Below are 456,697 nucleotides of genomic sequence, written 5' to 3'. Positions count from 1 at the left end.
CGGCCATTGCCGCATACATGGCGCGCGTGATGGCATTCTTCTTCTCCGGGCGATTGAGACGGATAACCTGCACCGCTCCGCGCCGCTCTATGAGAACATGCTCGCTCATGATCGTCTCCTCAGGCCGAAAGCAGGGCGTCGGCCGCCGCATCGAGGCTCGCCGCCCCCTCCGTCACCCGCTGCCTCAGTGCGCCCGTCTCACCAAGCAGGTTCTCCGCCATGAAGCGTACCAGCGCGGCATGCCCGGGGTTTTCGTTGCCGGCAACAGCCCGCGCATTGAAGGCCACCCCAATGACAAGCGAGAAAAGGCGGAGATAGGGCGTCGCGCCCGCAAGCGCCTCGTTCACACGCCCCTCGGCCAAAGTGCTGGTCATGAATGCGGTCGCCGCCTCCAGATCATCGAGCGCGTCGGCCAGCTTCTCGCCGGTCGCCCCCAGACCGGATGCCTGGGCAACCGCCTTCTGGTCCGCGCGCAATTCGCCGATCAGACGCGCCACCGCCTCACCGCCCTGAAGCGGCAGCTTGCGCATGACGAGATCGATTGCCTGAATACCGTTGGTGCCCTCATAGATCGGCGCGATCCGCGCATCCCGGTAAAGCGCGGCAGCCCCCGTCTCTTCCACATAGCCCATGCCGCCGTGAACCTGCAGGCCAAGCGAAGCGACCTCCACGCCCACATCGGTGGAAAAGGCCTTCGCCATGGGGGTCAGAATATCTGCGCGCGCCTGCCAGGCTGTCGCCTCCTCGCCCTCGTCAAGCCGTGCCCGGTCGATCGCATAGGCGCAGGCATAGGTGATCGCGCGCGCCATCTGCGTCTCGGCCTTCATGGTCAAAAGCGTGCGTTTGATGTCGGGATGCTCGACGATCGGGCTCATTTCGCCATCCTTGGGCGCACCGGCGGCACGGCCCTGCCGGCGCTCCTGCGCATAAGCAATCGCCTTCTGCGTTGCCGCTTCGGCAATCCCCACACCCTGCATACCGACGGCCAGACGGGCGTTGTTCATCATGGTGAACATGCAGGCGAGTCCCCGGTTTTCCTCACCGATCAGCCAGCCGACAGCGCCCGGCGTCTCGCCGAATTTGCCGTCGCCATAGATCATGGTGCAGGTAGGCGAGGCATGAATGCCCAGCTTGTGCTCCATGGAAGCGCAGAAGACATCGTTGCGCGCACCCAACGATCCGTCGTTATTGACGAAAAACTTTGGCACGAGAAACAGCGAAATGCCCTTCGTTCCCGCCGGTGCATCCGGCAGCCTTGCCAGCACCAGATGCACGATGTTGTCGGTGAAATCGTGCTCGCCATAGGTGATGAAGATTTTTTGCCCGAAGATGCGATAGGTGCCGTCGCCCACCGGTTCCGCGCGCGCCTTGAGCGCATTGAGATCGGACCCGGCCTGCGGCTCCGTCAGGTTCATCGTGCCCATCCATTCGCCCGAGACGAGCTTTTCAAGATAGGTCTTCTGCAGTTCCGGCGTCGCGTGCTTTTCCAGCGCCTCGATGGCGCCAACCGTCAATGTCGGACCGATTGCAAAGGCCATGGAGCCGGAGTTCCACATCTCGATGGCCGCAACCGAAAGCAGCGTTGGCAGGCCCTGCCCGCCAAATTCCTCCGGCGCTGCAAGGCCGTTCCATCCGCCCTCGCACCAGCGGCGATAGAGATCGGCCCAGCCCGGCGGCGTGGTGACGGTTCCGTCCTTTAAGACCGCCCCCTTTTCGTCGCCCACTTTCGCAAGCGGCGCGATTTCCTCCGCCGCAAAGCGCCCGGCCTCGCCAATGATCGCATCGACAAGATCTTCCGAGAGATCGCCAAACCGGCCAGCATCCAGATCGGCACCAAACCCGGTGACATGTTTCAGGGTGAAGGCGATTTCGTCGACCGGGGCTCGATACATGCTGCAATCCTCCTGATGTCCCGACAGCGCCTGGAAGTGCGGCGCGCGCCAAAATGTCCAGCGTGCGCCCGGGACCAAAATCTAGCCGCTCGACCACACCCCCGCCATCATACCTTGGCGCAAGATTGCTAGTTTCTTTTTACGTAAACGTCAATGTTGAAAACCTTGCAGCCCTCCCGCCCGAAGGATAGAAACCCTCCAAAGGAAGGGGCCTCAATGCTTGCAAGACCGGAAAAGAACCGCTGCATCGAATGCGGAAAAATGTTCGGAACACCGGGCTTTGCCTATCATGAAGGCCTGATCGAAAACGGCCCGGCCTACTGGGCAGATCGCGGCATTCTCTGTTCCATCGAGTGCTCGCTCACCCACCACAAAAAGCGGATGGCTGACGGCACCGTCCCTGAAAAACCCGCTCCCGATCCGTTCGAGACGGCGCATCTGTTCAAGGAATAGAGCAGCAGAAAGCTACGCGCCAGCCCTGAGGCCCCTCAGCCTTCGCGTTCCACCGCGCGCCAGCCAATGTCGCGTCGGCAGAAGCCTTCCGGCCAGTCGATCAGATCGACCGCGCGATAGGCCTTCTCCTGCGCCTCTTTCACCGAGCCTCCCAGTGCGGTGACATTCAGCACCCGTCCGCCATTGGCCACCAGCGCGCCGTCGTTCATCGCGGTGCCGGCGTGAAATATCTCGACACCTTCATCAGCACCCGCCGCCTCCACGCCGCGGATCACGGTGCCTTTTTCAGGGCTTGCCGGATAGCCTTTTGCCGCCAGCACCACGGTCAGCGCCGCCTCGTCGCGCCAGCGGGCAGAGACATGCGCCAGTTGCCCGTCCACCGCCGCATTGATGAGAAGCAGAAGATCTTCCTTGAGCCGCATCATCAGCACCTGGCATTCCGGATCGCCGAAACGAACATTGTATTCGATGAGCTTGGGGCCGTCCTTCGTCAGCATCAGCCCGGCATAGAGAACACCGGTAAACGGCGCACCCATCTCCGCCATGCCCTTCAGCGTCGGCTCGATGATCTCGGCCATGGTGCGGGCAAGCGTTTCCTCGTCCAGCACCGGGGCCGGCGAATAGGCGCCCATGCCCCCCGTGTTCGGCCCCGTATCGCCATCGCCCACGCGCTTGTGGTCCTGCGCGGTGCCGAAGGGCAGCGCCGTCTTGCCATCGCAAAGACAGAAAAAACTCGCCTCCTCGCCCTCCAGAAACTCTTCCACGACAACAGAAGCACCCGCCGCGCCGAAGCTGCCGTCAAAGCAGTCGTCGATGGCCGCGATGGCCTCATCCTCCGTCATGGCCACGGTCACGCCCTTGCCGGCGGCAAGCCCGTCCGCCTTGATGACGATGGGCGCGCCCTGCTCGCGCACATAGTCGCGTGCGGCCAGCGCGTTGTCGAACCGGCCATAGGCTGCCGTGGGTATCGCGTAGCGGTCGCAGAGTTCCTTGGTGAAGCTCTTCGACCCTTCAAGCCTGGCTGCCGCCGCACTCGGGCCAAAAACACGGATGCCCGCATCGGTCAGCGCATCGGCAAGGCCGGCAACGAGCGGCGCTTCCGGCCCCACCACAACAAGGTCTATCGCCTTTTCCCGGCAGTAGGCGACAATCGCCGCATGGTCGGAAACGTCAAGCGCCACGCATTCAGCGTCCCCTGCCATGCCGGGATTACCGGGCGCTGCATAAAGCTTCGTCAGCACAGGAGATGCAACCAGCTTCCAGGCCAGTGCATGCTCGCGGCCACCGGACCCGATCAGGAGAACATTCATCGTGCGCATCCCCGCTTGTTCAATCACTGCCTCGGGCTATGGCCCTTCGCGCCGAAAATCAAGGCGCTTGTCCGCCGTTCCCCGACAGAAACGCTTGACGCGGAGAGGCGGGCTTGCCACTCCCTGCAGGGAAGACACATAAAACGGACGGTTTGCACGATGGAAAAGATCCAGTCCCGCCAAGGTCAGGGCCGCGTTGCCGATGCCCCATCCGGCCACTGGGTCTATCGCGTCATGCCGCGCGGCATGTGGCCCTATGCGCAGCTTGCCCGCTGGGATCGCCCCATCGGCTGGCAGTTGCTTCTGTGGCCCTGCCTCTGGTCCACGGCCCTTGCGGCCTCCGCCTATGCGCAGCCCGGCGCCCCCCTTGCCGAGGTGCTTCCCTCGCTCTGGCACATCCTGCTCTTCCTCGTCGGCGCGATTGCCATGCGCGGGGCCGGCTGCACCTACAATGATCTGGTGGATGAGCGCATCGACAATGCGGTCGAGCGCACACGCTCACGCCCCCTGCCCTCCGGTCAGGTTTCGCGCGGTCAGGCGTGGGCCTTCCTTCTGGCGCAGGCGCTGCTCGGGCTCCTGGTGCTCGTTCAGTTCAATGCATTTGCCATCGCGCTTGGCTTCGCCTCGCTCATCGTGGTGGCGATCTATCCCTTCGCGAAGAGATTCACGGACTGGCCGCAACTCTTTCTGGGACTTGCCTTTTCCTGGGGTGCGCTGATGGGCTGGGCGGCCGATTTCGAGAGCCTGTCGCTCGCGCCCGTGCTTCTCTATTTTGGCTCGATCCTGTGGGTCATCGGCTATGACACGATCTACGCCCATCAGGACAAGGAAGACGATGCCATTGTCGGCGTTCGCTCCACCGCCCGCCTGTTCGGAGAAAAAACCCGTCAATGGCTGATTGCGCTTTATGGCGGCGCGCTTCTGTTCTTTGCGGTCGCCTTCGCGCTTGCCGAAGTGCCGATGCCAGCACTTGCCGGCCTTGTCGCCGCAGGCGCTCATATGGCACGGCAAATCCGGGTCATCGACATCGACAACCCGGATCAGTGTCTGGCGCTCTTCCGCTCCAACAATGTGGTCGGCTGGCTGATCTTCCTCGGTCTGATCGGCGGTGGCCTGTGGGCCGTGATCAGCCCACAGTTCTGACCGGCGCGATCAGTCGCGGGCGATAATCTCCGCTCCGCCAACAACCATCCGCACACCCAGGCTGCCGCATCGGCGACGCGCGAGGAAACGCGGGCGGCGCGCCCGAACGGCATGGCCCTGACGCCGATGCTTCGGGGGATTTGCCTTCACCTCTCCAATGCTCTCTTCGAGCGGGCGGGCCAGTCCGTCGGCCTCGATCATCAGCATGGGAAGCCCCAGCGCCTCCGACCATGCACGCCAGTCGGCAGCCACATCATCCAGATCACCCGCCACCAGAAGCGGCACGCACAGCATCGCATCCGTGTGAAGCAGTTCGAGCGTCACCGTCACATCGCCCAGATCATCCTCGATGGCGCGTGCCGCAACGCCGCGAAACGCGCGCGTCGGCAGGGCGAACGTCACCGGCAGACCACTCTTGTTGAGAACGCGCTTCATGCGCACGCCGCGATTGTCCACAGTAAAGGACACTTCGCCGAAATCGTCGTGCGATGCATAGCTCACCGCCTGTGGCAGGCGAAAGGGGTCGAGCCGCATTGCGCGGCCCGCCCAGACTGGCTTGAGCCCACTGTTCATATTCTTGCCTTCCTGTCACTCCTGAGAGCCGGTTTTCCGGTTCTCTCACCGGGCCGTTTTCGGCCTCGTTATGGAAGGCACCCTAGCGCCGAGCCCGTTACCGTCAGGCTTAGAAAGTCGGTTAAATTTTGCTGACCTTACAGTTGGTTAGCGATTTCCAACCAAGTGTAACGATCTGGCAAGAGGCGTGACCGGGAGGTAAATGGCGCAACCCCGGTACGAAGATGTCTGAGCGCAAGACGCATTGCGCGCCCCGCCCAACGCTTTTGAATTCAGATCACTTTGCGCGGGTTCATGATGCCCGCCGGGTCAAACGCTGCCTTCACCCGGCGCATCAGCTCCGTGGCGATGGCAGGCTGCGTGGCGATCAGCTCGTCGCGCTTCATGCGCCCGATGCCGTGTTCGGCCGAAAAAGACCCGCCCAGATCGCGCACGATGGCGTGGATGGCATCGTTCATCTTCCGGTAGAGGGCCAGATAGGCGTCGCGGTCGCCATCCTTTGGCTGCGAGATGTTGTAGTGCAGATTGCCGTCGCCCATATGGCCGAAGCAGACCACGCGGCAGCCCGGCGCAACCTTCTGCGCCTCGTCGCCGGCACGCTCGATGAATTCGGGGATCGCCGCCACCGGCACGGAAATGTCGTGCTTGATCGAGCCGCCTTCCGGCTTCTGCGCCTCCGACATGGATTCGCGCAGATGGCGAAAGGCATTGGCCTGCCCCTCGTTCTGGGCAATCGCGGCGTCCACCACCAGCCCTTCCTCGAAGGCGACCGTCAGCACTTCCTCCATCAGCTCCTTGGCATCGTCACCGGAACGCCCGGAGGAGATCTCAATCATCACATACCAGGGATGCGCCTCGGTCAGCGGATCGACAGAACCCGGCACATGCGCCAGCGTGAAGGCAAGCGGCGTGCGCTCGATGAGTTCGAAGGCCGTCAGCCCATTGCCGGCGCGGTCATTGGCCAGCTCGAAAAAGCGCAGCGCATCGGCAGGCGTCGGCAGAGCCGCCCAGGCCAGTTCCCGCCCCTTGGGCATGGGAAAGAGCTTCACCACCGCCGCAGTGATCACGCCCAGCGTGCCCTCCCCGCCCACAAACAGATCTTTCAAATCGTAGCCGGTGTTGTCCTTCTTGAGCTTGCGCAGATCGTCAAAAACCTCGCCCGTGGGCAGCACCACCTCGACGCCGAGGCAAAGGTCGCGCGCCGTGCCATAGGCCAGCGCGCCCACGCCACCGGCATTGGACGAAAGATTGCCGCCGATCTGGCAGGAGCCCTGCGAACCGAGCGATAGGGGAAAAAGGCGGTCCTTCTCGGCCGCCGCGTCCTGCAGCACCTGCAGCACCACGCCGGCCTCCACCGTCGCCGTGTTGGACTGCAGATCGATTTCGCGGATCCTCTTGAGGCGCGAAAGCGAAAGCACGATCTCGTTGCCCTCGCCGTCCGGCATCTGTCCGCCCACAAGGCCCGTATTGCCGCCCTGCGGCACAATCGCCGTGCCGGTTTCGCTGGCAAGCTTCAGGATTGCGCTCACCTCGTCCACCGAGCCTGGACGCAGCACCAGCGGCGTCTTTCCGCGAAACAGCCCGCGTGGCTCTTCCTCGTAAGGCGCGATCTCCTCCGCAGCGGTCAGGGCGTGGCGCTCGCCGACGATTTTGGCAAAACGGGCGAGAAGAGCGGGGTCGATGGTCATGAAGTTGCGGTTTCCTGAAGGGTTAGCGGTCACGGGGTGCGGCTGCGCGCGCGAGGCGATCATTGATGGCTTCGCCAAGCCCTTCAAGGGGCACAGGCTCGACGGCGATTGTGGCAGCGCCCGACCGGTCTAGCGCGAGCAGATGCGAGAACAAATTGGCTGCCGCCTCGCGCATCTCTCCGCTCTCCGAAAGATTGCGCATGGCAACCGCCCTCTCCGCCCCCGCCACACGTTGCGGCCCAAAGGCAAGCAGCGCCTCTCCCGGTTTCACCTCGGCCACCCCAAGCCGCATATGGGCATTGGGCGCATAGTGAGAGGCAAGCATGCCGGGGGCCTGCACCCCCTTGGCACCACGCATCAGCGCCATACCGGTGACGCGCTCGATCTCATCAGCCGCAACGCCGCCCGGACGCAGAAGCGTGATGCTCTCTTCCCCGACCTTCACAATGGTGGATTCCAGTCCCACCGGCGTCGGGCCGCCATCCACGATCAAAGGAATGCGAGCGCCGAGATCAGCCTCCACCGCTTCGGCAGTTGTGCCGCTGATGCGGCCCGATGAATTGGCGCTTGGAGCCGCCACCGGTCGCCCCAGCGCTTCGATCACCCGCGCGCCAAACCCTTTCGGGCAGCGCAGCGCAATCGTGTCGAGCCCGGCAGTGACCAGAGGATGAACGCCGGATCCCGCACGATGAGGCAGAACCAGCGTCAGCGGCCCCGGCCAGAAGGCATCCGCAAGGAGGCGCGCGAGCGGGTTGAAAACCGCGATGCGCTCGGCCATCTCCCGGTCCGCCACATGCGCGATCAGGGGGTTGAACTGCGGGCGTCCCTTGGTCTCATAAATGCGCGCCACCGCCTCGCCATTGGTAGCGTCGGCGGCAAGCCCATAAACCGTTTCCGTGGGAATGGCGATGGCCGCGCCTGATCGCAGCAGCTCCACCGCCCGTGGCAACGCCTCACTGTCCGGCAGAATGTCAGCCAAGAAACCCATCCTTTCAAAAACCCAATTGCTGACTATCGCGCCTGCCGGATATGGGCAAGCATGGCAGGCGGGCTTGAGGGGTTTTCATTCGTGTATGAGCAAAGCAACAAGGCCGGAGCTCTTTCAGCGTCCTTCCCCTCATGACGATGCACTGAGGGGATCATCCCGGGCCGCTCCGCCGGCAAAGAGGTTTGTTGAATCTTAATGCATTTCGCGTTTGATGGCTTGTGCGCCATGAGAAGCGCGCCAGAACCGCCAATGATTGGGGGGCAGGAAGAATGCAGTCATGGCCGATCAAGCCACTGCTCGTCAGCATGCTGCTCGTTTTGGCGGGCGGCACGAAGGCGACTTCCTTGCTCGAGCTGACAGGCAGATCCGCGGAACACCCCACATCGACAGTCACTCTAGAGGAATTTCAGCGGAAAACGCCTGACCGGCCTGTTTTGCTTGAAGCACCCCTGTCCTACCCTGCCCCTTCGCTCGGCCCTTCGTTCTCGGCGGAGAAACTTCGGCTTTCGCCCTCCATTGTCGGCATAGGAACGGCGCTGCCCGACATGCATCCCGAAGCTGGAGAAACCACCAGCGCCATTCCACATGCGCCGCGCCGCATGCCGCAAATCATCCGGGGTGGAGAAACCGGTTCTGCTCCCCCACGAGAGGTGACCGCTCCGTATCAGGCCACCTCGCCGGAGCCTGTGTCTCGGCCAGACCGCAAACCTGCATCTCGCCCGCATCCTGAAAATGAAAGCAGCGCGGCCGCGAAGCCTCCTGCTTCTGCGCCACCGCCCTCGCGCGCGCCAGTGGGCCAGCCCGAATAGGCTCCTGCCATAAGGCTGACAGGAAAGCACTTCCCGGTACGCTTGACGTTCCACGCAGGGCGGCGCACCCTCCGCGCATCATTCTCCGGAGACCAACGCCATGCTGACCTTCCTGAAAATCCTGCACCTGTTCGGCCTCATGCTGGGCGCTGCCGGCGGTCTGGGCGGCATGATGGTGGCCATACAGGCCAAACGCTCCGAGGGCGCACCGCCGCCCGGCCTTCTGGCGCTGCGCCCGCGCTTCACACTCATCACGCTTTCAGGCGTTTTGCTCCTGTGGCTGACAGGCCTTTGGTTATGGCTGGTGCGCTATGAGGGCGCGCTTTTGAGCACGGCCTTCCTGCTCAAGCTCGTGGCGGCAGCCTTCATCCTTGCCGTCGCCGTGCTCGGTTTCATGGCCGTCCGGCGCGGTCAGCCCGGCACGCCGCCTCCGGCCTATCTGCAGCGGCTCGGCCCGCTCGCGGGCCTCGCCTCCTATATCGCCGTGGCGCTGGCGGTCTACGTTTTCGGCTAGCTACCCGGTGATTTTCGAGAAATCGGCAACCTGTGCCGTGGCGCTGCGAATGCGTGAAAGCAGCGCCAGACGATTTGCCCGAACCGCCTCGTCATCCGCATTGACCATCACACCATCGAGGAAGGCATCGACCGGCTGGCGCAGCCGCGCCAGGAAGGACAGCGCCTTCACATAATCATTGGCAGCGATGGCCTGAGCGGCAAAACTCTCCGCCTCTTCCAGACTGTCGAAGAGCGCCCGCTCCTCATCGGTCTCGAAGAGCTTCGCATCGACCGTCCCGGCGATGGCCGTCCCCTTCTTTTCCGCATCGGCCACGATGTTCGCTGCCCGCTTGGCGCCCGCCAGAAGGTTCTCGCCATCCGTGGTCGCCAGAAACTCCGACAGCGCCTCGACGCGCCGCACGATCAGGAGGAGATCGTCATTGCCGTTTCCGGCAATCTCGCCCGCCTGGTGCTGCCCCTCACCCTTACCCTCTCCCCGCGCGCGGGTAGAGGGGGACACAGACGCTGCCGCCTCTTCCTTCTCCCCGCCTGCGGGGAGAAGGTGGCCCGAAGGGTCGGATGAGGGGCCGGCACCACGGCTCGCCAAAACCGCATCGATCAGATCATACCGCGCACCCTGATCGCGCAGATAGACTTTCAGGCGGTCATGGAAGAAGGAGAGGAGGTCTAGAGCATATGTTTCAAAAACATCTTGACCTTCAGTCTTCCGCACAGCCTTCTCGATATTGGGGCGGGCTCCAGGTGTATCGACGATCCACCGGAAAAATTTCAGCAGGTTGAGACCAATCCCATTCTCCGAAAGTATCCGGATCACACCCAGCGCCGCGCGTCTCAGCGCATAGGGGTCCTTCGATCCCGTCGGCTTCTCATCAATCGCCCAGAAGCCCGTGAGCATGTCCAGCTTGTCCGCCAGCGCCACGGCCACGGCCACCGGCTCGGTCGGCACGGCGTCATTCGGGCCCTGCGGCTTGTAGTGATCCTCGATGGCCGCCGCCACCGCATCGCTCTCGCCCTGGAGTTCGGCATATTTGCGGCCCATGAAGCCCTGCAGCTCCGGGAATTCACCCACAACTTCCGTCTGAAGATCGGCCTTGGCCAGATGCGCCGCGCGCACGGCCTCTGCTGGGTCTGCCCCCACCACAGGCGCAAGCTCCTTCGCCAGTGCCGCAATCCGCGCCACGCGCTCACCCTGCGTGCCAAGCTTGGCATGAAAGGTCACGCCCAGATGGTCGAGCCGCGCCATGCGCTGGTCGAGCGGCTTTGAAAGATCGAGCCCGAATTTTTCCGCCGAGCCCTCAAGCTTGCCGAGATCCGGCAGCGCCGCCTGGTCCGTCTTCCAGAAATAGAGCGCATCGGAAAGCCGCGCGCGCACCACCTTGCCATTGCCGTGCGCAATTTCCCTGCCGCCGTCCTTCGCCTCGATATTGGCGGTAATGACGAAGCGATTGGACAGCTTTTCCGTCTCGCCCTGCGGGCGGCAGACAAAGCACTTCTGGTTGGCGCGGATCGTCAGCCGGATCACCTCCGGCGGAATGGTCAGATAGTCTTCCTCGAATTCGCCGAGCAGCACCACAGGCCATTCCAGAAGGCCGGAGACCTCTTCCAGAAGCCCCTCGTCTTCCACAAGCTCCAGCCCGTTGGCGAAAGCGAGATTGCGCGCGTCATCGAGGATGATGCGCTTGCGGCGGTCGGGGTCGAGCACGACCTTCGCCGCTTCCAGCTTCTCCACATAATCGTCAAAACGCCGCACGGTGAGGGCGTCGGGCGCATGGAAGCGATGGCCGAAGGTGACATTGCCAGAGCGGATGCCGTCGATTTCGAAATCCACCACCACCGGCTCTTCGGTTTCGGGCCCGAAGGTGCACAGGATCGATTGCAGCGGGCGCACCCAGCGCAGGCTGCCGGACTTTGCCGAGGCAGCGCCCCAGCGCATGGATTTCGGCCACGGGAAATTGCGGATGATGCCCGGCATGATGTCGGCGACGATCTCTTCGGCCGCCCGGCCGGGCTTTTCGATCACCGCCACATAGAAATCGCCCTTCTTGGGGTCGCTCTGAACCTCGGCCTCATCGATGGAGGAAAGCCCCGCCCCGCGCAAAAAGCCCTGAATGGCCTTTTCCGGCGCGTCGGTGCGCGGGCCCTTGCGCTCTTCGCGCACATCCTTGGAGCGGGCGGTCACGCCGCGAATGTCGAGCGCCAGCCGGCGTGGCGTCCAGTATTCGGTCGCCGCCTCATAGGTGAGCCCCGCATCCACGAGACCGTCCGTCACCAGCTTCTTCAAGTCGCCGGCGGCCTTGCGCTGCATGCGGGCTGGAATTTCCTCGGAGCGGAGTTCGAGAAGAAGATCGGGCATTGGGAGGTCTCTGAAAAGCGGACTGTATCGCGCCCGGCAATAGCAACTCCGCCCGCCAATGTCACCCGCCACGCGGTGCGAATGAACCTTTTCATCGCTCGGTGCGACTGACCGGTATCAGATCACCACCCGGACGAGAACCATGACAGCCGCCCCCGCCCTCCTGCATTCCATCGCGCTCAGCGCCTGCCTGATCCTTCAGGCCATGCCCGGCAGCACCGAGCGCCCCTCCGGCATCCGCCGCGCCTTGCAGACGCTTTCGGCAGAGCGAACACCAGTCACCGTCATCCCGGAAGCCCGAAGGGCTATCCGGGACCCATTGGAAGAACATCAGGAGGAGCGGCCCGGTTCTGTTTGGGCGACCCTCGGCGATGCCGGTCTCTTCTGAGGAAATCGGCCCCGCTGCTCAATGGGTCCCGGCTCTCCCTTTGGTCGGCCGGGATGACGCGGATAAGGTCCGACCGAGAAACCAGAACCTACTCCTGCGGCGCAGGCGTCATCCAGCCGATCATCGCGCCACCCGGCTCGCGCAGGATGGCGATGCGGCCAATGCCCGGCACATCGAAGGGTGCGCGCAAAACCTCCGCACCCTTTCCCTTCGCCTTTTCGAGAAGCGCGTCCACGCCATCGACCGCCAGATAGGGCATCCAGTGCTCCTCGACGCCGTCGAAATCCGGTCCTTCCATAGGGAAAAGCCCTGCAACCGGCGTGTCTCCGACCTTGGCGATCCAGTAGGTCCGACCGTCACCCATATCCATGCTGTCAAAGGTCCAGCCCACCGTGTCCGCGTAGAAGGTCTTCATCTTCTCCGTGTCGCGGGTCATCAGTTCGTTCCAGTGGAAACAACCATGCTGTGCCATGATGTCCTCCCTTGGCCCTTTACGAAAAACGGGGCGCATCCATGATACGCCCCGCCGCTTCAATCACCAAAGAAGATCGTTCAGGCCGCTGCCTTCTCCGCGCCACCCGCATCCGTCTGCAAAAACGCCTCGCCACAGGCCTTCGCCAGCTCGCGCACGCGCAGGATATAGCTCTGGCGTTCCGTCACCGAGATCACGCCGCGCGCATCAAGCAGGTTGAAGACATGGCTTGCCTTGATGCACTGGTCGTAGGCAGGGAAAACGCATTTGTGCAGATGCCCCTCACCCGCCGGTGCACCGGCGGCAAGGATCGCCCGGCACTCGGCCTCGGCATCCTTGAAATGCTGGAACAGGATGTCCGTGTCGGCATATTCGAAATTGAAGCGCGAATATTCCTGCTCGGCCTGCAGAAACACATCGCCATAGGTCACCTTGGCGTCGCCTTCGAGGCCGTTGAAGTTGAGGTCGTAGACATTGTCCACGCCCTGCACATACATGGCAAGACGCTCCAGACCATAGGTCAGTTCGCCGGCCACCGGCGCGCATTCTATGCCGCAAACCTGCTGAAAATAGGTAAACTGCGAGACTTCCATCCCGTCGCACCAGCACTCCCAGCCAAGGCCCCAGGCACCCAGCGTCGGGCTTTCCCAGTCGTCTTCCACGAAGCGCACATCGTGCGTCGCCATGTCGAGGCCGATGGCCTCCAGCGAGCCGAGATAAAGCTCCTGCAGGTTGGACGGGTTGGGCTTCAGGATCACCTGATACTGGTAATAGTGCTGCAGGCGGTTCGGGTTCTCGCCATAGCGACCGTCGCTCGGCCGGCGCGAGGGCTGAACGTAAGCCGCATTCCACGGTTTCGGCCCGAGCGAGCGCAGCGTCGTTGCGGGGTGAAACGTGCCCGCCCCCACTTCCATGTCATAGGGCTGCAGGATCACGCAGCCATGCGCGGCCCAGTAATTGTGCAGGGTCAGGATAAGTCCCTGAAACGAGCGCGTGGGGTGCGTGATGGGCAGATCGGTGCTTGGCGCGGTCACAATGCTTCTCCGGATGGTGCCGGCACGTCCTATTCCGCGCCCCGGCAAGCGTCAAGGCACAGCGCGTTTTTCATACCGGCTGCTTCCTGATGACAGCGTGCGGCAGCGTCCGCTCCAGCCGCAATGAGGCATTCTCGGCCAGCACTTTGTCCACGGCGTTTCGGCAGCCCTCATAGTCGTTGTAATCGTCGACGATCACCACCCCGCCCGGGCTCAGGCAGCGGGATACCGATGTGAGGCAGAAGAGGACGGGGTCGTACCAGTCGCAATCAATATGCACCAGGCAGAAACGGTCGCTCTCAGAGGGTGAAAACGTCTCTTGAAACAAGCCTTTGCGCAGGACGATCGATTGGTTGTCGACGCTCAGCCCAAATTTTTCGAAGGATGAGACGACCCGGCCATACAGATCATCCACGTAACCGTAATACTCGCCATCGCGAATGCCGGTCGACTTTCCCTCGGCAATCACCTTGAATCGGTTGTGCGCATCCGAGGCATCGCGATCAGTTGGCGGGGGTATCCGACCGAACACGTCGAAGCCGAGAAATCGGCGCTTGCCCCGACTTTTGGCCAGCACGATCGCAGACCCACCCAGCGCCATGCCGAACTCGGCAATATCTCCTGGAACATCTTGTGCCACCACGCGCTCAAGCTCGGCGTTGAGCGATGCCATGCGCTCAAGCGGCAGATAGGTCAGCCCGTCTCTCATCACCTCCCGTGCAACGGGCGGCAGGGACAGTTTCTGTCTGCGTTTCGTGAGCGAGCGCCGCAGTTTCTGAAACATCCCCACGTTTAACCCGCCCGTTCTTGTCGTGAAGGAAACACGAAAACGTTAGCCGTTCACAATCTCATTGTTCCTGTGGAGGAAGCCGGATTTCCTGTCCGGCCCGAAGCAGATCGGGGTTGCGCTGAAGATCCGGATTGACGGCCAGAATATCGCGGAACCGCTCGCCGTCGCCCAGTTGATCGACAGCGATGGACCAGAGGGTCTCACCATCCTTGATCGTATAAAACGCGTCACCCGTAGCTGCCTTTTCCGGGGTCTCGACCGCCTTGGTTTCGGTCTTAGGCTCTTCGGAGGCTTCCGGCTCTGCGGTCTTCCCGGCAGTTGGTTCTTCGGGCGTCGCCGTCCCGTCTACGATCACTTTCTCCGGCGTCGAAGCCTCAGCCAGTTTCTTCGGTTCTTCGTCAGGCAAACCTTCCTTCAGCTTCTTTTCCACCTCGGCGAGCAATTCAGGCTCCGGATCGAGGTCGCGCGCATGCGACCATTGATAGGTGGCTTCCAGCTTGCGGCCCGTGCGCCAATAGGCGTCGCCAAGATGGTCGTTCAGAACCGGGTCCTCGGGACGCAGCGAAACCGCGCGCTCAAGCTCCTTCGCGGCTTCCTCGTAGCGGCCAAGCCTGTAATGCGCCCAGCCAAGCGAATCGACGATATAACCATCATTGGGACGAAGCTCGACGGCCCGACCGATCAGTTCGAGCCCCTCTTCCAGCTTCATGTTCATATCGACCCAGGAATAGCCCAGATAGTTGAGCACCTGCGGCTGATCCGGATAAAGCTCCAGCGCCTTGAAGAAATTCGGCTCTGCCTTCTCCCACTCCTTCAACCGCTCATAAGCAATGCCGCGCTGATAGAAGAGGCTCCAGTGCTCACGTTCCGGCTCGGCAATTCGCTCGACCGCTCGGTCATAAACACCGGCGGCAGATCGATAATCCTTCTGCACCGCATAAACACGGCCCAGGGAGAGATATGCACGAATATCGTCGGGGTCTTTCTCTATAGCGGCATTGAGATAGGTTTCAGCCTCCTCGTGCCGGTCGAGATCGGCAAGATTAAGCCCGGTCTGAAGCTCGGCCAGACGGCGCCAGGGCGAGCCGGGCTTGATCCGGTCATAAAAGCTGATGGCCTTTTCCGGTTCACTCTGCTGTTCGGCCAAGGAGGCAAGCTGGACGAGGATGTCGTCATTGTCCGGGCTCAGCGCCAGCGCATAATTCAGGTAGAGCTTCACAAAAGGCTCGCCGCCACCGCGATTGAGAGCAGTGGCAATGTTGAGCAGAATTTCCGCAGCACCGGCGCGCGGATCGGGGACAGGGAAGGTGACCGCATCGCCAGCCTCGATCTTTTCGCGCAGAATCGTCGTGGCAGCGCGGCCGGTGATGTATTTCTCGCCATTTTCAAGCGCTGCGAGCGCCTTGTCCTTCTCGCCGCGTTCGGCCAGCCAGGACGCATAGGCTTCAGCCGCGCGCATATAGGTGTCCGGGCCCGCCGATGCGGCTGTCACGTCACCCAGCAAGGCATCGAACGCTTTCTCGGCCTCGGCATTCTGCCCACTTTGTGCGAGCATCAACGCGCGATGGTAGGAGCGGAACAAGCGGTACCAGTCCGGCCCGTCGAGTTCTTCAAGCGACGTTAGAGCCTGGTCGGTCTGCCCCTGCCCCAACTCCGTCCAAGCGGACATGATTGACGTGATCAGGCGGTCGAGATCCGATTCCAGAACCAGTTTCAGCCAGTTCTCAGCCTGCGCATAGTTTTCACCGCGCAGCGCATCGACCGCGAGCCCCAGCCGTGAAAAACGTTCCATTTCGGGAACGGATTTGAGCGCACGAGCATGGGGCAGCGCATCATCGAAGCGCCCTTCGGCGACCAGCGCCAGAAGCAGGCTTTGCTGAATGGCCTGATTGTCGGGCTGGAAGGCAAGCGCCCGCTCGTAATAGTCGATGGCGCTCTCGAAATCATTGTCCGCCTCCGCAGCGCGGGCGGCCAGGAATGCTCCGGAGAATGATGAAATCGCGATCAGATCACGATCGTCGGCACCGCCCTCTTTTGCCATCGCGAGCTGAGGCGCGAATGCGAGGAACCCCGCAAAGCCCACCGTTGCCAACAGTCCGGAGTTGAAACGCTTTCTCATTGGCCATCCCGCTGCATACTTATCCTCATCTCTTCTTCCTCCGCCGAAGCGAAGAGGTAGGGAATCCCTGCTTTCCTCGCAGACAAGCATGGCCTTTTTGCGGAAACGCTTCAACGAGAACTGTTTCCCCTGCTATCAGGTCACGCGACTGATGCAGAAATCAATCACATCGAGAAGCGCGTCTTTCTGCGGCGTCGGCCTGAGCGGAGCCAGCGCATCGCGGGCGATCTCGCCAAAGTGGCGCGCCCGTCCGATCGTGTCGCCGATGGCTCCATGCTTGTGCAAAAGCCCGATCGCCTTCTCGAGCGCCGCGTCGTCGCACTGATTGTCCTCGATGGCGCTTTTCCAGAAGGCCCGTTCATCCGGGCTGCCGCGGCGATAACTCAGGATCACCGGCAGGGTCACCTTGCCCTCGCGAAAATCGTCGCCGACATTCTTGCCGAGGTCCGAGCTCTTGCCGCCATAGTCGAGCGCATCGTCGACAAGCTGGAACGCCAGACCAAGATTGGTGCCGTAGGAGCGTAGCGCAGCACGGTCGTTGCGGGTAGCGCCCGCCACCACCGGCCCCACTTCGGCGGCCGCCGAGAAGAGTGCAGCCGTCTTCGCCTTGATGACGGCCAGATATTCGTCCTCGGTCGTTTCCAGATTCTTGGCGACGCTGAGCTGAAGCACCTCGCCCTCGGCAATGACGGAGGCTGCCGTGGAGAGAATATCGAGCGCGTCGAGCGAGCCGACCTCGACCATCATGCGAAACGCCTGGCCGAGGAGGAAATCGCCCACCAGAACGCTGGCCTGGTTGCCCCAGATCATGCGCGCTGTCTTGCGGCCCCGGCGCAAATCGCTTTCGTCCACCACGTCGTCATGCAGCAGCGTGGCCGTGTGCATGAATTCCACGCTGGTGGCGAGCTTCACATGCCCTTCGCCCTCGTAACCAAACATCTGTGCGGCAGCGAGCGTCACCATGGGGCGCAGGCGCTTTCCGCCGGAATCGATGAGATGCTTCGCCAATTCAGGGATGAGTTCGACATCCGAGCCGGCCTTCGAGAGAATCAGCTCGTTGACGCGCGCCATTTCGTCGGCCGTCAGGTCCATAAGGCTTGCGACGGAGGCTGCGCCACGCTTGCCATCGAGATTCAACACTACACCCACAGATGGTTCTCCAATCACGACCAGGCACGGTCAGGAAAAGACCCTGCCGAAACGTCCAAACTTTCCCGGCAATCTAGTGCCCCGCCCCCACGCGGGGCAAGCGGCGAATGCGCACGGTGCGCTTACCCGCCAATCACGAAGTCGTTTACAGGGGTTGCGCAAACTGTCAACGTCGCGCCCATGATCGAACTTGTCCGTACCAATGATCCCGTGGTCATTTCCTTTGTTGAGAGCCTCCTGCGCGACGCCGGCATTGCTTGTTTCGTCGCGGACCAGAACATGAGCATTATGGAAGGCTCGCTCGGCATCCTGCCGCGCCGTGTCATGATCGACGCGAGTGACGAGGCGGCGGCCCGGCAATTGCTGAAAGATGCAGGCATCGGGGATGAAGCCCGTTTCGATGATAGAAACAATGCCTGACACGCGTACCGAAGGTTTGCACAGCGTTGATTCCTTCCATCGCGATGCATTCCGGCTTGTTCAGCCCACGGGACGCGGCCACCGCTCCGGCGTCGATGCCATGCTCGTGGCCTCAGCTCTCCCGGGCTGCCTTGAAGGCGCAATTGCCGATCTCGGGGCGGGCGCGGGCGCTGCCGGTTTCGCGGTCGCCGCCCGCTGTTCCAAAACCCGCGTCACCCTTGTCGAGAATGCCCCGGAAATGGCCGAATGCGCGCGCCGCACCATCGCGCTGCCGGAAAACGCCGCCCTTTCCGACCGTGTGCGCCTGATCGAGGCCGATGTCACGCTGTCAGGCGATGCGCGCGAGAGGGCCGGGCTTTTGCGCAATGCCTATGCGGCGACAATCATGAACCCGCCCTTTAACAGCGCCAGCGACCGCGCCACGCCGGATGCACTGAAGCGCGCCGCCCATGTCATGGGCGACAACCTTTTCGAGGCATGGCTGCGCACGGCAGCCGCCATCACCAAGCCAGGCGGATTTCTGGCGCTGATCGCCCGCCCCGCCTCGCTGTCGCCCATTCTCAAGGCGCTTGAGGGTCGTTTCGGTGGCGCCCGCATCGTCCCGGTGCATGGGCGCGCCGGCAGTCCGGCCATCCGTATTCTCCTGCGAGCGCAAAAGGGTAATCGTGCCGGCCTGACGCTCGAACCGCCCCTCATCCTGCGCGACGCCGACAACCAGGTGACCGAACGCGCCGAGGCGCTGACCAACGGACAGGCGGCGCTTTTCGGCGATTGAACGAGCCCGGCCATTGCACGAACCGCGCAAATGCCTACATGCTCACGAGCAACACGTTCCATTCTTCTGGAGTAAGCACGCCCTTGCGACGCCTTGTGAGCCGCCTCGTCCCCAAAAAACTCCGCGGTGATGCCGTCACCATTCCTGTGATCCGGCTTTCCGGCGCGATCATGCCGTCCAACAGCCTGACACGCCAGAACCTCTCGCTTGCCACCACCGCGACCGTGATCGAGAAGGCGTTCGCCGTGCCCGATGCGCCGGCCGTCGCCATCGCGCTCAATTCGCCGGGCGGCTCGCCCGTGCAGTCCCGCCTGATCTTCCGCCGCATCCGCGATCTGGCGGTGGAGAAAGACCGGAAGGTCTTCATCTTCGTCGAGGATGTGGCCGCTTCCGGCGGTTACATGATTGCTGCGGCGGGCGACGAGATCATCGCCGATCCTTCCTCCATCGTCGGCTCCATCGGCGTCGTGTCCGCCGGCTTCGGCTTTCAGGAACTCATCAAGAAGATCGGTGTCGAGCGCCGCGTCCACACGGCCGGCCAGAACAAGGCGATCCTCGATCCCTTCCAGCCGGAAAAGAAGGAAGACGTCGAGCGCCTGAAGGCCCTGCAGCTCGAGATGCACGAGATGTTCATCAATCTCGTCAAGGAGCGGCGCGGCGCCAAACTCTCCGACGATCCGGAGCTTTTCACCGGCGCCTTCTGGACGGGCACCCGCGCGCTCGATCTCGGTCTGGTCGATGGTCTCGGCGACATGCGCTCCGTTTTGAAGGAGCGCTATGGCAAGAAAACGAAACTCGCGCTCATCACCCAGCCGCGCGGCCTGTTCGGGCGCAAGCTCGGCATTTCCAGCAGCGCCGGCAGCATTCCGGATCTGGGTGCTGCAATCGCCGGCAATGCCGCCACGGGTCTGATCGAGGCTGCCGAGGAACAGGCGCTCTGGCGCCGTTTTGGACTTTGACGAGGCGCGCCCGGGCGTTAAACTCGCGCGCGAAACCGGAGGATCGACAATGCCGCAACTGATCTTCTTTGCCGCGGTGGGCGTGGTGGCCTATGTCGGCTACCGCAAATTCGTCCGCGAGGCAGAGCGCGTCACCGCGAAGGCGCGGCGCGCGCGCAGGGAAGCGGCGAATGGCAGCATGGGTACGCTCGTCTACGACCCGAAGACCGGCGAATACCGCGTCGCCAAAGACTGATACCTGAGTAGAAGCATGCACAGCATGATCGCCCCCGCCAAGGTGAATCTGGCGCTGCACGTCACCGGACGGCGCGCGGATGGCTATCATCTGCTGGACAGTCTTGTCGCCTTTTCCAGCCATGGCGACCTGCTCGAGGTGGAAGACGGGGCGGAAGACGATTTCTTCGTTTCCGGCCACTTCGCCGCCCATGTCCCGATCGGCGAGACCAATCTTGTCACCCGCGCCCGCGATCTTCTGCGCGAAACATTCGGGGAGAGAGCCTGCGCGCCCGTTCATCTGCACCTTGAAAAGAACCTGCCTGTTGCCTCCGGCATCGGTGGCGGCTCGGCCGATGCGGCAGCCGCGCTCAGACTTCTCGTCCGCCACTGGCAGATCGACATCGACGAGGCTACGCTGGCAAAACTCGGCCTCAGCCTTGGCGCGGATGTCCCCATGTGCCTGTCATCGAAGCCGCTCCTTGCGCGCGGCATTGGCGAAGCGCTTGAGGAGTTGCCGCATTTCCCCGCTCTGCCGCTTGTTCTCGTGAACCCCAACATCCCGCTCTCCACGCCCGAGGTGTTTTCCAGGCTTGAGCGGCGCGACAATCCCCCCCTCTCGCCCCTCGGCGCATTCACCGACACGGTGTCTGCCGCCCATTGGCTGAAGGAGGCGCGCAATGATCTTGAAGACCCTGCCTGTCAGCTCGTGCCACAGATCGAGGATGCGCGCGATGCGCTGAGGCGAGCCGGCGCGCTTTTCGCCCGCATGTCCGGCTCCGGTGCCACGTGCTTCGGCGTCTTTTCCAGCCGGCCCGAGGCGGATCAGGCAGCGGCACTTCTTGAAGAGCGCCATCCCGACTGGTTTGTCCTCGCCACCGAAACGCGCTCCCCCGTTCCCACGCAAGCCGAGAACGCTCATGTCCAGCACGCCCGTGCGTGAATTCATTCCCGTCCGCTTCGCGGTGCTGACCGTTTCCGACACGCGTGGCCTTGAAGACGACCGCTCCGGCCAGACCCTTGCCGAACGCATCGATGAGGCCGGCCACACGCTCGCCGATCGAAAGATCGTGGCAGACGATATCGAGGCCATCCAGATGGCCGTCAAACTGTGGTGCGCCGATCCCGGGGTCGATGCCGTCATCACCACGGGTGGCACCGGCTTCACCGGGCGCGACGTGACGCCAGAGGCTCTGGAACCGCTGTTCGACAAACGCATGGATGGCTTCTCGCAGGTCTTCCACCGCATCTCCTACGAGAAGATCGGCACCTCCACCGTCCAGTCGCGCTCCACCGCAGGGCTCATCGACCAGACCTTCGTCTTTGTCCTGCCCGGCTCCACCGGCGCTTGCCGCGATGCCTGGGACGGTATCCTGAAAGACCAGTTCGACTACCGGCACATGCCGTGCAATTTCGTGGAAATCATGCCGCGCCTTGCCGAGCATCTGAAACGCGGCGGCGGCAAGTCCGCCTGATCCTTTCCTGAGCCTGAAAAGCTGAAGCATTTTGCAGTCAGGTGGAATCACCTGACGTCCGCACAAATGCGGAAAAACAGACAGATAGAGCGGAGCAGCGTTTCCGTGAAACGATGAACCGCTCTGAAAACTGCGGCACCATTCCCGCGAACCCTTTTGCACGCCTGTGGAAAACTCGCGCGCCTCGATTTTGCCAAAAGTTCTTGCTTTGTTCTCATTCATCGAATAGGAATAGATTCATCGGCAGCGACGCTGATTCTGCTTTCCGCTTTAGTCCCCGCGTCCTGGAAAGTCAGCGAAATCGCTCAGTCATGGAGCAAGCCATGGAACAGATTGTGAGAGCAGATGCAGCCGCCTTCAATGGCGGCGGGGCCGCGACAGCCAACACGGTGATCGACCGGTCGGGCATTCGCATCGATTCCGAGCGCCGGCGGGGCCGGGCCGCGGGCATCAACCCGTCAGGTCGCTATGAACCGGTCTCCCGCCATGTCTTTGACGATGGCTGGGGCTCGCTTGAGGAATTGCCGCCCTTCAAGACCGAGGTTCAGGTGGAGAGGCCGCGCACCATCATCACGCGCAACACCTCACCCGATATTTCCTTTGACCGCTCCATCAATCCCTATCGCGGTTGTGAGCATGGCTGCGTCTATTGTTTCGCCCGCCCCACTCACGCCTATATGGGTCTGTCGGCGGGGCTCGATTTCGAGGCGAAGCTCTTTGCCAAGCCGGATGCCGCCCGGCTTCTGGAACGCGAGATTTCCAAACCCGGCTACCAGCCGCGCACCATCGCCATCGGCACCAACACCGATCCCTACCAGCCCATCGAGAAGAAATACCGCATCATGCGCGAGATTCTCGAAGTGCTTGAGGCGCACGGACACCCGGTCGGCATCGTCACCAAGTCGGCGCTCGTCATGCGCGATATCGACATTCTTTCCCGTATGGCGGAGAACGGGCTGGCCAAGGTTGCGCTATCCGTCACCACGCTGGACCGCAAGCTGGCGCGTACCATGGAACCGCGCGCGGCAACGCCCTCGCGGCGGCTGGAAGCCATCCGTGCGCTGACCGACGCCGGCATCCCAACCTCCGTGATGATGGGCCCCGTCATTCCCGGCCTTACCGATTGCGAGATCGAGCGCATCCTTGAATCCGCCGCCACTGCCGGCGCACGCGAGGCGGGCTATATCATCCTGCGCCTGCCGCTCGAGGTCAGCCCCATTTTCAAGGAATGGCTTCTGCGCCATGCGCCCGACCGCTATCGCCACGTTCTTTCCCTGATCCGCTCCATGCGCGGCGGCAAGGATTACGACGCCGAATGGGGCAAGCGGATGAAGGGCACCGGCCCCTATGCCTGGCAGATCGGCCGGCGCTTCGAGATCGCGGCAAAGCGGCTCGGGCTCAATCAGGAAAAGCGCAAGCTGAGAACGGACCTGTTCAAACAGCCGCAGCCGGGAGGCGAACAGCTCATGCTGCTTTGACAGCGCCCTGCCCGATCCGCCTCCTGCTTCGGCATCGCAGATCGACGCATCGGAGCGGCGCCCTGTTTGCGTAAACGGCGCCGTTTCCGGCAGCACACCCTTCCCGTCCGGCTTTGCATCCCCGTAGCCGACGGTTGCTTCCCGGCCCATCCGCCCCCTCGTTGCCGGGAGGCCCTTGCGGAGAATCGGAAGCGATGCGAGCATCGCCGCACTATGGCTCGCACGCGTTCCGATTCTCCCACTCTTTTTGATCTGCCCGTTCGCCCCGACTTCCAGATGGAGGCCGCGCTCCTGCGCGAGGGTCTGGCCCCTGTGGCAGGGCTCGACGAGGCAGGCCGCGGTCCGCTGGCAGGCCCTGTGGTCGCCGCCGCCGTCATTCTCGACGCGAACCGTCTTCCCGACGGGCTGGACGATTCCAAACGGCTTTCCGCCGAGGCGCGCGACCGGCTGTTCGAAGCCATTATCGAGATGGCCGTCAGTGTCTCCGTTGCATCTGTCTGCGCGGCAAGCATCGACCGGTCCGACATCTTGCGCGCCAGCCTTGAGGCCATGCGCCGCGCAGCGGCCGGGCTTTGCGTCACCCCGCTGTTTGCACTGGCCGATGGCCGCGATGTGCCGCCGGGGCTGTGCTGCCCGGCGCGTGCCGTGGTGAAGGGCGATCAGCGCAGCCAGTCCATCGCCGCTGCCTCCATCGTCGCAAAAGTCACGCGCGACCGCATGATGATGCGCGCTGGCGGTGTCACGCCTGCTTATGGTTTCGAAGCCCATATGGGTTACGGCACCAAGCGCCACCGCACAGCCATAACGCAGCATGGCGCAGTATCGCGCCTGCACCGGATGAGCTTCGCCCCGCTGCGCGATCTTGGCATCACGCCGGCCGCTTCCAGTGGGAAAGCTGTCGCGCAGCCACTGGTGAGGATGAGCGACAGCGAAGCCGTGGATCCCCAAACCGCCTGAACCCTCCTGGCATGTAGTTTAAGCCCACCTGGCCGCACAATTGCGCTCAGAACGACACGGTGGCCGCTGCGAGGCGAGGAGCCGGATGGCTTCAGGCGACGGAAATCCACACAGAAAAAAACGCCGCCGGAAACCGGCGGCGTTTCAAATTGTTCCGCTTTGCAAAAGCCAATCAGTTCAGCTTCGACTTCACGTCCTGGATTGAAGCCTTGAACAACTCTCCGCCCGTCTTGGCATCGACCTTCTTGGCCAGAATGCTGCGTGCGGCTTCCACGGCGAGGTCCACGGCGCTCGCGCGCACTTCGTTCACCGCGTCCTGCTCCGCCTGTTCGATCTTCTGTTCGGCAAGGGCCGTGCGACGGGCGACATATTCATCCGTCTTCTGCTTGGCTTCCTTGACGATCAGCTCGGCCTCGTGCTTGGCGGCGCTGACAATGTCCTGCGCCTCCTGCTCGGCTTCCTGCCGCTTGCGCTGATATTCGGCGAGCAGTTGCTGCGCGTCCTCACGCAGCTTGCGGGCCTCGTCAAGCTCGTTGCGGATGCGTTCGGCACGCCCGTCAAGCGCGCCATTGATCATGCCGGGCACCTTGAAATAGGCAAGGACCCCCAGGAAGATGATGAGGGCAACAAACGCCCAGAATGTCGCGTCCATGGCCCTCTCCTACTGCTTCACGGACTTGACGGCGGCTTTCGCCGCAGTCTTGTCGAGCTGGCCGCCGACCAGTTCCCGGACGATGGATGCCGCTGTGTCCTCGGCAATCGTACCCACGTCCTTCATGGCCGTTTCCTTGATCGAGGCGATGCGCTTCTCGGCCTCATCGAGCTTGGCGTCGAGCTGCTTCTCGATCTCACGACGCTCCGCATCCGCTTCCGCCTTTGCGGCGTCGCGGGCTTCCTGGCCGATGACATTGGCCTTCTTGCGGGCGTCAGCCAGTTCCTGCTCATAGGCAGCAACAGCCGCGTCCGCCTCTTCCTTCATCCGCGCCGCCTGGTCGAGGTCCTGGGCAATGCGGTCACGCCGCACTTCCAGAATACCGCCGATGCGGGGCAGCACGACGCGCTTCAGGAACAGGTAGAACAGCCCGAAAGTAATCGCCAGCCACAGGATCTGCGACGGAAATGTGGACGAATCGAAAGGCGGGAAGCCGGCCTCGTGTGCGCCGTCTGACGCAACGCCGGTTTCCGAATGGGTCGCTTCCGCGGCGTCTTGCGCCGAGGCTGCGAATGCCGATGCCACAAACATTGTCTACCTCTTTTAAAACCGGCCGGACGCCCGAAAGCGGCCGGCCACGCACACGAAACGCGCGCTTAGGTGAAGAGGAGGAGCAGAGCGATGAGCAGCGAGAAGATGCCGAGAGCTTCCGTAACGGCGAAGCCGAAAATCAGGCGGCCGAACTGGCCGTCTGCTGCCGACGGGTTGCGCAGGGCGCCCGAAAGATAGCTGCCGAAGATGTTGCCCAGGCCCAGAGCTGCACCGGCCATGCCGAAACAAGCGATACCGGCGCCGATAGCCTTTGCTGCTTCTACTTCCATTTTAAAACTCCTTGTGATCGCGGATTTGCGTGTTTTCTTCAGACTTGGCGGAAACCGCCGGTGAAACCTGTTTTCCTCTGACCGGCCCTTGAGGCCGGAACGAAGCCGATCTTTTCAAACCTCTTGATCAGTGGCCGGGATGGACGGCGTCGTTCAGATACATGCAGGTCAGAACGGCAAAGACGTAGGCCTGCATGAAGGCGACGAGGAATTCGAGACCGGTGATCGCCACGGTCATGATGAGCGGCAGAACGGCGCCGGCCACACCGGCCGCGCCAAGGGCACTCATGGAGGTGACAAAGCCGGCAAAAACCTTGAGCGTGATGTGTCCGGCCAGCATGTTGGCGAAAAGACGAACCGAGAGGCTGACGGGGCGCGACAGGAACGAGACAATCTCGATCAGCACCACCAGCGGAACCACGACACCGGGCACACCTTGCGGCACGAAGAGCTTAAGGAAGCCGAAACCGTGCTTCCAGAAACCGTAGACGACCACCGTTCCGATCACCAGAAGCGCGAGCGCGAAGGTGACGATGATATGACTGGTCACGGTGAAGAAGTAAGGGAAGAGGCCAAGAAGGTTGGCCATCAGGACGAACATGAAGATCGAGAACACGAACGGGAAGAACCGCATTCCGTGCGAGCCCGCCGAATCGCGCAGCATGGAGGCCACAAACTCGTAGCTCATCTCCGAGATGGACTGAAGCCTACCGGGAACCAGTCCACGGCTCGACGTCGTCAGAAACAGAAATGCGCCGGCGGCGACCACCGTCGCGACCATGAAGGCGGACGAGTTCGTAAAGGAGAAATCCAGTCCGCCGACCTCAATCGGAATCCACTTGGAGATCTGGAACTGATGGATCGGATCGTTGGCCACCTGGCCCCCCTCACTTCTGGTCTGGCGCCCGGGCGCCGTTCACTTCTTCTCAGGATCCCGCCCATCATCCGATGAGCGAATCCCAAATTCAGCAACAAGTCCCGCCGAGCGCAGGACATTGAGAACACCCGCCCCGAAACCCAGGAGCAGGAAAATGATCAGTCCCCAGGGAGACGTACCGGCAAAATGGTCGATGAACCACCCAAGAGCAGCGCCGACACCCACGCCGGCAATAAACTCGCTGGACAGTCTGAGCGCCTGCGCGGCGCCCGCCATATCGCCCTTCGTCTTCCCTTCACCGCCGTCTTGCTTCGCCGGTCGTTTCTCTGCGAGAGCCTTCTCCAGATCGGCGCGCCGGCGCTCCAGGTCGTCCGGCTGATCCTTGTCGGCCACCGCAATCTCCGTACCGGGTTTGCTGGTCAGCGGCTATCCGCTTGAAAGTCGCGCGCAACATAGTGAGCACCCACGCCCCAGTCAAGCCGCTGTCGACGCCATTCACAAAGACGAAAACGCATTGAAAAACAACATGATGCCTGGATGCGACAATGCGCGCAGCGGCAAATGACACCATGAAAACGGGAATCGCGGCATCTCCTGCCGCGTTTCAGCCCGTCATTTGCGCGATTTCCCCGCCCTTATCAGTTCCAGCCGCCGCCATAGGTGCGGTAGAAAATATGCTGGCCGATCTTTTTCATCCGCTGCATGGCTCCCGCCCAGCGCGGATGCACATAGGTCGCATGATAGTGTGTGGAGGAGCCGACTTCGGGCAGCCAGATCTTGCCTGCGGTCGTGGCCATGGCCACTTCCTGCGCCGTCTTGAAATGAGCCGGGCTGGCCACACGGTCGCGAATCCCGTCGCAGGCAAAGGAAAACTGGCAGCGGTTGCGCCATTTCTCGTTCTGGTAGACCACCCCGCAGATGGTGTTGGGGTAGGTGGGATTGCGCACGCGATTGAGAATGACTTGCGCCACCGCTGCCTGCCCTTTCACGGATTCGCCGCGCGCTTCGAAGTAGATGCCGGCTGCGAGACATTGCTGCTCACGTTTGGAAAACACCGTCTCGGGAAGCGGTTGCCGCGCCCAGGGATGATCCTTCGCGTCCACCGGCGGAATAAACCGCCCGGCTGCCGGCTCCTCCTCGCGCAGGATGCTGGCAAATGGCGAGGCTTTCGCATAGTCGGGCTTCTGCGGCGCGTAAGCCGTGGCAAGAATGTCAGGCTGATCGTTGTTGACCAGCTCGGCGATCGCGCGTGGCAGCGTCGGGTCCGCCTTCTTGTCCTTTTTCATATAGAAGGCCGAAGCGATGCGCACTTCCTTGCCCTTGATGTCAGGATCGACGAACGCCATCAACGGCTGATCGGTTGAGGGCTTTTCGAGAAGAAAACTGGTCTTCTCAAAGATCGTGCCGGCTTCGAAAAGTTTCGGCGGCTGGACCGGCACGACCTGAACAAGCCGACCTGTCTTTTCGGCACGGTTGATCCGCTCCTCGTCCGGCGTGGTGCCGGTGAACCCTTTCTTGCCGCGGAAGGCGATCTTGCCGATGCCTGGGGCAGCGATGCCGGAACCGGAAATGCTGCCCGTCTTCAGGTCGCCATCAACAAAGGGCATCTCAGCCTGATGGATCGAACCGGCAACGGATTTTTCCACGAAGGCCGCCCAGCGCGGCCCCGTGCCCTCTTCTCCGGAAACCAGCCCGGCCATGTCCTGATGCGCGACAATACCTGGAAACCCGATCCAGAACCCCAACGCCACCAAAGCTGGTGCCAGAAAGGAACGCGATTCATCAACCGCCTTGCGCGGTACTCTTCCACTCCGACGAAGCACCCACACTCTCCGCTACGCAACTCAACCCGATTTCCAAAACCATATTTGGTTAACCTTGATTACTGGTTAACAGGCTGGCCGGTCTTGCAGGCGCAGCAGCGAACGCAAACGAAAACGGGCCTTGCGATGCAAAGCCCGTCATCTTTTAAACGCGTGGTGATACCGCCTTCAGCGGCGTTTCTTCGCCCGCCCCGCATAGGGGTTGTCGGAGGTGCGCAGCGCAACACGGATTGGAACACCGTAGAGATTGAACGTCTCTCGCAAGCCGTTCATGAGATAGCGCACATAGGATTGTGGCATCGCTTCAGGCCGCGAACAGGAGACAACGAAGCCCGGTGGCCGTGTCTTGATCTGCGTTATGTACTTCACCTTGAGCCGGCGTCCGGCCACGGCCGGTGGCGGATGCTGTCCCGTCGCGCCTTCCAGCCACCGGTTGAGACGGCCCGTGGAGATGCGGCTGTTCCAGGTGCGATGGGTCTTTTCCACCGCTTCCATAAGCTTGTCGAAGCCGCGCCCGGTCTCCGCAGAAATTGGAATCGCCTGCAGCCCGCGCACCTGCGGCAGAAGCCGCGCCGTCTTCTCATGCAGTTCGGCAAGCGTCTCCTGCCGGTCCTCGATCAGGTCCCATTTGTTGAAGGCAATGACCGGCGCCCTGCCCTCGCGGATGATCAGGTCGGCGATCTGCAGGTCCTGTTTCTCAAACGGGATGGTCGCATCAAAAACCACGATCACCACTTCGGCAAAGCGCACGGCGCGCAGCCCGTCGGAGACGGAGAGCTTTTCCAGCTTTTCCTGTACGCGTGCCTTGCGTCGCATGCCGGCCGTATCGAAGAGCTTGATCTTGCGGCCACGCCACTGCCAGTCGACGGAAATCGAATCGCGCGTGATGCCGGCTTCCGGCCCCGTCAGCATGCGCTCCTCGCCCAGAAGCGCGTTGATCAGCGTCGACTTGCCGACATTCGGTCGCCCCACAATTGCGATCCGCAACGGTTTGGACGAGTCGTAGACTGCCTCTTCTTCCGAATCGGGCTCGATGTCCTCTCCGACGGCAATCTCGTCCGTTGAAACAACGAGCTCCTCCGGATCTTGCGCCAGCGCTCGCTCCTCTCCAAGCGCCTCGACGATGGCGTCACGCAGATCGGACATGCCAAGACCGTGTTCCGCCGAAACCTCGACCGGATCGCCCAGTCCCAGTTCCCATGCGTCGAGAACGCCGCTGCGGGCTGCATTCACGTCCATCTTGTTGGCGACCAGCACGACCGGCTTGCCGCTGCGGCGCAGGAGATTGGCGAAGGTTGCATCGTCGGGCATTACACCGGCGCGGGCGTCGATCATGAAAAGCGCGATGTCGGCCTCGTCGATCGCCTGCTCGGTCTGGGCACGCATGCGCCCCTCCAGTGTCGGCGCTGCAGCACTTTCCAGACCGGCCGTGTCGATCACCTCAAACTTGAGGTCCTGAAGGCGGGCGGGATGGGAGCGGCGGTCGCGCGTGACACCGGGTGTGTCGTCGACAATGGCCAGACGACGGCCGGCAAGCCGGTTGAACAGTGTCGACTTGCCGACATTCGGCCGGCCGATGATTGCAAGCTTGAAGGCCATCTTGGCTCACCGCTCTCCGGCTATTCCGCCGGGCTCGATCCGAGAATCAGCTCAATCATCATCTCGGCGCGCTGGCGGGTGTTGCGGGGGGCCTCGGCATCACCGGAAATCTGCTGGAAAAGCTGAAGCGCGTCGTCACGCTTGCCTTCCTTCCATGCTGCAAGACCAAGCGCCTCGCGCGCCGTGTGCCGCAGTGCGTTTCCGTCCGCCGTCAATGTTTCAACGCGCGCTGAAACATCGGCATAGGATCCGTGATCCACCAGAAGGAGCCCTGCCCGAAGGCGAGCAATGTCGGCGATCACATCGGTCACCGAGCGGTCCGCCGCAATGGCATCGAATGCCGCCACAGCGCCGTCCGTGTCGCCATCGGCAGCCAGAACGGTGGCAGAACGCATGCGCGCCAGCAGCGGATAGGAGCCGTAGCCATTCTCTTCCAGTTCCTTGAAAGCGGCAAGCGCTTCATCGTTCTCGCCCTGGCGGGCAAGTTCCAGTGCCTGGGAAAAAGCATCGCCCGAAGCATTCGCCCGAGAGGATGTCCAGCGCTCATAACCAACATAGCCGGCAGTGGCGAGGACGAGAAGAACGGCGGCACCAATGGCAATGGGGCCGAAACGACGCCACAGAGATTTGAACTGATCCTGGCGAAGCTCTTCATTGACTTCGCGAATGAAACTGTCGTCGGACATATGCGACCCATGCTTGGCGGGCATTTCCCGCGCTTTTCCGGTTTCCGGCTTTTTAGACGAAATTTGCCGCCATGGAAGGGGGGGCTGGCATTTCGTCTCTATTCTGTTGTTTTGGGGGCAACTCCCGTTGCCGTAAAACGATATTGCTTTCCAAACTCGGCCATATTTGGCCAGTAACGCTGCCCTTCGAATTGCATAGCGGATTACGTGATCATGCTCAAATTTCTCTGCGCCGGTGCAGCAGCACTTGCGTTGACTGGTTCCTGTTTTGCCGGGAACACCGCAGCGGCGAAGTCGCCACAATACGTGATCATCTCCTTTGACGGTGCCCTGCATCTGGAACAGTGGGAGCGCAGCCGCGCGCTTGGCAAGGAAACAGGCGCGCACTTTACCTACTTCCTTTCCTGCGTTTATCTCCTCTCTCCCGAAACGCGCAAAACCTATCAGGCGCCAGGCATGGCCCGCGGACGCTCGAATGTCGGCAGCGGGTACTCTCGCGAGGATGTCGAGGGTCGACTCGGTCAGATCTGGTCCGCCCGCGCCGAAGGGCACGAGGTGGCAAGCCATGGCTGCGGTCATTTCGACGGAAAAAACTGGAGCGCGGACGACTGGGCGCAAGAGTTCGAACAATTCGCGACCATTGTCGCCGATGCCTGGAAGCTCAACGGGATCAAGGGTGAACCTGAAGGTTGGCGGGATTTCGCGCGCAAGGAAATACGCGGTTTCAGAGCCCCATACCTTTCAACGAGCAAGGGACTGTTCAAAACACTTGAAAAGAAGGGCTTCGCCTACGACGCCAGCGCTGTTTCGCGCGGCCCTGTTCTGCCCAGAACCCGCGACGGCGTCGCGCATTTTTCTCTCCCGTTGATACCGGAAGGTCCACGCGGCAGACAGGTAATTGCCATGGACTACAACCTCTATGTGCGCCACTCCGGCGGCAAGGAGAAGCCGGAGGCAGCGTCCGCGTTTGAGCAACGGGCGTATGATGCCTTTATGGGCACGTTCGACAAAGAATATGAAGGCCGCCGCACGCCGGTTCAACTCGGTTTCCATTTTACCCTCATGAATGACGGTGCCTATTGGAACGCGCTGGAGCGCTTTGCGCGCGAAGTCTGCGTGAGAGACGACGTGGAATGCCTGAGCTACCGGGATTATCTGACTGCCGTCTCGGAAGCCGAAGCCCCGGTCCAGGGCGGAACCTGATTGAAAAGAGCCCCGGCATGCCTTGCCGAGGCTCGTCTTCAGCACTTTTTCGCGGCCGTTTAGTTGCCGATTTCCCGCTCGTGCCGCAACGCCTTGAAGGTGGCGTACAGCATGACGGTCAGCAGGATCGCGAACGGAAAGCCTGTCGCGATTGCACCGGCCTGAAGCGCGGCCAGTCCGCCGCCAAGCAAAAGAACGATTGCGACCAGCCCTTCGAAAATGGCCCAGAAGACACGCTGCGCTATCGGCGCATCGATCTTGCCGCCGGCCGTGATCGTATCGATGACCAGCGAGCCGGAATCCGACGACGTTACGAAAAATACGATGACCAGAATGATGCCAATGAGCGAGCTCACGCTGGCAAGTGGCAGGTCGGCCAGCATCGCAAACAACGAAAGTTCCGGTACGTAATCCACGACCGTCTCCTGAACACCCGTATAGCCCTCGGTCAGGAACTGCTCCATTGCGGTGCCGCCGAAGGTGGTCATCCACAGGATCGACACGAGGGTGGGAATGATCAGAACGCAGGTGATGAACTCACGCACCGTCCGTCCCTTGGACACCCGGGCGATGAACATGCCTACGAAAGGTGACCACGAAATCCACCATGCCCAGTAGAATGTGGTCCAACCGTGCATGAAGCCCGTGTCTTCACGGCCGATCCAGTTCGACAATTCCGGCAATTCCTTCACATAGGACCATGTATTGGAGAAAAAGCCGGTGAGGATCGCCAGCGTGGGGCCGAAGATAATCACAAACAGGAGAAGAAGTATGGCGAGCACCATGTTAATCTCGGAAAGGCGCTTCACGCCCGCATCCAGTCCCGCCACGACAGAGATCAAAGCAATGCACGTGATCCCCATGATGAGGAGGACTTTGATCGTGTCCGTGTTGGGTACACCATAGAGCTCGTTCAAGCCTGCAAGCGCCTGCGATGCACCAAAGCCCAGGGACGTTGCCAGACCGAAAAGCGTTGCAAACACCGCCATGATGTCGATCAAATGGCCGGGCCAGCCACGCACCCGCTCGCCCAGAAGCGGGTAGAACGCCGAACGGATGGATAGCGGCAACCCTTTATTATAGGCGGCAAGCGATAGCGACAGCGCCAGAACCGCGTAGATCGCCCAGGGATGAAGGCCCCAATGAAAGATGGTCGCTGCCATGCCCATTTCCCGGGCCGCAGGCACGGCGCTCGCCACGAGTTCGCCATCGGCCAATGGTGCCTCGAGACCAAGCGGGGGATTGTTGAAATGATACATCGGCTCGAGCACGCCGAAAAACATCAGGCCGATACCCATGCCGGCCGCAAAAAGCATCGCGAACCAGCCGGAATAGGAATATTCGGGCACAGCATCCTTGCCACCCAGCCTGACCTTGCCCAGTGGCGTTAACGCCACGACAATACAAAACAGCACGAACAAATTGGCCGACAGCATGAAGACCCAGTCAAAGGTCGATGTCAGCCAGACGCGCAGTCCGCCAAGTGCGCTCCCCGCCGCTTCCTGAAACATCAAGGCGATGATCACGAAAGCGATGATGAGGACAGCGGAAACAAAGAAAACGGGATTGTGAACGTCGAGACCAAGCAGCCGAATATTGTCCTGCCCGGGTTCCAGCCCGTGATCCTCCTCAACGATTTCATTAGACATGTCTCACTCCATATCTGTCCGAGGCTGGGAGCAAATGACAGAGTGGCCGCCCGTCCCCGGAACATTCCTCCACACTCGGGACCGTGAACCAAAACACATGATCGCACATGGTCTGTATGCGACCTTGTCCGTGCGGATTGAGACCAGACTCACGCAAATCGAAGACGGATGGAACCCTGTTTGGCCAAAATTTCGCCCATATATTGCCAAACTTCGCCGTTGCGGCGTGCAAATTGGCTTCGATCAGGCGCCATTTTCACACAACAAGACGAGAAATCGACACAAACTGAGCTTGTGTCCCGGACTTTTGCCGGATTTTATGTCCATGTTATACGGCTATAGGGACACCATTAACTGAATAGCTTCAGACGGAACCAAATCGATGTCTGTGGCTTATGATGAAAAACCATTTGGAGAGGATACATGAAAAAGTCACTGCTTCTCGTACCGGCGCTGCTTCTCGGTGTTGCTGCCTGCACCCCAACTGAACAGGGCGCGGCATTTGGCGGTGCCAGTGGTGCGGCCATCGGTGCACTCGCTTCCGGTAACAAGGTCGAAGGCGCCATCATCGGCGGTGCCATCGGAACCGTGGCGGGTGCCCTTGTCGGTCGCGCCTCGGAAAACAGCAACCGCTGCATCTATCGCGACGAATACGGCCGCCGTTACGAGGCCCGCTGCCCGCGCGGTTACTAACCGACAGGTTTCCGCGGGCACAGCCTGCGGACTGACTTATACAAAGGCCGGGATGCAGAACGCATCTCGGCCTTTTGCTGTTCCTGTCTCCAGCCGCGCAAGTGTCCCCCTTCCACCGGAGCCGGCTGTCCGGGCCAGAGCCAGTCCAGGGAGGTGCAGACGCCACCCGATTCACGTGACTTCCTGCCTCGCCTTGGGTGAATTGACTTTTGTCAATCGCCGTGAATAATGTCGAAAGGAGGCGCGGAATGGCTTATCGTCCTGCAGACCAGATCATACACAAGGCCGCGTGGCTATACTACACGCATGGCCTGCGTCAGGACGAGGTGGCGCAGCGGCTGAACATTTCGCGCGCATCCGTGGCGCTCTATCTGCGCAAGGCCCGCGAGGCCGGCATCGTCAACATCTCCACCTCCACACACCTCTTCAGTGGCGAGCGTCTTGCCCGTCAGATGGAAGATGCCTTTGATCTGGAGACCGTTTGGCTCGTGGGCGAGAATTCCCTTTCGCCCTCGCCTGCCTCCGAAATCCCGACCCTGGCTGCCAATGTCTTTCTCGAAATGGTCGAGAACGGCTATCAGGTCTGCGTCGCCTGGGGCCGCACCGTCTACGACATCGCCGACGCCATGAGCTATGCCGACCGCGAAGGCGTGACGGTTGTCGAAATGTGCGGCAATCTCGGCTCTCCCTATGCTTATCGCCCCGACCAGTGCACCATGGAAATTGCCCGCCGGCTCAACGCCAAGGGCCTCAATTTCTATGCCCCCCTTGTCCTGAGCACGGAGGAACTCGCCCGTGCCCTGCGCGAAGAGCCCGTCATACGCGAACAGCTCGACGGTATCAGCGCCTGCGATCTCGCCCTCTTCACCGTCGGAGCGCTCGACACGGACAGCCATGTCATAAAATGCGGTGCCCTCAGCATCGAAGAGCTGGAAAAGCTGAAAGGCATGGGCGCCACCGGCGTCATCGCCGGGCAGATCATCACCGCCGATGGCAAACTGCTCGACTGTGACTACAACCGCCGCATGATCTCGGCTGATTTCGACGCCATCCGCGCCATACCGAAGCGTCTGATGGTGGTGCAGGAGGACGAGAAGCTCGAACCTCTGAAGGCCGCCATCGCCGGGCGTTTCTTCACCCATCTGGTCACCACCTCCTCCATGGCGGCAGCGCTTTTGAAGCACCATGCCGCCAGTGAACCGACGCCGGCCTGAACCTCGCCGGCAATCGCAACCCTTCAAGACAATACAGGACTGACATGCAGAACCTCTGGAAAGACAGCGAAGCCGAAAAGCTCGTCGAGCACTACGCCGCAAAGGGCGTCGACCGCGATCTGGCGCTGCGCGTCTACACGACCCGCCTTCTGGGCGGCGAGCCCCGCCTTGTCCTGCATGGCGGCGGCAACACCTCGCTGAAAAGCAAGGCGACCGATATTCTGGGCCGCGAATATGACGTGCTCTGCGTCAAGGGCAGCGGCTGGGACATGGGTGTGATCGAGCCGGAAGGCCTGCCTGCCGTGAAGATGGACGCGCTGCTGGCCGCCCGCAAGCTCGATGCGCTGGCAGACGAGGACATGGTCGCCATGCAGCGCGCCAACCTCATCGATCCGGGGTCCCCGAACCCGTCCATCGAAACGCTGCTGCACGCCTTCCTGCCGCACAAATTCGTCGATCACACCCACTCGACCGCCATCCTCGCGCTGGTCGATCAGGAGGATTCCGAAGCGCTCTGCAAAAAGGTCTTTGGCGACCGGCTGGGCTTCGTGCCCTACATCAAGCCGGGCTTCGACCTCGCCAAGGAAGCCGCCGACATCTACGACAAGAACCCTTCCGTCGAGGGCCTGATACTCGACAAGCACGGCATCTTCACCTTCGCCGAAGACGCCAAGACGGCCTACGATCTCATGATCGAGTTCGTCACCATGGCGGAAGACTATGTCGCTGAGAACGGCAAGGCGCCCTTCAAGACGGTAGCGCTTCCCAAGGAGCTTGCCACCCCGTCCGAGATCATGCCCTATCTGCGTGGCGCGATCGCTATTGACGAGGGCGAAGGCAAATATGGCCGCATGGTCTGCGATTTCCGCACCTCACCGAAAATCCTCGATTATGTGAACGCCGACACGGCCGAAGAGCTCGCCACACGCGGCGTCTCGACGCCGGACCTTTCGATCCGCATCAAGACCGGCCCCATGGTTCTTCCCGCACCGGAGGCTGGCAAGCTCGATGACTATGGCAAGGTGATCCGCGAAAAGGTCGCCGAGTTCTCGGCCCGCTACAAGGACTATTTCGAGACCAACAACGCCGCCGACGATGTCGAGCGCACCATGCTCGACACCATGCCGCGCCTCACACTGGTGCGCGGGCTCGGCCTTATCGGCCATGGCCGCAGCATGAAGGAAGCGAAGATCGCCGCCGATGTCGGCGAGATGCTGGTGGAAGCCGTCACCGGTGCCGAGGCCATCGGCTCCTTCCATCCGCTCGCGCTGTCGGATCTCTTCGAGTTGGAATACTGGTCGCTTGAACAGGCCAAGCTCGCCTCCAACAAGCCCAAGCCGCTGTCCGGCCAGGTCACTCTGGTCACCGGCGGCGCTGGCGCCATCGGTGCGGCCACGGCAAAACTTTTCGCATCGCAGGGTTCCCATGTGGTCGTCGTCGACATGCATGCCGACAAGGCCGAAGAGGTCGCGAAATCGATCGGCAATGCCGCCATCGGCATCGGCGCCGACGTGACCGACGCGACAGCCGTGCGCGCCGCCTTCGACAAGGCGCGCGATGTGTTCGGCGGTGTCGACATCGTCGTCTCCAATGCGGGTGCCGCCTGGGAAGGCAAGATCGGCGAGCTGGAAGACGCCACGCTGCGCAAGAGCTTCGAGCTCAATTTCTTCGCTCATCAGAGCGTTGCGCAGAATGCGGTGCGCCTCTTCAAGCAGCAGGGCACTGGCGGCGTTCTCCTCTTCAACGCCTCCAAGCAGGCGGTCAATCCGGGTGCGAATTTCGGCGCCTACGGCCTGCCCAAGGCGGCAACGCTCTTCCTCTCGCGCCAATATGCGCTGGACTACGGCTCCATCGGCGTGCGCTCCAACGCGGTCAATGCCGACCGCATCCGCTCGGGCCTCCTGACCAACGAGATGATCGCCAACCGCTCCACCGCGCGCGGCGTCTCGGAGAAGGATTATATGGGCGGCAATCTTCTCGGCCTCGAGGTCCGCGCCGAGGATGTGGCGCAAGCCTTCCTCAACCACGCCCTTGCCGAACGCACCACCGCAGACGTCACCACCGTCGACGGCGGCAACATCGCGGCAGCGCTGCGCTGATATAGAGAGCCGGCAGGCCCCTCATCCGCCTGCCGGCACCTTCTCCCCGCAAACGGGGAGAAGGAGGAAATTTCGATTTTCACGCCTCCATTCGCAACGTTGAAACAGCTCCACCACCCTCTCCGCGCTTTCCTTCTCCCCGCCAGCGGGGAGAAGGTGCCGGCAGGCGGATGAGGGGCGAGCGCCAACACTGCAAAGATCGCGCCCGCCATCCCGTCCTCGCCCTTCGACAAGCTCAGGATGAGGGCTTTCGTCGCCACCTCAGCGCGAGATTCACCCGCCCCTATCAAGCCGCCCCCCCCTTTCCCTGTCCTTTCCCTCATCCTGAGCTTGTCGAAGGGCGAGGGAATGGACACGCACAATCATCGCCACGCTTTCCTTCTCCCCGCCAGCGGGGAGAAGGTGCCGGCAGGCGGATGAGGGGCGAGCACCAACCGCCCTGCGATTGGGCGCGGCGTACCAGCAGTGACCCTCCCGGCATAGCCCCTCGGGTCGAGGCCCGAGGGTGACGAATGGCAGAAGCGGTGGCGTCAATCTCCAACGCCGAAGATTTGCATCGCCCCACCCCCAACTCGTCATACCCGCCCCCCCGAGCCGGGTATCCATGTCTGACCGGCAAAACAAAAAGGGCGACCCGAAAGCCGCCCTTTCCATTTCATCCCAATCACGCCTCAGTCGCGCGCAGGCAGCGGCATCCAGTCCGGCACGGCCACATCGGCATGGGCAAACTGCGGCATCTTCGCCGAAAGATCGTCCATGTTCTTGATGTCGCCCTCGTTCAGCGCCTGCTGGGTGATCAGCGTCGGCGGCACGATCACGCTCTTGCCCGGCTCCTCACCGGCCAGAAGCATGGCAAGCGCGCGCACCGAAACCTCGCCCACAACGGCGGGGTTCGTGGCAGCCGTCGCCACCCAGGCGCTGCCGGGCTCGCGCATGGCGGAAATGTCAGCCGTCGAAACGTCAGCCGAATAGATCTTGATGCTGTCGGAAAGACCGGCCTCATCCACAGCAATCTTCACGCCCTTGGCGAATTCGTCATAGGGCGCGAACATGACCTGAATGTCCGGGTTTGCCGTCACCACCGAGCGCGCCTGATTGGCCACCGAATTGGCGATCGGATTGTCCAGCGTGCCGAACTGCGCCACTTCCTCGATACCCGAATATTTTTCCTTGAACTCACGCCAGGTTTCGTCGCGGCGGTCGAGCGGCGCAATGCCGGCCACATAGACATAGCCCGCCTTCCACTCTTCGCCATTGTCCTTGATCGCCTGTTCCAGCGCCAGCCGCGCCAGGTCCCGGTCGGACTGCTCGATCTGCGGGATCGCGTCATTCTCGACATTCACGTCAAAGGCCACGACCTTGATGCCCGCATCGACGGCGCGCTGGGCCGCTTCCTTCATGGATTCGGTCAGACCATGCTGGATGATGATGCCATCGACGCCAAGCGCAATCGCCTGATCCACCATGTCAGCCTGAAGGGCGGCGTCCTGCCGGCTGTCGAGCACGCGCAGGTTCACGCCCAGCGCCTCGGCCTGCTTTTCCACGCCCGAAAGATAGGCCTGGAAAAAGTCGCCGGTGGAAAGGTAGCGCACCAGCGCGATTTCCACGTCGCCCGGATTGTCGAATGGCGCGGGTTTGTCCTGCGCACCGGCGGCTGCCGGCAGAAGCATGGTGGCGCCGGCGAGTGCCGCGGCCATCTTGCCCAGAAGTCTGCGTGAAATGTTCATGTTCTTCTCCTCCACTGCCTGTTGCTCTTGTTCGGCGCTATCGGGCATTCCTTCCCAGAAGCGCAAAGGTAAAGATCAGCGCGATGACGAGCACCGCCCCCTTGACGAAATCCTGCGTGTAATAAGGCACGTTCATCATGGTGAGCCCCTGCAGGAGCACACCGACGAACAGAGCCCCGATCGCCGTGCCGAATGCGTTCGGCTTGGCAGCCCCCAGCACCGCAAAGCCGATGAGTGCCGCCGCCACCGCATCCAGAAGCAGATTGTTGCCCGAGGCAATGTCGCCGCGTCCCAGGCGCGCTGCCAGAAGAATGCCGCCAATGGAAGCGAACACGCCCGAGATCACATAGGCCCAGATGCGATAGGCCTTGACCGGCGCACCGGCGAATTCCGCAGCCCGTGCATTGGACCCCACCGCATACATCATGCGGCCAAACCGCGTGTATTCGAGGAAGAACCAGATCAGGATGGCAAGCACGATCAGCACCACAACCGAGGCCGGCACAAGATTTTCTATGAAGAGATCGAACCGATGACGCCCGAGCGCCAGAAAGGCCTGGCTGAACGTGCCCTCAGCCGTCGAGCCATCAGGCAGTGTCATGCCGGTGGCGATGGAGCGCCCTTCGGTCGGAATGCGCTGCAAGCCGATCAGAAGGAACATCATGCCGAGCGTTGCCAGAAGATCGGGCACCCGCATGTAGCAGATGATCAAACCGTTGATCAGCCCGACCAGCGCGCCGATGGCAAGGCACACCAGAACCGCGACGAGCGCGTTCTGCTCCAGCACTACCATCACATAGGCCGCCGCCATCATGGAACTTGTGGCGATGGAGCCTATGGAAAGGTCGAAACCGCCCACCACCAGCGTCGCTGTCACGCCGAGCGCCAGAATGCCGGTGATCGAAACCGACTGCAGGATGAAGACCGCCGCCTGCGGCGAGGTGAAGCCGCGCGTGGCCAGCGAGAAGAAGACGATCAGCCCCACAAGCAGGGTCAGAAAACCATAGCGGATGGCCAGCTCGCGCATTGAAAGCCCCTCTTTTGGCCGCGCATCGACGTTTGCTTCCACTGTGCTTTCCCGTGCCGTCTGGCTGTCCATGCTCACTCAGCTCCCTGTCACTTCCAAACGCTGCCCGGCAACCTCCGCCAGAAGCCGGTCCATGTCCACATCGGCATTGCGATGCTCGCCCACAATCGTGTTTTCCGACATGACGAGAATGCGGTCTGCCGTCTCCAGCGCCTCGTCCAGTTCGGTCAGAAAAATCAGTGTTGCGCGATCGCCAGCACTTTCGCGCAGCTTGGCCGCAATGTCGTGGCGGGCGGCAATGTCGACACCCTGAAACGGCTCGTCGAGGATCAGCAAGCGCGAAGGCTGCGTCAGCCAGCGCGCCACCGTCACCTTTTGTTGATTGCCGCCTGAAAGCGTCGCCAGATCGTCGCGCTCGGAGCGGCAGACGATCTTCAGATCCGCAATCTGGTCACGCGCCGTCTGGCGCTCGCTGCGCCGCCGCATCACGCCCGCATTGGCGAAACGCGGCAGAAAGGGCAGGCTCATATTCTCATAGATGTTGAATTCCGGCACGATGCCCGTGGAGGCGCGGTCCTTGGCAACGAGGAAAACGCCATCCCGGATCGCGCTCTGCGGCGTCTTTGGCGCATAGGGTCTGCCGTCCAGCTCCATCGTGCCCGACAGAGGCGCGTGAATGCCGAAAAGGGTCTCTGCTAGCTGCGTCTTGCCCACGCCCACAAGGCCCGTCACGGCCACGATCTCGCCCGCACCCAGTTCAAGCGAGATCGGCTTTGCGCCCTGTGCGATCCTCAAATCACGCGCCGAAAAGACCGGCGTCCCCGCCGCGCGCACATCAATGCTGTGGCGGCCGAGATTCTGCCCCAGCATGGCATTGACCGCGCCTTCGTAATCGAGCGGCTTGTCTTCGAACTGGCCGACAATCGCCCCGTCGCGCAGGCTCACGATCCTGTCGGCAACACGGCGGATATCCGACATGCGGTGCGAAATATAGAGAATGGCGACGCCACGCGCCTTCAGCCGGTCGATGAGCGCGAACAGCCGTTCGGCCTCATTGCTCGAAAGCGAAGAGGTTGGTTCATCGAGGATCATCACCTGCGGCTCGTGCGACATGGCGCGCGCAATGGCCACCATCTGCCGGTCGGCCAGCGAAAGGTCGGTCACTTCCGCGCCAAGATCGATCCCCAGCCCCATGCGCTCGGCCACGTCGCGCGCCTCACGCCGCACCTTGCGCGGATTGAAGAAGAAGCCGCGGCCCGCGCCATTCAGCCGGTCGAGCACAAGATTGCTCGCCACGTCGAGCGCGCCCACCACACCGTCATTGATGTTCTGGTGAACCGTCACCACGCCGGCCCGCATCGCTTCGGCGGGCGTGGCAGGGGAGAAGGGCTTGTCGCCCAGCATCATCACGCCGCGATCGGCGCGGTGGACACCGCTCATGATCTTGACAAGCGTCGACTTGCCGGCGCCATTGGCGCCCATCAGAACCGTGACCTCCCCAGCGCGCAGATCGAGCCCGACACCGCGCAGAACGGCGTTTGGTCCGAATGCCTTGGTCAGACCGGCTATCCGAAAAATGGCAGTGTCGCCCATAGTCTCCTCCCAATATGACGCTATCAGGTAACAAGCATTTGTCAACACGATTGACAAATGACAGAGCCTTGGTAGCGTGTTGCCAGAATTGACGGCAGGAAAGTGTGGTGTCCCCGATTTCGGCCTGTGCCATTCACGCGCGCCCTTTCTGCAGGATCGGGGTGTGGGATGAACAGGCTGGCCTCGCGCTTCTTCTCCCCTCGAAAGGGAAAATTTGTGCGGGAACACGGGCAATAATAGGACGCGAACCATACGCCTCTTGCTCAGGCGAGAATGGGAGGAGACAGAAGAGATGAAAGAGAACGCCTTTGAGGCCCTGACGGTGGAGAGCCTGCCGGATCGCCTTGGCAGCATCCCCGAGATTGCCGATCGTCTCGGTGGCGCGCCCACCGCATGGAAGGTCCGCGAAGTGGGCGACGGCAATCTCAATCTCGTCTTCATCGTGGAAGGTGAGGCGCAAACGCTCATCATCAAGCAGGCATTGCCCTATGTCCGGCTCGTCGGCGACAGCTGGCCCCTACCCCTGAAGCGCTCCTTCTTCGAATATCACGCGCTCACCCGCCAGGAAAAACGCTCGCCGGGCACCGTGCCTGCCGTCTATTACTTCGATGAGGCGCAGGCCCTCATCGCCATGGAGTTCCTGTCGCCGCACATCATCCTGCGCCGCGCCCTCATCGAAGGGCAAGAGCTGCCGAAGATCGGCAGAGACCTCGGCCTCTTCATGGCCCGCACCCTCTTCCGCGGGTCCGACCTTTCCATGAAGGCAGCTGACCGTAAGGCCGATCTCGCGCTCTTCGCAGACAATGTCGACCTTTGCGACATCACCGAGAGCCTCGTCTTCACCGACCCCTATTTCGAAGCGCCGATGAACCGGCACACGCCCGGTCTCGACGCTTTGGTGAAGGAACTGCGCTCAGACCGCGATCTGAAGGTCGCCGCCCAGCGCATGAAGCACCTCTTTGCTACAAGAGCCGAGACCATGGTGCATGGCGACCTGCATTCGGGCTCCGTCATGGTCACGAAGGACGACACCCGCGTCATCGATCCGGAGTTCGCCTTCTACGGCCCCATGGCCTTCGATGTCGGCATGTTGCTTGCCAATTACTGGATGGCCTATTTCTCCCAGCGCGGGCACGAGGAAAACGGCAGCCGCGCCTCCATGCGCGGCTATCTGCTTGGCGTCATCTCCGAGACCTGGACCACGTTCCGCGACGAATTCGCCCATCTGTGGCGCACCGAGCGCAGCGGCATGCTCTATCAGGCATCGCTCTATGAGGATCAGAACGATGCGCTGTGTTCGGAGCAGGCGCTCAACCATGTGATCCACGATTTGTGGACCGACATGCTTGGCTTTGCCGGCATCGAGATGCACCGCCGCATTCTGGGCCTCGCCCACAACGCCGACTTCGAAGACATCGCCGACGAGAAGCTTCGCGCTGCCTGCGAGGCACCGGCTCTGAAATTCGGACGCCACATCGTGGTCAACCGCAAACACATTCAATCGCTGGCCGAGCTCGATCGGCTGGCCGAAGCACTCGACCAGGGGAAACTGTCATGAAGGTTGGAGACAAGCACTACCGCACCATCTGGGTGAACGAGGATGGCTGGTCTGTCGATCTCATCGACCAGCGCTGGCTGCCGCATGAGCTGCGCATCGAAAACGTGAAGACCGTCGAGGGCATCGCCACCGCCATCCGCGACATGTGGGTGCGCGGCGCGCCGCTGATCGGTGTCACCGCCGCCTATGGCGTTGCCATGCGCATGCGCGAGGACGCTTCCGATGCCGCACTCGATGCGGTGTGGGAACAGCTCCACGAGACACGCCCCACCGCGATCAATCTGCGCTGGGCGCTGGATGAAATGCGCGGCCTCCTGCGCGACATTCCCGAGGCCGACCGCGCCGCGGCGGCCTACAAGCGCGCCGCCGAGATCGCCGACGAGGATGTGGAATTGAACCGCAGCATCGGCCGGAACGGGCTGGAAATCATTCGCGAGATCGCCGCCCGCAAGAAGCCCGGCGAGCCGGTCAACATTCTCACCCACTGCAATGCCGGCTGGCTGGCCACCGTCGATTTCGGCACCGCCACCTCGCCCATCTACCACGCGGTGGAAGAAGGCATTGCCGTTCATGTCTATGTGGACGAAACCCGTCCGCGCAACCAGGGCGCCCAGCTCACCGCCTGGGAGATGGCCGGCCACGGCGTTCCCCACACGCTGGTGGTCGACAATGCCGGCGGGCACCTGATGCAGCATGGCATGGTCGACATGGTCATCGTCGGCACCGACCGCACCACCGCCGATGGCGATGTCTGCAACAAGATCGGCACCTATTTGAAGGCGCTCGCGGCAAAGGACAACAATGTCCCCTTCTACGTCGCGCTGCCCTCGCCCACCATCGACTGGACGGTGCATGACGGCGTGAAAGAGATTCCCATCGAGGAACGTTCAGGCGACGAGGTCTCGCTCGTCTGGGGCAAGGATGAAGACGGCAAGGTTCGGCAGGTGCGAATTTCGCCCGAGGCGTCACCTGCCGGAAACCCTGCCTTCGACGTGACGCCGGCCCGGCTTGTCACCGGTCTCATTACCGAGCGCGGCATCGCCGATGCGTCACCCGAAGGGCTCGTTAAGCTCTTCCCCGACCGGGCGAAATCGAACGCTGCGTGAATTTCAGAAAACGATTCAGAAATCCGGGAAAATCACCTGTTTCTGAATCGTTTTTGCGAATTTTCAGGCGTTTTCCGGAAAACTGAAAACCGCCCCGCCCTCGTGGTTCGACAGGCTCACCATGAGGGCTATATCGATGCCCTCTCCTGGCGCCTTGATGCCGCCCGCCGCCACACCAAAGGCCCTCATGGTGAGCCTGTCGAACCACGAGGGCAGCGCGCCGATCAATAAGGCGTGTCGCCACCATCGATGGTGATGGACTGTCCGCGGATGATCGTTGCCGCATCGGACAACAGGAAAACGATCACACGCCCCACCTCGACCGGCTGGATGTGACGGCCGAGCTGTGCGGGAACCATCTGCTTCATCATCTCTTCCGACTTCGCCGCATCGCCACCGACGATGAAGTCCGCCACCGTTTTCAGCATGTCGGTTGCCACACCGCCCGGGCAGACAGCGTTGACGTTGATCCCGCGTGCTGCCCATTCGAGCGAGAGCGAGCGGGTCAGGTTGATCACCGCCGCCTTGGAGGCGTTGTAGCCGGCCATGTTGGGATAGCCGACCTTGCCGGCATTGGAGGCGATGTTGACGATCGCGCCGCCCTTTTCCATCTGGGGCGCGGCCGCCTGCGCGGCGAGCAAAACGCCCTTCACATTGACCGCCATTTCGAGATCGATGTCGTCTCCGGTCAGTTTGTCTGCCGCCCCAAGCCGCACCACGCCGGCATTGTTGACCAACCCGTCGAGCCTGCCCATGCGGACCACCACCTCGGCGAATGCAGCCTCCATGCTGGCGCTGTCGGTTACGTCGCTTGCAGCCGCCATGACATTGGGTTCGCCGCCCAGATCCTTGACGGCCGCTTCGAGCTTCGGCCCCGGCAGATCGAGCAGCGCCACGCGCCCACCCGCCTCGATGATTGCCTGAGCGATGCCCCGTCCAATGCCGCCGGCTGCCCCGGTCACCGCGATGACCTTGCCTTCAAGTGTTTTCATTCCAAGCCCCTGTCATTCTTCGGACCAAACCTCACAGGCTGAGTCCGATTCTTGTTGTAATTGTCTGTTTCAGTTTGGTTTTCTTACCAGGTCGAGCGGGCGCTGACGCCGCCATCGACCGTGATGTTCGTTCCGCTTACCCAGCGCGAAGCTTCCGAGAGAAGGAAGAGCGCGGCGTCACCGATATCCTCCGGCTGGCCGAGCCGGCCAAGCGGTGCTGCCTCTTTCCAGCGGTTCACACCTTCGGGCCATCCTTCCTCGATGCCGTCGCGGTGGATCAGGCCGGGCGAGACGGAATTGACGCGAATGCCAAGCCCGCCAAGCTCCAGCGCTGCCGCCTTGGTGAACATCAAGAGCGCGGCCTTGGAGGCGGCGTAATGGGCATGGCCGGGGGCCGGCTGATGCCCTTCGATGGAGGCAATGTTGACGACCGCACCACCGCCGCCGCGCGTCTCGACATGGTCGGCGAAAGCGCGCGTCAGGAGAAACGGAGCGCCCGTGTTGATCGCCATCATCTGCGCCCAGCCGGCCTCATCGATCTGCCTGAGCGCCTCCACTGGCTGGAAGCCGGCATTGTTGACCACGCCGTGAACAGAACCGAATTCTTCGAGCGCCGCTTGCATGAGAGAGGCCGCTTCGGCTTCCTTCGAAAGGTCACCGCCGGCAGCGAACGCCCGCGCGCCCAATTCGCCCGCAAGCGCCTCGGCGGCGCTTTTGTTGCCATTGTAGTGACACACCACATTCGCACCCGCCTCATGCAGACGCCGCGCGATGCCGCTACCAATGCCGCCGCTGGCGCCGGTGACGATGACCGTGCGACCGGTGAGATCAAGCAGGGATGCGACGGGTGGGATGGTTGCAGCCATGATCAGGCTCCTTTCAGATTGGGCAGAAGCTTGGCCAGGATCGCCTCGATTTTGCGCCCGGCAATCTCGGCATTGGCAAACACCTCTTCGATCGTGTCGGGCTGCTGGTCCGGCCCGCCGGTCGCCTTGTTGGTGATGGCCGATAGCCCGATGACGGGCAGCGATGCGTGCCCGGCGGCAATCACCTCGGTGACAGTCGACATGCCGACGGCATCCGAGCCGGAAGCGCGGTAATAGCGACGCTCCGCCGAGGTTTCGAGGGACGGCCCCAGAACGCCCGCATAGATGCCCTGCCGCACGGAAATGCCAGCCGCATCCGCCGCTTTGCGCGTGAGCTCGAGCAGGTCAGGATCATAGGCGCGCGACATGTCGGGAAAGCGCAGGCCGATCTCATCGTCATTGGGCCCAACCAGCGGGTTCAGCCCAGTGAAATTCATGTGATCCTCGATGAGCATCACGTCGCCGGGATCGTAATCGGGATTGAGCGAGCCGGCGGCATTGGTGACGATCAGCGTTTCGGCACCGAGGCGCTTGAGCAGATAGACGGCAAGCGCAATCTCGCGCGGTGCCCAGCCTTCATACAGATGCAGCCGGCCTTGCATCATGATCACGCGCTGGCCTTCCAGATTGCCGATCACGAAAGCGCCCTTGTGGCCGGGTGCGGTGGAGACCGGAAATCCTTCGACCTCGCCATAGGGGATCGTGACGGCATCCTCCACCCGGTCGGCGAGCTGGCCGAGCCCCGAACCCAGCATGATGGCAATGGGTGCCGGCGCCCCTGCCCGCTTGGCGATGGATGCATGGGCGCGCTCAAGACGCGCGAGTTGGCTTTCGCTCATTTCATTCTCCCAGGGTTTTACTGTCAGGCCACGGTGGCGGCGATGCGCGGCGCGAGCTCTGCCACCGCGTCCAGCGTGTCGTCGATCGAGTGACGGGTGAGCACGCCATCGCGCACCACCTGCTCGCCACCGACGAATACATGGCGCACGTCGGATTTGGCGGTGGAGTAGACGAGATGGGTGACGGGATCGAACATCGGCACCGCATGCGGGCGCTTCACATCGACCAGGATCATGTCGGCGAGCTTGCCTTTTTCGAGACTGCCCAGCCTGTCGGCCGCGCCCAGCGCCCGCGCGCCGGAGCGTGTCGCCATCCCGAGCGCCTCATGGGTGGAGACGGCATCGGCCCGCTGGCTCGCCCCCTTGTGGAGCGTGGCCGCCAGCCGCAACGCCATCCACATGTCGAGATCATTGCCACTGATCGCGCCATCGGTGCCAAGTGCGACATGGACACCGGCTGCCAGCATGTCGGGTATGCGGGCAATGCCGGAGGCGAGCTTCAGGTTGGACATGGGATTGTGCGAAACGGTCGTGCCCGTGCGCGCCAGAATGGCGATTTCCTCATCGTCCAGATGGACGCAATGGGCGAGCGTCGTGCGCTCATCAAGGAGATCAAGATGATCGAGATGACGGATGACGGAACTGCCATAGCGTCCTTCGACATCGGCCTGTTCAGCCTTGGTTTCCGCCGCATGGGTGCTGAAAAGCCCACCGTGTTTGTTTGTGATGTCCTTTGCCGTCTTCAGGTTTTCCGGCCCCACCGTATAGGCTCCGTGGGGCATGGTTGCCGGGAAGACATCGTCTGCACCCGCAAACGCTTCAAAGAAGGCCTCGGCGCTGGCAATGCGGTCATCGAGTGTTGCGCCGTCCACTCCCGGACCGTCGAAGAAGATGCCCCCTGTCGACACCCGCATGCCCACTTCGCGCGCGGCGCGAACCGTTTCCACCGGATACCAGAACATGTCCATCGTGCTGGTGACACCGGAAAGAAGCAGTTCGGAAAAGCCCAGAAGGCTGCCAAGATGCGAGGTCTGCGGATTGAGGATTGCGCCTTCGGCGGTCCACACCTTCTGCAGCCACGGCTCCAGCGGCAGATCCTCCACCAGACCGCGAAACAGGCTGTCGGCGGCATGGCAATGGCTGTTGATCAGCCCCGGCATCAGGATGTGCCCGCTGCCATCAATGACGTTGCGGGCGTTCCCCGCGGCCTGTTCAAGCGCTGCGCTCTCGCCGATCTGCGTGATGCGGCCATTTGAGACGGCAACGCCGCCATCCCGGATCACCGTCTGCTTTTCATCGCAGGTCACGACAATGGCGTTATTGACAACCAGATCGACGGTCATGAAGCATCTCCTCTTGCGCGTCTTGCCCGCCACCATGACAGGGCAACCAGCACGATAAGGGTCGCCAGATACGGCATCATGTCGGTGAACTGCTGGGCAAGCCCCAGACCCTGCACGCGGAAGGACAGGCTGTCGACGGCACCGAACAGAAGCGCGATGAAGAAGAGCGGCCACGGGCGGCCACGGGTCAAGAGCACCGCGACAACGGCGATCCAGCCGCGCCCGGCGCTCATGTTTTCAACGAAGAGATTGACATTGGCGATGGAAAGCTGCGCCCCGCCCAGACCGCAGAGCGCGCCGCATGCAATGAGCGCCAGAAGCTGGACACGTTTTGGACTGACACCGCCAGCCCGAAGCGCCTGAGGGTTTTCACCCGCCGCCCGTATGCGCAGGCCAAGCCGGTGGCGGGCGAGAAACACATGCAGGAACGGAACGCTGAGAAGCGCCAGATAGAAGGGCAGCGCCTGGCCGCTCAGGATCGGGCCGAGAAGCGGCACATCTTCTATGAAGGGCAGACGGATGGGTGCGAACCCGGCAATCGCCGGATCGCTGAAGGCACCCGTGACATCGAAAATGGCGCGCAGGAAGAAGGTCGTGAGACCGGCGGCGAGAAGGTTGATGGCGATGGAAACGACGATGGAATCGCCGCCGCGCCGCACATTGAACTCGGCAAAGACAAGCCCGAGCGCCATGCCGGCCACCATGGCCGTCAACGCGCCGATATAGGGTGTGCCGGAGAAATAAGCCCCCAGCACCGCCGCAAACGCGCCCACGAGCAAAAAACCTTCCAGCGCGATGTTGAAGACACCGGCCCGCTCGCACAGCGCGCCGCCAAGGGCGGCCAGAAGAATGGGCGTGACAAAGCGCGGAATGGAGGCGGCGAAGGAAGGATCGGCGATCAGCTCAAACATGGCCGTCTCCATCGCCCCGCGAAGCGGTCAGCGCGCCGGAGACGCGGCTTGCCACGAAGAGGATGATGACCGCCTGCACGACAAGCGCAATCTCCTTGGGAACGCCGGCCGCCCGCTCCATGCCGGCTGCCCCCGTCTGGACGGCGGCAAAGAAGAAGCCGGAAATCGGCACCGCCCACGGCACCATGCCCACCAGAAGCACCGCGATAATGCCGGTCCACGCATAGAGCGGCTGCACCAGCATGCCGTCGATATAGCGGTGGTGAATGCCGAACACGGCGATTGCACCGACCATGCCAGCAATCGCACCGCTGAGCGCCAGTGTCTGCAGCGTGAGCCTGCGCACCGGCAGGCCGACCGTACGGGCAAACTCGGGTGAAAGCCCGTTGAGCCGCGTGTGATAGCCATGGACGGTCCAGTAGCTGTAGATCAGCGCAAAGGCTGCCGCCACTGCCGTGAAGAGGATGCCGATATCGAGCCGGGTTCCCGGGAAATAGGCAAACCAGGTTTCCTGCGGCACGAGATGCGACTGCACCATGCCTGACTGCACGTCGCGATAAGGATGGGCCACCAGATAGGAGGCGATGTAGCGGATCGGATAATTAAGGAGGAGCGAACCGACAAGCAGCGGCACGCCCATGAAGAGCTGGAGCACCCCGGCAAGCAGCGCCCATAACGCACCGGCCAGCATGGCAGCGAGGATCGCGACAACGAGCACCACCAGCGGCGGCCCCGGCATGAGCACGGCAACCAGCGCTGCCACCAGCCCGCCGGCGACAAGCTGCCCCTCGCCGCCAATGTTGAACAGCCCTGCCCGAAAGCTCAGCATGACCGAAAGCGCCATGCCGACAATCAGCGCCGAGCGGCTGAGCGTCGCCATAAGATAGGCGTTTCTGCGCCCGCCGAAAGCGCCGTTCCAGAAACCCGAAAGCGCCTCGCCCACCGGCGCACCGACAAAGAGCAGCAGCGCCAGAATGATCGCGGCGATCCACAGGAAGGTGAAGAGCCATGGCAGCGCGCTGCGGGTGGCCTTGCCGGCATCGAAAGCGATCATGCAGCAGCTCCAGGCGAAGCCGCGCCCAGCGCGTCGGCGGCACGTGAGGTCATCAGGGCGCCGACACGTTCGCGGCTCGCCTCGCCGCCATCAACCTCTCCGGCGATGGCGCCGTCATACATGACCAGAATGCGGTCGGACAATGCGATCACCTCGTCGAGCTCGGTGGAAACCAGAAGAATGGCGTGACCCGCATCGCGCATGCGCATCAACTCGCCATGGATGAAATCGATGGCGCCGATATCGACGCCCCATGTGGGATTTTCGGCGATCACGAGCGGCGTGTTGCGCGAGAGTTCGCGCCCGACGATGAGCTTCTGCTTGTTGCCGCCCGACATGGTGGAGGCGGAAGCGCGCGGACCGGCCACGCGAATGCGATAACGCTCGATCAGGGAGCGCGCATACTGCGCCATGGCACCGTGTTTCAGGAACGGGCCGGCGGTGAAAGCGCCCGCATCGTCGCGGCCCGCATTGGCGTTTTCGCTGACGGAGGCGCGAAGGGCGAGCCCCATACGCTGCCGGTCTTCGGGGATGTAGCTCATGCCGCCCTGCCGGCGCGCCTCCACATCCAGGTTCTGTATCTCATTTCCGCACAGGGTGATGGAGCCGGAACGCACGGGCACAAGCCCTGTCAGCGCGCGGATGAGCTCCGCCTGGCCATTGCCGCTGACGCCCGCAATGCCGACGATCTCGCCTGCCCGCAGATCGAAGGAAACCGGGCCGACATCGCGCCCGCGCCGCGCGACGGTGAGGTGATCGACGGCAAGCACCGTTTCGCCGGGTGAAAGCTGCTTGCGGGTTCTGGCCGCCGGCAGATCGCCACCGACAATGCCGCGCGCGATCTCATCCTTCGAGGTTTCGGCAAGCGATGAGGAGGCGACAAGACGCCCTGCCCGCATCACGCTCACCCGGTCGGCGATCTCCATCACCTCATCGAGCTTGTGGGTGATGAGAACGATCGCCTTGCCCGCCTCGCGGAAGCTCTTGAGCGTGGCGAAAAGCCGGTCCTTCTCCTGCGGGGTGAGCACGGCGGTCGGCTCGTCGAGGATCAGGACTTCGGCCTCGCGGTAGAGAACTTTGAGGATCTCCACCGCCTGCCGCTCTCCGACAGAAAGCCGGCCGACGCGCCGGTCGAGATCGATGGCGACACCGTGGGTTTTGGCGATTTCATCGAGGCGCGACCGCGCGCGGGCGAAATCGACAAAGCCGAAGCGGCCCACCGGCTCTGCGCAGAGCACGATGTTTTCCAGCACCGTCATTTCTTCCTGCAGCATGAAGTGCTGATGCACCATGCCCAGCCCATGGGCGATGGCATCCTGCGGCGAGGCCCAGCGGCGCGCCTTACCATCCAGATGGATCGTGCCGCTTGCCGGCGTGACCAGCCCGAACAGCGCGTTCATCAGGGTGGACTTGCCAGCGCCGTTTTCGCCCAGAAGCGCGTGGATTTCGCCCGGCTCGATGCCGAGCGAAACATTGTCCACGGCCGTGACCGGGCCAAAGCGGACGGTGACGTCCTGCAGGTCGATGCGCATGATGCGTGCTGCTCTGGCGCGCTTACTTGGCGAACATCGGGTCTTCGAGCTTTAGCGAGCCATCCTCGATCTGGGCTGCGACCTCGCGCATCTTGGCCACCACCTCCGGATGATCGGCGATGAGGCAGCCGCTGTCGGCCAGTTCGGCTTCCTCGAGCGCGATGGTCGATACGCCACCTTCCTTGAGGCCGAGCGCCATGGTGAGCTTCTTCTCGCCCTCAAGGATCGCGCCGATGGCCTGGACCATGGCGTTGTCGACGCGCTTCAACGTGACATCGACCACGTGGCCGGGCGCATTGGGGCACTGGTTCACATCGACGGAATAGACCTGGAAATCCTTTTCCTTCGCCGCCTCGAAGACGCCGAAATCACCGCCCGATGTGGCCGTGAAGATCTGGTCGGCTCCGGCAGCATTCATGGCCACGGCCTGTTCCTTGGCGCGCACCGGATCGGCAAACGGATTTTCGCCACCCACCCAGCGAATGTCGACCGAGGCGTCGGCATTCACCGACTTGACGCCATCGGCATAGGCATCCGTGTAGCGGTGCAGGAAGGGGATATCGAGCGCGCCGACAACGCCAACCTTGTTGCTCTCGGTCAGCATGCCGGCGGCGACACCCACGAGATAGCTCGCCTCATATTCGCGGAAGACCGCGCAATGCACATTGTCGGGCCGGTCATCGATGCACTGGTCGACGATGAGGAACTGCGTGTCGGGCGCGGTGGGCGCGACCTGTTTGACGATGTCGTTGAACTCGAAACCAAGGAGCACGACGATATCCGCGCCCTCGTTGACGGCGGCGTTGACGTTTTCGAGACGGTCGGCAGCCGTGCGGCTCTCATAGGTTTCGACATCCGCGCCGTATTTCTCGCCAGCCTGCTCGATGCCGGCCTGGCCAAGCTTCAGGAAGGCGTTGACGCCGATCTGGTCGGGAGAGACGTAGACGAAAAATTTATCCGCCGCAGAAGCAGGAACGGTGAATGCTGTCGTTGCCAGAAGCCCCACCGCCAACCAGTTTTTCAAACCCCTCATGCCATTACTCCCTGTTTGGCCTCCGGATCGCCGTGCGTTCATTCGGACGCAAAAGAACGATCTGATCTTCTGATGGAGCATCGGAATAAGCAGAAAACCGGTTTCCGCTTTTCGGTCCGATGCTTTAGTCGAAGGCATACTGACGCACCGACAGGACTTTGACAATTGTCAAGCTGACTGATCATTGTGGAAGTCTGAGCGAACGAGGTTGGTCATGCCCCCTTCATGGTTTGTACAAAATGCCGGTGTGCCGGAGTTCTGGACCGAGGAGCGGTGCTTCATCACAGAGTTGATGAACACGCCCGCTTCGCCCGAAACCTCGCTGGCAATAGCGCGTGTGGAACCTGGGGTGACAACCCAGTTGCACAGTCTGACGGGCGTTTGCGAGCGCTATGTCGTGCGTAGAGGCGAGGGTGTGGTGGAGATCGATGGGGAACGTCAATTCCTCTCCATCGGAGATCAGGCCATCATTCCGGCCGGTGCGGCGCAGCGCATCATCAACACCGGGACAGAGGATCTGGAGTTCTATTGCGTCTGCACGCCGCGCTTCACGCCGGAGACTTATGTGAATCTTGAAGATTGACGCACAAAAAGGGGCCGACCTTTCGATCGACCCAAAACGTTTGCCGGCCTGAGTGTTTCGCCAGTCCTTTTGGTCCGGCTTCGTGACCGTCAGGACTGCATTTCACGAATTTTGTAAGCGACCTCGGTTCTGTTGGTCGCGTTCAACTTTTTCATGATGTTGCGAATGTGCACTTTGACCGTGCTTTCACACAGCTGAAGTTCATAGGCGATGATCTTGTTTGCCTTGCCGCGGCGCAGCGCCTCGGCAACTTCGGCCTCGCGGGCGGTGAAGAGATTGCCAAGGCCGACCACGCGGCTGCTGTTCGAATTGATGACATCGCGCATGGCCAAGACACCACTGGCAGGAACAAAAACCCCGCCTGCCCGCGCCAGAAGAATGGCTTCCGCGGCCACGTCGACACCGACATTGCTGGGTATGTACCCCTTGGCCCCGGCTTCCAGCGCCTTGAGTATCTGCCCCAGATCATCCGTATCAGCGATGACGATAACGGGTTGCTCTTCGAATTCTTCAGCAAGATCGTGGATTTCGTTGCAGATGCCCTGTTCGGTGATCTTGCGGCTGCCCACAATGAGAAGGACAGCTTTGGGATGACGTCCCCCGGCGATCTTATGCCATTCGTCCGAAGACCCGACGGCGAAAATGTCGAGAGAGGGGTTCTGCGTTTCCAGACTGCGGGCCAAACATTCTCGGTCCAGCACTCTGGGATCAATCAGAAGGACGAGTTCCCGATCCGTTTCGTCTCGTGCTTCGTCCCAGTCTTCCGGCGAGGGCGCTGCCAGTGCACCGCCCGATGCTTTCATGAGTCCGTGTAGATTATTGCTGCTGCTTTGCCCAATCTTTGCGTGTTCCATGACTAAAGCTCCCCAACACTCACCCAAGACAAACCCCAGTGATATTGGAGAAGCGCGTTCTTATTCTTATTGCACGACCCACCCTCCACCGAAAAGTTTAACGGCGGCGCGAACCCCTCTCAGAGGCCCTCAACAGGATTATCACTTGGAGATTTATTATCCTCACGATTGGGGACATTTTGCATTAACATGGATCAATTTTATGCAAGAATCATTCAATATGATTATAACTGTAAAATACTTCACCAGGGTTGCGATCCAACCCCGCCACAAGAATAAATTGAATTATCTAACTTTTTCGGAGTAAATGCCCTCAATTTGCCTGCTGAGAGGCGATTTTCGGGACATTCACGCGGTTTTTCGTTTATTTCCGACAGTCTACATGAACAGACTGCTGCCGTGACAAGCACCCAGAAGCTGTAACCACAGGCATTTCATCCCAGTTGATATATCGGGATATACTACTGCTCGAAGAATAAATCTCAGGAGACGAGCGGATCGGCTATCGCCAGATAGGATCCCTCGAAGCCTGTGGCCTCGATCAATCCAGCGCGATTTTGAAACGTGACCACACCGCTGCGAAAGGACACGTAGCCGCTTTCGCGCAGTTTTCTCAAAACCCGATTGACGTGCACAACCGACAGACCAAGCGCATCGCCCAGGTCCACCTGGGTCAAAGGACAGGCAAAGGAGCTTGCTCCCTGCCCCTCATACACGCCGACGCGAAACGAAAGCTCCAGCAGAAGATGCGCTACCCTTTCGAAGGCGCCACGCCGGCTGATGTTGACAAAATGCTCTGCCGCACGAGCATAGCGCCGTGCCATTCCCTTGAGAATGAACTCGCGCACATGACGTGGATAGGTCGACAGATTTTCGTAGATCGCACCGGGAAACTCAAAGAGAGTGACCGCGGTAAGTGCTCTCACTTCCTCTCGGGCCCATTCGGTTGTGCCAACGGTGATCACATCGCCGGTCAGGGAAAAATCGACCACCGTGCGAGAGCCGTCTTCGAGCTCCTTGCCGTTGGACACCCACCCAGACACGACCAGAAGGACAGCGCGCTTCTGTCCATCCATATCCGCAATGGTATCACCGCTTGAATAGATGCGCTTTCGCAGTCCGGAGTGGTTCGACTTGTTCGCCCCCATCCCGAACATGCCACGAGCCGTTTCAGCCTCCAGATAATGCAGGATTTCCCTGTAACTTTCGGTGCCCCGAACCGGCATACTACCCCGCATTCTGCTTGTCCGACCACTTGCGGGTCGGCCACTGTCGCGACCCGAAGTACTCATGGGACAAATATCCGAGGTTTAGACACTCCACCATCAACCTCGGCTTTTCCTATAGTCCCCAGCAGTCGACAATACTCCAGAAAATTCTGCAACGGGACAGGGAGAACAGTAGACAACACGGCTCTACGCCCAAATCACAAATACGTTAGCTGGCTTGCAATATAGCAGACACAAAACCGCCTCACCCGACGGGCGGCCATCACTCTTTTGCGCGTTGGTTCTGGCATCTTAGGTATAATCCTCGCTCGGTTGTCATGCTCTTGCGGGTTGCAGGCCACAGGTCGATCTCTTCAGATCTTCGGCCAGATCTCCTATTGCTTCTCTCGCTTTCTCCTTGGATGGATGCTGAAAAAAAGCACCATCCTTCTGCGTCAGTACCTTCTGGATGCGCTCAGCAATGCTACCCACCCCTCCTTTGTGCGTCGGGACGAAGAAAGGTTCGCAATCAATCATCCGGAAAAACGCGCCGACCTTCTGATCCCATCCAAGACCGACGGGCGGAACACAGAGGGCGTAGGCCGTGATACAAGCATGCAACCGGTGTGCAGCCACCACGTCGAGTGTACCGATCAGAGCAATCAGTTCCTGCGGAGTGCAGGGGCGTCTGGCAAAGCGGTATCGCGTGGAGACCACAGTTCGCGTTCCGGCGATCTTGTCTTCAATCTGCTTCAGAGAAGCCTGATCCTCCACCGCGCCGTTGGTGAAAAAGAGCACATTGCACCCCGTCTCCTGCAATGTATCGGCCAAGGCAAGATAGTCGCCCACAGTTGCCAAAGGTATATCTCGCCCTGGGCCCGCGTGCCGCTTGAGAACCAGTGGATTTGTTACGCACAAACCAACCAGCGGGGGTACATGCGCCCGAACGGTGTTGGCTGCCGGCTGTAGGGTCAGAGCCGGATCGGGTGCAAGATCAGGGCTTGGCCAGTCAGGGAAATGCTGCCGCCAGTTCCGCCGCGCGCCGGGATCACGCACGGTGACGCGAATGACACGGCACCTGCGCAGCGTTTCGAACAACCTGACAGCGCGCGGCGACCAATTGCGCCCGACACCAACGGCGTGGATCGCAACCGGGCGACCTGTCTCACGGCATAGCTCCAGCACCTGAGCGATCTTTAAAGGGAAATTCAGATCATCATCCTGGAAGAGATTGCCGCCCCCGATGATGACCGCATCGGCCTCGGCAATCTTCTGCCGCCACGTATCTCGTAGTGCGGACAATCTCGCGCCAATGACGCGCTCAACCAGCTTCCGGCGGAAAAAGGGGGGCATGGCTTGCAAGAGGCGCAGCGCCTGCGAACGCCCTGCATCTTGGGTCCCGTAAGACACACGACCGGCCAGATCCAAGGTTTCGATCTCAGCGCCCGGCAAGGCAAGCCCCAGTTCCCGCTCCAGGCATTCGGCCAGAATGCCATCTCCAAGATTCGGACTGTACCGAACGTTGAAGATAACAATCCTCATTGCACCGCCTCCGCCGCTGCCGGCCGGAATGTCCTCGCGCGGGCAGGATTCCAACGCAGTGCAGCCGCACTCCCTGCAAGAACGTAAAAGAGAAGCCCGAGATCGTAGACGGTTCCCGAGATCATCGCTTCGCAAAGCCCTGCGAATACGCCTGCCTTGGCAGCTCGCATTGTCGTGTGCTCACGGATCCCGCCCCCACTCTTCATCGAAAGAATGTTGCCAACGAACAATGCAAACAGAACCGTACCGATCAGTCCGACATTGGAAAGGAGTACAAGCGCATAGCTGGAGGCACGTGCACTGCCGAGACCGGCACCCCATCCCCATGTATCGAGAAAGACCTGAAACGCCACCGCATTCCATTGCATGCGCTCACGCGCTGATTGGCTGTTGAGCTTGGAGTAGAGCGTCTCGTCCAGAAATTCCTGCACTGCTTTCGCAAATTCGGGCATCAGCACGATAATCAACATAAAGCAGAGCGGAACAGCGAGGATGGCGAGAGCTATGGCTCCCGGCCGGCCGATGACATGTCCTGCATAAGAAGCCGGCAACGCCCGCCAGAACAGAAAAACCGCCACCATGGCGAGGCTGACCAGCGCCGTGGTGGAGGTCGAAAGAAGCAGAGCAAGCAACAGCAGGCCGGCGACTAGTCCGGTCGTCACCGTTCGCATGCGGTCAATCCATAAACTCGCGGTGAACGCGAACAGAACAATCGTGTAACCCGCAAAGGCCGAGGCCTCGGGAAATGTGCCCGAGATGCGCTTGAAACCCGCCTTTTCCGACCCGGTCAAAAGCGCGTAATTCGCCGTGCGTATGAAATCAAAGAGATGCGCCGTGCCTGTGCGATAGGTGATCACGTCCAGAAGCGCGAAGACCAAATTGGCGACGGCAAGAACCAACATGGCGTTGATCACGTCGCGAGCTGTGCCGCCACATTTGAGATAGGCGTATGTGAAGGCGAAGCATAAGAGCCCGCCGACCGCATAGATCGTTTGGGTGATGTTGTTGCTGGAGAATGACAATGGCGTGAGATCGATGATGCGATGACCAGCAGAGGAGCGAAGCACAATCATCGTTTCGGTCACGCCCTCCATCAGGCGCGGCAGGAAAAGAGCTGAGAAAACCCCATAAACGGTGAGCAGCAACAACCATATGCCAGGCGATGCCGAAGACACCGCCGCAAAAACCGGTTTCTCGCCGAAAGCCATGAACAAACGCAGGCAATAAAAGGCGAGCAAAAGGCTGGGAACGAGAACCGAAGCGCCGCCCAGACCAGGCACACCGAATGCGGCAGCGGCACCAAAGAGTGTCGAAAAAACAATGACAAAAAAGGAAAGCCGGGGCGGAGAAACAAGCACGACCGTCCCAACAAGCAGAGATAAAAAACCCAACAACTCGATGGGCATGGTGCGCCTCGCCCTTTTGCCGCAGAAGCGGCGTAAACCCGGCTAAGAATACCACGCAAGCGATTGAGCGTCGCGTTTCGGGGGGTACCACTTATGGTCAGTGGGCCGGCATTTGGCTGAATTCCGGGACGAGCCAGGGCGATGTTACCCTGCCTGCCGGGAGGTAGCTGCAGTGCCGTTCACCCCAGTAAAAGCGCCTCATCTGACACGCAGGTGTGCACTCGTTGGCGGTGCAGCCGCTTTAAGCGCGTCACTCGTTCCCCTATTGAGGCCTGTCTCATCACGCGCCGAGGATCAGTTCCTTACCGAAGGTGATAGATTGAATATGGAGACCTTGCGGGTTTCCTTCGACGAGGATTTCTCCACGCTGGACGTTTCAGCCTGGGGGCCAGGAACACGCTGGATCGCACACACACCCTGGTCGGGAGATTTCGGCGGCGCGCGGTTTGCCAATCCCGGTGAGCGATCACCGTTCCGAATTATAGACGGCAAATTGCGCATTGAAGCCAAGCGCGACCCGGAAGGCGACTGGCAATCGGGATTGCTCGCCTCGGTGGATCCGGATGGGAACGGGTTTTCTCAACAATACGGCTATTTTGAAATGCGTGCGCAATTGCCGGAGGGGCCCGGTGTGTGGCCGGCCTTCTGGCTGATCGGCAAGGATCGCTCGAAGGCCACAGCCGAGATCGATATTTTCGAATTCTACGGGGACAAACCCGACGGTTACTCCTCGGTCGTCCATGTCTGGCATCGGGACGGGCGCCATTATTCGCGCTTTCATCGAAACGCGGTCTTCGTGGAGGCAAGGCCGGGTGCGTTTCACACCTATGGGGTGAAAGTGGATCCGGACTGGATCCGCTTCTATTTCGACCGCGAATTCGTGTGGAAGACAGAGACCCAGCCGGAACACCGGCAGCCGCTTTATATTCTGCTCAATCTCGCCCTGGTTGACGGACCAACAAGGAACGCCACCCCAGACCCCTCGCACATGATCGTCGACTATGTGAGGGCCTATCGCCTCGACTGAATTTCTAATGCTTTGGGATAGGCTTCGCCCTTCTCCCAACATCCTCCCCGCCGAATGGTTTATACAGACAAAAGCCCAAGACATCCGGTCGACCCGAAGATCATCCGGATGGCCATCTGTCTCTTTGTCGGCCTGCGTGAAATCCTTCTTCTCGAAGGCATGAGAACCATTTTTCTCCCGCGCCTCTCCTATAATCAGTGAGCGTTTTCGGATGCTTGAAACATAGGCGCGGGCTTTTTCGGGCGGGGCGTCTACATGCATCACAAACACCTGCAAGGCTTAAAAGGCTCCGGTGACGCTACATGGCCAGCAGCGCGGTGCGCCTACGAGCGCGATGCGGCAGTGCACGATAGCGTTGCCAGGATCGCGCGCGCCAGACCGGATGCGATCGCCATCACATTCGATGGCGTGGAGCTGACGTATGGCGCGTTCGAGCATGCGGCAACAAAACTTGCCGCCCGTCTCATCTCCATGGGTGTGCGCAAGGGGGACATTGTCGGCCTTCTTCTGCCCCGTGCCGCAAAAACGCTGATCGCCAAGCTGGCGATCCTCAAGGCGGGGGCAGCCTATGCGCCATTCGACCCGGCCTATCCGGTTCATCACCTTTCCTACATGATCAGGGACAGCGCACCCCGCGCGCTCATGATCGATCAGGAAAGCGCTTCGCTTGCCGCCAGTCTGCCGGTAGCGAGAGACTGCCTTGTCGATGCAGACAAGGCGCTTGCGGCACCCACAGGCAACGGGCTGCAAGAAGCTTTCCCCGAAGTGGGCGGCGGGGATGCGGCCTATGTGATGTACACGTCGGGTTCGACCGGACGCCCGAAAGGTGTCTTGATACCACATCGCGGCATTCAGCGGCTTGTTCGCGATCAGAGTTTTGTCGAATTTCGCTCTGACGACGTCGTGCTGCATACGGCGACGATCTCCTTCGACGCAGCCACGTTCGAGATCTGGGGAGCGCTTTTGAACGGCGCGCGGCTTGTGGGCATCGGCGACCGCACGCTTTCCATGCAACGGATTGCCAATACGATTGACGAAGAGCGCGTCTCGGTGATGCTGCTCACCACCGGGCTTTTCAACCTCCTGGTCGATCATCCGAGCGGAGAGCTTGCTTCGCTGCGTCATGTCTTGTTCGGAGGGGAAGTAGCCTCGGCAGACCATGCGCGGCGGTTCCTCGCAGCCCATCCCGAATGCCGCCTGACCAATGCCTATGGACCGACGGAAGTAACCGTAATCGCATCGACCTTCGATGTGCCGTCCGACTTTCGCGATGACACATTGCCGATTGGCCATTCCATCGCACACGGCCAGATTCACATTCTGGATGACGATCGCGCCGAGCTCCCACCGGGCCAGGAAGGCCAGCTTGCGGTTTCCGGCGACGGGCTCGCCATCGGTTATCTGAACCGGCCGGAGCTGACGCAGGAGCGCTTCGTCACGATCACCGCGAGGAATGGCGAGAGCCTGCGCTGCTATCTGACCGGCGACATGGCGGTGATGGATCCTGACGGGCTTCTGCATTTTCGCGGGCGGCGGGACCGGCAGGTGAAAATCGACGGCAAGCGCATAGAGTTGGATGAAATCGAAAACGCGCTGCGTCGCGACGAGGCGCTCGCCGACGCGGTCGTGCAGTGCCACCAAGCCGGCACCGCACGGCGGATGGTCGCCTATCTACGCCCACACTCCATGGGCGGCCTCGACGATATCACCTTCGCGGCAGGGGTGCTGTGGCGCCTGAAAGGGGTTCTTCCCGCTCACATGGTCCCTGGACGTGCGATCGTGTTGCAGAAGTTTCCGCTCAACCGTGCCGGCAAGGTTGACCGCTCTCGCCTCCCGGCCCCGACCGAAGCCCCGGCGGCGACGCCGGCAGAAGGAATGGAAGCCATCATCGCGCGGCACTGGCGCAGGGTGCTTGGCACCGAAAGTTTCGGCACGGATCAGAATTTCTTCGACCTCGGCGGAACGTCGATGCAGCTCATGCGCGTCCACGCAGCGCTGGAACAGGAGCTTGGCCGCAGCATCGACGTGGTGAGCGTGTTCGAGCATCCAAAAATCCGCAGTCTGGCGCGCTTTCTTGAGAAAGCACCGGACAGTCTCCAGAAGACCGCCACAGCACAAAGCCGCGCTGCGCGGCAGAAGCGGGTCATGTCGCAGTTTCGTCGGAGCAGGCAATGAGCGACCATATTCCGATGCAGTCTCAGCCGATGGAGCCTGAAACGGGACTGGATGAGGGCATCGGCAGCGTTGCGATCATCGGCATGGCCGGGCGGTTTCCCGGTGCGCCCTCGGTCGAGGCGCTGTGGCAGATGGTGCGCGAGGGGCGGCATGCCTTCCGCTCTTTTGCAGCCGACGAAATCGAGGACGCCTATGACGAGGCGACGCGCGCCTCGCCAGACTATGTGCCCTCCCGCCCTTATCTGGACGATGTGGGCATGTTCGATGCGGAGTTCTTCGGCATGTATCCGCGCGAGGCGGCGGTGCTCGACCCGCAGTTCCGTCTGTTTCTGGAAATCTGCTGGGAAGCGCTGGAAAGCGCGGGTTGCGACCCCTTTGGCGCGAAACAGTCGATCGGCGTCTTCGCCGGCTCGGCGATGAGCACCTATCTCATCAACAACATCCTGTCGGACCGGAAAAAGGCTGAAGCCTTCACCTCCGGCTATCAGGTCGACATGTTCAATGAACTGGTGGGCGCGATCAACGACACGCTGGCGACGCGTGTGGCCTACAAGCTCGACCTGAAAGGGCCGGCCTTTACCATCCAGTCGGCCTGCTCTACATCGCTCCTGGCGGTGACGCAGGCCTGCCAGAACCTCTTGACATATGGCTGCGACATGGCGCTGGCGGGCGGTGTGTCGATCTCGGTGCCGCAAAAGCGCGGCTACATCCACGTGGAAGGCGGCATGGTTTCGCCGGACGGTTGCTGCCGGCCCTTCGATGCGCAGGCAGGCGGGACGGTGTTCGGCAGCGGCGGCGGCGTGGTGCTTCTGAAACGGCTCGAAGACGCCATCCACGATGGCGACACGATCCATGCCGTCATTCGCGGCTATGGCGTCAACAATGACGGCGCGGACAAGGTGGGCTACACCGCGCCCAGCGTTTCTGGACAGGCCGACGCGATTGCGGCAGCCCTTGCCAGTGCCGGCATCGACCCTGAGAGCATCGGTTATGTGGAGTGCCACGGCACTGCCACGCCGCTCGGCGATCCCATCGAATTCAACGGTCTGATGAACGCTTTTGGCGGCGATGGCGCTGAAGGTCACTGCGCGCTCGGGTCCGTGAAGGGGAATATCGGCCATCTGGACGCCGCTGCAGGCGTCACCGGTCTCATCAAGGCGGCACTCGTGGTGCGCGACGGCGAGATCCCGCCGGTGGCGAATTTCGTGTCGCCCAACCCGCATATGGCACTGGAAAACAGTCCGTTTCGCATTCCAACGGAGCGCGTAGCGTGGGAAGCGGCGGGCGCAAAGCGCCGCGCCGGCGTCAGCTCGTTCGGGGTGGGCGGCACCAATGCACATGTGGTGCTCGAACAGGCGCCCGACAGAGACGTTCTTTCGGAGACATCGCCCGACCGCACGTTCATTCTCCCGCTTTCGGCGCGGAACGAGGCGGCGCTCGCCGCGATGCGCAAGAATTTGGCCGGGGCACTGCGCGAGAGCACAGAGCCGCTCGCCACCGTGGCGCACACGTTGCAGTGGGGGCGGCACGCTTTTTCGCACCGAACGGCGATTATTGCGCGCACGCGCGACGAGGCGATTGCGGCACTTGAAGCAGAACGCCCGATCAGCGGCGCGGCAGAACAGGATGCCCCGCCCGTGGTCTTCATGTTCCCAGGTCAAGGGGCGCAGCATGTGGGCATGGGTGGCGCGCTTTATGGGACCGAACCGGTCTTTGCCGAATGGATCGACAAAGGTGCTGATCTTCTTGAGCCTCTGATTGGCCGTGACATTCGCGATTTCATCCGGCTGCCCGATGGCGAGGTGCCGCAAGAGCTTTCCGAAGCACTGCGCGACACGCAGATCGCGCAGCCCGCCCTCTTTCTCGTCGAATATGCGACGGCAAAACTCTGGATGAGCCGTGGCCTCATGCCCGAAGCCATGATCGGCCACAGCGTGGGCGAATTCGTTGCCGCAACACTTTCGGGCACGATGCGCTTCGAGGATGCGCTCGGGCTGGTCGCAGCACGCGGGCGGCTGATGCAGAGCCAGTCCACAGGAGCCATGGTTTCCGTGCGGTCGGATGCGGAAACGGTCGAAGCGCATCTTTGCGACGGGGTGGAGATCGCAGCCCTCAATGCACCGAAGCTCAGCGTCATTTCCGGCACGTTCGACGCGATGGACGAGACATGTGCAGCGCTTGACGCCGCAGGCATCGCCTACAGCCGGTTGCACACCTCGCATGCCTTCCATTCGGCCATGATGGACGAGGCTGCAAGCGAGCTCGAAGAAGAGACGGCAAAGGTCGAATACGGTCCGTCCACCATTCCCTACATTTCGTGTGTGAGCGGCGACTGGCAGACGGACGGGCAGGGCGCTTCGCCCGCATACTGGGCGCGCCACTGCCGCGATACGGTGCGCTTTGCCGACGGCATCAAGACAGTTGCGCGCGAGCGCAGGCCCGTTTTCATCGAGGTCGGCCCCGGCCGCACGCTTTCGGTTTTCACCGCGCAGACGCTGAAGCGCGATGACATCGCCGCCATCATCCAGTCCCTGCCCGAACACGACCGCGCATCCTTTGGTGAGGAAGTCTTTGCCGAAGCCCATGCGCGGTCGTGGATCGCCGGCTGCGGGCTCGACTGGCCGGCCCTGCCAGAGACGGCGCGGCGGAAAATCCCGCTGCCGACCTATCCCTTCCAGCGCCAGATGCACTGGATCGACGCACCGACGCCGGAGAACCGGGCGCATGCGGCACTTGCCCATACGCTGCCCGAAACACCGGTACAAGCAATCCCGACAGACGGAATGAGCCCAATGACCACCGCACCTGCAACAACCGACCGGCGCGCCACGCTGGAACGCGCCCTGACCGCCCTGCTCTCAGACCTTTCAGGCGAAGACCTGCCAGACGATGCATCCGGAGCGACCTTTCTGGAGCTTGGCTTCGATTCCCTCTTCATCGGCCAGTTCGCGCAGAAGGTGGAGAAGGAATACAGGATCAAGCTCTCCTTCCGCGAGCTGCTCGGCAACATTCCGACCATTCATGATTTGGCGCGACACCTCGACACCGAACTGCCGGCAGATGCCGTGCAGGCGGTGTCTCCCTCTCCGGTGGCTCAGGTCCCCCCCACGCCGGACGTCGCGTCTGCTGCGCCATCTTCAGTGGCGAATGGAACTCCACAGGCACCTCATGGGCTCGAGGCGCTTTTCCAGTCCCAGTTGCAGATGGCGCAGCAACTTTTTGCGCAGCAGTTCGCAGCTATCCAGTCGCTTGGCGGCTCCGTGCCGGCGGTCGCGCCTTCAGCCGCGCCGCAGGTTGCACCGGCTCCAGCCGCCGCGCCTGCGCCGGACACGAGCGGTGACGAGAGTGAGATCGGCGGCGGCCGCATCCGCGTGTACAAGCCCGGCGCGCAGGCCGGCGAAAAGGCGCTCACGGAGGAGAAACGCGCCTTCATCAACGATCTGGTTACCCGCTATTGCGAGAAAAATGCGCGGTCCAAAACGTTCACGCAGGCACACCGGGCCCATCTGGCCGATCCACGCGCGGCCTCCGGCTTTCGCGCCGACTGGAAGGAACTGGTCTTTCCGATAGTCTCCGACCGCTCGAAGGGATCGCGCATCTGGGACATAGACGGCAATGAATATATCGATCTCGTGAACGGCATGGGGCAAACCGCCTTCGGCCACGCCCCCGACTTCGTGGTCGAGGCGATCCGCGCCCAGACCGACAGAGGCTTTGCCATTGGCCCGCAGACACCGCTCGCCGGCGAGGTGGCGGAGCTGATCAGCGAACTGACCGGGCACAGCCGCGTCACCTTCTGCAACACGGGATCGGAAGCCGTGATGGCCGCCATGCGGGTTGCCCGCACCGTGACGGGCCGCGACCGCATCGTCGTTTTCGGCAACGACTATCACGGCCAGTTCGACGAGGTTCTGGTCAAGGGCCGCAGCCGTGCGGGGCAGCATCGCACCCTGCCCATAGCCGCCGGCATTCCCACAGATTCCCTGTCGAACATCACGGTTCTGCCCTATGGCGCGCCTGAGAGTCTCGACTGGATCGGTGCCAATGCGGACGAGCTTGCGGCCGTCATCATCGAGCCGGTGCAAAGCCGCCATCCGGAGCTGCAACCGGTCGAATTCGTGCGTGCGCTGCGCGCGCTCGCAACGGAACGCGATTTCGCACTGGTGTTCGACGAGGTGGTGACGGGCTTCCGCGTCGACCCCGGTGGCATGCAGGCAGTCTGGGGCATACGCGGCGACCTCGCCACCTATGGCAAGGTGCTGGGCGGCGGAATGCCGATCGGTGTTCTGGCCGGAGACAGCCGGTATATGGATGCGCTCGACGGCGGTCACTGGGATTATGGCGATGACAGCGTGCCAATGGTCGCGCCGACTTTCTTTGCAGGCACATTCGTGCGCCATCCTGTCGTGCTGGCGGCGACACGCGCAGTGCTCGAGCACATCAAGGGTGAAGGCCGTGCGCTCTATGACCGGGTGGCCACCCGTACCGAAGCGCTCGTCACGGAGCTGAACGGTCAGCTTTCGGATCGCGGGATTGCGACACAGATCCATGGTTACAAGAGCTGGTTCGTGACAGATTTCGGCAATGCCGACCCGCTCGGCGCGCTGTTTTATCCCTATGCGCGGATGCAGGGCCTGCATGTCCAGGACGGCTATCCCTGTTTCCTGACGACCGCGCATTCGGAAGAAGACTTTTCGCGCATTGCAACGGTCTTCGGCGAGACGCTCGACGCGCTTCAAGGTGCCGGCATTCTGACCGCCGATGACGGACGGGCCGAGCGACCCATCGCGAAGCCCGTGCAGGAGACGCCGCAACAGGCACCGTTGACCGAGGCGCAGAAGGAAATCTGGCTTGCAGCCCAGGCCGGTGACGAAGCCTCCTGCTCCTTCAACGAATCCTTCAATCTCACGCTCGATGGCGCGCTGGATGAAGCCGCATTCTGCAAGGCGTTTGATCTTATCGTTGCGCGACACAATGCGCTTCACATCCGTTTTGCGCGCAGCGGTGAGCATTTCGAGGTGACACCCGACTTCCGCATCGACATGCCGTTGACGGAGGTTTCGGATAGCGAAGCGCTAGCAAAGATCGTCGAGCGCGAAGCGCGTACCCCGTTCGATCTCGTCAATGGCCCGCTGGCGCGCGCGGAACTCGTTCGGCTTTCAAACGAGCGGCACGTACTTGTCTTCACGGCCCATCATATCGTTTGCGACGGCTGGTCGGCGAATGTCCTGATCGATGAACTGGGAACGGCCTATAGCGCGCTTGCTCGGGGCGACACACCTGACCTGCCGTCGGCACTGGCTTTCTCGAGCTATGCGCAGGCGCGCGCGAGCCGGACGGACGACGATGAAGAGACGGAGCGGTTCTGGCTTTCGCAATTCGAGACCGTACCGGACCTGCCGGACATGCCGACCGACCGCCCGCGCCCAGAACAGCGCAGCTTTGCCGGCGGCACCGTGACCGCGCATATCGACAGCGACGTCTACAGGCGGCTTAAAAAGGCCGGCGCGAAGAACGGTGCGACGCTGTTTTCCACCCTACTCGCAGCCATGCAGGTGATGATCGCGCGGCTTTCGGGCAGCAACGACATCGTGATCGCCGTGCCTTCGGCAGGGCAGAGCCTGCTTGATGACGAAACGCTGGTCGGCCATTGCGTCAATCTTCTGCCCCTACGGCAGACGCTGGATGAAGAACGGTCCTTTGCCGAGCATTTGAAGGACACGCAGCAACTGGTTCTTCAGGCTTTCGAGCATCAGGACTTCACCTATGGAACGCTGGTGCGGAAGCTTGGCCTGAAGCGCGATCCAAGCCGCCTTCCCCTGACCGAAATCCAGTTCAACCTGGAGCGGGTGACAAAGGGGATGGATTTTGGCGGGCTTGCCGCCGAGGTCACGCCCAACCCCAAGGCGTTTTCGAATTTCGACATGTTCGCCAACATGATCGAGAGCGAGGACGGCATCCGCATCGATGTCGACTACAATGGCGACGTGTTCGATCCGGAAACCATCGAACGCTGGCTCGGCCATTTCGCCACGCTCGCCGATGCTCTTGCGAAGGATATGAGCACGCCCATCGAACGCCTGCCACTCATGTCTCAGGACGAGATGGACTGGCTTACCTATGAGCTCAACCAGACGCAGGCGGCCTATGATGACGAGCGCTTTGCCTTCGAGCTGTTTGGCGACCGCGCGGCAGAAACACCCGACGCCATTGCCGCCACTCATGGCAAGGAAAGCATCACCTATGGGGAACTCGATGCGCGAAGCTGGCAGATGGCACGGCTGCTCCAGGAAAAGCTGCTCGTGCCCGGCTGCCGTGTCGCGGTGGCGCTCGACCGCTCCATAGACATGCTGGTGACGCTGCTGGCGATCATGAAGGCCGACCACATCTATGTGCCGCTCGACCCGGATCATCCCGAAGCGCGCCTGCGGCAGACCATGGAGGCAGCCAAAATCTCCGCGGTGATCTGCAAGAGTGACAGGATTGCGGCCCTTGCCGGTGAAGACGTGCTGCCGATCATGCTCGATGAGGAGCGCGATGCGATTGCCGCCAGGGATGCGGCACCGCTCGAGGAGCGGGTTCATGGCACGCAGGCTGCGGCCTACATCATCTTCACTTCAGGTTCGACCGGTGTGCCGAAGGGCGTGGAGGTTCCGCACAACGCACTCGTCAACTTCCTAACCTCCATGGCGAAGGAGCCCGGCTTTGCGGCGAACGACACACTGCTTGCCGTCACCACCATTTCCTTCGACATCGCAGCGCTGGAACTCTACCTGCCGCTGATCTGCGGTGGCCGCGTGGTGATCGCCGACAGGATCGAGGTGCAGGACGGATTCCGACTGGTCAAGCGTCTCGAGGACTGCGGCGCAACCGTTTTGCAGGCCACACCAACCCTCTGGCAGATGCTTGTCGAAGCGGGGCTGGGCGAGAGGAAATCGCTCAAGATGCTGTGCGGGGGCGAACCGCTGCCCGCAACGCTGGCGCAGAGCCTGTGCGCGCTGGGCGGCGAATTGTGGAACATGTATGGGCCGACGGAAACCACGATCTGGTCGTCGGTCGCGAGGATGGATGATCCGGATGCGCCGATCACCATCGGCCAGCCCATCGCCAACACGCAGCTCTACATTCTGGACGCGCGCAACCGGCTTGCGCCCGTGGGCGTGACGGGTGAACTGAACATTGGCGGCGACGGCCTTGCCGTCGGCTATTTCAAGAACGCCGAGCAAACCCATGCCGCTTTCCGCAATGTGTCGATTGGCGGCGTTCCGCAACGGCTCTACAAGACGGGAGATGTGGGACGGCGCCTGGCCGATGGCTCGCTCCAGCTTCTGGGGCGCCGCGACAACCAGATCAAGCTGCGCGGCTTCCGTATCGAGCTGGGCGACATCGAGGCGGTCATCGCAAAGGCAGATGGCGTGCGCCAGTGCGCCGTTGTCGCCCCCGTGAACCGCAATGGCGACCGGCAGCTCGTGTGTCACACCGTGCCTGACGATCCGGCGAGCCCGCCGGAAGCAAAGGCGCTCAGCGCCCATGCCAAGGCGCATCTTCCCGGCCATATGGTGCCCGCCTTTTGGGTCAATGCCGAAGCGCTGCCCCAGACGGCCAATGGCAAGCTCGACCGCAAGACGCTCGAAAAGCAGGGCATCCCGCGCCAGGAGGCGGCCATCATCCGCACCGCGCCGCGCACGCCCATGGAAGAGAAACTCTCGGCCATCTGGCGCGACGTGCTCAACATTCCCGAAATCGGCGTGGAGGAGAACATCTACGCGCTGGGGGCGGATTCGCTCAGCATTTTCCGCATCGCAGCCCGGATGATTGATGCCGGCCTGCCGCTGGAGGCGCGGCACCTCCTGCAGCACCCCACGATTGGGGAGCTGGCGCTGATCGCCGATGAGGCCGATGACGAGACTATGAACGGGATCAAGCCGCATGTGCCTTCGCTGAAAGATTTCCGGCACGGCGCGCGCCGCCGCATGGAGGCACACGGATGAGCGACATTGAACACCGCGTGATGGCCTCCGGTTCGGACGACATCATTGGAGAATTTCCCTGCACGCAGACGCAGATGCGTTGCTGGTTCCTGGATCGTCTGAATCCGGGAAACCCCGCGCTCAACGTCGCCGTGCGGTGGGAGATTCGCGGGAACTTCAGGACCGAGAGCATTGAGGAGGCTTTCCGGCAGATCATCCAGCGACACGAGGTCCTGCGAACCCGTTTTGTGGAGACGGATGGGCAACCCATGCAGCAGGTGGTGCGCGGGGTCGAGTTCCGCATGCCGGTCATCGACCTGCGTCACGTGCCGGAAGACCAGCGCGAGGCGCGCATCCAGTCGATCAGCAGGGAGACGGCGGCAGCGCCGTTCGACCTCGGCCAGCCGGGGCTCTTCCGCGTCACGCTCCTGATGGTGGAGAACCGGCGCGGTTTCATACTCATCACCGCGCATCAGAGCTGTTTCGACGGCTGGTCGATCCGCGTTCTGGGCCGCGAAGTGGGAGAACTCGCAGCGGCCATCGACGCGAAACGCGCGCCGCACCTGCCGGAGCTGGCGCTGCAATATGGCGACTTCGCGCTGTGGCAGGACGAATACCGCAACAGCTATGGTTTCGAAGCGGAGAAGACCTATTGGCGCGAACAGTTGCACGATGCGCCCTATTTCGAGATCAGGCCGGACCGCCCGCGCGGGCGCGTAAAAACCAGCCGCGGGGAGATCCTTTCCGCCGTGCTCCCGCTGGAATTCGGCGAGCGGATCGAGGCGGCGGCGCGGGCGCATCACGTATCGCTGTTCAGCTATGGCGCGGCGGTCATCAGTGCTGCACTTCACCACTATTCGGGCGAACGTGAAGTGCTGTTCGGGACGCAGATCGCGGGGCGCGAGGATGTGGATCTGGAGAATCTGATCGGCGTGTTCATCAACAATCTCGTTCTGCGTTTCGATATCGGTGAGGAGTTGAGCTTCGCCGATCACCTCTCAAGGGTCAGCGCAACAGTGGGGGCGGCCCTCAACCACCAGAAAATGCCGTTCAACAATCTCGTCGAGCTGATCAATCCGGTGCGGGATCCTTCCCGCAATCCACTTGTTTCGGTGAACTTCAACCAGCAAAAGGCCTTTCTGGAAGACACGCGCTATGGCGATTTCGAGCTGATCAGCGCCCCGTCGCAATCGCCGGGCGTGATCTATGATCTCAACTTCATCATGATCGGCCGGCCGACCGGCTGGCGCATGTCGGTGGAATACAACACCGATCTGTTCGACGAAGCGACCGCGCGGGAACTGCTCGATCTGTGGCAGAAGGCCTATGCCTTCGCGCTTGACGATCCGCAGGCGAGGATTGGCGCGATGGCGGGGCCGGTTCGTGCCGGCACATTGCCGAAGGAAGCGCAGCCGAAACCGGCATCGCGGCTGGAAGCGCTGCTTCTCGCGCAACCGGATGTCGCCGATGTCGCGGTCCGGCGAGACGGACCGGTCGGCCGGTCTCACGCCTTCGTGGTGCCGACTGCAGGGCTCATGGTGCCGCTCGAAACCCTTCCTGCACAACTGAACGCCTATCTGGCAGAACGGCTGCCAGAGGAAGAGTTACCCGCCGCAATCAGCGTTCTTCTTTCCCTGCCGAGACGGGCGGACGGCGCAGTGGAATTGCCGGCAATGCCGCCACCCACGGCCAATGTCCCTGCCCCGGTTCCAGCGAAAGACCCGGCCCCGCCGGCAGACAGGCAGGCGGAGCTTGGCCGGATATGGGCGCGTGTGCTTGACGTGCCGCGGGTGGGTGCAGACGACGACTTCTTTGCGCTGGGCGGTCATTCGCTTCTGGCTCTCAGAATGTTCTCCGGCGTGCGCGACGCCTTTGGCATCCAGCCTGACCTCGCTCTCCTTTTCAGGGAGCCGACGCTCTCGGGCTTCGCGTCCGCGATCTTCGGCACACAGCCCGCCCCTGTCGCAGAACCGACGGAAAAACCGGAGGCCCCGTCGCCGGTCACCGTGGACTGGGAGACAACGACCTACCGGCAGGGCAGCGGAGACTGCGCGGTCTATACGCTCAACCACCCCTTCCTCTATTACCGGATGGCCAAGTCGCTTCCCGGTCATGCCTCCGTCGTCAATCTTCACATGTTCAATGCGCGGATCGATGAACAAACCGAAGGCTTCTCGCTGGAAAAGATCGCCGGCGATGCGGTGGACGCTATGCAGCTTGGCGACACACCAAAAACCGTCGCGCTGGTGGGGCTTTGCGTCAACGGCATCCTGGCCGCCGAGATGACCCGCCAGCTGCGGGCCCGGGGGCATGATGTGAGTTTCGTCGCGCTGATCGACAGCTGGGCGCCCGGTTATGTGCGTTCGCAGCCGGCCCTGACCCGCTGGCGCTGGAACACCGAGAAACGGGCAAAACGTCTCGTCTATTTCACCGGCAAGCTTCTGCGCGGGCGTATGTCGCTGATCACCTATCTGAAGGAGTTCAGCCTTTCGCTGAAGCTTGTCGAGCGCTTCGCGCCCGCCCGTGCGATGAACGAGGAAGAGCAAACCACCGAAGCGGTCACCCAGTATCTCGTTCGTGCGGCCCGGCGTTACAGTCCGCGTGCGCTTTCCGGCGAAACCGTGCTTTTCTTCCGCAGCCAGGCCACACACCGGCGCGCAAGGCGGCTTCTGTTCGGGTGGCGTGGTTTCGTGCCGGATGAATCACCGGTCTTCGATCTTAGCGGCTGGCACGAGGATTCGCTCAGCGAAATGGGGATCGACAAGCTTTCATCCGTGCTGGGCGAGCGCCTTGAACTGGGAGGTTCCGCTGACCGCCACTCCTGATAAGCAAGGCAGGCGAAGCCAGTCGACCACGCCCCTGCGCATCGGCATCATGCGGCAGGCGGGCCAGTCATTCGAGAACTGGGAATTGCAGCTCATCGAGCGGCTGCTTGCGGACCGGCGTTTCCGGCTCGTCGCGTTTCTGAACGTTTCGAAGCAGAGCGGCGAAAGCCACGCCGACATGCTGACCAGATTGGTCGCACAGCTTGACGGCGCACTTTTCGCACGACAGTCCCGCTATGGCGCAAAACGGTTCGAGCGCGCTCGAAAAACCATTCTGAACATTCCGCTGGACAATGCCGTGGAGGATTGGGCCGTGGAGGATGGCGACCGGCACAGGCTGCAACTCGATATGATCCTGCGTCACTGCGATGCAAAACTGCCCGAGCCCGTCCTTCGGGACCTTCCGCTCGGCGTCTGGTCGCTCAGTCATGTTTTCACACAGTCGGGCTCGGCAAGCTGGGACGGCATCGCCGATATGGCGGCCGGTGCTCCGACAAGCCAGCTCTCGCTCTTTCTGGAAACGGCACGGCACCCGGAAAGGCGCGTCATCGCGCAGGCCGAATTCAATGTGAAATTCAGTGCGGCGCGCAATGCCGCCTTCATCAAGGAAAAGTCGGCTCTGCTTCTGATGCGTGAACTCAGGCGCATCGCGGATACCGGCAAACTGCCAAAGCCGCTCAAAGCCCCCGATGCCGTCCAGGCGCTCAGGCCGCCCGGCATTTTCAGGACAGGCCGCTATGCAGCGGCACTCACAAAAAACATAGCGCAGCGGGCGCTCAAAAGCGTGCGCCGCGCCTCCCATCAGGAAACCGCCGTCTGGACGCTTTTCAGCGGGCGCGGCGCCATTGACGATTTCGATCCCAGCGAAGCCATCGAGATCCCGCCGACGGACACAGCCATCAAGGCCGATCCCTTCCTTTTTCACCATGAGGGGCGGACTTATCTGTTCTACGAGAACTATGGACTGGGCGATACCAAAGCGCACATCGCTGTGGGCGAAATCACCCGCAGCGGCTTCGAGCCTATCGGCATAGCGCTGGGCGGCAGCGAGCACCTCTCGTTTCCCTTCGTTTTCCGCGTGGGGGACGAGATTTTCCTCATGCCGGAGACGCATCAGAGGAAGCGCATCGAAATCTGGCGCGCGGTGAGCTTTCCGTTGATCTGGGAGCCCTATTCCCGGGCCTTTGAAGGATGGTCAACCGCCGACAGCACGCTTTTCAAACATCGCGGTCAGTGGTGGCTTTTCACCAATCTTTCAGAGCATCATGCGTTCGAGGATCACTGCTCCGCGCTCTACGCGTTCCAGGTCGACGGACCGGAATTGAAACGGATCGTTCCCCATCGGCGGAATCCCATTGTTGTGGGCAGCGCCACGGCACGCAATGCCGGCCGCATCTTCTCACGCCATCGCCGGCTCTACCGGCCCGCGCAGTACAATGCGCACGGCATCTATGGCTACGGTCTCAACATCATGGAGATCGAGCAACTGGACCTGGATGATTATCGGGAAACATGTGTGCGCCGCATCCTGCCCGATTTTAAACCGGGCCTGACCGGCTGCCATCATTTCGATGCGAGCGGCTCACGCTATATTCTGGATGCGCGGCTCAACGCCTGATGGTGCTCGATGCGCGCGGTGGGCCGCCAGGCTCCGCGCCTTTCTCGCCGGGCAGGCTGAAGCGTGCCGCCGCGATAGTTCAGCGAAACGGCGTTGCCTGCCGTCAGCGCCGCGACCGCGCCGACATAGCCGCGCGGCAGGGTCAGATTCAAAAACTGCCACTGGGCCGGCGCATCGTCCACGCCATCGAGCCGCAGCAGTCGCGGCTCACCGACGGGATCGATGGTGACATCAAAGGATTCAAGCGGCAGCGAAAGCCCCGCACCATGCGCCTTCACGAACGCTTCCTTGCGTGTCCAGCAGCGGAAAAACGCTCCAAGATAATCCTGCGCCGGGACCGCCCTGAGCGCTTCATTCTCCGCTTGGGAGAAAAAATGCTCTGCGAGATTTTCCCGGAACGGGAGTACACGTTCGATGTCTACGCCGAGCTGATAGCGGTCGGAAACCGCCAGAACGGCCGTGGGGCCGCTGTGACTGAGATTGAAATGAAGCGGCGGTTCACCGCGCCCGGCAAGCCGTGGTTTGCCAAAGGCATTGTATGAGAAAGCTAGCCGGTTTGGCGCAACGCCGAGATAGGATCCGAGGATCGCCCTCAGCCGGCCCCGCCCGGCGATGAAACGCAGCCGGTGCTGCTCATGCACGAAGCGAGAGGCACGTGCGAACTCAGCCTCGCTGAGTGCCGAGACGAGCGGCGGAAGCGCCTCCAGGGATACATCGAGGGTCCACTGCCAGACATCGATCGTGCCGGCGCCTATGCTCACCGGTTTAAGCTGCATAGGACAACCGCCTTTCCGGCGCTTTCCCCCCGACCATGCGGCGGGCAAGATAGGCCATAAGTGCCGTCGGATAGTTTTCGCCAAGGCTGATGCGGCAAGTGCGTTTCAGAATATCCAGCGAGCGGGCACACATGTCGGGCCCATACTCCACATCGGCCGAAGCCCAGCCATAGGGGTTCATGGCCGGATGGAATGCCCGCTTCTCAAGGATCGGAGTCCAGTGGGTGCAGACGTGACGACTTGAATCGAAAACACGGTAGACGCCGCGCCTGTTCCGGGCGGCAAAGGCCTTGGCCTCGCCTTCCGTCTCGAACAGAACATGGAGACCGACGGCGTTTTGCGGATCGTTGTGCGGTCCCAGCCGGAAGGCATCGCTGCCCGACAGGATGTGCGACATGACCTGATGCCGCCTGCGCATGCGGCGCAGCATGGGATCGAGCTTTGCTAGCTGCACATTGAGCATTGCCCCCTGGATCTGGCTTGCCTTGAAGTTCACGCCGAAAAAACTCGGCTCGTTGTAATTGTCGAGATGTCCGCGAAAGAGTTCACCCACATCATGATACATGCGCGCGCGGGCGAAATACCGGTCGCTCTGGGAGGCCACCGCACCACCCTCGCCGATATTCATGTTCTTGAACTGGTTGAAGCTGAAAGCGCCAATGTCGCCAATCGTGCCGACACGCTGGCCCCGGTAACGCACGCCCACCGCCTGGCAGGCATCCTCGATCACCATGAGACCGTTCTGACGGGCGAGTGTGGTGATCGCCTCCATGTCGCAGACCATGTTGGCCATGTGCACCGGCAGGATCGCACGGGTGCGCGGCGTGATCTTGCGCGCAATGTCTTCGGGATCCATGGTCAGCGTCTCGTCGATATCGACGATGACCGGAACAGCCCCCACGGCGAGCACGGAAGCGGCCGTCGCAATCCATGTATAGGCAGGCACAAGCACCTCGTCGCCGGGCCCGACGCCGGAGGCAGCCAATGCACTGATCAACGCGCCTGTGCCGCTGCTGACTGTCAACACATGTTTGACGCCAAACTTTTCGGAAAATGCCTTTTCGAACCGGTCGAGCGGCCCCTCGCCGGGACCGCCATACCGGGCAAGACGCCCCGAGGCGATGACCCCGCCGATGGCCAGCCACTCACGCAAACCAACTTTTGCCATGATGTTTTCCCGCTTGGCCGAGGGACGAGCCATGCCCGCGGCGCCCCAATTGTTCTTCAAGCGTATGCCCGGGCCATGGGGTTTTCAAATAATCCAATAATGTAGCGCCGCGGCGCTGCGCACTACTTCACAGTGGCCAAAACCCTTAGCAAGTCGCCCCTTCTATGCAATTTGGATGAGTTCGGATGCGCGTTTGAGTTTGCTAGCCTGCTGAGGGCTGAACCTGAGGCAGCGAAACCTACTCCTGCAATGGACATGCTGTTCTTCAGGCCTTCTCAGGGGGCAACATGTCCACCATGGATTTGCGCAGCGTGCCATCCGGCACACGGTTCGAGGCCGATATCGCCCTTGTTGGGGCGGGACCGGCCGGACTGACGCTAGCGCGGGAGTTTGCCGATACGCGTCTCAAGATACTTCTGGTCGAAAGCGGCGGCGTGGAGTTTGATTCCGAGATCCAGCTTCTCAATCGAGTGGAGAATATCGGCGAACCTCGTGCGCGTGACGCCATGTCGCTTCAGCGAGGCTATACGGGCGATCTCGCCTGGCTCAACGACATTCCCCCATTCGAACTGCGAAACCGGATGGTGGGCGGCAGCACACACACCTGGGTCGGCAAATGCGCTGCATTCGACGAGATCGACTTCGATGCGCGCCAATGGGTGCCTGACTCCGGCTGGCCACTGCAACGGCGCGATCTGGCGGATGTGCTAGGTCGGGCAGCAAACCTGCTCAATCTTGGTCCCAATATCTACGACAAAGCACTTTACACCCGGCTGAAAACACCGCCGGCAGACATCGATCTCAATGACAATCTGCTGCGCACATTCTTCTGGCAATTCAGCCATAAGCCCAAGAGCAACGAGCCATTGCGGTTTTCGGAGCTCGCAGCAAAACTTTCAACCGACAACATCGATATTCTCACACATGCGACCGTTATCCGGATCGGATTGTGTGAAAGCGGGAGGAAGGTGGAGACACTCCATGTCAAAAGCCTCTCCGGGGTGGACGCCGTGATACGGGCGCCGGTGATCGTGCTGTGTGGTGGCGGCATTGAAAATGCGCGCATGCTCCTGGCTTCCACGAATGTGGCCACACAGGGCATCGGCAACGATCATGACTGCGTGGGGCGATATCTGGCCGACCATCCGCGAACCGTGATCGCACGGTTCGGGAAGGACACCCTGCAGGACGTTGCCGAGCATTTCGGCTTTTACGGGCTCAGTCACAACCGCCGCACGCATTTTTATCTCCGTGGGCTGGCGCTCAGCCCGCGCCTGCAGACGCGTGAGGGACTGCTCAACTGCGCCACCTACCCGGTGCAGGTGCTGGCGCCGAATGACCCTTGGCTGGCACTCAAACGATTTTACTCCGGCAGTAGACGCTTTCGGCTCGATGACCTCAGAACCGCACTCGCGGCCCCCGGCGGTCTGGCAGCGGGGCTGCACCGCCGGCTCATCATGAAACGGGGCCTGCCGCGCCAGCTCAGCGAACTGCGCTTCGACGCCATGGTCGAACAGAGGCCCGACCGCGAAAGCCGCGTGACACTCTCTTCGGTGCGGGACCGTCTGGGTGTACCGCTGGCGCGCGTGAACTGGAAGATCGGCTGGGCGGAAGCTGCAAGCCTCGCACGGCTCGCCGAACTCATTTCGGCCGAGTTCTGGCGGGTCGGCCTGCCACAGCCCAAACTCGAACCCTGGGTCCTGGACGAGGATTTCAGGAACGCTCCTTTCAGTGACATGGCCCACCCGGCCTGCACCACGCGCATGGGCGCAAACCCGAAGACAAGCGTTGTCGACCCGAACGCCAAGGTTCACGGTGTCGATGGACTTTTTGTGGCCGGCAGTTCGGTTTTCCCCACGCCCGGCCACGCCAACCCGACACTGATGATCATCGCCATGACGCTGCGCCTTGCCGATCATCTCAAGAAGCGCCTTCTCAAGTGAGCAGACAGCCCTTTATCGGCCGGATTTGAGCCAGCCCGTCCATCTCCAGCTTGCATAGAGAACGCCCAGATAAATCAATGCCCCCACCAGAACCTGCATCGCCATTTGCGAATAGGCCGGCAGGTGAGCCTCGGTGGGCCAGTGAGCAAGCGACGATACGCCGACGAACATCACCGCGGCAGCCAGCATGATAAGACCGCTATTGGCAGAGATCCCCATCCAGTCGAGTTTTCCGTAGCGGACTTGAAACCAGACCGACAGCGCGCCGGCGAAAGCAGCCGCCACACATTGCCCGAGGGCTGCATAAACAAGTCCGAAGGGCGCGAGAGCCACGATCATCAGGATCGAAGCAAAGCTGATGAAGAGTGACAATGGCCAAAGCCGTTTGACCTCCCCGCGAACCGCCAACAACGGTTCCGTCACATATCCCTGAAACATCAGAAGCTGGCGGATCGCGAGAATTTTGACCACCAACGCAACCGGCGCCCAGGCTGCTCCAAGAGCAATGTCCACCAGATTGCCGGCAACGAGAACCAGACCAAGATAAACGGGCGCGGCGATGGCGAAAAGAACAGGCAGGAAAAAGCTGCCGGCACGGGTGACCGGATCAACTGTCGTGGCAGCAGCGCTGCGGCTGTTTGCGCGGCGGAACACCACCCAGGCAAGCAATCTTGCCGGTTCGCCAACCAATTCTGAGAAGGCGGCCACGATCCTTTCCGCGGCCCGGTAGTAACCGGCATCCGCGAGGCCGAGCAAACCGCCGACAACAAGCGTGCCCGAATAGGATCGGGCGAACACGATGATCCGCACACTAAGAATATAGCGCGCAAAGTGAATCACCTCGGCGAACACCGCACGGCTCGGGATTTTCGGCGTGATCCAGCCAATCACCCAGACTCCGCCGAAAACACCCAGGATATGCGTGGCCAGCCGTCCAACCACGAGTGCGGCGATATTCCACCCGGCCCACAGGCCAAACAATGTTATTGCAAGGCCCACCGCTTCCGCGAGAATGCGGATTATAGCCTGCATGTTGAGCAGGCTTCGGTGCACCAACATCCCGTCATAAACGGCATTAACCGCAGCGGGTATGAACCAGAGCGCAAACAGCGCGAACAGCCATGCCTGCCAGGCTGGGAACCAGAAGACGCCCACAAAGAGCCCCAGGAGCAGCCCAGCGGCAGTGAAGCCAAAGCCGCTTACAAGCGCGATCGCAGTGAGTTGCGGCAGTTGCTCCTCACCATGATCGGCGCGCATGATGAACTCTGCCCATCCCCCTTCACTCACCACCACAAAGAGAAAGGCGATGGCTGAAACGAATGCGAAAAAGCCGAATTCTGCTGGCGAAAGAACACGGGCAGCGGCCACAAAGGCGATCAGTTGCGCGACCTGTGAAAAAAGCCGCGCCGCCATGACCCACACGCCCCCCCCAAGGAGAGACGAGACAGACAATCCGAAAAATCCGCCCGGTTGTGTATCATTTTGCGGTGGTTTGTGATCCGCTTTCACGTCGCCTTCCCCCCTGCCGCTATTCACCTGTGCCGGCGCTTCCGCTACGATTTCCCTTGCAACACTGATGATTCGTCGTCCTTGACGATGGGATTTGTGAGTGTGCGGCCGTATGGATGACGGGGCTCGATACGGCCTGAAGCCCGATGTGGGGACGCGAATGTATGTGCTTTCCCTGTTCTGGTTTCCAGTTTCGATGCCTTGTGGCGGACGATGAGCAGCCAGTGCGAGATGCAAGCAAACAAGACCAGTTGAACCATGGTTTCCTTGCGCGGCCGTTCAAGGCAATCAGCGCCAAGATTTCCATACGCTGGGTCGTTGTCGTTTTCTGCCTCATCGTCTGGCTGGCCGTTCTGCTGTTCTTCCTTTTCTAAAGGAGCTCCTTCTCCACGCCCTACCGTTGTCAGCAGCCATTGCGATCGAAAAGAAAGACACCGACGGTACGCCAGACAATCTTCAGATCGAGCCAGGTCGTGCGGTTGTGAAAATACTGCACATCCAGCTGAACCCGTTCGGCGTACGACGTGTCGCTGCGACCTGATACCTGCCAAAGACCGGTGATACCGGGCTTCATCAACAGATAATCGTTTATGCGCTCGCCATAGCGTACCATCTCGTCCTCGACGATCGGACGCGGGCCGACCACGCTCATTTCGCCGCGCAGCACGTTCACGAATTGCGGCAACTCATCGAGACTGGATATCCTCAAGAAATGGCCGATGGGGTGAATGCGCGGATCGTTGCGCAACTTCTGACAGGCGCGCCATTCCTGGAGGAGAACCGGATTTTGATCCAGTAGTTCTCTGAGCAGGCGATCAGCATCCCGCCGCATGGTGCGAAACTTCAAGCAGTCGAACATTTTTCCATCCCGTCCGATCCGCTTCTGTCGATAGAAAACAGGCCGCCCGTCGCTGACGAGGATGCAGAGGGAGATGAGCACAATGGCAGGGAAAAGAAACACGAGCACGAGGGCGCTGAACGCCACATCGAACACCCTCTTTACAAAGACGTAAGAGCGGAAATGCCTGACTTTCCGCAGCTCCAATCCCTGCTTTACGGAATCATCGTATGCGTACAGCATGAACCCGCCCCTGGGTGTTTTGTTTGCCTCGCCGTCGATCATTATAAGGCCCCGCAAAGCCCGTGATATAACTCCATCGGGGTATTGGGCAGGGCCATTTAGGTGCAGTCCACCGCACAATCGAACCATGCCTACCCCTGCAGCGCAGCCGGACTAACCGGCTTCATTTGACTGGCTGGCTGCGTGGCCAAAAGCATTAGAATCACGCCCCGGCTTCCCGCCAACTCCTGGCGGTACCGTAGACCTGGTTGCCCCGCCTCTTTTGCCGCCTGGCGTTGGTGACGGGGCCTTGATCGCGTCATGCAGAATGCCGGCATAGAGATCCAACAGCGCCGAAAGCCAGCTCTGCGTCGTGTAGGCGAGATGTGGCGCGCATGAGCGTGCATTTTCACTCATCGCGGAGACCAAATCGTCGTCATCAGCCAAACGGCGCAGCTTGGCGGCCAGCGCCTCGATGCCCAGCGTGGGAAATGTGAATGCCGCACCTGCCTCCGCCAGTTCGGCAGCCAGCAATGCATGGGATGGCAACACGACAGGGATGCCGCTGCCCACCGCCTCGAGCGCGGCAAGGCCAAATGGCTCGGGCACCCGGGAAGAGACAATGACGCATCGCGCATGGCGCAGGCGGTCCGCCATCTGGGCGCGATTGCACCAGCCATGAAGCATCACCTCCGGATAGTGTTCCTCAAGAAGCGAGCGGCCAGCGCCCTCGCCGATCACGTGCAGGGGAACGCCCGCGAGGCGCGCGGCCCGTGCGGCGTCTTCAAACCCCTTCTCCGGCTCCAGCCGGCCAATGAAGAAGAAATCGCGCTGTGTATGGGGCCGGGTCGGGGATGACAAAAAAGGCGCAACCGGGTTGCGAATGGTAACCATGCGGCTGTCGTCAACTCCTGCACGTTTGAAGAAGCCGCGCATCTGCTCATGCACGAGCACGATGTTGGCAGGACTACTACGCAATGCGAAGAAGCGCTGCAGCAGGAGGTGCCGCGTGGAACGCCACACCTTCTGATGATAGCCACGCTTGTCGCATTGGGTCGACAGGCAGCGCATCGACATGGGATCGAGTGTGCATATGGATGCCGCCGGATAGTTGATAAAGCCGCCATTGGGACAGGCGAGAAAATAATCGTGCGCGTGCAGCACGACCCGCTCGCGCACCGGCATAAGCGCCCGGAAGATGGACGGCGACAAGATTTTGGACCATCCATGCACGTGATAGATTGTCGAGGGGTTGTCGTGCTCGGCGATCCAGCGGCTCAGGATTCTATAGGCATCCCGGTTGTAGAGGCCACCGGCGAGGGCGGACAAACGCCCCTGCTCGACGAGCGGCCTTCCATTGACGTGAACCGTCTGCGGCTGCGCCATTCCAGCGGGCTCATCGCCCGCAAAAAAAGTGACCGGAACGCCCGCCTCACGCAACATGCGCGCAGCAAGGCTTGACAGGTTCGACGCTCCGCCAATCTCCGCCGAACGGTCATTGATGATGACAACCCGCCCTGGACGCATGTTCGCCCCCCCCTATTCCAGAGCGTTCACGTTCTGGGGTGAAAGGCGACCGCGCACCAAATCAACGACAGCCCGCATGTTGCCGAGAAACCGCCCACGCCGGTCCACCCAGGGTTCGGGCCAGACGATCTTCACGGCATTGGCGACAAGATTGCGCATGATTTGCGGGGCGGCGTGACGAGGGCTCATCGTTTTCTTGCCCATGAGATAAACGGGATTGGCAATCTGCGAGTAACCCAGCCGGAGACCGGATGTCCGCCCTGACTTGGTGCCCAGGTGAACACCGTGAAGCCGTTCAGAAGTCACAATGCGGCCGTATCGCGCGAGCTGCCGGCTGAAGTCCACGTCCTCCAACCAACCATAAAGTGGCAGGTTTTCATCAAACCGAAGGCCATATCCGCGAACGGTTGAGAGGCGCACAGCCATGTTGCAACCATAGCCGCTATAGACCGGTTTTTCGCAACCGGCAGACCTTGATGTCGAATGCGTTCGGATAAGCCGCAGACCGTCTTCAAGCGGGATTCCCGGCCCCAGAATGCCGTCTGCATCGACCGTGCCTGTGCTCAGCACAACATCCGGGTATCCCCTGAAGATACGCACGGTCTCTTCAAGATAATTCGGGGCGAGGAGGAAGTCGTCATCGAGGAAGAGAAGAATGTCGGCGTCTTCCACGCTTCCGAGAATTCGATTTCGCTGTCGGCAGAGCCCACGTTCGGCGAAAACGATGCGCGCATTGGAAAGCTGAGCGGACATGGCATCGGCATCCACATCCTCAGGGTCCGCCGCGCATATGACGATACTGTCGGCTGGACGCGTCTGGTTCAGCAGGTGCGGCACAACGGAGTGGAGTATCGGTCTGCGCCCAGTGGTGGCAATGCCGACGGCAATGCGAAGATCGCTCCGGCCCGGATAGCGTTCAAACCGCATGCCGTCCTCCCGACTCAAGCCTGTTTCTCCGCATCGGTCGCCACCACTGGCGGGTTTTGCGCTTGTTGAAAACCACCCCGAGAATCCCCACGCGGGACTTGCCGAATGTCGCGAGCGCACTCGCCAGCCACTCAACAGTCATCTTGCGCCGGTTGCCGAGAACCAGAAGGATGCCGTCGAGATGGGCACTGGCCGCCCGCGTGTCTGCCGATGTGGCAAAGGTCGACAGATCGACAATGATGACATCGTAATTCTGTCGCAGTTCATCGATCTTTTTCTTCAGCGCTGGCAGATGACCAAAGCGATGGCCCGGATGTGCGGCTTTTCGAATCTGCTCCACTGTGAGCACCGGGAGGATCAGCCCATCCTCCATCTGCATCAGCTTGTCTTTCTTTCGTTTTTCGGGTTGTTCGGCATCAGGGGTTTCGTCACCTTGATAGACAGTAAGACCCGCCTTTGCGCCGATATTGGCTGCCTGCAAACTCAGGAACGGATTCCTGAAATTGGCATCGACCAGCACCACACGCAGCCCCTCGTTGGCGTAAAGCTGGCCCAGATTGGCCGCAATCGTGCTTTTTCCTTCGTCGCCGCTCACTGAAGTAAGTCCCACGACGATTGGCCCGCCGGAAGGAAATGCCGCGTCAATGGAGCTCTTCACGCCGCGCAAAGCTTCGGAGAAACCGGAATAGGGTGCATCGAGCACGAACCGCAGCGCGCCCTTGCTGCCCGGCACCTGAAAGCGTGTAAAGGGAACGTGGCCGAGTGTCGGCAGGCCCAGTTCACGGCTCAGGCGCTCGCCCGAGCTGATGCGACGGTCGAGCACATCGCGCAGACCTGCGAGCCCCAGGCCGCCGGCAAAACCGAGCATCAAAGCCATGGGGATGATGAGCGTGGTTTTCGGCCAGTTCTTGGCGAGCGGCGGTGTAGCCGCGGTCACCATGCGGGCATCGCCGATGGGGAATGACTGCTTCTGCAGTGTCGTGATCAGTTGCTGAAGGACGCTTTCATACATGCGCCTATAGGTGGTCGCCCGACTTTCGAGCTCCGTGAGCTGGACACGGGCCAGATTCTTTTCAGTGACGCTACCCTTGATCGCCTCGAGTTGCTTGCTCAAGAGTTCTTCACGCGCCTGAGCCGTGTCAAGGTTGGACCTGTAGACGCCCTGAATGCGCACCAATTCGGTGTTGATGAGGGATTCTAGCCGCGCGATCTCCGATTTCGCTGTCAGGGTGGGCTCGCTGCCGGTGCCGTAGCGTGTCTGCAATGTTTCCAATCGCTTGCGTGCTGCGCCCAGATCCGCTCTCAGGCGATTGATTTCGGTGTTGCTGAGCGCCTCGCCGACATAACTGTCGGGCAGTTCTCCAGCCAGGATGCGGTTAATGGTGGCAAGCCGTGCTGCCTCACCGGCGGTTGCTGTCTGCGCTGCCAGAAGCTGGCTGCTGATCTCGGCCAACTGCTGCTGGTCGAGCCCCGAGGGACCGACCTGTGCAATGTCGTTGTTGTTCCTGTATTGCTCGGCACTGAGAGCAGCCTCCTGCGCCTGCCGTCCGATCTCTACGAGCCGATCCTCGATCCATTGCGCTCCACGCGCAATGATCTGCGATTTGGCGTCGAGGCTTGACTGCATATAGGTGTTGGCAATGGCATTTGCCGCCCGCGCCGCCTTGACCGGATCAGTGGAAGTGTAGCCGATTTCAAGAACATAGGACTGACCGACACGACGTACGGATACGCGCCCCAAAAAACCCGCCATGGTGCGCCGCATGATCTCTTCTTCGTTGGGCTCGCCCGCCGTCTCCGCCCCTTCCTCAGTCGCAGGGTCAAATATGGAAAGCATCGCTGCAAGCGCACCACGCACGGCCGATCTCCAGGAACTGCTTGTCTGGATTTCCGGGTCTTCGGTCAGGTTGAGCTGCTTGATCACCGAACGGGCAATTGCCTCGGATTTGACGATCTCGACCTCGCTGGCAATCTCGGCGGTTTCGATGATGATGGTGCCGGTGGAAGCGTCCTGTGATGCAATACGCGCCTGCTCGCGGTCGATAACGATACGGGCGATGGAGGTATAGGTGGGTTCGGTGTTTGCGATATAGAGCGCGCCAAGCGCCACGCCGGCGGCCGACGCCAGCGCGAGGACCAGAAAATGCCTTTGCAGGAAAGCCCAGATATCGCGAAAGGAGATGTAATCCTCATGCCGTCCGCTTTCCTTCGACGCCATCTCCGTCCCGGTCAGCTTCCTGATTTCCTGCACCACCATGGTCTGCCCCGCCCGTCTGGCCGTGAAATTCTCTAACGCGACTGCACCTGTCTCATTCCGCTTTCAAGGGAAGCACGCGGCATCGAGGCGCGCAGGAGATCGAGCTGCACATCCAGGACGTCACCGGGTTCCAGCCCGGTCGTTTCAAGCGCTTCTATCCTCTGTTTTTCATCACCGCCGCGCAGAATGCTGAACCGCAACGGCTGCTGCTCAAACGCCCTGTCCTCCCGCCGAAGGATCGACGCCCCGGTTGCCTGAAGTAGCTGCTCCGTCATTCCACGGCGCAGTTCCAGGTCGTCGATTTCCAGATTGACCCTTTGCAGCTCGACGCCGATTTCCGTACGACGTGAGCCCTCAAGACTGAGCGCATCACGCTCGGTTTCGCTCAATCTTTGCCGGGCGCGCATGGAAGCCACCGCAAGATCGAGCCGGCTGGATTGCAGGTCCGCCACGATGCGCTCAAGCCCGGTCTCGCGTGATTTCGTGACAGTGCCTCTTTTGACCAGTTGAGCGACATTGCCGAGCTCTTCTTCGGCGATTTTGATCTGCCGGTCCTGCGCCACCATCTTCTCGCCGAGAATCCGGATTTCCTCGCGAAAGAGCGTTCCGAGTTCTTCGAGCGCGTTGCGCTGCCGCTCATAGGCGTTGCGACGGGCCTCGAATATCGCCTGCTCATCCCTTACGAACTGCGCTGCGTGGCCAGCCAGGGGGCGTCCCTGCAAGGCGGCATCGAAATCGACACGCTCGTCCTCGACGAGTTCCGTTTCGAGGCGTGTTCTGCGGATCGTGAGTTGAAGGAGTTGCAGATCTATGCGGCCAATCTCGCCCGCATAGCGAATCTGCTCCAGCTCGGAATAGCCGCCTGCCTGATCAGACCTGCGCACACGGCCACCGGCCATCGCCAGCGCCTGCAAAACGTTGAGTCCCGGCTTGAACTCGAACTCACCCGGCCGTTCCACACTGCCAGTGACGAACACAGATGGATAGCGCACCACTTCCACGGTTGTGGCTGGCGGCGCAATAAGACCTGTTCTCTTTTGAAGTGCTGCCGAGATTTCATCGGCGAGTTCCTGGGAAGTTCTGCCATCCGCCTCAAGCTGCCCCACCAAGGGAAGAGAAATCATGCCAGCGGGCGAGACGGTGTATTCACCGTTCAGGGCGGTCCATTCCCGATATTCTCCCTGCGCCTCGTCCCATTCCACCACAGCGATCTTCACCCGCGTCTGCTCAAGAAGCTGAAACTCATCCTGCGCGCGAACAGCGGCATCGCTGATAAAAAAGGACAATGTGAACACAAGCACCGCAAGCACGAGGGCTCGTACCTTTGAAAATGAAATGGTGGGACCAGCCTTTGCCTGCTTCATTCTGCCCGTTCCGGAGTGCTCATAACCTTCGGGAAGACGCAAAGCCGCCTCCCCCACCATCGATCATCAGCGGAAACGGGGGCAGGTAAATTCGGTTGAAATGGTGTGGGGCTAGTCCCTTTCGCCTAGCCCCTCTAAGCCCATTGGGCTTTTGACGCAGAAGGGATGGCGCACAGGTGTGGATGACGCCCGATCGGATGATGACCTAGACCGTTTGAGCGCATTTCTGCGCCCTTCAGACACGGGTTCAACCGTATTGTCGGTGTGCCCTGCTGCGCCTTTTCAAAGCAGTATTCCGGAGGGCAATTCCGGGAGAAGCATCTTGCGCGTCGCCATCGTTCACTATTGGCTGGTCTCCATGCGCGGGGGCGAAAAGGTCGTTGAAGCCCTGTGCGACATGTATCCCGAGGCCGATATCTTCACGCTCGTCTACGATGAAAGGCGGGTGTCGGAGAAGATCCGCAGCCACCGCGTCATCCCCTCCTTCTTGCAGAAAATCCCGGGGGCGCGGCGGCATTACCAATCACTCCTGCCACTGATGCCCTTTGCGTTGGAAAGCCTGGATGTCTCGGGCTATGACCTGATCATCTCCAGCGAATCGGGCCCCGCCAAGGGCATCACGCCCGGGCCGCAGGCAACGCATGTCTGCTACTGTCATTCACCCATGCGCTATGTGTGGGATCACTATCACTTCTATCGGGCGAACGCCGGCCTACCGACACGAATGCTCATGCCGTGGATTGCGCCGGCCCTGCGGGCATGGGACGTCACCACCGCTGCGCGTGTCGACGCTTTTGTTGCCAATTCACGCCATGTGGCGGATCGGATCAGCAAGTATTACCGGCGTCGAGCCACCGTGCTCAATCCACCCGTGAACGTCGATGAGTTCGCGCCGGCAGCCGAATTGGGCGACCACTATCTCGTGGCCGGCCAGCTGGTTGGTTACAAGCGGGTCGATCTGGCCGTACGCGCTTTTACTCGGATGAACCGCAAGCTTGTCGTCATCGGGGAAGGACCGGAAATGGCAGCCCTGAAACGCCTAGCCGGGCCCAGTGTGACGTTTCTGGGCCGGGCGCCCTTCGCACAACTCAAGGACATGCTTTCCCGCTGCAGGGCGCTGGTCTTTCCCGGAACAGAAGATTTCGGGATTGTGCCGGTGGAGGCGATGGCGAGCGGCCGGCCTGTGATCGCCCATGCAAGCGGGGGTGTGCTCGATTCGATCGTCCCCGACCAGACCGGGCTCCTGTTCGAGGAACAGTCCGAGGCCGGACTCATTGAGGCGGTGCACCGCTTCGAGGCCATGGAAGGGTGCTTCCGTTCTGGGAATATGCGTCGTCACGCGCAACAGTTCAGCGATGCTCATTTCAAACAACGCATGCGACAGATCATTGAGGAGGAGATGGCCAGGCGAAAGCCGACCCCGGTTTTGTTATCGGGGGCCGTCCGCAAGCAGCCCTCGCTACGACCTCGCGTCGCCAGGGTGAAACTCTCCGACCCCCATCTGAGAAACGGAGCATGAGAGAGCCATGTTTTCAGCCTTACGCGTGCGCAGCGCGGTGCGCGATCAGGAAACCGACGCAATGCGGCTCAAATCACTCACCCATACACTCGATCTTTTGGAGCGGGAGCTGATCGCCGAACGAAGCGGTCTGAAGGAGCGCTGCGAGCGGCTTTCTGCTACCGCAGCCTTCGCGCAGGAGCGCTTCGAAAGCCATGGTCGCGAGAATGCGTTGTCGAGGCGGATCGATGACATGACCCGGTCCATGAAGGACTACACACGGAGGATGGCCGCACTCCAGCGTCAGATCGAAATCGTCGGACAGTTGCGCGCAACCGCTTCAGACCTGGTCGAACCCGGAGAGCCACGAAAAGCATCAGGCTTGCGATCCATGCCGGAACCGCAGCCGCTACGCACATGCCTCTCAAAATGATTAGAGGAGCCCCGCCGATACGCTGACAAGATGAACGCTGTAACACCTAAGCGCAGGGGATTTGCCCCAACGTTCTATCTGCAGGATGCGCTTGGGCTTTTATGATTTCCAGCAGTTGGGAAGATTGAGAATCGTCAAGCATGAAACGCTAAACTACGGCCTTTATTGAGGTTTCCCGGCTTGGCGAGGTTCAAAAAACGAGGCTCCGGATCGCCAGTGCACAGGCCATGGCGAGGAATGACTTCCGGTCACAAGGAGAGGAACGGACCGGGAGCGTGGGAGGACACGCGTAAGGATGGACACGTCCGGGGCGGGCTGGCTTCGCAGCGGGCGGTAGACCAGGAAAGGTCGGCGAACCGGGCAGAACTCTGATGGCAAGCAGTGGCAGTTCAGAACGAGCACTTCAACACACAGACACCACCGGCATGCTCGCACTCATCGAAGAGAACATTCGTGTCTTCGATCTGAGCCTTTCTGGACTGCGTGTCGTGGTTCCCGTGGACAACCGGTTTCTTGCCGCCACCGCAGCGACGGCTCTGATGGCGGGAGCCGCTGCAGTAACCGCGGTGACACCGACGGCCACGCGTTTCCAGTCAGCCGAAGAGGCGGCGGAGGCCACACGCACGCTGGTGGAGGCTGCGGGTCTTGTGAAGGGGCTTTCCGTGGACGAGCGTATCGATCACGAGACCTGCCGCGCGACCAATGTTCTTCTCAACGGACCATCCATCCGCCCCATCACACGCTCACTCATCGAGCGCCTGCCCGACCATTCGGTCGTGGCGCTGATGCACGAGGCATGGATGACCCTGGCGGGCGAGGTGGACATCGAGGCGTGCCTTGAGCATGATATTCCTATCTCCGCCGTGAATGAATCGCATCCTCTGGTGGGTGCCAGAGATCGCCACGCGACCCTCTGTCTCGAATTGTTGAGGGAGGCAGGCATTCCGGTAGAGGGGGCGGACATCGCACTGATCTGCGACAACCCCCTCTCTGATCCGCTGGAACAGGGGCTAAGGCGGGCTGGCGCGCAGGTGGCCGTGGTCGCGCACGCCAACCAGATCTTCGGGCATGACTGGCGGGCCATTCTTCTCGCCAAACGGCCGCGGGACGAACCAAGGCTGGGAATTCAGGACCTTGGCTGGATCGCCAAAAGCGCACCAGACGCAACGATCATCCAATACTGGGGCGATGTGGATCGAAAAGCGGCGCGCTATTTCGAGTTGAAAGTGTGGCCACAGCGCACCCCCGGTAAGGGGCAGTGGGGCATAGCTCTGGATACGCTGGGGCCCGAGCCGATATTGCAGCGCATCACGGCTGGCCTTAAAGCGGCACAAACGGTGCTGGCAGGACTGCCGACGGCACCTGACAGCCTGGCGCAAACCCTTACATCAACTGACATTTTCAACGGCGATTGACATTCGGCAATCTTCCTTATCTGCCTTCGCATCCGCAAAAAACTATGTCATATCCCTGTCGCAATCGTTTGGTGGCGGAACATTCCGCATCGTTTCGATCTGCGAAGGGAGGAGAGTTTGAGCGCCAATGTAAGGGTTTCGGCCCTGACACCCCCTGATGTATTGGCAAGAAAGGGCGGTGCACCGCTTGTCTGCCTGACCGCCTACACCACCCCGCTTGCGCGTATCGTCGATCGGCACTGCGACATTGTGCTGGTGGGCGACAGTGTCGGCATGGTCCTGCATGGTCTGCCAAGCACAGTCGGTGTGTCTCTCGATATGATGATCATGCACGGGCAAGCCGTTCGGCGCGGCGTGGAGAAGGCGCTTCTTGTGGTGGACATGCCCTTCGGCAGCTATGAAGAATCACCGGAACAGGCTTTTCACAATGCCGCCCGCATCATGGCCGAAACCGGCTGCGGTGCCGTCAAGCTCGAAGGCGGCGAAACGATGGAAAAAACCATCAGATTTCTGACGCGGCGCGGCATTCCGGTCATGGCGCATATCGGCCTCACACCCCAGGCCGTGAATACTTTCGGCGGCTACAAGGTGCAAGGACGCGGCGACGATGCTTTCCACATCCTGCGTGACGCCGAAGCGGTTGCAGAAGCGGGCGCATTCTCTGTGGTGCTCGAAAAGCTTACAGCCACGCTGGCCGACCGCATCACGAAAACGATACCCATTCCCACGATCGGTATCGGCGCATCGCGTACCTGTGACGGACAGATACTCGTGGTCGATGACATGCTTGGCATGTTCGATACGTTCCGGCCGAAATTCGTCAAGCGCTTCGCGGAGCTTGGCGAAGCTTCAGATGTGGCCGTCGCTGCCTATGCGCGGGAGGTTCGCTCCCGGGAGTTTCCCAGCGACGCTCATATTTTCACCGACGGAAAGAAGGGAAAGACGGAATGAACCCCTGCATCCTGCGCACGGTCGCAGAACTGCGTGAGCGCGTTGGCACATGGCGCCGCGCTGGAGAGCGTGTTGCCGTCGTGCCCACCATGGGCGCCCTCCACCAAGGCCACCTGAGCCTGGTGGAGACGGCCGAGGCGCGTGCCGAGCGGGTGATCGTCACACTGTTCGTCAACCCGAAGCAGTTCAATAATCCTAACGACCTTGCCGCCTATCCGCGCACCGAGGCCGATGATGCGGCAAAACTTGCGCCTTACGAAATTGATGTTCTGTTTGCTCCCTCGGTGGAGGAGATGTACGGCACCGGCTTCTCAACCACCGTTTCGGTGACCGGCGTCAGTGAGGGGTTGTGCGGAGCTCATCGGCCCGGTCATTTTGACGGCGTTGCCACGGTGGTCACCAAACTGCTTCTTCAAAGCAGTGCCGACATAGCTTGTTTCGGCGAGAAGGATTTTCAACAGCTTCTCGTGGTGCGCCGGCTCGTTGCGGACCTCAACATCCCTGTCGAGATTGTCGGCTGTCCGACTGTGCGCGAAGCTGACAATCTGGCTCTCTCATCCCGCAATGTACGCCTGACAGACGCGCAGCGTCGCATCGCACCCGCAATTGCAGATGTTTTGCTGCAGAGTGCGGCGCGCCTTGCCGGCGGGGCTGACGCTGCTCCCGTTCTGGAAGCCGCGCAGACGGCCCTGCAAGGAGCGGGGTTTGACCGGGTGGAGTATTTCGAGCTGCGCGATGCAGAAACCCTGGAGCCTCTTCAGCGCGCCGATCGCCCTGCAAGGCTTCTCGCAGCCGCCTGGCTCGGTGAAACCCGGTTGATCGACAACGTCCCCGTCACCTCATCCAACGACTGAAACCCATGGTCGTTCGGTCCCGGATTTTCAACGGCGCCGCCATAACGCCTGCGTGAACTCTGGTACCAATGGTTTTATCAAACGGGGCGGTTTTCCTCGCCACTGCTTGATTTCACAGTGATCATCCGTGCTGCGATGTTCCCGGCATCGGTACTGGCCATATCCAGTCCGAAATCGTGAAGCAAACCAGTTTTTATACGGAAATTATTATGAAAATAGCAGTTTTTGCCGCCCTCGCCACGCTTTACCTCGTCGCGCCCGCGGCGGCGCTCGAGCCGATCAAGGGAAGTTTGAACTACAACGCCGATCAATCCCCTCTGAACAGGACACCCGTGGGCTCGGTGACGTTCAACGAGTTCCACAGCGGCGGGAACCGCTACCGTGAAATCTATGTCGTTGAGCCCGATGGCCGCTTGAAAATCGTCAATCGCACGGTGGTCAGCGATTCATAATCGCCAGTCCGTTTTCAACCTCGAACGGCCCTGCACTGCGGGGCCGTTTTGATTTGGAGAGCGCGCTCGCACGACCTGTTTTCACCGCGCCTCTTCCTCACCATTATGCAGCACTGCCTGAACATCATCCGCCAGCAGCAGGGCAATCGGCCGGGTGCTCTCGAAATTGGCCATGATGATGGCAATGATGGAGGTCAGCGGAATGGCGAGAATGGCGCCGGGAATGCCCCACAAGGAGGACCACAGGGCCAGCGACACCAGCACGACGAATGGAGACATGTTTATCCGCCGGCCGATCATGCGTGGTTCCAGAGCATTGCCCACCCACATTTGCGCAGAAGTCAGCAAAACCGCCACCAGAAGCGTCGTCTGGAGTGAGCCATACTGTGCCAGTGTGAGAAGGACCGGGAACATCACCCCCATCAGTGATCCGACATAGGGGATGTAGTTCAAAAGCCCGATCAGGACCGCCCAGAACAGGGCAAAATCGACACCAAAGAGCTTAAGCACGACAAAGGACAGAGCACCCAGAATAACGTTCACGAACGTTTTGACCGCCAGATACTCTCCAATGCTGCGATTGATGTCGCGCACGATCGTGTGGGTCTGGCTGGCCCGGTCTCTGGGAAGGGCTGCCGCAATCTTTCTCGCAAAGCCACCCCGCTCTGCCATCAAAAAGGTCGAGTAGACAACGGCCATGACAATGATGCCGGCCAGAGATCCGACCGAACCAAGGCTGACAGCCGCCAGGCGTTGCAAGTTGATGCGCCCCCACAGGGTCTCGACAAGGGTCGAAAGATTGGGGATCTCTTCGATGTCGAACCGTGAAAGGATGCCGGTTAGCATGTCTGTCAGGTTTTTCTGATACACCGGCAGACGCGCAATCACCTGTTCGGCGGTCCCCACCATCACGCTGGCCAGCATGACAAGGGCCAGAACGAAAATCGCCAGAACAAGGCCGCGCCGCATCCACTCAGGAAGACGGCCTAGCACTGGCAGCCGCCCAAGCGCTTCGGACGCGGTCAAGAGAACGTAGACGGAGATCACCGCAATGAAGATCGGCATCAGGACCGAGCGGCCGACAACCAGTATCCACCCGACCAAAACCGCGAGAATGACGGCCAGAACCAGGGTTATAAATGCGCGAAGCGGGTCAGTTTTCTCCAGCATGTCTCTTCAATCGCAATGACAGCAGCACAAGCCCGACACCGCTGGCCAACAGTTCCAGAGCCACGATCAGACCGAAATTGATCGTCACTCCGAGAAGGACGATCCCGCCAAGAATCAGGGAAACGCCGCCTGCTCCGAGAAGCACAGGAAACACGCGGTCTCCGTGCAGACTGCGCCCCACCCAGAGTTTTGCCGCACCCGACGCCATCAAAAGTGCTCCAAGGAGAAACCGCAACACGCGACCGTCGCCAAACGGCCCGAACAGAAGAGACAGACCGAGGAAGACACCGGCGAGTGCCAGCAGACCGGCACCGATCATCGCGGGGACACTGGGGGCCTTATAGGCCGCCCACCCCTGAAGTCCGCCAACGATGATCAAAGCCCAGCCGCCCAATATCAGTGTCAAACTGGAAGCGGAGCCGAGGTTGAAAAGGGCGGCAAGACCACCGATCAGGGCAACAATCCCAGCAAGCAGCCACAACATCCAGTGCTTCATCTTCTTCTCCATCGGACCTTATACGCCAATTCGAACCGACGTTAGAGCAGCCACTCCACCGGAAGCCAGCCGACCACCACCGTTGCGATCTGCCGGAACCAGGTCGCGCCAGGCTCTTCCTGATAGATGACCGGATCCTGCCGCCGTCGTTCCTCGACCCAGACCATTTTGCTTTCGGGCGTAAGTCGAGGCTGATAGCTGACCAGTCCCAACCTATCGTCAAATCCATCGCTGATCTTCCGAGCCATGCTTTCGCTGTCAATCAGGAAGCCCATTTCGCAGTTCAGGATTGCCGACCGCGGATCGAAGTTGAACGAGCCAATGAAGATGCGTTTGCCGTCAACTGCGAAGGTCTTCGCGTGCAGACTGGCGCCCGACAGGCCGAAAGGCTTCAGCTGCTTCTCCGAGCCCTGTGTCTCGCCACCCCGCAATTTCAATTCGTAGAGTTTCACACCTGCCTCAAGGAGGCCGCGTCGATATTTGGCGTAGCCGCTGTGCACGAGGAGCACATCCGTTGTGTTGAGTGCATTGGTCAGGATACGCACCTGCTTACCGGCCATTGCGAGATCGCTGAAATAGGTGCTGCCGATCTTGCTTGGCACAAAGTAGGCCGAAATCAGATCGAGCCGTTGTCGCGCTTCGCCGAGAATTGCGCCTAGCCGCATGATCATCAACTGGTCACGCGTGGCTTTCCCCTCGCCTTTCACCGGGTCATCGGCAACGAGTTGGACATCCGTCCATTCCAGCGCGACACCGCCTCTGGCATAGCGTTCAGCGCTGCTTTCGAGCTCTGCCAGAACCGTCTGTGCTTCTTCGCTCGCCTTTACCTGTGCGACACGCGCATCGAATCCCTGAAGATCTCCGGACCCAGAAATGATCTTTTCGACTTCAAACACCGAAGCGCTGTTCCAATAGTCGTCGAATACCTCAGCCGTTTGCGGAACGATCGCCCCGGTCGCCAGCACATCCATATCCACGTAGAAAGCTTCGCCGATCTGAAAATATTCGTCGCCGATGTTGCGACCGCCAACGATTGCTGCAGCCCCGTCGACGACAAAGGACTTGTTGTGCATGCGCCGGTTCATGCGGAAGAAATCAAACATATAGCCAAAAAGCTTTGGCTGGCGCACGGTGGATGGGTTGAAAAGACGAATGTGGAAATTCGGTAGCGCGTTGAGGGCAGCCATATAGGGATCGAGCCCCGGCACGCCATTGTCGTCCAGCAGCAAGCGCACTCGAACACCCCGCGCTGCTGCGTTGCGCAGAGCATCCAGCAGCAAAATCCCCGAAGTGTCATCGTGCCAGATGTAATATTGCGCGTCGATGGAGTTTTGCGCGCGCTCGATTAGTTCCAGCCGGCTCGCCAGGGCATCCTTGCCATCGGCTAACGGAAAGACACCCGTTTTGCCAGGATGCGCTGCTACGCCCGTCTCGAGAAGCTTGCCAAGCTGCGTTTCAGGATCTGCGACAAAAGCCTGCTGGTGCTCTCGTTGGGAAATATCCGGCAACGGGAAGAGCAATCGGAGGACGACGACTGCCAGAACGATGGCAGCAGCTATGAAAATAACAGCGAACATAACCTGCTTTATACGCACGAAGTCCCCCTTTCGCACGGTGGAATACCGGTTTTATCCCAACTGCGCGGATGCAAGGCAAGAAAGGCTTTTCGCGGAAGGCGCGGGCGTGCCTCAGCCGAGCCCGGCCTCGAGAGCACTCAGGAGGCGAATGCGGCCTCGTAAATCTCGGGCTTGAAGCCGACCACTCGCCGGTCTCCGAGATCGAGAACGGGGCGCTTTATCATGCTGGGCTGGTCCTCCATCAGGTGGACGGCCTTTTCAGCATTCATGTCCGCCTTCTCAGCATCGGGAAGCTTGCGAAAGGTCGTGCCAGCCCGGTTCAACAGCTTTTCCCAGCCGACTTCTTTCACCCATGCTTTCAGGCGATCTCGTTCGATGCCAGCGGCCTTGTAGTCGTGGAACCTATAGGCAATGTCATGCGCCTCGAGCCAGGTTCTCGCCTTCTTCATCGTGTCGCAGTTCTTGATGCCGTAGATCACGACAGGGCTTCCAACCGTCATCCTCAGATACTCCCAGTCAAAGATTTTCCTCAAAGCCGATGCGTTGAGGTGATAGGCGTGTTTGAAGCCGGTTGGAAGTGCCTCACATACCGATAAGCACCGCACTTTCGGGCGACCACCGCAATATCACATCCTGGCCTTCAGCCAGGCTTGTGCCGCCATTGTTCTGGACATGGACCTTGATGATGTCACCACGGTGTTCAACGAAGTACGTGCTGCTGTTGCCCCCGAAAATCCGTTTTGAGACACGCCCCTTCAATCGGTTTTCCTCTCCAAGGGTGGCGTTGTCAGCCTCGCCAATGCTTATGCGCTCAGGCCGCACGGCACAGCTTGCATTGGTCCCGACCGCGGGCTTTGTTCCTTGATTTGCGACAACCACGGTGCCATCCGGCAAACGTATGCCATTGCCGGTCGCAACGCCGCGCAGGATGTTGGCATCGCCGAGGAAGGTCGCAGCGAATTCACTCTCCGGCCTGTCGTATATCTCTTCGGGTGGCCCCTCCTGAACCAGACGGCCGTCACGCAAAATCCCAATTCGGTCGCTCATCGTCAGCGCTTCTTCCTGATCGTGCGTGACGAAGATCGTGGTGATCCCGATCTCGCGCTGGATACGCTTCAACTCGATCTGCATGTCCACGCGCAGCGCCTTGTCGAGCGCCGACAGCGGTTCGTCCAGCAAGAGCACACGGGGCTTGGTCACGATTGCGCGCGCAAGCGCCACGCGCTGGCGTTGTCCACCCGACAATTGGTGCGGGCGCCGCTCGCCAAGGTGCCCCAGTTGAACGAGGTCAAGCGCGCGCTTCACCTCGACCTCGATCGCGGCTCTGATTTCTCCTCGAACGGAAAGGCCGAAGGCCACATTTTCAGCTACGCTCATGTTGGGAAAAAGCGCGTAATTCTGGAACACCATTCCGATGCGACGCTTTTCCACCGGCACACGCTCGACCCCTTCACCGCCTATGGCGATACGCCCGGCATCGGGAAAGTCGAACCCGGCTATCATGCGCAACAACGTGGTCTTGCCTGAGCCAGATGGGCCGAGCAATCCGTAAAACCCCTTGTCAGGAAAGGCGATCGACACCTCATCGAGTGCCTTGTGCGAACCGAAGGATCGCGAAACCTTGTCGACGACGACCTCGGCCATTGTTTATTTCTCTCCCCCAAACTTGAAGAAGCGGGCGGTGACGAGCATCAGCCCCATGGATATGCCTATGATGATGGTGGAGACGGCATTGATCTCGGGCGTGAAGCCCTTGCGGATTGCCGCATAGATCTCCACCGGAAGTGTCGCTTCGCCCGGTGTCGACAGGAAATAGGAAACGACGAACTGGTCGAATGAGACCGCGAAAGCGAACAGGCCACCGGCAATCACCCCCGGCATGATCCATGGGAGGGTGACCCGCGTGGTGACCTGCCACTGGCTGGCGCCCAGCGAACGGGCGGCTTCTTCAAGCTCAGGAGCGAAGGTCTGCAAGCGCGCGGAAACGACGACGATGACATAGGGCAGTGCGAGAGCAACATGGCCGAGCAGGATGGCGTGAAGGCCACGCCCGATGCCGACGCCGAAGAAGAAGATCAACATTGCGGTGCCGGTGATCAGCCATGGAATGGCTATGGGCGGGAACAGCAGGGCCTGAAGCAGTCTCTTGCCGCGAAATTCATAGCGAAACAGCGCTATCGATGCCGCTGTCCCCAGCACGGTAGCGATTGCCGTGGTGAAGACCGCGATCTGGAGGGAATTCCAGGTTGCGGCGAGAAGTCGTCCGTTCCGTGAAAGATCGGCATACCAGCCCGTCGTCCATTCGAACGGCAATTGGTAGAATGGGGAAGCGTTGAACGACATCAACGCCATGATGCAGATCGGCAGGTAGAGAAAAGAGAGCAGCAGGACGATCCACACACGGCCGAGCGCCTCGAGCAGACGGGTCGTGAACATTATTGCACCCTTCTCAGGATCGGTGCCGACAGGCTGAGAATGACGAGCACCACAGCCAGCAGAATGAAGGAGAGCGCCGCGCCCAGCGGCCAGTTGAAGACGGCAACAAACTGATCCTCGATCACCGTGCCGTAGAATGTTCCGGTGCGCCCGCCCAGAATGCGCGGTTCCATGAAAGAGCCAACCACCGGCACGAATATCAGAATGGAACCGGCAAGCAGGCCGGGCATGGCGAGTGGCAGAACGACGCGCCTCAGGGTCTGCAGTCTCGAAGCCCCCAGTGAGCGGGCCGCCTCGATGAGCGCGTTGTCGATTGCCTGCAGGGTCAGATAGCAGGTAAGGACCATGTAGGGCACGTAGGAATGAATGAGGCCGATGATCACCGCCGGATAGGAATACATGAGGTCAATATCGATCCGGAACGGCAATATCGCGTTCAGTGTCGTGTCCAGAAGCCCCCCTTCCCGAAGCACCATGGCCCAGGAGAAGATGCGGACGAGGCCATTTGACCAGAATGGAAGAATGACCAGGAGGAAAATCGCTTCTCGCGCCCTGCCCTTCAGAACCCTCGCCAACACATAGGCTGCAGGAAAGCCGATTATCGCGCACCAGAGGGTTACTTCGAGGCCGAGACGGATCGACGCCCAGAGCAACGTGACATACAACCCGCTGGAAAAGAACGCCGCGTAGTGCTCCAGGGTCAACGACCAATCCCTGCCAGACATGGGCAGCTCGGTCATGAAGGAGAAAAGCGCCATCGCCGAGAGTGGAAGGAAGATGGCCACGACAAGCCAAAGATAGGCGGGCGTGAGCAGCGGTAATGCTGGTCCGATGCCCCCTCTCCCGCGGATCGATGTTGCCATGCCTCTCCTCCCGATGGTCTCGATGCCCATCCCGCCCCTTTTCCTCATGTGAGCGGGATGGGGCCGCTTTTTCTGACTATTGTGCGCCGACCTTGAGTTCCTGCCAGATGGCCAGATATTCTTTTCTCTGTTCGTCGGTGATGGGAGCCTGAAACTGGATGCGATCCGCCACTTTGGGGTCGCCCATCACAGCCCTGTTGAATGCATCTTCGGGAAGAGCAGCGACAGCCTTTTCATTGGCGGAAACCGGCGCGCCGACTTTCGTGACCCATTCGACGTAGAACTCCGGGTCGATCATGTAATTAATAAAGGCTTCGGCACCCTCGACATTGTCGGAGCCGACAGGAATGGAGAAGGCGTCGAGCCAGGCCACGGCTCCCTCCTCCGGGATTACCAGACTGACCGGCAGGTTGAACTGGGTTTTGGCACGATCAGCCGAGCCGGACCAGTATGTTCCTATATCGATCTGGTTCGAAGCGACCATCTGGTTCCAGTCGTTCTCCGAACTCCAGAAGGTGCGGATCTGTGGCATGAGTGAAGTGAGCTTCTCCTTCACCGCATCCATATCCTTGATGTCATTGATGTTCTGCCCCGAGGCGATCGCCCCGAACTGGATCGCCTCTACGGCGTCATCGCGAATGACGACCCTGCCCTTGTGCGCCTCATCCCACATGACCGAGATGCTGGTGGGGGGCGTCTCGAAGGATTTGTCGTTGACGGCGATCGCGGTCAGTCCCCAAACCCACGGCACACCATAAACCTTGCCGTCTTGGTTCAGCATGGGAGAGTTGGCCTTGTCGCCGGAAATGTCCGCGTAATTCGGGATTTTTGCGGTGTCGATCGGCTGGATGAGAGATTCCGCCAGTGCCTGACCGGTGAACGCCGCATTGATCATGACAACATCGTAAAGGCCGGGGTTCGTCCTCAACTTGGTCAGCATTTCCTGTTCGGAATTGAAGAAGTCGTTGACCACCTTGTGGCCCGTCGCCTTCTCAAAGGCTTCCACAGCCCACGGCTCGTCAGCGCCATACCCCTTCCAGTTGAGCACGTGTAGCTCGGCGGCATGGACGGAGACTGTACACACGGAGAGCAGCACCGCTTGTGCTGCCAGTTTCCCAAGCAATTTGGTCATCGGTTGTTCCTCTCTTTTTGTGCCATCGTTGTTATTGTTTCCTGCGCATCTCATCGTCACGCATATCATCGGTCGGTTCGCCGCAGTTTCTTTCAGCCAGGAAAGCCCGTATCTCAGTGTCGTTCGGCGCAGCGCAACCACCATGCCGGCTGACCGAGATTGCCGCCGCGGCGTTGGCATAGCGCACAGCAGCGAAAGCCTCTTCACCCCGCGCGAGTGCTGCGATGAAGGCGCCGATATGCGTGTCGCCCGCGCCATTCGTGTCCAGGGCAGGCACTGAAAACCCTTCGACGGCGCCGTCGCGTCCATCACGCAAAAGCAGATATGCGCCAAGTGCACCGGAGCGGATGACCACACCATTTGCACGAGGGCAATGATCGGACATGAGAAGGGCAGCATTGATGGCAGGATCGGCCGCACCGGCAAGTGAACGCGCTTCCGCAATATTGCAGCTCAACCATGTCGTACGGGCCAGAACGCGGGCACGAATGGAAAAAGGTATCTCGGCCACAACCGGCGTCGGGTCGAAAATGACCGGTGTGCCTGACGGCAAGGCCTCAAGCCAATCGGCCAGCGCATCACGGCTGCCGGGATAAGAGAGCGTATAGCCCGATATGAAAACCCAATCGGCTTCCTGCACGGTTATCGGAGCCAGGTCCGCGATCGTCAACGCGGCTTCTGCACCGGGCCAGGAGACAAAGGTTCGTTCGGCATCCGCGGTGACCAACACCACACAATTCCCGCTGTCGAGCTCAGGCGCGCGCGGGGTCAATGTTTCCACCCCTTCGGCCGCGAACGCTGCGCGCAGAAAATCTCCTTCCGGCCCTGTGCCATGGCGACCGGCAAACGCAACCGGCATGCCGGCCCGTCTGGCTGCGACCATCACGTTGAAACCACCACCGGCGATGCGGTTGTAGCTCGATGCGGTCTTTTCGCCGCCCGGCTTCGGCAAGGCGTCTATCCGGTAGACGTAATCAACAACGGCGCTGCCGGCATGGATGAGACGTGTCATGCCGCTTCCTCGTCCCCGACACGACGGAAGCGCTCTGCAACGAGCCTCGTAGCCAATGTTTCGACAATCCTCATGTCGAGTCCGTTCAACTCCGCTATGCGGTTCTGCGGCAGGCTGTTCATGCCCGCACAGGCGCCCGCCATGCCTGCAGCAATCGCTCCGATCGTGTCGGTGTCGCCACCGAGATTGGCGCTGATGACCGCAGCACGCCACGGATCCCCTTGGGCCACTTCGAGGACAGCGAAAGCCGCAGGCACAGACTGCTGGCTTGCAACGCCCGTGCCCACGAGCTCTGAAATCAATCCGATTGCGCGTTCAGCAGGCTTGCCGCGTACGAGGTCTGTCGCCCAACGAATGCGCGCTGAAATATCGGGGCCGGCCACCCAGTGCCCGTGGCCTGCACCCAGCTTCGCGGCGTCTACGGCGTGCTTGGCCGCATGCCGCCAGTCGCTGCCAGAAACACCATGACTCACGGCAGCCGCCACTGCCGCCGCCGAAGCAATCGCCATGGACGTGTTGTGCGTTGCGCGGCAGGTTTCGGCCACCTTGGCCGCGAGCGCAGCCGGTGCGCTGGACGGCATCATGATCCCGACCGGGGCGATGCGCATGGCGGCACCGTTGGTGTCGCCGTCGCGCCCCGCCTCTTCAGGTGGCGTACCACTGTTGATGGCATCAATGGCGCGTTTGGTAGATGGGCCCAGCAAATCGTAGCTGCCGCGCGCCTTGACGTCACGCTCCCACTCGACAAGCGCATTCACCCAGCGGTGATGATCAAACGCATCGTCGGTTTCAAGGAGGACCTGCCCCAGCAACAGCGCCTGTTCCGTATCGTCGGTGATGGTGCCGGCGGGAAGCCCTTTCGACACCGGATGGTCGGGAACAGGTAGAACGAAATTTTCCACAAACCCGTAAGTCTCACGGATTTGGGCCGGCGAAAACAATTGGGTGGGCATGCCAAGCGCGTCGCCCAACGCCCCACCGATCAACGCGGCCTTTGCCCGATCTTCAGCAACTGACCTGTCCGACATTCCTCAAAACTCCAGGTGCAGTGCAAAGTGCTTGGGGTTGAGCAAGCTGGTGACATACTCGATGGGATAGCCGTTCGGCCTGCGTGTCAGCCGGCGTGTGCGCAGAAAAGGCGTTCCCGTTTCGCATCCCAGAATGGCCGCATCCTCGGGCGACAACATTTCGATATCGGCCCACTCTTCTCCGTGATCCGGAACAAGGCCGGCTCCCCGCAATGTCTGGTGCAAAGACCCCTCCCGCAGTCCTTTGAGCGGCACCTCTTCGAGCTCGGGCGACAGGGGCAGACGCGAACGCTCGATGGAGATGGCGTAGCCGGTGCCCGCATTGCTGCGTGCGCGATCGACAGCGATGAAGGCCGGCTTTTCGATGCCGAGCATCTCGGCCAGTTCCGGATCCTCAATCACTTCCAGACGCAGCGTGCGGGTCTGGACATTCGCGCCCGCGTCAGCAAGCGCCTTCGACCAGCCGATCGCGTCATCAACCATTTTTCCGTCGAAGGTGACAAAGGAGCCGATCCCGACCTTCGTCGTGATCAGCCCCCTGGCCGAGAGTTCTTCCAGGCCGCGCCGAACCGTATTGCGACTGACGGCGAAGCGCTGCACCAACTCGTTCTCACTTTGCAGCCGCTCGCCAAACCCCAGGGCACCTGAACGAATTTCCCGTTCCAGAACGGTGGCAATCCGCTCGGGCTTCGCCATTCCCGGTGACAACGTATTCGCGCGTCGAGACATATAAACCTGTCCAGTGAACCTGTATAATCCTGTACTTTACAAGTCGGCGGGTGTCAACGCGTCCGACTCTTGCCCTGCGCGCAAAGAGAATACCTGCAGCAGCGCACGATCAGGCGGACATCATGAGTGTCGACAGTGAAACCACCACCATGCCTGCTGAACTGCTGATCCCTTCGTGAAGGTCGCCGACAGCGACCAGGCATGGGAATTATAGCGCTTCACCGGTGAGGGAGACCGCTCTCCAATGCCCTGTCGAGCAGGGACTGCGCATATTCCCGGTCCGGCGCGGTGGCCGTGAACAGAATACGATACATGATCGGCGCGATAACCCGGTCGAGGAGTTTATCGACATCAATCGGGCGGTCTTCCCCCTCTGCTGCACGGTCCAGAATCATTTCCAGTTGCTGGCGCGTGTAGGCGGAGCATTGACCGGCATTCTCGGAACGCTCGCCACCAAGAACCTCACGCAGCATTTCCCGTCCCGGTTCGGAGGACATTTCCTCGACAAATTGCTGCAGCCAGATCGCGAGATCATTCCGCCAGTCGCCTGTTTCTTCCGGTGGGGCATCGGGCCGCAGGTTCCGGGCCGCCACCTCGGAAAGAAGCTCCTGGAGAGAACCCCACCGCCGGTAGATGGTCGACGGTGTTACGCCAGCCCGCAAGGCGATCGCAGGAACGGTCAATCCAGACGCGTCGCCCTCCTGTTTAAGCTCTTCAACAGCTTTGAAAACGGCGGCCTGCACCCGGGCAGAACGCCCTCCCGGCCTTGGAACCACGTCAAGTGCACGATCTGAATTCTTCATTTTTTCAACCACTCCCCCTCAGGGCGACCATACAACCGGCGGCAAAAGAATTCACTAACGCAAAATATTTGCATTAAGGAACCTTTCGCATTATAACGCAAAAAATTCGCTTTTAGCAAAGGACCAGACCATGACCTCGCGAACGATGGGGGCGACGGCCTGCCCCACAACCCAAACTGGCCTCAGTCTGCACGCCTTGTCTCTTATTGCGTTCCTTGCTGCGTCCAGCGTTCCGGCACCGCTTTATCCGCTTTATCAGGCAAAATGGGGCTTTTCCGCTTTCACCATTTCGCTGGTTTTTGCTGTCTATGCGCTGGCTTTGCTTTTCGGCCTGCTGTTTTTTGGAACAATGTCGAACCGTTTCGGCAGGCGCCCCGTCATTCTCGTATCGCTGGCAATACAACTCGTCGCGATGGGGTTGTTTCTCATGGCCCAGGACAGTGCCTGGCTGATTGTCGCGCGCACGATCCAGGGGTTTGCCACCGGCCTCGCGACGACAGCTCTTGCCGCAGCATTGCTGGACATCGATCAAAAAGCGGGTGCAACCATCAACAGCATCGCCCCCATGATCGGGATGGGGCTCGGCGCACTTGGCTCAGGCCTGCTTGCACAGCTCGCTCCCGCACCCCTCCATTTCGTCTATTTTCTTCTGGTAGCGATTTTTAACGGTCAGGTTCTGCGCACCTTTGCAAGCACGGAAACCGCGACCGACCTTGCAACCGAACCCTGGCGCCCTCGCTTGCGCATCGAAATTCCCCGGCATGCACGCCTGGCTTTTCTGCGGGTTGCGCCGATCAACATCGCGGTCTGGGCGCTTGGCGGGTTCTTTCTCTCTCTGATGCCTTCCCTGATTGGCGAGATCGCCCCGGGGCAGACGCAGGTGCTGGGAGGTGGAGCCGTGGGCGCATTGACACTTGCCGGAGCCGTCGCTGTTTTAACCTTCCGCAACCTACCCATCCGCTCTGCCCTGCTTTTCGGCAGCCTCGCCATGATTGTTGGTCCCGCCGTCATTCTTGGAGGCTTCAGTCATTCCAGCACGATGGCTCTCATGTCAGGAGCCGTCATTTCGGGGCTTGGATTCGGGGCGGGCTTTCTGGGCGCCATGCGCAGCCTCGCCGCTCTTGCCACAGCACAGCAGCGCGCCGGCCTGCTCTCGGCGTTCTACACCGAGAGCTATCTCTCAAATGCCCTTCCAGCCCTGGTGGCCGGGGTTGCGGCACAGCGCATCGGACTGGTTCCGACTGCCACGATCTTTGGCGCGGTCATCATTGCGCTCGCCACGCTCTCCCTGATCCTGACCTATTTCGCAACAGTTCCGACCTCGATGGACAAGAAGCCATGACCATCCCCGCCTACACTGCTGAAATGATTGCCGATCTGGCCGATCGTCATGAACTGCCCTTGCCCCAGGAGCGGCGCGCCGCGGTGGCTGCAACACTGACACATGTGCGCAGCTTCATTGGCACACTTCAGTCCGCCCGACAGGACGCCAAAGGCGCCATCACGGAGAAAGACTTTCATGGAACCGTTTGAACTGTCGATTACCGAAGCGTCCACGCTAATCGCAAAGAAAGAACTGTCCCCGGTGGAACTTGTCGACTCGGTGCTCCAGCGGGTTTGGAAGCTGGATGACAATATCGCCGCCTACTCCCTGCTGCTTGCCGAACCTGCGTTGGAGAGAGCCCGGCTCGCCGAAGAGCAGATCATGACCGGTGCTGCCCTTCCACCGCTGCACGGCATTCCGATCGCATTGAAGGACCTCATCGATGTTGCCGGATTGCCGACCAGTGCCAGCTCCAGAGTTCAGGTGGGACATGTGGCAGAAAGCGATGCTGTGACCGTGAAACAGCTCCAGGAGGCCGGTGCCATTTTCACCGGCAAGACGCACACGCACGAGTTCGCATTCGGCCTCACAACACCGCAAACCGCCAATCCCTGGCACACCGAACACACGCCCGGCGGCTCGAGCGGTGGTTCTGCCGCGGCAGTGTCATATGGCGGAGCGCTTGCTGCATTGGGAACGGACACCGGCGGATCAATCCGCGTTCCTGCTGCGCTATGCGGCGTGGTGGGGTTGAAGCCGACGCGCGGAACGGTCTCGCTGGAGGGCGTCATTCCCCTTGCGCCGTCGCTCGATCATGTCGGGCCGATCACCCGCACGGTGAAAGATGCAGCGCTTCTTCTGGAGGCAATCTCGAAAGCCAAGGTGGACAACTCATCAGCAAATGCGCTGGCAGATCGTGAGATTACCGGAACAAAACTCGGCGTGCCGGTCAATTATTTCTATGAGCGGCTCGAGCCGGAAATCGAGGATGCTCTCGCACAGTTGCAGAGGGCCCTGGCGGACGCCGGTGCCGAGCTTGTGGAAGTCTCGGTGCCGCTGACCGAGACCATTATGCCGGGCCAATGGGGAATCATGCTGGCGGAAGCGGCTTTCGTGCATCGTGACAACATTCGGTCGCGAGCAGACCATTACGGCGAAGACGTGCGGCTTCTCCTTGAAACAGGAAGTCTTTTGCCGGCCCAGGACTATCTAATGGCGAAGCAGGCACAAGCGCGGCTGGAGCGCGCATGGACAGAGATGTTCCAGAAGGTCGATGCATTGATCGTCCCCACTGTACCGACCGTGGCAGCACGACGCGGCCAGAGCGCTTTCATCTGGCAGGACGGCAGCGAGGAGCCGGTCGTGGAGGCTTATGTGAGATTTAACGCCGCTGCCAATCTGACGGGTGTACCAGCGTTGTCGGTCCCGGCCGGGCAGCATTCATCCGGCCTGCCTTTCGGCGTACAATTCATCGGCCCCGCCCATTCGGAGGCGGTGCTCCTGAAACTTGGGCAGTTGGTTGAAGGCATCGCCGGACGGATGCCAATGCCTGCACCGTTTGCCCTATGCAACTGACTGGATTGAGCGCCCGCTTTGAGGCAGCGTTTCGGCACTGCCCCAAAGCGGCGCAGCTTATCGATGATCGCGACGGGTGGTGTTTCCGTCTGCAGACGGTTCGCCAATCCATGTTATCGCTTGAGACAGGTCCCTGGCCGCTGAAAGCGCGCGCGCAGTCGCCATCAACATTTGCGGAAGCACCATCCACTCAAGGCTCCACGCTGCCCCCGAACGCTCCTGCTCATGGATCATTGCATGATGCATGGCCGAAACCTGCGTGGCATTGAAGCGAGCAAGCGTTACGAGAAGTTCACCCAGAACCGGGTTCTGCTTGTGAGGCATTGCCGATGACCCCCCGCCGCCCGAAAGCGCGATCTCGTCGATCCCCTGCTGCGCCATCAGCACCACATCCTGCCCGAACTTGCCGAGAGTTCCTGTCACAAGGGAAAGGAACGATGCGTAGTCGGCGATGCCGTGGCGCATGGCGTGCCAGGCCTTGGCTGTGGGGGCGAGCCCAAGGACTTGCGCAACATTCACGACGACGGTGTCAGCCTGAACGCCCAATGCTTTGCGGTCACCAGATGCGCCACCAATCTGGACCCGCTCGACATCCGAGCGTAGCGCGGTTAGCCGCTTCAAATGATCATCCAACGGCAGACGCCAGGTTTTGATCCGGTCGCCAGCCGTAATCATGGTGGCAGCCTGCATGCGCGTACGTCCCATCAGAGGCGCATCCCCGAAACGACTGATGAGTTCATCGAGCGATGCCGCCAGCGCCTTGATGCGCGCTTCCAGAAGATCGGAGGCTTCTTTCAGGGTGAGGGCCAGCGCCGTGTCCACGACATCCTGAGATGTGGCATGACGATGAACCGCATCGGCACCCGCTACGGCCTTCAACTGCCGAACCAGGCGCGGCACCGGCACACCGTCCTGCGCCATGCCGGCTGCAATATCCGTCAAGTCGATCCGTGCATTCTCGATTGCAAGCGCCGCCGCCTCAGCCTCTCCCTCATCGAGAAGACCTGCCCGCCCACAGGCCCGCGTCCAGGCCGCCTCGAAGGCGAGCATGTGGCGCATCTGCTGATCCGGGCCCAGGAGCGTGGCCATCTCCGGGTCGCCGAACAAGCCCGCCAGCCATGGATGATCAAAAACGGAGACGTCCATCCCGAAGGGCCTTTCGACATTGTTCGCGTCGCCTTGATCGGCGCTGCACGGTGAGCTGCATCTTTCAGAGATCAAGAAACACCGTTTCGTGATCGCCTTGAAGGCGGATGTCGAAACGGTATTTCCCATCGGCAACTTTCTTCGCGATCAGCGTTTCCACGCGCGTGCGCTGTTCGATGCGGCTCAGCAGCGGATCGCCAGAATTATCCTCATCCTCGAAGTAGATCCTGGTGTTGAGCCCGGTGTTGATGCCGCGCGCGACGATCCACAATGAGATGTGAGGGGCGCTTCTTACCCCTCCACGCCCCACATAGCTGCCGGGCTTGACCGTCGTGAGCCTGAACTCGCCGGTCGCCTCATCGACGGCAAAGCGGCAATGGCCCGAAACATTCGGGTCGGCACCCTCCTCCCCCGGGAACCTGCCGCCTCCGTCGCACTGCCAGCTTTCAATCAGCGCGTCGCGCAGCACCCATCCGGTGCCATCAAAGACAGAGCCCACAATGTCTATCATCTGCCCGTTCACCTTACCTGTGACAGGCGACGCGCCGATCTCCTGCGGGAAGGAGCCGGCATTGCCTGCATAAGTGGGCATCAGGCCGATGTGAACGTATGGACCTGCGGTCTGTGAGGGCGTTTCAGCAAGAGTCGTCAGCTTCTGCACCATGATCACATCCCCTCCAGCTTGTTTTCGAACATCGTCTGCCGGCGACCGCGCAAAACGATATCGAACTTGTATGCGAGAAAATCGAGTGGGCGTGATTTCGAGAGGTCAAGAGGTGCCACAAGGCGATCAAGATGGCTGCGATCCCTCACGGTCGCTGCGATCGGGCAATGGGCAATCAGCGGATCCCCCTCGAAATACATCTGCGTGACCAGGCGCTGGCCGAAACTTTGGCCATAGATCGAAAAGTGGATATGCATCGGGCGCCAATCATTGGCACGGTTCGGCCAGGGATATGCGCCCGGCCGTATCGTGAGGAATTCATAATAGCCGCTTTCGTCCGTGAGCGTGCGGCCACATCCACCGAAATTCGGGTCGAGCGGAGCGAAATAGGTATCCTTGACATGCCGGTAGCGCCCGCCGGCATTTGCCTGCCAAATCTCGATAAGCGCATTCGGCACTGGGCGGCAATTCTCATCCAGTACGCGGCCATGCACAAGAATGCGCTCACCCACGGCAGGTGCCAGCCCCTTGGACCAGTTGAGAATGAGGTTGTTGTCGAGTTCGCCGATCAATTCGGCTCCGAAAACAGGACCGGTTTCCTCCGATGGCGTGCTCTCCATCGAAAGAAGCGGCAGATTGGGCGAACGCGTCACGCTGGTCTTGTAGTCTTCGGCATAAGGTGCCGGATGAACCGCCCGGTTGCGTGGGATGAGTGGTCCGAGATCGCTCATTCCTCATTTTTCTCCATCTCTGCATAAGTCTGTTTAGCGAGTTTGAGAGCGTGATTGGCCTTCGGAACGCCGGCGTATATGGCAACGTGTTGCAACGCTTCCGCGATGTCCTCCCGGGAGGCACCTGTGCGTGTGGTGGCCCGGATATGCATGGGGATCTCCTCGAAATTGCCAGTCGCTGCAAGAAGCGCGATCGTCAGCATGGACCGCTCGCGGCGGGTAAGGCGGTCAGACGCCCATACCGTGCCCCAGGCCCCTTCGGTGATCAGCGCCTGAAACGGCTGGTCAAATTCGGTCTTGGCGGCCTCTGCCCGATCCACATGAGCATCTCCAAGCACCTCGCGGCGGACCTTCATGCCCCGTTCAAACCTGTCGCTCAATGCCGCATCCTTTCCAAAAACCTTTCAAATCCGCCGCAAACTCACTCAGTCGCTTCATCCGGGCAAAAGACCGGCGCCATCCAACAGCCGCAAGTCTGTCTCAGTCGAGTTTACAAATACGGAAGGGTTGACCGCGCCAACCGAGCGCTGAATCTGCATTCGGTCCCAATCGCGCTTCAACACCCGCATTCTCCCCCCGAGCCGAAGCTTGCCGCCCCCGCTCTGCGGGGGCGGACGGCATCAATCGATGCGGAACAGCTTCTGAGCGTTCTTGTAGCAGATTTTCTCCATATCTTCGCGCGCCAGGTCCAGGGACTTCAAAACGGCGATCGTGTCGCGGATATATCCCGGACCTTTTTCGGGGTCGAAGGGGCTGTCAGACGCAAACAACACTTTGTCCACCCCGTAGAACTCCAACCCGCAAACGGTGGCCGCGCGAGAACCGAAAACCGCAGTATCCGCATAGAAGTCCTTGAAATAATCGAACGGGCGCTTCTTGAGCCCTTTCAAAACATGCGAAAGATCCTCGGTGGACGTACGCTTGCCGAGCTGATCCTGCCCCGGCCCGACGCGCCCTTCGAAGAAGGGAACCATGGCGCCCAGATGATGAGCGAGAACCTTGAGCCCGGGCAGCTTGTCCATCATTCCAGACAGGGCGATCCGTGCCATTGCCGCGCTGGTTTCGTAAGGCCATCCGAAGGTCCACCAAATCTCATAACGGGATTTCGACTCGGTGAGATAATCCGGCATTTCCTCTCCGCGTGAGGGATGAAGAAACACCGGCCTATCGAACTTGGCCGCCGTTTCGAAAATCGGAAAAAACTGCTCATCATCAAGCGGTGCACCGTTGACGTTCGTGTGAATCTGAACGCCGACGGCGCCGTCGTTGGCAGAGAATACGCGTTCCAGTTCAGCGACGGCGGCGGCGGGATTGTTCATCGGCAGCGCGGCGAGATAACCTGGAAAATGTTGGGGATGCTTGCTGACAAGCTCGGCAAAACCCTCATTGCCGAGACGTGCAAGTTCAGGTGTTTTGTCCGGCGTTCCCATCTGCTCGATGGGCGGCATGCCCAGACTCAGGATCTGCCGATAATTCTCAAAGGGTTCGATAACTCTGAACCGCTCCTCCAAATCGAAGATGCAGGGGATATTCTGCATACGCTTGCCGATGTTTTTGCCGGCACCTTCGAAGGTCTGAATCTTGTCCCAAAGCGGTTTCGGGAAGAAGTGATTGAAGGCATCAATGTACTGCATCTCTCGCTCTCTCTTTATAAAGTGGGTTTCAGGCCCGGCGCTTCGTTCAGCACCGGCACGATTGGGGAATTTGGAGATGCAGGCTCTGCCTGCACCTGGTTAAACCGACGGAATAACGGTCAATGCGGGGAACCACTGGCCTAAGAGTGTCTGTGGCCAGGGTATGCGCAAAAGCTGGTCGAAGATCAGGTAGACAGTCAGTGTGAGTGCGGCTGCATATCCTGCGATCAACTGCCATTTTTCACGCCCTTCGATGCGCATGAAAACCGCAACGAACAGTGGAACTGTGGGGATAAGACCGATCACCGCCATCATCGCGATGAAAAGGACGAGAAAGGCAAAGAACCGTGCCGCGCGCAGAGCAACTGTTTTCAGCGTAATATCGCCATGATCGACGGATGTATCCATGTGTACTTCTTGCCGAATCTCTCCAGCGTCGGCCCGCGCGCGCTGTACTGACCGCGTAAAGACCTGATTGAGGAAACTCAGCACACAGAAACTCAGCGTCAGTATGCCAACACTCAACGGTCCGACCTTCGCGCCCCAGGGCCACTGGAGCGCTTCGGCAACCATGACACCCGCCAAGGCCAATACGCCGACATAGAGCAGATCCGACCATTGAAGCCGCGGTGTCCCAACATAGCTTGCGATACCCTTGAAACCGCCGAGCGCTCGAACATGGCGGATGAGCGGGCCGGCCAGCACGATGACCGCCATGGTGAAAAGCACGACGACGAGCGGGCGCAACATCCACTCAAAACCATATCGGGTGGTCGAGATGAACATGTAGCGTTCAATCAGGGCGCCAAGCACAAAGCCCAGAACAAGTGGTGGCCGTGGCCAGCGCAATTGCTTCATGATCCAGCCGACAGCGGCAAAGATCAAAAGCGCGTAGAGATCTCCCCAATTGCGTGAGGACTGGAATGCTCCGACATAGACAAATATAAGCACAGCCGGTAGGATCAGCGTGTAGCGAAGAACTGCAATCTTTGCCAATTGCCCGGAAAACAGGAAGCAAAGACCTGCGCCCAGAATATTGGCGATCGCGATCGACCAAACCATCGAGTAGGTGACGTCCAGGTTGGTTGTCAGCATCTCGGGCCCCGGCACGAGGCCGTGGATCAGGAAAACGCTAAGCAGAATGGCCATGGAGGCCGATCCGGGCACACCGAAGGCTATCGTTGGAACAAGTGAACCCGCAGTGATTGCATTGTTGGCAGCCTCAGGGGCGATGACGCCGCGCACATCGCCTTTGCCGAAAGTCTTGTCCGCACCCTTTGTGGTCTGGAAAGCCCAACCATAAGCAATCCAGTCGACAACGGAAGAGCCAAGCCCGGGTATGGCACCGACCCCTGCGCCCAACCCGCCGCCACGCAGGACAAGCCACCAGTTCCTGAGGGCATCGCGGAGGCCTTCGCTCATTCCCTTGCGGGTGTCATATTTGGATTCCGAAGCAATGGCGGACCTTTTGATCGCAAGGTCTGCCAGCTCAGGCAAGGCGAAAAGGCCAAGAACGAGCGGCACGATCGGAAGCCCGTCCCATAGATAAAAACTCCCCATCGTATAGCGCAGCGTGCCGGTTTGCGGGTCAGCGCCGATCATGGAAATCATGACACCGATTCCAGCGGCAACCAGACCTCGCAGTGGCGAGGTTCCTGACAGAACCGCCACCATTGCTATGCCGAATACAGAGAAGCCTAGAAGTTCCGGTGAGCCGATAAAGAGCATGAATGGACGCAATACCGGCACGGTCAGGGCCAGCAGCAACGCGCCGACCAGCCCCCCGAAAAGAGACGATGTGAACGCTGCACTCAGTGCTCTGCCAGCCTCCCCGTTTTTTGCCATGGGATTGCCGTCCATCACGGTCGCTTGGGCGCCGGCTGTACCGGGAACCCCGAAAAGCACAGCCGGGATCGTGTCGCTTGTACCCGTGACAGCCGACATCCCGAGCAGCATGGCGAAGGCCGCATAAGAATCCATCGTGAACGTAAATGGCAGCAGCAGCGCCATGCCTGCCAGCCCGCCAATCCCGGGGATGATGCCGAGAAAGAGCCCAAACAAGACGCCGCAACCCAGCATGAGAAGCCGGAACGGGTCTGCGAGTGCCACGATGGCATCGCTTGCTGCGCCGAGAACACTGATATCCATAGTCCGAAGGTCCTACTCTCGATTTCTCGATGCAGCGTCCCGGAGACTGGCACTCCAGGACTGAGGTATGAGATTTCCCGATTGCGCCTGGCGAATGTAGAAGTTCCACAGCTTAGCGATATGAAAGCCTCTTGGGCTCGATATTTGCGCAATCTCTTCTGCGGTGAGCGGCATCGGTTCCTGTCCTGCCTGAAGGACCATCATGTGCTGCCTGGCATTCTCGAGAAAATGCACGGCATCCACGAACAGGGCGGGCACCGTTTCAGCCGTCATCACCAATCCATGCGCGCGGATCAAAGCGGCATCGTGCTGTCCAAGCGTCTTCGCCAGAGCTGCGCCCTGTTCGGTTGTGGTTATCAGACTTGGATCAGGATGCGTGGGTATGCCTGAGGCCCAGCGCACCGCGCGCGCCCGCATTGGCTTCAGCTGGATGCCCTTCATCAAGGTGAAGGTGATCGCCAACTCCATGTGGCAATGCAATACGGCTCCCACATCAGGCCGGGCGCGGAGTATTTCCGTGTGCAACGCCAATTCGAGTGGTGGCTTCAGATCACCGTGAATGACCTTGCCATCCATATCAACAACAAGCAGCCGTGACGGATCAAGTTCGCCGCGCGAGTCCGAAGCCGACTGAATCATAAAATGCTCGCCGTCCGGCATGCGCGCGCTGATATGGCCGCTGTAGTCAAGTATGCCTTGAGCGACGAGCATTCGGGTCGCCGCAGCAATTTGTTCGGCCAGAATGGCGTGAGGGTCGTGATCCATGATGAAACATGCTCGCTATGCCGGAGGACAGGGCGCGCAGCGCGGCACACCCTGGTTCAGGGTTAGTCCGATACGCCGATGAATTCGCTCAAGCGTGCAGCCACTTCCGGCTTGGTTGCCAGAATTTCACTGACGGTTTTCTGCAATTGCTCGCCAGACAACGGGATGACGGAAAGTCCCTCATCTGCAGCGGCTTGGGCAAAAGCCGGGTCTGCCACCATCTCGTCAAACGCCTTGCGCAGGGCCTGCAGGCGCTCTTCCGGAACATTCGGCGTGGTAAAAATCGGCCGGCCCATGGCAGTCGGGGCAGACAGCAGCCGCAAAAGCTGCTCATCTTCGTCTGTCGATGCCAGCTCATAAAGCAATGGTACATCGGGAAGATCCGCCTCCCGCTGAAGGCCGATCTGCACCAGCACGTTGATGAGGCCCTCCTCGTACCAGCCGAGTGGTTTCAACGAGGCCCAGTTTACACTCCCGCGCCCGTCGACTTCCCCCGTTTCCATTGCGTAGTTTATATCATTGCCGCCAGGATATCCGCTTACGATCTCAAACTTCGTCCCCAGCAACGCATTCATGATCGATGGATATTGCGAAGAGGTGGACCCACCTGTTGCTCCGATAGGGATAGCGATCTGCTTGGCTTCATCGACTGACGAAACGTCAGAAGTATGCCAAGTGATAAGGACATTGTTTTCCATCGTGGGACTGCCGATGTAGCCGAACGCGCTTGCATCGAGTTCGAGCGACTCTCCCATCGCCTGCGCCACCGACAGCGACTGGTCCGCGGTGCCGAGAACCGTGCCATCCTGTGGTGCAACATTGTAGATGTAGCCAGCGGCAAGTCGACTGGACGCTCCAGGCATGTTGCGGGGCACGATCTCTGGATTGCCTGGAATATATTTTCCAAGATGTCTGGCGACCAGACGCGCATATCGGTCATATCCGCCACCGGAAGAGTATCCGATGATCATATCGATCGTCTTGCCCTGATAGAACGCCTCGACCGTCTCCTCAGCGTGACCAGGAGCCGCACAAACGGACCCAATCAGCATTGCTCCCAATAGACCCGACAGACCCGGAAGCCTTGATGCAAACGCCATGTTCTCCTCCCCAATTGTGTCGGGCGGCCCCTCCTGCGCCCTACGACGTAATTAGCACCCTTCCTGGTGCATCCGTCAAGTAAATATCGAAAAATTCCCTTATTATGAGATTTTCAAATTAAAGATCAGAGCGCTAAATATCACTCACATTTGCGAGTATCATTTTGATAAATATATATTATTTTCGTTTTCGTCTTTTGATTTTCGCTTTTTCATTCTCTTTTTATCCCGAATAATGGCATAAGAGACTTGGCGCAGATGACAACAAGAAATATGCGCAGAACGTGGTGCGTCGACACCAGCGCCACATCCAGATGCAATGCCAAGGCCAGGACACCCATCTCTGCCAATCCTCCCGGAGAATAGGCCAGGAGCAGTTCCGTCAAGGTGTACTCCGTGAGATGAGAGACACCAAAGGCGAAGGCGCAGCTCAGCAGGATCATCAAGAAACAGGACCCCAGTGAGGCCAGGAATATCTGCAGGATGTCCACGGTTCTGCTGCCTGCGAACCGGCAGCCGATCACCGAACCGAGGACCAACTGGGCCAAGGCAACCAATTCCCAGGGTGGCTTGAATGTCGAAATGCCGCTGATGTGAACAATCACACTGACGATCAGCGGCCCAAGAAGGTACCGCGCAGGCAGATTGACCAGCCGTCCGAGCACCAGGCCTCCAGAAAACGTGACAAGCAACCAGAGAAGGGAATCAGCCCGCATATCCAACAGCGAGATAGAAGAGGTTGCGGAGCGGACGATCTGCCCTCCTTCCACCCATTGGACGATAAACGGAATCGAGAACACGGTGAAAACGATGCGTGCGGCGTGCACAAGTGCAACGCGGCGAAGGTCAGCCCCACTGTTCTCACCGAGCAGCACCATCTCCACGACCCCGCCGGGCATGCCGGCAAAATAGGCTGTGGGAAAATCATACCGCGCCACGCAACGAAAATATGCCACGCAGACCGCGCCAGCCACCATCATGAAGGCCAGCAGCCCGGCGATCGTGGCCCACCAGTTGACTACATATCCCAACAATTGCGGCCCGTAGCCCGACCCGAGCATCACTCCGATCATGGCAGCCATGGGGGAACGAAAAACGGTCGGCGCGGCCAGCGGAGCGCCCAGCAAGCTCGCTATCAGGCAACCGGCTAGCGGACCGAGCATCCAAGGCATGGGCGCTCCGATCCAAAGGAAGAGGAGCGCCCCCGCTACCCCCACGCACAGAGCCAGCGAAGTGCGCGGATAATCTACCCGCTTAACTTGGGCAAACCAGGAACGCAGCCCACCTTTCATCTCTCACCGTTTGCCGGAGAAGTTGATATGGATGGTCTTCTCCTGAGTGAACTCCAAAAGTTCACTCAAGGATTCTTCACGGCCCAAACCCGACTGCTTGTACCCGCCAAACGGGGCACCGGGAAAATGCTTGGAGACGTCGTTGACCCATACATAACCCGCCTCCACAGCAGCAGCTACGCGATGGGCCCTTGCAAGATCATTTGTCCAGATGGAACAGGTCAGCCCGTAGTCGAGACCATTCACTTGCGACAGCAAGCTCGCTTCATCCTGCCAGTCGAAGACCGAAAGCACCGGGCCGAATATCTCTTCACGCGCGATCCGCATGTCAGATGTCACGCTGGTAAATACGGTCGGCTCGATAAAGCAGCCGTCCGCAAGCTCAGGCTCCGAAGGATGCCTGCCCCCCAGAAACAGCTTGGCGCCCTCTGCTTTCGCTCCATCGATATAGGCCATGACACGCTCATACTGCGCACGGTTGATCAAAGCGCCCATTGTGGTTTGGGGGTCCGTCGGCAGGCCGGGTTTGTATACCGCGATCTTTTCCGCCAAATTCTCCAGTACGGCATCGTGGATATCGGCATGAAGGAAAGCGCGGCTGGTGGAGCCACAGCTTTGTCCACACCAGGTGAAATTCATACCATCCGCCAACGCCTCGGCGACCCGCTCGGGTTCGGCATCGGGAAAGGCGATCAGCGCATTCTTTCCACCAAGCTCCAGAAGCACCGGTTTCAGCGTGTCCGCTGCCGAACGCATGACCGCCTTGCCCGTCGGAACGCTGCCGACCAATCCGACCATTGCAATATCCTGATGCGCTGAAAGCGCTTCTCCGACCTCCCGCCCTCCAGTGAGGACGGAAAACGCGCCGGCAGGCAGCAACCCACCGACCAGTTCCGCAAAGAGGACGCCGGAAAGTGGAGCCTGCTCCGGCGGCTTTACGATACAGGCGTTGCCGGCCGCCAAGGGGGCCGCCATCCGGCTGGATGTGAACATGAAGGGATGATTGAAGGCCACGATGCGCGCCACGACCCCCCGGGGCTCGCGCTGCGTCAGCGTGAGTGTTCCCTCTCTCCCTGGAATGGTATCGCCCTTCATCTCTGTGATGAGGCCGGCAAAGAAGTCGAACCGCTGCGCACCCTGCATCACATCGGCGCGCACCTTGGTGATCGGATTTCCAGAGTCCGCAGCTTCGATTTCACTCAACCTATCCACATTGGAGCGTATGACCCGAGCAATTTCGCGAAGAACGGCGGCACGTTCCGTCGGCGGCACGGCTCGCCAGGCGGCAAACCCTTCGCGTGCCGCAGAGACAGCAGCAGCGACATCATCAGCATCACCCTCAGCCACCCGTCCGATCACTGCCCCGGTGGCCGGATTTATGGTTTCAAAGGTTTTCCCATTGATCGGAGCATGCCAGGCGCCTCCATAATAAAGTTCCGGCTTCGAAACGAATGATCCCGACGAGGCATGATGGGCAACCACGGCAACACTCCAGTCATGAATTGAGCAAAAGAGACGGCGGCTCCGGCGCGCCTCGACTTGAAAAAACGGCGGGGCGCCTGGAGCCCCGCCGCAGCAGTTTATTGCGCCACCACATACGGCTTGACGCGATCGATCACCTCTTGCGGGTAATTCATCTGCTCTTCGATCTTGGCCTGCAGCTCTTCGCCGGTAAGCGTATCAATCAAATGATTGCGTTCCTTTGCTGCCGCAAGAAACTCCGGATCGGACACCATTGCGTTGAAGGCAGCACGAAGCGCTTCAACGCGATCTTCAGGCACATTGGGCGTGGTAATGACGGACCGACCGATTTCGGCGGCGCTGGCAACGAGGCGCAGGGCCTGCCGGTCCAGATCATTCTCACCGAGTTGCCCCACCGCAGGAACATCGGGCAGCAATTCATGCGGCGTCAGGCCAAGCTGCCAGACGACGTTCACAACACCTTCGGGTATCCAGGTCGGACGTGAAGCGCTCATGCCGGCTATACCCTGCATGGCACCATCGACCTCCCCCGTCTCCAGCGCCATCATCGCTGCGTTGGCGCCCTGATAGCCCTGAATAACTTCAAATTTGGTACCCACCATGTCGTTGAGCATGCGCGGAACGAAACTTGAAGCCGATCCGGCCCCCGTGGAGGCGAAGCTGACCGATTTCTCTTTGATCTCGTCCAGTGTGGTGATGCCAACATTCGACCAGATCATTCCCAGCTCGTATTCAGGCGTGATGCGGCCGATCGCGTTGAATTTGCGCGCGTCCAGATCGCCGGGCAGAACATTGAGCAGGCTATCGAGCGCCATCGACTGGACGGGAACGCTAAGCGCTGTGCCATCCTGAGCGGCCACATTATAGAGAAACTGGATAGCAGTCCGCCCGCCCGCGCCCGGCATATTTTCCACGATCACTTCGGGATTGCCTGGGATATGCCGCCCCAGGAATTCGGACACCAGCCGCGCATATAGATCGTAGCCTCCGCCCGGCCCAAAACCGACATAGATGGTGACCGTCTTACCGCTGTAGAAATCCTCCACAGTCTCCTGGGCTGCTACGGGTACGGCCTGCGTCGCAGAAAGCGCAGAAAGCCCCAGCGCCAGCGCGCCTGCCAACAGCCCGCGCCTGCTGATGCGCTGCAAAATCCCCAAACGTTCGTTTCTCATTTTTCTCTCTCCCTGTTCTGGCAAAAGCGCCTCCTCCCAAATTTCAGCCTTTGGTTGTGCCTGTAAGCGCATTGACCAAAGTGGCTGGATAGCTGGCGTCGGTAATCACCTCGACCACCGCCACCCTTCCCTCCTCGACCGCTGCTATGGCCTGCGTGATGGCGCTTTCGAGCTCCGCCTGGGTCGTGACCGGCCCAAAGGCCGCGCAACCCTGCGCCCTTGCCATATCAGCGAGGGCTATCTCCGGATCGTCCATCCGCATGCCGATCCATTTGTTCGAGACATCGCGCCCCCGCATGCGTGCGACTTTTTCCTGGTGAACCTCATCGTTGAAGAATGAGCGGTTGTTGGCGACGATCATCAACAGCGGGATTTTGTAGTGCACCGCGGTCCATAGGGCGGTAACCCCCATCAGGAAATCACCATCACCGCATATGGCGACCGGGAGGCGGTCTGCGCCCATGTCCCGCAGTGCAAGAGCCGCCCCCACAGCGTGGGCAGGACCAGCCCCCAAACCTCCTCCTCCATCCGAGCCGAGATAATCGAGTGGATGGTCGAACGGCCAATAACTGCCGTCCCAGGAAAGAGTCACATGTGTCAGGCAGCTCTGCCTTCCTCCCAGAAAATGCAGGAGGGTTCGAGCGATCGCTTCTACAGTCAGTTGCTTTCCGTCCTGCGCCGATAGCTCGGGGGCGCATGCACGGGCGGGCTTTGCGTTTGTTCCGCAAAGTTTTGCGCTGCCGATCATTAGCGCGGTGAATCTATCCGGATCCGTACTGACCACCAGATCAGCAGGTGGGTGCGCCTGGTGATCCATACTCCAGCCATTGTGGCTGTGATGATCGAGCCCGACATGAATAACTGTGCATTCCGGCCCCGCTGGACCGAAGGCCGCTGTCAAGGTGCCATTCAAATCGACCCAGTCCAAGGCTATCACCAGGTCGGCGGCCTTGAGAACCTCGAGCGTCGCTGCGCCATTTCGTCCACGCAGATCGCCGGCATACGCGTCGTGACTGGTGGGAAAGGCTGCGGCGACCTTCAGGTCGGTAATCACCTTGGCCCCCATGGCTTCCACCAGAGCCACTCGCCTTTGCCAGCTAACCTCATCACGGGAGACACGACCTGCCAGAACGACCGGACGCCGCGCCTTCCTGATCAATGCCCATACCTCTGAGACCGTCTCCTGATCGACGCCCGACCGGGCAGTACTGAGATAACGGCTGGCGTCAACTGACGGCAGCTCGGCATCGATCTCGCTTTCCTGCATTTCCGCATCGAGATTGATATAGACCGGCCCCATGGGCGCATTCTGCGACAGCCACGCACCCCGCAACACGGCTTCCCGGGCGGCTGCAGCCGAAGCAGGCTGGTTGTCCCATTTGACATAATTGCGGACCAGCGCGCCCTGATCAGCGGCGGTGTGGATCCAGTCGATCCACGGACGGCGCTTGCTGGCATCTACGGGCCCCGTGGCTCCAAGAACCAAGACAGGCATGCGGTCGCACCATGCATTGAAGATCGCCATGGTGGCATGCATCAGCCCAACGTTCGAATGCACCGCGGCCGCCATTGGCCGCCCGGTCACCTTGGCATATCCATGGGCGAGCCCCACGGCACTTTCCTCATGAAGGCAAAGGAGGATTTGCGGAGATCTGTTACCAAGAAAATTGACCAGGCTGTCATGCAGCCCACGGAAGCTCGCCCCCGGATTGAGCGCGACATAGTCAATGCCCGCATCGCGGAGAGTCTGAGCCACGACATCCGATCCAAACTGCGCCTTCTCGGCGGCGGCGCCGGAAGGACGCTCTATATCATCAAGTTGGGTCACGGTGGTCGAGGCAACCATCAGACATCACCGTCCAGTTGCCGCGGCTCGACCCCTGCCTGGTGACACCAATACTCCCAGGCTCTGTTATAGCCCTCACCCGGTTTGGCATCCGCCAAGCGGGACTGGACCTTTTCAACCTCTCCGGCCGTCAGGAAGGTAATCGGACCGAGTGCGGACGCGGCGATCTGAAGGCTCGCGTTCACCTCGAGATAGACGGCCGTATACACTGCTTCGCGGATCGAAGCGCCCACCACAGTGGAACCGTGCCCGCGCATCAAAGCGCTGTTTCCCTTGCCCAGCACGGAAGCAAAATCCTGCCCCATAGCCTGGTTGGAGATCAGCAGGTTGGTATCTCCAAAGCTGGTCTGAGCGTCCCAGACCGGCACCGCATGGCCGATGGTCGCACAGCTGTGAACCAACGGGCGCAGTTTTGCCTGCGTTACAGTGAAGGGGATGACACTGCGGGAGTGACTGTGAATGACGCAATGAACATCCGCGCGTTCCGTATAAAGCGCCCCATGAATGAACCGTTCCAAAAACGGCTTGCGGCTATCACCATGCATCGGCGTTCCATCGAGCTCAAACTCCATGATGTCTTCGCGCTCGACCAATTGGGGCGCACGCGCTCTCGAAAGCAGGTAGGCATTCGGATTGTCGGGATGGCGCACACTGATATGGCCGAAGGCGTCGCACACCCCCTGCGACGCCAGTATCCGGTTGGCCGCGACCATGTCGCTCAAAAGATTCTCGTATGTCGACACGCCTGCCATCCTCCCGCAAATCCGCTCCACCGCCGGAACTTGATTGCTGCAAAGGCTAGAATTTCTAGGCCTGAGGAGTCAACAGAATTATCGAAATAATCCTACAATATGCGAATTTCCTTAAATCTTACTCGATAGTGAACCCCGCAAAATGCAGCGTGTACACACGCACGAGCTGCGTGCGAATCGCACATCCAGCCCGGAAATGAGATCACTGCCAGCCTGCGCTATTCGAGCGATTTGGAGATGATACGCGAGCAGAAAACCACACGCTCGGCGATCGCTTCCTCGCGTTCGGCAGGCATGCTCGTTTCCGGCAGGGTCAGGCTCAGGCTACCAATGATTTCTTTTTTGCCATCAAAGATCGGCGCGGCGATACCAGTGACCCCTTTGGTGACTTGACCTGTCGTCTTGACCCATCCGCGCTGCCTGATGCCCTTAAGCGTTTCGCGAACTTCGGGCAGCGTATCCCCCAATCCGGCGAGCGCAAATTCACCAGACTGCTCATCATAAAGCTTTGTGAGCTGATAGGTGGAGAAATGCGCCAGCACCGCCAGCGAAGCCGCGCCCTGCAACAACGGACGCGCGCGGCCACGCTCATAGGTCGACCGGAACTGATCCGTGCTGGTTTCCTGATGAATACACAACACTTTCTGCTTGTATCGGCGACATAGAAGGCTGACGCCAGAATAGCCGAGCACAAGCTCATTCATGACGGGACGCGCCACATGTATCAAAGGATCTGTAGCAACAATCTGGTAGTCGAGCTCGATAACGCGCGGGCCAAGTGAATACCCACGCCCCGGAAACGTGGTTAGAAACCCGGCATCAGTCAGGGTCTTGAGATAGCGGTAAAGCGTCGATCGGGAAAAACCCAACTGCGCATGCATCTCATCAAAGCTCCACTCCGGCCGCTCCAGATCAAACAGATCAAGGACACTGAGCATTCGTTCGTGACTGAGCATAATCGACACCATCCCAAAGTTCGGGGAGGGCTCTGCGCAAAGCTGCCCTGATGCGGGCGCCCCTCCCCTTCGTCCTTATAGCCCGACTTCGAAACAGGCATCAATCTTGAGCCGAACGCAGCCCAAAAGGAAACAGACGCAAGCCTTTTGGATCATCTTTAATCCCATAAAATGAGATTTTTATTGACTGTCATTTACTCGACCGCTAATTACCGGGAAACGGATGATCGGGATGAGTAGAAACATGAAGACCGAAGTACTTATCGTTGGCGCAGGGCCAGTGGGGCTGACCTTGGCCATTGACCTTGGGCAGCAAGGCATCGACTGCATACTCATCGAGAAGAAGGCAGCACCGGAGTTTCTTCCAAAGATGGAGCGCTGCAACGCTCGCACCATGGAAATCTATCGACGCCTGGGCATCTCCGATCAGATCCGCAAGGCCGGCCTTGATGGCGACGTTCCGATGGACGTTTTTGTCATTACCAATATGACGGAACCGCCACTGCTGAGGTTAGAGTACGATTCTGTCAACAAGGCTTTGACTGAGATCAAGGCCAGCGAGGACACGTCTCAACCGGCCGAGCCCTATCAACTCGTCTCCCAGTACACTCTGGAGCCGCTGCTCAAATCCGTTGCCGAAGCCCTCCCCTCCGTCAAGGTGATGTACGGTACGGCGTTTGAATCCTTCGTCCAGGATCAATCCGGCGTGACTACCACAGTCCTTGGTTCGGACGGCTCCCGTTCTACCATCCACTCCAGCTACATGGCAGGCTGCGACGGCGGATCGAGCCAGGTTCGCAAAGCACTCGATATTTCGCTGCGGGGTGAAGGAAATCTTCTCAAGTTGCGCCAGGCGCTCTATCGATGCGATGAGTTGTTTGACCGTATCCCTATGGGAGACGGACCCGGGCATGGGCGGCACTACCACGTCGCCGACAATCAGGCCTCGTTTTTGATCATGCAGGATTCCACCAAACACTGGACATTGCACGCCGTGGTCGAGGACGATGACGCAATGGCAAGGCAGTTCGAGAAAATCATTGGCGCGCCGATCGACTACGAAATGCTTTATGTGGGCGAGTGGAAACAGAACCTGCTTCTGGCCGACCGGTATGGCGAAGGCCGTGTGTTCCTGGCAGGTGACGCAGCCCATCTGGTCATCCCAACGGGAGGATTGGGCATGAACACCGGCGTGGGCGATGCCATCGACCTGTCATGGAAACTTGCTGCCACACTGCGGGGCTGGGGAGGTCCTAAACTCCTGGAGTCTTATGAAATCGAACGCCGCCAGATCGGGGATCGCAACATTGGCGCTTCGCGCTATGCATCGCTGGGTCGGCGCAAATGGCGCGCCCAGTGGGCGCCAGGTTTCAATGACGACACGCCCGACGGCGCCGTATTGCGACAAAATCTGGCCGAGGTGGCAGACATCGAGCAGCGCAAGACCAATGAAATGATCGGCGCCGAACTCGGCTATCGCTATGTGGATAGTCCGCTTATATGGGACGAACCCGGCGGTCCTGAACACTTGTTCCGAACGTATGAAGCCTCGGCCTGGACGGGTACCCGGTTACCCCACATCTGGGTCAAACCCGATGTCTCGGTGAACGACCTGATTGGCAGGACCTATGCAATCGTAAGGATGGGACCCGGCAACGACGCGGTGGATGCAATGGTCGAGGCCTTTCGCCAGATCGGGGCGCCCATCACCGTGGTTGACCTTCCCGATGAGCGTTATCGAAAGCTCTATGGCAGTTCCTATTTTCTCGTCCGACCGGACCTTCACATCGCGTGGCGCGGTGAGGCGCTACCTTCTGACCCAGCCAAACTGGCCGCCCTTGCGACAGGCCACTCAGTCGACAAGATGGCGCGGTACCACGCCTGACATTATTGGCATAAGAAGAGCCCGGCATTCGCACGCCGGGCCTTCGCCAATCTCCCTCACCAATCTCATTGTGGGTGAAGTTCAATATCGCGAGGCGTCACCGCGCCCACGCCCCTCATCGAGGGGTAAAAACAGATCCTCAGCCTTCATCAGCCTACTGCTCAGTCCCTGTTCGAACGAGTAACGCGCCAAAGTCTCGATATTGGTGCGGTTTTGTGGACCCAGGCCGTAGGCCCAGGGGTCTTCGCCAAGGATGGCTTCCTGCTCTTCCCATGCCTCGCGATACCATGCCAGCGGCACGATGCGCGGATTGAGCATGCGCTGCATCGCCATTCGCCGCGACGCATCAAACGCTTTATAGAGATTGATTGCCACCCAGGGATGGCGCTGCACAATCTCGCGCTTCAGCGCCGTGACGTGCATGATCGGAAAAATTCCGGTCCGTTGAAAATAAGCAATTTCCTCGGCCTTGTGATCCTTAAACAAACGGCCGACACGGGGGTCGTGGGTCTGAATGGATTTGATGATATCGGGATGAAGCAAGGCATCGATCTCGCCCTCGGCGAGCATGTCTTCGATGTTTTTTCCCTCGCTGATCTTGGACAGTTTCAAGCCAGACGGCAGGGAAAGATCCACGTCTTCATCGAGCTGCGAATACCAATCGATCGACTGGTGAGGAACACCATAATGTTCCTCCAGAATCCCGCGCAACCACAGCGTCGCGGTGACAATATAGGATTTCACGCCAACCTTGCGGCCAATTAGATCCTTTGGCTTCCTGATGCCCGAGGCGCTGTTCGTGAAGATAAAACCGTGCCGAAACCGCCTATGGAGAAAAACGGGAATGGCTTCAAGGTCCTGCCCAGCAGCCTTTGCTGCGATGTAGCCCGAGGCAGAGACTTCTGCGACGTCGAATTCTCTGTTTCGCAGAAACCGCCAGTGGCGTGTGGTCGAATCCATATTCGTGATGAAGGTGAGATCGATGCCATCCGCCTTCACCAGCCCCTCGCGCAATGGTCTGATGATTTCATAATCGCCGCAGGCCAGGGTGAGATGTAAATTCTTGGACATTCGCTAACTTTCAAACGACATCCCGGCCCCACCCGATTGCTGCGGGGCCGGAAACTGGAATCACGGAGTGAGAATTCCCTTCACCCGCGCAGCAAGCGCCTCGGTTGTGTTGGCATAAACATCCTCCACGATGGACTGTATCTTCTCACCGTTCAGATAGTTGAGTTCAAGCCCGGCTTGTTCTGCTTCCTTGACGAAATCCGGGTCAGACAAGGTCGCCTCGAACGCGTCGCGTAGCAGACGAATACGCTCCTGTGGAACATCCGGCGGGGCAAGATAGGGGCGCCCAAGTGCCTGTCGGGCCAGAATAAGATTGACCAGAGCTTTGTCCTCAGGAGTTTCTATGAGGCTGGACAGGGTCGGTACATCAGGTAGGTCCGGGTGCGCTGTGCTGCCCATTTGCACGAGGACCTTGATGCGCCCGCTGTCCAGCCATTCCTTTTGCGATGCCACGACACTTGACCACGACCAGCCGCAACGACCTTCAACCTCACCATTCTCCATCGCCAGGTTGATAGCGCCGCCGCCGCCATATCCACTGACGATCTCAATCTTCGTTCCAATCACCTCATTCATGACACGGGCAAATTGCTCCCCGTCCGCGGTTGGCCCGTCTCCGCCCATAACCATCCCTCTGGTCATGAGATCATCGAGACTTCCAATGCCGGACTCAGCCCAGGCCACACACACGCTGACTTCATCATTGGCGCTGCCAATCCAATTGAATTTGGTCGCGTCAAACTGAACCGAGCCGTCGTCCTGACCGGTCAACGCGAAGAAAGGGACGGCGCGGCTGATCGTGGCGATGGCAGTGCCATCTTTCGGTGCCACGTTGTAAAGCCAGTTTGTAAGCAGCATCGAGCCGGCGCCCTCCATATTCATGGGGATCACGCTCGGCTCACCAGGCAGATGCTTGCCCAGATGGTTTGCGATCAAGCGGGCGTAAAGATCATAGCCGCCGCCCGGACCGAACCCGATATAGAGTTTTACCTCCTCCCCCGCGAAGGTTTCTTCTTGTGAGAATGCCGGCGCTGCCACCGCCCCGATCGTCAGGGAGAGCGCAACGGAACATAGAAGTGATTTCAATAGATTTTCCTCCTCCTTGCATGGCTCTTCGGCCATCACGATCTCACTATATACTAATCCTATAATACGAGATAGATATCTAAACCCTTTGGAGGAATTCTTAGGATTCTGCGTGAGTTTCTGGAATTTTTCCGTTAAACATATGTTTTATTTTTGTTTTTTTGAGCGCGCTCTTCGGAAACGAAAGAATAGCGTAATTCCATATTACAAGATTTTTATAATCTCGCGCCATCGCCATCGAGAGATCGGCCCTCTATGCCGCGAGAGATGCTGCGGGTTCGCGCTTGATCTATCCGCCACGCCGTGCGCCTACGCCCGCACCTTCCTGATTGAAGGCATAGGAATGCCGTTGCGGATTTTGTACCCCTTGATAACTTCCGAGACCGTGCCGGCGAGGGGCAAGCTTATGCGCGCATGGTCGGCTTCATCGAGCGCTATGCGCATGTCCTTTTCCGACCAGGGCATCGGCTTTTCTTCGGCTCGCGTCGTGAGAGACCAATTTTGAGCGCTCGAGAGACAGAGGGCTTCACGCACCTTCTGCGGATCCACCCCCATTTTCTCCACCAGACGCAGCGCCTCGTCATTGGCCGACATGCAGGCCCAAAGGATCATATTGTTGGCCATCTTCGCGACCTGCCCGGCACCAAATCCGCCGAGATGAAAAATATCGCTGGCGAAGGTTTCGAACGCAGGACGCCATTTTTCGAACAACGCCGTATCCCCACCCCCGAAAAGCAGAACATCCCCGGTTTCCAACGCCGCTTCGCCGCGCGCCGAAGGCAGGTCAATCAACCCAACACCGCTCCCCACCAGACGCTGCTCCAGTTCCCACGCATAGCTGGGGGATATGGTCGATCCAATCGCTATATCGACCTCGCCCTTCGCACCCGCCAGAATACCGTCATCAGAGAACAGAACCGCCTCGACTTCGTTGTCGAACCCGACGAGAATGAGGACGAGGTCGGCAACCCGCCCCACCGCCGCCGGTCCGTCGAGTACGGTAATTCCGACTTTGGCGGCCTCAGAGCGCGCCGCCTCGACCGGGTCGCATCCGACCACGGCGTAACCCGCCGCAAGGAGATGCCTGCCAACAGGCCGCCCCATCTTCCCTAACCCGACGATGCCAATGGTTGTCTGCTTCCCGGTGGCGGCTTGTTTCATTGTCGACCAGCCCTAGCGATGCTGCGTGATGATGTCGACAAGCGCTGGCCTGCCGGCTTTTACCTCGGCAAGCGCGCGCCGGATTGCCGGACCGACTTCTTGAGGATCATCAATCGGGCCTTCGCCATACATCCCCATGGAGCGCGCCAACGCACCGAAATCCGGGTCGGGCCCGAACAGATCCATACCAATATGCGCCCTGGCTTCGTCGGTATTGCGGTCGCGCGCCACGGCAATCTGATGGTCCCAGTCATTGTAGTATGCACGGTTGTTGAACATCACGATCAGGATGGGGATTTCGTATTTTGCGGCAACCCACAGAGCCCCCGCGTCGAACATCAGGTCGCCGTCAGGTTGAATGTCGACGACAATACGGCCCGTTCCCTTGTGCGCCAGGGCCACGCCCAGTGAAATCCCGATCTGGGTGGCGGTACCCAGATCAGTGCCGGGATGCTGATGCGGCTTGTCGAAGGTCCAGGTCTTTCGCGCCCATTCTTTCAGGGTATGACCCGAAAGCACCCAGTCTTCATCCTTGATCGCATCCCAGATTTCCAGCGATAGGCGACCAAGGCTTACCGGAGAGCTATCCCAGTTTTCCCTGGCCTTGTCCTGCCATTCATTCCAAAGCTGCTGCTGACGCCTTCCCTGCTTCTCTTTGCGCGCGGCAATTCGTGCCTGCGCGGCCGGGTCACGCGCAATGCGCTGTGCACATAGGCGCGTCAATTCAGGGATTCCCAATATGGTGTCGCCCAAAGCCCGAATGGAGCAATGCTGCATCCGCCCATAGTCGAACGACCATTTCGAGATGCCCACCTCGGCAATGCCAATTTCAACCCACTCGCAACTGTCCGGCGCAAGAGGGCGTACAGCGCGTTCCGTCATCACATATTCGCAGGTCTCCTTCTCCCAGTCGCGCATATCGAGCCCGACAATGAGATCTGCATTTCGGAACACGGATTTGTCGTAGCTGGCGTTTAATGGATGTCGGTTGGGAAAGTTTAGAGCGCTTTTCGCGTCCCATACGGGCGCACCCACTGTTTCAGCGAGCGCGATCATGTTTTCGAACCCACCCTTTTGACGCCCCACATACTGAGCAATCAATACAGGATGCTCAGCCGCCACCAGCTTGTCGGCGATCGCTTCAAGCGCGCGCGGATCCGGCATCATGGGAGTTGGGGTTCGGGCAGCGTCCGGCGGCGGAAGAGCAACGGGACTTTTGAGTTCCTCTTCCTGCATGGCCGCATCGTAACACATATAGATGGGCCCCTGGGGCTGCGTTGTCATAATGGAATAGGCCCGCGCGAAGGATTCCGGCACGCCCTCAATCGCCGTGGGCTGGTAATCCCACTTGGTATAGAGGCGAACGGCATCGCCCTGAACGAGTGCTGTGTGAGTCCAGTCGATCATCGGGCGACGCTCACCTTCATGCATCGGTCCCGTCGCGCCCATGATGAAGATCGGCACCCTGTCGATGAAGGCGTAGTAGATCGCCATATTCGAGTGCAGCAATCCGACGAGATTGTGAAGGATAACCGCCATCGGCTCGTTCGTTGCCTTGGCATAGCCGTGCGCAATCTGAACAGCTGTTTCCTCGTGCTGGCACAGCATCATGGGAGGTTCATTGTTTCCGTAATTGATCAGAGAATCGTGCAGACCCCTGAAGCTCGCTCCCGGATTCATGGTGATGAAGGGAAATTCATAACGTTTGATCAAATCGACGATAACGTCGGAATTGTACCCCTTGTATGCCCCTTCATCCGACATGCCACCCTCCACTTCCTTCAGTTACGGACAACCGCAATACAAAAGAGAGGGCCGTAAGTCAAAAACAATCCCGTTTTATGAGATAATTATCTCTCTTATCCTCTGGTTCCGCCGTACCAGTCGATGAATTTTGAGAAAAAATCAGCGACTATCCGCTCCGCACGGACCGATTGCTTATCGCAGAAAATGAGATTTTATACTGAACTTCTACAGCTTTGAGGCCAGGCGAATACACCTCGACTGGTTAGCCTTGAAACCGGTGTCCATCAGCACTCTCGGTGCACCAACAAGGCGACGGGCCGTTGCGGGATTGGGCGAGTCCCAAGCTTGTTTGCCACATTCAACGCCGATGGAAATCTCGTCGGTCGCCTGCCCACGCACCGCCATATGCTTCATGCAGCTGCAATCAATCATTGATCGCAAAAACCAATTCCACACTCGCCATGGGCCAGCAACCGCGATTGAATTCTATCACTTTTCCAGAGGCATCGCGGTTGATCGAAGTGACGTATTGGACCGGGGTCTGCGGTGAAATCTCAAGAATTTCCGCCTCTTCCTTGCTGGCAAACCCACCAAGAACGCGTGTTTCGGAGCGGCGATAGTTCTTTATTCCGGCGTTGCGGAAGACTGCACGAACCGATCCGTTTTCATGGTAGCGCTCTTCGAAATCGGGAAAACGGGAGATCGGAAACTCCTTGCGCGACACATAGATCGGCGCACCGTCCAGCTGTCGGAGGCGATGGAGAAATATCACCGGCTCACCAGGTGCGATTGCGAAGAGATCCGCAGCCTCCGCACTGGCCCTGCCCCGCCCTAGCCACAGGTTTTTTGAGGAGATGCTTCCCCCATCGACGAGCAGCGATTCGGCAAACTGCATGTCGTTGCGGATGAGAAAACGGCGTGGACGCTGCCGCACAAAAATACCCACACCCTTGCGCGCCTGTAGAAGACCTTCGTTCTGATGCAGTGCCAGCGCGCGCCGCATGGTGATCCTGCTCACGCCGAAAAGATCGGCGAGATACACCTCGCCGGGCAAGCGCGAGCCGGGGGACACCAGCTCCTGCCGAATGGCATCCGCAAGGCGGTCATAGATCTGCAGCCATATGGGGCGGGCCGATCTCGGTGCGTAGGGCCTGGCCGCGAGCGCTGCAAGTTCCGGGTTTTCTGCCTTCACCAGATCGCCCGCCAACAATTCAGCCACGCTCGAAAACCTTTCTGCCTGCAACAAACACGGCACGAATGTCGCGCGTCCTTTGGTCGATGACAAGCAGATCGGCCCGCAGGCCCGGGGATATTCGACCGCGATCAGTCAGACCAACAGCTTCCGCGGGGTTGCTCGATACGATTTTCCAAGCCTCTTCCAGTGGCAGCACACCCTCATCCACGAGCCGGAACGCAGCATGGCGTTGAGCAGGGTAGTAATAGTCGGAAGCAAGTATGGAACAGTGCCCCGAGCGCACCGCTCCGGTGGCGCACATTGCGCCATTATGACTACCGCCTCGCACCACATTGGGCGCCCCCATCACCACATGCTCCCCGGCTGAGCGTGCGGCCGCGGCCGCCGCCTCGGTCAGCGGGAATTCGGACACGCTGACGCCCTTGCCGCGCGCCTCGATCCTGTCTTCCACGGTCTCCTCGTCATGGGCGAAAACGGGCACATCGTGCTGAAGCGCACCCTCGCAAATGCGCCTGATCGCGGGCGGCACTTCACTGCGCCGCGCCCACACATCGTCGATGAGGCCCTTAACCTGCCGCGAGGACATGCCCATGCGCGCAGCCATCCGCTCCAGTTTCGGCGCACCGATTTCCAACGCGCGGTTGGCAGTCGTATGGTCATTGACCGACAAGATATCACCCGCTCCATTCTGCAGCCATGCCAGAACCTCGTCCACGTGGTCGACGGCGAACGTTTCCCAGCGGATGTTCAAACGTGTGTCGGTGGCAAGGCCGGGCGCATATTCACGATGCGCAGAAACGAGCTCGCGTGCGCACTCGATGCTGCGCAGGCCCGGTTCCCACGACACGGTGAGACCGTGATAGGCGGTGGTTATTCCATTCGCCAGAAGCTGTGCGCCTGCTTCGGCAAAAGCCACCCCCGCAGGAAATCTCACACCCGGTCGCGGTTCGATGATCCTCTCGAAAGCATCGCCATGAACATCGATGATCCCGGGCAGCACCCAGGCTCCCGATGCGTCTATAGCTCGTGTTGCCTCGCCGCTTTCCCGCTGAATGATCCCCTCGGCCAGGTTCAGGCTCCGCACTGCAAAACCTTCTTCAGTCAGGACCTCGCCACCTGAGATCGTCCATTCGTCCATCATGTCGGATACCGCTCTGTTCGTCACGAAAGTGTTATGGGCATCCTCTATGAACGCGGTGTGTGACATCCCTGTGTATACAGCAATCCTTGGAGAGAAGATGATCCGCTCACTTGCCACCGCCGTCGCTCTGGTGTTCGCCGGGGCCGTTCAGGCCGCCCCCCTCAAATTCGCGGTAACCGATATTGAGGGTCTGGAAGCACTTCAGCAGGAGTTTGCACCCTTCGAGGAGGCTCTCGAGGCGGCCTCAGGACAGGACATTGAATTGCTGCCGGTCAGTTCCCGCACCGCCGCCGTCGAGGCGTTGAAGCAGGGCCAGGTCGATCTGGTTCTAACGGGGCCGGCTGAATATGTCGTCATCGACGGCCTGACGGACGCGGAGATCGTCACGGCCTGGCAGCGCCCCAATTATTATGCGCAGATCGTCGTCATGTCTTCAGGGCCCATCAAGACCGTTCAGGATCTCAAGGGCAAGACGGTCACATTCGGTTCCGTTGGGTCCACATCCCAGCATCTCGGGCCGGCGCAGGTTCTGGCTGATTTCGGGCTGGCATACGGCTCGGACTACAAGCCCCAGATCATTTCCCGCAATGTGGCAGCGGAAGCTCTGATACGCGGGGATGTGCAGGCCATCGGGATGAACGAGGGGCATCTTTCCTCCATCCGCGAAGCTTTCCCCGACCAGTCCTTCACCGTCATCGCGCGTGGACGCGACCTGCCCAATGATGTGCTTGTGGCGCGGAAGGATGCCGACCCCGAAGCGATTGCGGCTATCAAAAAGGCGTTTGTGGAACAGTCCGACAAGCTCATGGCTGCAGTCCTCAAAGGCGACGACAACCAGAAGTACAAGGGCGGCTTCTTCCTCAACGAGGTGAGTGACAGCGACTACGACTACGTCCGGTCCATGTATGCCACGATCGGTGTCGACAGCAATGCCTTCGTCGGCGAGTGAAGCTCTTCTTGAGCGCCCCGTGCAGGAACCCCAGCCGGGGATTCCGGCACGGGTGTGCCCGCCGATGCCGGACGCATCCGGTCAAGGCGGGAAAAGCGCGATGGTTGTCGATGCCAGGAGCCTGCGCAAGTCCTACGAAAACCGTCCTGAGGTGCTCAAAGGGGTGGACCTCAAGATCGCCGCTGGCGAGCGCGTGGCGCTGATCGGCGCGAATGGCTGCGGCAAATCCACCCTTTTGCGCTGTCTGATCGGTCTCCACGACATATCGGGGGGCTCCCTGGCCACAATGGGGCACGATCTGACGGCTGGACGACACACGGCAGCGCGGCGCCATGTCCGTCTTCAAACAGGGTTTGTGTTCCAAAAACATTGCCTTGTTCGCCGAAGGACGGTCCTCTCGAACGTTGTTCATGGCTTCTTCGGCGACGCCGGTAGCTGGCGTGCCCATGCGCATGGACTGGCGCCTGCCGCCTGGCGCAAGCGCGCCATGGAGGCGCTGGAAGAGGTTCGCCTTTCCGACCGCGCACTGAGCCGCGCCGACACACTTTCCGGCGGGCAACAGCAGCGTGTCGCAATTGCGCGCGCTCTGGTGCGCCGCCCTCGCCTTCTCATTGCCGACGAGCCGGCTGCGAGCCTTGATCCATTGTCCGGGAAAAACGTGATGGAGCTGTTTACCGGGCTGTGCTCCTCACATGACATCACACTGCTTTTCACCTCGCACGACATGGAGCATGCGCTGACCTATTCGAGCCGGGTTGTGGCTCTGCGAAACGGACGCATTCTCTTCGACAAGGCGAGCGACAAGGTTTCGCAAAGCGATCTGAAAGACACGTTCGATGGCTGAACACAGGCACATGGTTCCCAGCCGCCTTTCGGGGATCACACCCCTCCATTTTGTGGTTCTCGTCACGCTCGCGGCTGTGATCCTTGGCTCCATGGGACAGGTCGCCCCTTCGCCCGGGCAGCTCGCCGCGGGCGCGCCGGGCATGGTCAATCTGATGGGCCGGATGATGCCGCCAAACCTCGAGCCGGACTTCCTCTGGCGGATTGCCGTGCGCATTCTCGAGACCTTTCAGATCGCTTTGGTCGGCGCGGCCATCGGTATTGCCATCAGCCTGCCTGTCGGCTGGCTTGCAGCGCGCGGCGTTTCTCCGCTCGGACGGGGCCACTATGTGTTCAAGATGCTGACCTCGCTGCTGCGCACCGTGCCCGATCTTGTCTGGGCGCTGCTTTTCGTGGCAACGGTCGGACTGGGCGCCGTCGCCGGGACGATGACAATCGTCGTCGACACAATCGGGTTTTGCGGCCGGTTCTTTGCGGAAGCCATGGAGGATGCGGAGAAAGAGCCCCAGGAGGCGCTGGCAGCCATCGGCGCAGGACGCGGTTCCATCCTTCTCGGCGCCGTGTTGCCCGATGTCGCGCCCTCGCTCACGAACTCGGCGCTCTTCGCGCTCGAAAAAGCCGTTCGCTCATCCGTGGTGCTCGGATTGGTCGGTGCCGGCGGGATTGGCCAGGAACTGAAGGTCGCGTTTGATCTCTTCCAGTATCGCAATGCGTCGACCATCATTCTGGTGATCTTTGCGATCGTGCTTGCGATGGAATTCATCACCGACCGGCTGCGCGCACGCATCCAGTAAGATCAAATGGCGATGAGCTTCTGCTGCTACCCATTACTCCCACTCGATTATTCTTACTCATCCTAAGTATCTGATATAATTTTGGAAAACAAAACTTTCATACCAGTGCACCGTGATTGGTACCGTCAAGAACCTAGCATCTTGATTATACTGAGTTTTCAGGAACACACCTGATCAAAGAAAATCCGCAGACTATCTGCATCTATCGACCGTCGCACGAAGAAGCCGTTAACAGCATTCTGTTCGAAAACAAGGATTTTGGCCTGCTGCGCTCGATGGACATGGCGTGGTGTGGTTGCCTCACATCTATGCTGCGCCCGACATCGCCAACGGGCGCCTGGTGCAACTCTTCGCCGAAGCCGAAGAGGCCACCTGAAGCGAGCGCTGTTACTATCTATGTTGGAGCGAGACCAAAAACCGCCCTGCTTTCAGGGCATTTCATCAGTGGATTGTTCGGCAGATTAAGAAACAGAGGGATTAAGGCTTGAGATCTCCCGTGTACCCCTTCGGGGCAACCGCCGCTTGGTTGTCTGAAAATATTTGTCGGGTTGTTGCAGGTCTTCAAGGTGACATCTCACCCCACCAATATCGCCCGGAAATCATTGACATTGGTTAGTGTGGGGCCGGTCTTGATCAGGTCATTTAGCCCGGAGAAAAACCCATAGCTGTCATTGGCCGCCAGAAGGCTGCGGGCGTTGAGGCCCAGCCGGGCGGCGCGCGCAAGGGTGTCTGGCCCGATGATGGCACCGGCGGCATTTTCTGTGCCGTCAATGCCATCGGTGTCGGCTGACAGGACATAAATGCCGGCTTCTCCCTTGAGAGCCAGGGCGAGCGAAAGCAGAAACTCCGTGTTTCTGCCACCGCGACCTGATGCGCCCGGTGCGATCGTCACCGTGGTCTCTCCACCGGATAAAAGCACTGCCGGTCGTTGTGCCAATGTGCCGTGCCGTGCGCAGGAAAGTGCTATCCCGCCCAGAACGGTCCCCGCATGGCGCGCTTCCCCCTCAATGGCATCGCCAAGAAGGACGGGAGTCACGCCCGCTTCCCGCGCCACTTCGGCAGCCGCTTCAAGCGAAAGCCGGGGCGTCGCGATGAGGCGGAAATCCGGTTGCGCGGAAGCGGAAGGTTTTGATCGTGCCAGAAGAACCTGCCGTGCTGCTTCGGGCAGTTCCGGTCCCAATCGGTCGACGAGGGAAGAGAGATCGTCAGCTGCTGTCGGATCAGGAACCGTTGGCCCCGAGGCGATGGCTGCCGGATCATCGCCAGGAATATCGGAAATCGCCAAGGTAACCAGGTGCGCGGGGGCTGCTGCCCGCGCCAGGCCGCCGCCCTTCACAAGCGACATGCGCCTGCGTATGCGGTTCATGTCGTCAATGGGCAGGCCCGACCGAAGCAGCAGCCGGTTTACCTGAAACTTGTCTTCCAGCGTCAAGGGCGGCTTTGGCAGGGGCATTAGCGCAGACCCGCCCCCTGAGATCAGGGCGAGGACGAGATCATCCGGCCCCGCCTGCCGTGCCATTTCGAGGATTTCGCCTGCAGCCCGCGCGCCGGCCATGTCCGGCACGGGATGTGCAGCCTCCCGCACTGCGATCCGCTGGGTGGGCACGGCGTGGCCATATCGCGTGACGACCACGCCGGACATATCCACCTCCGGCCAGGCGTGTTCCACAGCGCGCGCCATGGCGGCGGCCGATTTTCCCGCACCAACCACAATGCAGCGACCCCTGGGCCTTTCCGGCAGGTATCGGGCCAGAACTCTCGCAGGGTCGGCAGCGCCGATGGCAGCGTCCAGCATCTGGCGCAAAAGCGTATGAGCGTGCGGGGGTTGCATGAGGGTCAGATATTCTCGATGCGAATGGCTTCGCAAACGGCTTCCGTCACTTCTCCGGTGGTTGCCTTTCCGCCCACATCCGGTGTCAGTATGCCCTCCGCGCACACCTTTTCCACGGCCCGCATCAGGCGGGAAGCCGCGTTCTGCTCGCCCAGATGATCCAACATCTGCGCCGCCGTCCAGAAGGTCGCAACCGGATTGGCGATGCCCTTGCCGGTGATATCGAAGGCCGATCCGTGGATCGGCTCGAACATGGAGGGGAAGCGGCGTTCCGGATCGATATTGCCGGTCGGGGCAACACCCAGACTGCCGGCAAGGGCACCGGCCAGATCGGACAGGATGTCGGCATGAAGATTCGTGGCGACGATCGTGTCGAGGCTTTTGGGATTTTTCACCATGCGCACGGTCATGGCATCGACCAGCATCTTGTCCCATGTCACGTCCGGGAATTCGCGTGAGACCTCCGCGGCGATCTCGTCCCACATGACCATGCCATGGCGCTGCGCGTTGGATTTCGTCACCACGGTCAGGAGCTTGCGCGGGCGCGACTGGGCAAGCGCAAAGGCATAGCGCATGATCCGCGTCACACCGACCCGTGTGAAGATAGCGACCTCTGTTCCCACCTCTTCCGGCAGGCCCTTGTGCGCCCGGCCGCCATGGCCCGAATACTCGCCCTCGGAATTCTCACGCACAATCACCCAGTCCAGATCACCGGGTCCAACGCCTTCCAGTGGCGAGGAAATGCCTGGAAGGATCTTGGTGGGCCGCACATTGGCATATTGATCAAAGCCCTGGCAGATCGGCAGGCGCAGGCCCCAAAGCGTCACGTGATCAGGCACGTCCGGTGCGCCCACGGCACCAAAGAAGATCGCATCGAAATCCTTCAGCTGCGCCGTGCCATCTTCCGGCATCAGGGCACCGGTCTTCTTGTAGCGGTCCGAACCCCAGTCGAAATGGGTCACATCCAGAGAAAACCCACCATCGCGGCGTGCCAGAACATCCAAAGCCTGCAAGCCGGCATCGATGACTTCCGGGCCAATGCCGTCTGCCGGAATGGCTGCGATCTTGTACTGTTTGGTGCTCTGCATCTGATCCATAGGAATTCCCGGAACCGGTTGGCGCACCGATCGGGCGTTTCCCGAAAGGCGCAAGTGGGTGTTGTCGACCAGACGTTAAATGGGTTGCTCAACGCATCTCAATGTGCGCATGATTATATACAAATCTGCGATAATAGGGGTGCGGTCCGTTCATGAATATTTTTCAGCTGAAATGCTTCCTGAGTGTCGTCGATACGATGCATTTCGGTCGGGCAGCGCAGGCCATGAACATGCTGCCTGCTTCACTGGGGCGGCAAATTAAGATCCTTGAGAGCCAGTTCGAGACCCGGCTTTTCCATCGCACGACCCGCAATGTAGCCTTGACCGCGGCCGGGAGTGCGATCCTCAACGATGCAAGGCGGCTGGTAGCGCAGGCCGATGCGCTGGAAGACAAGATCAGGGCAATCCGCAATGCAGACAAGCCTGTCCTGCGGGTAGGGGCGATCGATAGCGCTTCGGTCGGGCTGATGCCGCAATTGCTGCAATTCCTGCGGGCCGAACAGCCAGGGATCGAGGTGCAGCTTTTCGAGCAGAAGACCATTCATCTTCTGCCAAAGCTTTTGAGCGGCAGCCTCGACATCGCCTTTTGCCGTCCACCCGATATACGCGACCCGCGGTTGAATTTCCGAACGCTGTTCTATGAGACTGCCGTGGTCGCTTTGCCGGCCGACCACCCTCTCGCCGAACGGGAGGAGATCCTGATCGAGGACCTGGCTGATATTCCGCTCATCGTGCCGGACCGGCGTTCACGGCCCCATTCCCACGATCTGACGATGAAGCTTTTCATGGATGCGGGGCTGACAGCCCGTGTCGCACAGATCGCGGAAGAAAAGCACACCATCGTCAATCTCGTGGCCACAGGAACGGGGCTTGCCATCGTCCCCCGCTGGACGGCGCACATCAGCACGCCGGGCGTCCGGTTCCTGCCCCTTTCCATTCCACCGGGTGCGACGCGCTCGAAACTCATTCTTGCAGCCGCCTGGACGCGTGGCACGCGCGACCCTCAGCGTGACATTCTGCTGGATATTCTTGTCCGGAACTTGCAGGCGATTGAGGATAGCGCCTGATAATAACGAAAAATAATATAATCTTCAGAACGTTCTCCCTCCAGACATTCTTAGCCATGCTGCTGCCAGTGGCATCGCGCTTGCAATGCCGGAGGAGACCAAGGGAGGAAACATGTCTATCAGGATCACATCAGCCATCGCCTTGATTGCCGGTGCACTTTGCGTTGCACCTGCTGCCGCACAGGACAAGGAAGGCTGGCCAAACAGCATCACCATCGGTACTGGCAGCCAGGGCGGCACCTATTTCGGCTATGGCAGCGGTTTCGGGGCGATGATCAGCGAAGCGCTGGGCATTAATGCGGGCGTGGAAATCACGGGCGGTCCGGTTCAAAACGTTACCCTCGTTGAGACCGGCGAGCACCAGCTCGGCTTTGTTACGCTCGGGCCGGCAGATGAGGCGATCAAGGGCGAAAGTCCGCTCATGCCGGGCGTCCCGCATGAAAATATTCGTGCTCTGTTCCCCATGTACCAGACACCCCTGCAGGCAGCGGTTCTTGCAAGTTCCGACATTCAGGGATTTGCTGATCTGAAGGACGGCAAGCGCGTGGGGGTCGGTCCTGCCGGCGGCACTTCGGCCACCTACTGGACACGTTACTTTGAAAACACAGATTCCGGTGTTGTCATCAGCAATGCCGGTGGCTCCGATACGGCTGGCCAGTTGAAAGACGGCATGATCGACGCATTTGTTTACGCTGCAGGCTTGCCTACCGGCGCCTATGCGCAGCTTGCCGTCGAAAATGACGTGCGCTTCCTCTCCATGGATGAGGAGACGCTGAACAAGATGCTGGAGGTTGTGCCTGCAATGCAGCCCTTCACCATCCCGGCCAACACCTATGACGATCAGCCGGAAGACGTCCAGACCGTCTCGCTCTGGAATTTTGCCATCGCGCACAAGGACATGCCGGAAAGCCTCGCCTACGAAATCACCAAGCTGGCGATGGAAAACCATGAGCGCATGGTGCAGAACCATGCGGCAGCCAAGGAGACCCTGGCTGAAAACGTGACCAAGAACAAAGTGGTTCCATTCCATCCCGGCGCGGTTCGCTGGTTCAAGGAAAACGGCTACGACGTTCCCGGGGCCGCGCAGTAACAGCACGGACTGACATCAACGGCACGGGCGGTTGAGCAACACTCCTCCCGCCCGTGTCGCGTCTCAAATCCCCTGCCAGGGCTATCGACCATGACTGCATCCCAGAATACCCGCCCGGACTCCGATATCCGTGCAGACGCGGCACCATCGATTGAAGAACAGACCGCACGAGCGCTCGTGGACGAAGAGGCTCTGTCGGGCAACCAGCGTGAATTTGCCGGGATCCGCAACATAGTCGTTGCCTGGCTTTGCGTTGCTTATACGATTTTTCACCTTTTAGTGATGAATGTCTATCCGCTTGAGACTTGGGCCTATCGCCTGACCCATGTGGGTGGTGGGCTGTTTCTCGGTTTTCTCCTGTTCGGCGCCGCCACCATGGACACGAAGGGGCGTTCGACGCGCTCTCCCCTTGCCATGGGCCTGCTGGCCATTGCGGCCGCCGCCGTCCTTTACGGGGCCGTCGGTGTAGCCGCCATCTGGATTAACGGAACTGTTCTGGGGCAGGCACTGCCGCCCAAATGGGCGTTGGCGAGTTTCGGATTGCCTCTAGCTGCAGGCACCGCGCTTGCCATTGCGCATGGCTGGGCATTCCCCCACACCGACCGGGTCCGTTTTGCGCCTGCCGATCTTGTGCTTGCGGTCTCGGCGATTGCCTTCACCGCCTATCTGATATTCTTCGCAAGGCAGCTTCAGCTGCGCGCCGGCATGCCCATGGCACTACCGGGCGACATGTGGGCCGCGATTTCAGGTGTGCTGCTGATCATCGAATTGACGCGGCGACTCGCCGGGCTGGCACTGGTTGTCATCGCCGGCATCTTTGTCGCCTATGCCTTCCTTGGCCCCTGGCTGCCCGGCATCTTCGAGCATCGGGGCTATGACGCAAAGCGCTTCTTCTCCTACATCTTCACGGACAACGGGATTCTCGGCGCGCCCGTGGCGATTTCCTCCACCTATATTGTTCTCTTTGTCGTGTTCGCCGCCTTCCTTCAGGCGACTCGGGTGGGCGAGTATTTCGTTAATCTGGCCTTTGCAGCGGCAGGCCATCGCCGCGGCGGACCGGCAAAGGTTGCCATTTTCGCCTCCGGCCTGATGGGTATGATCAACGGCACCTCGGCAGGCAATGTGGTCGCGACGGGATCGCTCACCATCCCCATGATGAAGCGCGTCGGCTACAAGCCGCAAACGGCGGCCTCGGTTGAAGCGGCGGCTTCCACGGGCGGGCAGATCATGCCGCCGATCATGGGTGCCGGCGCCTTCATCATGGCCGAGATCACGGGCATTTCCTATATGGAGATCGTCTGGGCTGCCATCATTCCTGCGGTCCTCTACTTCATCTCCATCTACTTCATGGTCGACCTTGCCGCCCAGAAAGCTAACATGAAGGGCCTGCCGCGCGATCAGCTGCCCAAGCTCGGCGCGCTCATCCGCCAGATCTATCTCTTCACGCCGATCATCGTGCTTATCTACGCGCTGTTTGCCGGATATTCCGTCATACGCTGCGGAACGCTGGCCATGATGACGGCCGCCGTCGTTTCATGGCTGACGCCCCACCGCATGGGGCCACGCCGCCTCTTTCGCGCACTGGACATTGGTGCCCGCATGGTACTTCAGCTCGTAGCCGTCTGTGCCACCGCCGGCATCATCGTCGGCGTGATCGCACTCACCGGCATTGGCTCCCGCTTCTCGACGGTGCTGCTGGCCCTTGCCGACCAGAGCCAGTTTCTGGCGCTCTTCTTCGCCATGGTGGTTTCTGTTGTTTTGGGCATGGGAATGCCCACCACCGCGGCCTATGCAGTTGCTGCCAGCGTGATCGCGCCAGGTGTGGTCAATCTGGGCGTGGAGCCTCTGGTCGCTCATCTCTTCATCTTTTACTTTGCGGTGATGTCGGCCATCACACCGCCGGTGGCACTGGCCGCCTATGCGGGGTCTGCGCTTGCCGGTTCCGACCCGGTGAGAACCAGTGTGGAGAGCTTCCGCATCGGTCTCGCCGCCTTTGTGGTCCCCTACATGTTCTTCTTCTCCCCGGCCATGCTTCTGGATGGCAGCTGGTTCGAGATCGCGCATGTGGCGGTAACGGCGGTGGCCGGTGTCTATCTCCTCTCCTGCGCTGTCCAGGGCTGGTTCCTCGGCCATGCCAGCGCGGTGGTGCGCATCGGGCTTGCAGCGGCGGGCCTCACCATGATTGCCGGTGGATGGATGACCGATGCAATCGGCCTTTGTTTGACGGTCGCCATGATAGCGCTTCAGAAAAAGCCGGCCCTGTTTCAGACCGGATAGGGGTGGCATTGGCTTGGTTTTTGTTGAAGGTGAGCGGCGATGTGTCGCTCACTTTGAATGCTTGGCGTCCGCATAATTGCGGAAAGCGAAGAGGATGGGGTGGAGCAGCGTTTCCTTGAAACGATGGCGGCTCTAATTCAAAGCAACGATGCAAGAACTATCGACCACTTTCGCTGGGATAAGATCGCATATAACTCACTACTATACGCCACAGCACTCCTCTTCTACTCCCACTCGATCGTGCCGGGTGGCTTGGACGTCACGTCGTAGACAACGCGGTTGATGCCCTTCACCTCGTTGATGATGCGGGTGGCCGCACGGCCGAGGAATTCCATGTCGTAGTGATAGAAATCCGCAGTCATGCCGTCGACGGACGTCACAGCGCGCAGCGCGCAGACAAACTCGTAGGTGCGCCCGTCGCCCATCACGCCCACCGTCTGCACCGGCAGGAGCACGGCAAAGGCCTGCCAGATCGCATCGTAGAGGCCGGCCTTGCGGATCTCGTCCAGATAGATCGCATCGGCGGAACGCAGGATTTCGAGCTTCTCGCGCGTCACGCCGCCGGGGCAGCGAATGGCAAGTCCCGGCCCCGGGAAGGGATGGCGGCCGATGAAGCTGTCGGGCAGGCCGAGCTCCTTGCCGAGCACCCGCACCTCGTCCTTGAAGAGTTCGCGCAGCGGTTCGACCAGGCTCATATTCATGCGCTCGGGCAGACCGCCCACATTGTGGTGCGACTTGATGGTCACGGACGGACCGCCCGTGAAGGATACGCTTTCGATCACGTCGGGATAGAGCGTGCCCTGCACCAGGAAATCGGCGCCACCGAGCTTTTTCGCCTCTTCCTCGAACACTTCGATGAACAGGCGACCGATGGTCTTGCGCTTCTTTTCCGGGTCGCTCTCGCCTTCCAATGCGCCGATGAAGCGGTCGGAGGCATCCACCAGGATCAGCGGCAGATTGTAGTGCTCGCGGAACATGGCGACCACTTCGGACGCCTCGTTCTTCCGCATCAGACCGTGATCGACCAGAATGCAGGTGAGCTGATCGCCGACAGCCTCATGCGTCAGAAGGGCTGCCACGGAGGAATCGACACCGCCCGAAAGCGCGCAGATCACCTTGCCGTCGCCGACCTGCTTGCGGATCGCCTCAATCGCCTGTTCGCGGTAGGCGGCCATCGTCCAATCGCCTGAAAGGCCGGCGATCTTGTGCACGAAATTGGAAAGCAGCTTTGCACCATCTGGCGTGTGGACCACTTCGGGGTGGAACTGAACCCCGTAATATTTGCGATCATCATCGGCAATCGCAGCAAAAGGTGCTCCGGTCGAGGTGCCGACGACGCGGAAGCCAGGCGGAATGGCCGTCACCCGGTCGCCGTGGCTCATCCAAACCTGATGGCGGGTGCCCTTGGCCCAGACGCCTTCGAACAGAGGGCAATCATTCTCGATCTCCAAAAAGGCACGACCGAACTCGCGGTGATCTGACCCCTCGACCTTCCCGCCAAGCTGGGCGCACATGGTCTGCTCGCCATAGCAGATGCCAAGCACCGGAAGGCCCGAATCGAAGATCACCTGCGGCGCGCGCGGGCTGCCGATATCAACCGTGGAGGCCGGGCTGCCCGAAAGGATGACCGCCTTGGGCGCAAGGCGCCTGAACGCCTCTTCCGCCGACTGGAACGGAGCGATTTCGCAATAGACTCCGGCCTCGCGCACCCGCCGCGCAATGAGCTGCGTGACCTGGCTGCCGAAATCAACGATGAGAACTGTGTCGGGATTGGATATCGTCATGGCGAGCCTTTAGAGAAAGAAGCGTTTGGGTGCAAGCGTCAGGGCTGTTTTTTGGTCATAGAAGGCCATCGGCGATGGCCCGTTCGAGGCGGTCCACCGCATCGGCGAGCTTTTCGTCGATGACATGCAGATATTCGGTCCAGTCGCTTACATGCTGAAGTTCGGCTGCACCATCAGAAATGCCGCGCAGCGCCACCAGATCGAGGCCGAAACGCTGGCAGGCGCGCAAGGCGGCAAAGGTTTCCATATCCACCATGTCGGCATTGATGGCGTCGTAGGCGGCCCCTGAAATCACGTTGCCGCCGGTCGAAAGCGTGGCTTCCCGGATGCTCGGAATGCGATGCGGCAGAGGCATGACCGCAGGATGATCGAGAAAGGGCGTGACACCCTTCTCGAAACCAAGCGGCGAGGCGTCCATGTCGCGATAGGAAACGGCGGTAGCCTGATAGACCTCCGTCTGTTCGAGACTGCGGCTCCCGGCAGATCCAAGGGAAACGAGGAGATCCGGCAGATGGCCCTCGGCATCGAGAAGGGCGAGCTCTGCACCGAGCACCACCCCCGCCTCCACGGGACCGACACCTGTCATCAGGGGTTTGAAGCGCTTTTTAAGATGTGGGCCATATTCGGCTTCAGCCGCCATGACGAAGAGAACGCGTTTTCCGGCAAGAATTGCCGGTTCCACCGGTGCCCGCATCATCCCTCGATCCCTTCACGTCCGATGATGGTCATCATGGTTCCCGTCATCGTGGCAATGAGTTTGGCATCGCCTTCAGCGGAATAGGCATAGGCCTGACCGTCTGCCACGACGATGGTGCGGCCGGGCTTGGTGACGGTGCCACGGAACAGAAAGCGCTCGCCGCGCCCCGGCGCGAGCAGGTTGACCTTGAACTCGATGGTCAGGACGGCAGCATCGTCCGGCATCAACGAGAACGCAGCATAGCCACAGGCTGAATCCAGCGCCGTCGAAATCACACCCGCATGGAGAAACCCATGCTGCTGCGTCAGCGCATCCGCATAAGGCATCTCGATCTCGACAATGCCCGGCGTCACGAGCGTCAGCTCGGCGCCGATGGTTGCCATCATCTTCTGACGGGCGAAGCTTGCCCGAACACGGGCTTCGACATCTGCGGGGTTTGGCTGGTTCATCGTCTGGCCGTTGGTTTTCAACTCCGCTCCAGCGCGGCAAAATGAAAGCCGTCTGTCGCCGTGCGGTTGGGAGAGAGGGCAATACCCGTGGTCTTGCCTATTCTTGCCTTGGCGGATTGTCCCGGGAAGTGCCTCTCCCATAGCGCCTCATGGTCCACCGGACAGAAATCCGAATTGGCTTTGAGAAAGGCGCGCACCTGATCGTCGTTCTCCTCGGCGAACACCGAGCAGGTGATATAGGCCAGACGCCCGCCCGGGCGCACGAAGCGTGCTGCCCGCGCGAGAATTTCGGCCTGCTCCGCCTGCCGCTGTTCCAGCTGTTTTTCGCCAAGCCGCCATTTGGCGTCCGGTCTGCGCCGCCAGGTGCCTGCTCCCGTGCATGGCGCATCGACGACCACGAGATCGAACTGGCCCTCATGCGCGGCCAGCGCCTCCGGGTCGGCTACAGCCTGGACGTTCCGGCAACCGGCCCGCTTCAGTCGGTCGAATATGGGGGCAAGCCTCTGCTTTTCAGCATCGAAGGCCCGAATCTGGCCGGTGTTCTCCATTGCTGCCGACATGGCGAGCGACTTGCCGCCTGCCCCCGCGCAATAGTCGAGCACCTGCATGCCAGGCGCGGCTTCGGTAAGGGCGGCAACGATCTGCGAGCCCTCGTCCTGGACCTCGAACCAGCCCTTTTGAAAGGCCGGTTCTGCCTGCACATTGGGATGCCGCCCCTGCCCTTCGATCGGACCGATCCGCAACCCCTGTGGCGCAAGCTCGCTCTCGTGAACGCCGGTGCGTGCCAGCGCTTTCGCCACCTTGTCGCGCGTCGACTTCAACGTGTTGACCCGCATGTCGAGCGGCGGGCGCTCGGCAAGGGCCGCCGCCTCGGCCACCCAGTCATCGCCCCAGGCCCGCTGAAACAGCGGCTCGCACCATTCGGGGCATTCCGCCCGCACGCCGTCAGGCGCTTGATCCAGTCGGTGCGCCGCAATGCGGTCCGCTTCCTCGCTGGAAATCGGTTGCGGTGCGAAATTGTCTTCCGCCAGGGCTGCATTCAGCGTTTCGGGATCATATCCCGCCTCGATCATGAGGGCGCCGAAGGCAAGAGCGCGCGGACTTTCTTCCTGAAACAGCCATGCCGCAGAGCGTTTTCTGCGCAACGCGTCATAGACGAAATTGCCAATGGCCGCCCGGTCCTTGGAGCCGGCAAAGCGGTGTGACAGGCCCCAGTCTCTCAGCGCTTCGGCCGCCGGTCGATAGCGCCGGTCGATGTCTTCCAGAATCTCAATGGCCGCAGCCAGCCGTCCGCCAAATCGCATGTGACACCTCTGCCGGTTACCCGAATGGCGCACAGCTAGCCGGTAGCGAGCCTTTAGACAAGCAAAACGGGCGTGGATTGCTCCACGCCCGTACTTTATCAAGGCCTTTTCACGTCTGCCTATTCGGCAGCGCGCTGCGGCGTATTGCCGGTCACGGGCACGGCATTGGGCTCGTAGCCGTGCGCTTCCTTCAGCGCCTTGCGCACCCCATTGCCATAATCGGGATGAACCTTGTCGAAATGCGCGAGCTGGCGCTCGATGATCTCGCCGGGCACGCCGTCCATCGCAGCAGCAATGTTGGAGAACAACCGGTTCTTCTGTCCCTCGTCGAAGAGGTTGAAGAGCGCGCGCGGCTGGCTGTAGTCGTCGTTGCCGATGCGATGGTTGTAGCGGTCCGCATCGCCAGAAATTTTCAGCGGAGGCTCCTTGGCTGCCGGGTTTTCCACCGGGCCACCGAAGGAGTTCGGCTCGTAATAGGCGTCGGGGTTGCCTGTCTTGATGCCGCCGAACGTGTTCATCTCGCCATCGCGGTGGTAGTGATGCACCGGGCATTTCGGCTGGTTGACCGGGATCGTCTCGTAATGCGTGCCAAGCCGGTAACGGTGCGCATCCGCATAGGAGAAGATGCGCGCCTGCAGCATCTTGTCGGGCGAATAGCTGATACCCGGCACGATGTTGGAGGGCGAAAACGCGGCGTTCTCGATTTCGGTGAAGTAATTGTCCGGATTGCGGTTGAGCTCCATCACGCCAATGTCGATCGGCGGATACTCCGCATGCGGCCACACCTTGGTGAGGTCGAAGGGATTATAGGAGGTCTTCTCCGCATCCGCCTCGGGCATGATCTGCACCTGCACTTTCCACTTCGGGAACTCGCCGTTCTCGATCGCGCCGTAGAGCGCTTCCTGATAGCTTTCACGGGTCTTGCCCACCACCTGCTCGGCCTCCGCATTGGTGTGGTGCTTATGGCCCTGCATGGTCTTGAAATGGAATTTGACCCAGAAGCGCTCGCCCTTGTCGTTCCAGAACGAATAGGTGTGGGAGCCGTAGCCATTCATGAACATGGGTGCGGTCGGCAGACCGCGATCCGACATCAGGATCGTCACCTGATGGAGGCTCTCCGGTGAGAGCGACCAGAAATCCCACATGGCCGTCGGCGAGCGCATATTGGTGCGCGGATGACGCTTCTGTGTGTGAATGAAATCGGGAAACTTGAGCGGATCACGGACGAAGAACACGGGCGTGTTGTTGCCCACGAGATCCCAATTGCCGTCCTCGGTGTAAAATTTCAGCGCAAAGCCGCGCACATCGCGCTCGGCATCGGCTGCACCCTGCTCGCCGGCAACGGTGGAGAAGCGCGCGAGCATCGGTGTTTCCGCGCCCGGCTGAAGCGCCTTGGCAATCGTGTACTTCGAAATGTCACCGGTGATCTTCAAAACGCCATGCGCGCCCCAGCCCTTGGCGTGGACCACACGCTCGGGAATGCGTTCGCGGTTCTGATGTGCAAGCTTTTCGATGAGCTGGTAGTCCTGAAGCAGAACCGGGCCCCGCTCACCCGCGGTCACGGTGTTCTGGTTGTCGCTGACGGGCGCGCCAGCAGACGTGGTCATCGTGGGTTTGTCTGCCATGAAAAAACTCCCTTGCTTGCTTTCCGGTTTTGCCCGGCTGCCGGTCTCACCTGCGGCGTGGCTTGGAACGGTTCCAAGGTATCGACGCCTTTTGATAAATTCCAATTGTCTTTGATATTCGATGCGATAATTTAAACTTATGATACGCCTGACCATCAGACAGATGCAGTATTTCGAACGTCTGGCCGAAACGCTGCACTTCGGACGTGCCGCCACGAGCTGTGGCGTCACGCAGCCCGCGCTCTCTGCACAGATTTCCGAAATGGAAGCTCAGCTCGGCTTCAAACTTTTCGAGCGTGGCGGCGGTGCCGTGCGTCTCACGGCCGAAGCGCAGTCTCTTTTGCCTCGCGTGGCGCGGATCCTTGCCGAGGTACGCGATCTGGAAGGTGAGGCGCGCAGGGAGCGCAAGGCGCTCGAAGGCCGCTTTCGGCTGGGGGTGATCCCCACCATCGCGCCTTATCTTCTCCCTGAGCTTCTGCCGCTGCTCAAACAGAGATTTCCGCTGCTGCGCCTTGAGGTGCGTGAGGCGGTCACCAACGCATTGGCCGAAGATACGGCGACCGGTCGGCTCGACGCCTTGATCGCAGCCGATCCGATCGACGATAACCGGCTCGCACCGGACATTCTTTTTGAGGACCCGTTCTACCTTGCGGTACCAACAGGCGATGCCGCACGGATAGCCCCGCCCGTGGCGCAGGAGAGCATGGCGCTCGAGAGGCTGATGCTTCTGGAAGACGGGCACTGCATGCGCGGCCAGGCGCTCGAAATCTGCGGGCGCGTCAAACCTGTGACGATGGAGACTTTTGGAGCGACCAGCCTGACAACTCTTTTGCACATGGTGTCGCATGGGATGGGTGTCACCCTCATACCGCAAATGGCGCGCGCCTCGGCAAACCTTTTGCCATCCGTCAGCGTGCTTCCGTTTCTCGACCCCAGCCCTTCCCGCAGCATATGCCTTGTCGGACGGAAGTCCAACCCACGCAGAAACGACTTCGCGGCTCTGCGCGAGACTGTGCTGGAGGCCCATCAGGCGCTGCTCGCCCGCGCCTGAACGTTATCCGGCATTCCACAGTTTCAACGCGAGAAGCACCCACATGGCGGCCAACGCCAGAAATCCCAGCACGAACAATGGCTGCCGATAGCGGATCCTGTTGGACGTGACGTGTACATAAGCATGTGCATAGCGGGAGAGCACAAAGGCCCACGCCAGCCCGATTGCCACCGTCCCTGCGCCTCCCACCGCAAAAAGTGCCAGACATACCGAATGGAAGAGCACGGGCAGTTCAAACTGATTGGCCAGATTGTTCCGCACAAACAGGCTTTCAGGCGGTTCCTCACGGTTTTCCCTGAACTGGGAAACGCGCGCGCTCCCCGTTTGCACGGCCTTCTTCCGCCGCAGGCCGATCAGCACATACACGGCGTAGACGAGTGCCACATGGGCGATCATCGGCCAGAAGATTGCGTGTTGAGACATGTCTTTCCCTTCCCGTCTTCACGGTTTCCCGCCTCAATTCCTGATTTCACCATCAGCATCGAAACGAAGACGCTTGGCAAGGGTGGCCTTATCGCAAGGATGAAACCATGAAAGCTTACGTCGCCGAGTGTTTTGGAACGTTTTGCCTGGTCTTTCTGGGATGCGCCAGTGTGACGGTTGGTGGGTTTGGAAATCTCTTGCCGCTGGGGGGCCTGGGTATTGCCATCTCGTTTGGCGTTGCAGTGATTGCCATGGCCTATGCCATAGGCCCCGTTTCCGGCGCTCACCTCAATCCCGCTGTCACGGCCGGGGTTTTTCTGGCCGGTCGCATGCCTCTCAAAGACGTATTGCCCTATATGGTCGCACAATTGGCTGGAGCTTCATTGGCCGCTGCATCACTTTGGGGCATGGCAAAGGGCTCTGACGCCGTCGCGCCCGTGTCCCGTGCAGCCAATGGCTGGGATGCAGCAGGACTCTATCCAATGCCAACAGCCTTCGCACTCGAAACCTTGGGCACTTTTATTTTTGTCACCGTCATCCTCGGAGTGACAGCGTCAAAACACCGGACACCTCTGTCCGGTGTCGTGATCGGCCTCACACTTACAGCAATACACCTCTGCCTGATCCCGGCGACCGGGACATCAGTCAATCCCGCGCGTTCGATCGGCCCTGCCCTTTTTTCAGGTGCACGTGAGATGAACCAGCTCTGGCTCTTCATCGCTGCGCCCTTTGTCGGTGCAGCTGTTGCGGGGGTCGTTGCCAAAACGACATTGATGGAACGCATGTGAGGACAAAAAAGGGCGCTGAGGCCCTTTTTCAAATGGCAATGGGGCCCAACCCGCCTTACGCGCCGCCGGGATAGTTCGGGCTTTCGCGTGTGATGGTAACATCATGCGCGTGGCTTTCGCGAAGGCCTGCTCCCGAGATGCGCACGAAGGTCGCTCGCTCACGAAACTCCGCCAGATTGGCCGCCCCGACATATCCCATGGCAGCCTTCAATCCACCGGTGAGCTGATGAAGAACACCACCGGCAGGCCCCTTGTAAGGCACCTGTCCCTCGATACCCTCAGGAACAAGCTTCAGCGTGTCACGCACCTCGGCCTGGAAATAGCGGTCGGCCGAACCGCGTGCCATCGCTCCGACCGAACCCATGCCGCGATAGGCTTTGAAGGAACGCCCCTGATGCAGGTAGACCTCCCCCGGGCTTTCATCGGTGCCCGCAAGAAGCGAGCCGACCATCACGGCTGAGGCACCGGCGGCGAGCGCCTTCGCCAGATCGCCGGAGAACTTGATGCCGCCATCCGCGATCAGCGAGATGCCTTCCTTATCCGCGACCTCGACTGCAGACATAATGGCCGAAAGCTGCGGCACACCGACACCGGCGACGATGCGGGTGGTGCAGATGGAGCCAGGGCCGATGCCGATCTTGACGCCATCTGCTCCCGCATCAATCAATGCCTTGGTGCCATCGGCCGTTGCTACATTGCCGGCGATGATGCGCACGTTGTTTGACAGCTTCTTGGCGCGCGCCACAGCATCAAGCACACGCTGCGAATGGCCATGAGCGGTGTCTATCACCAGAAGGTCCACGCCGGCATCGATCAGGCGCTCGGCGCGTTCGAAACCATCATCACCAACACTGGTTGCCGCTGCAGCGCGAAGCCGTCCCTGGGCATCTTTCGACGCATGAGGATTGAGCTGCGATTTCTCGATGTCCTTGACCGTGATCAGACCAACGCAGTTTCCCGCATCATCGACCACCAGAAGCTTCTCAATGCGGTGCTGATGCAGAAGCCGCTTCGCCTCGTCCTGCGCCACGCCGTCCTTGACCGTCACCAGGTTCTGATGGGTCATCAGTTCGCGTACCGGCTGTTCAGGATCAGAGGCAAAACGCACGTCACGGTTGGTCAGGATGCCAGCCAGGCGACCGGTCGTATGGCCGCCGGCACCGCCGTTTTCCACCACCGGTATGCCCGAAATGCCATGCGCGCGCATCAGCGCCTGTGCCTCGGCCAGCGTTGCATCGGGACCTATGGTGATCGGATTCACCACCATGCCGGACTCGAACTTCTTTACCTGCCGCACCTCTTCGGCCTGCTCAGCCGGGGAGAGATTGCGATGAATAACGCCGATGCCGCCGGCCTGGGCCATGGCGATCGCAAGGCGTGCTTCCGTCACCGTGTCCATAGCCGCCGAGAGAATCGGAATGTTGAGGTCGATGTCGCCGGCGATGCGCGTGCGCACGTCCGTCTGACCGGGCATCACTTCGGAATGGCCGGGCTGCAGGAGCACGTCGTCGAATGTAAGCGCCTGGGCGCCGGTTGCTGTTTCGATGATTTTCGCCATGGCCGACCCTTTGGAATAAGAGGACGCGCGACCCCGCCATAAAATGGCACGGCCCCGCTTGTGTGATTCCCTTTCAGGATTGGCGCTGGCTGGTACCACGGAAGCGCCGGCTTGAAAAGGAGGTCCTCCTCTATGAGGGCGGAATGTTTCATCCACACAACATGACAGCACCAACACAGCACCGCCTCTGCCACAGGACAAGCCGTACATCTCATGCTATAGCCCGCATGCTGATCCGGCCTGCCCGCAGTTTCCCTCCCAGCCCCACCTGGCAGACCGGCACAGGGACAGAATGCCTTGAACCGCACATTACCACTGATACTCGCCGTCGCGCTCTTCATGGAGCAGATGGATTCAACCGTCATCGCCACATCGCTTCCGGCCATCGCCGCCGACATCGGCACAAGCCCCGTGACGTTGAAACTTGCACTGACCAGCTATCTCGTTTCACTCGCCATCTTTATTCCGATCAGCGGCTTCATGGCTGACCGTTTTGGGGCAAAGAAGGTCTTCCGCATTGCGATCGCGGTGTTCGTCCTCGGTTCAATCGCCTGCGCGTTCTCCAATTCTCTGGCTGCTTTCGTCCTCTCACGGTTTTTGCAGGGGATGGGCGGCGCAATGATGACCCCGGTTGGCCGCCTTGTTCTCGTGCGGGCCGTGCCGCGCGAACAACTTGTAAAAGCGATGGCCTGGCTGACTGTCCCCGCTCTGATCGGCCCGATCGCCGGCCCGCCGCTCGGGGGATTCGTCACCACCTATTTTTCCTGGCACTGGATCTTCCTGATCAATGTGCCGATCGGGCTTCTGGGTATTCTCCTTTCTGGCTATGTCCTGCCTGACTTTGCCCGCGAGGAGACTGGGCCTTTGGACCTCTCCGGATTTCTGCTCTGCAGCATCGGTGCATCCGGACTGGTGTTCGGTCTCTCCGTCATCAGCCTGCCGGCATTGCCCCCCATCGTCGGTGTGGCGACAGTGGTGCTCGGTGTCCTGGCCACGGCTTTCTACATCCGCCATGCACTCCGCACCCCCGCGCCCATTCTCAATCTCCGCCTTTTTGCCAACCGCGCGTTCCGCTCGGCAATCCTCGGCGGCGCCCTCTTTCGCATCGGGGTCGGTGCGGTGCCCTTTCTGCTACCGCTCATGTTTCAAGTGGTGTTCGGCCTGACACCGTTTCAATCCGGTCTCCTCACCTTCGCATCGGCATTCGGTGCCATCGCGATGAAATTCATCGCCACCACGGCTTTGCGGCTCGGCGGTTTTCGGGTCGTTCTGGTTGCCGCTTCGGTGCTTGGCGGAGCGAGCATTGCCGTAAACGCATTGTTCACGCCGACCACACCGCACTGGATTATCATCGTCGTGCTTATCGGTTCGGGCCTTCTGCGCTCGCTCTTCTTCACCTCGGCCAACGCACTCGTATTTGCCGAGCTTGGTGACCGTGAGGCAAGTCAGGCGTCGACCATCTCAGCGGCAGCCCAGCAGGTCAGCATCGCCCTTGGGGTCGCGGTCGGCGGCGGCATACTTGAGATGTCCGCCTTCATCACCGGCACGGAACTCGGTATGGATGCCTTTGTCAGCGCTTTCCTGATCGTGGCTGCGCTTTCCGCTCTGGCCGCCATCCCGTTCCTTTCCCTGCCACCAGAGGCAGGGAGCCGCGTTTCCGGTCACATCAAGCGGCGCAACACAGTTGACGCGCCGGCTCCCGCCGGCGAATGAGGCAAGGGCTTTACAAATCCTTTTCGGAACGTTCTTCGGAACGTCCCTTGAACCCCTTGGCGAGAAGGTAGAGCTCCACCGATTCGGCCCGCGAGGCCTGCGGCTTCACGTGGTAGACGGACTTGAAATTGCGCTTCAATTGATCGAGCAGGCCGGTCTCGGCGCCGCCCTGGAAGGTCTTCGCCAGGAAGTGCCCGCCAGGTTTCAGCACGGAAAGCGCGAAATCCGCCGCCGTCTCGCACAGATGCATGGTGCGCAGATGGTCGGTCTGGCGATGCCCGGTGGTCGGCGCAGCCATGTCGGAGATGACCAGATCCGGCGCTTCACCCAGCGTCTCCAGAAGGCGCTGCGGAGCGTTTTCGTCCAGAAAATCCATCTCCAGAACGATGGCGCCGGGCACCGCATCCATGCCCAGATAGTCTATGCCGACAACGAGCGGGTTTTCAGGTGTGGACCCCACCCGCTCGGCCGCAACCTGGCACCACCCCCCAGGAGCGGCACCCAGATCGATCACCCGCGCGCCGGGAAAGAGCAGCTTGTGGCGATCGTCGATTTCCGTCAGCTTGTAGGCTGCGCGCGAGCGCATTCCCTCAGCCTGTGCGCGATGCACATAAGGGTCGTTCAGATGCCGTTCGAGCCAGCGGCGGGACGAATTCTTCAGCCCACGCTTTTTCTTGACCCGTGTTTTGAGCGCACGAGCGCCGCCGCCCGTCTTGGCCGGTTTCTTGCTCATCCGCACAACCTCATTTGCCTCGTCCCGTCTGCCGCCGGCGGCGCCACGCGCCATCAGCGGCCATCATTTCGTTCAACATGCCTTCGCGCAGGCCACGGTCCGCGACCCGCAACCGCTCCGAAGGCCAGCGCCGGCGGATCGCCTCCAGAATTGCACAACCGGCAAGCACGAGGTCGGCCCGATCCGCGCCGATGCAGGGATTGGCCTTGCGTTGCTCAAAATCCCATGAAAGCAGCGTGTCGATCATGCGGTCCACATTGTCCCGCTCCATCCAAAGCCCGTCGACCTGCCGGCGATCATAGCGCGCCAGGCCCAGGTGGACACCGGCGAGCGTCGTCACTGTTCCGGAGGTACCGATGAGATGAAACCGCCCTCCGGCAGCGATCTTCGAAAGCCGTCCGCCATCGTCAAACCGGTCAAGCATGTCGCTCACCGCATCGACCATGGCCGAAAAGCTTTCGCGTGTCACATGATGGCCGCCGAAGCGCTCTGCAAGCGACACCACGCCTACAGGCAGCGACGTCCAGGCGACGATATGATCAGCAAGCCGCGGGGTGCGGTGGCGTGAAATGTCCACCAGAGCGATCTCGGACGAACCGCCGCCAATGTCGAAGAGAACCACGCCCTCCGTACCTCGGTCCACCAGCGTGCTGCAGCCAGCAACGGCCAACCGTGCTTCCGTCTGCCGGTCGATGATTTCAAGGGTGAGCCCGGTCTCGTGTTTCACGCGCTCGATAAAGGCTTCGCCATTTTGGGCCGAGCGGCAGGCTTCCGTCGCGATCAGCCTCATACGCCGGGGCTTTCGATGCCCCAGTTTTTCGGCACAAATGGCAAGAGCACTGACGGCTCTGTCCATCGCCGCTTCACTTAGCCGCCCTTCGCGGCTCAGCCCTTCTCCGAGTCGTACGATCCGCGAGAAAGCGTCCACCACGCGAAAATGTCCGGGTCTGGTTGGCACGGCCACCAGCAGGCGGCAATTGTTCGTGCCGAGATCGAGCGCCGCATAGGATGTGCGCTGGCCATCCTGCTCTGATTCGCCCCGTCTTCCCGCCTGAAGCCTGGCCGGTTTCCCCGTGTCGACTTGAGGTGGGGTTTCCTTGGTGGTCGGTTCAACCACCGCATCACGCACGAACGCACGGCGCCTGCGCCGCTTGCGGCGTTTTCTTTTCGGAGGAGTTTCCTCCGGTCGCGAAGCACCATTCCGATCCGCTTTCCCGTGCTGCAATCGCTCAGGCGAAGCGTGATCTTCGGATGCGTCTTTTGAAGCCTCGCCCGAGGTCCCGGGCGACGCGGCGCGAGAGCGTGAGGCTCTTTTTCTGCGCGTTCTTTTTCGCTGGGGCAAAACATTCGTTTCACCCACAAGAGCAGGTTGTCCGGCCGACCGATCGTCGAAGCCGGGGGAAGAGCCCCCATCCGACGCGGCATCCCGGACGACCCTGTCTAACGGGGAGACCCCGCCATGGTCGTGGTTTTCCACCGCTATTCCTTCGCCGCCGCGCAAGCCCTTCAGGGCGCAGCAGGCAGCTCATTCCGTTTAGTTGGCACCAGAGTATCAGCCATAGCTGGTTTCACCAAGAGTGGTGTTCGCCGGAAATGCAATCATCTTTGCATGGTCGGGAAAATTGTCGTTCCTCGAATTGAATCCGGATCCGCCCTTGACTATAAAACTCATATCGCTAAATAGCGTGGCGAAAGCGGCCAGCGCCGCCTGCTGGGGAATAGGTTAACGGTAGACCCACGGACTCTGACTCCGTTAGTCCTGGTTCGAATCCAGGTTCCCCAGCCAAATCTTCTTTTCTAAATAAAAACAAGCACTTAAGCGAAGCAGAAAAATCGCAACCGGAACATTTTTCCGGGGCGTAAAACCGGAACTAGTTCGCCATTTCGTCATCGAGCTTCCCTAGCAGCGCCCGATTCCAAAAATCTTTAGCACGCTCGCGGAAGATTTCTTCCTTATCAGCGAGTTCAAGCGAGCTTCCCGCAATTGCGATGTTGGCCGCGTCCAGAATGTCGCGCGCGCAATCGGTGAGGCGGAAAAGCTGATGATAGATCAGGTTGAGTTTCTTTTCGCTCATGAGCGAATGAGCAAAATGGTTGTCGCGAGCAGACTTCAGCCGTTTGAGACCAGACTGACCAAACTTCCCGCGAAATGTGGCAGTGTAAGCTTCTGAAGCCCTTTCGATGGCGGTGAAGCAATCTTGTTCGAACCGCGCGGCGAAGTGACTGCCGAGCGCCGGACTCCAGTTCCGGGCGCGGTGAGCTAGCGCCCGCCGACAACGCTTCTGCCGAAGCAGGCGGATCATGAGGGGGATTGACGCTGCATCCTTTTTGTTGGCGTGGTAGCGCCCGCTGCCCTTATCAAACAGGCGGGCAAGGTGCATCGCAAGGTCGAAGCTCAAGCTATGCCGAATCTGGTTGTAAGCTTCCGCACCGGGAATGTTCTTGTCGGACATTTCGAGCACAATGTCGTTGCCGGCCTCAAGCGTGGCTTCGATCATGAGTGCGCCGACGATGTTCCTTTCAAGGATCGGCATCATCTGGTCGAGCTTTGCAATCGCTGCCCTTGTGCCGATCACATTCGTCTTTTTTTTCGCCTTCTTTGCCATTGAGCCACCTAGACCAGAACCCAGCCGAGCGAGCCGGCGAGCATTAAAGCACCAGCACAAGCAAGGCTAGCCGGCCAGTCCAACCAATCTCCGGGTGTATTCAGACCGCTTGTCGCCGCGCATTACCGCTTTTTCTCTACGAGACCTGAAATATGTATACTAGCAGGTCAAGAAAGGCCGCACCTAGCAGCAATGCAAAGCCCCAAACGAAGAACTTTATTGCCCTAGTCCTATCGGTGCTTTCTTCCGGATCAGGATCTTTCTCCCACTCATCAAGATGACGCTCGATCTCGCTGAAGCTTCTATCAATCGAGAAAGCATCAAGTCCATGAGTGTCGGTTATCAAATAAGGCTCTAGGCCGAGCGACTGCCGAAACACCTCATGCTCGTTATTCAGCCGCATATGGTCGCGTAGTTCCTTTGGGGCGCGCGCCATCTGGAAAAAGCTAAAGGTTTTCGTCACCCCACGCCTCCTCATTGCGCGCGAAAGAGATGATGATGACAGGGGAATTCCTCGTTTGTGAATAACCTTGTCCAACTGCCCTTTCAAGTGACGCGCACGCCATCGAAAAAACGGTAGTTGCACGATGTCACGAAAATCGCGCAATAGCATAATTGAGCCGATGAAGTTAAGTAGAACACCGAGAAATGCGGCAACTTTCATCACGAGAATCATTTTTGCACCTCGCCGATCCGAGCAAGTTACGCTTGCATCTATCCGCAAAACAATTGAAAAGCCCGTTGATGTCGGCGGGCTTCTGGTAGAGCAGTGGCTAAGCGGCTGCATCCCCGGTCAAACTGCGCAACGGATGCGCGGCCGCGAATTCGGCGAGCATCTTTGTGCGTGTCTAAACGAAACCATTCAGGGCGAACTTAGCCACCTTTTTCCCGGCGCTCCATCTCGGAAAGGCCATCATCGTTTGCTGGCACTTTCCGATGCGCCGGTTGCTGCAGGAAATTTAGCCGGATTACCCTGGTAACCATTGGTTAACCATCTCGGCGCATCGTGTCCCCCATACGTCTGCCGGGATCGGTTGTTGACCGGTTCGACCAGTTCAGCGTTGGCAGCTGTTTTGCGTTTGCTCACACTGTCCGGAGTTGTGAATGCGTCAGCTCGACGAATTGTCTCTCGCGTTCGGCTGCGCTCTGATGGCGCTGCTTTGCGGATGTGCGAGCACGCCCACAACGAAGCCTGCCGACGCACTCAACGGGCAGCCAAGCAGCGAAATAACCGGATCGATCACACCGTCAACCGACGCGCCGAGCGCAGCGGAGGAAGCATCGCCTGCCCGAAGCGGGCAAAGCAAGATGCCCCAATTGTCTACCAGGCCTGGTGGCGGGCAAAGCCCTACCGGCCTGGCCGCGCTGGTACGCCGTGCATTGACCTGGCACCCTTCGGTGAAGGAAACGGTTGAGCGTCTGAACCAGCAGAATGAGATCGTTGAGCAAGCACGGGCCGGTTATCTGCCGCAGGTGAATTGGGGCGTGAACTCCTCCTATGGCAGAGACGCGAATGAAAGCGGATACAGCCCCACCGTCAACCTCTCCGCATCACAGATGGTCTACGATTTCGGCAAGGTCGACCATAAGATAAAGGTTGAGCGAGCTGGTGTTGAGGGCCGCAGATCCCAAGTGCTGCTCCGGGTGGATGAATTGATCCGCGATGCCGTCCTGGCTGTCACCGAGGTGCAGCGCAATCAGGCACTCGGCAGGATTGCTCAAGATCAGGTCCGCGACACCCACGCCATTCTCGACCTCGTGCGCGCCCGCACCGACAAAGGTGCAAGCACGCGTTCCGATCAGCTTCAAGCCGAGGCGCGGGTGCAGGCAGCGCGCGCAAAGGAACTCGAAATAAAAGCCCAGGCGCGGCGCTGGCAGAGCAGGCTCGACACTCTTACAGGGGGGCTGCCCGTGCCGGAACGCCCGCTGTTGTAAAAGCACCGAAATGGCTGAGCGAGGCCTGCGCGGTCAGTAAGCCGGACTGGTCGCAGATTCCCGCGATCATGCAGGCAGACGCCGAACGGGCAGCCGCAACTGCGCAAGTTGATCTGAGCAAGGCAGAGGGCCTGCCCACCTTCTCGCTTGAAGCCAGTGTGGGGGCCGACCTCCTGGAACTGGATGATAGTGACCCCGAATACAATATCGGTGTGAATGTTAAGGGGAGCCTCTACAACGGCGGCGAGAACGCGGCCCGCAATCGCGCAGCCAACCGGGCTTTGCTCGCATCATCACAGGCACGCGATCGTGTGCGGGTGGAGGTCGAAGGCAAGCTGCTTGAGGCCAACGGACAGATTGCCAGCTATCGGCAGCTTCTCGAATCCATTACCTCGCGGGAAGGGATGATGAAGCAGACACGTGACCTTTATCGCAAACAGTATCTGGATCTGGGCACGCGGACACTTCTGGACCTCCTCAACGCGGACCAGGAATTTCATGCCGCCCGTTTTGAAGCAGCAAACATCCGCTACGACCTGCAGAAACTGAACGTGGACTGCGCATTTCAAACAGGGCTGCTGCGCCGCTACCTCTCTCTGGAGGGAGAGCAACTCCACGGTGTTCGCCTTTAGGGCGCTTCGCAGCTCCATCCTGCCTGTCCGTCTGTCTGACCTCTGGACTCGGCACCAGAGGCGCGAATTCCGCCGTTCTTGCAACGACAAATCAACCCTGAGTTTTACTGTAATATATATTTCAATTACTATATTTATATTTTTAATAATCAAATCAATGAATCAAAAACAATGAATTTGCGAAAAAACATCAATAATCCACCACTATCTAATTGAAGCTTCGATGTTTTTAGATCCAGCCGATTCTACCCGCACTAAACATCCACGCATTTCTTTTTGAAACGTATTTTGTCTACACTATTTGTATTTCAAGTTATTTATTGAAAACGAATTCTTTTAGGACAACATTGTTGACAGAGGTGATCTCGTGGCAGCTGTAATTTCAGTTAAAGGGACCGGGAGCGAGAGAACCGCAGCTCTTGACGCTATCGTTCTGGATGCGCCGAGTGTCGTCACGCTGAAAATCTCTCCTGCAGCAGTGGATAGTTTTACCCGGGAAGGCAATCACCTTCTCTTGAAGCTGCATGACGGGCGCCTGATCAGAATCGCGAATTTCTATCTTGAAAGTGAAGGTGCCAAAAGCGACCTGGTTCTAGAGGATCCAAGCGGGAATCTCTGGTTTGGAGATCACACGGCGGGTCTCGCTGACTTTCAGTTCTCCGAAATTGCCTCTGTCGACCAATTTGTCGGGGGTGGGGCAGGTGGTTCCTCGCTGCTAGGTTTGGCAGGTCTCGGCCTTCTCGCCGGCGGTGCCGCCGCGCTTGCCGGTGGCGGCTCGAAAGCTGACGACAGTGATGCGGATGCAGATGCCGACGGAGATGCAGATGCAGATGCAGATGCAGATGCAGATGCTGACGCCGATGCCGATGCTGACGCCGATGCCGACGCTGATGCAGATGCAGATGCAGATGCAGATGCCGACGCAGATGCGGATGCCGATGCGGATGCCGATGCAGATGCCGATGCCGACGCTGACGCTGATGCGGATGCGGACGCCGATGCGGATGCCGATGCAGATGCCGATGCGGATGCGGACGCCGACGCGGATGCAGACGTCGATGCAGACGCGGATGCAGATGCAGATGCGGACGCTGATGCAGATGCAGATGCCGACGCGGATGCTGATGCGGATGCGGACGCAGACGCCGATGCGGATGCCGATGCGGATGCGGATGCTGATGCTGATGCGGATGCCGACGCGGATGCGGATGCCGATGCCGATGCCGACGCAGATGCTGATGCTGACGCGGATGCAGATGCAGATGCGGACGCTGATGCAGATGCCGACGCGGATGCTGATGCGGATGCGGATGCCGATGCCGACGCAGATGCCGACGCGGATGCGGATGCGGATGCTGATGCCGATGCGGACGCCGACGCAGATGCGGATGCGGATGCGGATGCCGACGCAGATGCCGACGCGGATGCGGATGCGGATGCGGATGCCGATGCTGACGCCGACGCGGACGCGGATGCAGATGCCGATGCCGACGCGGATGCAGATGCAGACGCCGACGCGGACGCGGATGCTGATGCCGATGCCGACGCGGATGCAGATGCCGACGCTGACGCTGATGCGGATGCTGACGCCGATGCAGACGCGGACGCGGATGCTGACGCCGACGCGGACGCGGACGCGGATGCAGATGCCGATGCAGACGCGGATGCAGACGCGGATGCAGATGCAGACGCCGACGCGGACGCCGACGCGGATGCAGATGCCGATGCAGACGCGGACGCGGATGCTGACGCGGACGCAGACGCGGATGCTGATGCCGATGCAGACGCGGATGCCGATGCAGACGCCGACGCTGATATTCAGGCCTATGATGATTTTGCCAGAGCTGAGGTGAATATTCTTCCGACGGCCTCATCAGTCGATCACGGCAGCGCAAATTATCTGGCACTCGTTTCAATCGGTGTGTTGGACCTGCAGGCCGAAGTTCTGGGAACCTCGACCGTCAACTTCAGCGTTGAAGAAAATCACACTCTGGAAGCGGACTTCGATTACAGCGCTCTCGCCTCTCTGGGCGTCCTCAGCGACTATTCGCTGGTCATCCAGAAATGGGATGGCACGCAATGGACCGGCATTGACGGCACCGGTGAAGCGACGCTGCTCGAGCTTGGCTTGTTGAGCGGAAACGAATACCGCGTCGAGCAACTCCTCGAATCCGGCCAGTACCGGGCCTTCATGACATTCGAAGGTGTCGGGGCCGGTGTGCTCGGCGACCTGCAGGTGTCTGGCACGGACTACGATTACACCGAGATCGGGGGTTACGATCCGGTTCCGGTTTCCGGCAATGTCATCACGGATGTGAATGACGACGGGCAGGTCGATGACGTCACGCCCACAACAGTGATCGCGCAGGTGAACGGAGAAGCGGTGGCCGGACCGGGAACCACCATCGTCGGCACCTATGGCACGCTTACCATTGGTCCCGACGGCAGCTACACCTATACGCCCAATGCAGCAGGCGATGGTATCGGGCAGGTGGATGCGTTCACCTATACGCTGAACGATCCTGAGACAGGAAATACCTCGACAGCGACGCTCTATGTGCAGATCGACAGTGCCGGGCAAGGCCTGGTGTGGAACGACCTCGATCCGACACAACCCGCCACGCTCGACATGAGCGCAGTGGACGACGCTGGAACAGCCGGGATCGACACGACCTATGTCGTCACCACCCAGCAGGTCGACAATGCCATCCAGTACACAAACGTGTTGGGCGGTGGCGAAGGAAGTTATGATTTCAACGTTGCGGATCAGGTCGAGACCGACCTGTCCATTTCAGTCAGTTCTTCCAGTCTGCTCAATCTTCTTGAGGCCATCGAGTTCTCGCTGGAACAATTCATTGACGGCGCCTGGGTTGAGATCGCGAACAGCAGCGAGGGCGGGCTGATCGACGTGATCGGTATCGTTGGCGAATCAATTGAAGCGACGATTGATGACCTGCCGACAGGTCAGTATCGCCTAAATGTCTCCAATAGCGGGGTCGCCATTGGCGTCACCGTTAGCGCCGACCTGACCTTCGAAAACAGCGATCTGACGCAGATCGTGGCGGAGGGTGGCGTATCAACACAGGGCAACGTGCTCGAGGACGATACGCTGGGCTCGACCTATACGGTGCTTAAAGTGGCGCCTGACGGCGTGACTTATGAAGAGCCTGCGCAGGCAGGAACGCAGCTTGTGGGCACGTATGGCACACTCACGATTTTCGCCGATGGCCGGTACAGCTACGCACCGGATCCCGACACGGCATCGATCGGTCAGTCAGACGTCTTCACCTATCAGCTGGAGCACCCGAACGGCACGACGGTCGAAGCCACGCTCACCATAGAGATCCAGCATGGCGCCGGGCCGGGTACCTTTGCCGCATTTGCATCGACCCAGCCGCTGTTTGCCACAGACGATGTGATCGGGCTCGACAGCCTCGACCAACCGAACGAGGAGGATAGCAGCCCCGGCAAGACCACATCCTCAGACGGCCCAAGACTGTTTGGCCTGCTTGAGGATGGAGGCAGTCCGGACGTGCCCTTGGACAACATCGAAACGCTTTCGCAGCAGACAGAAAGCGCTGCGGCCAAAGGCGCGGTCAGCGATGGATCATCCAAGCTTGGCGAAGGCGCGCCGGTCGATCCCTTCGGCCACCTGGTGCAAGAAGACGACCTGGATGACACCGGATCGGCTGGCGTGTAGCCCCAGACACTTCGTCGCGCGGTTGCAAGATCGCGCGACCGAAACACATTGATTGATCAACCGAAGGGGATCGCATGATGGGCCCCGACATGGAGCAGGCGGAACTACCGGATCGAGATAGGCCCGATCTCTCGGCCTGGATCGAGGCGCTGGAACATGTGGCGCGGCACTACAACGTGCCGTTTTCCGCACAGGGTGCCCGCCAGCTAGCGCAGGCCCTGGAAACGCCCGACAAAGCCGGGAGCATCATCAGGGTGTCCCGAAAACTGGGGCTGCGGGCAAAGCCAGTGCGGCTTCGCAAGCTCCATAGCTGGCGCCTGCCGGTTCTGGTCGAGTTCGAAAACGGGCTTGTCGGGGTTGTAGTTGCACTGAGCGCAGAGCGACACGCATCTGTGGTCTTCAGCGGTGATGCCGGCCAGCCCACCCCCATCCCGCTCGATGACCTGTTGAACGAAACGCGGCTGATGGTGCTCGCCCGCCCTCAGCGCGCAATCGCCGATGAACGCGTGGACGCCTATATCGCTCCCTATCGCAGGAACTGGTTCCGGCGCATCGCTCTGCGTGATCTGCGGCCCTATGCCCATGTGATGCTGGCCTCGCTCATGGCCAACCTCCTCGCGCTGGCCGGCATCATCTTCTCCATGCAGGTTTATGACCGGGTGGTGCCAGCAAACTCGATGAACACCCTCTTCGTCCTATTTTCAGGTGTGTTGCTGGCAGTGCTCTTCGATTTCATCATACGCCGGCTGCGAACGGGCATTCTCGACACGGTGGGCAAGCGCGTCGACCTGCGGATGTCCGACGTACTTTTTGGCCATGCATTGCGGGTCAAGAACACAGCCCGACCGACATCCACGGGGACGTTCATTGCGCAACTGCGCGATATGGAACAGGTCCGCGAATTGCTGACGTCGACAACAGCGTCGGCCGTCTCGGACCTTCCATTCTTCTTTCTCTTCCTCGGTATATTCTGGCTCATTGGCGGACCGCTGGTCATCATTCCCGCCGCGGCCCTCCTTCTGCTGGTCGCTCCGGGGCTGATGGCTCAAGGCAAGCTGCGCGCCAGTGCGCGCGAAGCCATGCGCGAGGCCTCGTTGCGCAATGCGATGCTGGTCGAGGCGGTGCAGGGCATCGAGGACGTGAAAGCGTTGCAGGCGGAGGAGCGCTTTCAGCAGCGCTGGAACCATTTCAACGCCGTCGCAGCCGAGGCCCAGCTGCGCCTTCGCTCGATCACCAGCGCGCTCACAGGATGGGGCCACACGGTGCAGACAGGCACGTTCGCTGTCATCGTTTTCTTCGGTGCGCCGTTGGTCATGAATGGTGACATGACTACGGGCGCTCTGGTTGCCTGTTCCATTCTGGGCTCACGGATGATGGCGCCCATGGCGCAGATCACTCAGGTGTTTGGCCGTCTGCAGCAGGCAAAAGTCGGACTGAAAAGCCTCAACGCAATCATGGAGATGCCGGTAGATCACCCCGATACCGAGGTGCGGGTGTCGGCAACGGCTCTGCGCGGCGCATACCACATGCGCATGGCCGTGTTCACCTATGGCGATTTCAGCATGCAACCGGCGCTGACGGTAAAGGATCTGGACATAGAAGCCGGGGAGAAAGTCGCCGTTCTGGGTAAGAATGGCGCCGGCAAGTCCACATTTTTGCACGCGCTTTCAGGCATGATGGAACCGTTTTCGGGTGATGTGACCCTGGACGATCTCGCACTTGGCCACATCGATCCTGCGGATGTCAGACGTGATGTCGGTCTGCTTACACAGAACGCACGGCTCTTCCATGGCACGATCCGGGACAATGTCACGCTTGGAGCACCGCATGCTTCGCAGGACGCGCTTTTCGAAGCTCTGGCCATGGTGGGCGCAGATGAATTCATACGCCGCCTGCCGCAAGGTCTCGATCATCCCATCCAAGAGGGTGGCCTCGGGCTTTCAGGCGGTCAGCGGCAGTCACTGTTGCTGGCTCGTCTGCTGATCAGACAACCGACAATCATCCTTCTCGACGAGCCCACCGCGGCAATGGATGAGGCGACCGAGCGCCAGTTTATAACGCGCTTCAACGATTGGGCCGCGGACCGGACAGTGGTGATCGCCACACACCGCATGCGCATTCTCGATCTGGTCGAGCGGATCGTTGTGTTCGACAACGGTCAGGTGGCGCTGGATGACAGAAAGGATGCGGCCTTGAAGGTGCTGCAAGGCGTGAAAAAGGTCGTCCCGGCCAATCGACCGGGCAATCGTCAAGCCGCGAATGAGGAGAGCCGATCATGACGCTGCTTCACAAGGACGACACGCACGGCTGGGAGTATGGCGATCACGACGATGTCCGGCTGTCACGATCCACACGCATTGTGCGGGTTCTATGCTTCCTGCTGGCGGCAGCGCTTGTATGGTCGTATTTCGCAACCCTCGATGAGGTGTCTTCAGGCAGCGGACGCGTTATCCCAACCAAGCGTGAACAGGCGATCGAATCCTTCGAAGGCGGTATTCTTGCCGCGCTTCACGTTCGTGAAGATCAGGTGGTGAATCCGGGCCAGTTGCTGGCGCAGCTCGATCCCACGAGAAAAGCGTCCGACGTAGAAGAAAGCGCAGCCAAGTACCGGGCCGCCCAGGCCGCGTCCGCGAGACTGCAGGCAGAGGTCAATCAGACACCGCTTCGGTTTCCTGAAGACCTGCAGGAATATCCCGATCTGATCAGAGCGGAACGCGAGCTCTATGAGGAGCGACGGCGCTCCTTGCGTGCATCGCTGCGCTGGATTGAGGAATCGCTCCTCCTCGTCACCAAGGAGCTGGAGATCAACAAATCTCTGTCTGCGATCGGTGCGGCGAGCAATGTCGAAATCATCCGCCTTCAGCGTCAGGCCGCCGAGCTGGAACTCAAGAAAGCCGAAGTCAAATCCGAGTACCTTGTTCGCGCCCGGGAGGAACTCTCCGAAGCCAACGCCGAGATGAGCGCTCTTTCCCCGGTTGTCCGAGGCCGCTCCGACAGTCTCGCGCGGCTGACCCACCGCTCGCCAGTGCGCGGCATCGTCAAGAACATCGAGGTTTCCACCATCGGGGGCGTCGTCCCCCCCGAACGGGAAGCTAATGGATATCATTCCACTTGATGATCAACTGCTCATCGAGACCCGCATCTCGCCGCGCGATATCGCCTTCATCCATCCGGGCCAGAGAGCGAACGTCAAGATCAGCGCCTATGACTACGCCATCTACGGAGACATTGACGGAGAGGTGACAACCATCTCACCGGACACAATCCAGGACGAGGTGGAAAAGGAGAAATATTACTATCGCGTCTTTATCGAAACCGAGGATGACGCCCTCGTCAACGAGGCTGGAAAGCGTTTTCCCATCGTGCCGGGAATGGTCGCCACCGTCGACATTCACACCGGAAGCAAGACCGTTCTGGACTACCTCATCAAACCTTTCAATCGCGCGCGCAAAGCACTGCGTGAACGTTAAGGCAGAACCTATGCGACACGAGAAATTCGACGGCTTGTCAGAAATCAGAACGGCTCTGCGCAAAGGCATCGTGCCGCTTCAGGCACCGTTTCCGGCGGTGGTGTTGTTTTTTTCCGTTTCCGACGGCGAGATGCGCGCGCGCGTGGTCTCTGCCACCGGCGCCACCCTCGAAGCCGCATGGCAAAAAGGGCTGGCGCAACTTCGGCAAGTCATGCGCAAGGACAGGCTCGAAGGACGATGGCTGCGGGTGGACTGGGTTGATCGCGCCGAAGCCTGCACTTGGAAGGATTTGCGTGAGAGTCTGACCCGAACCAAGCGAAATTATTTTCGATGCGGTATTGCGCTCGATGCAGGCTTTCACAGGGCCTTTCTGGAGCAGGAGCTGAATGCGAATGCGATGCTTTATGGCGGCAATCGCATGGCCCACGCCACACTCAACGAGAAGAATTTCGCACGATATGCTGGTGCGAAATATCCCGGCACCGCCGCCGTGGATTTCAATGACGAGCGGGCGGTTTTCATATTCTCCACAAAAGGCGTGTTCCGCGATGTCGATGGCGGTCTGCATCCACTCAACGAAGCGGGACCGGATGCGGGACGGCGGCACGTCGAAGACCTCGACGCGCCTCTCGTCGATCATCTGGTTCGATCGGCCTCTGGATATCTCGCCCGGCAGGTGGGAGATGATGGCGCATTCGTTTACGGGTTCCACCCCTGTTTCGACCGGCGCATTGAAGCATACAACACGCTGCGCCATGCAAGCACCACCTACGCTATGCTTGAAGCCTGGGAAGTGACGCGCGAGGCGACACTGAAAAGCGCCATAGATCGCTCCATTGGGCGTATGAATCGGGAGTTCATTCGCGAAGCTGATCTACCGGATGGCGGGCGGGCTGCATTCCTGGTGGATGTCGGCGACGAGATCAAGCTGGGTGGCAATGCCGTCGCTCTGCTGGCGCTCAGCAAATATACGACCACCACCGGCGACCAGACCCATCTTCCGTTGATGGAAAAGCTCGCGCTCGGCATTCTTTACATGCAGGATCGGCGAACCGGCTCGTTCAACCATGTGCTGCACTTTCCCTCCCTGGAAATGAAGACGGCTTTCCGCACCATCTACTACGAGGGCGAAGCTGCCTTCGGCCTGATGCGTCTCTATGACATCACCAGGGATCCTCGTTGGCTGGATGCCGTGGAAAAGGCGTTCGACCATTTTATCGCCCAAAACCACTGGCGCCATCACGACCATTGGCTGAGCTATTGCGTCAACGAACTGACCCGCCATCGACCGGAAGAGCGCTATTTCATCTTCGGGCTGCAAAATGTCGCCGGTCATCTGGATTTCGTGCGGCAGCGCATCACCACTTTTCCCACGCTTCTTGAACTGATGATGGCTGCACGCTCTTTGATCAGTCGGATCGGCGATTTTCCCCAGATGACGCATCTTCTGCGCAGGATCGATCTTGTCGCGTTCAGTGAAGCGCTCGAGTTTCGTGCCCGATACCTGTTGAACGGGTTCTTCTGGCCGGAGACAGCGATGTTCTTTCGAACGCCGAACCGGGTGGCGGGGAGCTTTTTCATTCGCCACCATGCGTTCCGGGTGCGCATCGACGATGTGGAGCACTATTTGTCCGGCTTCATAGCATACCGGAATTATCTCCAGCTGCGCCCCGGTTTCCAGTCACTGGTGGCGCAGCATTCACGTGATACTGCTGACGGTGGACCTCTCCTGCGCACGCCGACCGCCGCCATCTGGAACTCGTCCACCGCAGCCGAGGCAACAGGCGGCCACTGGATCGTTCCGCCGGAGACTGGCTGGACCGCTACGGGACTGTGCATTCACGCTCCCACGCGCAAGCCCGGGCAAATGGTCACCATGCGTGTCGGAAAGACCGGTAGAGGAATACCACCGAACGTGATTGCCGGCATGAAGCCGCCACCGGCGGCTATCATCACGGATAATCCCCAGGCCCCGGTCCCAGACAATATTCCCGTTCTTGCGGTGAGAGATACCGGAGCCGCCATTCTCGCCCTGGGGCGCTATTCGCGCCTGCGTATGAGCGGCAAGCTTCTCGCCATCACGGGTAGCGCCGGAAAGACGACATCCGTCGCAATGCTGGCCCACGCACTGTCGCCATATGGAAGCGTCGCCCAGACCGCGCACAATGCCAATCTTCCACACGGTGTGGCCTGGAATCTTGCCTCGATACCTGCTGCGACAGATCACGTGGTGCTCGAGCTGGCGGTCGGCCGCATGGGTCAGAGCGCGCGCATGGCGAAAGCGGATGTCGCCATTTTTACCAACATAGCGCCAGCGCACCTCTCCGAGACAACCACGCCGCGCGACATCGCCGTGACAAAAAGCGCGATCTTTGAGGGCATGACTTCGGGTGGCGTGGCAATCCTCAACCGCGACATGCAGGAGTGGGATGTGGTCCACGCCGCCGCTCGGGCCCGCAACCTGAAAATCCTCCATTATGGCCTCGGCGAGGAATGCGACTACCGGCTTATCAATTACGACGCGCAAAACGGATCTGTTGAGGCCCGCGTCAATGGGCAGGCAGTGCGGTATGCGCTTGGTGCCGCCGGCGAGCACATGGCGCTTAATAGCCTCGCCATCCTTGCTGCTGTGGCGGCCCTCGGGCACCCGCTTGATGCGGCCCTAGACCAATTGGCCAGTTTCTCGCCCCTGCCCGGACGCGGTGCAGAGCACCGGCTGACCATCAAGGGGTGCACCATTCATCTGATAGACGATGCCTACAATGCCAACCCGGCCTCCATGAGAGCCGCCTTTGCCAATCTCGGCAAAAGAACCGGGGCTGGTCGGAGGATCGCTTTTTTGGGCGAGATGGCAGAGCTGGGTGCTCAAAGCCGGGAGTTCCACACCGGTCTGGCACCCCTGATCGAGGCAAATGGCATCGACCGGGTTTGCGTGCTCGGAACACTTTACGAAGATTTCTGGGCCGCCCTGCCGGATGCCTGCAAAGGGGTTCACGCGAAAACACTGGAAGAGATGCACCAAGCATTTCTTGCAGATATCCGGAATGGCGACATTGTGTTGATCAAGGGATCCAACAGCACCAGACTGCATACCCTTGCAGGCGCCATCGCGAATATCCGTTGAGAACACCGGATGCGTGGACGCCGGTTGCATCGTTAAAGACCGTAGGGAGAGCGCCTGAAGCGTGCACGTTCGGCGCGGGCAGGCAAGACAAACAATCCGATTATTGGTAGCCACAACGGCAAAGTCCCTGCCACCCCGGCAAATAAGCGTGACATTTGCGGCATTCATTAAGCCAGCCTGCTACTGGTCTCTGTTCAAATATGATAATTGTGAGCAAATAAGACCGATTCAGCGGGGCCGTAAGTGGCAGAAGAGCATAAAGCAGAGACAAAAGAACCCCTTTACGTGGTTCCCCCGGTGACCAGAGCAATTGCGCTGCTTCGCTATATCGCGGCGGGCAATCGGTGCCGCAACATAAGCAATGCGGCGAAGGCGCTCGACATCAACCGCACGACGCTCATCCGTCTGCTTGCGACGCTCGAGGCAGAAAGCATGATCGAACCCATTGCCGATGATGGCGGATATCGTCTCGGCACCGGTCTCATCGCTCTTGCCTCGGAGGCCCTGAACGAGCGAAGCATACTTCAGGTCGCGCGGCCCTTCCTCAAGCAGCTTGTCGAATCACTCAATCTGTCGGCGCATCTTGGCGTTCTGGAGGGTCGGGAGATCGTGTATCTGGCGCGTGAAACACCGAATTCACACCTTGCCAGCACGGTGCGCGAGGGAACCCGGCTGCCGGCGCATGCGACCACCATCGGCCGCATCCTTCTGGCGGAACTGCCGATTGCCTCACTCCGGTCTTTATATGCCGGTCAGACGATGGAATCGTTTACGACCAAAACACGGACCACACTTGCGGATCTGGAAAAGCAGCTTCAGTCCGACCGGGCCCGTGGGATCGCGTGGAGCGTTGCTAATTTTGAGCGCGAGATCGGCTCCGCTGCAGTCGCAGTTCACGACCATCAGGCACGTGCCGTTGGTGCCATCAACGTGACCGGTCACGCGAGCATCTTTGATGAAAACAGTCCCAATGCAGGGAAAATCGAGCAAGAGCTCAAGACCGTCGCCCGCGCCATGTCCGAAGCTTTGGGCTATCGCGGCTGGTCAGCCGATCAACTGTAGGTGTACCCATAGGAAAGCGGGAAGGCGCTGCTTTGCAGCCGCCTGTTTCCCACGACAGCGTGACGCAGCCACAGGCGGCCATGAACCTGGGTGTCCGCAAAGTCGGCGTTCTCAGGCAATTGTGCCGCCTCGCACCATAGCCCCCCCAACCATTCGGCTCCCTGAAACTCCGCCTGCTTGCGCATCCACACGCCGTGCAGGGAGAAGTTTCCGTAACATGCAACGCTGCGAAAGTTCGCTCCCGAGACGAAGTCACCGCGGTCGAACCGTGCGATACCGCGGAACTCGGCGCGTTCAAATGATGCCTTGCCGGAAAAGGTGGCCTGATCGAAGCGGGCATCATTGGTAAACACGGCTTCTACGAAGCTGGCGGCCTTGCCGAAATGACCATGGCTGAACCAGCTCACGCCGCGAAAACGAGCGCCTGATGCATCGAAGCCATCGGGGAAAAATGCGCCTGTGAAATTCACGCCCGTCACATCACATCCGGCGAGATCCAGCGCCCCCTCGCAAATGACGCCCGAGAGGTCGACGCAATCCCCATGGTGCCATGGTGTACAAACCAGTTCTCGAATTTCGGCGGCCTTCATCACGCGGTCTCGCCCAATTTTTCCTCAGCCAGCGCCACGATCTGCGCTGCCCAGGGGAATGCCAGGTCCTCGGCCATGTCGCTGCCCGAGGCGTCATGCGTGATGCGTTCGCCGATCTGTACCGCCCCTCTTGCGCTCAAAAGCTCCGCAAGGCTTTTGCTTCCGAAGCCGAATGTCTCTTCATATTCCGTGTCTCCCAGGCCAAAAATACCGAAATGAACACCAGTCAGGTCCGGCGTGTTTGCTTGAAGCGCTTCGGCAAAGGGCTGGGCTGAAGCCGGGAGCTCTCCGTCGCCATATGACGAGCAGACGATCAGGTAAAGCCGCCCGGTATCAAAGGCATCCGGCGCAAAATCCGACAGATTGCTGCAGGCGACATCATGTTCGCCCTCGAGCTCGGACATGATGTCCTCGGCCAGCATCTCGGCATTGCCGGTCTCGGTGCCGTATAGAACCGTAATGTTCATTGTGAAGGCTCCTGTTTCTCAATGGCGAGCGCCAGCATGGCGTCGCGCGAAGCAATCTTGGCGCGGCAACGATTTTCCGGAGCTGCCGCAAGTTCAGCAGCGTCAATACGTTTCCAGCCCTGATAGTCAACCGCACCCCTCCACTCCGGAAAAGCGCTCCGGCCGGGTTTTGGAGGCGAACCCTCCCCTGCCTGAAAATCTGCAAGGATACGCTCTGCCAGACGCTGTGCATCGGCGCGATTGTCCGGGATCGTTCCGCGCGGGCCGCGACGGAACCAGCCCGTTGCATAGAGCCCCGTATCGAGAACCCCGAGTTCCCTATCCCTCGCCGCGCCAATCAGCGCATCGCGTGGCAAGCCCTCCTGGGCGCCGAAACCGATCGCGGTGATAAAGGCGCTGCATGGCAGGGACACCGTGTTGCCCTGCCCGTCCTCGAACTGCGCTTCCTTCAGATTACCATCGATGCCGGAAAGCTCTTTTGGCGTGAGACCAAATCGGAACGTTATGCGGCGCGGGCCGGAACCATGACCGTCTACCGCTGCAAGGGCTGCAAGTTTCTTCGCCGCCTCCGGATCATCGCCCTCGCCCGCATCGATAACGCCAATGCGCACACCCTCGAGCTTGGCCAATTCCTTGATCATGACGGGATCGAACTTGGCCGCTGCTGCCGGCGAGCGGCCAACAATCTCGATCTCCTCGATTGCAGAACCGGCAAGCCAGGCGGTCGGCCCGGCACCAAGATCGGAGCCGGCCAGTTCTTCCGGGGACTTGGCGAGCAGGCGCAGAATGTCGATGGCGACATTGCCATTGCCCATGATGACCACCCGCGACCCCAGTTCGGGCAGAGGCTCGGCATCGGGATGCTCATAAAGCGCGCGCGTCAGACGCCCCGCACGATAAACACCCTTGAGCGTTTCGCCGGGAATGCCAAGGGCGCGATCGGCGGACAGGCCGGCGGCGAGCACCACGGCATCATAGGCCGCGCGCAGCTCATCGAGGCTGACATCCTCGCCGATTGAAACATTTCCGATGAAGCCCGCACCCTGTCGCTCGAACAGTCGTTCGAACTGCCGGATCACCCCCTTGGTGCCCTGATGATCGGCCGCCACGCCATAGCGCACGAGGCCATAGGGCACGGGCAGGCGGTCGATCAGATCGACGCTGAGGTCCGGCTCTGCCTTCAGGAGCGCTTGCGCCAGATAGCAGCCGGACGGCCCCGACCCGACAATGGCGACCGCGCGGCTCATTGGGTCTTCACCGTGGCTGCCGCCCAGGGGTGCGGCGCGCCCGAAAGATCGGTGTAGAAGGATTTTTGCGCCATATAGGCGCGGATGCCATCGCGGCCTTTCTCGCGCCCCATGCCGCTTTCCTTCTCGCCACCGAAGGGCGTTGAGATCGAAAACTGCTTGTAAGTGTTGATCCAGACGGTGCCTGCCCCGATGGCATTGCCGACACGCCAGCTTTTCGGGAAATCGCGGGTCCACAGGCCGCACGCCAGACCATATTCATTATCATTGGCCTGCGCGATGACGTCTTCCTCGCTGTCGAATGGCAAGACGACGAGAACCGGCCCAAACACCTCCTCGCGGCAGATGCGCGCCGTGTTGTCGACCCCGGCAAGAATGGTGGGCAGATAATAAGCACCCTTGTCGAAAACATCGCCTTCGGGCGCTTTGCCGCCGGTCAGGAGTTCGGCTCCCTCTTCAATCGCCCTTCTGACATGCTCTGCGACACTGTCGCGGTGATCGAAGTGGACCATCGGCGCGACCTGCGTCCCCGCTTCGAAGGGATGTCCCACTTTCAGGCGCTCTGTCGCCGCCACGAGGCGCTCGACAAACTGATCATAAATCGGCCGCTCGACGAAGAGGCGCGCACCGGCGATGCAGCTCTGACCCGTTGACGAGAAAATGCCGAACAGCACGCCGGCCAGCGCCTGCTCGATATCGGCATCGGCAAAGACAATGGTCGGAGACTTGCCACCAAGCTCCAGCGACACCGGCATCAGTTTCTGCGCGGCCTTCACGGCAAGCGCACGGCCCGTCGCCGTGCCGCCCGTGAAGCTGATTTTGGCAATGTCAGGGTGTTCTACCAGAAGGTTCCCGATCTCCCGGCCCGATCCCGGCAGCACGGAGAACAACCCCTTGGGCAGGCCCGATGCCTCAACGATCCGCGCCAGTTCAAGAGAGACCAGCGGCGACCAGGAGGCCGGCTTCAAGAGCACCGCGTTTCCGGCAGCCAGTGCCGGAGCAACCTTCTGCGCATCCGAGGCGATCGGAGAATTCCACGGCGTGATCGCGCCCACAAGGCCGAGTGCTTCATGAACCGACATGGTCAGGGCGTCGCCACGCTGGACCGTCAGCGTCTCGTCAGAACTCTCCAGCACTGCACCGAAATAGCGAAAAGTGCCGGCAGCGGAAGCGGCCAGCGCACCTGTCTCCCGCAGGGTCTTGCCCGTGTCACGGCTCTGGATATGGGAAATACGTTCGGCATTCGCCTCGATGCCGTCGGCTATGGCGTAGAGAAAGCGCGCCCGCTCATGCGGTTTGAGATTGCGCCATGCCGGATCTGCCTGCGCCTTCTTCGCGCGCTCGATGGCACGTTCTCCATCGGCGATGCTTGCACCACGAAGCACGCGGTTGACGCTGCCGTCAGCAGGGAAGATCGAGGTGATTTCGGCACCACTTCCCTCTTCCCATTCTCCTCCGATGAAGAGCTTATTCTGGGGCAGTTCGATCATCTTCGCCTCCCTTTTCAGATCGCCACCGGTCCGATCCGGTTCCGGATCTCGCGCAGAACGCTGTAGACCGTTGAAACGGATGTCTTGGCATTGCCGGCGGATGGCAGGTTCTCGATCCGCATCGAATATTTCGCCAGCGGTGAGACGACCGAGTATTCGTGCACATTGCCGGGTGCGGCGGGATCGGCGACCAGCTCCACATGGGTCGCCTCGAACCCGGCTCCCGCCAATGCCAGCGTTGCGGCAACATTGGCGTTCTTGGGAAAGTCGCGTGCGGCTTCGCGGGCGTTGCCCGTGAAGAATGTGGTTGCATCGGTCAGGTTCGCCAGATCGACCGCCTCTTCGGCGGGTGTCCCGCTCCAGGCGCGCGGCGGTTTGGAACCGCGATAGCGAACCTCCAGCCCGCCTGCCGCTCCCAGAGCAGAGAGCAGGTCAATACCGCCAACCGCACCGGCGGGCAAAACGAGGCGCGCGCCGCCGGCGCTGGCGGCCGCCCGAAGATCGGTCTCGAGCGCCGCATCGGAGAGCGCGCCGATCGACACGATGATCACATCCGTGCCAGCGCGCAGAACCGGCGGCACGTGTTCCACCACGGCCCCGTGGCCCGCGCATTCCACCACCAGGTCCGGCTTTTCGGCGAGCAGCGCTTCGGCATCACCGACAACGGAAATGTCCTGCGCCACGGCACCAAATTCCGCCCGAAGGCGTGCTTCCGTTTCGGCGGCAAACTCCGGCAGCGTCACAACACACAGATGAGCCAGCGGCGCATCGAGTGTCTTTGACAGCAGGTCGAGCAGCGTCCCGGCGATGTTGCCAAAACCGATCAGTCCGAGCCTCATTTTCTACGCCTCCTTGCCCGCGGCGCCCGCAGGCGGGCCGGCAAAGGCTTCGTTGAACGGGCCAATGGCGCACATGTCGATCTCGATGAGCTGCGGTCCGTCAGCGGCGACAGCTTCATCAAAGGCTGTGGTGAAGTCTGCGACATCGCTGATCACCCGGTGGGGCATGCCGATCGACTTGCAGAACCCGGCAAAGTCCGGCGTCGCCAACGCCGAATAGTGACGGCGGCTGTCATACTGTGCATCCTGGATGTTCTGGATCACGCCATAGGCCTTGTCGTTCATCAGGAGATAGACGAGCGGGGCGTTCTCTTCGACCGCAGTGATCATCTCGGCCAGTCCGAGCATGGTTCCGCCGTCGCCCAGAAGCGTGATCGCCTTCGCCCCCTTGGACGCAACCGCCGCCCCGACGCCCATCGCGACGCCCTGGCCAATGCCGCCACCCAGCGCGTGAACGCCGAGATTGGGTGCGGCAATGCGCACATAGCGGTTGCCGAAGGTGGAGTTGGAGATGGTGACGTCCCGTACCCAGGCATGACCATTGGTGAACACCCGGTCAGCCAGCGTGTCGGCTACAACCCGGTAGGGTCCAAGCACATCGCGCATCCGGCCTTCGGCCTGAGCCCGTGTGCGGGCGATGTCGAAGGAAAGATTGGTGTCGGTGTCGAGCGTGTCCGGCAGGCGCTCAAGCAGGCGCGCCAGCGTGTCGGCGGCATCACCATGGGCAAAGACCTCCACAGGATAGTTGCGCCCGCCCTGGGACGCGTCAGCGTCGATCTGCACCAGTGGCCGGGGCAGCGGCATCTTGTTGTTGCGCGTTTCATTGCCGCGAAGGCGCGAACCGACAACGATCATCAGGTCACAGCTCTTGTAGAGCTCGACGGCCTCCGGCGTCATGTTGAAGGCGCCAAGGCTGGCAGGCTCCGCTTCCGAAACAATGGCGCGGCCATTGGTCGAGGTCACAATGCCGAAACCGCGACGCATCAGTTCGGTCGCTTCCCCGCCGGCTTCGCTGGCACCACCGCCCAGCCACAGAAGCGGGCGTTTTGCCGCCTTCACCAGTTCGGCGATCTCGTCGATCACGCTGTCGGGTGCCACCGGGCGAACCGGCTGCGGCTTGTGAATGCGCGCAGTCGGGCAGGCAGGCGACCTTTGAACGTCGACCGGTATTTCCAGGCTAACCGGCCCGCTCGGAGCCGAAAGTGCCGCAGATACCGCAGCGGTCAACGCCCCCACCGCGCCATTGGCGTCCCACATGCGGAACACAGCCTTGGAGACGCCGCGCAGCATTTGTGGCTGGCGTGGCACATCGTGGATGGCGGCGCGGTCGCGGTCGGCGAACTCCAAATCGACCTGCGTCGTGATGTGCAGAACACGTGACCCCGCTGTCAGAGCTTCGGCTTGAGCGCCGGCCGCATTGCCGGCAGCCGTGCCGGTGGAGGTCAGGCAGACACCCAGCTCTCCCGAAACGCGCGCATAGGCATCAGCCATGTTCATGGCGCCCGCCTCGCCGCGTGCCGGCACGAAACGGATGCGCTGCTGCCGTGCAATCGCATCAAGGATCGGCATGTTGTGAATGGAGATGACCCCGAACACCGTGGTAACGCCGATTTCTGCGAGATAGCGGGCGATGAGGTCCCCGACCGTCTCGGTGGCTGTGATTGTCTCGAGTTTCATCCCGTGTCCTTCAAATGTAACGAGACAGGCCGCCCGAAACTTCGAGCTGGGCGCCTGTGATGTAGCTCGCCGCAGGCGAACCGAGAAAAGCGATGGCGGCGGCCGCTTCCGCCGGATTGCCGAGGCGGCCGAGCGGAATGCCCTTTTTGGCCGCCAGAGCGCCATACCATTCGGCGCGGCTCTGGCTCTGATCCTCGCGTTCGGCAAAGCGGCGCGACCACTGACCGGAACCGACCAGACCAAGCAGGATCGAATTGACCCGAACATCGGGCGCCAGTTCGACGCTCAGCGATTTGACGAGGTTCTGCACCCCGGCCCGCGCTGACGAGGTGCAGACCATGTGCGGCTCGGGCTGGTAGGCCAGAAGCGAGTTTACCGCGACGATGGCGCCCTTCGCCCTGCGCAGCATCGGCAGGAAGGCGCGGGTTGGATGGATCTGGCTGAACAGTTTGAGTTCGTATTCGGCGCGCCAGTCATCGTCCGATGTGTCTTCAAAGGTGGAAATGCGCCCCTGTCCGGCGTTGTTCACCAGAAGGTCACAGCCACCGAAGCGGTCTTCCACCGCCTTGGCGAAATCCTTCACAGCCTCCGGTTCGAGAACCGAAAAGGCCTTTGCCATCACGCGCTCTTCGCCGTAATCGCGGATGAGGACCGCGGCCACGTCGTTCAACCGGCTTTCGGTACGGGCGCAGAAGGCGACTTTCGCGCCCGACTGGAGCAGCGTTTCCACCGTTGCCAGACCGATCCCGGACGAACCGCCAGTGACCACAGCAACCTTGCCGTCATATCCGTAATGCATCAGACATTCCCCCCGGTTGGTGCGAGTTCGGGGAAGCCGGGATCGGGCCTGCCCTGCATCACGGCGCGTTGGGCAGGTGTCGGGGGGCCCGCCGTCATCCAGCGATCCATCGCTTCGGGCTTGTCGCGCGGCCAGACCTGCGCCTCATGCGTTTCCTCATCGATCTGCTGCAGCTCGGAGGTGAACTCGATGACAAAGCCCGATGGCGAGACGAAATAGGCGAAGGGGTTGTTGCCCGGCCCATGCCGCCCTGGCCCCCAGGTCGGCACATGACCCTTCTGTTTCATGCGGCCGATGCCGCGCATGAACTCGTCGATCGAGGGCATTTCAAACGCAACGTGATTGACGCTTGCATAATTGCCCCGCACAAGCGCGATGGAATGGTGATCCGAATTACACCGCAGGAAGACCATCTGGTCGGCGGAGTAATCGGAAATGCGGAAACCCAGAACATGGGTGTAGAATTCCTGAACGCCTTCCATGTCCGGCGTGTTCAGCACCACATGGCTCACCTTGCGCGGCTTGGCCCATTCGGGTTCCTCGTCAAGGCTCAGCGCATCGGTGCGGAACCGAAGGCGCCTGTTGTCCGGATCGAGCATCTCGAAACCATAGCCGCCGGCGTAATCGTCAAATGGTCCCGGCTCACCAAGCACCACGCCTCCACGCTCGATGATCTGGGCATGGAGCGCGTCCATCGAAGCGCGGTCGGGCATCGCAAAATGCACATATTCGATGCCGTAGACGGGTCCGTCCTTCAGGCCGTAAAGGAAAGGCTCACTTCCGGTGCCGCGCAGAAGCGCCAAGCCGTCTTCCTTGTGAGCGAGGCTCAGCCCCCACATATCCTCATAAAACGGCAGCGTGCCGGTGATGCCAGGCCCACGCATCATGATGCCCCGAAGGCTGCCGACGCGAACTTTATCTGCCATGCTCGTTCCTCCTGCCGGCTTCAGCCGGCTGTTTCCGCAAACGCGTCCAGCGCCGCTGCAAAAGCGGCGGGCGACTGTTGGTAAAGGGCGTGCCCGGCACCCGGCACCAGCGTGAGCGCACCACGCCATGGCTGGCGCAACGCCGCATGGGCACGGCGGGCAGAATCGGGCGGCGTCACGACATCCTCCGCACCGACGATCACGTCTGTCGGCACCTGCAGGCGCTCCGCATCATCCAGAAGTCGCCCGGACGCCAGCATGCGCGCTGCCTGCGGGTAGCCCGGCACGCTCACCTGCGCCATGCCATGGCGCACACGGTCCACGATGTCGGTGTTGGCTTCAGGCTCGAAAACCAGCCGCGGCGCACGCAGCGCGGCGAATTTCTCCGCGCCCAGTGCCTCAAGGTCGTCAATGCGCGCCTGAGCGGCGGCACTCAAAGCGGCCCCGCGCGGCACGCCATGGCCAAGTGCCGGCGAACTCAAAAGAAGATGCGCGACGCGGTCGCGATGTGTGCTCGCAAAGGACGCCGCCATCAGGCAGCCGAGCGAGTGGCCTGCGAGAAAGACCCTATCCAGTTCCAGCCGGTCGAGAAACGCCTTCAGCGCCTCGGCATAATCGCTTGCCAGCGGCCAGTCCGCATCGAGCGGAGCCGATCCGCAATAGCCCGGCGCGTTCCAGGCAACGACGCACCAGTCGCGCGGCAAATGGGGCAGAAGCGGCACGAAGGAGGCCGCATTGGAGCCGACCCCATGCAGCATCACCAACGTCGGACCGCCCGAACCTGGGCGCTCGAGATAGGCGATATTGCCGGATATGTGCTCTTTGAACGTCATGACCGCCTCAATTGAAGACAAAACCATTGTTGACCGGCAGGATCTGCCCAGTGAGCGCGAGCGCGCCCTCGCTGAGCAGAAAGGCAATGGTTTCCGTGATCTCGTCCGGGGCCTGTGCTCCAGGCACCGCCCTGCCCTCGGCATAAAGCCTATGGCGAGCTTCCGGCACGTAATCCGTGGACTCCGTCGTCAGAATACCCGGGGCAACCGCCGTCACGCCGATCCGGTCAGGACCGAGTTCGCGCGCCAGCGACCGCGTCATCGACATCATGGCTCCCTTGCTGGCGACATAGGACATCAGGCGCGGCGCGCCCCACAGCGCCGTGTCAGACGCGACATTCACGATCCGGCCCGTGCCCGCAGCCTTCAATAGAGGCGCGACCGCGCGTGTCATCAGCCAGGTGCCGCGCACATTGACCCGCATCACCCGGTCCCAGCTTTCGATGTCGATTTCATCGAAGGGGATGCCGCCAATGCCGGTCGCGATGGCGCCGTTGTTGACGAGCCCGTGCAGGGTGCCGCCATTCGCCTCTCCCAACGCCTTTGCCGCCGCCGCGATCGACTCCGGCTCGCCAAGATCGAGCGGGATAAAGCGCGCGCCCGTCTCTTTCGCGACCGCGCGGCCCTCCTCCTCGGCGATGTCGGCAAGCACGAGATCCGCGCCGGTTTTTGCCAGGCATCGCGCGATTTCGGCGCCAAGCCCGCGTGCGGCTCCCGTCACCAGTATGGTGCGTCCCTCAAGCATCATTCAGCCGCCATCTCGGCTTCGATCTGGCTTTTTGCCGCGCGGGTCAAAATCTGCCTGACGCGGGAGACGCCGAGATCGTGCTGATAGAGCATTTCCCGCTTGCGTGCGTCGTCGGGCATGCCCTCCAGCATCACCCGATCCTGCTCGAGCACGTCCCAATGGGTCTTTTCCAGGCGCGCCCGATAAAGGAAGCGCCAGCTTTCGCGAGCAAGCCCCGAGACCTTGCGCATGCGCCAGAAAAAGACCTTGCAGGTGTTGGCATCGACGGGGGTGACAAAGCCGATGATGCGGAACACGCCGCCCGGACCGGCTGCCGGCGGATAGGGGATCTCAAGGAAACAGAACATCGAGCCCGGATGAACCTCGAACTCGGTCCAGTCGAAATTCTCGCCTACCTGCCCCACGCGGCTGACCCGGAAACCCGTGTCGGTCTTGTCGAGCTTCATCAGATCCTGTTTGGAACCGAAGGCGAGTGTGAAGCTTTCCGCATGCAGGTAGCAGCCATGCATCGGGTCTGCGAGATTGTCGAGCGCGTAGCGGTAGTTGGTCTTCCACTCGCCGGTGCACAGAAAGCCCGTCCAGGCCTCATCGGTCAGCTCTTTCGGCAGCGCCAGCGGCGGCGCTTCGGGCTGTTCTGCGGACGGCACATAGACAAACACGGCGTCGCCAGCCTCCGCCACCTCGAAGGATTTAAGCGCCTTGCGCCCTTCCAGCGCGCATTCGGGCATGGCCGGGACCCGCACAACGACGCCGTCACCATTGACGACCACGCCGTGATAGCGGCAGCCGATATTGCCCTCATGAATTTCGCCATAGGAGAGCGGCGCGCCGCGATGCGGGCAGAAATCCTCCACGCAGCGCAGCCGGTTCTCTGCATCGCGCCACAGGACAATCTTGTTGCCGAGCACGCGTGTTCCATAGGGCTTGCTCGCCTTGACCTCCACCGATTTGGCCACCGGGTACCACTGGCCATGCAGACCGGTGTTCACCCGCTCCTCGATCAGCGCTTTTTTGTCGATGCCTGTCATGTCCGTCTCCGTACTGGATCCCGGAAGCCTCCCGCTTCCGGTGGTCTTGTTTGTTCAAAGCCAGCTTCGGCCCACTCTCTTGCGCCGGTCTAATGCTGGGCTTTCGGCAGATAGTGCAGCACCCGTTCCTCGATCCGCACGAGCACCGTGTAGAGAAGGAAGCCGATCACGGTCAGAAGCACGATGGCGTTGAAGACCATCGCCGCATTCGCCTGTCCGCCGCCGTAGGAAATCAGGAAGCCGAGCCCGGTGTTTCCGCCCACCAGTTCGCCAACCGTCACGCCGATCACCGCAAGCGTGGATGCGATCCTCAGGCCCGCCATCAGATTGGGCAGGGTGGACGGCATCTCGACCTTCATGAAGATGCCCCAGCGGGAAAGGTTGTAGGCACGTGCCAGATTGACCAGATCACGGTCGACCGTGCGCATGGCCTGCAGCACATTGACCAGAACGGGAAAGAACACGATCAGCACGGTGACCAGAAGCTTCGGCATGGCGTTGTAGCCGAACCACATGATGAACAGCGGTGCGAAGGCAACTTTCGGGGCGATCTGAAGCGCCAGGATATAGGGCGAAAGCACCTTCTCCCAGAACTCCGACATGCCGAGCAGATAGCCGATCACCGCACCAAGCAGGCTTCCGATGGCAAAGCCGAGCACCGTGTAGAGCGCCGTCGAAAGCGTGTGGCCCACCAACCCTTCCTGAAGCAGCATGCGCTTCATCTCGATGAGGCAGTCCGTCACCGTCGGGATGATGAATTTCGGCACCCCGAGCGCCGGTGGCAGGAACTGCCAGGCGAGCAAAACGAGCACCAGGAGCGCCAGACTGGCCAGATATGTCTTACTCTGCGAACTCATAACGGGCTTTGCCACCTCGGCCGGGGCTTTCGCCCCGGTCTCCATCGAACCGACCTGTGTCATTGGACGAATTCGTTCGTGTAAAGATCATCGATCGGAACGGCGGTCTGGACGATGCCGTTGTCGACATAGAAGGCCTGCACCTTGCCGATGCGTGACGGGTCGAATGCGCCGAGCGGCTGGTTCTCGCCTTCGGGGTAAACCAGCGTTGCATAAGAGCGCAGAATGCCCTCGATCTCAGCTTCCTTGCCCGCATGCTGCGGGACCGCGGCGACATAGTCCTTGGCCGCCTGAGCCGGATCGGCAGAGATATCGGCAACCGCCTTCAGTACGGCACCGACGAAGCCGCGCACCACTTCCGGCCGCTCTTCGATGGTCTTGTCGGACGCGATAATGGCCTGCGCCATGGCGGGGAAGACTTCATCGACAGGCATCTGTTCCATCTCGACGCCTGCTGCCTCGATGGCGGCAATCCATTCCGGCACACCGGACATGGCGTGCAGCTTGCCGGCGATGGTCAACTGAATGATGCCGCCAGGGCCAACCGCCTGGATATCGGCATCGGCCTTGCCCAGCTCGACCGAAGCCAGCACGCCAAGCAGGTTGTAGTAAGTGGTATCCTGGAAGGCGAGAACACCGATCGACTTGCCCTTTAGGTCCGCAGGCCCGGTGATGCCGCTATCCTTGCGCCAGGCAAGCTGCGTCAGTCCGCGCCCGCCGAGCAGGGCCACGCCGCGAATGTCGAGCCCGTTGGCGCGCACGATGATCGGCGTGTCGCCAATGCCTCCGCCAAGATCCGCATTGCCGACCGCGACCTGGGTGGCCACATCGGCGCCGCCCTTGCCCACCTGGAATGTCACATCAAGGCCAGCATCGCCAAAGTAGCCTTTGCTCTTTGCTAGCTGGAAGGGCGCGAATGCCGGCAGGAAGTCAGGAGCCGGGAAGAGATAAGTCACTTTTTCGGCAGCGATCGCACTCACGGCCGAGGCCGTCAGAATGGCAGCGGCAAGTGCCGATTTGAGCATGCGTTTCATCGAAATTCCCCTTTGTTTGTGGCCAATCAGATGGCTTTTTCTTCCAGCTTCAGATGCTTGAATATCTGCGCCGCGTAGTCGCTGACTTCGGGCATGACCCGGCGCTGCAGCGGCTCGTCGCGATGCGGCAGGTCGACCTTGATCTCCGCCACGACCGTGCCGGGGCGTTCGGACAGGACGAGAATACGGTCAGACATCAAGACCGCCTCGGCCAGATCGTGGGTGATCAGAAGCGTCGTCTTACCGGTCTCGGAGATCGTTCGGGCAAAGCTGTTTTGTAGCAGCAGTTTGGTTTGCGCATCGAGCGCAGAGAAAGGTTCGTCAAGCAGGACGATTTCCGGCTTGATCGCCAGCGTTCGTGCCAGTGCCGCACGCTGACGCATACCGCCGGAGAGCTGGTAGGGAAAATGGTTCTCGAACCCCGCCAGATGACAGTGCTTCAACTCTGCCATGGCGCGGTCGCGCCGCTCGGCCCGCGCGACGCCGCGTGCTTCCAGTCCAAACTCAATATTCGAGACGATATCCCGCCAAGGCAGAAGCAGATCCTTCTGCAACATGAAGCCCACATGCGCATTGGGGCCGCTGACAGGCTCGTCACTGACCAGAACCTCACCGCGCGTTGGCTGGTAGAGGCCGGCGGTCATGCTCAGGATCGTGCTCTTGCCGCAACCGGACGGTCCGACCACGGAAACGAATTCGCCCTCGTTCACCCGGAAACTGATGTCGTTCACGGCAACGAGGTTCTGCCCGGCCCCGGTGGTGAACTCCTTGCTGACGGAGCGAAACTCAAGCGCCATAGCCGTGAGCCTCGTATGCCGCGTCCAGTTCCCTGTTCGTTGCCACGAGCTCTTCGTTGAGCAGCTCTTCCGTCCAGTCTGTTCTTCCGGAGCGAGGCGCAACCACGCCCTTTTCGGCCAGTTGCTGCGCTACTGCGGAAAAGTCGTGCTCACCGGTGGCATAGATCGCCATCAACGCGTCGGCGAGCACGTTCTCCCGCTCGTCCAGCTCACGCCCCCGGCATTGATGCTCCAGCCCGGGACGCCCCGTGTCGAAGGCGCGCTGCGACAGGCGATCTTTGAAGGCGTCCATCTCTTGCTCCCACTCAACGTTCAAATAAGAACACATTGTTCAAAATTAGAATGACGAATCCCGACGTCCTTGTCAACTGCCCTTCCAAGCGGCTGGGGAGGCCGAGGTCTTCTCTGCAAACAACCGGATCGCCCGGCCTTGATGCCGGGGCCGCGTTGACACCGAACTCCACACGGAATACCGTTATTTATTGAACTATAAGTTCTTATTTGAACATATTGGGAGTGAACTGGATGAAGATCGGCATAGCCGGTGGCGGCGTTGGTGGAATGGCAACGGCGATCGCGCTGCAACAACAGGGGCACGAGGTCACGATTTTCGAGCGCGCCCGCGCCTTCGGCCGCATCGGTGCCGACGTCAACCTCACCCCAAACGCAGTGCATGCGCTCGACGGGCTCGGGATCGGAGACCTTTTGCGCAAGACAGCGGCACGGCCTGAATATCGCATCAGCCGCACGTGGGATACCGGCGAGGAGACCTCGCGCCTCCCCATGAGCACGGCGGCCGAGGAACGCTATGGCGCGCCTCAGCTTACCATTCACCGGGCTGACCTTCTGGCAGCGCTGGAGAATGCTTTGGCTCCAGACACCATTCGCTTTGCAACACAGGTGCAAAGCGCAGAGGTGAAAGAGACCGGTGCGACCGCTCTTCTGACCGATGGAGCGCGCTTTGACTGCGATGTGCTGATCGGAGCTGACGGCATTCACTCGGCCGTGCGGCATTCACTCTACGGCGAAGATCATCCACGCTTCACCGGTCTGGTGTCCTACAGGGCCGTGTTCCCGCGCGAGCGCGGCGAAGGCATTCCCAATCTCGATTCCTTCACCAAATGGTGGGGCCCGACCCCCGAGCGCCAGATCGTCACCTTCCCGCTCAATCTGGGCAAGGAGATTTTCGTCTTTGCCACCACACCGCAGGATGACTGGACCGAAGAGGGCTGGACATTGCCCGGAGATATTCAGGCACTGCGTGACGCCTATGCGGATTTCCACCCCGAAGCCCGCGCGCTGCTCGACGCCTGCGAAAGCGTAACCCGTTCAGCATTGCATGTGCGCGAACCCATGGAGCGCTGGTCGCGCGGCGCGATCACGCTTCTGGGCGATGCCGCTCACCCCATGGTACCCTTCATGGCGCAGGGTGCCTGCATGGCCATCGAGGATGCAGTCGTTCTGGCCAGGGCGCTCGAAGGCGCCACGCCCGCTTCCATCCCCGAAGCCCTGCGCAGCTATGAAGGCGCGCGCATACCGCGCACGGCGCGGGTGCAGGAGGGCTCGCTGGCCAATGACTGGCTCAAACAGGGTACCAATGCCGACTGGGTGTATGGCTACAATGCCTGGGCCACGGAGCTTGCTGAAATGGCCTGAGCGCCGCCGGCTATACAAATCGGAACAAAAGAGCCCCCGACTTGGCGAAGCCGGGGGCGTTTTCATTTCTCGAGAGCGCGGAGCCTACGCCGCCTCGTAGACAATCCCATCGGGCTTGGACGAGCCGATGACTGACCACACCGCGGCAGGCGCTGCGGCGTTGTTGCGGAACCAGTGCTTGCGGCCGGCCGGTGTCTTGACCAGATCGCGTGGCCCAAGCTCCACCTCCACAGTTTCGCCATTCTCTTCCCAGCCGACGATCAACGATCCTTCAAGGACAAGATAAGCATCCTCCACATCACGCACGATCGGCTTGATGCCAACCTTGGAGGGAATGCCCAGCATTTCCTTGCGGCAAGTGTCGTGCTGAATACCGCCCTCGCCCACATAGACCTTGCGGGTGAAGCCGGCCTTCTCCCAGATCGTTGGCAGTTCACTGTGGCGCACCACATACTGCGCCATCAGCTTCTGCAGCGGGTGGCTGCCATTGCGATCGAAGGGGAGCGTCTTGCCGGGTTCGGCGCCGAAGCTACGCGCCAGCTCCGCCGGATGCTCCTTGGGATGATAATGATAGACCGGCGGCAGCGGCTTGCCCACATCGACCGAAATCGACATCAGCACAGGCACCACGCCGTCGTTTCGGAAGCCGTGGCCGATCTCGCGGGCGTTGAGGATCATGTCCTTGGCGCCAAGCTTGACCTCGACCACCTCGCCATCCTTCTCCCAGCCCACAACGAGCACGCCATCGATGATCAGGAAGCTCTCTTCGATCTCATGGCTGTGGCAGGCGGCATATTTGCCCGGCTCCTTGTGGATCAGGCTCAACGTGAAATGATCGGGCTTCAGGGTCGTTGTATCGCCCACTTTCGGCGAACCGCCGGCACCGATATAGCGCATCTGCGCGCGGGCCAGATCATCGAAACCGGCATTCGAGGGAAAAGCGTTCCAGTCGAACGTCTTGTCGGTAAAGCGCCCCGTATGGGCAGCGAGTTCCTGAGCAAGCGCCGAAGCGGCAGTCGTGTGTATGGTCATCGGTTTTCCTCTCCTGTGAGTTAACCGAAGGCTAGGACAAGCTCGTTTTACCTGCTAGACAGCGTTTTATGGACAAAACACCAGCGCCCTCCCGAGACACCGTTCTCTCCGACGACAAATACATTGTCCCCGGCCTCATCCGCGGCCTGCAGGTCTTGCAGGCTTTCACGCCCGACAACCGCGAGATGACGCTTTCGGACATCGCCCGCCAGCTTGGCACCACCCGCTCGGCGGCCTTTCGGACGGTCTACACGCTGACACACCAGGGATACCTCCTGCACAATCCGCAAACCGCGCGCTACACGCTTGGGCCCGCCGTTCTCCGGCTGGGCTACGGCTATCTGGCAACACGCGAGCTGGTGGAAGTCGCCCTGCCCGAGCTTGAGAAACTCCGCGACGCAACCGACTGGTCGGCCCATCTGGGCGTGCGTGACGGCCGGTTTGTGCTCTACATGCTGCGCGTTCCCAGCCATATGGGTCTCGCCAGCATTGTTCATGTCGGCAGCCGCCTGCCTGCCGCTGGCACCACAATGGGCCGCGTCCTGCTCGCCGATCTCAGCGAGGAAGAGCTGATCCGGCTCTTTCGCGACGAGACCTACCAGAATGCGCCAGGCCAGACGCCGCGCAGCCTGAGCGAAGTGAGCGCGCAATGGAAGCGCGACCGGCATTCGCGGTCGATTGTCCAGGTCGGCAGTTTCGAGACCGGGATCGTCAGCATCGCCGCGCCCGTGCGCGACATTGAAGGGAATGTCGTTGCCGCCATCAACGCCACACAGGCAGCATCGGCCGACCGGGTGGACAGCATCGATGAAACGGTCCGACAGGAGGTCGAACGCACCGCAGATGCAATAACACGCCTTTTGGGAGGGCTGCCGAAACCCTCTTCCCGAATCTCGAACGGGTGATCCCGGCAAATGTTTGTTACCCGGCTAGCCAAGCCACTCTTGCCAGAGCCGCCGATTTGCGCTTAGATTTCATTGAACAATGAGTTCAAATTTGAACAGAGGGGCGCTTAGCATGAATATTTCAAGAAGAAACCTGATGTTGGGGGCAATGGGCAGCGCAGCCATGCTCTCTTTCCCCATCAAGGGTCACGCCGAAGAAACATTCAATTTCATTACCCCCTTCTCGCTCTCGCTTGCCTTTGCGCCGGTCATCTACGCGGATGCTGCAGGCTATTATGCCGAAGAAGGGCTTTCCATGAACCTTCAGGCTGGCAAGGGTGCGGCTCTTGCCGCGCAGATGACCATTGCCGGACAGATGGATTCGGGTCGAACCGGTGGCACCAACTACATCGTGTCGCGCGTCAACAATGATGCGCCGCTGATCTCCATCGCCACCATCGCGCAGCGCTCGCCCTTCTTCGTTCTGTCCTCAAAGGACAATCCGGTGAACGAAATCGCCGATCTGGAAGGCCGGACGGTCGGCATGGCGTCGCTGGGCGGCTCCATGGAGGGCACGCTCGATCTGATGATGTCCGGTGCGGGCATCTCCCCCGACACGGTGGAGAAGGTCAAGGTGGCGGATTCGGCTGCCTCCTTTGCCCTGATCGAGGCCGGTCGCGCCGGTGCCTTCCTCGGCAACACTTCGTCGATGATCATCGCCAGTTCGGCGCGGGATGATGTGAATGTCATGCCGATCGACGATGGCATGCCCGGCCAGGTCTATGTGGCGCGTCCCGACCAGATCGCGGAAAACCCGGAAAAGTTCGTGGCCTTCCTGCGTGCCACCCACAGGGCGGCCAGCGAGATTGCCACGACCGAGGACCTCCAGCCCATTCTCAAGACCATCGGCGAAAAGCACGAGGTCACCGGCCTGAACAATCTCGAGACAGCGCAAAAGGATCTGCGTACCAATGCGGAGAACTGGGCTTCCAAGGGCAATGACAACATTCTGCGCAATGTCCCGGAGGTCTGGGAAAAGGCCGTCGGACTGCTGGCCGATGCCAAGCTGATCGACAAGAAGGTCCCGGCCACGGAGCTTTATACCAACGACCTCCTGGACCAGGCCCTCAAAGCATGACCATCGAAAATGCCGCCGACATCCGTATTCTGGGTGTCGGCAAGACCTTTGGACAGGGCGAAAACGCTGTCCGCGCCATCGGCGATGCAACGCTCGACATGCAGCGGGGGGACTTTATCTCCCTGCTCGGACCGTCGGGCTGCGGCAAGACCACGCTTCTGCGCATCATCGCCGGCCTGGAGCGGCCGAGCGAAGGCGAGATCATCGTCCGAAACCGCTCCGTCTGGGAAAATGGCAAGCGCTCTGCGGCAGCCACTCGCCCCATCTCAATGATGTTTCAGGAGGCGCGGCTTTTTCCGTGGTTCACGGTCGCGGAAAATGTTGCCCTGCCGCTGCGGTTGCGCGGCGTCAGCAAGGCAGAGCGGGAGGAGCGCGCCCACGTTCTTTGCGAGACCGTGGGCCTCAAGGGCTTTGAGAATGTGCGCCCTTCCGCGCTCTCCGGCGGCATGCGTCAGCGCGCCTCGCTTGCCCGCGCCCTTATCACCGAGCCTCAGGTTCTGTTGCTCGATGAGCCCTTCGGCGCGCTGGATGCCATGACGCGCGACACGCTCAATATGGAGCTGATGTCGGTCTGCGCGAAGGCAAATGTCACGACAATTCTCGTTACGCACTCCATCACCGAAGCGGCTTTTCTTTCCGACCGCGTCGTGGTGCTTGCCGCCCGTCCGGCGCGCATTACCGAAGTTGTCGAGATGCCGTTCGAGCGTCCGCGGACGCTCGATCTGCAACGCAACGCCGAATTCCAGGACATGCTCCTGCGCCTTCGCGCCAGTCTGACAGGAGACCACTGATGGGCACCGACCGTTTGATCCGCGTCGCACTTCCTGTTGCGACGGTAGCACTCTTTCTGATCGCATGGACGGTTTATGTCCGCACCGCCGAGGTTTCGGCCTTCATTCTGCCAACGCCCTTTCAGATCGTCGTCGCCTTTATCGAACTCGTGAGCGATGCCGCGGTCTGGCGTCATGCGATGGTGACCGTCATCGAAGCGGTTTCAGGCTTTTTGATCGCCGTCTTTTTGGGCATCACGCTCGGTATGGCGATGGCGCGTGTGCAGATGCTCGAATGGGCCTTCAAACCCTTCATCGTGTGCCTGCAGCTAATTCCCAAGATCGCACTCGCACCGCTTTTCATCCTGTGGTTCGGCTTCGGACTGGAATCGAAAATCGTCATCGCCGCGGCACTTTCCTTTTTCCCGGTGTTCTCCAATGCACTTGTCGCCTTCCGCTCCGTTGAACCGGGTGACCGCGACGTGTTCGTCATGCTGCAGGCAAATCCGGTCCAGCGCTTCACCATGCTCGACCTTCCAACCGCCCTGCCCGTGGTTCTGGCCGGCATGGAGGTGGCAGTGGTGATGTCCATGATCGGCGCCATTGTCGGCGAGTTCATCGGCGGCAATGAGGGTCTCGGCTATCTCGCCGTCGCCATGCTTCAGGAGCTTCAGGTCCCCGGCCTCTTCGCCGTCATCGTGCTCCTGACGCTGATCGGGCTGACGCTCTACACGCTGATCGCCCAGTTGCGTGGCTGGCTGACCCCTTGGCATGCTTCCGTGGCAGGCAAAAGCCGGGAGGCCTAGCTGCAACGGTTTCCCTCATGCTCGCAATCGTGGACGTTCGATCCTTTCACGATTGCGGCTGCCCCCTTTGTTCAGCGACCAGCCGTTCCTCACCAAGACCTCCGGCAGCGGACTTTTCCTATGCCCATAACGGCTTTGTGAAATTCCCCTTGCAGCGCTATACCGCTTCCCATGCGTTCGCCGCTGCCCGACCTTCTTGCCGATCTTGTTGACCTGCTTCCCCGGGACGAGCGGGCGCTTCTGCTTCGTCTGCATAGCAGCAGTGAAGGCGCTGAACTGTGCACTCTTTTGGTCGGGAGCCATGAGCGTGGCGCGGCCCGCAGACTGGCCGGACGGCTTCCCCGCACAGTCCACTACCACCAGGAAGAAAACACACTTGTGGCAAGGCGAAGCGCGGTTGACCACTTGTCGAGCGCTCTGACGCAGGAGGAGTGCGGGACATCGTCCGTGGATGATCCCGTAACGCAGATCGTTGCTGCTCAGGAGAATGGTGACCACCAGCGTGCGCTGACCCTGTTTCAGGAAAATGGTGGCATCTACTTCATCCACTTCCATGGAAATGACGCCTGCCTCGACGTCCTGAACCGATTTCCCAAGGCCATGGTGGACACCGAAGAAACATTGACCATGGCGCTTGCCATGCACGCGCTCAAGGCTGGCAACGTCACCCATGCACGCTATCTCATGGCCCAGCATTTCGGCAACGAGATGCACAGTCTCGAAACTGTCATCTCCGCGCGCGGGCGCTACCCGCTGGCTGTACGCCAATTCCGGTTCCTGATGGCGATCTATGAAGATCAACCCATCTCCAATCAGCTGCGCGAAAAGCTCTTCGACATGCTGGCCGAGCTGCCGATTGACGATCATCTGCATCGCGGCAGTTTCTACAACGCAATGCTTGCGGTCTGCCTGCAGCGGCAGGAACTGAACGAGGCCGAGGAGATCGCCAAGCGCGCGCTTTATCACTATCAGCAGGCACAGGCTCATCTGCTCGTCTTTTACATCGAACTGCATTGTGTCGTCTTTTCGTTGCAACGCGGCATGCTTTCAGAGGCCGAGCTCCGTGTGCAGGCGGCGCAGGAGGCCCTTGAGCGCGTGCCCTTCGACGTCCCCGCCGATCGTAGGCTTATGTCCTTGCTGGAAGGTGTGCTCGCCTATGAAAAAGGGGAGGCCGAACATCTGGTCCGCTTCGTGGCCGAAGAATTCGACAAATTCGCCTATGGCGAAATCTGGCCCGCCGTGGTCGAGCTTGCGCTTGTTTATTGTTCACAGGTTGTCAGCCGCCAGGTGGGGCTTGGCGCGGCGATCAGTTTTCTGGACAAGTGGCGCGTGCAGGAATGGCGATCCCGTCGCTTCAACACGGCGATCACCATGCGCGAAGTCGAGCTCTTGCAGAATGCCAATCGCTGGCAGGCCGCCGCCGACCGGCTCATGGCGGTGCAGTCGCGCATCAACCTGACATGGGTGGAAACGGCAGAAGAAGCACTCTCGCGCCTGGTCGACCCCATCGAGATCGAACTAGCGATGGCGTGGCTTCGTCATCTCATACAACACCTTCCCCGAAGGCCTCTGCTGCGCGCCCAGATCGAAGCGCTGCTGCGCAATGAACATATTGGCGAGAGAGACAAGGGCCGGTTGCGGCTTTGGGCCGCCTACCTCGCGCGGGTCCACCGGGACATGACCCGGGCGCGCCACCTGTTTGCAGAGCTTCTGGACGAACTGGCCCGCATCGGCGTCATCACTCACCTGCTCGGCGACATAGGCCTGGTGGATGCTCTCGTGGATGACAAGCGGGTGGGCTCACAGGTGATCTCGACCGCCGAGCGACGTGCGACATTGCGCAAACTCCACGGGTTTTCTCCCGGGCGCGAAACGAAATCCACCGTGCTCACCGCACAGGAACTGCGCGTTCTGCGACTTGTGGCGGAAGGCGGCACCAACAAATTCGTTGCGCGGCAGCTGCGGCTTGCGGAGGTGACCGTCAAATTTCACCTCACCAATATCTATCGAAAGATGGGTTGTCAGCGACGCGCAGAGGCGGTCGCAGCAGCGCGCTCCCTTGGATGGCTTTGAGGCAAAAACCTATACTAGATTGATTAAAACCTAGACTCTTGAGGCGTTGCGACGGAACGCCTCCCAGCCGCAGGATACCAACAACAAAGATCGCACCGATCCAGGTGCGGCGGTTCGGGGATCAAGGCTGCATGCAGGAGAACTATCTCTACACCTTTGCCAAGCGCATTGCCGGTTTCGTCGGCGTGCTGTTCGTTCTGTCGCTGATGATCTTCATTCTCGCCCGCGTGGTACCGGGTGATCCTGCGCGCATCGCACTCGGCCCAAGCGCCTCGCAGGAGCAGGTTGACGCAATGCGCATGGAAATGGGGCTCGATCGTCCGCTGATCGAGCAATATGTCACCTATGTTACCAACGCGCTGCAGGGGGACCTCGGTCGCTCGCTTATCTCCGGCCGCGCCGTCAGCACCGAAATCGCCAGCCTGCTTCCGGCGACCCTGGAACTGGTTCTGGTCACCGTTATCCTGATGGCGTTGCTGGCCATTCCGCTTGGCGTCATCACCGCACGCTATCGCAACACCTGGATCGACAATACGGGACGGCTGTTTTCCATCGTCGGCGTCACCATGCCGAGCTTCCTCTTCGCCATACTTCTCCAGCTCTTTGCAGCATATTTTCTGACGAACTGGCCGATCATCGGCCGGATCGACCATTCGCTGGCCGCACCCACGGGGCCCACAGGGCTGCTCTTGGTGGATTCCCTTGTTCACGGACGCTTCGATGTGTTCCTGGACGCGCTTCAGCGCATTCTGTTTCCCGCGCTTGCGCTCGCCATGTCGGGTATCGGCCAGATCACCCGCATAACCCGGTCCGCAATGATCGAGAACCAGCGGCGTGATCATGTGCTGACATTGCAGTCCTTCGGCGTGCCTGATCGCGTCATTGTCTTCCGCTATTTGCTGAAGCTGTCTTCCATCGCACCGCTGACGATCATGGGACTGGAGTTCGCCTCGCTGATCGGAAACGCTTTCGTGGTCGAACTCGTCTTCTCCTGGGGTGGGTTTGCTTCCTATGGCCTCAACGCCATTCTCCAGAAGGACCTCAATGCGGTGATGGGCGTGGTCCTGTTGTCAGGCCTTTTCTTCATCGTCGCCAATATCGTTATCGACATTATCCTGCTCATGCTTGATCCGCGTCTTCGTCTCAAGGAGGCGCGCTGATGTCCTCCAGCAGGCCTCTTGAACTCGAAGCCCTTACTCCGCGCTACATGGCGTGGTACCGCTTCACGCGCAATCCCACCGCCATCATCGGCGCGGCCATGGTGCTGTCGGTCATTCTGCTGGCGATCCTCGCACCATTGATTGTGCCCTATCCCGAACATGTGGGTGCGGCGGTCAATTTCCGGGCGCGGCACGCCGCACCGGACCTTGCCTATTGGCTCGGCACCGACAAGGTGGGGCGTGACATTCTCACCCGCGTCATTTTCGGGTTCAGGGTTTCCCTTCTTCTGGTTGTCGGTGTGCTCGCCGTGGCAGTTCCGCTTGGCGCAGCACTGGGGCTGGCGGCGGGCTACTTCGGCGGCTGGACAGAGCGCCTCATCACCGGTCTCACCAATGTCATGCTGGCCATCCCGCCGCTGGTCATGGCGCTGGCGGTCGGCAATGTGCTCGAACCCAATCTCGTCAACGCGATGATCGCCATCACCCTTCTCTGGTGGACCTGGCATGCGCGTCTTGTCTATCGCGTTTCCAAGTCGATCGCGGCTGAAGATTTTGTCGAGGCTGCGCGGCTTGCCGGCGCAAGCCATTGGCATATTCTGACCCGTGAGATCCTGCCGAACTGCATCTCCGTCATCTCGGTCAAAACCACCCTGGATGCTGCCTTCGTCATCCTGTTCGGGGCGACGCTCTCCTTCCTGGGCCTCGGGGTCAAGCCACCGACGCCGGACCTCGGCTCCATGGTGGCAGACGGTCGGCAGTTCCTGCCGGAAATGTGGTGGGGCGTTCTGGCACCCGGCTTTGCCATCTTCTACGCCACCCTCGGTTTCAACCTGCTGGGCGACGGGCTCCGCGACATGTTCGACGTGGAGGTTTGACGATGACCGCACTTCTCGACGTCTCAGGCCTTAACGTCGCCTTCCAGACCTATGGACGCCGGCACCATGTGTTGCGGGATGTTGCTTTGACAATCCCGCAAGGTGGCCGTGTCGCCCTGATCGGGGAAACTGGGTCCGGAAAATCGGTCACCAGCAAGGCTATTCTCGGAACGCTGCCGCGCAACGCACGGGTGGAAAGCGGATCGATCAAGTATCGCGATGAGGATGTTCTGAGCATGCCGACAGCCCGGCGCGACGCGCTAAAGGGCACCGCCTTTTCCGTGATAATGCAGGACCCGCTTTCCTCGTTCAATCCGGTGTTCAAGATCGGCAGGCATCTCGATGACGTTCTGTATCATGCCGACCGGCGTCTCGGACGCAGAACGGGCGCGGCGGAGCGTCAGAATCGGATCTTCGAAGTCCTGCGCCGCGTTCAGCTGAATGATCCGGAGCGGATTGTCTCCGCCTATCCTTCCCAGCTTTCCGGCGGCATGCGTCAGCGCGTTCTGATCGCGCTTTCCCTTCTGCACCAGCCGGATCTCCTGATCGCCGATGAACCAGGAACCGCGCTCGACGTGACAACGCAGGATGAGATCATGAAACTCATCAACCGTCTCGTCGATGAAAACGGCCTCTCCCTGCTGATGATTACTCACAATCTCGGCGTCGTGCGGCAGATGGCGGACGATGTCTATGTGATGCGTTACGGAGAGATCGTTGAGCACGGACGTCTCGGCGAGATCTTCTCCACACCACGCCAGGACTATACCCGTGAACTGATCGATGCGATCCCGCCCCTTTATGGGAAGAAGGTGGAAGACCAGAAGCCCGCCACAGCTGCGCCCATCGTGGAGATGCAGAACGTTACAAAGGTTTTCGAGCAGAAACCCCTGATCGGTCGGCGGACCAGACATGTGGCCGTTTCGGACGTGTCGCTATCGGTGCGGCGCGGAGAAGTCTTCGGCCTTGCCGGCGAATCGGGTTCGGGAAAAACCACCGTCGCGCGCATGGTCATGGGCCTGATCGATGCCTCCAGCGGTTCGGTGACCGTCGACGGAAAACCAGTCGCCAGCGAGCGCGGCAGTGATGCCTTCCGGCGAAAGATCCAGATCGTTTATCAAAACCCCGGCACCTCTCTCAATCCGAAGCGCACCGTGGGACAGACGCTTGCGGTTCCCCTCACATTTGCCGGATTGAACGGCAAGGCGCGGGACGCACGCATCACCGAGCTTCTCGCACAGGTCGACCTGCCGGCCAGCTATGTCGGAAAATACCCGCATGAGCTATCCGGCGGGCAGAAGCAGCGTGTTGCCATTGCCCGCGCCCTCGCCGCCGATCCGGAAATCATCGTCCTTGATGAACCGACATCCGCGCTCGACGTCTCCGTGCAGAAGAATGTCATCGCGCTTTTGACACGGCTGCGTGAAGAGCTTGGATTGACCTATCTCTTCATCTCTCACGACCTGTCATTGATGCGCAATTTCTGCAGCCAGATCGCGATCATGCTGCGCGGCGAGATAGTCGAGGCCGGTGAACCGCGCACGCTGTTCCAGGCACCACAGCACCCATACACCCGCGCGCTCATCGCCGCCGTTCCGGTGATCAGCGACGAGGAAGAAGCCCACAAACCCCGCGTGAGCGATGAGGAGCGGCGACGCTACCTCGTCGACACGGCGGCCTGAGAACCCTTCAGAAAGGCAGGACCAGAAAAATGTATCGTCTAGGGATCGATGTTGGCGGCACGAACACCGATGCGGTGATCATGCAGGGCCGCAATGTGCTTTCCGGCGTCAAGGCCTCGACAACCGAGGATGTGACCTCCGGCGTGCGCGAAGCGATGGAAGCGGCAATTTCCAAGGCCGATATCGACCGTTCGAAGATCACGACCGTCATGATCGGCACAACACACTTCACCAACGCGGTGATCGAGCGCCGGCATGTCAATCCGGTGGCAGCGATCCGGCTTGGCCTGCCGGCAACCGCTTGCCTGCCACCGATGGTCGACTGGCCGGACGACCTGCGCGAGGCAGTCGGGGGCCATGGCTATCTCGTGCGCGGCGGCTACGAGTTCGACGGCCGCGAGCTTGCCGCACTCGACCTTGAGGAAATCGACCGGATTGCCGACGACATCAACGCCAAGCGCATTGGAGCCGTCGCAATCACATCCGTGTTCGGTCCCATCAATGCGCAGATGGAAGAGGAAGCCCGCAAGCGCCTCCTGACAAAGTGCCCTGACATCCCGGTGGTCCTCTCCAGCGAGATCGGCCGCATCGGCCTCCTGGAGCGCGAAAGCGCTGCCGTCATGAATGCGAGCCTGCTTCAGCTCAGCGCTCGCACGGTAGAAGCCTTCGCTGATGCCCTGAAATCGGCCGGCCTTCACTGCCCGTTCTTCATCACCCAGAACGATGGCACACTGATGGGGGCGGAGACGGTAAAGCGCTTTCCGGTGTTGACCTTCGCGTCAGGCCCGACCAATTCCATGCGCGGGGCCGCCTTCCTCACGGGTGTGCGCGACGGCATCGTTGTGGACATCGGCGGCACCACCACTGATATCGGGTCGCTCCAGCACGGCTTTCCGCGCCAGGCGGCCACGGTGGTAGACATCGGCGGTGTGCGAACCAACTTCCGCATGCCTGATGTTTTCTCCATCGGGCTGGGCGGCGGCTCGCTTGTGCGCCAATCGGGCGACCAGGTCACCGTTGGCCCGCAATCCGTGGGCTACCGCATCACCCGGGAAGCACGCGTCTTTGGCGGTGACACGCTCACCACGACCGATATCGCCGTGGCCCGAGGCGAAGCGGAGGTGGGTGACCGCGCCCGCGTCGCCGACCTCGACCCGGCTCTGTTGGAAGCAGCCCGCGCCGAGATGACCAGCATGCTGGAGCGCGCCATCGAGCGCACGCGCCTTTCTCCTGACCCTGTCCCTGTCATTGCGGTCGGCGGCGGCTCGATCTTGATGCCGGAGCAGATCGGCGATCTGAAGGTCATGCGGCCGGAAAATTTCGCCGTGGCGAATGCCGTTGGCGCTGCGATCGCGCAGATCAGCGGAGAGGTCGACCGCATCTTCTCGCTGGAGAAAGGACTGACGCGCGAAATCTGCCTCAAGCAGGCCGAGGACGAGGCGCGCGAAAAGGCCATCCGCTCCGGTGCCGTGGCCGAGACGATCGAGACCATCGAACGCGAAGATGTACCACTGGCCTATCTGCCGGGAAATGCGACCCGTATTCACGTCAAGGTCGTGGGCGAGATGGGAGGTCACGATGCTTGATCGCCAGGACGGCCGGTGGCGCCTCGATGAGGCGATGGTCGACGCGCTGGAAATCGGCTCGGGCATTCTCGGCACGGGCGGCGGCGGTAATCCCTATATCGGCAAATTGCGGGTGCGCCAGGCTTTGCGTGATGGCCATGTCATGGAGATCATCCCTCTGGAAAGCGTTCCGGACGAGGCACGCATCGTGGCGATGGGGGGCATTGGCGCTCCTCTCGTTTCGCATGAACGCATCAAGGAGGGACGCGAAGGGCTGCGCTGTGTCAGGGCGCTGGAAGAGCGTCTTGGCATAAAGGTGGACGCGATTGCCTGTGAGGAGATCGGCGGTCAGAATTCAATGGAGCCCTTGATCGCAGCCGCGATGGCAGGTCTGCCTGTCGTCGACTGCGATGGCATGGGCCGCGCGTTCCCGGAAATGCAGATGACCACCTATGCCATTTACGGGCATCGCTCGACGCCAAGCGTCATGTGCGATCCCCACGGCAACGTGGTGATTTTCGACCATGCGATTTCAGAACTCTGGCACGAGCGGATGGCGCGAGCCTGCGTCGTCTCACAGGGCGGCGCCTCGACGCTGGCAAGCGCTCCCATGTCGGGAGAATTCATCAAGCGCTACGCCATTCCCCATTCCTACAGCAAAGCCATTTCGCTCGGGAACGCCGTTCTCGATGCCCGACGCGAGCACCGCGACCCTGTGGAAGCGATCTGTGAGAGCGAAAACGGCGAAGTGGTGTTTCGGGGCAAGATTGTCGATCTGAAACGCCATCTGGCCGGAGGCTTCGTCCGCGGCGAAGCAATCATCCAGGGTTTTGACACCTATGATGACGATCAGGCTTCCATTCACATCCAGAACGAGTTCCTGATCTTCTCGCGCAACGGCGAGATCGAGGTCATCGTCCCTGATCTGATTGTCGTCCTGGATGCTGACAGCGGCGAGGCGATTTCCACCGAAATGCTGCGATACGGCCAGCGCGTTGCGGTGCTCGCCCTTCCCTGCCATCCGCTCCTGCGCAGCCCCGAAGCGCTTGATGTGGTGGGCCCGAAAGGGTTCGGCTTCGGAGACATCGCCTTCAAGCCGATGGACACGAACGACAAGAAAGGTGCGGCATGACCTCCTTTTCTGTGAACGCGGATGACATGGACGCCATCGCGCTCGGCGGTGCATTTCTGGGCACGGGCGGCGGTGGCGATCCGTATATCGGAAAGCTGATGGCAAAGCAGGTCATTGCCTCGCACGGGCCGGTCACCGTCATTTCCGCCGACGAACTTCCCGACGACGCCTTGTGCATCCCCGTCTGCATGATGGGAGCTCCGACCGTGATGGTCGAGAAACTGCCCAATGGCGAGGAAGCCCGCGAGGCCCTCAGCCAGCTCGAGACCTTTCTGGGCCGCAAGGCCGATGCCCTCATCTGCATCGAGGCGGGTGGCCTGAATTCCACCATCCCCTATGCCGTTGCAGCCGCCACCGGGTTGCCGCTGGTCGATGGCGACGGGATGGGCCGGGCATTCCCGGAGTTGCAAATGGTGACGCTGACGATCCACGGCATCTCGGCAACACCGATGGTTTTGGCCGATGACAAGGGCAACAGCTCGGTGATCAATGCGATCTCCAACCGGTGGACCGAAAGACTGGCACGCTGTCAGACGGTGGAAATGGGTGGCGCGGCGCTTGTCGCACTCTACCCCATGAGCGGAGCAGAGGTGAAACGCGGCATTCTCCACGGCACCATGTCACTGATCAAGGAGATCGGCGAGACGATGGCGGCGGAGCGCAAGGCAAGCCGCAATCCTGCAGCCGCCCTTTTGAAGCGGCTGGACGGCAAACGCCTGTTTACAGGCCGCGTCGTCGATATCGACCGGCGAACCGTCGGAGGCTTCGCCCGCGGCAAGGCTCTGTTCAAAGGGATCGACGAGGATGAGGGACGGTCCTTTGAAGTCGAATTCCAGAACGAGTTCCTGGTCTGCCGCGACGATGATGGCCTTTTGGCTGTCACACCCGATCTGATTTGCGCGCTCGACGCCGATGGCGGCCTTCCCGTCACAACAGAGCAACTTCGCTACGGGCTGGCGGTCAATATGATCGGGCTTGCCTGTGATCCCCAATGGTCGACCCCCGAGGGGCTTGAGCTCGTTGGGCCCCGATACTTCGGCTACGAGCATGACTACGTGCCGCTGAACCAGATGTCCCGGTGAGAAGGACGCAACATTGATGGAACCAGAGAAGAGGAACAGGACAATGAGACTTTTGAAACATGCGCTGGCCGGTGCGGTTCTCGCTGCCACCACAGCGTTGACTGCGCCGGCTGTGGCTCAGGACAAGCTTTCGCTTGTCGTCAACGTCGTGCAGATTTTCGGCACGGTCGATCCGGCCAAGATCACCGACTACACCGAGTATATGGCTGCCGTGAACCTCTATGACGGTCTCACAACCGTCAGCAGTGGCGGTGAGGTGGTGCCCCAGCTCGCGGAAAGCTGGGAGGTCTCCGACGACAACCAGACCTACACCTTCAAGCTGAAGCAGGATGCGACTTTTCAGGATGGCAGCCCGGTGGAAGCCAGGGACGTTGTCTATACCCTGCAGCGCCTTCTTTCGCTGAACGAGGGTCCGGCCTATCTCTTCTCCGATCTCGTCGATCCGGAGAACGTCAAGGCGCTCGATGACCATACGGTTGAAATCCGGATCAACCGCGTCTACGCGCCGTTCATTTCCATCACGCCGCTGGTTCTCGTGGTCAATTCTGATGTGGCCAAAGAACAGGACGGCGAGTGGGGCGAGGACTACCTGGCCGAAAACAGCCTCGGCGCCGGCCCCTACAATCTCAGCGGCTGGACCCGCGGCGCCGAGATGATCATGCAGCGCTACGAGGGCTACCACGCCGGCTGGGCCAAGGATCGTCCGATCGACGAACTTCGTTTCGTCGTCACGCGCGACGAAGCCACGGTGCGCGCGCTCGCCCAGCGTGGTGAGCTGGGTCTCTCCTCCCAGTATCAGAGCAGCGAGACCTACAAGGCCATCGAGGCGCTCGACACCTACAAGCTGATCGAGGCCAGCACCGCGACGGGCTTCTACCTCAAGGTCAACAACCAGCTCCCACCCACCGATGACGTGCATATCCGTCGCGCCATCGCCTATGCGCTGGATTATGCGACCATCCGCGAGGTCATCTATCCGGGTGGCGAGATGAAGAGCGTGCTTTCCTCGCTGTTCTCCGAAGCGCATCTGGACGAGCTCCCCTCCCCCGAATACAGCCTCGAGAAGGCCGCCGAGGAAGTCGCCAAATCAAAATATGCCGGCGACAAGCCGATCAAGCTTGGCCATGCCTATGTCGCCAACACGGCGTTCGAGGAGGAGATCGGGCTGCTCTTCAAATCGACGCTGGAGACCATCGGTTTCGAGGTCGATCTGCAGCCGGAGCCGTGGAACCGCATCACCGAGCTCGCCACCAAGGTGGAGACAACGCCGAACACGGCGCAGGTGTTCTACGGTCCGACCTATCCTTCGCCCGATTCCGTGTTCTTCGTGCAATACCATTCGCGCGCGGCGGGCACATGGTCCTCGATGTCGTGGGTGAACGACCCCGAGGTCGACGCGATGATCGACAAGTCCCGTGCGACGGTGGATGAGGCGGCGCGCAATGCCATCTACAAGGACATCCAGGCGCGCCTGCACGAGAACATGGCCGAAATTCCGCTTCTCACCCAGTTGAAGCGCATGGCAGCCCATTCCTGCCTCCAGGGCTATGCGGAAGTGCCGATGCAGAGCTGGGACTATGACTTCTCGCGCATGTGGTGGTCCTGCGAGGGCTGAGCCATAAGCGGCTCATCCCGCCGCAACCGAAGCCAGCAGGCCCCGAAACCGCTCGGGGCCTGTTTTCGTTGGCCATCAGCTTTTCTGCCGGTCAGGGTCGGGCCGAGGCCTTTTGCGCGTGCGAAGGGGCTCCGCCTGCCGCCGTTTCCGGCAGCCCCGACCACGCATCGTCGCGCGCAATGCGCCGCGCCTCGCGCATGCCCCGCGTGATGCTTCCCATCCCCTTCAACCGGCGCTCCACGGCCACCAGCCGCAGGATTTCCTTGAGGGCGACGAGCGCCGTACCGAAGGCGAAGGGTATCGGCCTGTAGCGGCCCTTTGCGCGCAGATAGTGCACGAGCAGCCCGCGATTGCGCATCATGTAGAAGCGCGAGAGATCCGATGCCTCGGCCAGATGCCGCACGCCCAGGCTGATCTGCCGCTGATGGCGCAGGCGCTGCAGCACCACCCCCTTCACGCACACGACATCGGTCACATGCGAGGCCAGCCAGCCATAGGCGAGATCGTCCCAGGTGATGAAGAAGCGCGGATCGGGAAAGCCGATCGCATCGACCACCGAGCGGTGCACGAAAAGGCCCTCGAACGTGGCGAGGTTCGTGTGCCACACATCGGCGCGTCGAAAGAGGTTGCCGGGGCGCGGCAGCGCCACGCCGAGGGCGGGAAAAAAGACGTTCTGGAAGAAGAACGGCCTGCCGTCGCTGTTCTCCCGCTCTCCCATCAGGCAGCGATATCGGCCGGCATGGGCAAGCAGCGTCTCGAGCCCGGAAGGGGCGAGCGCCACGTCGTCGTCCATCAGCCACATCCATTCCGCGCCGGCCGCGTGGGCCAGGCGAACCCCTTCGTGAAAGCCGCCTGCCCCGCCCAGATTGCGCTCAAGCAGGCGATAGTCGAGCTCGACCGGCCCAAGGGCAGCGCGCGCCGCCTCCACCACGGCGGGCGTCTCGTCGCCGCTGGCATTGTCGATGATGACGAGGCGCTCCGGCAAAAGGGTCGAGCCCGCCACGCTTTCCAGCAATTGCGCCAGCATGGCGGGCCGCCGATAGGTGACGACCACCACCGCCACGCCCCTGGCGATCCGCCTGCCTTTGCCCGTCTCGACGCCGGTCACGGGTTCAGATGCGGCGCGCGGTCGAAGCGATAGGCCAGTCCGTCGCGGAAGGCCCGCCACCAGAAAGCGAGCCCCGCCCAGTCGAACCGCCGCTTGACGATATAGACAAAAGGATAGAGCACCAGATCTCCCACAAAGCTCTTCAGCCGCCTGTGCCGGCGCGCCAGATAGCCGCGATTGCGGAAGAAGTAATAGCGCTTGAACTCGGTTTCGGGAATGAGAACATTGACGCGGCCGGAAATGATCGGGACGATCTCGCCCCAGCCCGGCGGGTGGGCCACCACGGCATTGGTGACCGTGCCGAAGCGGATGCCCGCGCGCCTGAGCCGCACCATGAAATCCACCTCATCGCCGCGGATGAAGAGCCGCATGTCGGGCAGGCCGACCTTGAAGAAGACATCGCGGTGCACAAGCGCACCATTGAAGAACTGGGCCATGGAGGGGATGAAGTCCAGCGTCTCCACCGCCGCGCGGTCATGCGTCAGCTTTCCGCGCACGCGGAAGGGAAAGGACAGGCGCTGCTGGTCCTCGGGCGCGACGATGATGGGCGAAACAACCTCCAGCCCCCGCGCCTTCGCCTCTTCCAGAAGCGTTTTGAGGCAATCCTCACCGACCGGAAAGGCATCGTCATCCATGATCCAGACCCACTCGGCCCCGCCGGCCAGCGCCGAGAGGATGGCATAGGAAAACCCGCCGGCACCGCCCATGTTGAGGCGGGTGGGGATGGAGTGATTCCCTATAAGCGGCTCCCCATCCTTCTCTAGTCGCACAACAACACAGCCGTGCCGCGAGGCTTCGGCAACTCGATAATGAATATCGCAATCAAACGACCGATTGGCGTTGAGCACGGATAGAGTGACAACTGCGGATGACACTGATATTACCCCAATCGGTTGCACCGTTCGCCAACATTTTTCCAGGACGCAAGTATGAAAAAACTCACGCTGAAAGGCATTCAAATTCCCATAGATCGTTCGGTGTTTTCGGACAAGATGATAGAGGTCATTAAGAATGGCAGCTATGAATATGAGGAATCCTATTCTCTCCCAGATATTATTCAAAACGGGGAAAGAATTGTCGAGCTCGGCGGCGGCATTGGATATATTTCATCAATAGCTTGGAAGACGGAACGAGTCGATTCACTCACCGTCATTGAAGCCAATCCTGACTTGATACCGGTTATTAGAAAAACCCACGAACTAAACGGTGTCCCATCCACAATAATAAATTCTGTGGTTACCCCTCAGAAAGAGAAGGATACGCTTCCTTTCTATATTCGTGAGGATTTCTGGGCGTCTTCTCTCTCCGCAGAACCATGGTCCTATGAAAGAAAAGTCGACGTTCCAACAATCTCGTGGGCAGAGATATTAAAAGAACACGCTCCCACTATGATTATCTGTGACATTGAAGGTGGAGAATCAATTCTCTTTGACTCAATTCCGCTGACCGGTGTCAAAAAGGTATATATTGAAGTTCATCAAAATGTTCTTGGCCGTGTAGGGGTCAAGCGTCTATTTGATTTCTTTTCAGAAAAAGATTTCCATTATGACGTCTATCACTCGTCCCGAAATGTAATACTTTTCAGTCATGTTCTCCGTTGATGTACTCAACATCATATTATTGCTGAATCACACGGGTTACACCTTATTCAGTGCCTTCTAAAAAGAGGCTACGGATTATTTGTACTAATTGAAAAAATGGAGAGGCAAACATGGATGCGTCTATTATTTTATAGATCTAATTTTAAAACTTCGGAACAGAAGATAGGGTTGCATTAAATGGGAAAAATAAAGCAAATGATACTAAGGGGCTTACGCTCCAGAGAAAATGCAGTAGATATTCTCGGGGTAGGCGCACAAAAATCGGCAACAAGTTGGGCAGCATATGCTCTGAATCTTCATCCGAGCGTCTGGATTCCCACTCATGTCGCATTCTCTGGCAAAGAGGTGTCTTTCTGGGATAATAGGATGCACAGGGGGATCGACTGGTATACGAAAAACCTTCGTCCACCCCAAACTGGACTTAAGGTTATGGACGTTAGTCCTGGATATTTGCGCATAGACCGGGCGCGAGTTAAATTGTGCCATCAAGCATCACCGCGAGCCCGGGTATTTTTGATCCTACGCAACCCGGTCCACAGGGACTGGTCGTCGCTCCTTATGGAGGCTGGCAGATTGGGTTTTGAGCCCAAAGACGCTCCCTTTAAAAAGCTTAAAGATTTCTATGAACGCACCCCAGTGGAAATGCACACTGACTACCTTGGCGGCTTGGAGCGTTGGCGTTCATTTTATCAGCACCAACTGTTCGTGGGCCTATACGATGATGTACAACAAGATTCGGAAGCATTTTATAAAAAACTATGCGAGCACTGTAAAATAGATCCAACTCAGATTTCTGACTGGAAAGAGAAAGTAAAAGTAAAAATATTCAAAGGCCCCGGCCTTCCTATTCCTTCAGACTTTGAAGACTATCTCCGTGAAAAATACCGACCTATGATAGGTGAACTCTCAACAGAACTTGGTCGTAATTTATCCCACTGGCTTGAATCAGAGTGACACCTGCCCCCCCTCCCCAAAAAAAAGGGGAGGGCAATTATCACACTATCAATGAGAACTGCGGGCGGCGTTAAAACAATTTACGATGAAAACGGTAGATACCTGTGTAAATTCTAAAAGCAAAATAGAATATAATAGGTGATCGGGAAGCAACTAGAGCCATATAATAATCCTTGTTCCGACCGCACTTCCTCAAACAGCTAAAAACATCCGCACGGATACCTGATATTGAATCCTTAAGAATAATCCTATACTTAGAAATTTCGGATCTATAAGGATTTTTTAAAACCACTTTTTGTCTTGATAGATCTTTCACCCCCCAAACATACGTCTGAAGTTGCAAAGCGCGCCAATAAATCTTGTCGGAATCAGATATTTTTTCGCAATTCCTGGCAAAATAAGGCTCATTGAAGCTCATGGCGCGGACCATATCAAGGTCTTTCCGCGGCATCCTCGAACTCATTATGCTACCTTCCCTTTGCCGATATAGTATATACCCCTCAGGAATATAATAAAAACTTGATGCTTCCACGATAATTGATGGTATTGTTGATATATCCTCGAAATAGGCGCCAACAGGATACCTTATGCTCTCGTAAAATTTAGACTTAATAATATACGACCAAGCATATATTCTCAGATCTGAAAATATTGACTGAATAATCCCTGAGTCATGCCCTAATAGCTGATGCGGCTTTAATGATCTGTTTTTGGGCCTCCTGAGAGTGTAATCGACATTCTCGACCACCCTCCCGTTCCGATAAAAGAAATCTCTTTTGTTGCTGTGAAGAAAATAAAAATCAAACATGATGACATCAGGCTTATCTTCTGTCATCACTCTAAAAATAGTATCAATGTGATTGTTATTTATTAAATCATCACTATCGACACACCATATATACTCACCTGACGCGCAGGAAATCCCAGTATTTCTAGCTTGCGACAGCCCCATATTTTCGTTGTGTGATATTATCTTTATCTTATTTTTAAAATTTTCATTCTTCGAAAGCCAATCCTGTATTACATTGACACTTCCGTCCTTAGAGCAATCATCTACGAATATGACTTCTGCATCCTCGTTGAGGATTGTGGTCAGGGTGTCGGCGAGTTCTCCAACGTACGCCTCGACGTTAAACACCGGAACTACCACGCTCAAAAGCATTTACGGCTTCCTTTCAAGAGATCGCCAAAGGTTTTCAATGCAGCCCCGATCGCCTGGTGCATGTCGAGATAGCGATAGGTGCCGAGGCGGCCGCCGAAGATCACATTCTCTTCCGCATCCGCCAATTCACGGTAGGCCCGGTAGGTCTCCTTGTCCTGCACCGTGTTGATCGGATAGTAGGGCTCGTCGCGGCGCTCGGCAAAGCGGGAATATTCCCGCGTGATCACCGTCTTTTCCGTCTGGTAGTTGCGCTCGGGGTTGAAGTGGCGGAACTCCAGAATGCGCGTATAGGGAATGTCCTCATCGGCATAATTCATCACCGATGTGCCCTGGAAGTCGCCCACGTCGAGCACCTCTTCCTCAAAATCGATGGTGCGCCATTTCAGCTCGCCCGCGCGGTAGCCGAAATAGCGGTCGATGGGGCCGGTATAGACAACCGGCGTGCCCGCCGGGATCTGCTCGCGGATCTCGAAATAATCGATGCCCGTGCGCACCTCGATCCGTTCATGGTCGAGCATGCGTTCGAAGATCGCCGTATAGCCGTCCACCGGCAGGCCTTCATACGTGTCGTTGAAATAGCGGTTGTCGAACGTATAGCGCACCGGCAGCCGGGTGATGATCGACGCCGGCAGCTCGCGCGGGTCTGTCTGCCATTGCTTGGCCGTGTAGCCGCGGATGAACGCCTCGTAGAGCGGACGGCCGATCAGCGAGATCGCCTTTTCCTCCAGATTCTGCGGATCGTGGCCGGCCAGTTCGCCTGCCTGCTCGGCGATCAGCGCGCGCGCCTCGTCCGGGCTCATCCGGCGGCCGAAAAACTGGCAGATCGTGCCGAGATTGATCGGCATCATATAGGCCTGCCCCTTGTAAGAGGTGAAAACGCGGTGGCGATAATCCGTGAATGCGGTGAAGCGGTTCAGATAATCCCACACAACCTTGTTGGGCGTGTGAAACAGATGCGCGCCATATTTGTGGATCTCGATGCCCGTGCGCGGGCAGGTGTGCGTGTAGGCATTGCCGCCGATGTGATCGCGTCGGTCGATGACGAGAACGCGACGGCCGAGCTCGTTTGCGGCCCGCTCCGCGATGGTGGCTCCGAAAAAGCCCGCACCGACGATGACCAGGTCGTACTGACTGAAATCCACGTTTGCTACCCTTGGTAGATTGAGCGGGCTTTCCGGCACCGAGAATCAGTGCCGGACACGACAGTAAAGCCGGTGCTTTCCTATCGCGCCATGTCGCGCATCTCAAGGGTTACAGACGGAAATTGTTCGTGACCATCCGGTGGGCGACGCGCCGTGGCAGGCAGACGCGTTACACGCTAGACGGGTTTCTCCTCCAGCGGCGCGAATTTCGTCACCCGCCCCTTTTCCAGCACCAGAACCTTGTTGCAGACCCGCTGGATCAGCTTGTCGTTGTGGCTGGCCAGCACCACGATGCCCGCCTGCCCGGTCAGTGCGTTCATCCGCTCGCCGGCTTTTTTCTGAAAGGCCGCATCGCCGGCGCCGATCCACTCGTCCATGAGCAGGATTTCCGGCGTCAGCGTCGTCGCCACGGAGAAGGCCAGCCGCGCGGCCATGCCCTGGCTGTAGGACTTGAAGGGCATGTCGATGAAGTCGCCAAGCTCGGAGAATTCGATGATCTCCGGCATGGCCTCCTCGATCTGTTGCCGGGTCCAGCCATTGATCAGCCCGCGCAGCTCGATGTTGCGCCGGCCGGTGGCTTCCGGCCTGAAACCAAGATTGATGTTGAACAGCGCATCGACACGGCCCGAGATCGACAGGTTTCCCGAGGTCGGCTCCATGATGCCGTAGAGCATTTTCAGCAGGGTCGTCTTGCCGGCCCCGTTGGCGCCCACAAGCCCCAGCCGGTCGCCGGCAGAAAGCTCGAAGCTCACATCCTCCAGCGCCTGAACATGCTGGCGGCGACCGGAGCCGGAGATCGTCCCGCCCGTCTTCAGAAGCCTCTTGTCCTTCGGCCGCAGGGTGAGCGGGCGCAGGATGCGATAACGCAGCCCGACCGATTGGGCCTTGATCGAAACCGTCATACGACAAACACCACTTTCTTGCGCAATGCCCCCAGCAGGAAGAATGCCAGGACCCAGGCAAATGCCGAGATCCCCAGACACAGGACAAGCTCCATCACCGGCAGCTCCCCGCTGATGATGGGTTGGCGGACGATGGCGAGAAAATGCGTGAAGGGATTGTACTCATAAAGCATCTGCCGCAGCCCGCCGTCATTGCCGTGGATCCAGAAGATCGGCGTCAGGAACATGCCGACCCGCACCAGATTGCCCGTTATGAACTCGAAATCCGGGAAAAAGGCGCCCAGCAGGGCAAAAATGGTGATGACGGCCGGCAGTGCCAAAACGATCACGGCCAATCCCGCAAACGCCATCAGCCATTGCTCCAGCGAGGGCTGGACAAGGAACAGCATTAGAACGATCCAGCCCGCGCCGGAATAAGCTCCCCGAATCACCGTCTGCATGGCAAGGCGCATCACATAGACGAACAGCGGCAGCGTCGTCCCCTTGATGTAGTTGGCTTCCCGCCGAAACAGCGGCACGGCCATGTTGATGGTCTCCGACATCAGCAGCCAGACATAAAGCCCGGTCGCTACATAGGCCGGAAAATTCTCTATCTCGTTGCGGTGGCCGAACACGACCACAAAGGCACCGGCGAAGAGAAAATAGTTCAGCACAAGCCAGAGCGGGCCCAGGGTCGTCCGGCGATGCTGGTCGCCAATGCTCTCGCGGGCCAGAGCCACCCAGACCGGGTAGCGCCGAAAACCCGATGCGATCTCCGCGAGCGCCCCTTTGAACACCTCTTGCAAGGTCATCCGCATCAACCCCGTTCACGCAGCATGGAGTAACGGCATTGCCCGTTAGCCATAAATAGCCGGGCTGGCGCAATGCCCTTCCACAATCCAGGTTTCCAAGCGGGACGCGCGCAATCGGGCGACCGCGGCGGAAATACCGCCTGCCTCGCGTCAAACGGAGTAAACCCGTGAAAGTGAACCACCCGGCTCTGGTCTGTCCGCAAACCTGCGTTCATGCTGACACGTCCAACTGGCAATCCAGCCGCGTTCCCTGCTTTGGTTGAGCCGAGCGCATACAACGTCTGATCCGGGGTGACCAGCCCCTATGGACGTCTGCGGCAGAACAATCCCCGCAGAAGCGCGCCGGTCCCCCGACGCAGCCGCTGTCTTTCTTCTGTTGGGAGAGCGGCACTGTGGCCGGCAGGAAGCACCTCAGTCACACATCGCGCGAAGCGCTGCCACATCCCTGATCTCGACCGTGCGCGTGTTCACCAGGCGCACGAGCCCCCTGGAGCGGAATTTTGAGAAGGTCCGCGATACGGTCTCGATCGTGAGGCCGAGATAATCACCGATGTCCGTGCGGGACATGGGCAGTTGCACTGCGCCGGCGCTGTTCTGGCGTTCCATCATGTCGAGCAGAAAGGCGGCAACGCGCTCGGCAGCATTCTGCCGACCGATCACCAGCAGGTGCTCTTGCGCCCGTACCAGTGCTGCCAGAGCCGCCGCGAGTGTCTGGCGCCAGTTCGTTTCCCCGGCCGGCTGCCGAAAAACGCGGATGCCGGCATGCCCGACCGCCTCGGCAAAGAAGTGATGCTGACCATCAGCTTCGAAACCAAAGACCTCGCCGGCCACATGAAAGGCACTGATCTGACGCCGCCCGTCGGCGAGAAGCCGGTAAAGGCGAACCGCGCCGAACTCGACCTGATAGAGCGCAGTGGCTTGTTCGCCCTGGGCATAGATCTCCTCATTCGCATCGTAGAAGACGACCTGATGAGGTTGATCCGGCGAGAAGGATACGAAGCTCCCCCTGCGTGTCTCGGCATGATGCTGACCAGCGCCAAAAGGAGAATTGAGCGTTGGTGCTGTCGCGGCCTGTGCAAGCATGAGTGCCTCCTTGGTGGGAGGCCCATATGTGCCGCGTTCGCCGGCCGCACGAAATTCGGTTTTTCCCCTACGGGAATCTACGTAGCGCCTGGTTTTCCTTGTGGGCTGTCGTGTCCAGAAGCGCCCGAACCGCGTTCACGACGGCGCTGCCAAGAAGCGGTTTTTCGATCGTACGGATGTGTTCGGCCTGAGGCATTTCCTCAAGCGTGTCCGCAAGCAGAAGCACGGGGCCTTTCTCCTCCGACAAATGCGCCACAGGGATGGCTGCTGCCGCCAGAGTGTCATGATCCACGATCATGCAGTTCGCTTTTCGCCGCAAGAGGCGGGCATCTTCGAAACTGCTTGGCACGACCACGTCGAACCCCTCCGCTTCAAGCATGAAACGCAGCGACAGGCGAAAGGCGGTATCAGGCGCCACCACGAGAATCATTCCAGGCACGTCCGGCATCTCCTCACTGCCGGGAGAATGCGTGTCATCCGCCACGGCAGCACCCACTGTGGACCATCGCCCACTCCAGCGCATTGCGCTGGATCAAAATGCCGCACGAAGGAGACGCATCTCAGCGTGCTGCATTGTCTGCCAGAAGCGCCATCCGGACCAGCTCGGGAAGGTTCCGGGCCTGCATCTTGGTCATCACGTTGGCCCGATGCACTTCAACTGTACGCGGTGAAATGTCGAGTTCGAAAGCAATCGTCTTATTCGGCAGCCCGGCGACAATGCGATGCATGACCTGCTGCTCACGCTCGGTCAGCAGCGAGACCCGCTCTCGGACGATACTTGCATCCGCATCAGCCTGTGGTCTCGTTTCCAACTGCTGGATGGCGCGTGAAACGGCGTCCAGAAGAACCTCATCGGAGAAGGGCTTTTCAATGAAGTCCAATGCGCCGGCCTTCATGGCTTCGACCGCCATCGGCACATCTCCGTGACCTGTAATGACGATGGTAGGCAGGAGATTTCCCTCCTGGACGAGCTGACGCAGCAATTCGACGCCGCTCATATCCGGCATTCGCAGATCGGTGATCAGGCACGCATTGCGAAGTCCGGATGCGGCCTGCAAAAATGCACTCGCCGAGTCATGCACCCTTGCCACATGCCCCGACATGGTGAGCAGAAAGGCAAGTGATTTGCGAACCGGTTCCTCGTCGTCGACAATGTGGATGACCACGTCTTCAGGCATTGTGCATTTCCTGTTCTTCCAAAGCCGGCAGTGTGAAACGGAACCTGCTTCCCGCGGTGGAACTCTTCATCAGTCTCAACGTGCCGCCATGGGCTTCAGCAATTCTCTTCGATATCGCAAGGCCGACCCCCATACCGCCCCGTTTTGAAGAAACGAACGGTTTGAAGAGATTTTCGGCAATATCACCCGGCACGCCGGAGCCCGTGTCCGACACGTCGATGTCGATCGAGCCGGAACCATCGGACGTCACAGAGACCGTGAGCTCGCGCTGCTCGCTCTCACGCATGGCTTCCATCGCGTTCCGCATCAGATTGATCAGGATCTGCTGGACCTGAACCCGGTCCACAAAAACACTCCCGATATCGGGTTCGAAGTTGAATACCGTTCGAATGCCCAGTTCACGCGACCCCATCAGCGCCAGCGCTGCGGCCTCCTCCACGAGATCCTGCAGGTTTTCGGCTTGCTTTTCGCTTTCCCCGCGCGACACGAATTCACGCAGATGGCGGATAATCTGCCCTGCGCGTAACGATTGCTTTGTGGTTTCTTCAAGGGCGTCGCGCATACGCTCAGCGACGGGATGATCGAGATCGTTGAGAAGACGCCTGCACCCCTGAACGTAGTTCGAGACCGCTGAGAGCGGTTGATTCAGCTCATGCGCGAGCGTCGACGCCATTTCGCCCAGTTCGTTCAGCCTCGCAAGACGGGCGAGCTCGGCCTGAACCTGTTCCATTTTTGCCTCGGTCTCGGCCCGTTCCGTCAGATCGCGGATGAAGCCGGTGAAATAGGTATGCCCCCCGCTTTGCATCTCCCCCACAGCAAGCTTCATGGGAAAGGTGGAACCATCTTTCCGGCGCCCCACCACCACCCGATCAATACCAATGATGCGTCGCTCGCCCGTGCGTTTGTATCGCTCGATGTATCCGTCGTGCTGCCCTTGATACGGTTCGGGCATCAACATGCTTACGTTCCGTCCGCGTGCTTCCTCCTCAGAATAGCCAAACTGGCGAACCGCAGCGCGGTTGAACGCGACCATGATGCCCTTGTCGTCGATCACCACCGTTGCATCCGGCACTGTGTCGAGAATGGAACTGAGATGCGCATCCCGCGCGGCCAGTTGCCGGCGCACCTGTCTGCTTGCATCCTGGGCGCTGAAATAGGCGCCGCCAACATGGGCGAGCAACACGAGAAACGCGACAAGCGCGGCAAAGACCGGCATCGATACAGGCAGTGAGGTCAAAGCGCCGATTAAAGCGATGACCCCGGCAATGAGCGCCACAGCCACCAGGCCGGCGGCCCGACCGCCGAAGATCGCGGCATAGAGTGCGGTCAGGGACGCAAGGAAAAGAATCCACGTGCTGCCAAAAACCGTGTCCAGCCAGAGCCGTGCAACGAATAGAGCAACGCTGCCCCCCACGGCGATAGCGTAACCCGTATGGCCGGCGCGCCGCGCCGGGTCGGTCAGATTAAATTCAGGACTCACGTTCGCCCCTCGCCCGCCGCGTCTCGATCCACGCATTATTTCCATAGGCGGGTCATCCCGCAAGTGACGTGCTGACGCGGACGTCAGATGGCACCGCCGGAGCCGGAGTTTGATCCAGCGCAAAGACAATTGCGCTGAGGCACGCCAGATTGGATTGATCAAAGAGGATCTTGGACATGACGCGCATTTCTGGGAACATCGAACCCCGTGCGAAACTTATGGGCAAGATGATGGATCGTTGTGATGTTGATATCCAACATCTCGCCAAGGATCGGTTGGGGCTTACGCTGGCTTCTGCGATCCGGTCGTGCCGGCTTTGCAGCAACGCGACTTCATGTGAAACATGGCTGGCCGCAACGGCCGGAGAAATAACCCATAGGCCCCCGGCGTTCTGCCCCAATGCCAGAATATTTGCAGCGATGTCACAGGCTGACGGGGATAAAAGCGCCCGTTAACCCTCCACCAGACATGCCAACTGTTGGCTGCGCAGGCTGTGCTCCCCTCCCTTGGTTGAGCAATGTCATTGCTGCAGGATTTGCTGCAGCGTATCCACCGAGAAAAGAAAGCTTCACAGGCGTGTGGTGGGCCGGGCGGATGCTGCCCCCTGGTCCGCCCGGCCGCCGCCATGTGGCTGCTGCCGATCAGGCTGCAGCACCATCTGCCGTGAAACATGACGGCAGACATGACGGCAATTTTGGAAGTTGCATATGCAGCAAAGCGAGTTCGCGCTTCCACGCACTGCATAGCGCGCTGTCGAGACAAAAATTTTGCGCTGGCGCAAAAATCCAAAAATAAAACAGTGAGGTCAACGCGCTACACATCACACCGCCACCGAGTGACGCGCTCCACCCCGTTTCAGATACTGATCGAAGAGCGCTGCCGTCGAGCGGACCAGCGGTCGCGCCTCCTCCTCAACGATAAAAACACCATCGTTTTCCCTCAGACCCGATGCGATCCCCCGTTCACGCACCAGCGTCCGGGCCTCGGCGACGATCCTTTGCCCGCAGGCGCCGAAACGGTGCACGGCTTCATTGCCCGAAAACGCGAAATCGCACATCAGCCGCTCGATCACCCAGGCGCGGGCGTGATCCTCGTCGCTGAGCGCAATGCCGCGAACGGTCGCCAGATTGCCTTCGCGCGCCATCCGCTCATACTGCGTGGTCGCCGGCATGTTTTGGGCATAGCCCTGCGGCAGCCGTGAAACCGAGGAAGGACCAAGACCGATCAGCGTGCGGCACGCATCCTCGGTATACCCCTGAAAGTTCCGGAAGAGCCGCCCTTGCCGCGCGGCCACCGCCAGCGGATCGTCCGGCTTTGCGAAGTGGTCAATCCCAATCGCCTGATAGCCCGCTTCCCGAATGATGCGCGCTGTCTCCTGCTGCTGCTCGAAGCGCTCCTCAGGCCCAGGCAGCCATGCCTCATCGATCATGGTCTGGTGCTTCTTGAACCACGGCACATGCGCATAGCCGAAAAGCGCGATCCGGTCCGGTGAAAGCGTCAGCGCCTGGCGGATCGTAACGGCGACGCTCTCGCATGTCTGGTGCGGCAGCCCGTAGAGCAGGTCGAGATTGACCGACCGCACGCCCCGCGCCCGCACGCCATCCACCACCGCTTTTGTCTGTTCAAATGTTTGTTCGCGGTTGATCGCCTTCTGGACCCGTGGGTCGAAGTCCTGAACGCCGAGACTTGCCCGTGTCATGCCGATTTCGGCGAGCGCATCGAAGCGCGCCTCGTCCATGTCGTTGGGGTCGAGTTCCACGCTGATTTCGGCATCATTGGCGAAATGGAATGCACGCTTCAGTGCCGCTCCCAGCCGAACGATGTCATCCGCACGCAGCATGGTCGGCGAGCCGCCACCGAAATGGAGCGCACGGACACGCCCGCGCCCCTTCAGGATGTCACCCACCGTGCGGATCTCGCAGAAAAGCGCATCGAGAAAGGCAGCGACAGGCTCATAGCGGCGCGTCATCTTGGTGTGGCAGGCGCAGAACCAGCACAGCCGGTCGCAGAACGGGATGTGCACATAGAGCGAAAGAGCCTCTTCCTCACCCGTCTCGCCCAGCCAGCCACGAAAGGTTTCGCCGGTCACGCCCGCATGAAAATGCGGCGCCGTGGGATAGCTCGTATAGCGTGGCACCGCCTCCGCATAGCGGGCGGCAGCCCCCGTTTCGCTGATCTGTTCTCCTGCGCGCTGCATCGCAATCATCCCCTGATGTCCGAAAAGCGTCTTTCCACGCAGCCGCGCCGTTGGCTTTGACGCAGATCAAGGCGCCGCCGCCCCCATTGCCCGAAGTGTGACGCGTGAGAATCGGGGAACGGATTCCCGCAAGCTTTTTGAACTGGGGAAACAGCAATGAGATTTGGCACCGAGATCGTACTGGTCAGCCTGGCTGCGTTTGCAGCGCTGGCCGCTGCGGGTCTGGCGCAGGATTCAGCCTTTCAGGCCCATATGTGGGTTCTGTTCTTTGTCCTGCTCGGATCGGCGATCGTATTGATGCGCAACACGAGCTTTGCGCCCGCCGGCGCAGCATCAATCCCGCTCAGACGGGATACGGATGGCTATATGGATGGCCCGGTGCGCTATGGCGTCATCGCCACGACCATCTGGGGCATTGTCGGATTTCTGGTCGGCGTGCTGGTGGCACTGCAGCTCGCCTACCCCGACCTCAACATCGAGCCCTGGTTCAATTTCGGCCGTACGCGCCCGCTGCACACATCGGCGGTGATCTTTGCTTTCGGCGGCAATGCGCTTATCGCCACATCCTTCTATGTGGTGCAGCGCACCTGCCGGGCCCGCCTCTTCGGCGGCAATCTCGCCTGGTTCGTGTTCTGGGGTTATCAGCTCTTCATCGTCATGGCGGCAACCGGCTATCTGCTCGGCATCACCCAGAGCCGTGAATATGCAGAGCCCGAATGGTATGTGGACCTGTTCCTCACCATCGTCTGGGTCGCCTATCTCATCGTCTTCCTGGGCACGATCTTCAGGCGCAAGGAGCCACATATCTATGTGGCCAACTGGTTCTACCTGTCGTTCATCGTGACCATCGCCATGCTGCATGTGGTGAATAACCTGGCAGTGCCGGTCTCGCCCTTCGGTTCCAAGAGCTATTCGCTTTTCGCCGGCGTGCAGGATGCGCTGACGCAATGGTGGTACGGCCACAATGCGGTGGGCTTTTTCCTCACCGCCGGCTTTCTGGGCATGATGTACTACTTCATCCCCAAGCAGGCCAACCGCCCGGTCTATTCCTACCGCCTGTCGATCATCCACTTCTGGGCGCTGATCTTCCTCTATATCTGGGCCGGCCCGCACCATCTCCACTACACCGCCCTGCCCGACTGGGCACAGACGCTGGGCATGGTGTTCTCCATCATGCTGTGGATGCCCTCCTGGGGCGGCATGATCAACGGCCTGATGACGCTTTCGGGCGCCTGGGACAAGCTGCGCACCGATCCGATCATCCGCATGATGGTTCTGGCCGTCGCCTTCTACGGCATGTCCACTTTCGAGGGCCCCCTGATGTCGGTCAAGGCGGTCAACTCGCTGTCGCACTACACGGACTGGACCATCGGCCATGTGCATTCGGGCGCACTCGGCTGGGTCGGCATGATCACCTTCGGCGCGCTCTACTACCTCGTTCCGAAGCTGTGGAACCGCGAGCGGCTTTATTCGCTACGGCTCGTCACTTGGCACTTCTGGCTCGCAACCCTCGGCATCGTCGTCTACGCGGCGGTCATGTGGGTGTCGGGCATCCAGCAGGGTCTGATGTGGCGCGAATACGACGATCAGGGTTTCCTGGTCTACTCGTTCGCCGAAACCGTGGCCGCCATGCACCCCTACTATGTGGTGCGGGCGCTGGGCGGCGTGCTCTTCCTGCTTGGTGGCCTCGTCATGGCCTACAATCTGGCCATGACCATCCTTGGCCATGAGCGCAAGGAAGCGCCAATCGGCGGCGCCGTCGCCCAACCCGCCCCTTCCCTTCAAAGTGCCGGTTAAGGAGCCCTGACGATGGCATTGCTGGACAAACACAAGATCATCGAGAAGAACGCCACGCTTCTTCTGGTCGGATCGTTCCTGGTGGTGACAATCGGCGGCATCGTCGAGATCGTGCCCCTCTTCTATCTGGAGAACACGATCGAGAAGGTGGAGGGCATGCGCCCTTATTCACCGCTGGAGCTGGCCGGTCGCAACATCTACATCCGCGAGGGCTGCTACACCTGCCACAGCCAGATGATCCGCCCCTTCCGCGATGAGGTGGAGCGCTACGGCAATTACAGCCTCGCCGCCGAATCCATGTACGATCATCCCTTCCAGTGGGGGTCGAAGCGCACGGGGCCGGATCTCGCCCGTGTCGGCGCCCGCTACTCCAACGAATGGCATGTGGATCACCTGATCGAGCCGCGCTCCGTGGTGCCGGAATCGATCATGCCCAGCTACGCGTTCCTCAAGGACACGCCGCTGGAGATCAACGATTTCTCCACGGAGCTGATCGCCAATCTGCGTGTCGGCGTGCCCTACACGGAAGACATGATCGCCAACGCCAATGCGGATATTCGCGCCCAGGCCGACCCCAACGCGGACACGTCCGGTCTCGAAGAACGCTATCCCAAGGCGGTGCTCGGCGATTTCGACGGCAACCCCGATGCGCTCACCGAAATGGATGCGCTGGTCGCCTATCTGCAGATGCTCGGCACGCTGGTCGATTTCTCGACCTATGACGAAGCCGCCGGCTATCGCTGAGGAGGAAAGATCATGGAAGCCTATACCGCGCTCCGCCAGTTCGCCGATAGCTGGGGCCTTCTCTTCATGGCCCTCTTCTTTGTCGGCACGGTTCTTTTTGCCTTCCGCCCCGGAAGCAGGAAGAGCGCCGAGGAAGCTGCCCGCATCCCGCTGAAGGACGATTGAGATGAGTGAGAAAGAACATATCGACGAGGTCTCCGGCGTCTCGACCACCGGCCATGAGTGGGACGGAATCAGGGAACTCGACAATCCCATGCCCCGCTGGTGGGTGTGGACCTTCTACGCCACCATCGTCTGGTCCATAGGCTACACGATCGCCTATCCGGCATGGCCGCTCATCAGCGACGCCACCAAGGGCGTTCTGGGTTATTCGAGCCGGCAGGAACTTACCACCACCATGGAGGCCGTTTCTGCTGAGCAGGCGGATTTGCGCGCAGCCATCGCCGAAAAGCCGCTGAATGAAATCCTCGCCGACGAAACGCTGCGCCGTTTTGCCACCGCAGCCGGCGACGCCGCCTTCAAGGTCAACTGCTCGCAGTGCCATGGGTCCGGTGCGCAGGGCTCTGCCGGTTATCCCAACCTCAACGACGACGACTGGCTGTGGGGCGGCGACATCGAGGCGATCCATCACACCATCGCGCACGGGGTGCGCTTCGATGGGGACGACGACACGCGCTTTGGCGAAATGCCGGCCTTCGGCGACATTCTGAGCCGTGAGGAGATCCGTCAGGTGTCGGCCCATGTGATCTCCTTCACCGGAACACCGTCCGACCCGGCTCTGGCCAAAGCCGGTGCGCAGGTTTACGCCGACAATTGCGCCTCCTGCCATGGCGATGCCGGTCAAGGCGACGTCACCTTCGGCGCGCCGAACCTTGCCGATGCGATCTGGCTCTACGGTTCCAGCGAAGCCGAGATCGCCGCACAGGTGCGCCAGCCCAGACATGGCGTCATGCCGGCATGGCAGGAGCGGCTTGGTGATCCAACGGTCAAACAGCTTTCGGTCTACGTCTATTCGCTCGGCGGCGGCGAGTAGACACACACCCACAGCGAATCCCGGCCAAACAGGCCGGGGTTCGGCCTCCCAACCTCCCGCTTTGATCGGGATCAATGCCCGAGATGTTTCCGGCGACTAGACAGTACGCTCACAGAGTAGTTTGCGAGCCGCCGAAATGACACTTGCCACCGAAACCGCAGCCAGCAACACCGCCTCGGGAGATGCAGTCGAGCGCATCGACGCCGAAGCGGTAAACACCGCCGGCAAACGCCAGCCGCTCTACGCTCCGCGCAAGAAAATCTTCCCGAAACGCGCTTCCGGACAGTTCCGCCGCTTCAAATGGCTGATCATGTTCGTCACGCTCGGCATCTACTATCTGACACCATGGCTGCGCTGGGATCGCGGCCCCTATGCGCCAGACCAGGCGGTTTTGATCGATCTCGCCAACCGGCGGTTCTATTTCTTTTTTATCGAAATCTGGCCGCAGGAATTTTTCTACATTGCCGGTCTGCTCGTCATGGCCGGCATCGGCCTCTTTCTCATCACATCCACGGTGGGCCGGGCATGGTGCGGCTATACCTGCCCGCAGACCGTCTGGGTCGATCTCTTCCTCGTGGTCGAGCGCGCCATCGAAGGCGACCGCAATGCCCGCATCAAGCTCGATGCCGCGCCGCTCACCGCCAGCAAGCTCGCCAAACGAACCGCAAAACACCTGATCTGGGTGCTTATCGCCGTGGCAACCGGCGGCGCCTGGGTCTTCTATTTCGCCGACGCGCCATCGCTTCTCGTCGATATCGCAACCGCTCAGGCTGCGCCCGTCGCCTACATGACCATCGCGGTGCTGACCGCAACCACCTATCTCTTCGGCGGCCTCATGCGCGAGCAGGTCTGCACCTATATGTGCCCGTGGCCGCGCATTCAGGCTGCCATGCTGGACGAGAATTCCCTCACCGTCACCTACAATGACTGGCGCGGCGAGCCCCGCTCACGCCATGCCAAGAAGGCGGCCGCCGAGGGCAGAACCGTGGGCGACTGCGTGGACTGCAATGCCTGCGTCGCCGTCTGCCCCATGGGCATCGACATCCGCGACGGCCAGCAGCTCGAATGCATCACCTGCGCGCTGTGCATCGATGCCTGCGACGGCGTGATGGACAAGCTCGGGCGCGAGCGCGGTCTCATCTCCTACGCCACGCTTTCCGACTACAACGCCAATATGGCGCTGGCGACAGCCGGCGGCACGGAGACCATCAATCCCGACCGCGTGCGCCGGGAGGGCGGCGGGCTCTCCGATAAGGTCGCGCATTTCCACTGGCGCAAGATCTTTCGCCTGCGCACCTTCGTCTATTTCGGTGCGTGGTCGCTCGTTGGCCTCGTCATGCTCTATGCCCTGCTGACGCGCGACCGGCTGGAGGTCAACGTGCTCCACGACCGCAATCCGCAATATGTGCTTCTGTCGGATGGCTCGGTGCGCAATGGCTATACGGTCAAGCTGTTGAACATGATCCCGGAACCACGCGTCATCCTCGTGTCGCTCGAAGGCCTCACCGGCGCAACCATGAATGTGGTCGGGCTCGACCAGCCGAACGACCGTTCTGCAGCCGTGCCTGTCGATCCGGATCGTCTGCGCGAGGTGCGCATCTTCGTCACCCTGCCGGCAGACCGGCTGAGCGAGGCAGACACCTCATTCCGCTTCGTCGTCGAAGACAAGGCGAGTTTCGAAAGCGATGTCTACAGGGCAAGCTTCAACATCCCGGAGGGTTCACGATGAGCGGCAAAGTGCAGAAACAGAAGGAGTTCACCGGCTGGCACATGCTTGCCATCATGGTCGCCTTCTTCGGGGTCATCATCACGGTCAACCTGACCATGGCCTTCTACGCACAGTCGAGCTGGACCGGCCTGATCGTGAAAAACACCTATGTGGCGAGCCAGAGCTTCAATGAGCGCGCGGAAGAAGGCCGCAAGCAGGCAGCGCTCGGCTGGAAGGGTGAGCTTTCCGTCGACGGAGAAGCGATCACCTATCGCCTGCTGGATGCGAGCGGCGACCCGATCCCGCTCGACAGCGTCACGATGGTCATGCACCGTCCTGTCACTGCCGACGAAGACGTTACCCTTCAAATGCAACGTCGTCCCGATGGCGGCTTCGGCGTCGATCACGGCCCCGGCGACGGCACCTGGGTCATCAACATCGCTGCAGAAGCGGGCCTCGCCCATCCCTATCGCGATGTGCGACGCATCACCATTGCCGGCGGAGAACTCAGATGAGCTGCTGTGCCCCCGGCACCGAAATGGCGCTGGAAGCCGAACAGGCCCGTGAAGCCGGTCCGCGCGCCGAAGAACTCGTACTCGCAAGCCGCTCTGTCGGAGACGGGCTGAAACAGACCGATCTTTCGGTTCCCGGCGTTCATTGTGGCGCGTGCATTCAGACAATCGAATCCGCCCTCGGCAGGCTCGACGGCGTGGCAGGTGCGCGCGTCAACCTTTCCACCAAGCGCGTCAGCGTGAAGTGGCGCGAGGGGGCGCTGCCGCCCATCATCGACACGCTGAACCGACTTGGCTACGCCGCCCACCTTTTCGACGGTGTCGAGACCGGCAGAGATCCGGTTCTCTCCCAGCTCATCCGCGCCGTGGCGATCTCCGGCTTCGCCGCCGGCAACATCATGCTTCTTTCCGTGTCTGTTTGGTCGGGGGCGGAACAGGCGACGCGCGATCTCTTTCACTGGCTTTCCGCGCTGATCGCCCTGCCCGCGCTGGTGTTTGCCGGTGGCATCTTCTACCGCTCGGCCCTCAATGCGCTCCGCCACGGACGCATGAACATGGATGTGCCCATCGCCCTTGGCATCTCGCTGGCCTACGGGCTCAGCCTCTACGAGACCGTCAACAGCGGCCAGCACGCCTATTTCGATGCCTCCGTTTCGCTCCTCTTCTTTCTGCTGATCGGCCGTACGCTCGATCACGTGATGCGCGAGCGCGCGCGCACCGCCGTCAAGGGGCTCGCCCGCCTGGCGCCGCGCGGCGCGCTGGTCATTGCCGAGGACGGCGGGCGCGATTATCTCCCCTTGCCGGAAGTCGCGCCCGGCATGAAGCTGGTGGTCGCCGCTGGTGAGCGCGTGCCCGTTGACGGCATCGTCATGAGCGGTGTGTCCGAACTCGACTGCTCCATGGCCACCGGCGAAAGCGCACCGCAGCCGGTGAAACCCGGCAGCGATCTACGCGCCGGCATGCTCAATCTCACCCAGCCGCTCATCGTTGAGGCAACCGCCACCGCCGACACCTCCTTCCTCGCCGAGATGATGCGCCTGATGGAGGCGGCAGAAGGCGGGCGGGCGCGCTATCGCCGCCTGGCGGACCGCGCCTCCGCACTTTATTCGCCCGTGGTTCACGCCACCGCCTTCCTCACCTTTTTGGGCTGGATGGCGGCAAGTGGCGACTGGCACCGCGCCATCACCATCGCCATTGCCGTGCTCATCATCACCTGCCCCTGCGCGCTCGGCCTTGCCGTTCCCATCGTTCAGGTGGTTGCCGCGCGGCAGCTTTTTGAAAACGGCATCATGGTCAAGGATGGCGCGGCGATGGAACGCCTCGCCGAGATCGACACTGCCGTCTTCGACAAGACCGGGACGCTGACGCTCGGCATCCCCGAGCTGCGCAATGCGGACGAGATAACGCCGGATGCATTGTCAACCGCCGCCGCCCTTGCCGCGCATTCCCGTCACCCCTTCTCGCGCGCCATCCTGCGCGCTGCCGGTTCGCTGCGGGCGACGGATACGTTCGACAGTGTTGAGGAAATGCCGGGCCTCGGCATCGAAGCCCGCGCGGGCGCGACCATCTGGCGGCTTGGCCGCGCGGGGTGGTCGCTCGGCAGCCCGAATGCGCATGAGAATCACGCGGGCGGAACGGTCCTTTCCCGCAATGGCGAGGAACGCGCCACGTTCCGGTTCGAAGACCGGCTTCGCCCCGGGGCGAAGGAGGCAATTTCTCACCTGAAAGAAAACGGCGTCGCCGTGGAAATCATCTCCGGTGACAGCGCCGAACAGGTGAGTGACATCGCTGCCAGTCTGGGTGTCGAGCGTTTTCAGGCAAGTGTCCTTCCCGGCGACAAGCTTGAGCGCATGCGTGCGCTCGCCTCCGATGGCCGCAAGGTTCTGATGGTCGGCGACGGGCTGAACGACGCCCCCGCCCTCGCTGCCGCGCATGTGTCCATGGCGCCTGCCACGGCGGCAGACATTGGCCGCAATGCCGCCGATTTCGTTTTCCTGCGCGAAACCATGCTGGCCGTGCCGCTCGCCCGCAACGTGTCGCGCCGCGCCGGTCGTCTGATCCGCCAGAACTTCGGCCTCGCCATTGCCTACAATGTTCTGGCCGTGCCGATCGCCGTTCTCGGCCATGTCACGCCGCTGGTGGCGGCCATCGCCATGTCGCTCTCTTCGCTGATCGTCATCGGCAACGCGCTGCGCCTGCGCGCTGGCAGTCGTCACCGTATGACCGGGCAATCCCTGGTCGAGGCAACACAATGACCAATCTCGTGGTGCTGATCCCGATAGCGCTTCTTCTGGGAGCCGCCGGCCTCGCCGCCTTCCTCTGGTCGCTCAAGAGCGGCCAGTATGACGATCTCGATGGTGCCGCCGAGCGCATCCTCTTCGAAGACGAGCCACCGCGTCAGCGAGAAGACAATCGCTGAGCCTCTATCGCTGGACGCGACCACACCACATCACTACATGTGAGCGATCTGAATTGCCTTTCTGGAGTTTCACATGGCGATCCGCATCAAAGCAAAGACCTATGGCCCCTTCACCACCGCCATCGGCCCCGGCAAGGTGATCCATGTCGACACCGCGCCCAAACAGAATATCGCCATCACCTCGCCCTCCACGGAAGAGGCTGGCACGCCCGTCGACTTCATGATCTCCGCGCTCGGTGCCTGCCTTGCCCTCTCCTTCCATCACGCCGCGCAGGAGATGAAGATCGATGTCGGGCAGGTCTCCGTCCAGGTTTCCGGCAAGAAGGCCGAGGACCTGCCCGACCGCATCGGCAGCTACGACGCCACCGTCTCGCTCGACACCATGCCCGGCGAGGAAGAGTGCGCGGAGCTGATCAAGCGCGCAAAGGCCCGCTGCACCGTATCGAACTCACTGAATGGTGAAGTCAACATGAAGATGGCTGGCTAACGGCGTTTCCGTCTTCAAATCATTGACGACGCCTTTCCCTTCTCTCATACAGAACCCGCCTTGCGGCAAACCATGGGAGGCAGGTGCATGAACTTCACGCGCGTCAACGGCGTCGTCATTCATCACGAAGTGCGCGGGACGGTCGGCAAGCCGGTTCTCGTGTTTTCCAATTCGCTCGGAACCGATTTTCGCATCTGGGATGCCGTCGTTGAACGGCTGGAAGCCGACTACCGCATCGTCCTTTATGACAAGCGCGGCCATGGTCTCTCCGAAGCCACGCCTCAGCCCTATGCGCTGACGGATCACGTCGACGATCTCGCAGCCCTGCTCGACCATCTCGACATCACAGGCGCGACCATCGTCGGCCTGTCCGTTGGCGGCATGATCGCGCAGGGGCTTGCCGCGCGCTGGCCGCATCTCGTCTCCCGCCTCGTGCTCTGCGACACAGGCCATAGAATAGGCCACGACGATCTGTGGAACAGCCGGATCGATGCCGTAAACGAAAAAGGCATCGCATCCATTGCCGACGGTATTCTCCAGCGCTGGTTCACGCCCTCTTTCCGCGCACCGGACAACGATGCTTTCGTCGGCTACACGGCCATGCTCACCCGCACCACGGTCGATGGCTATGCAGGCACGTGCTTTGCCCTGCGTGACGCCGATCTCACCGAATCCACCCGCGCCCTGAAACTACCCACGCTCTGCATCGTCGGCGACCAGGACGGTTCCACCCCGCCGGACCTCGTGCGGGAACTGTCAAATCTGATCGAAGATGCCCGCTTCGAAATCATTGCAGACGCCGGCCACCTGCCCTGCATCGAGCAACCAGAGGCGACGGCCGTCCTCATCGCAGATTTCCTGCGCGAAACAACACCCGACGCCTGAGCCGCCGCGCCCCGCATATAGGATGACAAGAGGACCCTGAATGAGCGACACCGTAAAGATCACCCGCGACAATGGCATTGCCGTCCTCACCCTCGACAATCCGCCGGTCAATGCACTCGGCCACGCGCTGCGCGCGCCGCTCTTCGAGGCGCTTGGCGAGATGAATGCAGACGATGCGGTTCAGGCCATCGTCATCACCTGCGCGGGTCGCACCTTCATTGCCGGTGCCGACATTTCCGAGTTCGGCAAGCCGCCGAAGGAGCCAAGCCTTCCCGACCTGATCGAAAAGCTGGAAAGCATCGACAAGCCCACCATCGCCGCGATCCATGGCACCGCACTTGGCGGTGGGCTGGAGCTGGCACTCGGCTGCCACTACCGTATTGCAGACAGGTCCGCGATGATCGGCCTGCCCGAGGTGAATCTCGGCCTCATTCCCGGCGCCGGTGGCACGGTGCGCCTGCCCCGCCTCGTCGGGCCGGAAGCCGCGCTGAAGATGATCGTCTCCGGCAAGCCCATCAGCATGGACGAAGCCGCGCGGCTCGGGGCGGTCGACCGCGTGGCCGAGAGCGATCTTCTGGCCGAGGCCGTGGCCTTCGCCCGCGACATGGCGGCATCGAAAAAGCCGCACATCCATATCCGCGCGCGCAGCGAAAAACTCGCCATCGACCTCGCCGCCTTCGATGAGGCCGTGAAGGCAGCGACGAAAAAAGCGCGCGGTCTCACCGCGCCGCACACGGCGGCAGAAGCCGTCCGCAATGCCATCACCATGGAATTCGATGCAGCCCTCGACCGCGAGCGCGAACTCTTTCTGGAGCGCCGCGACAGCGAAGAATCCGCCGCCCAGCGCCATCTCTTCTTCGCCACCCGCGAGGCAACCCGCGTGCCCGGCATTCCGCGCGAAACCGAGGCGCGAAAGATCGCGCGTGCCGGCGTCATCGGTGCCGGCACCATGGGGGCGGGCATCGCCATGGCGCTTGCCAATGGCGGCATTCCCGTCACCATTCTGGAGATGAACGAGGACGCCATCGCGCGCGGTCTCGCCCACATCGACAAGACCTATGCGGGATCGGTAAAGCGCGGCTCTATCACGGCTGAGGAAAAAGAGGCCCGCACAGGGCGCATCTCCGGCACCACCCATTATGCCGACCTTGCCGATTGCGACATCGTCATCGAGGCCGTGTTCGAGGATATGGGCGTCAAACGCCAGGTCTTCACCGCGCTCGACGGCGTGCTGAAGCCCGGCGCCATCCTTGCCTCCAACACTTCCTATCTCGATGTGAACGAGATCGCCGCCACCACCAGCCGCCCGCAGGATGTGGTCGGCCTCCATTTCTTCTCGCCCGCCCATGTGATGAAGCTTCTGGAGATCGTGCGCGGCGAAGAGACAGCCCCCGATGTCATCAAGAGCGCGCTCGCGCTCGCCCGAAAAATCGGCAAGGTTCCCGTCGTCGTCGGCGTGTGCAACGGCTTTGTCGGCAACCGCATGCTCGCCGCCCGGCGCGAGCAGAACGAGGACCTGCTCCTTTCCGGCGCGACGCCCGAACAGGTCGACCGGGTGTTCACCGATTTCGGCTGGCCCATGGGCCCGTTCCAGATGGTCGACCTCGCCGGTCTCGACATCAGCTGGAAACATCGCCAGTCGCAGGGCCTCACCGCCCCCATTGCCGACACGCTGTGCGAAGCAGGCCATTTCGGCCAGAAGTCCGGGCGTGGGTTCTATCTCTATGAAGAAGGCTCCCGCACGCCAAAACCCGATCCCTTCGTTCAGGATCTTATCGAGAAGAAGGCAGCCGAGCTTGGTGTGGAACGCCGCGAGATCAGCGCGGAAGAGATCACCGAGCGCACACTCTACCCGATGATCAACGAGGGCGCGAAGATCCTCGAAGAGCGCATCGCCGTCCGCGCCTCCGACATTGATGTCGTGTGGGTCAATGGCTACGGCTTCCCGGTCGCCAAGGGCGGGCCGATGTTCTGGGCCGAGCGCTTCGGCATCAAGACAATCGTCGAGCGGCTGGAGCACTGGCACCGGAAGACCGGCAATCGCGTTTTCGAACCCGCTCCCATCCTGCGTCAGCTCGCGCTGACGGGCGGTGGGTTCGGGGATCTTGTGTAAAATCACCCCGGGCAACTGCGCCACCATCAACCCTTGGCATTTTGACGGGCAGCCCCATATTCAGAGCGCTATCCATTCAAACAACGGAGCGGTCAGGATGACCGAGTTTACCCCCATAGCCTCACTCGCCGGTGGCGCGCTGATTGGTCTTGCCGCAGTGGTGCTTATGGCCTTCAACGGCCGGGTGGCCGGCATGACGGGCATTCTGTCAGGCCTCCTTCCCCCACAGGAAAACGCGTGGCATTGGCGCGCCGCTTTCATCATCGGCGCCATCGCCGCGCCACTGTTTCTGATGCTGAGCGGTACGGCAATCCCCTTCCAGGTGCCCGTCTCCACCGCCGCGCTCGTCATCGGCGGTGTTCTTGTCGGCATCGGTGTCACCTTCGGTAATGGCTGTCCGAGCGGACACGGTGTCTGCGGCATATCGCGCGGCTCCGTCCGTTCCATCGTTGCCGTCATCACCTTCATGGCCACCGCCCTCATCACCGTGTTCATCATTCGTCACGTGATCGGAGGCTGATCGATGAAACAGCTCGTCGCAGCCCTCATCGCCGGCCTTCTGTTTGGTGCCGGCATCGCGCTATCGGGCATGATCAATCCCGCAAAGGTACTGAATTTCTTCGATCTCGCGGGCACCTGGGATCCAAGCCTCGCCTTCGTGATGGGCGGTGGGCTTGCGGTCGCGGCCCTCGGCTACCGCCTCCTCTTCGGCGCGCGCGAAAAGCCCTTTTTTGCCGAGCGTTTCCAGCTCCCGACGCGAAGCGATCTCGACCCGCAACTGATCGGTGGTGCCGCCGTTTTCGGCATTGGCTGGGGCATTGCCGGCTTCTGCCCGGGTGCCGCGATCCCGGCCCTCGGGCTCGGCTATTCGGACACGATCGTGTTCCTCGCCTCGCTCATCGCCGGCATTCTCGTTGCCAAATCCCTCAAACGGCGCTTCTTTGCCGCCGGATAACGCGTCACTCTGTGAGGAAAACCATGGATATCAAGAAAATTTCGGACGACTACGCGGTATCCCCGCAGATCGCTCCCGAAGACGTCGCCGCCATCAAGCAGGCTGGTTACAAGAGCATCGTCTGCAACAGGCCCGATGGTGAGGACGCCGGACAGCCCACGGTCGAGACCATTTCGAAAGCGGCGAAAGAGGCCGGCTTGTCCTTCCGCCATGTACCGGTCGTCTCCGGGGCCATGACGCTCGAAGACGTGACCGATATGGCCGCCGCCCTCAAGGAACTGCCGGGCCCGGTCTTTGCCTATTGCCGCAGCGGCACCCGCTCGGCCAATCTCTACGGCATCATTCAGGAGCGCGGTCTCTAACCGCTCCGAAGCGATTTGGGTGGCAACAGCGCTGTGCGTGGTTCGACAAGCTCACCATGAGGGAGGGGGTAGGGCTGCAAGACCTGCCGGGAACATCAGCGACCAACTTCCAGGCAATACACCCCCTCCCTCATGGTGAGCTTCCTGAGTATGTCGAAGGGCGAACCACGCACCCCATCGATGCAACCCACCCTCCGATGCGCTGTCAGTAAAGCCAGCGCATCAGGAACAGCGAGATCGCCGGGAACAGCGTCAGGAGCGCCACGCGCAGAATGTCGCTGATCACGAAGGGCATCACGCCACGATAGGTGGCTGAGATCGGCGTGTCCTTTGCCATGGAGTTGAGCACGAATAGGTTCATCCCCACCGGCGGCGTGATCAGCCCCACCTCCACCACGATCAGAACGAGAATGCCGAACCAGATGGCAAACTCCTCCGGCCCCAGCCCAAAATCGAGGATCGTCACGATCGGGAAGAAGATCGGAATGGTGAGCAGGATCATCGACAGCGAATCCATCACGCAGCCGAATACGAGATAAAGCAGCAGGATCAGCGTCAGCACCATCCACGGGCTGTAGCCCTGCTCGCTCACGAACGCCGCCATCTGCTGCGGCACCTGCGCCAGCGCCAGAAACGAGTTGTAGAAGCCGGCCCCCAGCACGATGAAGAAGATCATCGCCGTGGCGGTTGCCGTGGCGAGGATCGATTCCACAAAGGTCTCGCGGGTCAGCCCGCCATTCACGAGCGCGATCAGCCCGGTGCCGGCGGCCCCCACGGCAGCGCCTTCCGTTGGTGTGAAAACGCCAAGATAAATGCCGCCGACCACCGCCAGAAACACCACCAGAACGGGCCACACATCAAGCAGCGCCCGCATCCGTTCCGCATAAGGCGCACGCTCTCGCGTCCCGGCAGAGTCCGGCCAAAGCCGCACATAGATCGAGATCGCCAGCATATAGCCGAAGGCGGCCAGCACGCCGGGCACGAAAGCGGCGACGAAAAGCTTGGCAATGTTCTGCTCGGTCAGGATCGCATAGATGACGAGGATGACCGATGGCGGAATGAGAATGCCAAGCGTGCCGCCTGCCGCCAGTGTTCCCGTGGCCAGCGCACCCGAATAGCCGTATCGGCGCAGTTCCGGCAGCGCCACCTGGCTCATGGTCGCCGCTGTCGCCAGCGAGGAGCCGCAGATGGCGCCAAAGCCGGCGCAGGCTCCAACCGCCGCCATGGCGACCCCGCCGCGCCTGTGCCCCATCCAGGTTTCGGCCGCCTTGAACAGCGCCCGCGACATGCCGCCCAGCGTTGCAAACTGCCCCATCAGCAGAAACAGCGGAACGATGGAGAGCGAGTAACCGGAGAAGGTCGAATAGGTTTCGTTTTTCAGCTTGGCCAGCACAGGCGTCACATTGCCGAACACGATCCAGCTTCCGCCAAGCCCGCACAGAAGCATGGCAAGACCGATGGGCAAGCGCAGAAAAATCAGAAGAAGCAGAAGCGGAAAGGACCAGAGGCCGATTTCAAGATTGGTCAATGGACGCTCCCCTGTCCGGGCTCCGGTATCGGTGTGCCCACCTTCAGTTCGCGATAGCGCACCAGGATCATGTAGAAAGAAACAACCACCGCAATGACCGCCGCCGCGAGACAGGCCGCATAGGGCCACCAGAGCGGGAACTGAAGGATGAAAGTGGTCTCGTTGTAGCTCAGCTTGTCGAGCATGCCGTGATAGAGCTGGAGGGCAATCAGAACCAGAACCAGCGTCATGATGAACTCGGTCACCAGGTCGATCATGTGGTTCACGCTGTTCGGCAGGAAGGTGGTGAAAATGTCCACCGTGGCATGGCCTCGATTGAGCTGGCACCATGGCAGGAACGCGAAAACCGCAAAGCCAACACCCGCCTGAACCAGTTCAAAATCGCCGGGCACGGGTCCAAGGCCAAAACGCACCAGTGCGCGGCCGGTGATGCTCGCCACGGTCATGATGATGACGGCCGCCAGAACGATGCCGCCCAGAATGGCCATCACTCTGGCCAGCCAGACAACGATGATCGATAATCTCATGCCCCGTCCCGTTCCATGGCTTTCCTGCGAAATTTTCTCATTCCCGCGTCGGGTTCGAAAACGTTAGCCAGCGGTTGCCGCATTCGCAAGCGTGGGTCCCGACACAAAACCGTTTCCAAAAAACGGGGCAGGCCTTGCAGCCCGCCCCGTCTCTTATAGCCGGTTCAGCCTCACTGATTGGTATATTTGTCGATCAGGGCACGGGCCTCGTCGATCAGCATCTGACCGTCGATCCCCTTGTCCTTCATCTCCGCCACCCACTGTTCATAAACGGGGGCAGCCGCCTCTTTCCAGGTTTCCGTGTCTTCAGCGCTGATCTCGATAATGTTGTTGCCGCGATCAACCGCGATCTTTCGGCTGGGAACATCCGCGCCAGCCTGTGTTCTGCCGGCAAACGCGGCAAATTCCTGACCGGAATTATCGTCCAGCACCTTTTTCAGATCGTCCGGCAAGCTGTCATACTTCGCCTTGTTCATCGCCAGAACAAAGGTGGTCGTGTACAGGGCGTGATCGCCGCCGAACTCCGTGTGGTTCGATACGAGCTCAGGCACTTTCAGCGCCGGCGTGACTTCCCAGGGGATTACGCATCCATCGATCACGCCTTTGGAAAGCGCCTCGGTGATCTGCGGCACCGGCATGCCGACCGGCGTCGCGCCAAGCTGGCCAAGCAGCGAGTTGATGATGCGCGTGGGTGCGCGGATCTTCATGCCCTTCAGATCCTCGAGATTCTCGATCGGCTCCTTGGAGTGAAGCATGCCAGGGCCATGAACCCAGACACCCAGAACATGTGTGTCCTTGAACTCGGTGTCCTTCATGTGCTTCTCGAACAGATCCCAATAGGCACGCGAAGTGGCCTCGGCATTCGTCATCATGAAGGGGAGTTCGAACACTTCAGTCGAGGGGAAACGACCCGGATTGGAGCCCGGCAGCGTCCATACGATGTCGACGATGCCGTCACGCGCCTGATCGTAGAGCTGCGGCGGCGTGCCGCCGAGCTGCATGGCCGGATAGCGCTCGATCTTGATGCGCCCGCCCGATTCCTGCTCCACCTTGTCGGCCCAGGGATCGAGCACCAGCTTCGGCACATTGGCCTGCGGCGGCAGGAACTGGTGCAGCCTGAGCGTCACCTCCTGCGCGAATGACGAAGCCGAAGCCCCGATAAGCCCGGTTGCTGCGACAGCAGCCGCCAGGGCCAGTTTTCTGACGGAAAATGGTTTCATGCTTCTCCTCCCGATTGCATGTCCCGAAACGTCGGTGATGACGCTCTATATTCTGCGGCAGGACCGCGCCCGGTCTCTCCAAGCCCTGCGCGACCGCCTGGGAGCCGAGTATCCACTGGAATCCCGCCTCCCGTCCACCGAGACTTTAGCGGAAATTATGTAACAATAAAGAGGCATTTCCGGCCATATTCGTAACAAAAAACATCAAAGCGGCAGGGCACCGGTTTCCTTGAGTGTTTCGAGCACGATGGCACTCTTCACGTGCTGCACTGAATCGTGCGGGAGAAGCACGCCGTTGACGAACTCCGACAGTGATTTCAGGTCGGGCGTCACCACTTTGAGAATATAATCCATTTCACCGGTGAGCGCGTGCGCTTCCTGCACTTCTGGCAGCCCTGCGAGCAGTTCACCGAACCGGCGCGCATTGTCGGGGTTGTGTGTCGCCAGCGTCACGGTGATGATATTGACGAGCGGGAAGCCCAGCCTGTCCCGATCGAGCATGGCCGCATAGCCGCGGATGTATCCCTCTTCCTCCAAACGCTGACGGCGGCGCGAACATTGCGAGGGCGAGAGGTTCACCCGTTCCGAGAGATCGTTATTGGTCAATCGCGCATCCACCTGCAAGAGAGATAATATCTTGCGGTCATAACCATCAACACGCGCATCAGCCATGCAATACTCCTCTTATATGCATGATAAGTGCGCATTTCTCCCAAAATACGACCCACAATGCAAGCCGTGTGCGGCCCAGGAGGCGTAAAATGTGTCCATGACGTGTGAACACGTCCAGTCCATGACGTGTGAACACGTCCAAATGTTCTCAGACGAGGAGGATTGAAGCCATGGGTCCGTTCCCGCACGATGCACCACCACCCAGGATCAGCGAAGAAAACCCCGCCGGCACTGACGGGTTCGAATTCGTCGAGTTCGCTCATTCGGAGCCGGAAAAACTCGCCGAACTGTTCACCAAAATGGGCTACATCGAAGTCGCCCGACACAAGACAAAGAAGATTTCCGTCTGGCGGCAGGGCGACATCAATTATATCGTCAATGCTGAGCCCGGCAGCCACGCCATGCGCTTTGTCGAGGATCACGGCCCATGCGCGCCCTCCATGGCCTGGCGTGTGGTCGACGCGAAACACGCTTTCGATCACGCGGTCTCAAAGGGTGCCGAGCCTTATGAAGGCGATGACAAAACACTCGACGTGCCTGCCATTGTCGGCATTGGCGGCTCGCTCATCTACTTCATCGACACCTATGGCGAGAAAGGCTCGGCCTACGACGCGGAATTCGAATGGCTGGGCGAGAAAAACCCGCGGCCTGAAGGCGTCGGCTTCTACTACCTCGATCACCTCACCCACAATGTCTATCGCGGCAATATGGACAAGTGGTGGGATTTCTACCGCGAGCTCTTCGGCTTTTCGCAGATCCACTATTTCGACATCGATGGCCGCATTACGGGCCTCGTCTCCCGCGCAATCACCTCGCCTTGCGGCAAGATCCGGATACCGCTCAACGAGTCCAAGGACGACACGAGCCAGATCGTCGAGTATCTGAAGAAGTACAAAGGCGAAGGCATCCAGCACATTGCGGTGGGCACCGATGGCATCTACGACGCCACCGACAGGCTCGCCGACAACGGGCTCAAATTCATGCCTGGCCCACCGGAAGTTTACTACGAGAAGAGCTTCGACCGTGTGCAGGGCCATGACGAGCCAATCGAGCGCATGAAAAAGCACGGAATCCTGATCGACGGCGAAGGCGTGGTGAATGGCGGCATGACCAAGATCCTCCTGCAGATCTTCTCAAAGACCGTCATCGGACCGATCTTCTTCGAGTTCATACAGCGCAAGGGCGACGAAGGCTTCGGAGAAGGCAATTTCCGCGCCCTCTTCGAAAGCATCGAGGAAGACCAGATACGCCGCAGCGTCATCAAGGTCGACGCCGCCGGTTAGCCCACCCGGACAATGCCGGGAAACAAATAAAAAAGGCCGTCTCAAACGGCCTTTTTTATTTGCCGACTATATTAAATACAGGAAAAATACACCCGGCGACCACGATTACTCCTATAAAAAACATGAAATCGTTCAAAACCTTTACTCAATATTACCTTTTTTGACGTGACGGACGGCGCGATGATGTCTTCTGGCCAAAAAGGTAAGGAGCGCAACATCATGCTAAGGGCATTAGGACAGGTGTCACGCCGCGAACTCCTGACGATGATCGGTGCAGCCGCCGGCAGCGCCGCCCTCTATCAGGCTATGACGACGCTTGGACATGCCCAGCCATCCCCGTATCAGGGTCCAGTCAAGCTCCAGGGCGACCCGGGGACGGTAAAGGTTCTCATTCTCGGTGCGGGCCTGGCCGGAATGGTGGCTGCGCTGGAATTACGGGCGGCCGGCTATGAAGTCGAGGTGCTCGAATACCGGGAGAAAGCGGGCGGCCGGTGCTGGACCTTACGTGGTGGCGATACCTATACCGAGCTTGGCGATTTTCGTCAGGAGATCGGGTTTGCCGAAGGCAATTATTTTAATCCTGGGCCTTGGCGCATTCCCCATCATCATCACGCAATTCTGGATTACTGCCGGCGTCTTGACGTCAAACTCGAACCTTTCATTCAGAAAAATCACAACGCCTATCTCCACTCCACCACCGCATTCGGCGGCAAGCCCCAGCGGTTTCGAGAGATCGCTACGGATTTTCGTGGTCACACCTCCGAGCTACTCGCGAAGGCCGTCAACCAAGGCAATCTCGACGAGATGGTTAGCCAGGAGGACAAGGAGAAGCTTCTCGAAGCCCTGCGCACAAACGGAATGCTCGACAAGGACTTTGGCTACGTCAAAAGCCAGCACACCAGCGAATTTCGCGGTTTTCAGACATGGCCAGGCGGGGGCGCGAAACCAAATCCTATCCCCTCCGATCCGATCGCGCCGGGCGACATTCTTCAATCAGGCCTGTGGAGATGGCTGGGTGTAGCGGAAACGGTCGATCATCAGGAAACCATGTTTCAGCCGGTCGGCGGCATGGACATGATCGCCCAGGCGTTCGAACGCGAGATCAAGGATCTGATCCGCTACAATGCGAAGGTCACCTCCATCAAACAGGATGAGACCGGCGTCACCGCCATCTATCAGGACATCAGCACCGAAGGAGAGCCCCTGGAAGCCCGCGCCGATTGGTGCATCTGCACCATCCCGTTTTCCATACTCGGGCAGATCGAGAACAATTTCTCAGACGGGATCAAGAGCGTGATCGACAAGGTTCAGTACGCCGGTGCCGTCAAGATCGGGCTCGAGTTCAACCGTCGTTTCTGGGAAGAGGACGAGCATATCTATGGCGGTATCTCTTACACGGACCTCCCCATCGCACTGATCGGCTATCCGTCGAGTGATTATCTTTCCACCGGTAAGGGTCTTCTCGTCGGTGCTTATAATTGGGACACAGCAGCCTACCAGTTTGCCTCTATGTCCCCGGAAGAGCGCATCAGCAAGGCTCTCGAGGATGGCGCGATGATCCACCCGCAATACCGCAAGGAGTTCTCCAGCGGCGCAAGTGTCGCATGGTATAGGGTGCCTTGGGCGCTCGGTTGTTACGGTGTCTGGGACGACAGGGAGGCAGACTATACCCAAGCGACCACCCTGGATGGGCGCACCCTGATGGCCGGCGAGCACCTCTCTTATCTGCCGGGATGGCAGGAAGGTGCCATTCTTTCAGGGCTCGATGCGATTTCCCGCCTCCATGCCCGGGTCATGAGCGGTTGATCCCCTGTAGAAAAGGAGCCTGCCATGCAATCGAAAAGCAAAGCGCTTTGCATCGCCGCTTCAATGTTTTTCGTGCCGCCAGCGCATAGTGAGGAAGCCGCATTCTTCGGCGACCGTGAGAAAATAACCGTTACCGGCGGTGAAAACATTTACAAGGCCATTTGTCAGGGGTGTCATATGCCGGACGGCAAAGGCGCCAGCGGCGCCGGCCGCTACCCCTCACTGGCAGAGAACAAAAACCTGGAACATCCAGAGTATGCGATTTTCGTCATCAAGAGCGGTCAGAAAGCCATGCCGGCAATGGAAAACCTGCTCAGCGATCAGCAAATCGCTGATGTGGTCGCCTATATCCGAACCAACTTCGGCAATGATTATTCCGGAGAGGTCAGTGTGGATCAGATCGCTCCACCCTGGCCCTGATGGTTGACGTACGAGCGCCCATCCATCCCTCTCGCCTATTTCTCTTGCGCCGCCTTCAAGACGGCGTGGATCACCCCCAAATCACCCACCTGGTTGGCCAAAAGCAGCACCAGTTTTGCGTTGAGGCGTGCGCTTTCCTCAAAGCTCAGCCCCTCATGCGCCTTCATCAGCGCCGCATAGAAATCATCGCCTGCCGGTCCCAGCCGGTCTCGGCCGATCTCGCTTTTCTCCATCTCATTCCCTCCCCATCGCCCGGGTCATGGCCGCGGCGATCTCATGTGCGTCGGGCGTCTTGAAAATTGCCGCAACATGCTGGTCCGGCCGCACCAGATAGAGCAGCCCCGCACCGTAGCGGGCGACAACAGCGCCTTCGCAATCCTCCACATATGCCAGGCCATCCATGCCTCTCCCGCCGGGCCTTGTTACCTGCACCACGTGCAGCCCCGCCGGCAGACCAAGCGGTGGTTCGCAATCGACGGCCAAAAGCACGAAGCCGCCACCCGTCTCACCGAGCAGCCAGGAAGGCTTCCCACCTGCCAGCACCGGCGCATCGGCAAGCGCCATGCCCGGCGCAAGCGGCCCCTCGCCCTCCCATTCTGTCTGAAGCCGGCATCCCGCCAGCGAACACGGCTTGGAAAGCCTGCCCGAATTCACCAGCCGCCGCGCGAAATCGTGCTTTGCCGAAAGGGCCAGAACACTGTCGCGGAAGATGCGCTCCATCGTGCTCTTCGGCGTCATGAAAGAGGTCGAGCGCGCCGAGTGGAGAATGTTCTCGTCAGCGCCCAGAATGCGCTCTTCGTCATAGGTCGCAATCAGCGAGGCCAGTGCCTCGCCCTTCACCACCAGCGCCAGCTTCCAGCCCAGATTGTCGATGTCCTGAATGCCGCCATTGCCGCCGCGCGCGCCAAAGGGCGAAACGATATGCGCGCTGTCGCCGGCAAAGATCACCCGGTCATGCACGAAGCGCTCCAGCCTGCGACACTGGAATGTATAGACAGACACCCAGTCGAGTTCGAAATTCGAATGGCCGATCACTTTCTCGATGCGCGGTATGACATTCTCCGGCTTCTTTTCCTCATCCGGATCGGCATCCGGGCCCAGCTGCAGGTCGATACGGTAAATGTCGTCCGGCTGCTTGTGGAGAAGTGCGGACTGCCCGTTGTGAAAGGGCGGCTCGAACCAGAACCAGCGCTCGGAGGGAAAATCCGCCTTCATCTCCACATCGGCGATCAGAAAGCGCTCCTCAAACACCTGCCCTGCAAAGTCGAGCCCCATCATGGAGCGCACGGGCGAGCGCGCGCCATCGCAGGCGATCACCCAGGCGGCGTCCATTTCATAGGCGCCGTCCGGCGTTTCCACCCGAAGGCGCACATCGCCGCCCGTCTGCTCAAGCCCGACAACCCGGTTTTTCCAGCGCAGATCAATCCGGTCGGAAAGCTCACCCGCCCGTTCCACCAGATATTGCTCGACATAATATTGCTGCAGGTTGATGAAGGCGGGCATCTTGTGCCCCTCCTCCGGCAAAAGGTCGAAGTTCCACACCTCACGGTCGCGGTGAAAAAGCCGCCCGACCTGCCAGGTCACGCCCTTCTCAACCATGCGCTCGCCCACACCCAGCCGGTCGAAGATCTCAAGCGTGCGTTTGGACCAGCAGATGGCCCGGCTGCCCAGGGACACAACGTCGTTGTCGTCCAGCACGACCGCGGAGACTCCGCGCTGTGCCAGGTCGATCGCTGCCGCCAGCCCCACCGGCCCCGCGCCGACGATGACCACCGGATATTGCCCCACATGCCCGCCGGCAAGTTCCGGAGGCTTCATGTATGGAAAGGGGTTGTACGCGTAACGCGGCATTGAAATTCACCCTCCCTTCGCAGCCATCCCCCTTAGGAGGAGCAGCTCGAACCCATTTTTCTCGTATTCACCAAAGTGCCACCACGGTGTTTGCAAACCACATGCCAATGGCCACGATCAGAAGTCCGTAGCCAACGCGCACCATCAAGCGCGACAGGCGGTAGCGCCCTCCGGCTCCGATCCCTTCCGCAAAGGAGCGCAGTTCTCCCTCGATATAGGCACGCATGTGTTTTTCACCGCGCTTGTCCGGCGCACGCCGCATGGAAAGAAACCGCGTGAGCGCTTCCTCATCACTCCAGCCGAAGCGCTGCTTCTCCAGCACGAAGGAAAGCCGCAGAAGTCCCCACCAGCCCAAGGCCACAAACCCAAGACCGATCAGGAACGCTGCGCCAACCCACACGCCATTCATGGTTTCCTCCCGGGCTCGCGATCAGCCCTGCAATGCCTCCCACATCTGCCGGTCGCGCTCTGCCGTCCAGATACGCGGCGTGTCGATGCCGAGCGCCTCGTCATAAGCCCGCGCCACATTAAAGGGCAGACAATGTTCGTAAATCGCATAGTCGGAGAATTTCGGATCGCACACCGCCCGGCAGGCGTCCCATGCTTCCTTCAGCGTGCCGCCGCCCTGCGCCACGCGCGCCACCGGCTGATAGGTGGACATCACGAAATCACTGGTCAGATCCAGCGCCTCGTTGACCATGGCCTGCCCCACCAGCGCGCCACCGCGTCCCGGTGCAATGGCGTCAAGGTCGAAGGCGCGGATCTCCTCCAGCGTCGTCGGCCAGTCGTGAAAATGCCCGTCGCCGCAATAGCAGGCCGAATGATGCTCCACGATATCGCCGGTGAACATCACATTGGCATCGGGCACGAACGCCACGATGTCGCCAGCCGTATGCGCCCGGCCAAGGAACATCAAGTCCACCCGGCGCTTGCCCAGATACACCGTCATGGAACTGGAAAACGTGGTCGTCGGCCAGGTCAGGCCGGGGATCGATTCATGGCCCTGAAAGAGACGCGGGAAGCGCACGAATTCTGAATCCCAGTCTTCCTGGCCCCGCTCCACCACCATGGAACGGGCCTTGTCGCTCATGATGATGGTCGGCGCCTTGTAGGCAGAAGCACCCAGCACACGCACGGCATGGTAATGCGTCAGCACCAGATGGCTGATCGGCTTGTCGGTGACAGAGCGCACCTTCTCGATCACCTTCTCGGCCAGCCTCGGTGTCGCCTGTGCCTCGATGACCATCACCGACTCGTCGCCGATGATGATGCCAGAATTGGGATCACCCTCGGCCGTGAAAGCCCATAAATCCCTTCCAATCTCGTCAAACGAAATGGTTTTTTCTGTCAGGTCACCTGCGGATGCGAACTCTTTGGCCATAACGCGCCTTTCTCATTGACTACACTATGCCCCGACGACGACTGCCAGGGACTTCAGGATGTTCCAGGGATCAAGCGCACTGAACAAGACTGCGGACACCGCCGAAATCAGCGTCCAGGCGATCATCAGGCGGGTCAGTATCGAACCACTGTCGATCCGGTATGCCCGCCTCGAGAGCCATACATTCACGCCGATGACGGTCATCACGAAGATGAAGGACAACGTGATGCCCAGCCATTGAGGCGCGGTGGTGTAAAGCGCATCAAAAACTGACTTCAACAACCACGCCAGGATGGAAATCCCGACAAGATTGAATACCGCGAAAATAAGCGCCGTGCGCTTGAGAGGGGTCAGTGCCATTCTTTAGGGCTCCTGATATTCCTCGACGCGTTGTTCGATCGCACCGAAGATGGAATGGCCCCCACTGTCTTTCATCTCGATACGCACCGTATCCCCAAAGCGCAAGAAAGGCGTCTTCGGCTTACCGTGTGTTATCGTCTCGATCATGCGGATTTCGGCAATACAGGAATAACCGACACCACCTTCCTCGACCGGTTTGCCCGGCCCCCCATCGAGCTTGTTTGAAACCGTGCCCGAACCGATGATCGCGCCGGCGCAGAGCGGGCGGGTCTTGGCGGCATGGGCAATCAGCGTCGGAAAATCGAAGGTCATGTCGATGCCCGCGTCGGCCCTGCCAAAGGGTTTACCGTTATAATCCACGCAGAGCGGCAGCGAGACCTTGCCGCCATCCCATGCCTCGCCGAGTTCATCAGGCGTTACCGCAACCGGCGAGAAGGCCGAAGACGGCTTCGACTGGAAGAAGCCGAAGCCCTTGCCGAGCTCCGCCGGAATCAGCCCGCGCAGCGATACGTCGTTCACCAGCATCACCAGTCGGATCGCATCCCGCGCCTGTTCCTTTGTCGCGCCCATCGGCACGTCGTCGACGATGACCGCCACTTCGCCTTCCATGTCGATGCCCCAGGCCTCGTCAGCCACGCGAATGGGGTCGCGTGGTGCCAGAAAAGCATCCGACCCGCCCTGATACATCAGCGGATCTTCCCAGAAACTCGAAGGCATCTCCGCCCCACGCGCCTTGCGTACCAGCTCCACGTGATTGACGTAGGCCGAGCCGTCCGCCCACTGATAGGCGCGCGGCAATGGCGAATGCGCATCATGCTCGTGAAAGCGTTCGGCAGGCACCGAGCCGTGCTCCAGGCTTTCGGAAAGGGCTGCCAAATGCGGCGCAATGCGCGCCCAGTCGTCCAGTGCCGCCTGCAGCGTCGGCGCAAGGAAGGATGCGTCCGTGCAGCGTGTCAGATCGCGGGAGACGACAACCAGCCTCCCGTCGCGCGTTCCGTTCTTGAGCGTGGCGAGTTTCATGCAGTGTCCTTTATGCGTTGGGGGAGACGCGCAATCGGCGCAGGTCCAGCGAACCGGCGCCGATCATATCTTTTGTGGCCGCTCCGGTCGATCAGGACCAGTCGCCTTCCGGCGTGCCGTTGAAACGCTTCTTCAGATCCTTCCAGCAGTCGATGTAGTTCTCCTGCAGCGTGTCCGTCTCGGCGGCGTAGCGCGTCAGATGCTGGGGAAAACGTGTCTCGAACATGAAGGCCATGGTCTCTTCCAGCTTGACCGGCTTCAGATCCGCCTGGCTCGCCTTCTCGAAGCCGAAGGCGTCCGGCCCGTGCGGAAGCATCATGTTGTGCAGTGAGGCGCCGCCCGGCACAAAGCCCTCTTCCTTGGCGTCATACTGGCCTTTTATCAGCCCCATGAACTCGCTCATGATGTTGCGGTGATACCAGGGCGGGCGGAATGTATGCTCGGCCACCATCCAGCGCGGCGGGAAGATCACGAAGTCGATATTGGCCGTTCCCTCTTCGCCCGAGGGGGCCGTCAGCACGGTGAAAATCGATGGATCGGGATGGTCGAACAGGATCGCACCGACCGGTGAGAAGGTAGAAAGATCATACTTATAGGGCGCGTAATTGCCGTGCCAGGCCACCACGTCCAGCGGCGAATGATCGATCTCGGTCACATGGAACTGGCCGCACCATTTCACGAACAGCCGGCAGGGCTTTTCCTTTTCCTCATACCAGGCGACCGGCGTCTTGAAATCACGCGGGTTGGCGAGGCAGTTCGCGCCGATTGGCCCACGATCCGGCAGAGTGAATTTCGCGCCGTAATTCTCGCACATATAGCCGCGCGCCGGCCCGTCCATCAGCTCGACCTGAAAGATCATGCCGCGCGGCATAACGGCGATTTCGCCGGGCTCGATCTCGATGATGCCCATCTCGGTCTTCAGCCGCACACCGCCCTCCTGCGGCACCAGCATCAGCTCGCCATCGGCATTGAAGAAATACTCGTCCACCATCGAAATGTTGAAGGCATAGATATGGGCTGCCATGCCCACCTGCCCCTGCACATCACCCGCCGTCGTCATGGTGCGCACCCCGGAAAGGAAGTCGGTTTCCTGATTGGGGATGGGTGTCGGGTCCCAGCGCAATTGACCAAGCGCCAGTTGGTGGTCGTTCACATTGGGCGCAGATTTCCATTCATCGAAACGCACGGCCTTGAAGCGCCCCGTATGTTTCACACTCGGACGAATACGATAGAGCCAGGAGCGTTCATTCGTTCCGCGTGGAGCCGTGAAAGGAGACCCAGAAAGCTGCTCTGCATAAAGCCCATAGGCTGGCCTCTGCGGCGAATTCTGCCCCTGCGGCAGCGCGCCCGGCAGGCTCTCCGTCTCGAAATCATTGCCGAAACCCGGCATATACTGCACGGTCATAAGATCCTCCATGCAAGAGGGAATTCAGGAATTGGTTGCAATCGTAACCATGGCGAATGTAACTATCAATGGAATCGGAGAGGAAACCGCGAAGGATCACAGTCTCCCATGTCTCAATCTTCCCAGTCTCAACCTTCGAAGTCTCAACCTTCGAAGTCTCAATCGACGACGCTTGCCCTTGAGAACTTCCTGCCCTATCGCCTGACCCGTCTCACCGATGCGATCAGCCGCGATTTCTCGCAGGCCTATCGTGCGCGCCTGGGTCTGACGCGGCCCGAATGGCGCACGCTCGCCACCATCGGTCAGTTCGGTACGATGACGGCAACCGAGATCGGCGCGCATTCCTCCATGCACAAGACCAAGGTGAGCCGCGCCGTCGCCTCGCTGGAGACACGCCGCTGGCTTGTGCGCACACCCGATCCGCAGGATCGCCGCGTCGAACGACTGACACTCAGCAAGACCGGCCAGAAAGCCTATGAAGACATGGTGCCCGTGGCCCGGTCCTTCGAAACGAAGCTGCTTGACCGCATGAAGCCCAAAGAGCGCGCAGCCCTGCTTGAAGGCCTTGAAGCACTGGAACGCACGACCTTGACGGAGTAGCGCTCGCATCCCATATTTATGGTCAAATTGACCAGTCAAAATGACCATCGAGATGAAAACACTGACTGCAACAGAAGCAAAGTCCCGGTTCGCGGCCCTTCTTGGTGATGTGGAGCGGGGCGAGACAATACTCATCACACGTCACGGCAAGACCGTGGCGCGCATTGTCCCCGATCAGATCGAGACGGCTGCGCAGACACGCGCTGACAATGCGATCCGGAAGCTGCGCTCCCTGCGCGATACCCTTCCCAAAACCGGAACCTCACTGGACGACATGCTTGCATGGAAACATGAGGGTCACCGCTATTGACGCGGTTCGTGCTCGATGCGTCAATTACTGCCGCCTGGCTTCTGCCCGATGAGGATCATGACCTGGCCCTGGCCGTGCAGGAAAGTCTTCTCACCTCGCAGGCCATCGTGCCGCCGATCTGGTGGTTCGAGATATGCAACCTGCTTGTCATGTGCGAGCGTCGAAAACGGCACACGCCGGCCATCACACAGACCATCCTCGATGCGCTTTACGACCACCCCATCCTCGTCGATGACGACATCGACCCTGAGGCAATGCTACGCCTCAGCCGCGCGCACGGACTGACGGTCTATGACGCCTCCTATCTGGAGATTGCACAACGCCACGCCGTGCCGCTGGCGACGCTCGACCGCAGGCTGGCACAAGCAGCGATCGCCGAAACGATCCCCCTGTTCGCCTCGTAAGCGACTACCAGCTCATCACCACCTTGCCGGCCTTGCCGGAGCGCATGGCGTCGAAACCGTCGCGGAAATCATCCGCCTTGATGCGGTGCGTGATGAGATCGCGCACATCGAGCCGCGTCTGCACCAGCGCGATCATCTTGTACCAGGTCTCGAACATCTCGCGCCCATAGATGCCCTTCAGGTGCAGCATCTTGAAAATGACCTTGTTCCAGTCGATCTCGAAACCCGCCGGCGCGATGCCCAGAATGGCGATCTTGCCGCCATTGTTCATCGCGTCGATCATGTCGCGGAAGGCGGGTGCCGCGCCCGACATTTCAAGCCCCACATCGAACCCCTCGGTCATGCCGAGCTGGCGCATCACTTCCGGCAGAGTTTCGTCTGCCGCGTTCACCGTGTGCTGCACGCCAAGCTTCTTGGCAAGCTCCAGCCGGCCGGGATTGATGTCGGTGATCACCACCTTGCGCGCGCCCACGGCCTGCGCAACCAGCGCGCCCATGATGCCGATCGGCCCCGCCCCCGTCACCAGCACATCCTCGCCCACGAGATCGAAGGACAACGCGGTGTGAACGGCATTGCCCAGCGGATCGAAGATCGCCGCGATCTCGTCTGGAATGTTGTCGGGGATCGGCACCACATTGTGCTGCGGCAGAGCGATGAATTCGGCAAAGGCGCCGGCGCGGTGAACACCCACGCCCAGCGTGTTGTGGCACAGATGCCCGCGGCCTGCCCGGCAGTTGCGGCAATGGCCACACACAATGTGGCCCTCGCCGGAAACCCGCTGACCGGGCTTATACTCGGTCACCGCCGAGCCCACTTCCGTCACCTCGCCGACGAATTCATGCCCCGTCACCAGCGGCACCGGCACGGTGTTCTGCGCCCACTCGTCCCAGTTCCAGATATGCACATCCGTGCCGCAGATCGCCGTCTTGCGCACCTTGATGAGCACATCGTTCGGTCCCACCTCAGGCACCGGAACCCGCTCCATCCAGAGCCCTTCCTCCGGCTTCGATTTCACGAGCGCCTTCATCATGTTGGACATGGTCGATTATCCTTCCAAAGCGAAATCTGCGATCCGCGCCTACCCGATCACCCCAAGCTCACGCCCCACTTTCGCAAACGCCTCCACCGCGCGATCGATATCGTCGGCCGAATGCGCCGCCGACATCTGCGTGCGGATGCGGGCAGCCCCCTTCGGCACCACGGGGAAGGAGAAGCCGATCACATAGATGCCCTCTTCCAGAAGCCGCGCCGCCATCTTTTCCGCAAGGGCCGCATCGCCCAGCATCACCGGAATGATCGGGTGATCGGCACCGGCAAGCTTAAACCCGTTTTTCTCCATGCCCGCGCGAAAGCGCGCCGCATTGTCGTAAAGCCTTTTGCGCAAGGCTCCGCCGCCCGCCACCATGTCGAACACTTTTAGCGAAGCCGCCGCAATCACCGGCGCCAGCGTGTTGGAAAACAGATAGGGCCGCGAGCGCTGGCGCAGCCAGTCCACCACCTCCGCCTTCGCACAGGTATAGCCGCCAGACGCCCCGCCCAGCGCCTTGCCGAGCGTGCCCGTCATAATGTCGACCCGGCCTTCCACGCCGCAATGCTCCGGCGTGCCGCGCCCGTTTTCGCCCACGAACCCGACCGCATGGCTGTCGTCCACCATCACCATCGCATCGTATTTTTCCGCGAGATCACAAATGCCCTCAAGATTGGCGACGATGCCATCCATGGAGAAAACGCCATCCGTGGCAATGAGCCTGAAGCGCGCGCCCTCGGCCTTCTTCAGACACTCTTCGAGCGCTGCCATGTCGTTGTTGGCATAGCGGTGGCGCTCGGCCTTGCAAAGCCGCACGCCATCGATGATCGACGCATGGTTGAGCGCATCGGAGATGATCGCATCCTCCGGCCCCAGCAGCGTCTCGAAAAGCCCCGCATTGGCATCGAAGCATGAGGAATAGAGGATCGTGTCCTCATAGCCCAGAAAGCCCGAAATCTTCGCTTCCAGCGCCTTGTGCTCTTCCTGCGTGCCGCAGATGAAGCGCACCGAGGCCATGCCATAGCCATAGCGGTCAAGCGCGGCCTTCGCCGCCTCGCGCAATTCCTCATTGTCGGCAAGGCCCAGATAATTGTTGGCGCAAAAGTTCAGCACCGTCCGCCCGCCGCTCTCGATCTCGGCCGACTGCATGGAGGTGATGACCCGCTCGGATTTATAAAGCCCGGCCTCCTTCAGGCCATCGAGTTCCAAGCGCAGATGGGAAAGAAAGGACGCGGTCATGAACACCTCGGATCGAACGGGGACAGGCTTTCCCTCCTCTACTACAGAGTGCCGCCGCTTTCGACCACCTGCTTTTCTGCAACGCTCCTCTCCACCCACGTCATCCCGGGCTTGACCCGGGACCTATTGAGAAGCGCGGCCGCGCCCCGCAGAAAGCACGCAGCGTTGTGCAGAGTGAAAACTGGGCCGTGCCCTCCCACATTCCGCCAATGGGTCCCGGATAGCCTCCGGCTTCCGGGATGACGCGAGAGGTGGTCCACAGAAAGGGACAGGTGCCGCGCCGCCCGCCCCTCACCCTTACCCTCTCCCCGCACGCGGGGAGAGGGGACCTCAACGTTCCAGCCAATCTCAAACAACGAGCCCAGCCTCTCCACCTCCTCCTTCTCCCCGTTCACGGGGAGAAGGTGCCGGCAGGCGGGTGAGGGGCGAGCGCCACCCACAACAAAAATGGGCAGGCACCGCAGCACCCGCCCCTTCTCAATCCCAGCGCCAGATGCGCGCGCTCACCCGATCAGAAAAACGCCTGCAGCCCCGTCTGCGCGCGGCCGAGGATCAGCGCGTGAACGTCATGCGTGCCCTCATAGGTGTTCACCGTTTCCAGGTTCTGCGCATGGCGCATCACGTGATATTCGATCTGGATGCCGTTGCCGCCATGCATGTCGCGCGCCATCCGCGCAATCTCCAGCGCCTTGCCGCAATTGTTGCGCTTGACGACCGAGATCATCTCCGGCGCCATCTTGCCCTCGTCAAACAGCCGGCCAACCCGCAAGCTCCCCTGAAGCCCGAGCGCGATTTCCGTCTGCATGTCGGCGAGCTTCTTCTGGAAAAGCTGCGTCTGCGCCAGCGGCTTGTCGAACTGCTTGCGGTCGAGCCCATATTGCCGCGCCCGGTGCCAGCAATCTTCCGCCGCCCCCATCGCGCCCCAGGAAATGCCATAGCGCGCGCGGTTCAGACAGCCGAACGGCCCGCCAAGCCCTTCCGCATTGGGCAAAAGCGCATCCTCGCCCACGTCCACGCCGTCCATCACGATCTCGCCGGTGATCGAGGCGCGCAGCGAAAGCTTGCCGCCGATCTTCGGCGCGGAAAGCCCCTTCATGCCCTTTTCCAGCACGAAACCGCGGATCTTGCCGCCATGGGCCGCCGATTTCGCCCACACCACGAACACATCGGCAATCGGCGAATTGGAGATCCACATTTTCGAGCCGGTGAGCCTGTAGCCGCCGTCGATCTTGTCGGCGCGCGTCTTCATGCCGCCGGGGTCGGAGCCCGCATCCGGCTCGGTCAGGCCGAAACAGCCGATCCATTCGCCCGACGCCAGTTTCGGCAGATATTTCCTGCGCTGTTCTTCCGAGCCATAGGCATGGATCGGGTACATCACCAGCGAGGACTGCACGCTCATCATGGAGCGATAGCCCGAATCGATGCGCTCCACCTCGCGCGCCACCAGCCCGTAGGACACATAGCCGGCCCCCACGCCGCCATATTCCTCCGGCACCGTCACGCCCAAAAGCCCCGCCGCACCCATCTCGCGGAAGATTTCCGGGTCGGTTTCCTCGTTCATATATGCATGCTCGATGCGGGGTGCGAGCTTGTCGGCGGCGAAGGCGGCTGCCGCATCGCGGATCATGCGCTCTTCATCGGTGAGCTGCTCTTCCATGAGGAAGGGGTCGTCCCACACGAATGTCGATCTGGACGATTTCGCCGCGGATTTCTGTGCTTCCATGTTCATTCATGCCTTCCTGATGCGGTTGCGCTCTTTCAAGCCTTCTGCAGCCAGATGGTCTCACCTGACCTCCGCGCAAATGCGGAAAAACCCTTTGCCAGAGCGTGCCTTGCGCGCCGCAAGGGCGCTTGCACTCCTGACGCCTGAGCGGAGCATACAGCATCTTGCGCCAGATTGCTTCAAGCTTAAAATGATTTTTTGGAAGGGGATTGTGACGGGAGGGGATGGATGGGGGGATTCACTCGTAGCGAAATCAGACACTATGCTTGCCCATCAAAGAGCAGGCGCGCTACCGAATGAAAAGCCATTTCAATTAAGTGATGTTCGGCATATGGTTATGCCCCGCAAGCAAAAAAGTGCTATTCTATGTACGATCCAACATTTAGCAGCGCGACTCTCGCCAGGCACTTAAGTAAAAGTGACTTTTTGAAGTATCCTATATTAAGAAACAAATCCCAAAAGGATGCGCTAATTGCTCAAGCCGTCATTACTGCACGGGATGGTTTCCCTTCCTTGCCAATGACGCCAAATAACTTGTCTGGCCGAACCATCTATCAAGTAAATGACTTGGCGGCAGATCTGGTGCTGCGAAAGGCTGCCCAGAACATTCGGAGGATCACTGCGTCCAAGCAGGGAAGTCGGATTGAGATTATACGGCGCCTAAAGTTGCTCTGCGAAGAAGGGCTGCCTTTTACCCTTGCCAAGATGGACATTAAAAATTTTTACCCGTCTGTTAATCAGGATTTGTTGTTGAGCCAACTCAGCAAGAGGCTCAGGACTGCACCAAGCACGAGGTCGGTTGTTGGCTCATTGATTGAGCAATGCAGAGCCCAATCGCTGAACGGTTTACCGCCAGGTTTGGCAATAAGCGCTGAACTTAGTGAGTTCTACATGCAAGATTTTGACGAAAGAATACGGGAGCAACTTAATGTGCACTACTTTGCGCGATATGTTGATGACATCGTGATCATACTACCTGAACTTGATAAGCCAGCCTTACTTAAGATGCATATCCAGAAATATTTACCAAAAGGATTGAAATTAAATCTTTCTAAATCAAATATCTACCAGTTTAATAAGGAAAATGTAAACACCCCTACCGTTGAACACAACTTCGACTACTTAGGATTCAGGTTCAGCGTCTATCAAGTAAATAAATCGAAATCCGCATTTCGTCGAGTTGAGATAGATATCGCCCCCTCCAAGGTACGAAAGAACAAGACGCGAATTATAAAATCTCTCCTTCAATATTTGAGTGACGGAAATTTTGACGATCTTAAGGATCGCGTCAGTATTTTGACCTGTGGCTATCAATTCTTCGACGTGAGAAAAAAAAAGAAGCGAAGCGCGGGCCTGCAACACACTTACAGCTTGATCGACAGTCATTCACCGGCACTTAAGGAGCTCGACAGGTTTTACTTGGGTATGGTTCTGTGTCGCACAGGAGCAGTCGGCAAGAGGCTGGCACACGCCCTGACCAACCGCCAGAGAAAAGAACTTCTCAAGTACTCTTTTGTCAATGGGTTCGCTAATCGTATTCACGTCCGGTTCAACGCTGATCGTTTGGCCTACCTTACGGAGTGCTGGAAGTATGCCTAGCAAGCGAAAGTCACGGGTAAACCTGAACCGGGCGGACATGTGGCGCGTAGTACTCACGGACACGTCACCGTTCGAGGTTCCAATAATCGTCAGCAACGATGGGTTCTATAAGAACCTCCATAGCGTCTCAGAGAAATCGGCGCGCTTTCAAAAACTGATAGGAGCCCTCTTACTAAAAGACGACGGCAAGGACAGCACCATCCCGCTCAGGTACAATATCGTTAAAGATTCTCGAAGCATCAGAACCTTAAGCTTACTTCACCCGAGAGGGCAGGTCATATTGACTAAATTTTATCAAAAATATGATGAACTGATCTGTGAATACTCAGGGCGTGGGCCGTTTTCCATTCGCGCACCTAAAAAGGTTGGCGGCTCCTTTTATATCCCTTCCTCAGTTCAAGATAAGAATCGCTACAAGTACGCCAGTGTAGATACAGTAGAAATAGACAAATTAGTAAGAAACCCAGCAAGCTATTTTTCATACTCTGGCTTTGATCGCCTCTACAAATTCTTCGCCTCGAATGATCATATTCGCTTGGAAAAAAAATTCCGGTACCAGCTATCATTGGACATCAGCAGATGCTTCGACAGTATCTACACGCACTCTATGGCCTGGGCAACAAAAAGCAAATATGAGGCAAAAGAAAATATATACTCGATGAGCTTTGGAAATCAGTTCGACAAGGTAATGCAGAGACTAAACCACAATGAGACAAGTGGCATCTGCATCGGCCCAGAGGCAAGCCGCATCTTTGCAGAAATTATACTTTCAAGAACAGATCAGAATGTACGCCGAAACCTTGAAAATAAGACCCCTGCCATACGTGACGGCATCGATTACGAATGCAGACGATATGTAGACAACTATTATATTTTCGCCAATGACTCTGCTACCGCGGACCACGTGGAGCATGAGCTATCAATCGCACTACGCGAGTACAATCTTCATCTGAACACGGAGAAAAGAGAATTCATAAAGAGGCCATTCTATTCAAAAAAATCCCTAGTCATCGACGAAATCAATAAATCCCTGGTCAACCACTGGGACAAACTCTTTGAGGCCTTTGCAATTCCAGAGAGCGGAAAAAAGGCGCTGCTCCCAAATTACATCTATAAGTATCAAGCGCTTTTTGGAAAATTCACTAGAGAGATTAAGGCAGCATGCTTTTCCTCCGAATTTGGCTACGATGCTGCCGCAAACTACGTAATCGGGGCGATACGTCGGAAGGCCATCGACATGGCCGACGGATATGTTGATCTTGTCTCTCTGGAAAACAGTCCTGTTTCTAATCGGGACTATCGCCAAATGTTCTTTTTCCTTCTGGATATTGGGTTTTACTTTTTTACGCTTCACCCTACTGTAGCATCTTCGCTTCGCCTGTCTCACGCGATCGTGCGCGCGGCACAGCATCTGCAAGAACATGATCCCAATGGTTTTGATATTCTCAAAGAAGCCTCGCTTCGTTGGGCGGCACAATTGACGAGAGCACCTAGCTTCGAAGGCTTATTTTCGAGAAATTCGGTGATCCCTATCGAGATCCTAAACATCTTGATTAGCCTTCAACATTTCGGAGGCGATGGGCAACTGGAGCATGAATTGATATCGCTCGCTAAATTGAACAAAAAAAGCCAAGGTTACTTCGAGTTGGTCGTTAGGTTATTTATCTATGGTGACCGCCCGCAGTTCGCAGAGCAGAGAAATGCGGTTTGGAAGTTAGTTTGCGATCGAGTTTCCTCAGAGAAATACCTTGATAGGGATTCTGAAACGGTACATCTATTGCTAGATTCCCTTGCATGTCCACATATTGATCGAACCAAAAGAGCTCACTTGCTTCGGGATTCATGGGAGAAAATTGGTAGAGACCTCGGAAAGATCACTACTGCTGAGGCTGAAGCGCTGGTTGATGAATTTGAGCAACAGCATTGGTTCGTTCGCTGGGATGGTGTCGACCTATTGAACATGATCGAAAAGAAAGAATTGAGCAGCGTCTACAGCTAGGATACATAGAAGGTGGATGCTAGCCACGTTTTACCGCAACTCGTTCTGCGGTACAGACGGGCGATCAAACTGCGGTGTTTGGCCTCACGCTGACCACATGGACCGTACGGTGCACGTAAGAGGTTGTCTTGAGCAGCAATGCACACACTTACTGTGGCTAGCATTCAAATTCTAATTCGTTGACCGCTAGCTACACCAGTTGCAATCAGCGCATGCTGGTTACTTCCCCACACTAAAATCTCAATCTTATCCCCGCCCCCAAAACCTCGCCTATAATCCCCCCATCGCCCTTGTCGGGAACCGGGTCCGGAGCCGGGGATCAGGAAGGGCGGCGGCAGCCTCCCCCTTGGGCATCGGTGGTCCAGGGCATGTGAGGGCCCGCGAAAGGCCGGCGGCCGGTTGCAAGACCGGTTGCGGAGAAGCCGCTAGGGCGTACCCCGCCCGAGTGATCGGCCAACAGTCGGGACAGCGGCCGGACGGGCGGCCCGAGGGTCGCACAACTACTTTAGACGCGCGACGCTTTGGCCGCCCGTCTTCCCGAAGCTGTTTCAAACCCCGGCGGCGAAGCCGTGCGGGAGCGGAGGTGTGCCCCCATGGAAAGCCAACCCTGCCCGCCTCCCCACCCCCGTCATCCCGGAAGCCGCAGGCTATCCGGGACCCATTGGAAGAGCATGCAGGGCACGGCCCGGGTCTCGCTTCCGCGCCGGCGGTTGCGCCCTCTGCGGCACCCGGCCCCGTTTCTCAATGGGTCCCGGGTCAAGCCCGGGCTGACGTGGTGTGGGGTGGGTGATGGTGTTGAGAGGTTGGCGCAGCACCCCCCTCTGTCCTGCCGGACATCTCCCCCTCAAGGGGGGAGATCAGTTGTGGCGATGCCCGCGCTCTTCCCCCACCTTTGGGGATTGGCGAAAACGCCCGCACAGCCAATCTCCCCCCTTGAGGGGGGTGAAGAGCGTTTGGCCAACGGCCAAGGAAAAGCCAACGATTTGGCTTTTCCAGCGATGAACGCGCGAAGCCATAGCGGAGCGCCACCTGGCAAGGCAGAGGGGGGGGGGTGCTGCGCCACGGTTGGAGGAAGAGCACCAGCGCCTGCGCCCCCTTCTCCCCGCGTGCGGGGAGAAGGTGAGGATGAGGGGCGGGCGGTGAGGGTGCAGAATGAAATGAAGCCATCTCAGCCACCACTTCGTCATCCTCGGGCCCGACCCGAGGATCCATGCCGGTCGGCCAGACCCCGTCCACAACGTCACGGAATGGATCCCCGGATCAAGTCCGGGGATGACGAAGGTGGAAAGGTGGGCGTGAACACCGTCATCCCCAGATGCACACGCCAAACCACCCGCCCCACCCTTCTCCCCACCCCCGAATCCCCCTAAAATCGCACCCATGACCACAGCCCCCCGCACCATCCGCCAGCTTACCGATACCGTGATCAACCAGATCGCCGCTGGCGAGGTGATCGAGCGGCCGGCGAGCGTGGTGAAGGAGCTGGTGGAAAACGCGCTCGATGCGGGCTCAACACGCATCGAGGTGGCGACCGCCGGCGGCGGGCTTTCGCTGATCCGCGTTACCGACAATGGCGGCGGCATGCCGCCAGAGGAGCTGCCGCTCGCCGTTTCGCGCCATTGCACGTCGAAACTCACCGACGATATTCACGACATTCGCTCGCTCGGCTTTCGCGGCGAGGCGCTGCCCTCCATCGGCTCGGTGGCGCGGCTTTCGCTGCGCTCGCGGCCCGAAGGGGCCGACAGTGCGGCGGAGATTTCCGTCGAGGGCGGGCGCGTCTTACCGGTGAAGCCCGTCGCCGCCAATCGCGGCACGACGGTGGAGGTGCGCGACCTCTTTTTCGCCACGCCCGCAAGGCTGAAATTCATGAAAAGCGAGCGCGCCGAAACCGCCGCCATCACCGAGGTGGTGAAGCGCATGGCGCTCGCCTTCCCCCAAGTGCGCTTCACGCTGACAGGCACCGACCGCACCACGCTGGAGCTTGCCGCCGTGCCCGCCGATGGCGAGGGGCTGCTTCGTCGCATCGCGCAGGTGATGGGCCGCGACTTTGCCGAAAACACGCTGCCCATCGAGGCCGAACGTGAAGGCGTTGCCCTTTCCGGCCATGCGTCGATCCCGTCATTCTCGCGCGGCAATGCGATGCTGCAATATTTCTATGTGAATGGCCGCCCCGTGCGCGACAAGCTGCTCACCGGCGCCATTCGCGGTGCCTATATGGACGCGCTGCCGCGCGACCGGCATGCGGTCGCGGCGCTGTTCATCACGCTCGACCCGGCGCTGGTCGATGTCAATGTGCACCCGGCCAAGGCGGACGTGCGCTTTCGCGATCCGGGGCTGGTGCGCGGGCTGATTGTCGGCGCGATCCGCCATGCGCTGGAAATGAGCGGCATGCGCGCCTCTACCTCCGGGGCCGACGCCATGCTCGCCGCCTTCCAGAGGCCGGAGCAGCGGGCAGCGGGCCACGCCGCGCCACAGCGCTACACGCCGCCGCCGCGCCCTGCGCATGGCTGGAGTGCGACCACCTCCCCCACCCGCCCGCTGGAGATGAGCACGGCACCGGGCTTTGCCGAGCCCGGCCAGGCGGCGTTCGATGTGGGGGCGGCCCTTTCCGCCGATGCGCGCGCGGGCGAAGCGGAGGCAGCGCCAGAGCTGATGCGCACCCCGCTGGGGGCCGCGCGGGCGCAGGTGCATGAAAACTACATCGTCGCGCAGACGGAGGATTCCCTCGTCATCGTCGACCAGCACGCCGCCCATGAGCGCCTCGTTTATGAGGCGCTGAAAGAGGCGCTGCATGCCCGCCCCCTCCCCGCGCAGATGCTGCTTTTGCCGGAGATCGTCGACATGCCGGAAGAGGATGCCGACCGGCTTTCCGCCCATGCGGAATTCCTCGCCCGGTTCGGGCTGGGGCTGGAGCGGTTCGGCCCCGGCGCCATCGCCGTGCGCGAAACGCCGTCCATGCTGGGCAAGGTGGATGTGCCGCAGCTCGTGCGCGATCTTGCCGACGAGATTGCCGAAAACGATACTGCCGACACGCTGAAGGAGCGGATCGACCACATCGCCGCCACCATGGCCTGCCATGGCTCGGTGCGCTCTGGCCGGCGGCTCAGGGCGGAAGAGATGAACGCGCTTTTGCGCCAGATGGAGGCAACGCCCGGCTCCGGCACGTGCAATCACGGTCGCCCGACCTATATCGAACTGAAGCTGACCGATATCGAGCGGCTGTTCGGGCGGCGGTGAGTGGCGAGATGCTTGACGGCTGCAATGAAATATGGCGCAAGAAACCCGATGAAAGGGTGTAGTGATGAACCGTTTTGAAGGACCCGGCGCCCGCGAGGCGCGCATTCGCTATCTGGATGGCGATTTTCAGGTCATGACGCCCGGTGCCTTTGTGCGCTGTGCGGTGACCGGCCAGCCAATCCAGCTCGACGATCTGAAGTATTGGAGCGTCGCGCGGCAGGAAGCCTATGTGAATGCCGAGACCTCGCTCGCGCGCGAGCTGGAAATGAACCCTGAGCTGAGAAAGCGTCGCTGATCTATTTCAGCGCGCGCGCGCGCCAGGCCTCGATCGTGCTTTCGATGATGGAGACCGGCATGTCGGGTGCGTCGAACTCGGCCTCCACCTGAAGCACACGGCTTTTCTCGGCCAGCGCCCCCAGCGCCTCGCTCCCGCCGCGCAGCCGCACCATGTCCTTCTCGGTGGTGATGAGCTGAAGCTCACCCTTCTCCGCCGCCGCGATCAGGTCGCGCGCATCGTCATCATCGTAGGGGTGATGATCGGGAAAACTCTTCCCCTCCACCACCGCGCCGCCGGCTTGCGCCACACTGTCGAAAAATTTCTTCGGGTTGCCGATTCCTGCGAATGCGAGAAACCGCCCGCCCTTGATCGCGCGCACGCCGCGCGGCTTGAGTCGGGCCTGAAACACCGGTCGCCCCGCCCGCGAGGCCTTGCGCACCACATGGTCGGCCGCACTCCCTTCGCCCATTGTGAGAAGGGCGTCGGCATAGCGCAGCTGGTCGATCAGCCGCGCTCTCAAAGGCCCGCCGGGAATGACATGGCCATTGCCCAGCCCGCGCCGCGCATCCACCACCATCACCGCATAATCCATGTGCAGCCGCGCGCTCTGGAAGCCATCGTCCATGATGATGAAGTCGCAGCCCATGCCGATCAGCTCGCGCGCGCCCGTCAGGCGGTCGGGGGCGACCAGTGTGGGCGCATGCCGCGCCAGGAGCAGGGGCTCGTCGCCCACATGGCGCGAAAGATCCTTCTTCGCATCCACCAGATGCGCGACCGTCATCGAGCCACCATGCCCGCGGGTGAGAAATCCCGGTTTCCGACCAAGCTTCTTCGCCTGTTTTGCGAGCGCGATGGAAACCGGCGTCTTGCCCTCGCCGCCGACGGTGAAATTGCCGACACACAGGACCGGCACATCCACCTTCGCGCGTTTAGCCGAGGCCATCCGGTATCCGGCCACGAGGCCATAGAGCGCTGACAGCGGCGAAAGGCTCCAGGCCCGCCAGTCCGCCGCCTCCCACCAGAATGGAGGTGCCTCGCTAGCCATGCCCCTCGCCGCCCTCAAGCCTGCTCTTGACGATCAGCGGATGGATATAGGGATCGAGCGCCTGCAGCGTGCGGTTCAGCGCGCCGGACATATCGTCGACTGCGGCGCGCCCCGCCTTGATCATGGTGCGGCGCGCCGAATAATTGTTGAGTAGGAAGTTCACGCCACCGGCCAGCATCTCGCCATCGCGCACCAGCCGCGCTCCGCCCGCGTCGATCAGCCGGCGATAGGCATCGCGGAAGTTCTGCACATTGCAGCCCGAAAGCACCGCTGTACCGAGGCGAGCCGGCTCGATCGGGTTTTGCCCCCCCGATTGCGCCAGAGAGCGTCCGACAAAGGCCACTTCGGTCAGTCTGAGATAAAGTCCCATCTCGCCAATCGTATCGCCAAGCAGAATGTCCGTCTCCGGCAGGACCGTATCGTTACGGCTGCGCCGCGCCACCTTCAGGCCGCGCGCCGTGAATTCCTCTTCCAGCCCCTCGGCCCGCTCGGGGTGCCGGGGGACGATGATGGTCAGCAGATCGGGATGACGGGACTTGAGTTTCGTATGCACATCGGCGGCAATCGTCTCCTCGCCTTCATGGGTGGAGACGGCAGCCCAGGTTTCGCGTTCGCCGATCTGCTCTTCGAGTGTGGCGAGCGCTTCCTGCTCCACTGGCGGCGCATGGGTGTCGACCTTGAGGTTCCCTGACACGGTCACCGGTCTCGCCCCCAGTGTGCGGAAACGTTCGCCATCCACTTCAGACTGGGCCACCACATGGGCGAGATTTTCGAACAGCGCCTCGGCAAGAAAGGCCCGTTTTTTCCAGCGCTCGAACGACCGGTCCGAAAGCCGGCCATTGACCAGCACCTGCGGCACCCGCCGCGCGCCGAGCTCTAAAATGGTCATCGGCCAGATTTCCGACTCGGCCATGATGGCCAGGTCCGGCTGCCAGTGGTTGAGAAAACGGCTCACAGCCGGTTTCAGATCGAGCGGCACATATTGATGGATCACGTCACCACCAAGGCGCTCTTCGGCCACCTGAGCCGAGGTCACCGTGCCGGTGGTCAAAACGATGTTGATCCCGTAGCCCAGAAGATGCTCGATCAGGCCGATCACGGCCATGGTTTCGCCCACACTGGCCGCATGCATCCAGATAAGAGGACCATCGGGACGCGGATGGCCTGCCCGGCCATAGCGCTCATGACGGCGCACACGGTCTTCCTTGCCCTTGCCGGCACGCCAGACAATGTAGCCGCCAACCATGGGAAAGGCTGCGGCACCGGCCCAGCGATAGGTTGTGAGGATGGCGCGCGCCCAGCGTTCACTCATGGCTCACTGACCGTCGACCAGAGAATAGGCCTGCCGCGTCGCTTCGTTGAGTGCCTTGGTCACCTCGCGGCGCTTTTCTTCCATCACCGTCTCATCGGCGTCCGGCGTCACATAGATAGGCTCGCCCAGGATCACCGCGCTGCGGCCGAATGGCAGGTTGATCGTGGTCTTGTCCCAGGTCCGCTCCAGCACCTTGCGGCGGCTCGTGGCAATTGCGACAGGCACGATCGGGCGGCCCGAAATGCGCGCCAGGGTGACGATGCCAAGCCCCGCCTCACGCGGCGTGCCATGCGGTATGTCCGCGATCATCGCCACATTGCATCCGCGGTCGATCGTCCTTTTCAGCATGATCAGCGCTTTGGCGCCGCCTTTGCGGATATCGCGTTCGCCTTTCCGGCCACCGGATCCGCGCACGGTCTCGAAACCGAGTTTCTCCGCCACCAGCGCGTTCAGCTCTGCATCGGCGCTGCGCGAGAAAAGCGCCACGATCTTGTGTTTTCTGGGGTTGATGGCCGGGCCCAGAATGTGCTGTCCATGCCAGAGTGCGGCAATGGCGGGCGAATGTGCATCGATGGCCGCCTGCAGGTCATGCGATCCCTTGACGCGCGGATTGGTGCGGTCGATCAGGCGAATTGCGCCCGCCATGAGCGTTGCCAGCGCCTGTTTTACAAAGCGCGACTTCGCCAGCGGCTTGCGGACGCGGCGCCAGAGCTCCTTTAAGGGGCGGCGGCCGGACTTCTTCCGATTGGCGGTCATGGCAGGAGAAGGCGCGGTCGCCTTGTTTTCCATATGCGGTTCCTTGCTACCCCTGGGGCTATCCCCGGGTCTCATCGGAGGCGGGGTCGAGCAGGCGGTGAAGATGAACAATGAAATAACGCATATGTGCGTTGTCAACGGTCTCCTGCGCCTTGGCGCGCCAGGCTTTTTCCGCGGATTTGTAATCCGGATAGATGCCGACGATATCGACATCGTCGAGATCGCGGAAAGTCACCCCGGTGAGGGACGTCAACTCGCCGCCAAAAACCAGGTGCAGAAGCTGGGAGTTCTCTTTTTTCTCGGACATGGTCAAGCCCATTTGCAGACGAATGTGGCAATAAGCAAATCGCTAATCGCCCGTGTAGAGTAATTCCTGCGATTTTGGAACCTTTTAGACCGGCTTTCCTCGCTTGCAGGCGTATCACACTCTCTCAAAGGCTTCGCGCCAGGGCTTGTGTCATGATCTCAAGAAGCGGGCCGCTACCGGCGGCGAGAGCGCCCTTTTTCGGATCTCCGCACGCATAGGACGGCGCATTTCCTTCGGCATCCCGGATCGCACCGCCTGCCTCGCGCAAAATGACGTCGGCAGCGGCCAGATCCCAGTCATGGGAATTCGGTTTCACGAAAGTGGCGTCAAGCGCGCCGCTCGCAACCATGGCGATACGGTAAGCAAGAGAAGGGACATACCCATGAGCCTTGTTCTTCTGCCAAATATCGGTCGGCAGTTCAGAGACCATGGCTTTGGGGCCACCGATGACGAAACCCTCGCCAACAGGCTTCACCGCCAGCCGCTCTCCATTGCGAAATGCGCCACCGCCCGTCAGCGCGTGGTAGGTTTCGGAAAGCTCAGGACACTCAAGCACGCCCACAACGCTCACACCACGATGCACGACACCGATGCTGACACACCAGATCGGCCGCCCATCGATGAACGCCCTGGTTCCGTCGATCGGATCAACCACGAAGACCCGATCGCGGTTGAGCTCCTGCTCTGCAAGCGCGGTCTCCTCCGATAGCCAGCCATAATCAGTACGCGCTGCCAGAAGCTCGCTCCGCAAGAAACGGTCGACCGCGTAGTCGGCTTCACTGACCGGCGAAACACCTTCTTTCCACCAGACTTCCGGGTCACGGCGGAAATAACTGAGTGCAATGTTACCCGCCTCCCGCGCCACGGCTGCAATGAGATCGACATCGGCCTGAAGTGTCTGGTCGTGCGGGCTATTTTCCGGCAAGCGTCATGCCTTCCACAAGCAGCGTGGGCGCGGCTGTCCCGAAGTTGCGATCAATGTCGTTGGCCGCCGTCATGTTGAAGAACATGTCCTTAAGGTTCGAGGCGATGGTGACCTCCGAGACCGGATAGGTGATCTCGCCATTCTCGATCCAGAACCCGGCCGCACCGCGGCTATATTCGCCCGTTACAAGATTGACCCCCTGCCCGAACACTTCGGTCACGTAAAATCCAGCCCGGATTCCCTTGATCAGAGCCTCCGGGGTCTGTGTGCCAGGTTCAAGCGCGAGGTTGGTGGAAGATGGATTGACCGAAGAAGATCCACGCGTGCCGCGTCCATTGGTGGCCGGCAAACCCAACTGGCGCGCGACCGAAGTCGACAGGAACCAGTGTTTCAGGACACCTTCTTCGATCATGACAAGTTTCTCGCCGGCAACGCCCTCGCCATCGAATGGGCGAGAAGAAGAGCCCCGCCGGCGTTGCGGATCATCCGTCACCGTGATGCCGGCCGCCGCGACCTTTTTGCCCATCATGTCGCGCAGGAAACTCGATTTGCGCGCAACTGCCGCGCCATTGATGGCGGAGGCCAGATGGCCGGCAATGCCGCGCGCAACACGTGGATCGTAAACCACCGGATAGCGGCCTGTGTCCACTTTGCGCGGGTTGAGCCGCCGAACAGCCCGTTCACCAGCGCTGCGGCCAATCTTCTCCGGGACATCGAGATCCAGAAAATGCAGGCGAGAGGAATAGTCGTAATCGCGTTCCATACCGGTGCCTTCGCCAGCCAGAACACTCACCGATCGGGAGAAACGCGTCGCTTCATAGGCACCGATAAATCCTTCAGACGTGGCCAGCACCAGGCCGCCCGAACCGGCGCTCGCCCCGGAGCCTGATGAATTGGTAACGCCAAACACATCGAGCGCTGCTGCCTCTGCAGCCAGCGCGTCTTCCTTCAGCCGCTCGGCAGAGACTTCCGTACCATCAAAAAGATCGAGGTCGGGGATGGTGCGGGCGAGGAGGCTCTCCTCGGCCAGTCCCTGATACGGGTCTTCGGGGGATGCCTTCGCCATGGCGACGGCGCGTTCAGCCAGCGGAGCCGGGTCTGCATTGGCCGGAGCCGACACACTGGCAACCCGCCTCCCGACAAACACCCGCAGAGACATGTCATCGCTCTCAGACGCCTCGGTTCCCTCAACCTTGCCGAGCCGCACCGATACGCTCCTGGAGCGCGCGCGCACCACCACCGCATCGGAAGCATCAGCGCCCGCCCGTTTTGCGGCCTCCACAAGCGCAACGACCCGCTCGGTGAGCTGCTTCTTTTCATTTTGATCTGTCATCACAATCCTGGCTGGAATTTGATCGCGCGTGGGGAATACCGGTCTGATCCATTTATGATTCGCAGCGCATATGTGCAATGGTAAGCTGAGATTCCTCAGTTGCGCCCTCAGATATGCCGGAGACCCGATGGCCGTCGAAACTGCTGCACCGCTTTACTATGAACCGCTGCTGCTCCTGGGCGGTGCAGTTATCGCCGCGCCACTCTTCGCACGCATAGGGCTTGGCACGATCCTCGGTTATCTTGCCGCCGGCATCGCCATCGGACCTGTGCTCCTGCTCATATCGGATGGAGAGGAGTTGCTGCACGTGGCCGAACTGGGCGTGGTGCTGCTGCTTTTCATCATCGGTCTCGAGCTCAAACCTGCGCGTCTGTGGGCCATGCGGCGCAGCATATTCGGCATGGGGTTGATCCAGGTGATGGTCACGGGCATTGCCCTTGCCGCAATCACCCTCCTGCTGACAGATATGTCCTATGGTGCGGCTTTTGTCGTCGGTTTCGGCCTTGCTCTGTCCTCCACTGCATTTTCGGTGCAAACACTCGAATCTCAAGGCGCGCTGAACAGCCGGTACGGGCAGACATCATTTTCTATCCTGCTGTTTCAGGATCTCGCCATCGCTCCCCTTCTGGCCCTGGTTCCACTACTCTCTCCCGGCGGAGAGGGTGCTGATGCCATCAGCCTTGATCGGTTCGCGCTTGCCATAGCCAGCGTGGTGGTGCTGGTTGTTGCCGGCCGCTACCTGCTCAATCCGCTCTTTCGCATCATCGCCAATACAGGCGCGAAGGAGGTGATGATCGCCGCAGCCTTGCTCGTCGTTTTGGGCTCAGCCACCATCATGCAGATGGCCGGGCTTTCCATGGCGCTTGGCGCCTTTATCGCGGGTGTTTTGCTCGCCGAATCCTCTTTCCGACACGAGTTGGAAGCCGATATCGAGCCGTTTCGCGGCATTCTTCTCGGCCTGTTTTTCATGGCAATCGGCCTTTCGCTGGATCTGAGAATCGTGCTCGAGAACTGGCTGTCCATTCTTATTGCCGTGCCAATCCTCATGCTGGTGAAAGCTGCGGTTCTCTATGGGATAAGCCGTGGCTTCGGCAGCGATCACAATTGCGCCGTGCGTGTTGCTGCGCTTTTGCCGCAAGGAGGCGAGTTCGGGTTTGTCCTGTTCACCGCAGCGGCGTCCGCCTTCATCTTTCCGCAGTCCACCGCCTCGCTGCTCATCGCCATCGTCACCGTGTCCATGGCTTTGACGCCGCTGTCCGTACGCCTCGGAGAAATGCTGATCCGGACAGAGCCGGCTGAAGAGATGGATGAGGATTTCGAAGGTGCTGGCGCCGACGTGATGATGATCGGCTTCTCCCGCTTCGGGCAGATGGTGTCGCAGGTCTTGCTCTCCGGCGGTACGGACGTGACCATCATCGATCATTCCGCTGATCGTGTACGCGCTGCCGAGCGTTTCGGCTTCCGCATCTATTTCGGAGATGGCCGCCGCAAGGAGGTGCTGGAGGCGGCGGGTATCCGCAACGCCAAGATCGTGGCGGTGTGCACCAACGGCGCGACGGCCACGGACCAGATCGTCAACCTGATCCGCGACGAGTATCCCCATGTGCGTCTTTACGTGCGCTCCTACGATCGGGCCCATACACTCTCGCTGCGTGATCGCGACGTGGACTACGAGTTACGTGAAACGGTTGAATCGGCTCTCGTATTCGGCGGAAAAACCCTGCAGGCGCTGGGAACCAGCGAGGAAATCGCCAGCGAAATCGTCGAGGATGTGCGCCGGCGTGACGAGGAACGGTTGGCCATTCAGTCGGTCGAAGGCATTTACGCAGGAAACGACAAGATGCGTGTGCGCCCGGTCACCCCGGAACCACTGATCAAGCCAAAGCGCGAGAGCCAGCGCATTGATCAGGATGACGAACCGGTCGGCTGATGCCGACTACACCCGCGCCTTCTCATAATCGTGGACGGCAGCGTCGATCGCCTGTTTCAATTCGTCGCGAATGGCTTGTGTCTCCGCGAGGATCGCGTCGATTTTCATGAAATCAAGCACGCGAAATCGCGAAACGGCAGGGCGAATGAGAATATCCGGCCGCCCGTGCTCCAGCTTCATGGCAATGATGGACTGCATCATGAGCTGACTTGCGCCGAACATGAGCTCGATGGAGGTTGGAGGCTTGCCGCCCGTGTCGTTTGGAGCGCCGACCACGTCGATGGCGATCAGTATATCGGCCTTGCCCTCCACCAGATCGAACGGCACAGGGTTGTAGATGCCGCCATCGATCAGGGTGCGCCCGCCCCGCTCCACGGGACGGAAGACCGCGGGAATGGCGGCGGAGGCCGCAAGCGCTTCCGCCAAGGCGCCGCTTTCAAGGATGGCGAGCTCATGGCGGAAGTAATCCGTGGCCGTGACGCGCAGCGGAATTTTCAGTTCTTCGAAGGTTTGCGGGACACCTTCCGGCAGGAAGGCGCTGATGATGCGTTCGGCATTGAACTGGCCAAAGCGAAACCCGCCTTCCATCATTTCCGCGAAGTTTCCGGGTCTGGCTTTCCACAGGCGGCTCGCCACCTCCGCGCGGCTTCCCAGGATGGAACGGGCATGTGCGTGAATGTCCTTGCCGCTGATCCCGGCGGCAAAGCCTGCGCCCATCAGGGCCCCGATGGACGAACCGGCGATGACGGTCGGCGTGATGCCCAGGTCATTGAGGGTCTCGATGATATGGATGTGCGCGAGGCCGCGCGCGCCACCACCGCCGAGCGCAAGCGCGAAACTTGGGCCGCCGGTGGGCGCCTGCTGCTTCGTTTCATCGTTCGCCAACGCCGTTTCCATCCGCTAGCCTCCGTTCTGAGCCTGCTCGGCAGGTCCGATCACCAGCAGCGCTGGTTCCTGCGAAAGAAGACGCTTTGCCGTTTGCTTCACATCGTCCAGCGTGACAGCGTTGATAAGGTCAGCGCGCCGCTCGATGTAATCAATTCCCAGGTCGTCCTGCTGCAGGCCGACCAGCGTCCGCGCGATGGCCATGGAAGAGTCCAGATTGTTGATCGCATAGGAACCGATCACATAGGTCTTGGCGGCCTCGAGTTCCTCTTGCGTGGGGCCCTCGTCACGCAGGCTCGCGACCACACCCTCGATCACTGAAAGCGTTTCACCTGCCCGTTCGGCGGCGGTGGCCGTCTGAATGGCAAGCGACTGCGCATGATCGCTGGTGTTGAGGTAGGAGGACGCGCCATAGGCGAGACCGCGCTTCTCACGCACCTCGTTGAACAGGCGCGAGGAAAACACGCCCCCGCCCAGGATCTGGTTGAACAGATAGGCCGAGAAGAACTCCGGATCGTCCCGTTTCACACCGGGATAGACAAGCTGAAGCGTGGCCTGCGGCAGGGGATAGTCGACGCGGATTTCCTGCCCGAGCTTCGGCTCGATGTCGGCAACGGGCTGGAGCTCGGCTTTCTCAGGCAGATCCCCGAACACTGTGTCGAGAACGCCGGCCAGGCGTTCGGCGTCAATTGCACCCACAACGCCGATGGTGAGGTTCGAGCGGGCGAAGACGCGGGCGTGGAAGGCTTTCAGGTCTTCCGGAGAAATGTTCGACAGACTTTCGAGCGTTCCCACGTCAGGATGGGCGTATGGGTGATCACCGTAGAGCGCCTCGGAAAGCTTGAGTGCCCCCTGTTTGCGCGGATCGCGTTCATCGGCGCGGATGCCGACGGCGATCTGGCTGCGGATGCGTTCGACAGGGTCGGGATCGAAACGCGGGCTCGTGATGGCAAGCCTCACCAGTTCGAGGACCTCATCGCTGTTTTCGGCCAACATCCGTACCTGGCCGGAAATTTCGTCGGAATTGGTGCGAAACGCCATTTCAGCGCCCAGTTCCTCCAGCTTCACCTGGAACGCATCGGAATCGAGATCGCCCGCGCCTTCGTCAAAGAGGCTGGTCATGAGATTGGCCAAACCTTCCTTGCCCTCAGGATCCTGAGCGGACCCGCTCTTGAACGAGAACTGGAAGCTGATGATCGGCAGGGAATGATCCTCCACCAGCCAGGCTTCTATGCCTTTCTGTGAGGTCACATCCTGAATCTGAACGGCGGCCTGAGCCGGAACAACAACAACAAGGATAAGCGCGAACAGCGCGCCGGCATTGAGCAAACTGCGCATAAAGGTACCTGGACGAAAATTCGAGGTCTGTTTCACGAGCGGCCTCCCTCTTCGGGAAGGAGATAGCCCTTAACGGCGTGGCCCATGTCGAGATAGCGTTTGGCGACGGCCTGCACGGCCTCGACGGTCACTGCGTCCAGCCGCTCCGGGAGGCCGGTGATATCCTCGACCGTGCCGCCCGTCGCCAGGACAGCGCCGAAGAGATTGGCGCTGCGCACCTGGCTGTCGCGCATGAAGATCTGATCCCGCAGGATCTTCGTTCGGGCCGTGTCCAGCTCCTTCTGCGTGATGCCTTCACTTTTGATCTTCTCGATCTGGGCCACTAGCGCGGCCTCGACCGTTTCGAGATCAGCCTCACCACGGGGTTCACCGTAAATGACCAGAGCGGAGTAATCATACGAAGCGCCTTGCAAATAGCTGCCGGCGCTGGATGCGATCCCCTGTTTGACCACGAGATCCTGATAGAGGCGGCTGCGCAGCCCCTCTCCCAGCACCTCCGAAAGAATGGCAAGCGCTTCAAACTCGCCCTTCTCGGCCCTGCGAGCAGACGGCACATACCAATTGATCGACATGTTCGGGACGGTAACGCGCGGGTCCCGGAGTGTGACGTCCCGCGTGGTCTTCTGATCAGGCTCCATTGGCCGGGCGCGCGGTGGCAAATCAGGGCCGCGTGCGACCTTGCCGTAGGTCTCTTCGGCCATAGCCCGCACCTGATCGGCGTTCACATCGCCGGCCACCACCAACACCGCATTGTTGGGTGTATAATAGCGGTCGTAGAAGCTCTTGAGGTCGTCGTGGGTGAGGCCTTCTATCTCCTGCTGCCAGCCAATGACCGGAATCCCATACGGATGGTTCTGGTAGAGCGTGGCGTTGAGTTCCTCCGACAGGATCGAAGAAGGCACATTGTCGGTGCGCTGGCGCCGCTCCTCGAGCACGACCTGGCGCTCGGTCTCGATGTTTTCTTCCGAAAGCACCAGATTGCGCATCCGGTCCGCCTCGAAGCGCATCATGTCTTGCAATTCTGTCGGAGCGATCTGCTGGTAGTAGGCCGTGTAGTCGTAGGAGGTGAAGGCGTTCTCACTGCCGCCCACGGCAGCAATCGCTGCTGAGAATTCACCCGAGGGATAAGTGCTTGTTCCCTTGAACATCAGGTGCTCGAAGAAATGAGCAATGCCGGACTTGCCGGGCTCCTCATCGGCGCTGCCAACCTTGTACCAGAGCATGTGCGTGGCGACAGGTGCGCGGTGGTCCGGGATGACAACGACTTCAAGGCCGTTCTCCAGGGTGAAGTTGGAAACGGCAGTGTCGTCCCCGGATTCCTCCGCGGGGGCGATCGACGGCACCGCGACGGTGAGGACTAAGGCGAATGCCGCGCTCAAAGCGACGCTCGCTATGGAATTTCTCATAGACAGGCCCTGTACGGTTTGTGGTGCGCCCGCGCACAATGCCACGAGCTCATGACAAGGCAAAGCTATCGGCGCAAAAGTGACGAAACTCAGGCGCACTCGGCAAAGGTTGCGCAGGAACCACCGTATTCACGCCGTTCGATAAGACGAAAGCCTTCCGGTGGCTGAAAGGGCGAGTTTGCAGCTTCCTCGACCATGACCAGGGCCCCAGGCACGAGCCATCCGCCAGCCAGCGCTGCGGCGAGCGCCTTTTCGCCCAGACCCTTGCCGTAGGGTGGATCGGCCAGAACAACATCGAAGGGCTGGATCGTTCCCACCTCCCCGATACGGCTCGCATCGCGGCGGAAAATCTTGCTGCGCCCCTGGAGACCAAAATTCTCCACATTGGTGCGGATCAGAGCCCGGGCAGCAGCAGCCTCTTCGATGAAGAGCGCAAAGGCTGCACCGCGTGACAGCGCTTCGAGTCCCAGCGCACCCGTGCCGGCAAAAAGGTCGAGCACACGCGCATTCTCAAGCCGGCCGGCATAGCGGTGCTCGAAAATATTGAACAGCGCCTGGCGGGTCCGGTCCGTCGTCGGCCGGATCGCGTCTGACTTCGGCGTCGCCAGAGTGCGGCCGCGAAACTCACCGCCCACAATGCGCATGGGTCAGCTTTCCCCGCCGGATTTGCCCGGCTTGCGGCCGCCGGGGCGGCCCTTGCCGGGACGCGATCCACCACCCGGCTTGCCTGAGAACCTGCCTGCCGGCTTTCCCGAGGGCTTGCCGCCGGGTTTGCCGAAACGCTTCCCTGCGCCCGACGTCCCAGCAGGTTTTCCGCCGGTTTTGCCGCCCTTAGAGAAGCGAGGTTTGTCGCCCGAATCCGGTCGGTCGTCGCGTGAACGGAAAGGCCTTTTCTCGCGCGTATCGCCCTCAGGCTTGTCCCCTTTTGAGAAACGGGGTCTGTCGCCACTGCGCTCGCCGCGCTCAGAACGATCGCGGTCGAAAGGTTTGTCACCGCGCGGACGAAACGGCTTGTCGCCACGTGCCGGGGCAGCCCCTTCCCGGCGCGGCTTGCGCGGCTTCTGCGCCCGCTCGTCGGCCTCTGCCTCGGCGGCGGCCTGTTTGCGTTTTCCCTGCGGGCGCGCGCCGGGAGCCATCCACACATGGCTGCCACGGTTCTGGCGTGGCCCGCGATCATCTTCGCGGCGGCCGGGACGAGACGTCTGCAGACGATCGCGCGCAGCCTCTCGCTTTTCCTCGCGGTCGCGCTTGCGGTTTTTGACAAAGGTCTTGCCGCCCTCGCGCTCACGGGTGCCCTGTTTTTCCGCAGCCTCGCCGTCACGCGGCTTGCGTTCGGCACGAACAGGCTTGTTGGAAAAGGGATTCACAATCGGCGCATCGAAATTGGCGCCTGCCTTTTCGATCAGACGCTCGCCAAGCTGGTCACGCAGGGTGCGACCCTTGACCTCCTGTACCTCGCCCTCGCCCAGCGTACCAAGCTGAAATGGACCGTAGGAGATGCGGATCAGACGGGTAACCTCAAGGCCAAGCGCCCCGAGCACATTCTTGACCTCGCGGTTCTTGCCTTCACGCAAACCGAGTGTCAGCCAGGCATTGCTGCCCTGCTCCCGGTCGAGGGTGGCCTCGATCGCGCCATAGAAAACACCGTCCACGGCAATCCCGTCCTTGAGGCCCTCGAGTGCCGCGGCATCGACCTTGCCATGCACCCGCACACGGTAGCGGCGCAACCAGCCCGTTTCCGGCAGCTCCAGCGCCCGCGCCAAGCCGCCATCATTGGTCAGGACGATCAGGCCTTCCGTGTTGATGTCGAGACGGCCGACCGTGATCAGGCGCGGCAGGCCCTCCGGCAACACGTCGAAAATGGTTTTTCGACCTTCCGGATCGCGATTCGTGGTGACCACGCCACCGGGCTTGTGGAAGAGAAAGAGCCGCGTGCGCTCAACCGCAGGCAACGGCTCGCCATCAACCAGGATACGGTCGGAGGCGCTTACATTGAACGCCGGGGACTCCAGCACCTTGCCGTTGACGCTGACGCGGCCCGCCTCGATCATCGCTTCCGCGTCGCGGCGTGAGGCAACGCCGGCCCGTGCAAGGCGCTTTGCAATGCGCTCGGCCCCTGCCTTATCGGCGTCGTTCGGGGTCGCATCTCTCCCCTTGCCCGGCTTCTTTTCCCGCTTGCTATCGTTGGGTCGGTCTTTGGTCATGATGGCCTTTTGCCCTGGGATTCCGCGTTGCGCCCCATGCGCCGGAACCACTCCAGTGTTTTAAATCAGAGATCGGATGGAAGGAAAATCCATTCCGCTTTCGCACCCGATGCTATAGAGGCGGCTGAAGCATTTGGCTGTCGGGAGAAATCATCTGGTATTCACGTTGATGCGCGAAACAACGAGATGACGCACCCTTCCGGCCGCGTGGCGCTCTAGGTATCAATTCGCACCGGCAGTTGCGAGCAAAAAGATTGATGAGACCGACGAAAGCGAACTACACCAGTTTCATGGATGACGCGCTCGAACAGGCGCGTCTCGCTGCAGCTCGCGGTGAGGTGCCGGTCGGCGCGGTGATCGTGCATGAAGGAAAGGTGATCGCGCGCGCGGGTAACCGTACCCGCGAATGCAACGATCCGACAGCGCATGCGGAAATCGTGGCGATTCGCGAAGCCTGCGCGGTGCTCGATTCGGAGCGTCTTGTCGATGCCGATCTCTATGTGACGCTTGAACCATGCGCCATGTGCGCCGCGGCCATCTCGTTTGCGCGGATCCGCCGGCTCTATTTTGGGGCAGGCGATGAGAAGGGGGGCGCGGTGACGAACGGTGCCCGCTTTTACACACAAAACACATGCCATCATGCGCCGGATGTCTATCCGGGCATCGGTGAGGCAGAAGCCGCCGCTTTGTTGAGGGGCTTTTTCAGGCAGCAGCGCTAAAAAGAAAAGCGGGCACATGTCCCGCTTCCCGGAATTTCAATCAGGATCCCCAAGGCCTCAGGATCCCCAAGGCCATAGACGGCGCAGGTCGAAACCGCCGCCATCCTTCTGCGCGGCACGTTTTGCGGCGCGCTCCTTTTTGGCCTCGTCTTCACCGAGTTCACCGGTGGGGGCAGTGTCCGCAGGCTGGCGATAATCGACCGGTGGCTCGCTCAAATAACGGCGCGTGGTCGGGCTTCCCTGTGCGGTGGCAGCGCGGCGCTTGAAATACTCCTCACGCTGTTTCTTGGCTATCTCAGGATTCACGAAGCCATCTTCGCCCCGGGCATTGACGCCAATGTCACGAACCACCGGCGATTTGTAGAACGGGTTATCCTGGTTCTCGGTCGCTTCTGCACGGATCCGGGCGAGGCGTTGTTCCGGCGATTCGGGCCAGGCAGGATTGCCGGCAGAGGCAACCTCTTCCTGAGGCGGGGGCAGAACCTCGGTTGAAGACGGCATGACAATGCCCGCGCGCGGCTTGTATTCAACGCGAGGCTTGTCTTTCGGACCAAGCGACAGAACGCCCGTCACATCTTCGAGCAATTGCTGGTCGGCGGGCTTGTCGGTTCCGTAAGTCGGTGCGCCAATACACCCGGACAAAAGAACAGCCGAGAGGCACAAAGTGCCTGAAGCCGCAACCATGCGCGCGGAACGCCGCGACGTTGTGGTTTCCGTTCTCTTCACTGCCACCTCTCTCCCAGAACGCCGCCCGTCAGGCGATGCGTTCTGCTTGTCGTCCCGTTAAATCAGACCATCGGGAAACTCAAATCACGCATGTCGCGCACGAATCCGGCGACAACGTGGCATCCTTAACCCGGCGGCATTTGTAGCGAAGGAGTGAGCGGGAAGCAATCGGCAGTGCCGAAGCGCCCCGCTGACTGCCGTTCAAAGTCGGCCCAGCGCCTTGAGCTCGCGCAGCGCCGCGGCATCGCGTGCCGACACATCCGGAAATTCCGGATCGGACCCCACATCGTCCGTGTAGCGCCAGGAACGCGCGCATTTTTCGCCCGTGGCCCGCGCAAACACGACGCCGACACCCGGCACCTCATCCAGCGTGAAGGCATCCGCCGGCGGCGCCTCATGACGAATATCGATGCCGGAGGTGATGCAGATTTCGGCCATGTCGCGGTCAGCGATGGCCTGTTGCAGCCCTTCATCGTTGACATAGACGACCGGCGCGGCCTCAAGAGACGAACCGATGGTCTTTTCCTTGCGCTCGATCTCCAGCGCACCGGTCACGACGCGGCGGACCTGCCGGATTCTCTTCCACTTCTCTGCAAGTGCTGCATCGCGCCATTCCTGCGGCACGCCGGGGAACTGCTCCAGATGCACCGAACGCGCCTCCGGGTGACGCTCAAGCCATGCCTCTTCCATGGTGAAGGGCAGCATGGGCGCAAGCCAGGTCACGACACAGTCAAACAGGGTGCGGACCACCTGAAGCGAGGCCTTGCGGCGCGTGCTCGAAGGCGCATCGCAGTAAAGCGCATCCTTGCGGACATCGAAATAGAAGGCCGAAAGCTCGACCACCATGAAATCGAGCAGCGAGCGGATGATGCGCTTGAAGTCGAAATTGTCATAGCCCTTGCGCACCAGCTCGTCGAGCTCGGCCAGACGATGGAGCATCAGGCGCTCCAGCTCCGGCATCTCGGCCAGCGGCACGGTTTCGCCCGTGTCATGCGCCAGCGTGCCGAGCATCCAGCGGATGGTGTTTCTGAGCTTGCGATAGGCATCGACATTGGTCTGGATGATCGCCTTGCCGAGACGCTGGTCTTCCCAGTAATCGGTGGTGGCAACCCAAAGGCGCAGAATGTCCGCGCCCGACTGGTTCATGATGTCCTGCGGAAAAGTCTGGTTGCCGAGCGATTTCGACATCTTGCGGCCGTCTTCCGCCATGGTGAAACCATGGGTGATGACCGTATCGTAAGGCGCCCTGCCCCGCGTGGCGCAGCTTTCCAGAAGCGAGGAGTGGAACCATCCGCGGTGCTGGTCGGATCCTTCCAGATACACATCGGCGGGCCATTTCATGTCCGGCCGGTCTTCCAGCGTGAAGGTGTGGGTGGAGCCGGAATCGAACCACACATCGAGAATGTCCATGACCTGCTGCCACGGCTCGCCGGCGCGCTCGCCGAGGAAGCGCTCGCGCGCGCCTTCGGCAAACCACGCGTCCGCACCCTCGGCCTCGAAGGCGTCGAGAATGCGCTGGTTGACGGCCTCGTCCTGCAGCACATTGCCGTCTTCATCGGCAAACACACAGATCGGCACGCCCCAGGCCCGCTGGCGCGAGAGCACCCAGTCGGGCCGATCGGCGATCATGGCACGCAGGCGCGACTGACCGGCCGCCGGCACAAAACGGGTCTCGTCGATGGCCTTCAATGCGCGTGACCGCAGCGTTGATGCATCGCCGAGATCCTTGTCCATATAGACAAACCATTGCGGCGTGTTGCGGAAGATGACCGGCTTCTTCGACCGCCACGAATGCGGATAGGAGTGTTTGAGTCGCCCCCGCGCGAAAAGCATGTCGCGCGCGATCAGCGCCTCGATGACGGCCTTGTTGGCGTCGCCCTTCTTGCCCTTGTCGTCGATGACACGCGCCGCGCCGCCTTCGCAATCGGGACCGAAGCCGGGGGCGTCCTTGGTGTAGTAGCCTGCGTCATCCACGGGGAACGGGATGGTACTATCGATACCGCGCGCCTCAAGCTCGGCGCGGGCGTCCATCCAAGCGTCAAAGTCCTCGCGGCCATGGCTGGGCGCGGTGTGCACGAAGCCCGTACCGGCGTCGTCGGTGACATGATCGCCGGCAAGCAGCGGGACTGTGAAGTCATAACCGCCGCCGAGGCCCTTGAGGGGGTGGGCGCAGGTGATGGCGCCAAGTTCATCGGCTGAAACATCGCGCAGGCGCTTGTACTCAAGCTTCGCCTTGGCGAAAGACTCTTCTGCCAGCGCATCGGCGAAGATCAGCTTTTCACCTGCCTGCGGGCCAAAATCGTTTTCCGCTGCGGTAACCTCGAAGAGACCGTAGGAGATGCGCGGGGAATAGGCGACAGCCCTGTTGCCGGGGATGGTCCAGGGGGTCGTCGTCCAGATGACCACAAAGGCATCGGAAAGCTCGCCCTCCGCCACCGGAAACTTCACCCAGATCATGTCGCTTTCGACATCCTGGTATTCCACTTCCGCCTCGGCGAGTGCGGTCCGCTCCACCACGCTCCACATCACCGGCTTGGAGCCTCGATAGAGCTGGCCGGACATGGCGAATTTCAGAAGCTCGCCGGCGATCCGCGCCTCGGCGTGGAAGTTCATCGTCGTGTAGGGGTTCTTGAAGTCGCCCTCGATGCCCAGCCGCAGAAACTCTTCCGACTGGACCTTGATCCAGTGGCTGGCGAAGTCGCGGCATTCCTGACGGAACTCGTTGACCGGAACCTCGTCCTTGTTCTTGCCCTTGGCGCGGTACTGTTCCTCGATCTTCCATTCGATCGGAAGGCCGTGGCAGTCCCAGCCGGGCACGTAATTGGCATCATAGCCACGCATCTGGAAGGAGCGCGTGATGATGTCCTTCAAAACCTTGTTCAGCGCGTGGCCGATATGGATGTTGCCGTTCGCGTAGGGCGGGCCGTCATGGAGCACGAATTTTTCGCGTCCCTTCGCGTCCTCGCGCAGGAGGCGGTAAAGATCCATCTCCTGCCAGCGGGCGACGATCTCGGGCTCTTTCTTCGGCAGCCCCGCGCGCATCGGGAACTCGGTCTGCGGCAGGTTGAGGGTCTTGGAATAGTCGATCTTTTCGGACGTATCGGTCATGTTATCGCCGTGAGGTGGGCAAAGCGTCGGAGGGCCTCGCCATAGCCATTATGGAAAATCGGAAAATGCGCGTGTGACGCGCGGCAAAACCCGGACCTTCCGCAGCACTCAGGCCGCACGGAAGGCCGGGCCAATAATTCGTATGGCAATCGGTATGAAACCGGCGCGTGTCATCATGGCAACGGCTTTTAGCCGAGGCAGGCCGAAGAATAAAGAGGCGATTGCCCTCACGCCGCCAGCCCCTCGAAAGCAAGCCGCAGATCGAGGGCTGCGATGGGCTTCACCTCGGCGAGCAGAGCGCGGGCTTCCGCCTCGTCGCGCTTCATCTGGGCCACCAACGCATCCAGCCCGTCAAACTTTTCCTCGCCACGCAGGAAGGAAAACAGAGAGACCGAACAGGTTTCCCCGTAAAGATCACCGTCGAAATCGAACAGGAAGGTTTCCAGAAGCGGCGCACCATCTTCCGTCACGGTGGGGCGGCGGCCAAAACTCGCCACGCCATTGTAGAGCCTGCCATCGGCCCGGCGAAAGCGCACCGCATAGATGCCGTGGCGGAGTTCCGTTTCCAACGGCAACGCCATGTTTGCCGTCGGAAAGCCCAGCGTGCGGCCAAGCTTTTGGCCACCCTTAACTTCAGCCTCGACCGTATAGCGATAGCCAAGAAGCCCGGCAGCCTCCGCCACTTCGCCTTCCCCCAAAAGGCCACGAATGCGGCTTGATGAAATCACCGTGCCGCCTTCGTCGGAATAGGCGTCCACCACGGTCACGCCAAAACCGTTTTCCTGTCCGGCCGCCTTGAGAAGCTCCGGCGTGCCACTGCGGTTCTTTCCGAAATGAAAGTCGAACCCCGTCACCACATGGGTGATGCCAAGCCCCTCGACCAGTACGGAGCGAACGAACGCCTGCGGTGACAGGCCGGAGAATGCGCGGTCGAATTGCTGCTCGACAACCGCATCGAAGCCGAGCGCTCCCAGCAGCGCTGCCTTCATGGGCGCCGGCGTCAGACGGAAAAGCGGGACATCGGGCCGGAAGACCTGTCGCGGATGCGGTTCAAAGGTCAGTACGAGAGCGGGAACGCTGTCGCGTCGGGCAATCTCCAGTGCCGGTTCGAGCACTGACTGGTGCCCGCGATGCACGCCATCAAAATTGCCGATGGCCACCACGCCGCCGCGAAGGGCGGCGGGCATCTTGATCAGATCTGCAATGCGCTTGATCGGTCCGGCCACGCGCGCACCCTATCTGAGACGTGGTATGGCCGCCACGGGATTGTGGCCGTGGGTTTCGAGAAACGCCGCAAGGCGGTCGGGCTCCGGCCCTTCGCCATTGCCATATTCGCGCGCGTGAATGCCGTCGGTCACGAACAGAACATCAATGCCATACTGGTCGGCCCCCTTCACGTCCGTCAGCACGCCATCGCCGATGGCAAGCGCCTTTTCGCGCGCAAGTTCGCGTCCCATGATCTCGGCGGCGGCGTTGAACGCGGCCTCATAGATCGGGCGATGCGGCTTGCCGGCAATCAGCGTCCGGCCGCCCAAAAGCCCGTAATCACGTGCCAGCGCCCCGGCGCACCAGATGTGCCGGTCGCCGCGCTCGACGATAATGTCTGGGTTGGCGCAGATAAACGGCAGGTCGCGCATTCTCAGGCGCTCCAGCATGTCCGCATAATCTTCCGGCGTTTCGTTCTCATCGTCAAAGAGGCCCGTGCAGACGACACCGGAGGCTTCGAAGTCCTCCACCAGATCCACGTCGATTCCGTCGAAAATCGCCTGGTCCCGATCTGGCCCGATGTGGAAAAGGCGCCGCGGCGCTGTGCGGATCAGGTCGCGTGTCACATCGCCAGACGTGACGACACGATCCCACGCATCATCGGGAACACCAAGCGCTCCAAGCTGCTCTTCCACACCTCGATGCGGGCGTGGTGAGTTGGTGATCAGAACAACCGCCTTGCCGGCGGCCCGTGCCCTTGAAAGGGCGGCGCAGGCCTCGGGAAAGACGGTGACACCGTTGTGAACCACACCCCACACATCGCACAGGACGGCGTCATAAGAACCGGTGAGGCGGTCGAGCGTATCGATGATCTGCGGAGCTTGAGGCATGGGGGAACGGTCGTCTCGGATTGTTTGAAGTGCGGTGAGAATGGCTCAGGCCGGAATTATCGGATGCTGGCTTTCCTGTCACCCGGTTTTATCGCCACGGTCAGAATGCACTGCATTTGAGACAAGGAGTTAACACCCCGGGAACCACGATCACATCCGCGATCGCACCAGTTACGTCCGGTTAAGCACTTCAGGGGGATTTTGGACCAGTACCTTTAGTGGGGTGGCACAGATGTTCAGGAAATTCGCGCATGACCGTCGCGGCAATTTTGCCATGATGACGGCGCTTGCCATGGCGCCGATCATGGGGGTTGCCGCCCTCGTGGTGGACTATAGCCAGATTTCCCGACAGCGGCAGATGACACTGAACGCGCTGGACGCGGCAGGCATTGCCACGGCTCGCTATCTCACCCAGGGCGCAAGCGATGAAGACGCCAAGGCCTATGCGCAGGATTTTTTCGAAGCCAATCTTGGCAGCGTAAAACCTGAGAACACCAAGCTTCTCATCACACTGCCCAACCAGAACACTGGTGGCGGCACACTGAAGCTTGAAGCGGAGCTGAAATATGCGCCGATATTCTATCCGGTTTTCCAGAAGCTGCGGAAAGAGGCTGTCGATGAGGAAACCAAGATCGATTTTCGCGCTCAAAGCGAAATTCGCCTGAAGAACACGCTGGAAGTGGCGCTTGTGCTCGATAATTCCGGTTCGATGGACTACACCTCGACCGGATCTTTCGAGAAACGTCTGACAATCCTGAAGAAGGCCGCCAAGGAACTGGTGAAGACCATCGCCGCCGAGGGCGCGCAGATGAAACAGATCCAGAAGCCGGTACAGTTCGGTGTCGTGCCGTTCGCGGCATCCGTGAATGTGGGGCCGGACAACGCCAGTGCAAGCTGGATGGACACGGACGGCGTCTCGCCCGTTCATCATGAGAATTTCGACTGGTCGACCATGAAGGCGGCCGATCCGAACAAGCGCGTCGAATTGTCAGGCGGCGTCTACTACAAGCGTGGCAGCGGCTGGGGAGACGAGGAAGGCCAGAAGGTCACGCGTTTTACGCTCTATGACCAGATGAAGCGCATTTCGGGCACCTCCTCGGAATGGAACTATGAATGCACCCGCTATCGAAACAACGGCTCCTGCCGGACCTGGGGGTGGGTGGAGACGAAAACCACGACATATGACCGCTTTACAAGCTGGGCCGGTTGCGTGGAGATGCGCCCCTATCCGCTGAACATAAACGACGATGCGCCCGACAGCAGCAATCCAAAGAGCCTTTTCGTGCCGATGTTCGCGCCGGATGAAACGGACCAGACCGATTCAAGCTGGCGTCCCGCCAACAACAACTGGTGGGACGATTTCACCAGCGGCTCGACCTCGGCTGCCTATGATCAGGCCTATATGCCGAAATATTTCACGCCCTATGAAACAGGCAGCATGGGCATCAACGAGGGTCCGAACGCGAGTTGCAGCACCAAGCCGATCACTCCCCTCACCGATGTTGGCAAGACCGAAGGTCTGAACAAGATCAATGCCGCCATCGACAGTATGGACGCCGGCGGCGCCACCAATGTGACCGAGGGGCTCGCCTGGGGTTGGCGCGTTGTTTCCGGCCGCGCGCCTTTCACCGAGGGGCGGCCAGACAGTGAGAAGGGCAATGACAAGGTGGTCATCGTCCTGACCGACGGCGCGAACACCTATTACACGCCCACCAGCATCACCGCCCAAAGCTATTCGGGCACCTACTACCGCTCGGGCGGCAACGACCTTGCCGGGAACAAGTCGATCTATTCAAATTATGGTTATGTGCGCAATCGCGCCGGTGAAAGCCGCCTTTTCAAGGGCGCTACCGGTGTCAGCGAATACAACTACTCCAACAGCAACTACTCGGCGGCAATGACCAGTCATATGAGCGCCATCTGTGAGAATGCGAAGAGCGACAACATCATCGTGATGACGGTCGCGCTCGATCTCGACAGCCGCGATTCCACCGAGAAAAAGCAGATCGATGCCCTGAAGGCCTGTTCGTCCGACTCGCGCACGCGCAAGGACGGAAACGGCAAGCCGGTGAAACTCTTCTGGAACGCCACGGGCGGCGATCTGGATGATGCTTTCAAGGCCATTGGCGACGAGCTTTCCAACCTGCGCATCGTCGGCTGACGCCAAGCGACCTCCCGCGTCGGCCTTGCCGCTTCGGTTCTGATCGGCTAGGACAGCCGCGCCCCCTTTCAGGGCGCGGTTTTCTTCTTTTCACGGACGGATTTCGACATGGCTAAAAAGGCTGACAAGACCCGGGCGAGGCTCCCACGCGGCTTTGTCGACCGCCATGCGAGCGACATTCGCGCGGTGGACGAGATGTGCGCGAAGATCCGCGAGGTCTATGAGCGCTATGGTTTCGACCCGGTCGAGACCCCGATCTTCGAATACACCGACGCGCTCGGCAAATTCCTGCCGGATCAGGACCGGCCCAACGAGGGCGTGTTCTCCGTGCAGGACGATGACGAGCAGTGGCTCTCGCTGCGCTACGACCTGACCGCCCCGCTGGCGCGTCACGTGGCCGAGAATTTCAACGACATCCAGCTTCCCTACCGCACCTACCGGGCGGGCTATGTGTTCCGCAACGAGAAGCCGGGACCGGGCCGTTTCCGCCAGTTCATGCAGTTCGACGCCGACACGGTGGGCGCGCCCGGCGTCGCCGCCGATGCCGAGATGTGCATGATGATGGCCGATGTCATGGAGGCGCTCGGCATTGCCCGCGGCGACTATGTGATCCGCGTCAACAACCGCAAGGTGCTCGACGGCGTGATGGAGGCCATCGGCGTCACCGACGAGGCGCAGAAGCTCACCGTGCTGCGGGCCATCGACAAGCTGGACAAGTTCGGACCGGAAGGCGTGAAGCTGCTTCTGGGCGAAGGCCGCTGGGACGGCGGCAAGGAAGGCGAAGGCGATTTTACTAAGGGTGCGGGGCTGGATGAAGCGAATGCCCAGATCGTTCTCAACTATGTTGATGGCAAGGCTGACCAGCTCGACAATGAGACATTTCAGGCCGGTGCTTCAGAACTCGCGCAAATCGAAAACCTCTGCCGCGCAGCAGGCTACGATGAAAGCCGCATCAACATCGATCCCTCCGTCGTGCGTGGCCTCGAATACTACACCGGCCCCGTTTTCGAAGCAGAGCTGACCGCCGAAATCCCCAATGAGAAGGGCGAGATCGTGCGCTTCGGCTCCGTTGGCGGTGGCGGGCGCTATGACGGGCTCGTGTCGCGCTTTCGCGGCCAGCCCGTTCCGGCGACGGGCTTTTCCATCGGCGTGTCGCGACTGGCGACCGCGCTCAAAAATCTCGGCAAACTCGGTCAGGATGCCGTTCTCCCGCCGGTCCTCGTCACCGTCATGGATGGCGACACGGAGGCCATGGCGAAATACCAGCAGTTCACGCAGGCGCTGCGCGACGCTGGCATTCGCGCCGAGATGTATCAGGGCAACTGGAAAAAGTTCGGCAACCAGCTCAAATATGCCGACCGACGCGGTTCGCCGCTTGCCATCATTCAGGGCGCGGACGAGCGCGCCAATGGCGAAGTGCAGATCAAGGATCTGATCGAGGGCAAGAAGCTTTCCGCCGAGATCGAAAGCAACGAGGAATGGCGCGAGGCCCGCGTGGCGCAGCTGACCGTCAGCGAGGACGAACTCGTCGAGACAGTGCACAAGATGCTTGCCGCGCAGGCCGGCGGGGCTGCGTGATGACAGCTGCCGATGCCAACGCCGTCATCCCGGCCGACCGGAGGGAGAGCCGGGACCCATTGGAAGACCGCGACAGTGCGCGGCCCGGTTCCGATCTTGGCACCCGTCAGCGCGGCGGGCTTCTTCTGCGGTGGCCGGCCGCACCTCTCAATGGGTCCCGGCTCTCCCTCCGGTCGGCCGGGATGACGGACGTCAGCTTCTTCAGGGACACGCCCCAATGACCCTGCGCGCACCCGACTTCGCCGACGACATCTTCGCGCTTTTCAATGAACGCGATGCCGCGCTGACCGACATCGCTATCATCCAGCCGGCCGATCCGTTTCTGGATATGGCCGGCGAAGACCTGCGCCGCCGCATCTTCCTGACGGAGAGCGAGACCGGCGCCAATCTTTGCCTCAGGCCGGAATTCACCATTCCCGTCTGCCGCGACCATATCGAAAAGCGCGCCGCCACGCCGCAGCGCTACGCCTATCTGGGTGAAGTGTTCCGCCAGCAGCGCGAAGGCGGGGCAGAGTTCTTTCAGGCCGGCATCGAGGATCTCGGCGCAAGCGACCGCGCCGGCGCGGATGCGCGCTCGCTAACCGATGCGCATGCGCTTTTGACGCGTGTTCTGCCGGGCCATGCGCTCTCCGTCACACTTGGCGATCAGGCCGTGTTCGAGGCAGTGCTTTCGGCTCTTGGCCTGCCGCGCGGCTGGCAGATGCGCCTGACCCGCGCTTTCGGCTCGCAGAAGCTTCTGCAGGCCGCGCTCGACGATCTGGCCAACCCGCAGACCGCCGCAAACCTGCCGCGCGCGGTTGCCGGGCTTGTGGCGCGTGGCGACGAGGCGGGCCTTGCCGATCACATTGCAACGGTGATGGACGAAACCGGGATTTCTCCTTCTGCCGGTCGCACCCCGCAGGAGATCGCCCGGCGGCTGATCGAAAAGGCGGAACTGCGCAGCGTGCGACTAACGGACGAAGCGATGAGCGCGCTCAAGGCTTTCGTTTCCATGCGCACGCCGTTTGCCGAGGCGGGCGAGCGGCTTTCGGCTTTCGCCGCCGAGAATGGGCTGATTCTCGACGATGCGCTCGATACCTTCGCAGCGCGCGCGGAACGCATCGAGGCCGAGGGCCTGCCGCTCGACGCGCTGACCTATGATGCCGGCTTTGGCCGTCCGCTCGATTATTACACCGGGTTCGTGTTCGAGATCGCCTCTCCCACAGGCACGGTGTTGGCCGGCGGCGGACGTTATGACCGGCTTCTGACCCTTCTCGGCGCAGAGACGCCCATTCCCGGTGTCGGCTTTTCCATCTGGCTCGATCGCGTGGCAGGTCTGAAGGAGACGGCGGCATGAGCATCACCCTTGCCCTGCCCTCCAAGGGCCGCCTGAAGGAAAACGCGCTGGCACAGCTCGAAAAGGCCGGCCTGACCGTGCACCTGCCGGAAAACGACCGGCGCTACCGCGCCACGCTCGAAGGCGTGGACGGTGTCGAGATCGCCTTCCTTTCCGCATCCGAAATCGCCCGCGAACTGGAGCGCGGCACGGTCGATCTCGGCGTGACCGGCGAGGACCTGGTGCGCGAGACCATCCCCGACTGGCAGCGCAAGGTGGAGATCGCCGCAAGGCTGGGCTTTGGTCGCGCAGACGTGGTGGTTGCGGTACCGGAGGTCTGGTTCGACGTGTCGACCATGGCCGATCTCGACGATGTCGCCGCCGATTTCCGCCACCGACACGGACGCCGGCTCAGGATCGCCACCAAATACTGGCGGCTGACCCAGCAGTTCTTCTCCCAGAAGCACGGCATTCAGGTCTACCGGATCGTGGAAAGCCTCGGCGCCACCGAAGGCGCGCCGGCGTCCGGATCGGCCGACGTGATCGTCGATATCACTTCGACAGGATCGACGCTCACGGCCAACCATCTGAAGGTGCTTGACGACGGAATCATCCTGCGTTCCGAGGCCTGTCTCGTGACAGCACTTCGGGAGCGATCGGCGTCTGACCAGGCGGCTCTCGACGCGCTGACGGAGCGGTTTTCAGGCTAGGTTCGTTTTCTGCAGTTTCGACCGGAATTCCGGAAAAATCCGCGAAATGAAACGGAATTTCCCCGTTTCAGGCGGTTTTCGGAAATTTCGGGCGCGCCATGAATGACGCCGTCCAGAACGCCCCGACCATGACCAGTGTCGCGGCGAAAGCGAGCATCAGATAAAGGTCATATCCGCCGCTTGCCGCCCACAAGGCGGCAACGCCCAGAGGCGCAACCGCCTCCACCAGGCGTGATGGGGTGATCAGCGCGCCATTGATCGCGCCATAGGCCTCGCGGCTCAGCATTTCCGGTACGGCAAGCCCGCGCACGATGGTCATCATCCCATTGGCGGCGCCATAGAATGCTGCAATGGCAGCAATCACAAACATTTGCGGTGGGGCGAAAGCATAGCCGATGAGCACCAGCGGAAAGACCCCCACCATGATCGCGCCGATGCGGCGCACGGGCGCTTCCGGAGCGAACGTCCAGATGGCTATGCGCCCCGCAACCTGCGCCGGGCCGATGATGGCGACGATGCTGACGACTTCCCCTGCACTCAATCCACGTTCGAGGAGAAGCGGGTAAAGGTGAAAGCTCAGGCTGGAGAAAACGCCGGCATAAAGCACGAGAAACAGAACCAGCGCCCAAAAGACCGGCTGGCGAAACGCCCAGAAAACGGCAGCGCGGCCGGCGAGTTCGGGCGTTCCGGTGTCCCTTGCTGGCTCTTTCGGCCTGTCTTTTGAGGGGTCGATCACCGTGAAATAGAGGCTGGCGCACAGGAAGGCGTTAATTGCGCCCAGCACCATCAGCGCGCCGCGCCAGTCGAGCATGTCGATAAGCCATTGAACCAGCGGCACGAACACGGTGCTGGCGAAGCCGCCCCAAAGCGTGAGCGCGGTGATCGCGCGCCGGGCCTCCAGTGCGCCGACGCGGCGGGCGAGCACAGCGAAGGCCGGTTCATAGAGTGTGGCCGCCTGCAGCGCGCCGAGCAGCGGAACGACAATAAAAAACATGGCAATGCTGTCGACCTGCGACCACAGGAGATAGAGAAGCCCGGCCATGAGCGACGCACCGCTCATCACCCAGCGCCCCCGCCCCCGGTCGATCGCCGCCCCGACCGGATAGGCGGCGAATGCAGCGAGGATCAGCCCCGCCGTGGCACCGCCATAGAGAAGCGGTTTTGACCAGCCAAGCTCAATGCGCATCGCTTCGGCGATAAGCGGGAAACTGTAAAAGATCGAGCCCCATGAGCAGATCTGGGCAATGCCGAGCGCCGTGATCATGCGCCGGTAGCCGGGGTCCGCGGTCAGCGTGCGCGCCATGGTCAATGTTCCCCGGGGATAAAGCTGGAGGCGCTGTCGGCGCAGCACTCGTCGGCCAGATACGCGATCAAGGCGTGCATGGCAGGGTAGTGCGCTCGGCAGATCAATGTGGTGCCGCGTCGTTCGCGCGTGATCAGGCCGGTTTCCAGAAGCTTCTTGCAATGGTGCGACAGCGTGGAAGCCGGCATGGCAACTCGCTCCTGAAGCCCGCCGACGGCCATCCCCTCTTCGCCCGCACGAACCAGCATACGGTAGATACGGAGCCGAATGGGATTGCCCAGTGCTTCAAGCTGGCCGGAGGCTGTTTCGTGTTCCATGACACGAACGCCTAATGCGTCGCCAGCGCGTCGTCAACAATACTTCGAAAATATTCGAATTACTCATCCACGACGCGCAGGCGCAGCTGGCCGGAGCCCGGGCCGCCCTCGCCATCCGGCTTTTTGGGAGCGAGACGATTGTCGCTTGCGCCGGACTTCTCGGCCTCGCCCGCGCCCAGCTCCAGCGCCTCGATCTTCGCCCCCCGCTTGGTAACCTTGTCGGTCGAGGTGAGGATCATGTCGATGTCCTTGTTGGCCTGCATGAAATGCGTCTGCAGCTTGCGGACCCGGTCATCCAGCCGGCCGACATCCTCCATCAGACGCACCACTTCGGCCTGGATCAGATGTGCCTGCTCGCGCATGCGCGCATCCTTGAGAACGGCCTGAATGACCTGGATCGAGAGCATGAGCAGTGAGGGCGAAACAATCACCACGCGCGCCCGGTGCGCGCGCTGGACAAGGGTTTCGAAATTTTCGTGGATCTCGGCAAAGATCGATTCCGACGGCACGAACATGAAGGCCGTATCCTGCGTCTCGCCGGTCAGCAGATATTTCTCCGAGATCGCCTTGATGTGCACCTCCACATCACGCCGAAACGCAGACTCGGCAGCCTTACGCGCTTCGGGGCTGCCGCCCTCACCTTCGGATGCCGCGCGGATGGCATTCCACGCTTCAAGCGGAAATTTGGCGTCGATCACCAGCGAGGGCGCATCATTGGGCATCTTGACCACACAGTCGGGCCGGCTGCCATTGGAGAGCGTTGCCTGAAACTCATAGGCCGTGTGCGGCAGACCGTCGGCGATGATCGCCTCCATGCGCGACTGGCCGAAGGCGCCGCGCGTCTGCTTGTTGGAGAGGATCTGCTGAAGCTGCACCACCTGGCCGGCGAGTGACTGGATGTTGTTCTGTGCCGTGTCGATGACCGCCAGCCGCTCCTGCAGTTTTGCGAGGTTCTCGTGCGTCGATTTGGTCTGCTCGGTGATGGACTGGCCAAGCCGCGAGCTCATCCCGTCAAGCCGCTCCGACAGGGCCTTGGTCAATTCCGCCTGCCGGCTGCCGAACACTTCGGCAATGGAGCCCATACGGCCCTGAAGCTCGGCCTGTGCCCGGGTGAGCTCGGCCATGCGCGCCTCTGCCTCGCGGGCGTGCTGGGCGGCCTCTGCCGCCGCCACCGCACGGGCGCGCGCCGCGCGCCACAGCCCGGTAACAAGCGCAATCATCAGCGCAAAAAGCAGGAAACCGCCGGCAAGCAGGAGCTGGCCAAGCGTGAACGTGCTGGCACCAAGCTGCGCCACGGGCGTGGCAAAAATATCGGACATCTCGTTCATGCGCGGCACTCTAGACGATTCGTGATGCAACCATAAGACCAAAACGTGAACACGCGTTCCGTATTGACCTTCACGCAGGCAGGGCTTACCTGAACGCCATGACGATCAAACCGCTAGTTCTTCTTCCCGACCCGATCCTGCGCGAAACCTCCAAACCGGTCGAGCGCTTCGACGATCAGTTACGCATCTTTGCCGATGACATGCTGGCAACCATGTATGACGCGCCGGGCATCGGCCTTGCCGCCATTCAGGTGGGTGAGCCATTGCGTATGCTCGTCGTCGACGTTTCGGAAAAGGATGAAGAGCCGGCGCCCATGGTGGTGATCAACCCGGAGATCGTGGCCAGCACCGATCGGCGCAATGTGCATGAGGAAGGATGCCTTTCCATCCCCGATTACTATGCGGAAGTGGAGCGCCCCGCCGGCGTGACCGTCAACTATCTCGATCTGGACGGCAAGCAGCAGACCGTGGAGGCCGACGGCCTGCTCGCCACCTGCCTGCAGCACGAGATCGACCATCTCAACGGCGTTCTTTTCATCGATTATTTGTCGAAGCTCAAGCGCGACATGGTGGTGCGCAAGTTCCGGAAGCTTGCCAAGGACCGCCCGCCCGCGCGCATGGTCGGCTGACCAATCGGCCCATGTGAGGCAATTGGCGCTGCGGGGCTTGACCGGAAGCGGATAAATCCGCTTCAAGCACCGCAGGAGCGCGGGTGCGCTCGTTTGACTGACTGAACGCATCGGACACGCGGCATGGCACTTCGTCTCATCTTCATGGGCACTCCGGATTTCTCCGTTGCCACCCTTCAGGCACTGGCTGAGGCCGGGCACGAGATCGTCGCCGTGTACTCACAACCGCCGCGACCTGCAGGGCGGCGCGGACTGGAGCTCACCAAGTCGCCCGTTCATCAAGCGGCCGAAGCGCTCGGGATCGAGGTGCGGACGCCGAAATCGCTCAAGGGCGAGGATGAGCAGGCCGCCTTTGCCGCGCTTGAAGCCGATGCCGCCATTGTGGTCGCTTACGGGCTTCTTCTTCCAAAGCCCATTCTGGAAGGCACACGGCTTGGCTGTTTCAACGGTCACGCCTCGCTTCTGCCTCGCTGGCGGGGGGCTGCGCCCATCCAGCGCGCGATCATGGCCGGTGACACAGAAACCGGCATGATGGTGATGAAGATGGACGAAGGGCTCGACACCGGGCCCGTGGCCATGACATCCCGCATCGCCATCACGCCCGATATGACCGGCGGCGAACTGCACGATGTGCTGAGGGATACGGGCGCCGCGCTCATGGTGGAGGCCATGGACGCGCTCGAAAAAGGGGCGCTCACGCTGACACCGCAGCCCGAGGAGGGCGCGACCTATGCCAAGAAGATCCTGAAAGAGGAAACGCGTGTCGACTGGACCCGCCCTGCCCGCGCGGTGAACGACCATGTTCGCGGGCTTTCACCCTTTCCCGGCGCCTGGTGCGAAATGACCTTCGGCAGCAAGCCCGAGCGCGTCAAGATTCTGCGGGCGGAGATCGGCAAGGGCGAAGGCACGCCCGGCGAAGTGCTGGACGACGCACTGACGATCGCCTGTGGCGAAGGCGCTCTGCGACTGAACGAAGTGCAGCGCGCCGGCGGCAAGCCGATGCAGGCGGTGGATTTTCTGCGCGGGGCGAAGCTCGAAAAAGGAACCGTGCTTCCATGAACCAGCTCGAAATCCGCTCCGAAGAAGCCGGTGACCGCGAAGCGATTCATGCCCTGTTGCTTGCCGCTTTCGACGGAGACGCCGAAGCGCAGTTGGTCCGAGCGCTTCATACCGATGGCGACGTGGTTCTCTCGCTTGTCGCTGAACGGGAAGGCGCACTATGCGGTCATGTGCTCTTCTCGCGCCTTCATGTGGTGAAAGACGAGACCCGCTTTCCCGCCGTTGCACTCGCACCGCTCGCCGTTTCGCCCACTCATCAACGGCAGGGCATCGGAGCGCGGCTTGTCAAGGAAGCGCATCAACGCCTGATCACCAACGGCGAAACGCTGTCTGTTGTGCTGGGCGAGCCCGTATATTACGGCCGTTTCGGCTATCGGCATGAAGATGCTGCAGCTTTTGAGAGCGACTATCAGTGCGAGGCCCTTCAGGCCCTGCGCTGGGGCTATGAAGCTCCCGACACGGGGCGGCTCGTCTACGCCCCCGGCTTTGGCGGGCTTTGACCATGGCGCGTTTTCGCATCGACATCGAATATGATGGTGGCCCCTATTTTGGCTGGCAGCGGCAGGCGACGCACCATTCCGTGCAGGCCGCACTGGAGAATGCCATTGCCGCGTTTTCCGGGGAGGAGGTGACACTGTTTGGTGCGGGACGCACCGACACGGGTGTTCATGCGCTGGCACAGGTGGCGCATTTCAACCTCTCGCGGGATTGGACCGCCCGCACCGTGCAAAATGCAATCAACGCACATCTCGCCATGGCTGAAGAGACGGTTGCCGTGATCGAGGCCGCGCAGGTGCCCGATGATTTCGACGCGCGGTTTTCCGCAAAAGCCCGGCACTATCTCTACCGCATTCACAACCGCCGCCCGCCCCTGACCGTTGACCGCGCCCATGCCTGGCATGTGGCGGCACCGCTCGATGCGGAAGCCATGCACGAGGCGGCGCAGCGGCTGGTGGGAACCCATGATTTCACCACGTTCCGCGCCGCTCAGTGTCAGGCAAAAAGTCCGATCAAGACGCTGGAAAAGCTGGAAGTAACGCGCAACGGCGAATTCGTGGAAATCCGCGCCTCGGCCCGTTCCTTTCTGCACAATCAGGTGCGCTCCTTTGCAGGCACGCTGAAGCGGGTGGGCGAAGGCGGCTGGAGCGCAGACGATGTGACCAGGGCGCTCGAAGCCCGCGACCGCAAGGCCTGTGGCCCGGTCGCCCCACCGCACGGGCTGTATCTGACGCGCGTGGATTATTGATCTGCCTTGGTTCCGCGTGCGCGTTGCTTCCGGCAGTCCCTATCCCGCGCGTGACAGGCCCAGCAACCCTTCAAACGTGAAGAGAATGGCAAGCGAGGCCGCAAACATCGCTCCAAAGACCGCTGTGGCGACGGCCGGCCCTTTGCCGATGGCGACATTTGTGAGCCGCCAGGAGAGAACCATCGTTGCAAGGAAGATCAGGAAGGTGACAAGATTTGCAAGGTCGGCGGCCTCGGGGAAAAGCAGCCGCATGAGCATGGCCGGGAGCGTGACCCAGGCGAACAGCGCGGACGCCCAGTTGTTTGCCACCACGTAGTGCACAAACCGGTCGGCAATGCCGGCCGGACGCGCTGCAAGCGCCAGGATGGCATAGGGCAGAATCCAGGTGGCCAGGTCCGTCAACATCAACCGCGTGAACAGCGAGAAGCGGGAGGTGAAGATCTCGATTCCCGCCAACTCGTTGGAAATCGCCACCCACCCCACCACCATGGGAGGGAAAGCGACAAGGATGGCGAAGAACGAGTTCCAGAAACCGTCCGCCGACAGATCGAGAAGGCGAAGGCCTTCAGACCGCCCCATCATCATGCGCCAGACACCGGCGAAATACCGCTGGATCTCGGCGAATGAAGGCATCGTCAGCCAAACCAATCTTCTAGGAAACGCAGATAGACCTGCGTCAGGGTTTCGAGGTCGGACAGCGCCACCCGCTCATCGACCATGTGCATGGTCTGGCCGACGAGGCCGAACTCCACCACAGGACAGTAATCCTTGATGAAACGCGCATCCGATGTACCGCCGGAGGTGGAGAGCTGTGGACGCGAGCCGACCACAGACTCGACCGAAGCCGACAGGGTTTCAACCAGTTTTTCGTCGCGCGTCAGGAAAACAGGGCTCGGGCGACCAAGCCAGTCGATGTCGAAATCGACCGGGTGTTCGGCGCCCTTGCGCAAACGGTTCTCCTCTGCGGCACGGTCGAGCCGGTTGTGGATTTCGGCCTGCAGGCTTTCCACGCTCCACGTGTCGTTAAAGCGGATGTTGAAGACCGCTGTCGCCTTTGCGGGAATGACGTTTGTCGCCGTGTTGCCCACGTCAACCGTGGTGACTTCCAGATTGCTTGGCTGGAAATCTGCCGTGCCTTCATCGAAGGCTTGACCGAGAAGCGCATCAAGCAGCTGCATGAGGCCCGGCACCGGATTGTCTGCCCGGTGCGGATAGGCAACGTGCCCCTGACGGCCATTGACGGTGATGCGACCGGTAAGCGAACCGCGCCGGCCGATCTTGATCATGTCGCCGAGCCGATCCGGGTTTGTGGGTTCGCCGACGATCGAAGCGTCCCACTTTTCGCCACGCTCCACGGCCCATTCCAGAAGCTTGACCGTTCCGTTGAGCGCCGGGCCTTCCTCATCTCCGGTGATGAGGAAGGAGACGGAGCCTTTCGGCTTGCCGTGGGCTTCCACATAGCGGGCGAGCGCGGCGACGAAACAGGCGATGCCACCCTTCATGTCGACGGCACCCCGGCCATACATCTGGCCATCGGCAATGGCGGCGGCAAAGGGCGGATGCTTCCAAGCACCTTCATCGCCGGGCGGCACCACATCGGTGTGACCGGCGAACATGAGGTGCGGGCCCTCGCCTGCAAGCTTGCCATAGAGATTTTCGATGTCGGGCGTGCCCTCTTCGGAAAAGATCGGGCGCTCGACCGAGCAGTCAAGCGCCTTCAACATGCCCTGAAGCACGGACAGCGCCTGACCTTCCACCGGTGTGACGGAAGGGCAGCGAATGAGTTCGGCGAGATTGGCGGCGGGATCTGTCGGCAGTGTCATGCGCAAGGGATAATCCAACCGGACGTGCCTGTCACGCGGCAAACCTTCTATTGCTTCGGCGCGTTTGTCCGATCGCCATATTCGTTGGCGCCAGCATCGCCCGGATAGAGGCAGAGCACGATGAAGGCTAGGATCGACACCATCGGGATGAAGAGCGCGACAGCAAAAATTCCGGGCTTGCCGAAATCATGCAGGCGCTTGACGCCGAGCGCCACCGAAGAAAAGACCGAAACGAAGAAAAGGCCCCAGAAAAGCAGTGCCCACATGCCGCTGGCGCCGCTTCCCTCCGGCGCCAGGGTGAAACGATAGAGCGCGAAGGCCTGCAGAACAGCCAGAAGCATGCCTGCCAGAAAGAATGCGGCACGGCTTACCCTTCCGGAAAAACCGAAAAACAGCCAGGCGATCTGTCCCTTGGGCATTGCGCTTCTCCGTCGCTCGTCAATCGCGCAGGAGTTCGTTGATCGACGTCTTGGAGCGGGTCTTCTCATCGACGCGCTTGACGATCACGGCGCAGTAGAGGCTGGGGCCCCAGTTCTCGCCCGGTACGTTCTTGCCGGGCATGGTGCCTGCGACGACCACCGAATAGGGCGGTACTTCGCCGTAGAAGATTTCGCCCGTGGCGCGGTCGACGATCTTGGTGGATTTTCCGATATAGACGCCCATGCCGAGCACCGAGCCTTCGCGCACGATGCAGCCTTCGACCACTTCGGAGCGCGCGCCGATGAAGCAGTGGTCCTCGATGATGGTGGGGCCGGCCTGCATGGGCTCCAGAACGCCGCCGATGCCGACACCGCCGGAAAGATGCACATTCCTGCCGATCTGCGCGCAAGAGCCGACGGTGGCCCAGGTATCGACCATCGTGCCCTCACCCACATAAGCGCCGAGATTGACGAAGGAGGGCATCAGCACCACGCCGGGCGCGATATAGGCGGAGTGGCGCACAACGGCGTTTGGCACGGCGCGGAAGCCGGCCTTCTCGAACTCGTTTGCGCTCCAGCCGTCGAATTTCGACGCCACCTTGTCCCACCAGACGGAATCGCCCGGTCCGCCCTTGATGACCTGCATCGGGTTCAGCCGGAAGGAAAGAAGCACAGCCTTCTTGAGCCACTGGTTCACCTTCCAGAAGCCGTCCTCCTGACGCTCTGCCACACGTGCCTTGCCGCTGTCGAGCAGGTGCAGCGAAGCTTCCACCGCGTCGCGAATCTCGCCGCGTGTGTCGGTCGAAACGCCGTCGCGCTCGTCAAATGCCTTTTCGATTGTTGTTTCCAGCGCGGCGACATCGATACTCGTCATGCTTGCGGCTCCATTGAACAAGCTGTTAAGGGCTCAGCCATAGTTTGGGAAAATGACCCAGGTCGGCGCGGAAACTATGCGAAGCGTCACTGGGGGTCAATCTCGGGATCGCGCGGGGACGCGCCAAAGGACGGATAAATGACGATGGATTCGAAAGACGAGAACGGCTGGACGCCCCTACCGCATTCCGATGAGGATCTGCGCCGTTCGCGACAAGTGCCCGACACACCGCAGACACGTGCGGAAACCTATCGTCTTGCCTGGGACGACGAAGACTTCATGACCCGGCGCGAACTGCGCCCGGTGCGCCTGCAACTGGAACTCCTGAAACCGGAGATGGCGCTTGCCGAGCGTGGCATTCGTTCGACGGTCATTCTATTCGGCGGCGCGCGCCTGCCCGAACCGGGCGGCGAGGCCTGGGCTGCCAAGAACGAGACGCAGAAGAAGAACCTTGAAAAGAACAGCCGCTACTATCAGGAGGCCCGGAATTTCGCGCGGCTTTGCTCGGAAGAATCGGCCAAATCCTATTACCGCGAATATGTGGTGGTGACGGGCGGCGGACCCGGCGTGATGGAAGCCGGCAATCGCGGTGCTGCCGATTGCGGCGCGCCCTCCATCGGCCTCAACATCGTGTTGCCGCATGAGCAAGCGCCGAACCTATATGTAACGCCAGAGCTGTGCTTCAACTTCCACTATTTCGCGATCCGCAAGATGCATTTCATGATGCGGGCGAAGGCGGTCGCGGTGTTCCCCGGTGGCTTCGGCACGATGGACGAGCTGTTTGAGACGCTCACGCTGATCCAGACCGGACGCATGGAACGGGTGCCGGTGGTTCTGTTCGGCAAGGAGTTCTGGGAAGGTGCGATCGACCTCGGTTTTCTGGCGGAACAGGGGACGATCTCGCCCGGAGACGATGAGCTGATCACTTTCGTAGACACGGCCGAGGAAGCCTGGGCGAAGATCGCCGAGTTCTACGAACTCTGAGCGCTGATGCCGCAGCCGCTGAGACTGGCGGGGTGCCCAGCAATCGGCTAGGCATGCGCTATGACAAAATGGCTGGGCAACACAAGCTGGTTTGAGAGCCTGCGCCGCGATGCAAAACTGTTCGCGGCGGTTGGCATCATCTCGCTGCTCATGGGGCTATTGCAGCCGCTGGCTCTGGCTGCGGCTGCACCGGTCTCCTATGGCTTCGTCATTTGTACGACCTACGGAATCGGCACGGTAACCGATGACAGTCGCGAGCACCCGCGTGCGGCTCAATGTCCGCTGTGTGTGAGCGGCCATGCGTGCGGCTACCTGTTCTCATCGGCCTCACCGCAAAACCCAGTGCTGGCACTGCCCATGTGGCAGAGGAATGGCGCCATCGCACCCCGTTGGGGCAACCGCATTCACACCAACCCCGCCAGCGCGACAGCACACGGCATTCGCGCTCCTCCTGCCGTTCTCTGATCTATTTAAGCCCAGTTTTTCGGGCAACTCAAAGCTCAGTTATAAAAGGCAGAACCATGCGCTCAAATATTTTCCTCGCGGCGGTCGCCGCACTTCCCCTGCTCGGCTCGGCTATCGCAGCGCAGGCCACGGACCATCAGACAGAGCACGTCATCGAGGCCGGAGACCTGAAGATCGCAGACGCCCGCGTGCGGGCCATGCTGCCCGGACAACCTTCAGGCGGCGGTTATATGGTGATCGAAAACACCGGCGCGGTCGACGACCGGCTCCTGTCGCTGACCTCCCCACGGGCAGGCAAGGTGGAGGTGCACAGTATGGAAATGAACAATGACGTGATGGTTATGCGTCCTGTGAAAGGAGGCCTGACCATACCAGCCGGAGAGACGGTGACGCTGGAGCCCGGCGGCCTGCATGTGATGTTCATGCAAGTGGAGAAGGGTTTTCAGGAGGGCGAGTCCATACCGCTGAGGCTGGAATTCGAGAATGCGGGGACGATCGATCTCAGGCTTGTCGCAGGCCCCGCACGCGGTGAAACCTCCGGGACGGGGCACAGCCACTGATATACGTCGCCTCTTGCTAACCGCTGGCGTCGGCCCGACCGGCGCCAGCCGGAAAATCCTTCAAAGGGGCTTCATCAGGCGTTCGAGGACGATGAACCACCGATACCAGAACGAAGGATATGATCATCAAGAGATACCACGAACCGAGCTTGGAGATGGAAACCGGTGTCCATCCACCGGACTGATCCGGGTAGATCCAGGCACGTGACCAGGTGCCGATGTTCTCTGCAAACCAGATAAACACCGCCACCAGCAGAAACCCAAGCAACAACGGCATTCGATGGCGAAACCGGAACACGCGGTAGTGCACGGTGGTGCGTGCGAAAAGCAGCGCCGTGGCTGCGAAGAGACCATAACGCACATCGACCGTATAGTGATGGGCGAAAAAGTTCACATAGATCGCTGCGGCGAGCACCAATGTCATCCACAAAGCCGGATATCGGGTATAGCGCATGTCGAAAATCCGGCTGACGCGCGCGAGATAGGATCCCACGGCGGCATACATGAAACCCGAGAAGAGCGGCACTGCAGCGACGCGAAAGACGCTCTCTTCCGGATAGATCCATGAGCCGGCTGAAGTTTTGAAGACCTCCATCACCGTGCCGACCACGTGAAAAATAAGGATGACCTTCGCTTCGGACGGTTGCTCAAGACCGCCAGCCAGCATGAGCACCTGTATGACAACCGCAGCCAGAAACAGAAAATCGTAGCGTGCCAGGACGGCGTTTTCCGGCCACAGATAATGTGTCGCGATGATCAGCGCGAGCAGCAACCCGCCAAAAAGACAGGCCCATGCCTGCTTCAATCCGAAGACGGCGAACTCGACCAGCGCGCCCGCCGGGCCCTGTGCAGGCAACGTGTCGAGAACGCGATGCGCAAGGGAGTCGATGCGCGTTTCAAGAGACGTGAAACGCCGCATCGGCGTCAGGCCTTCATCGCCGTTTCAAGAAATTCCGCAAGATTGTCGGTCACGAAGTCGACATCATCTTCCTCGTTCGCGTCCTGCTCCCATATCTCGGTGAAGGTCGGCTCGAAATTGTTGGGCACCACCAGAACCGTGGTCATTCCAAGCTTCTTCGGCACTGCGAGATTCCGCGCCAGATCCTCGAACATGACAGCATTTTCGCCCGCCACCCGATGCAAGGCCACAAACTTGTCATAGGTGGCGGCAGCCGGTTTCGGGAGCAGATCGGCCGCTACGATGTCGAAAATGTCGTCAAAATGGTCGAGCACGCCGAGCTGCCGCGCCGCACGTTCCGCGTGACCCCGATCACCATTGGTGAAGATGAACTTGCGGCCTGGAAGAGCGCGAATGGCTGCGCCAAGCCGCGGATCAGGGTCGAGCCACGAATAATCGATGTCGTGCACCTTCTCGAGAAAATCGTCGGGGTCGATGTCATATCGCGCCATCAGACCGTTGAGCGTGGTGCCGTGCTCCTTATAGAGCTGCTTTTGAAGCACTCTGGCCTCATCGCGCCCAAGTTGGAGAAATTCGGACACATAAGCCGTCATTTTCACATCAATCTGGGAGAACAGATTGCTGTGATGCGGATAAAGCGTGTTGTCGAGATCGAACACCCAGTCGGTGACATGAGCGAAACGATCGGGAGCGGGCCGATTTGTCATGGCCCCTTATGCCAGAGCCGAGCTGTGCATCGCAATCGTCCGGCAGGCTTTTCCGCTTCAAACAAATGCCACGATGCATGAGGAACGTGTCACTATCGCAAATCGAAGTTCAGCCCATGGTCCGTTTCTCCTGTCTTTGCCTTGCCCTGCCGATTTTTGCCTCCGCAACAGCAGCTCTCGCCCAGCCTGAGCCGAGTTTCGAAGCAACGTGTGCGCAGTTGCGAGACAAGCTTTCAAACCTTGATGCCTCAAATGAGGAATGGATCACCATTGACGTGGTGGGGGAGCTGCGCGCCGTGGAACACGACGGCACGCTGGGCTACATGCTGACCTGCGCCGCGCCAGCCCCTGAAGTGGTGTGCGTGACCTATGAGGTCAACGATTACAGGGCCGGAGATCGCGTGGTTTTGAGCGGAACGCTAAATCAGATCGATGCCGATCATGTAAGCCTCGACCCCTGTCTTCACTACCCGGCGGATGCTGAGCGAACCCTTCCACTTCGGTAGCCCGAACTGGTATACCACTTTGACCCAACTGCTCTCTTGCGCGTTTGAAGCGTGGGCTGCAAAAGACGCAGCATGGAATTGTGGATTCCCATCACCATTGCCGCAGCCTTCCTGCAGAACCTGCGTTCCGTCGGGCAAAAGCACCTTAAAGGCGTCATGGGCACGACCGGAGCGACATTCGTGCGCTTCGGCTTTGGCATGCCGTTCGTGCTCGTCCTGTGGCTCGCACTTCACTTTGCTGCCGGTTATGAATTCCCGGAACTTCACGGGACGTTTCTTGCCTGGACGCTGCTCGGCGGGCTCGGTCAGATCTCCGCGCAATTTCTCCTCATTTATCTCTTCTCTTTCCGCAATTTTGCGGTGGGGACCGCTTATTCACGCACCGAGCCGGCCCAAGCCGCCATCTTCGGCCTCGTGCTTCTTGGTGAGGTGGCCGGCTTTGGTGCGCTGGTCGCCATCGCCGTCACCGTGGTTGGCGTGATGCTTATCTCAGTGGCGCGTGTGCCGATGAGCTGGGGCAACCTGTTCCGCTCGCTCATCAGCCGCACAGCACTGATCGGATTGGCCTCGGGCACGCTGTTCGGCATAACGGCCGTCGCCTATCGCGGAGCGTCGCTTTCGCTGGGCGGGCCCAATTACCTGATGCAGGCGACCACGACGCTGGCCGTGACCATCACCTTTCAAACCGTGATCATGCTCATCTGGATGCTATGGCGCGACCGCGCCGAAGTCGGCCGGATTGCGAAGGCATGGAAACCGTCACTGTTTGTCGGTTTCGTTGGTGCGGCGGCTTCGCTTGGCTGGTTCAGCGCCATGACGCTACAACAGGCGGCGGTGGTGAAGGCGCTGGCGCAGATCGAAATGATCTTCACCTTCGCCTCCTCCGTTTTCTTCTTCCGCGAGCACATCAACCGCACGGAAGTGGCGGGCTGCCTGCTGATCGTCGCGGGGATTGTTCTGCTTGTGCTTTTATAGGACTACTGCCCATCCCAAGCGGATGCCTGTGACGAACCTGCTCGTTCTGCAAAGAGTCCAAGCGCTGCATTGAGGCCGTTGATAGCCGCCGGCCAGCCGCCGTACGCTGCCATCTGCAGAATGACTTCCAGTATCTCGCGTTCGGCAGCACCCGCCGCAAGCGCATGTTCGATGTTGATCCTGAGTTGCGGGGCCGTCTGCCCGCCAAGCGCAGTCAACGCCGCTACAGTGGCAAGCTGGCGTGTTTTCAAGTCGAGACCCTCGCGAGCATAGAAGCGGCCATAGGCGCTTTCGATGAGCGTTTCCGCAAACCCCGGCAGAGCATCATCATAGCGCTGGGCCAGAATCGTTTCGAGCTCGGGATTGAGCTGTGCCGCAATCTTGCGCCCCTGTTCGAGGGCGGACAGCGCTGCCTCACTCCCAATCGTGTTCTCAATGGTCATAGGTCTGTTTCTTAAGGCCGTCCTCGGCGCGGTGGCGCGCTTCGATTTCGGCATAGTTGATGATCTTGTAGTCGAGCAGTTCGACACATGCCTTCAGTTCATCGATCTTCGCCAACACCACCATGCGCTGATGCTCCAGCATCTCGCGGCGCTGAGCAGAGCTGCGCTCGCCCTCACGACGTAGACGCGCATAGGTCTCCACATCGGCAAGCGGCATTCCGGTGGCTTTCAACAATTTGATGAATTTCAGCCATGCGATGATGTTTTCGTCATAGGCACGCTGACCACCCTGCCGCCAGGGCGGATCGATGAGACCAAGCTTCTCGTAATAGCGCAGCGTGTCGATGCTCAGACCGGTGCGTCTTGCGACTTCGCCAATCTTCATGCGACCTCCTGCCCGGGCTGCACTGCACCCTTAGCCACAAAGGCGCAGGCGCTCTCGACGTTGCTCGCCTTAAGCGCCTCAAGGAAACGTTCGATGATGGTACGCTTTTGCATATGTGCATCTCCATTGTGTGCACATATGCATCTACTTTCTGGAGCGAACTCCAGGTCAAGCGTGTTTTCGCATTTATCGAAAACTCACCCTTACGGGACGATCAGCGTTCCTGCGCCATGCTCGGTGAAAAGCTCGAGCAGGACAGCATGCGGGGTCTTGCCGTTGAGGATGACGACACCTTCCACGCCGCGCTCGATGGCCTGAATGCAGGTCTCGACCTTGGGGATCATGCCGCCGGAAATCGTGCCATCCTTGATGAGGGCACGAGCTTCGGCGACCGTCAGCTCGTCGATCAACTTCTTGTCCCTGTCGAGCACGCCAGGCACATCGGTGAGGAAAAGAAGACGCGTGGCGCGCACGGCGCCGGCAATCGCACCGGCAAACGTATCGGCATTGATGTTGTAGGTGTGGCCGTCGCGGCCCGGCGCCACCGGTGCGATGACGGGGATCATCTCGGAATGGGCGAGCAGATCGAGCAGCGTGCGGTCGACCTCCACCGGCTCGCCGACAAATCCCAGATCGAGCACGCGCTCGATGTTGGAATCGGGATCTACCACGGTCTTGTGCGCCTTTTCGGCAAAGACCATGTTGCCATCCTTGCCGCACAGACCAATGGCCCATTCGCCCTCGGCGTTGATGAGCGCCACGATTTCCTTGTTGATGGAGCCGGCCAGAACCATCTCGACGATCTCGACGGTCTTTTCGTCGGTGACGCGAAGGCCGCCCTCGAATTTCGATTCGATGCCCATCTTCTTGAGCATGGCCGCGATCTGCGGGCCGCCGCCATGGACGACGATGGGGCTGACGCCGGACTGTTTGAGGAGCGCGATGTCGCGGGCGAAGGCCTGACCAAGTGCAGCATCGCCCATGGCGTGCCCGCCATATTTCACCACGATGGTCTTGTTCTCATAACGCTGCATGTACGGCAGTGCCGCCGAAAGAAAGCGGGCCTGGGCTTCAGCAGTTTCCGTCATGTCCGTCATCGTGTTGTTCCCCAAAGTCAAAACGGCGGTTTCTTAAAGCATTTTTCGCTGCAAGTGAAACGATCTTGCAGGTCGGCCGACAAAAAGCTGCTTTTGCTGATCGTGGGTCGGCTTGCCTTTGCGTTGCGTCGCCCTAACTCTCGTGTTTCTCCGCCTTTCCCGCCATCCCGTTTGAGCCTAGTCTCCAAATATGACCCCGGATGAGATCACGAAGCTGATTTTCCGCACCGCGCTCAAGGAGCGTGCGGCATTTGATCTTCTTTATCGCCTCACGAGTGCGAAACTCTTCGGTGTCTGCCTGCGTGTCTTGAAGGACAGGGCGGAAGCAGAGGAGGCTCTGCAGGACGTCTATGTAAAGATATGGACCAAGGCGGACCGGTTCGCCGCGACGGATCTCAGCCCGATCACCTGGCTGGTTGCGGTGGCGCGCAATCACGCAATCGACAGGCTGAGGGCGCGCAAGGCGCCTGCCGCGGAACTGGATGAAGCGCAGGCCATTGCCGATCCGAAACCGAACCCGGAAAGCCTGGCGGAAGCGGGCAGCGAACGGCGGCGGATCGATGCCTGCCTCGGCGAACTGGAAACCGATCGTGCAATGGCGGTGCGCGGAGCCTATCTCAACGGCGACAGCTACGCCGAACTTGCGGCCCGTTTCGACGTGCCGCTCAATACGATGCGAACCTGGCTGCGGCGCAGCCTCTTGAAGCTCAGGGAATGCCTGGAACGATGACGGTGGCAGACGAACACGGACCGGAAAGGCACGACGACGATCTCGTCGCTGCCGAATATGTGCTCGGCGTTCTGGCAGCCGAAGAGCGGGCAACGACCGCGCGCCGGATCGAGACGGAACCAGCCTTTGCGCGCCTTGTGGAAGACTGGGAAGCCCGGCTCGCCCCCATGGCAGAAGCCTACGAAGCGGTGGAGCCCCCGGCGAACGCGAAGTCCATCATCGACGCACGGCTTTTTCGTTCCGCGCCGGCAGCGGAAAGGCCCGGCCTTTGGTCGAGCCTCGCCTTCTGGCGAAGTGCCGCGCTGGCTGCCTTTTTGGCTCTCGCCGCCTATGTGGGCCTCACTTACACAGATCTGCCGATTGGCAATCAGCCGCTCCAGGAGCAGCGTTTCGTTGCCTCGCTTGCCCATGACGACACCGATGTGCGTTATCTCGCGGTCTACGACAGTACCAAGCGCGACGTGGCGCTCTCCCATGTTTCCGGAGCGCGGCCCGATGGGCGCGATTTCGAACTCTGGGCGATCGAGGGCGACAAGCCGCCGGTTTCCCTTGGGGTCATTCCGGTCGGATCGAGCGTTCATGTGGCGCTGAGCGAAGCGCTTGGCGCCGCAATCGAGGCCGGCGCCGTGTTTGCCATCACCACGGAACCGCTGGGCGGTTCGCCGGACGGCACCCCCACCGGGCCGGTCGTCGCACTTGGCGATCTGCGCGACATCTGATTTCGGCTTTTCTAAAAAAATCTGCTTTTTTTTGAAACTTCCCGGAGTGCCTCTCCGTGTCTCCTCATGTTCCCAAAGCGGGCCAGCCAGAATGGCGGTCCCAAAATGACCTGAGGAGTTCAAACATGCGCAAGATCACTGTTTCCATTCTCGCCGGCTCGATTGCTCTCGCTTTCACAGGTACAGCTCTCGCTGAAAACCCGATGGTTGGCGGCGCGGCCATGTACGCCGACAAGACCATTGTCGAGAATGCAGTCAATTCGAAGGATCACACCACGCTCGTTGCTGCTGTGAAGGCTGCCGGCCTGGTCGACACGCTTTCGGGTGAAGGGCCTTTCACCGTTTTCGCACCGACCAACGCAGCTTTCGAGAAGCTGCCCGCCGGCACTGTCGACACGCTTCTGAAGCCCGAGAACAAGGAAACGCTCGCGACGGTCCTGACCTGCCACGTGGTGGCGACCGAAGCCATGTCTGACGCCATTGGCAAGATGATCGCCGATGACGGCGGCAACCATCCGGTCAAGACGGTCGGCGGCTGCATGCTCGAAGCCAAGATGGACGGCGACAAGATCACGCTGACCGACGAAAACGGCAATGTGGCAACCGTGACGATTGCCGATGTCGATCAGTCGAACGGGGTTATCCACGTGATCGACACAGTGCTTCTGCCGAAGAGCTGAGCTACGAAAGCAAAAGCCAGACAGGTTCCGATCGGGGTTTTCGGAACCGCAAGGGGTGGAGCAGCGCCACCCCTTGCACTCACACGGACTTGACTTTGAGGTGATAGCCCAGCGGACCTAATGTCCGGCGCAGGCGACACGAGCCAACCATGCAAGAAGGAGCTATTCGATGAAACGCCGCAATTTTCTGTATGGTACGGCTGGCGCGCTGGCAGCACTCACCGGCGGAGCCTTTGTGCTGCGTGGCCGGACCGGCGGCAGCGCCATGGCTGAAACCTTCGAGATCACCAAAAGTGAGGAAGAGTGGCGCGCGATCCTGACCGATCAGCAATTTGCCGTGCTGCGGCAGGAAGCGACGGAAAGGGCCTTCACGAGCCCGCTCAACAATGAGAAGCGTGCCGGTCTCTTTCATTGCGCCGGCTGCGACCTGCCGCTTTATTCATCCGAGGCGAGATATGATTCAGGTACTGGCTGGCCGAGCTTCTGGGAAGCACTTCCGGATGCCATCGGCACCAAGCCGGACAACTCGCTCTTCATGACCCGGACCGAATGCCACTGCCGGCGCTGCGGCGGCCACCAGGGGCACATTTTCGATGACGGCCCGCCGCCGACCGGCAAGCGCCACTGCATCAACGGCATCGCCTTGACGTTCAAACCGGGCGCGACAATGCCGAGCTAGGGATCTGGGCCGAGCTAGGGATCTGGGCCGAGCTAGGGATCTGGCATTCAGCCATCGGTTACGGCGCGGGCGATGGCGTCGCGCAGTTCGTCCATGCCGTGACCCTTTTCCGATGAGGTTGCGACAATTTCCGGAAAAGCGGCTGCGCGCTTCCTGAGCTGCATCTCGGTGGCGGCAAGCAGTTTTTCCACCGCCGGCTGCTTGATCTTGTCGATCTTGGTCAGCACCACCTGATAGGAAACCGCCGCCTTGTCGAGCAGGTCCATCACCTCCTCGTCATTCTTCTTGATGCCATGGCGGGCATCAATCAGCAGGAATACACGCTTGAGCGTGACACGGCCCCTGAGATAGTCGAAAACCATTTCGGTCCAGGCGTCGACCTGCGCCTTGGGCGCCTTGGCAAAGCCGTAGCCCGGCATGTCGATGATCGCCATGGGCGGAAGATCGCCATCAGCACCGGTATATCCATCGGGAACGAAGAAGTTGAGCTCCTGGGTGCGGCCGGGCGTGTTGGATGTACGGGCCAGGCCGCGCTGTACGATCAACGCATTGATGAGCGATGACTTGCCCACATTCGAGCGCCCGGCGAAGGCCACCTCGGGGGGACCTTCAGGCGGTAGAAATTTCATGGCCGGTGCACCGCGCAGGAAGACCCACGGACGCAGGAAGGTTCCGCGATCGATCTGCGCCTTGCCGGCGGCTGCGTCATCGTGTGATGCGTTCACGCCATCATCTCCATTACCGTTCAAATGACGGCATCAAGACTGGCGGGGCATTTGTCAACTGCACTGTTGCTGAAACCGTGTTTCAGAAGTCACTCAGGCGTTGCCGAGAACCTGCATTCCACCGAGCCACCGTGAGCGGGGCCTGCGGCTGGCTTCGCACAAAGTCTCATGGAGGCGTCCGAGGTCCCTGGACTCTTGCGGGCGCCATCCGCAAGGACAACAGGATGTCTCGCAGTGCGCTTCCGCCGTTTCGCGGTAGATGGTTCCAAGGGCTCGCGCAGCCTCAAGCATCAGAACCATTGGCGGCAGGCCGGTCCGACGCATGATCTCGCTCATTTCCTTCATCATCTGAAGCTTCAGATGTGTTTCCGCTTGTTGGCGGCGACGTTCAAACTCGCTCATCGATACCGCCCAGTCCTCGTAAGTGTTCAGAAGGGCTGCGCATGCACCCTTCAATCGCCTTCATACCGGCTGTCATCACGTGCAATTCGCCGCAGGCCTCGTCCAGTTCCCTCATCGCCTCGAAGAGCGCTTCGCGGTCCCGACAGTGGGTATCGAAGAGAGCAACGAAAATCATGTTGCTGCCATCATGTGGCTCCGGCGTCTCATTCGCGCGTGAAAGGCTCTCGGCGGCTACACGCTTGGCGGCCTGCACCTTGGACCGCAGCCGCTCTACACGCAGGAATTTTCCACGGTGGCGTTCGAGCTCATCAGCCTCACAGGCATGATGAGACGCAAACTCCTCAATCGGGCTCAGATGCATCATGGCAGTTACCTCTTGGCCTCCGGCCGGTCGGATTAGCGACACGGCCGAAGACACAAACACAATACTATACCAAAAATGTCAAGTTTAATGATGCCGCCTGGCAGTCCTGTTAGACGGCGTTTTCAAGGGCAACGAGATCAGCGCCGCGTATGGCAGAAAGGTTGCGGCTTATCTTGTCTACCGGCCAGTTCCACCAGCCGATCCCGACGAGGGCTGCGACCGTCTCGGGCGCGAAGCGCAGGCGCAGAACGCGCGCCGGATTGCCCACGGCGATGGCGTAAGGCGGAATATCGGAGGCAATGACGGCATGGGCCCCGATCACGGCTCCATCTCCAATAGTGACGCCCGGCATGATCTGCGCCTGCCGTCCGATCCACACATCATTGCCCACGGTGGTGTTGCCACGGCTATGCTCGAGATAAACCTGGCCATCAAAACCCTCCTCCCAGCCGTGGCCGAAGATATTGAACGGGAAGGTGGAGAAGCCAGTCATCAGATGGTTGGCCCCGTTCATCACAAATGTGGCGCCGTGGGCGATGGCCACAAACTTGCCGATAACCAGTCGATCGCCGAGAAAGTCGAAGTGATAAAGGACGTTTCGTTCCTCAAAACGCTCGGCGCCGACGGGATCGTCGTAGTAGGAAAAATCTCCCACCTCGATATTAGGCCGGGTGATGAAGTTCTTAAGAAAAATGGTTCTGGGAAAGCCCGCCATCGGGTATGGCGTTGCCGGATCAGGTCCATGCATGGGGACCTCCTTGGTCAAAACAGGGGAATAACCCACCGCCTCCGTCAAAACGGCAAAGGGCCGGACCTCAAGTCCCGGCGGCGTGTGCTTCGGTCCCCTTATTTGATCATCGAGGCAACTCCCTTGGTGCAGATGCTGTCCTTAGCGGAAATACGAGAGGACAGCAATCATGACCACTCAACCAGCCCCACCGCATAGCTTGCAAGCGCGAGCAGTGAGGCGACTGCACGCACATGCTTCCACATCACCCATCGGAAGAGATACTCCCGCCACAGTTCTGCCCCTTGCGTTGTTGCTGGCTCAACCTTTGCCAGAGCCTCGTTCATGGGAACGTTGAAAACAACGGTGACGAGAAATGTGCCCACCACATAGAAAAGTCCGCCGAGAAAAAGCCAGATGCCGCCGGATGGCACCAGCCCGAGCAGGGCGAAAACACCAAGCAGGATTCCCAGCGCCGCTGTGCCGAAGAACGCCGCAAAAAAGACGGGGTTGAGCACGGTGACATTGATCGTCTGCATCGCCTGAATGCCTGCCGGAACCGGCATCCGCCGAAGAGCCTGCATAACCGTGTTTGAGAATGCGAAGAAAAACCCGGCCATGAGACCAGCACCCAGCGTGGCGAGCAACAGCGACGCAAAAGCAAGGCCATCAGCCATAGCGATCTCTCCGTTCCACACGAGAATACCCAATTCTTCAGGATCGCGTCAGAAAGGGGTGAGAGGCTCCAGACATTTTCTGCCAAAGCCCGGTGATGGAGATCCATGCGGATGGCAGAGCTACAAAAAAGGCCCGCTTACGCGAGCCTTTTCGATTTTTTCGGCTATTCGGCCGGTTTCGGCTTTTTCTTGAACAGACCAGCCAGATTGTCCCAAAGCTCGATCTTGGCGCCCTGGCGCTTCATGATCACGCCCTGCTGGACGATGGACAGGAAGTTGTTCCATGCCCAGTAGATCACCAGGCCTGCCGGGAAGGTGGCCAGCATGAAGGTGAAGATCACCGGCATCCAGTTGAAGATCATCGCCTGTGTCGGATCGGGCGGCGTCGGGTTCATGCGCATCTGCAGGAACATGGTGATGCCCATGATCAACGGCCAGACGCCAATCATGAGGAAGGTTGGCACGTCATAAGGCAGGAGACCGAACAGGTTGAAGACCGAGGTCGGATCGGGCGCCGAAAGGTCCTGAATCCAGCCGAAGAACGGCGCGTGGCGCATCTCGATGGTGACGTAGAGCACCTTGTAGAGCGCGAAGAAGACCGGGATCTGGATCAGGATCGGCCAGCAGCCGGCGATCGGATTGATCTTCTCTTTCTTGTACAGCTCCATCATCGCCTGCTGCTGCTTCATCTTGTCATCCGCATATTTCTCGCGGATTTCCATCATGGCAGGCTGGACCTTCTTCATGTTCGCCATGGACTTGTAGGACTTGTTGGCGAGCGGGAAGAAGATGAGCTTCACAACGACCGTGGTTGCAAGGATGGCCACGCCGAAATTGCCGAGCAGCTTGAACAGCCAGTCGATGAGATAGAACATCGGCTTGGTGATGAAATAGAACCAGCCCCAGTCGATCAGGAGCTCGAACTTACGGATGCCGCGGTCTTCTTCATAAGCATCGACGACATTGACCTCCTTGGCACCGGCGAAGACCATGAGCTCGCTGGTGGCGGAGGCGCCATCGGCGACCGTGATTTCGTCGGTCAGATAATCGGCCTGGTAGCGCGGCTTTCCGTCGCCCGAATAGGTGTAGCGCGGCTGGAATTCGCGGCCGTTCTGCGGGACCATGGTCACCGCCCAGTATTTGTCGGTGATGCCCAACCAGCCGTCAGAGGACATCGCCGGCGTAATGCGCTTTTCCTCTTCCACATCCGAATAGTCGATTTCCTGCAGGCCTTCCTCGCCGGTCACGCCGATCAGGCCTTCGTGCAGGATGTAGATGCCGGAGGTCTTGGGCGTGCCGATGCGGGTGGTGCGGCCATAATTGCGCAGTGCGACAGGAGCACCAGAAGCGTTTTCCACCGTGTCGGACACCGTGAACATGTAGTTCTCGTCGACCGAGAAGGTGCGCTTGAAGGTCAGGCCCTTCTCATTGGTGAAGGAGAGCATGACGGGGCTCGACGGGGTGAGCGTCTCGCCTTCGGCAAGCGTCCACTCGGTCGAAGGACCCGGAAGCGTTCCGGCGGCCTCACCGCCCACATAACCCGTCTCGACATAATAGCCGTCAGGACCAGTTGAGGGGTTCAGAAGCTGAATGTTGGGTGAATCCTTCTCAACAGTCACCCGGTAGTCCTTGAGGAGCAGGTCATCGAGACGCGCGCCCGTCAGATTGATCGAACCGGAAATGCGCGGCGTCTCGATCTTCACACGTGCGCTGCCGGCAACGGCTGCGGCGCGGTCAAGCGGTGCAGCCGATGGGTTGGTCGAGCCGGGCACGGCACCCTCGCCACCAGAAGGCGCTGGTATATCGCTGATCTCACCGCTCGAAGACGCAGCAGCCGGGGCCGTTTCTGCCGCCTGCCGTTCTTCAATCTGGGCTGCCTGGCGCTGCTCTTCGATCCGGGGGTTCATGTAGAACACCTGCCAGAGCGTCAGGATCAACACGGACAGCGCGATCGTGATGAGAAAATTGCGATTGTTATCCATCGATGTCCTTGCCCTTTCCACGCCCGGCATCGGCTTGTCCGATGCGACGGGAAAGCTCGTCTTTCAGGGAGGCGAACGGCGCGTCAAGCACAGAACGCCGCGCCACGATCACATAATCCTTGCCGGCGGCCATGTCGTGAACCGCATGGAGGCGGCAGGCTTCCTTGAGCCGCCGGCGTACGCGGTTTCGAACCACCGCGTTGCCGACTTTCTTCGTGACTGTAATGCCCAGCCGTGGCGGGTCCTGGTCGCCGCGATCGAGCACTTCCAGCAGAAAAAGCCGCCCGCGTCGCTTTTCACCGCGACGGACGGCCAGAAACTCGGCACGCTTTTTAAGGCGCGCCGGGGGTGGGACGGCTGGCCGGTCCGTCATCTTTCCGGCCTCGCCTCCAAACCTTATGCGGACAGCCGCTTGCGACCGCGGTTGCGGCGGGCTGCGATCACGCGACGGCCGCCCTTGGTGGCCATGCGCGCACGGAAACCGTGCCGACGTTTACGGACGATCTTGGAAGGCTGATATGTACGCTTCATTTGTTTTAATACCGCGGAGTGCGGCCCTTCTTAGTTCTGTTTCAATGAACAGGAGCTTTGCTTTCAGGGCTGGACCGAAGGCACGAATACGCGCCGCCGGACGCAAGGCCCAAGCGTGGCCGGGCTTATAGGAGCATGGATGCGCAGAGTCAATCAAAACGGCGCGAATGCGCGGCCATCGCGGCAAGGGGTCTCACCCTGTCCGGAAAACAGGCATCAGTCCTGTGGTATCTGCGCTGCCGCAAGCCGTTCGTCCGGATGCGCGCTCGCGGAAAGCCCGGCAGCAACACCTGCCCTGTCGGCGGCACTGCGATTCTGGCTCATCTTGCGCTTGCCCTCAAGGCTCGTGATGGCAAGACGCAGCCCGACGATCCCGCGCAATTGACCTTTGATGAACTTTTCAGGTGCATCCGAGACGGACCAGACTTCCGGGCGACCCGCCTCGTGCAGGGCCGTCAGGCGCTCAACCACGCTGCGCAGCCTCCCCTCATCCTCGAAAAACTCGATCGGCCCGCGTGCCTGAACCACGGTGTAGTTCCAGGTGGGCACGACCTTCCCATGCTCCTTCTTGGAGGCATACCAGGATGGGGTGACATAGGCGTCGGGGCCCATGAAAATCGCCAGCGCATCGCCCGCCGGCGTGTCCTTCCACTGCTCGTTGGCGCGCGCCAGATGGCCATAGAGCGTGCCATAGGGGCCTTCGGTCTCATCAAGAAACAGGGGCAGAGGGCTTGCATGAAGTCCGTTCGCACCGGATGTCACCACATTAGCCAGCCGCGCTGCCCGCATCAGCTCATGAAGCGCGGGCAGTTCTTCCTCGCGAAAGGCGGGTGGACAATACATTCGGGTTCGTCTCCCTGAAAAACACCTGACCCTAGCGCGCACGAAGGAGTGGAAAAAGGCAGAGAACCGCCTTGCCCAACAAGAAAACCTCTGTGGCGCAAAGGCCTAGCGGTGCCGTTCCATGCCCTGCCGGAACTGCTCGAAAATGTTTTCCACGCCGCGCTCATAGTCATCACGTGTCTTGCGGCCGGTCTCGAACATCTGGCCGAAGAGATCGTCATAAGGATTGCGGGAGCGGCCACTCGGGTTGGTTTCCGGCTCAGGTTGCGGCGCGGACCGCCTTTGCGGTTCCGGTTGCCCGGCGCCCTGGCCGCCACGCAGGAACTGGTCGAAAATCTCGCCCAGCGGATTGTTGCCCTGGCCGCCAGAAGGGGCAGAACGCCCTGTGGAACCACCACCACCAAACATGCCTTCCAGTATCTGGCCGAGTGGGTTGTCCGACGGGCTCATACCCGATGGCGCGCGCCCACGCGGCTGAACCCCTGACTGCTGCTGGCCCATCTGGCGCATCATCTGCTCCATGAGGTCGCCAAGCATGCCACCACCGCCGGCCTGCGCCTGACGCGGCTGCGCGCCCTGCATCTGGCCCGTGGACTGTTTGAACAGGCCACCCATGAGCATGGACGCAAGCACGGGAAGCATCTGCTTGAGCATATCCTGGCCGAGCCCGGTGGCCTGGGCGGCGTGGCTGGCCACGGCGCGGCTCACGTCCTTGGATCCGAACAGATGGCCCAGAATGCCGTTTCCTTCGGCAACGCCCTGCGGCGAAAAGGCGTTGGCGGCATCCTCGAAATATTTTGCGTGCTGACCCGAGGCAAGCGCACCGAGAAAATTGCCGGCACCGTAAGGATCAGCGGCATTGCGCTTCAGCCCCTGGCTGAAGGCCGGCAAAAGCGCCTCCATGGCTTCCTGTGCCTGTTGATTTGAAATGCCGAACTGCCTGGCGATCTGATCGACGCCGTTCCCCTGACCGGCATTGTTGAGCATCTCGAACAGCGGAAGCATGGGCGTTCTCCTTCATTCAATCGTCGCCGAGCAAGTATCGGACCAATGTTTCAGAAAGATAACCCGACAAATCCGCTTTGTCTTCGCCGCCTTGAGAGGATGCCTAATAGGCCTGTTCGAGGAATACGGGCTCGATCGACCTGTCCCAGCGCGTGTTGAAGGCATTGGCCAGTTCTTCCGCGCTGGTGGTTCCGCGCGCGACGATCTCGTCGAGCGGACTCAGGAAGCTTGCCTCGTCATAGCCTTCAGGATTGAGACGCTTGCGGGCGGAAAGCCCCTTGCGCGAAATGGCCAGAACCTCGCGGGCGATCTCCCGCAAATCGTGATTGCGGAAGCGCGTGGCCAGCCCCTCTTTCGGCACCGCATTGCGCATGGCATTCACCTCCTCGAACGACCAGTCGGCCGTGAGGTCGTGGGCGGCGTCGAGTGCTGCCTGATCATAGAGCAACCCCACCCAGAAGGCGGGCAGCGCGCAGATGCGCCGCCATGGACCGCCATCAGCGCCGCGCATTTCAAGAAAACGCTTGAGGCGCACATCGGGAAAGAGCGTGGAAAGATGGTTCGACCAGTCGCCAATGGTCGGCAGACCATCGGTCACCTCATCCTTCAGCGCGCCTTCCATGAACTGGCGGAAGGTGATGTGGGTGCAGTCATGATAGCGCCCGTCGCGGATGATGAAATACATCGGCACATCGAGCGCCCATTCCACATAATCGGCAAAGCCGAAGCGCTCGGAGAAGGCAAAGGGGAGCAGGCCAGAGCGTTGATTGTCCGTGTCGCGCCAGATTTCGCCGCGCCAGGACTGGTAACCGTTCAATCGTCCGCCTGTGAAAGGGGAATTGGCAAAGAGTGCTGTGGAAAGCGGCTGCAGGCGCTGCGCCACCTGCATCTTGCGGCGCATGTCCGCTTCGCTTTCGAAGTCAAGATTCACCTGGATCGTGCAGGTGCGGTACATCATGTCGAGCCCTTGCGTGCCGACCTTCGGCATGTAGGCGGTCATGATCTTGTAGCGCGATTTCGGCATTTGCGGCGTTTCGGCAAGCGTCCATTTCGGGCTGCCGCCAAGGCCCAGAAAGCGGATGCCGAGCGGCTCGGCAATCTCGCGCAGTTGTGCCAGATGGGCGTTGCCCTCACGGCAGGTCTGATGGAGCGTTTCCAGCGGTGCACCCGAGAGCTCAAACTGGCCACCCGGTTCCAGCGAGATGGCCCCCTGCCCGGTTGGTTCCACCAGGCCGATGATGTTGCCATCATCATTGATTGCATCCCAACCGAGGACGCGCTGCATGCCTTGAAGGACTGCTTTGATGCCGCGCTCGCCCTCATAGGGAACGGGCCGGTTCCCATCGACATAGAAGGGGAATTTTTCGTGCTCGGTGCCGATGCGCCATTTATCCTTCGGCTTGCAGCCTTTGGCGAGGTCGGCGACAAGCTCATCGACCCGTTCGATCGGACGATTGTCAGTTGTGTCACGGGCCATATGTGTCCTCCTAGAGCGCCATGCGTGCGCCTGTACGCAAGAACGCCCTACATTCTTATATTCGCATTTATGCGAACGTCACCTGATGCCACGTGACTGCCAAATGCCAGAGCAAACCATCTAGAACTGATGGACATGCAAACAATTCGCTTCAAGTAAGAATTGCTGATTGGAGCGTCAACCAAACTTGATGTGAAAACATCAATGCCAGTCCCCTACGCTCGCCTGAATGACGGCGAGAGCGGCCACGGCTGCCGTGTCGGCCCGCAGGATGCGGGGCCCGAGCGGAATGGGAGTTACGCATGGCAAGGCACGCAGCTGCGCGCGTTCGGCCTCGGAAAACCCGCCTTCGGGACCGACCAGAAGCGCCAGTTTCTTTTCGCGCACAGCCGAAAGCGCCTGCATGGGATTGTTGGTCGCGGCATCCTCATCACAGAAGATCAGGCGACGATCCGGATCCCATTCCGCCAGAAGCCGGTCAAGCTTTACCGGCTCAAGCACCTCCGGCACGGCCAGAATGCCGCACTGTTCGGCTGCCTCCATCACATTGGCTTCGAGGCGCTGGGTTCCTGGTTTCGCGACCTGAGTGTGCTGGGTGATGACCGGTTGCAAGCGCCCAGCGCCCATTTCGACAGCCTTCTGCACAAGATAGTCGAGCCGCCCCTTCTTCAATGGGGCAAAGCAATAGAGAAGATCGGGATGGGGCGTCTGGGGACGCGCCTGACTGGTCATACGCAGACGCACCGCCTTGCGGTTGGCCGCGATCACTTCGGCATGCCATTCGCCGTCGCGCCCGTTGAAAACGAGCACTTCGCCGCCGTCGCGCATGCGCAGGACATTGGTCAGGTAGTGAGCCTGTTCCCGGCTGGTCTCTACCTCGACACCGGCAGCGAGGGCGGCATCGATGAACAGCCGCTGCAGTTTATAGTTTGCACGCATGGCGGTCTGATGGTGGATCAAGGTCAACGCGTCAAGAGCCGATGCTTGCGTGCCAGACCGGAGCGTAGCCCCCGCTCAGCGCCGAAACGGTCAAGGCTGGTGTCAGCAGCTGAACAACCGGCGGGATCTTTCCCGGTGAAAGGGCGCCGCCGTAGCCCTCAAAGTGCCACTCATAAAACGCTCCGCCGCGCAGTGCATAAGCCCTCTCTCCACATGCGATCATTGAGCCGTCGGGCAGTACCGGCAGTGCCTCTGCAGCGATGGGTTGTGCTTTGCCGGTGACCGCAAACCTTTGTCCGTGGAGAGCTGAGTCAACGTCGGGGGCCTTCATTCCCTGGTCCCTCGTGGCCTGACGCACGCAGGTCAGGAAATCACTGGCCGCCTCGCGTCGGCAGAAGAAGCAGGGGCGGTGCCCCGCAGCAAGGGCTGTCACCTCATCGAGAAAGAAAAGTTCCGTCCAACCGGCCCGGCCCTTGGGGCTGTTTCGCCCCATGACCTCACGCCGGCGCCCCCGGAATTCACAAACGCAGATAATCCAGGACCTGGTCGTCCAGCGGCGGCGCAGGAGCGTTTTTGTATCGGGATCATGGATCACGCCGCGATTGCCGGTAAAAACACCGCGCGCCTGGGTTGCAAACAACTGACCGAATGGGGAGACGCGGTTTTGAAACGCCATGGCCGTTCCCACCTTTTCCGGTGTTAATCATAAACAATGTGAGTATTGGCATATAAATTGTTTCAATCTTAAGCTGTTTGTGTTTATTGCAGCCTGCGCGGCACGGGGAGCCGCGCTTATTGACCTTCAAGGGACTTTTGGTCGAATGACAATCGGGCGTGCAACTGTCGTGTTTCTCATCACTGTCTCAGCCTTCACGCTGATCGGTGCAAGGCTTCTTTCGGCCGGCGCTTCCGGTGATCACCACCCCGTGGACGGCTACGGCATTTCAGCCGCCGTCGAGTAGGTTCAGGCATTCATGCCATCAAGTCACCTGCTATCCGCAGGCGACTTCGATCAATCTCTTTTCCCGCCCTTCCATCCTGAGCGCCGTCAACCGGCCGCTGTGCCATGCGCCGGTATCAAGGTTGATGCGGTTCTTGCAGAGTTCCGGCGCCCGTACTGGCGTGTGACCATGCACGATCAATTTGGGATGCAGCTCATCGAATGCGTGGAACTCCTTCCTGATCCAGACGAGATCGTCCGCCGATTGAGCCTCCAGGGCGATGCCCGGGCGAATGCCGGCGTGGCAGAAGAAGAAATCACCGAAAGAAACTGAATGAGGCAGCGTGGCCAGAAACGCTCTGTGGCGCTGCGGCACGGCACGGACCAAAGCGGCGTGGCCCGGCATCATTTTCTCGCGTGATGTCAGATCGATCTCAACACCATAGGACAGCGCCGTCTCGAAACCACCATTGCAGGCGAACAGGCCGAACGGGTCTGGGTTCGAGAGAAAGTCGAGAAAGCCCAGATCGTGATTGCCAGCAAGAGCGATGACGCGCGGGTCGCGTTCGCGCAGATTGGCGAGATATTCGATCACACCGCGTGAATTCGCACCGCGATCAACATAGTCGCCCAGATAGATGATGCGCCAGTCAGCGGGGCGGTCATGAAGGATTTCCTCCATGAGCCGCGCATGCATTGCCGCCAGCAAGTCATGCCTGCCGTGAATGTCTCCGACCGCGTAGAGGCGCAGGCCATGGGGCGTCGAAGCCTCATCATATGAGACCCCGGCGGCCATTCTTCACCCGTCGACGACGATGAGGTGCAGAGCGCGCGGCCCATGTGCACCGAGCAGCATGGTCTGCTCGATGTCGCCGGAGCGCGATGGTCCGGTGATGAGGTTCAGCAGTCTTGGCATGTCACCTCTACCATATTTGCGCCTGAGGCGGGAAATCACCGTTTCAAGATCACCGGCAATGTCCTTTGCGTCAATGACGATGATGTGGTGATCGGGCACGAAGTTGACAGTGGTCGGATTGTCCTTGCCCGAAGGCAGGGCGACCGTGCCCGTTTCCGCGACGGCGGCAAATGCATGGCTCACACCGACCTCGTCCGCGGGGTCAGCTCGTCCAAGCTTCACCTCAAGCGATTTCTGGCTGGCCCAGTCCATGCGCTTGAGACGCCTGTCGTCGCCCATGCGGACGGAAGGCGCCAGGTTCTTGGAGCGCAGATAGTGGGTCACGGCCTTCGGCACATCATCTGACTTTTTCACGCGCTCCACCGTGGCCGTGACGGCCTCGGCCATGCGGCAGAAAAGAGCAACGCGCTCTTCGCCATCCACCTGCCCGCGGGCCGGAATGAGCCCGCGCGGCGTCTTTGCAAGGCGCTTTTCGACGGCTTCGCGCCGTGCAGCGTCATCGGTGGAAACGGACGCCGCCGCCCGCAGCTTGCCAAGAATGGCCTCGCGCCCGCTCATGCTGACGTCCCTCCCTGCTTCAAGGTCTCGCGGTCACGCCATTGCTGCATGAAGGTGCGGCTCTCGGGCGCGGGAAGATCGCGGTGTCGTGTCCAGCCCCCGGCAAAGGGAAGCGAGCGGAACCAGCGGCGACGCCCTGCAAGGCCGGAAAGCGCCGGGATCGCCATGGAAGTGGCAAGACGATAAAGCCCTGGTCGGCGGGCGAAGAAGGCCCAGAAACCGAGGCCGAAACGCTGGGTCGCCGGATTGAGCCCGCGCTCGAATTCGCGTTCGCGCCAATGCCGCATCATGCGCGGCAGCGGGATCTGCATGGGACAAACGGATTCGCAGCGCCCGCAGAAGGTGGAGGCGTTGGGCAGATGCCCCGCCTTGTCGACGCCAACCAGCGAAGGTGTCAGCACCGAGCCCATCGGCCCCGGATAGACCCAGCCATAGGCATGACCGCCAACCGCGTGATAGACGGGACAATGGTTCATGCACGCGCCGCAGCGAATGCAGCGCAGCATCTCGTGGAACTCCGTGCCGAGCATGGAAGACCGGCCATTGTCGAGCAGGATGACGTGATATTCGTCCGGCCCGTCGGGATCGTCCGGGCGGCGCGGTCCGGTGGATAGCGTGGTGTAGACGCTCATGTCCTGACCGGTTGCTGAACGGGCGAGAACGCGCAGAATCTGGCTCGCGTCCTCCAGCGTCGGCACGACCTTTTCGATGGAGGCAACGACGATGTGGACGCGCGGCAGCGTCTGCGTGAGATCGCCATTGCCCTCATTGGTGACAATGATGGATGTGCCGGTTTCGGCGACAAGGAAATTCGCGCCTGTAATGCCCACATCGGCCTGAAAATATTGCGGACGCAGGATATGCCTCGCTTCACCGAGAAGGGACTCGGGCTGCGAGAGATCGCGCCCAGCCGGGAGCTCGGTGTGAACGCGACGGAAATCTTCCTCCACCTGCTCCTTGTTCAAATGCAGGGCAGGGCCGATGATGTGGCTTGGATGCTCGCCACGCAGCTGGATGATGTATTCGCCGAGATCGGTCTCGACCGGACGGACACCTTCCTTCTCAAGGAAATCGTTGAGTGCGATCTCCTCGGTGATCATCGACTTGCCCTTGGTGACGGTTCGTGCGCCCGCCGCGCGACAGATGCTCAGAACCGCCTGTCGGGCATCCTCGGCCGTTTCGGCCCAATGCACCTGGCCGCCCGAGGCAATCACCTTGCGCTCATAGGCTTCCAGATAGAGATCGAGATGTTCGAGCGTGTGATCCTTGATCGCGCGGGCCGAAGAGCGAAGATCCTCGAATTCCGGCAGTGCATCGACCGCTTTCTTTCGCTTGCCGACGAAACCGATCTTCGCCTTGCCCATGGCGCGCTGCAATTGCTCATCGGCAATCGCCTTGCGCGCCTTCTGCTTGAACTGTGGAGACTGGATTTCCATCAGCGCCCTCCCCCGCCGATTGCCGGCTTGTCTGTCATGCCGGCCAGAACCTCGGCCACATGGCGAACCTCAACCCTGCTGCCCTGCCGATGAAGCTTGCCGGCCATGTTCATGAGACAGCCGAGATCACCGGCAAGCAGCGTATCGGCGCCGGCACCCTCGATGCTGGCCGTCTTTTCCTCGACAATCTTGTTGGAAATGTCGGGATATTTGACACAGAACGTGCCGCCAAAGCCGCAGCAGACATCCGAATTCTGCATTTCCTTGAGCTCCAGCCCCTCAACCGAAGACAGAAGCTTTCGCGGCTGTTTCTCAATGCCGAGCTCGCGCAGACCGGAACAGGAATCGTGATAGGTGACACTGCCCTCGTGGCGGGCCGGCACTTCTGTGATGCCGAGCACATCGACCAGAAAGCTCACCAGCTCGTGCACGCGGCCGGAAAAGGCCTCCGCCCTCGCCTCATAGGACGTGCCCTTGAGAAGCGAAGGATAATGTTTCCTGAGCATGCCCGCACAGGAACCCGATGGCGCGACCACATAGTCGAAATCCTCGAAGGCCTCGATGGTCTGGCGCGCGATGGCCGCGGCATCTTCCCGATCGCCGGAATTATAGGCCGGCTGGCCGCAGCAGGTCTGTGCCATGGGCACCTCGACGGTGCAGCCTGCCTCTTCCAGAAGCTTGACGGCGGCAAACCCGACAGTGGGCCGGAACAGGTCCACCAGGCAGGTGACGAAAAGGCCGACGCGCTTGGGTGAGATGCTTTCTTCTTTCAACGGTTCTTCTTTCGCTGGCTTGAATTTCTCGGCAGAGCCGGTTCGCTCGCTCATTGCTGCAAGGTTTCCCCGCCACGCTGATGAAGCCGCAGGCGCGAAATGCGCTGCCAGTCATCCGTGCGTTCGGCGTGAAAGGTGGCCTTTTCGACGAAATCGATATGCGCGATCGCAGCCGCCCTTGCCGCTTCCGGATCGCCGGCGGCAATTGCCGCATGGATCGCGCGATGCTGGGCAAGGAGCGTGTCGCGGGCATCAGGCAGTTCATAGATGCGGGCGCGGTTCAGGAAGACCCCATCGGCGAGCAACCGGTAGCAGGCGCGCAGCGTGTGCAGGAGCACAATGTTGTGCGCGCATTCGCCCACTGCATTGTGAAATTCCACGTCACAGGCCGCTTCCGCCTCAAAGTCCTCGGCTGCATGGGCCTCGTCCATGCGCGTCATGATACCATTGAGAAGAACAATGTCTTCCGGCGTTGCGCGCCTGGCCGCGAATTCGGCGGCCACAGCCTCGACCTCCCGGCGATATTCCAGATAATCAGCGGTGGCCTTGCGGTGCGTGGCGATAAGCTCGCGCACAGGCTTGGTGAACACCTGGCCGATAATGTCGGCCACATAGGTGCCGCCGCCGTGGCGGGTGGTGATCAGGCCGCGCTCCTCCAGCGTTTTCAAAGCTTCGCGCAGAATGGGGCGGGAGATGTCGAGCTGGCGAGCAAGCTCGCGTTCACCGGGCAAACGGTCACCATCGCGCAGGACACCTTCGAGGATCAGCGTCTCGATTTGCCGGACAACGCCATCCGCCGTGCGGGCATGCTCAATTCTGGAGAAGACTGCTTCCACCGGCCCTTGCCGTTCCCGTTGCTCATAGGTTTGTGGCCACAGACTAGCCTGAGTTAATCAAACTGGTCAATTTATTTGTCCAATACTACCCCCTGCAGGCAATTGGCTTCACGCATTGCACCCTGCGCAAAGCCGATAGCATACTTGGGAAAGGTCCATCCTGATGCAGACGGCAAGGCGCAATGAGCCAAGAAAACGGGGAACTGCTTGTCGCTACTGATGTAGACAAGACAAAAGAAAAGCCTTTCGCGACATTGGTGACCGGCAGCGTCCTGGGGTTTCCGGCCCATGATGGCCGCGCGGGCGCGTTGGGAGAAGTGCATGCTCGACCCCATGCCCTCCTGGAAGCGCCGCGCCTCATCATCCAGCTCTCCTTCATGACCGAGGGCGGCTCTGCAGTGGATCAGGCGGTGCTGGCCGATCTGTCGCGCAGGCTCGGTGTCGCTCCGCCGCAGACAAATGCGCGCCACCACACGATGAAGTGGGGCAAAGGCACGCTGCGCTGGGAGCGGCATACGGAATTTTCGAGCTATCAGTGGGATTGCCCCATATCCTCCCGGACTGGAAAACCACTCGAAGAATCGCCCTTCGGCAACGGTTTCAGCCCACCGGGTACTGCCATTTCCGGCACGCGTGTGGAGATCCGCAAATGGACGAGCACCACGGAGAAGCTGGTAGGCGCGTTCGATCCGGCAAGCCTTGGCTATTCGGTGGTGGAGGGCGGGCGCGCCGCGGTTGCCAGCGATTTCCGGCAGGATGGCGATGGGCTGACCCGCATTCTCATCCTTGAAAAGGATCTGGCGCCAGCCCGTATCGGCGCCCTTTCGCAACGCCTGATCGACATTGAGACCTACCGCACGCTTGCCATGCTGGGCCTGCCGCTGGCGCAATCGCTCTCGCCACGCTTGCGCCGCATGGAGGATCAGCTCGCAACTCTGACGGCGCGCATGCGCCAACGCGAGAAGCACGACAGTCACGCGCTTCTGAGCGAGTTGACGGAGCTTGCCGCCGATCTGGAGGCCGACGCCGCCGCCAGCCTTTATCGTTTTGGCGCAAGCCGCGCCTATCACGGCATTGTCGAAGAGCGGCTGGAAATGCTGAACGAGGCCCCCATGGCCGGTTATGAAACATGGGCTGCCTTCCTGCAGCGCCGCGTGGCACCTGCGATGCGCACCTGCCGCTCGGTGGAAGAGCGCCAGGCCAACCTATCGCGCAAGCTGACGCGCGCGGCAAACCTGCTGAGAAGCTGGGTGGATGTGGAAGTGGAGCGCCAGAACCGCGATCTGCTCGCCTCAATGAACCGTCGCGCACAACTGCAGCTTCGCCTGCAACAGACGGTCGAAGGCCTCTCGGTGGCCGCCATTTCCTATTATGTGGTGGGGCTTGTGGGCTATGTGGCGAAGGGTGCAAAACCCGCCCTTCCCGGCCTTTCGAGCGAGGTGATTACCGCGGCCGCCGTCCCCGTGGCCGTCTTGTGCATCTGGCTTCTGGTACGCCGCATCCGCCGGCACCATGCCCGCGAGGATGCGAATATCGGCACCGAGGCGGATTGACGCAGGCACGGTTTCCAAGCAGCATTTACAGAACTGCGAATAAACTGGTAAATAGATTGAACCAGTAAGGAAGTTCTGATGTCCGGCCTGAAAATGCCGCAGGCCAATGCGGCAACCCTGAAGAAACGTGCGGAAATCGTCGCCGACATGCGCATCATCGTTCCCGGTGAAGGCGTGGTGGACACGGAAAACGAAATGCGCGCCTTTGAAAGCGACGGGCTGACCGCCTATCGCCAGATGCCGCTCGTGGTGGTGCTGCCGGAAACCACCGCGCAAGTGTCGCGCATTCTCAAATATTGTCATGAGCGCGACATTCGCGTCGTGCCGCGCGGCTCGGGCACATCACTTTCCGGCGGGGCACTGCCGCTTGAGGATGCGGTGCTTCTGGTGATGAGCCGTTTCAACCGCATTCTCGATATCGACTATCCAAACCGTGCTGTGGTTGCGCAGCCAGGCGTCACCAATCTGGGCATCACGCATGCAGTCGAGCAGGAGGGCTTTTATTATGCGCCCGATCCTTCCTCGCAGATCGCCTGTTCCATCGGCGGCAATGTGGCGGAAAATTCGGGCGGCGTGCACTGCCTGAAATACGGGCTGACGGCCAACAATGTCCTTGGCATCGAGATGGTGCTGATGAATGGCGACGTGATCCGGCTCGGCGGCAGGCATCTTGATGCAGAGGGTTATGATCTTCTGGGCCTGATGACCGGCTCGGAGGGCCTGCTTGGCGTCGTGACCGAGGTGACGGTGCGCATTCTGCAGAAGCCGGAGACGGCGCGCGCGCTTCTGATCGGCTTTCCATCAAGTGAACAGGCGGGCCAGTGCGTGGCCGAGATCATCGGCGCCGGGATCATTCCTGGCGGGATGGAGATGATGGACGGGCCGGCAATCCGGGCCGCGGAAGATTTTGTTCACGCCGGTTATCCGCTCGATGTGGAGGCTCTGCTGATCGTCGAGCTGGACGGACCGCAGGCCGAGGTCGACCATCTGATCGACCGGGTGGAAGCGATCGCGCGTCAGAACGGCGCCACCACCAGCCGCGCCTCGACATCGGATGAGGAACGCGCCGTGTTCTGGGCAGGACGCAAGGCCGCGTTCCCGGCGGTCGGACGCATCTCTCCCGATTATTACTGCATGGATGGCACGATTCCGCGCAAGCAATTGCCGCGGGTTCTGGCCGGCATGCGCGCGCTTTCGGAGAAATACGGGCTGCGGGTCGCCAATGTGTTTCATGCCGGCGACGGCAATCTCCATCCGCTCATTCTTTACGATGCGAACAAGCCGGGCGAGCTGGAGAAGGCCGAGGATTTCGGCGCCGACATTCTGCGTCTGTGCGTGGAGGTGGGCGGCGTTCTGACCGGGGAGCATGGTGTGGGCGTGGAAAAGCGCGATCTTATGCCGGAAATGTTCACTGAAGACGATCTCAACCAACAGATCCGCGTGAAATGCGCTTTCGATCCGAACCATCTGCTCAATCCCGGCAAAGTGTTCCCGCAACTACACCGCTGCGCCGAACTTGGCCGGATGCACATTCATCGCGGACAGGTGCCTTTTCCTGAGCTGGAGCGGTTTTGAGCGTGCTGTTTTCACCCCTTTCCTGCCTGAGCTTTTGCATGAGTGATCCATCGTGACCGAATTCCTGCCGAAAAGCGCCGAAGAGGTTCTGGAGATCATCCAGTGGGCCGTTTCGGAGGAAGCTCCGCTCGAAATTATCGGCCATGGCTCCAAGCGCGGGATCGGTCAGCCGTTGCAGACCGAGCACACGCTCGATCTCTCGCAGCTTTCCGGCATCACGCTTTATGAACCCGAAGAGCTGGTGCTTTCAGCGAAAGCCGGCACGCCCGTTGCCGAGATTGAGGCTGCACTGCGCGCGCACAATCAGGAGCTGGCCTTCGAGCCAATGGATTACGGCCCGTTGCTTGGCGTGGAACCAGGACGCGGCACGATGGGTGGGCTCCTTGCAGCCAATCTTGCCGGCCCGCGCCGGCTGAAAGCAGGCGCCGCGCGCGACCACGTGCTTGGGGTTCACGCGGTTTCTGGCCGGGGTGAAGGTTTCAAGTCGGGCGGGCGCGTGGTGAAGAACGTCACCGGCTATGACCTTTCCAAGGGGCTCGCCGGTTCATGGGGCACGCTCGCCGTGGCCACCGACATCACAATGAAAGTGCTGCCGGCAGCAGAAACCGAGACCACATTCTGCATTGCAGGGCTGGACGATGCCGCTGCAACGCAGGCCATGGCCATCGCCATGGGGTCGAGCGCCGAGGTCTCCGGTGCCGCTCACCTGCCCGAAGGCGTCGTGGGACGCTTCATCGAGGGCGGGTTTTCCGGTGGCGGGCAGACCGTTTTGCGTGTCGAGGGCTTTGGGCCTTCCGTCGCCTATCGGGTTGACCTGCTCTCGCGACTTCTGGGGCATCTCGGGAGTGTCGAAACACTCGATGAAGCGCTTTCGCGCAGGCTGTGGCGCGAAATCCGCGACTGTCATCCCTTTGCCGACGGCTCACCAGCGCCGGTATGGCGCGTTTCAGTCGCGCCGTCGCGTGGGCACGAACTGGTGGATGCGTTTCGCCGCGCCGCCGGCGTCAATGTGTTCTACGACTGGCAGGGAGGGCTGATCTGGATGCGGATGGAAGCCGATCCCGAAGCGGAGATTCTGCGAAAATTGATCGCCCATCTTGGAGGCGGGCACGCGACACTGGTACGCGCGCCCCTTCCGGTGCGAGCGGCGACGCCCGTTTTCCAGCCGCTGCCCCCCGCTCTTGCAGCTCTTTCCGCCCGCCTGAAAGCGCAATTTGACCCCAAAGGGCTATTGAACCCTGCACGCATGGCATTCGCTTGAAGCCGTGATAGATTGCCGCCGGAACAATAGAGGGCAAATACATGACAGATATGCAGAACCAACCCGAAGAAGCACAAAAGACCGACGGCTGGTTTGAGCCTGGGCCGACCAACATTCAGGTTATCTACATCCTTTATCTGGTGAGTTTCGTTATCGGCATATCCGCTCTGGTGGGCATCGTTCTTGCCTATATGAACCGTGGCAAAGCGAGTGGTTGGCTCGAAACGCACTACACCTGGGCAATTCGCACGTTCTGGATCGGCCTGCTGCTCGGTTTCGTCTCTGCCCTGTTGATGATTGTCGGCATCGGCTTCCTGCTGATGATCGCCCTTGCGATCTGGGTCGTTGTGCGCTGCGTAATCGGCCTGCAGGCCGTTGGACGCAGAGAACCGATCAAGAATCCCCAAAGCTGGCTGATCTAGTAGCAGAGGCGCCGTGCAGACCAATTTCACTCCAGTGCAGCTTTCCGACCCGCAGATAGCGGAGGCGGAATCGATCTTGCGCAAATGCGTGCATTGCGGCTTCTGCACGGCCACCTGCCCGACCTATGTCACGCTCGGCAACGAGCTCGACAGCCCGCGCGGGCGCATTTACCTCATCAAGGACATGCTGGAGAATGGCAGACCGGCCGACCGGGAAATCGTGACCCATGTCGACCGCTGCCTGTCGTGCCTTGCCTGCATGACTACATGTCCTTCGGGCGTGAACTACATGCATCTCGTCGATCACGCCCGCGCGCATATCGAAAAAACTTATCACAGACCTCTTCTGGACAGGCTGACGCGCTTCGTGCTCGCGCAGGTCCTGCCTTATCCGGCACGCTTTCGAACTGCGTTGAAACTCGCACGCATCGGTCGCCCCTTCGCGGGCCTGTTCCGCAAAATTCCAGCCTTGCGTCCTGTGGCAGCCATGCTCGACCTCGCGCCGGCAACTCTGCCCCCGCGCTCAGAGCAACACAGTGCCTTTAGGGGTGAAAAGCAAGGTCGCGTCGCCATTCTGACGGGCTGTGCCCAATCCGTGCTCGATCCGGGCATCAATGCCGCCACGGTTCGGCTCCTGACACGGCTTGGAGTTGAAACCGTGCAGAACCCGACAGGTGAAGGCTGCTGCGGGGCACTGGTGCACCATATGGGCAAGGAAGATGCGGCTCTGGACGCGGCACGGCGCAATGTGGATGCCTGGACCCACGAAATCGAGGGCGGCGGGCTGGACGCCATCATCATCACCGCTTCGGGATGCGGCACGACGGTCAAGGATTATGGCCACATGCTGCGGCTTGATCCCGAATACGCCGAGAAGGCGGCCCGGGTGGCTGCACTTGCCAAGGACATCACTGAGTATCTCACAATGCTCGAGCTGCCGGAGCCGGTTGTCGAGCCGGGCATCACCGTTGCCTACCACTCCGCCTGTTCGATGCAGCACGGACAGAAGATCAGCCGCGAGCCGCGCGAACTTCTGCGTAAGGCCGGTTTTGTGGTGCGTGAACCGCGTGAGGGGCATCTGTGCTGCGGTTCGGCCGGCACTTACAATATTCTTCAGCCGGAAATCGCAACACGCCTGCGCGACCGCAAGGTGAAAAACATCGAGGCCACGGAAGCAGCCGTCATCGCCACCGGCAACATCGGCTGCATGACTCAGATCGGCTCAGGTACGGACACCCCGATCGTGCATACGGTAGAGCTGCTTGACTGGGCTTTTGGTGGGCCGAAGCCTGCCGCTCTGCCCAAGACCCTGGAAACACGCAAACGGCAGGAATCGGCGATGGTTGCTGCAGAATGAGAAAAGGGCGATGCTCCCCCAAGCATCGCCCTTCTCCGTTTGCCCAGCGGTCCCCCTGCCGGGCATCCCCCGCTCATCCGGTCACTTCACCACAACTTTGGTGCCGACCGGGACGCGATTATAAAGATCAACCACATCTTCATTGCGCATACGGATGCATCCGGAAGACACCGCACGACCGATGGTCCAGGGCGCATTCGTGCCGTGGATACGGTAGAGTGTCGATCCAAGGTACAGTGCGCGCGCGCCAAGAGGATTGGCCGGACCACCCTCCATTTTTACCGGCAGGATGCGGCCCTTTGCTTTCTCGCGCTCGATCATTTCCTCAGGCGGATGCCAGGCCGGCCATTTGCGCTTGTTGGTAATCTTTTCTTCCCCGCTCCAGCTAAACCCTTCCTTACCGACGCCGACACCGTAGCGCTTAGCCTTGCCGCCTTTCATCACCAGAAACAGGAAACGCTGCCGTGTATCGACAATAATTGTCCCAGGAGCCTGATCGGTCTCATAGTCAACGACCTGCGGGAGCCATTTTGGATCACTCATCCGCCAGGAGCGGTCGTTCAAAGGGAACGGCTCGGTTGCGCGTGGAATAAACGATGCCCTCTGTACAGGCTCTGCCTGTGGCGCTGGACGGGGCGGCATCTGATGACGCGGCCGATAGTCCCGACGCGCGCTGTTGCGTTCCCGCGCATTGCGGGCGCGTTGGTAGGCCCGGTATTCCGAAGGCTGTTCAGTGCGATGCTGCGCCACGACCGGCGCGCGGCGCAACTGCATCACCCAGGGAGCGGAAAGGTCAGGACTGACGAGAACCGGTGGTGGTTCCACATATCGATCCTGGGCCTGCGCCCCCCAGGAAGACAGCAGCGCGGTCACAATGCCGGCCGCAAACAACATCGACTTCATGATGAACTTCTCTCTACCATTCGTCACAGATCAAACAGACCAAACGTTCTCGAGATCGGGTCAAGAACGGGTGGCGGCGAAGGGCAAACGCAGCCTAGGCGCCTGTCCGTGTCAGGATGCTGACTCCAAGCTGCAACCGAATGGTGAATCAGCATTCGTAAAATGCGATGTTTCAAAAAAACCATTTAGCGTGGTTACCGGTGCGTTCAAAAAGCTGGTGAACATATCGCTAAATCCGGCTGATTTCACATTAACCAAGGAAATTTGAACATATGAGCGAAGAAAAAACCGGTCTGATCGTGGGCTCCGATGGAAAGACCCGCTGTTTCTGGCCTGGTGCCCTGCCGGACTATCTCGACTATCACGACAATGAATGGGGTCACCCGGTTTCCGACGATCACCGGCTTTTCGAGAAGATCTGCCTGGAGGGATTTCAGTCGGGGCTTTCCTGGTTGACCATCCTGCGCAAGCGGGAGAATTTTCGCGAGGCTTTCGACGGTTTCGATTTCGAGCGCGTGGCGCGATTTTCCGAAACGGATGTGGAGCGCCTACTCGGCAACGCGGGAATTGTGCGCCATGCGGGCAAAATTCGCTCCACCATCAACAACGCGCAGCGCGCAATCGAATTGTGCGAACAGGAAGGATCGCTCGCGCGCTATTTCTGGCGCCACGAGCCGCAACCGCACGAGCGCCCGGATCCCGTCGACTACAAGACGCTAACGGCCAACCCGACCACCGCCATATCCACCCGCATTTCCAAAGACCTGAAGAAGCGGGGCTGGTCTTTCGTAGGGCCCACGACTGTCTATGCCTTCATGCAGGCAATGGGTCTTGTCAACGACCATATCGAGGGCTGCTGTTGCCGCGCCGAGGTTGAAACGAAGCGGCAGACTTTCATAAGACCGGCGTGACGCTGGAGCGTCTTTTCATCAACCTTGAGGGAAAATCGATCAGTGCGCCTGAAAATTGTGCGCTGTTCCCTGCACGAAAATCTTGACTCCGAAAAGGGCGCTTACTATCTCAAAGCCGCGTTAGCACTCTCCTCAAGTGAGTGCTAACGACAGGTCCGGCGCAAGCCGGACGGAGGAAAAGCCTAATTCATCATCCGAATCAAGGGTTCAGAGAACATGGCCAACACGAACTTTCGCCCGCTTCATGACCGTGTGGTCGTCCGCCGGGTCGAGTCTGAAGAAAAGACGGCAGGTGGCATCATCATTCCCGACACCGCCAAGGAGAAGCCGCAGGAAGGCGAAATCGTTGCAGTCGGTTCCGGCGCGCGCGACGAGGCAGGCAAGCTTGTCCCGCTGGACGTCAAGGCTGGCGACCGCGTGCTCTTCGGCAAGTGGTCGGGCACCGAAGTCAAGCTCAATGGTGAGGATCTCCTGATCATGAAGGAATCCGACATCATGGGCGTTATCGGCTGATCCACGCCACCACATCAAAACGGTAACAGAGTTTCTCGAAGAAGCTCAGGAGCTAGAGAAATATGGCTGCAAAAGACGTAAAATTCTCCCGCGACGCACGTGAGCGCATGCTCAAGGGTGTGAACATCCTCGCCGATGCGGTGAAGGTGACCCTCGGCCCGAAAGGCCGCAACGTCGTCATCGACAAGTCCTTCGGCGCACCGCGCATCACCAAGGACGGTGTGACGGTTGCCAAGGAAATCGAGCTTGAGGACAAGTTCGAAAACATGGGCGCACAGATGGTGCGCGAGGTCGCTTCCAAGACCAACGACATCGCCGGTGACGGCACCACGACCGCAACGGTTCTGGCACAGGCTATCGTTCAGGAAGGCGCCAAGGCTGTTGCCGCCGGCATGAACCCGATGGACCTGAAGCGCGGTATCGACAAGGCAGTTGCTGACGTCGTCGAGTACCTCGCCTCCTCCACCAAGAAGATCAACACCTCTGCAGAGGTTGCCCAGGTTGGCACCATCTCCGCCAATGGCGAGAAGGAAATCGGCGAGATGATCGCCGAAGCCATGCAGAAGGTCGGCAACGAGGGTGTCATCACCGTCGAGGAAGCCAAGACCGCCGAGACCGAGCTCGAAGTGGTCGAGGGCATGCAGTTCGACCGCGGCTACCTCTCCCCGTACTTCGTGACGAACCCGGAGAAGATGGTTGCCGAGCTCGAGGATGCATACATCCTGCTCCACGAGAAGAAGCTCTCCAACCTGCAGGCCATGCTGCCGGTTCTGGAATCGGTCGTTCAGTCCTCCAAGCCGCTCCTCATCATTGCCGAGGACGTGGAAGGCGAGGCTCTGGCCACGCTCGTTGTCAACAAGCTGCGCGGTGGTCTGAAGATCGCTGCCGTCAAGGCTCCGGGCTTCGGCGACCGCCGCAAGGCCATGCTCGAGGACATCGCGATCCTCACCGGCGGCCAGGTCATCTCCGAAGACCTCGGCATCAAGCTTGAGAATGTCACGCTCGACATGCTGGGCCGTGCCAAGAAGGTTGCGATCTCCAAGGAGAACACGACCATCGTTGACGGTGCCGGTCAGAAGTCCGAGATCGAGGGCCGCGTTGCCCAGATCAAGCAGCAGATCGAAGAGACCTCTTCCGATTACGACCGCGAGAAGCTGCAGGAGCGCCTTGCCAAGCTCGCTGGCGGCGTTGCCGTGATCCGCGTCGGTGGCTCCACCGAAGTGGAAGTGAAGGAGCGCAAGGACCGCGTCGACGACGCTCTGAACGCGACCCGCGCAGCTGTTGAAGAAGGCATCGTTCCTGGTGGTGGTACGGCTCTTCTGCGCGCTTCCGCCCAGATCAAGGCGAAGGGTGACAATGCCGATCAGGACGCCGGCATCAACATCATCCGCCGCGCCGTTCAGGCTCCGGTTCGCCAGATCGCCACGAATGCTGGCGCCGAGGCTTCCATCGTTGCCGGCAAGATCCTCGAGAACGAGGGTGTCACCTTCGGCTACAACGCCCAGACCGGTGAATATGGCGACATGATTGCCATGGGTATCGTCGACCCGATGAAGGTCGTGCGTACCGCTCTGCAGGATGCGGCTTCCGTTGCCGGCCTGCTCGTCACCACCGAAGCCATGGTCGCCGAGCTGCCGAAGAAGGACGCTCCGGCCGGTGCTCCCGACATGGGTGGCATGGGCGGTATGGGTGGCATGGGCTTCTAAGCCAGCCACACATCGCTTGAAAATTGAGGGCGCTCCTTTCGGGAGCGCCCTTTTTCATGGGTTGATATCCAGCCTCGTTACGGCACAGCCGCCAGAAGCAGAAAACAGAAGAACACCACGAGGTGTACAGCCCCCTGCATGATGGTGGTGCGCCCCGTGGCCAAGGTCAGCATGCCTACGAACAAAGACAGGACCAGCAATACAATGTGCTCCGGGTCGAGCCCAAGCGTGATCGGCTCGCCGAGGATAAGCGAGGCAATGGCGATCGTCGGGATCGAAAGACCAATGCTGGCCAACGCAGAGCCGGTTGCCACATTCATGCTCGTTTGAAGCCTGTTCGATGCAGCAGCGCGCAACGCCGTCACACCCTCAGGCAACAGCACCACGGCGGCAATGACCAGCCCGACAAAGGACTCTGCCAATCCCAACGCCGATACCCCTTTCTCGATACCGGGAGCCAGGGCCTCGGCCAGAACGATGACCATCAACAGCGAAATGGCCAGCATCAGACCGGCCCATACGGTTTCTCCTCTCCCAGGTTTTTGATGGGAAGCAGCATCTGCCGTCGCAATATCGAGAAAGTCACCCCGGTGTCGCACAGTCTGGACAAACAGAAACACGCCGTAGAGCGAAAGCGAGACGACCGTCACGAAGATCAGTTGCACAGTTGAATAATATGGCCCCTCAACCGCCAGGGTGAAATTGGGTAGAATCAGCGTCAGCGTTGCAAGCGTCCCGAGTACACTGAAAGCAGCCACGGCCCCCTGGCTTTGAAAAGATTGCTGATGATGCCGCAGCCCTCCGGCGAGCAGGCAAAGACCGACAACGCCGTTGAGAACCAGCATGACCGTGGAAAATACCGTGTCTCGTGCCACCGTCGGATCCCCTTCCGATGGCGAGAGCATCATCGAAATGATGAGGGAAGCCTCGATCACGGTGACGGCGATTGCGAGCAGGACCGAGCCGAAGGGCTGGCCTATTCGCATGGATATCACCTCGGCGAAATGCACCGATGAAAACACGGTCGCCACGAGAAAAAATCCGGCCAGCGCAGAAAAGAGCATGTCGGTTTCTTGTACGAGGCCGAAATGTTCTGCTGCGATCAACACTGCCGCGGCGAACGGGGGGCCTGCGGTCCGCATCGCCTGTGCATTTGCCAAACCTTTGAACACGCTTACCCCCCGGAAATGCAGTTTTCGTCGAATGGTTGAACCGATGCCAGACGGCACTCCATGCCGCTTGTGATAGTTCAATGCCGGAAAGAAGTGCAATGAACAGTTTTTTCGCGCGCACCTGCGCGTCCAACGCCATGAGGCGCGACCTATTGCCAAATCCCTCCGCCCGCGCCATTAAACGGCAGCACTTTTCGGGCAGTAGATGCAAGCCTTTTACAAGCCACCTCACCGCCCGATGCGCGAAATGACAATGGAGCACGATCGCATGTCCAAGACCCGCACCGAGACAGACACATTCGGCCCTCTGGAAGTCGCCGCCGACCGCTATTGGGGCGCGCAGACACAACGGTCTCTGGGCAATTTCAAGATCGGCACAGAGAAGATGCCTATCCCCCTGGTGCGCGCGCTCGGCATCGTCAAGCAGGCCGCGGCAGAGACGAACCTCGAAAATGGGAAGCTCGATCAGAAGATTGGCGAAGCCATGATTGAGGCGGCCAAGGAAGTCGTTGCCGGAAAGCTCGACGATCACTTTCCGCTGTCCGTCTGGCAGACAGGTTCCGGCACCCAGTCCAACATGAACGCCAATGAGGTAATTTCCAATCGCGCCATCGAAATTCTGGGCGGAGAGATGGGTTCGAAGAAGCCGGTCCACCCGAATGATCATGTCAATATGGGGCAGTCCTCAAACGACACTTTCCCCACCGCCATGCATATCGCCGCCGGCCGCGAGGCGGCAGAAGAGCTTCTGCCGGCGCTGCAATATCTGATCGAAGCGCTCGAAGAGAAAGTCCAGGCTTTTGACGGTATCGTCAAGATCGGCCGCACCCACACGCAGGATGCCACCCCGCTCACGCTGGGGCAGGAATTTTCAGGCTATGTTGCGGCCCTCAAACTGGGCGCCCGGCGCATAGAGGAGAGCCTCAATGATGTCTACGCGCTGGCACAGGGCGGCACCGCGGTCGGGACGGGCCTCAACGCGCCGGTCGGTTTCGACAGGGCGTTCGCAGCCAAGGTCGCGACCATTACCGGCCTCCCCTTCCGCACCGCCGAAAACAAGTTCGAGGCGCTTGCGAGCCACGGCGCGCTGAACGCCTTCCACGGAATGCTGAACGCACTCGCCGCCGATCTCTTCAAGATCGCCAACGACATCCGCTTCCTGGGCTCCGGCCCGCGCTCGGGCCTTGGCGAACTGAAGCTGCCGGAAAACGAGCCGGGTTCTTCCATCATGCCGGGTAAGGTGAATCCGACGCAGGCTGAGGCGCTGACCATGGTCGCCACCCAGGTTATGGGCAACCAGACGACCGTCAGCATCGCCGCCAGCCAGGGCCATTTCGAGCTCAACGTGTTCAAGCCGGTTGTGGCCAATGCCGTTCTGCAGTCGATCCGCATCCTCACCGATGCGATGCGTTCCTTCGCCGACAATTGCGTCAAGGGCATCGAAGCCGACGAGACCCGCATCGCCGACCTGATGCAGCGCTCGCTCATGCTGGTGACGGCGCTCGCGCCGGCAATCGGCTATGACAACGCGGCGGCCATCGCCAAGGCCGCACACAAGAACGGCACCACGCTGCGCGAGGAAGCACTCAAGAGCGGCCTGGTTTCCGAAGAAGAGTATGACCGGCTTGTGCGTCCGGAAAAAATGATCGCTCCGGCCTGATCATCAAGCCTCATGAACCATACCGGTCTGAAGCCAGCCTGACTTCAGACTCCCTGCTCCACCTTATTGTCGTCCATTTTGAGAACACAGCGTAACCGACGGGCCAGTTTTTCTACACAATCCGCTGACGTATAACCCTGACCGAAGTCATTTAACTCTCACAGGAAACCCCAGCAATGTCCCAGAGTGCACTCGTTCTTATTGGCCGGATTCTGATTGCGGTCATCTTCATCGTCTCCGGTTTCGGAAAGATCACAAATATCGGTGGTACAGCAGGCTATTTTGGCAGCATGGGCTTGCCGATGCCCATGATCACCGCGTGGGTCGTCGCACTGCTTGAACTCGTCGGAGGGCTTGCCATCGTCGTCGGGTTTCAAACGCGCATCGCGGCCATCCTCCTCGCGCTGTTCAGCGTCGCTTCCGGCGTCATCGCTCATTTCGATTTTGCAGATCAGATGCAGAGCATCATGTTCATGAAAAATCTTTCTATGGCCGGTGGCCTTCTCGTGCTTGCTGCTTTCGGGCCGGGAGCGCTCTCTCTGGAACGTGCCAAAGTCTGACACGCCCCTCACGACAACAGAGAGCCCGGCACAAGCCGGGCTTTTTTTTGTATCCGACAATCCAGGAGGGCTTCACAGATCGGTGAGGTGGGCGTGGCCTGACCTCAAAAGGCAGTGAGACCGTGCTTCTTTCGTTGCACCGGCGGGTCTTAACGCGCATTTACGGGCCGCGACCCGGCAATAGTGGACTTTTGGTCGCGAAGACCTGAAAGATGACGCGGATGCAAACGCTCGAAAACAACGGTGCCAAAACCACCACCCGCTCGCCTGGGAAGCGTTTCCTCCCGCTGATCGTCCTGCTTGCAGGCCTTACGATTGGATATCTGCTTGGGTTACATCAGTATTTTTCCCTGGAGTTTCTCTCCCAGAGCCGCGGCACCTTAAGAAGCTTCGTTGCGGAGAATCCAATCCTTGCTCCTATCGCATTCAGTGTTCTGTATGCTCTTGCCGTCGCCTTTTCCTTTCCCGCCGCATCCATACTGACGCTTTTTGCTGGCTTCCTTTTCGGGTGGCTTCTTGGCGGGATCCTCGTGGCTGTTGCAGCCACTGCCGGTGCTTCGGCCGTCTTTCTGGCCGCCCGCGGCGCACTTTCGGATGTTTTGACGCAGAAGATCGGCGGACGCGTGTCGCGTATGGCGAAAGGGTTCGAGGAGGATGCCTTCAACTATCTCCTGGTGCTGCGGCTCGCACCAATTTTCCCCTTCTGGGTCGTCAACATCGCGCCGGCACTGTTCAATGTACCGTTGCGCACCTATGCAACAGCTACCTTTCTGGGCATTTTACCAGGCACCTTTGCCTATGCTTATCTGGGCCATGGGCTGGACAGCGTCCTGGTTGCTGCTTCTGAAGCCGGCCGCGAGGTGACGCTGGCCGATCTGGTGACGCCCCAACTCACCCTGGCTTTCGCCGCCCTGGCGCTTGTGGCGGTGGTTCCAGTCGCTGTGAAGAAGCTACGCCGCACGCCCGACGCCTGATTTTCGAACAAACAAGAGATTGCCTGTATGACACTTTTCAATCCCGACATTTGCGTCATTGGGGCAGGCTCCGGCGGCCTGAGCGTCGCAGCCGCCGCGGCCGCCTTCGGTGTTCCCGTCGTGCTGGTCGAGCGCGGCAAGATGGGCGGCGACTGCCTCAATTACGGTTGCGTGCCCTCCAAGGCGCTGATCGCCGCCGGCAAGCAAGCCCACCTGATGAAAAGCGGTGAGCCCTTCGGCATCGCTCCGGTCGAAGCAGAGGTCAATTACCGCAAGGTGATGAACCATGTTGAGGCTACCATCGCCGCAATAGCACCCAACGATTCCGTCGAACGCTTTACCGCGCTTGGCGTGCAGGTCATCCAGGAAGAAGCACGTTTCAAGGATCATCGGACGGTGGTTGCCGGCGATCACGAAATCCGCGCCCGCCGCTTTGTCATAGCGACCGGGTCATCGCCGCTCATCCCGCCGATACCTGGCCTTGAGGATGTACCATTCCTCACCAATGAAACAATTTTTTCCCAGACCCGCAAACCCGCTCATCTGATCGTGGTCGGCGGCGGCCCAATCGGCATGGAACTGGCGCAGGCGCACCGTCGCCTGGGCTGCGAGGTGACGGTTGTGGAAGCGCTCGCCGCCCTGGGCAAAGACGACCCCGAACTGACCGCCGTGGCACTGCGAAACATTCGCTCCGACGGGGTGAATGTGCTCGAGCACACAAAGGTAACACGGGTGGAAAAGCGTGGCCGTGCAGGCGTGCGTGTTCACGTGGAAGACGCCGAAGGGACCCGCAGCATCGAGGGCTCCCACCTTCTGATCGCCACGGGCCGCACCCCGAATATCACATCATTGGAGCTCGACCGGGCCGGCGTGCAACATGACCGGCGCGGCATCAAGGTTTCCGACAAGCTGCGTACCAGCAATCGACGCGTCTACGCGATTGGTGACGTGGCCGGCGGTCTTCAGTTTACCCATGTGGCCGGCTATCACGCCGGACTGGTGATCCGCGCCCTGCTCTTTCGTCTCCCTGCGCGCGAGAACCGCGCCATCATACCCTGGGCCAGCTACACCGACCCCGAGATCGCTCACGTGGGACTGACTGAGGATGATGCACGCAAAAGCCACCGCAAGATCAGCATTCTGCGCTGGCCCTACTCGGAGAACGATCGCGCCCAGGCAGAACGAAAGACAGAGGGTCTGATCAAGCTTGTCACCGATCGAAAAGGCCGCATTCTCGGCGCATCCATCGTGGGCGCCAATGCTGGCGAAATGATCAATTTCTGGGCGCTTGCGATCTCCCGAAAACTCGGTGTGCGTGATATCGCCGGGTACGTGGCGCCCTACCCGACCATGACCGAGATTGGCAAACGGGCCGCGATCACGTATTTCACGGAAGCGACACGCAAGCCTCTGGTCCGCGCGGTGGTGCGGTTTCTGCGCCGTTTCGGCTAATGCATGCTTTGGGCTGCGTGAGAACAACAGCCGGAAGCGGCCCCGGATAACGCTGAGCGATGGCAGAAAAAATAGCGGGCGACATCAGCGAACAAGTGCATGAGACGGGCTCCGTTCCGCTCACGCGCGGACTTTCGACCAAGCTTCTGGTCCTGACCGTGCTTTTTGTGATGATCGCCGAAGTGCTGATTTTCATTCCTTCGGTGGCCAACTTTGGCATGCAGTGGATGCAACAGCGGCTGGAAAACGCCGCCGCTGTCAGCATCATACTCATGGAAGGGGAGGACGAGGCCCTTGCGCCCGATATCCGTGACGAACTCCTGATGGCTACGGGCGTGAAGGCGATTGCGGTGCGCGATGCCGACGTCTCGCGGATTCTGGTCGTTACCGACATGCCCCCCGAGGTGGACGAGCACATCGACCTCGACGCAATAACGCCGCCTGCCGCCATTGCCCAAACCTTCTCCACCCTATTCTTCGGCGGTGACCGCGTTTTCCGCATTTTTGGAAGGGTGGGCGACACGGGCAAGATTTTTGAGATCCTGATACCTGATACAGGTCTCAGGAACGCGATGCTGACCTATGCGCGCAATGTCGCGTTTCTCTCGCTGATCATTTCACTCTTCACCGCGACGCTGGTCTTCTATGCCATAAACCGGATCATGATCCGCCCTATTCGCGGCATGACACAGTCCATGCTGTCTTTCGCCGCCAATCCTGACGATCCGCGCCGCGTTATCAGGCCAGAGGTGCGCGGCGACGAAATCGGCGTGGCCGAGCGTGAGCTCGCACGCATGCAGACGGCGCTGCAGAAAACACTGGGTGAGCAAAAACGCCTGGCCGACCTGGGGCTCGCCGTTTCCAAAATCAACCATGACATGCGCAACATGCTGGCTTCCGCGCATCTCATCTCCGACAGGTTGAGCACGATCGACGACCCGACCGTAAAAACCCTCACACCGCGCCTGTTGCGTACACTGGACCGGGCCGTGACCTATTCCGAAGGCGTTCTGAACTACGGTCGCACCCAGGAGGCGCCGCCCAGCCGCCGCCGGTTGCGCCTGCACGCTCTTGTCGAAGAGGTGCGCAATGTTTTGCCGCTTGAAGCCGACAGCCAGGTCGAATTTGCCAATGTTGTGAGTCCGGATTTCGAGGTCAGCGCCGATTCGGAGCATCTTTTCCGCGTGCTTTCAAACCTGTGCAGGAATGCCGTTCAGGCAATGTCTGGAGACAATGACCCATCTGTGGTCAAGCGCCTGACGATCTCTGCCGAACGCTCGGATCGCGCCACGCGCATTTATGTGAGCGACACCGGACCGGGCCTGCCGCAGAAGGCCCGAGAAAACCTGTTTGCCCCCTTTCGCGGTTCTGCCAAAAGCGGCGGAACGGGGCTTGGCCTGGCGATTGCCCAGGAGCTTGTGCGGGCCCATGGCGGGGCATTGGAACTGGTGGAAAGCATTGGGGGGCATACGCTTTTCGCCATCAGCATTCCCGAAGAACCGACTTCGGGCTGAGCCATTAGAAGTGTCGCAGGGCAGTCTGTGCAGATATCGAGAAAATTCCTTCAATAGCGCTTGCAATTCTGCGCCGCACTCGCTAGTTAACCGCGGTCGGCGGCGGCGATGACCGCTTCGACGGTCGCCGAGGCGGCCACGCGCCCGTAGCTCAGCTGGATAGAGCACCAGACTACGAATCTGGGGGTCAGAGGTTCGAATCCTTTCGGGCGCGCCATTTATTTCAAGGACTTAGCCGAATTGCGCCGTTTCGAGTCACCAAGCTGAAACGGTTTTTGAAACGGTTTTGGCTTCGCGGATAGCCTCTCGTAGAGCCTCGCAAAGAGGACGGCAGCGCTCGCAAGCCTGAAGTAACGGGGCCCTCGTTCCGAATCCCTCCCACCGCAACTTGAGTCCGTGTACGACCCAGAGAGATAGGCAGCAGTTTGTACCTAACACATAGGTAACAACATCGTGCCGAACGGGTTATCCATGGTTTGCAATGTCCTTTGCTTCAGATCGATAAATCCCAGATCATAGTGTATGAAGCTCAATAGCCAAAAATACCACCGTCGATCTCCTTGATGCCGAGCCTCTGACCGGCTATGACGGTCGAGACGTTGCCCTTTTTCGATGCATTCAAATTCGCCTGCGGGCGGTGACCGCAGCAAAGACGCTACAGCATCGTCCGCCCGCCCGTCACCTCGATCACAGCGCCCGTCGTGTAGCTTGCTTCACCCGATGCGAGCCAAACGAACGCACCCGCAAGTTCCGCAGGTTGTCCTGGCCGCCCCATCGGAGTGTTCGCGCCAAAATTCTCAACCTTCTTTTGCGGCAGTGTTGAAGGAATCAGCGGAGTCCAGATCGGCCCGGGAGCGACCGCGTTCACACGCACTCCATCCTTTGCGATCATCCCGGACAGGCCTGCCGTGAAATTCGAGATCGCCCCCTTCGTCATTGCATAGATCAGCAATGATGGAGAAGGGTCGGTCGCATTGATCGACGACGTGTTGATGATGGAGCTCCCTTCCTTCAAATGCGGAAGCGCCGCCTTGCACAGGTGGAACATCCCGAAAATGTTGGTCGCGAGGGTGCGCTGCAAGGTTTCCGTCGTTATCTCCTCGAGCTTCTCGAAGCTGGACTGATAGGCTGCATTGTTGATCAGAATGTCGAGGCGTCCGAACCGTTTGACGGTCTCGTCGATCAGCTTCTGGCAATGGGCTTCATCGCCGATGTCACCCGGCAGGAGCAACGCCTGTCGGCCAGCCTCTTCCACCCAGCGGGCCGTTTCCTGCGCTTCATCCGTTTCGTCCAGATAGGCGATCGCCACATCGGCTCCTTCACGGGCATAGGCAATGGCCACTGCGCGTCCGATCCCTGAATCGCCACCCGTGATCAGTGCTGTGCGACCAGCGAGCCGCCCGCTGCCACGGTAGCTTTCCTCTCCATGATCGGGCCTAGGATGCATCCCTGCCGTGTATCCGGGGCGCTCCTGCATCGGCGTATCGAAGGGTGGTTTCTCTTTGTGCAGATCATCCATTTCAAAGTCTCCTTTGTCCGGGTCAGCACCGCACTGTGCCTTCCATGGTCATTCGCCCTCACAACGGGAAGACCGGATAGGAGTTCCGTTCAGATGGGCAGCGTTCGAACAAGTCCCCGGGCAACGGGCCGGGTGGAAAAATTCTGGAACATTTGCGGCAAACGCGAATTGAGACGGGGAGAGGAGGTCATCTTGAGATTGTTCAATCGCAGACGTATTCTTCTGGGTACCGCCGGAATCTTCACCGCCTCACTGGCAGGATATGCTGGCGCGAGAGACTATCAGGGTGGCGTGCCATGGGAACAGGGAAAGGCGCTCCCCCCCGACCGCTACAACCCCGCCAAGCGTTTCCTCACAGATGCCGAACGCCGTTTTGTCACCGCTGCCGTGGACCGGTTGATCCCGGCCGATGACTTTCCCAGCGCCTCCCAGCTTGGCGTCGTGGACTTCATCGATCACCAACTGGCCGGCTCCTACGGTCGCGGCGATATCTTCTATCTGCAGGAGCCCTTCCTCCAAGGCACGGATAGTCAGGGTTACCAGTCACGCGCGCCATCATGGCTCTATCGCCGAGCGATCAGGGAGATCGAAGGCGCAATCGCTTCGAACCATGATGGCAAGAGTTTTGCCGAGCTGGACGAGGCAACGCAGGACAGCATTCTGACAGATCTGGAAAATGGCGACCTTGCGCTTCCCACCGCAAGCGCCTCCACCTTTTTCTCGCTGCTGCTGCAAAACACCAAAGAGGGCTATTTCGGCGACCCGATCCATGGCGGAAACCGCGACATGGAAGCCTGGCGCATGATCGGCTTTCCCGGCGCGCGCTATGACTATCGGCCCTATGTTGCACGACACAATGAACTTCTGAAGTTCGAACCGGTCTCCGTAGCCGGTTTCGCGAGCCGTATCACACCAAATTCAACCGAGTGAGACATGACACGCAGACTACCGAAGAGGGATGTCGTCATTGTTGGCATGGGCTGGACCGGCGCCATCATGGCACAGGAACTGACCGAGGCAGGTCTCGATGTCCTCGCTCTGGAGCGGGGCGTCTGGCGCAACACGTCGACGGATTATGCCGTCACCAACGCACAGGACGAAGTGCGGTATCGATACCGGCACGCCCTGTTTGAATCCCTGCAGCGCGAGACACTGACTTTTCGCAACAACACGAATGAGAAGGCCCTGCCGATGCGCCGGCTCGGCTCCTTCCTTCCCGGCACCAATGTCGGAGGCTCCGGGGTTCACTGGAACGGGGTGACATGGCGCTTTCTGCCATCCGATTTTCTCGCCCGCTCCCACAATGAGGAACGATACGGCCCGTTACCGGACACCATGACCGTACAGGACTGGAGCGTCACCTATGAAGATCTGGAACCGCATTACCGAACCTTTGAGGAGCTTTGTGGAATTGGGGGCAAGGCCGGAAATCTGAACGGCCGAATCGAGCCTGGAGGGAACCCCTTTGAAGGTGCGCGTTCCAGCGAATACCCCAATCCGCCCATGGATATGGTGTACGCGCCGATGCTCTTCGCCAATGCCGCCAGCGAGCTTGGCTATGCGCCCTTCCCCGCGCCATCCGCCAATATGAGCCGGGCGTACACCAATCCGCTGGGCGTCTCCCTCGCTCCCTGCACCTATTGCGGTTTTTGCGAAAAATTTGCCTGCGGCAATTACTCCAAGGCGACGGCCGAAACCACCATCCTGCCCGTGTTGATGCGCAAGCCGAACTTCACCCTGCGCACCGAAGCCATGGTGTTGCGCGTCCTCAAGAGCCGCGATGGGCAGCGCGCATCAGGAGTCGAATACATCACGCCGGAAGGCGAGATCTATGAGCAGCCAGCCGATATCGTCATCCTGGCCGCCTATATCAACCACAATGTCCACCTGCTTCTGGTGTCGCAGATCGGTGACCCCTACAATCCCGAGACGGGGCGCGGTCTGGTTGGCAAGAATTATGCGTACCAGACGATGTCGGGCGTCGACCTGTTTTACGACGACGACACGAACTTCAATCCCTTCATCGGCGCCGGTGCGCTCGGCATGGTGGTTGACGAATTCAACGGGGACAATTTCGACCATACCGGTCTGGGCTTTATCGGCGGCGGTTATCTCGCGCAGATGCAGACCAATGGCCGGCCCATCGAATCCCAGCCGACGCCCGAAGGAACCCCCTCATGGGGCGCGGACTACAAGAGGGCGGTGCGCGAAAGCTACAACCATTCCACATCCATATTCGCCCACGGGGCGGTGATGAGCCATCGTGGCAATTATCTCGACCTCGACCCCACCTATACGGATGCCTATGGCCGGCCCCTGCTGCGCATGACATTCGACTTCACCGACAATGAATATCGCATGTCGAACTACCTGACCGACCGGCTTGTGGAGATCGCGCGGGTGATGAACCCGCAGAAGATGAAGGTTAACCGGCGAAAGGGGCCCTATTCGATCGTGCCCTATCAGTCGACCCACAATACGGGCGGCCACATCATGGGCGACAATCCGCGCGAAAGCGTTACCAACCGCTACAACCAGAGCTGGGATCTGCCCAACCTCTTCGTGACGGGGGCCGGGAACTTTCCGCAGAACCCCGGCTACAATCCCACCGGCACGGTGGCAGCGCTTGCCTATCACACCGCCCATGCCATCAGGACGCAATATCTGCGCAACCCCGGACCATTGGTGCAGGCATGACCCATTCCAGAACGACACTTGCCCTTGCATCGGCATTTGCCGCGACAGCAGGTCTGTCGCTCTTTTCAGGCGAAGCAAATGCCACCGACAACAACGACTGGACGATCCGCCAGAAGGGGTATTATCTCACCCGGGCCGGCGATTGCGGGGCCTGCCATACGGTGGATGAGAACAGGCCCATGGCCGGCGATTACGCGCTGCCGACGCCCTTCGGCACAATCTATTCGGCCAACCTCACCCCGGATGACGAAACGGGGCTCGGGCGGTGGTCAGAAGACGATTTCTACCGCGCGATGAACGAGGGCATCAGCCGCGATGGCTCGCGCCTTTATCCGGCCTTTCCCTATACGCACTTCACCATAGTGACCCGCGAGGACAGCGACGCCATCTTCGCCTATCTCAACACGCTCGAGCCCGTTCGTCAGGAAGTCCGCGAACCGGAAATTCCATGGCCATTGAACTGGCGGGCCAGCATGATCGGCTGGAACTTGCTCAACTTTGAGGACCGGAACTTTGAGCCGAACCCGGAACGCTCGGAAGAATGGAACCGCGGCAAATATCTGGTCGAAGGGCTGGCACATTGCGGCATGTGCCACTCGCCCAAGAACCTGATCGGCGCGGTCAAGGAGGGCGAGCATCGCTTTACCGGCGGGTTTGCCGAAGGCTGGTGGGCGCCATCGCTGACCGGTTCCAAGCGCGACGGCATCGGAGACTGGTCGAAGGAGGAACTCGTGGAGTTTCTGCGCCACGGTCGCAATGACCGGACTGCTGCCTTCGGGCCCATGACGGACGTGATCGAGAAATCGACCAGCCACCTGACCGAAAGCGATGTTTCCGCCATCGCCGAATATATCAAGTCCTTGCCGGCCCATGAGGAAACACCGGTCGAACCCTTGAATCAGGACCGGGAACCGATGGTGCTCGGACAACGCATATATGAAACGCAGTGCTCGGCCTGTCATGCACCCGAGGGTGAAGGTATCCCACGGCAATTTGCGCCTTTGAAGGGCTCTTCGCTGGTCCATTCACATGACCCGACCACCCTCGTCAGGGCAGTGCTTGAAGGCGTGAAGGCGGTGCCGACGGAGCGTTACCCGACACCTCAGGCCATGCCGGCCTTCGACTGGAAGCTCAGCGATGAGGAGATTGCCGCGGTGCTCACCTACGTGCGCAACAGTTTCGGCAACGCCGCTCCCGCCGTCTCGGTCGATTTCGTGAAAGACGTCCGGGAAAACATCAACCGCTGAGCCATCGCCGTTCAGGCGCTTGTGGCTCGTTTGAGCTCCTCGATATCGCGGCAGTTGGAAAGAAACAGCGCCAGCGGCTGCAAGGGGCCAATACGAACGCAGACGATCATGATCACGAGAGTCATGGGCACCGCGATCAAGGCGCCTGCAAGCCCCCACACCCAACTCCAGAAGAGAAGCGCGATCAAAACGACAAGAGGCGAAAGCGCAAGTTGGCTTCCCTGGAGTCTGGGGTCCACATAATTGCCCATGACCTGTTCGATCACGATCAGGCCACCTCCGAACGCGAGCGCCCATACCGGGTCATGCTGCAGAAATGCGAACCCTGCCGGCAGAATGCCGCCAATGAAGGAACCCACATTGGGAATGTAGTTCAGCAGGAAGGCAAGCAAGCCCCAGGTGAGGGCGAAGTCCACATTCCACAGCCAGCTCCACAAAGCGTAAAGACAGCCGGTGACAACCCCCATCAGCGTTCGGACCGCAAGGTAACCGCGCACCCTGACCGCTATCGCCGTGACCGTGGCCCCGTAAGCGTCTCCATCATGATTGCCCGCGACAGCCCGCAGTTTCCGTGACAAAGCCGGCCCTTCGATCAACATCAACAAGGCCAGAAACACGAGAAGCGACAAGATGCCAATGAGGTTCGATGTGGACACTACCGCGCCAGAAACGAAACTGAACACCGGGTCCATAAGACGCTCCGAGAACCCGCCATTGCGATCTGCAACGGCCGGAAGGTCGATCCAGCGCCCGAGTTGGTCTAGCATTGCGCGGGCTGGCTCCTCATAAGCTGGCAGCCCCACCGTAATCTGTCGGGCCGCGAACACCACTCCACCAAAAAACACTCCGAGCAACAGCAGCATAACCACGAGTGCCGCCAAGTGTCCCAGCCAGCGCAGATTGCCGGGCAGACGTTTGCGCAAACCATTGTCCACCGGCCAGATTGCCAGCGCCACGAAGAAGGCCAATGCCACGGTGGACGTCATCCACCCGGTTGTGTGCAGCATCAACACCACCATCAGCGCCACGACGATGCCTACAAACCAGATGAGCGCGCGCATTTTTCCCTCGCCCGATCCCCTCATGTCTCTTCAGCCGTGTTCCATCATTCAACAACCACCTGTCGTGCTTCCTTGTCTTCCCGCAGCCCCTTGAACACGGCATGACGAACAAAGCCGTCCGAGGTGAATTCGGCGAACGCAATTTCCGCCACGAGATTGGGCGTCACGTAGTGCGCCGAACCGGCAATGCTGTCTGGGACCTTTTCGAAAGGCGAGGTCTTGCGTGCCCTTGCCTCGAAAAGCCGTGCGAGTTCCTGCATCGTGTCATCGTCAAATCCGGTGCCGACACGGCCCCGATAGACAAGCCGTTTGCCCTCGAATGCGCCTAGCAGCAGAGAAGCGAACGGGCGCCCTTTCTTGTCCGAGGGAGAATATCCGCCGATGACCAGTTCCTGGCGTCGCGAACATTTCACCTTCAACCAGCTCTTGTGGCGGCCCGGACGATAGGGATCCTCCGCATTCTTGACGATGATCCCTTCATGCCCCCCCTTGCACAGCTTCGTCAAAACCTCGCCGGCGTCGTTGGTTGTATGAGCGGAATAAAGAAGCGGTCCTTCATGATCTTTCAGAAGCCGTTCCAGATGCTTCTTGCGTTCACGCAAAGGTTTTTCGGTCAGGTCCTGCCCCTCTTCCACGAGGAGGTCGAACACGAAACAGGAGACTTGCTCCCCGGACGACAGAGCCTTCTGCAAGGTCGAAAAATCGGTATGGCCCTTAGCGTTGAACGCGACGATCTCGCCATCCAGAAGTGTGTTTGCCACATCGAGTTCAGCCGCAGCTGCAGCCAGTTCGGGGAAGCGGTCTGTCCAGTCCTTGCCATTGCGCGTGAAGATGCGTGCGCTTTCATGGCCGATGGCCAACAGCGCCCGGTATCCGTCATACTTCATCTCCGTCAGCCAGCCACTCCCGCCCGGCACACGCTCCACCAGCGTCGCCAGTTGCGGCTCGCGCCATCCGGGCATGGCGTCGGAAGCCCCCGCAATCTCCATTAAAGAGCGCTTGGTCTCTACACTGCGCTCATGAACCTTGAGCACATCTTCTGCTTTCGATGCTGCGTCGTCATCGGCCTTGATAAGAAGCCAGTTCTCGCGTTCACTCTTGTCGTCGCGCTTCATGCGCACCAGCGACCATTTTCCGCCAAGCCTTTCGCCATGCAGGAGAAAGGTGAGTTTTCCCTTCTTCAACCCTTCGCCGGGATCGCCCTCCGGCTCCCAATGCCCGCGATCCCAAAGCATGACGGTCCCGCCGCCATATTCGCTCTCGGGAATGGTTCCTTCGAATGTGCCATAGGAAAGGGGGTGGTCCTCGGTGCGCACGGCCAACCGCTTTTCCGAAGGGTCCAGACTGGGCCCTTTTGTAACAGCCCAGCTCTTCAAGACCCCTTCCCATTCGAGCCGGACATCATAATGGAGCCGGCTCGCATCGTGTTTCTGCACGACGAAGCTCAGAGCCTCGCCGTTCCTCGCCGACTGCCTGTGTTGCGGTTCGGTTGTCTTGGAGAAATCCCGTTTAGCGCGGTATTCGCGGAGCAATTTTTGTGGTGAACGAGTAGCCATGGTAAATCAGGCGCTCTTCTTCCGCGAGGACGATCTGCGCCCGCCCCTGGAAGTGGATTTCGCCTTCTCTTCAGACGATTTCACACTCTTTTTGAGCGCGGTCATAAGGTCGACGACATTCTCACCCCTCTGCGCGCTGCTTTTCGGCTTTTTTGGCGCGCCCGTCTTTATGCGCTTTCCGGCCTTTTCTTTCACAAGGGCGTGGATCGCTTCGGAATATCGGTCCTTGAATGCGCCGGCATCGAAGGGAGCCGACTTGTTCTCAATCAGGTCCGTTGCGACAGAAAGCAGCTCCTTTTCGGCTTTTTTGTCGGAAATACTGCTGAAAAAGGGATCGGTTTTCCGGATTTCGTCCTCATAATGCAGGGTTTCCAGCAAAAGGCCGGGGCCACAGGGCCGCACGGCAACCAGATACTCCCGGCCACGCATGGCCAACTGACCGATACCAGCCTTCTTCGTCTCGCGCAGCGCATCGCGCACAACCCGGAAGGCATCTTCCGCCAGTTCGTCGGACGGGCTCAGGAAGTAGGGTTTGTCGAAATAGATGGGCGGGATCTCGGCAATATCGACGAACTGAACCAGTTCCAGCGTTTTCTTGGATTCCAGCTTGATGTCCTCGATCTCGTCAGGATCGATCATCACATATTCGTCCTTCTCAACTTCATAGCCCTTCCAGATCTCGTCCGTGTCCACCGGACCGACCCCCGGAACCACTTTTTCGTAGCGGACGCGCTTTCCAGAAGGTTTGTGGACCTGGCGAAACGATATGCGGGCCTTTCGGTTGGTTGCAGAAAACATCTCGACCGGGATCGCCACCAGCGAGAGGCGCAACTGACCTTTCCATATGGGACGGCTTGCCATGATCGATCACTCTGTCCTTGCGGGCCTCGTCTGCGTTGTGTCAGTGGCGAACGAACCAGACCGGCCTTCTGTTCCATTTCTCCACCAACGGGCCGCCTGGCGGAAATTCAAACGGAACAAAGTCGAAGGCGAAGCATTCGGCACATATGGGCCACATGCTTTCTTCCCATATGGCAATCCACATTGCCGCCATGAACGGGCTTGCGCCGCTTGTCGTCTGGTTGTTGCCGGCAAGGCTGCGTAGCCGGATTTTCTTATCTGTCGGGCTTTTCGGAGCGACCGTCATTCAGCTCGCGCTTCTTTGGGGGTGGCATGCGCCCTTTGCCATGCAATGGGCAGGAACAGCCCCCGTTGTCACCGCCCTTATGCACCTCACTCTTTTCCTGTCCGCCCTGGCGTTCTGGGATGCGGTGCTTTTCTCTGCACGAACCCGCCCGTGGAACGCGCTTTTGGCACTGCTCGTGACGGGCAAGCTGTTCTGCCTTCTAGGCGTGCTTCTGGTCTTCGCCCCGCGCGCACTCTATGCCGCGCCCCTGGCCGACCAGCAATTCGCCGGGCTCCTGATGCTGATTGCATGCCCGGCAACCTATGTTCTTGGCAGCATCATCCTTGTGCGCGATTGGTATGCACGAACCGAGATCGCCGGAGGATGGCATTTCCTCGAAGGAGAGCGCTGACCGTGCGACTGCCGCTAGACCTCAGATGGAGGCGGGGCCTGCTGTGGCTCGTGATATTTCTCGCAGCCGGTCTCCTGGGCAGCGCTCTTTTCATACTCTCGGGCATTTACAACGTCTCGGCATCTGTCAGGCATTTTTTGATCACCGAGAAAATCATCAACTTCGCACTGGATCGCTCCATCGCGCTTCACAGCGACGACCGCCAACCTGAAAACACCCACACCGATGGCATGGCGCTGCTTGGCGCACGCCATTTCGAGCTGGGCTGCGCGCCCTGTCATGGTCGCCCTGGCGACCCGCCCAACCCGGTGGCACTCAAAATGTATCCGGCACCACCTGATCTGGCGGCACGGGTCGGTGAACGGGAGGATGCGGAACTTGCATGGATCGTAGAGAACGGCCTCAAATTCACAGGCATGCCGGCCTGGACTGGAGAGGGCCGCGGCGATGAGGTCTGGCCGCTGGTCGCTTTCCTGCGCCGTTTGCCCGATATGTCCGCTCGGGAGTATTCGCGGCTTGCGGGCGAGGCCCCCACATCGGCAGTGCATGAAGCGACCCGCTGCATCACCTGTCACGGCGGCTCGGAGACCTCTCCGATTGCGCCGATGGTTCCTGACCTGTCAGGACAGTCGCAACCCTATCTGGAACGTGCACTCCTGGAGTACCGCCGAGGCGTTCGTCAAAGCGGGATGATGGAACCGATCGCCGCTGAAATGAGCGATGAGAGCATAAAGCACCTTTCACATTATTTCGCCAGCCAGCCAGCTCCCGTCGAAAGTGAGGATACAGACCAAGATACGGAAAACGGTAAAAGGATCGCTCATTCCGGTATTCCCGAAAAGCAGATCCCGGCCTGCCTCTCCTGCCACGGCCAGGCGGCCTCTCCCAACTTCCCGAGCCTTGCCGGCCTGTCCGCAGACTATATCAGGCAACAATTGGCCCTGTTCAAATCCGGCAAGCGGAGCGGCACCGCATACAGCAACATAATGGCGATGATCGCGGCGCGGCTGACATCGGAACAGATGGATCAGGCGGCCCGCTACCTGTCTGGCCCGGTTGAAGAGCAGGATACGCCACAGATCACGGAGGCCAGACCGTGAAACGATTGGCGATGATCGTCTTGGTGGCGTCAGGTGTCGCGCTTGCAAGCGGCTGTGCCGGAGTGCAGTCGGCGCTTCAGCCGGCCGGGCGCGAGGCTGCCGAGGTCAACCAGTTGTTCATCACCGTCACGGTGGTGAGCATTGTCGTGACGGCCCTGGTGCTGATCGCGATGGCGCTGGCCATGTGGGGGCCCGAATGCTGGCGTTCCCGCCTCGGCAAAGACTGGCTTGTCATTGGCGGCGGCATCGTCTTTCCCGGGATCGTCCTTTCAGCCCTGCTTGCCTACGGGCTTGTTGTCATGAATGCGGGAACCTCGCGGGCCAATCGCGCCGAAGGCGAGGCCATCACGATAATCGGAAAGCAATGGTGGTGGGAGGTCATTTACACCACGGATGACGGCGAACGCGTGGTGAGCGCCAATGAGCTGCGTCTGCCTGTGGGCAAACCAGTGGCCCTTCACCTGAAGTCGAGCGACGTCATTCACAGCTTCTGGGCACCCAGACTGGCTGGCAAGCTGGACATGATCCCCGGGCGCTCCAACACGCTCACGGTGGAGGCGACAGAAGCCGGCATCAGCCGCGGGCAATGCGCCGAATATTGCGGCGGGGCCCATGCGCTGATGTCCTTCTATGTGGTGACAATGCCGCAGGGTGAATTCGACAACTGGCTGGAAAGCGAGGCCGAAGATGCCGCCGCGCCGCAGAGCGATCTCGCCCGGCAGGGGCAGGCGGTTTTCATGGAAAACGGTTGTGGCGGCTGCCACACCATTCGCGGCACCGCAGCCAACGGCAAAATCGGCCCCGATCTCACGCATCTGGCCTCCCGCCACTCATTGGGTGCTGCGACCCTGCCCAACAATGCGCGCATGATCGCCCGGTGGATTGGCCAACACCAGCACATAAAACCGGACAACCACATGCCTCCCTACGAGAATCTTTCCAAAGGCGAATTGTCCGCCATTTCCGCCTATCTGGAGGGGCTGGATTGAGATGGTCGATTTCGCGCAGCTCAGCCTACCGGTCAATCTGTTGTTGTTCGCTGCCTCTGCCATCGTGGTGTGGCAGGCCGGACGCCGCCTGACCCACTATGCCGACGCCATCAGCAACGCTACCGGCATCGGCCATGCCGTCATCGGCATCGTGCTTCTGGCGGGCGTGACGTCTCTTCCCGAAATCGGCGTCACGGCCACCGCTTCGCTGGCCGGCAACGCCGAACTGGCAATCAACAATCTCTTCGGCAGTATTGCCTTGCAGGTCGCCGTGCTTGCCCTTGTCGATTTCTATATCGGCAAAAGGGTTCTGACGGCCATTATCCCCGACCCCGTGGTCATCTTGCTGAGCAGCCTCAATGTTCTCCTGATTTCCGCTGCAGCCGCGGCCATGGTCATTGGTGATGTGAGCATATTCGGCGTCGGGGCGTGGGCGTGGGGTGCGCTCTTTGCCTATCTCGCCTGCGTGCGTATCCTGTCGCGCACGCAAGGCAGTCGCCCGTGGCTGGCCGCCGAGGGCGGGCGTGTCGATCGCGGTCTGATCGAAGAGGAAGGGGAGGACACGGGCAACGCCTCGCGAGGCGAAACGCTGCGCATCATCCTCTATAAAACCGCGGCCGCGGCCGTGGTCATTTTGATCGCGGGTTTTATCGTCGCTAAATCCGGTGAGGCCATCGCCGAGCAAACCGGCCTTGGCTCCAGCTTTGTCGGCTTCGTCCTGATCGCCATCGCAACCTCGCTGCCCGAACTGAGCACAGTGCTCTCTGCAGCCCGGCGCGGGCACTTCACCATGGCGATCTCGGATATTCTGGGCACCAATCTCATCAATGTGGCGATGATCTTCCTCGTCGATCTTCTTGACAGCGGCGGGCCGGTGCTCGACCGCCTCGGCTCCTTCCCGGTCTTCGGTGCCTTGCTTGCGGTGGTGCTGACAGCGCTCTTTCAGGCCGGGCTTGCGGAGCGGCGCAACAACTCGGTCATGCGGCTGGGCATCGATTCCCTGATGGTTCTCATCGTCTATGCCGGTGGCGTGGTTCTTCTCTACACATTGCGGAGCACCGGTGCATGAGCAGCGAACCGACCACACTCCCCCATCCCGAACCGCGCCCGGAATCCGAGGTTGAAGACCTCAAGCACATCTGGGCAACGCCGGGCGGTTTCAGGATCGTCACCGCCGTCAACAACACGGTGATCGGTCTGCTCTATATCGGCGCGGCCTTCCTGTTTTTTCTGCTTGCCGGGGTTCTCGCGCTGTTGATGCGCACCCAACTGGCCGTGCCGGAGAACGATTTCCTCAGCCAGGATCTCTACAACCAGATCTTCACTGTCCACGGCACGACAATGATGTTCCTTTTCGCCGTGCCGGCGGTGGAAGCTCTCGGCGTGATGCTCCTGCCGCAGATGCTTGCGGCCCGGGACCTACCCTTCCCGCGCCTCAGCGCCTTTGCCATCTGGGCCTATGTGGTGGGCGGTCTCGTCTTCTTCTCCACCGTGTTCTACGACCTCGCGCCCAAGGGCGGCTGGTTCATGTACACGCCATTGACCCTCAAGGAGTTCTCGCCCGGCGACAATGCCGATTTCTGGCTGCTGGGCATTGGCTTCATCGAGATTTCCGCCATTGCCGGTGCAATCGAGATCGTGGTTGGCACACTGCGCACCCGCCCGCCCGGCATGTCGCTTACCCAAATGCCGATCTTCGCCTGGTCGATGCTGATCTTCGCGGCCATGATCATGTTCGCATTCCCGGCCGTCATCCTCGCAACGATGCTGCTGGAGATCGAGCGCGCCTTCGGCTGGCCTTTCTTTTCCGCCGCCAATGGCGGGGACCCGCTTCTGTGGCAGCATCTTTTCTGGTTTTTCGGCCACCCGGAAGTCTACATTATCTTTCTTCCGGCAGCCGGCCTTGTCTCGATGATCGTGCCGACCATGGCCCGCCGCCCGCTGGTGGGATACAAGCTGATCGTGGTGGCGCTGGTGGGAACTGGCTTCTTCTCCTTCGGCCTTTGGGTGCACCACATGTTCACCACGGGCATTCCCTCCCTCAGCCTCGCCTTTTTTTCGGCAGCCAGCATGGCAGTCGCGATTCCCTCCGGCATTCAGGTGTTTTCATGGATCGCGACCATGGCGGCGAGCAAGGGCCGTTTCCGTATCAACACACCGTCCCTCTTCGTGATCGGCTTTCTGGTGATTTTCACCATAGGCGGCCTCACCGGTGTCATGGTTGCACTTGTGCCCGTCGATTTTCAGGTCCACGACACCTATTTCGTCGTGGCGCATTTTCACTATGTGCTCATCGGCGGCATGGTGTTTCCGCTCTTTGCCACCTTCTATTACTGGATGCCTGTCGCCACCGGCAGAATGTTCTCGGAACGGATCGGCCGCTGGGTCTTCTGGCTGATGTTTTCCGGTTTCCACATCGCCTTTTTCCCCATGCACATTACTGGTCTGCGCGGCATGCCACGGCGCGTCTGGACCTATCCCGAAGGAGTGGGCTGGGACAGCCTCAACATGATTTCCACCATCGGCGCCTATATTTTTGCCGCCGGCGTGGCCCTTTTTGTGATGGATCTCATTCGTAGCGTCCTTTCCCGCCCCAACGCGCCGGAAAATCCCTGGGGCGCCGGCACGCTGGAATGGCTTCCCAATGATGTCTATTCCACGCGCAGCATCCCCTATGTGACCAGCCGCGAGCCGCTCTGGGACCGTCCCAGCCTGCCGCGCGAGGTGCGCGACGGTCAGCATTTCCTGCCCAATGCTCCAACCGGCGGGCGCGAAACCATCGTCACTTCGGCCATCGATGCGCGGCCGCAATACATTATCCGCATGCCGGGACCAGGGTGGGCGCCATTCATCGCGGCGGTCTTCACCGCGGCCTTTTTCCTGCTTCTCACGGTGAAATTCGTCGTGACCGCCATCATTTGCGGCATCATCGCCATCGCGGCCTGCCTCATCTGGGTCTGGGGTCTCGATCCCGGTCCCTCCCCAGAGAAGGTCGATATTGGCGGCGGTATAAAGCTGCCCACCTATGCAACGGGTCCGCTCTCCCACTCCTGGTGGGCCATGGTGGTGCTGGTCTTCGTTGCGGCTTCACTCTACATCGCCTTCGTTTTCTCCTACCTCTATCTGTGGGTGGTCTCACCTGAAGTGTGGGCGCCGGTCGGCTCTCCCACCCTGCCCTCCCTGTTCTGGCCCGCAGCAGCTGCCGCTCTCATAGGGACAGGCGTGTTCGCCATGAGGTGGGCCGGGCGAAATCTACCCGGGCAAGGAAGAGGCACGTTGCTACCGTTGCTTCTGTCGGGCTTTGCTGCCCTTGCCCTCGCCGGGGCCGTTGCCACCGAGATATGGGGCCATTGGCAAAGCGGCCTGCGCCCCACCCAGAATGCCTATGGCGCGCTGGTCTACATGCAGAGCGTGCTCAACGGGCAGTTGGCTGCCGTCCTGCTCATCATGACCAGCTTCGCCATGGCGCGCATCTTGGCAGGCAAGCTGAATCATGAATGGCGGGTCAGCTTCGACAATGCGGCGGTGCTTTACTACTACGCCGCCGCCCAGATGCTGTTCGGGCTGCTGATGGTTCACGGATTTCCAAGATTGGCAGGATAGCACGGAGCCAGACAATGAGACGAGACAGCCGCCAAATCGACGATGACCGCAAACCGTCCACCGCCGGAACCTTGCTCTTTATCCTGTTCGGACCACTCATATGGGCCGCCCATTTCACGCTGTCCTATGGCAGCCACACATTGCTGTGCCGGCTCGAGGCGCAAGCAGACAGGGCGGCGGTATTCGTCATCGTGACAACCGCTGTCGCGGTAGCAATCTTGTCATGGTTCGTGATCAGATCAGATGCATTTTCACGCTATTTCGGCATTTCGGCCAGGGAAGAACGCGCGCGCGCTGTCATGGTGATCGCGGCACTTCTGGCGGGATTGTCCATCATCGGGGTTCTTTGGGGTGGAATGACCGTCAGCTTTCTCTCGGCCTGTGTTCAAGGCCGATAGCCCCGCCGCGACCAAAACAAGCGCGAGCCTGCAAGATCATCGAGGAACAAGTCGCAAGGTCCCGCGTTTGTCTCTCATGAAAATGGGAATTTACAAACTTCAGCCTCTCGCTCAACCCACCGATTCCAACTGGGACCGCGCGCCCTGCCATGGGGAGGTGATCGTTCGCGCATTGTCTGCCGCCGATGCGCGGATCGTGGCGAGCGAGGCTGAGCCGGATTTCATGGAAACGGATGCCCTTCCGGGTGACGGTGTGTCGACCCGCTTTGCCAGCGCCTTTCGCGACGAAAAGCTCTACACGGTTGTCGAGCTTGTCGACGCTGGTTTTCCTGAAGGTGGACAACGTGCAGTCCTGTCCGGCAGAATTTTCAACGTCTTGAAGGGATCCTAGACTTACCCCTTATTGATCAGAGCCAAAAAAAGCAGATGGCCGGGATTTGATGCATCGACCATCAAGGTATAAAAGAAATCATGGCTCCGCGCTCAAATACAGTTTCTGCCGTACCCCGCCAAGCACCGACTACACGCCACGCGCCTATTGGCAGGGAACGATCAAGATGTCGCTCTGCGAGTTCTTCGTGCTAAGCGTGCTTCATCACAAGGCGATGCATGGCTATGAGGTTGTTCAGGCGGTCGAAGGTCGACAAATGGCTGCTGCAGCCCGACCGAGGGCATGGTCTATCCAATGCTCAACGAGTTTGAGGCTGGCGGTTATCTCCGCGCGTACAGCGAGGTCGTTCAGGCCGCAAGCGGAAGATCTACGCCTTGACCAAAAAGGGACGAGGCATTCCAGACGGCCGTTGAAGCCTGGTTCGAAGCCACTGACTGCATCATTGCCGGTAGAACAGCCGATGATGCCCTAACTCGCTCCCAAGAAAGCACCACCAGGAATGCGACGACTCGAATTTTGCCTATATACCTCGATCATCGAGGCATTGGCGAGCGATGTATTCGTGAGTGACTTCCCTCTACTCAACGTTTCACAGAAAGCTCAATCGATATGAGACTCCGCACTCTTCCCGATCCAATTCACTTCCCACTCTCGGCCAGCATTATGCGTTTACGACACTAGCATTTTATTGACACTTCAATAAAATTTAGTGCCTGTTCGCAATGGCTTCTGCTTTTGCTCAACTTGCTGCAATCCCATATCGGCAATGCCAGCCCTAAGGACCAGTATGCCCTCCAAGAAGATCATTAGAAAAGCCACCCCTGCACCAATGAGAAGGCTCGACAGTGTTAACGGATCGAATGATAGCGTTTCCATCGGCTCCACCATTCGAAAGCGGCGCAAGGCTTTGGGCAAAACGCTGAGCGAGATTGCTCATGCTGCAGGATTGACAATCGGATTCATTTCGCAGGTGGAGCGCAACATCAGTTCGCCTTCGGTCAGCTCCCTCATGGCGATCGCAAACGCGCTGGATACAAGTGTTGAAGAACTGGTTCGGGTGAAGGAAGAATTCCGCGAATACATTCCCGCGAACAGGCGCCAGACCTACGCGATCAGCGCTGACAACCGGCTCTATGAGAGACTGGGGCCGGGCTTCTCCGGTGCTTTGTTTTACCCGCTACTCATCCATCGCCCGCCCGGCCACGAGTCGGAGCATATGTGTCACCCCGGCGAAGTGTTCTGCTACCTGATGGCTGGTGAAATGGAATATCATCTCGGTGACGAGATTTTTCAGATGCGGGCTGGTGACACGATCCATCACAATACCGAAAAGTCTCATTTCTCCCGTGTTACGGGCGACATCGAGACCACCGAACTGTGGATCAGCACCACACCCAGCCGTGCGCTTTCAAGCAGTCTCGGCGCGTTCTCCAGATAGGAGCAGGCCGGCTGTTCGTGAAAATTTTAGCGGCAACTAAAAAATATTTTAGCAATAGCGAAATATGTTGTATTGGTTCCTTCATTCGATGCCAAATCGATCCTGGGAGGAACAGACATGCATCACACGCTCAAAGCGGCAGCGGCCCTTGTCGTTGCCGGCCTTGCCACATCGACCCATGCGCAGGAGCGCGGCGGAACACTGAATTTCGCCCGCTATGACGGGTCAAACCTGATCGATCCGATCTATGCGGACCGAAACCCTGACATCTGGATGGTGGGCAGTCTTTTTGACACGCTTCTACGTCCGAGCCCCGATGGGCAGGGCGTGGTGGGCGGCCTCGCGGAAAATCACACGGTTTCCGACGATGGCAAGACCGTGACACTGACCCTGCGCGAGGGACTCACCTTCTCGAATGGCGCGCCACTCACCAGCGAAGACGTGGTCTTTTCGCTGGACCGCGCACGCAATCCTGATCTGGGGCCCTGGGCCAATCTTCTCGGCACCATCGAGAGCGTTTCCGCCGATGGTCATGAGGTGACGATCACACTCGGTACGCCTGATCCAACGATCCTTTCCATGCTCGCCACCTTCACCACAGGCATTGTGTCGAAAGCGGCATTCGAGGCGGCCAAGGGTGAGACCGATCAGGAGAAATCCGCTGCCATTTTTGCAGCCGGTGGTCCCGGTGTCGGGTCCGGCCCCTTCTATCTGTGCGGGTTCCAGCAGGGCACTTCGATGGATTTCTGCGCCAATGAGCATTACTGGCGCATAGGTGCGGACGGCAAAGCTCTTCCCTATCTTGAGCGTGTCCACTTCGAAGTCATTCCTGACGATGCCACCCGCATTCTAAAGCTGCAGGCGGGCGAAATCGACATCGCCGAGTTCATCCCCTTTTCGCGCATTGGCGAGTTGGAAGCCGATCCGAAGATCGACATGAACCTCTTCCCCTCGACGCGCATCATCTACTCGCCGATCAACACCCGCGAGACCCGCGCCGATGGAAGCGCGAACCCGCTGGCCGACAAGCGCGTGCGGCAGGCCCTCAACTACGCCACCAACAAGGAGGCCCTTATCGGGCTCGTGTTGCAGGGCGCCGGCAAGCCCATGACGTCGCCCCTGATGGCGGCAGCCACCCCGCTTGCCGTCGAAATGGACCCGCTCTATGGCTATGACATGGAAAAGGCGAAAGCGCTGATCGAAGAGGCAGGTCTTCAATCGGGAACGAGGATCGCTTTCACCACGCTCGCAGGTTCCGCCGATGACAGCACGATCTTCGCCGCCCTTCAGCAGATGTGGGCACCGCTGGGGATCAAGCTTGAGGTCGAGCAGGTGGATGGCCCGACCCGCGGCGCGAAAAATCGCTCAGGTGAATACGACATTCACACCTATGGCTGGGTCAATGATGTGAACGATCCGAGCCAGGTGGTAAGCTGGCTGGGCTATACGCCCACGGCCAATGCAGTTGGCACGGGCTGGAAGAATGACGAGTTCAACGCGCTGTTTGAGGCTTCCGCAACAGAGATCGATCCGGAAAAGCGCGCCGAGCAATATGCCCGGATGCAGGAGATCTATGCCGAGGAAGCACCACTGCTCTTCATGTATGAGACGCCTTTTGCCGTGGCCGTATCTGCCAAGGTCGACGGCTACATCCAGACCCCGCTCGGCAACAACGTCTTTGACGAAGTGTCCATAAGCCGCTGAGCCCTTTGAGCCGCCGTCGGCTTCTGTCGACGGCGGCCCGATCAATGAGGACCAGATGGCCCTTCTCCAATACATAGTGAACCGTCTCATCCTGATGATACCGACCTTCCTTCTGGTCATGATCATCATCTTCCTACTTGTGCGTCTTCTGCCCGGCGACCCAGCCATCGCCATTGCCGGCGACCGAGCCTCGGATGCCGATCTTGCCGCCATCCGCGAACGGCTCGGGCTCAACGAGCCGTTGCTCATGCAATTCTGGCTGTTCCTGACCAACACGCTGCAAGGGGATCTCGGCACCTCCATCCTGATGCGCGCGCCAGTCTCCGAGGTGATCTTCAACCGGCTCCCGACCACGGTGTTCCTGACCGTCTATGCAGTTTTCCTGTCGCTCATCATCGCCGGCCCCCTCGCCTTTGTAGCGGCGCTCAACCGGGGACGGTGGCCCGACAACGTCATCCGCAGCGCTTTTCAGGTGGGCCTGTCGATGCCGGTTTTCTACATTGGCCTGATCCTGCTCACTTTTCTTGCGGCCCAGCTTCGCTGGTTCCCCGTGGGAGGCTATGGCGAGACCCTCTCTGCCCAGCTTTATCATCTCTTCCTACCGGCCATTGCCGTGGCGCTCTACACATCGGCCATCATCATGCGCAATCTGCGCTCGGCCGTCATCGAAGTGCTAGATGCCGAGTATGTGCAGTTCGCCCGCGCCAAGGGCTTGCCGGTGCGTCTCATCCTTGGCCGGCACGTGCTGCGCAACGCGCTGATTTCCACCATCACGCTGGTGGGGCTTTCCATCGGAAACATGATGAGTGGAACGCTTGTCACGGAGACGGTCTTTGCGGTTCCCGGCGTCGGGCGCCTCATGCTGGAAGCCATATTCGCCCGCGACTATCCCCTGATCCAGGGCCTGACGCTGACCTTCGCAGTTCTCGTCTCGCTGGTGTTCCTTCTCACCGATCTGTGCCAGAGCGCACTTGATCCAAGGATAAGACTGACATGACTGACACGGCCGTTTCTGCCCCGGCGGGTCGTGAGACCCGGCTGCGCATCGCCTTGCGCAAACCGGGCTTTCTTCTGGGCATCGCCATCATCGGATTTTCCACGATCCTTGCGGTGTTTCCGGAGGCCTTCGCGCCCTATGATCCCAATTTCATCGACTACACCGCAGTCAAGCAGCCGCCCAGCAGTGCCCATCCATTCGGCACCGACATGCTGGGGCGTGACAGTCTGAGCCGCGTCATTTCGGCCTATACGGTCAATATGCAGATGGCGTTTCTGGCCACGGTCTTCGCCATGCTGATCGGCGTCGTGGTCGGCTCTTTGGTGGGCTATTATCGCGGCATTGCCGACATGATTTTCGGCCGGCTTGTCGATGCGATCATCACCTTTCCATTTCTCGTGCTGGTCATTGCAGTCGTTGCCGTTCTCGGGCCCGGCCTCACAAACATGTATATCGCCATCACGCTGGTCGGCTGGGTCTACTACGCCCGGCTGATGCGCGCGGAAGTCATCGCCCAGATGGGCAATGACTATGCGGCGGCGGGCATCGTCATGGGCTATTCCGACAAGCGCATCATCTTTCGACACCTCTTGCCCAATGCCATCACGCCGGTTGTCGTCTACTGGATGACGGATATGGCGCTCGCCATCCTGCTCGGTTCATCGCTTGGCTATCTGGGCCTAGGCGCGCAGCCGCCACAGGCCGAATGGGGCGTGCTGATCGCCGAAGGGCGCAATTTCATCACCACCGCCTGGTGGCTGAGCCTGATGCCCGGCATTGCCATTGTGCTGACTGGTCTCGGTTTCTCGCTCATCGGCGACGGGCTGGCCGACCTTCTGCGCCCGCGCGGCTGAGAGTGGAGAGCAACATGACCACGCAAACCATTCTTGACGTGAAGGGCCTCAGCACCACCTTTGCGCGCGGCAGCTCCGCTTTGAAGGCCGTGCGGGATGTGAGCTTTTCGGTGCGAGAGGGCGAAGTGCTTGGCCTTGTTGGCGAAAGCGGCTCGGGCAAGAGCGTGACGCTGCGCTCTCTGCTTGGCCTGTCGCGGCGCTACGGCAAGGTCAGCGGCGAAGTCCGCTGGATGGGGCAGGACATTTTGAGCCTGCCGGAGCGCAAATTGCGCCCGATCCGGGGCGGCGAGATCGCCATGATCTTTCAGGAGCCCATGACCTCGCTCAATCCCCTTCTGACCGTCGGCGTGCAACTCACTGAAACGCTGAAGGCACATACTGACCTTGGCCGCGCCGCGCGGCGCGCCCGCGCCATCGAAATGCTCGACCATGTGGGCATACCCGATCCCGCCTCGCGCCTTGATGCCTATCCGCATCAATTCTCCGGCGGCATGCGCCAGCGTGTGATGATCGCCATTGCGCTTGCCGCCGAGCCGAAACTGCTTCTGGCCGACGAACCAACCACCGCCCTTGATGTCACCATTCAGGCGCAGATTCTCGATCTGATCCTGTCTCTTGCCGATGAGATGAATATGGGTGTCATTCTCGTCACCCATGATCTCGGCGTTGTGGCACAGACCTGCGAGAATGTGGCGGTGATGTATGCCGGGCGAATTGTCGAACAGGGCCCGGTGCGCCAGGTTCTGCGCACGCCGCGACACCCCTATACGGAGGGGCTGATGCGCTCGGTACCGCAGGATGTGCCGCCCCGCACCCAGCTTTATTCGGTGCCCGGCACCCCGCCCGGCCTTGATGCCCTTCCCAAGGGCTGTGCCTTCGCACCGCGCTGCCAGAATGTGAAAGACATTTGCCGGACAGAGCGCCCCCCGTTGGCGGAGATCTCAACAGCGCGCCTTGCCGCCTGCTTCAATCCTGTTGCTCAAGGCATGGAGGTCTCCCGATGAGCGAAACCGTCATGCAGATCCGCGATCTGGGACTGGAATTTCCCGCCCCCCGCACGCTTGTCGATGTGATCCGTCGCCGGCCCGCGCGGGTGGTCAGCGCGCTGAACGGCGTTAGCCTTACGCTTGAGAAGGGGGAGACGCTCGGTGTCGTCGGAGAGTCGGGTTGCGGCAAGTCGACTCTCGCGCGCTGCATTGTGCGGCTGTACCGGCCCCAGCATGGCACGATCCAGTATCGCGGCAACGATATTTTCGCCGCCGAAAACAGGCAGGACCGCGATTACAATCGCCGCGTCCAGATGATGTTTCAGGACCCCTACTCCTCCCTCAATCCACGCATGAGCGCCGGGCAGATATTGGAAGAAGCGCTGCGGGTCCACGAGATGCGGCCCGAAAAAGAGATTCCGGCGCGGGTTGCCGAACTGCTCGATCTGGTGCGCCTGCCGCAGGATGCGGCGGCCAAACTCCCGCACGAATTTTCCGGCGGCCAGCGCCAGCGTATCGCCATCGCCCGCGCCCTGGCCGTGGAGCCGGAAGTGCTCATCGCTGACGAACTCGTTTCGGCTCTCGATGTCTCGGTTCAGGCGCAGGTGGTCAATCTGCTTCTCACCTTGCAGGAGGAGCTGGATCTGACCATCCTGTTCGTCGCCCATGATCTCAGACTGGTGCGCCATGTCTCCAACCGGGTCGCAGTCATCTATCTGGGGCGCATCGTGGAGATCGGCGACAGCGAAACACTTTTCGCGAGCCCTTCCCATCCCTATTCGCAGGCGCTATTGAGCGCGGCCCCGTCGCTTGATCCCGATGACAAGGGCAATGCCATTCGGCTTCAAGGCGAATTGCCGTCACCGCTCAATGTGCCGCCGGGCTGTCCCTTTCATGTGCGCTGCCCGCACGCCACCGATATTTGCAGAAAGGACGTGCCCGCATTGCGGCCCATCGAGGGCCGCGGCGAGGTTGCCTGCCATCATGCCGAGGAGGTCAAAACCCATGCTTGATACCGCCCGCCGCAGCAAGGCTGAGGTCATTTCCGCCCTGCGCGAGGAACTGTCGGAAAGAGGCCTCGACGCATTCATTGTGCCGCGCTTTGATGCCCATCAGGGCGAATATGTAGCGCCGCATGACGAGCGCCTTGCCTATGTGACCGGTTTCAGCGGCTCGGCCGGCATGGCGATCGTCACGGCAAGGACGGTCGCACTTTTTGTCGACGGTCGCTATCAGGTGCAGGTGCGCAATGAGTGTTCCGGTCCGCTGTTTTCGCATCATCACCTCTTCAACGAGCCTCCAGAAAGCTGGCTGGCGGAGAATGCGGCCAAGGGCTGGCGCATCGGCTATGACGCCATGCACTTGCCGCCAAGCTGGTTCGACCGTTTTGCACGCGCCTGCACCCAGGCGGAAGCCGATCTTGTCGCGCAGGTCCCAAATCCTGTGGACGCCATCTGGCCAGACCAACCTGCCCCGCCCATGGGACGGATCACTGCTTTTCCGCTTCAGTTTGCAGGCCGCAGCAGCAGGGACAAGGCGCTTGATCTTGCTGCTGCCCTTGAGCGTGAGAATGCCGATTTCATCGTCGACACCCAGCCGGACAATATTGCCTGGTTCCTGAATGTGCGCGGCAATGATGTCGCCTTCAATCCCATGCCGCACTCATTTCTTCTTGCCGGGCGCGATGGCCGGGCGGTGTGGTTCGTGACGGAAGACAAGCTTGATGCTTCCCTGATGGAAAGCCTTCCAGACCATGTGGAGCTTCAGCCCTTCGATGCGCTGCTAACAACACTCAAGACCCGCATCGTCACGGGTCAGCGGGTTCTAATCGACCCGGATTTCTCGCCTGTCGCCGTGCGACAGACGCTTGAAACATGCGGGGCGTCGGTTCTGTGCAGACCGGGGCTTTTGACACTGGCCAAGGCGGTCAAGAATCCGGTGGAGTTGCAAGGCATGCGCAATTGCCATCTGGACGATGGCGTTGCCTGGACGGAGTTCCACGCTTGGCTTCTTGAAACCGTGCCGGCACGCGCAAAAACGGGCAATCCGGTCACGGAGCGCGAAGCCGAGGAGAAGATACTCGACCTTCGCAAAGCGCGGCCCGGCTTCATCAGCGAAAGCTTCAACTCGATCTCGGCGGCTGCCGGCAATGCCGCCATGTGCCACTACGCCACAAACCAGGAGCGCAACGCCCCCATTTTGCCGGACAATCCCTATCTGCTCGACAGTGGCGGCCAATATGACACCGGCACCACCGATGCGACCCGCAGCTTTGCCTTCGGACCACGCCCCGAGGGGTATGACCGCGCCTATACGGCCGTCTTCAAAGCCTTTCACGCATTGATGACACTGCGCTTCCCAAAAGGCACGCAGGGCCACCACATCGATGCGATTTGTCGCCGGCCTTTGTGGGATCTTGGGCTTGATTATGATCATGGCACCGGCCACGGGGTGGGACACCAGCTTTCCGTGCATGAACAGCCCCAGCGCATCGGAAAACCCTACAACCCCGTGGATCTGAAAGCCGGAATGATATTGTCCATCGAACCAGGATACTACGAGGCACAAAAATTTGGTATTCGTATCGAGAACCTGGTTGAAATCGTCGAGGAAGAGAACGGCTTCCTAGCGTTCAAGAACCTCACATTGGCTCCCATACAGACAGACATGCTTCTACTGGATCGACTGGTTGGGGAAGAGCGCGTTTGGCTCAGTGCCTATCACGCGAAGCTGCTTGAAATTCTATCTCCTCACCTCGGTGAAAACGCTCTCCAGTGGCTCAAAAGGTTGGGCAATGGCCTTAAGGCTTAAATCGTAGGAACTGACATTCGCTACTTCATCCTGCGCAAGGTCCGGAATCAGACCTTCGACCAGTCCGCAAGTAACGGTAACTTAGGTATTGTTGAACTTCCATGTGAATGGGCGAGAAGGAGACACAAAAGCGGCTGCGACGAAGGAGGCTATTCGATGACCTCGCCTGCATGCCTTATCCAGCGCGCAACAAAGGCACCTGTGGCATCAAGCCGCCGAGTAGTCGACCATGGAGCCGGCCGATGCTGAAGACATTGCCAAGCGAGTGGTGGTGATTTCTGAAATTTCCAGCGCTGTACGCGCTGTCTCGGGCGGGGCTTAACACAAATGGCTGCCCGCCTGTGTGTTTAAGCGTACCGCTATAACGCTTAGGTTTGCCTCCTAATGAGTGCACCCATTCTGCTCCATCCGCTAAACCGCACCCGCATATGATACTCTGTTTACAAAAGCGACTTCGGTTAGTGAGGGCAGTGATGCCAAAGCGGCATGTGACGGGCCAAGTTGGAGATTTACAGTGAAAGGTCGTGGGAAAATCATGCGCCAGCTGCGAGTTCAGCGAGGCATGAAGCAAAATTACCTGGCAGAGTTGATGGGCGTGGACCAAGCGACAATCTCTCGTTGGGAGCGTGGAGACCTTGTGCTTCGCGACACTGAATTGCGCCGGATCCAAGCTCTTCTGCGCGTTCCACCCGACCCGGCTGAGGACGTTGCGCTCAAACGGTTGATTGAAGGTTCAGCCAGAAAAGTTCACCTGATCTGTGATCGCACGCACCGTCTTCTAGCGGCTTCCCCCGCACGGCAAACTGAATGGAAAGAGCCTGCTGCCAACTATGTCGGCAGTTCGCTTTTTGCATTTGCCTCCCTTGAAATCATTGCCGCCGAGGATCGCCTCGTCGAACTGGGCTGGCATGTGGAAGAGACGACAAGCCTTGAAATCGCTACAGGCCCCAACCGCGATCCCGACTTTCGCATCCTTCCGGGAAGAGTGCTCTGGGAGCGTATTCACTTGTCAGACGGTTCGCCAGCGCGCATCGTCACGACGCTGAGCTGACCTGCGCCGCGACATTTCCATGCATATTCTATGCGTGGAACTTAGCGCGGCAGGTAGCTAGCCTCGCAACATGGATCCCAACACACTCACAACAAGCCCCTGGCCACGAATTGTCCTGCTTTGGCTGGCCGGCGTTCTTGCGGCCGCACAATTGGGCAAAATGGCTGCGCTCGCGCCGTTGATCTCCAAAAGCTACATCCTGTCGCTCACCCAGACCGGCTGGCTGATCTCGCTATTGGAAGTTTCCGGTGCCACGCTCGGGCTCGCGTGCGGTTTTGCCATTGCACGCATCGGTGCGACCCGAGGATTGTTACTTGGCCTCGCGCTGCTCGCGGTTGCTGGCCTGATGCAGGCTTTCGCCGCAGATGCGGGCCCCCTATTTATCGCGCGCTTCATCGAAAGCGGGGGCTACCTTTTTGTCGTCATCGCAGCGCCGAGTCTGATCGCGTCCCTTACCCCTCCGGAAACCCGCGGCCCTGCTCTGATCCTGTGGAGCACTTTTGTGCCTATCGGAATTGCCGTAGGCGCTATCCTGTCGGGCGCTGGCACGCTTGCGACCAGCTGGCAACAGATATGCCTTCTCTGGGGAGGATTATCCGTCGTTGCCGGCGTTGCCTGTATTACTTTGCCGCGCTCAACGAACGTCGGCGGAAGCAAGCTCAAAATCCAACTTCCCGGTCGAATAATCTGGCTGTTTGCGGCCGGGTTCGGCTTCTATACCACCGTTGAAGTCGGCGTCCTCGGCATGCTTCCAAGCTACCTCACCGATATATGGAACATGCCACCAACCACAGCCGGCCTGGTCACGGGTGCCGCATCGGCCAGCACCGTTATTGGCAGCTTTCTAGCAGCCTGGTGGATCCGTCACGCAGATGCAAACACCGCCCGCACCGGGCTGAGAATTATTTTCGCTGGGCTTATAATTCCGGCCATGCTGTGCGTCGCGCTTTTTACGCCACCCGGGCGGCTTGCACTGCTTGACGCCTGGAGCATCTCCCTGCTCGCAATTGCGATCAACGCAGCTTCGGGTCTGCTGCCTGCAATTGTCTTCGCTCGCTTACCGGACCTCGTTGCGAGGGCGGACGTGAGTAATGCTGATGGAATCGCAACGGCGAATGGCCTGCTTGCGCAGTTCGGCGCAGCGGGCTCTCTCATCGGACCACCTCTGTTCGCGATGATTGCACAGATGGCGAGTTGGCCATTCGTCGGCCCAGTGATCATACTGTTGAGCGTCTTGTCTGCAGCTCTGTTTGCCTGCGCGGAACGTTCAGCCGCTGTGCCCCATGCGCAGGCTACAGCGGCCAATTAGTACCCGAAGGAGTGAACATGCTGGATGTCGGACAGCCGGCAGTCCGGCCAGAATGCAGCTCTGAACCAAAGGGCAAGCTGTTCAGAGATAGCGACAAGAACTGCGCAGGCTTGTCCCGATGAACGTTAAGCGGGTTTCAGCGGACGCCCTGTCGCTTCAATTCCACTTCAAGCCTGCTTTCGATAAACGAACAGGCATTTTCGATACCATCTTCGCCATGTATCGCTCGTCCAATGGATACCGCATGCATCCGCATTGTCTCATCATCCATTGCCTGGAACGCTGCGGCGAGAACATCAGCGCTCATGTTCTGTTTGTCGATCGGTTTCGGTCCGACGCCTAGCTGGGCAATCCTGCGCGCCCAGAACGGCTGGTCACCGAGGAAGGGGCAAATGGCAGTCGGCTTTCCCGCACGCAGCGCCGCGCCTGTGGTGCCGGCGCCACCGTGATGGAGCGTCGAATGCACCAGCGGAAAAAGCTGGTCGTGCGGCGCCCCCGCAATCACATGCATATCATCTGAAGCGCGCACATAGCCGAGCGCCCCTCCCGCCGTGGCGATGAGGCCGCGCTTGCCAGCCCGTCGCAGACCGTCGATCACAGTCTCGGTCAAGCGCTCCGGATCGGTCCCCGGCATGCTGCCAAAGCCGACATAGACAGGCGGCTCACCTGCCTTCAGGAAAGCGGCGAGGTCCGGATCGGGACGCCAGTCGCGCGCATCCAGAAACCAATAGCCGGTCACGGCAACATCCTGGCCCCAATCATCCGGCTTGGGGATGACATGGGGACTGTAGCCATAAAGCGTTCCTCTCAAGGGAGCGGCCTTTCCCCGCGGGGCGAGCGAGAGGACTTCGGCACGCCATTGCCGTACTGTTTTGGAGAAGATGAAGCTTCCGCCATGGATCATCAGCCCATGGCTCAGGCGGTTGAGCGGGCCAAGCGAGGTAAAGGGCAGTATTGGTGTCGGAAAGGCGGATGTGGGTGTGAAGCCGGGCAAGGGAGATGCCAGAAACAGCGGTATGTTGAGCTTTCCAGCAATGTGTGGCGCGCCGAGTGCCTTCGGATGATACAGGATCGCATCGGGGCCAAAAGCGCGCGCTGCCTCCCACTCGGCATCGAGCAAGCCGCGCATCAAGTGCCGATAGTGCTTGATGAGTTTGAACCCGGCACCAAACCCGGTGCCCGAGCCGCCCATGATCTTCTTTGTCTCCGGGCGCTCCAGCAGATCAAGGAAGGCTTCTGGCAATGGCGCGAATGTGACACCTTCGGCTTGAACAGCGTCTGCAAACTGGGCAGGCGCTATGAGAAGAACCTCGTGGCCGCGCGCTTTCAGTCCTCTAGCCAGCGCAAGATAGGGCTGAACATCGCCACGGGTGCCGAGCGTATGGATGGAAAGGCGCATTGTCGTTCCTTCACCCGTTCAAAGGTCGATGGATCCCCGATCCAGAGACGAAAGCTGAATCCTCCCCTCACCCAACAAAACGGTGCCACAGGGAGATGCTGCAGGGAACAGTTGGCCCAAACAACAGCCAGGCGTGTCTTTTCACGCCGGGACTGCGGTGCTCATAGCCTGAGCATCATCGCGCAGCGCCCCTCCATAGGCAGTCCCGCCTTCTTCTCTGCCGCCAGAACATTCTTGAGGAATGAGGAGCTGTTTGGTGCCACCAGACCAAAACCGCAAGACTCATAGAATGGTGCGTTCCACGGGACATCACGAAAGGTGGTCAGTGTGAGCGACGACAGGCCCTGCACTTTCGCCCATTGCCGGGCAGCATCGATCAGCGCGCGGCCCAGCCCCTTGCCCTGATGTTCAAAATGCACGGACATCTGCCAGATATGCAGCGTCGCGCCATGGCGTTCCGCACTCAGAAAACCGATCACATCCCCATCGATAGTGGTCACCCAGGATGTTCCCCGGGAAATCAGCTCACGGTGACGATCGGCTGACTGCACGTCATCATCGGCTATCCACGCCAAGGCGGGAATCTGGCGGAAGGTCTCTCCGCTCGATCGTTCAATCTCCGGTAAAAAGTCAGCGTCACTCTCGATTGCGGGGCGTATTGTTTGCATGGGCAAGTCCGGCTTATTCTATGTTGTCACGCAGGCAGCATCGCGGCGCCAGTGGGACTGCACGCCAGGATCAATTGAATGAATCTGATGGCATCTGCGACCGCAGTCCAGCAGGTCAAAACGCGTTTTCTGAAACCTTGCTTTCAACGACACGGGTCTCGCGCCAGTCAATGTCTCGTCCATCAGCCGCATGGAGCCGAAGCGGCGCAACCGGCTGGCCTGTTCGGGTATCAATGAGAAGAGAACGTTCTTCGCCATCCCGATAGAGATGTGCCTCCCCCCATTGACGAAGGGCCACAATCACCAGGAACAGGTCACGTCCCTTCTCTGTCAGGACATATTCCTGATAGGCACTACCATCGGATGCTGGCACAAGCTCAAGGATGTCCAGCTTTACGAATTCGCGCAGACGGCTTGCCAGCATGCCTTTGGCGATCCCGAGATTTTGCTGAATCTCACTGAAGCGCCGAAGCCCATCGAACGCATCGCGGATGATGAGCAGCGACCACCAGTCGCCAATCGCATCCAGCGCGCGCGCCACCGGACACTCCGCTTCCCGAAAACTCTTGCGCTTCATGATGGCACTCCTCTCGCCCGATGGGTGGTTCTAAATTAGAACTAGATTCCGTCATTAGCAAGTGGTCTCATTATCGAACCGAATGATAGCGAGCTACCATGACCACAAAAACTCAGTCGATAGAAGGTGCACGCCATCTCGAAGCAGATGTTCAGCGCGCGCAAGACCGAACCAACCTGTTCCGGCTTTCTCTTTGGCTGTTCGCTCTCACATGCGGCGTCAGTGTTGCGAATGTCTATTATGCACAGCCCTTGCTGGATTCGATTGCAGCATCCTTCGCAATCGAGCCTGGCCGCATCGGCATTGTCGTCACTCTCACCCATGTAGGCTACGCGCTCGGGCTCATATTCCTCGTGCCGCTTGGGGATATGGTTGATCGCAGAAAACTCATTATTGGGCAGACACTCCTCTCTACCGGAGCCCTTGTAATTGTCGGAACATCAGCAACAGCCACGATCTTCCTCAGCGGCATGATCGCAGTCGGTTTGCTTGCTGTCGTTGTCCAATCTCTGGTGGCGTTGACTGCCACGCTGGCTTCACCGCATGAGCGCGGGCAGTCCGTGGGCTTTGTGACGGCTGGGGTGATAACCGGCATTCTTGGCGCTCGTTTTATCTCGGGTGCGCTGGCGGATCTGGGCGGTTGGCGTCTTGTCTATCTGGCCTCGGCGGGGCTTATGTTCTGCCTCTCCCTGTTCCTCATGCGGGTTTTGCCAAGGCACACCCAGCACTCTCGATCGGAGAGCTATCTCGCCGTCCTGAGGTCGATGCCCAGGCTTTTTTTCGGCGACCCGTTGTTGAGAAGCCGCGCCATTCTGGCGTTCCTTGTCTTCGCCAGCTTCAGCACGCTCTGGACATCGATAGTCCTGCCTCTGAGCGCACAGTCGCTCTCGCACACACAGATCGGGCTTTTCGGTTTTGCGGGGCTTGCTGGCGCGCTGGCAGCCAGTGGTGCCGGAAGGCTGGCCGACCGCGGATTGGGGAACTGGACAACTGTGGCAGCGCTTGTGCTTCTCACCCTGTCATGGCTTCCGATCAGTCTCTTGTCATCGTCGCTGGTCCTGCTGGCTTTCGGTGTTGTGCTGCTGGATCTGGCGGTGCAGGCTGTCCACGTTACCAACCAGAGCCTCATCTTTGCCGCGCATGCCGGATCGCACAGCCGGTTGGTGGGCGGGTATATGACGTTCTATTCCCTTGGCAGCGCGGTCGGCGCCATCGCTTCCACAACGGTGTACGAGGCATTTGGCTGGGCGGGCGTGTCGATCCTCGGTGCCGGGTTCAGCCTCACGGCACTTGTATTCCTGGGGATGTCACGCGTGTTGTCACCCGATGCATGAAAATGCATGAGATTGGCTAGCGGCACCCAGCAAAAGGGGTGCCGCTGAGTATCTGATTTATACCGGTCAGGACTCCTTCAACTGCGGATCAGCGTCACGCCGAACCCAAAGCAGGAACAGACCACCAGAGACAAGAACCGCCATGGTTGCCGCGTAGCAAATCACCGGCCAGGCCGTATCGCCATTCAACACCGTGACAGCCAGCGTGCCAAACACACTGACGATGAGGCTTTGAACACAGAAGTAGAATGCCACCGCCGAGCCGGCGATATCGTCGAAGTCAGCAAGCGCCCCGTTGGCGGTGACCGACACCGTGAAGACGATACCCACGGCGACTACCCACATCGGTACGATGAAACTGGCGAAAGATGGCGGCGCGAAGATCTGCCCCATTCCAAGAAGAAGCGATCCAGTCGCGAGCAAAGCCATGCCCCGCCCAACACATCCGGCTACACCCCATGCCTCGATGAAGCGCCTTGCAAACCGTGTCGTCGCGATCATAACAAGCGCAACGGTCGAAAAGACAAGGCTGAAAGAAAGTTCGGAATATCCGGCCTGACCGACAAGAACTCGGGGTGCCGTCGAAAAGAACACGAAGAAGCTTCCCATGCCCGCGCTGAACCCCAGCGTATAAACCCAGAAGGGCAGACTGCCGAAGATGGGCATGACCGAGCGGCGTGTTTGAGTTTTGTCTATGGGCCGTGTTTCGCGCCATCGCGATGCCGCCTGCATGGTAGCGAGCAGTGCCAGCAAGCCAAGCGTGATGAAGATTGCCCGCCAGCCGAACTGCTTGTCGATAAGCGCTCCGGCAATGGGGCCAACCGCAGGCACAAAGGCCAGCATTGAACTCAAGAGGCCGTAGATTACGGCCCCCTCTGGTTTCTGGGCATAGACGTCGCGAACGGTGGCGAATATCGCCACAAGCATGGCCGAAGCCCCGATCGCCTGCACCACACGGAGCGCGACGAAGACAGGCGCACTCTCCGCCCATGCAGCAGCGAATGAGGTGAAAACAAAAACCAAGGCACCGGCCAACAAGACCGGTCGTCGGCCGATGCGGTCGGAAATCGGGCCGAAGATTACCTGGCCCAACCCGAGCATCACCATATACAGGCTCAAGGTGAGCTGGACAATGGCGGGGGTCGTGTTCAGGATCGCCGGCATGGCCGGCACGATGGGAAGATAGATATCCATTGCCAGAGAGGCCAGAATATCGAAAGGCGCCAACAGCAGCAGTGCTGCCGGCAGCGTGAGAGCCCATTGTGGGCGTTTTGTAGTCATGAGAATGATACCGCTCTTTCAAGAGATGAAGGGCGGCGGCAGCTCGTCAGTGTTTCCAGATTGTTGGTTTGACCAGCGCCGCAACAACAAGAATGTCGTTGCGGCTTATCTGTCTGCTGACTTGGAGCTTTTCATTGCGAACACCAGTTAATCAGATTTTGGCTGGTTCCATAACGGATGCTTCTGAATACCGCAATTGGCCTCGCAGCTTTGAGCAGGGACCAGATAAGACATCAGAAACAGCAAAGCGCAGTGCGCATTGTCTTCTCACGAACCGGGGGATCGGCCTCACCCGAGCACTGCGCTAGTCTCCAGATCCGCAGCAGCCTGCCACAAGGTGGTGGCCCGGCGATGCGGAATATCCGCAATTGTCCAAGACGGGCCGCCCGCACTCTCCAATGCAATTCCCCAATCTTCTCCCCGAAGATCGCGAAGCACCACATTCAGATGTACCTGCGAATGTGCGAACAGATTGCGCAGCGCGCGTGGTGGCAGGGAGGCCGTAACGTCAATCGCTGACCGGGCAACGCTCCAGGCAATGTCGCCCGACGCATTCTCGCCGCGCTGGAGGGCCGCTAGCGCCGTGCACATAGCGCGCGCCTGAAGGCCGACCATCGCCACGGCATGGGCACGGGTCAGCCATCGCGGCACTGTCTCACACAGCGCCGCATCCGACAGGTCGTTGAGTATGCGCGCGAAATTGGCCGTGCCGCGGCGCATCAGGTCGAGCACTTCCGCAGGAGCCTCCGGCGCATCGTAGCGCGCGCCGGCACCCTGCCGTTCGCGCAGTTCATGCCTGCGAAGATCGAGATCGCTCACGCCTCACGGCCTCCGATAAAGGTCCTTGCGAAATCGAGCCGCTCGATAATGGGCGCATCCGAAAAGCGGAAAAGATCGAACTCGCTCTCCGCCTCCAGCGACCACGCGACCCAGGACGGCACGACGAAAAGGTCACCTTTCTCAAGCCTGTGAACCTTGCCGTCCAGGACGACACTTCCCCGTCCCTCGAATATCTGGAAAACGCTGGAGCCCACCTCCTGCCGATCCGGTGTTTTTGTCCCCTCGCGCAGGCGGTGAAACTCGCAGCGAATGGTGGACATGACGTCGCCGCCAGTTGTCGGATTGACGAAGCGGATCGCCGCGTGCCCCGGCTCCGCTGTCGCTGGCTGACCTTCTTCCTCCAGCAGCAATTGCTCGGTCAGCGCTCGGTCCGTGTACTCCCAGCGATAGGCCCCTATCGGCGAGCTCACCGTGTCACGGAGGCCCGACAGTGGGCGTAGCCCCGGATGAGCCCAAAGCCGCTCCGAACGTGAAAAGCGCGGCGTCGCATAATCGGTGACGCGATCTGAACCGAATTCGAAAAAGCCCACGTCGTTCTGTTGGCAGAACGGGATATCGAGCCCGTCGATCCACGCCATCGGATGATCCGTATCGTTGTGATGCCCGTGGAAGTGCCAGCCGGGCGTGAGCAGAAGGTCACCACGGCTCATCCGGACAGGGTCACCATTAACGACCGTCCACACCCCCTCGCCCTCGACCACGAAACGAAATGCGTTTTGCGAGTGACGATGTTCAGGTGCGGTCTCGCGTGGTCCCAGATACTGGATCGCCGCCCAAAGAGTGGGCGCGACATAAGCGTTGCCGCCCAGGCCAGGATTGGCGAGACCCAACGCCCGGCGCTCGCCGCCGCGACCGACCCGCACAAGTTCGCCCGATCGCTCGGCCATCGGCAGAATATCAGCCCACCTCCAGACATGCGGCACTGCTTTGGGTTGCGGCGTGAACGGCATCAGGTCGTCGCGCTGGGTCCACAACGGCATGATATGCTCGCGCTCGAACGCCGCATAGAGATCACGCAGTTCCGCCGATTCTTCTGGCTGTCCCGCTCCTTCAGACAGGGCGTCCATGAGGTTCATATCGTGCATGGGAGGGTCCTTTCATACCATTCAGGCCGCATCCGGCTGATTGTGCGGCGCTGCATCCGAGAAAGCTGGCAGGACGTCCAGTTCACCGAAAATCGCGGCGATCGTCGGCCAATCCTGCATGTCGATATCGAAGCGGCGGTTGTTTAAGACCTGAGCGTAGAGACAGGTGTCGGCGAGGCCGGGTGTGTCGCCATGACAAAAGCGTCCCGTGGCCCCATCGCGCGCCAGTGTGGTCTCAAGCGCATCGAACGTAATGCGCACCCAATGGGTGAACCACGTCTTCAGCGCCCCCTCGTCGGCACCGAATGTTTCGCCCAGATAGTTCAGCACCCGCAGATTGTTCAGCGGATGGATTTCGCACGCGATCATGAGTGCCAGCGCCCGCACACGCGCCCGGCCATCGGGATCGACCGGCAGAAGCGGCGGTTCGGGGTATGTCTCATCCAGCCATTCCATGATGGCGAGCGACTGCGTCATCACCTCTCCATCCGCACGCTCAAGGGCGGGAACAAGACCAGCCGGATTGAGGGTGCGATAGGCTAGCGTCCGTGTCTCACCTTTTCGCAGCGCATAGGGGATATAGTCGTAGCCCAGCCCCTTGAGGTTCAGAGCCGCGCGCAGCCTGACCGAAGTGGACGAGCGAAAGAAATTGTGCAGACGAAAAGTCATGCCCGGGGCCCGATCCTGGTGCTGATCTGCCCCAGACCCTCGATGGAAACCACGCACTCGTCACCCTCGACCAGCGGGCCAACCCCGGCGGGTGTGCCGGTCATGATCACATCGCCGGGCTTGAGGGTTATGGAGTTCGAAAGGATCGACACGATCTCGGGAACGGACCAGATCAACTCGGAAAGGTCCGCATCCTGCTTCGCCTCACCGTTCACCGTGAGGCGGATCGCCCCTCTTGACGGATGACCGATCACGCTCGCCGGATGGACCGGGCCGATCACCGCCGACCGGTCGAACCCCTTGCCCATGTCCCATGGCCGGCCCTTGTCACGCGCCTCCAGTTGCAGGTCACGGCGGGTGAGATCGTTGCCGACCGCGTAACCCCATATGCAATCATTGGCTGCGGCCTGATCGACCCCCGCCGCCTCCCTGCCGATCACCACCACGAGTTCCGCCTCAAAGTGGAGGTTTTCCGTCAGGGGCGGATAGGCCACCGTTTCACCGTCATCCACCACCGCATCGGCCGGCTTCATGAAGAAAAAAGGCGGATCTCGCTCGGGGTCCTTTCCCATCTCACGCGCATGGGCGGCATAATTGCGCCCAACGCAGAAGATGCGGCGTACGGGAATTCGCTCTTCTCGGTCAGCGACCGCAAGACCCGGGATCGCGGCTGGCGGGAAAACGAAACTCATTCAACTCTCCATTTCTCGTGTGTGCGGTTGTGGCGCGATGCCGGAAGGCCTGATGGCGGCCAGCCACTGGACAAGTAGCAGCAGGAGGCCAGCCGCGTTCACCCAGAGTGTCGATCCACCGCCGATGCCCGGTGGCAGAAGCAGCGCGACGCCGGCGACGCCGATGAGGACGCGCCGAAGCGCGCGCGCAGGGCCAGCGAACCAGCCGATAAACGCTGCCGAGATCGCGTAGACACCCAGCACTGCGGTGATAACCGCCAGTGCGATGTCCAGCGGATCGCCGATCAGAAGCAGGGCCGGCGAAAAGACGAACAGGAACGGGACGATGTAGGCAGTCCAGCCGAAGCGCATGGCTTCCAGCGCCGTTGGCAGGGGCGACGCCTTGGCGATCGATGCCGCAAAGAACGCACCGATGCCGATAGGCGGCGTCACCATCGACATCATGCCGAGATAGAAAATGAACAGATGCGCGGCGATGGGCTCGACGCCGGTTTCCACCAGCGACGGCGCGACAAGGACGGCGAGCAGCAGATAGACACCGACGGTGGGCATGCCCATGCCAAGGATGAGACAGACGGCGGCCGAAATCAGCAACAGCAGGAAGAGGCTGCCCTGCCCAAGGTCGACCAGTGCAAACGTGACCGCAAAACCGAGCCCGGTGACATTCAGCACACCGATGATGAAGCCGGCAGCGGCCGAGATCATGATGATTTCGGTGATCGACTGCCCTGTCTCGACCGCGCAGCGCCACAGATCGCCAGGCCGCATGCGGACCTTGCCATAACCGGCAATGAGGCCGATTGCGATTGTCACGGCCCCGCCCCAGAGCGCAGCGGTCTCCGCACGCTGGTTGAACCAGAAGAGCGCCAGCACAATGGTCGCGAAGGGCACGATAAACACCCAGCCGCGACGCATGACACCAGCAACCGGCGGGATATCCTCCCCTTCCACGGGGTGTATGTCCTGCTTTGCCGCCAGGAGATCGGCTTGCACGAACAATGAGACATAGTAGAGCAGTGCCGGAACGAGTGCGGCGACGACGATCTCGGAATAGGGTTTCTGCAGGATATCGGCCATCAGGAAGGCGACAGCCCCCATGACCGGGGGTGCAATCTGTCCGCCGGTGGATGCCACCGCCTCGATGGCTGCTGCCGTGGTGCGGCGGAAACCGGACTTGATCATCAACCGGATGGTGACGATGCCGGTCGCAACAATGTTGGAGACCACCACGCCAGAGATCGAGCCGAAAAGCCCCGAGGCAACGATCGATATTTTTGAGGCTCCGCCCCGCCTGCGCCCCATGGTGGCGAGCGCAATATCGTTGAAGAAATCGCCGCCGCCGGAACGCAGCAGCAATTGCCCGAAGAACACGAAGGCGATGACCACCGTTGCCGCAACGTTGAGCGTGACACCCAACAGGCCGTTGGGATCGAAGGAAAGGTAGACCGCCATCCGGTCGGCGGCGACTTCGCGCGTCTGCAACACGCCGGGGACGAGATGGCCGACCAGCCCGTAGCCGCAGATGGCGAGAACGATAACAACAAGCGTCCAGCCAACAGTGCGACGCAATCCTTCGAGAACCAGCAGAAACAGCGCAATGCCGGCGATCAGCGCATCCCAGGGCAGCATCATCGCCGAGGAAACGAGCGTCGGGTAAGCCCACGCCACATAGAGGGACAGACCGAGGCCCAGACCGGAAAACGCGAGATCGAGCGGACCTGCGGCTTGCGGCCCCGTCCTGCGCACCAGAAAAACGAGACCGAGACTCAATCCGAGTACGATCGCCAGGAACTGCTCGGTGTAATAAGAATAGCCGAGCCGCGAAGGCAGATCGGCTGCCTGGGCGATGGAGACCAGCGTCAGCCCACCGGCGAGCGTCGCCATGATGATGCGCTGCCAGGCCGGAGCGGGCAGAGTTTCAGCGCTCTCGTCGACCAGCGGAACTTCGCTGTGTGCAGGACGTTCTGATTGTGCCATTTCGTTCTCACGCATTGCAGTGTTTGCCGCAGAATGGCGCGGACATGGTCCGCGCCTTCAGAACTCACTCAGCCGGTTGCAGAGAAATCCCGCGATCCGCGAAGAACGAAATCGCGCCCGGGTGATATTCCAGACCGGGATAGGCCTTGTAGGCGGTTTCGAGATTGAGTGCGCGCAATGGCGGATAGGCTTCGCCGATGGCTTCGCGACCATCGAATATCGCTGCCAGAAAGCGCTCGACCACATCGTCGGAGACATGGCTTCCGGCCACCAAAATATTGTCCCAGGTGACGAACATCATGGGTTCCTCTACACCGACACGCACCGGCGCCGGCTCCACCTTGGAGAAGTAGAAGGCCGGACGGACGGCCCGGATCTTCGCCAGCGTCTCCTCATTCGCATTCACTTTCAGGAAGCGCACACCGCCCACGGAAGCATCGACCTCCGCAACCTTCGGTCCGCCGACTGCAAAGAAGGCGCTGTCGACCCGACCCGAGGCCATATCGTCCGATCCGCGAATGAGTTCCGGCACCGGCACCTGCTTGACGTCGTTCCAGTCGAGACCACCGGCGGCGAGGATCGCGCTAATATGCGAGCGCGCTATGGGGAAGGCATCCCAGCCGGAGGGCACAGAGCGGCCCGAAAGATCTGTGACGTTTTCCAGTCCCGACGAAGCTTTCACATAAAGCCCGACGGGGAACGGATTGATCCTGGCCACTGCACGCAGATTGGGCATTGGCTGATCGTATTCGCCGCTGCCCTCAATGGCCGAGATCACATCGTTGACGTCATTCAGCGAAAACTCGGCAAGCTGCTGATCGAGCGCCTGCATCATCTGTGCATTGCCGCCATAGGGCTGCACGACCACCCGCATCTCGGTGGCGTTGCGAACCTCGCCTGCCATCACGGATGCCATGGTGTTCCACACGGAGCCCTGCGGCGGTGTGGAGATGGAACTGACCTGTGCGGCAGCCGGAGCTGAAATGCCAAGGGCAGCGACTGCTGCAATAAGTAAGCGGTTCATCTGTTTCCTCCCGATTGTTTTCTGGTTCCGGCCGCGGGCCGGCATTTCTCTGGCCATGCCCTCCCCAAGGCCGCGTTCGGCCAAACCGGTGGCTGCGACCACCCGTTCATCGCCAGTCTGGATCACGTATTTTGCCGGCCCGGTCAGGCAACCCGTCGGGGAAGCATCAAGGCCTGTCGGTCGATCTTTCCGGTTCCCGTTTTGGGCAGTTCGTTCACGAACTCGACGATGCGTGGATATTTGTAGGGTTGCAGAACCGACTTCACATGCGCCTGTAACCGGGCGCGCTCCTCCTCATCGCCACTGCCGGAGCGCAGTTTCACGACCGCTCGCAGGGTTACGCGGCGGTCCGGTAATTCATGCGCCAGAACTGCACATTCATGCACGTCGGGATGATCGTTGAGGCAGCGCTCCACCTCGAGCGGCCACACCCATTGACCCGACACCTTTATGAGTTCGTCGGCCCGGCCCTGAAAATAGTAATAACCCTCACGCTCGATGAACCGGTCTCCGGTATAAAGCCAGTCGCCCCTCATGGTTTCACGGGTTTTGTCCGGGCGGTTCCAGTAGAAGGGGGCGGAGGAATGGCCGCGCACGAGCATCACTCCTTCCTCTCCCGGCACAGCAGGCCGTCCCTCCGGCGTTTCCAGGCGGATCTCATAACCGGGAACCCGGGCACCAGCGGAGCCCAGCCGATGGTCATCCAGACGATTGGACAGGTAGATATGAAGCATTTCAGTTGAGCCCAGACCTTCCGTGGGCCCGTGTCCGGTCAGCGCTTTCCAGCCATTGTAGACATCCTCGGACAGAATCTCAGCGGCCGACATCGACTGGCGCAAAGAGCTCAGATCGCGCCGTTCAACACCTGCGCTGCGGCAAAGAGCCGTGTAAAGTGTGGGCAGGCCAAAGAAGACGGTGGGGCGGTAGGCTTCGATCGTATCGAGCACAGTCTCTGCGCGCGGCTGCCCCGGCATTAGCACCGCAGTGGCCCCGACCGAGAAGGGAAAGGTGATGGAGTTCCCAAAGCCGTAGGCGAAATACATTTTCGGAACGGAGAAACAGACATCGCCGGCAGACAGATCGAGGATATGGCGTCCGAAGCTCTGTTGCGAATAGGCCATATCGTGGTGCAGATGCACGATACCCTTGGGCCGACCGGTAGAACCTGAAGAATACATCCAGAACGCCATGTCGTCGGCGCTGGTATCCGCGCATTCCAATATCTCGGACTGCCCCTCCAGAAAATCGGTGGAGGGCTGAAAAACGCCCTCCCGCGGACCGCCATTTTCGGCATTGACCAGCACAACCCTGCCGATCTGTGTATCCTTCAACACCTCACGGGAGAATTTTTCAGCCAGGTCTGCCTCGCACAGGGCGATGGCAGCACCCGTGTCTTTCAGGAAAAAATTGAGCGTATCGGCATTGGTCTGGACGTTGAGCAGAACGGGAACAAAACCTGCGCGCACTGCACCGAAGAACGCAGCCGGATAGGCGGGCGTGTCGTCCAGGAAGAAGGGTATGCGCGCGCCGCGCTCAAGCCCCGCCGCGACGAAGGCATTGCCCCAGCGCGCCGCTTCGCGGACGAGTTCGCCGTAGGTGCGATCGCCGGCCGAGCCCGTAACCGCAAGGCGATCAGCATTGTGCGGAAGATTGCCCCAGAGAATCTCTGAACAATTTGGATGCGCATCTGGATCGAAGCCGATTTCGGCGGCTCCATCGACATCCCTTCCCACCGGGTCAACGATCCGTCGAGTGTCATTCGCGGCTTCGTAGCGCGCCATGAACTCAGGGGACATCCTGCGCAGCCTGTCCATATCGACGCGGCCTGAGCGGGTAATGTAGTCGAAGGCGAAATCGAAGGGCGCACGCTCCATCTTCTCGCCAAAACCCTCATACCACTGCGCCGACACATTGGCGGCGTCGACAATCTTTTTTGCGATGGGTTTACGCGCCGTTTCAAACGCTGCAAGCGCGGCATCCACATCCGCATGATCGACAAGCGCCGCAACAAGGGCGATTGCATCTTCCATGGCAAGCCTTGTTCCAGACCCCACAGAGAAGTGCGCCGTATGTGCGGCGTCGCCAAGCAGGACCTTGCGGCCCGAGACCCAGTTATCGCACCAGAGTTTGGGAAACCGGCGCCAGTTCGATTTATTGGTTATGAGATGCGCACCTTCCAGAACGCCGGCGAAATATACCTCGCAGGCACGACGGCTATCCTCCTCGCTCATCCCGTCGAAGCCCGCCGCACGATACGTTTCCTCGCCGCATTCGACGATGAAGGTGCTGCGCCCCGGCGCGTAACGATAGTGATGAGCGTTCATCGGGCCGGCGATGGTGCGGATAAAGGTCTGCGTCAGCGTTTCGAACGTCCGTTCGGCGCCGAACCATGCGAAGCGGTTGCCGAAATGGTCGAGCGTTTCGCCAAAGCCCGCCGGATCGCTTGCGCGTACGACCGAGTTCAATCCGTCAGCCCCGATCACAAGGTCGGCGTTTTCATTCAGCGCCGACTCCGGGCCTTTGAGTCGCGTTTCGAAACGAATCTCGGCACCGAGCGACTGTGCGCGCTTGCGCAGGATCTCGATCAGTTCAAGGCGGCCGATTGCGGAAAACCCGATCCCGTCCAGAACCACACGTTCCGCGGGATGGTTCAGCGTCATGTTTCGCCACCGCTCCATATTGGGGGTGATGAGTTCGTAGGTTTCAGGGTCGTCGGCACGCAGAAAATCGAGCGCCTGATCCGAAAACACGACGCCAAAGCCGAATGTCGCGCCCATCGGATTCTGCTCCGTCACACGAACATGCGTTTGCGGCATCCGGCGACGGAGCAAGATGGCGGTGTAAAGGCCTGCCGGTCCACCACCAACAATCTCGACATTGCGAAGCGTTCCCATTTTTCCTCCCGGTCGAAACGAAACCCGACATCTGGACCCTAACCTAAGTTTTACGTATTATGCAATAGATTTTATATTAAGGAATAACCAAAGATGCCTCATCGATATGCCTATCGTGTGCTTTTCGGCGACTGCGATCCCGCTGGGATCGTTTATTACCCGCGGTTCTTCGCCTGGTTCGACAGAGCCTTTCATGACTGGCTTTTGGCTCATGGTGGACATCGGGCCCTGTGCGTGCGCCTGAATGCAGTGGGGTTCGGGCTGACGGCTGCAGATGCGCGCTTCCACAGCCCGGCCCGGGAAGGAGACCTGCTCACAATCTCGCTAGCCATCGCCGAGTGGAATGCCCGTCAGCTTTCGCTTGACTATCAGGTTCACTGTGGCGACAGACTCATTGCATCGGGCAACGAACAGCGCAGGCTCTTTCTGCACAATGGCGAGCGCATCATTGCCGGCGACATGCTGAGGCTGAAGGAATTGATGGATGCTGGATAAAAAGGCGAAGACCGCGGGCGTTTCTGGCGGCATCCAGTCCGTCGACATCGCGCTTCATCTCGTTAGGGAACTTGCGCGCTGTGATGGCCCGGTTACCCTTTCCGATCTAGCGCGGCGCGCCGGAATGCCACCGAGCAAGGCCCACCGCTATCTGGCGTCTTTCATCGCTGCGGGGCTGGTGGTGCAGGCCGGACGCTCAGGAAAATACGACCTCGGTCCGGCGGCAATGGACATCGGACTCTCCGCACTCGCCCGCCATGACTTTGTCAATCGCTCAGCCGACTCGCTGCCTGAGCTACGCGATGCAACCGGAATGACAGCGCTTCTCTCCGTATGGGGCACTGACGGCGCGACCGTTGTGCGCTGGGAGCGCGCACCGGCACCGGTCATAACCTCGATGGGGCTCGGAACCACCTTGCCGCTTTTGACGTCTGCTTCGGGGCGTGTGTTCATCGGATGGTCGCCCCCCGGTGCCATTAGGGAACGGCTTGCAAAGGAACTTGAGCTCGCGAAGTCAAACCCGACACTTGCTCATCGGGAAGATTTCAACGAAGCGTCTGTTCTGGCCCTGCGTGGAAGCATCCGGGCGGCCGGCTACGCATCTGTCGACGGACGATTCATACCGGGGCTGGTGGCAATAGCAGCGCCGGTTCTGGATTGGCAGGGCGAGGCTCAATGTGCGATCACCCTGATCGGCACAGACCCGGCTTCGGTTCAGCCGGACGGGAAAGCCGTATCAACGCTTCTTGATTTTTGTCAGCGCCATTCCGTGTCCTCGCCAGCCAAGAGCTCAGTGTGAGGGGGTTGATAACTTCTCAGGATTCAGCACACGCATGATTGACAAGATCCGCACGCCATCTGACGCAAATGACGTAACCGCGTGCGTTCGTCCATCGACCCTCCCAATCATGCCAGCCTGACCATTCACCTCCACCAGTTCGACGGCAAATCCACGCGGCAGTTTTGCAAGCACCCCCACCTCCATGCGCGCAATCCGCTCGGCGCCGGTAACAGGTCGGAGCGCCGCCCAGGTCTTTCCGCCACCATCACTGACAAATACCGCATCCTGCGCTAGCAATTCGGCGATACGTTCCGCGTCCCGCTCCTGCACGGCTTTGACATAGCGCTCCACAAGCTGCCGATGTGCAGCGGGGGACACTTCAAAGCGCGGCTTGTCACGTCTGACACGTTCTCGTGCCCGATGGACAAGCTGCCGACAGGCCGCCTCGCTTTTGCCGAGGGCAATCGCAACTTCGGGATAGGCGCAGTCGAAGACGTCATGCATCAGAAACCCTACCCGTTCCTCTGCGGACAACCGTTGCAGGACCATCAGAAGCGCCATGGAAAGGTCAGAGGCGAGTTCGGTTACATGATCCGGGGACGGCTCTTCAGCCAGCAAAGGCTCGGGCAACCACGGCCCCACATATCTCTGGCGCTCCGTCTGAAGCGCCCGCAGCCGATCAAGGCACAGGCGCGATGACACGGTCACCAGCCATGCTTCCGCTGAACGGATTTCGCCCGTCTCGGCGCGGTGCCAGCGCAGAAACGCGTCCTGTACCACGTCTTCGGCTTCCTGCCGTGAGCCAAGCATGCGGTATGCAAGGCCAAACAGGCGTGGCCGCAGCTTTTCAATATCTTCGCCTGACGCCATGCCGTTCCTCACTCACCCACTACCACTCAAGTGATCAGACGCGGGAACACTTCCTGTTGTGACAACTTTGCAGAGGTTTTTGCCGATCACCTTCCAAAAATTCTCTCGCAAGCTGTCACAGCCGGTCCGCCTCTGCGTCTTTATAGACATTGCATCGATCACACAGCGCGACCGATCCAGAGAAGCAAATGAAGAGGACGACCCCGTGGACCCGAGACTCAATTTCTACAAAGAAGCCCCGGAATTGATGAACGCCCAGATGGAGCTGAAGAGGGCCGTCGATGATTGCGGGCTGGAGAAAGGGCTGCTTCATCTGGTCAATCTGCGCACCTCGCAGATCAATGGCTGTTCCTATTGCGTCGACATGCACAGCCGGGAAGCCCGCGATGATGGCGAAAGCGAGCAGCGGGTGTTTCTCGTCTCGGCGTGGAAGGAATCCCCACTCTATTCCGCGCGCGAACGTGCAGCACTCGCCTGGACTGAGCAGGTGACGCTCATCTCGCAGGGTGGTGTCCCCGATGCCTTGTATGAAGAAGCGCTCCAGCATTTCAGCAAAAGCGAACTGACAAAGCTGACGATTGCTCTTGGCATGATGAACATCTTCAACCGGCTTTGCATCGCCTTCCATGCGGTTCATCCAATTCGGTCCGGCAAGGAGGCCTGATGAGCGCCGCATGTGCGACGCCGAGGCAAGTTTGATGAATCGGAGTTCAGCGATGACCACTATACTTCGTTCGTTCCCAACCCTTTCGCCAGAGAGCCGCTCCATCCGCTTCGAGGGGCGCGACCATGGCAGCCCGGTCTCCTTCTTTCTCATCGACACCGATCCCGGCAAGGGATCGGATCTGCACACGCACCCCTATGCGGAAACTTGGGTGCTGCGCGCCGGCACGGCTGAGTTCACGATAGGGGAGGAGCAGATTATCGGAGCAGCAGGCGACATCATCATTGCCCCGCCGAATGTTCCGCATCGCTACATCAATACGGGCACCGGGCCGCTGCAGATGGTTTGCATTCACCCCGGCGACCGGATTGTCCAGGAACTGGTTTGAGCATTCTGGCGCACCATTGGAAAAGATCATGGACGATTTCTACAATCTTTCACTGAAGGTTCTGAAAGCCCAACCCTTCTCGATGTCCCTCGGCACCGAGCTTACGCGGGCGACGCCGGAGGGCGTGACGCTTAGCCTGGCCGTGACAGATCATCACAAACAGCAGCATGGTTATGTCCATGGCGGTGTTATCAGCTACCTCGCCGACAATTCACTCACATTCGCTGGTGGGCTGGCTCTTGGTGGCGATGCATTGACGTCCGAGTTCAAGCTTAACTTCACCAGACCGGCCAAGGGCGACCGGCTTGAGGCAAGGGCAGAAGCCAAAAGCGTCGGCAGGCGCCAGGCTGTCTGCCGCTGCGAGATATATTCGATCGAAGGCGATCAGGAGATACTCTGTGCGCTAGCGCAGGGAACCATTGTCGCCTTTGGGAAGTGACGACCGACCTGAAGCCAGTGGCCTGGCGCTCACTCTCCGAGCTTGTCGGTCTCCTTGTCATTGAGCGCCATGCCCCATTCCTTGGCGAGTGCCCCCAACGGCACAAGCTTGTCATAGATGGCAAGACCAAGCGGCGTCACCTCATAGCCCTCAGGCGCCCGGTGCACCAAAAGCGCCTCTTGCAACTCCTTCAGCCGCTGGTTCAGCGCCGCCGGCGAAATGGTTTCGCACCGCTCTTGCAGGCCGCGAAACGTTGTCGGGCCACCTTCGGCCAGAGACCACAACACGCCCATTGCCCAGCGTCGCCCAAGAAGATCGAACAGCGCCATGACCGGCGCGCCGGATCGCGATCCGCGCACGGGCTGGCCGGGTTTGGGAATAGGCGTTCTGCTTTTTTGCTGCATGCTATAATTTCCATAGCAATTGATCGGATGGCGTGCTATTTAATTTGTAGCATACTCATCAGTGGCGGGAATAGACCATGAATGACAGCAGCTATGAGATCTGCGATGCCCGGTTCAAGCGCTCGGTGCAGCTTGCCGAACCGGTGGAAAGAATCTGGACCGGTGGGCGCTGGACCGAGGGGCCGGTCTATTCGGCGCTTTGGCGATCGGTGATCTTCAGCGACATTCCGAATGACCGGCGGCTGCGCTATGATGAACTGACCGGCGCGGTAGGCGACCACTGCTCGGGCCTTGGCGCCTACACCAATGGCAGCACGCTCGACCGAGAAGGCCGTCTGGTCATGTGCAATCACGGCACGCGCTCGGTAACCCGGATCGAACTTGACGGACGCCTCACCGTGTTGGCGGATCGCTATGATGGCAAGCGCTTCAACTCCCCCAATGACGTGGTGGTGAAGTCCGATGGCTCCATCTGGTTCACAGACCCGACTTATGGCATCGAAACTGATTATGAAGGTTTCGCCGCCGAACCCGAGCAGGATGGGCAACATGTCTACCGCATCTCCGCAACCGGAGAGGTGACGCGGGTGGCGACGGATTTCGTTTGCCCCAACGGTCTCGCCTTTTCGCTGGACGAGGCCATTCTCTACATCGTGGATTCCGGCGGCACGCGCTATCCCGACGGCCCGCGCCACATCCGCGCCTTCCGTGTCGAGGGTGATACGCTGAGAGGCGGAGAGGTCTTTGCCACCTGTGTGGTCGGCGTATTCGACGGGTTCCGGCTGGACGCACAGGGGCGCATCTGGACGTCAACAGGAGAAGGTGTGCATGTCTACCACCCGGATGGGACCCTGCTCGGCAAGATATTCGTTCCGGAGGAGGTCTCGAACCTGACCTTTGGCGGCCCGAAGCGCAACCGGCTCTACATCACCGCAAGCAGCAGCCTCTATACCGTTCTGCTGGCATCGTCGGGACCCGTCCAATGACGCCCTTTCAAAACCCGCATGGGTAGCGTGCACCTGGAACGGGAGGAGAAGATGGACCGCCCCATCTGCCCCGAAGAACTGCCACAGTGGATGGCGGGTGAACTCGTCATTGACAGCACACCACTCGGCTGGAGCGGCATCAAGTTAAAGCACTACCGCACCCCGCCTCAGGAGATCAGCGTCCCGGGGCTGAGAGATTTTGCGATTGTTGCCTACCAGAATCGGGAGACGATCAACTGGCGCCCCAACGGCAGCACATGGGAAAGCGCGTCGGTCAGTTCAGGCAGTGTTTCAGTGGTGCCCCGCTCCGAGACCTCTCATTGGCGATGGGACCGGGTGATCGAGTCCCTGCACATCTACATGCCCTTCGACGCGTTTGCGCGCATCGCTGAAGATGCTTTTGAACGAGACATTGCGGAGATAGAGCTGGAGGCCAGTCTGGCGGCGCGGGACATGGCGCTGGCAGAAATGATCCAGCGCCTCGCCATGGAAGCGCTTGCAAAAGGCCTCGGCGGGTCCCTCTATGTGGAGGCACTACGTTGCCAGATAGCCGTCCACATCCTACGCAACCATGCCAACATCAGATTTCAGTCAAAGGAATGGAATGACGGTCTGCCACAGGCGCAACGCAGGCTACTTGTGAACTACATTGATGAGAACATCGGGACGAGCATATCGCTTTCCGAACTCGCCTCCCTTGTGGGGTTGAGCGTGTTCCACTTCAGTCGGCGCTTCCACAAGGAGTTTGGCCGCCCACCCTATGCTTATGTGTTGCATCGGCGTCTGGAGCACGCGAAAGAACAACTTTCCCGCAAGGACCTGCCCCTGAAAGCCATTGCGGCAGCCAGCGGGTTCTCAGACCAAAGCCATATGACGCGGTTGTTCAAGCGCATATTGAATGTCACGCCTGGAGAGTATCGCCGACAGGTGTTATCGAACTGGCGAACGGCCGAGACATAAGCAAACGGGCGTTCTGGCACGAACCAACTGGTCGCTGCCCAGCCCATCAGTCGCACCTGTGATCTGTCCTGATGGCACTTGACCTGGCTGTTTGTTCCAGCAATCTTTTACAGATGGTCGAAGAGGACGCCCATATTGTCTCCCGCTTGGCCGGCACTTCATTGGCGAAGTGCCGGAGCGTAGTGCGCCCGACCTGATCAAGCGACACGCCAATACCGGCCTCGCCCTTCCGGACGAGGTTTCTCTGTTTGGCTGGTGCCTCGTCCAATATCTTCATAGGAATTGAACATGGCACAGAACATTTACGATGATCTAAAATTCTTCGCTGGATACAGCCAGCTTCCAAGACAGATTCACGGGTTGGATGGTGCTCCAGAATGGAGTGCCATCAAAGCTATGCTGCCGCCCCTTGAAGGGAAGCGCATAGCCGACTTGGGCTGCGGATTCGGCTGGGCATCCCGATGGATGCGGCAACAAGGAGCAGCGTCTGTAGTCGGGTACGATCTCTCCGAAAAGATGATCAACCGGGCCCGCGCGGATACAAAAGATGAAGCAATCGACTATCGGATTGCCGATCTTGAGACGCTTGAACTGCCAGAGGGCAGCTTCGATCTCATCTATAGCGCCCTGACATTTCATTACATCCAGGATTTTGACCGACTGGTCGGCATGATGCATCGAGCTCTGGTGTCTGATGGCGTGTTGGTATTCACCATCGAACACCCGATTTTCATGGCCGCGTCGCAGCCGGATTGGATCGAGGATGATAAAGGACGCAAGACATGGCCGGTCAACGGCTATGCAATCGAAGGCGAACGCCGCACCAACTGGTTTGCCGATGGCGTTTTGAAGTATCATCGAACCATTGGCACAACGCTGAACACCCTTATTCGCAGAGGGTTCCGGATCGACCAGATTGAAGAATTCGCCCCTACCGCAGCTCAGATCAGGGAGAACCCCGGCCTCGCGGAGGAACTGGAACGCCCGATGATGATGTTGGCCGCCGCTCACAGAACCTGACCGCACGGAAGGCTGCCAACTGGCAGCCTGCCGCCCGTCGCGCAGAGACTGCGATCAACCGCGTATTGAGCATCACACCGGGATAACATCGACGCGAGTTAGTGATGGCAAAGCAAATTGGGGCGGTGGCGGCAGGTATTGTCTCCCGTAGCCTCCTTCCGCCTTACAAGCCCTAAAAACAGTGAGTTCGGGCACCCCACCTGTTCATCATGGGGCGCCAGCGTCACTTCAACTCCCGCAAGGCTGTTAGAATATGCTCTTTGATCCCCTGCGCAGCATGCCATACTTGGGTTCTCCGAAGATGCAGATCGTCGTCACCATTTCCGAGATAGGCATCACGCGCAATTGTGACTACCGCCGCCTCGTCTCCGGACAATTGCGCAAGCGCCCAATCTGCAGCAGCATTTTTTGATACGAAATGGCCGGTTCTGACCGTCAGCCACATCCTTGCCAGTGTCAGAAGTACATTGCGCTCGTCGCCCTTGAGAGACCGGAGGAGTTCCGGCAACAGATCTCCAATCGCCCGACATATTGTAGAATGAGGCACCTCGGGGATGAGTTCGGTAGCCCTTGGGCCGATCAGGGAGATCGCCTCCTCTCTCGCCTGCGCCAGAAGCAAGGTATATTCCGGGCTTGCTTCGGCCTCTGACACAGCCCCCTGCTTCAAAACCTCCCGCAACCATTCTCCGTAGACGAACTCTGCGCGTGCTGGATAAGGCATGCAGGTGAGATCAGCCCTTTGGAAAATCACAACCTCCAGCGGACGTCTCCCCTCCTTGTCGAATGGATAGTGCCCGGAGATGGCAAGGAGATCGCCTGTCAGCCCTGCACGTGCAGAAGCAGTCATTGCCTCATCCACGACAGCGAACACATCGACATCACTGCGGGTGCGCAACCCTTGAGTGACAGCGGAACCGTGTAGATAGACTGCTATGAGAGCGTCGCCCAGCCATTGCCGCAAAAGCGATAAGGCCTGCAGGGCTTCGGCAGGATGTTTTTCTGTTCCGGTAGGGGCATCCATATCTGCGTTGACCCTTGTTCAGCATGCAGCAAATGTTTGCATGCATCCGTAGCCATTCTGCAAGCCTGACAGCAAGATCGTTCTACGTTTTGCTTCCTTTCATTCAAGACCCCGCCCTATCCTCGCGCCAGAATACCGCCAGGCTATCAGCCGGAATATCGGCATCACTTGGAGCGGCAGGACATGACCGAAACACGACTTCGCACGGTCGTCATTGTTGGCAGCACGCGCGAGGGTCGCTTCGGCGATACCGTGGCGCGCTGGTTCCTTGGCAGAGCTGCGTTGAATGAGATGGTGGACCTCGATGTCGTCGACCTCGTGGAGGCCAATCTTCCCTCACGGATTACGAAGCTTCCCGCACCAGAAGTCGTTGCGTTGAAAACACGCCTTGCCGAGGCAGACGCCTTCATCATGATCACGCCTGAATACAATCACGGCTATCCCGCCTCCCTGAAAACAGCGCTCGATTCAGCGCGGGACGAATGGATGGGCAAACCCGTCGCATTCGTGTCCTATGGCGGAATGGCCGGTGGCCTCAGATCCGTGGAGCAGCTTCGCCAAGTCTGTGCGGAGCTGCATATGGTCTCGACGCGCGATTGCGTGAGCCTGCACAATTGTCACGGGCTTTTCGATGAGACTGGACAACTGAAAGAGCCCATAGGTCCCGAAGCGGCTGTCAGGGTGATGCTGGATCAACTCCTGTGGTGGGCCGCGGCGCTGCGGGAAGCACGCAAGAACCATCCTTACGGAGCATAGATCGCATGCCACCAGAGCCGAAAACCTCCAGCCTGGCACCACAGAATGCTCATGGGGGCATGTTCTTCTGGACGCTCATCGTTGGCCTGTCATTCCCGGCCGTTGGGCTGTTGAGCGAAGGTTTGCCACCCCTCTTCTTGACAGCGATAAGGTTTGCGATTGCGGCGATCGCCTTCGCTCCGTTGATCTGGCGCGCACCAGACCGCTGGCCGAGCCTTTCAGGATTTTTCCTCTATGCGATTATGGGCCTGTGCCTTGCCGGTTTCTTCGGCGCGATGTTCTCCGCCGCCCATAAGGTCAGCGCGCTGTCCATGGCAACGCTCTATGTGAGCGTTCCGCTACTGGCCTATATGTTCGGGCGGATGATCGGTGTCGAACGCGCCGACCTTGCGCTTCTTGGCTCCCTGTTTCTGGGAGCGGCGGGCGCTCTGGCACTGGCATGGGCGGGTAGCGAAGGAGTTTCCCACGGTATGGCGTTCGGGCTTCCGGAGGGGCTGTTCTTCCTCGGTTGCGCTGCCTCCGCTCTCTATCCCGTCCTTAGCAAATGGGGTCTTAAACGGGGCTGGCTGTCCGACAGCGCGGCAATCCGCACCTTCTGGAGCCTCATTGCCGGCGGTCTCCTGATTGGGCTGCTCGGGCTCGTCTTCGAGCCGGTTCACGCACTGGGCAGGATAACGGTCTCCGATCTCCTTCTCGTTGCCTATCTCGGCATTTTCTCAAGCGGCGTCACCTTCTGGCTTTTGCAAAGAGGAACAGGGGTCCTGTCTCCGGGAACGGTCACGGCCTATACCTACCTCATTCCTTTCGTCTCCATGCTCGTGCTGTTCGTCAAGGATCCGGAAACAATCGGCTGGCACTGGCTGCCGGGCAGTATCGCCGTGATCCTCGCGATCCTTTTCCTTTTGCGCCGCTCGACAAGCCAGCCACACCCCGCTGCCGCACCGCAAACCACAATCGATTCATCCGCCAGAACCGGAGTTTGAGAACCATGCGCATCCTTGTTTTTGGAGCATCGGGAAATGTGGGACGCCGCGTTGTCACAGAGGCCCTGCAACGCGGCCATGAGGTGACCGCGGTCGTCCGCGATCCCGACCGCGCGCCCCGCTCCCTCGACAAGGCGACCGTTCGTGTCGGCAATGCAGCCGATCCCAGAGATGTCGCCCGGCTAAGCGCCGATCAGGATATCGTGGTGAGCGCGACCCGGCCAAAGCTGGGCTCCGAACATGAGCATCCGAGCACCGCGGAAAGTCTTCTGAAAGGCCTCCGGCTTACCGGCACAAGGCTCATTCTGGTTGGTGGTGCCGGCAGCCTCAACGCACCGGACACGGGAGAAACCATTGTCGATGATCCCCGCTATGTCGCGCCGGCCTGGCGCGGCATTGCCGTCGCCTGCTGCCAGCAATATGCAGTCTGCCAGAAAGAGACACACGCGGATTGGACCTATTTGAGCCCTCCAGCCTTGCTGCAACCCGGCAAGCGGACGGGAAGCTACAGAAAAGGCCGCGACACGCTCATTCTCGATCAAAACGGTCTGTCCACGATCTCCATGGAGGACCTCGCCGTGGCCCTGCTCGATGAAGCCGAAGTGCCCCAGCATCGCCGCGAGCGCTTTACCGTCGCCTATTGAACAAGTCCCCAGTCATCTTCGGATCGGAGCCTGCCATGGTCGCCAAAAACTCATCAGAAAGCACCGCTTCGCAGCAGAATGCCCGCGCACACGATGTCGCCCTCATCCACGAGGTCGTCGCACAGGTCCAAACAACCCAGCGCAATCGTGACCCCGAAGGTTTCATGCGCCTTCTTGCAAGCGAAGCTGTCTGGGTGACCGCTCTGGGAAAACGCCTGACCGGCTGGGATGAGATCAACGCTTTCACCCACAAGGTGCTTACGCCAGCGCTCGGCGAACATTACTCCGCCTACGAGGTTGCGCATATCACCTTCCTTTCGGAGACGGTCGCGGCGGTGAATGTGGTGCAACGGCCAACCGACAGGAATGGAAACCCGGACGGCGACGAGCCGGAGGGGCGTCCGCTTTACGTCATGGCCAAGGTCGACGGAAACTGGCGGATCGCTGTTGCCCAGAACACCCGGTTTCAGGCTGACGCCATCGCCGCACAAACGAAAGCCACAGGGGATCAGGAATGACGCCGCTCCCCCTGGACGTGGATGTCGCCATTGTCGGCGCCGGCCCAACCGGGCTTGCCCTTGCGATTGGGCTTGCCCAGCGCGGCATTGATTTTGTCATTCTAGATGCTCTCCCTGAAGCGCAGAACACCTCGCGGGCGGCGGTGATTCACGCCGGCACTCTGGAAGCCGTTCGCAAGCTGGAGATTGCTGACGACCTGATTGAGGCCGGCATCAAGGTCCGCAACTTTCGCATTCGTGAGCGCTCGAAGGTCCTGCTGCGTGCCGATTTCGGCGTGCTGAAATCGCCAACTCCCTATGCCCTGATGATCCCGCAGGATGAATCGGAAGCGTTGATGACCACCAAGCTGTCGTCACTTGGCCATCAGGTGCAAAGGCCACACAAGGTTGTCGCCATAGAACGTCATTCAAAGGGTGCCATTCTCACAACCGATGACGGCTCACGCATCCAAGCCCGGTTTGTCGTGGGCGCCGATGGTGAGAAAAGCACGGTCCGAACGCAGACGAACATCCCCTTCCCGGGCGAAACCTATGGCTCCTTCATGCTGGCGGACGTGCGCATGACATGGCCCATTGCCAAAGATGAAGTAACGCTGTTTTTCTCGCGCGAGGGTACGCTGGTCGTCGCGCCTATGTCGAAAGATCGCTATCGCGTGGTTGCGCAGAGGCAGAATGCGCCTTCCGACCCGACAATTGCAGATGTTCAAGCCGTCATCGACGAACGCGGTCCTGAAACTGGTGCACGCGTGAGCGAAGTGCTTTGGGGTTCCCGCTTTCAGGTTCACCACAAACTGGCCGACCGGTTTTATCAGGCGCCAGTTATTTTGATGGGTGACGCCGCGCATGTTCATTCGCCAGCCGGCGGGCAAGGCATGAACCTCGGCTTGAAAGATGCCGTGACGCTCGCAGATGCACTGCAGCAGGCTTTGGAGCGTGAAACCGAACTGCCGCTGGAGACCTATTCCAAAACACGCCGCGCAGCAGCAGAAGACGTGCTTCGCATGACAGATCGTCTTACCGCGGTTGCAACGCTTCAGAACCGGCCATTGCGCATTGCGCGCAATGCGATCATCCGCACGGCATCTGCGTTTCCGTTTATCCGCCACCGCGTGGCCCGGACGCTGTCGGGCACAGAGTGAAGGAACAGCAGATGAGACCTCTCGAAGGCTTCTACTCCATCATTGATTACACAGTGCCTCCGTCTGAAAGCGTGACAAGCGTTGCTGAAGCTTTTGGGAAAATCCAGAGGGATTGGGTCGCGCAATATGAAGGCTTTGTTAGTGCGCGGTTCCTCGCCAACACGGATGGCTCCAGCGTGCGTGTGATCTTCGAATGGATGGATGAAAATGCCTTCCATGACTTCGAACGCAATTCAGATACGCAAGGGCGCATCGGAGCCTTGAACGACGCCTTTCAGCGGCTTTCCACCACCGGAAGCAGACAGACGTTCACCGCTATCGGAGAAATTCTGCCACGCCAAGCTGCCAGGAATTAGCGCATGCTACCTATGGTGATCGATCCGATGCTTGGAGCAGCGTGGCGATACCGACAAGGGGCCGCTGGTTGTTGTATAGATTGACAAATGCATCAAGCTTTTCCTGCTGCTGGAGGAGATTGAAGGCAGGCGGTCTGGTGGCTTCGTCCTTCGGGGTCAAATGCTGCGCTCTTGGCGGCCATTCTGGCCAATGTCCGTCCGGAAAGCACTGGGCAGACCGAACTCCTTGAATGCGCGTTCGAAAACAGCGAAGGTGAGGTCGGCCCTTGGTGGATTCCACCCTTCGCATGCTAGCAGATAGCGGGACCTGTAGTCGGTGATGGTCAGCGGATGTGGTTGGGCCGCCTGAGCTGTCGTCTACGTGCGACAATGCCTGAAAGTGTTGCAGCTACAATCGGTTCGGAATTGGCTACATCGGCTTGTTTCTCGGCCGAGCTCACCATCTGGCTTTCCCAAAATGCAGTCTCAGAGGTGGTCCTAGAATTTCGACCAGTTTGCCGCCGGGCTAAGCTATCGCATTGGTTTCATTTCAGGCGGCGGCTTTCAGGTTTGGGGCCCGACTATCATATGCCTCGCCCGGCGTCAGCAGCCCATGCGATGAGTGCGGGCGCTTCTCATTGTAATAGGCGATCCAGGCGCCAATCCCGCGTCGGGCCGCCGAGCCGGTCTCGAAGGCGTTCAGGTAGACACACTCGTATTTTAGGGACCGCCAGAAGCGCTCGATCATCCGATTATCGATCCAGCGCCCACGACCGTCCATCGAGATCTTCACCTTGGCATCATTCAGGACGTCGGTGAAGTCGGCGCTGGTGAACTGCGAGCCCTGGTCGGAGTTGAAGATTTCTGGCGGGCCGTATCTGGCCAGCGCCTCCTTCAGTGCCTCGACACAGAACCCGGCATCCATGCTGTTCGACAGCCGCCAGCTCAGAACTTTCCGGCTGTGCCAGTCCATGACCGCCACGAGGTACAGGAAGCCCCGGCGCATCGGGATATAGCTGATGTCCGTACACCAGACCTGATTGGGTCGGGTGATGGCCAAGCCTTTGAGAAGGTACGGGTAAATCTTGTGTTCCGGGTGTTTCTTGCTCGTCTTCGGCTCTTGGTAAATCGGCACCAGCCGCATGAGCCTCATCAGTCGCCGCACCCGGTGGCGCCCGCATCTGTGCCCCTCTCGCTGCATGTGGCGAGCCATTTGCCGCGAGCCGTACCATGGCGTTTCCAGGAACTGCCGGTCGATGATTTTCATGAACGCCAGGTTCTCGGCGCTTTCCCCGCGCGGTTGATAGTAAAGGCTGGAGCGTGCCAGCGACAGCAGACGGCACTGCCGCCGGACGCTGAGATCGGGATGGTCCTGCTTCACCGCTTTTTGCCTCCAGTGACGAGGATGAGACTGGAGGCTTCCGACAAAAAATCGCGCTCCACGACCAACTGGCCGATCTTGGCATGCAGCTTCTCGACATCCTCCTTGGAAATCGCCGGCTCGGCCGATACCGCACCACCAAATGCCGATGCCATGTTCTCGATTGCCGTTCTCTTCCATCCGCTGATCATCGTGGGATGGACGCCGTACTTCTTGGCCAGCTCGGCCGTCGTCAACTCTTCGCGGATGGCTTCAAGCGCAACCTTGGCCTTGAACGCCGCCGAATAGCGTTTCCGCTTCGTCATCTGGGGTATTCCTTCGTCAGTCGCTACTGCTTAGAAACTGGTCCGAAATCCTGCGACCACCTCTATCCCTAGGCAATTGCGTTGCAACGGGCACCTGGTCAGAGACTGCGGAAATAATCGATCAAGGTGGTTGATCCTTTTTGAGGTTTGGTTGGATGAAAGCCATCTTGCCCCAGCACAGCTGCGGTCATGCAGGCGTAGGACTGAGCCGCTGCCTTCGAGAACCCGAAACTCCGGAAGGTCGCCATCCAATTCTCCCGCGGGATGACCTCCACAATCACTTCTCGTCCGAGCACCACCCCCATGGCTTCCGCAACATCCAGCGGCGTGTATCGTTCAGGACCTTCGACATGAACCAGTTCGATATCTTCGAGGGCACTTGCCATACGGCTGGCAGCAGCCTCTCCCAGATCATCGGGTGCTACCATTGGAAGCGCGAGATCCTCCGGGAAGAATGACTGAAGGGAGCCTGTGCTCCTCACGAGGTCCAGCATGCTAGCCCAGTTGCTCATGTAATAGGCGCCGCGGTTGATCGCGACAGGAATCGGCTGCGCCTTGAGCTTCTGCTCGAACTCGTGAAGGACAGTCAGATCTCCACAACGTTCGCCCGGCCTTGCGCCGTAGGTCGATGCCGCCACGACTTTTTCAAGCTGTGTGCCCTGCAGCGCCTCCACGATCGCATTGACCTTCGCGCGTTCTTCCGCGTCAGTATCCCCGGCAGGGTCGGCAGATGGATTAAGCAAAAATGCGCGCTTACCTCTCAAGAAAACCTCGCGGAGTTGTTCCACATCCAATACATCTGCCACTGCAACCTCAGCTCCCAACTGTTGCAAAGGTGCGGCGCTGCGCTCATGCCGCGTGACGACGGTCACCGGCTCGTTTCTTCGAAGAAGCGCGCGCGCGACTGCGGATCCAACCTTTCCGGTACCTCCGAGAATAATGTGCATGTCTAGCCTCCGTTTGATGCAATGGAGCATGATTAACAAATGCATTCGCCGGAAACTGTCAGGAGAGTTGCCATCCCACATCGTTTCTCGGGCTTCAGAGATCCGCGGCAACGGGTTTTGCGCACCGGACTGGATGCTCGCCAACCACTGCAAAGTCCCTGCGCCGCCGCTACAAATGCCGACCGCTCCGCCCTTATAACCTCGACTCAGATGAACCCATTCAGCAGTAGCCCGCTCTCCTACAAGATGCGTTCGAGCACTTCGCCGGGTAAGCCGTCAAAATCCTTGAATTCCCTGGACACGAAGCTGTTGTTTAGCAAAATTTTTCTCGAGGCTATGTTGGCTGGATCAATGATCGCGAACAGAGTCCGTATCGTTGGTTGCCGCTCTGCTATAGCTACCAGACTTGCGGCTATTCTGTTGCCGAGTCCCTTCCCCCAATGTTCAACGGACAGGATATAGCCCAATTCCGCCCTGTCCGCCTCCGCCACCTCCACTGCCAGTTTCCCCAAGCCTAGGTAATTCCTGCTTCCTGCTTCAAGAACACGAAAATGCCCCAGATCCGGATGAAGAGTGTTCTCAACCAGCAGCTTTTCATAGTCTCGCCACGCCTCCTCAGCAGGAATTGCCCGTTCCGTGATCATCGCCATAACTTTTGGGTCGCTGACCAGTTTGAAATAATCGTCAAAATCCTGTGGGGTGAACTTCTCGAGTATAAGATCCATCACATCTCCATTTGGTGCTGTTTCACGGGTGAATGCTACAGACGGAACTCAGCTTCTCCGACTTCCATCTTCGTCTAATAAACTTTATCCGCCCCAACATTATATCTTCGAATGCCTGCTCTGGACGATACAGGCGATCCGCGACTCGGGCCGGTCGACAAGGCGTGAAAAAATCGGTGAACTCAACAACGTCTGAGCACCGGCAGAACTGGTGGCTTGGGCGGGAAATGCGAAGACTGGTTCTTGGTTCATCGAATGAATTGCGTTTCCGACTTCTGTGGAGCCCGCCGGTGCAGTCTGTCGAGCTGAAATCTTCAGGAAGAAGTTTTGCGAAGGTGATCATCGAGCAATCGAAGCAAGGCACCTACGCGCCCTCCACCAGCAGGAGCGGGTGGGTAGCGCTTTAACACTTCCACGAGCTTCGGGGTCGCGCGGCGACGGGCTTGTCTGATGAATTCATTTCCAACGCTGCGGCTATCGTTCGACACAAGTTCGAGGGCCCGGGCAGCGTGAGCGGATGCTCCAAGAATGTGCTTGACCTGTTTGGCATCGGCGAGTGGGTGAAGGTAGGCTGCTGATGAGGCACACATTGCCGCCCACGCTGCGTGTTTTGCGGCTTCGCTTTCAGATTCCTTCGCTGCCTTCAGGGCAGCCAAGGCCGCATCCCGCAGTGCCTTCACGCGCCTGCCCCCTTGCGCAAAAGCTAAAGCGGTCTCGACTGCCGTTCGCGGCCGCCTGTCTGAAGGATCCGATCGCTCGAAGATAGGCAAAACATCAGCCGCCTGGTTGGCAGCATACGCAGCAACTTCGCGAAGGTCACTCATATCCAGAATTATCCTGTCCCTCATTGCGTAGTTGCGTCCCCTCACCTTTTCGCACGGAAACTCGGTCGAATTGCATTGAGAACCCCAAGCCCGTTCGGTGGGAGAGCGCAATTCTGAAGATCAAGCCAATCCTTCTTACGATGTGACAATTCCCTCCTCCCGAACCGTCATTTGGCCCCGACTCCTAGCCTCGCTTAGATGCTCTGTGAACTCACGTGAGCAGAACTCTGTTACTCAGAACGCGAGCGCTGTTTCCAATCAATACTCTGACCTTCCACGTGAGTGCCTCGGAGCGGCGGAGTTCCGCGCATACATAAGGAGTTTCTATGGCATCCGCGAGAGGACCAAAACGCGAATGGACGACTGCAAACAACCGCTCATAACATGACTTAGCGTGCCGACCACACCAAGAGGCATTGGACCCGTTTGCTTGAGTGCCCGGTTGACGAAACGCCAATCAGGAGTATCGCGGATGCTGTATGCTTATGCTTTGACAGTTCACGTCATCACAATGGGACTATCTCTACTGCTCTTTATAGCTTGCGAGCTGCTTCTACTCGGAGGGGCAGCACGGTCTGCGAAGGTTGCACTACAAGCTTCAAGTGCTGGAGGTTTGATCATGGCCCTAGGGATACTCGCAGGCATTACCCTAGTCTATTTGGGGAAGTGGCAACCTTTAACTCCCTGGCTGCTGTTGTCGTTCATTCTGATTGGCGCCATGACTATCGCTAACAGAACGGTTGTTAGGCCTTGGGCATTGCGAGTGCGGAATGCGATCGAAGGTGACTCCTCGCCTGCCTCATTAAACCAACTGACAAGAGACAAGCGGGCGCTTATGGCCCGCCTTTTCGTAATCGTGCTGTTCAGCTTTGTCACCGCTTTGATGATGTCGAAACCCGCGCTTGCCTAACCTGTCAGAGCGCACGTGCACAATTGGAGTGGTTGCTTCCTCGAGTAGCCAACTCCCAAGCAGACAGCATGAAAGCAGCGATGATTGCCAGAGAAATGAACTGGCACCTAATTTTGCGAAACCGTTCTCGCCCTAGAAACGATAATCCACCGCTCACGCGGGTTCTGAGCCTGGCGCGCGGGGTCGTGAAGGCTGACATAGGGTCTTCCGGGCCTTCGTGAAAGCACGATCCGTTGCCATGAATCGCTGAAGCATGGGCGCGATCAGTTTCGCCGGTTCGGGCGCTGCCTGTTCGGTTTCGCGCGCCATCACGGCGGCATAGTCGAGAAGATCGCGGTGTACGTCAGGTGGAAGCTCCACACTCAGCTTGACGGGTTTGTTATTTGGAACGGATGAGAGTTTCAGCTTGGCTGTCATGGCTCAGCCTCCATAGGGTTCAAGGATGAGATCGCGGGTGACCAGGACGCGTACCGGAAAGCCCGGCCGGATCGTCAGCGTCGGTGCGACCTGCAACTGGCGTTGGACGATCTGCTGACCTGCATCGTTGATCGTGTCCTGGGCACCGTTACGGATCGCCTGAATAAGGCGATCGTCGTCGCCCATGGTGAGTTCGGCCCCAACCGAGAGCAAGGTGGAGAGGCCGGCGGCCTTGGCCAGATCCCACCAGTGATAGTCGACGCCGTCCTCAAGACCGGCATAGCCCTTTGTGTCGGCGCCGGGCTGACGTCTAAGAACAATCGAGCGGCCGTTGGGGAAGATCAGCCGGTTCCAGACGAGCAGCACACGCCGGTCGCCGAAGGTGACGTCGTTGCTGTACTCGCCGATGATGCGCGTACCCTGCGGGATCAGCACCATGCTGCCGGTGGGACTGTCGTAGATGTGCTGGGTGACCTGTGCCGTTATCTGACCGGGAAGGTCGGAGCGGATGCCGGTAATCAGCGCTGTCGGAATGACGGACCCGGCCTGCAGCACGAAGGGCGATGCCGGTGGCATGACGCGGTCGAGTGCGACGGTACGCCGGTCCACCGGGGCGTTGAGGAAGGCGAGATCGCTGTTCTGTGTGGCGCCCGGTTGGTTGCCGAGATTGAGCCCTGCGATGTTTGGCGCTGATGTTTCCCGCGCCGCGCCAGGTGCGGTCTGGAAGAACACCCGGCTGGTGCGCGCCTCTTCCTCTTCGGCAAACCGTCGTTGTTCCTCCGGATCGACCGCTGGCGCGTTGATCGCTGGCGGCGGAACCGGCTGTCCACGCTCCTGGGCGTCGAGGATCGGTCGGCCGAGATCACCGGGAAGTGGCGGACCGAGCACCGGACTGGTGTAGTCGCTGGGCAACTCGTTCAATCCGTCGGCGGTATTGCGGTTCTCGGTCGAAAAAAGTTCGTCGCTGCCAGCGCCATTGTCGGGCGTCTGAAGCGCGTAGATCAGGGCGCCACCAACACCGAGGGCCGCGACAAGGCCGAGACCGGCAAGCACCCGGCGCGAGAGCCGCGTGACGCGCGGCGGTGTTCCCCGGAGGCGCATCGGTTCGGTCGTATCGTCGGCCGGCGCGTCGAACGGCACTTCCGCTTCGCTGGTGTTGTCGATGTCACTCATGATCCTTGCCCTCCGCTCGAGCTCCGGGCGTTCCTCACTTGAGAAGCTCCACCGGAGCTTCTCATCCCCTCACGGGGTCCGCTCCTCACCCCGTCGGTGCGCACGATCCTGACGATCTGCTGGCGATCGCCGCTGCCAAGCCGCAACTCAGCCGCCGCGAAGATGCGGTCCACGATCAGGACGTTTCGGTAGATGCGGCTATTGACGATTTCCGGCTCGCCATCCGACCCGAGGACGAAAAGCGGTGGCATCTCGCCCTGCACGATCCCGGCTGGGAAGACGATGTAGACCCGCCGGCCATCGTCGAAGACCGAGACCGGCCGCCAGGGCGGGCTGTCGCCCTGCAGTCCGTAGCGATAGTGGCGGGCCGACGCGACCGGGATCCTCGGTGTTGCCGGCGTCGCGCGCTGCGTGGCCGGCAGCTGCGGATAGGTCCAGGCGACGGCGGGCATGTAGGGATCGTCACGGGATCGCAGCTCTATCATATAGGTGCGCCGGTCTGTGGTGATGACCAGGTTGGTCGCGATATCGGGCCTTGTCGGCTTGACGAGGATGTGGACGCGCCGGGACGTCCCCGAACCGCTCTCGGTATCGCCGATGATCCAGCGGGCAGTATCACCCGCCGCGATCGGGCCGGCCCCGGTCAATGTCTCGCCCGGCTCGAGCGCGATGTTAGTGATCTGGCCGGGCGCGGCATAGACTTGATAGAGCGCGCCCTCGCTCCAGGGGTAGATCTGGATGGCGTTGTAATAGCCTTCTTGACGGGGCTCGACGCGCGCGGCCGCATTGGCGTTCTCGACTTGGCCGGTCGGCGTCGCCGCATCCGAACCACCTCGTGCAACGGTCCAGGCCGGCGGCGTGTGGAGCGGCCTCGGCCGTTCATCGACCGCGGGTCGCTCGACCCTCGGGAGCGGCGGCACGCTGTCGTCGTAGCTGATCTCCGGCGGGCGATAGGTGGCGCATCCGGCGAGCGCCGCTGCGGAAATCAGTACAAACGGCAATGCAGCTTTACGGAATACCGGGAACGCAGATTTGCGGGTGATCGTGCTCATTGACCCATCTCCCGCGACCAGTTGATGGCATTGACGTAGATGCCGAGCGGGTTGGCGCGCAGCTTCTCGGCGTCGCGCGGCGGCTGGATGACGATGGTCAGGATTGCGGTCCATCTCTCAGTCGTCGAGAGCTGGCCGTTTTCGTAGTGCCGTTCGGTCCAGGCCACGCGGAAGGAGTTCGGCGAAGCGCGGATGACACTGGAGACCTCCACGGCGACCTGCTGACGTCCGACCCGTGTGAACGGGTCGTTGGCGCGGGCATAGTCATTGAGTGCCAGCGCGCCGCGATCTGTGGTGAACTCGTAAGCGCGCAGCCAGTTCTGGCGCACGATGATCGCGTCGGCGGGGATCGCGCGCACCTGCTCGATAAAGTGTGCGAGATGGAAGGCGATCTGCGGATCGCTCGGCTCGAAGCTGGCCTCGGCAGGGCCGACCGCGTGCGCCTCACCGAGATTGTCGACCTCGACGACCCACGGCACGACGGTGCCGGTCGTGGACTGCCAGACCAGGGCGCTTGCGAAGCCACCGGAGAGGATCAGGCAGCCGAATGCCATCAGACGCCAGTTGCGGGCCTGCACGCGGGCCGAGCCGATGCGCTCGTCCCAGACCTGGGCCGCACGCTGGTACGGTGTCTCAGGCTCAGCGGATTTGCCGTAGTGAGTGGTGGATCGTTTGAAGAAGCTCATGAGCGATTCCCCTCGGAAAGATTGACGGAACTGGCGCCGCCATGGCTGTCGCCGGAGCGCACGGCATGCGCAGCGGCCTGGACGCCGTGGGAGAGACGCTGCGAGCGCTTCATGCGCTTCGCCCAGTCAGGCGGACCATCCGTTGATGTGGATGGAGCTGCGGCAGCGCCTGTAGTGCTGGCGGTATCGTCCAGGCTTCCTCCGGTGGTCTCGAACGCCGACCGGGCGCCCGACTGAAAACTTTGTTTCATACTGCCGGACGCTTTTGACGCGGCGCTCCGCAACGGGGACGTCGCGACCTTCGCGCCCGTGCTCGCAACCGCGCCGAGACCGGAAGCAATGCCGGCCGCGCCGGACTGACCGGCCGATCCGAGGCTATAGGCGGTTGCCGCTCCGCCCGCAGCCGCAGCGCCGCCACGTGCTGCGGCCGCCGTGCCGGAGAGCGCCATGCCGCCGCCTCTGGCGGCAAGACCCGCGGCCCCCGCGCCTGCGAGGGCAGCGCCGCCCACGGCAAGGCCGGTTCCGACCGCAGCGCCGGCGCCGAGTTGCGGCCCACCGGAGACGATGCCGTTGGCGATGCCCGGCCCGAAGATGCCGAGGCCGAGCAGCGACAGCGCCGCGAGCACTACGGCCATGGCCTCGTCGATCGACGGCGTGACGCCGCCAAAACCGGCGGTGAACTGCGAGAACAGAGTCGAGCCGATGCCGAAGATAACGGCGAGCACCAGCACCTTGATGCCTGACGAGATCACGTTGCCGAGCACCCGCTCGGCCATGAAGGCGGTCTTGCCGAAGAGGCCGAAGGGAATGAGGACGAAGCCGGCGAGCGTCGTCAGCTTGAACTCGATCAGGGTGATGAAGAGCTGAATGGACAGGATGAAGAACGCAAGCAGGACCAGCGCCCAGGCAAAGAGCAGGCAGGCGATCTGGATGAAGTTCTCGAAGAAGGCGACCCAGCCCATCAGGTCGGAAATGGACTCAAGCAAGGGTCGCGCCGCATCGAGTCCGATCTGGGCAACACGACCCGGCCGCATCAAATCGGCCGCCGTGAAGCCGGTGCCCGACGCCATCAGGCCGAGCCCGGCGAAGCTCTCGAAGACGATGCGGCCGAGATTGTTCCAGTTGCCGATGATGTATGCGAAAACGCCGACGAAGAGGGTCTTCTTGACGAGCCGTGCGATGATGTCGTCGTCGGCGCCCCAAGACCAGAACAGCGCGGCGAGCGTCACGTCGATGACGATCAACGTGGTGGCGATGAACGCCACCTCGCCGCCGAGCAGACCGAAACCGCTGTCGATATAGCTGGTGAAGACCCCCAGGAAATTGTCGATGACGCCGGTGCCGCCCATGGATCGTTATTCCTCGTCTCTGGATGCGGCGCCGGACGGTGCGCGGCCGAGGAAAAGGTCGCGGGTCTCAGCCCAGACCGCGAGACACTCGGCGTCGCGAACAGCGGCCTCACCGAGTTGCTGGCAGCGGCGTTGCTCCGCGCGCAGCGGGTCAGCGGAGGGCGCAAACGCTGGCGCGGGCGCCGGTCGTGCAGGCTCCTCATCGCGCGTCAACTCGATCACCGTCGCCGTCATGGCGAAGGCGACGAAGACGATCGCTCCGATCCGCGCCAGCGTCTTCCCCTCCATCGCCTCCTCCTTTCTGGCCATTGGCCGCGTCAGTTGTCGCCTGTGTTGAACATCTGCGCGTTGCCGGGTTGGTAGCCGCTGCCGGGCGTCAGGAAGCGCTCGCGTTGGACGCGCCCTTGCTCGGCGGCGGCCGCCCGTTCGGCGTCGGTCAGCGCCTGTGCCCGCCCATTGGCCGCAATGACGGCTGTGAGATCGGAGAGCTGCTGTGCCTGCAATGCGAGAAGCTGGTTGCCGGCCTGGGTCGCCTGCAGCGCGCCGGTCGCGCCCTGGCTCTGATCAACCAGCGCTTCCATCTGGGCGCGGTTGGTCTCGATATTGCCGACCACGCCAGCTTGGACGCGCATCGCGTCCTGCAAACCGCCGACGGTGTTTTCCCAGCGCGAGCGCGCATCGGCGACGAGCTGCTGCTCGGAAGCGCTCAGGTCGTTATTGGCGTATTTCTGTTGGAAGGCCTGGTCGATCTGCTGGACGTCGAAGGCGATGTTCTGTGCCTGCTGCAGAAGGGACTGTGTGCGGCCGACCGCCTGCTGCAATTGCTGCAGCGAGGAGTAAGGCAGGCTTGTCAGGTTGCGCGCTTGGTTGATCAGCATTTGCGCTTCGTTCTGAAGCTGTGTGATCTGGTTGTTGATCTGCTCGAGGGCGCGGGCCGCCTGCAGCACGTTCTGCGCATAGTTGGTGGGATCGTAGACGATCCATGCCGCGGACGCCGGTGGCGCCAGCACTGTCGGCAGCACCGTGACCGGGGCGGCGATGAGCGCGGCGGCAAAGCGGGCCGCGCGCGAACGGGATTTACTTGTCTTCATGGTCAGTCTCCTTTTCGGCTTGGGGGGTGAGATTGCTGAGATCGGGAATGAGATCGGCCGCCCAGTCGACGCCGCGCCCGCGCAGCCAGGCGGCGAGGAAGTCCGAGCGGCCATGTTCGGCAAGGATGCGGGCGATTGCCGCCTGATCGGTCTTGGCGGAGGTAGCGCAGAGCGCCAGCGCCACTTCGCTCAAACCGAGCTCAAAGAGCCGATTGCCGCGCCGCGACTGGCAGTAATAGTCGCGCTTGGGCGTGGCGCGCGCGAGGATCTCGATCTGGCGATCGTTGAGGCCGAAGCGGCGATAGATCGCGGTGATCTGCGGCTCGATCGCGCGCTCGTTCGGAAGCAGCAGCCGTGTCTGGCAACTTTCGATGATGGCTGGTGCGATCGCCGAGCCGTCGATGTCGCTGAGGCTTTGCGTGGCGAACACGACGGAGGCGTTCTTCTTCCGGAGCGTCTTCAGCCACTCGCGGAGCTGGCCGGCGAAGCCTTCGTCATCGAGCGCCAGCCAGCCCTCGTCGATGATGATAAGGGTCGGCGAGCCATCGAGCCGGTCCTCGATGCGGTGGAAGAGGTAGGCCAGGACCGCCGGGGCCGCCCCAGTGCCGATCAGACCCTCGGTCTCGAAGGCCTGCACGCTCGCTTCGCCGAGATGCTCGGACTCGGCGTCGAGCAGCCGGCCATAGGCGCCGCCGACGCAATAGGGCCTGAGCGCCTGTTTGAGATCGTTGGACTGGAGCAGCACGGCCAGGCCGGTGATCGTCCGTTCCCCGGCAGGGGCCGAGGCGAGCGAAGTCAGCGCCGTCCAGAGGTGCTCCTTCACCTCGGGGGTGATCTCGACACCTTCGCGCATCAGGATCGCCACGACCCAGTCTGCGGCCCAGGCCCGCTCAGCCGTTTGTTCGAGACGTGAGAGCGGCTGCAGCGAGACGCTCTGGTCTTCGCCTTCGGTCAGGCCGCCACCCAGGTCATGCCAGTCGCCGCCCATGGCGAGCGCGGCGGCGCGGATCGAGCCTCCGAAGTCGAAGGCAAAGACTTGGGCGCCGGTATAGCGGCGGAACTGCAGCGCCATGAGCGCGAGCAACACCGACTTGCCCGCGCCGGTCGGGCCGACGACGAGCGTGTGTCCGACATCGCCGACATGAAGGGAAAACCGGAACGGGGTCGAGCCCTCGGTCTTGCCGAACAGCAGTGGGGGCGCTGCAAGGTGCTCGTCCCGTTCCGGCCCCGCCCACACGGCACTCAGGGGGATCATGTGGGCGAGATTGAGCGTGGAGATCGGCGGCTGCCGGACATTGGCGTAGACATGTCCGGGCAGCGATCCGAGCCACGCATCGACGGCGTTGATGGTCTCGGGCATCGCGGTGAAGTCGCGACCCTGGATGACCTTCTCGACCAGACGCAGCTTCTCATCGGCGACGCGCGGATCGGCGTCCCATACCGTTACCGTCGCGGTGACATAGGCAACGCCGGCATAGTCGGCCCCAAGCTCCTGCAAGGCGAGGTCCGCATCGGCCGCCTTGTTCGACGCGTCGGTGTCGACCAGCACTGACGCTTCGTTGGTCATCACCTCCTTGAGGATTGCGGCAATCGACTTGCGCTTGGCGAACCACTGGCGCCGGATGCGGGTCAGCAGCTTCGTCGCATCGGTCTTGTCCATGAGGATGGCGCGGGTCGACCAGCGATAGGGAAAGGCGAGCCGGTTGAGCTCGTCGAGCAGACCGGGCGTGGTCGCCGTCGGGAACCCGGTGATCGTCAGCACGCGCAGATGCTCGTCGCCAAGCCGTGGCTCCAGCCCGCCGGCGAGCGGCTGATCGGCTAGCAGCGCGTCCAGATACATCGGCGTTTCGGGAACGCGGACACGGTGGCGTTTGGTCGAGACGCAGCCGTGCAGATAAGTCAGCGTCTCGGCGTCATCGAGCCAGCGGCATTCGGGCATGAAGGCGTCGACCAGGCGGAGCACGCGGTCGGTGCGGTCGGCGAAGCCGGTCAGGACCTCGTGCGGATCGACGCCCTTGGTCTCGCGCCCTTCATAGAGCCAGCTCTCGGCGCGCGCCGCGTCCTCTGCCGGGGGCAGATAGGTGAAGGTGAGAAAATAACTCGACTCGAAATGGGCGCCCGCTTCCTCGAAGCTTGCCTTGCGCTCGGCATCGACCAGCGCGGAGGCGGCATCGGGAAAGCGGCTGTCGGGATAGAGGTTCGAGGGATGGCGCTGCGCTTCGACGAAGATCGCCCAGCCCGAGCCGAGACGACGGAAGGCGTTGTTCAACCTGCCGGCAACAGCGATGAGCTCCGCCGGGACCGCGGAATCGAGGTCCGGTCCCCGGAAGCGCGCCGTGCGCTGGAAGCTGCCGTCCTTGTTGAGGACGACACCTTTGGCCACGAGGGCCACCCAAGGCAGATAGTCGGCGAGTCGGGTGTTGCGGTTGCGGTATTCTGCGAGGTTCATCATCGGTGCGCCTTCCCACTTCAGACGGTCAAATGCGCGGGAATGCGCAGATGGCGGCGGCCAACCTCGACGAAGAGCGGATCGCGCTTGGCGGCCCAGACCGCAGCGATATGGCCGATCGCCCAGATCGCGATGCCGACCAGCCAGAGCCGCAGGCCGAGACCGACCGCGCCGGCGAGCGTGCCGTTCATGATGGCGATGGCGCGCGGCGCGCCGCCCAGCAGGATCGGCTCGGTCAGCGCCCGGTGGACCGGCACCGAAAAGCCGAGGAGCTCCCCGCTCTGTCCATCCTCGCCTGCCATCAGACCAGCGCCCCGCCGCCGAAGGAGAAGAAGGACAGGAAGAAGGAGCTGGCCGCGAAGGCAATCGACAGACCGAAGACGATCTGGATCAGGCGCCGGAAGCCGCCGGATGTGTCACCGAAGGCGAGCGTCAGGCCGGTGATGATAATGATGATGACGGCGATGATCTTGGCGACCGGCCCCTCGATGGATTCGAGGATGGATTGAAGTGGCGCCTCCCAGGGCATGGAAGAGCCGGAAGCCTGCGCGGCGGGCGCCGGCATCATGGCAATGACCACGACCGACGCGGCGGTCGCCAGTCTCTGGCGGGCTTTATGCAGGATCTGGTTCATGGGAGCTTTCCTTTGGGGTTGCTGTGGGAAGAGGTGCGTCCGGAGACTCGATCGCTCGGACGACGCGATAATCGCCATCGCTGGTGAGGCCCTCGACGCGGGCGAGTTCTGAGAGGCGGCGGGCGGAGCCGCGTCCGGACAGCACGGCCACGAGATCGATGGTCTCGGCGATCAGCGCGCGCGGGACGGTGACGACGGCTTCCTGGATGAGCTGCTCCAGCCGGCGCAGCGCACCAAGCGCCGTCCCTGCGTGTATCGTGCCGACGCCGCCCGGATGGCCGGTGCCCCAGGCTTTGAGGAGTTCGAGCGCCTCGCTGCCGCGAACCTCACCGATGGGAATGCGGTCGGGCCGCAGGCGGAGCGACGAACGGACGAGATCGGAGAGCGAGGCGACGCCGTCCTTCGTCCGCATGGCGACGAGGTTGGGTGCGGCACACTGCAACTCGCGCGTGTCCTCGATGATGACGACGCGGTCGGCGGTTTTCGCGACCTCGGCCAGGAGAGCGTTGGTCAGCGTCGTCTTGCCTGTGGAGGTGCCGCCGGCGACGAGGATGTTGGCTCGGGCCGCGACGCCGCCCCGCAGGGCTGATGCCTGCTCCGCCGTCATGATGCCGGCGGCGACGTAGTCGTCGAGGGTGAACACCGCGACGGCCGGCTTGCGGATCGCGAAAGCAGGCGCCGCCACGATCGGCGGGAGAAGCCCCTCGAACCGCTCCCCCGTTCCGGGTAATTCCGCCGAGACACGCGGGCTAGCCGTATGGACCTCTGCGCCGACGTGGTGTGCGACGAGACGGATGATACGTTCGCCGTCTTCCGACGACAGGTGTTCGCCCGTATCGGACAAGCCCTCGGAGAGACGGTCGATCCAGAGCCGCCCGTCCGGGTTCAACATCACCTCGAGGACCCCGGGGTCTTCAAGGAAGGTCGCGATGGCTGGTCCAAGCGCGGTGCGCAGCATCCGTGCGCCGCGTGCGATCCCTTCCGAAATGTGATGTGAGGCTGCCATTCGATCCCCGCTTCCAACGGGGACAAACAGACGGTCCCCATGCGGGGGTGATTAAAAGAGCCTGATTTAGGGCTGATTCAACAAGGAATTAGCCGCGTCGTAGCGTAGCGTGCAAAGACAGGCGAACGGCGCCAATCGTTCTACCGGTATCGACCACCTAGCCAATGGCGATCGGTTAAATCTAATACTCCTGACATCACAGGTACGAATCCAGCAGCCCGAGAATTCGCTTACTTAAGCCATCAAACGCTCCCTTCTCGTTGAGCGGTTGCGAAGAGATAGGCGGTGATCAACCTAAACGTCTCTTGCTCCACGCGTTCATCAACAAGGAGTTCGTGGCGATCAATCACCGCTTTGTGAACAAGGGCTTCCAAAGCTGTTTCAACGACAATGGCCGCGATTGACAAGTCGTGATCTGGGGAAAGTTCGTTCTCGTGAAGTCGAAGAAACCGTTCGATCTCAGCGGTTACCTTACGATGGGTATCCATCGCCTTGGCGAGCCGTCCGACCCGCGGGACCTGTTCATATAAAATCTTATGCAAGAGCGGCTGAATGCGGTGTGCATTTGCACCGGCACGAATAACCGCCCGGATCCCGTCTTTCAGAGTGCGGTGCGCCGGGTCACGGAGCGCACGGTGCATGATCGCGACGATCTCATCTGCATGGCGCTCCACGAGAGTGCCTACGAGCGCTTCCTTGTTTGGAAAGTATTGATAGAGCGAGCCGACGCTGACACCTGCCCGCTCCGCCACCCTCGCGGTGGTCGCCCCCTCATAGCCATGCTCGATCATAACCTGAGTCGCTGCGATCAGAATGGCCTCAACGGTGGCCTTTGATCGCTTCTGTTGAGGTAGTTTCCTTGGATTTGTGTCCGGCAATCGTCTGCTCATTTTCAAGTTTCCGAATGCGAATAGTAAATGTGAATGTTTCGTCACATAATTGAGCCAGAAAATCAATCGGAAAGACTGGAGTGATGAAAGTGTCCGAACCGGTAGCAATCGAAAGCATCTCCATCAGGAATTTCGACCTCTCGAAAGAGGCAGAGGCCATATCTGATGCAGATCGTCCTGCAATATTTGGTGAGACTGAGTGGAGCACTCCAGTGATGTTCGGGGTGGCGAGGCTTCCCAAGAACATCGTCGACGGCCTGTGGGAGCAACATGATGAAGGTGAGGAAATTCTGGTTGCCATCGCCGGAAGCTTTACTTTCAGGCTGCAGTTGCCCGATGGAGAGATAGCCGAACGCGACGTGGCGGCCGGCGACATGGTGGTGGTACCGAAGGGGTGTCCGCACTCGTTTCGCGTTCATTCCGAGGAACTGCAGATCCTTTTTGTAACCCCCAAAGAGGGTAACCACGGCTGGAGCGAGCACGGCGGTCCTGTGGATCGCCACCGCTAAAGCAGCACCCGTCAACCCGCGCGGCTTCGACAACGTCCGCGCGGCCGACCTCGGCTCAAGATGCTCCTCACCTGGTTGCCAATAGGCGACAATAACCGTGGCAGAGTGAGAATGAAAAAGATCAAGTTCACCGTATTCACGAGTGTCGCCTTCTCCAGCCTCGCAGTGGCTGTTGTCCTGCCGATCTTGGCACCACTCGTCAGGGAATTAAACCTTACGGTCAGTCAGGGTGGATGGATGATTTCCATCGGTTCGATCGCCATGGCTTTGATGGCTGCCGTATGGGGGCGTGCATGCGACCGGTTCGGGCGAAAGCCGATCATGGCTGGGGGATTTGTTGGGCTTTTTTGCAGCTACACGCTCTTCACAGCTATCATTTGGGCGGGATTAGCAACGGCCATCTCCGGGCCGATGCTTTTTGCAATTCTTGTTCTTGCAAGGGCTTTGATCGGCATCTTCACGCCGGCAATCACGACCGGAGCACAGGCGCTCATGGCCGATCAAACTGGTGTTGGCGAACGGAGTTCGGCGATGGCGATCATCGGCGCGGCCCATGGCGCGGGCTTCGTGCTGGGACCGGCTCTCGGCGGAGCATTGTCCCTGTTCGGCCTGACCTGGCCTCTGGTGCTCGCGACAGTCCTCTGTCTCGTTGGGCTCGGTGCAGTTCTTGCGACCGTGTCAGATGGAGGCTCGCACGTGCATCGCGACTCTCCGAAGCTCCACCCCTTCTCTCGGGACCTGCTAGCGTGGCTTTTTACGGGGGTTCTCACTTTCGGGGCCATTGCCACCGTCCAGATAACTGTCGGGTTCTATTTTCAGGATAAGCTGGGTCTCACGCTGGACGAAGCCGGGCCGATATTGGCCATAGCGCTTACTCTGGTGGGGGCCGCAATGCTTGCGATGCAGTTGCTACAAGTGAGAGTATTGCACTGGCAAGCAGGACATATGATCCTCGTCGGCGCGCCGCTGTGGATGGCCGGCCTGCTGATCCTGCTACTAACAGACAATGTTGCTGCATATTTTTTCGCGTACACCCTGTTCGGCGCCGGCGGAGGATTGCTGCTGCCGGGTTATCTCGCTGGTGCCTCATTGGCTGTATCCGCCGATCGGCAGGGCGCAGTGGCCGGCTTCTCGGCGGCCTCGCAAGGCATCGGTCTGATCCTCGGGCCGGTCGTTAGCACAATGCTTTACGAAGTCGAGCCTGACCTGCCTCTCGAGTGCCTGTTTGCCTTGATGTTGCTCCTGTTCCTTCTGTTCGTTTTTCTGAGTATGACGGGGCGGCTCAGGTCAGTGGGACTTGGGCTCCAAATAACAGATAACGCAGCACCCCCACTATCCTCAGAAGAGATTTCTCCGCGATGAGGGGGCGGTAGTGAATGTTAAACAACTTCATTATGTAGTTACTCTTGCCGAGACAGGGAGCTTTCGGCGAGCAGCAGAGCTACTGAATGTCCGGCAATCTACAGTCAGCCGAGCAATACGTGACCTCGAAGATCGACTCGGTGTTTCGCTATTCGAACGAAATCATACCGGCGCGCGCCCGACGGACGCCGGACAAAGGTTCCTCGCGGGCGTGCGACCGGCCATAGAACAATTGGAATCAGCAGTCCATCTCGCCGCTGCAGCCGGACGGGCAGAAGTCGGCGTGGTCCGCATCGGTATTCTTACATCGCTGGGCAGTGGCTTCCTTCGCGAACTCATCCGGACTTATACTGTCCAGAGGCCCGGGGTTCGTCTTGAAATCCGCGAGGGTAGCCGTGATGCGCATATTGCCTCTGTAAGGCGTCATCTGACAGACATTGCCTTTCTGGTCGACGGCGAGCATGTGCACGATTGTGAGGCAAGCAAGTTATGGCACGAACGCATATACGTTGCGTTGCCGAAGGACCATAGGCTTGCTCGCCGCCGAATACTCAAATGGTCGGACCTGGGTGGAGAGAGTTTCCTCGTCAGTGGCTTTGCTGCGGGGCCAGAAGTACATAGTTTCATAATGCGTCGCGCGGGCGCTCATGGGTTGTGTCTGAATGTCTCTCGCGAAAATGTTGTTCAAGAAACGCTAATGAATCTCGTTGGATTGGGTCTCGGGGTGACGCTGGTTTCGTCGTCTCGGGTAAAAGTGAAGCAACCAAATTTAGCTTTTCGCCCATTGAAAGACGAGGATGCCAGCATAACCTTCCGCGCGATTTGGTCAGCCGGAAACGACAACCCATCACTGCGTCATTTCATCAGTATTGCCCATGTATTGGCGGGTCAGGTACGTAGCGGCAGTTCGGACTGGTCGCCTGCGGTGCTCGGCCTTCCCAACCACCATCGCGTTTGTCGTGGCTTACGCTGAGCTACGATTTGATCCCCGTTCCGGATCGAACTGGTTTCAAGTTTCCTGTGCACTGATCTCCTCCGAAATCTCCTGGCGTAGCTTCGGACCTTTAGCGAGACGGCGTCCCAAAGCGGTGATGAACGATTCGTAACGCTCTGCGGCCTTGGCACGGGCCGCTTGGGCGGCCGGTTCCGGCAGAGCCGGCGTTGTGGTCAGCCAGAACCGAATGAACACGGCCAGCGTCTCGACGGAAATCCCGAGATCGCGTTCTAGCCGGGTCATGCGGCGATCGATCTGATCCAGGCGCTTTGCAAGGACGGCCTCGCGCCTTTCGGCATCGTCCGGCGACAGGAAGGAGGCAATCGCCGCCTCCGCGATCATCGACTGCGATTGCTCGCGCCTCGCGGCATAGTCGGTCAGCATCGCCGAGATGTCCGGATCGAGATAGACGGAGATTTGTGTCTTTTTCCTGCGGCCCGGCATCGGCTAAAGCTCCATCCCGTCCTTCGGGTCGAGCGAGACCTGCCGCGCCACTCGTTGCATCGTGCGGGACATCCGGCTGTTGCGCGCGGCTTCCTCTTGGTCGTCATCGAACGAGTGGATCTCGAACTCGTTCTCGATCGGAGTTTTCTTCTCTACGGGTTGGGTTCGGCTGAGCTCCGGTTGGCGCCGCCGTTCGGAATCGGTCGTGTCCTCCTCGCCGTCAGCGCTGCCAGTACTGTCGGCGTGAAGGGCCGGCTTGGGTGGCAATGGCAATGTGCTCCATTCGTCATCTCCAGGCTCAATAGGTTCTGCTTTGGATGGAGGTGGCAGAATGCGATCCTGAAACCTCCGGTCCCCGTAATAGCGGACCTTCTTCGCACGGATGGGCGATATGCCTGCGATCATGACGATTTCGTCGGCGGGCGGAAGCTGCATGACCTCACCGGGGGTCAGCAGCGGTCGTGCCGTTTCCTGTCGCGATACCATCAGATGTCCGAGCCAGGGTGAAAGGCGGTGCCCGGCATAGTTCTTCATCGCCCGCATCTCGGTCGCTGTGCCGAGGGCATCGGACACGCGTTTGGCCGTGCGTTCGTCATTGGTCGCGAAGCTCACCCGGACATGACAATTGTCGAGGATGGAGTTGTTCGGCCCGTAGGCTTTTTCGATCTGATTCAGCGACTGCGCGATCAGGAAGCTCTTGAGCCCGTAACCCGCCATGAAGGCGAGTGCACTTTCGAAGAAGTCGAGTCGGCCGAGCGCGGGGAACTCGTCCAGCATAAGCAACAACTTGTGCCGCGCAGTCTTGGCCTGCAGGTCCTCGGTTAGCCGCCGGCCGATCTGATTGAGGATGAGGCGGATGAGCGGCTTGGTACGATTGATGTCGGAGGGTGGCACGACAAGATAGAGCGTCGCCGGACGCTTGCCGCCGACCATATCGGTGATGCGCCAGTCGCAGCGGCGCGTAACCTTGGCGACGACGGGGTCGCGGTAGAGCCCGAGGAACGACATGGCGGTGGAGAGGACACCGGAGCGTTCGTTGTCCGACTTGTTGAGCAGCTCACGCGCCGCGCTGGCTATGACGGGGTGCGAACCGGCGTCACCCAGATGCGTTGTCTTCATCATCGCGGCAAGCGTGGATTCGATGGGGCGTTTCGGATCCGACAGGAAGGCAGCGACGCCGGCGAGAGTCTTGTCCCGTTCGGCATAGAGGACGTGGAGGATGGCGCCGACCAAGAGCGCGTGGCTGGTTTTCTCCCAATGGTTGCGTTTTTCAAGGGACCCTTCCGGATCGACGAGAATATCGGCGATGTTCTGGACGTCGCGAACCTCCCACTCGCCACGGCGAACTTCGAGCAACGGATTGTAGGCGGAGGACTCGGGGTTGGTTGGATCGAACAGGAGCACGCGGCCGTGCCGGGCTCGAAAGCCTGCCGTGAGCTGCCAGTTCTCGCCCTTGATGTCGTGGACGATGGCCGAGCCCGGCCAGGTCAGGAGCGACGGAATGACCAGACCGACGCCCTTTCCCGAGCGGGTCGGTGCGAAGCACAGCACATGCTCCGGACCCTCATGGCGCAGATAGTCATCCTTGACCTTACCCAGGACGACGCCGTCAGGGCCAAGCAGACCGGCGGCCTTGATTTCATCGAGTTTCGCCCAGCGCGCTGATCCGTAGGTATCGACACTCTGAGCTTCGCGGGCGCGCCAGACCGACATGAGGATTGCAACCGCGATTGCGATGAAGCCGCCGGACCCGGCGATGGTGGCGCCCTCGATGAAGATCGGCGGTGCATAGGCATCGTAGAAATACCACCACCAGAAGAAGGCCGGCGGATAGTAGATCGGCCAGCCCGATATATCGAACCAGGGCGCACCGAGTTGCGGCTGGAAACCGAGACGCCACGCTGTCCACTGCGTCGCCGCCCAGGTGGTGGTGAGGACGATCGCGAAAACGATGAGGGTTTGTCCCCAGAGGATTTTCGTACCTGACATGGCCATAATCCGTGCAAATGCCGGTACGCTGCGCCGCGTATCAGTGCGCTACAAGACTTTTTCCTCCTTGATCGTATTTGCGGTGGAGTTCGGATAGAAAGCGGAGGGGCGCCGTCCTGCGCCCTTCACGCGAATAGCAGTGAAGGCTGTGATCAGCGGTATTTATCGCCCTCAGTTTCGCAATACGCGAGCACTGCGTCGACCCAGCGGTCAAACCAGACCCAGTTTCCGTAGTCGCCGACACATCCGTAACCTTTACCGTCCTTTTTGGCGTCGAGCTTCTTCCACAACTCTGTATGGTCGTGCATTCGAAAATTTGGAAACCCGGCGGCCTGCACCTTCTCGACGACTTTTCCCGGCGGATAGCGGTCCTTGTTCACCTCTTTGAAGATTATCTTCTCGATCTCGCCGGCCTCCTCGCTACCCGGGGAGACTATCTGCACCGCGGCGTCTGCGGCGCCGGGCTTCTTTGATGCCATGGGCACAAATCCATAGGACATGCGGTAGGCTGGGTCCTTTATCTGTTCTTCGCTTAGCCCATGTTCGAAAGCGTCGATCGCCGCTTCAATGTGTTTGGGCAGACCGGAGGCTTTCTTAAGCGCGCTTCTCTGCTCGGCTCCGAACGAGACGAACTGAAGAGCGAGTGGCAGTCGTTTCTCGAGACCGTACTGCGCGCCAAACTCTTTCTTGAGCAGATCGTTGAAGTTCAACGCACACGACTGAAGCTTGGCACCGAGTGCGTCGTCGATCCTGCTGGTTGACCGATGCTCGATCTCATGACGGATCTCGATTAGGAATTCCAGGTTCTTCGCAACACCTCCCCTCGCAGGGCACTTGCCCTGCTTGAGGCAGTGGCCCAGTTCCCAATACTTATCCGCGCCTTCCTTCGTTTTTTGCCCGGTGTAGCGGTAGTCGATCCCTTCGCGCCGGAACCAAGCGTGCAGCAGATATGTCCACGCAATTATGGCGGTGACGATGAAGAGCTCGGACCGGAACGTCAGTCCGGCCGAGTTGAAGGTCTGGACGGCGGCAATCATGGCCTCGCGCGCCTTTATCAGGAGTTCATCGCCGCGGACGCTCAAGCCCGTCTCATGGTCGATGTCCGGCCACGTCGCTAGGAAGGCGTCGAGATCGTCATCACTAGCAGGCTTGATTGCCTTGTGCTTTGCCTCATTCCTTATCTCGCTAATGAGTCGATGATTAACTGAGCGGGTCGGTCGCGTGAAATACGCGAGGATGTCTTGGTCGTTGGTGAAAGGGTTTCCACGATTGATCATGCCCTTCACTATCGCGACCTCCCAGTTTTCTAGAGTATTTCCCCGGCGTCGCTTTATCTTCTTGGATTGCTTGTTCTCTTTGTTGGCCATCGCCCACCTCCCCTTGACTTTGTAACAGGTGGGACACTGCGCCCGAAGTGCTGAATTTTGTGCTCTCGAGGATGCACATGGAATTGGCGCTTCAGACGCAATTTGACGAGGGCTGACTAGGATCGGACTCCTGCATTCGTTTCGTATCGTGCGGATGGGTCCGAAGCTGAAGTCTGGATAAACCGAATAGCAAAATTCACCGCCCCAGCCCCCGCTTGCGCCCGAAGCTCCAGTCGACGCCGCCGTCGCCGCGCGCGACGCCGGAGATATGGCGGCCGAGATGCTTCTCCATCGAAGGCGTCCAGGGCACGAGTTGGAAGCCGAGCCCGTCGTCGATCACCGCAAAGCGTCCCGAGGCAAGCGTCAGGCGCTGGCGATAAGCGCCGGCGACATGCTCGCCGCTGCCGGTGTGCTGGAATGGTTGTCCGGTCTTCGCCGCCAGTTTTTCGCCGACTTCGTCCACTTCGCGCCGACGGAGCGTGTCGATCAGATTGCGGCTGAAGACGATCCGGCGGCCCTGCCGCTCGGCAAAACCTTCCGCGATCAGATGGTCAGTCCGCCTGTCGAGAGCGGCACGCACCTCTGCGCCGAAGCCACCTTCGGAGAGAGCGGCAGGTTCGCGCGCAATGTTCTGCCGGTCGAGCCAGGTCGCGCCGGTGGCGGTCACCTGCCGTTCGATGTCGAGATCGGAGCGCACCGCTAGGGCGACGCGGCGGTTCCCGCGGGAGTCGTCATAGGTGCGCAGTTCGACGATCGAGCCCGGAGCGCTGTCGCCGGCGGCATTGATATCGGCAAGCTTGATATGATGGGATCGCCCGTCGACGCCATCGACCACGGCATAGGCCGTACCCTTGAGCTCGTCATCGAGTCCACGCTCGACCAGGCGCCCGACGATCGGCGCATCGAGGCTTTCGGCCGCCAGCACGTAATCCGCCGATCCGCGCTCGATACCGCGCTCGGTCAAGGCACGGTGCATACGCTTGATGATGTCGCCGCGCTCACCGAGTTCGCGCAAAGTCACCTCAGCCTTTTCGCCGATCATCCATTGACCGGGGCCGAGTTGTTCGGCGAGGTCAAGCGTCTCCAGCTTGCGCAACCGTCCGACCTTCAGCGCATGGAATTCATCCGGCTGCTCGCCCGCCTGCGGGGCGAGGTTGATGATACCCGTGCGCCGGCCATCGCGGATAAGCTGACGGTCGAGTTGCGTCCAGCGCTCCGTTTCGATCTGGCTTTCGAGTGTCCGGCGAATATCGCGGTCCGTGCGCGGGCCCAGCTCCTGCGTGATGAGATCGCGGGCGCGATCCCGCATGCCCTCCTTGATGTAGTCGCGCGAGATGACGAGGTCCTCGCCATCGTTGCGGACACCGCGCACGATCAGATGAATATGCGGGTGTTCAGTGTTCCAGTGATCGACGGCGACCCAGTCGAGCTCGGTGCCGAGATCCTTTTCCATATGGTCAACAAGGTTGCTGGTGAAGGATCGGAGGTCTGACATCTCAAACGCGTCATCCGGCGAGACGATGAAGCGGAAATGATGCCGGTCATCCTCGCAGCGCTCGGCGAAGGCCCGGCCATCCGCCTCCTCCTCTCCCGGCCCGAACAGCCGCGCCTTCTCCCCGTCCCGGGTGACGCCGTCGCGGCGCAGATAGTCGAGATGGGTACCGAGCGGCGCCGTCCGGCCGGAATGACGAACCACGCGCGCCTTGATGACTGCGCCGCGCGAGCGCGTGGTGACGAGACGATTGGCCTGGATACTGGCGCGCTGGCCATGGCCGAAGCGCGAGCGGTTTCCGGATGTGACGCGGCCGGAGCGTGACACGCCGCCGCCCGCCTTCTTCGCGGCCGCCAGCGCCTGTGCGATGAAGGGACGCGCCGCCTGGGCGCGGGTCGAGCGGATGCGGCCAGGACGGACGCGGAACTCACGGTCATCGGCCATGGCATTGTTCCGCAATGTGCGAGAAAGGCAGGAAATTCGGGACGTTGAGTGTGCGGCGCACATTGTGGCAAGGCTGGGCAATGTGCGGAACGCGCCAGAAAATCCAAACAAAACAACCGACCGCCCGGCGCGCAATGTGCGCCCTTTTATCCTGCCATCGGTCGGTTGTGTTTCCTGCCGAACCCCTTCGGGCCCTCCATGCCACGCCAGAGCACGTGATCATGCGATGAAAGCTGAAACGCGTCATCGCTCACCCCCCCGCATCATCCTGCGCAATGAAGATCGCTTTCGGATATGACTGACCCTCAGCATCCGGCTGCACCGGCACGGAAGCAGAGGTGCCGTTCGCGTGCCTGTCCGTGGCGCGGTCCGCGACCGACCGGCGGTCAACTGAGCGCGGGACGAACAGTGGCGCCTTGCGCCAGTCGGGTGGCGGTAATGGCGCAGCCGGATCGCCGGGCGACGGCGTCGTTGCGCCCAGCGCCGGTGCAAGCAGATCGACATAAGCGCGTGTTTCGGCGGGCAGCGGACGACCCATTGTGAGGTACTCGTCGTAGCGTTCGGGACCGGCATTGTATGCCGCGAGCATCGCCGGGACCGTGCCATAGCGGTCGTACATCTCGCGCAGATAGGCCGCGCCGGCGAGGATGTTGTCGCGCGGATCGAACGGATCGGAACCGAGCCGATGTCGAACCCGCAGTTCGTTCCACGTCGCCGGCATGACCTGCATCAATCCCTGTGCTCCTGCGCTCGAGATCGCGCGCGTATTGCCTGCACTCTCGGCACGCATGACGGCGACAATCCAGCGTTCGGGAATTCCGAACCGCCGCGCCGCCTCGGCAACATAGGCGCCGACAGGATCGCGGACTTCGTGTTGCCCGGCGGGAGTCGGTTGTGCGGATGCGCGGCCGGTATCGAGCGCGGCGGTGGCCAGGCCGGAAAGGAGAAGGAGGACGATGCGGCCGCAGGGACCGCACCGCCGCAAAGGTGCTGACGGACCGATGGGAGGCATCGATCAGCCCTGCTCGTCGCGCTTTTTCGGACGGGTCCAGTGCAGCCCCCAGTCGCGTCCATCCTCGTCCGACTGGAACAGCCGGGCACGCACCGGAAACGCGAATGCCGGGTCATCGAGGACGACGGAGATGAACGTGCCGGCGCGATCGCCGGTATGTTTCCAGCCAGCGCCGACCTCGGGACCGGTTTCGTCGCCGAGGTGAATGCGGTAGGCCGGTGCGTTCTCGCTGTCGGCGTTTTCGGCCGTGACGAAGGTGAGCGCGCAGTCGAAGGACAGGGTGCGCATGCGTCCGCTGTAGCCGTCTGGTGTGCGGGTGAATTGACCGATCTGGGGCATGATGATCTCCTGTTTGGATGCGGTTGAATTGCGGGAAGGCGTGCGTCGTCACCGCGTCGGCGCGCGCCAGACGAAGTGGCCATCGCCGTCTTCGTCGGTGTAGAGAGGGATGGCCCGGCCGATGGCGCTCGTTGCCGGAAATGGACCGAAATACCGCCCGTCGAGGCTGTCGGGGACTTGCCAGTTCATGAGGAAGAGCTCGTCTTCGGCGACGGTGCGGCAGCCGTTCCAGACCGGCAGCGGGCGGTCCTGGCGATCGCGGTTGCGCGCTTCGCCCATCACGACTCGGTCGACGGTGATGGTGCGGCCGATCCGGCATATGCGCTGTCCCGGCAGGCCGAGAACGCGCTTCAGGATCGGCACGTCGCGACCGATGTAACCGCGCTCGATCATGTAATTCTCGAGCGGCTCGGGCGGCATCACGGCGACCAGATCGGGGACGTCGAGATGCACGGCGGGCTCGATGCGGTAGAGCCCGATCGGTGCGCTGGCCGACACGTTCCAGACGAGCTTCAGCGATGTCGGAACGATGGCGGCCGCTGCGACGCCCATGGCGGTGAAGTAGGTCAGCATGATGTAGCCGAAGCGGGTCATCGTTCGATCTCCTGCCGCTTGAGCCAGGCCTGATGACGCTCTCGCGTGTAGGGACGCGGTTCCTGGCCGGCGCTCATCCGGTGCGCCACATGGCGCCAGTGATCGGGCGCTGCGTCGCAGGGATCGACGTCGGCGGCTTCCACCGCGTCGATGTGCTTGAGCACCTGTTCGACTTTGGGCCAGCCTTCGATCTTGAGCAGGATTTCCCCGCCGGGGCGCACGAATGGTAGCGTCTGGTAGGCGGCGCCGGGCTCGACGGCGCGCACGATGTCGATGCGGGAGATGACGGTGCCGTAGTCGTTGGCCGCCCATCGGACGAAGGCAAAGACGGCGCCCGGCCGGAAGGAGACGACGCGCCGGCGGCGGTCGATGATCCGCTCGCCGGCCGCACGGCCGAAGCGAATCCAGTATTCGATCCTGCCTTCGACCCAGGTCAGTTCGACATGCGTGAGTGCGTCAGGACTGTTTGCTGACGAGGTCGGGCTGGCGCCGACCCCCGGGGCCGTGGCGCCGGTCATGATGGATCTCCTTCGCGATACGGGAATTCGCGGGCGAGCAGGTCGCGCAGCATGTCGGCGACGGTGACGCCGCGCTGGAAGGCAGCGATCTTGATGCGCCCGCGCAGATCGGGCGTGATGTCGATGGTCAGGCGCGCCGTGAAGCCGGGGGACTTGCCGTCACGGGGTGCGGCGTCGGCTGATCTGATCCACTGCTCGGGATCGTTCGGTCGGGCGGTGAAGGCGCGGCGGTTTGGACGGTCGCTCATGGTGCGAGCCTTCCGATCTCGGCCGCCAGCGCCGCCACTTCCCGCGCGGCGATGCTGTCGGCGTCGCACTCGCAAACGAGGCGGCCGGATTGAGCAGCCGAGGCAAAGATGACGCGCTGGCCGATCGTCGCCTTTAGCGCGGGCGGATCCAGGTCGGCGAGCGCATCACCGGTCTCGCGCGCGATTTTGGTTCGTGCGGGACAGCGGTTGAGGACGAAGCGCACGGCGAGCTGCGGACGGAATATCCGCGCCTCCTCGATCAGGCGCAGTATCTCCGCAGAGGCCCAGCCATCGAAGGGTGACGGCTGAACCGGAATGAGGATGACATCGGCGGCAAGTAGCGCCGAGCGCATCAGCCCCGCGACGCGCGGCGGACCGTCGATGACGACATGGTCGGCAGTGCGGGCGAGCTCCGGGGCTTCGTGATGCAGCGTATCGCGGGCGAGGCCGATGACGCCGAAGCGCCGCGGCAGCCCCTCATGGCTGCGTCGTTCGGACAAATCGAGCGCCGATCCCTGCGGGTCGGCATCGATCAGGGTGACGGTGCTTCCGCCTCGCGCCCATTCACCGGCGAGATGCAGAGCGAGCGTTGTCTTGCCAACGCCACCCTTCTGGTTGAGGAGCGCCGCGATCATGAGGCGCCTCCCGAACCGTTCTGGGCGGGCGGATCGCTCGTGGCCGCAGCGTCCTCATCGCGTTCAGAGAATGCCGTCTGTCGTTCGCGCTCTTCCTCTTTTCGGCCCGTCGGAAAGCGGTTTTCCCCAGAAGGCGCGCCTCTACAAAAGTTAGATTCTTTGTTAGACTCTAAGTTAAGGGTTCGATTTTCGCTTTCTGCGGAAAAGGTTAGATGCGGTTTGGGTTCCCGATAGCACGATGGGTCGGTTCCCGATGGCACGATAGTGCGGGTTCCCGATAGCACGACGGCTTCCACAGCCTGTCCACAGGGCACCGGCTCGAACGCGAGCAGCGTGCGGCCACCCGCCTCGATCTCGAGGAACAGTTTGTAGCCGGGTAGCGGCTGGCGCTGGATGATCGCCCGCAGTTCGAAGGCGAAACGCTTGAACGGCGAGAGGCTCCCGGATTTGACGTAGAGGTGCCGGAAGTCGAACCGCCAGCCGCGCTTCTGCCTGCCGCCATGCTTGCGCACGATGCGGTAGAGCCAGCGTTCGATCCCGCCGGTCAGACCGAAATAGGCGCGGTCGATGGTGAGGACGAGCGCCTCGTCCAGCACCGCCTTGTAGAACCAGTCCGGCACGATGAGCTCGATGCCATCCGGAGTGCCAAACGCGTCGGCACGTTCGGTCCATTCGTTGATCCAGGAGAAGCGGTGCATGCGCCGACCGGTCGTACCTGTATCGGAGGCAGGTTCATTGCGATTTCGTGGATTGGACGGTGGCTGCCGCAGAGTGGTCGCGACAGTCGTCGATTGCAGGCGGTCGAGCGCAGCTCTCAGCCGGCGATAGTCGCGCGCGCCGGTGCCACGTCCGATGAAGGTGAGGATTTCGTATGGGGTGGTTGCAATCAGGCGCGAGGTGCGAAAGCCGTTGTCGCGTGCTTCGACAATCTGGCTGGCCGCCCAGATTAGGATATCGGCATCCCAGATCGTTGCCATGCCGTGTTCGGGCACGGCTTCCACGCGGATGGCGATCTCGCCGGAACGGTATTCGATCGGCTCGACGCGATGTGATTTGGACAGAGAGAAAAACGGATAGGCCATGAGGTCCTGCGCGTCGCGCGGCGCGAGGTCGGTCGGCAGAGCGCGGAACAGCTCAAGCTGGTCCCGTTCCGATCTGCGAGGGCGCGCCGTCATGGGAGTGATCAGCGGCTCTCGGCAGGCGACGGATCGTCATGGCGCCTGGCCGGAAGGACCGTGCCTACGCCGGGGTCGGAGGTGGATTGCTTGGCGCCGCGTTCCGCCCAGGCCTGCAGATCATCCACGGAATAGACGACACGGCCGCCAAGCTTCCGATAAGCGGGACCGGTCCCGTAAGTACGGTGCTTTTCCAGGGTTCGGGCGGAGAGGCTGAGAAAGCGGGCCGCCTCAGGCGTTCTCAGATAGCGCGGCGGGATGCCGGCGGTGGCTGCGGACATGATCGTGTCTCCGTGATCCTTGTTGGCGCCGCCGGATATCGGCGGGGCGTCAGGGTCACGGTGGCGGAGAAGAGGGGGCGTGAGGGAGTGCGAAGATTCCAGAAAAGAATCGCACCCTGGTCGGCAGTTAGCTCAGGTCGGGGCGGTGGCCGAGAAGGAGGCGGCGATAGCCGCCGGCGACTAAGTCAAGGCCGGCGGCGACGCGGCGCATTACGGTGTCGCGCAGCGGTGCTGATTTCCACGTGATGGCGTTGACTGGAGCGGCACCGAAGACGGCCTCGGCGATTTGCTGATAGGTGGCCCCTGCACGTCGACCGTCGATCGCGCGGAGGCTTTCGATGAGGCGTTGCCTGCGTTGCGGCGTCAATCGCGTGTCGGGCGATATTCGGTGATGGAGTACAGCATCGCGGAACCGAACAATCGCATCGACTCTATCCTGCATGAACTGGTCGATAAGCGTAACGGCCGCGATCGGTCCGTCGGGCGCTCTGCCGTCGAGGCAGATTGCCACGAAATGCTCTGTGTCGATCACGAAGTGAATATAGAGACCTTCATCCGATGTTCGGGCATCGGCCGGAACGACCTTGAAGTTCACGGTGGTCATGTTTGGCCCCTGCTGAGGGGCGAAGATCAGTACGCTCGGATCGACGGCCGGGCTCCAGTAGATCTTTGCGTCGATCGCGGACAAGTTCGGCGCTATCGGGAAAGCGCAACCCCCAATGCGCTGTCAGCGCGGTTGCGGCGTGATCGTCCGTCGGGTCGGAGACCGAGACCTCCTTTTCGTATTGGGGGTTGCGCCTGAGAAACTCCCAGGCAAGCTCGGAAGGATTCAGGCCGTCTAGATATCGATAGTCCGTCGCGTCGCGCCAGTTCGTTTCCGCCACCATGCCGATTTCCTCCCCGACTCTACCCGGTGGTTCGCAGGTCGTTGGAAGATCGTGTTAAAATTGAAACTTGGGTAGTCGAGCAACTGGCATATAGAGATGCGTGTTGCGCATCACCTGTCAGTGATAGGCGGATCGAAGAAGATCACGGTAGCCGTTCTCCGTCATCCAGTGCGCGCGGGCGAGATGTGTCTGGTGAACGTGCTGAGCGCGATCCGGTTGCTCATCGGGATCGAGGCCAAAGATGATGCGGACAGCTTCAGCCCAATGCGCGGCGTCGGCCTCTGCATCGAGCAGCCGGATATAGGTCGCAAAATGCGCACGATCGTATTCGGTCAAGTGTTCGCTGTGCGGCGGCTCGTCCAGAAAGTCAGCTTGCCCCATCTGTTCCCCAGTCTATTGGCGCGAGGCCTAGGTGCTCATGGTTAACGTAAATTGACGAAGTTGTAGAGGCGCGCCGAAAAAAACGCTGCGCAAGGTGCGGCGTATTGCGCCTGACACCTCCGTCGTCAGGCCAAAGCTTCTGGCTTGTTAAGTTTCGCGGCATCGACAATCATCACTCCTTCTCCTCGGTCCGAGGACAGGAAGACGATGCCTGCTGCTTCGAGCGCCCGGCGAACCTGGTCGCACGTGCTCTCATGCACCTTGAGTCCGTTGACGGACTCGAGGCGCTTGAGCGCGGTCAGCGAAACCAGGGCCTTCTCAGCGAGCATCTCTTGTGTCCAACCGAGCAATGCGCGCGCGGCCCGTGCCTGTCGGGCGGTGATCATACATGATCACCTCCTACAGACCCCGGCATTCACGCCACTAAAACGACTTCTCTATTCGGACCAACCGGATAGCGCAGTTTCCCTCACTCTCCGGCGGTTCATTTACATATTATAGTTGATAAACTCAAAGTATGTAAATCGCGATCTTCCTGCGCATGGATATGCGCAAACTGGTCGGCCGGAACTTCGCCCGCCTGCGTCGGGAGAAGAGCCTGACCCAGGAAGAGGTCGAAGCACGCTCCGGTTTCAGCCAGCAATATCTCAGCAGCCTCGAACGCGGTCGGAGAAATCCGACCGTGATCACACTGTATGAGCTTGCCCAAGCCCTCGGCGTCAGCCACGTCGATCTGGTCCAGCCCGACGACGAGGTTTGAGCGGCACACCCGCGAGGATCATGCTTCTCTTCGTGGTCGGCACGAGACCGCCACAGGATGGGATCAGAGGAGCCGGCGGGACAATCTAAATTGCGACATCACCTCGGCATCGGCCTTGGCGGTCAAGTCGTATTTGCGCGCTCGCCGATCCCCGTCCCCTCGCGGGGATGTGCCTCGACCGGACTTGCGCCCGGTCGAACCTTATGCCGATGGAGCTGCGGTCTCTGGCCGTTTGCCCCAGTCGAATTCCGTTCCGTCGATCCACATGCGATGGAGGATCACAGCGATCTTCCGAGCCAGTGCGATGATCGCCTTTTTGTGACCTCGGCGTCGCGAGACCTGTGCGCCCCAAGCCTTCAGTGCAGACCACCGTTTCACCCGCGTAAGCAGAACTTGTGCGGCCTCATAGAGGAGGCTTCGCATCATCTCGTCACCCCATCGTGAAATCCGACCGTTGCGGTCGACTTCGCCGGATTGCAGCTTGCGTGGCGTCAGGCCGAAGTGCGCACCCACTGTGCGGGAGCGCGTGAAACGCGACGGAACGTCGACCGTTGCCCGGAACGTCAGCGCGACAAGAGGGCCAACACCAGGAACTGTCATGAACCGGCGTGTCACTTCGTCCTGCCGGGCCAGTCGAACAAGCATATCGTCCAACCGGCCAAATTGCTCTCGCAAGCCGCGTCGCGCCAGCAGCAAAGCATCCGCCACAGAGTGGAGGTGGGTGTCGGCAATCAACTCGCGCACCCGAGGCTCGAAGTCGCGAGCCGTTACTTTGCCGAGGTGATAGCCGAAGTTGCGGATGAGGCCGCGGATTTCGTTCTCGACGTCCTGGAGTTTGTTCCGCAGAAGTTGCCGTGCGGTGAGGATGGTGCGGAGACGTTGGCTGTTGGGCGTCTTGACGTGAACTGGCTTGAACAGGCCCACGCGCATCATCTGCGCGATCCCCCGCGCGTCGTGCCGGTCTGTTTTGTTGAGTTGTGCCGCGAGCGCCGCCTTCATGTGCCGGGTCTCTACGCAGACCACGGGGATGTTGGCTTCCGCCAACCGCCCGTAAATGTGCTGCGACAACATTCCGGCCTCAAGACCGACGCGAACGATCGAAAACTGAAGTGACAGAATATGCTGCGCGATCTCGCCCGGATCGGACGAAAGCTTGCGTTCGTGCACCACGCGGCCATCATGATCGACGACGCAGAGATTGACCGTGCGGGCCGAGGCATCCAGCCCAATATAGTGGATTTGAGACATGCCGAATCCCCTTTCGAATCAAGGACCGGCACCTCTCATAACCAATCTTCGGACGGATTTGTAAACTACGACTATTTCGGTCGTCCTTCGCCGAGAAGCGGCAGCAAAGCGGGCTGAGCAGTCATCGCCAAGCCGATTGCCGTATGACGTGTTCGGCGCCGTTGAGCGGACCGTCCGCAATCAGGACGAAACTCTCTGAGAGCGGCCAGGGGAGCAGAGATACCCCTAGGCGTCCTCCTCTGCTTGCAGACAAACTTCGGCTGCTCATATGAAACGGCGCATCTGCACGGCGACCTCTTGAACAGCTAAGCGACTGAACTAAATCATCATTCGCCGGATGCCCAAAGTGGGGCCGGCATTGTCGCGGATGCCAAGCATCCTGTCGACAACAGTCTTGTATCCATGTTGCTCAAAGGAGGATGTGGCTATGAGAACCACTTTCGACTTTTCTCCCCTGTTCCGGTCGAGCATCGGTTTCGACCGAATGCTGAACGCGCTCGAAGCGGCGAGCCGCTTTGAGACAGCCGACAACTGGCCCCCCTATGACATCGCCAAGACTGGCGAGGACGACTATCGCATCACCATGGCGGTGGCTGGCTTCAGCCAGGACGAACTGACCATCACCCAGGAGCAGAACATGCTCATGGTGTCCGGTCAGAAGGCCGGTGAGGACAATGCCCAATATCTGCATCGCGGCATTGCCGGACGTGCCTTCCAGCGTCGCTTCGAACTGGCCGACCATGTGAAGGTCGTGGGCGCGAGCCTCGTCAACGGTCTGCTGACGATCGATCTCAAGCGCGAGATTCCTGAAGAGATGAAGCCGCGCAAGATCGAGATTGCGGCCGATGGGGCGCTGCCCAAGGTCAAGACGAAGCAGATCGAGGCCGAGAAGCAGGCCGCCTGAGGCCGTTCCCTGAGCGAACTTCGCCCATGGTGCCGGGCTCTGCCGGCGCCGGAGGATCCGTATTGTCAATCGAACGACAGAAAGGAGAGAAACAATGAGTGTCCGTGATCTGATCCCCTGGAGCCGAAACAACGGCAACCAGGTTCCGAGTATCTTTAGCGACCGCGAGCGTGATCCGTTCCTTTCGCTGCACCGCGAGGTGAATCGGCTGTTCGACGACGTCTTCCGCGGCTTCGGTTCGAGCCTGCCGTCCCTCAATGGCGTCTCCGCGTTCGGCGGACACTGGCCGAGCGTCGAGATCGCCGACGGCGAGAAGGAGATCAAGGTGACGGCCGAAGTCCCTGGCCTTGAGGAGAAGGATATCGAAGTCCTGCTCAACGACGGCGTGCTGACGTTGAGGGGCGAGAAGCGCTCCGAAACGGAGGATAAGGACAGGCAGTTCTCCGAGCGCTTCTACGGCCGCTTCGAGCGTCGCATCCCGCTCGGTTACGAGGTCCAGGAAGAAAAGGTCGAAGCGCGCTTCAGGAATGGCGTGCTGACGGTGACCTTGCCCAAGAGCGAGAAGGCGCAGTCGCAGGTGAAGCGCATCGCCATTAAGAGCTGACGCATGGCTCGCGCCGGCGGCGCGCCGGATCGGGCGCCGCCGGTCGCATCCTTCGCCAATTAGGGAGGGATGAATGATGGAGATTGAAAGAAGGATAGAGGAAACGCGGAAAACACAGCTTCCGCCGGTGTGGCCATCGAACGACAACCGGCACCTGCCTCAATCGATGGGACGTTCGATCTTTCCGGACGATGCGCTTGCACGCATCTACAAGCCGGCCCGCTCAGTGATGACGTCCGGCAAGGCGCGCACGAAGCACTGGCGTCTTGCCTTCGAGCGACGGACCGGACCGTTCATAGAGCCGCTGATGGGTTATACAGGTGGCGATGATACGCTGACCCAGGTCGAGCTCAGCTTTCCGACTATGGAATCCGCGATCAGCTACGCCGAACGGCAGGGTTTGGCCTATGTCGTCCAAGCTCCGGCCGCACAGGCTGCCAAGAGCCACCGCCGGCGACCCGAGGAGGTGCCTGTGCGGGACGAAAGGCCGACCCAAGCCTTCTCCGACGCGACTCTCGATCGGCTCGGCCTTTCTGCCCTTCGGGAGAGCTATGGGCGCGCCCTGGATGGCGTGGCCAACCGCAACGACCCGCCCGGTCCGGACAGCTGGGCAACGCCCATGGCCGTTGTCGGTGATCCAACGCTGACACTGGAGGCCAAGCGCTCGATCCTGATGAACTGGGCCTGGACGGAGTATCTGATCGACCAGGCGACCAACGAAGGCATGCCTGAATACAACCGGCCGTCGCGGCTCGATGAAGTCGAACAGGCGTTGCTCGCCCTCGAAAGGGAAGTTGCGGCTGATCGGAACGATTCAGGCGTACGAAAGGCAGCATGAGGTGCAGCGATGGACCCGCATGTCGTCTTCGATTGCCAGAAGGTTCTGCCGAACAGATTCGCGCTGACCCTTGCCGCTGCGGCACGCAGCCGCGCGCTTGGCCAAGGCGCTGAACCAAGGCTCGATGGGGCCAATGTTAGCGTGGCCGAGCTTGCGCTGCAGGAGATCGCAGCGGGCGTGTTCACGCGAAAAGAACTTGCACCGTTTCTGCTCGGAGCGGGCGGAATGCTCTCTCTTCCTCCTCCCGATCCGGGTTTCAGGCTTCGCGGCGGCGGTGGCGGAAGCGCCGCTGCCGTACCCGTCTCCCCTCCGCAGGAGACGGTTCATTGATGACGCAACCAACCCGACAAGGAGGAATGAACGATGCTGAAGTCTCTGTCTTCCGATCACCGGACCGCTTTCGATATCGTCAATATCGTCGCCGGTCTCGGTCTTCTGTTGTCACCCTGGTACCTAGGCTATGCGGCCGAAACCTATGCCGTATGGAATGCCTGGATCGTTGGCGCAGCGGTGACATTGATCGCGGTCGCCGCGCTCTACGCGTTCCATCAGGTTGAAGAATGGGCTAATGTGGTGCTCGGCCTCTGGGCCGTTGTCGCCCCCTGGGCGCTGGGCTTCTCGGCCGTCGCCTCCGCGATGTGGGCCCACGTGATCGCCGGGCTTGTCGTGGCCATCCTGGCAGGGGTCAGCCTCTGGCTTGCAAACGGCCGGTCGTACTCCACCGTGTGAACTGACACCGGCCCGGCCCCGTGCCGGGCCGTTCACTCGATCCTTCTGACGGAGCGGGATCGCCCAGTTCAGGAAAATCATAGCCCAGCGGAGCCGGCCGCGATGAACAGGAAGATGCAATTCAACATATGGTATTGGATAGCCGCCTTCTTCATCCTGATGGCGTTTCAATATGTTTTCACGACCGCCACGCAGGTGGCACAGATCCCGTACAGCCAGTTTGAAACCTATCTCGACCAGGGTCGGATAGCAGAGGTGGCGGTATCGGAGCGCTTCATCCAGGGAACATTCAAGGTACCTGTCGATGGCCGGCCGATGTTCATCACCACCCGCGTCGAGCCGGACCTGGCACGCCAGCTTCAGGAACGCGGTGTCATCGTCACCGGGCAGATCGAGAGCACCTTCCTGCGCGATCTGCTCTCATGGGTAATTCCGGTCGTGTTGTTCGTGGGCATCTGGATGTACATGCTGAGGCGCATGGGCAGCGGTCTTGGTGGTGGCCTGATGCAGATCGGAAAGTCCAAGGCAAAGATTTATGTTCAGTCCGACACGGGCGTGACCTTCGCAGATGTTGCCGGCGTCGATGAAGCCAAGGAAGAGCTGAAAGAGATCGTCGAGTTCCTGAAAGACCCCCAGGGCTATGGATACCTTGGGGGGCGGATGCCGAAGGGTGTTTTGCTCGTCGGTCCGCCCGGCACCGGCAAGACCCTCCTCGCCAAGGCCGTCGCGGGCGAGGCCGGCGTGCCGTTCTTCTCCATTTCCGGTTCTGAGTTCGTGGAGATGTTTGTCGGCGTTGGTGCTGCGCGCGTGCGCGACCTGTTCGAGCAGGCGCGCGCCAAGGCGCCGGCCATCATTTTCATCGATGAGCTCGATGCGCTCGGCCGTGCTCGCGGCATGGGCCCGATGGCCGGCGGGCACGACGAGAAGGAGCAGACGTTGAATCAGCTTCTTGTGGAGCTGGACGGCTTTGACTCCTCGGCGGGTCTCGTGCTGTTGGCCGCTACCAATCGGCCGGAAATCCTCGATCCTGCCCTGCTGCGTGCCGGCCGCTTCGATCGTCAGGTGCTGGTCGATCGGCCGGACAAGCAGGGCCGCGTGCAGATTCTTGCCGTGCACCTGAAGAAGGCCAAGCTTGCCCCGGAGGTCGAGCCGGAGAAGATCGCAGCGCTTACCCCTGGCTTCACCGGGGCGGACCTTGCCAATCTCGTCAACGAGGCGACGCTGCTCGCCACCCGCCGCAAGGCGGATGCAGTGACGATGGACGACTTCAACAATGCGGTGGAGCGGATCGTGGCCGGGCTCGAAAAACGCAACCGACTGCTCAATCCGAAGGAGCGCGAGATCGTCGCCTATCACGAGATGGGCCACGCGCTGGTGGCGATGGCACTGCCGGGCGTCGATCCGGTCCACAAGGTCTCGATCATCCCTCGCGGCATCGGTGCGCTCGGCTACACCATCCAGCGTCCCACCGAGGATCGCTTCCTGATGACGCTCGAGGAATTGGAGAACAAGATGGCAGTCCTTCTCGGCGGCCGTGCGGCTGAGAAGATCATCTTCGGCCACCTCTCCACCGGAGCTGCCGACGATCTCGTGAAGGTTACCGACATCGCCCGTGCCATCGTCACCCGCTATGGCATGTCCGAAAAGCTCGGCCATATAGCGCTCGAGAAGGACCGCCGCTCCTTCCTAGCCCCCGACCAGCCCTATTACGGTCCGCAGGAGCACAGCTATTCCGACGAGACAGCCGCCGCTGTCGACGAGGAGGTGCGCCGGATCGTGGACGAGACGTTCGACAGGACCGTCACACTCCTTTCGGAGCGCCGCGACTTGCTGGAACGAACCGCCCGCCGCCTGTTGGAAAAGGAGACGCTCGACGAAGGGGAAATACGGGAGCTGGTCGACGAAACGGAGGGTTCTGTCGCTCAGGAGGAAAACGAAAGGGTCACGGTCTAATCAATCAGCATCGTGTGTGGCGCAGCATACTCCCTGCTGTTTGAGCGATGCCATCGCCAGCAGCTTTCACTTCGAGAATCCGCTTGAGGTCGTTGAACGGCAACTTTTCGGTCGCAGCCCTCAGGGTTTCAATATCTCGCTTGAGGGCACGTGGCGGGAACGCCGGGACTTGGCTCAAGGATGCAGTTTGGGAATATCCGAATACCCCATCTATAATAGTCGCCTTTGGCCAATTGGAAAGCGGAAAAACCGTTTTGAATCCAGCAATCGGCGGTTGACGGCGCATCTGATTCGGTCGGAATAGGAAAAGGTCCCGCCCGGACCTGCCGGGCGGGAACCTGTCCGACTTCACTCGCCGTTGCGGCGGGTGGGGCGGGACCAGATGAGGCTGAAACCGCCGTCCTCGTCATCGAAGAGGTTGGCGTAGATCGGAGCGGTGAAGCTCGGATCGTCGAGCTTAAGGCCGAGATAGTCGCGGCCCTCGTTCGACTGCTTGGACCAGGCGGCCCCGATTTCGGCGCGGCCGACCAGGACGCGGTGGCTGGGCGCGTTCTCGCTGGTCTGGTTGGTTTCGGGGACGATGCGGACGTTCTTGGCCTGCACGTTCAGGGTGACGATCTCACCGGTGAATTCGTTGCCGGACTTCTTGAAGGTGCCGATGGTTGCCATGGTAGTTCTCCTTGATCACTGGTTTCGAGCCCGCACCATTGCGGCCTCGATGGCGATCGGAGGGGCCGGAGGCGATCGACGGCGCATCGCTTGCGACCGCAGCGTCAGCGGAGGATGGCGATCCGGCGGGTTTCTTGGCTCGCGAGGAATGACGGCGCAGCCGGCAGGGGAAGAAACTTGACGGGCGCCATTGAGCCTTAGGCGATCGAGGCGCAGCCGGTCTTCGGCCAGATCAGCCCATTGAAGAGGCCGTTTGGAGCGGTCGGCTCACAGGGGTCGTTCAAGGAGGGAATGGCAGCTCTGAGTGCCCCGGTTTATGTCCGGCGAAGGCACGAAAGTCGTCTCTGCCCTGCAGGCCAGTCCGTTGCATACCTAGCGATGCAACCCGATGCGAAACCAAGTCACTCTGCGTCCGGCACCGATCGCGCTGTTCGGCGCAGACTACGCCATGCCGTCCGGGCGCGCCGGCTCTCGACCGAAATTGTCGATGCGTCCCGCACCGCGTCTCTGCTTCGCTCAGCCTTCGATATGGGCGCGGCAACAGACCTCAGCCCCTGTCCCGGCTTCGCCTGCATTGGCATTCAGATGCTGGCAGGCGTCTGTCCGGCAGGCCCGGGCGGGGTGATTGAGGTCATGCGCACGAACGCCGTAATACCGACCGCCACCGCGCCGATCACGGAGAAGACGGTTTGCCATGTTTCTGACGGCATGAGGTGTTTGACGATCCCGTGGGTGGCGTGGAAGCCTGCGACGGCGGCAGGCGCCACGAAGGCGAGCGCGACGGAATGCTTCAACCACATGGGCCGCGCGAGCAGGATGAGGAACTGTGCAAGGCCGAACACAAGGACTGCGCCGACAAGTCCGACAAGGACGCTGCCCGGCAGGCCTGCGCCGGTCTGATAGGCCCACAACACTGCCGCCACTCCGACGAGCGCGGGAAATGCGTAGGTGGCGAGCGTGAACAGCAACCAGCAGAGGACTGCAATTGCCGTGATGGTTCCGAGGATTGCAATAATCATGGTGGCATCTCCGTAAGACGAGGTTTGACGGTCGCGCCTCCACCACCACCATGACGCAATTCAGCAGTATAGCACACTCGTCGACGATTCTAACGACACCAAACTTGCAACGGCATGGGGCGCTCGGCCGTCGCTGGCTGTCGCGGTCAGGTCTCCATTCCTTTGAGCAACTCCGTGAGCGTATTGTCGTAGTCGTTCTTCGCGTCCGAGAGGGCGGAGTTTGACCTATCGCCCATCGCAGCTGCGATAGCCGCGCCGTGGGTGAAATCGACAAGTATGTTCAGCCAAGGCCTGGACCGTGCCGACGGCAATCCGACTTCGACCAGGAGTTGGTCAATGTCATCGGTTATCCGCTGTGCCTGCCGGGGAAAGACTGCGGGTTGCCTGAAGATGAGCAATGTAAGGCCAGGGTGGCTTATCACGCGGTCATGATAGGCATTCAGAAGCGATCTGATCCGGTCGTGAAACGTGCCGGAGGCTGGCGCGGAAACCTCTGCATAGACATGTTCGGACAAGGCGTCGATCAAGCCGTCGCGATCCCCGAAGTGGTGGTAGATGGTCATCGGATTGACCTGCAGTCGGTCGGCAAGCGCCCGCATCGTGAAGGCCCCGACGCCGCCGGTATCTAATAGTTCGAGCGCGGTCGTCAGAATTTGCTCGCGCGAGGCGGGCGCCTTGTCCCGATGCGGGCGTCCTGGCGGACGGGTCATGTGGCGATCCGGTAGCGTGACTGGACGAGGGCCCTTCCTCCACCAGATCATGATTTCTTGGGGCTACGGCAGTCGTAGTAGGTTCTGAACGCCAGCTGCTGTCAACAAACTGCATTCCTAGGAACACCAGTATGAGCAAAAGGGCAGCGGTCAGAAGTGCATAAATTTGGTTTTTGCGCATTAAGAAACTCCCTTCGCCTCCCAAACGGCTTAAGCTCGCAAGTGTTGCGCAGGAACGTGGTCCTCTCCGTCTTATCTATCTCGCGTCGAAACGATGAGATTTGCCATGATCGATTTGCACTGACACTATAAAATGATCGCGTAGATTGGGAGAAGCGGGTATGGCTTTAGAGTTCGATCTACAGGAGCATTTGGCTGCGATTGTCGAAGGCTCCGACGATGCCATCATCACAAAAGATCTAAACAGCATCATCATCTCCTGGAATGAAGGCGCCGAACGGATTTTTGGCTATCGCTCCGACGAGGTCATCGGGAAGCCGATCACCATATTGATGCCGGATGATCGGAAGTACGAAGAAAGCGGCATCATCTCTCGACTTCGGCGTGGCGAGCACATTCGTCACTATCAGACTATACGCAGACGAAAAGATGGCACCGAGATCCCCATATCGCTTACAATTTCACCTATCAGGGACACGGACGGTAACGTCGTTGGCGCTTCAAAGATTGCCCGCGACTTCAGTTTGCAGCAAAAAGCCAAGGAAACACAGCGCATCCTACTGGCAGAGATGAAGCATCGACTTAAAAACTGCTTCTCAGTGGCCAGCGGGATTTTAAATATATGTGCTCGCCAAGCCAGCACCAAAGAGGAGTTGGTGGCGCTCGCGCATGAGAGGCTGAATGCTTTGGCTGAAGCCCAATCCCGAACCATACTTGATCCTGAGGTCGAAACTGACCTTAGCGATTTCGTTACCCTACAGGATCTCCTCAAGTCTGTTCTTTCTCCACTTGTGGCGTCGGAACAAGTGGATATGCTCGTTGAGGACGTGCCTGTTTGCGCCAGAGCCGTGACGCCCCTCGCACTGGTTTTTCACGAACTCGGCACGGACGCAGTTAAATATGGAGCCTTCTCTAGCAGAGACGGTAATTTGACGGTGAGAAGCAAGCGGCACGAGGACCGGCTCTTCATATACTGGACCGAAACCGGCGGAATCTCCTATTCCGCAGCCGGGAGCTTGGAGGGCTTCGGAACGCGCATGATAAAGAACGTTCTGAATTCCTCGTTCGCCGGTTCATTTGAGAGATCTCATACTTCGAATGGTATATCGGTTGTATTGAACCTAGATGCTCGGAAGCTGGAAGAGACAGCGGAAAACGCCTAGAGTATCGACGCCCCCGCTAAAGCTTTCAGCACAACAGGCCGGAGCAATGGCAGGCCTTGTTCAGTAATGCACTGGGATGACCTTCTTAAACAGCAGCGAAATTACCCGAGTGAGCTTCTCGTCGACTGCGAGGTGCGTCTATTTTGCATGGCCAACCAGAACGGCGGCGTACTGCCGACCGCTTTCGCAAAGCAGCCATTCCGCTCCCGGCCCCTATCATGCCGATAGACAACCAGCCCGGGAACGACGCCTTCGGAAATCGTCTGACCTTGGTACGACAGAGATGGGGTCGTGGTCGGAAGAGGCAGTCTTTGCGCAATACCACGGCCATAGGCTTACAAAGCGCAGTCAGCGCCGCCCAGTGACTGGTATAGCGGCCATCCGACCGCCTTTCCGCGGATATCCCAAAGATGCAGATACTGGATATCCGAGTCCTAGCATAATGAGCGACTACGCAAGACTTTAAGTTGGGTGCCTACCTACCGTCGTCGAGAGACGTATGCCTCACTCGCAGAGGAAGTTCCTTGTGGATCTTACTTGGTTTGGTGTGAGTTTACGGATTCTCTGCATGGACGCCGTAAAATGGCTTTGGCTTGAGAAACCCGAAAGCAAAGCGATCTCTGCTATCTGCATGTCGCTCTCGACAAGTAGCCGTTGTGCATGATCGAGCCTTCGCTTGATAAGAAACTGATGAGGGCGCTCACCAAAGGTATTCGTGAATGCGGTGATAAAATACCCTTGGGACAAACCGCACAGCCCAGCCAGTTCGGACACAGTCAATTTTCTGGTAAAGTTCGCCGCGATGAACTCACTGATGCGCTGCTGATTGATACGTGAAAGCTTCGCATTCTCCACCGGTTTTAAGAGGGAAGAAGCACCGTATTCACGCAATAAATGAATGCCGAACATCGTTATCAGCGAATCGACATAGAGCTCGTTTACGCCTGCTTCGCTCGTCAGCTCATCGCGAAACATCTGCGCCATCTCCAGCGCCCACCGATCTGGCCTCAATGCAGGCGTGAACTGGATCTGTGCGGCACCACCCTTGCATTCCTGCTCAGCCAGCTCGGCCCACCGGTCCGGAGGAATAACGACGGCAACGGTCTCTCGCGCAGTCGGCCAGATAGTCTTCGCCGACGTTCCGAAAGGTGCCACGCCCACGGCTCCCGCAGGTACATCGATCTCCTGGAGTTTATCACCACCCATCGTGGTTAGAACTTTCTTGACCGGCTGAAGAAAGACAGTGGCGTAGTGGCTCTCGGGTGTCATGGAGATTTCACCTGCACCCCGCAAGGAATGCGTCACGCCACCCAGTGACGTGGAGGCCCGCCTGCGGCCCAGCAAGTCGGGTATGAATGACAACATGGAGTCGCGATCGTCGACAGGCGCACTCACGTCAGGGGTTCTCCCTCGGGAGGTCGCCGGCATCCATGCGTTGGAGCCTCCATTGCTTTTGCAGTTTGCGGATTGTTGCTCACACTGGGAGGACTGCATTCTCGAACTTGCGCATTTCCCGTCATAGCGGCTTCTCAGAATTTGCCAACCACATTCAGGAACACTCCCTGATCATCGAGCGTAAGATCCCGCAGGTCATCCGAGAACCTGCCGAAATTATAACCCACACCCACTTTGAAGTTGTTTCCGACATGGCGGTAGAGTGCCGTCAGCGCACCGAAGTCGGTGGTGTCGGCCTCGGGCATGTGCAACACCCTGCCCTCAAGCAGAAGATCCCATTTCCTGATCACGTGCAGATCAGCCCGCAGGATGCCAAGATGCGCTGAAGAGCGCTGCCAGTTCTGCTCGAAACCCGTGCCCGAGCCGCTTGCAGAGCGGTATTTCACCTCGCCATATCGGAAGCCGTATTTGCCGCCGATGGATAGCCAGGGCACCAGGTCATAGGTCACGTCGGCAGACAGAATGTGGCTGCGCTGGGCTGGCGCATAGGCATCGCCCGTAGCGCCGCTGACAAGCTGGTTGTTGCCGGGCATGTCGTAAAGCCAGGTGTATTTGAAAAGCGCATTGAGCCGGTCATGATCGACCGGTCGATAGGCGTAGCCCAGCGATGCCTCCACATAGTCGGTGTCCTTGAACGAAGTCACCGTCGAGCGTGTGTCGGAAAGGACCGCGTCGATATTGGCCATCAGGCGCCAGTCCTCACTGGTCTTCCAGGAAACGCCCGCAGCGAACAGATATGTGTTCTGGTCGCGTGTGCCATCGTCGGAATCCTCGATGCGAACCTCGCCACGGACCCGCGCGGTGATGCCCGCTTCTTCATCCTTGTAGGCCACGGCCAGTGATGGCGCGTATCGGTCGAAGTCGGAGCGCTGGAGACCGGTTGCCGGATCGATCGTGTCGTCGCGCACCTGGCCGGCCTCGAAGCCCGCATCCACGGTCCACACATCATCGGGCGTGTAAATCACGCCATAGGTCTGGGTGAGCGCACGGCGTTTGCCAAACATGTCGTAGCTGCTTTCGGCATAGGCCGAGGCCATGTCGTCCATGCGGCGGCGCACGCCCGCCACGACCGCGCCCCTGTCCGAACCGACAAGGTCATGACTGCGATTGAGATCGAAGGCCCGGTCAGGATCGAGCCTGTAGCCGATATAGTAGTGCTCATCGTCATTGGGGTCGTAGTTGAGGGCGGCGAGAGCGCCCAGCCCATGGGTGCCGTAGGAGAGCTCCGCGGCGGCACCGACCGTTTCCGTGAGCTGAACCTCCGCACCGATACCGATGCGGTCGTTGCGGTCTATGTCGCCCGAGCGCTCCAGCGTCGCCTGCCCGAACACATAGACAAGGTGATCGTCGTCAAAGCGATGGTCGACGCGGATACCGGCATCGAGACGGGAGCCGTCATAGCCGCTTTTGCCTGCCGAAATGGCGCGTGGCGACATGAGCTCGGTGTAGGAAACACCGAACGAGACCTTCCAGTATTCATCCACCTGCCAGGCAATCGAGGACGTGCCGTCGCGCTTGATCTGGCCATCATCGTCGCGGAAATCGTCATAGGCGAGCTTCAGCCCAACCCGGTCGTTCAGGGCGAGATCGGCATGCGCCCCCCATATCCGCTTGTCGACATTCACCTCGTCGTAAAGCGTGGAAAAGCCGGCCTGCTTTTCCTCGTAATAGCCGCCGAGCGTTCCTTTCATGCCGGCGCTTTCTAAGTCCTCCAGATCGACCTGACCGCGCACCCGCCAGGCCATGGCCGAGCGGTCACGGCTGCCTGACGTGCCGTAATCACTGGAAGTCAGTCCACCATCCGTCGAGCGTGAGGAGCCAAACCCGGGACCTTTGGAATGCGCAATTTCAGCTTCAAGAAAGGTGGTTTCTGAATGACGCAGCTCGATATCGGCGCCGAGCGCCTGCTGATCGGCAAGCCCGGTCGTTTCATTCATGCCGGTCACGCCGACACGAACCCTGTCGTTCACCCAGTGCTGGGCGCGACCGCCATAGACATAGCCCTCGACGTCCCCGGCCACCGGCTCGAACTCGTATTGCGCTGTCAGATAGACCTTGTTGCCGCCGAGCGCCCCGTTTCGAACCGGAGCATCGGTTCCCGTGGAGGAGGAAAGCGGTCGATTCAGGATGATGACGCCCTGCATGTAATCAATGCGGTAATCCTGTCCGAACTGCAGCACACGTCGCTCGATGATCCGGCCGGTGACACCATCGCGAAATTCGACAGTGACCGTTTCCGAGCCCTCGACAATGTCCTGCCGTTTCAGGAAATAGGCCGAGCCGCCGGTGGTGAGAAAGGCCTCCCGCTGCGGCAGCGTGTCGGGTTGGGCAGAATAGAGCGTCACCTCGGTGCGCCGTTCTCCGAAGGTGGTGCTGTCTTCCGAGCGGTAGACCGCATTGGCGCCATAGAGCCCGCGCTCGGCCCTCAAAAACTCTGTTCCGGTAATGCTGGTCTTGTAGTTGCCCCACATGACATGGCTGTCGCCACGCTCGAGCCTGACATAGAATTTCCCTTTGGTGGGCGCGTCTTCCACAAAGGTCGAATCGTCGCCATAGACCGGGTAGTAATCGTCCGGGTCGAGACGTCGTAAAAGCTGTCGCGGATCCTTGCCATCGAGATCGCGGAACATGTTCTCTATGTCGTCTTCGCCGGTGTCGGCTGCCGCCGTCAGCAGATACTCACCCTTGATCTTGCCTTTCAGGTAGAAGGCCAGCCGTCCCTTCGAATAGACATCGTCATATTCGCCAGGCCGCACCGCCTCGATATTGTCATCTCCCATGCGCTTGCCGATGGTGATATCCGCCAGGCCGACATAAAACCACTCATTGTCGGGAATGTTGATCGCACGGTTGAAATGCAGCCCGCCGCTCTTCCCTACTCCATTCAACGAGACATTCACATCATGATCGCCCGGCGGCAGGATGCGGTTCACGACGAACGTCCGGTTCGGATCGACCGGGATTGCCTCGCCAAACGCCTCGACCCCATAACCGGCCGGAACATTCCGGCCATAGACGGTGACCACGCCACCGCGCACCGGAATGTTGCGCACGGCCGTGCGGTCCTCGCCGAAACCGGGTGCCGTGGCCTCGGCTTTCAGCCTCACATTCCTGTCGCTGCGCGACAATGGCAGCGCTTCCGTCTCGTCATAACGTCCGCGACTGTCATAGACCCTGAGCACGTAGCTGAAATCGGCCTCATCGCCGCTCACAGGCACCGACCATTGCGCTTCGCCATTGGCCTTGACGGGTATCACGGCAAGGGGCCTTGTTTTCGCCCGCCCGGAATCCAGCGTGCGAATGCGGATTTCGGCGCGCTCGATGAAGCCCGGATAATTGCTTGAAGCGCGAAAACGCACCGTCTCTCCAGGCCGGAACCGGCTGCGACGCGATGCGGTGGCCACATTAAGCAACGGCTCGGCCTCAAGTCCCTCAAACTTGATCTGAATGTCAGCGGCCTGAAGATCGACATCCGCACGACGTTGCCGGTCGACCGGTTTGGCTGCATCCGATGGCGACGCACTGGCACCCGGCAGCCGCTGCCCGCGCTCGACACTTTCCTCGACAGTCTCGCCGTCAACACTGATGGAGAAGGGTATCGAGCCCTCGTCAGCCGTGGTTTCACGTTCGGTGTTCTCTGCGATCGGCAGAGTGCCGGCCCCTGGACCGTCATTGGCACTGGCCATTGCCGGCAGAGCCGCAGCACCGATCAGCGCCGTTCCTGCGAGAAGGAGAGTCCGGTTGCCAAAGAGCCGCATGGAGACCCGCTTCAAACGAATGATAGCGCTCATTGTCCCACCTCCACACGCGTCTCGATTTCAAGCCGATAGTTTGCGCCTTCCGCGCGCCAGCGGCGCTCGATCAGGGCTTGCAACGCCTTCACCCGCGCCCTGGCCAGCTCCAGATCTGCGTTTGCATCGATGTAGCTGAGGCGCAGAACTGATTCTTCCGTGCGCAACACACCGATCAGCCGGTTCACGCCTTGCGCCCACTGCCGTGCAAGGTCGGTCCCACCCGGCTCGAACGCCTCATTCTTGAGGTCGAGCCGCACCACGCGCCCGATCGAGGCACCGAAGTTCAGCTTCGTCATCTTGCCGGCTGTCAGACGCACCACGCGCGGGTTTTCCGTGGTAACGCGATAGCCCGTTGGAAGCGTGCGGGTGTCGAGCTTCATGATGAAGTTCGAGCCGATACGCTGGTCCGGCAGCATGGCGCAGGCGACATGGAAACGGCCATGCTGGTCGGTGGTGACAAGCCAGCCCTTGACCGTGGCGATCCGCACGCCCGGCAGGCCCGGCTCGCCCTCATCCTGATAGCCATTGCGATTGACGTCGTCGAACACCTTGCCGATGACGTCACCGCAGTCGAACACCGGCTCCACCAGAATTTCGACCACGGCCTTTGCAACCGGCGCAAGCCGCGTCCCGCCGGCATCGGTGACCGAGGCAGTGTTGGTGTGCTTGCCCGGCCCCGCTGAGCTGAGCGCCAACATGCTCAGACGGAATTCCAGCGTCTGGTGGCCGGCAAGCGAGATGTTCTCGAAACGCACCGTGCGGCCGCCCACCACGGGCGTTACTTTGGCGCCGTCGATGCTCGCCGAACCTGCGACATAGCGAAAACCCGACGGAAGTGTGTCGGTTACGGTGAGGCCTGTGACCATCGAGCCGGAATGATTGGTCAGCCGGATCACGAACGGAGCTTGCTCGCCCCGACGGATGCTGTGCAGCAGCGCAATCTTCTCCACCGAGACATTGCTGGTGGCTGCGGGCAAGGCCAGAAGGGAGGCGCTTTCATTGGAGTCCACCGGCTGACCGCTCACGACATTGCCATTCGCATAACCGCGTGCAACCGCCCTGTTCTCCACCGCATCGTGCACGCCGGCAGCCAGATCGATATCCGGCCCCGTCAGGGGATAGGTGGCGGTAAAGACCTGCTCGCCCCCCGGAGACAGGATGGCCTGTAGCGGCGTGAAATCGGACAGGGTTCCGGCGCCCGCCCTGCCCGAAAATGTCGGACCATTGTCGACCGGGACAACATCCTGAAGTTCGACATTGCCGTCATTGCGAACGGTGAAGGTATAGCGGATCAAGTCACCGACACCGGCAACACCGTCGCCATTGGTGTCCTCATATATCCCAGTCTTGGACAGTACGAGCCGGGCATCCTGTGCCGTCGTTACAACGCACTGGCTGGAGGGACAGGCGGGATCCGGTGAGCCCGGTTCCTTGGCGATGTTCGTGAGTTCGGTCACGCCCGCCGGCAGCGGGTTGGCAACACGAACTTCCGCCGTGAGAACGAGCGTTCCCGGGCTCGAACCGTCATGGGCGGGAACGGTGAGACCGCTCCAGTCGATGGATGTCGTGTTGTCGAGGCCGCCATGGGTGGCCGAAACGAAGACAGTGTTAGGATCGAGCACGTCCTGGACCGCGTAGTTGCTTGCCACGCCACCGTCATTTGAGAGAGTGATTTCATAGGTGAGCGTTTCGCCGGGTTCAGCCAAGCTGGCAGCGACGCCATCCTCCGCGACCAGCGCCTTGGTGATCGTCACCTTGTTCTCCAATAGGGTGACGACACATTGTTCTGAGGGACAGACAGGGTCCGGATCACCCGGCGTTTTCGCAATATTGGCGATCTGAGAAGCACCGGCCGGCAACGGATCGGCCACCAGAACCTCTGCAGTCAGCACAAGCATACCTGGCGTACCTCCCGAATAAGCGGGAACCGTCAGGCCGCTCCAGTCGATCGTTGTCCCGTTGTCGGCACCACCGTGCGATGCGAAAATAAAGGTTGTGTTGGGATCGAGCCTGTCCTGAACGGAGTAGCCGGTCGCCTCTCCTCCGCTGTTCGTGAGCGTTATGGTGTAGGTGAGCGTTTCACCTGCCTCTGCCACCCCGGCCTGTGTGCCGGTTTCACCAGTGAGTGCCTTGGAAATCGTGACAGAGCCCTCGGCGGGTGTCACGGCGCAGTGGAAGGATGGACAAACAGGATCGGGATCGCCGGGCTTCTTGATGATGTTGGAAACGCTGGGAACACCGCTTGGCAGCGGATCGACCACATCTACATCCACGGTCAGAACAAGTTGTCCGGGATTGGCACCATCATGTGCCGGAACGGTAAGACCGGACCAGGTAATATGATCGCCGGATAACTGGCCGCCATTGCTTGCATTGACGAAGAGCGTGTTTGGATCAAAGTAGTCTTCGACCGCGAAATTGGTCGATTCGCCACCCTGATTGGTCAGGGTGATCGTGTAGGTGAGTCGCTCGCCCGCTTCCGCGGTATTCGGCAGACTGCCGCTTTCACCCGTCAAGGCCTTGCGCATGGAAACCTTCGGCGCTGCCGGCAACGTCACGCACTGATCGGAGGGACAGTCTGGATCAACGGTGCCTGTCTCCTTGGCAATATTGGTCAAAGACACGATGCCATCCGGTAGCGGATCATCGACTTCAACCGTGATGGACAGGACAAGCTCTCCGGGGTTCGTGCCGTCGTGTGCAGGGACCGTCAGGCCGGACCATGTGTAGTTGCCACCGCTCGGTGTACCAGTGGGCGTGGCACTGACGACACTGGTGTGCGGGCTGAGCACATCATCGACGGAGAAATTATTGGCGACCCCACCTGTGTTCGTGAGCGTGATCTCGTAGGTAAGCTGTTCGCCGGGTTCGGCGACATTCAGTTCCGCGCCGCTTTCGTTCGTGAGCGCCTTGACGACGGAAACATTGCCTGCCGTCGGCACGGTAGCACATTGCGGCGATGGGCAGGTTGGCTCCGGCTTGCCGGGCTCGAAGGCGATATTGGTGAGGCGGTTAACGCCCGCCGGCAGTGGATCGACAACATCGACCACCACCTGCAACGAGAGGGTGCCTGGGGTGCCACCGCTGGCGCCAGGAACGGTCAGATTGGTCCAGTCGACCTGCCCGCCATTGGGGGCGCCGCCTGTAAAAGCGCCTGCCGGGGTGGAACTGACATAGGTCATGTTCTCATCGAGGCGATCGCGCAATGCATAGGTTGAGGTGGCACTACCCAGATTGGTGAGAAGAATCTCATAGGTAAGCCGCTCTCCCGGTTCGGCAGTGCCGGCCAACGTGCCTCCGCTTTCGCCAGTCAGATTTTTTTCGATTTCGATATGGGGCGGCGGTGGGATGACAACGCATTGCGATGAAGGACAGGCAGGGTCCGGATCGCCCGGACGCTTGGCAATATTGGCAACCTCATCGCCGGGTGAAAGCGGTCCAACCACGACGCTGACCGTTAGGACAAGCTCGCCGGGTATGCCTGCATCCTGTGCCGGCACCGTCAATCCCGTCCAGCGAACCTCATTGCCGGAAGGCGTGCCGCCATTGTCCGCGGACGAAAACGTGACCTTGCTGTCGAGAATATCGACGACTTCATAATTGGAGGCCGTGCCGCCGGTGTTGGTGAGCGTGATCTCATAGATCAACGTCTCGCCCGTTTCAGGGGTGTTTGGTACGGAACCGGATTCTCCAACCAGCGCCTTGGCAATCGTCACCGACGGCGGGATATCGTCATTGGTGATGGTGCAGACTGCACTGTCCCCGTTGGAGAGAGTCAGGCTGTTGCTTACAGCCGTGGCCCCACCATTGGTCGAGCAGCGATAGGTTCCTGCCGAATACCCGGCGACCGGAACCTCACCGAGCGTGTAGCTGCCCGCGGCAACGGGTGCGGCTGTGACGGATATATCGCCTGTGGCTCCCGAAATGCTGGTGGGACCCGAAGCCGTCAGGGTGAAATCCCCGACCGCGCTCGTTCCGCCGTCATTGTTCACCACGGTCTTGCGCAGCGTGAGCGTTGCCGGATCATCGTCATTGGTGATGGTGCAGACTGCCGTGTCGCCATCGGCGAGCGTTATCGTGTTGCCCGAAATCGGAGAGCCGCCGTTGACCACACAGCTGTAATCGCTGGGCGAATAACCCGACACGGCCACTTCACCGAGCGTGTAAGTGCCGGCGGTGACGGGCGCATCCGTCACCGCTGCATCCCCGCTTGGGCCGGAAATGTTTGAGGGACCGCTTGCACTGAGGGTGAAATCCGAAGCGGTCAGCGTTCCGCCATCATCGTTCACCACATTCTTTTCGAGCGTCAGAACTGGACGGGAAATGTCCGTATCGGAGGCTGTGTTATTGCTCAGGTCAGGATCCGGGGAAGCGGAGGGGCTGGAGACAGTGACGGTGTTGGTCAGATCGCCTCTATGCGAGTCGGGCACGTTGAGTGTGAGGGAAAACACAACGCTGTCGCCCGACGGAATGCTGACCAGGGCGTCATCGATGGCATTGCCATTTGCGGCGGTTCCCGACGATGAACCGCAGGTCGCACCGCCATTCGCTGTACAGGTCCAGTTTGCAACGGCTATCCCCGCTGGCAACGGGTCTCGCACAACCGCATCCTGCACGCCGAAGGGGCCCTTGTTGTTCACCGTAATTGTGTAGACAGTGTCCCCCGATGTGTAGACTGTCCGCCCATTGTCCTTGGTGATTTCAAGATCGGCAGCATATGCAAATGGAGCCGTGGGGCACTTGGCGCCGTCATTGTTGCCGGAGCCTTGAAGATCGGAGATGAGCGTGGCTTTACCAGTGTTCAGATTGAACTGATAAAACCCACCGTCATTACTGGCACCGAAAACGCCATTCGGCGCCCCGAACATGCCGCCAAAGCCACTGTTGGAAACGCCTGTGTTCCCGATATCGGTCACAGTGCCGGTGTTGGGGTCTATGGAGCGTAGGAGACCGTTGTTGTTCGCTGCGGTGTAAAGAAGCCCATTATGCCAGGCAAGATCGTGTGCGACAACACGCTGGCTCAGCGTCTTGTATGTCGCCGTCCTTGTATTGACGTTGATCCTGTATATCCGCCAGGCCTGCGCGACGTAATACGCTCCGCCGGGACCAAACTCACCGGCGATCGAGCCTGAAGGGAGTCCGGAAATCGGACCCAAATCCCGTACACTGCCGTCACTCCCGATCCTGAGAAGGTTGGTTCCCCGGAGCCCATAAATATAGTTATCGGCCGGATTGAAACCGATTGCGTTGTACGTCACTCCTGAAGCCGGTCCGATCGGATTGACGACGAACGGATTGGTCGAAGTATCGAAGCCAAACAACCGCGTGTTTGAATACTGCGCCAGATACGTATCGGCAGTGCATCCCGGAAATGCTGGCTGCGACTGAGCCTGAGCATCCACGCCACCGGCCGCAAATACACATGTTGCCGCAAAGAGCAATTCAGCGGCGCGCCGGAGAAACGGCAACGGGTTAAATTGCAAGTTGCAGCGTGAGTTAAACGCGCGCAATTCGCCCGTCAGCAGAGATGGAATTCGCATGGATGTGGCCCCCTCGAACAGTGCTGTTCAGGACCGGATCACGCATTCAGGATGAAAACCAATTGCCGCGTTCTCAACCTGATGCCGCCCAGCCGAACAAATCACCTGCGCAGTGGGCAGCAAAACCAGCGACTATGTCTTTCAGATTATTACTATCTTTATCAAGAAAGTGCCGTCGCAGAATAATAGAGGAAATCCCAAAGTTAACACAGACTTAAGAGGATCTGCGCATTTCCATCGGCGTCCTCATTCGATGTTTGCGCATTGTGGCAGTTAAGTGACTTTGACTGGAGAAACCACATTCATAGGCAATATCCGCAATAGACAGCTGGCTTTCTGTCAACAGGCGCTCGGCAAGTTCCAGACGACGATGAACAAGGTATCGATGCGGCGGCTCGCCGAAGCTTCGGGAAAACGCACGTACGAAATAATCCCGCGACAATCCTGCGATCTCAGCGAGCTCCATGACCGTAACCTTGCGGGACAGGTTCATCTCCAAATGGTCTGCCAGAAGCTTCACCTGAAAATGGGAGAGCCCTCCCTTCTCTGATTGCGCAGCATGCTTCTGATCGCGCAGGAGATGAACACCGATGACAGTGATCAGGGATCCGATCAGAAGTTCATTGGCATGCGACTTCGAAAGCTCGCTCCTTATCTGCTCAGCAGCACCGAGCACACGGCGGTCGTAAGTCTTGTACGGTGATCGATCGAACACATCACGACCATGCCCCCCTTCTTCGGCGATGATTGCATCGAAGCTTCCGTCCGGAATCACGAGGAGTATGCTCTCTCTTCTGTCGTTCCAGCTGCTCTCCACGGCTGATCCCGTCGGAGCGACCATTACCGTACCTGGAGTCGCGACAAGCATTCTCGGCTTTCTGGATGCGACCGCCACCTGCAAATCTGGGACGGTTCCCAGAAAGATGCTGATGAGGTTATGCTGGCTTCGTGAGATGCTTATCGACCCGGCCGTTAGCGTGAAATATGCGGCACCGCCTCGCGGTGTCGCCAGACGCGGCCCTGGTATATGCGAGAACTCGTTGAACATGAGACACCAATACACTCGGCCAGCATCATCGACCACAGCATTCTCGCGCACTTTCGGCTCATCGAAAACACACGCTGCTATGCCCCAAGCTGACCGTCCGCTCCCGGCCCCTTTTTGAGCCGTTCGTTTGCCGAGCACGATAGTCCGCTCCCCGCCCTCTATTGACCTTCGCACGGCGTGCAAGGTGCGACCGCTTTGAGAACGCCGGCGAACGTCCGAAATGCGGGCGCTTTCGTGCCCAGACGCTTTAGTGTCGCAGAACGAACCCTCTGCGCGGGAGAGGTGCCTGCGGTTGAGCTAGAGGGCACAGGTCGGGCGCTGCGCCAGCGAGTGATCGTCGACATGAACGTGCTGCGCTTCCCACTCTAGACGCAGCTACCGCCGACGACCTGCGCCGGTTCCAGATCGAGCAGCAGGAGGACTGCGTTCCCGTTGCGACGATGAACAGCATCGTGTCGGCGCTACGCTTATTCATCACTCACACGGTCGATCGACCGGATCCGGCGCGTAGGCTCTTCCGGCTGGCGCATCCGCGCAAGCTGCCGGTGGTGCTCACTCGCGACGAGATAACTCAACTGCTCAACTTCACCACCTGCTTCAGGTACCAGGCCGCGCTCCCGGTCGTCTATGGCAGGGGCCTGCGGGTCGCGGAAGTACCGATTTAAGCGACAGCGTTACCAACAGGACGCTGCCGAAACGCCGGCGGACGCAATGCATCGCGATCTTGATGGCCCACCCCAAATGTCGAGAATGTGCTTCGTTGAAAAGAAAATCCATCCCGACTAGGCGTGCGCTAATGAGCATAGGTGAATTCTAGCTAGGCGAACTTCTTTCGTTTGCCTGCAACGTTCCTTACCTCGCGCTTCCGGGACACCTCCTCAGCGCGGGCGATATGTCGGCGCGCGGCGCCACCTCCAAGCCAGTCGCGAAGTTCGGGTTGTTTCGTCAACGCATCCCCAATTGCTGAGAAGACCGTGTCGCTGATCGCCTGCTGCTGCGTGCGAAGATGATCCTCCAGCAGCTTATGTCGCGTGATGTAGCCGGAGTTCACACCTGGGACGGAATGGTTCATCAGCATGCGCGCATCCAGCTCCGAAACGCCCGCAGGGGTTGCTACGGTGCGATAGGTTTGGCGGAGTTCGTTGCCCCACTTTGATAGCACTTCTCGGTCTTCTTTCTGCTCAACCAGATGTCCATCGGCACTGTCAGCGGGAAATATCCAATCCATAGCTTCGAGCGGGTATATCCGCCGGCCGAAACGAATGGACCGCATGAGACAGTTGATCATCTGGCGGGACAGAGGAATGTCGAAGGCGCGATCGGCGCCGCCCTTAGGACGGGGAATGTGAAGCACCCTTCGGCGCAGATCCAGATGGATCAGCCTTGCTTCTTTCAAGGCTGCCGGACGCGAGGCGGATAGTAGGGTGAACAAATGGAACTCACGGCGGATCGGATTGTCGAGCTTGGCGACTTCGATGAACCAGCCCTTGAGGTCGGCCAGCCCCATGCCGCTGCTTCGGCGCTTCTCGTGGTTCCAATCCACACTGTCGACCGGATTGTCGGTTGGCAACTTGCGATTGGTCTTGCGGGCATGATTGTAAATTGCGCGGAAGGTTCGCATGCTGCCGTTCGCAATATAAGGACCGTTCTGCTCGGAGATGGTGTCGTGCTTGGCCGCGACCTGCGCGGGATCTTCACCGAGCTTGATCAGCGGCGTGTCCAGCCAGTCCTTGAATATCCGTTCCACATGGTCTCGGTAGCTCTCGATCGTGCGCTCGCTTCGGTTCTTGCGCTCCATGGCGAGTCGATAGCGCTCCCAGGCCTCCCGCAGCGTGATCCCGGCCGGCTTCTCTTCCTCATCCGTGACGTCTATCGTTTGCAGATCAGCGACCGTCGACGCCTTGGAGACGTGTTCGTCGGATTTGGGATGCAGTCCACGACTGATCTGGACGAGATACTCCTTCGCCATTGCGCGTGCGACGCGCGTCGAGAGTGAGGCTGTGTCTCCAAGCGCCAGCCGCAGGGTTGAAGCGCGCTTACCCTGCTGGCGAAGATCGCCCTGGATCATGAACGTCTTCTTCTTGGTGCCGACAAGGAGAAAGAAGCCTTTCAAATCGGTGTCGCGGACAATGTAGCGCCCCGTATCGGGCTTCGGGAGGCGAGCGATGGCTTTGTCGTTGAGCTGGATACGGAGGGTCGCCACAGGTATGACCTCGTATGCTGAAACGGTTTTTGAAACGGTTTTGGCAAGTCGAATGATCTGAAGGGATCGGGTCGCCACCGCACGAAGCTATGCGATAATGCATTGAATTGCAATAATTTATCAAGACTGGTACAATGTTAGAGGGGCAACCGGATATTGTAGCGAACGAAGATTTTTGAACTACGAATCTGGGGGTCAGAGGTTCGAATCCTTTCGGGCGCGCCATTTTCACACCTGCCTGCCGATCCTGTTTTATTCGCTGTCGCGATTTCATGCCGCTTGAGATGGCAGCCTGTGCATTGGCAACATTGCCCTTTCCGCGGCGTAATGCCCGTAAAACTCCGCTTCTTCTGACGAAGTGTTTGTCCAAGACAAGCCGCACGCAACCGCGCGCGGTGACTTGCCCAATTCTCTCGGCAAGAGGCTTACTTGTTCATAAGCCGACCTGAATGTTTGTTTGGCCCGTAGGCGATAACCGTATCGTCTCCGAAAATCTAATCAGTTTTGCGTTCCTTGTGCTGTCTGTTCGAGCCAAAGCCATCGGCCTTTGCAGAACGTGCCAGCGATTGCGGCGCGCTTCTTTCGCGTTCCAACGGCGGCATCCAGTTTCTGGACTTGTCTGTCGTCTGCTGAAGGACCGGCTGGCGCTCCTGTTGCGTACACGACGAAGACACAGATAGGGGAGAGCCGCATGCATCGGCTTCAGCCGAGCCCACGGCTCTTCAAACTTGCGAAAAGCGAGAGATAATGTTGCAGAATGACCAAGCTGAAATCTACAGGAACGGGGTCTCGAAACAGGAAGGAAAGGAGGAGCCACAGGTTGCATCACCAGGGGAAGGCGGAACCAATGAAGAGAAAGCCGCTGTCCTGGAAGCGCTTCTTCAGAATTCGGAGTTCCGGGCATCTGACCGCAACAGGCGCTTCCTGCGCTTTGTGGTGGAGGAAACGCTCGCAGGGCGCGCTGATCGAATCAAGGCGTTTACGATTGCTGTAGACGTTTTCGGCAGGGATGCCAGTTTCGATGCGACAGTGGATCCGATTGTCCGGATCGCTGCGGGACAATTGCGCAAATCTCTGCGAGATTATTATGAAGGGCCCGGCAAGGCGGATCCGGTCCATATATCCATACCTCTGGGCGCCTATGTTCCCATCTTCGAGAAACGCGGCCCAACGAATCTGTTGGCGGCACTTGCCTCGCGGCATTTCCCGAGCCGGCGCGTCTGGGCCGCCGGTGCAGGCCTGGTCACCGCTGTTGCCCTGTTGTTGTCAGTGACGACACCGCTGTGGCTGGACGTACCAACGGGTGCCAATCGCGGGACTGCGGCTGTGCTGGTGCTCGACACAGCAAGAACCAGTCAAGTGAATGCTGATGCCAATCAATTCGCAGAAATGCTCAATGATGCGCTTTGGCTGAATGTCGGCCGGGAACGGGCCATCCGTTCCGTCGGTGTGCGTCCGCATGAGCAACTCGAAACCGTCGTATCCCGGGTCAAGGCCATGTACGGGCCGGAGAGTGAGGTGTTCGAACTGCTAACCAGTGTTCAGGTGGAAGCGGATGAGGTGCGTGTGTATTGGCACTTGCTTAATTCCGCTTCTCGCGAGGTCCAGGTCTCTTCCCTGGTGAAAGAGGCTTTCAGCCCAGCAGCAAAAGCGGCACTTGCAGAGACGACCGCAGCCAGGGTCGCCGCCGCACTGTTCGGCTATGAAGGGGCCCTCGCCCAATACCAGGCAGATGCCACGGTGGCAGCAAACAGCACCGAAGATTGACCCGCTCGGTCACAAGAAGGAATGCGGTCGCGCCACGTAAGAAGCGCGACCGCATTTTTTTTCCGGCGTCCTTCCCGACCAATCAATGCGCAAGACAGACGGTAGAGCCACCGGTCACAGGCAGCATGGCGCTACCCGATTTTAGAATCTCAACGAGAGATGAAGAACTCGGCGCCTGCCTCTCAGCGTTTCAAGCTGAAAAAGCGCAGTTTCCTGCGTGAGGTCCCGCCAAAAAAAGGGTGATTTCTCTTGCATTCCTGGAGGATATCCAGATCCACGGCCCCCTGCCGCACCAACATGATATCCACTTCCGCACTCGTGTATCCGAGCTCGGCCATCTCGTCGAGCAGAAGCAGAATGGTGTCGGGGTCGATCAAAGGTTTTGCGGGCACGGCTATTCCGGTGAGTTCGGCACGTCACGCAAAACACTCGGGCCAATTGCAGGGAGGGTCCCAAAGCCTCACCTGCACTTCCAGGAAGTGAGGCAAGGCTTTGGGAGAAAGCCGACCCGGGGGGCGGGAGGGCCGGCTTTGGCGGTCGCTCCACAGAGGCGTGAAGCGTATTCCTGTTCTTCGCGTTACGGTGGGGGCGCGGTTGCGCCGGCATGAGGAGCCGGCATGAATGTGTTTTGATCAGAGAGCACCATTTGCCCCGTCCGCTTGCTTTCGTCTTATGGTTGTAGTTTTGACGAAACTGCACTTATGAGGAAATCAGAAAGCGCATTTTTTCGTTCTGCGGGGCGTTTTTTACGGTGCATTCGCCGATTGACAGCCAAGTGGCCGCAAGCCATAAACTTGCGTCTATTTTGAGAAACAAATGTTCTGATCGCGAATGGTTCTGAACAGGAATTCAGGGGGAGGAAAATGGACACATTCCTGAGCGGCCTTAAAGCGGCCGTCGATACGCTTGGCGCAACGGTTCTGTTGCCCATCGTCATTTTTGTCATTGCCGCAGTGCTGGGGGCCAAGATCGGCAAGGCATTCCGAGCCGCCGTCACCATCGGCGTGGCTTTCATCGGCATCAATCTGGTTCTTGGCCTGATGCTCGGATCCATCGGCGACGTGGCACAGGCCATCGTCACCAACACGGGCATTCAGCGCGACATCGTCGATGTGGGCTGGCCTTCAGCCGCCGCGATCGCTTTCGGCTCATCGGTGGGCCTGTGGGTGATCCCGATCGGCATTGCCGTCAACATTGCGCTTCTTCTGACGCGCATGACCCGCACGCTCAATGTCGACGTGTGGAATTTCTGGCACTTTGCCTTTATCGGCTCGCTTGCCGTCGCTGCCACGGGCAGCCTTGCCTACGGCCTCGTTGTTGCGGCGCTGATGGCGGCGCTTTCGCTGCTGTTCGCTGACTGGTCGGCTCGTGCTGTGCAGAAGTTCTATGGCATTCCGGGCGTTTCGGTTCCGCATCTGGCGTCTGCCCAGATCCTGCCGATCGCCATCGTGATCAACTGGATCATCGAGCGCATTCCCGGTGTCAACAAGGTGAACATCTCGACGGAAACCATCGAGCGCCGCTTCGGCGTCTTCGGTGAACCGGTCGTGCTCGGCCTGATCATTGGTCTCGTGCTGGGTGTGGTCGCCTACTATAACGCAGGCGATTTCGGCGTGGTCCTCTCCAAGGTTCTGCAGACGGGCATGACGCTCGCCGCCGTGATGCTGCTTCTGCCGCGCATGGTGAAGATCCTCATGGAAGGCCTGCTTCCCGTTTCGGAAGCGGCACAGGAATTCGTGCGCAAGCGTACCGGTGACCGGGAGCTTCTGGTTGGCCTCGATTCGGCCATCCTGATTGGCCATCCGGCAGCCATTTCCGCGTCGCTGATCCTGGTGCCGATCGCCATCATCCTGTCGATCGTCCTGCCGGGCAACCGCGTGATCCTGTTCGCCGACCTGGCGGTTATTCCCTTCATCGTCGCAATGACGGCACCGCTCCTGCGTGGCAACGTGTTCCGCATGGTGATCGTCGGCACGGTGACACTTGCCGCCGGCTTCTATGTGGCAAACGCGCTTGCGCCTTTGTTCACCAGCGCCGCCGTGGATTCGGGCTTCGAGATGCCTGAGAATGCGGTCCAGATCACCTCGGTGGTCGACGGCTTCCTGTGGATTTCCTACGTGGTTATCGCAGCAATCCGGAACCTGGGCGCTGCCGGGCTGGGTGTGCTCGCCGCCGTCATCGCGGCCTGCTTCTGGCTCTATCGCCGCAACACGCTGGCCTGGGAACGGGCCGCCGGTGCGGAAGACGATGAAACCACTGCACAACAAGGCTGAATAGGTTAGTGAATGGCTGAAGCCCTTATGAACCACATCGATCCCGAGGCGATTGTCCTCGGGGTCGATACCGATAGCCGCGAGGCTGTCATTCGACTGCTTGCCGACAAGCTCAAAGCAGCCGGCTACGTGAAAGACAGTTTCGCTGATGCGGTTCTTGCCCGTGAGGCCGCGATGCCGACCGGACTTCCGCTCGGTCACGCGGTGAACGTTGCGGTGCCGCACACGGATCCGGAACATGTCTTGAAGCCGGGCATTGCTCTTGCCACGCTCAAGAAGCCGGTGACCTTCGCAAATATGGAAGACCCGGATGAGGCAGTGGAAGTCGGGCTCGTCTTCCTGATGGCGCTCAATGACAAGGACCGTCAGATCGAAATGCTGCAGGAAATCATGGCGACCATCCAAAGCGAGGAAGCCATTTCCGGCCTCATGAAGGCATCGTCGCTTGATGATGTCGCTGCGGTTCTGAAATAATGCCCAATTGATCGGGAGAGACCCATGAGCAAGAAGACCGTCCTGTTTGCCTGCGGCACCGGCATTGCCACCTCGACAGTGGTGGCCAACGCGGTAACCGAGGCCATGAAGGAACGCGGCATCACCATCGATTCACGTCAGTGCAAGGCCACGGAAGTGCGCTCTGAGCTGAACGGCGTGGATCTGATCGTTTCGACCACGCAGCTGCCGTCGGATCTCGGCGTGCCGTCCATCGTGACGCTCGCCTTTCTGACCGGCATGGGCAAGGCCGAAGCACTCGACAAGATCGAGGCGGAACTGCGCAAGTAGAACCCGGCTTGCCACACGGCAATATCAAGGCCCGCTGCCTGACCGGCAGCGGGCCTTTTCATTCGCCCACAAGCGCCTCATCGGCATTGCTCGCAGGCCCGCGTGCCAGTTTTTCAATTGCGGCGACCGCCAGCTCGGTTGCATGGACATCCGGCTTGTGTCCGAGGCCGTTCACGGCGATCAGCTCGGCTTGAGGCAACTCTCGGGCAAGACGCTGCGAATGAAGCTCCGGCGAGACAACATCGTCCCTCGTGCCGGTGATGATGACTGAGGGTGTCCCTATGGTCCTGTAACGGTGATGGGTGCGTTCCGTCCACGCCAGAAGCGCACTGATCTCGCGCGCATTGTGCCGAAAGGCTGCAGGCGCGACAGCCTCGACAGCGCGCGTTGCCTTCAGATAATCACTCGGCATCGGATCCGGCGAGAAGACACCTTGAGCTGCAGCTCTCATCGCAAGGCGCCCCGCCCATGGAACGACAAGTCGGCAGAACAAGGCTCCCAGAATCCGGGCCCGTGCAATGCTGTAATACCAGGCGATTCCCCCAGGCCAAGGATAGAGAGCAGGCGCGAGAAACAGGGTGCCGATAACGCGTTCGGGGTGATCAAGTGCCATGGCGGCGGCAACCGCGCCGCCATATGAGTGGCCGACAAGAATGGCCCTGTCGATGCCCCGCAGCGCCATCAACCTTGCGATCGCATGGCCCTGAGCATCCGGAAGAATGTTTGCATCCGGCCCGTGATCGGACAGGCCGTGGCCAGGTCGGTCCACGAAGAGGAGATGCGCCCGCCCTTCCAGGGTCGAACGAAAAGCATAAAGCGGATCAAGCAGACTGGTGCTTGCTCCATGGATGAAAACGAGCGGGGGGAGATCCGGCCGGTCAGCAAGCAGCCGAAGACTGTTCAGACAGAAGCCGCCGACATCGATACGTCTTCCACGCCCGGTATCCGATCCTTCCCCGCCTCCGACAAGCGGAGAGCCTGGATCGCGCACGCGAGCCGGGCCTGGCTGGTCTCGCAAACTCACGGCCATCTGGTCCTTGCTTTTTACCATGACCGCGCAACACGCAGTCCTGTGCTGCGTAGCAGCTCCTCCACGCACAAATCCAGTTCGAATTGGAGTGGGTAGGTTCGTTAGTGGCGTTTCCTCAAGCCACTAAGCAAGCTTGGCCGATTGAAGAGAGTGCAGTTGAGCTTCCCAGGTTGAAGGGGAGACGGAACCACATGACATTCATTCGGAAAGGGGTGCAGCAGGGAGCTTGTTTCAACAAGTCTGCCGCACCCCTTGTCTTTCAGATCCTCAGTCTTTTTGCGCAGACAATTGACGCGTCTCAATCTCGAGCCTGTAGCGGGAACCAACATTGCGCCATTCCGATGAGATCAAACTGCGCACGGCAGCCAGCCGTTTACGGGCCAGCGAACTTCTCTCACCCGAGTAGGAGATACGCAGCACAGACGGCTCCTCGTCGAGCAGAGCAATCAGTTGCCCAACACGCGAAAACCACTCGGGCTTCAGATGCTCCTGGTCCGCTTCAAAAGCGTCCGCGCTGAGATCAAGCCGTATAACTCGCCCGATGGAGGCGCCGAAAAGGAATTCTGAAGCCTTACCGGCAGTCAGGCGAACGACACGCGGGTTTTCCGTCGTGATGCGATAGCCGGAGGGAAGCGATCGCGGATCAAGTTTCAGGATATAGTTGGTTCCGATGGTTTGATCAGGAAGGTCTGCACAGGCCACATGGAAGCGGCCGTGATCATCCGAGGTGATCAGCAATCCTTTGACTGCTGCAACGCGGACACCTGGCAGCCCTGGTTCACCAGCATCCTGATAGCCGTTGCGATTCTTGTCATCAAATACCTTTCCAAGGATGTCGCCGCAGTCGAACACCGGCTCCGGTACGATTTCAACTTCGGCTGTCGCTATGCCGGAAACTCGCTCTCCGGTCTCATCTTCCACCCAGGCCCGGTTGATGTAGGTATCTGGCTTCGCGGCCGCCGTCGCCCGAAGGTCCAGCGCAATCTCGACGTCTTCATCAGGATTGAGCGTGATGTCCTCGAATGTATGCTTCCGGCCCTCGATCTTTGGCGTCAGCGCGGTATCCCCAAGCATTGCCGAGCCAGAGACGTAAGCAAATGCGACCGGTATCTCATCAACAATGTCAACCACTTGGGGAGACGTAAACCCGATCAATTTTGCCCGGATCACGTAGGGTACACGCCCCCCTCGCTGAACCTCGAATATCTGCGCCGTCTTGCTTATAAGATATCCGGGAAGATTGACTTTGGCGATCGCTTCCGGCGAGGTGGTCTCGTCTCCCTTGGGCCCCTTACCTGTCGCGGTTGCAGAGTTTTGAACGCCATGCTCCACGTTTTGAGCATTGGCGATATCCGCCTCGGACAAGGTGTATGTCGCCTTGAATGTCTGGCTTTCCTCAGGGTCGAGCTCGGCGCTGGCAGGTGTGAACGGGGAAAGCGAACCCGTGCCCGGTTTACCGTTGAATTTCGGACCGGAGTCATGTGGCGTCACATCAGATGCGGTGACTGTGCCGTCATTGGTCACGGTCACTTCATAATCAATGGTGTCTCCAGGCTGAGCAAACCCGTCTTGTGTTCCGCGATAGGTCCCTGTCTTTTCCGTCGCCAGCGAGAGGTTTTGTGGCAATTTCAGCACCGTTGGATCATCCGGGTCATCATCGCCATCGGCGTCCTGATCAGTCGGGTCTTCAGGGTCGTCTGAAAGGTCGCTTACCGAAGTGCCCTGAGGTGTCTCACCGCGGGCGGTGGCTTGGTTCACAACCTCGCCGGCGTTCACCTCCTCCTGCGTGAGCACGTGTTTTCCTGAGATCGTTTCAGCATCGTTTTCGCCGGAGGCCAGACTTGAGATCGGTATAGTGCCCGTCTCCGCATTTGGATCTTCGACGGTGATGTTCGACAACGTCACATTGCCCGTGTTCTTGATGTCGAACACGTAGCGAACGATCTCGCCGGCGTCCGGGAAACCATTGCCATTCGTATCATCCGCAGGGTCGAACGAAGCGCTTTTGGTAAAGCTCAGGCCAGGCACACTCGGGATGTCGAGCTCGGTGGGGGTACCTGGCACACCGCCAGGGGAATGCGACTGGACGACCACGTCTTCTCCCTTGGGGTCCTTCGCCTTGCCTTCTGCAACATTTTCTATCGTGCCCGCATCCGCGTCTTCCTGGGTGACGACGTAGGAGCTTTTGAAGGTCTCCGCGTCTTCGGCACCTGGTTCCAGGCTTGCGAGAGGACCGCCTTCCACGTCCACCTTTTCATCTTCGACGGTAACATCGGTCAGGGTCACGTTCCCCGTGTTTTTCACCGTGAATGTGTAGAGGATCGTTTCACCGACATCGATGACACCATCATTGTCCGCATCCTGATGTTCGGCTTCCTTCTGCAAATCCATATCGCTGTTCTGGTCGAGCGGTGTCTTCGTCATTTCGCCCGGCGTCCCTCCCGGGGGTGAGGACTCCGCGTCAACCGGATCGCCGTGAGGATCAGATGCTCGCGAGGTCGCGCTGTTGGCCACCTCGCCTGCGTCGATATCCTCCTGCTTGACTTCGTAGGTGCCTTTAACGCTCGAATCCGAGTTTCCCGGGGCCAACGACGCGATCGGGCTGTTCTTCACGTCAACCTTTTCGTCCGTCACTTCAATGTTGGTGAGGGTCACATTGCCCGTGTTCACCACGGTGAACGTATACTCCAGGGTCTCGCCGATATCGGGCAGACCATTGCCATTGGAGTCAATCAGCACGGCCTCTTTCTCAAGCGTATTGGCACCTGCGGCAGTGAGCCTGAGGATGGTTATATCGTCCGGATCGCCATCCCCCTCAAGATCCTCATCCGTGGCATTGTCGGGATCGTCGGAAAGGTCCTCGACTTCGTGGCCAGTGGCCGTAGCGGTGCCCTTGACGACGGCCTGATTTTCGAGAATGCCGGCATCGACATCCGCCTGGGTCAACGTGTAGCTGGCGGAGAAGGAAGTGTTGTCTATTCCTCCTGCCGGCAGATTGATGGGGCCGCCCGAAACCGGGATATCTGGAAGAGGCGCTTCGACGGTAATCCCGCTCAGTTCAACAGAACTGGTGTTGGTCACCTCGAATTGATATGTGACCATCTCACCGGCATCCGGCACACCATTGCCATTCGAATCGATGAGTGTGACCAAATTGGTGAGCTCGATTTTCTCTTCCTGTATTGTATGCGCACTCAGCGCGATGGGTGGCCCGCCGCAGGTCTGAGTGCTCTTCAAGATATAGCCGGTACCCTCAACCAGTTCGAACTCGATCGTCTCGTCTTCCTCCGTCTCCTCATCTTCAATGACGCTGACCCCGAGGTCGAAATCCACCGCGGTATACGTACCTGCCGGGATCGAAACCGTAAAAGTCTCCCCGCCCCCGGGGGTGGTGTAATCATCTCCGAGGTCAGCAGTTCCTCCCACCACATTCACGGTCACCGTCAACGGCGCTTCGAGATACCCGCTGACCCTGATCTTCGGCAGGCCCACTTCCTCTCCGCTTTCTGGATAAGCGGTCTCAGCCTGCGAAAACTCAACCAGAGGATCGATACGCAACTGGATGTCATCGATATGGTTGCCGGTATCTGGATTACCATCCGAAGTGGAGATCGCTGCGAACCCAAATTGTTGAAGGCTGTCGGGCCCTGTCCAGGTGAATGTCCCCGAATAATCTCTCCATGTTCCGAATTTGGCGGATTCACACGTGGCATCGCTGATGGTAGCGCCACTCCCGCACATGCTCGGCCCACCCACGCCGGCATTGCTTGTTGATGCCCGAACAACCCGCTCAGCAGTACCTATACTGAAGTCCATGGTATCGGTGCCTGAAAGCCCACGATGGCTGAATCGCCAATCGATTTTGTCATCCTGGAGGAGGCACACGGTTTGATAGATGCGAGAATTCTGGCGGGCATTGAGCTCGGCGTGTTGCGACCCGGAGCGAGAAGGCACACCGTTAAATCCGGTCTTCCAAATCTCAATCAACTGCCCTGATGGATAGCCACAATTGCCGGCCATCGAAGCGTGCGTGGTTGACCAACCTAGAACATAAGTGCTGGGAACATGCGCGAAGTTACAGCTGAGAACGGGAGACTCGAAACCAAGATTGAGAAAGCTTCTTTGCACCTGTGCATCAGCATCTCCGACACCGGCGAACCCGAGCGCTGCCAGACCGAAGGCCACGGCCGCGCCCCTCCGCATCAGCGTGGCCGCCAAGGACGGCAAACGGCAAGGCATATCCGCATTGCCTGACGAGTTGCTTCTTCGCTCTACAGAAGAAGCACAAACACCCTTCACGCGTCGCCTGAAATGCCCCTGAGGTAGATTGTCCATCTCGCGTTCCCGTAGCATATAAGCAGTTTGCTTCGATCGTTCTGCCGCATAGATTTCAATGCTTGCAGGCAGTGCCGAGCATGACAAAATGCCGACCGACCCATGCTCATCCTGAGGAGAACGACGGGCTTGGCAATAATCTGCAGAGTCTCAACGGGTAAACGTTACGGGTAGAACCCGTATCGATACCTGACAGGCGATCTGAACCAGGCAGTGTCAGCAAACAGATCAGAGAATATCGGATGACGGGTGCTGCCGGAGGGAGAAACTTCGATCTCTCTTCTTGACACCCTTGAAGAATGGAATGCTTACCCGAAGACGATCCGGGGTGACCAGGCCTCGGGGTTCATCTCCCGTGATCTTGACCTATGGGCTTACCAGCGTGGCGTCGATCTCGACTTCTCGCGTCCGGGCAAGCCCACGGACAATGCGTTCATCGAGTCCTTCATCGGCAAGTTCAGGACGGATTGCCTCAATGCGCACGGCTTCCTGATGCTTGCCGACGCCCGTTCAAAATGGAGGAATGGCGTGAGGACCACAACAATGTCCGACCGCACAGCGCAACCGGCAACCAGCCGCCGTTATCGCTCATGAATGGTTCCTCGGCACCTTCCACCGCCTGAGCCGGACACCCCGGAAGTTCCGTTAAACACCTTATCCCGGTGTCCACGAAACCGGCAGCAGGCCACGGGTCCATTCAGGGGAGCGGCTCAGCAAATATGGTGCACCACCAGTTGAGCCAGTCTTCGAGACTCCTCTAGCGGAGCTTGAGCCTTTTGCTTGTTGATCGCACATCATTCCACGAGTATGCGTAAGAGCCACAAGCATTGCATCGTTTCACACCCACCTAAGGCATGTGCCAATGGGTGTGGAATCGAGAAGTGGGAGTTACAGATGGCGCAAGCAGACCGCACCAGCGGTGTATCTCCACTTCATAACCCCGATCCACGCGACTGGCTGGCAGCCATCATTGAAGGATCGGACGACGCAATCATCAGTAAAAACCTCTCCGGCCACATACAGAGCTGGAATCCTGGAGCGGTGCGCATTTTCGGCTACACGGCCGAAGAGGTCATTGGCAAACCAATCACCATCCTGATTCCCGAGGAGCGGCTCGATGAAGAACCGCGCATCCTCGCCAAGATTAGAAGCGGCGAAAGAGTAGAACATTTCGAAACAGTGCGCCGCCGCAAGGATGGATCGCTGGTCGATATATCCTTGACGATTTCACCGATCCGCGATGCCTCTGGCACGATTATAGGTGCATCAAAAATCGCGCGCGATATATCCGAACGCCGTCTGGCTGAAGAAAGCCAGCGCCTGCTCATTCGCGAGATGCAGCATCGGGTCAAAAATCTATTCGCAGTGGCAACTTCCATCGTAACGCTTACATCTCGGCAAGAACCTTCTGCAGAGGCGCTGGCCAGCGCCATTCGTGAACGTTTAACGGCCCTTGCACGAGCTCATGACCTGACGACAGGCAGTTGGTCGGCAGATGAAACCGAGAACAAAGGCGGCGGCCTTCGAGAGCTCATCCAAACAGTTCTCGCCCCCTTTAACGATGGAGAGCGTATTCAGGTGGAAGGAGATCACGTCCCCGTCGGCAGTCACTCCACCACCAATATGGCGCTTCTGATTTATGAGCTGGCCACCAATGCCGCCAAATACGGCGCCTTGTCGGTTGCCGAGGGAAGCCTCGCCATAAAACTTCATGTGGATGACGATCAGGTCCGGATCAAATGGACCGAAAAAGGCGCACCGGGGTCGCACAAAGAGAAGGCGTCAGGCTTTGGTAGCCAATTGACGAGCAACCTGGCCTTGGCATTGAATGCCACCCTCACCCACGATTGGCGAGCGACGGGTCTGGCCGTGACGATCGACCTACCAGCAGCTGCTCTGAAAAACTGAAGGTCCCAAGTTGAAAACTGGGGTTTTTCGTCAAAGGGGAGCACGCTAATACCAGCCTAAAAATTACCCCGTCACCCTTGGGCGACGGGGCAAGAAAGTCTCCAACGACAAGTGACCTACTTCTTGTTCACTTTCGAAACGGCCAGGTTCGTAAGCTTGCTGTTGGCCGCCTTCTCCTGATCAAGGATTTCGCCCAGAAGATTGTGTGCCTCTTCATGGCCAAGCAGCTTCGCCCATTCGCGGAGTGACCCGTAGCGAGCGATCTCGTAGTGCTCCACCGCTTGGCATGCAGCCAGCAATCCGGCATCCAGCGCCGTTCCCGACGCCTCGTCCATCAAGCCGTCAGCTTCCTTGATCAGACCTTCAATCGCATCGCACTTTTCGCCCTCGGGCTTCTTGCCGATGGATTTGAACACCGCTTCCAGCTTCTTGATCTGGTCCTTTGTCTCGTCGAGATGTCCTTCAGCCACCTTCTTCAGCTCAGAACTTTTTGCTGCCTTTGCGACCTTCGGAAGAGCCTTGGTGATGGCGTTTTCGGCGTAGTAGACATCCTGCAGTGTGTGCTCGAACAGTTCATTCAGTGACTTCATCGTGAATCTCCAAATTGCCCCGCGCTCCTTAACTTTGCGCAGGTAGGAAGGTTCCACGAGGAAATGCGGCAGGATCTGCCCGAGGGTCCGCTCTACGCTGACTTCTGACACTCCGCTCATCCACACGTTTTGCTCTTTGCCATTGGCTTGTCGAGGTATTCGGGGTCTTTGACCTCCGGCTTTTCAATCGTCTGGGATGGATGGTGAACACCCTGGGCGGCCGTGTGGATACGAAGGCCGGCATCATCCATCGGCGCGGTGCTGGCGAGACCGAGACGAGAAAACGCCGTCTGCCCATTCGCATTCCGCGCTGCCTCTCTGGCTTCCTCGGAAGATGGGAGTTTCTGTAACGACAGAAATACGGATGCCAGGCAAGTGCTTGGTTTAATGGTGCTGCCGGAGAGATTTGAACTCTCGACCTCTCCCTTACCAAGGGAGTGCTCTACCCCTGAGCTACGGCAGCAGCGCCGAAACGGCGAACGCCTGAAGAGCGGGCGATCCGCTTGCGTCCCGATCACGGGGAGACAGCGTCGCTGCCCGCCCTTGTGATGCGGCGGACTTCTGCCACAATGATCAGCATTGCGCAAGCACACATTCGCATTCATTTGCTCAGTTTGATATATGGCTGTGAAAATCATCACTGCCATGATCGATGCGCTGCTTGCGGTGCCCCGATCCTGGGGTAGGATCACAGCCGGTTGTCGCAGTTCGGTTGACCACGGAGTTTCACTTGGGCAAAGCCAGAGAGCCAGACGTCTCATCCCCCGGTGCAAAAGGTGATGAAGAGCGCAGAAAGCGCCTTGCCGCCCAGTTGCGTGCCAATCTCGCTCGGCGAAAGGCGCAAGCGCGGTCCCGCCGTCAGGGGGAGGCCGATCAACGTCCTGAAGGGCTGTACCCCGAAGCAGCGGATACCGACGAATAGCCTATTCACCCAAGCAATCACCGCCTTGCGCGGCGCGCGGCCATGTTTTAGGACCAATTGAAACGAATATATCTTGCAACATCTGCTTCGCGGTATCGCAGCCACCGCCTATCGCATCAGAAGCGGCCTTTACGATACCGCAAGGCAATCGGCGCATTCTGGCAAGTCGGGGACAATCCGAAATTACGGTCGACAACGGCAAGCGCGCCCGGAAAGTGAGAACGGATGGATCGCATACGCATAACCGGCGGCAACGCGCTCAACGGCACGCTGCCCATATCGGGCGCCAAGAATGCCGCCCTGCCGCTCATGATCGCGTCATTGCTGACCGATGACACGCTGACGCTCGATAACGTCCCGCATCTGGCGGATGTGGAGAGCCTGATCCGCATTCTCGGCAATCATGGGGTCGACTACTCGGTGAATGGCCGCCGTGAAAACCAGCAGAAAGGTTATTCGCGCACCATTCATTTCACCGCCCGCAGCATCGTGGACACGCTCGCGCCTTATGAACTCGTCTCGAAAATGCGGGCGAGCTTCTGGGTCATCGGCCCGCTTTTGGCGCGCATGGGCGAGGCCCGCGTCTCGCTGCCAGGCGGCTGCGCCATCGGAACACGCCCCGTCGATCTCTTCATCGACGGCCTGCGCGCGCTCGGTGCCGAGATCGAGATCGAACAGGGCTACGTGAACGCGAAAGCCAAAAACGGGCTGGTCGGCAATCGATATGTTTTCCCCAAAGTTTCCGTGGGCGCCACGCATGTCCTGATGATGGCCGCATCGCTTGCAAAGGGCGAAACCGTTCTGGAGAACGCGGCGCGCGAGCCGGAGATCGTCAACCTGGCCGACTGCCTCAATGCGATGGGCGCGAAGATTTCGGGCGCGGGGACCGACACGATCAGGATTGACGGGGTGACGAGCCTTTCCGGCGCGCGGCACCGGGTCATTCCCGACCGGATCGAGACCGGTACCTATGCGATGGCCGTGGCGATGACCGGCGGCGACGTGATGCTGGAAGGCGCTCAGGCGGATCTCCTGGAATCAGCGCTTGGCATTCTGGAACAGACCGGCGCCGAGATCACCCGCGCCAACACCGGCATTCGCGTGCGCCGCAATGGCAGCGGGATCAACCCCGTCGACATCACCACCCAGCCCTTCCCTGGTTTTCCAACCGATCTCCAGGCGCAATTCATGGGGCTGATGACCATGGCGAAGGGGCGCTCCCACATAACCGAAACCATCTTCGAAAACCGGTTCATGCATGTGCAGGAGCTGGCACGCCTCGGTGCAAAGATCTCACTTTCCGGCCAGACCGCAGTCGTGGACGGCGTGTCGCAACTGCGCGGCGCTCCAGTGATGGCGACCGATCTGCGCGCCTCGGTCTCTCTCGTGATCGCCGCACTCGCGGCGGAAGGACAGACGGAAGTGAACCGCGTTTATCATCTGGATCGCGGTTTCGAGCGGCTTGAAGAAAAGCTCTCCGCTTGCGGTGCTGCGGTTGAGCGTATCTCAAGCTGAACCTGGCGGGCCGGTGGTCATGGATTTTCTCAAGCTCGTAGCGCTCGACGATGTCGATCTCGGTATCCTGTCGGCACATTTGCAGGATGCCGTGATCAAGGTGGGTGACCTGGCTTTCGAACCCTCGAACCGACGGTTTGCCGTCGCCTGCAACCGGTTTGTGTGGGAAAATGAAGCCAAGCGCAGCTTCCTGCGCAAGACACCGCATGAACGCCGTCGCTGCATTCTTCACTTCGACAGGGTGTTGCATGTGCGCGCGGCAGGTATCGACCGCAGCCGTCCTGATGACGTTCTGTCCCTTCTGGCACTCAATTTTATACCGGCCGAAGAAGCTCCGGCCGGTGTTGTCGAACTGATTTTCTCCGGCGGTTCCGCTTTGCGGCTCGATGTCGAGTGCATCGAGGCGCGGCTGACCGATCTCGGCGCGGCGTGGGAGACGCCGAGCCGACCAAGACACGACGTCTGACATGGCCTGTCAGGACTCCGATACGGCACGTTTGATCGATGTCGAACTCGACGAGTCCGTTGGCCGCGGCACACCGGATATCGAGCATGAGCGCGCAGTGGCCATTTTCGATCTGGTCGAGGAAAACAGTTTCCGGCCTGTCGGCGACAAGGGTCCGGGGCCTTACAAGCTGAAGCTGTCGCTCGTTGAGGCAAGGCTCGTTTTCGCCATTTCGCGGGAGAATGGCGAAGCAGTGGTTACCCACATCCTCTCGCTCACGCCGTTTCGCCGCATTGTGAAAGACTATTTTCTGATCTGCGAAAGCTACTACGATGCCATTCGCAGCGCGACGCCCAGTCAGATCGAAGCGATAGATATGGGACGACGCGGTCTGCACAATGAGGGATCGCAAACGTTGATGGACCGCCTGAAAGACAAGATCGAAGTGGACTTCGACACCGCACGGCGGCTTTTCACGCTGGTTTGCGTGCTGCATTGGCGGGGCTGAAACGCGTCATGGGTGCCGCCTCCACGGGAGTGCGGCCGTGAACCCCGGCGCCGCAGACAAACCGCGCGTGCCGCAGTCGGTGCTGTTTCTTTGCGGCATGAACGCCATCCGTTCGCCCATGGCCGAGGCCCTTGCCCGCCAGATATTGCCGTCTCGCGTTTTTCTGGCCTCCGCCGGCCTGCGCGCCGGCGAACGCGATCCTTTTGTCGATGCGGTTCTGGATGAAAAGGGTCTTTCGCTTGGAGAGCGTCAGCCGCAATCCATCGAGGAGCTGGCCGACACCAATTTCGACCTCATCATTACCCTTTCGCCGGAAGCCCATCACCGCGCACTCGACATGACCCGGACAATCGCGGCGGATGTCGAATACTGGCCGACCATGGACCCCACTGTCGTCAGTGGCACACGCGATCAGATCATCGCTGCCTATCGCGATGTGCGCGACCGGTTGGCCGCATCCATTGCGCAGCGCTTTGAAACGTGAAACAAAACCGACACAAATTGACGTTTGCCGGGCTTTGGCTTGTTCACAAAGAGTGATGAATGAGCTAGGTTCCGCGC

General features: G+C 60.3%; 428 protein-coding genes, 3 tRNA genes and 2 pseudogenes (1 of these 433 running past the window's edge). 190 read left to right on the top strand and 243 right to left on the bottom strand.

Annotation, left to right across the window (positions count from 1 at the left end):
* Positions 1-109 carry the beginning of a crotonase/enoyl-CoA hydratase family protein gene (locus AC2CHD_RS12695; protein ID WP_484553973.1) on the bottom strand. 638 nt of this gene lie to the left of the window's left edge, so the window shows 109 of its 747 coding nt (coding positions 1-109); its start codon is at positions 107-109; its stop codon lies off the left edge, out of view.
* A 10-nt stretch (positions 110-119) separates the two neighbouring features.
* On the bottom strand, positions 120-1,892 hold the full coding sequence (locus AC2CHD_RS12690; protein ID WP_484553972.1) for an acyl-CoA dehydrogenase family protein: 1,773 nt from the start codon (positions 1,890-1,892) through the stop codon (positions 120-122).
* A gap of 216 nt (positions 1,893-2,108) precedes the next feature.
* On the opposite strand from AC2CHD_RS12690, the gene AC2CHD_RS12685 reads away from it, so the two are divergent.
* Positions 2,109-2,345 carry a hypothetical protein gene (locus AC2CHD_RS12685; protein WP_484553971.1) on the top strand — a complete coding sequence of 79 codons (237 nt, stop codon included), beginning with the start codon at positions 2,109-2,111 and terminating at the stop codon, positions 2,343-2,345.
* 35 nt (positions 2,346-2,380) lie between these two features.
* On the opposite strand, the gene purD is transcribed toward AC2CHD_RS12685, so the two are convergent.
* On the bottom strand, positions 2,381-3,655 hold the full coding sequence (gene purD, locus AC2CHD_RS12680; protein ID WP_484554243.1) for a phosphoribosylamine--glycine ligase: 1,275 nt from the start codon (positions 3,653-3,655) through the stop codon (positions 2,381-2,383).
* 159 nt (positions 3,656-3,814) lie between these two features.
* Here purD and ubiA point away from each other — a divergent pair, with 159 nt between their 5' ends.
* Positions 3,815-4,798, top strand: coding sequence for a 4-hydroxybenzoate octaprenyltransferase (gene ubiA / locus AC2CHD_RS12675; protein WP_065816094.1), 984 nt, complete (start codon positions 3,815-3,817; stop codon positions 4,796-4,798).
* Between the two features lie 9 nt (positions 4,799-4,807).
* Here the strand turns inward: ubiA and AC2CHD_RS12670 are convergent, their stop codons facing one another.
* The 3 genes from AC2CHD_RS12670 to AC2CHD_RS12660 form a co-directional block, all read right to left on the bottom strand.
* Positions 4,808-5,371: a DUF6101 family protein gene (locus tag AC2CHD_RS12670; protein WP_025029476.1), complete on the bottom strand. Its 564-nt coding sequence runs from the start codon at positions 5,369-5,371 to the stop codon at positions 4,808-4,810.
* A gap of 272 nt (positions 5,372-5,643) precedes the next feature.
* The gene (locus tag AC2CHD_RS12665; protein ID WP_484553970.1) at positions 5,644-7,059 is read right to left on the bottom strand and encodes an FAD-binding oxidoreductase; all 1,416 of its coding nucleotides are present in this window, start codon (positions 7,057-7,059) and stop codon (positions 5,644-5,646) included.
* 22 nt (positions 7,060-7,081) lie between these two features.
* Positions 7,082-8,038: an L-threonylcarbamoyladenylate synthase gene (locus AC2CHD_RS12660; protein ID WP_484553969.1), complete on the bottom strand. Its 957-nt coding sequence runs from the start codon at positions 8,036-8,038 to the stop codon at positions 7,082-7,084.
* 278 nt (positions 8,039-8,316) lie between these two features.
* Here AC2CHD_RS12660 and AC2CHD_RS12655 point away from each other — a divergent pair, with 278 nt between their 5' ends.
* Both AC2CHD_RS12655 and AC2CHD_RS12650 read left to right on the top strand, forming a co-directional pair.
* Positions 8,317-8,856 (top strand): hypothetical protein, encoded by a 540-nt coding sequence (locus AC2CHD_RS12655; RefSeq protein WP_484553968.1) that lies wholly within the window; start codon positions 8,317-8,319, stop codon positions 8,854-8,856.
* A gap of 100 nt (positions 8,857-8,956) precedes the next feature.
* On the top strand, positions 8,957-9,370 hold the full coding sequence (locus tag AC2CHD_RS12650) for a hypothetical protein (protein WP_484553967.1): 414 nt from the start codon (positions 8,957-8,959) through the stop codon (positions 9,368-9,370).
* Here AC2CHD_RS12650 and glyS read toward each other — a convergent pair whose 3' ends face one another.
* Positions 9,371-11,725 (bottom strand): glycine--tRNA ligase subunit beta, encoded by a 2,355-nt coding sequence (gene glyS, locus AC2CHD_RS12645; protein WP_484553966.1) that lies wholly within the window; start codon positions 11,723-11,725, stop codon positions 9,371-9,373.
* 142 nt (positions 11,726-11,867) lie between these two features.
* Here glyS and AC2CHD_RS12640 point away from each other — a divergent pair, with 142 nt between their 5' ends.
* Positions 11,868-12,113, top strand: coding sequence for a hypothetical protein (locus tag AC2CHD_RS12640; RefSeq protein WP_484553965.1), 246 nt, complete (start codon positions 11,868-11,870; stop codon positions 12,111-12,113).
* Between the two features lie 88 nt (positions 12,114-12,201).
* On the opposite strand, the gene AC2CHD_RS12635 is transcribed toward AC2CHD_RS12640, so the two are convergent.
* From AC2CHD_RS12635 to AC2CHD_RS12615, 5 genes are all read right to left on the bottom strand, one after another.
* Complete coding sequence (locus AC2CHD_RS12635) at positions 12,202-12,585, bottom strand: VOC family protein (protein ID WP_484553964.1); 384 nt, start codon at positions 12,583-12,585, stop codon at positions 12,202-12,204.
* An 80-nt stretch (positions 12,586-12,665) separates the two neighbouring features.
* Positions 12,666-13,598 (bottom strand): glycine--tRNA ligase subunit alpha, encoded by a 933-nt coding sequence (locus AC2CHD_RS12630; protein WP_484554242.1) that lies wholly within the window; start codon positions 13,596-13,598, stop codon positions 12,666-12,668.
* 91 nt (positions 13,599-13,689) lie between these two features.
* Positions 13,690-14,403: a TylF/MycF/NovP-related O-methyltransferase gene (locus AC2CHD_RS12625; RefSeq protein ID WP_484553963.1), complete on the bottom strand. Its 714-nt coding sequence runs from the start codon at positions 14,401-14,403 to the stop codon at positions 13,690-13,692.
* A gap of 64 nt (positions 14,404-14,467) precedes the next feature.
* A complete protein-coding gene (locus AC2CHD_RS12620; protein ID WP_484553962.1) occupies positions 14,468-16,528 on the bottom strand; it encodes a tetratricopeptide repeat protein in 2,061 nt (686 codons plus the stop codon).
* A 135-nt stretch (positions 16,529-16,663) separates the two neighbouring features.
* On the bottom strand, positions 16,664-17,677 hold the full coding sequence (locus tag AC2CHD_RS12615) for a polyprenyl synthetase family protein (RefSeq protein WP_229447604.1): 1,014 nt from the start codon (positions 17,675-17,677) through the stop codon (positions 16,664-16,666).
* Between the two features lie 180 nt (positions 17,678-17,857).
* Between AC2CHD_RS12615 and AC2CHD_RS12610 the strand changes: the two genes are divergently transcribed.
* The 8 genes from AC2CHD_RS12610 to AC2CHD_RS12575 all read left to right on the top strand — a co-directional run bounded on the left by AC2CHD_RS12610 (position 17,858) and on the right by AC2CHD_RS12575 (position 23,954).
* Positions 17,858-18,097, top strand: a complete 240-nt coding sequence (locus AC2CHD_RS12610; RefSeq protein ID WP_484553961.1) for a putative signal transducing protein — start codon at positions 17,858-17,860, stop codon at positions 18,095-18,097.
* Positions 18,090-18,872, top strand: a complete 783-nt coding sequence (locus tag AC2CHD_RS12605; protein ID WP_484553960.1) for a tRNA1(Val) (adenine(37)-N6)-methyltransferase — start codon at positions 18,090-18,092, stop codon at positions 18,870-18,872. The genes AC2CHD_RS12610 and AC2CHD_RS12605 overlap by 8 nt, the downstream gene beginning before the upstream one ends.
* 83 nt (positions 18,873-18,955) lie before the next feature.
* Entirely contained in the window at positions 18,956-19,831 is an 876-nt protein-coding gene (locus AC2CHD_RS12600) for a S49 family peptidase (RefSeq protein ID WP_484554241.1), read from the top strand.
* A 49-nt stretch (positions 19,832-19,880) separates the two neighbouring features.
* Positions 19,881-20,066 (top strand): hypothetical protein, encoded by a 186-nt coding sequence (locus AC2CHD_RS12595; protein ID WP_007006833.1) that lies wholly within the window; start codon positions 19,881-19,883, stop codon positions 20,064-20,066.
* Positions 20,067-20,090: 24 nt separating this feature from the next.
* Positions 20,091-20,987 (top strand): 4-(cytidine 5'-diphospho)-2-C-methyl-D-erythritol kinase, encoded by an 897-nt coding sequence (locus tag AC2CHD_RS12590; RefSeq protein ID WP_484554240.1) that lies wholly within the window; start codon positions 20,091-20,093, stop codon positions 20,985-20,987.
* Positions 20,965-21,519 (top strand): molybdenum cofactor biosynthesis protein B, encoded by a 555-nt coding sequence (moaB, locus tag AC2CHD_RS12585; RefSeq protein ID WP_484553959.1) that lies wholly within the window; start codon positions 20,965-20,967, stop codon positions 21,517-21,519. The genes AC2CHD_RS12590 and moaB overlap by 23 nt, the downstream gene beginning before the upstream one ends.
* Positions 21,520-21,842: 323 nt before the next feature.
* Positions 21,843-22,997, top strand: a complete 1,155-nt coding sequence (locus AC2CHD_RS12580) for a PA0069 family radical SAM protein (protein WP_484553958.1) — start codon at positions 21,843-21,845, stop codon at positions 22,995-22,997.
* 213 nt (positions 22,998-23,210) lie between these two features.
* Positions 23,211-23,954 carry a ribonuclease HII gene (locus AC2CHD_RS12575; protein WP_484553957.1) on the top strand — a complete coding sequence of 248 codons (744 nt, stop codon included), beginning with the start codon at positions 23,211-23,213 and terminating at the stop codon, positions 23,952-23,954.
* Positions 23,955-24,126: 172 nt separating this feature from the next.
* Here AC2CHD_RS12575 and AC2CHD_RS12570 read toward each other — a convergent pair whose 3' ends face one another.
* The 8 genes from AC2CHD_RS12570 to AC2CHD_RS12535 form a co-directional block, all read right to left on the bottom strand.
* Positions 24,127-24,606, bottom strand: coding sequence for a F0F1 ATP synthase subunit B (locus tag AC2CHD_RS12570; RefSeq protein WP_484553956.1), 480 nt, complete (start codon positions 24,604-24,606; stop codon positions 24,127-24,129).
* A gap of 9 nt (positions 24,607-24,615) precedes the next feature.
* A complete protein-coding gene (locus AC2CHD_RS12565; RefSeq protein WP_484553955.1) occupies positions 24,616-25,197 on the bottom strand; it encodes a F0F1 ATP synthase subunit B in 582 nt (193 codons plus the stop codon).
* Positions 25,198-25,262: 65 nt separating this feature from the next.
* On the bottom strand, positions 25,263-25,487 hold the full coding sequence (locus AC2CHD_RS12560; RefSeq protein WP_065816112.1) for a F0F1 ATP synthase subunit C: 225 nt from the start codon (positions 25,485-25,487) through the stop codon (positions 25,263-25,265).
* 127 nt (positions 25,488-25,614) lie between these two features.
* Complete coding sequence (locus tag AC2CHD_RS12555; RefSeq protein ID WP_229447613.1) at positions 25,615-26,364, bottom strand: F0F1 ATP synthase subunit A; 750 nt, start codon at positions 26,362-26,364, stop codon at positions 25,615-25,617.
* Positions 26,365-26,403: 39 nt separating this feature from the next.
* Complete coding sequence (locus tag AC2CHD_RS12550) at positions 26,404-26,757, bottom strand: AtpZ/AtpI family protein (RefSeq protein WP_229447614.1); 354 nt, start codon at positions 26,755-26,757, stop codon at positions 26,404-26,406.
* 245 nt (positions 26,758-27,002) lie between these two features.
* Positions 27,003-28,187, bottom strand: coding sequence for a cell wall hydrolase (locus AC2CHD_RS12545; protein WP_484553954.1), 1,185 nt, complete (start codon positions 28,185-28,187; stop codon positions 27,003-27,005).
* A gap of 168 nt (positions 28,188-28,355) precedes the next feature.
* Positions 28,356-29,786, bottom strand: coding sequence for a ribosome biogenesis GTPase Der (gene der, locus AC2CHD_RS12540; RefSeq protein ID WP_484553953.1), 1,431 nt, complete (start codon positions 29,784-29,786; stop codon positions 28,356-28,358).
* A 20-nt stretch (positions 29,787-29,806) separates the two neighbouring features.
* Complete coding sequence (locus AC2CHD_RS12535) at positions 29,807-30,472, bottom strand: tetratricopeptide repeat protein (protein WP_484554239.1); 666 nt, start codon at positions 30,470-30,472, stop codon at positions 29,807-29,809.
* 213 nt (positions 30,473-30,685) lie between these two features.
* Here AC2CHD_RS12535 and AC2CHD_RS12530 point away from each other — a divergent pair, with 213 nt between their 5' ends.
* The gene (locus AC2CHD_RS12530; RefSeq protein WP_484553952.1) at positions 30,686-31,675 is read left to right on the top strand and encodes a polysaccharide deacetylase family protein; all 990 of its coding nucleotides are present in this window, start codon (positions 30,686-30,688) and stop codon (positions 31,673-31,675) included.
* A gap of 59 nt (positions 31,676-31,734) precedes the next feature.
* Here the strand turns inward: AC2CHD_RS12530 and AC2CHD_RS12525 are convergent, their stop codons facing one another.
* Positions 31,735-33,324 (bottom strand): BCCT family transporter, encoded by a 1,590-nt coding sequence (locus tag AC2CHD_RS12525; RefSeq protein WP_229447619.1) that lies wholly within the window; start codon positions 33,322-33,324, stop codon positions 31,735-31,737.
* Positions 33,325-33,747: 423 nt separating this feature from the next.
* On the opposite strand from AC2CHD_RS12525, the gene AC2CHD_RS12520 reads away from it, so the two are divergent.
* The 3 genes from AC2CHD_RS12520 (at position 33,748) to AC2CHD_RS12510 (ending at position 37,330) form a co-directional block, all read left to right on the top strand.
* A complete protein-coding gene (locus AC2CHD_RS12520) occupies positions 33,748-34,017 on the top strand; it encodes a YMGG-like glycine zipper-containing protein (protein WP_229447620.1) in 270 nt (89 codons plus the stop codon).
* Between the two features lie 248 nt (positions 34,018-34,265).
* Positions 34,266-35,231 (top strand): sugar-binding transcriptional regulator, encoded by a 966-nt coding sequence (locus tag AC2CHD_RS12515; RefSeq protein WP_484553951.1) that lies wholly within the window; start codon positions 34,266-34,268, stop codon positions 35,229-35,231.
* A gap of 44 nt (positions 35,232-35,275) precedes the next feature.
* Positions 35,276-37,330, top strand: coding sequence for a bifunctional aldolase/short-chain dehydrogenase (locus AC2CHD_RS12510; protein WP_484553950.1), 2,055 nt, complete (start codon positions 35,276-35,278; stop codon positions 37,328-37,330).
* 671 nt (positions 37,331-38,001) lie between these two features.
* Here AC2CHD_RS12510 and AC2CHD_RS12505 read toward each other — a convergent pair.
* The 3 genes from AC2CHD_RS12505 to AC2CHD_RS12495 form a co-directional block, all read right to left on the bottom strand.
* Entirely contained in the window at positions 38,002-39,057 is a 1,056-nt protein-coding gene (locus AC2CHD_RS12505; RefSeq protein WP_484553949.1) for a substrate-binding domain-containing protein, read from the bottom strand.
* Between the two features lie 37 nt (positions 39,058-39,094).
* Positions 39,095-40,084, bottom strand: a complete 990-nt coding sequence (locus AC2CHD_RS12500) for an ABC transporter permease (protein ID WP_229448107.1) — start codon at positions 40,082-40,084, stop codon at positions 39,095-39,097.
* A 78-nt stretch (positions 40,085-40,162) separates the two neighbouring features.
* On the bottom strand, positions 40,163-41,677 hold the full coding sequence (locus AC2CHD_RS12495) for a sugar ABC transporter ATP-binding protein (RefSeq protein ID WP_484553948.1): 1,515 nt from the start codon (positions 41,675-41,677) through the stop codon (positions 40,163-40,165).
* A gap of 292 nt (positions 41,678-41,969) precedes the next feature.
* On the opposite strand from AC2CHD_RS12495, the gene mtnK reads away from it, so the two are divergent.
* Entirely contained in the window at positions 41,970-43,235 is a 1,266-nt protein-coding gene (mtnK, locus tag AC2CHD_RS12490; RefSeq protein ID WP_484553947.1) for an S-methyl-5-thioribose kinase, read from the top strand.
* Positions 43,232-44,341, top strand: a complete 1,110-nt coding sequence (gene mtnA, locus AC2CHD_RS12485; RefSeq protein ID WP_484553946.1) for an S-methyl-5-thioribose-1-phosphate isomerase — start codon at positions 43,232-43,234, stop codon at positions 44,339-44,341. Before mtnK ends, mtnA begins: the two co-directional genes overlap by 4 nt.
* Positions 44,342-44,404: 63 nt before the next feature.
* Here the strand turns inward: mtnA and AC2CHD_RS12480 are convergent, their stop codons facing one another.
* The 9 genes from AC2CHD_RS12480 to AC2CHD_RS12440 form a co-directional block, all read right to left on the bottom strand.
* Entirely contained in the window at positions 44,405-44,530 is a 126-nt protein-coding gene (locus tag AC2CHD_RS12480; protein WP_484553945.1) for a hypothetical protein, read from the bottom strand.
* Positions 44,531-44,565: 35 nt separating this feature from the next.
* Positions 44,566-45,333, bottom strand: a complete 768-nt coding sequence (locus AC2CHD_RS12475; RefSeq protein WP_484553944.1) for an SDR family NAD(P)-dependent oxidoreductase — start codon at positions 45,331-45,333, stop codon at positions 44,566-44,568.
* Between the two features lie 83 nt (positions 45,334-45,416).
* Positions 45,417-46,199 (bottom strand): SDR family NAD(P)-dependent oxidoreductase, encoded by a 783-nt coding sequence (locus tag AC2CHD_RS12470; RefSeq protein ID WP_229447628.1) that lies wholly within the window; start codon positions 46,197-46,199, stop codon positions 45,417-45,419.
* Positions 46,200-46,201: 2 nt separating this feature from the next.
* A complete protein-coding gene (locus AC2CHD_RS12465; RefSeq protein WP_484553943.1) occupies positions 46,202-47,038 on the bottom strand; it encodes a purine-nucleoside phosphorylase in 837 nt (278 codons plus the stop codon).
* A 23-nt stretch (positions 47,039-47,061) separates the two neighbouring features.
* Positions 47,062-48,381, bottom strand: a complete 1,320-nt coding sequence (locus AC2CHD_RS12460) for an amidohydrolase family protein (protein WP_484553942.1) — start codon at positions 48,379-48,381, stop codon at positions 47,062-47,064.
* Positions 48,378-49,292 carry an ABC transporter permease gene (locus AC2CHD_RS12455; protein WP_459439928.1) on the bottom strand — a complete coding sequence of 305 codons (915 nt, stop codon included), beginning with the start codon at positions 49,290-49,292 and terminating at the stop codon, positions 48,378-48,380. The genes AC2CHD_RS12460 and AC2CHD_RS12455 overlap by 4 nt, the downstream gene beginning before the upstream one ends.
* Complete coding sequence (locus tag AC2CHD_RS12450; protein WP_484553941.1) at positions 49,285-50,346, bottom strand: ABC transporter permease; 1,062 nt, start codon at positions 50,344-50,346, stop codon at positions 49,285-49,287. The genes AC2CHD_RS12455 and AC2CHD_RS12450 overlap by 8 nt, the downstream gene beginning before the upstream one ends.
* Entirely contained in the window at positions 50,343-51,878 is a 1,536-nt protein-coding gene (locus tag AC2CHD_RS12445) for an ABC transporter ATP-binding protein (protein WP_484553940.1), read from the bottom strand. The genes AC2CHD_RS12450 and AC2CHD_RS12445 overlap by 4 nt, the downstream gene beginning before the upstream one ends.
* Before the next feature lie 22 nt (positions 51,879-51,900).
* A complete protein-coding gene (locus AC2CHD_RS12440; RefSeq protein ID WP_484553939.1) occupies positions 51,901-52,911 on the bottom strand; it encodes a BMP family ABC transporter substrate-binding protein in 1,011 nt (336 codons plus the stop codon).
* Between the two features lie 214 nt (positions 52,912-53,125).
* On the opposite strand from AC2CHD_RS12440, the gene AC2CHD_RS12435 reads away from it, so the two are divergent.
* Positions 53,126-53,494, top strand: a complete 369-nt coding sequence (locus AC2CHD_RS12435) for a cupin domain-containing protein (protein WP_229447635.1) — start codon at positions 53,126-53,128, stop codon at positions 53,492-53,494.
* 89 nt (positions 53,495-53,583) lie between these two features.
* On the opposite strand, the gene AC2CHD_RS12430 is transcribed toward AC2CHD_RS12435, so the two are convergent.
* The 4 genes from AC2CHD_RS12430 to AC2CHD_RS12415 all read right to left on the bottom strand — a co-directional run bounded on the left by AC2CHD_RS12430 (position 53,584) and on the right by AC2CHD_RS12415 (position 58,504).
* Positions 53,584-54,297: a response regulator transcription factor gene (locus tag AC2CHD_RS12430; RefSeq protein ID WP_229447636.1), complete on the bottom strand. Its 714-nt coding sequence runs from the start codon at positions 54,295-54,297 to the stop codon at positions 53,584-53,586.
* A 533-nt stretch (positions 54,298-54,830) separates the two neighbouring features.
* A complete protein-coding gene (locus tag AC2CHD_RS12425; protein WP_484553938.1) occupies positions 54,831-55,586 on the bottom strand; it encodes a Crp/Fnr family transcriptional regulator in 756 nt (251 codons plus the stop codon).
* Between the two features lie 306 nt (positions 55,587-55,892).
* Entirely contained in the window at positions 55,893-57,098 is a 1,206-nt protein-coding gene (locus AC2CHD_RS12420) for a polysaccharide pyruvyl transferase family protein (protein ID WP_484553937.1), read from the bottom strand.
* The gene (locus tag AC2CHD_RS12415) at positions 57,095-58,504 is read right to left on the bottom strand and encodes a hypothetical protein (RefSeq protein WP_484553936.1); all 1,410 of its coding nucleotides are present in this window, start codon (positions 58,502-58,504) and stop codon (positions 57,095-57,097) included. Before AC2CHD_RS12415 ends, AC2CHD_RS12420 begins: the two co-directional genes overlap by 4 nt.
* Positions 58,505-58,829: 325 nt before the next feature.
* On the opposite strand from AC2CHD_RS12415, the gene AC2CHD_RS12410 reads away from it, so the two are divergent.
* The 5 genes from AC2CHD_RS12410 (at position 58,830) to AC2CHD_RS12390 (ending at position 74,119) form a co-directional block, all read left to right on the top strand.
* A complete protein-coding gene (locus tag AC2CHD_RS12410; RefSeq protein ID WP_229448109.1) occupies positions 58,830-59,531 on the top strand; it encodes a glycoside hydrolase family 16 protein in 702 nt (233 codons plus the stop codon).
* A 255-nt stretch (positions 59,532-59,786) separates the two neighbouring features.
* Positions 59,787-61,706, top strand: coding sequence for an amino acid adenylation domain-containing protein (locus AC2CHD_RS12405; RefSeq protein WP_484553935.1), 1,920 nt, complete (start codon positions 59,787-59,789; stop codon positions 61,704-61,706).
* Positions 61,703-69,697, top strand: coding sequence for a hybrid non-ribosomal peptide synthetase/type I polyketide synthase (locus AC2CHD_RS12400; RefSeq protein WP_484553934.1), 7,995 nt, complete (start codon positions 61,703-61,705; stop codon positions 69,695-69,697). Before AC2CHD_RS12405 ends, AC2CHD_RS12400 begins: the two co-directional genes overlap by 4 nt.
* A complete protein-coding gene (locus AC2CHD_RS12395) occupies positions 69,694-72,501 on the top strand; it encodes a condensation domain-containing protein (RefSeq protein ID WP_484553933.1) in 2,808 nt (935 codons plus the stop codon). Before AC2CHD_RS12400 ends, AC2CHD_RS12395 begins: the two co-directional genes overlap by 4 nt.
* Positions 72,467-74,119 carry a glucosamine inositolphosphorylceramide transferase family protein gene (locus AC2CHD_RS12390; protein ID WP_484553932.1) on the top strand — a complete coding sequence of 551 codons (1,653 nt, stop codon included), beginning with the start codon at positions 72,467-72,469 and terminating at the stop codon, positions 74,117-74,119. The genes AC2CHD_RS12395 and AC2CHD_RS12390 overlap by 35 nt, the downstream gene beginning before the upstream one ends.
* Here the strand turns inward: AC2CHD_RS12390 and AC2CHD_RS12385 are convergent.
* Both AC2CHD_RS12385 and AC2CHD_RS12380 read right to left on the bottom strand, forming a co-directional pair.
* The gene (locus AC2CHD_RS12385) at positions 74,089-74,895 is read right to left on the bottom strand and encodes a 4'-phosphopantetheinyl transferase family protein (RefSeq protein ID WP_484553931.1); all 807 of its coding nucleotides are present in this window, start codon (positions 74,893-74,895) and stop codon (positions 74,089-74,091) included. The genes AC2CHD_RS12390 and AC2CHD_RS12385 overlap by 31 nt on opposite strands.
* The gene (locus AC2CHD_RS12380) at positions 74,885-76,063 is read right to left on the bottom strand and encodes a DegT/DnrJ/EryC1/StrS family aminotransferase (protein ID WP_484553930.1); all 1,179 of its coding nucleotides are present in this window, start codon (positions 76,061-76,063) and stop codon (positions 74,885-74,887) included. Before AC2CHD_RS12380 ends, AC2CHD_RS12385 begins: the two co-directional genes overlap by 11 nt.
* A gap of 287 nt (positions 76,064-76,350) precedes the next feature.
* Here AC2CHD_RS12380 and AC2CHD_RS12375 point away from each other — a divergent pair, with 287 nt between their 5' ends.
* Entirely contained in the window at positions 76,351-78,006 is a 1,656-nt protein-coding gene (locus AC2CHD_RS12375) for a GMC oxidoreductase (RefSeq protein ID WP_484553929.1), read from the top strand.
* A 12-nt stretch (positions 78,007-78,018) separates the two neighbouring features.
* Here the strand turns inward: AC2CHD_RS12375 and AC2CHD_RS12370 are convergent, their stop codons facing one another.
* A complete protein-coding gene (locus tag AC2CHD_RS12370; RefSeq protein WP_484553928.1) occupies positions 78,019-79,515 on the bottom strand; it encodes an oligosaccharide flippase family protein in 1,497 nt (498 codons plus the stop codon).
* A 251-nt stretch (positions 79,516-79,766) separates the two neighbouring features.
* Between AC2CHD_RS12370 and AC2CHD_RS12365 the strand changes: the two genes are divergently transcribed.
* The gene (locus tag AC2CHD_RS12365) at positions 79,767-79,889 is read left to right on the top strand and encodes a hypothetical protein (protein ID WP_484553927.1); all 123 of its coding nucleotides are present in this window, start codon (positions 79,767-79,769) and stop codon (positions 79,887-79,889) included.
* 29 nt (positions 79,890-79,918) lie between these two features.
* Here AC2CHD_RS12365 and AC2CHD_RS12360 read toward each other — a convergent pair whose 3' ends face one another.
* The 5 genes from AC2CHD_RS12360 to AC2CHD_RS12340 form a co-directional block, all read right to left on the bottom strand.
* Complete coding sequence (locus AC2CHD_RS12360; protein ID WP_229447648.1) at positions 79,919-80,638, bottom strand: sugar transferase; 720 nt, start codon at positions 80,636-80,638, stop codon at positions 79,919-79,921.
* 111 nt (positions 80,639-80,749) lie between these two features.
* A complete protein-coding gene (locus AC2CHD_RS12355; RefSeq protein ID WP_484553926.1) occupies positions 80,750-82,102 on the bottom strand; it encodes a glycosyltransferase family 4 protein in 1,353 nt (450 codons plus the stop codon).
* A gap of 12 nt (positions 82,103-82,114) precedes the next feature.
* Complete coding sequence (locus AC2CHD_RS12350) at positions 82,115-83,029, bottom strand: glycosyltransferase family 2 protein (protein WP_484553925.1); 915 nt, start codon at positions 83,027-83,029, stop codon at positions 82,115-82,117.
* Positions 83,019-85,286 carry a GumC family protein gene (locus AC2CHD_RS12345; protein ID WP_484553924.1) on the bottom strand — a complete coding sequence of 756 codons (2,268 nt, stop codon included), beginning with the start codon at positions 85,284-85,286 and terminating at the stop codon, positions 83,019-83,021. The genes AC2CHD_RS12350 and AC2CHD_RS12345 overlap by 11 nt, the downstream gene beginning before the upstream one ends.
* A gap of 32 nt (positions 85,287-85,318) precedes the next feature.
* On the bottom strand, positions 85,319-86,650 hold the full coding sequence (locus AC2CHD_RS12340) for a polysaccharide biosynthesis/export family protein (protein ID WP_484553923.1): 1,332 nt from the start codon (positions 86,648-86,650) through the stop codon (positions 85,319-85,321).
* 322 nt (positions 86,651-86,972) lie between these two features.
* Between AC2CHD_RS12340 and AC2CHD_RS12335 the strand changes: the two genes are divergently transcribed.
* From AC2CHD_RS12335 to AC2CHD_RS12310, 6 genes are all read left to right on the top strand, one after another.
* A complete protein-coding gene (locus AC2CHD_RS12335) occupies positions 86,973-88,169 on the top strand; it encodes a glycosyltransferase (protein WP_484553922.1) in 1,197 nt (398 codons plus the stop codon).
* Between the two features lie 7 nt (positions 88,170-88,176).
* Complete coding sequence (locus AC2CHD_RS12330) at positions 88,177-88,581, top strand: hypothetical protein (RefSeq protein WP_484553921.1); 405 nt, start codon at positions 88,177-88,179, stop codon at positions 88,579-88,581.
* A gap of 425 nt (positions 88,582-89,006) precedes the next feature.
* A complete protein-coding gene (locus AC2CHD_RS12325; protein WP_484553920.1) occupies positions 89,007-89,996 on the top strand; it encodes a hypothetical protein in 990 nt (329 codons plus the stop codon).
* 117 nt (positions 89,997-90,113) lie between these two features.
* Positions 90,114-90,947, top strand: coding sequence for a 3-methyl-2-oxobutanoate hydroxymethyltransferase (gene panB, locus AC2CHD_RS12320; protein ID WP_484553919.1), 834 nt, complete (start codon positions 90,114-90,116; stop codon positions 90,945-90,947).
* Positions 90,944-91,801 carry a pantoate--beta-alanine ligase gene (gene panC / locus AC2CHD_RS12315; protein ID WP_484553918.1) on the top strand — a complete coding sequence of 286 codons (858 nt, stop codon included), beginning with the start codon at positions 90,944-90,946 and terminating at the stop codon, positions 91,799-91,801. Before panB ends, panC begins: the two co-directional genes overlap by 4 nt.
* A 209-nt stretch (positions 91,802-92,010) precedes the next feature.
* The gene (locus tag AC2CHD_RS12310) at positions 92,011-92,253 is read left to right on the top strand and encodes a hypothetical protein (protein ID WP_229447658.1); all 243 of its coding nucleotides are present in this window, start codon (positions 92,011-92,013) and stop codon (positions 92,251-92,253) included.
* An 81-nt stretch (positions 92,254-92,334) separates the two neighbouring features.
* Here the strand turns inward: AC2CHD_RS12310 and AC2CHD_RS12305 are convergent, their stop codons facing one another.
* The 12 genes from AC2CHD_RS12305 to AC2CHD_RS12250 all read right to left on the bottom strand — a co-directional run bounded on the left by AC2CHD_RS12305 (position 92,335) and on the right by AC2CHD_RS12250 (position 103,499).
* Positions 92,335-93,423, bottom strand: a complete 1,089-nt coding sequence (locus AC2CHD_RS12305) for an AI-2E family transporter (protein ID WP_484553917.1) — start codon at positions 93,421-93,423, stop codon at positions 92,335-92,337.
* Positions 93,407-93,919 carry an HdeD family acid-resistance protein gene (locus AC2CHD_RS12300; protein ID WP_484553916.1) on the bottom strand — a complete coding sequence of 171 codons (513 nt, stop codon included), beginning with the start codon at positions 93,917-93,919 and terminating at the stop codon, positions 93,407-93,409. The genes AC2CHD_RS12305 and AC2CHD_RS12300 overlap by 17 nt, the downstream gene beginning before the upstream one ends.
* 41 nt (positions 93,920-93,960) lie before the next feature.
* Positions 93,961-95,496: a phospholipase D-like domain-containing protein gene (locus AC2CHD_RS12295; RefSeq protein ID WP_484553915.1), complete on the bottom strand. Its 1,536-nt coding sequence runs from the start codon at positions 95,494-95,496 to the stop codon at positions 93,961-93,963.
* 137 nt (positions 95,497-95,633) lie between these two features.
* The gene (locus AC2CHD_RS12290) at positions 95,634-95,996 is read right to left on the bottom strand and encodes an ArsC family reductase (protein ID WP_484553914.1); all 363 of its coding nucleotides are present in this window, start codon (positions 95,994-95,996) and stop codon (positions 95,634-95,636) included.
* 82 nt (positions 95,997-96,078) lie between these two features.
* Entirely contained in the window at positions 96,079-97,140 is a 1,062-nt protein-coding gene (locus tag AC2CHD_RS12285; RefSeq protein WP_484553913.1) for an ABC transporter ATP-binding protein, read from the bottom strand.
* 3 nt (positions 97,141-97,143) lie between these two features.
* Complete coding sequence (locus tag AC2CHD_RS12280) at positions 97,144-97,932, bottom strand: ABC transporter permease (RefSeq protein WP_404933493.1); 789 nt, start codon at positions 97,930-97,932, stop codon at positions 97,144-97,146.
* Positions 97,932-98,795: an ABC transporter permease gene (locus tag AC2CHD_RS12275; RefSeq protein WP_484553912.1), complete on the bottom strand. Its 864-nt coding sequence runs from the start codon at positions 98,793-98,795 to the stop codon at positions 97,932-97,934. The genes AC2CHD_RS12280 and AC2CHD_RS12275 overlap by 1 nt, the downstream gene beginning before the upstream one ends.
* A gap of 76 nt (positions 98,796-98,871) precedes the next feature.
* A complete protein-coding gene (locus AC2CHD_RS12270; protein WP_484553911.1) occupies positions 98,872-99,927 on the bottom strand; it encodes an ABC transporter substrate-binding protein in 1,056 nt (351 codons plus the stop codon).
* A gap of 31 nt (positions 99,928-99,958) precedes the next feature.
* Positions 99,959-100,939, bottom strand: a complete 981-nt coding sequence (locus AC2CHD_RS12265) for a PfkB family carbohydrate kinase (RefSeq protein ID WP_484553910.1) — start codon at positions 100,937-100,939, stop codon at positions 99,959-99,961.
* On the bottom strand, positions 100,936-101,967 hold the full coding sequence (locus AC2CHD_RS12260; RefSeq protein WP_484553909.1) for an ADP-ribosylglycohydrolase family protein: 1,032 nt from the start codon (positions 101,965-101,967) through the stop codon (positions 100,936-100,938). The genes AC2CHD_RS12265 and AC2CHD_RS12260 overlap by 4 nt, the downstream gene beginning before the upstream one ends.
* Before the next feature lie 3 nt (positions 101,968-101,970).
* Positions 101,971-102,696: a GntR family transcriptional regulator gene (locus AC2CHD_RS12255; protein WP_229447668.1), complete on the bottom strand. Its 726-nt coding sequence runs from the start codon at positions 102,694-102,696 to the stop codon at positions 101,971-101,973.
* Positions 102,697-102,914: 218 nt separating this feature from the next.
* Positions 102,915-103,499 carry a TetR/AcrR family transcriptional regulator gene (locus AC2CHD_RS12250; protein ID WP_484553908.1) on the bottom strand — a complete coding sequence of 195 codons (585 nt, stop codon included), beginning with the start codon at positions 103,497-103,499 and terminating at the stop codon, positions 102,915-102,917.
* A gap of 130 nt (positions 103,500-103,629) precedes the next feature.
* Between AC2CHD_RS12250 and AC2CHD_RS12245 the strand changes: the two genes are divergently transcribed.
* The 3 genes from AC2CHD_RS12245 to AC2CHD_RS12235 are packed head-to-tail and all read left to right on the top strand — an operon-like array spanning position 103,630 to position 106,398.
* The gene (locus AC2CHD_RS12245) at positions 103,630-104,841 is read left to right on the top strand and encodes an MFS transporter (RefSeq protein WP_484553907.1); all 1,212 of its coding nucleotides are present in this window, start codon (positions 103,630-103,632) and stop codon (positions 104,839-104,841) included.
* Positions 104,838-105,032 (top strand): hypothetical protein, encoded by a 195-nt coding sequence (locus AC2CHD_RS12240; RefSeq protein ID WP_484553906.1) that lies wholly within the window; start codon positions 104,838-104,840, stop codon positions 105,030-105,032. Before AC2CHD_RS12245 ends, AC2CHD_RS12240 begins: the two co-directional genes overlap by 4 nt.
* A complete protein-coding gene (locus AC2CHD_RS12235) occupies positions 105,019-106,398 on the top strand; it encodes an amidase (protein WP_484553905.1) in 1,380 nt (459 codons plus the stop codon). Before AC2CHD_RS12240 ends, AC2CHD_RS12235 begins: the two co-directional genes overlap by 14 nt.
* A 57-nt stretch (positions 106,399-106,455) precedes the next feature.
* On the opposite strand, the gene AC2CHD_RS12230 is transcribed toward AC2CHD_RS12235, so the two are convergent.
* The 14 genes from AC2CHD_RS12230 to AC2CHD_RS12165 form a co-directional block, all read right to left on the bottom strand.
* On the bottom strand, positions 106,456-107,544 hold the full coding sequence (locus AC2CHD_RS12230; protein ID WP_484553904.1) for a 3-carboxy-cis,cis-muconate cycloisomerase: 1,089 nt from the start codon (positions 107,542-107,544) through the stop codon (positions 106,456-106,458).
* A 64-nt stretch (positions 107,545-107,608) separates the two neighbouring features.
* Positions 107,609-108,208, bottom strand: a complete 600-nt coding sequence (gene pcaG / locus AC2CHD_RS12225) for a protocatechuate 3,4-dioxygenase subunit alpha (protein WP_229447674.1) — start codon at positions 108,206-108,208, stop codon at positions 107,609-107,611.
* Between the two features lie 2 nt (positions 108,209-108,210).
* Positions 108,211-108,939, bottom strand: coding sequence for a protocatechuate 3,4-dioxygenase subunit beta (pcaH, locus tag AC2CHD_RS12220; protein ID WP_229447675.1), 729 nt, complete (start codon positions 108,937-108,939; stop codon positions 108,211-108,213).
* The gene (pcaC, locus tag AC2CHD_RS12215; RefSeq protein ID WP_229447676.1) at positions 108,936-109,319 is read right to left on the bottom strand and encodes a 4-carboxymuconolactone decarboxylase; all 384 of its coding nucleotides are present in this window, start codon (positions 109,317-109,319) and stop codon (positions 108,936-108,938) included. Before pcaC ends, pcaH begins: the two co-directional genes overlap by 4 nt.
* A gap of 240 nt (positions 109,320-109,559) precedes the next feature.
* On the bottom strand, positions 109,560-110,573 hold the full coding sequence (locus AC2CHD_RS12210) for an amidohydrolase family protein (RefSeq protein ID WP_484553903.1): 1,014 nt from the start codon (positions 110,571-110,573) through the stop codon (positions 109,560-109,562).
* Between the two features lie 99 nt (positions 110,574-110,672).
* Entirely contained in the window at positions 110,673-112,721 is a 2,049-nt protein-coding gene (locus tag AC2CHD_RS12205) for a tripartite tricarboxylate transporter permease (protein WP_484553902.1), read from the bottom strand.
* Positions 112,722-112,733: 12 nt separating this feature from the next.
* Positions 112,734-113,486, bottom strand: a complete 753-nt coding sequence (locus tag AC2CHD_RS12200; RefSeq protein ID WP_484553901.1) for a class II aldolase/adducin family protein — start codon at positions 113,484-113,486, stop codon at positions 112,734-112,736.
* 62 nt (positions 113,487-113,548) lie between these two features.
* Positions 113,549-114,586, bottom strand: coding sequence for a Bug family tripartite tricarboxylate transporter substrate binding protein (locus AC2CHD_RS12195; RefSeq protein ID WP_484553900.1), 1,038 nt, complete (start codon positions 114,584-114,586; stop codon positions 113,549-113,551).
* Positions 114,587-114,798: 212 nt separating this feature from the next.
* Entirely contained in the window at positions 114,799-115,878 is a 1,080-nt protein-coding gene (locus tag AC2CHD_RS12190) for an AbrB family transcriptional regulator (protein ID WP_484553899.1), read from the bottom strand.
* Positions 115,879-115,881: 3 nt separating this feature from the next.
* Positions 115,882-117,360, bottom strand: coding sequence for an aldehyde dehydrogenase family protein (locus AC2CHD_RS12185; protein ID WP_484553898.1), 1,479 nt, complete (start codon positions 117,358-117,360; stop codon positions 115,882-115,884).
* Between the two features lie 98 nt (positions 117,361-117,458).
* On the bottom strand, positions 117,459-118,532 hold the full coding sequence (locus AC2CHD_RS12180) for a Bug family tripartite tricarboxylate transporter substrate binding protein (protein WP_229447683.1): 1,074 nt from the start codon (positions 118,530-118,532) through the stop codon (positions 117,459-117,461).
* Between the two features lie 43 nt (positions 118,533-118,575).
* Positions 118,576-120,378 (bottom strand): thiamine pyrophosphate-binding protein, encoded by a 1,803-nt coding sequence (locus AC2CHD_RS12175; protein WP_484553897.1) that lies wholly within the window; start codon positions 120,376-120,378, stop codon positions 118,576-118,578.
* Positions 120,378-121,121, bottom strand: coding sequence for a class II aldolase/adducin family protein (locus AC2CHD_RS12170; protein ID WP_484553896.1), 744 nt, complete (start codon positions 121,119-121,121; stop codon positions 120,378-120,380). Before AC2CHD_RS12170 ends, AC2CHD_RS12175 begins: the two co-directional genes overlap by 1 nt.
* A 227-nt stretch (positions 121,122-121,348) precedes the next feature.
* Entirely contained in the window at positions 121,349-122,086 is a 738-nt protein-coding gene (locus AC2CHD_RS12165; protein ID WP_229447686.1) for an IclR family transcriptional regulator, read from the bottom strand.
* Positions 122,087-122,330: 244 nt separating this feature from the next.
* Here AC2CHD_RS12165 and AC2CHD_RS12160 point away from each other — a divergent pair, with 244 nt between their 5' ends.
* Positions 122,331-123,971, top strand: a complete 1,641-nt coding sequence (locus AC2CHD_RS12160; RefSeq protein WP_484553895.1) for an FAD-dependent monooxygenase — start codon at positions 122,331-122,333, stop codon at positions 123,969-123,971.
* Positions 123,972-124,052: 81 nt separating this feature from the next.
* Here AC2CHD_RS12160 and AC2CHD_RS12155 read toward each other — a convergent pair whose 3' ends face one another.
* The 6 genes from AC2CHD_RS12155 to AC2CHD_RS12130 all read right to left on the bottom strand — a co-directional run bounded on the left by AC2CHD_RS12155 (position 124,053) and on the right by AC2CHD_RS12130 (position 131,371).
* The gene (locus tag AC2CHD_RS12155) at positions 124,053-125,042 is read right to left on the bottom strand and encodes an ABC transporter substrate-binding protein (RefSeq protein WP_229447688.1); all 990 of its coding nucleotides are present in this window, start codon (positions 125,040-125,042) and stop codon (positions 124,053-124,055) included.
* A 60-nt stretch (positions 125,043-125,102) separates the two neighbouring features.
* Positions 125,103-126,128 (bottom strand): Bug family tripartite tricarboxylate transporter substrate binding protein, encoded by a 1,026-nt coding sequence (locus AC2CHD_RS12150; protein WP_484553894.1) that lies wholly within the window; start codon positions 126,126-126,128, stop codon positions 125,103-125,105.
* Between the two features lie 309 nt (positions 126,129-126,437).
* Positions 126,438-127,289 carry an NAD(P)-dependent oxidoreductase gene (locus AC2CHD_RS12145; RefSeq protein ID WP_484553893.1) on the bottom strand — a complete coding sequence of 284 codons (852 nt, stop codon included), beginning with the start codon at positions 127,287-127,289 and terminating at the stop codon, positions 126,438-126,440.
* 12 nt (positions 127,290-127,301) lie between these two features.
* The gene (locus AC2CHD_RS12140) at positions 127,302-129,053 is read right to left on the bottom strand and encodes a thiamine pyrophosphate-binding protein (protein ID WP_484553892.1); all 1,752 of its coding nucleotides are present in this window, start codon (positions 129,051-129,053) and stop codon (positions 127,302-127,304) included.
* A gap of 406 nt (positions 129,054-129,459) precedes the next feature.
* The gene (locus AC2CHD_RS12135; RefSeq protein WP_484553891.1) at positions 129,460-130,254 is read right to left on the bottom strand and encodes a GntR family transcriptional regulator; all 795 of its coding nucleotides are present in this window, start codon (positions 130,252-130,254) and stop codon (positions 129,460-129,462) included.
* Positions 130,247-131,371: an alpha-D-ribose 1-methylphosphonate 5-triphosphate diphosphatase gene (locus tag AC2CHD_RS12130; protein ID WP_484553890.1), complete on the bottom strand. Its 1,125-nt coding sequence runs from the start codon at positions 131,369-131,371 to the stop codon at positions 130,247-130,249. The genes AC2CHD_RS12135 and AC2CHD_RS12130 overlap by 8 nt, the downstream gene beginning before the upstream one ends.
* 97 nt (positions 131,372-131,468) lie before the next feature.
* Here AC2CHD_RS12130 and AC2CHD_RS12125 point away from each other — a divergent pair, with 97 nt between their 5' ends.
* The 3 genes from AC2CHD_RS12125 to phnE all read left to right on the top strand — a co-directional run bounded on the left by AC2CHD_RS12125 (position 131,469) and on the right by phnE (position 133,957).
* Positions 131,469-132,320, top strand: coding sequence for a PhnD/SsuA/transferrin family substrate-binding protein (locus AC2CHD_RS12125; RefSeq protein WP_484553889.1), 852 nt, complete (start codon positions 131,469-131,471; stop codon positions 132,318-132,320).
* 100 nt (positions 132,321-132,420) lie between these two features.
* Positions 132,421-133,164 carry a phosphonate ABC transporter ATP-binding protein gene (locus tag AC2CHD_RS12120; protein WP_484553888.1) on the top strand — a complete coding sequence of 248 codons (744 nt, stop codon included), beginning with the start codon at positions 132,421-132,423 and terminating at the stop codon, positions 133,162-133,164.
* Positions 133,157-133,957 (top strand): phosphonate ABC transporter, permease protein PhnE, encoded by an 801-nt coding sequence (phnE, locus tag AC2CHD_RS12115; protein WP_484553887.1) that lies wholly within the window; start codon positions 133,157-133,159, stop codon positions 133,955-133,957. Before AC2CHD_RS12120 ends, phnE begins: the two co-directional genes overlap by 8 nt.
* 574 nt (positions 133,958-134,531) lie before the next feature.
* On the opposite strand, the gene AC2CHD_RS12110 is transcribed toward phnE, so the two are convergent.
* Together AC2CHD_RS12110 and AC2CHD_RS12105 are read right to left on the bottom strand one after the other, a co-directional pair.
* The gene (locus AC2CHD_RS12110; RefSeq protein ID WP_484553886.1) at positions 134,532-135,788 is read right to left on the bottom strand and encodes a glycerate kinase type-2 family protein; all 1,257 of its coding nucleotides are present in this window, start codon (positions 135,786-135,788) and stop codon (positions 134,532-134,534) included.
* Positions 135,789-135,793: 5 nt separating this feature from the next.
* A complete protein-coding gene (locus tag AC2CHD_RS12105; RefSeq protein WP_484553885.1) occupies positions 135,794-136,876 on the bottom strand; it encodes a tartrate dehydrogenase in 1,083 nt (360 codons plus the stop codon).
* Between the two features lie 161 nt (positions 136,877-137,037).
* Here AC2CHD_RS12105 and AC2CHD_RS12100 point away from each other — a divergent pair, with 161 nt between their 5' ends.
* From AC2CHD_RS12100 to AC2CHD_RS12090, 3 genes are all read left to right on the top strand, one after another.
* Positions 137,038-137,952, top strand: a complete 915-nt coding sequence (locus AC2CHD_RS12100) for a LysR family transcriptional regulator (protein WP_484553884.1) — start codon at positions 137,038-137,040, stop codon at positions 137,950-137,952.
* Between the two features lie 112 nt (positions 137,953-138,064).
* Positions 138,065-139,042, top strand: coding sequence for a TAXI family TRAP transporter solute-binding subunit (locus AC2CHD_RS12095; RefSeq protein ID WP_484553883.1), 978 nt, complete (start codon positions 138,065-138,067; stop codon positions 139,040-139,042).
* A 90-nt stretch (positions 139,043-139,132) separates the two neighbouring features.
* Positions 139,133-141,319 (top strand): TRAP transporter permease, encoded by a 2,187-nt coding sequence (locus AC2CHD_RS12090; protein ID WP_484553882.1) that lies wholly within the window; start codon positions 139,133-139,135, stop codon positions 141,317-141,319.
* Between the two features lie 224 nt (positions 141,320-141,543).
* On the opposite strand, the gene guaA is transcribed toward AC2CHD_RS12090, so the two are convergent.
* From guaA to katA, 5 genes are all read right to left on the bottom strand, one after another.
* Positions 141,544-143,103 carry a glutamine-hydrolyzing GMP synthase gene (guaA, locus tag AC2CHD_RS12085; RefSeq protein ID WP_484553881.1) on the bottom strand — a complete coding sequence of 520 codons (1,560 nt, stop codon included), beginning with the start codon at positions 143,101-143,103 and terminating at the stop codon, positions 141,544-141,546.
* Positions 143,104-143,158: 55 nt separating this feature from the next.
* Positions 143,159-143,800, bottom strand: a complete 642-nt coding sequence (locus AC2CHD_RS12080; RefSeq protein WP_484553880.1) for a 5'-methylthioadenosine/S-adenosylhomocysteine nucleosidase — start codon at positions 143,798-143,800, stop codon at positions 143,159-143,161.
* The gene (locus tag AC2CHD_RS12075) at positions 143,797-144,249 is read right to left on the bottom strand and encodes a PaaI family thioesterase (protein ID WP_229448115.1); all 453 of its coding nucleotides are present in this window, start codon (positions 144,247-144,249) and stop codon (positions 143,797-143,799) included. Before AC2CHD_RS12075 ends, AC2CHD_RS12080 begins: the two co-directional genes overlap by 4 nt.
* A gap of 17 nt (positions 144,250-144,266) precedes the next feature.
* On the bottom strand, positions 144,267-145,553 hold the full coding sequence (locus tag AC2CHD_RS12070; protein WP_484553879.1) for an RsmB/NOP family class I SAM-dependent RNA methyltransferase: 1,287 nt from the start codon (positions 145,551-145,553) through the stop codon (positions 144,267-144,269).
* A gap of 119 nt (positions 145,554-145,672) precedes the next feature.
* On the bottom strand, positions 145,673-147,178 hold the full coding sequence (gene katA / locus AC2CHD_RS12065) for a catalase KatA (protein ID WP_484553878.1): 1,506 nt from the start codon (positions 147,176-147,178) through the stop codon (positions 145,673-145,675).
* Positions 147,179-147,317: 139 nt separating this feature from the next.
* Here katA and AC2CHD_RS12060 point away from each other — a divergent pair, with 139 nt between their 5' ends.
* Complete coding sequence (locus tag AC2CHD_RS12060) at positions 147,318-148,229, top strand: hydrogen peroxide-inducible genes activator (RefSeq protein ID WP_484553877.1); 912 nt, start codon at positions 147,318-147,320, stop codon at positions 148,227-148,229.
* Between the two features lie 3 nt (positions 148,230-148,232).
* On the opposite strand, the gene AC2CHD_RS12055 is transcribed toward AC2CHD_RS12060, so the two are convergent.
* Positions 148,233-148,652 (bottom strand): MAPEG family protein, encoded by a 420-nt coding sequence (locus AC2CHD_RS12055; protein ID WP_484553876.1) that lies wholly within the window; start codon positions 148,650-148,652, stop codon positions 148,233-148,235.
* A gap of 107 nt (positions 148,653-148,759) precedes the next feature.
* Here AC2CHD_RS12055 and AC2CHD_RS12050 point away from each other — a divergent pair, with 107 nt between their 5' ends.
* On the top strand, positions 148,760-149,440 hold the full coding sequence (locus tag AC2CHD_RS12050; RefSeq protein WP_229447703.1) for an MIP/aquaporin family protein: 681 nt from the start codon (positions 148,760-148,762) through the stop codon (positions 149,438-149,440).
* Between the two features lie 55 nt (positions 149,441-149,495).
* On the opposite strand, the gene guaB is transcribed toward AC2CHD_RS12050, so the two are convergent.
* Entirely contained in the window at positions 149,496-150,998 is a 1,503-nt protein-coding gene (gene guaB / locus AC2CHD_RS12045) for an IMP dehydrogenase (protein WP_229447704.1), read from the bottom strand.
* Positions 150,999-151,295: 297 nt separating this feature from the next.
* On the opposite strand from guaB, the gene AC2CHD_RS12040 reads away from it, so the two are divergent.
* Positions 151,296-152,711 (top strand): DHA2 family efflux MFS transporter permease subunit, encoded by a 1,416-nt coding sequence (locus tag AC2CHD_RS12040; protein ID WP_484553875.1) that lies wholly within the window; start codon positions 151,296-151,298, stop codon positions 152,709-152,711.
* 10 nt (positions 152,712-152,721) lie between these two features.
* Here the strand turns inward: AC2CHD_RS12040 and AC2CHD_RS12035 are convergent, their stop codons facing one another.
* On the bottom strand, positions 152,722-153,444 hold the full coding sequence (locus tag AC2CHD_RS12035; protein WP_484553874.1) for an RlmE family RNA methyltransferase: 723 nt from the start codon (positions 153,442-153,444) through the stop codon (positions 152,722-152,724).
* A 10-nt stretch (positions 153,445-153,454) separates the two neighbouring features.
* Complete coding sequence (locus AC2CHD_RS12030) at positions 153,455-154,954, bottom strand: Ppx/GppA phosphatase family protein (protein ID WP_484554238.1); 1,500 nt, start codon at positions 154,952-154,954, stop codon at positions 153,455-153,457.
* Between AC2CHD_RS12030 and AC2CHD_RS12025 the strand changes: the two genes are divergently transcribed.
* Complete coding sequence (locus AC2CHD_RS12025; RefSeq protein ID WP_484553873.1) at positions 154,904-155,128, top strand: hypothetical protein; 225 nt, start codon at positions 154,904-154,906, stop codon at positions 155,126-155,128. The genes AC2CHD_RS12030 and AC2CHD_RS12025 overlap by 51 nt on opposite strands.
* 28 nt (positions 155,129-155,156) lie before the next feature.
* Positions 155,157-155,230, top strand: a tRNA-Gln gene (locus tag AC2CHD_RS12020).
* Between the two features lie 85 nt (positions 155,231-155,315).
* Here AC2CHD_RS12020 and AC2CHD_RS12015 read toward each other — a convergent pair.
* Both AC2CHD_RS12015 and AC2CHD_RS12010 read right to left on the bottom strand, forming a co-directional pair.
* Complete coding sequence (locus AC2CHD_RS12015; RefSeq protein WP_484553872.1) at positions 155,316-156,050, bottom strand: AbiU2 domain-containing protein; 735 nt, start codon at positions 156,048-156,050, stop codon at positions 155,316-155,318.
* A 136-nt stretch (positions 156,051-156,186) separates the two neighbouring features.
* Positions 156,187-156,714, bottom strand: coding sequence for a hypothetical protein (locus tag AC2CHD_RS12010; RefSeq protein WP_484553871.1), 528 nt, complete (start codon positions 156,712-156,714; stop codon positions 156,187-156,189).
* Positions 156,715-157,154: 440 nt separating this feature from the next.
* Here AC2CHD_RS12010 and AC2CHD_RS12005 point away from each other — a divergent pair, with 440 nt between their 5' ends.
* The 8 genes from AC2CHD_RS12005 to AC2CHD_RS11970 all read left to right on the top strand — a co-directional run bounded on the left by AC2CHD_RS12005 (position 157,155) and on the right by AC2CHD_RS11970 (position 169,973).
* The gene (locus tag AC2CHD_RS12005) at positions 157,155-157,985 is read left to right on the top strand and encodes a TolC family protein (RefSeq protein WP_484553870.1); all 831 of its coding nucleotides are present in this window, start codon (positions 157,155-157,157) and stop codon (positions 157,983-157,985) included.
* Positions 157,986-158,053: 68 nt separating this feature from the next.
* Entirely contained in the window at positions 158,054-158,617 is a 564-nt protein-coding gene (locus tag AC2CHD_RS12000; RefSeq protein WP_484553869.1) for a TolC family protein, read from the top strand.
* 367 nt (positions 158,618-158,984) lie between these two features.
* Positions 158,985-162,317, top strand: coding sequence for a BapA/Bap/LapF family large adhesin (locus tag AC2CHD_RS11995; RefSeq protein WP_484553868.1), 3,333 nt, complete (start codon positions 158,985-158,987; stop codon positions 162,315-162,317).
* A gap of 74 nt (positions 162,318-162,391) precedes the next feature.
* Positions 162,392-164,596 (top strand): type I secretion system permease/ATPase, encoded by a 2,205-nt coding sequence (locus tag AC2CHD_RS11990; RefSeq protein ID WP_484553867.1) that lies wholly within the window; start codon positions 162,392-162,394, stop codon positions 164,594-164,596.
* Entirely contained in the window at positions 164,593-165,432 is an 840-nt protein-coding gene (locus tag AC2CHD_RS11985) for a hypothetical protein (RefSeq protein ID WP_484553866.1), read from the top strand. The genes AC2CHD_RS11990 and AC2CHD_RS11985 overlap by 4 nt, the downstream gene beginning before the upstream one ends.
* Positions 165,413-165,787 carry a beta-barrel domain-containing protein gene (locus AC2CHD_RS11980; RefSeq protein WP_484553865.1) on the top strand — a complete coding sequence of 125 codons (375 nt, stop codon included), beginning with the start codon at positions 165,413-165,415 and terminating at the stop codon, positions 165,785-165,787. Before AC2CHD_RS11985 ends, AC2CHD_RS11980 begins: the two co-directional genes overlap by 20 nt.
* 10 nt (positions 165,788-165,797) lie before the next feature.
* A complete protein-coding gene (locus AC2CHD_RS11975; protein WP_484553864.1) occupies positions 165,798-168,911 on the top strand; it encodes a UDP-N-acetylmuramoyl-tripeptide--D-alanyl-D-alanine ligase in 3,114 nt (1,037 codons plus the stop codon).
* Positions 168,912-169,208: 297 nt separating this feature from the next.
* Positions 169,209-169,973 carry an IclR family transcriptional regulator gene (locus AC2CHD_RS11970; protein WP_484553863.1) on the top strand — a complete coding sequence of 255 codons (765 nt, stop codon included), beginning with the start codon at positions 169,209-169,211 and terminating at the stop codon, positions 169,971-169,973.
* Here the strand turns inward: AC2CHD_RS11970 and AC2CHD_RS11965 are convergent.
* The 15 genes from AC2CHD_RS11965 to AC2CHD_RS11895 form a co-directional block, all read right to left on the bottom strand.
* The gene (locus tag AC2CHD_RS11965) at positions 169,964-170,563 is read right to left on the bottom strand and encodes a pentapeptide repeat-containing protein (protein WP_229447715.1); all 600 of its coding nucleotides are present in this window, start codon (positions 170,561-170,563) and stop codon (positions 169,964-169,966) included. The genes AC2CHD_RS11970 and AC2CHD_RS11965 overlap by 10 nt on opposite strands.
* Complete coding sequence (locus tag AC2CHD_RS11960; RefSeq protein WP_229447716.1) at positions 170,563-171,030, bottom strand: flavodoxin domain-containing protein; 468 nt, start codon at positions 171,028-171,030, stop codon at positions 170,563-170,565. Before AC2CHD_RS11960 ends, AC2CHD_RS11965 begins: the two co-directional genes overlap by 1 nt.
* The gene (locus tag AC2CHD_RS11955; RefSeq protein WP_484553862.1) at positions 171,027-172,277 is read right to left on the bottom strand and encodes an FAD-dependent oxidoreductase; all 1,251 of its coding nucleotides are present in this window, start codon (positions 172,275-172,277) and stop codon (positions 171,027-171,029) included. The genes AC2CHD_RS11960 and AC2CHD_RS11955 overlap by 4 nt, the downstream gene beginning before the upstream one ends.
* Positions 172,274-173,767, bottom strand: coding sequence for an aldehyde dehydrogenase (locus AC2CHD_RS11950; protein WP_484553861.1), 1,494 nt, complete (start codon positions 173,765-173,767; stop codon positions 172,274-172,276). Before AC2CHD_RS11950 ends, AC2CHD_RS11955 begins: the two co-directional genes overlap by 4 nt.
* A 14-nt stretch (positions 173,768-173,781) precedes the next feature.
* Entirely contained in the window at positions 173,782-174,606 is an 825-nt protein-coding gene (locus tag AC2CHD_RS11945; protein ID WP_484553860.1) for an aspartate dehydrogenase, read from the bottom strand.
* 3 nt (positions 174,607-174,609) lie between these two features.
* On the bottom strand, positions 174,610-176,283 hold the full coding sequence (locus tag AC2CHD_RS11940) for a thiamine pyrophosphate-binding protein (protein WP_484553859.1): 1,674 nt from the start codon (positions 176,281-176,283) through the stop codon (positions 174,610-174,612).
* Between the two features lie 10 nt (positions 176,284-176,293).
* Positions 176,294-177,082, bottom strand: a complete 789-nt coding sequence (locus AC2CHD_RS11935) for an SDR family oxidoreductase (RefSeq protein WP_484553858.1) — start codon at positions 177,080-177,082, stop codon at positions 176,294-176,296.
* Positions 177,082-178,008 carry a VOC family protein gene (locus AC2CHD_RS11930; RefSeq protein ID WP_484553857.1) on the bottom strand — a complete coding sequence of 309 codons (927 nt, stop codon included), beginning with the start codon at positions 178,006-178,008 and terminating at the stop codon, positions 177,082-177,084. Before AC2CHD_RS11930 ends, AC2CHD_RS11935 begins: the two co-directional genes overlap by 1 nt.
* A 20-nt stretch (positions 178,009-178,028) precedes the next feature.
* Positions 178,029-178,841: an alpha/beta fold hydrolase gene (locus tag AC2CHD_RS11925; protein ID WP_484553856.1), complete on the bottom strand. Its 813-nt coding sequence runs from the start codon at positions 178,839-178,841 to the stop codon at positions 178,029-178,031.
* 7 nt (positions 178,842-178,848) lie between these two features.
* Positions 178,849-179,589, bottom strand: coding sequence for an SDR family oxidoreductase (locus tag AC2CHD_RS11920; RefSeq protein ID WP_484553855.1), 741 nt, complete (start codon positions 179,587-179,589; stop codon positions 178,849-178,851).
* Positions 179,586-180,617, bottom strand: coding sequence for a Rieske 2Fe-2S domain-containing protein (locus AC2CHD_RS11915; protein WP_484553854.1), 1,032 nt, complete (start codon positions 180,615-180,617; stop codon positions 179,586-179,588). Before AC2CHD_RS11915 ends, AC2CHD_RS11920 begins: the two co-directional genes overlap by 4 nt.
* Positions 180,618-180,706: 89 nt before the next feature.
* Positions 180,707-181,474, bottom strand: coding sequence for an ABC transporter permease (locus tag AC2CHD_RS11910; RefSeq protein WP_229447725.1), 768 nt, complete (start codon positions 181,472-181,474; stop codon positions 180,707-180,709).
* A gap of 59 nt (positions 181,475-181,533) precedes the next feature.
* Positions 181,534-182,508, bottom strand: a complete 975-nt coding sequence (locus AC2CHD_RS11905; protein ID WP_484553853.1) for an ABC transporter substrate-binding protein — start codon at positions 182,506-182,508, stop codon at positions 181,534-181,536.
* A 26-nt stretch (positions 182,509-182,534) separates the two neighbouring features.
* The gene (locus tag AC2CHD_RS11900) at positions 182,535-183,305 is read right to left on the bottom strand and encodes an ABC transporter ATP-binding protein (protein WP_484553852.1); all 771 of its coding nucleotides are present in this window, start codon (positions 183,303-183,305) and stop codon (positions 182,535-182,537) included.
* Positions 183,295-183,597: a recombinase-like helix-turn-helix domain-containing protein gene (locus tag AC2CHD_RS11895; RefSeq protein ID WP_484553851.1), complete on the bottom strand. Its 303-nt coding sequence runs from the start codon at positions 183,595-183,597 to the stop codon at positions 183,295-183,297. The genes AC2CHD_RS11900 and AC2CHD_RS11895 overlap by 11 nt, the downstream gene beginning before the upstream one ends.
* Before the next feature lie 233 nt (positions 183,598-183,830).
* On the opposite strand from AC2CHD_RS11895, the gene AC2CHD_RS11890 reads away from it, so the two are divergent.
* Positions 183,831-184,961 carry an FAD-dependent monooxygenase gene (locus AC2CHD_RS11890; protein ID WP_484553850.1) on the top strand — a complete coding sequence of 377 codons (1,131 nt, stop codon included), beginning with the start codon at positions 183,831-183,833 and terminating at the stop codon, positions 184,959-184,961.
* Between the two features lie 84 nt (positions 184,962-185,045).
* Here the strand turns inward: AC2CHD_RS11890 and AC2CHD_RS11885 are convergent, their stop codons facing one another.
* A complete protein-coding gene (locus tag AC2CHD_RS11885) occupies positions 185,046-185,993 on the bottom strand; it encodes a cupin domain-containing protein (RefSeq protein ID WP_484553849.1) in 948 nt (315 codons plus the stop codon).
* A 68-nt stretch (positions 185,994-186,061) separates the two neighbouring features.
* On the opposite strand from AC2CHD_RS11885, the gene AC2CHD_RS11880 reads away from it, so the two are divergent.
* From AC2CHD_RS11880 to AC2CHD_RS11825, 12 genes are all read left to right on the top strand, one after another.
* Positions 186,062-186,898 carry an IclR family transcriptional regulator gene (locus AC2CHD_RS11880; RefSeq protein ID WP_484553848.1) on the top strand — a complete coding sequence of 279 codons (837 nt, stop codon included), beginning with the start codon at positions 186,062-186,064 and terminating at the stop codon, positions 186,896-186,898.
* Between the two features lie 112 nt (positions 186,899-187,010).
* Positions 187,011-188,015 carry an ABC transporter substrate-binding protein gene (locus tag AC2CHD_RS11875; RefSeq protein WP_484553847.1) on the top strand — a complete coding sequence of 335 codons (1,005 nt, stop codon included), beginning with the start codon at positions 187,011-187,013 and terminating at the stop codon, positions 188,013-188,015.
* Entirely contained in the window at positions 188,012-188,806 is a 795-nt protein-coding gene (locus tag AC2CHD_RS11870) for an ABC transporter ATP-binding protein (protein ID WP_229447733.1), read from the top strand. The genes AC2CHD_RS11875 and AC2CHD_RS11870 overlap by 4 nt, the downstream gene beginning before the upstream one ends.
* Positions 188,806-189,591 (top strand): ABC transporter permease, encoded by a 786-nt coding sequence (locus AC2CHD_RS11865; RefSeq protein WP_484553846.1) that lies wholly within the window; start codon positions 188,806-188,808, stop codon positions 189,589-189,591. Before AC2CHD_RS11870 ends, AC2CHD_RS11865 begins: the two co-directional genes overlap by 1 nt.
* 171 nt (positions 189,592-189,762) lie before the next feature.
* Positions 189,763-191,664 (top strand): helix-turn-helix transcriptional regulator, encoded by a 1,902-nt coding sequence (locus AC2CHD_RS11860; protein WP_484553845.1) that lies wholly within the window; start codon positions 189,763-189,765, stop codon positions 191,662-191,664.
* Positions 191,665-191,795: 131 nt separating this feature from the next.
* Entirely contained in the window at positions 191,796-192,824 is a 1,029-nt protein-coding gene (locus tag AC2CHD_RS11855; protein WP_484553844.1) for an ABC transporter permease, read from the top strand.
* On the top strand, positions 192,824-193,699 hold the full coding sequence (locus AC2CHD_RS11850; protein WP_229447737.1) for an ABC transporter permease: 876 nt from the start codon (positions 192,824-192,826) through the stop codon (positions 193,697-193,699). Before AC2CHD_RS11855 ends, AC2CHD_RS11850 begins: the two co-directional genes overlap by 1 nt.
* Before the next feature lie 2 nt (positions 193,700-193,701).
* A complete protein-coding gene (locus tag AC2CHD_RS11845) occupies positions 193,702-195,381 on the top strand; it encodes a dipeptide ABC transporter ATP-binding protein (protein ID WP_484553843.1) in 1,680 nt (559 codons plus the stop codon).
* A 29-nt stretch (positions 195,382-195,410) separates the two neighbouring features.
* Positions 195,411-196,967 carry a hydantoinase/oxoprolinase N-terminal domain-containing protein gene (locus tag AC2CHD_RS11840; RefSeq protein WP_229447739.1) on the top strand — a complete coding sequence of 519 codons (1,557 nt, stop codon included), beginning with the start codon at positions 195,411-195,413 and terminating at the stop codon, positions 196,965-196,967.
* Positions 196,960-198,078 (top strand): S-methyl thiohydantoin desulfurase family protein, encoded by a 1,119-nt coding sequence (locus AC2CHD_RS11835; RefSeq protein WP_484553842.1) that lies wholly within the window; start codon positions 196,960-196,962, stop codon positions 198,076-198,078. Before AC2CHD_RS11840 ends, AC2CHD_RS11835 begins: the two co-directional genes overlap by 8 nt.
* Positions 198,075-199,160, top strand: a complete 1,086-nt coding sequence (locus tag AC2CHD_RS11830) for an S-methyl thiohydantoin desulfurase family protein (protein ID WP_229447741.1) — start codon at positions 198,075-198,077, stop codon at positions 199,158-199,160. The genes AC2CHD_RS11835 and AC2CHD_RS11830 overlap by 4 nt, the downstream gene beginning before the upstream one ends.
* Positions 199,161-199,203: 43 nt before the next feature.
* On the top strand, positions 199,204-200,775 hold the full coding sequence (locus tag AC2CHD_RS11825; RefSeq protein ID WP_484553841.1) for an ABC transporter substrate-binding protein: 1,572 nt from the start codon (positions 199,204-199,206) through the stop codon (positions 200,773-200,775).
* A 91-nt stretch (positions 200,776-200,866) separates the two neighbouring features.
* Here AC2CHD_RS11825 and AC2CHD_RS11820 read toward each other — a convergent pair whose 3' ends face one another.
* Together AC2CHD_RS11820 and AC2CHD_RS11815 are read right to left on the bottom strand one after the other, a co-directional pair.
* Positions 200,867-201,883: a glycosyltransferase gene (locus tag AC2CHD_RS11820; protein WP_484553840.1), complete on the bottom strand. Its 1,017-nt coding sequence runs from the start codon at positions 201,881-201,883 to the stop codon at positions 200,867-200,869.
* A complete protein-coding gene (locus AC2CHD_RS11815) occupies positions 201,880-202,653 on the bottom strand; it encodes a glycosyltransferase family protein (RefSeq protein WP_484553839.1) in 774 nt (257 codons plus the stop codon). The genes AC2CHD_RS11820 and AC2CHD_RS11815 overlap by 4 nt, the downstream gene beginning before the upstream one ends.
* Before the next feature lie 159 nt (positions 202,654-202,812).
* On the opposite strand from AC2CHD_RS11815, the gene AC2CHD_RS11810 reads away from it, so the two are divergent.
* A complete protein-coding gene (locus AC2CHD_RS11810) occupies positions 202,813-203,484 on the top strand; it encodes a class I SAM-dependent methyltransferase (RefSeq protein ID WP_484553838.1) in 672 nt (223 codons plus the stop codon).
* Between the two features lie 177 nt (positions 203,485-203,661).
* Positions 203,662-204,438, top strand: coding sequence for a sulfotransferase (locus tag AC2CHD_RS11805; RefSeq protein ID WP_484553837.1), 777 nt, complete (start codon positions 203,662-203,664; stop codon positions 204,436-204,438).
* A gap of 70 nt (positions 204,439-204,508) precedes the next feature.
* On the opposite strand, the gene AC2CHD_RS11800 is transcribed toward AC2CHD_RS11805, so the two are convergent.
* From AC2CHD_RS11800 to AC2CHD_RS11765, 8 genes are all read right to left on the bottom strand, one after another.
* Positions 204,509-205,600, bottom strand: coding sequence for a glycosyltransferase family 2 protein (locus AC2CHD_RS11800; RefSeq protein ID WP_484553836.1), 1,092 nt, complete (start codon positions 205,598-205,600; stop codon positions 204,509-204,511).
* Positions 205,591-206,742 (bottom strand): UDP-galactopyranose mutase, encoded by a 1,152-nt coding sequence (gene glf / locus AC2CHD_RS11795; protein WP_484553835.1) that lies wholly within the window; start codon positions 206,740-206,742, stop codon positions 205,591-205,593. The genes AC2CHD_RS11800 and glf overlap by 10 nt, the downstream gene beginning before the upstream one ends.
* A gap of 176 nt (positions 206,743-206,918) precedes the next feature.
* The gene (locus AC2CHD_RS11790) at positions 206,919-207,644 is read right to left on the bottom strand and encodes an ABC transporter ATP-binding protein (RefSeq protein WP_484553834.1); all 726 of its coding nucleotides are present in this window, start codon (positions 207,642-207,644) and stop codon (positions 206,919-206,921) included.
* Entirely contained in the window at positions 207,641-208,435 is a 795-nt protein-coding gene (locus AC2CHD_RS11785) for an ABC transporter permease (RefSeq protein WP_229447750.1), read from the bottom strand. The genes AC2CHD_RS11790 and AC2CHD_RS11785 overlap by 4 nt, the downstream gene beginning before the upstream one ends.
* Before the next feature lie 411 nt (positions 208,436-208,846).
* Entirely contained in the window at positions 208,847-209,518 is a 672-nt protein-coding gene (locus AC2CHD_RS11780) for a helix-turn-helix domain-containing protein (protein ID WP_484553833.1), read from the bottom strand.
* 67 nt (positions 209,519-209,585) lie between these two features.
* Positions 209,586-209,948 carry an ANTAR domain-containing protein gene (locus AC2CHD_RS11775; protein WP_484554237.1) on the bottom strand — a complete coding sequence of 121 codons (363 nt, stop codon included), beginning with the start codon at positions 209,946-209,948 and terminating at the stop codon, positions 209,586-209,588.
* A 130-nt stretch (positions 209,949-210,078) separates the two neighbouring features.
* Positions 210,079-210,696, bottom strand: coding sequence for a response regulator FixJ (gene fixJ / locus AC2CHD_RS11770; RefSeq protein WP_229447752.1), 618 nt, complete (start codon positions 210,694-210,696; stop codon positions 210,079-210,081).
* Complete coding sequence (locus tag AC2CHD_RS11765) at positions 210,689-212,176, bottom strand: two-component system sensor histidine kinase NtrB (protein WP_484553832.1); 1,488 nt, start codon at positions 212,174-212,176, stop codon at positions 210,689-210,691. Before AC2CHD_RS11765 ends, fixJ begins: the two co-directional genes overlap by 8 nt.
* Positions 212,177-212,352: 176 nt before the next feature.
* On the opposite strand from AC2CHD_RS11765, the gene AC2CHD_RS11760 reads away from it, so the two are divergent.
* Positions 212,353-212,631: a DUF6455 family protein gene (locus tag AC2CHD_RS11760; protein WP_255663331.1), complete on the top strand. Its 279-nt coding sequence runs from the start codon at positions 212,353-212,355 to the stop codon at positions 212,629-212,631.
* A gap of 365 nt (positions 212,632-212,996) precedes the next feature.
* Here AC2CHD_RS11760 and hemN read toward each other — a convergent pair whose 3' ends face one another.
* Positions 212,997-214,373 (bottom strand): oxygen-independent coproporphyrinogen III oxidase, encoded by a 1,377-nt coding sequence (gene hemN, locus AC2CHD_RS11755; protein WP_484553831.1) that lies wholly within the window; start codon positions 214,371-214,373, stop codon positions 212,997-212,999.
* A gap of 156 nt (positions 214,374-214,529) precedes the next feature.
* Between hemN and ccoN the strand changes: the two genes are divergently transcribed.
* From ccoN to AC2CHD_RS11685, 14 genes are all read left to right on the top strand, one after another.
* On the top strand, positions 214,530-216,170 hold the full coding sequence (gene ccoN / locus AC2CHD_RS11750; RefSeq protein WP_484553830.1) for a cytochrome-c oxidase, cbb3-type subunit I: 1,641 nt from the start codon (positions 214,530-214,532) through the stop codon (positions 216,168-216,170).
* Positions 216,171-216,182: 12 nt separating this feature from the next.
* Positions 216,183-216,914, top strand: coding sequence for a cytochrome-c oxidase, cbb3-type subunit II (gene ccoO, locus AC2CHD_RS11745; RefSeq protein ID WP_025030523.1), 732 nt, complete (start codon positions 216,183-216,185; stop codon positions 216,912-216,914).
* A 12-nt stretch (positions 216,915-216,926) separates the two neighbouring features.
* The gene (locus AC2CHD_RS11740; RefSeq protein ID WP_065816232.1) at positions 216,927-217,079 is read left to right on the top strand and encodes a CcoQ/FixQ family Cbb3-type cytochrome c oxidase assembly chaperone; all 153 of its coding nucleotides are present in this window, start codon (positions 216,927-216,929) and stop codon (positions 217,077-217,079) included.
* A 1-nt stretch (position 217,080) separates the two neighbouring features.
* A complete protein-coding gene (gene ccoP / locus AC2CHD_RS11735; protein ID WP_484553829.1) occupies positions 217,081-217,947 on the top strand; it encodes a cytochrome-c oxidase, cbb3-type subunit III in 867 nt (288 codons plus the stop codon).
* Between the two features lie 136 nt (positions 217,948-218,083).
* Positions 218,084-219,676, top strand: a complete 1,593-nt coding sequence (gene ccoG, locus AC2CHD_RS11730; protein ID WP_484553828.1) for a cytochrome c oxidase accessory protein CcoG — start codon at positions 218,084-218,086, stop codon at positions 219,674-219,676.
* Entirely contained in the window at positions 219,673-220,170 is a 498-nt protein-coding gene (locus AC2CHD_RS11725; RefSeq protein ID WP_484553827.1) for a FixH family protein, read from the top strand. Before ccoG ends, AC2CHD_RS11725 begins: the two co-directional genes overlap by 4 nt.
* Complete coding sequence (locus tag AC2CHD_RS11720) at positions 220,167-222,422, top strand: cation-translocating P-type ATPase (protein WP_484553826.1); 2,256 nt, start codon at positions 220,167-220,169, stop codon at positions 222,420-222,422. The genes AC2CHD_RS11725 and AC2CHD_RS11720 overlap by 4 nt, the downstream gene beginning before the upstream one ends.
* Positions 222,419-222,586, top strand: a complete 168-nt coding sequence (gene ccoS, locus AC2CHD_RS11715) for a cbb3-type cytochrome oxidase assembly protein CcoS (RefSeq protein ID WP_484553825.1) — start codon at positions 222,419-222,421, stop codon at positions 222,584-222,586. Before AC2CHD_RS11720 ends, ccoS begins: the two co-directional genes overlap by 4 nt.
* Before the next feature lie 73 nt (positions 222,587-222,659).
* On the top strand, positions 222,660-223,073 hold the full coding sequence (locus AC2CHD_RS11710; protein ID WP_484553824.1) for an OsmC family protein: 414 nt from the start codon (positions 222,660-222,662) through the stop codon (positions 223,071-223,073).
* An 87-nt stretch (positions 223,074-223,160) separates the two neighbouring features.
* Positions 223,161-223,958, top strand: a complete 798-nt coding sequence (gene pcaD / locus AC2CHD_RS11705; RefSeq protein WP_484553823.1) for a 3-oxoadipate enol-lactonase — start codon at positions 223,161-223,163, stop codon at positions 223,956-223,958.
* Between the two features lie 40 nt (positions 223,959-223,998).
* Positions 223,999-226,071, top strand: a complete 2,073-nt coding sequence (locus AC2CHD_RS11700) for a 3-hydroxyacyl-CoA dehydrogenase NAD-binding domain-containing protein (protein ID WP_484553822.1) — start codon at positions 223,999-224,001, stop codon at positions 226,069-226,071.
* A gap of 97 nt (positions 226,072-226,168) precedes the next feature.
* On the top strand, positions 226,169-226,591 hold the full coding sequence (locus AC2CHD_RS11695; RefSeq protein ID WP_484553821.1) for a YeeE/YedE family protein: 423 nt from the start codon (positions 226,169-226,171) through the stop codon (positions 226,589-226,591).
* 3 nt (positions 226,592-226,594) lie between these two features.
* Positions 226,595-227,026 (top strand): DUF6691 family protein, encoded by a 432-nt coding sequence (locus tag AC2CHD_RS11690; protein ID WP_229447766.1) that lies wholly within the window; start codon positions 226,595-226,597, stop codon positions 227,024-227,026.
* Positions 227,027-227,049: 23 nt separating this feature from the next.
* Entirely contained in the window at positions 227,050-227,388 is a 339-nt protein-coding gene (locus tag AC2CHD_RS11685) for a protein tyrosine phosphatase family protein (protein WP_484553820.1), read from the top strand.
* A 205-nt stretch (positions 227,389-227,593) separates the two neighbouring features.
* On the opposite strand, the gene AC2CHD_RS11680 is transcribed toward AC2CHD_RS11685, so the two are convergent.
* The 4 genes from AC2CHD_RS11680 to AC2CHD_RS11665 form a co-directional block, all read right to left on the bottom strand.
* Positions 227,594-228,916: a TRAP transporter large permease gene (locus AC2CHD_RS11680; RefSeq protein ID WP_484553819.1), complete on the bottom strand. Its 1,323-nt coding sequence runs from the start codon at positions 228,914-228,916 to the stop codon at positions 227,594-227,596.
* Positions 228,913-229,443 carry a TRAP transporter small permease gene (locus tag AC2CHD_RS11675; RefSeq protein ID WP_484553818.1) on the bottom strand — a complete coding sequence of 177 codons (531 nt, stop codon included), beginning with the start codon at positions 229,441-229,443 and terminating at the stop codon, positions 228,913-228,915. Before AC2CHD_RS11675 ends, AC2CHD_RS11680 begins: the two co-directional genes overlap by 4 nt.
* A gap of 170 nt (positions 229,444-229,613) precedes the next feature.
* Positions 229,614-230,663, bottom strand: a complete 1,050-nt coding sequence (locus tag AC2CHD_RS11670) for a TRAP transporter substrate-binding protein (protein WP_484553817.1) — start codon at positions 230,661-230,663, stop codon at positions 229,614-229,616.
* A 204-nt stretch (positions 230,664-230,867) separates the two neighbouring features.
* Entirely contained in the window at positions 230,868-231,335 is a 468-nt protein-coding gene (locus AC2CHD_RS11665) for an Lrp/AsnC family transcriptional regulator (RefSeq protein ID WP_484553816.1), read from the bottom strand.
* Positions 231,336-231,505: 170 nt separating this feature from the next.
* On the opposite strand from AC2CHD_RS11665, the gene hppD reads away from it, so the two are divergent.
* The 3 genes from hppD (at position 231,506) to AC2CHD_RS11650 (ending at position 234,844) form a co-directional block, all read left to right on the top strand.
* Positions 231,506-232,618, top strand: coding sequence for a 4-hydroxyphenylpyruvate dioxygenase (gene hppD, locus AC2CHD_RS11660; RefSeq protein WP_484553815.1), 1,113 nt, complete (start codon positions 231,506-231,508; stop codon positions 232,616-232,618).
* A gap of 219 nt (positions 232,619-232,837) precedes the next feature.
* On the top strand, positions 232,838-234,424 hold the full coding sequence (locus AC2CHD_RS11655) for a flavin monoamine oxidase family protein (protein ID WP_484553814.1): 1,587 nt from the start codon (positions 232,838-232,840) through the stop codon (positions 234,422-234,424).
* A gap of 24 nt (positions 234,425-234,448) precedes the next feature.
* A complete protein-coding gene (locus AC2CHD_RS11650) occupies positions 234,449-234,844 on the top strand; it encodes a c-type cytochrome (protein ID WP_484553813.1) in 396 nt (131 codons plus the stop codon).
* A gap of 35 nt (positions 234,845-234,879) precedes the next feature.
* Here AC2CHD_RS11650 and AC2CHD_RS11645 read toward each other — a convergent pair whose 3' ends face one another.
* The 7 genes from AC2CHD_RS11645 to hmgA form a co-directional block, all read right to left on the bottom strand.
* Positions 234,880-235,077, bottom strand: coding sequence for a DUF2783 domain-containing protein (locus AC2CHD_RS11645; protein WP_484553812.1), 198 nt, complete (start codon positions 235,075-235,077; stop codon positions 234,880-234,882).
* 1 nt (position 235,078) lies between these two features.
* On the bottom strand, positions 235,079-236,695 hold the full coding sequence (locus AC2CHD_RS11640; RefSeq protein ID WP_484553811.1) for an FAD-dependent oxidoreductase: 1,617 nt from the start codon (positions 236,693-236,695) through the stop codon (positions 235,079-235,081).
* Between the two features lie 67 nt (positions 236,696-236,762).
* Positions 236,763-237,104 carry a hypothetical protein gene (locus AC2CHD_RS11635; RefSeq protein ID WP_484553810.1) on the bottom strand — a complete coding sequence of 114 codons (342 nt, stop codon included), beginning with the start codon at positions 237,102-237,104 and terminating at the stop codon, positions 236,763-236,765.
* 21 nt (positions 237,105-237,125) lie between these two features.
* Positions 237,126-238,076 (bottom strand): MBL fold metallo-hydrolase, encoded by a 951-nt coding sequence (locus tag AC2CHD_RS11630; protein WP_065816257.1) that lies wholly within the window; start codon positions 238,074-238,076, stop codon positions 237,126-237,128.
* 24 nt (positions 238,077-238,100) lie between these two features.
* On the bottom strand, positions 238,101-238,436 hold the full coding sequence (locus tag AC2CHD_RS11625; protein ID WP_484553809.1) for a hypothetical protein: 336 nt from the start codon (positions 238,434-238,436) through the stop codon (positions 238,101-238,103).
* A gap of 3 nt (positions 238,437-238,439) precedes the next feature.
* A complete protein-coding gene (locus tag AC2CHD_RS11620; RefSeq protein WP_484553808.1) occupies positions 238,440-239,456 on the bottom strand; it encodes a fumarylacetoacetate hydrolase family protein in 1,017 nt (338 codons plus the stop codon).
* 91 nt (positions 239,457-239,547) lie between these two features.
* Positions 239,548-240,861 carry a homogentisate 1,2-dioxygenase gene (gene hmgA, locus AC2CHD_RS11615; protein ID WP_484553807.1) on the bottom strand — a complete coding sequence of 438 codons (1,314 nt, stop codon included), beginning with the start codon at positions 240,859-240,861 and terminating at the stop codon, positions 239,548-239,550.
* A gap of 108 nt (positions 240,862-240,969) precedes the next feature.
* Between hmgA and AC2CHD_RS11610 the strand changes: the two genes are divergently transcribed.
* Genes AC2CHD_RS11610 through AC2CHD_RS11600 form a run of 3 tightly spaced genes read left to right on the top strand, consistent with a single transcriptional unit; the run spans position 240,970 to position 242,175 of the window.
* The gene (locus AC2CHD_RS11610) at positions 240,970-241,461 is read left to right on the top strand and encodes a MarR family winged helix-turn-helix transcriptional regulator (protein ID WP_484553806.1); all 492 of its coding nucleotides are present in this window, start codon (positions 240,970-240,972) and stop codon (positions 241,459-241,461) included.
* 52 nt (positions 241,462-241,513) lie between these two features.
* Positions 241,514-241,771: a type II toxin-antitoxin system Phd/YefM family antitoxin gene (locus tag AC2CHD_RS11605; protein ID WP_484553805.1), complete on the top strand. Its 258-nt coding sequence runs from the start codon at positions 241,514-241,516 to the stop codon at positions 241,769-241,771.
* Between the two features lie 8 nt (positions 241,772-241,779).
* Entirely contained in the window at positions 241,780-242,175 is a 396-nt protein-coding gene (locus AC2CHD_RS11600; protein WP_484553804.1) for a type II toxin-antitoxin system VapC family toxin, read from the top strand.
* A 4-nt stretch (positions 242,176-242,179) separates the two neighbouring features.
* Here the strand turns inward: AC2CHD_RS11600 and tdh are convergent, their stop codons facing one another.
* From tdh to AC2CHD_RS11585, 3 genes are all read right to left on the bottom strand, one after another.
* Entirely contained in the window at positions 242,180-243,214 is a 1,035-nt protein-coding gene (tdh, locus tag AC2CHD_RS11595) for an L-threonine 3-dehydrogenase (protein WP_065816263.1), read from the bottom strand.
* A 39-nt stretch (positions 243,215-243,253) separates the two neighbouring features.
* Positions 243,254-244,441, bottom strand: coding sequence for a glycine C-acetyltransferase (locus AC2CHD_RS11590; protein ID WP_484553803.1), 1,188 nt, complete (start codon positions 244,439-244,441; stop codon positions 243,254-243,256).
* 511 nt (positions 244,442-244,952) lie between these two features.
* Positions 244,953-246,164, bottom strand: coding sequence for an acyl-CoA dehydrogenase (locus AC2CHD_RS11585; RefSeq protein WP_484554236.1), 1,212 nt, complete (start codon positions 246,162-246,164; stop codon positions 244,953-244,955).
* Between the two features lie 366 nt (positions 246,165-246,530).
* On the opposite strand from AC2CHD_RS11585, the gene drt3a reads away from it, so the two are divergent.
* The 4 genes from drt3a (at position 246,531) to AC2CHD_RS11565 (ending at position 253,294) form a co-directional block, all read left to right on the top strand.
* Entirely contained in the window at positions 246,531-247,763 is a 1,233-nt protein-coding gene (drt3a, locus tag AC2CHD_RS11580; RefSeq protein ID WP_484553802.1) for an antiviral reverse transcriptase Drt3a, read from the top strand.
* A gap of 37 nt (positions 247,764-247,800) precedes the next feature.
* On the top strand, positions 247,801-249,762 hold the full coding sequence (drt3b, locus tag AC2CHD_RS11575; RefSeq protein ID WP_484553801.1) for an antiviral reverse transcriptase Drt3b: 1,962 nt from the start codon (positions 247,801-247,803) through the stop codon (positions 249,760-249,762).
* A gap of 1,380 nt (positions 249,763-251,142) precedes the next feature.
* Entirely contained in the window at positions 251,143-252,999 is a 1,857-nt protein-coding gene (gene mutL / locus AC2CHD_RS11570; protein WP_484553800.1) for a DNA mismatch repair endonuclease MutL, read from the top strand.
* 64 nt (positions 253,000-253,063) lie between these two features.
* Positions 253,064-253,294 carry a DUF2093 domain-containing protein gene (locus tag AC2CHD_RS11565; RefSeq protein WP_484553799.1) on the top strand — a complete coding sequence of 77 codons (231 nt, stop codon included), beginning with the start codon at positions 253,064-253,066 and terminating at the stop codon, positions 253,292-253,294.
* A 1-nt stretch (position 253,295) separates the two neighbouring features.
* Here the strand turns inward: AC2CHD_RS11565 and lpxK are convergent, their stop codons facing one another.
* From lpxK to AC2CHD_RS11535, 6 genes are all read right to left on the bottom strand, one after another.
* A complete protein-coding gene (gene lpxK / locus AC2CHD_RS11560; protein ID WP_484553798.1) occupies positions 253,296-254,321 on the bottom strand; it encodes a tetraacyldisaccharide 4'-kinase in 1,026 nt (341 codons plus the stop codon).
* A complete protein-coding gene (gene waaA / locus AC2CHD_RS11555; protein ID WP_229447791.1) occupies positions 254,314-255,633 on the bottom strand; it encodes a lipid IV(A) 3-deoxy-D-manno-octulosonic acid transferase in 1,320 nt (439 codons plus the stop codon). Before waaA ends, lpxK begins: the two co-directional genes overlap by 8 nt.
* A gap of 3 nt (positions 255,634-255,636) precedes the next feature.
* Positions 255,637-256,422, bottom strand: coding sequence for a lysophospholipid acyltransferase family protein (locus tag AC2CHD_RS11550; protein WP_484553797.1), 786 nt, complete (start codon positions 256,420-256,422; stop codon positions 255,637-255,639).
* A gap of 25 nt (positions 256,423-256,447) precedes the next feature.
* Complete coding sequence (locus AC2CHD_RS11545; RefSeq protein WP_223019884.1) at positions 256,448-256,696, bottom strand: DUF4170 domain-containing protein; 249 nt, start codon at positions 256,694-256,696, stop codon at positions 256,448-256,450.
* 124 nt (positions 256,697-256,820) lie between these two features.
* Positions 256,821-257,621, bottom strand: coding sequence for a 3'(2'),5'-bisphosphate nucleotidase CysQ (locus AC2CHD_RS11540; protein ID WP_484553796.1), 801 nt, complete (start codon positions 257,619-257,621; stop codon positions 256,821-256,823).
* Positions 257,608-258,954, bottom strand: a complete 1,347-nt coding sequence (locus AC2CHD_RS11535; protein ID WP_484553795.1) for a TldD/PmbA family protein — start codon at positions 258,952-258,954, stop codon at positions 257,608-257,610. Before AC2CHD_RS11535 ends, AC2CHD_RS11540 begins: the two co-directional genes overlap by 14 nt.
* Positions 258,955-259,081: 127 nt before the next feature.
* Here AC2CHD_RS11535 and AC2CHD_RS11530 point away from each other — a divergent pair, with 127 nt between their 5' ends.
* Complete coding sequence (locus AC2CHD_RS11530) at positions 259,082-260,884, top strand: monovalent cation:proton antiporter-2 (CPA2) family protein (protein WP_484553794.1); 1,803 nt, start codon at positions 259,082-259,084, stop codon at positions 260,882-260,884.
* 6 nt (positions 260,885-260,890) lie between these two features.
* Here the strand turns inward: AC2CHD_RS11530 and AC2CHD_RS11525 are convergent, their stop codons facing one another.
* The 5 genes from AC2CHD_RS11525 to AC2CHD_RS11505 form a co-directional block, all read right to left on the bottom strand.
* The gene (locus AC2CHD_RS11525) at positions 260,891-261,781 is read right to left on the bottom strand and encodes a patatin-like phospholipase family protein (RefSeq protein WP_484553793.1); all 891 of its coding nucleotides are present in this window, start codon (positions 261,779-261,781) and stop codon (positions 260,891-260,893) included.
* A gap of 3 nt (positions 261,782-261,784) precedes the next feature.
* Positions 261,785-263,107 (bottom strand): M16 family metallopeptidase, encoded by a 1,323-nt coding sequence (locus tag AC2CHD_RS11520; RefSeq protein WP_484553792.1) that lies wholly within the window; start codon positions 263,105-263,107, stop codon positions 261,785-261,787.
* Positions 263,108-263,139: 32 nt separating this feature from the next.
* A complete protein-coding gene (locus tag AC2CHD_RS11515; protein WP_484553791.1) occupies positions 263,140-264,513 on the bottom strand; it encodes a M16 family metallopeptidase in 1,374 nt (457 codons plus the stop codon).
* 89 nt (positions 264,514-264,602) lie between these two features.
* Positions 264,603-265,157, bottom strand: coding sequence for a 16S rRNA (guanine(966)-N(2))-methyltransferase RsmD (gene rsmD / locus AC2CHD_RS11510; protein ID WP_484553790.1), 555 nt, complete (start codon positions 265,155-265,157; stop codon positions 264,603-264,605).
* A gap of 3 nt (positions 265,158-265,160) precedes the next feature.
* Positions 265,161-266,717, bottom strand: a complete 1,557-nt coding sequence (locus AC2CHD_RS11505) for a pseudouridine synthase (protein WP_484553789.1) — start codon at positions 266,715-266,717, stop codon at positions 265,161-265,163.
* A gap of 257 nt (positions 266,718-266,974) precedes the next feature.
* On the opposite strand from AC2CHD_RS11505, the gene AC2CHD_RS11500 reads away from it, so the two are divergent.
* On the top strand, positions 266,975-267,436 hold the full coding sequence (locus AC2CHD_RS11500) for a nucleoside deaminase (protein WP_484553788.1): 462 nt from the start codon (positions 266,975-266,977) through the stop codon (positions 267,434-267,436).
* Positions 267,437-267,493: 57 nt separating this feature from the next.
* Here the strand turns inward: AC2CHD_RS11500 and AC2CHD_RS11495 are convergent, their stop codons facing one another.
* From AC2CHD_RS11495 to AC2CHD_RS11480, 4 genes are all read right to left on the bottom strand, one after another.
* Positions 267,494-268,162: a hypothetical protein gene (locus AC2CHD_RS11495; RefSeq protein WP_229447801.1), complete on the bottom strand. Its 669-nt coding sequence runs from the start codon at positions 268,160-268,162 to the stop codon at positions 267,494-267,496.
* Positions 268,163-268,363: 201 nt separating this feature from the next.
* Positions 268,364-271,270: an isoleucine--tRNA ligase gene (gene ileS / locus AC2CHD_RS11490; RefSeq protein ID WP_484553787.1), complete on the bottom strand. Its 2,907-nt coding sequence runs from the start codon at positions 271,268-271,270 to the stop codon at positions 268,364-268,366.
* 227 nt (positions 271,271-271,497) lie between these two features.
* Entirely contained in the window at positions 271,498-272,457 is a 960-nt protein-coding gene (locus AC2CHD_RS11485; RefSeq protein ID WP_484554235.1) for a bifunctional riboflavin kinase/FAD synthetase, read from the bottom strand.
* A 48-nt stretch (positions 272,458-272,505) separates the two neighbouring features.
* Positions 272,506-273,366: a TIGR01459 family HAD-type hydrolase gene (locus AC2CHD_RS11480; RefSeq protein WP_484553786.1), complete on the bottom strand. Its 861-nt coding sequence runs from the start codon at positions 273,364-273,366 to the stop codon at positions 272,506-272,508.
* 232 nt (positions 273,367-273,598) lie between these two features.
* Here AC2CHD_RS11480 and AC2CHD_RS11475 point away from each other — a divergent pair, with 232 nt between their 5' ends.
* The 5 genes from AC2CHD_RS11475 to hisG all read left to right on the top strand — a co-directional run bounded on the left by AC2CHD_RS11475 (position 273,599) and on the right by hisG (position 279,130).
* Complete coding sequence (locus AC2CHD_RS11475; protein WP_484553785.1) at positions 273,599-275,527, top strand: TadE/TadG family type IV pilus assembly protein; 1,929 nt, start codon at positions 273,599-273,601, stop codon at positions 275,525-275,527.
* Between the two features lie 108 nt (positions 275,528-275,635).
* Positions 275,636-277,105 carry a histidine--tRNA ligase gene (gene hisS / locus AC2CHD_RS11470; protein ID WP_484553784.1) on the top strand — a complete coding sequence of 490 codons (1,470 nt, stop codon included), beginning with the start codon at positions 275,636-275,638 and terminating at the stop codon, positions 277,103-277,105.
* Positions 277,105-277,326 (top strand): hypothetical protein, encoded by a 222-nt coding sequence (locus AC2CHD_RS11465; RefSeq protein WP_065816285.1) that lies wholly within the window; start codon positions 277,105-277,107, stop codon positions 277,324-277,326. Before hisS ends, AC2CHD_RS11465 begins: the two co-directional genes overlap by 1 nt.
* Positions 277,323-278,441, top strand: a complete 1,119-nt coding sequence (locus AC2CHD_RS11460; protein WP_484553783.1) for an ATP phosphoribosyltransferase regulatory subunit — start codon at positions 277,323-277,325, stop codon at positions 278,439-278,441. Before AC2CHD_RS11465 ends, AC2CHD_RS11460 begins: the two co-directional genes overlap by 4 nt.
* The gene (hisG, locus tag AC2CHD_RS11455; RefSeq protein ID WP_229447807.1) at positions 278,438-279,130 is read left to right on the top strand and encodes an ATP phosphoribosyltransferase; all 693 of its coding nucleotides are present in this window, start codon (positions 278,438-278,440) and stop codon (positions 279,128-279,130) included. Before AC2CHD_RS11460 ends, hisG begins: the two co-directional genes overlap by 4 nt.
* Before the next feature lie 67 nt (positions 279,131-279,197).
* Here the strand turns inward: hisG and AC2CHD_RS11450 are convergent, their stop codons facing one another.
* Genes AC2CHD_RS11450 through AC2CHD_RS11440 form a run of 3 tightly spaced genes read right to left on the bottom strand, consistent with a single transcriptional unit; the run spans position 279,198 to position 282,078 of the window.
* Positions 279,198-280,433: an MFS transporter gene (locus AC2CHD_RS11450; RefSeq protein WP_484553782.1), complete on the bottom strand. Its 1,236-nt coding sequence runs from the start codon at positions 280,431-280,433 to the stop codon at positions 279,198-279,200.
* A gap of 2 nt (positions 280,434-280,435) precedes the next feature.
* Positions 280,436-280,750: an ArsR/SmtB family transcription factor gene (locus tag AC2CHD_RS11445; protein WP_484553781.1), complete on the bottom strand. Its 315-nt coding sequence runs from the start codon at positions 280,748-280,750 to the stop codon at positions 280,436-280,438.
* 59 nt (positions 280,751-280,809) lie between these two features.
* On the bottom strand, positions 280,810-282,078 hold the full coding sequence (locus tag AC2CHD_RS11440) for a DNA recombination protein RmuC (RefSeq protein WP_484553780.1): 1,269 nt from the start codon (positions 282,076-282,078) through the stop codon (positions 280,810-280,812).
* A gap of 98 nt (positions 282,079-282,176) precedes the next feature.
* Here AC2CHD_RS11440 and def point away from each other — a divergent pair, with 98 nt between their 5' ends.
* From def to truA, 4 genes are all read left to right on the top strand, one after another.
* Positions 282,177-282,707: a peptide deformylase gene (def, locus tag AC2CHD_RS11435; protein WP_229447811.1), complete on the top strand. Its 531-nt coding sequence runs from the start codon at positions 282,177-282,179 to the stop codon at positions 282,705-282,707.
* A 123-nt stretch (positions 282,708-282,830) separates the two neighbouring features.
* Positions 282,831-283,766 (top strand): methionyl-tRNA formyltransferase, encoded by a 936-nt coding sequence (fmt, locus tag AC2CHD_RS11430; RefSeq protein ID WP_484553779.1) that lies wholly within the window; start codon positions 282,831-282,833, stop codon positions 283,764-283,766.
* Complete coding sequence (locus AC2CHD_RS11425; protein WP_484553778.1) at positions 283,763-284,266, top strand: GNAT family N-acetyltransferase; 504 nt, start codon at positions 283,763-283,765, stop codon at positions 284,264-284,266. Before fmt ends, AC2CHD_RS11425 begins: the two co-directional genes overlap by 4 nt.
* Positions 284,267-284,268: 2 nt before the next feature.
* Positions 284,269-285,012, top strand: coding sequence for a tRNA pseudouridine(38-40) synthase TruA (gene truA, locus AC2CHD_RS11420; RefSeq protein WP_484553777.1), 744 nt, complete (start codon positions 284,269-284,271; stop codon positions 285,010-285,012).
* A gap of 39 nt (positions 285,013-285,051) precedes the next feature.
* Here the strand turns inward: truA and AC2CHD_RS11415 are convergent, their stop codons facing one another.
* From AC2CHD_RS11415 to dapD, 4 genes are read right to left on the bottom strand one after another with little or no spacing between them, the layout of a single operon-like run.
* The gene (locus tag AC2CHD_RS11415; RefSeq protein WP_484553776.1) at positions 285,052-285,645 is read right to left on the bottom strand and encodes a transporter; all 594 of its coding nucleotides are present in this window, start codon (positions 285,643-285,645) and stop codon (positions 285,052-285,054) included.
* A 2-nt stretch (positions 285,646-285,647) separates the two neighbouring features.
* On the bottom strand, positions 285,648-286,835 hold the full coding sequence (gene dapE, locus AC2CHD_RS11410) for a succinyl-diaminopimelate desuccinylase (protein ID WP_484553775.1): 1,188 nt from the start codon (positions 286,833-286,835) through the stop codon (positions 285,648-285,650).
* Positions 286,836-286,882: 47 nt separating this feature from the next.
* Positions 286,883-287,254 carry a DUF805 domain-containing protein gene (locus tag AC2CHD_RS11405; protein WP_229447817.1) on the bottom strand — a complete coding sequence of 124 codons (372 nt, stop codon included), beginning with the start codon at positions 287,252-287,254 and terminating at the stop codon, positions 286,883-286,885.
* A gap of 19 nt (positions 287,255-287,273) precedes the next feature.
* A complete protein-coding gene (dapD, locus tag AC2CHD_RS11400; protein ID WP_484553774.1) occupies positions 287,274-288,128 on the bottom strand; it encodes a 2,3,4,5-tetrahydropyridine-2,6-dicarboxylate N-succinyltransferase in 855 nt (284 codons plus the stop codon).
* Between the two features lie 144 nt (positions 288,129-288,272).
* Here dapD and AC2CHD_RS11395 point away from each other — a divergent pair, with 144 nt between their 5' ends.
* The 3 genes from AC2CHD_RS11395 to AC2CHD_RS11385 are packed head-to-tail and all read left to right on the top strand — an operon-like array spanning position 288,273 to position 290,137.
* Complete coding sequence (locus AC2CHD_RS11395; protein ID WP_229448129.1) at positions 288,273-289,112, top strand: LOG family protein; 840 nt, start codon at positions 288,273-288,275, stop codon at positions 289,110-289,112.
* Positions 289,113-289,172: 60 nt separating this feature from the next.
* Entirely contained in the window at positions 289,173-289,577 is a 405-nt protein-coding gene (locus AC2CHD_RS11390) for a hypothetical protein (protein WP_484553773.1), read from the top strand.
* Between the two features lie 56 nt (positions 289,578-289,633).
* Positions 289,634-290,137 carry a copper chaperone PCu(A)C gene (locus AC2CHD_RS11385; RefSeq protein ID WP_484553772.1) on the top strand — a complete coding sequence of 168 codons (504 nt, stop codon included), beginning with the start codon at positions 289,634-289,636 and terminating at the stop codon, positions 290,135-290,137.
* Positions 290,138-290,153: 16 nt separating this feature from the next.
* On the opposite strand, the gene AC2CHD_RS11380 is transcribed toward AC2CHD_RS11385, so the two are convergent.
* Together AC2CHD_RS11380 and AC2CHD_RS11375 are read right to left on the bottom strand one after the other, a co-directional pair.
* Entirely contained in the window at positions 290,154-291,056 is a 903-nt protein-coding gene (locus AC2CHD_RS11380) for a DUF817 domain-containing protein (protein ID WP_484553771.1), read from the bottom strand.
* 5 nt (positions 291,057-291,061) lie between these two features.
* A complete protein-coding gene (locus AC2CHD_RS11375; RefSeq protein WP_229447822.1) occupies positions 291,062-291,763 on the bottom strand; it encodes a pyrimidine 5'-nucleotidase in 702 nt (233 codons plus the stop codon).
* A gap of 77 nt (positions 291,764-291,840) precedes the next feature.
* Between AC2CHD_RS11375 and AC2CHD_RS11370 the strand changes: the two genes are divergently transcribed.
* Positions 291,841-292,269 carry a hypothetical protein gene (locus AC2CHD_RS11370; protein WP_484553770.1) on the top strand — a complete coding sequence of 143 codons (429 nt, stop codon included), beginning with the start codon at positions 291,841-291,843 and terminating at the stop codon, positions 292,267-292,269.
* Positions 292,270-292,341: 72 nt separating this feature from the next.
* Positions 292,342-293,244 (top strand): DMT family transporter, encoded by a 903-nt coding sequence (locus AC2CHD_RS11365; RefSeq protein ID WP_229447824.1) that lies wholly within the window; start codon positions 292,342-292,344, stop codon positions 293,242-293,244.
* Between the two features lie 2 nt (positions 293,245-293,246).
* Here the strand turns inward: AC2CHD_RS11365 and AC2CHD_RS11360 are convergent, their stop codons facing one another.
* The 3 genes from AC2CHD_RS11360 to argB all read right to left on the bottom strand — a co-directional run bounded on the left by AC2CHD_RS11360 (position 293,247) and on the right by argB (position 295,169).
* A complete protein-coding gene (locus AC2CHD_RS11360; RefSeq protein WP_484553769.1) occupies positions 293,247-293,687 on the bottom strand; it encodes a carboxymuconolactone decarboxylase family protein in 441 nt (146 codons plus the stop codon).
* Positions 293,677-294,072, bottom strand: a complete 396-nt coding sequence (locus AC2CHD_RS11355; protein ID WP_484553768.1) for a MerR family transcriptional regulator — start codon at positions 294,070-294,072, stop codon at positions 293,677-293,679. The genes AC2CHD_RS11360 and AC2CHD_RS11355 overlap by 11 nt, the downstream gene beginning before the upstream one ends.
* A gap of 203 nt (positions 294,073-294,275) precedes the next feature.
* Positions 294,276-295,169 carry an acetylglutamate kinase gene (gene argB, locus AC2CHD_RS11350; RefSeq protein ID WP_229447828.1) on the bottom strand — a complete coding sequence of 298 codons (894 nt, stop codon included), beginning with the start codon at positions 295,167-295,169 and terminating at the stop codon, positions 294,276-294,278.
* Positions 295,170-295,359: 190 nt separating this feature from the next.
* Here argB and AC2CHD_RS11345 point away from each other — a divergent pair, with 190 nt between their 5' ends.
* From AC2CHD_RS11345 to msrB, 4 genes are all read left to right on the top strand, one after another.
* On the top strand, positions 295,360-295,899 hold the full coding sequence (locus tag AC2CHD_RS11345) for a sigma-70 family RNA polymerase sigma factor (RefSeq protein WP_484553767.1): 540 nt from the start codon (positions 295,360-295,362) through the stop codon (positions 295,897-295,899).
* The gene (locus tag AC2CHD_RS11340) at positions 295,896-296,618 is read left to right on the top strand and encodes an anti-sigma factor (protein ID WP_484554234.1); all 723 of its coding nucleotides are present in this window, start codon (positions 295,896-295,898) and stop codon (positions 296,616-296,618) included. Before AC2CHD_RS11345 ends, AC2CHD_RS11340 begins: the two co-directional genes overlap by 4 nt.
* A 125-nt stretch (positions 296,619-296,743) precedes the next feature.
* Positions 296,744-297,298, top strand: a complete 555-nt coding sequence (locus tag AC2CHD_RS11335; protein WP_484553766.1) for a fasciclin domain-containing protein — start codon at positions 296,744-296,746, stop codon at positions 297,296-297,298.
* Positions 297,299-297,467: 169 nt separating this feature from the next.
* Entirely contained in the window at positions 297,468-297,977 is a 510-nt protein-coding gene (msrB, locus tag AC2CHD_RS11330; protein WP_484553765.1) for a peptide-methionine (R)-S-oxide reductase MsrB, read from the top strand.
* Between the two features lie 47 nt (positions 297,978-298,024).
* Here msrB and yihA read toward each other — a convergent pair whose 3' ends face one another.
* The 12 genes from yihA to AC2CHD_RS11270 form a co-directional block, all read right to left on the bottom strand.
* Entirely contained in the window at positions 298,025-298,702 is a 678-nt protein-coding gene (gene yihA / locus AC2CHD_RS11325) for a ribosome biogenesis GTP-binding protein YihA/YsxC (RefSeq protein WP_484553764.1), read from the bottom strand.
* Positions 298,703-299,090: 388 nt separating this feature from the next.
* Positions 299,091-299,468, bottom strand: coding sequence for a hypothetical protein (locus tag AC2CHD_RS11320; RefSeq protein WP_484553763.1), 378 nt, complete (start codon positions 299,466-299,468; stop codon positions 299,091-299,093).
* A gap of 109 nt (positions 299,469-299,577) precedes the next feature.
* Positions 299,578-300,216 carry a CatB-related O-acetyltransferase gene (locus AC2CHD_RS11315; RefSeq protein WP_484553762.1) on the bottom strand — a complete coding sequence of 213 codons (639 nt, stop codon included), beginning with the start codon at positions 300,214-300,216 and terminating at the stop codon, positions 299,578-299,580.
* 167 nt (positions 300,217-300,383) lie between these two features.
* Positions 300,384-300,872 carry an anthrone oxygenase family protein gene (locus tag AC2CHD_RS11310; protein WP_484553761.1) on the bottom strand — a complete coding sequence of 163 codons (489 nt, stop codon included), beginning with the start codon at positions 300,870-300,872 and terminating at the stop codon, positions 300,384-300,386.
* A gap of 164 nt (positions 300,873-301,036) precedes the next feature.
* Positions 301,037-302,854: a membrane protein insertase YidC gene (gene yidC / locus AC2CHD_RS11305; protein ID WP_484553760.1), complete on the bottom strand. Its 1,818-nt coding sequence runs from the start codon at positions 302,852-302,854 to the stop codon at positions 301,037-301,039.
* Positions 302,847-303,227: a ribonuclease P protein component gene (rnpA, locus tag AC2CHD_RS11300; protein WP_484553759.1), complete on the bottom strand. Its 381-nt coding sequence runs from the start codon at positions 303,225-303,227 to the stop codon at positions 302,847-302,849. The genes yidC and rnpA overlap by 8 nt, the downstream gene beginning before the upstream one ends.
* A 23-nt stretch (positions 303,228-303,250) precedes the next feature.
* Positions 303,251-303,385, bottom strand: coding sequence for a 50S ribosomal protein L34 (gene rpmH / locus AC2CHD_RS11295; protein ID WP_007009688.1), 135 nt, complete (start codon positions 303,383-303,385; stop codon positions 303,251-303,253).
* A 216-nt stretch (positions 303,386-303,601) separates the two neighbouring features.
* A complete protein-coding gene (locus tag AC2CHD_RS11290) occupies positions 303,602-304,228 on the bottom strand; it encodes an FMN-binding negative transcriptional regulator (protein WP_229447838.1) in 627 nt (208 codons plus the stop codon).
* Between the two features lie 105 nt (positions 304,229-304,333).
* Complete coding sequence (locus AC2CHD_RS11285; protein WP_484553758.1) at positions 304,334-305,233, bottom strand: DUF937 domain-containing protein; 900 nt, start codon at positions 305,231-305,233, stop codon at positions 304,334-304,336.
* Positions 305,234-305,336: 103 nt separating this feature from the next.
* Positions 305,337-306,710: a glutamate--cysteine ligase gene (locus AC2CHD_RS11280; protein ID WP_484553757.1), complete on the bottom strand. Its 1,374-nt coding sequence runs from the start codon at positions 306,708-306,710 to the stop codon at positions 305,337-305,339.
* 201 nt (positions 306,711-306,911) lie between these two features.
* Positions 306,912-307,649: a 16S rRNA (uracil(1498)-N(3))-methyltransferase gene (locus AC2CHD_RS11275; protein WP_484553756.1), complete on the bottom strand. Its 738-nt coding sequence runs from the start codon at positions 307,647-307,649 to the stop codon at positions 306,912-306,914.
* A gap of 31 nt (positions 307,650-307,680) precedes the next feature.
* Positions 307,681-308,325, bottom strand: coding sequence for a hypothetical protein (locus tag AC2CHD_RS11270; protein WP_484553755.1), 645 nt, complete (start codon positions 308,323-308,325; stop codon positions 307,681-307,683).
* A gap of 145 nt (positions 308,326-308,470) precedes the next feature.
* Here AC2CHD_RS11270 and AC2CHD_RS11265 point away from each other — a divergent pair, with 145 nt between their 5' ends.
* A complete protein-coding gene (locus AC2CHD_RS11265; RefSeq protein ID WP_229447843.1) occupies positions 308,471-308,611 on the top strand; it encodes a hypothetical protein in 141 nt (46 codons plus the stop codon).
* Between the two features lie 30 nt (positions 308,612-308,641).
* On the opposite strand, the gene AC2CHD_RS11260 is transcribed toward AC2CHD_RS11265, so the two are convergent.
* Genes AC2CHD_RS11260 through AC2CHD_RS11240 form a run of 5 tightly spaced genes read right to left on the bottom strand, consistent with a single transcriptional unit; the run spans position 308,642 to position 313,108 of the window.
* The gene (locus AC2CHD_RS11260; RefSeq protein WP_484553754.1) at positions 308,642-309,385 is read right to left on the bottom strand and encodes a metallophosphoesterase family protein; all 744 of its coding nucleotides are present in this window, start codon (positions 309,383-309,385) and stop codon (positions 308,642-308,644) included.
* A 3-nt stretch (positions 309,386-309,388) separates the two neighbouring features.
* Positions 309,389-310,063: a LutC/YkgG family protein gene (locus AC2CHD_RS11255; protein ID WP_229447845.1), complete on the bottom strand. Its 675-nt coding sequence runs from the start codon at positions 310,061-310,063 to the stop codon at positions 309,389-309,391.
* Complete coding sequence (locus AC2CHD_RS11250; protein ID WP_484553753.1) at positions 310,060-311,499, bottom strand: LutB/LldF family L-lactate oxidation iron-sulfur protein; 1,440 nt, start codon at positions 311,497-311,499, stop codon at positions 310,060-310,062. Before AC2CHD_RS11250 ends, AC2CHD_RS11255 begins: the two co-directional genes overlap by 4 nt.
* The gene (locus tag AC2CHD_RS11245; RefSeq protein ID WP_484553752.1) at positions 311,499-312,326 is read right to left on the bottom strand and encodes a (Fe-S)-binding protein; all 828 of its coding nucleotides are present in this window, start codon (positions 312,324-312,326) and stop codon (positions 311,499-311,501) included. The genes AC2CHD_RS11250 and AC2CHD_RS11245 overlap by 1 nt, the downstream gene beginning before the upstream one ends.
* Complete coding sequence (locus AC2CHD_RS11240) at positions 312,323-313,108, bottom strand: FCD domain-containing protein (protein WP_484553751.1); 786 nt, start codon at positions 313,106-313,108, stop codon at positions 312,323-312,325. The genes AC2CHD_RS11245 and AC2CHD_RS11240 overlap by 4 nt, the downstream gene beginning before the upstream one ends.
* Positions 313,109-313,290: 182 nt before the next feature.
* On the opposite strand from AC2CHD_RS11240, the gene AC2CHD_RS11235 reads away from it, so the two are divergent.
* The 5 genes from AC2CHD_RS11235 (at position 313,291) to glcF (ending at position 319,276) form a co-directional block, all read left to right on the top strand.
* Positions 313,291-314,661, top strand: a complete 1,371-nt coding sequence (locus AC2CHD_RS11235; protein WP_484553750.1) for a DUF3422 family protein — start codon at positions 313,291-313,293, stop codon at positions 314,659-314,661.
* A gap of 78 nt (positions 314,662-314,739) precedes the next feature.
* Positions 314,740-316,236: an FAD-linked oxidase C-terminal domain-containing protein gene (locus AC2CHD_RS11230; RefSeq protein WP_229447849.1), complete on the top strand. Its 1,497-nt coding sequence runs from the start codon at positions 314,740-314,742 to the stop codon at positions 316,234-316,236.
* Positions 316,237-316,288: 52 nt separating this feature from the next.
* The gene (locus AC2CHD_RS11225) at positions 316,289-317,497 is read left to right on the top strand and encodes an FAD-binding protein (RefSeq protein WP_484553749.1); all 1,209 of its coding nucleotides are present in this window, start codon (positions 316,289-316,291) and stop codon (positions 317,495-317,497) included.
* Between the two features lie 41 nt (positions 317,498-317,538).
* Positions 317,539-317,919 (top strand): DUF4870 family protein, encoded by a 381-nt coding sequence (locus tag AC2CHD_RS11220; RefSeq protein ID WP_484553748.1) that lies wholly within the window; start codon positions 317,539-317,541, stop codon positions 317,917-317,919.
* Positions 317,920-317,932: 13 nt separating this feature from the next.
* The gene (glcF, locus tag AC2CHD_RS11215; protein WP_484553747.1) at positions 317,933-319,276 is read left to right on the top strand and encodes a glycolate oxidase subunit GlcF; all 1,344 of its coding nucleotides are present in this window, start codon (positions 317,933-317,935) and stop codon (positions 319,274-319,276) included.
* An 81-nt stretch (positions 319,277-319,357) separates the two neighbouring features.
* Here the strand turns inward: glcF and AC2CHD_RS11210 are convergent, their stop codons facing one another.
* The gene (locus AC2CHD_RS11210; RefSeq protein WP_484553746.1) at positions 319,358-320,179 is read right to left on the bottom strand and encodes a L,D-transpeptidase; all 822 of its coding nucleotides are present in this window, start codon (positions 320,177-320,179) and stop codon (positions 319,358-319,360) included.
* Here AC2CHD_RS11210 and AC2CHD_RS11205 point away from each other — a divergent pair.
* From AC2CHD_RS11205 to groL, 4 genes are all read left to right on the top strand, one after another.
* Positions 320,178-320,447 (top strand): hypothetical protein, encoded by a 270-nt coding sequence (locus AC2CHD_RS11205; RefSeq protein WP_484553745.1) that lies wholly within the window; start codon positions 320,178-320,180, stop codon positions 320,445-320,447. The two genes, AC2CHD_RS11210 and AC2CHD_RS11205, sit on opposite strands and share 2 nt — an antisense overlap.
* Before the next feature lie 4 nt (positions 320,448-320,451).
* Entirely contained in the window at positions 320,452-321,090 is a 639-nt protein-coding gene (locus tag AC2CHD_RS11200; protein WP_484553744.1) for a DNA-3-methyladenine glycosylase I, read from the top strand.
* A gap of 216 nt (positions 321,091-321,306) precedes the next feature.
* Positions 321,307-321,603 carry a co-chaperone GroES gene (groES, locus tag AC2CHD_RS11195; RefSeq protein WP_007009707.1) on the top strand — a complete coding sequence of 99 codons (297 nt, stop codon included), beginning with the start codon at positions 321,307-321,309 and terminating at the stop codon, positions 321,601-321,603.
* Between the two features lie 62 nt (positions 321,604-321,665).
* Entirely contained in the window at positions 321,666-323,309 is a 1,644-nt protein-coding gene (groL, locus tag AC2CHD_RS11190) for a chaperonin GroEL (protein ID WP_229447855.1), read from the top strand.
* A 77-nt stretch (positions 323,310-323,386) separates the two neighbouring features.
* On the opposite strand, the gene AC2CHD_RS11185 is transcribed toward groL, so the two are convergent.
* Complete coding sequence (locus AC2CHD_RS11185; protein WP_484554233.1) at positions 323,387-324,451, bottom strand: calcium:cation antiporter; 1,065 nt, start codon at positions 324,449-324,451, stop codon at positions 323,387-323,389.
* Positions 324,452-324,749: 298 nt separating this feature from the next.
* Between AC2CHD_RS11185 and fumC the strand changes: the two genes are divergently transcribed.
* The 6 genes from fumC (at position 324,750) to AC2CHD_RS11155 (ending at position 330,858) form a co-directional block, all read left to right on the top strand.
* Positions 324,750-326,141 carry a class II fumarate hydratase gene (gene fumC / locus AC2CHD_RS11180; RefSeq protein ID WP_484553743.1) on the top strand — a complete coding sequence of 464 codons (1,392 nt, stop codon included), beginning with the start codon at positions 324,750-324,752 and terminating at the stop codon, positions 326,139-326,141.
* Between the two features lie 176 nt (positions 326,142-326,317).
* A complete protein-coding gene (locus AC2CHD_RS11175) occupies positions 326,318-326,701 on the top strand; it encodes a DoxX family protein (RefSeq protein WP_229447858.1) in 384 nt (127 codons plus the stop codon).
* A gap of 212 nt (positions 326,702-326,913) precedes the next feature.
* The gene (locus tag AC2CHD_RS11170; RefSeq protein ID WP_484553742.1) at positions 326,914-327,675 is read left to right on the top strand and encodes a TVP38/TMEM64 family protein; all 762 of its coding nucleotides are present in this window, start codon (positions 326,914-326,916) and stop codon (positions 327,673-327,675) included.
* A 27-nt stretch (positions 327,676-327,702) separates the two neighbouring features.
* Positions 327,703-329,127: a dihydrolipoyl dehydrogenase family protein gene (locus AC2CHD_RS11165; RefSeq protein WP_484553741.1), complete on the top strand. Its 1,425-nt coding sequence runs from the start codon at positions 327,703-327,705 to the stop codon at positions 329,125-329,127.
* Positions 329,128-329,186: 59 nt separating this feature from the next.
* The gene (locus AC2CHD_RS11160; RefSeq protein WP_484553740.1) at positions 329,187-330,641 is read left to right on the top strand and encodes a sensor histidine kinase; all 1,455 of its coding nucleotides are present in this window, start codon (positions 329,187-329,189) and stop codon (positions 330,639-330,641) included.
* Positions 330,642-330,781: 140 nt separating this feature from the next.
* A tRNA-Arg gene (locus tag AC2CHD_RS11155) sits at positions 330,782-330,858 on the top strand.
* A gap of 214 nt (positions 330,859-331,072) precedes the next feature.
* Here AC2CHD_RS11155 and AC2CHD_RS11150 read toward each other — a convergent pair.
* Positions 331,073-331,251: pseudogene (locus AC2CHD_RS11150) on the bottom strand (transposase); the annotation flags it as partial.
* A 45-nt stretch (positions 331,252-331,296) separates the two neighbouring features.
* A complete protein-coding gene (locus AC2CHD_RS11145) occupies positions 331,297-332,160 on the bottom strand; it encodes an SDR family oxidoreductase (RefSeq protein WP_484553739.1) in 864 nt (287 codons plus the stop codon).
* A 192-nt stretch (positions 332,161-332,352) separates the two neighbouring features.
* Here AC2CHD_RS11145 and AC2CHD_RS11140 point away from each other — a divergent pair, with 192 nt between their 5' ends.
* Genes AC2CHD_RS11140 through AC2CHD_RS11130 form a run of 3 tightly spaced genes read left to right on the top strand, consistent with a single transcriptional unit; the run spans position 332,353 to position 336,104 of the window.
* On the top strand, positions 332,353-333,090 hold the full coding sequence (locus AC2CHD_RS11140; RefSeq protein ID WP_484553738.1) for a gluconate 2-dehydrogenase subunit 3 family protein: 738 nt from the start codon (positions 332,353-332,355) through the stop codon (positions 333,088-333,090).
* Positions 333,091-333,093: 3 nt separating this feature from the next.
* Positions 333,094-334,857: a GMC family oxidoreductase gene (locus AC2CHD_RS11135; RefSeq protein WP_484553737.1), complete on the top strand. Its 1,764-nt coding sequence runs from the start codon at positions 333,094-333,096 to the stop codon at positions 334,855-334,857.
* Entirely contained in the window at positions 334,854-336,104 is a 1,251-nt protein-coding gene (locus AC2CHD_RS11130; protein WP_484553736.1) for a c-type cytochrome, read from the top strand. The genes AC2CHD_RS11135 and AC2CHD_RS11130 overlap by 4 nt, the downstream gene beginning before the upstream one ends.
* A gap of 11 nt (positions 336,105-336,115) precedes the next feature.
* Here the strand turns inward: AC2CHD_RS11130 and AC2CHD_RS11125 are convergent, their stop codons facing one another.
* The 3 genes from AC2CHD_RS11125 to ku are packed head-to-tail and all read right to left on the bottom strand — an operon-like array spanning position 336,116 to position 339,582.
* The gene (locus AC2CHD_RS11125; protein ID WP_484553735.1) at positions 336,116-337,189 is read right to left on the bottom strand and encodes an AI-2E family transporter; all 1,074 of its coding nucleotides are present in this window, start codon (positions 337,187-337,189) and stop codon (positions 336,116-336,118) included.
* A gap of 20 nt (positions 337,190-337,209) precedes the next feature.
* Positions 337,210-338,721, bottom strand: a complete 1,512-nt coding sequence (gene ligD, locus AC2CHD_RS11120; RefSeq protein ID WP_484553734.1) for a non-homologous end-joining DNA ligase — start codon at positions 338,719-338,721, stop codon at positions 337,210-337,212.
* A 6-nt stretch (positions 338,722-338,727) separates the two neighbouring features.
* Positions 338,728-339,582: a non-homologous end joining protein Ku gene (gene ku / locus AC2CHD_RS11115; protein ID WP_484553733.1), complete on the bottom strand. Its 855-nt coding sequence runs from the start codon at positions 339,580-339,582 to the stop codon at positions 338,728-338,730.
* Between the two features lie 17 nt (positions 339,583-339,599).
* On the opposite strand from ku, the gene AC2CHD_RS11110 reads away from it, so the two are divergent.
* The 16 genes from AC2CHD_RS11110 to AC2CHD_RS11035 all read left to right on the top strand — a co-directional run bounded on the left by AC2CHD_RS11110 (position 339,600) and on the right by AC2CHD_RS11035 (position 357,890).
* Positions 339,600-340,259 (top strand): cytochrome c oxidase assembly protein, encoded by a 660-nt coding sequence (locus AC2CHD_RS11110; RefSeq protein ID WP_484553732.1) that lies wholly within the window; start codon positions 339,600-339,602, stop codon positions 340,257-340,259.
* A 2-nt stretch (positions 340,260-340,261) separates the two neighbouring features.
* Positions 340,262-341,359, top strand: a complete 1,098-nt coding sequence (locus AC2CHD_RS11105; RefSeq protein WP_484553731.1) for a c-type cytochrome — start codon at positions 340,262-340,264, stop codon at positions 341,357-341,359.
* 11 nt (positions 341,360-341,370) lie between these two features.
* A complete protein-coding gene (locus tag AC2CHD_RS11100; protein WP_484554232.1) occupies positions 341,371-342,348 on the top strand; it encodes a cytochrome c oxidase subunit II in 978 nt (325 codons plus the stop codon).
* A gap of 1 nt (position 342,349) precedes the next feature.
* Positions 342,350-343,417, top strand: a complete 1,068-nt coding sequence (locus AC2CHD_RS11095; protein ID WP_484553730.1) for a sodium:calcium antiporter — start codon at positions 342,350-342,352, stop codon at positions 343,415-343,417.
* Entirely contained in the window at positions 343,414-345,951 is a 2,538-nt protein-coding gene (gene ctaD / locus AC2CHD_RS11090; RefSeq protein WP_484553729.1) for a cytochrome c oxidase subunit I, read from the top strand. The genes AC2CHD_RS11095 and ctaD overlap by 4 nt, the downstream gene beginning before the upstream one ends.
* Positions 345,952-345,965: 14 nt before the next feature.
* Positions 345,966-346,349, top strand: a complete 384-nt coding sequence (locus AC2CHD_RS11085; protein ID WP_484553728.1) for a hypothetical protein — start codon at positions 345,966-345,968, stop codon at positions 346,347-346,349.
* Between the two features lie 76 nt (positions 346,350-346,425).
* The gene (locus AC2CHD_RS11080) at positions 346,426-346,740 is read left to right on the top strand and encodes a hypothetical protein (protein WP_484553727.1); all 315 of its coding nucleotides are present in this window, start codon (positions 346,426-346,428) and stop codon (positions 346,738-346,740) included.
* A gap of 829 nt (positions 346,741-347,569) precedes the next feature.
* Complete coding sequence (locus AC2CHD_RS11075; RefSeq protein WP_484553726.1) at positions 347,570-348,178, top strand: helix-turn-helix domain-containing protein; 609 nt, start codon at positions 347,570-347,572, stop codon at positions 348,176-348,178.
* Positions 348,179-348,295: 117 nt separating this feature from the next.
* A complete protein-coding gene (locus AC2CHD_RS11070) occupies positions 348,296-349,882 on the top strand; it encodes an ABC transporter substrate-binding protein (RefSeq protein WP_484553725.1) in 1,587 nt (528 codons plus the stop codon).
* A gap of 55 nt (positions 349,883-349,937) precedes the next feature.
* The gene (locus AC2CHD_RS11065; RefSeq protein ID WP_484553724.1) at positions 349,938-350,879 is read left to right on the top strand and encodes an ABC transporter permease; all 942 of its coding nucleotides are present in this window, start codon (positions 349,938-349,940) and stop codon (positions 350,877-350,879) included.
* On the top strand, positions 350,876-351,733 hold the full coding sequence (locus AC2CHD_RS11060) for an ABC transporter permease (RefSeq protein WP_484553723.1): 858 nt from the start codon (positions 350,876-350,878) through the stop codon (positions 351,731-351,733). Before AC2CHD_RS11065 ends, AC2CHD_RS11060 begins: the two co-directional genes overlap by 4 nt.
* 14 nt (positions 351,734-351,747) lie before the next feature.
* Positions 351,748-352,737 carry an ABC transporter ATP-binding protein gene (locus tag AC2CHD_RS11055; protein ID WP_484553722.1) on the top strand — a complete coding sequence of 330 codons (990 nt, stop codon included), beginning with the start codon at positions 351,748-351,750 and terminating at the stop codon, positions 352,735-352,737.
* Positions 352,734-353,732, top strand: a complete 999-nt coding sequence (locus tag AC2CHD_RS11050; protein ID WP_484553721.1) for an ABC transporter ATP-binding protein — start codon at positions 352,734-352,736, stop codon at positions 353,730-353,732. Before AC2CHD_RS11055 ends, AC2CHD_RS11050 begins: the two co-directional genes overlap by 4 nt.
* Entirely contained in the window at positions 353,725-355,530 is a 1,806-nt protein-coding gene (locus tag AC2CHD_RS11045; protein WP_484553720.1) for an aminopeptidase P family protein, read from the top strand. The genes AC2CHD_RS11050 and AC2CHD_RS11045 overlap by 8 nt, the downstream gene beginning before the upstream one ends.
* A 535-nt stretch (positions 355,531-356,065) precedes the next feature.
* Entirely contained in the window at positions 356,066-356,581 is a 516-nt protein-coding gene (locus tag AC2CHD_RS11040; RefSeq protein ID WP_484553719.1) for a helix-turn-helix domain-containing protein, read from the top strand.
* A gap of 70 nt (positions 356,582-356,651) precedes the next feature.
* Entirely contained in the window at positions 356,652-357,890 is a 1,239-nt protein-coding gene (locus AC2CHD_RS11035) for an MFS transporter (protein ID WP_484553718.1), read from the top strand.
* Between the two features lie 136 nt (positions 357,891-358,026).
* On the opposite strand, the gene AC2CHD_RS11030 is transcribed toward AC2CHD_RS11035, so the two are convergent.
* The 3 genes from AC2CHD_RS11030 to AC2CHD_RS11020 all read right to left on the bottom strand — a co-directional run bounded on the left by AC2CHD_RS11030 (position 358,027) and on the right by AC2CHD_RS11020 (position 360,534).
* On the bottom strand, positions 358,027-359,289 hold the full coding sequence (locus AC2CHD_RS11030) for a glycosyltransferase (protein WP_484553717.1): 1,263 nt from the start codon (positions 359,287-359,289) through the stop codon (positions 358,027-358,029).
* A gap of 161 nt (positions 359,290-359,450) precedes the next feature.
* Complete coding sequence (locus tag AC2CHD_RS11025; protein ID WP_484553716.1) at positions 359,451-359,957, bottom strand: GNAT family N-acetyltransferase; 507 nt, start codon at positions 359,955-359,957, stop codon at positions 359,451-359,453.
* Between the two features lie 115 nt (positions 359,958-360,072).
* Positions 360,073-360,534, bottom strand: a complete 462-nt coding sequence (locus AC2CHD_RS11020; RefSeq protein ID WP_484553715.1) for a winged helix-turn-helix transcriptional regulator — start codon at positions 360,532-360,534, stop codon at positions 360,073-360,075.
* Positions 360,535-360,632: 98 nt separating this feature from the next.
* Here AC2CHD_RS11020 and AC2CHD_RS11015 point away from each other — a divergent pair, with 98 nt between their 5' ends.
* The gene (locus tag AC2CHD_RS11015) at positions 360,633-361,868 is read left to right on the top strand and encodes an MFS transporter (protein ID WP_484553714.1); all 1,236 of its coding nucleotides are present in this window, start codon (positions 360,633-360,635) and stop codon (positions 361,866-361,868) included.
* Between the two features lie 66 nt (positions 361,869-361,934).
* Here the strand turns inward: AC2CHD_RS11015 and cml are convergent, their stop codons facing one another.
* From cml to AC2CHD_RS10975, 8 genes are all read right to left on the bottom strand, one after another.
* The gene (gene cml, locus AC2CHD_RS11010) at positions 361,935-363,149 is read right to left on the bottom strand and encodes a CmlA/FloR family chloramphenicol efflux MFS transporter (RefSeq protein ID WP_484553713.1); all 1,215 of its coding nucleotides are present in this window, start codon (positions 363,147-363,149) and stop codon (positions 361,935-361,937) included.
* 288 nt (positions 363,150-363,437) lie between these two features.
* Entirely contained in the window at positions 363,438-363,968 is a 531-nt protein-coding gene (locus tag AC2CHD_RS11005; RefSeq protein ID WP_484553712.1) for a DinB family protein, read from the bottom strand.
* Positions 363,965-365,074 carry a cupin domain-containing protein gene (locus AC2CHD_RS11000; RefSeq protein WP_484553711.1) on the bottom strand — a complete coding sequence of 370 codons (1,110 nt, stop codon included), beginning with the start codon at positions 365,072-365,074 and terminating at the stop codon, positions 363,965-363,967. The genes AC2CHD_RS11005 and AC2CHD_RS11000 overlap by 4 nt, the downstream gene beginning before the upstream one ends.
* A 21-nt stretch (positions 365,075-365,095) precedes the next feature.
* On the bottom strand, positions 365,096-365,743 hold the full coding sequence (gene maiA / locus AC2CHD_RS10995) for a maleylacetoacetate isomerase (protein ID WP_484553710.1): 648 nt from the start codon (positions 365,741-365,743) through the stop codon (positions 365,096-365,098).
* Entirely contained in the window at positions 365,740-366,435 is a 696-nt protein-coding gene (locus AC2CHD_RS10990; protein WP_484553709.1) for a fumarylacetoacetate hydrolase family protein, read from the bottom strand. Before AC2CHD_RS10990 ends, maiA begins: the two co-directional genes overlap by 4 nt.
* Positions 366,436-368,427, bottom strand: a complete 1,992-nt coding sequence (locus tag AC2CHD_RS10985) for a TRAP transporter permease (protein ID WP_484553708.1) — start codon at positions 368,425-368,427, stop codon at positions 366,436-366,438.
* 49 nt (positions 368,428-368,476) lie between these two features.
* Complete coding sequence (locus tag AC2CHD_RS10980) at positions 368,477-369,436, bottom strand: TAXI family TRAP transporter solute-binding subunit (RefSeq protein ID WP_484553707.1); 960 nt, start codon at positions 369,434-369,436, stop codon at positions 368,477-368,479.
* 143 nt (positions 369,437-369,579) lie between these two features.
* Positions 369,580-372,330, bottom strand: a complete 2,751-nt coding sequence (locus AC2CHD_RS10975; protein ID WP_484553706.1) for a benzoate-CoA ligase family protein — start codon at positions 372,328-372,330, stop codon at positions 369,580-369,582.
* A 93-nt stretch (positions 372,331-372,423) separates the two neighbouring features.
* On the opposite strand from AC2CHD_RS10975, the gene AC2CHD_RS10970 reads away from it, so the two are divergent.
* Together AC2CHD_RS10970 and AC2CHD_RS10965 are read left to right on the top strand one after the other, a co-directional pair.
* Positions 372,424-372,825, top strand: a complete 402-nt coding sequence (locus AC2CHD_RS10970; RefSeq protein ID WP_484553705.1) for an acyl-CoA thioesterase — start codon at positions 372,424-372,426, stop codon at positions 372,823-372,825.
* Positions 372,815-373,624, top strand: coding sequence for an IclR family transcriptional regulator (locus AC2CHD_RS10965; RefSeq protein WP_484553704.1), 810 nt, complete (start codon positions 372,815-372,817; stop codon positions 373,622-373,624). Before AC2CHD_RS10970 ends, AC2CHD_RS10965 begins: the two co-directional genes overlap by 11 nt.
* On the opposite strand, the gene AC2CHD_RS10960 is transcribed toward AC2CHD_RS10965, so the two are convergent.
* Positions 373,616-374,476, bottom strand: a complete 861-nt coding sequence (locus AC2CHD_RS10960) for an RNA polymerase sigma-70 factor (RefSeq protein ID WP_484553703.1) — start codon at positions 374,474-374,476, stop codon at positions 373,616-373,618. The genes AC2CHD_RS10965 and AC2CHD_RS10960 overlap by 9 nt on opposite strands.
* A gap of 205 nt (positions 374,477-374,681) precedes the next feature.
* Here AC2CHD_RS10960 and AC2CHD_RS10955 point away from each other — a divergent pair, with 205 nt between their 5' ends.
* Genes AC2CHD_RS10955 through AC2CHD_RS10945 form a run of 3 tightly spaced genes read left to right on the top strand, consistent with a single transcriptional unit; the run spans position 374,682 to position 375,967 of the window.
* Positions 374,682-375,140 (top strand): carboxymuconolactone decarboxylase family protein, encoded by a 459-nt coding sequence (locus AC2CHD_RS10955; RefSeq protein ID WP_484553702.1) that lies wholly within the window; start codon positions 374,682-374,684, stop codon positions 375,138-375,140.
* 52 nt (positions 375,141-375,192) lie between these two features.
* Positions 375,193-375,528, top strand: a complete 336-nt coding sequence (locus tag AC2CHD_RS10950; protein WP_484553701.1) for a cupin domain-containing protein — start codon at positions 375,193-375,195, stop codon at positions 375,526-375,528.
* A gap of 28 nt (positions 375,529-375,556) precedes the next feature.
* Positions 375,557-375,967, top strand: coding sequence for a PaaI family thioesterase (locus tag AC2CHD_RS10945; RefSeq protein WP_484553700.1), 411 nt, complete (start codon positions 375,557-375,559; stop codon positions 375,965-375,967).
* Positions 375,968-375,996: 29 nt separating this feature from the next.
* On the opposite strand, the gene AC2CHD_RS10940 is transcribed toward AC2CHD_RS10945, so the two are convergent.
* Complete coding sequence (locus AC2CHD_RS10940) at positions 375,997-376,371, bottom strand: winged helix-turn-helix transcriptional regulator (RefSeq protein WP_484553699.1); 375 nt, start codon at positions 376,369-376,371, stop codon at positions 375,997-375,999.
* A 77-nt stretch (positions 376,372-376,448) separates the two neighbouring features.
* On the opposite strand from AC2CHD_RS10940, the gene AC2CHD_RS10935 reads away from it, so the two are divergent.
* From AC2CHD_RS10935 to AC2CHD_RS10925, 3 genes are all read left to right on the top strand, one after another.
* Positions 376,449-377,357: an SMP-30/gluconolactonase/LRE family protein gene (locus AC2CHD_RS10935; protein WP_484553698.1), complete on the top strand. Its 909-nt coding sequence runs from the start codon at positions 376,449-376,451 to the stop codon at positions 377,355-377,357.
* Positions 377,358-377,408: 51 nt separating this feature from the next.
* A complete protein-coding gene (locus tag AC2CHD_RS10930; protein WP_484553697.1) occupies positions 377,409-378,317 on the top strand; it encodes a helix-turn-helix domain-containing protein in 909 nt (302 codons plus the stop codon).
* A gap of 288 nt (positions 378,318-378,605) precedes the next feature.
* Positions 378,606-379,337 (top strand): class I SAM-dependent methyltransferase, encoded by a 732-nt coding sequence (locus AC2CHD_RS10925; protein WP_484553696.1) that lies wholly within the window; start codon positions 378,606-378,608, stop codon positions 379,335-379,337.
* Between the two features lie 223 nt (positions 379,338-379,560).
* Here AC2CHD_RS10925 and AC2CHD_RS10920 read toward each other — a convergent pair whose 3' ends face one another.
* Positions 379,561-380,358 carry an aminoglycoside adenylyltransferase family protein gene (locus tag AC2CHD_RS10920; RefSeq protein WP_484553695.1) on the bottom strand — a complete coding sequence of 266 codons (798 nt, stop codon included), beginning with the start codon at positions 380,356-380,358 and terminating at the stop codon, positions 379,561-379,563.
* A 183-nt stretch (positions 380,359-380,541) separates the two neighbouring features.
* Between AC2CHD_RS10920 and AC2CHD_RS10915 the strand changes: the two genes are divergently transcribed.
* From AC2CHD_RS10915 to AC2CHD_RS10890, 6 genes are read left to right on the top strand one after another with little or no spacing between them, the layout of a single operon-like run.
* Positions 380,542-381,114: an NADPH-dependent FMN reductase gene (locus tag AC2CHD_RS10915; RefSeq protein ID WP_484553694.1), complete on the top strand. Its 573-nt coding sequence runs from the start codon at positions 380,542-380,544 to the stop codon at positions 381,112-381,114.
* Positions 381,115-381,119: 5 nt separating this feature from the next.
* Positions 381,120-382,097 carry a DMT family transporter gene (locus AC2CHD_RS10910; protein WP_484553693.1) on the top strand — a complete coding sequence of 326 codons (978 nt, stop codon included), beginning with the start codon at positions 381,120-381,122 and terminating at the stop codon, positions 382,095-382,097.
* 5 nt (positions 382,098-382,102) lie between these two features.
* Positions 382,103-382,741 carry an NAD(P)-dependent oxidoreductase gene (locus tag AC2CHD_RS10905; protein WP_484553692.1) on the top strand — a complete coding sequence of 213 codons (639 nt, stop codon included), beginning with the start codon at positions 382,103-382,105 and terminating at the stop codon, positions 382,739-382,741.
* 35 nt (positions 382,742-382,776) lie between these two features.
* Positions 382,777-383,259, top strand: coding sequence for an SgcJ/EcaC family oxidoreductase (locus AC2CHD_RS10900; RefSeq protein WP_484553691.1), 483 nt, complete (start codon positions 382,777-382,779; stop codon positions 383,257-383,259).
* Complete coding sequence (locus AC2CHD_RS10895; protein WP_484553690.1) at positions 383,256-384,398, top strand: FAD-dependent oxidoreductase; 1,143 nt, start codon at positions 383,256-383,258, stop codon at positions 384,396-384,398. The genes AC2CHD_RS10900 and AC2CHD_RS10895 overlap by 4 nt, the downstream gene beginning before the upstream one ends.
* 11 nt (positions 384,399-384,409) lie before the next feature.
* Positions 384,410-384,754, top strand: coding sequence for a hypothetical protein (locus tag AC2CHD_RS10890; protein ID WP_484553689.1), 345 nt, complete (start codon positions 384,410-384,412; stop codon positions 384,752-384,754).
* 529 nt (positions 384,755-385,283) lie between these two features.
* Here AC2CHD_RS10890 and AC2CHD_RS10885 read toward each other — a convergent pair.
* From AC2CHD_RS10885 to AC2CHD_RS10810, 16 genes are all read right to left on the bottom strand, one after another.
* Positions 385,284-386,419, bottom strand: a protein-coding gene (locus tag AC2CHD_RS10885; RefSeq protein ID WP_484553688.1) for an IS3 family transposase whose coding sequence is annotated in 2 segments (ribosomal slippage) — positions 385,284-386,144 and positions 386,147-386,419 — 1,134 coding nt in all. Because the reading frame shifts where the segments join, the coding sequence is not laid out codon by codon here.
* Positions 386,420-386,517: 98 nt separating this feature from the next.
* Positions 386,518-387,366, bottom strand: a complete 849-nt coding sequence (locus tag AC2CHD_RS10880) for an NmrA family NAD(P)-binding protein (protein WP_484553687.1) — start codon at positions 387,364-387,366, stop codon at positions 386,518-386,520.
* Between the two features lie 239 nt (positions 387,367-387,605).
* Entirely contained in the window at positions 387,606-388,091 is a 486-nt protein-coding gene (locus tag AC2CHD_RS10875) for a GNAT family N-acetyltransferase (RefSeq protein WP_484553686.1), read from the bottom strand.
* A gap of 314 nt (positions 388,092-388,405) precedes the next feature.
* Positions 388,406-388,915 (bottom strand): putative immunity protein, encoded by a 510-nt coding sequence (locus AC2CHD_RS10870; RefSeq protein ID WP_484553685.1) that lies wholly within the window; start codon positions 388,913-388,915, stop codon positions 388,406-388,408.
* A gap of 1,063 nt (positions 388,916-389,978) precedes the next feature.
* Entirely contained in the window at positions 389,979-390,242 is a 264-nt protein-coding gene (locus tag AC2CHD_RS10865; protein ID WP_484553684.1) for a DUF2274 domain-containing protein, read from the bottom strand.
* 3 nt (positions 390,243-390,245) lie between these two features.
* Positions 390,246-391,415: a TraB/TrbI/VirB10 family type IV secretion system protein gene (locus AC2CHD_RS10860; protein ID WP_484553683.1), complete on the bottom strand. Its 1,170-nt coding sequence runs from the start codon at positions 391,413-391,415 to the stop codon at positions 390,246-390,248.
* Positions 391,412-392,467, bottom strand: coding sequence for a P-type conjugative transfer protein TrbG (gene trbG / locus AC2CHD_RS10855; protein ID WP_484553682.1), 1,056 nt, complete (start codon positions 392,465-392,467; stop codon positions 391,412-391,414). Before trbG ends, AC2CHD_RS10860 begins: the two co-directional genes overlap by 4 nt.
* Complete coding sequence (gene trbF / locus AC2CHD_RS10850; RefSeq protein WP_484553681.1) at positions 392,464-393,153, bottom strand: conjugal transfer protein TrbF; 690 nt, start codon at positions 393,151-393,153, stop codon at positions 392,464-392,466. The genes trbG and trbF overlap by 4 nt, the downstream gene beginning before the upstream one ends.
* Positions 393,150-394,502, bottom strand: a complete 1,353-nt coding sequence (trbL, locus tag AC2CHD_RS10845) for a P-type conjugative transfer protein TrbL (protein ID WP_484553680.1) — start codon at positions 394,500-394,502, stop codon at positions 393,150-393,152. The genes trbF and trbL overlap by 4 nt, the downstream gene beginning before the upstream one ends.
* 6 nt (positions 394,503-394,508) lie before the next feature.
* The gene (gene trbK-alt, locus AC2CHD_RS10840; RefSeq protein ID WP_484554231.1) at positions 394,509-394,790 is read right to left on the bottom strand and encodes a putative entry exclusion protein TrbK-alt; all 282 of its coding nucleotides are present in this window, start codon (positions 394,788-394,790) and stop codon (positions 394,509-394,511) included.
* Positions 394,791-394,819: 29 nt separating this feature from the next.
* Complete coding sequence (trbJ, locus tag AC2CHD_RS10835; protein ID WP_484553679.1) at positions 394,820-395,593, bottom strand: P-type conjugative transfer protein TrbJ; 774 nt, start codon at positions 395,591-395,593, stop codon at positions 394,820-394,822.
* Positions 395,580-398,045, bottom strand: a complete 2,466-nt coding sequence (gene trbE / locus AC2CHD_RS10830) for a conjugal transfer protein TrbE (protein WP_484553678.1) — start codon at positions 398,043-398,045, stop codon at positions 395,580-395,582. Before trbE ends, trbJ begins: the two co-directional genes overlap by 14 nt.
* 17 nt (positions 398,046-398,062) lie before the next feature.
* A complete protein-coding gene (locus AC2CHD_RS10825) occupies positions 398,063-398,344 on the bottom strand; it encodes a VirB3 family type IV secretion system protein (protein ID WP_484553677.1) in 282 nt (93 codons plus the stop codon).
* Positions 398,344-398,676 (bottom strand): TrbC/VirB2 family type IV secretion system protein, encoded by a 333-nt coding sequence (locus AC2CHD_RS10820; protein WP_484553676.1) that lies wholly within the window; start codon positions 398,674-398,676, stop codon positions 398,344-398,346. Before AC2CHD_RS10820 ends, AC2CHD_RS10825 begins: the two co-directional genes overlap by 1 nt.
* A complete protein-coding gene (gene trbB / locus AC2CHD_RS10815; RefSeq protein WP_484553675.1) occupies positions 398,657-399,682 on the bottom strand; it encodes a P-type conjugative transfer ATPase TrbB in 1,026 nt (341 codons plus the stop codon). The genes AC2CHD_RS10820 and trbB overlap by 20 nt, the downstream gene beginning before the upstream one ends.
* A gap of 242 nt (positions 399,683-399,924) precedes the next feature.
* Positions 399,925-400,572, bottom strand: a complete 648-nt coding sequence (locus tag AC2CHD_RS10810; RefSeq protein WP_484553674.1) for a TetR/AcrR family transcriptional regulator — start codon at positions 400,570-400,572, stop codon at positions 399,925-399,927.
* 83 nt (positions 400,573-400,655) lie between these two features.
* Here AC2CHD_RS10810 and AC2CHD_RS10805 point away from each other — a divergent pair, with 83 nt between their 5' ends.
* The 3 genes from AC2CHD_RS10805 to AC2CHD_RS10795 all read left to right on the top strand — a co-directional run bounded on the left by AC2CHD_RS10805 (position 400,656) and on the right by AC2CHD_RS10795 (position 403,416).
* Positions 400,656-401,081 (top strand): cupin domain-containing protein, encoded by a 426-nt coding sequence (locus tag AC2CHD_RS10805; protein WP_484553673.1) that lies wholly within the window; start codon positions 400,656-400,658, stop codon positions 401,079-401,081.
* A gap of 111 nt (positions 401,082-401,192) precedes the next feature.
* The gene (locus AC2CHD_RS10800; protein WP_484553672.1) at positions 401,193-402,443 is read left to right on the top strand and encodes an MFS transporter; all 1,251 of its coding nucleotides are present in this window, start codon (positions 401,193-401,195) and stop codon (positions 402,441-402,443) included.
* A 10-nt stretch (positions 402,444-402,453) separates the two neighbouring features.
* A complete protein-coding gene (locus AC2CHD_RS10795; protein ID WP_484553671.1) occupies positions 402,454-403,416 on the top strand; it encodes a LysR family transcriptional regulator in 963 nt (320 codons plus the stop codon).
* Between the two features lie 36 nt (positions 403,417-403,452).
* Here the strand turns inward: AC2CHD_RS10795 and AC2CHD_RS10790 are convergent, their stop codons facing one another.
* The 16 genes from AC2CHD_RS10790 to AC2CHD_RS10715 form a co-directional block, all read right to left on the bottom strand.
* A complete protein-coding gene (locus tag AC2CHD_RS10790) occupies positions 403,453-403,881 on the bottom strand; it encodes a CopG family transcriptional regulator (protein ID WP_484553670.1) in 429 nt (142 codons plus the stop codon).
* 3 nt (positions 403,882-403,884) lie between these two features.
* Entirely contained in the window at positions 403,885-405,870 is a 1,986-nt protein-coding gene (locus tag AC2CHD_RS10785; protein ID WP_484553669.1) for a conjugal transfer protein TraG, read from the bottom strand.
* A gap of 152 nt (positions 405,871-406,022) precedes the next feature.
* Positions 406,023-407,237 carry a DUF3644 domain-containing protein gene (locus AC2CHD_RS10780; protein WP_484553668.1) on the bottom strand — a complete coding sequence of 405 codons (1,215 nt, stop codon included), beginning with the start codon at positions 407,235-407,237 and terminating at the stop codon, positions 406,023-406,025.
* A gap of 196 nt (positions 407,238-407,433) precedes the next feature.
* The gene (locus AC2CHD_RS10775) at positions 407,434-409,173 is read right to left on the bottom strand and encodes a relaxase/mobilization nuclease domain-containing protein (protein ID WP_484553667.1); all 1,740 of its coding nucleotides are present in this window, start codon (positions 409,171-409,173) and stop codon (positions 407,434-407,436) included.
* Between the two features lie 250 nt (positions 409,174-409,423).
* Positions 409,424-410,185 carry a lytic transglycosylase domain-containing protein gene (locus AC2CHD_RS10770; protein WP_484553666.1) on the bottom strand — a complete coding sequence of 254 codons (762 nt, stop codon included), beginning with the start codon at positions 410,183-410,185 and terminating at the stop codon, positions 409,424-409,426.
* 3 nt (positions 410,186-410,188) lie between these two features.
* Positions 410,189-410,524 carry a DUF736 domain-containing protein gene (locus AC2CHD_RS10765; protein WP_484553665.1) on the bottom strand — a complete coding sequence of 112 codons (336 nt, stop codon included), beginning with the start codon at positions 410,522-410,524 and terminating at the stop codon, positions 410,189-410,191.
* Positions 410,525-410,572: 48 nt separating this feature from the next.
* Positions 410,573-411,118 (bottom strand): S26 family signal peptidase, encoded by a 546-nt coding sequence (locus AC2CHD_RS10760; protein ID WP_484553664.1) that lies wholly within the window; start codon positions 411,116-411,118, stop codon positions 410,573-410,575.
* Positions 411,115-411,636: a DUF2840 domain-containing protein gene (locus tag AC2CHD_RS10755; RefSeq protein WP_484553663.1), complete on the bottom strand. Its 522-nt coding sequence runs from the start codon at positions 411,634-411,636 to the stop codon at positions 411,115-411,117. The genes AC2CHD_RS10760 and AC2CHD_RS10755 overlap by 4 nt, the downstream gene beginning before the upstream one ends.
* Complete coding sequence (locus AC2CHD_RS10750; RefSeq protein WP_484553662.1) at positions 411,633-411,884, bottom strand: ribbon-helix-helix protein; 252 nt, start codon at positions 411,882-411,884, stop codon at positions 411,633-411,635. Before AC2CHD_RS10750 ends, AC2CHD_RS10755 begins: the two co-directional genes overlap by 4 nt.
* Complete coding sequence (gene parA / locus AC2CHD_RS10745) at positions 411,881-412,519, bottom strand: ParA family partition ATPase (RefSeq protein WP_484553661.1); 639 nt, start codon at positions 412,517-412,519, stop codon at positions 411,881-411,883. Before parA ends, AC2CHD_RS10750 begins: the two co-directional genes overlap by 4 nt.
* Positions 412,516-413,694: a replication initiator protein A gene (locus tag AC2CHD_RS10740; RefSeq protein WP_484553660.1), complete on the bottom strand. Its 1,179-nt coding sequence runs from the start codon at positions 413,692-413,694 to the stop codon at positions 412,516-412,518. The genes parA and AC2CHD_RS10740 overlap by 4 nt, the downstream gene beginning before the upstream one ends.
* 8 nt (positions 413,695-413,702) lie before the next feature.
* The gene (locus AC2CHD_RS10735; protein WP_484553659.1) at positions 413,703-413,975 is read right to left on the bottom strand and encodes a helix-turn-helix transcriptional regulator; all 273 of its coding nucleotides are present in this window, start codon (positions 413,973-413,975) and stop codon (positions 413,703-413,705) included.
* Positions 413,976-414,102: 127 nt separating this feature from the next.
* Positions 414,103-414,579 (bottom strand): DUF2285 domain-containing protein, encoded by a 477-nt coding sequence (locus tag AC2CHD_RS10730; protein WP_484553658.1) that lies wholly within the window; start codon positions 414,577-414,579, stop codon positions 414,103-414,105.
* The gene (locus tag AC2CHD_RS10725; RefSeq protein ID WP_484553657.1) at positions 414,527-414,862 is read right to left on the bottom strand and encodes a transcriptional regulator domain-containing protein; all 336 of its coding nucleotides are present in this window, start codon (positions 414,860-414,862) and stop codon (positions 414,527-414,529) included. The genes AC2CHD_RS10730 and AC2CHD_RS10725 overlap by 53 nt, the downstream gene beginning before the upstream one ends.
* 117 nt (positions 414,863-414,979) lie before the next feature.
* Positions 414,980-415,243 carry a DUF2285 domain-containing protein gene (locus tag AC2CHD_RS10720; RefSeq protein WP_484553656.1) on the bottom strand — a complete coding sequence of 88 codons (264 nt, stop codon included), beginning with the start codon at positions 415,241-415,243 and terminating at the stop codon, positions 414,980-414,982.
* Between the two features lie 125 nt (positions 415,244-415,368).
* On the bottom strand, positions 415,369-415,629 hold the full coding sequence (locus AC2CHD_RS10715; RefSeq protein ID WP_484553655.1) for a helix-turn-helix domain-containing protein: 261 nt from the start codon (positions 415,627-415,629) through the stop codon (positions 415,369-415,371).
* Positions 415,630-415,784: 155 nt separating this feature from the next.
* Between AC2CHD_RS10715 and AC2CHD_RS10710 the strand changes: the two genes are divergently transcribed.
* Positions 415,785-416,003 (top strand): helix-turn-helix domain-containing protein, encoded by a 219-nt coding sequence (locus AC2CHD_RS10710; protein ID WP_349365524.1) that lies wholly within the window; start codon positions 415,785-415,787, stop codon positions 416,001-416,003.
* A gap of 201 nt (positions 416,004-416,204) precedes the next feature.
* Here the strand turns inward: AC2CHD_RS10710 and AC2CHD_RS10705 are convergent, their stop codons facing one another.
* The gene (locus AC2CHD_RS10705; protein ID WP_349365525.1) at positions 416,205-417,251 is read right to left on the bottom strand and encodes an IS110 family RNA-guided transposase; all 1,047 of its coding nucleotides are present in this window, start codon (positions 417,249-417,251) and stop codon (positions 416,205-416,207) included.
* Between the two features lie 427 nt (positions 417,252-417,678).
* On the opposite strand from AC2CHD_RS10705, the gene AC2CHD_RS10700 reads away from it, so the two are divergent.
* The 6 genes from AC2CHD_RS10700 to ftsH all read left to right on the top strand — a co-directional run bounded on the left by AC2CHD_RS10700 (position 417,679) and on the right by ftsH (position 422,279).
* Positions 417,679-418,155, top strand: a complete 477-nt coding sequence (locus tag AC2CHD_RS10700) for an Hsp20 family protein (protein WP_349365526.1) — start codon at positions 417,679-417,681, stop codon at positions 418,153-418,155.
* 94 nt (positions 418,156-418,249) lie between these two features.
* Positions 418,250-418,759, top strand: a complete 510-nt coding sequence (locus tag AC2CHD_RS10695; protein ID WP_349365527.1) for an Hsp20/alpha crystallin family protein — start codon at positions 418,250-418,252, stop codon at positions 418,757-418,759.
* Between the two features lie 76 nt (positions 418,760-418,835).
* Positions 418,836-419,597, top strand: coding sequence for an ETC complex I subunit (locus AC2CHD_RS10690; protein WP_349367266.1), 762 nt, complete (start codon positions 418,836-418,838; stop codon positions 419,595-419,597).
* Between the two features lie 9 nt (positions 419,598-419,606).
* Positions 419,607-419,927, top strand: coding sequence for a DNA-directed RNA polymerase subunit omega (locus AC2CHD_RS10685; RefSeq protein WP_349365528.1), 321 nt, complete (start codon positions 419,607-419,609; stop codon positions 419,925-419,927).
* Positions 419,928-419,960: 33 nt separating this feature from the next.
* The gene (locus AC2CHD_RS10680) at positions 419,961-420,326 is read left to right on the top strand and encodes an SPW repeat protein (protein WP_484553654.1); all 366 of its coding nucleotides are present in this window, start codon (positions 419,961-419,963) and stop codon (positions 420,324-420,326) included.
* Positions 420,327-420,428: 102 nt separating this feature from the next.
* Positions 420,429-422,279: an ATP-dependent zinc metalloprotease FtsH gene (gene ftsH / locus AC2CHD_RS10675; RefSeq protein WP_484553653.1), complete on the top strand. Its 1,851-nt coding sequence runs from the start codon at positions 420,429-420,431 to the stop codon at positions 422,277-422,279.
* A gap of 4 nt (positions 422,280-422,283) precedes the next feature.
* Here the strand turns inward: ftsH and AC2CHD_RS10670 are convergent, their stop codons facing one another.
* The 4 genes from AC2CHD_RS10670 to AC2CHD_RS10655 form a co-directional block, all read right to left on the bottom strand.
* Positions 422,284-422,565, bottom strand: coding sequence for a hypothetical protein (locus tag AC2CHD_RS10670; RefSeq protein ID WP_484553652.1), 282 nt, complete (start codon positions 422,563-422,565; stop codon positions 422,284-422,286).
* Positions 422,566-422,627: 62 nt separating this feature from the next.
* Positions 422,628-422,948 carry a DUF736 domain-containing protein gene (locus tag AC2CHD_RS10665; RefSeq protein ID WP_484553651.1) on the bottom strand — a complete coding sequence of 107 codons (321 nt, stop codon included), beginning with the start codon at positions 422,946-422,948 and terminating at the stop codon, positions 422,628-422,630.
* Between the two features lie 581 nt (positions 422,949-423,529).
* Positions 423,530-423,967 carry a hypothetical protein gene (locus AC2CHD_RS10660; RefSeq protein WP_484553650.1) on the bottom strand — a complete coding sequence of 146 codons (438 nt, stop codon included), beginning with the start codon at positions 423,965-423,967 and terminating at the stop codon, positions 423,530-423,532.
* A gap of 146 nt (positions 423,968-424,113) precedes the next feature.
* A complete protein-coding gene (locus AC2CHD_RS10655) occupies positions 424,114-424,677 on the bottom strand; it encodes a TetR/AcrR family transcriptional regulator (protein WP_484553649.1) in 564 nt (187 codons plus the stop codon).
* A 341-nt stretch (positions 424,678-425,018) separates the two neighbouring features.
* On the opposite strand from AC2CHD_RS10655, the gene AC2CHD_RS10650 reads away from it, so the two are divergent.
* A complete protein-coding gene (locus AC2CHD_RS10650) occupies positions 425,019-426,020 on the top strand; it encodes a PAS domain S-box protein (RefSeq protein WP_484553648.1) in 1,002 nt (333 codons plus the stop codon).
* A 504-nt stretch (positions 426,021-426,524) separates the two neighbouring features.
* Here the strand turns inward: AC2CHD_RS10650 and AC2CHD_RS10645 are convergent.
* From AC2CHD_RS10645 to AC2CHD_RS10630, 4 genes are all read right to left on the bottom strand, one after another.
* The gene (locus AC2CHD_RS10645) at positions 426,525-427,289 is read right to left on the bottom strand and encodes a helix-turn-helix transcriptional regulator (protein ID WP_484553647.1); all 765 of its coding nucleotides are present in this window, start codon (positions 427,287-427,289) and stop codon (positions 426,525-426,527) included.
* Positions 427,290-427,549: 260 nt separating this feature from the next.
* Positions 427,550-431,266, bottom strand: a complete 3,717-nt coding sequence (locus AC2CHD_RS10640) for a TonB-dependent receptor (protein ID WP_484553646.1) — start codon at positions 431,264-431,266, stop codon at positions 427,550-427,552.
* Positions 431,263-436,809, bottom strand: coding sequence for a DUF6923 family protein (locus AC2CHD_RS10635; protein WP_484553645.1), 5,547 nt, complete (start codon positions 436,807-436,809; stop codon positions 431,263-431,265). Before AC2CHD_RS10635 ends, AC2CHD_RS10640 begins: the two co-directional genes overlap by 4 nt.
* A gap of 214 nt (positions 436,810-437,023) precedes the next feature.
* Entirely contained in the window at positions 437,024-437,677 is a 654-nt protein-coding gene (locus AC2CHD_RS10630) for a helix-turn-helix domain-containing protein (RefSeq protein ID WP_484553644.1), read from the bottom strand.
* A 620-nt stretch (positions 437,678-438,297) separates the two neighbouring features.
* On the opposite strand from AC2CHD_RS10630, the gene AC2CHD_RS10625 reads away from it, so the two are divergent.
* Entirely contained in the window at positions 438,298-438,522 is a 225-nt protein-coding gene (locus AC2CHD_RS10625) for a hypothetical protein (RefSeq protein ID WP_484553643.1), read from the top strand.
* 152 nt (positions 438,523-438,674) lie between these two features.
* Here AC2CHD_RS10625 and AC2CHD_RS10620 read toward each other — a convergent pair whose 3' ends face one another.
* On the bottom strand, positions 438,675-440,060 hold the full coding sequence (locus tag AC2CHD_RS10620; protein ID WP_484553642.1) for an integrase arm-type DNA-binding domain-containing protein: 1,386 nt from the start codon (positions 440,058-440,060) through the stop codon (positions 438,675-438,677).
* 747 nt (positions 440,061-440,807) lie between these two features.
* Here AC2CHD_RS10620 and AC2CHD_RS10615 point away from each other — a divergent pair.
* The gene (locus AC2CHD_RS10615; protein WP_484553641.1) at positions 440,808-441,827 is read left to right on the top strand and encodes a hypothetical protein; all 1,020 of its coding nucleotides are present in this window, start codon (positions 440,808-440,810) and stop codon (positions 441,825-441,827) included.
* 182 nt (positions 441,828-442,009) lie between these two features.
* On the opposite strand, the gene AC2CHD_RS10610 is transcribed toward AC2CHD_RS10615, so the two are convergent.
* Entirely contained in the window at positions 442,010-442,219 is a 210-nt protein-coding gene (locus AC2CHD_RS10610) for a hypothetical protein (protein WP_484553640.1), read from the bottom strand.
* A 471-nt stretch (positions 442,220-442,690) separates the two neighbouring features.
* On the opposite strand from AC2CHD_RS10610, the gene AC2CHD_RS10605 reads away from it, so the two are divergent.
* The 3 genes from AC2CHD_RS10605 to AC2CHD_RS10595 are packed head-to-tail and all read left to right on the top strand — an operon-like array spanning position 442,691 to position 444,883.
* Complete coding sequence (locus AC2CHD_RS10605; protein WP_484553639.1) at positions 442,691-444,100, top strand: PTS galactitol transporter subunit IIC; 1,410 nt, start codon at positions 442,691-442,693, stop codon at positions 444,098-444,100.
* 12 nt (positions 444,101-444,112) lie between these two features.
* Entirely contained in the window at positions 444,113-444,574 is a 462-nt protein-coding gene (locus tag AC2CHD_RS10600) for a PTS sugar transporter subunit IIA (protein ID WP_484553638.1), read from the top strand.
* A gap of 24 nt (positions 444,575-444,598) precedes the next feature.
* Complete coding sequence (locus tag AC2CHD_RS10595; RefSeq protein ID WP_007008973.1) at positions 444,599-444,883, top strand: PTS sugar transporter subunit IIB; 285 nt, start codon at positions 444,599-444,601, stop codon at positions 444,881-444,883.
* A gap of 58 nt (positions 444,884-444,941) precedes the next feature.
* Here AC2CHD_RS10595 and AC2CHD_RS10590 read toward each other — a convergent pair whose 3' ends face one another.
* Positions 444,942-445,913: an alpha/beta fold hydrolase gene (locus AC2CHD_RS10590; protein WP_484553637.1), complete on the bottom strand. Its 972-nt coding sequence runs from the start codon at positions 445,911-445,913 to the stop codon at positions 444,942-444,944.
* A gap of 267 nt (positions 445,914-446,180) precedes the next feature.
* The gene (locus AC2CHD_RS10585) at positions 446,181-450,131 is read right to left on the bottom strand and encodes a DUF7507 domain-containing protein (protein WP_484553636.1); all 3,951 of its coding nucleotides are present in this window, start codon (positions 450,129-450,131) and stop codon (positions 446,181-446,183) included.
* 423 nt (positions 450,132-450,554) lie between these two features.
* On the opposite strand from AC2CHD_RS10585, the pseudogene AC2CHD_RS10580 reads away from it, so the two are divergent.
* Both AC2CHD_RS10580 and AC2CHD_RS10575 read left to right on the top strand, forming a co-directional pair.
* Positions 450,555-450,871: pseudogene (locus tag AC2CHD_RS10580) on the top strand (transposase family protein); the annotation flags it as partial.
* Positions 450,872-451,142: 271 nt separating this feature from the next.
* A complete protein-coding gene (locus AC2CHD_RS10575; RefSeq protein WP_484553635.1) occupies positions 451,143-452,156 on the top strand; it encodes a PAS domain S-box protein in 1,014 nt (337 codons plus the stop codon).
* A 116-nt stretch (positions 452,157-452,272) separates the two neighbouring features.
* Here AC2CHD_RS10575 and AC2CHD_RS10570 read toward each other — a convergent pair whose 3' ends face one another.
* Positions 452,273-452,746 (bottom strand): YciE/YciF ferroxidase family protein, encoded by a 474-nt coding sequence (locus tag AC2CHD_RS10570; protein ID WP_484553634.1) that lies wholly within the window; start codon positions 452,744-452,746, stop codon positions 452,273-452,275.
* A gap of 200 nt (positions 452,747-452,946) precedes the next feature.
* On the opposite strand from AC2CHD_RS10570, the gene AC2CHD_RS10565 reads away from it, so the two are divergent.
* Positions 452,947-453,096 (top strand): hypothetical protein, encoded by a 150-nt coding sequence (locus AC2CHD_RS10565; protein ID WP_484553633.1) that lies wholly within the window; start codon positions 452,947-452,949, stop codon positions 453,094-453,096.
* A 38-nt stretch (positions 453,097-453,134) separates the two neighbouring features.
* On the opposite strand, the gene AC2CHD_RS10560 is transcribed toward AC2CHD_RS10565, so the two are convergent.
* Positions 453,135-453,209, bottom strand: a tRNA-Thr gene (locus tag AC2CHD_RS10560).
* Positions 453,210-453,476: 267 nt separating this feature from the next.
* On the opposite strand from AC2CHD_RS10560, the gene AC2CHD_RS10555 reads away from it, so the two are divergent.
* The 5 genes from AC2CHD_RS10555 to AC2CHD_RS10535 all read left to right on the top strand — a co-directional run bounded on the left by AC2CHD_RS10555 (position 453,477) and on the right by AC2CHD_RS10535 (position 456,620).
* Entirely contained in the window at positions 453,477-453,668 is a 192-nt protein-coding gene (locus AC2CHD_RS10555; RefSeq protein WP_484553632.1) for a hypothetical protein, read from the top strand.
* 225 nt (positions 453,669-453,893) lie between these two features.
* Positions 453,894-455,183, top strand: a complete 1,290-nt coding sequence (gene murA / locus AC2CHD_RS10550) for a UDP-N-acetylglucosamine 1-carboxyvinyltransferase (protein WP_229447879.1) — start codon at positions 453,894-453,896, stop codon at positions 455,181-455,183.
* 19 nt (positions 455,184-455,202) lie between these two features.
* Positions 455,203-455,649 (top strand): DUF2948 family protein, encoded by a 447-nt coding sequence (locus AC2CHD_RS10545; RefSeq protein WP_484553631.1) that lies wholly within the window; start codon positions 455,203-455,205, stop codon positions 455,647-455,649.
* Between the two features lies 1 nt (position 455,650).
* Positions 455,651-456,136: a UPF0262 family protein gene (locus AC2CHD_RS10540; protein WP_229447881.1), complete on the top strand. Its 486-nt coding sequence runs from the start codon at positions 455,651-455,653 to the stop codon at positions 456,134-456,136.
* A 37-nt stretch (positions 456,137-456,173) separates the two neighbouring features.
* On the top strand, positions 456,174-456,620 hold the full coding sequence (locus AC2CHD_RS10535; protein WP_484553630.1) for an arsenate-mycothiol transferase ArsC: 447 nt from the start codon (positions 456,174-456,176) through the stop codon (positions 456,618-456,620).
* Positions 456,621-456,697 lie beyond the last annotated feature (77 nt).

The sequence above is a fragment of the Nitratireductor sp. ATLC21 genome (assembly GCF_057196525.1).
The sequence above is the reverse complement of the archived record's forward strand: the minus strand, read 5'-3'. Positions and strand labels throughout refer to the sequence as shown.

Bases quoted from the DNA above. Each gene is read 5' to 3' on its own strand.
- AC2CHD_RS12430 (WP_229447636.1), bottom strand. From the start codon at position 54,297: ATGAAAGCATCGGGCGGTGCACTGGCAGCGCCCTCGCCGGAAGACTGG.
- purD (WP_484554243.1), bottom strand. From the start codon at position 3,655: ATGAATGTTCTCCTGATCGGGTCCGGTGGCCGCGAGCATGCACTGGCC.
- AC2CHD_RS10740 (WP_484553660.1), bottom strand. From the start codon at position 413,694: ATGACGGCGCGCCCTCGCAGATCGGAACGGGACCAGCTTGAGCTGTTC.
- AC2CHD_RS12350 (WP_484553925.1), bottom strand. From the start codon at position 83,029: ATGCGGTTTGAACGCTATCCGGGCCGGAGCGATCTTCGCATTGCCGTC.
- AC2CHD_RS10640 (WP_484553646.1), bottom strand. From the start codon at position 431,266: ATGAGCGCTATCATTCGTTTGAAGCGGGTCTCCATGCGGCTCTTTGGC.
- AC2CHD_RS11845 (WP_484553843.1), top strand. From the start codon at position 193,702: ATGACCGCACTTCTCGACGTCTCAGGCCTTAACGTCGCCTTCCAGACC.
- AC2CHD_RS10805 (WP_484553673.1), top strand. From the start codon at position 400,656: ATGAAAGTGTCCGAACCGGTAGCAATCGAAAGCATCTCCATCAGGAAT.
- AC2CHD_RS10865 (WP_484553684.1), bottom strand. From the start codon at position 390,242: ATGACAGCCAAGCTGAAACTCTCATCCGTTCCAAATAACAAACCCGTC.
- AC2CHD_RS11635 (WP_484553810.1), bottom strand. From the start codon at position 237,104: ATGAATGGCGTGTGGGTTGGCGCAGCGTTCCTGATCGGTCTTGGGTTT.
- AC2CHD_RS11650 (WP_484553813.1), top strand. From the start codon at position 234,449: ATGCAATCGAAAAGCAAAGCGCTTTGCATCGCCGCTTCAATGTTTTTC.
- AC2CHD_RS10860 (WP_484553683.1), bottom strand. From the start codon at position 391,415: ATGAGTGACATCGACAACACCAGCGAAGCGGAAGTGCCGTTCGACGCG.
- AC2CHD_RS12240 (WP_484553906.1), top strand. From the start codon at position 104,838: ATGACCATCCCCGCCTACACTGCTGAAATGATTGCCGATCTGGCCGAT.
- AC2CHD_RS11895 (WP_484553851.1), bottom strand. From the start codon at position 183,597: ATGGACGCCTTCAAAGATCGCCTGTCGCAGCGCGCCTTCGACACGGGG.
- fumC (WP_484553743.1), top strand. From the start codon at position 324,750: ATGTCCAAGACCCGCACCGAGACAGACACATTCGGCCCTCTGGAAGTC.
- AC2CHD_RS11695 (WP_484553821.1), top strand. From the start codon at position 226,169: ATGACCGAGTTTACCCCCATAGCCTCACTCGCCGGTGGCGCGCTGATT.
- AC2CHD_RS11825 (WP_484553841.1), top strand. From the start codon at position 199,204: ATGAGACTTTTGAAACATGCGCTGGCCGGTGCGGTTCTCGCTGCCACC.
- AC2CHD_RS11945 (WP_484553860.1), bottom strand. From the start codon at position 174,606: ATGAGGCTCGGACTGATCGGTTTTGGCAACATCGCCGGGACGCTGCTC.
- AC2CHD_RS11095 (WP_484553730.1), top strand. From the start codon at position 342,350: ATGGTCGATTTCGCGCAGCTCAGCCTACCGGTCAATCTGTTGTTGTTC.
- AC2CHD_RS12380 (WP_484553930.1), bottom strand. From the start codon at position 76,063: ATGGCAAAAGTTGGTTTGCGTGAGTGGCTGGCCATCGGCGGGGTCATC.
- AC2CHD_RS10730 (WP_484553658.1), bottom strand. From the start codon at position 414,579: ATGACCACCGTGAACTTCAAGGTCGTTCCGGCCGATGCCCGAACATCG.
- AC2CHD_RS11165 (WP_484553741.1), top strand. From the start codon at position 327,703: ATGACACTTTTCAATCCCGACATTTGCGTCATTGGGGCAGGCTCCGGC.
- AC2CHD_RS10750 (WP_484553662.1), bottom strand. From the start codon at position 411,884: ATGAGCGACCGTCCAAACCGCCGCGCCTTCACCGCCCGACCGAACGAT.
- AC2CHD_RS10725 (WP_484553657.1), bottom strand. From the start codon at position 414,862: ATGGTGGCGGAAACGAACTGGCGCGACGCGACGGACTATCGATATCTA.
- ctaD (WP_484553729.1), top strand. From the start codon at position 343,414: ATGAGCAGCGAACCGACCACACTCCCCCATCCCGAACCGCGCCCGGAA.
- AC2CHD_RS11930 (WP_484553857.1), bottom strand. From the start codon at position 178,008: ATGGCAGATAAAGTTCGCGTCGGCAGCCTTCGGGGCATCATGATGCGT.
- AC2CHD_RS11990 (WP_484553867.1), top strand. From the start codon at position 162,392: ATGATGGGCCCCGACATGGAGCAGGCGGAACTACCGGATCGAGATAGG.
- AC2CHD_RS10970 (WP_484553705.1), top strand. From the start codon at position 372,424: ATGCCTCATCGATATGCCTATCGTGTGCTTTTCGGCGACTGCGATCCC.
- AC2CHD_RS10980 (WP_484553707.1), bottom strand. From the start codon at position 369,436: ATGAACCGCTTACTTATTGCAGCAGTCGCTGCCCTTGGCATTTCAGCT.
- AC2CHD_RS12505 (WP_484553949.1), bottom strand. From the start codon at position 39,057: ATGAACATTTCACGCAGACTTCTGGGCAAGATGGCCGCGGCACTCGCC.
- AC2CHD_RS10810 (WP_484553674.1), bottom strand. From the start codon at position 400,572: ATGAGCAGACGATTGCCGGACACAAATCCAAGGAAACTACCTCAACAG.
- AC2CHD_RS12670 (WP_025029476.1), bottom strand. From the start codon at position 5,371: ATGAACAGTGGGCTCAAGCCAGTCTGGGCGGGCCGCGCAATGCGGCTC.
- AC2CHD_RS12395 (WP_484553933.1), top strand. From the start codon at position 69,694: ATGAGCGACATTGAACACCGCGTGATGGCCTCCGGTTCGGACGACATC.
- AC2CHD_RS12310 (WP_229447658.1), top strand. From the start codon at position 92,011: ATGAAAATAGCAGTTTTTGCCGCCCTCGCCACGCTTTACCTCGTCGCG.
- AC2CHD_RS11385 (WP_484553772.1), top strand. From the start codon at position 289,634: ATGCGCTCAAATATTTTCCTCGCGGCGGTCGCCGCACTTCCCCTGCTC.
- AC2CHD_RS11620 (WP_484553808.1), bottom strand. From the start codon at position 239,456: ATGAAACTCGCCACGCTCAAGAACGGAACGCGCGACGGGAGGCTGGTT.
- AC2CHD_RS12095 (WP_484553883.1), top strand. From the start codon at position 138,065: ATGTCTATCAGGATCACATCAGCCATCGCCTTGATTGCCGGTGCACTT.
- AC2CHD_RS12205 (WP_484553902.1), bottom strand. From the start codon at position 112,721: ATGGATATCAGTGTTCTCGGCGCAGCAAGCGATGCCATCGTGGCACTC.
- AC2CHD_RS12435 (WP_229447635.1), top strand. From the start codon at position 53,126: ATGCCCCCTTCATGGTTTGTACAAAATGCCGGTGTGCCGGAGTTCTGG.
- argB (WP_229447828.1), bottom strand. From the start codon at position 295,169: ATGACGGACATGACGGAAACTGCTGAAGCCCAGGCCCGCTTTCTTTCG.
- AC2CHD_RS11125 (WP_484553735.1), bottom strand. From the start codon at position 337,189: ATGAGGGGATCGGGCGAGGGAAAAATGCGCGCGCTCATCTGGTTTGTA.
- AC2CHD_RS11940 (WP_484553859.1), bottom strand. From the start codon at position 176,283: ATGAAACTCGAGACAATCACAGCCACCGAGACGGTCGGGGACCTCATC.
- AC2CHD_RS10975 (WP_484553706.1), bottom strand. From the start codon at position 372,330: ATGGGAACGCTTCGCAATGTCGAGATTGTTGGTGGTGGACCGGCAGGC.
- AC2CHD_RS12140 (WP_484553892.1), bottom strand. From the start codon at position 129,053: ATGTCGGATGAAGGGGCATACAAGGGGTACAATTCCGACGTTATCGTC.
- AC2CHD_RS11835 (WP_484553842.1), top strand. From the start codon at position 196,960: ATGCTTGATCGCCAGGACGGCCGGTGGCGCCTCGATGAGGCGATGGTC.
- AC2CHD_RS12375 (WP_484553929.1), top strand. From the start codon at position 76,351: ATGTCCACCATGGATTTGCGCAGCGTGCCATCCGGCACACGGTTCGAG.
- AC2CHD_RS11955 (WP_484553862.1), bottom strand. From the start codon at position 172,277: ATGAGCCGCGCGGTCGCCATTGTCGGGTCGGGGCCGTCCGGCTGCTAT.
- AC2CHD_RS10960 (WP_484553703.1), bottom strand. From the start codon at position 374,476: ATGGCGTCAGGCGAAGATATTGAAAAGCTGCGGCCACGCCTGTTTGGC.
- AC2CHD_RS11830 (WP_229447741.1), top strand. From the start codon at position 198,075: ATGACCTCCTTTTCTGTGAACGCGGATGACATGGACGCCATCGCGCTC.
- AC2CHD_RS11030 (WP_484553717.1), bottom strand. From the start codon at position 359,289: ATGCGCCTTTCCATCCATACGCTCGGCACCCGTGGCGATGTTCAGCCC.
- AC2CHD_RS11175 (WP_229447858.1), top strand. From the start codon at position 326,318: ATGTCCCAGAGTGCACTCGTTCTTATTGGCCGGATTCTGATTGCGGTC.
- AC2CHD_RS11205 (WP_484553745.1), top strand. From the start codon at position 320,178: ATGATGAACTTCTCTCTACCATTCGTCACAGATCAAACAGACCAAACG.
- AC2CHD_RS12290 (WP_484553914.1), bottom strand. From the start codon at position 95,996: ATGACGGTTGGAAGCCCTGTCGTGATCTACGGCATCAAGAACTGCGAC.
- AC2CHD_RS12470 (WP_229447628.1), bottom strand. From the start codon at position 46,199: ATGGCTGCAACCATCCCACCCGTCGCATCCCTGCTTGATCTCACCGGT.
- AC2CHD_RS11775 (WP_484554237.1), bottom strand. From the start codon at position 209,948: ATGATTCTCGTGGTGGCGCCTGATACCGCCTTTCGCCTGTCGCTGCGT.
- AC2CHD_RS11160 (WP_484553740.1), top strand. From the start codon at position 329,187: ATGGCAGAAAAAATAGCGGGCGACATCAGCGAACAAGTGCATGAGACG.
- AC2CHD_RS11280 (WP_484553757.1), bottom strand. From the start codon at position 306,710: ATGGCCCGTGACACAACTGACAATCGTCCGATCGAACGGGTCGATGAG.
- AC2CHD_RS10965 (WP_484553704.1), top strand. From the start codon at position 372,815: ATGCTGGATAAAAAGGCGAAGACCGCGGGCGTTTCTGGCGGCATCCAG.
- AC2CHD_RS12400 (WP_484553934.1), top strand. From the start codon at position 61,703: ATGAGCGACCATATTCCGATGCAGTCTCAGCCGATGGAGCCTGAAACG.
- AC2CHD_RS11450 (WP_484553782.1), bottom strand. From the start codon at position 280,433: ATGGCGCGCACGCTGACCGCGGACCCCGGCTACCGGCGCATGATCACG.
- AC2CHD_RS11130 (WP_484553736.1), top strand. From the start codon at position 334,854: ATGACCCATTCCAGAACGACACTTGCCCTTGCATCGGCATTTGCCGCG.
- AC2CHD_RS10570 (WP_484553634.1), bottom strand. From the start codon at position 452,746: ATGAAGTCACTGAATGAACTGTTCGAGCACACACTGCAGGATGTCTAC.
- ccoS (WP_484553825.1), top strand. From the start codon at position 222,419: ATGACCAATCTCGTGGTGCTGATCCCGATAGCGCTTCTTCTGGGAGCC.
- AC2CHD_RS11210 (WP_484553746.1), bottom strand. From the start codon at position 320,179: ATGAAGTCGATGTTGTTTGCGGCCGGCATTGTGACCGCGCTGCTGTCT.
- AC2CHD_RS11675 (WP_484553818.1), bottom strand. From the start codon at position 229,443: ATGAGATTATCGATCATCGTTGTCTGGCTGGCCAGAGTGATGGCCATT.
- AC2CHD_RS12270 (WP_484553911.1), bottom strand. From the start codon at position 99,927: ATGACCAAATTGCTTGGGAAACTGGCAGCACAAGCGGTGCTGCTCTCC.
- AC2CHD_RS11425 (WP_484553778.1), top strand. From the start codon at position 283,763: ATGAACCAGCTCGAAATCCGCTCCGAAGAAGCCGGTGACCGCGAAGCG.
- AC2CHD_RS11690 (WP_229447766.1), top strand. From the start codon at position 226,595: ATGAAACAGCTCGTCGCAGCCCTCATCGCCGGCCTTCTGTTTGGTGCC.
- AC2CHD_RS10950 (WP_484553701.1), top strand. From the start codon at position 375,193: ATGACCACTATACTTCGTTCGTTCCCAACCCTTTCGCCAGAGAGCCGC.
- AC2CHD_RS11135 (WP_484553737.1), top strand. From the start codon at position 333,094: ATGACACGCAGACTACCGAAGAGGGATGTCGTCATTGTTGGCATGGGC.
- AC2CHD_RS12125 (WP_484553889.1), top strand. From the start codon at position 131,469: ATGATCCGCTCACTTGCCACCGCCGTCGCTCTGGTGTTCGCCGGGGCC.
- AC2CHD_RS11020 (WP_484553715.1), bottom strand. From the start codon at position 360,534: ATGAAGCGCAAGAGTTTTCGGGAAGCGGAGTGTCCGGTGGCGCGCGCG.
- AC2CHD_RS11760 (WP_255663331.1), top strand. From the start codon at position 212,353: ATGACGCGCATTTCTGGGAACATCGAACCCCGTGCGAAACTTATGGGC.
- AC2CHD_RS12080 (WP_484553880.1), bottom strand. From the start codon at position 143,800: ATGATGCGGGCACCGGTGGAACCGGCAATTCTTGCCGGAAAACGCGTT.
- murA (WP_229447879.1), top strand. From the start codon at position 453,894: ATGGATCGCATACGCATAACCGGCGGCAACGCGCTCAACGGCACGCTG.
- AC2CHD_RS11395 (WP_229448129.1), top strand. From the start codon at position 288,273: ATGGATTCGAAAGACGAGAACGGCTGGACGCCCCTACCGCATTCCGAT.
- AC2CHD_RS12575 (WP_484553957.1), top strand. From the start codon at position 23,211: ATGGCTCGCACGCGTTCCGATTCTCCCACTCTTTTTGATCTGCCCGTT.
- AC2CHD_RS11375 (WP_229447822.1), bottom strand. From the start codon at position 291,763: ATGACAAATCGGCCCGCTCCCGATCGTTTCGCTCATGTCACCGACTGG.
- AC2CHD_RS11525 (WP_484553793.1), bottom strand. From the start codon at position 261,781: ATGGAAACGGCGTTGGCGAACGATGAAACGAAGCAGCAGGCGCCCACC.
- AC2CHD_RS12345 (WP_484553924.1), bottom strand. From the start codon at position 85,286: ATGGTGGTGCAGGAAATCAGGAAGCTGACCGGGACGGAGATGGCGTCG.
- AC2CHD_RS11310 (WP_484553761.1), bottom strand. From the start codon at position 300,872: ATGGCTGATGGCCTTGCTTTTGCGTCGCTGTTGCTCGCCACGCTGGGT.
- fmt (WP_484553779.1), top strand. From the start codon at position 282,831: ATGGCACTTCGTCTCATCTTCATGGGCACTCCGGATTTCTCCGTTGCC.
- trbF (WP_484553681.1), bottom strand. From the start codon at position 393,153: ATGAGCTTCTTCAAACGATCCACCACTCACTACGGCAAATCCGCTGAG.
- AC2CHD_RS12625 (WP_484553963.1), bottom strand. From the start codon at position 14,403: ATGTTTCAGAAACTGCGGCGCTCGCTCACGAAACGCAGACAGAAACTG.
- AC2CHD_RS12130 (WP_484553890.1), bottom strand. From the start codon at position 131,371: ATGATGGACGAATGGACGATCTCAGGTGGCGAGGTCCTGACTGAAGAA.
- AC2CHD_RS10705 (WP_349365525.1), bottom strand. From the start codon at position 417,251: ATGTCTCAAATCCACTATATTGGGCTGGATGCCTCGGCCCGCACGGTC.
- AC2CHD_RS11370 (WP_484553770.1), top strand. From the start codon at position 291,841: ATGAGGAACGTGTCACTATCGCAAATCGAAGTTCAGCCCATGGTCCGT.
- AC2CHD_RS11855 (WP_484553844.1), top strand. From the start codon at position 191,796: ATGCAGGAGAACTATCTCTACACCTTTGCCAAGCGCATTGCCGGTTTC.
- AC2CHD_RS11870 (WP_229447733.1), top strand. From the start codon at position 188,012: ATGACCATCGAAAATGCCGCCGACATCCGTATTCTGGGTGTCGGCAAG.
- AC2CHD_RS10930 (WP_484553697.1), top strand. From the start codon at position 377,409: ATGGACCGCCCCATCTGCCCCGAAGAACTGCCACAGTGGATGGCGGGT.
- AC2CHD_RS12480 (WP_484553945.1), bottom strand. From the start codon at position 44,530: ATGAGGGCCTTTGGTGTGGCGGCGGGCGGCATCAAGGCGCCAGGAGAG.
- AC2CHD_RS10870 (WP_484553685.1), bottom strand. From the start codon at position 388,915: ATGAGTGACCTTCGCGAAGTTGCTGCGTATGCTGCCAACCAGGCGGCT.
- waaA (WP_229447791.1), bottom strand. From the start codon at position 255,633: ATGAGTGAACGCTGGGCGCGCGCCATCCTCACAACCTATCGCTGGGCC.
- AC2CHD_RS11200 (WP_484553744.1), top strand. From the start codon at position 320,452: ATGAGCGAAGAAAAAACCGGTCTGATCGTGGGCTCCGATGGAAAGACC.
- AC2CHD_RS12360 (WP_229447648.1), bottom strand. From the start codon at position 80,638: ATGATCGACGGCGAGGCAAACAAAACACCCAGGGGCGGGTTCATGCTG.
- AC2CHD_RS10670 (WP_484553652.1), bottom strand. From the start codon at position 422,565: ATGCGCCGTCAACCGCCGATTGCTGGATTCAAAACGGTTTTTCCGCTT.
- AC2CHD_RS11320 (WP_484553763.1), bottom strand. From the start codon at position 299,468: ATGATGCATCTGAGCCCGATTGAGGAGTTTGCGTCTCATCATGCCTGT.
- AC2CHD_RS10575 (WP_484553635.1), top strand. From the start codon at position 451,143: ATGGCGCAAGCAGACCGCACCAGCGGTGTATCTCCACTTCATAACCCC.
- AC2CHD_RS11920 (WP_484553855.1), bottom strand. From the start codon at position 179,589: ATGATGCTTGAGGGACGCACCATACTGGTGACGGGAGCCGCACGCGGG.
- AC2CHD_RS10820 (WP_484553676.1), bottom strand. From the start codon at position 398,676: ATGAACCAGATCCTGCATAAAGCCCGCCAGAGACTGGCGACCGCCGCG.
- AC2CHD_RS11335 (WP_484553766.1), top strand. From the start codon at position 296,744: ATGCGCAAGATCACTGTTTCCATTCTCGCCGGCTCGATTGCTCTCGCT.
- AC2CHD_RS10755 (WP_484553663.1), bottom strand. From the start codon at position 411,636: ATGACCGGCGCCACGGCCCCGGGGGTCGGCGCCAGCCCGACCTCGTCA.
- AC2CHD_RS12560 (WP_065816112.1), bottom strand. From the start codon at position 25,487: ATGGAAGTAGAAGCAGCAAAGGCTATCGGCGCCGGTATCGCTTGTTTC.
- AC2CHD_RS10905 (WP_484553692.1), top strand. From the start codon at position 382,103: ATGCGCATCCTTGTTTTTGGAGCATCGGGAAATGTGGGACGCCGCGTT.
- mtnK (WP_484553947.1), top strand. From the start codon at position 41,970: ATGAAAGAGAACGCCTTTGAGGCCCTGACGGTGGAGAGCCTGCCGGAT.
- AC2CHD_RS12100 (WP_484553884.1), top strand. From the start codon at position 137,038: ATGAATATTTTTCAGCTGAAATGCTTCCTGAGTGTCGTCGATACGATG.
- maiA (WP_484553710.1), bottom strand. From the start codon at position 365,743: ATGACTTTTCGTCTGCACAATTTCTTTCGCTCGTCCACTTCGGTCAGG.
- trbL (WP_484553680.1), bottom strand. From the start codon at position 394,502: ATGGGCGGCACCGGCGTCATCGACAATTTCCTGGGGGTCTTCACCAGC.
- AC2CHD_RS12385 (WP_484553931.1), bottom strand. From the start codon at position 74,895: ATGCAGCTTAAACCGGTGAGCATAGGCGCCGGCACGATCGATGTCTGG.
- AC2CHD_RS10900 (WP_484553691.1), top strand. From the start codon at position 382,777: ATGGTCGCCAAAAACTCATCAGAAAGCACCGCTTCGCAGCAGAATGCC.
- AC2CHD_RS10785 (WP_484553669.1), bottom strand. From the start codon at position 405,870: ATGTCAGGTACGAAAATCCTCTGGGGACAAACCCTCATCGTTTTCGCG.
- AC2CHD_RS11075 (WP_484553726.1), top strand. From the start codon at position 347,570: ATGAGAAGGCTCGACAGTGTTAACGGATCGAATGATAGCGTTTCCATC.
- AC2CHD_RS11685 (WP_484553820.1), top strand. From the start codon at position 227,050: ATGGATATCAAGAAAATTTCGGACGACTACGCGGTATCCCCGCAGATC.
- AC2CHD_RS12330 (WP_484553921.1), top strand. From the start codon at position 88,177: ATGTTTTCAGCCTTACGCGTGCGCAGCGCGGTGCGCGATCAGGAAACC.
- AC2CHD_RS11035 (WP_484553718.1), top strand. From the start codon at position 356,652: ATGGATCCCAACACACTCACAACAAGCCCCTGGCCACGAATTGTCCTG.
- AC2CHD_RS11045 (WP_484553720.1), top strand. From the start codon at position 353,725: ATGCTTGATACCGCCCGCCGCAGCAAGGCTGAGGTCATTTCCGCCCTG.
- AC2CHD_RS12460 (WP_484553942.1), bottom strand. From the start codon at position 48,381: ATGACCGTCGATCTGGTTGTCAATAACGCCATTGTCGTGACCTGCGAT.
- AC2CHD_RS10895 (WP_484553690.1), top strand. From the start codon at position 383,256: ATGACGCCGCTCCCCCTGGACGTGGATGTCGCCATTGTCGGCGCCGGC.
- guaA (WP_484553881.1), bottom strand. From the start codon at position 143,103: ATGACGATATCCAATCCCGACACAGTTCTCATCGTTGATTTCGGCAGC.
- AC2CHD_RS11475 (WP_484553785.1), top strand. From the start codon at position 273,599: ATGTTCAGGAAATTCGCGCATGACCGTCGCGGCAATTTTGCCATGATG.
- AC2CHD_RS11390 (WP_484553773.1), top strand. From the start codon at position 289,173: ATGACAAAATGGCTGGGCAACACAAGCTGGTTTGAGAGCCTGCGCCGC.
- AC2CHD_RS11055 (WP_484553722.1), top strand. From the start codon at position 351,748: ATGACCACGCAAACCATTCTTGACGTGAAGGGCCTCAGCACCACCTTT.
- glyS (WP_484553966.1), bottom strand. From the start codon at position 11,725: ATGCCCGATCTTCTTCTCGAACTCCGCTCCGAGGAAATTCCAGCCCGC.
- AC2CHD_RS11040 (WP_484553719.1), top strand. From the start codon at position 356,066: ATGCGCCAGCTGCGAGTTCAGCGAGGCATGAAGCAAAATTACCTGGCA.
- AC2CHD_RS12655 (WP_484553968.1), top strand. From the start codon at position 8,317: ATGCAGTCATGGCCGATCAAGCCACTGCTCGTCAGCATGCTGCTCGTT.
- AC2CHD_RS12500 (WP_229448107.1), bottom strand. From the start codon at position 40,084: ATGCGCGAGCTGGCCATCCGCTATGGTTTTCTGACCCTGCTTGTGGGG.
- AC2CHD_RS11610 (WP_484553806.1), top strand. From the start codon at position 240,970: ATGTCTCAATCTTCCCAGTCTCAACCTTCGAAGTCTCAACCTTCGAAG.
- AC2CHD_RS11440 (WP_484553780.1), bottom strand. From the start codon at position 282,078: ATGAACGAGATGTCCGATATTTTTGCCACGCCCGTGGCGCAGCTTGGT.
- def (WP_229447811.1), top strand. From the start codon at position 282,177: ATGACGATCAAACCGCTAGTTCTTCTTCCCGACCCGATCCTGCGCGAA.
- AC2CHD_RS12105 (WP_484553885.1), bottom strand. From the start codon at position 136,876: ATGCAGAGCACCAAACAGTACAAGATCGCAGCCATTCCGGCAGACGGC.
- AC2CHD_RS10655 (WP_484553649.1), bottom strand. From the start codon at position 424,677: ATGACCCGTCCGCCAGGACGCCCGCATCGGGACAAGGCGCCCGCCTCG.
- AC2CHD_RS12200 (WP_484553901.1), bottom strand. From the start codon at position 113,486: ATGGATCACGACCCTCACGCCATTCTGGCCGAACAAATTGCTGCGGCG.
- mtnA (WP_484553946.1), top strand. From the start codon at position 43,232: ATGAAGGTTGGAGACAAGCACTACCGCACCATCTGGGTGAACGAGGAT.
- AC2CHD_RS11380 (WP_484553771.1), bottom strand. From the start codon at position 291,056: ATGCGGCGTTTCACGTCTCTTGAAACGCGCATCGACTCCCTTGCGCAT.
- AC2CHD_RS11145 (WP_484553739.1), bottom strand. From the start codon at position 332,160: ATGGATGATCTGCACAAAGAGAAACCACCCTTCGATACGCCGATGCAG.
- AC2CHD_RS11445 (WP_484553781.1), bottom strand. From the start codon at position 280,750: ATGGAACACGAAACAGCCTCCGGCCAGCTTGAAGCACTGGGCAATCCC.
- AC2CHD_RS12075 (WP_229448115.1), bottom strand. From the start codon at position 144,249: ATGAACCAGCCAAACCCCGCAGATGTCGAAGCCCGTGTTCGGGCAAGC.
- AC2CHD_RS12000 (WP_484553869.1), top strand. From the start codon at position 158,054: ATGCAGGCAGACGCCGAACGGGCAGCCGCAACTGCGCAAGTTGATCTG.
- AC2CHD_RS12250 (WP_484553908.1), bottom strand. From the start codon at position 103,499: ATGAAGAATTCAGATCGTGCACTTGACGTGGTTCCAAGGCCGGGAGGG.
- AC2CHD_RS10775 (WP_484553667.1), bottom strand. From the start codon at position 409,173: ATGGCCGATGACCGTGAGTTCCGCGTCCGTCCTGGCCGCATCCGCTCG.
- AC2CHD_RS12690 (WP_484553972.1), bottom strand. From the start codon at position 1,892: ATGTATCGAGCCCCGGTCGACGAAATCGCCTTCACCCTGAAACATGTC.
- AC2CHD_RS11980 (WP_484553865.1), top strand. From the start codon at position 165,413: ATGGATATCATTCCACTTGATGATCAACTGCTCATCGAGACCCGCATC.
- ileS (WP_484553787.1), bottom strand. From the start codon at position 271,270: ATGACCGATACGTCCGAAAAGATCGACTATTCCAAGACCCTCAACCTG.
- AC2CHD_RS12665 (WP_484553970.1), bottom strand. From the start codon at position 7,059: ATGACCATCGACCCCGCTCTTCTCGCCCGTTTTGCCAAAATCGTCGGC.
- AC2CHD_RS10720 (WP_484553656.1), bottom strand. From the start codon at position 415,243: ATGGGGCAAGCTGACTTTCTGGACGAGCCGCCGCACAGCGAACACTTG.
- AC2CHD_RS11605 (WP_484553805.1), top strand. From the start codon at position 241,514: ATGAAAACACTGACTGCAACAGAAGCAAAGTCCCGGTTCGCGGCCCTT.
- AC2CHD_RS11315 (WP_484553762.1), bottom strand. From the start codon at position 300,216: ATGCATGGACCTGATCCGGCAACGCCATACCCGATGGCGGGCTTTCCC.
- AC2CHD_RS10715 (WP_484553655.1), bottom strand. From the start codon at position 415,629: ATGATCACCGCCCGACAGGCACGGGCCGCGCGCGCATTGCTCGGTTGG.
- AC2CHD_RS11520 (WP_484553792.1), bottom strand. From the start codon at position 263,107: ATGCGCAGTTTGCTCAATGCCGGCGCGCTGTTCGCGCTTATCCTTGTT.
- AC2CHD_RS12570 (WP_484553956.1), bottom strand. From the start codon at position 24,606: ATGGACGCGACATTCTGGGCGTTTGTTGCCCTCATCATCTTCCTGGGG.
- AC2CHD_RS11565 (WP_484553799.1), top strand. From the start codon at position 253,064: ATGAACCGTTTTGAAGGACCCGGCGCCCGCGAGGCGCGCATTCGCTAT.
- AC2CHD_RS10590 (WP_484553637.1), bottom strand. From the start codon at position 445,913: ATGGCCGTGAGTTTGCGAGACCAGCCAGGCCCGGCTCGCGTGCGCGAT.
- dapD (WP_484553774.1), bottom strand. From the start codon at position 288,128: ATGACGAGTATCGATGTCGCCGCGCTGGAAACAACAATCGAAAAGGCA.
- AC2CHD_RS11345 (WP_484553767.1), top strand. From the start codon at position 295,360: ATGACCCCGGATGAGATCACGAAGCTGATTTTCCGCACCGCGCTCAAG.
- AC2CHD_RS11720 (WP_484553826.1), top strand. From the start codon at position 220,167: ATGAGCTGCTGTGCCCCCGGCACCGAAATGGCGCTGGAAGCCGAACAG.
- AC2CHD_RS11910 (WP_229447725.1), bottom strand. From the start codon at position 181,474: ATGAGTTCGCAGAGTAAGACATATCTGGCCAGTCTGGCGCTCCTGGTG.
- dapE (WP_484553775.1), bottom strand. From the start codon at position 286,835: ATGACACTGCCGACAGATCCCGCCGCCAATCTCGCCGAACTCATTCGC.
- AC2CHD_RS12420 (WP_484553937.1), bottom strand. From the start codon at position 57,098: ATGAGGATTGTTATCTTCAACGTTCGGTACAGTCCGAATCTTGGAGAT.
- tdh (WP_065816263.1), bottom strand. From the start codon at position 243,214: ATGTCCAACATGATGAAGGCGCTCGTGAAATCGAAGCCGGAGGAAGGG.
- AC2CHD_RS11515 (WP_484553791.1), bottom strand. From the start codon at position 264,513: ATGAGAAATTCCATAGCGAGCGTCGCTTTGAGCGCGGCATTCGCCTTA.
- ccoP (WP_484553829.1), top strand. From the start codon at position 217,081: ATGAGTGAGAAAGAACATATCGACGAGGTCTCCGGCGTCTCGACCACC.
- AC2CHD_RS12535 (WP_484554239.1), bottom strand. From the start codon at position 30,472: ATGTCCGACGACAGTTTCATTCGCGAAGTCAATGAAGAGCTTCGCCAG.
- AC2CHD_RS12440 (WP_484553939.1), bottom strand. From the start codon at position 52,911: ATGAGGGGTTTGAAAAACTGGTTGGCGGTGGGGCTTCTGGCAACGACA.
- AC2CHD_RS10635 (WP_484553645.1), bottom strand. From the start codon at position 436,809: ATGCGAATTCCATCTCTGCTGACGGGCGAATTGCGCGCGTTTAACTCA.
- AC2CHD_RS12340 (WP_484553923.1), bottom strand. From the start codon at position 86,650: ATGAAGCAGGCAAAGGCTGGTCCCACCATTTCATTTTCAAAGGTACGA.
- trbE (WP_484553678.1), bottom strand. From the start codon at position 398,045: ATGATGAACCTCGCAGAATACCGCAACCGCAACACCCGACTCGCCGAC.
- AC2CHD_RS12520 (WP_229447620.1), top strand. From the start codon at position 33,748: ATGAAAAAGTCACTGCTTCTCGTACCGGCGCTGCTTCTCGGTGTTGCT.
- AC2CHD_RS10790 (WP_484553670.1), bottom strand. From the start codon at position 403,881: ATGCCGGGCCGCAGGAAAAAGACACAAATCTCCGTCTATCTCGATCCG.
- AC2CHD_RS10985 (WP_484553708.1), bottom strand. From the start codon at position 368,427: ATGCGTGAGAACGAAATGGCACAATCAGAACGTCCTGCACACAGCGAA.
- AC2CHD_RS10910 (WP_484553693.1), top strand. From the start codon at position 381,120: ATGCCACCAGAGCCGAAAACCTCCAGCCTGGCACCACAGAATGCTCAT.
- AC2CHD_RS12685 (WP_484553971.1), top strand. From the start codon at position 2,109: ATGCTTGCAAGACCGGAAAAGAACCGCTGCATCGAATGCGGAAAAATG.
- AC2CHD_RS11480 (WP_484553786.1), bottom strand. From the start codon at position 273,366: ATGCCTCAAGCTCCGCAGATCATCGATACGCTCGACCGCCTCACCGGT.
- AC2CHD_RS11100 (WP_484554232.1), top strand. From the start codon at position 341,371: ATGATCGTCTTGGTGGCGTCAGGTGTCGCGCTTGCAAGCGGCTGTGCC.
- AC2CHD_RS10765 (WP_484553665.1), bottom strand. From the start codon at position 410,524: ATGCCCCAGATCGGTCAATTCACCCGCACACCAGACGGCTACAGCGGA.
- AC2CHD_RS11535 (WP_484553795.1), bottom strand. From the start codon at position 258,954: ATGACAGATCAAAATGAAAAGAAGCAGCTCACCGAGCGGGTCGTTGCG.
- AC2CHD_RS12055 (WP_484553876.1), bottom strand. From the start codon at position 148,652: ATGTCTCAACACGCAATCTTCTGGCCGATGATCGCCCATGTGGCACTC.
- AC2CHD_RS10780 (WP_484553668.1), bottom strand. From the start codon at position 407,237: ATGGCCAACAAAGAGAACAAGCAATCCAAGAAGATAAAGCGACGCCGG.
- AC2CHD_RS11255 (WP_229447845.1), bottom strand. From the start codon at position 310,063: ATGAGCGGGCGCGAGGCCATTCTTGGCAAGCTGCGGGCGGCGGCGTCC.
- AC2CHD_RS12605 (WP_484553960.1), top strand. From the start codon at position 18,090: ATGCCTGACACGCGTACCGAAGGTTTGCACAGCGTTGATTCCTTCCAT.
- AC2CHD_RS12355 (WP_484553926.1), bottom strand. From the start codon at position 82,102: ATGCGTCCAGGGCGGGTTGTCATCATCAATGACCGTTCGGCGGAGATT.
- AC2CHD_RS11785 (WP_229447750.1), bottom strand. From the start codon at position 208,435: ATGACCTTGCAAGAGGTGTTCAAAGGGGCGCTCGCGGAGATCGCATCG.
- AC2CHD_RS11805 (WP_484553837.1), top strand. From the start codon at position 203,662: ATGGGAAAAATAAAGCAAATGATACTAAGGGGCTTACGCTCCAGAGAA.
- hisS (WP_484553784.1), top strand. From the start codon at position 275,636: ATGGCTAAAAAGGCTGACAAGACCCGGGCGAGGCTCCCACGCGGCTTT.
- AC2CHD_RS11220 (WP_484553748.1), top strand. From the start codon at position 317,539: ATGACAGATATGCAGAACCAACCCGAAGAAGCACAAAAGACCGACGGC.
- AC2CHD_RS10880 (WP_484553687.1), bottom strand. From the start codon at position 387,366: ATGCACATTATTCTCGGAGGTACCGGAAAGGTTGGATCCGCAGTCGCG.
- msrB (WP_484553765.1), top strand. From the start codon at position 297,468: ATGAAACGCCGCAATTTTCTGTATGGTACGGCTGGCGCGCTGGCAGCA.
- AC2CHD_RS12210 (WP_484553903.1), bottom strand. From the start codon at position 110,573: ATGCAGTACATTGATGCCTTCAATCACTTCTTCCCGAAACCGCTTTGG.
- AC2CHD_RS11710 (WP_484553824.1), top strand. From the start codon at position 222,660: ATGGCGATCCGCATCAAAGCAAAGACCTATGGCCCCTTCACCACCGCC.
- AC2CHD_RS12035 (WP_484553874.1), bottom strand. From the start codon at position 153,444: ATGAGCAAGAAACCGGCCAAGACGGGCGGCGGCGCTCGTGCGCTCAAA.
- AC2CHD_RS11860 (WP_484553845.1), top strand. From the start codon at position 189,763: ATGCGTTCGCCGCTGCCCGACCTTCTTGCCGATCTTGTTGACCTGCTT.
- AC2CHD_RS12410 (WP_229448109.1), top strand. From the start codon at position 58,830: ATGGAGACCTTGCGGGTTTCCTTCGACGAGGATTTCTCCACGCTGGAC.
- AC2CHD_RS11265 (WP_229447843.1), top strand. From the start codon at position 308,471: ATGACAATCGGGCGTGCAACTGTCGTGTTTCTCATCACTGTCTCAGCC.
- AC2CHD_RS12070 (WP_484553879.1), bottom strand. From the start codon at position 145,553: ATGCGATTTGGCGGACGGCTGGCTGCGGCCATTGAGATTCTGGAAGAC.
- AC2CHD_RS11415 (WP_484553776.1), bottom strand. From the start codon at position 285,645: ATGCCTTCATTCGCCGAGATCCAGCGGTATTTCGCCGGTGTCTGGCGC.
- drt3b (WP_484553801.1), top strand. From the start codon at position 247,801: ATGTGGCGCGTAGTACTCACGGACACGTCACCGTTCGAGGTTCCAATA.
- AC2CHD_RS10920 (WP_484553695.1), bottom strand. From the start codon at position 380,358: ATGGATGCCCCTACCGGAACAGAAAAACATCCTGCCGAAGCCCTGCAG.
- AC2CHD_RS10735 (WP_484553659.1), bottom strand. From the start codon at position 413,975: ATGTCCGCAGCCACCGCCGGCATCCCGCCGCGCTATCTGAGAACGCCT.
- AC2CHD_RS11850 (WP_229447737.1), top strand. From the start codon at position 192,824: ATGTCCTCCAGCAGGCCTCTTGAACTCGAAGCCCTTACTCCGCGCTAC.
- ku (WP_484553733.1), bottom strand. From the start codon at position 339,582: ATGGCAAGCCGTCCCATATGGAAAGGTCAGTTGCGCCTCTCGCTGGTG.
- pcaH (WP_229447675.1), bottom strand. From the start codon at position 108,939: ATGAGCGATCTCGGACCACTCATCCCACGCAACCGGGCGGTTCATCCG.
- AC2CHD_RS12060 (WP_484553877.1), top strand. From the start codon at position 147,318: ATGATACGCCTGACCATCAGACAGATGCAGTATTTCGAACGTCTGGCC.
- rpmH (WP_007009688.1), bottom strand. From the start codon at position 303,385: ATGAAGCGTACATATCAGCCTTCCAAGATCGTCCGTAAACGTCGGCAC.
- AC2CHD_RS11960 (WP_229447716.1), bottom strand. From the start codon at position 171,030: ATGAACATTACGGTTCTATACGGCACCGAGACCGGCAATGCCGAGATG.
- AC2CHD_RS12015 (WP_484553872.1), bottom strand. From the start codon at position 156,050: ATGGCAAAGAAGGCGAAAAAAAAGACGAATGTGATCGGCACAAGGGCA.
- AC2CHD_RS12230 (WP_484553904.1), bottom strand. From the start codon at position 107,544: ATGGACGTCTCCGTTTTTGATCATCCATGGCTGGCGGGCTTGTTCGGC.
- ccoN (WP_484553830.1), top strand. From the start codon at position 214,530: ATGAGATTTGGCACCGAGATCGTACTGGTCAGCCTGGCTGCGTTTGCA.
- AC2CHD_RS10915 (WP_484553694.1), top strand. From the start codon at position 380,542: ATGACCGAAACACGACTTCGCACGGTCGTCATTGTTGGCAGCACGCGC.
- rsmD (WP_484553790.1), bottom strand. From the start codon at position 265,157: ATGCGCATTGTGGGCGGTGAGTTTCGCGGCCGCACTCTGGCGACGCCG.
- AC2CHD_RS12090 (WP_484553882.1), top strand. From the start codon at position 139,133: ATGACTGCATCCCAGAATACCCGCCCGGACTCCGATATCCGTGCAGAC.
- cml (WP_484553713.1), bottom strand. From the start codon at position 363,149: ATGACTACAAAACGCCCACAATGGGCTCTCACGCTGCCGGCAGCACTG.
- trbK-alt (WP_484554231.1), bottom strand. From the start codon at position 394,790: ATGGAGGGGAAGACGCTGGCGCGGATCGGAGCGATCGTCTTCGTCGCC.
- panC (WP_484553918.1), top strand. From the start codon at position 90,944: ATGAACCCCTGCATCCTGCGCACGGTCGCAGAACTGCGTGAGCGCGTT.
- AC2CHD_RS11950 (WP_484553861.1), bottom strand. From the start codon at position 173,767: ATGATCGAACTGCCCCAGAATAAGCTCTTCATCGGAGGAGAATGGGAA.
- AC2CHD_RS10945 (WP_484553700.1), top strand. From the start codon at position 375,557: ATGGACGATTTCTACAATCTTTCACTGAAGGTTCTGAAAGCCCAACCC.
- AC2CHD_RS11550 (WP_484553797.1), bottom strand. From the start codon at position 256,422: ATGGAAAACAAGGCGACCGCGCCTTCTCCTGCCATGACCGCCAATCGG.
- groES (WP_007009707.1), top strand. From the start codon at position 321,307: ATGGCCAACACGAACTTTCGCCCGCTTCATGACCGTGTGGTCGTCCGC.
- AC2CHD_RS12025 (WP_484553873.1), top strand. From the start codon at position 154,904: ATGGTCGTGGTTTTCCACCGCTATTCCTTCGCCGCCGCGCAAGCCCTT.
- ccoO (WP_025030523.1), top strand. From the start codon at position 216,183: ATGGCATTGCTGGACAAACACAAGATCATCGAGAAGAACGCCACGCTT.
- AC2CHD_RS11230 (WP_229447849.1), top strand. From the start codon at position 314,740: ATGTCCGGCCTGAAAATGCCGCAGGCCAATGCGGCAACCCTGAAGAAA.
- mutL (WP_484553800.1), top strand. From the start codon at position 251,143: ATGACCACAGCCCCCCGCACCATCCGCCAGCTTACCGATACCGTGATC.
- AC2CHD_RS11270 (WP_484553755.1), bottom strand. From the start codon at position 308,325: ATGGCGTTTCAAAACCGCGTCTCCCCATTCGGTCAGTTGTTTGCAACC.
- hisG (WP_229447807.1), top strand. From the start codon at position 278,438: ATGAGCATCACCCTTGCCCTGCCCTCCAAGGGCCGCCTGAAGGAAAAC.
- AC2CHD_RS12285 (WP_484553913.1), bottom strand. From the start codon at position 97,140: ATGGCCGAGGTCGTCGTCGACAAGGTTTCGCGATCCTTCGGTTCGCAC.
- AC2CHD_RS11840 (WP_229447739.1), top strand. From the start codon at position 195,411: ATGTATCGTCTAGGGATCGATGTTGGCGGCACGAACACCGATGCGGTG.
- AC2CHD_RS12515 (WP_484553951.1), top strand. From the start codon at position 34,266: ATGGCTTATCGTCCTGCAGACCAGATCATACACAAGGCCGCGTGGCTA.
- AC2CHD_RS11485 (WP_484554235.1), bottom strand. From the start codon at position 272,457: ATGCCCGCCGCCCTTCGCGGCGGCGTGGTGGCCATCGGCAATTTTGAT.
- AC2CHD_RS11905 (WP_484553853.1), bottom strand. From the start codon at position 182,508: ATGAAACGCATGCTCAAATCGGCACTTGCCGCTGCCATTCTGACGGCC.
- AC2CHD_RS11500 (WP_484553788.1), top strand. From the start codon at position 266,975: ATGAGACCGACGAAAGCGAACTACACCAGTTTCATGGATGACGCGCTC.
- ligD (WP_484553734.1), bottom strand. From the start codon at position 338,721: ATGGCTACTCGTTCACCACAAAAATTGCTCCGCGAATACCGCGCTAAA.
- AC2CHD_RS12565 (WP_484553955.1), bottom strand. From the start codon at position 25,197: ATGTTTGTGGCATCGGCATTCGCAGCCTCGGCGCAAGACGCCGCGGAA.
- AC2CHD_RS11880 (WP_484553848.1), top strand. From the start codon at position 186,062: ATGGACAAAACACCAGCGCCCTCCCGAGACACCGTTCTCTCCGACGAC.
- AC2CHD_RS11985 (WP_484553866.1), top strand. From the start codon at position 164,593: ATGACGCTGCTTCACAAGGACGACACGCACGGCTGGGAGTATGGCGAT.
- guaB (WP_229447704.1), bottom strand. From the start codon at position 150,998: ATGGCGAAAATCATCGAAACAGCAACCGGCGCCCAGGCGCTTACATTC.
- AC2CHD_RS12235 (WP_484553905.1), top strand. From the start codon at position 105,019: ATGGAACCGTTTGAACTGTCGATTACCGAAGCGTCCACGCTAATCGCA.
- AC2CHD_RS10595 (WP_007008973.1), top strand. From the start codon at position 444,599: ATGAGCAAGAAGACCGTCCTGTTTGCCTGCGGCACCGGCATTGCCACC.
- AC2CHD_RS12120 (WP_484553888.1), top strand. From the start codon at position 132,421: ATGGTTGTCGATGCCAGGAGCCTGCGCAAGTCCTACGAAAACCGTCCT.
- AC2CHD_RS12180 (WP_229447683.1), bottom strand. From the start codon at position 118,532: ATGAGAAACGAACGTTTGGGGATTTTGCAGCGCATCAGCAGGCGCGGG.
- AC2CHD_RS12495 (WP_484553948.1), bottom strand. From the start codon at position 41,677: ATGGGCGACACTGCCATTTTTCGGATAGCCGGTCTGACCAAGGCATTC.
- AC2CHD_RS11780 (WP_484553833.1), bottom strand. From the start codon at position 209,518: ATGCTTGCACAGGCCGCGACAGCACCAACGCTCAATTCTCCTTTTGGC.
- AC2CHD_RS12300 (WP_484553916.1), bottom strand. From the start codon at position 93,919: ATGAAGCACTGGATGTTGTGGCTGCTTGCTGGGATTGTTGCCCTGATC.
- AC2CHD_RS10935 (WP_484553698.1), top strand. From the start codon at position 376,449: ATGAATGACAGCAGCTATGAGATCTGCGATGCCCGGTTCAAGCGCTCG.
- AC2CHD_RS12475 (WP_484553944.1), bottom strand. From the start codon at position 45,333: ATGAAAACACTTGAAGGCAAGGTCATCGCGGTGACCGGGGCAGCCGGC.
- AC2CHD_RS10605 (WP_484553639.1), top strand. From the start codon at position 442,691: ATGGACACATTCCTGAGCGGCCTTAAAGCGGCCGTCGATACGCTTGGC.
- AC2CHD_RS12260 (WP_484553909.1), bottom strand. From the start codon at position 101,967: ATGTCGGACAGGTCAGTTGCTGAAGATCGGGCAAAGGCCGCGTTGATC.
- fixJ (WP_229447752.1), bottom strand. From the start codon at position 210,696: ATGCCTGAAGACGTGGTCATCCACATTGTCGACGACGAGGAACCGGTT.
- AC2CHD_RS10770 (WP_484553666.1), bottom strand. From the start codon at position 410,185: ATGCCTCCCATCGGTCCGTCAGCACCTTTGCGGCGGTGCGGTCCCTGC.
- AC2CHD_RS12405 (WP_484553935.1), top strand. From the start codon at position 59,787: ATGCATCACAAACACCTGCAAGGCTTAAAAGGCTCCGGTGACGCTACA.
- AC2CHD_RS11925 (WP_484553856.1), bottom strand. From the start codon at position 178,841: ATGACGTTCAAAGAGCACATATCCGGCAATATCGCCTATCTCGAGCGC.
- AC2CHD_RS10690 (WP_349367266.1), top strand. From the start codon at position 418,836: ATGGAGATTGAAAGAAGGATAGAGGAAACGCGGAAAACACAGCTTCCG.
- AC2CHD_RS12110 (WP_484553886.1), bottom strand. From the start codon at position 135,788: ATGCAACCCCCGCACGCTCATACGCTTTTGCGCCAGATGCTGGACGCT.
- AC2CHD_RS11460 (WP_484553783.1), top strand. From the start codon at position 277,323: ATGACCCTGCGCGCACCCGACTTCGCCGACGACATCTTCGCGCTTTTC.
- AC2CHD_RS12590 (WP_484554240.1), top strand. From the start codon at position 20,091: ATGATCGCCCCCGCCAAGGTGAATCTGGCGCTGCACGTCACCGGACGG.
- AC2CHD_RS11250 (WP_484553753.1), bottom strand. From the start codon at position 311,499: ATGGAAATCCAGTCTCCACAGTTCAAGCAGAAGGCGCGCAAGGCGATT.
- drt3a (WP_484553802.1), top strand. From the start codon at position 246,531: ATGTACGATCCAACATTTAGCAGCGCGACTCTCGCCAGGCACTTAAGT.
- AC2CHD_RS10800 (WP_484553672.1), top strand. From the start codon at position 401,193: ATGAAAAAGATCAAGTTCACCGTATTCACGAGTGTCGCCTTCTCCAGC.
- AC2CHD_RS10695 (WP_349365527.1), top strand. From the start codon at position 418,250: ATGAGTGTCCGTGATCTGATCCCCTGGAGCCGAAACAACGGCAACCAG.
- AC2CHD_RS11630 (WP_065816257.1), bottom strand. From the start codon at position 238,076: ATGGCCAAAGAGTTCGCATCCGCAGGTGACCTGACAGAAAAAACCATT.
- AC2CHD_RS12450 (WP_484553941.1), bottom strand. From the start codon at position 50,346: ATGATCGCTTTCGATGCCGGCAAGGCCACCCGCAGCGCGCTGCCATGG.
- AC2CHD_RS11340 (WP_484554234.1), top strand. From the start codon at position 295,896: ATGACGGTGGCAGACGAACACGGACCGGAAAGGCACGACGACGATCTC.
- AC2CHD_RS10625 (WP_484553643.1), top strand. From the start codon at position 438,298: ATGAACAGCATCGTGTCGGCGCTACGCTTATTCATCACTCACACGGTC.
- AC2CHD_RS11900 (WP_484553852.1), bottom strand. From the start codon at position 183,305: ATGGCGCTTGAGTTTCGCTCCGTCAGCAAGGAGTTCACCACCGGGGCC.
- AC2CHD_RS12050 (WP_229447703.1), top strand. From the start codon at position 148,760: ATGAAAGCTTACGTCGCCGAGTGTTTTGGAACGTTTTGCCTGGTCTTT.
- AC2CHD_RS11865 (WP_484553846.1), top strand. From the start codon at position 188,806: ATGGGCACCGACCGTTTGATCCGCGTCGCACTTCCTGTTGCGACGGTA.
- trbG (WP_484553682.1), bottom strand. From the start codon at position 392,467: ATGAGCACGATCACCCGCAAATCTGCGTTCCCGGTATTCCGTAAAGCT.
- AC2CHD_RS10990 (WP_484553709.1), bottom strand. From the start codon at position 366,435: ATGAGTTTCGTTTTCCCGCCAGCCGCGATCCCGGGTCTTGCGGTCGCT.
- AC2CHD_RS10645 (WP_484553647.1), bottom strand. From the start codon at position 427,289: ATGACACCCGAGAGCCACTACGCCACTGTCTTTCTTCAGCCGGTCAAG.
- AC2CHD_RS10615 (WP_484553641.1), top strand. From the start codon at position 440,808: ATGTTGCAGAATGACCAAGCTGAAATCTACAGGAACGGGGTCTCGAAA.
- AC2CHD_RS12175 (WP_484553897.1), bottom strand. From the start codon at position 120,378: ATGGTTGCCTCGACCACCGTGACCCAACTTGATGATATAGAGCGTCCT.
- hmgA (WP_484553807.1), bottom strand. From the start codon at position 240,861: ATGACCGTGCAGTATATGCCGGGTTTCGGCAATGATTTCGAGACGGAG.
- AC2CHD_RS11700 (WP_484553822.1), top strand. From the start codon at position 223,999: ATGAGCGACACCGTAAAGATCACCCGCGACAATGGCATTGCCGTCCTC.
- AC2CHD_RS11885 (WP_484553849.1), bottom strand. From the start codon at position 185,993: ATGACCATACACACGACTGCCGCTTCGGCGCTTGCTCAGGAACTCGCT.
- AC2CHD_RS11245 (WP_484553752.1), bottom strand. From the start codon at position 312,326: ATGAGCGAGCGAACCGGCTCTGCCGAGAAATTCAAGCCAGCGAAAGAA.
- AC2CHD_RS11060 (WP_484553723.1), top strand. From the start codon at position 350,876: ATGACTGACACGGCCGTTTCTGCCCCGGCGGGTCGTGAGACCCGGCTG.
- AC2CHD_RS11365 (WP_229447824.1), top strand. From the start codon at position 292,342: ATGGAATTGTGGATTCCCATCACCATTGCCGCAGCCTTCCTGCAGAAC.
- AC2CHD_RS12295 (WP_484553915.1), bottom strand. From the start codon at position 95,496: ATGTTCGCTGTTATTTTCATAGCTGCTGCCATCGTTCTGGCAGTCGTC.
- AC2CHD_RS11275 (WP_484553756.1), bottom strand. From the start codon at position 307,649: ATGCGTGCAAACTATAAACTGCAGCGGCTGTTCATCGATGCCGCCCTC.
- AC2CHD_RS11025 (WP_484553716.1), bottom strand. From the start codon at position 359,957: ATGCAAACAATACGCCCCGCAATCGAGAGTGACGCTGACTTTTTACCG.
- AC2CHD_RS12280 (WP_404933493.1), bottom strand. From the start codon at position 97,932: ATGTTCACGACCCGTCTGCTCGAGGCGCTCGGCCGTGTGTGGATCGTC.
- ftsH (WP_484553653.1), top strand. From the start codon at position 420,429: ATGAACAGGAAGATGCAATTCAACATATGGTATTGGATAGCCGCCTTC.
- AC2CHD_RS12595 (WP_007006833.1), top strand. From the start codon at position 19,881: ATGCCGCAACTGATCTTCTTTGCCGCGGTGGGCGTGGTGGCCTATGTC.
- ccoG (WP_484553828.1), top strand. From the start codon at position 218,084: ATGACACTTGCCACCGAAACCGCAGCCAGCAACACCGCCTCGGGAGAT.
- AC2CHD_RS11290 (WP_229447838.1), bottom strand. From the start codon at position 304,228: ATGTATTGTCCACCCGCCTTTCGCGAGGAAGAACTGCCCGCGCTTCAT.
- AC2CHD_RS11975 (WP_484553864.1), top strand. From the start codon at position 165,798: ATGCGACACGAGAAATTCGACGGCTTGTCAGAAATCAGAACGGCTCTG.
- AC2CHD_RS10875 (WP_484553686.1), bottom strand. From the start codon at position 388,091: ATGGATCTTATACTCGAGAAGTTCACCCCACAGGATTTTGACGATTAT.
- AC2CHD_RS10760 (WP_484553664.1), bottom strand. From the start codon at position 411,118: ATGACCCGCTTCGGCTACATCATGCTGACCTACTTCACCGCCATGGGC.
- AC2CHD_RS10700 (WP_349365526.1), top strand. From the start codon at position 417,679: ATGAGAACCACTTTCGACTTTTCTCCCCTGTTCCGGTCGAGCATCGGT.
- parA (WP_484553661.1), bottom strand. From the start codon at position 412,519: ATGATCGCGGCGCTCCTCAACCAGAAGGGTGGCGTTGGCAAGACAACG.
- AC2CHD_RS10685 (WP_349365528.1), top strand. From the start codon at position 419,607: ATGGACCCGCATGTCGTCTTCGATTGCCAGAAGGTTCTGCCGAACAGA.
- AC2CHD_RS12640 (WP_484553965.1), top strand. From the start codon at position 11,868: ATGACAGCCGCCCCCGCCCTCCTGCATTCCATCGCGCTCAGCGCCTGC.
- AC2CHD_RS10940 (WP_484553699.1), bottom strand. From the start codon at position 376,371: ATGCAGCAAAAAAGCAGAACGCCTATTCCCAAACCCGGCCAGCCCGTG.
- ubiA (WP_065816094.1), top strand. From the start codon at position 3,815: ATGGAAAAGATCCAGTCCCGCCAAGGTCAGGGCCGCGTTGCCGATGCC.
- AC2CHD_RS12455 (WP_459439928.1), bottom strand. From the start codon at position 49,292: ATGTTTGAGCTGATCGCCGATCCTTCCTTCGCCGCCTCCATTCCGCGC.
- AC2CHD_RS11800 (WP_484553836.1), bottom strand. From the start codon at position 205,600: ATGCTTTTGAGCGTGGTAGTTCCGGTGTTTAACGTCGAGGCGTACGTT.
- AC2CHD_RS10925 (WP_484553696.1), top strand. From the start codon at position 378,606: ATGGCACAGAACATTTACGATGATCTAAAATTCTTCGCTGGATACAGC.
- hppD (WP_484553815.1), top strand. From the start codon at position 231,506: ATGGGTCCGTTCCCGCACGATGCACCACCACCCAGGATCAGCGAAGAA.
- pcaG (WP_229447674.1), bottom strand. From the start codon at position 108,208: ATGGTGCAGAAGCTGACGACTCTTGCTGAAACGCCCTCACAGACCGCA.
- AC2CHD_RS11545 (WP_223019884.1), bottom strand. From the start codon at position 256,696: ATGTCCGAGAAAAAAGAGAACTCCCAGCTTCTGCACCTGGTTTTTGGC.
- AC2CHD_RS12620 (WP_484553962.1), bottom strand. From the start codon at position 16,528: ATGAGAAAGCGTTTCAACTCCGGACTGTTGGCAACGGTGGGCTTTGCG.
- AC2CHD_RS11505 (WP_484553789.1), bottom strand. From the start codon at position 266,717: ATGACCAAAGACCGACCCAACGATAGCAAGCGGGAAAAGAAGCCGGGC.
- AC2CHD_RS11530 (WP_484553794.1), top strand. From the start codon at position 259,082: ATGGCCGTCGAAACTGCTGCACCGCTTTACTATGAACCGCTGCTGCTC.
- AC2CHD_RS12010 (WP_484553871.1), bottom strand. From the start codon at position 156,714: ATGAAAGTTGCCGCATTTCTCGGTGTTCTACTTAACTTCATCGGCTCA.
- groL (WP_229447855.1), top strand. From the start codon at position 321,666: ATGGCTGCAAAAGACGTAAAATTCTCCCGCGACGCACGTGAGCGCATG.
- AC2CHD_RS11740 (WP_065816232.1), top strand. From the start codon at position 216,927: ATGGAAGCCTATACCGCGCTCCGCCAGTTCGCCGATAGCTGGGGCCTT.
- AC2CHD_RS12160 (WP_484553895.1), top strand. From the start codon at position 122,331: ATGAAGACCGAAGTACTTATCGTTGGCGCAGGGCCAGTGGGGCTGACC.
- AC2CHD_RS11935 (WP_484553858.1), bottom strand. From the start codon at position 177,082: ATGCATTACGGATATGACGGCAAGGTTGCTGTGGTCACTGGCGGTTCG.
- AC2CHD_RS10600 (WP_484553638.1), top strand. From the start codon at position 444,113: ATGGCTGAAGCCCTTATGAACCACATCGATCCCGAGGCGATTGTCCTC.
- AC2CHD_RS12635 (WP_484553964.1), bottom strand. From the start codon at position 12,585: ATGGCACAGCATGGTTGTTTCCACTGGAACGAACTGATGACCCGCGAC.
- AC2CHD_RS12245 (WP_484553907.1), top strand. From the start codon at position 103,630: ATGACCTCGCGAACGATGGGGGCGACGGCCTGCCCCACAACCCAAACT.
- AC2CHD_RS11665 (WP_484553816.1), bottom strand. From the start codon at position 231,335: ATGGCTGATGCGCGTGTTGATGGTTATGACCGCAAGATATTATCTCTC.
- AC2CHD_RS10630 (WP_484553644.1), bottom strand. From the start codon at position 437,677: ATGCTTGTCGCGACTCCAGGTACGGTAATGGTCGCTCCGACGGGATCA.
- AC2CHD_RS12255 (WP_229447668.1), bottom strand. From the start codon at position 102,696: ATGTCTCGACGCGCGAATACGTTGTCACCGGGAATGGCGAAGCCCGAG.
- katA (WP_484553878.1), bottom strand. From the start codon at position 147,178: ATGGCAGACAAACCCACGATGACCACGTCTGCTGGCGCGCCCGTCAGC.
- AC2CHD_RS12275 (WP_484553912.1), bottom strand. From the start codon at position 98,795: ATGGCAACATCGATCCGCGGGAGAGGGGGCATCGGACCAGCATTACCG.
- AC2CHD_RS11085 (WP_484553728.1), top strand. From the start codon at position 345,966: ATGAGACGAGACAGCCGCCAAATCGACGATGACCGCAAACCGTCCACC.
- AC2CHD_RS12425 (WP_484553938.1), bottom strand. From the start codon at position 55,586: ATGCGGGGTAGTATGCCGGTTCGGGGCACCGAAAGTTACAGGGAAATC.
- AC2CHD_RS11585 (WP_484554236.1), bottom strand. From the start codon at position 246,164: ATGGAAGCACAGAAATCCGCGGCGAAATCGTCCAGATCGACATTCGTG.
- AC2CHD_RS11360 (WP_484553769.1), bottom strand. From the start codon at position 293,687: ATGACCATTGAGAACACGATTGGGAGTGAGGCAGCGCTGTCCGCCCTC.
- AC2CHD_RS12265 (WP_484553910.1), bottom strand. From the start codon at position 100,939: ATGACACGTCTCATCCATGCCGGCAGCGCCGTTGTTGATTACGTCTAC.
- truA (WP_484553777.1), top strand. From the start codon at position 284,269: ATGGCGCGTTTTCGCATCGACATCGAATATGATGGTGGCCCCTATTTT.
- phnE (WP_484553887.1), top strand. From the start codon at position 133,157: ATGGCTGAACACAGGCACATGGTTCCCAGCCGCCTTTCGGGGATCACA.
- AC2CHD_RS11625 (WP_484553809.1), bottom strand. From the start codon at position 238,436: ATGGCACTGACCCCTCTCAAGCGCACGGCGCTTATTTTCGCGGTATTC.
- moaB (WP_484553959.1), top strand. From the start codon at position 20,965: ATGTCCAGCACGCCCGTGCGTGAATTCATTCCCGTCCGCTTCGCGGTG.
- AC2CHD_RS11260 (WP_484553754.1), bottom strand. From the start codon at position 309,385: ATGGCCGCCGGGGTCTCATATGATGAGGCTTCGACGCCCCATGGCCTG.
- pcaD (WP_484553823.1), top strand. From the start codon at position 223,161: ATGAACTTCACGCGCGTCAACGGCGTCGTCATTCATCACGAAGTGCGC.
- AC2CHD_RS12650 (WP_484553967.1), top strand. From the start codon at position 8,957: ATGCTGACCTTCCTGAAAATCCTGCACCTGTTCGGCCTCATGCTGGGC.
- AC2CHD_RS11655 (WP_484553814.1), top strand. From the start codon at position 232,838: ATGCTAAGGGCATTAGGACAGGTGTCACGCCGCGAACTCCTGACGATG.
- AC2CHD_RS10710 (WP_349365524.1), top strand. From the start codon at position 415,785: ATGGATATGCGCAAACTGGTCGGCCGGAACTTCGCCCGCCTGCGTCGG.
- AC2CHD_RS10680 (WP_484553654.1), top strand. From the start codon at position 419,961: ATGCTGAAGTCTCTGTCTTCCGATCACCGGACCGCTTTCGATATCGTC.
- AC2CHD_RS11070 (WP_484553725.1), top strand. From the start codon at position 348,296: ATGCATCACACGCTCAAAGCGGCAGCGGCCCTTGTCGTTGCCGGCCTT.
- trbB (WP_484553675.1), bottom strand. From the start codon at position 399,682: ATGGCAGCCTCACATCACATTTCGGAAGGGATCGCACGCGGCGCACGG.
- AC2CHD_RS11285 (WP_484553758.1), bottom strand. From the start codon at position 305,233: ATGCTTCCGCTGTTCGAGATGCTCAACAATGCCGGTCAGGGGAACGGC.
- AC2CHD_RS11670 (WP_484553817.1), bottom strand. From the start codon at position 230,663: ATGAAACCATTTTCCGTCAGAAAACTGGCCCTGGCGGCTGCTGTCGCA.
- AC2CHD_RS12465 (WP_484553943.1), bottom strand. From the start codon at position 47,038: ATGAGCGAAAGCCAACTCGCGCGTCTTGAGCGCGCCCATGCATCCATC.
- AC2CHD_RS11890 (WP_484553850.1), top strand. From the start codon at position 183,831: ATGAAGATCGGCATAGCCGGTGGCGGCGTTGGTGGAATGGCAACGGCG.
- AC2CHD_RS11965 (WP_229447715.1), bottom strand. From the start codon at position 170,563: ATGAAGGCCGCCGAAATTCGAGAACTGGTTTGTACACCATGGCACCAT.
- AC2CHD_RS11590 (WP_484553803.1), bottom strand. From the start codon at position 244,441: ATGACCGCGTCCTTTCTTTCCCATCTGCGCTTGGAACTCGATGGCCTG.
- AC2CHD_RS12610 (WP_484553961.1), top strand. From the start codon at position 17,858: ATGATCGAACTTGTCCGTACCAATGATCCCGTGGTCATTTCCTTTGTT.
- AC2CHD_RS11015 (WP_484553714.1), top strand. From the start codon at position 360,633: ATGACCACAAAAACTCAGTCGATAGAAGGTGCACGCCATCTCGAAGCA.
- AC2CHD_RS11915 (WP_484553854.1), bottom strand. From the start codon at position 180,617: ATGACAGGCATCGACAAAAAAGCGCTGATCGAGGAGCGGGTGAACACC.
- AC2CHD_RS11050 (WP_484553721.1), top strand. From the start codon at position 352,734: ATGAGCGAAACCGTCATGCAGATCCGCGATCTGGGACTGGAATTTCCC.
- AC2CHD_RS12190 (WP_484553899.1), bottom strand. From the start codon at position 115,878: ATGAAAGGTGGGCTGCGTTCCTGGTTTGCCCAAGTTAAGCGGGTAGAT.
- AC2CHD_RS10890 (WP_484553689.1), top strand. From the start codon at position 384,410: ATGAGACCTCTCGAAGGCTTCTACTCCATCATTGATTACACAGTGCCT.
- AC2CHD_RS11235 (WP_484553750.1), top strand. From the start codon at position 313,291: ATGAGCCAAGAAAACGGGGAACTGCTTGTCGCTACTGATGTAGACAAG.
- lpxK (WP_484553798.1), bottom strand. From the start codon at position 254,321: ATGGCTAGCGAGGCACCTCCATTCTGGTGGGAGGCGGCGGACTGGCGG.
- AC2CHD_RS10540 (WP_229447881.1), top strand. From the start codon at position 455,651: ATGGCCTGTCAGGACTCCGATACGGCACGTTTGATCGATGTCGAACTC.
- AC2CHD_RS11790 (WP_484553834.1), bottom strand. From the start codon at position 207,644: ATGACGGTTTCGATCAAGGCCCAATCGGTCGGGCTGCGTTATCGCATC.
- AC2CHD_RS11810 (WP_484553838.1), top strand. From the start codon at position 202,813: ATGAAAAAACTCACGCTGAAAGGCATTCAAATTCCCATAGATCGTTCG.
- AC2CHD_RS11640 (WP_484553811.1), bottom strand. From the start codon at position 236,695: ATGCCGCGTTACGCGTACAACCCCTTTCCATACATGAAGCCTCCGGAA.
- AC2CHD_RS12145 (WP_484553893.1), bottom strand. From the start codon at position 127,289: ATGAAACAAGCCGCCACCGGGAAGCAGACAACCATTGGCATCGTCGGG.
- AC2CHD_RS11185 (WP_484554233.1), bottom strand. From the start codon at position 324,451: ATGCGGACCGCAGGCCCCCCGTTCGCCGCGGCAGTGTTGATCGCAGCA.
- AC2CHD_RS11875 (WP_484553847.1), top strand. From the start codon at position 187,011: ATGAATATTTCAAGAAGAAACCTGATGTTGGGGGCAATGGGCAGCGCA.
- AC2CHD_RS11170 (WP_484553742.1), top strand. From the start codon at position 326,914: ATGACGCGGATGCAAACGCTCGAAAACAACGGTGCCAAAACCACCACC.
- AC2CHD_RS10825 (WP_484553677.1), bottom strand. From the start codon at position 398,344: ATGGCAGGCGAGGATGGACAGAGCGGGGAGCTCCTCGGCTTTTCGGTG.
- AC2CHD_RS12580 (WP_484553958.1), top strand. From the start codon at position 21,843: ATGGAACAGATTGTGAGAGCAGATGCAGCCGCCTTCAATGGCGGCGGG.
- AC2CHD_RS11065 (WP_484553724.1), top strand. From the start codon at position 349,938: ATGGCCCTTCTCCAATACATAGTGAACCGTCTCATCCTGATGATACCG.
- yidC (WP_484553760.1), bottom strand. From the start codon at position 302,854: ATGGATAACAATCGCAATTTTCTCATCACGATCGCGCTGTCCGTGTTG.
- AC2CHD_RS12415 (WP_484553936.1), bottom strand. From the start codon at position 58,504: ATGCCCATCGAGTTGTTGGGTTTTTTATCTCTGCTTGTTGGGACGGTC.
- AC2CHD_RS11725 (WP_484553827.1), top strand. From the start codon at position 219,673: ATGAGCGGCAAAGTGCAGAAACAGAAGGAGTTCACCGGCTGGCACATG.
- AC2CHD_RS12525 (WP_229447619.1), bottom strand. From the start codon at position 33,324: ATGTCTAATGAAATCGTTGAGGAGGATCACGGGCTGGAACCCGGGCAG.
- AC2CHD_RS12305 (WP_484553917.1), bottom strand. From the start codon at position 93,423: ATGCTGGAGAAAACTGACCCGCTTCGCGCATTTATAACCCTGGTTCTG.
- AC2CHD_RS10565 (WP_484553633.1), top strand. From the start codon at position 452,947: ATGGTGAACACCCTGGGCGGCCGTGTGGATACGAAGGCCGGCATCATC.
- AC2CHD_RS10665 (WP_484553651.1), bottom strand. From the start codon at position 422,948: ATGGCAACCATCGGCACCTTCAAGAAGTCCGGCAACGAATTCACCGGT.
- AC2CHD_RS12165 (WP_229447686.1), bottom strand. From the start codon at position 122,086: ATGCTCAGTCACGAACGAATGCTCAGTGTCCTTGATCTGTTTGATCTG.
- AC2CHD_RS10660 (WP_484553650.1), bottom strand. From the start codon at position 423,967: ATGATTATTGCAATCCTCGGAACCATCACGGCAATTGCAGTCCTCTGC.
- der (WP_484553953.1), bottom strand. From the start codon at position 29,786: ATGGCCTTCAAGCTTGCAATCATCGGCCGGCCGAATGTCGGCAAGTCG.
- AC2CHD_RS12195 (WP_484553900.1), bottom strand. From the start codon at position 114,586: ATGGCGTTTGCATCAAGGCTTCCGGGTCTGTCGGGTCTATTGGGAGCA.
- trbJ (WP_484553679.1), bottom strand. From the start codon at position 395,593: ATGAAGACAAGTAAATCCCGTTCGCGCGCGGCCCGCTTTGCCGCCGCG.
- AC2CHD_RS12510 (WP_484553950.1), top strand. From the start codon at position 35,276: ATGCAGAACCTCTGGAAAGACAGCGAAGCCGAAAAGCTCGTCGAGCAC.
- AC2CHD_RS11465 (WP_065816285.1), top strand. From the start codon at position 277,105: ATGACAGCTGCCGATGCCAACGCCGTCATCCCGGCCGACCGGAGGGAG.
- AC2CHD_RS11405 (WP_229447817.1), bottom strand. From the start codon at position 287,254: ATGCCCAAGGGACAGATCGCCTGGCTGTTTTTCGGTTTTTCCGGAAGG.
- AC2CHD_RS11645 (WP_484553812.1), bottom strand. From the start codon at position 235,077: ATGGAGAAAAGCGAGATCGGCCGAGACCGGCTGGGACCGGCAGGCGAT.
- AC2CHD_RS12445 (WP_484553940.1), bottom strand. From the start codon at position 51,878: ATGCGCATCGACCTGCAGGACGTCACCGTCCGCTTTGGCCCGGTCACG.
- AC2CHD_RS12155 (WP_229447688.1), bottom strand. From the start codon at position 125,042: ATGTCCAAGAATTTACATCTCACCCTGGCCTGCGGCGATTATGAAATC.
- AC2CHD_RS12005 (WP_484553870.1), top strand. From the start codon at position 157,155: ATGCGTCAGCTCGACGAATTGTCTCTCGCGTTCGGCTGCGCTCTGATG.
- AC2CHD_RS11080 (WP_484553727.1), top strand. From the start codon at position 346,426: ATGAAAATGGGAATTTACAAACTTCAGCCTCTCGCTCAACCCACCGAT.
- AC2CHD_RS11355 (WP_484553768.1), bottom strand. From the start codon at position 294,072: ATGAAGATTGGCGAAGTCGCAAGACGCACCGGTCTGAGCATCGACACG.
- AC2CHD_RS12530 (WP_484553952.1), top strand. From the start codon at position 30,686: ATGCTCAAATTTCTCTGCGCCGGTGCAGCAGCACTTGCGTTGACTGGT.
- hemN (WP_484553831.1), bottom strand. From the start codon at position 214,373: ATGCAGCGCGCAGGAGAACAGATCAGCGAAACGGGGGCTGCCGCCCGC.
- AC2CHD_RS10545 (WP_484553631.1), top strand. From the start codon at position 455,203: ATGGATTTTCTCAAGCTCGTAGCGCTCGACGATGTCGATCTCGGTATC.
- AC2CHD_RS10650 (WP_484553648.1), top strand. From the start codon at position 425,019: ATGGCTTTAGAGTTCGATCTACAGGAGCATTTGGCTGCGATTGTCGAA.
- rnpA (WP_484553759.1), bottom strand. From the start codon at position 303,227: ATGACGGACCGGCCAGCCGTCCCACCCCCGGCGCGCCTTAAAAAGCGT.
- AC2CHD_RS11000 (WP_484553711.1), bottom strand. From the start codon at position 365,074: ATGCACGATATGAACCTCATGGACGCCCTGTCTGAAGGAGCGGGACAG.
- AC2CHD_RS12325 (WP_484553920.1), top strand. From the start codon at position 89,007: ATGCTCGCACTCATCGAAGAGAACATTCGTGTCTTCGATCTGAGCCTT.